Here is a 461373-nt window from a genome sequence, read left to right on the forward strand (position 1 = left end):
CAGCTCTGCAGTGCCTTCCAGCGCCAGGTCGAGCAGGCTGTTGAGTTCGTCGCGATCGAAGGGTGCCCCCTCGGCGGTGCCCTGCACCTCAACGAACTTGCCGCTGCCGGTAACGACCACGTTCATGTCGGTCTCTGCGCGTACGTCCTCGGTGTAGGGCAAATCCAGCATGGGGGTGCCGTCAATAATGCCCACCGAAATTGCGGATACCGAATCAATCAGCGGGTTCGCCTTAGCAGGCAGAATCTTCTGTTCCTTCGCCCAAGAAATAGCGTCAGCCAGTGCCACATATGCGCCGGTGATGGAGGCGGTGCGGGTGCCGCCATCAGCCTGCAGAACATCACAGTCGAGCACAATAGTGTTCTCGCCCAGCTCATCCATGTTGATGACGGCGCGCAGGGAGCGACCAATCAGGCGAGAAATTTCGTGGGTGCGGCCGCCCACGCGGCCCTTGAGCGACTCGCGAGAAGAACGGGTGTTGGTGGCGCGCGGCAACATCGCGTACTCGGCGGTCACCCAGCCCTTACCTTCACCTTTGAGCCAGCGAGGCACACCCTCGGTGAAGGATGCGGTGCACAGCACGCGGGTGTTGCCGAACTCGATGAGCGCGGAGCCCTCAGCGTTGCGGGACCAACCGCGGGTGATGGTGATGGGGCGCAGCTCGTTGAGGGCGCGGCCGTCTTCGCGGGTAGCAGTCATGGGTTCTCCTTGAATCTGTCTGCGGGATTTATGTCTGTCTGTTGATTCTATGTCAAAAAGTGGGCGGGACTGAGCACAGTTTGCACTAGTCCAGCTCGTTTTAGCCTAGCTCGGGTTTGGTCTAGTCCAGTTCGGGCTTCGCCTAATCTAGCTCTGGCTTAGGGAGAGCAATCGCGGTATTCAGCGGCGGATCAAGCACCTCGACCACATTCAGGGTGGATGTGACCGGGTGAGCCTCCGTCGGGCGCGGGTAGATGCGGTAGCTTGCCGCCATTTCGGCAATGCCGACCGGGCCGGAGAAGGCACTGCGCGCCTCCGCGTAGGCGATATCCGGGTCGTTCCACACGGGTAGGTGGGTCAGCAGCAGGTTACGCACACCCGCCTCCGTGGCAGCCTCACCGGCACGCTTACCAGTCAGGTGAATACCGCGCAGGGCATCATCGCGACCCTCCTGGTATGCCGCCTCACAGAGGAACAGGTCAGCGCCGCGCGCAGCCTTAACCAGGCCCTCGCACAGGTCGGTATCGCCCGAGTACGAGAACACGGTGTGGCCCTCGCGGTCGTTGCAGGTGATACGCAGGGCGTACGGGTCCTTCGAGGGGTGAACCACACGGAACGGCTCCACACGGAAGGGCCCTATCTGCACGGTCTCGCCCTCAGTCCAGGTGTGGTACTCGAATTCGGTGCTCATGCCCAGGTCCGGGTCCAGGCCGTGAGTCGCAGAAAGGTACTCGTTAATTGCGGCGGGACCGTACAGCGGAATACGGCCCTTAGGCCAGCCGCGCGGATCCCACTTGACCGCCACGTGCAGACCGGACAGGTCAATGCAGTGGTCCGGGTGCAGGTGCGAAATCAGAATCGCGTCGATATCGCTCAGATCGATATGGTGCTGGAGCATGCCGAGTGAGCCGTTGCCCATGTCCATGATGATGCGCCAGGTGCGACCCGCGAAGTCCGTGGCGGTGAGCATATAGCAACTAGCCGGTGAGACGGGGCCGGGGAAGGAGCCCGTGCAACCGATAACGGTTAGACGCATGAGGTGTCGTCCTTAGGGATGGTGCCAGAAAATTCGGTGCCCACGGAGATGCGTGCCGCCTCTGCAGGATCTGCCGATTCGTTGATGTTGATGTTGCGGTGTGCCGTAAGCATTTCGGGAGTGAGTGCAGCCAGCGAGCCGGTCGGGTAGCGTTCCGCAACCGAGCTGGTGTGGCGCACGTTGGTGACCTCAGGGCCGAGGAATCGGCGCGCCAGGTGCGAGAACGTCTCAGATTCGCCGGTGGCGAGGAATTCGTGGTGCGGGTTTTCCTCGGGGACCGGGCTTTCAATGGCGTGGTTGAGCAGCTCGCGGTACACGTCCTTCGCGGTCTCATCCGCGGAGGAAACCAGGCTGACGTCCTCACCCATAATGTAGGAAATCACACCGGTTAGCAACGGGTAGTGGGTACAGCCGAGCACGAGGGTGTCCACGCCGGCGTCCTTGAGCGGCTGCAGGTACTGGCGGGCGGTCTCCAGCAGCTCGGGGCCGGAGGTAATACCCTTCTCCACGAACTCTACGAAGCGCGGGCATGCTACCGAGTACACCTCAAGGTTCGGGGTAATCGCGAAAGTATCCTCGTAGGCGCGGGAGGTGACGGTCGCCTCCGTCGCAATCACACCGATCTTACGGTTGCGGGTTGCGGCGAGCGCACGGCGGGCGGCGGGCTGAATCACCTCAATGACGGGGATGCCGTACTGGCGGGTGTAGCGTTCGCGGGCGTCGCGGAGCACCGCTGCGGAGGCGGTATTGCAGGCGATGACGAGCATTTTCACGCCTGAGTCGACGAGTTCGTCCATGATGCGTAGCGCGTTGGCGCGTACTTCTGCGATTTTGAGGGGGCCGTAGGGTCCGTGAGCGGTGTCGCCGACGTAGATAATGCGTTCGTGAGGCAACTGGTCCATGATGGCGCGTGCCACGGTGAGTCCGCCGACACCAGAGTCGAAGACGCCGATGGGTGCCGCAGCCGTGGGGCCTACGGGCGCAGGGCTACCCCAGGGGGTGCGGGCACGGTAGGGATTGGTCGCGTCGATGCTGTCACTCATGTGTCACCTACACTTCGTTATCGGTCGGGTACCACGTTCTATGCTAACTCGCTAAGGTTACCCTTTTAGTCCGTTGAGCGGTTAGATGAGTCGAGAACCACCATTAAGTGGTTGTATATGACGATAGTTTGAGGGGTAACTCGAAAAATTCGCTCTATTCTTGCTCGGTTGTCTCGCCACATGCTCGACCGGGTGTTTCTTTGTCATCCAGCCCGTCGATCATGGCGAGCATGAGCGAGTCCTGAACCCAGGAGACGAAGTTATACACCACAGCCATGTACTCTTCCTGGGTCTCAATCTCGGAAGGGTCGGTAAACGCCGCAATGTCTTCTGCGGTGTCTTCGTCCACGATGTAGAGGCGGTCGGCGAGCACTAGACGAATATCGCCGAGCGCGGCAGCCCAGGCACGGGCATGTTCCTCGTTCAGGCTCAGGTCCCTGGATTCGATGTCGAATGCGAGCATGGCGAGGTTTGCGCGTTTGGTTTCGCGCAGGTCGCGTTCGGTGTAGCGGCGGTATTCGATGGCGGTCTCGTCGTCGTTGCTTGCGGCCGGTAGCAGGCGCGCTACTGCGCTGTCGGCGGGGAGGGTGGGCTTTTCGGTGATGCCGACCAGCGCCTCCAGCGGGTCGACGGTGCTACCGTCAGCGGTGGTGTCTGCCGGGCGCAGTAGTGCGCGCACGTCTTCGGCGAGTTCGCGGATCAGGTCGCGTTCAGCGGGTTCGAAGGAGGCGGTGTAGCCTCCGGGGGTGCGGCGGAAGGGTCGCGCCATTAGTTTTCTACTTTCTCGAAGGTTGCCAGCAGGCCCCAGGCGTGCATTGCCTGGGTGTGTTTTTCGGCGTCTTCGCGTGAGCCGGTGAAGACGATTGCCTTGCCGTTGTTGTGCACCTGCAGCATGAGCTCTTCGGCGCGGGCGCGGGAATAGCCAAAGTGACTGCGGAAGACGTAGGACACGTAGGTCATGAGATTGACGGGGTCGTTCCAGACGATGACTTTCCAGGGGATGTCTGTGGCGAGGATGTTTTCCAGGGCGGTGTCGAGGTCGGTCTCTTCAAGGGTTCCGGTGGAGAGGGTCACGGCGGTAGTGTTCATTGGTTTCCTTTGCGGCCGGTTCCCTTTGATTATACGGGCGGGTATGTGTTGCCCCTGTGTTCGTCCTGCGCTACTGCGGTGTTTAGACTGCGTTGTCCATACACAGAGTGCTGGTAATTTGTCATACTACAGTACTTAAAGTCAAGAATACTTTATGTAGTGATTGACACGCCGACTCAAGAGGAAAAATACCCTAATTCCCCTCTACAATAAACACATGGCTACTACCTCTCTTCTCACCGATCACTACGAACTGACCATGCTCCAGGCGGCACTCGCATCCGGCGCAGCCAACCGTAAGTGCACCTTCGAAGTCTTCACCCGCCGCCTACCCGCAGGCCGCCGCTACGGTATCCTCGCAGGCACCGGCCGATTCCTCGAAGGCCTCGCAGACTTCCACTTCAACGACGAAGAACTCTCCTTCCTCTCCTCCCGCAACATCGTCAACAAAGAAACCCTCTCCTACCTCGAATCTTTCACCTTCAGCGGCGAGATCCGCGGCTACGCAGAAGGCGAAGCGTTCTTCCCCCACTCCCCCGTCCTGCAGGTCGAAGGTACCTTCGCCGAAGCGTGCGTCCTCGAAACGTACCTGCTGTCCATCCTGAACTTTGACTCCGCCGTGGCGAGTGCAGCCTCCCGCATGAGCGCAGCCGCAGGCAACCGACCCTGCCTCGAAATGGGTTCGCGCCGCGCCCACGAACGCGCCGCCGTCTCCGCTGCACGTGCCGCCGTTATCGCCGGCTTCGTGGGCACCTCCAACCTGGAGGCTGGTCTGCGCTACGGCCTGCACACCATCGGCACCAGCGCCCACGCTTTCACTCTGCTGCACGACAGCGAACGTGAAGCATTCGAGGCACAGCTGCGTTCCCTCGGTGCCCGCACCACCCTGCTCGTCGACACCTACAACGTGGACGAGGCAGTCCGCCTCGGCGTGGAACTCGCTGGCGAAGAGCTCGGGGGTGTGCGTCTGGATTCCGGCGACCTGGTCGCTACCGCGGCACGCGTGCGTGAACTGCTCGACTCGCTCGGCAATACCCACACCAAGATCACCGTCACCAGCGACCTGGACGAGTACGCTATCGCATCCCTTGCGGCAGCACCCGTGGACTCCTACGGCGTGGGTACCAAGCTGGTCACCGGTTCCGGTGCGCCGACTTCCTCCATGGTGTACAAGGTCGTCGAGCGTGAGAATGCCGCTGGTGAAATGCAGCCGGTCGCTAAGGCCTCGGCTGGCAAGGCTTCTATCGGTGGTGCCAAGCGTGCGGCCCGCCGACTCAACGGCATGGGCATTGCGACCGCCGAGGTTCTGGGCACCCACGAGGACCCGAGCCTGCTCGAAGACACCCGCCCGCTCATGGTGGACTTCGTTCGCAACGGCGAACTGCTGCCCGGCTTCACCGGTGAGGAAGGCGTGCGCCGCGCAACCGCCCGCCACGCAGCCTCCCTGGCTGAGCTTCCGGAAGCTGCCCACCGCCTCTCGGAGGGTGAGCCGATCATTCCGACCGAGTTCATCTAAACCATCCTTCTGAGATACTGTTTTCACCTGGCGAATCAGAGTGAAGACCTTCCCTACTTGTAAAGGACAGACATGTCTAAGGCACTGATTATTGTTGACGTGCAGAACGATTTCTGCGCCGGCGGCACCCTCGCTACTGAGCGCGGCGCGGATATTGCCGCGCTGATTAGCGAGTATGTGGAGAACAATCACCACCGCTATGACGCGATTGTTGCCACCCAGGATTGGCATATTGATCCGGGTTCACACTTCTCCGACACCCCGGACTTTGTGGACTCCTGGCCGGTGCACTGCGTCGCGAAGAGCGAAGGCTCACAGATTCATGAGAATCTGGACACCGACTATATTGAGGCGTACTTCCGTAAGGGCCGCTTCGAGGCAGCTTACTCGGGGTTTGAGGGCCTTCTGGCACCCGAGGATGAGGTCGCAACCGGCGAGCACGAACCCGGTGTAGACGCGTCCGAGGGAGGCCCGCAGACTCCCCTGTCGGAGTGGCTGGATGAGCACGGTATCGAGTTCGTCGATATTGTTGGTATCGCGACCGATTATTGCGTGTCGGCAACCGCTCGCGATGCGGTCGATGCAGGATACGAGACTCGCGTATTGGTTGACCTGACCGCGCCCGTGCACGAGGACAAGCTCGACGACGTGGTTGCCGAGCTTGAAGATGAGGGCGTTGAGGTGGTTGAGGTTCTCTAACCTCCACTATCACTGTAGGTAACTCGTCATTTCAGGCGGCGTTGAATATATAGAGACGCAGAATATGCAGAGGCGGGGAGTCTTGGGATGTGCTATCCCAGGCTCCCCGCCTCTAGCGTGCCTATGACTTAGTGTGCCCACGACTCATCGAACGATACAACTCGAGTAGCCGCGGCTACTTAGTCAGCCAAGCTGCCGCGTACCCATTCCAGACCGCAGACCGGGTTAATGCATAGCTGGATCCGGGCAGCGGTGCGGTGAAGCTGAGTTCGCGTATGCCCACCGGGACGGTGAAGGTCTTGGGACCGTTTACCTGTCCTTTGATCATGGGCGGGGGGAGGTGTGGGTTTGTGCGCCATTGGCTGCGTATGCGGGTACTAGGGCGGAAGCCACAATGATGGGCAGTGCCCATGCTGCGCCAGTGAGGATGGTGCGCCGGGTGGGGTGTGCGTTGTGTGGCATGAGGTTTTTCTTTCATGGGATTTCAGATGGGTGAATAATTTACACCTTTGTATACTGTGTACAATATTCATTTTCTGGGGTATAGAACCCGAAAAACATTCTCAACTCATCACGCCATAACTTCGCTCAACCAGGCATTTCCGGGCATGAAAAAGCCCCGCGAGCACACACACTCGCGGGGCTTTCCGTACGTTCTATTCACATTCTAGCGTCGACCAACGAACCAGTCCGACAGCTTATCGATACGCGCCTGAATCTGCTCAGCAGAAGCCTGCGCCACCGCCGGGCCGCCACAAATCTTACGCAGCTCATTATGAATCACGCCGTGCGGCTGCCCCGAACGAATCGACCACGCCGCCACATTCTTCGCCAGCTTATTTCGCAGCGCCTTCAGTTGGCGGTGATCCACCACCGAAGGTGCGGCAGTGGCCGGGCGACGTGCCGCATGCTCACGCTGATGCGCTCGCAGCAGCGTACCGACCTGTTCGGCATCTAGCAGACCCGGAATACCCAGGAAGTCTTGCTCCTCCTCGCTACCGACCGCCAAATCACCAGATGCGAACTCGGCGCCGTCGAACAGCACACCGTGAAAGGATGCCTCGGAGCCGAGCGCCTCGAACTTGCCGCGTGCCAGCTGCTCGGAGGCACGCTCCTCGCGGTTTGCTTCTTCGAGCAGGTGGTCGTCCAGACCCTCAACCATGGGGTCGATTTCCTGGGGTGCTCCGCGGTCAAGGGCGTGGTCACGTTCCACTTCCATGTCGTTGGCGAGCATCATCAGCTGCGGCACGGACGGCAGGAACACGGAGGCGGTTTCGCCGCGCTTGCGGGCACGCACGAAACGACCAATCGCCTGTGCGAAGAATAGCGGGGTACTGGTGCTGGTGGCATACACACCCACGGCGAGGCGGGGCACGTCCACGCCTTCGGACACCATGCGCACCGCAACCATCCAGCGTTGCATGCCTTCACGGAATTCGTCAATTTTTGCGGAGGCTTCACGATCGTCAGAGAGGATCACGGCGGGGTATTCGCCGGTGATTTTCTGGATCTGTTCGGCGTAGGCTTTAGCGTCCGCGTGGTCGGTAGCGATGACGAGTGCACCGGCGTCGGGCACGGTGCGGCGCACCTCGGTCAGGCGCTTGTCGGCTGCCGCGAGCACGGTCGGGATCCATTCGCCGTTGGGGTCAAGGGCGGTTCGCCACGCTTGGGAGGTGATATCCTTGGTGAATCCTTCACCAAGGTTTGCCGCCATTTCCTCACCGGCGGAGGTGCGCCAACGCATCTGCCCCGAGTAGGCCATGAAGATGACCGGGCGTACCACGTGGTCCTTCAACGCGGGGCCGTAACCGTAGGAGTAATCTGCCTTGGAGCGGCGGATACCGTCATTGTCGACCTCGTAGGTGACGAACGGAATCGGGGAGGTATCCGAGCGGAACGGGGTACCCGTGAGCGCCACGCGGCGGGTCGCATCGTCGAACGCTTCACGCAGGCCGTCACCCCAGGACAGCGAATCACCTGCGTGGTGAATCTCATCAAAAATCACGAGGGTTTTCGTCGCCTCGGTGTTGCGAGCGTGCAGCTGCGGCTTATTTGCCACCTGCGCGTAGGTCAGCGCCACACCCTTGTAGTGGCGGCTGATGGTTACATCTGCGTTCTTGAAGTTCGGGTCAATGGGAATACCGACCTTCGCGGCAGCGTCTGCCCACTGCTTTTTCAGGTGGTCGGTCGGCGCCACAACAATAAGCTGGCGGACCGTACCGCGGTTGAATAGTTCCTTGGCGAGGGTCAACGCAAACGTGGTTTTACCCGCGCCGGGGGTTGCGACTGCCATGAAGTCGCGGGGGTTGGTGTCGAAGTACTTCTGCATGGCTTCTGCCTGCCAGGCGCGCAGGCTGACGGAGGTACCCCAGGGGGCGCGGTCGGGATATGCCGGGGAGAGCTTCGGCTTCGCCATACTGTCGAATAGTGTGGGTTCCTCTGCGGGTGCGCTCATTCTCTCCTTCTTCCTCGTCTGCATCTGCTGGTTCCATCCGCTGACTCTTCTCCCACGTGTGGAGGTGGTGGGCGTCTGGCGGTCCGGAAACAGCGAGGTTAAATTCTAGCACCACATCCACGGGCTGTTGCCGGGTTGTGGTGCAAGAATTTTGTGCTCGTCAGCAAAGTCTCATGGACGGTGTTGGGCCGTTGAGTCTCGCTGCTGCGTGTTATTCAATCGTATGTATTCAGGCGTATTGCCTGAGGTGTATTTATCTGGCGCGTATTATTCGCCGGAGCCGTTGCCTCCGTCGTTGCCTGGTGCGAGGCCTTCGTAGATTTCCTTGCACTGGGGGCAGACGGGGAACTTCTGCGGGTCACGGCCGGGTACCCACATTTTGCCGCAGAGGGCGCGCACGGGTTCACCGGTCAGCGCCGATTCGAGGATCTTTTCCTTGCGTACGTAGTGGGAGAAGCGCTCGTGGTCGCCGGGCTCAGAAAGCTGGGTTTCTTCGCGTTCGAGCAGGGCGGTGCCGCCTGCGGTTCCGGGGCCAAAGGGGTCTTCGATGCCTTCGATCGAGCTCATGTTTCTCCTTGATAATGAGGCGGGATACATAGGGTGAGGGGCGCCGCCGCTCGGTTGGACGATCGGCACCTTCTCTATTTTAGTAGCAGTTGGGAGGTGCTGAGCCCACGGGCGGTCAATATGGAGGCAGACCACAGCTCGGCCATAGGCTCTTAGTTATTACGGTGAGCTTCTTTCCGCTAGAATTTCGGGCGGTGCAGAAAAGGGGTTCCGTGCCAGGCTTAGTACCTAACACGGAACCATTCTCGTTTATTCCTGATGTGCTGGAGCTTCAACTCTTGTTAGTTCACTTAGAAGCGTGCCACGCGCTCCAGCATCTTGGAGCTGACCTTGTCGTAGCGGTGACCGCCCCACACCACGCCACCCACGAGCAGGGCGGCACCAATCAGCAGCTGAATTACGCCACCGTAGACGAGGGTCAGCATATCCTGCGTGCGGAAAATATACAGGACAACGGAGATACCGCCAGGTAGTGCGCTGAGCATCACCAGAAGTATAGAGAGCATCAGCAGCAACTGTTTAGCGAAGCCGTCAGTGTTCTTCGGGTTCTTGAACGGGTTAGCGCCGGGAGGCGCCACCGGCGGACTGATGAAGGTATCCATCACGCATCCCATGCCAGCCGCCGCGGCGAACACTCCCAGCTGGTGCATCAGCACGATGGGGAAGAGGTCCAGGTGTCCATTTGCTACACAGGCGACGAATATCACCACCACCACGACCGGAACCGTCAAGATGCTGTAGCCCCAGAGACGACCGATGCGGTCATCAATACCGCGCAGCGGGGAGAGTACGTGCAAGCTGAATGCAGTGTTGTCGTATGAGACGAGGTAGCACATGTAGTAGCCGGTGAAGATGGTGCAGAAGTACATCCAGAATCCGAAGAGCTGCATGACGCCGCTATTGATAATCTGGTAGGCTTCAGCCGCGTTGCCGGAGAATTCAACATGAGTCTTACCGGACCCCACAGAACTCAGGAACAGCGGCATACCCACAGTTAGTATCAGGTAAAGCATGGCGGTGCTGACGGCCAGCATCTGCAGACGGTTATCTTTCAGGAATGAGTGCAGGGTTCGTGCCGCTACGGCACCTCGCGGGGTTGCGGGGAAGCGAGCGAACAGACCCAAATCACCTGCGGCGACTTCGGCTGCACTCGCATGGTGGGCGCTACCGCTCACATTCGCCATGGAGCGTGCAAGGTTCTTACCCCACAACCACCAACCGCCGGCCAGGTAAACAAGGGTCAAGGCCAGGCAGCCAAGGGCGGCGCCCATATGGCCGGTCGTCATAAAGTAGGGCACCGCGAACGCGGACCCGAAAGGCGTCACACCCAGCCACGGTAAGTAGGGCAGCACTTCATCCCAATGCTCGGTCAGGTAAATCATTGTGCCGCCGAAGATAAAGCCGGCACTCATCATCAGTAGCACAGCAATGATCATCAGGGTATTGGCGATGCGCGGGTTATCGTTCAGCACCATCCCCAGACGGTTTGCGAGACGTGCCCACACCATGAGGTTCGCAAGGCCGAGCACGCAGCAGAGGAGGTACACGATGAGCGCAAGCGGCTGCGATAGAAACGCGATAGCGCCCAGCAGCACCGCAATAATGCTCGCAATACCGGGGATACCCACGAACCCGCCAAGGAACTGGCCCTTCTGCAGGGTGGAGGGTTTGATGGGGAAGAGCACGAATCGGCTCTCGTCCAGGGTGCCGTCCAGTCCGGTAAAGACGATAGGGACGATAGCCCAGGCGAGGGCAAGAACAGCACCTACAAGGAGGGCTCCGAGCTGACCGTATTCAGGGATCTTCGAATTAGCAAGCACGTATGCGGAGCCGAGGCTGAAGAGCATACCTCCCGTGTAGAGCACCGCAAAAATCAGGCCGATCAGTGCCCAGATGCTACGGCGGAAGGAAGCGAGCACATACTGCCACTTTAGTGAGACGAGGTGCCCAACCATGACAATCCTTCCGAGGAGGTGCGGCCGCCGACCAACTGCACGAATCGTTCTTCAAGGCTAATGCCTGCGCGTACTTCGTCGACGGTTCCGGCAGCGAGAATACGACCGGAGTCCATGACGGCTACGTGGTCGCACAGGCGCTGAACAAGGTCCATCACGTGCGAGGAGATAATGACAGTTCCGCCGGAGGCAACGAAGCCACGCAGAATGTCCTGAATATTGGCGGCAGAAACCGGGTCGACCGCTTCGAAGGGCTCATCGAGAATCAGCACGGAGGGCGCGTGAACGAGAGCGGCGGCGAGCGCAATCTTCTTGGTCATACCGGCGGAGTAGTCGGCGACGGCACGGCCCGCAGCGTCGGTCAGGTCCATTGCAGTGAGCAGATCCTTGACGCGGGAGGCGACGGTTTCCTTATCGATTCCGTGCAGGTAGCCGGAGTAGGTGATGAGCTGCTCACCGGTGAGCTTGTCGAAGAGGTGCACGCCATCGGGCAGCACGCCCAGGTGTGCTTTGGCTTTGAGCGGGTCGGCCCACATGTCAATACCACGCACGTATGCGGTGCCTTCATCGGGCATGAGCATACCGGTGACCATGGAGATGGTGGTGGTTTTACCGGCACCGTTGCGGCCGACCAGTCCGTAGAAGGATCCGGAGGGGATGTCGAGGTTGATACGGTCGACGGCGACCTTCTGGCCGAATGCCTTGGTGAGGCCGCGGATTTCAATGGCGGGGCAAGCACCAGCCGCAGGTATAGTCTGCGGGGTGACGGGTAGCTGCGGTGCTACCGATGCGGGAACAGCTGCTGCGGGGGTTGGGAGTGCCTCCGCAGGGGTGTCCGGTACGCGTACAGCTTCCGAGGCTATAGCCTGGGGTACTGCCGCGGCGGGGGCTGCCTCTACTGCGGTCTCTTGTACCGGGTTCTGCGGCGAACCTGGTTCATGCGAATCAGGGTTTCGAGAAAAATGACTAGTGTTCATGTTTTCACCCTATCACTCTTGTAAAAAAGGCCACAGGCTTTGGCTATAAAACCGCATATTACGTATCCGTCGTGCAGTATATGGACATTCCGGGGTGCTATCTGTAGCGTCCTGGCGCGCTATCTGTCAGGTTGGGGTTTCTGATCTCTCCTTCAATAAAACCACCAAAACCGCAAAAATCAGAGCGGGCTACCGCCTATCCCACAGCCCGAGTACAGGGGTAGACGATAGCCCGTCCGTATTCAAAGTTTCAGCCGGTTAGACCGGCTCATAATGTTTCCCCGGTGACAGCTGTTTTTTAGAACAGCGCCATGGTCAGTGCTGCACGCGCTTTGACGGTGCGCGGGTCAGATACACCCACCACGTCGAAGAGCTGCACGAGGCGTTCACGCACACGCGCCTTATCGTCGGGGCCCACTGCGCTAAACAGGCGCAGCAGACGGTTGTAGGAGTCTTCCACGTGGCCACCCACTAGATCCAGATCGGCTACATTGAATGCCGCGTCAATATTCATGGGGTCTGCAGCGGCCGCCGCACGTTCGGTTGCCATGTCCAGGTCCTTCACTCGTGAGAGCAGTTCAACCTGTTCCAGGCCGAGCTTCGCTTCCTTATCGCCGGGGTTCTCGGTGATTGCCTTGCGGTATGCGGCGCGGGCGCCCTCCAAGTCACCGCGGTCAAGGGCGGCAACGGCTTCTGCGTGCAGGGGCGGCAGGGGCATTTCATCTTCGGGAACGACCGGGTCGAAACCGCCGGGTAGCTGGTACTGTGCCGCAAGCTGCAGAACCTGGGAGAGCACATCGCCGAGGTCTTCTGTGCTGACCGGCCCGGTGTAAATCGGTGCCGGGCGACCCGCCAGAACAGCAACGCCCGCGGGCACGCCGCTCACGCCGAATGCCTGGGCTACTTCGGGGAGCTTGGTGACGTCCACGGCGGCGCAAATCATGCTACCTGCGGCGGAGTCAACGAGCTTCTGCACGCCTTCGAGCATCTGCAGGGAGGAGGGCGAGTGCGGTGCGTAGAGCGCAAAAATCACGGCACCCTGGCTGGAGAGCTGCACGAACTTCTGGAACTCTTCGGGGGTGTTGACCTCGTATCGCCAGGTGGGAGCAGAGCGGGTCTGCTCGCCACCTTGTTCGCCAGCAGACTGTACCGCATTGGGGTTCAGTTCCACCGCGTTGCGTACGGAGGCGGGAATCTTCTGCGCTGCACTGTTCTGTGCTGCACCGCCCTGGGCAAGGTTACCCTGCACCGTGTTCTGGGATGTACCGCGGTCTGCCGGATCAAAAATGATGCTCATCCTGGGCTCCTTTACGTTCTGTATCTATTGTTGCGTGCGGGATCTATTGTTGCGTGCCGGCTAGATCCTTCACGCGTTCCTTCCTCTATTATCCCCACAATGGGCCGTTGCGAGCGAGAGTTATCTGCCGCCTACGCTCTGAGCTCATGCCGGGACTAGCACTTATACTAATCCTTGAACAGCGCACAGATAACTCTCACACTTGCGCTCCCCTATCTTTGGGATTCACCGTTGACGTCGTAACCAAGTAAACCAGCCGGTAGAATGGCACAGTAGAGAAAAAATACCCGGAATGATTCGGAAAGGAAGACCATGAGCAAGAAGAAGGCCTCAGCAACTCCCGCAGAGGCTACATCGTCCCCCGAGATGCGTAAAAAGGATTCCCTCACTGATCAGCTAACGGAGACTTTCAGCGAGCTGACCGAAAGCATTAGCCAGGTGCGTTCTAACCGCCGCCGCGCTTCCATGCCCCCTACGGATACCATTCCGGTGGTCCCCGCCGCTTCTGAGGATGCACCTCCCGCACCCAAGGTGGTCGGCAACGGCAAGACCTCGATGATGCATAACCCGGTCGCTTTTGGTTTCCTCATGACCGTGGGCGTGGGTCTAGCGCTCTTCGCCTACTACATTTTCAACAATGTGGGTGCCCTGGTGGGTTGGGTGACCGGTGCTATTTTCATTGCTCTGGGTCTGGACCCGATTGTGCGCCGCCTGGAGTCTTGGGGCATTAAGCGCGGTATCGGCGTGATTGCTGTGCTTGCTGGTTTTGCTGGCGCTGTGACAGCTCTGGTCATGACCATTGGCCCGATTATTAGCGAGCAGGCATCTAAGTTTGTTCAGTACGCGCCGGGTATTTATCAGAACACGATTAATTCTGATTGGTACCACGAGCTTGATCAGCGTTTTAACATCAGCACCTGGGCGAATGAGAATGTCCCGAAGTTCTTGGAATCAACGTTCTCCTCTTCACAGGTCAATAGCTTCATGTCGAGCCTGGTTACTGCTGGATCCACCCTGGCGCAGAGCGTGACCGGCGTGATTATTGTGCTGTTCCTGTCTTTATACTTCCTCACCTCGATGGACACCATCAAGGCATGGGGTGTGCGTCTGGCGCCGTCGTCCAAGCGTGTGCGCGTCAAGTACATTACCGACAAGATTACCGAGTCGGTGGGTAACTACGTGATGGGTCAGGCTCTGGTTGCTGTGCTGAACGCGTTTGTGGCGTTCTTGATTATGACTTTTGTGGGCTTTAGCTTCCCGCAGTTGATGGCTTTGGTCGTCATGATTCTGGCGTTTATTCCGCTGGTTGGTGGCGTGATTGCGCTGATTTTGACCTCGATGATTCTGCTGACTCAGGGCTGGAGCCTGGCGCTGTGGTTTGCGGTGGCGTACTTCCTGTACTTGCAGGTGGAGGCGTATCTAATTTCTCCGCGTATTATGGCTCGCGCTGTATCGGTTCCTGCCGGCGTTGCGATTATTTCGGTGGCTGCCGGTGGCGCACTCTGGGGCGTGCTGGGTGCACTGATTGCTATTCCGGTGGCGGCTTCCATGCTGATTCTGGTCCGTGAGGTATTCATTCCTCGCCAGGACCAACTTTAGTCACCTCCCAGCGGTAGATTCCCTTTAGGTTCTCTACACGCTCGCGGCTCTTCTGCCGAGCAAGCATTTAAGACAAAAGGCGGTGGCTTTGGATATTCTATCCAAAGCCACCGCCTTGATATTTTTGTGCCGTATTTTTATGCCGATCCTTTAGAGCTCAGTGATTTCTTCTGCCACCGGGCCGTTGTATTCGGTGGGCAGCTCGGTGGGTACACCGGTCACGATGCTGACCACGGTGTTGAGGACCTGCTGTACGGACTTCTCGCCCACCCACAGGTGCTTGCACCCCTCAAAGGGAATCACCTGAGTGCGCGGTACAGCCGCGAAACGCTCACGCGCCGCCGGAGGCTGCAGGTAGTCATCATGCTCAGGAACCAGCGCGTACAGCGGGTTCGAGATATTGTTCCATTCGTCCAGCTCAGCCGGGTGCACGCGGTGCAGCGGCGGGGAGAGCAGAATAGCACCGGTGAACTCGTTCGCGTATTCGGGCGCGTACTTGAGCACCAACTCAGTGCCGAAGGACCAGCCAACCAGCCAGGGGTTCGGCAGGGCACGCTCACGTACAAACTTCAGGATTGCATCGAAGTCCTTCTTCTCGGCAAAGCCGCCGTCAAAGACGCCTTCACTAGTGCCGCGAATCGAAGAAGTACCACGAGTGTTGAAACGTAGCACCGCAATATTCGACAGCGCCGGCAGGCGGAAGGACGCCTTCTTGTACACGTGCGAGTCCATGTAGCCGCCGTGGGTGGGCAACGGATGGAAGGTCACCAGGGTTGCTTTGACTTCGCCTTCGGGCAGTGCGAGTTCACCGACGAGGCGCTTGCCATCCGCAGTGGTGACGGTGAAGTTCTCGCGGCGCGCAGGAAGCACAGTACGTGCCTTAATGGGGGTGTGTTCAGCAGCGGTGCTGAAGACGTAGCGGGCGGGATCGAATTCCTGCTCGCGAGTGGTATCGGCGTTGTTGCTCATTGCGTTCCTTCAAGAATTGGATTCGAGAATGTGGTCTTGGGCTGCACCTTATGTGCAGTGTTCAGCCTATTTGCGGCGGGTGCGCCAGCAATGCTGATGCCAGTGTCTGCGCTCATCAATGGCGCGGCTACGGCCCATCGTATGGCTTTCTTGCCACACCAACAGATGCGCTGTTCTGGGTGGAATCGGGCGGTAGCATTCGGGGCATGTGTAGGTTTTTTGGGCGTTGACGGCTGGAATGTATTGCACCAGCCAGTCACCGTATCGGTCACGTTCTAGTCGGGGCGTAGGGTCGAGAATCCTGCTAATATCACGCCCTGCGGGTGCTTGACGGTGCCACTTATCGCTGGTGGTGCCGGATGCTCGCCTGCCGGGATGATTTTTACGTGCCATGAGCCCTATTCTACCGCGCCACTCAACTATCTCTACCTACCAGCCCTGCCGCTGTTCGCTATGCGCTCTTCCTCATCCGGAGGCAGTACTCCTCCCCGCTTTGTGCCGCGACCTGCATCGAGCTCAGGTTCCCTAGCTCATACCCTCACCTGCTAGAGCCAAGCACTCGTACCTGCTAGAGTGGACGGATGCGTATTGTCATTGCTGAATGCTCCGTAGATTATGAGGGCCGCCTTCGCGCCCACCTGCCCCGCGCTACCCGCCTACTAATGGTCAAGAATGACGGCTCCGTCCTCATTCACTCCGACGGTGGTTCCTACAAGCCCCTGAACTGGATGAGCCCTCCCTGCTCCCTGCTGGTGGCTGAGCGCAAGGACGTTCCGCAGAGCATCCGTGAGGAACTGGAGTCTGATGTTCAGCAACTGTGGACCGTACAGGCGGCTAAGAGCGATGACCGCCTCATGATTCGTATCTACAAGATTGAGCACGAGCACGCCACCGACCTGGGTGTTGACCCCGGCCTCATCAAGGACGGTGTGGAGGCTGACCTGCAGCGTCTACTTGCCGAGCAAATCCACACTCTCGGTGATGGCTATTCGCTGGTGCGCCGCGAGTACCCAACCGCTATCGGTCCGGTAGACATCATGGCGAAGGATGCGCACGGCATCTCCGTGGCGGTTGAGCTTAAGCGTGTGGGCGATATTGACGGTGTTGAGCAGCTTACCCGTTATCTGGAGCTGCTCAACCGTGACCCGCTGCTGGCTCCGGTGCGCGGCGTGTTTGCGGCACAGACGATTAAGCCGCAGGCTCGTACCCTGGCTGAGGACCGCGGTATCCGCTGCGTGAGCCTGGACTACGATGCGATGCGCGGCGTGGACGATTCGGCTGACCGCCTGTTCTAAACGGCTCTAGCTAGGCGGCTACACATAGAGTGAGGGGGCCTCCCAACCGTGGGAGCCCCCCTTTCTGTGCGCATCATCTTTCTAGGCACGCTATTGTTTTGCGCGCTCTCTTTTTGCGCACATGACCTGTCCCGTATACACCAATCGCCGGTGCCCTTCCCCTGTCGAGGAGGAACACCGGCGAGGTGTACACACTGTCAATTCCCCGTGTGGGGAACCGGCTTTAGATATGTGTGTGCTTTGCAGCGATGGTCACGTGGTCGTTCGAGACGGTCAAGAAACCTGCGTTGAGGATGGTCTTAATGGGCTCACCCTCAATAGGTTCAATGAGCAGCTCGCCGTCCTGTGCCAGCAGCGTGCAGGTGGGGATCATACCCGGCAGGATACCAAGGTCACCGCTAACGGAGCGTGCACGAACGTACTTCGCTTCGCCAGTCCACACGACGCGTTCGCGGGAAACAACTTCAACTTTCAGAGCCATGATTACTTAGCTCCAGTCTGTGCCTTGATTTCCTCGTAGCGGCGCATAACGTCGTCCATACCACCAATGTTGTAGAACGCCTGCTCGGGGATGTGATCGACATCGCCGTTGCAGATCATCTGGAAGGACTCGATGGTGTCCTTCAGCGGAACGGTCGAACCCTCGACACCGGTGAACTGCTTTGCAGTGTAGGTGTTCTGGGAGAGGAACTGCTCGATACGACGTGCACGTGCCACGACAATCTTCTGTTCCTCGGAGAGCTCGTCCACACCCAGAATCGCGATGATGTCCTGCAGTTCCTTGTTTTCCTGCAGAATAGCCTTCACGCGAATTGCGGTGTCGTAGTGCTCCTGGCCGATGTACTGTGCGTCCAGAATTCGGGAGGTGGAGGACAGCGGGTCAATTGCCGGGTACAGACCGCGCGATGCGATTTCACGAGAGAGCTCGGTGGTCGCATCCAGGTGCGCGAAGGTGGTTGCCGGCGCCGGGTCGGTGTAGTCATCCGCAGGCACGTAAATTGCCTGCATGGAGGTGATGGAGTGACCGCGGGTGGAGGTAATGCGTTCCTGCAGCAGACCCATTTCGTCCGCCAGGTTCGGCTGGTAACCCACTGCGGAGGGCATGCGGCCCAGCAGGGTGGAAACCTCAGAACCTGCCTGCGTGAAACGGAAGATGTTGTCGATGAACAGCAGCACGTCCTGGTTCTGAACATCGCGGAAGTACTCCGCCATGGTCAGACCGGTCAGTGCCACGCGCAGACGGGTTCCCGGGGGCTCATCCATCTGGCCGAATACAAGAGCGGTGTCCTTCAGAACGCCTGCTTCTTCCATTTCGACCCACAGGTCGTTACCCTCACGGGTACGCTCGCCAACACCGGTGAACACGGAGGTACCACCGAAGTTACGAGCCACGCGGGTAATCATTTCCTGGATCAGCACGGTCTTACCCACGCCTGCACCACCGAATAGACCAATCTTACCGCCCTTAATGTAGGGGGTCAGAAGGTCGATGGACTTAATACCGGTCTCCAGCATTTCGGTGGAGCCTTCCAGCTCTGCGAAGCCGGGAGCGGCACGGTGAATCGGCCAGTAGGTGTCAGCCTTGATCTCGGAGTTCGGCACGTCGAGTGCGTCACCGAGAACATTGAAGATGTGGCCCTTCACGCCGTCACCAACGGGGACGGAGATCGGTGCGCCGGTATCGACTACAGCCTGACCACGGACCAGGCCGTCAGTCTGCTGCAGGGAGATAGCGCGAACGATTGAGTCGCCCAGGTGCTGTGCGGTCTCGAAGGTGATGGTGCGGGTGCGACCGTCGAGGGTCAGCTCGGTGGTCAGAGCGTTGTAAATCTCGGGGACCTGACCGGCGGGGAACTCGACGTCGACCACGGGGCCGATGACGCGGGCAATACGACCCGTTGCGCCCTGAGTCGGTGCGGAGACCGATTCGTTGTAGGTGGCAGTCATATTTCTCACTTACTTAGAAAGTTTGGACAGTTGATGGCTTCGTTGGCGTACCAATACTAGGAGCCGAGGGCGTCTGCGCCGCCCACGATTTCAGAGAGCTCCTGAGTAATTTCCGCCTGACGTGCGTTGTTCATCAAACGGGTGTACTTGGTAATCAGCGTCTCAGCGTTGTCACCTGCGGTCTTCATTGCGCGCTGGCGGGATGCCAGCTCACTTGCTGCTGCCTGCAGGAGGCAGGAGAAGATACGGGATGCAACGTAGCGCGGCAGCAGCTCGTTGAGTACTTCCTCAGCGGAGGGTTCGAACTCGAAGGATGCCGCCTGCTCGTACTCAGCCTTGGTCAGTTCCTGGTCGGGAACGATTTCCTCGCCCATAGCCTTTGCGTCAGCCACGTGGATGGGCAGCAGGCGCAGAATCTTAGGTTCCTGAACAACCATCGATTTGAACTCGGTGTACACGATGTGCAGTTCGTCTACGCCGCCCTCTTCGATGGGCAGGTCGTAGGCTTCGAGCAGCGCGTCACGAATTTCGACGGCGGTTTCAACACGAGGTGCATCGGTGTGGCCCTCCCACGCACGGGCGTAGGGGCGCTCACGGAACTCAAAGTAAGCCTTTGCCTTACGACCGACCAGGTACAGCTGTACCTCCTGGCCGTTAGAGCGCAACCTCTCAATCAGAGATTCAGTACGACGCAGGATAGCCGAGGAGTACGAACCAGCCAGGCCGCGGTCGCTGGTAATAACCAGGATTGCGGAGCGGCGGTGTTCGTAGGTTCCGAACTCGTGCGGCTTATGAATCAGCGGGTGTTCGATACCATGCTGAGTCGCAACCGCAGTCACCACACGGGTCAGAGCGTTTGCGTAGGGGCCGGCTGCCTGAGCAGCATTACGAGCCTTGTTAATGCGGGAGGTCGCGATCATCTCCATCGCCTTGAAGATTTTCTTCATAGACGACGTCGAAGCAATCTTCTGTCGGTAAACCCTAATCTGGGCTCCCATAGAGCTTCCTTTCTCCTTGCTTTCTGCCCCGCCCCAGCCTCATAGCTGAGGCGGGGAGAAGGCGAGGACTAATCGCTAACCGATGGTTTCCTGAGTGATTTCGCTATCGTGAGCTGCCTTGTGTTCCTCGTGACCTGCGTTGACGAGGTGGCTGCTACCCTCAGACTTGAAGCCCTGCTTGAATTCAGCAACTGCAGTCTTCAGCGCGGCAACGGTGTCATCCTCAAGTTTGCCGGAGGAAGCGATATCGGTCAGTACCGAGGTCTTGTGACGCAGGTACTCGATGAAGCCTTCTTCGAAGCGCAGCACGTCGGAAACCTCAATGTCATCGAGGTGACCGGAGGTACCAGCCCAAATGGAGACAACCTGCTCTTCAACTGCGTACGGGGTGTACTGCGGCTGACGTAGCAACTCGGTCAGGCGAGAACCGCGGGTCAGCTGTGCCTTGGTAGCGTCGTCCAGGTCGGATGCAAACATTGCGAACGCTTCCATCGAACGGTACTGTGCCAGCTCCAGCTTCAGGGTACCAGAGACCTTCTTCATAGCCTTGGTCTGTGCGGCACCACCAACACGGGAGACGGAGATACCTACGTCAACTGCCGGACGCTGGTTAGCGTTGAACAGGTCGGACTGCAGGAAGATCTGGCCGTCGGTAATGGAGATGACGTTGGTCGGAATGAAGGCGGAAACATCGTTTGCCTTGGTCTCAATGATCGGGAAGCCGGTCATCGAGCCAGCACCGAGGTCGTCAGAGAGCTTAGCGCAGCGCTCCAGCAGACGGGAGTGCAGGTAGAAGACGTCACCGGGGTATGCTTCACGTCCCGGCGGGCGGCGCAGCAACAGGGACACAGCACGGTATGCTTCTGCCTGCTTCGACAGGTCGTCGAAGATGATGAGGACGTGCTTGCCACCGTACATCCAGTGCTGGCCGATAGCCGAACCGGTGTAGGGTGCCAAGTACTTGAAGCCTGCTGCGTCGGATGCAGGAGATGCCACGATGGTGGTGTACTCCAGCGCGCCACGAGTCTCAAGGGTGTGGCGGACAGCTGCAATGGTGGATGCCTTCTGGCCAACAGCCACATAGATGCATCGAACCTGCTTGTCGGGGTCACCGGAAGCCCAGTTGTCCTTCTGGTTCAGAATGGTGTCGATCGCGATAGCGGTCTTACCGGTCTGGCGGTCACCAATGATCAGCTGACGCTGACCGCGACCGATCGGAATCATCGAGTCGATTGCCTTCAGACCGGTCTGCAGCGGCTCGTGAACCGACTTACGCTGGGTCACGCCGGGAGCCTGCAGCTCCAGTGCGCGGCGGCCTTCGGACTCAATGGGGCCAAGGTCATCGATCGGGTTACCAAGGGGGTCAACAACGCGACCGAGGTACGCGTCACCAACCGGCACCGAGAGGACCTCACCGGTGCGGTGTACGACCTGGCCCTCTTCAATACCGGTGAAGTCGCCCAGGACAATCACACCAATATTGCGGGTATCCAGGTTCTGTGCGAGGCCGAGGGTGCCGTCTTCGAAACGAAGCAGCTCATTCGCCATAACCGAGGGAAGACCCTCGACACGAGCGATACCGTCGGAGGCCGATACAACTCGACCCACCTCAACACGTTCTGCATTGCCGGGTTCATAAGACGCTGCAAACTCGTTCAGCGCATTACGGACATCGTCGGCATTGATGGTCAGTTCGGCCATCTTGTGTCCCTGCTCTCTCATTGTGGTTGCATTCCGATAACGGAACCAACCGAAACTTGCAATTCGGGTTGAACGGGTGGGCAATGCCACTGCTTCTGTGAAGGGGGCATATGCAACGCACCCGCTACCCGAGGTATCTTCTAAATCACCGTTGCGACGAACGGTCCAGCGTCGCTAGCTTGAGCCGCTAGCCGATGGCACGAGCCAGATCGGACATACGGGTCTCGACGGTACCGTCGATCACCTCGTCGCCCACCTGAACACGCAGACCACCCAGAACGGCGGGGTCCACCGAAACGTCGAGCTTCAGCTCACGGCCGTACACGGCGTTGAGCGCACGACCGAGACGTTCAAGCTGTACCTGCGACAGCGCAATCGCGCTAGTTACTCGCGCAATGTAACGGTTCTGTCGCGTGACGATGATTTCTGCGAACTCATCGGCTACCCGTGCAGCGTGACGGCCGCGGGGGTTGGAGCCAACTCGTTCGAGCAGAAGCACACCTTCGGCAGTGGTGGCGGGGCCACCGAGCGCCACGGCGAGCTTCTTCTTTGCTTCTTTGCTTGCCTGATGGTCGGACAGCGCTTCCTGCGCCTGAGTGTTGGATTCAACGGTACGCACAAAGGTGAGTAGTTCGTTGAGTACCTCGTCCAGGGCGTCCACGCCACCGCGAGACTGAGCCGATGCGGTCACGGCGAGTACTGCTGCATACTCCAGGGCATTCGCCAGATCAGCATCATCAGACCAGCGCTGAGCCACCGCATTGGTGAGAACAGCCATAGCCTGAGAAGAGATCTTGCCGCCGAAGACGGTGTTAGCGATACCCTGACGTGCTGCTGCATCACGCGAAGAATCGGTGACAGCACGGCGCAGGGTGCCGTTGTGGTCGAGAACATCAACCACAGCGAAAAGCTCGCTCGCCAGGTTCAGGGGTTGCAGGGAAGCGTGAGCTTCCAGTACCTCTTCCACCTTGCTCAGTGATTCAGTAGATACTCCTGCCATTACCGAGCCGCACCTGCGTTCTGCTTCTCGGTTTCAAGGTCAGCAAGAAAACGATCTACCACACGGGCCGATCGCTCATCATCGTTGAGGGCTTCGCCCACAATCTTGCCGGCAAGGGTCGTAGCAAGAGTGCCAACCTCGGAACGGAGGGACACTGCTGCTGCCGCACGCTCTGCCTCGATAGCCTTTGCCGCATTATCGCTAATACGCTGAGCCTCAGCGGTTGCACGCTCGCGAGCATCGGCAATAATTGCCTCGCCCTCTGCGCGTGCCTCTTCACGAATCTTCTGAGCCTCCAGTCGAGCGCTTTCGAGCTGCTGGGTGTACTCATCGCGAGCCGCTGCAGCCTCTGCCTGTGCCTTCTCGGCCTTGGCAAGGCCACCTTCGATTGCTTCCTTACGGTCCTGGTAGATCTTCTCGAACGCCGGGACAACGTACTTAGCAACGATGTAGTAGAGGATCAGGAATCCGATGAGGGTAATGACAATTTCCCCGACGTCGGGAATCAAGGGGTTCGAAGTTGCCTCCGCTCCCCCATCGCTTGCCAGATAAATCATGGAGGGAATCCTGTTCTATGGGATGGGTCGTTTAGGATGTGGCAGAGCCGGTTACTTGATGAAGACGAGAACCAGGCCCAGAATTGCCAGTGCCTCGACCAGTGCGAAGCCCAGGAACAGCATGGGCTGCAGGGTCTTCTGGGACTCGGGCTGACGAGCAACGCTGGTCATGTATGCCGCGAAGATCAGACCCACGCCGATGCCGCCGCCAATAGCTGCCAGACCGTAGCCAACCGCAGTGATGGAACCAACCATTATTTTTCCTTTCAACAGTGTTCGACCGGGAACATACCCGAACCGAACAGAGTTTGATTTGAGTTATAGCCCGCACAGTGAACGTGTGGGTTGCTTTATTCACGCCCAATGACGAACGTGAAAATCTAAAAAACTAGAGAGTTTAGTGCCCCTCGGAAACCGAGCCCTGCAGGTACACAGCCAGCAACAGAGCGAACACATAAGCCTGGATGCACTGAATCATGAATTCCAGGAAGTACAGGAACATGCCCAGAGCACCGGGTGCAATAGCAGCCAGGTAGCCGATGCCGCCCAGGGTCTCAACCATGTAGGTCACCATGCTGGATGCAACCATCAGCGCCAGGTGACCACCGAACATGGTCGCAAAGAGACGCAGTGCGTGAGTTGCGGGACGAATCAGCAGGTTCGAGAAGAACTCGATCGGGATCAGGATGGGGTAAATCCACACCGGCAGACCCGACGGCATGGTGATGTCCTTGAAGAAGCCGCCCAGGCCCTTGCGCTTGATACCAACACCAACCCAGGTCAGGTATGCGACGCCAGCCAGCGCGTAGGCGCTACCGGGGTGGGAGAAGGAGGGCAGCTGAACAAACGGAATCGAACCGAAGAGGTTGTTCACCAAAACAAAGAAGAAGGAGGCGAAGAGAATCGGCACGAAAGGCTTGTAGTGCTGTACGCCCAGGGTTTCCTTGCCGAGGGAGTTACGAGCAAACATGTAGCCAGACTCAGCGATGAACTGAGTCTTGCCAGGAACCGTGGCGCGCTTACGTGCTGCGGTGAGGAAGAATACCGCGATAATCACCACGGACAGCAGAATCAGTACGTTCTGCTTACCGAATGCGAAATCACCAATGGTGAAGAAGGGGGGCAGATGCATGTCTTCGGGGGTCGGCGGCACATAGGCTTCCGCGAGGATCAACCCGTTCTCGATCAAAGCAAGTCCTTTCTTGCTACTAGTGGCTATCAAGAGCCCATGTCTGCCTATAAAACGACTGACATGCTAACTACATGGATGAATGTGTGACCTAGCGGTCCGCGTTCGATGACCTAGCGGTCTTTATTCTGCCTGGTCATATGGGTAAAGACGAGGGTCAAACCTCCAACGGCGCCAATCAAGACACCAACCCACACCAGCCAGGTAGTGGAGAAGACCAGGTCACCAAGGTAACCGATGCCTCCCCACACTGCTACACCGATGATCAGATAGAGAATCGACATGACTGCGCCGGAGAGACCTCCGTCAGATACCAATTCTCCAGTAGAGCGGAGCTTTTTATCTCCGTCCCACCATTTCTTCTCTTCGGCCAAACGTATTTCCTTTCAAACACCGATCGCGTTACCGACCATGGTCTTCTAGATCGGTGTCGAAGTATAGAATTCTCAGTCGTGCGATGCTGACCGTTTCAATAACAATCCACAGAATCACACCGGTACATGCGCCTGCGAGAGTCCAACCGTGCCTCAGACTCTCGGGGAACGGCACAAAAATCAATACCAAACCAAGTAGGGCAATCTTCACAAGGTAGCTCACCACCAGCGATTTGGGTACACCCCAGTCTAAAATGGGAGCAACCAACATAACTAATACGCCCAGAGTGAAGCATATATAGATTATCAGAAAGCCCAAAGTTATTCCTAGCGCGCCCACAGGGCCCGCAAACAGGTATGCACTCATCATACCGCCCAACCAAGCCAGCAGAGAGTAAGCCGATACCCTATAGAACAAAAATTTCCAGGAAAGCTCCTGGCTCTCAAAAGAAGAGGCCGTCAAACCTGCTTGAGCACGCTCTCGGCGGCGTTTCTGCTGCCATCTACGTTCCGCCGGCGGATACCACAGAACGTCCACCAAGCGCCTCCATACAGGCTCACCAGGAACCTGAGATTTGGGCTGTCCAAAAACCATTAGTGTTTCTCCCCACGGTTCTGATTTGACTGAGTGGAAGAAGGGGGAGCAGAAGAGGACTGACCCGCACGATCTTTCACAGAATCGGGCATAATCGGCTCCGGATGCAACAAGGTCGGCTCCACATTCTCAGGAGTCGCCGGAACACCGGTTGCAGAAGTCAACGAACCAGTAGCAGGCTCCGAAACAGTCTTCTTCGTCTTAGGAGCCGATGCAAAATGCTTCGACAAATCAATCGCAGAAGTAGGAGCCACGCCGCCAAAGAGCTGCGGCATACGCAGATACACCGCCAACACGGCAAGAGCCACCATCACCACACCCACAGTTGCCACCACAGATCCTGCAGCATACAGGTCAGATGCGAACGCCAGCAGCACCCACACCAGAATCGTCGTACCCGTCACCACAGCAGTCGAACCAAGGTGACTGAAACCAACATCCGTCAGACGCTGATAAGTGTGAGTACGGTGCGGCTTGTACCACTGCTCCCCCGCCATAAAACGACGGAACAGAGTAATACCAGCATCCGCAAGGTAGGTCACCAGCGGAGCAAAAGACAGCAGGAACGGAACATCTGCAAACCACGCACCCACAGCCATCGCACCCAGCGCCGCACCCAAAACATAAGAACCCGCATCGCCCAAAAACACGTTCTTACCAGGGCGCACGTTCCACGGCAGGAACGCCGCAAAAGCACCAGCAACAGCCACACCAGCCAAAGCCAGCCACGGCAGGTTCACCATCCAGCCGGTCAGCGCATAAGCCAAACCAGCCACCAGACCGTGAGCACCAGAAATGCCGTTAATGCCGTCCATAAAGTTCGCCACGTTAATGTATCCGGCAATAAAAATCGCGCCCAGAATCAGCAGCAGAACGTTCGTGCCCTGCACCGTCGCAAAGCTTACGCTCACCAGCACACCAATCACCAGTTGCAGGCCCGCACGACGCATAATACTCACGCCGTGAATATCCTCCAGCCAGCCCAAAGCAAGAGCGCACAAAATCGCCACGGCAATCGTCACCGCCAGTTGCAAAGACTCAGAAGAACGGTATGTCCAGCCGAACATAGTAGCCATCACAAACGCCAGCAGAGTCGCCGCAGCAGTCGCCAGACCCATACCGCGGTAGGTCGGAGCAGTATGCGAAGAACGTTCATTAGGAACATCCACCATATTATTGCGGTGCAAAATCGGGCGCACCGCAAACGGCAAAAGGGCACCCAAAACAAAAGCAAGAGCAAAAATACTCAATAGCTCAGAAAAGGAGGTCATACCAGCTCCAAGGCATTGCGCCGTCGAAGCTGGAACCAAGCTCCAGAATCGCGGCTGAGGGACGATGTGTGTGCAGTATATGTTTACTTCGTATTCTATAAAACTATTCACCAACGCGGGGTTAGCCTTCACAGAATCCAGTGCCGCGCAAAGAGCAAACACCGGATACCACACCCGCCATGCAAGTACAGCATCCGGTGTCATTCCGTAAAGATTAGAACGTCTGTGCATCCGCCAGAGTACGCGGATCCGGGGCACGCTCCAGGCCATGACGCTCATAGCCGCTGTGCTCTCGATAGTTCTGAATCCACAGCTCATAATCGAGCTCATCAGGGTTAAGTGCCGGGGCACTCGACCGGGAAATATACCGGTTCTCCTCACTGGGTACCAGCTTCTCGGTACCGCCGAAGAGAGCCTCATCTAGCTTCTCACCCTTACGAAGACCTATCTCCTTGATCTCCACGTCATACCGCTCATACGCCTGGCGCATTGCCTTTGCAACATCCAGAATCTTGACCGGCTGACCCATATCCAGCACCATGACCTCGCCCGGGCAACCAATAGCACCGGCAAGCATCACCAGCAGGCAGGCATCGGTAATCAGCATGAAGTAACGGGTCGCGCGCTTATCCGTCAGGGTAATCGGACCACCTGAGAGGATCTGCTTCGTAAAAAGCGGCTTAATCGAACCGCGCGAACCAAACACGTTACCGAAACGAACCGACACGTAAGTGTTGCCGGTCTTCTCGCCAAAGTACGCGGTCAGACGCTCCGCCACACGCTTGGACTGGCCCAGCGCAGTCTTCGGGTCAGCAGCCTTATCGGTCGAAACGTTTACGAAGGTCTTCACGCCCACCGCCTCCGCGGCACGCAGCACGTTGAGAGTGCCCAGGGAGTTCGTCTTCCACGCCTCCTGCGGGTAGGCCTCCAGCGCCGACACATGCTTCAAAGCCGCAGCGTGGAAGACCACCTCGGGGCGACGGTCACGGAAAATCTCCAGCAGGTTATCACCCTCACGAATATCAGCCAGAATAATGCGGTCATCATCCAGGCTCGACTCGTGAGTAATCGAAACCTTCGTCTCCATCAGCAGAGTCTCATCATGATCAAGCATCATGAGAGTCTTAGGTTTAAACTCACTAATCTGACGGCACAACTCAGAACCAATCGAGCCGCCTGCGCCCGTGACCAGCACACGCTTACCGTGCAAGTACGAACGCAGAATATCGCGGTCAATATCGTAGTTAATCTCGCCACGAATCACGCGCATCAGGTCGTTATCGCTCGCAGTAATCAGACGCTCACCCATCAGGCGAGCATTCGCGCTACTAATACGCTGAACCTCAACCTTAAGCTTACGCATGCGGTTGCAGAAGGACTCGAAGTAATCCTCCGACATATCCGAAATCGTCACCAGAATCTTACGGGTACCCGACTCACGAATCACCTGCTCCAACTCGAGGTAAGTCGTAATCACCGAAATCCCATGGAACTTGGTACCAGCCTTCAGCTGGTCATCATCAAAGACAGCAATCGGGCGAAGCTTCGCCTCCTCATCATGCAGCATCGAATCCATGACCATGCCGCCAATAAAACCGGCACCGTACACAATCACGGGCTCACCAGTCAGCTCGCGCACAGCACCGCGCTCAGTGTACACACGCTTCGCCATACGGGCACCAGCCATCATAATCAGCGAAAACGCACCCGCAATCGCAGGCACACTATGCGGAATATGCGGCAGACCCAGCAGCTCATCCACAAAGGAGAAAGCAGTCAACGCAGCGCCCGCACTCAAAGCAGCCGCACCGGCACGCCACGACTCGTCAAACGAACCGTACGAATACACGCCGTTATAAATCTTTACGCCCGCCAAGCCAACAGCCAGGTGCAACACCATAGCCAACGTAGCGGTCATCGTCAATGACGCCGGGTGAATAATATCGAACACCGAGCCGTTACTGAGCAACACACTATAGCGGAGCATGTAGGCGAACAAAACCGACAAAACCCAGGCGCTCGAATCAAGCAGCGCCTGCGCAATCAGCCACCACGGCTTACGCTCATACAGGCGGTTCACCAGCATCGTGCCAGAGTCACCCTCCGTCACCATCGTGCCGCGCTGAGCAGCCTTCCGCATCAGCACATGAGCGTGAGGTTTCAACTGAGCCACTACATGCCTCCTTCAGATGCGGTACCAGAAGAACGAGAAGAAGCACGAGCCGTCAAAGACGACAACGCACGAAACGCCGAACGGCGTACCTGCTCAGGAAGAAAACGGTATACACTACGCACCGCCATGTTCTGAGCCCACTGAAGCTTAGAAATACCGTGGCCGGTGTACAGTCGACGCTGAATCGCCACATCCTGCAACCAGGCGTCCACTCCCCCGCGCTTCGTGTACGCGCCCGCACCCGCACGGTAACGCACCAGCGCATCGGAGATATTGCCCAGACGGTAGCCGGCATCGCGCAGACGCATCCACAGCCACCAGTCCTCAGCGCCGGGTACAAACTCGTAACCGCCCAGCTGCTGCACGGCGCTCTTCACGAACGCCACAGACGGGTGATAAATCGGGTTGCGCGAGTCCATCGCGCTGAGCAGACGCTCAGAATCAATAATCGCCTCGCGGGTCGACTCCACCGCAGTATTGCTCTCATTCACCTCAAGCATGGCAGAGCCCAGCACCGTGTAGCCGCCCTGCACCAGGGCAGGAATTAGACGCGCAAAACGAGTCGGCTCAGACAGGTCATCAGAATCAGCACGAGCCACCAGCTCACAGGAACACGCCTGCAGACCGGCGTTCAGCGCCTCCGCCAAACCAACATTCTGAGCCAGCTCCACCACCTGAATCGGCGGGCATTCCAGATTCTCAGCGCGCTGAGCCCAGCGGTCCACCACGGCATCCAGCTCGCGGGTCAGCGGGCCGTCCTTCACCAAAACCAGCTCAGAAGGACGCACTGTCTGGTTCAGCAGATTCGACTCTAACGCTTGATCCAAGTAAGCGGGGTTCTCTTTCGCATACAGGCTCATCAGCACCGAAAAATCAGGGACAGAGCTCACGCAACCACGCGCCTTCTCAGAGTCAATGGCGCTAACAGTAGCCGGCACGCCGTATCGGCCGGGGAAAGTCAGCGGATAAACGCTCTCAAGCACCTGAGCATTCGGGCGAGGCGCACGCAAACCATCACGCACACCATTGAGGAAATACCCCAGGTAGGTGCGGCGATCATCAGTACGCAGAACAGTAGAAATCCACAAACGCGCCGACGAGCCACCATAGAGCAGCTTCTCCAGCGGGTTTAGGGTACGCGAGCGGGTAAAGACCCACAGCTTATTACGCACATCGTTATAGAAACGCGGACCCGGGTCAGCGTTCGTCGTACCAAAAGTCTTCGTGTGGTGCTTAGCCACCGAGGAAGGCACTGCAATGCCGTCACGGTGATGAATCAGACGAGTCGAAAACTCGAAGTCATCATTCCAAATGAAGAACTCAGCAATCGGCAAACCACCGTTACGGCGAATAGCCTGCGCATCCATCAGAATCGACACGAACGAGGCGCTACGAATCGGGCGGGCCCCCACCGCCTGCGCACGAGCATGACGCTGCTCTCCCGCCGCAAACATGGTGCGCGGAGTATTCATCGGGTGGTCCTCAGCGTTCGTCCACACCACACGAGATGCCACCACCGCGGGGCGCTGCGAAGGCACCGGCGAATAGTTCAGCCAGGCGGCAACCGCCTCCGACAGGGTGTTCTCGGTCGGCTCGGTGTCATCGTCCATAACCCATACCAGGTCTGGGTTATGGTGTTCCAGGGCGCGGTCAATACCCACTGCGAAACCACCAGCGCCGCCCATATTGCTCTCCAAGCGGATGCAGTCCACCGGTAGCTCATAGTCCAGGGCCCGCAGATACTCTGCAGTACCGTCCGTGGAAGCGTTATCAACAATCACCACCGCCGCAGGCACGCGCTCACCAGAAGCGATACCAGCGAGAGTCTTCGGCAGCAGGTCCTCACGGTTATAGGTCACCACCACGGCAACCGTGCGGGGATATTCGTTCAAAGAATCATGAGAAGAAGACTGTTCGGAAGAAGGCTGGGCAAAAGCGGTCATGTTGCTGTACTTCTCTGCCATAAGTTCTCCCTCCGCGGCGCGATGCGCCTGAATCAGCCGGTACGCGATAAGCCATCCCATGCTGGGCGCTTCTGGTGTTTCTCGCGCCCACGGCATTCAATCGTGTGGATATATCACTCAAAGAAAACATTTTACCCGCGCTCTCCACTAGAGAGTGAACCGTCATCCCAAAAGATGCCCTATATAACAAATAAACAACCAAATTCAGTTGATTTATCCGCATAGCGGACGTACCCGCACACCCACTTTTGAGTATCCATCAAGCTATCAGTTTCACAGCCTGTGTTTGCGCTGTGCACCCCATGCGAAAAAACGACCAGAGACCGAATAAAACCCCACAGATTCCCCATAAACTGTTCAAATATGGGAAAATTGAAATAACCCCATTTTTCCCCGCAACGTTCGCGGGCTCGTGAGAGGTAAAAGAGATGTCCGAATCCAAGTGGAAAGTCATTGGTGCCAGCGGCTTCGTTGGTTCCTCCATCGTCGCGCGTCTGAACACAGAAGGTATCAGTGTTGACCCCATTGAGGCACCTCGACTCGCAACCCGAGCCCTTGACGTAGACAGCATCATCAACGAAGCAGACCAGCTTGAAGGCATCATCGACTCCCTCGCAGAAGCCTTCGCGGGCGCGCAGGTCGTCGTCAACGCAGCGGGCCTCGCAGCACCCAATATGCAAGATCTGCCCCCGCTCATCGGCGCAAACGCCCTGCTTCCCGCCGTGATTGCAATCGCCGCACAGCGCACCGGCGTACGCCGCGTCATCCACCTCTCCTCCGCAGCGGTACAGGGCCCGCGCCTCGTGCTGGATGATTCCGAAGAGACCAACCCATTTAGCGCCTACTCCTTCTCCAAGGCACTCGGTGAAGAAGCACTGCTCGATCTGCAGGACTACTTCCTCGAAGAGCACCCCGACAGCGCACCTGAACTGTGCATCCTGCGCGCAACTAGCGTGCAGGGCCGCGGCCGACGCACCACCGAGCTCTTCGCCAAGATGGCTTCCTCCCCCTTGGCATCCGTTGCGGGTGCAGGCACCGGCAAGTCTCCGGTCTCTAGCGTTCATGCCCTCGCAGAATTCGTGGTCATGCTCGGCACCTTCCCCGGTAAGCTGCCCACCATCGTGTTGCAGCCTTGGGAAGGCGCAACCGTCGCCTCCGCATCCGTGGATGCTGGTCGCCGCCACCCGCACCGCCTGCCCGAATGGCTCTGCCTCGCAGCCGTCAAGGCAGGCTACACCGTTTCCGAGCTGATGAACGACAAGTTCGCTGGTTCCGTGCGCAAGGTCGAGGTCATGTGGTTCGGCCAGGGCATCGACGATTCCTGGGCACGCGACAACAACCTTCTGCCCACCCCACGCGTACGTGAAGTACTGCGCAACGCCCACACCGCGCTGGGCAAGAAGAAGGACCGCCGCTTCGACAAGAACTAGGTAGCACGTGTGCTCTCCTAGAGGTACACAGCTGAGGCACACAGCCTAGAGGGCTCATAACGTATAGGGAACCCCGATATATCTGATTGATATATCGGGGGTTCCCTATATGTTTTATGCTCCGAATTCTTACACTCCGAGCTCTGCAACGTGCAGAAGTTTAGAGCTGATTCTCCGGCATGTCCTTCTGCTCGGTCTTTGCCTCAGACTCGGTCCTAGCAGCTTCAGTCTTGGTTTCTGCTGGCTTAGCCTCACCCTGTGTGGCAGTCTCAATCTTCGACTCACCAAAGACCAACGCGCGAGCAGTATCAGCAGGAACCGGGTGAGTCTGCGGCTCATCCGCACGAACCGGCTTCGGAGTGTTGTCACGGTATCCGCGCGAACGCTCCTGATCCACGCTGGTGCTGAATGCAGAAGACAGCGCCGAAGTAGCGCCCATCAGGGATGCAGCAACAGAGCCGGCAGCCGGTGCCGAAGCGCGACGAGCAGGCTCACCGCTCACAGTGTGAGTGCTGTCCCACTGCTCGTACGCCTCATCCAGGTCAGCCTGCTCATCCAGAGCACGCTCAGAAGAAGTCGACTCAGACGACGCAGACCCAGCTTCCTCAGCCTTACGAGCCGCCTGCTCGTCAGCCTCCGCACGAGTCAGGATGGTCGGAACAACTTCGCGCAATTCCTCCACCGGAATTGCACCCTCACGAACCACCACGTAGGGGAAGGAGGTGCAATCCAGAATCGTGGACGGTGCCGGCTCACGCTCAGTCACCACAACCACGCCGTCCTCATTCGGCTCAGATTCAAGCGGCTTAGGACGAGCGCCACCGTCAATCACCACGGCAACGTCCTCACCCAGGGACTCCAAGGCGGTCTGCGCGTCCAGTGCGGCTTCCTGACCGGTCTTGTTTGCGCTCGAAACCGCCAGCGGACCGTGTTCAGTCAGTAGCTTCAGGGCGAACTCATCATCGGGAACACGTACGGCAACGGTACCGCGGGTCTCACCCAAGTCCCAGCTCAGCGACGGGTACGAGTGAAGAATAATAGTCAGCGCACCAGGCCAGAATCGACCACCCAGGTCATAAATATCATCCGGAACGTCGTCGACCACGCCAGCGAGCGCAGCAAGATCAAAGATTAGCACAGGCGGCGGCATGGTGCGGTCGCGGCCCTTATCTGCCAGCAGCTTGGCAACGCCCTGATGCGAGAAAGCATCTGCGGCAATACCGTAGACGGTATCGGTGGGCATCACAATCGTGTCGTGTGCCTTCAGCGCCTCGCGGGCAGCCTCGATGGCCTCGCGGGTCTCAGTTTCAGTCGTTACGGGGTACAGCTTTGCAGTCACGGGTCTTATTCTCTCATGTTTTTCTTGGTGCGGCGAGACACCGGCACCCACAACGCGCCATGTGGAAGCAATCTTCCGGGGGTTCGCCATATTTCACTGGCTCTGAGCTGGTTACCGAGGGGGACGCGTTACCTTCATGCAGCCCTGTACGGGCTAGGTGGTGCATTTACTAGTCTAAAGGTTCTAGTGGGTGCGGTTTATAACCGACGCTAAGACGCGGACGATTATTCAGGTCACGCACCGAGTAGCACCCCTCAAAGCCGACGCGCGCCAACAGTTCGGCGACGGCTTTTTCCTGGGTGTCGTCGTGCTCCATGATGAACAGACCGCCGGGTGTAAGAAGCTCGAAGGCGCGGGCGGCAATCGCGGAGGGTATCTGCATACCGTCCTCTCCCCCACCGTACAGCGCCATGTCCGGGTCGTGCAGGGCGGCTTCCGGGTCGGCGGGTACGTTCGCCGGCGGAATGTACGGAGGGTTCGAAAGTACCGCTTTGAAGGTTCCGGCAAGTTCGGGCAGGGCGGTGAGAGCGTTCCCCTGTACCAGGTGCACACCGAGCGGCTCCAGGTTTTTACGGGTGTAGGGGATGGCATCTTCGGAGAGTTCCACCGCGAACACCTGGGCGTTCGGCAGTTCGCTCTTGATTGCCGCGGCGATAGCGCCGGATCCGGTACACAGGTCGACGATGCGCAGCGCACCGGTTGCCGAATCGGTGCGTGCGCTTAGCACTTTGAGGGCTTCTTCGACGAGTAGTTCGGTCTCGGGGCGGGGTACGAACACGCCCGGTCCGACCGACAGCTCTAGGCGATAGAAGGGAGCGGAGCCGGTGATGTGTTGCAGCGGTTCGCGGCAGGCGCGGCGGGCGACCAGCGCCTCGTACTCTGCGACCTGGTCGGGAGTGAGCCTTTCCCCCATCAGCGCAGCGTGCTGGAGGCGCGAGCGTGAGCCGTCATAGAGCAGGTATGCGGCGAGTAGCTCAGCATCCACTCGGGGGCTGGGCACCTGCGCCAGTACCGCGGTGGCGCGCGTGAGTACCTGAGCGAGTTCTTCCCCACGCGGGTCGTACACATTCACCTTCATGAGCTCTCCTTCTCGTCTCTCAACGGTTCAAAACCTGTCACAGCATATGGCTAAGGGGCTCCACCGCCGTAGCGGCGAGCCCCTCACCAACATCTCACATCGATTCAGCGAATCGGCAAGAGCCTATATACAGAATCTACTTCTGCACAGAACTACTTCTGTTCCTGGCCCACCTGAGCGAGGCGGTGCGCCTCATCCATCTCAATAGCGGACTGAACCACAGGCTCCAGGTCACCATTCAGCACAGCATCCAGGTTGTACGCCTTGTAGCCGGTGCGGTGATCCGCAATGCGGTTCTCCGGGAAGTTGTACGTACGGATACGCTCCGAACGGTCCATAGTACGCACCTGCGAAGCACGATGTGCCGCGTTCTCAGCATCAATCTGCTCCTGCTGGTGAGCCAACAGGCGCGCACGCAGAACGCGCATCGCGGCTTCACGGTTCTGCAGCTGAGACTTCTCATTCTGCATCGCCACTACAATACCGGTCGGAAGGTGAGTAATACGCACCGCCGAGTCAGTGGTGTTCACCGACTGACCACCGGGGCCCGACGAACGGTACACATCAATCTTCAGGTCGTTCTGGTTAATCTCGATTTCCTCGGGCTCATCCACCTCGGGGAACACCAGAACACCAGCCGCAGAAGTATGAATACGGCCCTGAGATTCGGTCGCCGGAACACGCTGTACACGGTGCACGCCACCCTCATACTTCAGGTGTGCCCACACACCCTCAGCAGGCTCATTCGAGGAGCCCTTAATAGCAATCTGAGCGTCCTTGTAGCCGCCAACATCGGTGCTAGTCGAAGAAATAATCTCAGTCTTCCAGCCCTTGTTCTCCGCATAACGCATGTACATGCGCAGCAGGTCACCAGCGAACAGAGCCGCTTCGTCACCACCGGCACCAGCCTTCACCTCAAGAATGACGTTACGGCCATCATCCGGGTCACGCGGAATCAGCAGGCGGCGCAGCTTCTCCTGAGCAACCTCCAGCTCCTCCTCCAGACCGGGAATCTCCGTCGCAAAATCCGGATCCTCATCAGCCATCTCCCGGGCAGCCTCAAGGTCGTCCTTCAGCGAAGTGTACTTGTTGTACGCAGTCACGATACCGGTTAGCTCCGCGTAACGGCGGCCCACACGGCGTGCCTTACCCTGGTTCGCCTGCACAGCGGGGTCGGCCAGCTGATTCTGCAGGTCAGCGTGCTCATCCAGCAGAACCTGAATAGATTCAAACATTCTGTTCTCTCTTCCATCTCCCGCACTTTACGCCGCACGGGCAGGCACTAGACATCTCGCACCCCTCACAACGGGGATGCACAAAACGAACGTCTCACGCGCCCCACCCACAACCTGGAGGCGGGGCGCGTGAGGTACGAGCCTTAGTCGACCAGACGCAGACCGTTCTTCTGAACCGTCAGAAGAAACTCCACGTTGCTTTCAGTCTTACGCAGCTGGTTGGTCAGAACACCCAGAGCCTGCTCGGGTTCCATGCCCGCCAGGGCACGGCGCAGACCCCACATAATCTTAATCTCATCCGGGGAGAGCAGATTCTCCTCGCGGCGAGTACCAGAAGCGTTAATATCAACCGCCGGGAAGATACGCTTATCCGCCAGCTGACGGGACAGGCGCAGCTCCATGTTACCGGTACCCTTGAACTCTTCGAAGATCACTTCATCCATCTTCGAGCCGGTCTCAACCAGGGCGGTAGCCAGGATGGTCAGCGAGCCACCCTCTTCAATGTTGCGGGCAGCACCGAAGAACTTCTTCGGCGGGTACAGCGCTGCAGAATCCACACCACCGGACAGGATACGACCGGATGCGGGAGCCGCCAGGTTGTATGCACGGCCCAGGCGCGTCATGGAGTCCAGTAGCACTACCACATCGTAGCCGAGCTCCACCATACGCTTCGCACGCTCAATAGCCAGCTCAGCCACAGTAGTGTGATCCTCAGCCGGGCGGTCGAAGGTCGAGGCAATAACCTCACCCTTAACGGTGCGCTGCATATCGGTCACTTCTTCAGGACGCTCGTCTACCAGGACCATCATCAGGTACACGTCCGGGTTGTTCACGGTAATTGCGTTCGCAATGGACTGCAGCATGAGGGTCTTACCGGCCTTCGGCGGGGACACAATCAGACCACGCTGGCCCTTACCAATCGGGGACACCAGGTCCACCACGCGGGTGCCCAGCTTCTTCGGGGTGGTCTCCAGGCGCAGACGCTCCTTGGGGTACAGCGGAGTCAGCTTCGAGAAGACGCGGCGGTTCGCTGCTTCCTCAACGCTCTGACCGTTAATCGCCTCAACCTGAACCAGCGCGTTAAAGCGCTGGCGGTTATTCGACTCACCCTCGCGCGGCACGCGAATCGCGCCGAGCACATGGTCACCCTTACGCAGGTTGTACTTCTTCACCTGAGCCAGGGAGACATACACGTCGTTGGTGCCGGGCAGGTAGCCGGTGGTACGCACGAAAGCGTAGTTATCGAGAATGTCCAGAACACCCGAAATCGGTGCCAGCACATCGTCTTCGCTCAGGCGAGGCTCGTTCTCCTCGCGGCGGCGAGCCTGCTTCTCAGCACGCTCAGCCTGACGGTCACGCTTGGAACGGCGCTCAGGACGCTCGGCGCGCTCTGCACGCTCAGCAGCCTTACGCTCGGCACGTTCACTACGCTCAGTATTGCGCTCTACACGCTCTACGCTACGCTCACGCTTAGTGCGACGCTCGATACGCTCACCATCCTGATCGCGACGACGCTCACGAGTGCGGGTACGCTTCGAGCTCTTCTCACCGTCGGGGGTACCAAAAGTCATGTCCAGGGCAGCGTTCAGACTGTCCAGGCTCGCGGTGCCGTCAGCGGTAGTAGCCTTCAGCTCAGCAGAGTTACCAGACAGGTCAATCTGCTCCGAGCGCTCACCAATACGCTCAGCGGCCAGCTCAGCGCGCACATCCAGCGGAGGAACCTCAGCGGGATTCTCATCCTTACGGGTGCGGGTGCGGCGGGTACGCTTCTCCGCCTTCTCGGATTTCTCAGCCGATGTATCCTCACCCTCAGCGGCACGGCGAACGCGCGCACGCTTCTGAGCGGGAGTCTCGTAACGGGAGGAACGGGTACGCTTCTCAGACTTTTCAGCCTTCTCAGCACCCTCAGCGGGGGCTTCAGCGCCCTCAGTGTTTTCGGTCTTCTCAGCCTTAGCCTCGGCGTCCTTCTGGGCGCGAGTGCGGCGAGTACGGCGAGTCTTAGATTCTTCAGCTTTCTCAGCAGCGGGAGCCTGTACAGATTCAGCAGCTTTAGCGGGCGCTTCAGACTTAGGTGCTTCGGACTTGGGCGCAACAGGAGCGGCTACGGCACCACCACGCTGATGCTCCTCAAGAGCCTGAACCAGTTCAGCCTTCTTCAACTTCAGATAGCCGCGGATGCCAAGCTGCTGGGCGAGGACACGCAGCTGCGCGACCTTCAAGTTTGCAAGTTCCGGTGCGGCAGCTGCCGTACCGTACTCATCGGTGACAACAATATTCTTTGCCAACTACAATTCCTTTGGTTATAAGCCCTGAAAATCTTCAGAATAAAGATCGGGCGGGCGCTATAGCGCGGTCAAAGGTTTAGACACTGCTGAAAGAAAACAGCAGTCTGCACCTTCGACTCCCTCGAACCGCGCTGGAGGCGGTTCGCGTCTCTTACCGTACCCGCTGATTCAGACACAGCGAGCACACACGGAAGATAAGGCGCTCTATCACAAATGTGGGTAAGCCCAAACCATCATCTATACAAACCATCTACACGAGATGAAGAGGATGGATTGGTCACTTTGAAAGGGCACCCGCCGCGAAACCGAACCCTCAGAAAAGTCTTCCCTATGCGTCAGGAATAAAGAAAGACGTGAATCCCACAGGCATTCCCCCGAACCTTGCCGGTTCCCGCCCAGATACAAAAAGCATCTGAGGCATCAGGGGAAACGGAAGTACGTTACGAAGGATAGTATCGACGGTCTACATTGAACGACGGGCGAACCTCAATATAGGACGAACTAATAACGTCCTACTGAGTAACTATAACACCTTCAGTATCAATTTCAAGGGGAAGAACCCGCCAGTTCAGGCGGCGATCCACAATAGCGCTACAAGGGTGAGTCGCCGCAAACTCAGCAATCGCTTCCTGAACCTGTCGCACCTGCTCGTCACCGTGCGCAAAGGTCAAAACCGTTGGGCCAGCACCAGAAATAACCGCCGCAAAACCCTGACCGCGCAGGTACGAAACCAGCGTAGCCGATGGCTCCATCGCAGTTACGCGGTACCCCTGATGCAGGTAATCCACGGTCGCATCCATCAGGTACTCGGGAGTATCGGAGAGGGTACGCACCAGCAGCGCCGCACGAGCCGAGTTCGCCACCGCCTCAACGTGGGGCATCTGCGCAGGAATCAGCGAACGGGCAAGCTTCGTCGACACCTCATAATCAGGCACAGCCACCACAGGATGAACATCAGGATGCACCGGAATAATCACGGACTTCCAGTTGCCCATCTCACCCCAGGACACCGACAGGTTGCCGTAAATCGCCGGAGCCACGTTATCCGGGTGGCCCTCCATATCGGAGGCAACCTGCAGCATCTGATCACGGCTCAGACGGTGCTCTTCCGGCAGCAGGCCGCTTGCCGCAGCTACACCCGCCACAATAGCCGATGCCGAAGAACCCATACCGCGAGAATGCGGAATCTTATTATCAGCAATCAGCTTCACCGGAGGCAGCTCATCCAAACCAGCCGCAGTAAAACCAGCCTTCATCGCCTGCAAAACCAGGTGGCTCTCATCGCGAGGAACATCCGCGCTACCCTCACCGCTGAGCTCAAACTCCAGGCCGGACTCAATACGCTCAACAACCAGCTCATCATAGAAGCCAAGACCCAAACCCATACTGTCATAGCCGGGCCCCAGGTTAGCGCTCGTAGCGGGAACGCGAACCTTAACGGACGCGCCCACCGGAATATCAGAAATATGCAGGGAAGACATGAGAAGAACCTCGCGATCGGTGACGTAATGAGTGAATAAGTGAAAGATACAAAAAAGGGGCTGTCATGCAGGTGCACCCCGCCCCGCAAACACGGGACGGAGTGCACATCGTAATATGAACAGACTAGTTCAAATCAAGAATATCTGCCACAGCAACCACGTCGAAGGGAGCCTTAGTCGGCTCAACCTTCACACCGTTAACAGCCTCAAGAGCCCACTGCGGGTCCTTCAGACCGTGACCAGTCACGGTAATCACAATGGTCTTACCCTCGGGAGCTTCACCTGCGCGGTGCTTCTTCAGCAGACCCGCAACACCGGCAGCCGAGGCCGGCTCCACGAAGACACCCTCGCGGGCAGACAGCCAGCGGTGAGCCTCCAGAATCTCCTCATCGGTGACAGCCTCAATCACACCGCCAGACTCGTCACGAGCAGCTTCAGCTTTCTCCCACGATGCGGGGTTACCGATACGAATCGCGGTCGCAATGGTCTCCGGTGCCTCAATTGGGTGACCAGCAACAATCGGTGCAGCACCAGCAGCCTGGAAACCCCACATAATCGGACGCTTGGTCGCAACCGGCTCCAAAACCTTACCGTCACGGTTGGTGTAAGATTCCGAGTACTCCTTGTAACCCTTCCAGTACGCGGTGATGTTACCCGCGTTGCCAACCGGCAGCAGGTGATAATCAGGAGCGTCACCCAGGGTGTCAACAACCTCAAACGAACCGGTCTTCTGACCCTCAATACGGTAAGGGTTGACCGAGTTCACCAGGAACACCGGGTAATTCTCGCTGAGCTTGCGAGCAATCTCCAAGCAGTTATCGAAGTTGCCGTCAATCTGAATGATGTCAGCACCGTGAGCAATAGCCTGAGACAGCTTACCCATCGAAATCTTGCCGTCCGGAACCAGCACTGCACAGCGCATACCAGCCTGCAGCGCGTACGCTGCAGCCGACGCCGAAGTGTTACCGGTCGAAGCACACACAACAGCCTTCGCACCGTCACGCTTAGCGGCGGTCATCGCGCTGGTCATACCTCGGTCTTTGAACGAACCGGTCGGGTTCATACCCTCAAACTTCAGGTAAACGGTGTTACCGGTCTCAGCAGACAGTGCCGGCGCGTGAATCAGCGGGGTACCACCCTCACCCAGGGTCACAGCCTTCACATCGTCTGCGAAAGGCAGACGGTCACGGTACTCATTGATAACGCCCTGCCACACGTGTGCCATTGGGTTCTCCTTCAATCTTGGCGCCCCGCCCGCCGGACCTTGCAAGGTCCGGCGCGGTAGCGGGTACGCGGGTTAGTTCGTCAGCGATGCTTCTACACGCAAGCATCGCACGTTTAGTGAGCAGCACTTGCCACACATCAGTTCACGCTGAGTAATTCTCGACGCTTAGTGCTTCTCGGACTCCACACGGATGACCGAGTTCACCTCACACACAGTATCCAGAGCGTCAATCACAGCAATCGCACGACGCAAATCGGAATCCTTGGCCGAGTGAGTCACCATACGAATCTGAGCCGCCCCCTCCTTCGGAGCGGACTGACGCAGAGAATCAATAGAAATACCATGCTCAGTCAGGATGCGGGTAATGTTCGCCAGAACACCCAAGCGGTCCTCTACCAGAACACCCACCGAGTAGCGAGACACCACGTTATCCAGGCTGGTTGCGTGCAGCTGAGCGTGAGAAGTCTCCGGAACACCGGGGCCACCCAGCACCAGACGACGAGCCAGGGACACGAAGTCACCCAGAACAGCCGAAGCAGTCGGAGCGCCACCCGCGCCGGGACCGTAGAACATCAGCTCGCCGGCGTTCTCCGCCTCAACGAACACAGCGTTGAACGCACCGTGCACGCCCGCCAGTGGGTGCTGACGAGGAATCAGGGTCGGGTTCACGCGAATGTTTGCACCGTCCGCGCCCTCACGTTCGCAAATAGCCAGCAGCTTGATGACGTAACCGTCAGCATCCGCGGCAGCAACATCATCAGCGGTGATGGAGGTGATACCCTCGGTGTGCACATCATCAATAGTGAAAGTCGAGTGGAACGCCAGCGAAGCAACAATCGCAGCCTTCGACGCAGCATCGTGGCCCTCAACATCAGCAGTAGGGTCAGCTTCCGCGTAGCCTAGCTTCTGAGCCTCAGCCAGTGCATCCGCGAAGGACGCGCCGGTGGTGTCCATCTGGTCAAGAATGTAGTTGGTGGTGCCGTTCATAATGCCCAGAACGCGGGTCACACGGTCACCAGCCAGGGAGTCGCGCAGGAGGCGCAGAATCGGGATAGCGCCCGCAACAGCAGCCTCGTAGGAAAGCTGAGCACCGGACTTATCAGCGGCCGCCTGCAGCTCCACGCCGTGCTTAGCCAGCAGTGCCTTGTTACCGGAGACCACCGACTTACCAGCCTCCAGAGCACGCAGAATACGAGTGCGAGCCGGCTCAATACCACCGGTCAGCTCAATCACTACATCAGCTGCATCAATCAGAGATTCAGCGTCAGTGGTGTACAGCGAGGGGTCCGCGTTCCAGTGGCGGGATGCATTAGTATCGCGCACAGCAATACCGATCAATTCCACAGGCGCGCCAATGCGCTTTTCAAGGACGGCGTTATCCTCGACCAGGATGCGAGCAGCCTGGGAACCGACATTACCGGCACCAAGCAGTGCTACTTTGATCTTTTCAGCCACGATAGTCTCTTTCTACGGTCTGTTCCGGGTTCACCCCGGTATCTCTTCGGGCTACGGCGTGGATGCGGCGCAGAGCACGCACTCAACAACCACTTTATCAAGAGCCGGGGACAGCTCAGCAGCCTCAAGGTGCGACTTTTACTCTCTGAGATGAGGTATCCCTCACAGTTATGAGGTAGCCTTATTTTCTGCAAAGTTTTGAACACACAAAACCGTGAAGACACCACCCGCAATCGCCACCTCACGGCGCGCACTGCAGAAACGGAATCTTCACGGTTTCTGAGGCTCTGGGGTTATGGGGTTCTGAGCTAAGGGCTCTAGATATCCGAACCCATATCCAGCGCCAACATATCCTCCTCATGCTGACGGCGAATCATCACGCGCGAAGGCTGACCCTGCGCGGTCGCAATCACCGGCGGACGAGTAAAGAAGTTATAGTTCGAACCCAGCACATAGCAGTACGCGCCGGTCGCCGGAACCGCCAGAATATCCCCAGCCTGCAGGTCAGCAGGCAGGTAGCAGTAACGAACCACCACATCGCCAGACTCGCAATGCTTACCCACCACGCGAGAGAGCACCTGCTCCCCCGCTGGGGCACGATTCGCCAAGGTCACAGAATAATCCGATTCGTACAGCACTGGTCGGGCGTTATCACTCATACCGCCGTCCACCGAAATGTAGCGGCGCACGCGAATCTCACCGTTCTCATCCTCAATGCTCACGTTCTTAATGGTGCCCACCGCATACAGGGTCGCACCCGAAGGACCAGAAATAGAACGACCCGGCTCGAAAGACATGTGCGGAATCACCATGCCCAAACGCTCGCAGGTTGCCGCAACGGAAGAGGCAATCGACTCGGTCACCTCGGTAATGGAGCGAGGGTGATCCGCCTCAGTGTAGCCGATGCCGTAGCCGCCGCCCAGGTCCAGCTCCGGCAGGGTCACACCCAGGTCACGGTTGAGGCGGTTCATAAACTCCAGGGCGGTAGTAGCCGCCTGCTCGAAGCCCTCCGCCTCAAAAATCTGCGAACCAATATGGCAGTGAATACCGCGGAAATCCAGGGAATCGGTCGCGTTCAAAATCGCGGCTGCCAGCGCTGCGTAAGAATCGGTCGCCTCAACACCCCAGTACTCCAATTCCTCTTCATCCAAACCGGCAAGCGCGGCGGTGCCAGGCTGCAGGGACATACCGAACTTCTGGTCCTCGTGCGCGGTCGCAATGGACTCATGAGTCGAGGCATGCACGCCGGGAGTAATGCGAATCAGCACCGGAACGGGGGCGTAAGGCTCCTCGCCCTCAGCCACACGCTCGGCGGCAAGCTCTGCGTACACACGCTCAATGAGCTTGAGCTCGTCCACCGAATCAGCCACCACGCGACCCAGGCCGGTACGGATTGCGCGGGCAATCTCAGCTTCCGACTTGTTATTGCCGTGCAGGGCGATATTTACCCCGGGCACCTGTGCACGCAGAGCCAGCGCCAGCTCACCACCGGAGGCGGTATCCAGGCACAGCCCCTCCTCAGTCGCCCAGCGTGCCACCGCCGTGGATAGGAAGGACTTACCGGCATAGTAGACGCTCACCTGCGCACCGTGTGCCGCGAAAGCCTGCTCAAAAGCGGTGCGGTAGGCGCGGGCGCGGGCGCGGAAAGTCGTTTCAGAGAAGACGTACTGCGGGGTTTCATGCTCAGCAACCAGATCGCTGACGGTCACGCCGTCAATGCAGAGTTCACCCTGCTCATTGCGGGTGAAAGAATCAGTCCAAATGGTACGAGACAGGGCCTCAGGGTGCTCGGGGTAGGTGAGCCATTCGGGGGCGTAGAGGGCGCGGGCTTCGCTCATCGTGTCTCTTTCTTAGCTATCTTTGCAGGCATACGCTCAACCCCCGCCCCGGTGGCACCGGATCGGGGGTTGAAACGAGAGTATTACATGCGCTCGGGTGCGCTCACACCCAGCAGGTTCAGGCCATTAGCCAGCACCTGCTGTGCTGCATTGTTCAGCAGCAGGCGGGTACGGTGCAAATCGGTGACCTCTTCATCAGCCTTGGGGGCGACGCGGGAGACACCGTACCAGCTGTGGTACGCCGAAGCGAGCTGCTCCAGGTAGCGATTCACGCGGTGCGGCTCGTAGAACTTCGCGGCATCACGCACAGCAGCGGGGAACTGACCGAGTACAGCCAGCAGCTCACCGTCAGCAGCCGAGTCGAACAGGGAGGTGTCCACGCCGTCCTCAACCTTCACGCCAGCCTCTGCAGCGTTACGTGCCACAGCGGCGGTACGTGCGTGAGCGTACTGCACGTAGTAGACCGGGTTCTCATTGCTCTTAGAAGTCAGCAAGCCCAGGTCAATGTCGATGGGGGTGTCCACCGAGTAGCGGGTCAGCTCGTAGCGGGCCGCGTCAACGCCAACGGCTTCGACCAGGTCCTCGAGGGTGACCACAGTGCCGGCACGCTTGGACATACGGACGGGCTTGCCGTCCTTGACCAGGTTCACCAGCTGACCGATCATGACCTCAATCTGGTCGGCACGGTAGCCAAGAATCTGTGCGATAGCCTTCAGACGGCCCACGTAGCCGTTGTGGTCAGCACCAAGCATGTAAATCGCCACATCGGCGGGGTTTTCTGCACGGGTCATCTTGTCCTGGTAGTAGGCGATATCGCCCGCCACGTAGGCGTGGTTGCCGTCAGACTTAATGACCACGCGGTCCTTGTCGTCACCGTAGTCGGTGGTGCGCATCCACCATGCGCCGTCAGCCTGGAAGAGCTGACCGTTCTCGCGCATGGTGTCGAGCAGGGCGTCCACCTTGCCGTCTTCAAATACGGAGTTCTCATGGAAGAACACGTCGAAGTGGGTGCCGAATGCCGCCAGGGACTCCTTGATCTGATCGAACATCAAGTGAGTACCGATTTCGCGGAAGATTTCTTCGGGGTTCTCAGTCTCAAGCGCGTCGGGGCGCTGAGCCAGAATCTGGTCCTTAATGTCAACAATGTAGGCGCCAGCGTATCCGTCCTCGGGGGTCTCCTCACCGCGGGCCGCGGCAATCAGGGAGCGCACGAAACGGTCGATCTGGGTGCCGTGGTCATTGAAGTAGTATTCGCGCACGACGTTAGCGCCCTCAGCCTCAAGGACGCGGGCGAGCGCATCACCGACGGCAGCCCAGCGGGTACCACCCAGGTGGATGGGGCCGGTGGGGTTCGCAGAGACAAACTCAAGGTTGATGGTCTTACCGGCGAACTTGTCGCTGCGGCCGTATGCTTCGCCAGCCTCAACGATCGTGGCGGCGAGCTCACCAGCAGCTGCGGCGTCCAGGGTGATGTTCAGGAAGCCGGGGCCAGCAATATCTACAGATGCAACACCGGCGATGGCGCCAATCTTCTCTGCCAGAAGAGCTGCTGCCTCACGCGGGTTCTTGCCCACCTTCTTAGCGAGCTGCAGAGCGACGTTGGTTGCCCAGTCACCATGTTCGCGGGACTTGGGGCGCTCCACTCGGACGGCGGGCAGTTCAGCGCCCTCCACAAGGGTCAGCTGGCCGGAGGAAATGGTTTCTTCAAGGGCAAGCGCAATAGCTTCGGAGAGTTCTTCAGGAGTCATAACAAACTATTCTAGCAAGCCTTGGCAGGTGCCTGACCGTTTTATCTAGTGCTTATCTGATACCATAGATGGGTTGCCTCTGTAGCTCAGCGGATTAGAGCACCAGTTTCCGGTACTGGGGGTCGAAGGTTCGAATCCTTTCAGGGGCACGATGTTCTTATTCGAGAGGGAACACGGGAGCCGGTATCCGAGGCATATCGTTCGGGTATCGGCTCCTTTTTATTTTTATTTAACGGCCATGCCGGGTAGCTCCCTCTTAAACCTCAGAGGATGGACACTACCCACCTGCCTGTTGTGGCAACGCTAACCACCTTGAGAGAATGGGGAAACGCGCACACCAGGCACATCAGCACGGCTTCAAGCCACGACAGCGGAGGTAACCCGATGACCACCATGCGCCAGATTCAGCTCACCGAATGGGGTGACGAAAGCGTTCTGCACGAAGCAAACGTGCCTATCCCCTCCCCGGTGCGCGGTCACGTGCTCATCAAGACGGTTGCCGCCGGTGTCAACCCGATTGATCTGACCACTCGCAAGGGCTTGGGTCCCGCCGCTCAGCTGGCAGACCCGTCGTACAAGCCCTTCGTGCCCGGCTGGGATGTTGCCGGCACCGTGGTTGCTACCGCCGGCGACTACACGGGTTTTAAGGTGGGCGACGGCGTATTTGGTCTTGTTTCTTTCCCCTCCCCCGCCGGTGCGTACGCCGAGTATGTTCTCGCCCCGGCGCATCAGTTGGTGAAGGTGCCCGCCGATGTTCCCTGCGCACAATTGGGTGGCGCTCCCCTGGCGGCGCTGACCGCATACCAGGCGATCTTCGAGGTGGCGCGGTTGAAGGAAGGTGAGCGCGTGCTCATTCACGCCGGCGCCGGAGGCGTCGGTCACCTCGCCGTTCAGTTGGCGGCGCAGGCGGGCGCTCAGGTTTTTGCGACCGCCTCCGCGGCGAACCACGAGTTTGTGCACTCGTTGGGTGCCCAGCCCATTGATTACCGCACCGAGGATTTCCGTGCCGTACTGGGTCAGACCATGGACGTGGTACTCAATTCCACCGGTCAGCAGACCTTCCTTGATTCGCTTGAGGTGCTGGTTCCTGGCGGCCGTATTGTCACCCTGACCAGCCCCGACCCTCTGGATGTTGCGCGTGAGCGCGGCTTCGAGGCGCAGTGGCTGACGGTTCACCCGGACCGCACGCAGATGCAGGAGATTGCCCGCCTCATGTCCTTGGGTCTATTGAAGGTGCACGTGGATCAGGTGCTTAATTTTTCGCAGGCAGCGCAGGCTCACGCCCTGGTGGCAACGGGTCGCACCCGCGGCAAGATTGTACTGGTTCCCTAACGCGGCGCTGATTTATGTTGAACTCTGAGAGCGCGCCGAAGATTGAGCGCGCACTGAACGCTGAGGGCGCACTGCCTGCTGAGGGTGTGCCGACCGTTGAGAGTACCGAGTACCGCTCCGGTTTTTACCGCGAGGCGGGCTTTTACGATGCCCACTCGCTACCCGACTACGGTGCGCAGTCCCCGGTAACTCGCGAGGCGTTCGCCTACGATTTTTTCCCCGCGGCTGCTGAAACTTCAACTGCCGTGACTTCTTCCCCCACGCCGCTGCTCGTGTGGATCCACGGTGGCGCCTGGCGCTTCGGCACCAACCAGGCCCTACGCGACACTATCCTGCGCACCCCCTCCGGGGAGCAGCCCAATGCCCAGGCGCTCATGCGCGCCGCTTTTCAGCAGGCAGGCTGGGCGGTTGCGTCCATCAACTACCGGTATTCGCATCAGGCGCTCTTCCCCGGCGCCCTGCACGATGTGAAGGAGGCGGTGCGTTTCTTCCGCGCCAACGCGCACGAGTTCGGTATCGACCCGCAGCGCATTGCGGTGGCAGGTGGAAGCGCCGGCGGGCACCTGAGCATGATGGTTGCGCATACGGGAGATTCCGCCGCCGGTGACTCTGTATTTGGGGGTTCTGCGAGCTCATCCGAGCAGGACGAATATTTTGAAGGCAGGGCGGCGAGCGCCTACCCGTCCCATAGTTCACAGGTGAGGGCGGCAGCTTCGTTTTACGGGGTCAGCGATTTGAGGACCATCTTCACCGATCGCCCTCTGGCTGGCTACGCCCTCGATCATCCCGAGGACGATGGCGCCGAGTGGCGACTGCTGGGAAGCACCTACCCGGTGCCCACAGATGCGTCTACTATCGACGTTTCCAGGGGTGAGCGGGCGGTTCCAGGGGTCTGCATCGAGCGTACCCAAAAGAACTGGGAACGCGCGCATCCTATTGATGCGGTACGCCCCCAGAAACAAGTGGAAAAGGTCGACGGTGCCTCCGCACAGGGAGTGAGCGGCGGTGCCACTGCCCTCATGCTCGTGCACGGTATCAGTGATTCGTGTGTGCCGTACCAGCAATCGGTGCGGATGTATCAGGCGCTGCGCACGCGGCAGGTACCTACCGAATTGGTGCTGGTTCCGGATGCCGAACACGGGGATTCGCGCTGTTTTAGCCTCGAGATTGTTCAGCAGATGCTGCTATTCCTCAACCGCGCTATTCAGCGCAACCATACTGTCTGAACTGTGCCGGCTGAACCGTGCTGTCTCATCAGAGTGATTGGTCAGACAGTGATTGACCAGATACGGGTTTAGCGAACGCGGCGGTTCACGTATTCGTGCTTAAGGCGGTAACGTTCGAGGTCATCAAAAGCAACGCGACGGTGCGTATTAATGCGCTCGAACGGAATATCTCCGCGCTCCAGCAGGCGAACAACGGTCGGGCGAGATACGCCCAGGTAGTCTGCCGCCTCCTGTGTGGTCATCAGGCGGTCCTGGCGTACCACGCAGACATCCTTACGGTCGGCGAATGCGCGCGCTACGGAGGTGAGGGGTCCGTACATTTCGGGAGAAATCTGTACGCGCTCGCCGTCGCCGGTCACCAGGTAGAGGGTTTCTTCGGCGCTGAGGCGATCGAAGTGGGTGCGCAGACTCGCGTGAACGAGGGCTTGGAAGAGTTCTTCGCAGCGGTGGTGAATTTCTTCATGCTGTCCGTCTTCGCAGCAATCCAACACTGCAGCACGTGTTGCCGGGTACGTCTTTGGTGATGGCATAGTCACTCCTTCGTTACTGTGTTATTCACCACTGTAGCAGTTGAACGAAACTATCGAAAAAAAGTTAAGAAGCGCAGTTAATTCGCATCTATAGTGCATAAAATTCAGATGAATAATTATAAGTTTCTTAGATAGCATTTGATGTCATTTATTATATCTTAATTAGTCTTTTTAGGGTCATGATTCCACCGCTCCCCACCCGGGGTTCCCGCGAACAAACCCAAATATGACAAACAAAGCACACCCCAAGCCCACCGCGGGCAAGGCGAGTACACTGGATAAGATATGTCTGAGCAGAAATCCACGAAGAAACACGCAGATACTTCTACTTCTAAGGCCCCCCGCATCGCCCCCACCATGGCGAGCATGGCAGCAGCAATCCACGCGGCAAAGATACGATCCTCCGAAAAAACCGCTGAAAAAGCCGCGGGCAAGACCGCAGATAAAACTACTGAGAACAACGCGGTCAAAAACGGCGCCCAGAAGAGTAACGCAGACCGCAAGAACTCCTCCCGCAGCGCCTCCGAACGCAACTCCAACACCTCCCGCTCCAACCGACGCGGAGGCGGCAACAACCGCACCCGCAAGCAGGGCGGTGCGCAGGGCGACAACAAGGGCAACCAGCAAAAGCACCCGGCACCGCGCCGCTACGAGCCGCTCATCCCCGAGGTCATCACCTACCCCGAAGAGCTGCCCGTCAGCGAACGCCGTGAAGACATCATGAACGCGATCCACGACAACCAGGTCGTCATCATCGCGGGTGAGACAGGCTCCGGTAAAACCACCCAGATTCCTAAAATGTGCCTCGACCTGGGCCTGGGCGCTAAAGGCCTCATCGGCCACACCCAGCCGCGCCGACTCGCCGCACGCTCCGTCGCCGAACGCATCGCCGAAGAACTAGGCCAGAAAATCGGCAAAACCGTCGGCTACCAGGTGCGATTCACCTCCGAAGTGGGCGAACACAGCGCTATCAAGCTCATGACCGACGGCATTTTGCTCGCCGAAATTCAGAACGACAAGCTGCTGCGCCGCTACTCCACCCTCATCATTGACGAGGCGCACGAACGTAGCCTGAACATTGACTTCATCCTCGGCTACATCAAGCGCATCCTGCCGCAGCGCCCGGATCTGAAGGTCATCATCACCTCCGCGACCATCGACCCGGAGCGTTTCGCGCGCCACTTCTCACCGAGTTACGTGCCGGGCAAGGGCATCGTCGACGAAAACCTCAGCGCCGAAGAACGCGAAATCGCCGAAGCAATCCTGCCCGACGACGCGCCGCCCATCATCGAGGTGTCTGGCCGAACCTACCCCGTGGAAATCCGCTACCGCCCGCTCGATGAGGAAGACTACCTCGGAGACGACGAAATCGAAGACGACCACGACCCCACCGACGGCGTCCTCGACGCCATCAAAGAGCTGTCCAAAGAAGCCCCCGGCGACATCCTCATCTTCTTCTCCGGTGAACGCGAAATCCGCGACGCCAAGGACGCCATCGAGACAATGGTCGCCAAGTCCCCGCGCCTGAACTACGAAGTGCTGCCCCTGTACGCGCGTCTCTCGCTCGCCGAACAGCACCGCGTGTTCTCCCCCGGATCGCGCCCGCGCATCGTGCTCGCCACGAACGTTGCCGAAACCTCGCTGACCGTGCCCGGCATCAAGTACGTCATCGACACCGGCACCGCACGCATCTCCCGATACTCTGCACGCACCAAGGTTCAGCGCCTGCCCATCGAACGTATCTCGCAGGCCAGCGCCAACCAGCGTTCCGGCCGATGCGGCCGAGTCAGCGACGGCATCGCAATCCGTCTCTACTCCGAGGAAGACTTCAACTCGCGCCCCGAGTTCACCGACCCCGAAATTCTGCGCACCAACCTCGCCGCCGTCATCCTGCAGATGATCGCAATCGGCGTGGTCCGCGAACCCGGCGACATCTCCCGCTTCCCGTTCGTGCAGCCGCCCGCATCCCGCTCCATCAACGACGGCGTGAACCTACTTCGCGAACTCGGCGCGCTCACCGAACGCCCCCGCGCCCCCCGCAAGGGCCGCGGCAAGAGCGCAACCCTCACCGCCATCGGCCGAGCCATGGCGGCGTTCCCCGTGGACCCACGCCTGGCCCGCATGATTATCGAAGGCAGTCGCCGCAACTGCGCCAAGGAAATGATGGTGCTCGCCGCCGCCCTGACCATCCAGGACCCGCGCGAACGCCCCGCCGACGTACGCGCCGAAGCAGACGCCATGCACGCCCGCTTCGTCGACGACACCTCCGACTTCTTATCCTTCCTGCTGCTCTGGGACTACATCAACGAGCAGCAGGCGGCGCTGTCCTCCTCGCAACTGCGCAAATTGTGCCACCGCGAATACATCAACTACCTGCGCATCCGCGAATGGCAGGACCTATTCGCCCAGCTACGCGAAATGGGACGCACCGCCAACATTCACGCCAGCAGCGGCAGGGACATCAACGCTTCTGCCCATGAAATCGACATCCATAAGAGCCTGCTCTCCGGCCTGCTCTCGCACGTGGGCGTGAAGGAAGAACGCGAAAAGGACTCCAAGGGACGCAACCGCGGCCCCCGCGAATATCTCGGCGCACGCGGCACCAAGTTCGCCATCTTCCCCGGCTCCGGCCTGTTCAAAAAGAGCCCCGACTGGGTGCTCTCCGCCGAACTCGTCGAAACCTCCCGCCTGTGGGCACGCACCAACGCCTCCATCGACCCGCAGTGGATCGAAGAAATCGGCAAGCACCTCATCAGCGTGCAATACTCCGAACCGCACTGGTCGCTTAGCTCCGGCGCGGCAGTTGCCTATGCCAAGGGCACCCTCTTCGGCCTGACCATCTACGCCGACCGCCCCGTGCAGTACGCTCGCGTAGACGCCGCCGCAGCCCGCGAACTGTTCATCCAGTCCGCCCTCGTCGAAGGCCAATGGCGCACCCAGCACAAGTTCTACCTGCGCAACCAGCGCGCCCTCGCCGAAGTCGAAGAACTTGAGGCGCGCCTGCGCCGCCGCGATCTGCGCGTGGATGACTCCGTACTCTTCGCCTTCTACGACGCACGCATCCCCGCCCACGTGACGGACGTTCGCGCCTTCGATAAGTGGTGGAAGCAGGCACGTCTCGAAGACGACAACTACCTGGACTTCAACCCCGAAAAGCTCATCAACGAGGAGGCCGCCGACTACGACGACTCCCAGTTCCCCCGTCAGTGGGTGCAGCGCACCGACAGCGGCGAGCTGACCCTCGACCTGCGCTACGAATACGCCCCCACCGCCGGCATCGGAGGTGCACGCACCGACGCCGCCAAGCGCGACGGCGTAGCAGTCCAGGTACCCATCCTGTTCCTCAACCAGCTGAGCCCCGAACCGTTCCGCTGGCAGATCCCCGGCCTGCGCCACGAACTCGTTACCGCGCTCATCAAATCGCTCCCCAAGGCGATTCGACGCAACTTCGTGCCCGCGCCCGACGTGGCACGCGCCGCCTGCGCCGCTCTGGAAGAGGACTACTCCCCCGCCACCGACGAGCTCATCCCCTCCCTGGCACTCGTACTACGCCGCCTGCGCGGCGTCGTTGTCGAGCCCGAAGCCTTCAACTGGGACGCCGTGCCCGAACACCTGAAAATGGGATTCCAGGTGCGCAACGCACGCAACAAAATCCTGGGCGAAGGCAAGGACCTACGCGCCCTGCAGCAACAGCTCCACAAGGAGATTCGCGGCGCCCTCGCCGACTCGCTCGGCGCATCCGACGACACTATGGCAAAAATGGTGGCGCTCGCCCAGGGCGGCTCGGGTGGCTCAGGTACTTCCGCGGCTTCTGCCAAGAAGGGCGCGAAGAATGCTCAGGGTAGCACCACCGCTCAGGCAGCTGACGCACACGGCTCGCAGGTACGCGAAATCAGCGGCCTCACCGAATTCCCCGCCGACCTCTTCCCCAACGGAGAGATTCCCCGCAAGGTACAGCGCATCATCGCCACCCAAGCGGTCAACGGCTACCCCGCCCTCGTCGACGAAGAAACCAGCGTAGGCCTGCGCATCTTCTCCACCGAAGCCGAACAGCTCCACGCCCAGCGCCGCGGCATCATCCGCCTGCTCCAACTGCAGGTGCCCTCACCCGTACGCTACGTGAGCGAACACCTCTCCCATAAGGAGAAAATCGTCTTCACACAGAACCCGCACGGCTCCATCGACGAACTCATTCGCGACTGCACCGTCGCGGCACTCGACCATCTCGTGCCGCACACCCCCATCTTCACGCACGCCGAATACAGCGAACTCTACGAGCATGTACGTGCCGAACTCATTGAGACGGTCTTCGACGTCACCAAGCTCGTCGCCGAAATCCTCTCCGAGGCCACCGCGCTGAAAAAGGCAATCAAGAAGGCAACCTCGCTGACGACCATGCACGCCGTCTCCGACGTGAAGGCACAGATGGAGAACCTGGTCTACACCGGATTCGTGGCGAAGACCGGCTACGACCAGCTGGTTCACATCCCCCGCTACCTCAAGGCCGCCCAGGTGCGCCTGACGAAGCTCGGCCCGAACCTGCACCGCGACAACCAGCTCATGCTCACTGTGCAGGATCTGGAAGACTCCTACGATAACGCAGTTAAGTCGCTACCGACAGGCACCATCGTGCCGGATGCGCTCCGCCGCGTGAACTGGATGATTGAGGAGCTGCGCGTCAGCTTCTTCGCCCAGGAGCTTGGCACCGCCTACACGGTGTCTGAGAAGCGCATTGCGAAGGCTCAGCGTGAGGCGCTGGACGCCATCAAGCACTAATTCCGGGAATACGGTTTAGTTGCGCGGATGGCGGTGTTCGTCCTCGCTCCTACAGGGGCGCCCGCCGCCCCGGACGCTCTCCGCTCTTCCTTACGTCGCGGTGGAGAGAGCCCGGGGCGGCACCCTGATGTCACGACGGAGGACACCGCCCCTCCGCCTCGTAAGTAAAACACTTAGCCTCGGTTCCGCATGTGCAGGGCTTGGGTACGCGAAGTGAAGCGAGGGCAGGTTCTCTGCGACCCCACGGAGGAAATATACGCAGCACCGCCTCCAGAACATACACAGGGCAACGGAGCAACACCGCCCCTCCTCAACCAAAAAATTAAACACAAAAGCCCTTAGCTCGAAAGCTAAGGGCTTTTATCTGTGCGCGATACTGGGATCGAACCAGTGACCTCTTCCGTGTCAGGGAAGCGCGCTACCGCTGCGCCAATCGCGCTCACAAAACAAATGTTTTGTTGCGAGGTGAGGACGGGATTCGAACCCGCGTACACGGCTTTGCAGGCCGCTGCCTAACCACTCGACCACCTCACCGCATACGCTCCACAAGGGAACGCGTTCGAACTCTTGGAGTCCTTACGAGCGGTTGACGAGACTTGAACTCGCGACATCCACCTTGGCAAGGTGGTGCTCTACCAACTGAGCTACAACCGCATATCAGCGTATTCAATTTGAATTATTCCGAGGAGTTTTTTCCTCCGTCGTGCTGACAGGTAAATACTATACGGGGTTTTTGAGTGTTTGCCAAATCCTTTGTAGATTACCCCGTATTCCGCATGTTTCCGGGGCAGAATGGGGTGTTTCGCTTCGTTTTTGAGGAGTGCAATCAAAATTTATTTTCATGGTGCCAGTCACATTTTAGAAGTTTTGGGGTGGTTACTAGTCCCGCGAGGTTAGCGGCGGGCACATGATGCCCGCTGAACGTCCACAAAATTTTTCAAAAGAGAACGAAGAAAAGGAGAGGCGGGGAACCATGTTCCCTACCCCTCCCCTATGAAATCCACACCGGAAATCCGCACCGGCGAAAACGCCAGGCTCATGTTTTCAAGAGACTCTAGAGCTCTTCGAAAAAGAGTCGTTCGTAGACCTTGCGGGCGTTACGGGTTTGGCGCAGGTAGTCCTCTTCAAGGGCGCGTGCACTGCCGGCGGGGTATCCGCACCAGCGAGCAATCGCCTCCAAATCATCACGACCTGAGGGCAAAGTATCCGACTGACGCACCCCACGTAGCACGTTGCCGCCGCGAATCTTCGTGGCCAGCAGCCAGGCACCGCTGAGGATTTCCGCATCCGCAGCCTCGACCAGTCCCGCCTCAACCGCCGCATTCAATGCTGACAGCGTGGAGGTGGTGCGCAACCCCGGCACGGCATGTGCGTGGCGCAGCTGCACGAGCTGGACCAGCCATTCCACGTCGGAGAGTCCGCCGCGGCCGAGCTTGAGCTGGCGGGTGCGGTCGGCACCGTGCGGCATGCGTTCATTCTCAACGCGCGCCTTCATACGGCGAATCTGCTGCACCTGTTCGGGCGCGAAAGCTGCCGGGTAGCGGTACGGGTCGATGAGCTCCACGAAGGCACGTCCGAGCTCCTCATTGCCGGCGATGGGGCGGGCGCGGGTGAGCGCCTGGAATTCCCAGGTTTCCGCCCAGCGTTCGTAGTAGGAACGGTAGGAGTCCAGCGAGCGCACAATAGCGCCCTGCTTGCCTTCGGGGCGCAGGTCGGCGTCCACTTCGAGGGGCCGTTCGGCGCGAATGGCGGGCTTCACCGGCTGCTTGAGGAGCGCCAGGGTACGGTTGACGATGCGTGCCGCCTGTTCCTGCGCGGCGTCTTCGTCGACCCCCTCGAGGGGTTCGTGGACGAACATGACGTCCGCATCGGAGCCGAAACCGTTCTCGGCGCCGCCGAGGCGGCCCATACCGATGACGGCGATGCGGGTGAGCAGCTTCTCCCCCGCTGTCTCCTCAGTTTCGGCAGGTCCGGCTCCTTCCGGGGTGACCTGAAGCTCACGCAGGGCAATCTGCAGCGCCGCACCGATCGTGCACTCATCAATGGCAGCAAGACCGGCGCAGGTGTCCTCAATGTCAACGATGCCAAGAGCCCAGCCCATGGCAGTGCGCAGAGTCTCACGCCGACGCATATAACGCACGGCGCGCATTGCCTCGACCGCATCAGCGTGACGAGCCAGCAAAGAAGACACCTCAGAAGCGAGCGCTTCCTCCCCCAGCGGCTTGAGGTCGGCGACCTTATCCAGCCAGGCAATAGAGGCGGAGGCGTCCTCCAGCAGGTCGGTCATAAGGCGCGAGCTGGAGAGCAGCTGACTGAGGCGTTCAGCAGCTGCGGGTGAGTCACGGAGCATACGCAGGTACCAGCTGGTGCTACCGAGCGATTCGGAGACGATGCGAAATCCGAGCAGGCCGGCGTCCGCGTCCACGCCGCGGGCGAACCAGCCCAGCAGCACGGGCATGAGGTGACGCTGGATATCTGCACTGCGGGAAAGTCCCGTGGTGAGTGCCTTGATGTGGCGCATAGCGCCGCGCGGGTCGCGGTAGCCGAGGGCTGCAAGACGGTCCTGTGCTGCCTGTTCGCTGAGCACCACTTCGTCGCGGCTGAGAGTGGAGACGGCGGCGAGTAGCGGGCGGAAAAAGATTCGCTCGTGCAGAGAACGGACATTCCGTTTAATTTTCTGCCAAGCTTTCAGCATCTGTTCAGCGGAGAGCGTGCCATTGCGTTCCGGGGACAGGATTGAACGAGCCAGGGCGCGCTGTTCGGCGTCCTTCTCGGGCATCAGGTGGGTGCGACGCAACTGCTGCAGCTGGATGCGATGCTCCAGCACGCGTAGCTTCTTGTAGTCGCGGCTGAACGTTTCGGCGTCAGTGCGGCTAATGTAGCTAACAGCGGTCAGCGCCGCCAGGGAATCCACGGTGGACTTGGTGCGCACGGCGGGGTCGGTTCGACCGTGCACGAGCTGTAGCAGCTGCACGGTGAACTCAATATCGCGCAGACCACCCGGGCCCAGCTTAATCTGACGGCCCACCTGGTGTACGGGAATGTTGTCGGTCACGCGGGCACGCATCGCCTGCACGGATTCTACGAAGGATTCACGGGCGGCGGACTCCCACACAAAGGGGTCGATTGCGCGGGCGTAGCGGGCTCCCAGCTGCGCCGAACCGGCGATGGGGCGTGCCTTGAGCAGCGCCTGAAACTCCCAGTTTTCGGCCCAGCGCTTGTAGTACTGAACGTAGGATTCGACGGTGCGAACGAGCGGGCCGTCTTTACCCTCGGGGCGCAGGTTCGCGTCGACTTCCCAGAGGGCGGGTTCGGGCGCGGGGCCCATGATGGCGCGGGTGAGGGCGTGCACGAGTTCCGTGCCGATGGTGGAACATTCGTTCTCTGTGAGCTTGAGAGGGGCGCTCTCCCCCTCCGCCTCGGTATTGGGCGTGGCGGCGGGTTCCACGGGCGCAACCACGTACACCACGTCAACGTCAGAGATGTAGTTCAGCTCGCGGGCACCGCACTTACCCATGCCGATAATCGCCAAGTCCAGGGCGTTTACGGCTTCGCCACGGCGAGGAGCCGCCAGGCCAGGGCCCAGCCCCTCCGCAACTTCCGTGCGTGCAATGGCGAGCGCGCCCTCCAGCGCGGCGGCAGCCAAATCGGCGAGATGACGACCGATGGTGGGCATCATTTCGACCGGGTCTTCACAGCACACGTCGAGCAGGGCGATGCGCGCCAGGGCGGCGCGGTAGGCAACGCGCAGGGTCACGTAGCCGTCTTTACCGGTCTGCTCGACGGTAGCGCGCGGACGCTCCGCGTGGGGGTCGGCGCCGAGGGCGGTAAGGATATCGCGGCGGTAGGGGGTGTCCAGCGGTGCGATGGGGGTCAGGAATTCCCCATCGGTTTCCGGCAGAATCGACGCCGGGTGCTGGGAGCGAATCAGCGCGCTCTCAGCCGGGTACACCTGCGTGTCGAAGAGCGAGTCAATGTGCTCGGGGCGGCGGTAGAGAAAATCGCCAATCGCCTGGGACGCACCGAGCAGGCGGTACATGCCGAATTCTTCTTCGCTGCAGTTGGCGCGCTCAGCAACCGCTGGATGCTTCTCAATGAGGCGCACAAGGGCGGGCAGGGCAATATCCGGTGAGGGGGCAAGGCGCAGCCCGGCAAAGAGCGCATCCTGCGAGACGTGCTGCAGTTCAGGCGCGTTGAGCCAGCGCTCTGCCTTGGAGGGGTCGTGGAAGCCGGTGGCAATCATGCGGGTGCGCAGGCGCAGCTGGGCTTTGCGTTTGGCTTCGGCTCGCTGCTCGTCGCCGAGTGCGTCGGCAGCGATGTCAGTCAGCGGTTTGGGTTCTTTGGCAGGGTCGATCATGCGGATGAGCCCGGTGGCCGGGTAGTGGGATCTGTCAGTCATAGCGTGAGAACCATGGGTAGAGAACTACGGGTAGGGAGTAGGTCCGTGGGGTGGGGAGTATAAATTTTGGCCGCTAAAAACAGCGGTGAACGGTAAAGCTGATAGGTGCAATGGATATATCTGTAGGCGGTACCCGCCGGTGCGTTACCGGTGGCGGGTACCGCCCTGAGGCTGTCAGCGCTCACTCACCGTACGAGGAGGTGAGAGGATCCAACCGCTAGAGGATTCCAAGGTTGTACTTGAGCTCGTAGGGGGTCACCTGAGCCTGGTACTGATCCCAGTCGGCACGCTTATTGCGTAGGAACTGTTCGAAGACCTGCTCACCCAGAACCTCCGCCATGAATTCGGATTCTTCAGTAATGTTGATGGCTTCACGTAGGGAAGCAGGCAGCGGGTTGTAACCCATAGCGCGGCGTTCGGCGTTGGTCATGGCGGCTAGGTCCTCGGTCACGGCGGGCATGAGCGGGTACTCATTCTCGATACCTTTCAAACCGGCGGCAAGAATCACCGCGTAGGCGAGGTACGGGTTCGATGCCGAGTCCAGACCGCGGTACTCGATGCGTGCGGACTGCATCTTGTTCGGCTTGTACAGGGGCACACGCACGAGGGCAGAGCGGTTGTTATGGCCCCAGGAGACGTAGGAGGGAGCCTCGCCGCCGCCCCAGAGTCGCTTGTAGGAGTTGATGAACTGGTTGGTGACCGCGGTGAATTCGGGGGCATGCTTGAGCACACCGGCGATGAAGTGGCGTGCGGTCTTGGACAGCTGGTATTCGGCACCGGCTTCGAAAAATGCGTTGGTGTCGCCTTCGAAGAGGGAGAAGTGGGTGTGCATGCCGCTACCGGCGTACTTCGTGAAGGGCTTGGGCATGAAGGTTGCGTACATGCCGCGTGAGTAAGCGACTTCCTTGATGACGGTACGGAAGGTCATGACGTTATCGGCGGTCTGCAGGGCATCGGCGTGGCGCAGATCGATTTCGTTCTGACCCGGGCCGGTTTCGTGGTGGCTGAATTCGACGGAGATGCCGACTTCTTCCAGCATGGTCACTGCCTTGCGGCGGAAGTCCTGCACGATGCCGCCGGGGGTGTGGTCGAAGTAGGATTCGTAGTCCACGGGCACGGGGAACCCGTCAGCGCCGAGCTTGGAGGATTCGAGCAAGTAGAACTCAATTTCGGGCGAGGTGTAGCAGGTAAAGCCCATCTCCGCTGCCTTATTGAGCACACGCTTGAGCACACCGCGGGTGTCGGAGGCGCTGACTTCGCCGTCGGGGGTAAGCACGTCACAGAACATGCGGGAGGTGTAGTCTTCCTCGCCGCGCCAGGGCAGAATCTGGAAGGTGGAGGGGTCCGGTTGCAGCAGCATGTCGGATTCGTAGATGCGGGAGAAACCCTCAATCGAGGAGCCGTCAAAGCCCAAGCCCTCATCGAAGGCGCTTTCTACTTCAGCCGGTGCGAGCGCAACGGATTTGAGGGTGCCGACCACGTCGGTAAACCAGAGGCGGATGAAGCGGATGTCGCGCTCTTCGATGGTGCGCAGTACGAATTCCTGTTGGCGGTCCATGAGTTGCCCTCTCGGTGCGGGCGTGCATCCGCGTGGTACCCGTCTGCGGGTGGCGGAGGCGCGCTAAATTTTACTGCCGTGGTGCGGAAAGCCCTGCATATCCCTTGGGATTCCAGGGGTTCCGCCGGGTTACGTGCCAGCGGTGCTGGCGCTTCCTTGCCCCGGCGTATGTCCTGTTGTTATCTAGCCTATCGGGTTCTGCTGTGTGGCGGGCGGGTGAGAGGTTTCGTTTGTGTAAATTCTTGTTCCTGCGCCACGGCAGCTCAGATTCTGGGCGATACTAGGAGGGGCACTCCCCCACTTTTTCTGCGGTGTGGGTTTTGTTCAGATACCCAGCACATGACGGGTTCGCGGGACGGGGAGCGGTGTCGCCTTGCGATAATGGGAGTATGCCACATTCCATTATTCTTCCCTCGACTGTGCAGTTTCCGTTGGCGCAGTTTCCATTAGCGCAGCTTCCGCTGGCGACCAGCATGGTTGCTGCCGACCCTACCGGTTTAGAGTGGCTACTACTTATTGCCGCTCCCATTGTTTTCTTGGTGTTGTACCTAGTCTGCCTTTTTGTGGTTGCGGTCTTTGGCCCGACAGTCATGAAGAACAACAAGTCTGGCGGCACGACCTACCTGCTGGACCGCCCCTCCCGTGTGGCGTTTAGGATTCGCACTTTGGCGTCGTGGGCGCTGATTGGTGCGTTTGTGGAGTTCATCTGGACCGGTTACACGGGCCGTTTGGGTTCGAGCGCGGCTATTCCGGTCATTATTTTTAGTTGGTCGTGGAAGTACACTTTCTTCTTCCTGCCGCTTCAGGTACTTCGTGCCTGGTATGTTCACGCAAGCCGCGGCAAGTATGATGCGCTGTCCGCTGAGGGTGCTCAGCGCCGTGAGAAGCTGAACCATAAGAGCGCCTACGAAGTGTCGAAGATGATGCAGCGTAACCCACAGCAGTTTGCGATGAGCAAGGAGCTGCATACGCTGGCGTGCGGTCAGAAGATTGCAGGCGTGCGTCCGTTCCAGAACCTTGACGAGGCGGGTAAGAAGCGCCGCACGAACTATACGGTGGAGCTGGCTGTGGCGCTCATGCAGGCGCGTGTCATGAACCCCGGTAAGCTTCCGTCGGAGGCGTTCGGTGAGAGCATCCTGGGTATGGGTGCTGGCATTACTTCTGATCGGGCGGTGGAGCAGACCTGGCTGACTCTGTGCACGGAGCGTGTCAATGCGCCGGATGCGCCGAACTACCCGGATTCGCTGGGGCCGGTGGCGGCTCGTTTTTCGCTGTTTACCACGATGTCGCTGTTGCAGCCGGTGATGGGTCGCCCCTATTCGCCGTTTACCGCTGAGGATGCGCGCCGTTTTGTTCCGCGTGATTTCTCGGCAGACACCGTGCTGTTGAAGACTGAGGAGCGGGGCAAGAAGGCTCTGACGCAGAGTGCGATTTTCCGTCAGCTTCATGAGCGTCTTCTGCCATTACATCAGCAGCAGCCCCAGCTGGTGGATGGTCGCGCCCTGGCGTATTGCGGTGCCCTGCTGTTGACTGTTGCGAAGGCTGAGGCGGAGAGCCAGCGGTTGACGAGCCAGATTCTGGTAGCGGCGGCTTCGCAGCGCGGCATCCTGTCCTACGGTTTGTTCTCGCAGATTGCTGAGGATTATCAGCGTGTTCAGCGTCTGCTGAATCTGATGGTGAAGGCGACCGCCGACATTGAGCGTTTCCTGAACTCGGTGGAGGCGCTGGTGCAGATGCATTCTGGTCCGGTTCAGCCGTCCGGTATTGCGTATGAGAAGGTGCAGATGGAGTACATCGCTGCTCTTCTGGACGTTATTGTCTTCTCTTCGCACGCCCCGCTTGCCGGTTCTGTTCAGGCGTCTTACGCCCTGCTGAAGGCAGACTATGAGGCATTTACTTTCAACACTACCGATGAGTTGAGCCGCAGCTACTGGTTGCAGTACGCGAAGAACGCGGTGAGCGCCTGCGATACGGGTCTGTCTGGCGGCTACGAGGGTTTCTTCGGCTCTAATGATGCGGCAAAGACGGCGTGGGAGTCCTACGCGGAGGACGTCGTGAAGGAAGTCTGCACCTATTCGATTACGCAGCTGTATTGGGATGCGCTGGTGCAGCAGGCGCTTATTCAGCGCGATTTGCCGCGTGAGTTTAGTGATGCTTCTTCCGCTATTCCGGAGCTGATGAATAAGAACGCTGCTGCATCATTCTCGACCTACTACATTAACCTCATCTGGAACTAGGTTCGGGGCGAGCGGTACACCAGGTTGGAGCCGTGCAGGGTTAGAATAGTCAGCATGACTACTGAGCGTTCTTCCGAGATCTCTTCGCCTTACGCGGCACAGCCTGCCGCTACCTCAGCGGCTGTTCCCGCTGCTGCTAGCACATCGAAGCCTTTTGACCTGGACACCATCAAGAAGGTGCGTACCGTTCACCTGGCGCAGGCTAAGGCTACCGGGCAGAAGTTCTCCATGCTGACCTGCTACGACGCCCTGACGGCAGAGATTTTTGACCGTGCCGGCATCGACATGCTGCTGGTTGGCGATTCTGCGGCGAATGTGGTGCTCGGATACGAATCGACCCTGACCATTACTCTGGACGAAATGATTCCGCTGGTGGCGGCGGTTTCTCGCGGTGCTTCCCGTGCCATGGTGGTTGCTGATCTGCCGTTTGGTTCTTATGAGCAGTCTCCGCAGCAGGCGGTGGCGAGCGCTGTTTGCCTGATGAAGGAGGGTGGCGCGCACGCGGTCAAGATTGAGGCGGATGCTTCGATGACTGAGTGGGTTCGTGCCCTGGTTCATACCGGTATTCCGGTGGTGGCTCATGTTGGTTTCACTCCGCAGTCGGAGCATGCCCTGGGTGGTTTCCGTGTGCAGGGCCGCGGCGATGCGTCTGAGCGTGTTCGTGAGGATGCGGTGGCGCTGGCTGAGGCTGGTGCATTCTGCGTGCTCATGGAGATGGTAACCGCCCAGACCGCGCAGCTGGTTGATGAAGCTGTGGGCGCTGTGCCGACTATTGGTATTGGTGCCTCGAATGTGACAACCGGTCAGGTGCTGGTGTGGCAGGATATGATGGGTGTTCGCTCCGGTCGCGTGCCGCGTTTTGTGAAGCAGTTTGCGCAGGTTGGCCAGGTCATGGAGGAAGCTGCGCGTGCTTATCGTGAGCAGGTTCGTTCGGGTGAGTTCCCGGCGGCTGAACACACCTTTGAATAGGCTTTAGCTTAAGAAAAAGCTTGAGAAGAAAGACCCCCGTATCCGGTGCTCCGGGTGCGGGGGTCTTCGCGTCTCACGTTTTATGTCTATTGGTCAGCGTGCCCCTTGAGCAAGTGAGTAAGGCTGAGGGTGCTCGTTCTTTAGAGCCAGCCGCCGTCCTTTTCCCAGGCGTCGTTGCGTTCGCGGGCGCGGTCCATGGCATGTGCCGCCTCCTCGTAGGTTTTGAAGGGGCCCCACAGGGAGGTGACGGCGCTCTGCTGGCCGCGTTCCACCTCGCCGGTGGACAGGTTGTACCAGTACTCTTCGGGGTGCGGGCTGGTGGCTTCGGTCGCGGAGTTTAGGGTCTTTTCGACCGCCGAAACGATTGCGTCGCTCAGGCGGTTTTTCGTCTCGCTCACGGGTTCTCCTTTGACGGTGAGGGGTTGGTGTTTCTAGCTTCTCACGCGCATCGGTTCGTGGCAATGAGGCAGGCGGAGCTTCTCACGGCGCTTCCCCCCTCTTCCACGGTCGTCCGCCCCATGCCTTCCGCTCCTGTCTTCCGTTCCGCACAGTTTTGCCGCTAGGCTGCATGAAATTTTATTCACAATCTGGGAAAAAGGTACGGCTTATGTATCCGCCGCTTTTTAGAGCCCCGGCAACGGACACAACCCGCCCACGCCCGGTAAGATGAAACTATGTCTTCAACCAAAACGAATACTTCGCATAATCTTCCCGCAGAGCCCGGTCGAGCACCCGTCGGTTGCCTGACTGCCGGACGCATCACCCCCGTGCGCCCGGTCCCCTCGCACATTGTTCGCCCCGAGTACGTGGGTAAGCCCACCGCCAACGAGGGTAACGACTCGAACATGTACACCCCCGAGGAAGTTGAGCGGGTTCGCGCCGCCGGCAAGATCGCGGCAGGCGCCATCGTTGAAGCTTCCAAGATTTGCGTACCCGGCACCACCACCGACGAAATTGACGTGCTGGTTCACGAGTACATTTGCGACCACGGCGCGTACCCCTCCACCGTGGATTACCGCGGCTACCCCAAGTCCGTGTGCACCTCCCTGAATGAGGTTATCTGCCACGGCATCCCGGACTCCACCGTGCTGGAGGACGGCGACATCCTCAATCTGGACGTCACCGCATACCTGGACGGCATGCACGGTGACACCAACAAGACCCTGCTCATCGGTAACGTGGACGAAGAGTCCCGCCTGCTGGTTGAGCGCACTGAAGAGTCCCTGAACCGTGCGATTAAGGCTGTGAAGCCGGGCCGCCAGATTAACGTGATTGGTCGCGTCATTGAGAAGTATGCGGCACGTTTCGGTTACGGCGTAGTTCGCGACTACACCGGTCACGGTGTGGGTCGCGAGTTCCACTCGGGCCTCATCATCCCCCACTACGATGCGGCACCCGCCTACGACACTGAGATTCGTGAGGGCATGATTTTCACCATCGAGCCCATGCTGACCCTCGGCACCATCGAATGGGACCTGTGGGATGACGACTGGACCGTGGTCACCCGCGACCGCAAGCGCACCGCACAATTCGAGCACACCCTCGTGGTGACCGCTGACGGCGCGGACATCCTCACCCTGCCCTAAGTTGTTGTCTTAGACATCTAAGTTTTAGGGATAACCTGGCGAACCATCTATTCATTATTACTCGATAGCGCAGATATGTTTCTCCGCTCAGGCGAAGGAAAGAAAGGAAATTATGGCTAACTACGCTGAGCCCAGCCTCATCAACGGCCTGCCCGCTCCTACCCCCAAGGACCTGCAGATTGGTGTGGACATTGGAGGCACCGGTATTAAAGGCGGCATCGTCGACCTGCGCACCGGTGACCTTGTTTCGGACCGTTTCCGCATCGACACCCCCAAGCCCGCAACCCCCGCCGCTGTGGCTGAGGTTGTACGCCGCGTAGTCGATGAGTTGCAGGGCCGTGACCTGGCTCCGGATCCCGAGTCCGCTGTCGGCATCGACTTCCCCGCAGTAGTGAAGAACGGCATGGTCTTCTCCGCAGCAAACGTAGATGACTCCTGGATTAACACCGACCTGGAGCAGGTTATGAGCGAGGCACTGGGCGGCCGCACCGTCTACGGTCTCAACGACGCTGACGCAGCCGGTCTGGCTGAGGCAACCTACGGTCAGGGCCGTAACCGTGACGGTCTAATCGCTGTCATCACCCTGGGCACCGGCATTGGCTCCGCCCTCATCAATGACGGTGTTTTGATCCCGAACACCGAACTGGGCCACCTGGAGCTGGATGGCCACAACGCCGAGTCTCAGGCTTCCGCTCGTGCCCGCGAGGTGCACGACCTGTCCTGGAAGAAGTACGGCAAGCGCCTGTACCGCTACTTCGACCATGTTCAGATGCTCTTCTCCCCCGACCTGTTCATCATTGGCGGCGGCATCTCTAAGAACCCGGAGAAGTTCATGCCCTACTTTGAGGACCACATCCGCACCCCCATGGTCATGGCTGCTCTGCGTAACAACGCGGGTATCGTCGGTGCGGCACTATGGGCTGGCGGTATGCTGCCTGAGCGTAAGCGTCGAGGCGAAGCTTAAGAGCTGCTTCCTGTTTTACCCGCGGCCGCGTCAGCGCCGCGGCGAAGCGTAAAGTGTAGCTACAGCTAAAGGGGCTGTTCCTGAGATAGTTATCTCGGGAACAGCCCCTTTCTGTGTGCCAACCGCGCGTATAGCAGCGGCTGGGCTCATTAGCTACTGGGCTAAAAAGTTACTGGGCTAAAAAGTTACTGGGCGATGCGGTCCTCACGCAGACGCGCAATCGCCTCCTCAAAGTCTTCAAGATTCTCAAACGCCTGGTACACACTCGCAAAACGCAGGTAGGCGACCGCATCCAACTTCGACAGCGGCTCCAGGATGGTCAGACCCACCTCGTGCGCGTTAATCTCCGCCAGGCCGCGGGCACGAATCAGCTCTTCAACTTCCTGGGCGAGCTTTGCCAAATCGTCCTCACCCACGGGGCGGCCCTGGCATGCCTTACGCACACCGGCGGCAATCTTCGAACGGTCGAAGGGCTCGGTCACGCCGGAACGCTTAATCACCGAAATGGTGGTGGTTTCAACGGTCGTGAAACGGCGAGCGCAGGAGGTGCACTGGCGGCGGCGGCGAATTGCGGCGCCATCATCGGTGGTGCGGGAATCCACTACGCGCGAGTCGGTGTGCTTGCAATAGGGGCAGTACATTCTTTTCTCCTTGGCTGGGCGATAGCACCCGAGTATACAGCGCTCAAGAATATTTATACCTATTCTACCGTGATATACAGCGGGTACACCGTATGTTTTGGGTGAATATACGCTCAGAGTGGACCCTGTCATATAGAATCCACTCTGAGTCTTACCCCTCGCGGGGACCTTCTACCGTTAGCGTCGAATACAACTCGGGCCGAAAATTGTCTTAATCTCACCGAAGAGGCTCGGGTTCGGTTCCACGCGCACACTCGGATCCAGCAGCACCAGCTGCTCCTTATCGCGGGTACGCACAAGCATGCGCACATCCGCGGTGCCCTTATGGTCGCGCAGGGTCTCCTTCAGCTCCTTCAAGTTCACCTCGGTCACCAGGTACTCGGGTACCATAATGGTGATGGGTGCGGCGCGGCCGTCATCGCTGATTTCCAGGATCTGCAGTTCCTGCGCGCTCATGTTCACGCTGCCGTCATCGCGGCGCTGAACGCGGCCACGAATCGAGCAGATGAGGTCGTCCGCCAGGGCGGCGCCCATCGTCTCGTAGGCGCGGGAGAAAAACATCACCGTAATGGTTGCGCCCGAGGGGTCTTCCAGCTCCACGGAGGCGTACTGGTTACCGCTGGACTTGGCGATACGGCGCGAAACGCCGGTGAGCATACCCGCAATGGTAACGGTTTCACCGTCGCGCACGTGCGAATCTTCACCGATGATATCGTGCACCGAATGGTTTGCGGCATCCGAGAGCGCACGCTCCAGGCCACGCAGCGGGTGGTCCGAAACGTACAGGCCCAGCATGTCACGCTCAAAGTTCAGCTTCTCGCGGCGCTCCCAATCCGGTACCTCCGGGATGGTCACGGTCAGCTCATCACCCAGAGCATCATCCATGCCGAGGGAACCGAAGAGGTCGAACTGACCCGCCGCTTCCTTACGCTTGACCACCACGGCCGCATCCACCGCCGCCTCGTGAATGAGGGACAGCGAACGGCGCGTATGGCCCAAATCGTCGAAAGCGCCCGCCTTAATAAGCGACTCAATGGTGCGCTTATTGCACACCTGCAGCGGCACCTTCTTCAGGAAGTCGTTGAAGGACTCGTATCGGCCCTTCTCTTCGCGGGCGGCAATCATACCTTCGACCACGTTCGCGCCCACGTTACGGATTGCGCCCATACCGAAGCGAATATCGTCACCGACAGGGGCGAAGGTCAGGGTGGACTCGTTCACGTCCGGTGCGAGCACGGTAATGTCCATGGCGCGGCACTCATTCAGGTACAGCGCGAGCTTGTCCTTGTTGTCGCCCACGCTGGTCAGCAGCGCAGCCATGTACTCCTGCGGGTAATGCGCCTTCAGGTACGCCGTCCAGTACGACACCAGACCGTACGCAGCCGTGTGTGCCTTGTTGAACGCGTAGTCGGAGAACGGCAGCAGAATATCCCAGAGCGCCTTAATAGCTCCCTCAGAGTAGCCGTTAGAAATCATGCCGTCGTGGAAGGTAGCGTACTGCTTATCCAGCTCCGCCTTCTTCTTCTTACCCATCGCACGGCGCAGCAAGTCCGCCTCACCCAGAGTGTAGTTCGCAACCTTCTGAGCAATCGCCATCACCTGTTCCTGATACACAATCAGGCCGTAGGTGGTGTCCAGAATATCCTTCAGCGGCTCTTCCAGCTCGGGGTGGATCGGCTCAATCTCCTGCTTACCGTTCTTACGCAGAGCATAATTGGTGTGCGAGTTCGCACCCATCGGGCCCGGACGGTACAGCGCCAAGACTGCCGAAATGTGCTCGAACTCCTCGGGCTCCATGAGCTTGAGCAGCGAGCGCATCGGGCCGCCATCGAGCTGAAACACGCCGAGAGTGTCGCCGCGCGCCAGCAGACGGTACGATTCCGGGTCATCCAGCGAGAGGGACTCAAGGTCCAGGTCAATGCCTCGGTTAGCCTTAATGTTCTCCACCGCATCAGAGATGATGGTGAGGTTACGCAGACCCAAGAAGTCCATCTTAATCAGGCCCAGACCCTCACAGGTGGGGTAATCGAACTGGGTAATGACCTGGCCGTCGGCCTCGCGGCGCATCACGGGGATCACGTCCACGAGGTCCTTGCTGGACATGATCACGCCCGCAGCGTGCACACCCCACTGGCGCTTCAGACCCTCCAAGCCCTTCGCAGTTTCGAATACCTGGCCGTAAATCTTATCGACCGGGTCCTCAATGAGGGCGCGTAAATCTGCCGCCTCGGCGTAGCGCTTATCCTCTTCGTTGTACACATTCGCTAGGGCGATGTTCTTGCCCATGACATCCGGCGGCATCGCCTTGGTGAGGCGCTCGCCAACCGAGTACGGCTGGTCCATCACGCGGGAGGCGTCCTTGAGCGCCTGCTTCGCCTTAATGGTGCCGAAGGTGACAATCTGTGCGACCTTCTCTTCACCGTACTTTTCGGTCACGTAGTCGATAACTTCGCCGCGGCGACGATCGTCAAAATCCACATCGAAGTCGGGCATGGAGACACGGTCGGGGTTGAGGAATCGCTCGAAAATCAGGTCGTGGTCGAGCGGGTTCAGGTCGGTAATACGCATCGCGTACGCGACCATGGAGCCTGCACCGGAACCACGGCCGGGACCCACGCGAATACCGTTGCGCTTCGCCCAGTTGATAAAGTCTGCGACCACGAGGAAGTAGCCCGGGAAGCCCATGGAGGTAATAACCCCCACCTCGTACTCTGCCTGCTTGCGCACAGCGTCGGGAACGCCCTGCGGAAAGCGGTAGTGCAGGCCCTTCTCGACCTCCTTCACGAACCAGGATTCCTCGTTTTCGCCCTCGGGCACGGGGAAGTTCGGCATGTAATTCGCCTTGGTATTGAACTCCACGTTGCAGCGTTCAGCGATTTCCAGGGTGTTCTCACACGCGCCGGGAATGTCACCGAACAGGGCGTACATCTCTTCTGCCGAGCGCAGGTAGAAGTTATCCGCGTCGAACTTGAAGCGCTTGGGGTCGGTAAGGGTCGAGCCGGACTGCACGCACAGCAGCGCCGCGTGAGCCGTGTTGTCTTCCTGGCGGGTATAGTGCAGGTCGTTGGTTGCGACGAAGGGCAGGTTCAGCTTCTTGGCGAGGCGGTGCAGATCTCCCTGGACGTTGCGTTCAATGTCCAGGCCGTGGTCCATGACCTCGCAGTAGAAGTTGTCCTTGCCGAAAATATCGCGGAATTCGCTCGCCGCCTGGACTGCCTCATCGAACTGACCCAGGCGCAGGCGCGTCTGAACCTCACCGGAGGGGCAACCGGTGGTTGCAATTAGACCCTTCGAGTAGGTCTGCAGCACCTCACGGTCCATACGCGGCTTGTACAGCTGACCTTCCAGCGAAGCAATCGAGGAGGCACGGAACAGGTTGTGCATACCCTCAGTGGTTTCAGCCCACATCGTCATATGGGTGTACGCGCCACCGCCGGAGACGTCGTCGCGGGAACCGTCGCCCCAGCGCACACGCGAACGGTCGGTGCGGTGCGTGCCGGGGGTCAGGTACGCCTCCACACCAATGATGGGCTTAATGTCGTGCGCTTTAGCCTGGCGCCAGAAGTCGAAGGCACCAAAGAGGAAGCCGTGGTCACTGGTCGCCATGGACTTCATGCCGAGTTCTTTAGCGTGGGTGAACAAGTCGCCCAGGCGCGCGGCACCGTCGAGCATCGAGTACTCGGTGTGCACGTGCAGGTGCGTAAATTCTTTGGTTGCCACGGGAATCTCCTGGAGGTATGGGCTGGAGGATGGGCGGTGAAGGTGAAGCTGTGTGCGGCGGCGTGCGGGCGGCTATAGCTAGCCGACTGTCTAGCCGAGCTGAACCTTACCCTCGCGCAGAGCGGTCAGCGCGTAGGACAGGTCGAGCGGGTACTCGCTGTTGAAGGTTACGCGCTCGCCGGTGCCGGGGTGATCGAAGCCCAGGCGGTGCGCGTGTAGCCACTGGCGGGTCAGGCCCAGTTCGGCGCTAAAGCGCGGGTCGGCGCCGTAGGTGAGGTCGCCGCAGCAGGGGTGGCGCAACGCAGAGAAGTGGACACGAATCTGGTGAGTGCGTCCGGTTTCCAGGTGTACCTCGACCAGCGATGCGGGGCCGAAGGCTTCGAGCACATCGTAGTGGGTAATGGAGTTGCGTCCGTCTTCGACCACGGCGAACTTCCATTCGTTGCCGGGGTGGCGGCCAATGGGTGCGTCAATGGTGCCGTGCAGCGGGTCGGGCAGGCCCTGCACGAGGGTGTGGTAGACCTTGTCCACGGTGCGTTCCTTGAAGGCTCGCTTGAGTGCGGTGTAGGCGCGTTCGCTGCGGGCTACGACCATCAGGCCGCTGGTGCCCACGTCCAGACGATGCACGATGCCCTGGCGTTCTGCCGCGCCGGAAGTAGCAACCGAAATGCCCTCGCCCATGAGCGCGGAGATGACGGTGGGGCCGTGCCAGCCCGGTGAGGGATGTGCCGCCACGCCTGCGGGTTTGTCCACCACGACGATGTCGTCGTCCAGGTGCACGATACGAAAGCCGTCCACCTTTTCGGGGCGGATGTCTGCCAGATCACGCGGTGCGGGTGCATCCACGACGACTTCGTCCCCTACAGACAGCTTGTAGGACTTGCCGATTTTCACGACCTTGCCGTTGTTGGTCACGGTCACGTGGCCATCACGAATCCACCCGGAGGTGCGGGTGCGCGGCGCGTCGAGGGCACCGGCGAGCGCGGCGTCCAGGCGCATACCGGAAAGCGCGCCTTCAACGGTGAATTCGGCGCGGATACCTGCCGATTCTTCGGTGGCGTTGGTAGTTTCGCTCATGCGGCTCTCCTTCGGGTGGTGCTTGCTTTAGTTGTCTGTGTGGGAGGGGCTGTGTGAAAACGTCTCTGTGTGAAAACGTCTGTAGGCGCATGTGGCTACGATGTAGCCGAGGCATGTAGCGGAGGAGGGAAAGCTACTTGGCGCTCTTCGCTGCCCTGTTCTTCTCAGCCGCGTTCTTGTCACCAGCCAGGGCCTCGTCAGCCGAGGTTTCTTCAGCGGGCGCCTGCACGCGGGTGCCGTTGAGGTTCAGACCTTTGAAGTTCAGCAGCACGATGAACGCCATGCACACGCAGATTGCGGAGTCTGCAATATTGAAAATCGCGAAGTTCGGTACGGAAATAAAATCGACCACGTGGCCGGAGCCGAAGCCGGGCTCACGGAAGAGACGGTCGAAAAGGTTGCCGCAGATTCCGCCGAGCAGGCCACCTAATGCGAGCGTCCAGGACAGGGCACGGGTGCGGCGTAGCAGGTACAGTACCACGGATGCGGCGGCGATCATGACGAGAGTGAAGGCCCAGGTGACGTTCTCGCCCATGCTGAATGCGGCGCCAGAGTTACGAATCGAGTACCACCACAGCAGCCCGTCAATGACGGTAACGCGTTCCCCCAACTGCATCTGAGTAACGACCAGGTATTTCGTGCCCTGATCGATAGCGAACACGACGGCGGCAAGCACGAGCGCGAGAATACCCGCGGAGCGTCCAGAAAGGATGCGCACGCGGTGACCAGTAGCTTCTTCGGCGGCGTTATCGGCTACCTGTGAGACTGAGGATTCAGCAGTCTTGGGGATGTTGGTCATAGCTCTCCTCTAGTCTGTGCCGGTTGCTGCGCCTACGGTGTGGCGGCCCTGCGGTGCGGAGGCGGGATGCGCTCGCGTTCGATAGTGCCCCTCTAGCTTAGCAAATCGGGGTAGTGCATCGAGTATTCTGTGGTGATTTTGCGGGTACTCTCCCGCGCTTCGCACGCTGGGTTCTTGAGTCGTGCCGGGCGGACATGAGAATACCGCCCGGTTCTCTCGATCCCCCCAGTGAATAGCGGTGGAAGAGAAAGAATCCGAGCGGCATACGCCTCAAAGCGTCGTTAGCTTATTCAGACACGCTGTTTTATGCGGAAGCCTCGATAGATTTGAGGTTCTTGAGCTCCTGAACCTGTGCGTCCAGGTGCTGCAGCAGCTTGGAGCGGTAGCGGCTCTCGAAGCCGCGCAGAGCCTCAACAGCGACCTCCAGCTCTTCCTTCTCGTCGGTGAGGCGAGAGAGAATCTCTTCGCGCTGCTGCTGAGCTTCGCTCACCATAGCGTCTGCCTTCTTCTCTGCTTCTTCGAGCAGTTCCGCCTTAGCCTTTTCGCCCTGTGCCACGTAGTCGTCGTGAACCTTCTGTGCCATGGCGAGCAGTGCCGCCGCATCCTGAGGTCCAGACGGTGCCGCGGAAGACTGTGCGGGTGCTACAGCCGCTGCGGGGGAATCGGGTGCGTTTGCAGAGAGCTGCTCAACCTGGCGTTCGAGGGTATCACGCTCGGAGTAGAGTGCACGCAGTTCGACAACGAGCTCGTCCAGGAAATCGTCGACCTCGTTGCGGTCGTAACCGGACTCTTCGGTCACGACCTTGAAGCTCTTAGTGATCAGGTCTTCGGGGGTGATTGCCATGGGCTTCTCCTCTAAGTATCTCTACGGGGTTGGTGATGAATTAAGTGCAGCGAATTCGCCACCCCAATAGTTCAGTGGTATGGCTATACCGCGATGCAGTCATTGGCACCAATTCTACTATTCTTTGGTTTCTGTGCCCGGTTATATATCGGCTGAATAACAAAATATGTACTCGGCACAAGGGTGGGATTCACCACGTGACGCGTCCTCCCATATCCCCCGCCATATCAGGCTCAGTATCTGCTGACAGGTGCATTTCTCATCATCTGATGTAGCTCGCAAACCCAGCTTGTAACCTGTCACGGAAAGCTACCTCAGCCACGGAGCGGGACACCGCAATCAATCCAGCAATCAGGCACAGAAAACCCCGCCAGCATTCCAACCCACAGGGTTTAGAGCGCAGGCGGGGCTCTACAACATTGTTCTCTAACCTCTCAACGGAGCGGTTTAGGAGAATACCGCGGTCATCCGCATCATAATGCTCAGCAGCAGAGACAACACAACAATCAAAATCAGGAAGCCGGTATCCAACGCAACGTTACCCACACGAACCGGCGGGATCAGGCGGCGCAGCTGGTTCATCGGCCAGTCCGTCACCGCGTACACGCCGCTGGCGAAGAGTAGCACAAAGCCCTTGGGTCGCCACTCCGGAGCGAACATGCGCACCCAGTCAAAGAGCATGCGCAACAGCATCGCAATGTAGAGAACGTAGACAACGATTGTAATGAGGGCGAAAATATAACCCATCTATCAGTCCTTAGCCCTGGTCGAAGGGGAATTCGCCGTCGGTCTCAAAGCCGGCGGGAACCTCGGAATTAGCCACGCCCAGAACCTCCAGGTTGGAGGGGGTCAGCAGGAACACCTTAGCGGTGACTCGCTCAATGCGGCCTTCCAGCGCGAATGCCAGACCGGATGCAAAGTCCACCAGGCGCTTTGCGTCTGCGTCAGGCATTTCTTCCACGTTCATAATCACGGGGATGTTCTCGCGGAATGCCTCACCAATGATCTTTGCGTCATTGTAGGAGCGGGGGTGGATAGTGGTGATACGGCGCAATTCGTCCTCTTCTTCCTCGTAACCGTAGGTGTATCCGTTGGTTTCTTCGGGCTCGTAGCCCTGGTCGTAGTAGCCGTCGTTGGAGTACGTCTCGGCGTACTGCTCGGTGTATTCGGTATTCGGCACCGGGGTGTCCTCCCAATTGTCTGCGCTGACGTCGTCCCAAGTCTGCTCGGTTTCCGCCAGATCAGCTGTGGTTTCAGGTGTATGAGCGGTGGCGTATGCCGCTGCATCTACGGTTGCTCGTCCGTCGGCAGTTTCTTCTGCGTCCAGATACTCGGTTTCTGTACCGTCATCGTAGCTATTAGCTTGCTGGTACACTTCTTGTTCAGTATAGGGGGGTTCGTCCTGCAGGTGGTAGGTTTCGCTCTGCGACTCGGCAACGCTGTACTGTGCTGAGCCGGGCAGTGCTGAGAGCCTGTTAGAGCTGTCGGTCTTCTGTGCTATAGCAGCCTGCCCTGCGGAGGCGTTTGCCTCCCGGCGGGATTCAGCCTGCACAGCCTGCGGGGATTCTTCCGGCGTCGTCTCAGCGTTCTGGTATCGTTCCAGGCCGAGGAAACCCGCCAGACGGCTTTGTTTCGCCATGATTCTCTCGCTGTTCTTTCACGTTGGTGGTGTACAGGTTCTGCCGTAGTGCGTCATCAGAAGGTGTGTGCGTAACGGTACGCCATGCACCGGCATGTATATATTACCAGCGCCCACCCCGCGCAGGCGGTCAAGGGCACCGATGATTATGCCGCAGTTTGTACCGAAAGCAGTCCAAAGTGCGATAGGCAACGCACGGCGCGTAGCTTGGGCGAGGCTAGAGCGCCGGGCGCTTACCCATGATGTCGCTACCCACGCGCACGCAGGTCGAGCCCCAACGCACCGCAGCCTCCAAATCCCCGCTCATACCGGCAGAAATCTCGGTCGCATGCGGCACCTGCTCACGCACCAGCAACGCCAGCCCGTAGAGCTTCTCAAATGCCTCATCCGGGTTCACTCCCAGCGGCGCCACCGCCATCACGCCACCACAGCGCAGATGCTCGTGGTTCTCGATGCGCTCCACCAACTCCAGCAGCTCAGAGGCGCTCGTACCACCGCGCGCGCCCTCAGCGGCGTGGCCAGCCGTCGCAACTTCTGCCAGGGACACCTGCACCAGGCAGGTCAGCGCACCCTGCTCCGCCGCCGCGGGTGCGGGTGCCTCCCCCGCCTCGAAGCGCGCGAGCTGGTTTGTGTACGCCTTCGCCAGCGCGTCCACCAGGGAGGGGCGGTCCACTGAATGCACGCTGGAGGCGTACTTGATCACAGACTTCGCCTTATTCGTCTGCAACTGGCCAATAAACGCCCAGTGCGGGGGCTGCACCTCACGCTGGGCACAGTAGGCGGCAAGCTCGCGAGCCTTCGTACTCGCCTCCTGGTCGCGGTTCTCACCGAAGAGAGCTACTCCCCCATCCAGCAGCGCCGCTGCGTCAGAGGCGGGGAAGAACTTCGTAACCGTCACCAGCTGCACTGAGGCGCTCGCCTCAGTACGCACCGCGCTACGGTCCTGCTCCGCGGCGCGGATACGCGCAAGCACGCGACGATAGTTCTGCAGTAGTTGCTCGGCACGTTCGGGAGTGTAGTGCAGGTTCTGTTCTTCTACATTCATCTCAGACATCTTCTCTCCTTCAGCGTCTCTACGCGGCGGGCTCTTCCAGCTTCTGAATCCACACCAGACCCGCGATGCGGCCCGGCTTCTCACCGCGGTTCGTGAACCCGCGATGTGAATACACCTCAGGCTCCTCAAACGTGCACCGCGCACAGTCCATGCTCACCTGCACGCCCGCCTCTTCCAGCACCGCACGGGCGCCGGCGGGCAGATCCAGTCCGGGGGTCTGCTGGCTGGTCACCGCATGCACCTGCGGAATCAGTTCAGTGGACTCGGCGCGCATATCTTCGGGTACCTCGTAGCAGCTACCGCAGATACTCGGGCCCAGCCACGCGATAATTTTCTCCGCGCCGAGCTGACGCATCCGCTGCACGGTCTGCTGGAGTACACCGTCAAGCAGGCCGCGGCGGCCAGCATGGGCTACCGCAAGAATCGGCTGCCAGTTCGCGACCCGCTCACCCACCAGCACCACCGGGATGCAGTCCGCCACCATAATCGCCAGGGGCACACCCTCACTGCTGATGGCGGCATCGGCGACCGGGGAGTTCTCCAGCACCGCTCGGGCACGCTTAGCGGTACGCTCCTGCGGGGCACCGGGCGCGTAGGATTCCACCGCGTAGTCTTCCGGGCGGGCAATCTGCACACCGTGCACCTGGTTCAGGTAAAAGAACGGGTCGGTACCCAGCGCTTCCTCCAGGGCGGCACGGTGGTTGAGGGTACGCACCAGGGATGCGTCCATACCGCCACCGAGCTCATCGTCCACGTGCAGGCCCAGGTTGCCCGCCGCGCGGGAGGTGAAACCTACCCGCACACGCCAGGGGCCCAAGGTGAGGGTATCGGCAGAGGCAAGTAACGAAGGTTTGGGATTATCGCTCATCTTCCATTCCTTATCAGAGGTCAGCGGGTATAACGGCGGGTATAGCAAAGGGGAGCCGAGAACAGCACAATGTGCGTGTTTCTCAGCTCCCCTATAGCTTCATAGGACTCTCAGCCGTGCAACGCTTAGGCGTTCACAGCCGGGCAGACTACTTCAGGAAGTCAGGGACGTCCAGGGTGTCGCGGCGAGCCGGAGCTTCCTCCACAACTGAGGGAAGGTCAACGTCGAAGCCAGCAGCGCCGGTGGAAGCCGGAGCAGCAGCGGGTGTGTTGTAGCCGTAGCCGTTAGCAGCCGGAGCGGTGGAACCGCCGAAGGATGCCTGGGTGCGCTGAGCCTGGGTAACTGCAGCAGTGGAAGCGTTGGAGTTGGTCTCCGGGTTCACTGCGTCGAAGCCAGCAGCAATCACGGTCACGCGAGCCTCATCGCCCAGTGCGTCGTCAATAACAGCACCGAAGATGATGTTTGCATCGGGGTGAGCAACTTCCTGAACCAGGCGTGCAGCCTCGTTGATCTCGAACAGACCCAGGTCTGAGCCACCCTGAATGGACAGCAGAACGCCATGTGCACCGTCGATGGATGCTTCCAGCAGCGGCGAAGCGATAGCCAGCTCAGCTGCCTTCACGGCACGGTCCTCACCGGATGCCGAGCCGATACCCATCAGAGCCGAGCCTGCACCCTGCATGACGGATTTAACGTCAGCGAAGTCAAGGTTAATCAGGCCGGGGGTGGTAATCAGGTCGGTAATGCCCTGCACACCGGAGAGCAGAACCTGGTCAGCCGACTTGAATGCGTCCAGCATGGAGACGTTACGATCCGAAATCGACAGCAGTCGGTCGTTCGGAATAACGATCAGGGTATCAACCTCATCGCGCAGAGCAGCGATACCGGTCTCAGCCTGGTTGGAGCGGCGACGGCCTTCGAAGGTGAAGGGACGGGTCACCACACCAATGGTCAGAGCGCCGAGGGAGCGGGCAATACGTGCCACGACGGGTGCGCCACCGGTACCGGTGCCACCGCCCTCACCTGCGGTCACAAAGACCATGTCTGCGCCCTTGAGGACTTCCTCAATTTCCTGCGCGTGATCCTCGGCTGCCTGACGGCCAACCTCGGGGTTTGCGCCCGCGCCAAGACCGCGGGTCAGCTCACGACCAACGTCCAGCTTAACGTCTGCATCGGACATCAGCAGAGCCTGAGCGTCAGTGTTGATAGCAATGAACTCAACGCCGCGCAGACCAACCTCAATCATGCGGTTGACTGCGTTGACGCCACCGCCGCCGATACCAACGACCTTGATGACTGCCAAGTAGTTCTGGGGAGTTCCAGCGTCCATGTATTCCTCGATTGTTCCGTGTTCCAGCTTCGGAAGACCCGCAGCTTAATCTAAGCCTAAAGGTTTCCTCTAAAGAATGACTTTATCTGCTAGGATACCAAACTGTTTTTGCTGGTTCCTAGTCACAAAGCGCAATTACCCCCTCTTTTTGTGGATTTAACACAAAAAGGGAGGATATAGCGCCTGAATGGTTCCCCTATCGGGTCACCGGTACGCGCGGGGCAGACACATCGTAGATGGTCACATTCTGTATCTGTGCTTCGGAAGATTTCTCTTCCTGAGCACGCTTGGCAATAGCCTGGCGCAGGGAGAGCAGGACCTTCGCCTTCAACTCGCTCTCTTCAGCGGTTCCCCACTGCACCGTAGTATTATCCCTCAAGGTTATAGTGATACTTGAGGTTGAGGTGGCACCAGCTTCCTTAACCTGAACTAGAAGTTCAGAGGGCATCGCCGAGAGCACCGTAGAAATGGTGCGGAATTCGTCCGAAGTCTTCGGATCATCACCGCTGAAACGAACCAGCGGCACCGAAGTATCGGGCTGAGTCGCCGACTCGAGCAGGCTCACACCATCGCTATCAACAGTATGGTACGTATCTCCCTGCTTCACAACCGCAACAGCGGTACGCTCCTTCAGGGTCACCACCAGCTCATGCGGCGGACGGCTCTCCACCTGCACGCTACGAAGCACGTTATCCTGCCCAATCAGCTCACGCACCTTCTTCTCGTCAATGCGAGTGAGCGGAACCCCGCGCAGAGGCCCCAGCTTCTGCTCCACCTGAGTGGTTTCCAGCAGGGATGTGCCGCGCACTGTAATCTTCTGAGTCGCCAACAGGGGCGAGAAGAAGACCAGCACCACGTACAGTACCGCAATAATAGCCAGCACCGAGGCGGTGTACAGCAGCTTACGGGCACGAGTCAGAGGCACACGCTCCTTACGGGAGCGCTCCTCTGCACGCAGACCGTCTAGGCCCGGATCCTGACGCAGACGCTCACGGTGAGCCTGACGGCTCGCACGCTCGCGTTCCTTCTCAATCTCCGCTGCACGCTGCTGCTCACGCTCGGCACGCCAACGACCAAAACGGCTCGCGGGGCGAGGGTCTTCGGCAGCCTTCTCCCCCGCCTTATCGGCGCTTTCTTCAGCCTTCTGAGCGACAGACTCTTCGTGAGATTCAACAGAACCGGCAGATGCTTTGCCAGCGGTGGACGCCGACTTCTTGTCAGCGTCCTTATCGCTACCCCTATCTACGCTCTTCACCAACTGCGAGGATGCAGTCTGAGCAGAGCCGCTCTTCGAAGAAGAATCCTCAAACGCCTCAACATCAAACAGCTCGGGAGCGTGCTCCACCTCAGACACGGTACGACCAGTCATCAGCGCCGAACGCACCGAATCCTTCAAAGACTGCGCCGAAGAATGAACCTCCGAAGCGCTCTTGGACGCCGAAGATTCAGAATTCTTCTGCATTGAAGCCTTATGCACAGGCTTACGCGGCATGTGTCGAACGGAACTCGAAGACTGAGTAGCGGCAGACTGCGCAACAGCAGGCTGTGCAGAAGCCTCGGAGGCTACAGACCCAGTAGGCTTCGTAATATCAGTCTGAGCAGCACCAGTCGGCTGAGGTTCAGCCTGAGGCACTTCAGCCTTTGTTACCGAAGCCTTCACCTGCTGAGGTGGCACGGACTTAGCCTGTACCGCCTCAACCGGTGCCACCTCAGTCTTCGCATTCTCAGCTACTTGCTGAGCACGCAGACGAGCACGCGAACGCGGAGCCTTTGGCGCGCGCGAGGAGGAATGCCCCTCCGCAGAGAGACCAGAACTCATCGGCACAGCCTAAGCCTCCGACTTCTTCGACTCGCCACCGTGACGGATCCCCAAGGACTCCAGCAGACGCGCACCCAAAGCGGTCACGTCACCAGCGCCCACAGTCATCACAATATCGCCGTCCTGAGCGCAGGTCACAATATCCTCAATAGCGCCCTCAGCGGTAGCGTAACGAACCTCAGAGAAACCAGCACCGGTAATCAATTCACTGGTTACCCCCTCAATCGGCAACTCGCGAGCAGGGTAAATATCCAGCACATGAGCGCGGTCAGCCACCGACAGGGCCTCCGCGAACTCCTTCGCGAACTCACGAGTACGAGAGAACAGGTGCGGCTGGAAAATCACGTACAGGCTATGACCATCAGCCACGGTACGACCGGTCTCCAGGGCACGGAAAACCTCAGTCGGGTGGTGCGCGTAATCATCAAAGACCTTCACACCAGCAACCTCACCGCGCAGGGTAAAGCGGCGGTCAGCACCCACAAACTCAGCCAGCGCACGAGCAATATCAACAGCCTCGTAACCAGAAATCAACGCCGAAGCAAAAGCAGCCGAAGCGTTCAGCTGGTTATGAATACCGGGCACCTTCAGCGCAAGATTCTGCTGGCCTTCATAACGCACACCGCGGCACTCAAAAGACCAGGAAAGGTGCGAAGAAGAGGAAGAACCCGCGCTGGTAATCTCGCTAATGCGCAAGTCAGCATCCTCAGACTCACCGTAGGTCACAACGGAAACACCCGCCGCACGAGAATGAACCGCCAAAGCCGTCGCACCCTCATCATCGGCGCAGGTCACCACAACACCGTTAGGTGCCAGCGAACCCACAAAACGGTTGAACGCCTCAAAGACACGCTCGTCCGTCTTATAGAAATCCAGATGGTCCGGCTCAACATTCGTCACCACAGCAATAGCCGGGCGGTAACGCACAAACGAGCCGTCCGATTCATCAGCCTCAGCCACAAAAATCGACTCGGGGCCCTGAGTACCTAGATGGGCGTTCGTGCCGCGACCAGTAATCACAGTACCCACCGCGAAGGACGGCTGTGCACCCAGCTGATCAAACATCACAGAAATCATGGAGCTGGTCGTGCTCTTACCGTGAGTACCGGCAACAGCAACCACCTGAGACTCACCCATCACAGCGGCGAGCGCCTCAGAACGATGCAGCACACGCAGACCTTGCGCACGAGCGGCAGCAAGTTCCGGGTTATCCTCACGAATCGCAGTAGAAATCACCACGGTATCAACATCCACAATGTTCTCCGCCTGCTGAGGAACAGCCACACGAGCACCCGCAGCACGCAAAGACTCAACAGTAGCCGACTCGGCGCGGTCAGATCCGCTCACCGTCACACCAGCCTGCAGCATCAAAACGGCAATAGCGCTCATACCCGCACCACCAATGCCGATGAAGTGCACACGACCCAACTCGCTCATCTTCGCACGCTCAGGGAACGGCGGGTTCAGCGGTGCCGGCAGCACCATCTCAAGATTCATCAATTCAGTCATTACTTCTCAGCTGCTTTCAATACTGCTTCAGCCATAACGCGTGCCGCGTCACGGATACCAAGTTCATACGCCGCAGCGCCCATGCGCTCCAACTCCTCCGGATTCGCCATAAGAGCCGGAATCTCACGGGCAAACCACTCACCGGTGACCTCTGCATCCTTCACCAGCAGAGCCGCAGACGCCTCCACCAGAGAACGAGCATTCAGAGCCTGCTCACCATTACCAATGGGAAGCGGCACAAAAATCGCGGGAACACCCACTGCAGCAACCTCACTGACAGTCGCCGCGCCCGAACGCACCAGCAGAAGATCAGCGGCAGCGTACACATCCTGCATGCCGTTGCTGAACTCAATCTGACGGTAATTCGGCTCACTCAACGGCTCACCATTCTCATCCAGAACAGTCTTACCCTTACCGGTAATATGCAGAATCTGGAAGTCCCACTCCGCAAAGTGGTCACGGCACGCCGCCACCGCATTGTTCAGGCTCTGCGCACCCAGCGAACCACCGGTGACAATCACGGTAGGCTTCTGCGGGTCCAGACCCAGGTTACGGCGAGCCTTCGAACGGTGCGCCTCACGGTTCAGGTAGGCAATCTCATCCTTCATCGGCATACCCACCAGGGTTGCGCGCGGGAAAGGAGTGTTAGGGAATGCAACACCGGTGAACTTAGCGAACGTGCCACCCAGTCGGTTCGCCAAACCGGGCTTCGCGTTCGCCTCGTGAATCACCACGGGAATCTTAGTGCTCAACGCCGACAAATACGCTGGCGGGCACACGTAGCCACCCACGCCAACGACCACATCCGCATCTACATCCTTGAGGATGCGGCGGGTCTTCGACAGGCCACCCAAGAACTTAGCGGGGAAAGCAAAAGCTGCACGGTTGATGCTACGGGGGAACGCCGCACGGGGAATAAACTCAATATCGAAACCAGCTGCCGGAACCAGCTCGGCTTCCATCTTGTCCGCAGTGCCCAGCATCAGAATCTTAGCGTTCGGCTCAAGATCACGAACCGCACGCGCAATCGCGAGCATCGGATTAATATGACCGGCGGTGCCACCACCGGCGAAGACTATAGAGCGCGTCTTCTTCGTCATAGATCTTTCTCCCAACACATCGATACAGGATTATTTTACGCTATCGCATCTGTTCAATAGAGCGCCCCCGCCGTCGAGCTATGACTCAACGGCGAGGGCTTTATCTCTTATTCAGTGCAAGTGGAGGCTCAAATAGTAGCCCGAACAGCATGCTCCGGCCGCGAGCCTTTCACCCTGCAGAGGCTAACTCTGCCTGCGGGTGCCGCGCTGAGCCGAGTTCCGAGCCGCGCCCTGAGCCGGACGCTGCACCTGCTGAGCGTCATCCTTCGGAACACCCTTTGCCTGGGCGCCCTGTCGCGGCGTTGCCTGACGCGGAGCACCCTGTCGAGGGTTGCCCTGTCGCTGGGCACGACGCTGACGATCCTCAGGATGCAACGGCTGCAGACCCGCAGGCAGCAAACCCGACGGACGGTGCTGCGCGCTACGGAGCTGAGCACCACGAGGCTGCTGCACTCGCTTCTGAGCAACAGGCTGCTGAGCGGTACGAGGCTGAGCGGAGCGCCGCTGTACAGCCTGCTTCGGTGCAGCTTGCTTCGGAGCCGAGGGCATCTGGTCTGCAGGCTTCGCAGCGGTCGCCTTCTGAGCAAGGCGAGCCTGAGCGGGACGACCCTGCGTGGGCAGCCCACTCGCAACACGAGCCTGCTGACCGGTACGAGGCTGAGCGGATGCCTTCTTCGGAGCTGGGTTCGTCGGTGCAGGCTTCTGAGAGACCTTCTGCTTCTGGGCCTCGGCCTTCTGCTCCGCCTTCACAGGGGTAGCTTCCTCACGAGCCTGCGCCGCCTCCTGACGACGACGAACCTCCTCCTCGTGTATACGAGCCTTCTCCTGCTCACGAGCCATACGTGCCAACTCACGCTGCTGATCCGGCGCAAAACCCAACCAGCGGCGCAACGTACTCTCCGGACCAAACATCAGCGCAAACGGGTTATGTTCCTTCAGTAGGTGGCCACCGGCAGCCGCACGAGCTGCCTCCTCCTGATTCAGCACAATCTGCAACGGCGTACGACGCTTCCAGTCAGCATTCGCACGACGAACCTCACGCGCACTCTGGGTTTCAATATTCGACGGTGCCGCTGCGCCACGCATCGGAGTCTGCCACGCAAACGCCAACAACAAACCCGCCGCAAACAACGAGGACAACAGCGACGAACCACCATAGGAGACAAACGGCAGAGGCACACCAATCACCGGTAAAATACGGGACACCATGGCCATATTGATAATCGCCTGAGAGCTCAACCAAATCATGATGCCGCCCGTAGCCAAACGCACCAGGGGGTCAGTAGTGCGCAGCATAATACGCACTGCGCAGTATACCAGACCTACATACAGCAGCAGAACTGCCAAAGTGCCCAGCAGACCCAGCTCCTCACCAATAATGGCAAAAATATAGTCATTATGCGCCTCAGCCAGGTAGTTATACTTCTGACGCGACTGGCCCAGACCAACACCGAGGAAACCACCGGTTGCCAGCGCCACCTCACCAGAATTCGCCTGATCGCAGTTAGCGTTCGTACACGAACCCCAGATACCGAAGATACGAGCCACACGGTTCGCGCTACTGAAAACACCCAACAGCGCCAGCATCGCAAACGCGCCGCCAATCTTCAGCAACGAGCTACGAGAAGCACCCGCCAGCCACATCATGCCCACAAAGATGAAGCCATACACCATGGCGGTACCCATATCGCCACCGAGCATAATCAGCAGCACCAGGGCGCCCACACCATAAATCGAGGGGAACAGCGTGCGCCAAATACTGCGAGAAATATCGCCGTGGCGGCTATACACCCATGCCAGCCACATAATAATCGCCAGCTTCGAAAACTCCGACGGCTGAATCTGCACCGGGCCGAGCTTCAACCAGTTACGGTTACCGTTCACCTCAACGCCAACGACCACCACAGCAAGCTGCATGACCAAGGCGGCAACCAGCATCGCGTACACCACAGACTTCTTGTGGTAATACCCAACAGGGATACGCGTAATACCCGCCATCGCAATCACGCCAAGAACCAAGAACATGACCTGAGACGAAACCTGCGAGAACGGCGACTGCCCCTGAGAAATCATGGTGACGCTCGACGCCGACAGCACCATAATGCAGCCAAAAATAGCCAGACCCAGGGTCGTGACCAGCAGCATCACCGGCACATCCCACAGGTCAGCCTTCAAACCACGACGGTACAGCCTATCGGCACGAGTACGGAACGGCGCAGAGAAATCCTCCAAACCGGCTCGCAAAGACGCCCAACGACCACTCGCGGTCGAACGCGCCGAAGAAGCCGAACGCTCCGAAGATGCGCTGGTACTCACATGCCCTCCTATAGGCCTCAACTGCCACGGATCCGTCGTGGCGAATACACGAAAAAGGTTCAGGGGTGGGACACCGTTACCATCCCACCCCCGAGAAGAACCCGCAGAAAGCACCCCGGTCACCCAAGACACCCTCTACAGGCAATGTCCTAAGAGTCTGCCAGCTGGGCGGCAACAGCGTTCGCAAACGCATCACCGCGCACCGCATAATTCTTGAACTGGTCCATCGAAGCAGACGCGGGAGCCATCAGCACGGTATCGCCCGGATGCGCCAGCTCAGCAGCCTTCGCAACGGCCGCGTTCATCACGGCAATACCGTCCGAAGAATCAGCCACAGCGGCGGTCATATTGTAGGTCGGAACCTGCGGAGCATGGTTAGCCAACGCCGACTTCAGCGCCGCAGTATCAGTACCGATAATCAGCACAGCCTTCAGACGCTTAGCGTGAGCAGCAATCAGCTCATCGTACTCAACGCCCTTCGACAGGCCGCCAGCAATCCACACCAGCGAGGGGTAGCCGCTCATCGACGCGTTCGCAGCGTGAGGATTCGTAGCCTTCGAATCGTTCACCCACATGATGTCGTTCGCGTAGCCCACCAGCTGGTTGCGGTGCGCACCGGTCTTGAAAGAACGCAGGCCCGCGCCCACAGCCTTCGGGTCAATATCAGCCGCACGGCACAGCGCCGCAGCCGCCAGAGCGTTCTCCACGGTGTGCTTCGCGGGCATCTTACCGGGTGCCGGAGCCAGATCCTGCAGGACCGCCAGCTCGTACGCCTCGTTGTAGCGGTTCTTCAGGAAGGCGCGGTCCACCAGAATATCCTCAGCCAGGCCGAGCATCGACACGGAGGGCATCTCAGTGGAGCTGAAGCCAATCGCGCGAGCGCCCTCAATAACGTCCGCGTTCTCAACCATGCGCAGGGTGTCTACGTGGTCGGTGTTGAAGATGCAGGCGACCTGAGTGTGTTCGTACACGCGAGCCTTATCAGCCTTGTAGCCGTCGAAGGAGCCGTGCCAGTCCACGTGATCCTCAGCGATGTTCAGAACCACCGAAGCGTACGGGGACATCGAGTAGGTCCAGTGCAGCTGGAAGCTGGACAGCTCCACCGCGAAGAATTCATAGGGCTCATCGTCTGCAATGGCGTACACGATGGGCATGCCCACGTTACCCACCTGAATAGACTTCTTACCGGCAGCCTTCAGGATGGAATCGACCATGCCCACGGTGGTGGTCTTACCGTTCGTACCGGTCAGGCACAGCCACTTGGGAGTCGGGCGGTCGTTGCGCTCATTCAGGCGCCACGCCAGCTCCACATCGCCCCAAATCTGGATGCGACGCTCATACGCGTCCAGCATGACCGGGTGGTCGGGACGCACGCCCGGGGAGGTCACCACAAGCTCGGGTTCCTGACCGTCCACCGGGGGCAGTGCGCGCATGTGCTCGGGACCGAACAGGCCCTCAACGTTGCCGTAGGCGTTAGCGTACAGGTCGATGCGTTCACGCTTCTCCGGGGTATCAGCCCCGTCGATGACAACGATCTTCGCACCCAGCTGGGCGAGCACATCGGTCACAGCGTCGCCGCTGGTACCCATGCCCACCACGACCACGCGCAGGTTAGCCCAGGGCGCACCCCAGTGAGTCAGCTCCGCGAGGCGCTCGTTCTCATACACCGGGTTCACCGCAATAGCGGCGGCGTTCGCTTCAATGCGAGCTGTATCCGGCTGTTCATTAGTTGACATTAGTGAATCACTCCAGAAGTCTGCGAGAACCAGTCACCGAAGAACAGCGCCAGGGCAACGAGCACGCAGAGGGCGTTAACAACCCAGAGGCGGAACACGGAGTTCACTTCGCCGCTGCTGACGGTACCGGGGGCAATGCCTCGCTTATCAATTGAGTATTTGCCGTTGACGCCGACCTTCTCCATGTGGTGGTGGAAGGGGGTCATACGGAAGTAACGGTGCGCGTGCAGGGGCTTCTCCCCCGCTGCTACCGAACGCTTACGGCTGGTCTTGAACACGAACTTCTGCACAATCACAGAGAACACTTCCAGCACGGGAATCAGAGCGATGACCAGCAGAAGCAGCTCGGTGCGGGTGAACAGCGCGAAAGCAACCATTGCGCCACCGAGCGCCAGGGAACCGGAGTCGCCCATGAAGATCTGTGCCTTCGACACGTTCCACCAGAGGAAGCCAGCCAGCGAACCCACCAGGGATGCGGCAATCAGCGCCAGTGAACCGGGGTCGCGCACATCGTAGCAGGCGGTGCCAGCGCCAGCGGAGCAGGCGTGTACGTACTGCCAGATGCTGATGGTCAGGTAGCCGGAGAAGATGGTCATCATGATGCCGCCAGCCAGGCCGTCCAGACCATCGGTGAAGTTCACCGCGTTCGTACCGGACAGGGAGATGAGGGTAATCCAACCAACCAGCAGGATGGAACCGAAGACCGCGCCCGCCGCGAACAGGTCAATGGGCAGGTCACGTACGAAAGAGATGGCGGTCGACGCCGGACGAGCACCCGACTCATTCGGGAACTGGAACGCCAGGTACGCAAAGGGCAGGGTCACGCCCAGAAGACCAATGGTCTTCTGCTTCTCGGTCAGGCCCTCGTTGCCCTTATTGCGGAACTTCATGATGTCGTCCGCCGCGCCCACACCGAGCATGCCCAGGGTGAAGGCGATGGTCAGCCACGCGGTAGCGGTCGGTACCGGCGCGGTACCAAAGAGCAGGGCGCTCACCGCCAGGGTCAAGAAGTAGGCGAGAATCGCCGCGGGGATGAAGATCAGACCCGCCATGGTGGGGGTGCCCGCCTTGTGCTGGTGGGCTGCCGGGCCTTCCTCACGGATGAGCTGGCCAAGGTTGAGGGCCGACATCTTCTTGATGAACACCGGCAGCGCGGTGAGGGAGATGAGGAATCCGAAGATTCCAGCAATCAGCACGGTAATCATAAAGCGCTACCCTTCGTTCGTGGTCTGTTCGGTCGAAGTACGGTCGCCGTTAGCGGTGCCGTCCAGGTGAGCGGCAAGGTGGTCGCTCAAATCGGTGGTTTCAACAAAGTCACCGGCAGAAAGCCAGGTCGGTGCCTGCTCTTCCTCAGCACCGAAGGTGTACTCGGCGAAAGCAACCTGGTCACCCAGAATGCCCAGCTTCGCGCCGTTCGAGGACTTGAAAAGCACAATGTCACCGGGGCGAACCTCGGCGCGCAGAATCTGCTCTGCCTCTTCCGGGGTCTTCACCCAGGTCGCCTCATTACCCCAGGAGCCTTCCAGGTGAGCCGCATTGTAGGTGGGCTTCGTCTCGTCGCCCACAGCAATCAGCTTGGAAATGTTCATGCGCACCACGAGGCGGCCGATGCGGTCGTGCTCCTCCAGGGAGGCGTCACCGAGCTCCAGCATGGCGCCCAGAACAGCCCAGGTGCGGTGCGGCTGACCGGTCGCTGGGTCAACGGTGCGGCCCAGCTGCGCCAGGGTGCGCAGTGCCGCCGCCATCGACTCAGGGTTCGCGTTGTACGCGTCGTTAATGACGGTCACGCCGTCGGCACGGTCGGTGCGAGCCATACGCCACTTCGAAGCTGCCGCCGCCTTGTTGAGCGCGCGAGCAATCTTCTCACCCGAAATACCGCTGTTGTAGGCGATCGTCGCCGCAGCCAGCAGGTTGTGCACGTGGTGCTCACCGATCAGCTGCGAGGAAATCTCGTACTCTCCACCGTCAGGCAGGCGCAGAGTGAACTCGGGGCAACCGGCATCGGTAGTACGCAGGTTTAGCGCCGCAACATAGCGTTCGTAGGGGTGACCGTTCGCGCCGGTCTTCTCGCCCACGCCGAAGTACGTAATGGGGGCAACCGAACGCGACGCCATGCGCAGCACGCGCTCATCGTCAGCGTTCAGAGCCAGGGAGCCGGTCGGCTGAACGCCCTCAGCCAGCTCACCCTTAGTACGCTCAATATTGTCCACGCCGCCGAACTCGCCAGCATGCGCGGTACCAACCTTCAGGATTGCGCCGTGATCAGGGTGCGCAATATTCGCCAGGTACTCGATGTTGCCCACGTGGTCGGCCCCCATCTCAATGACCAGGTAGCGGGTAGACTCATCCGCACGGAAAACGGTCAGGGGCACGCCCACCTCACTGTTGTAGGAGCCGACCGGTGCAACGGTCGGGCCCTCCGGGGTGAAAATGGCGGCAAGAAGGTCCTTGGTGGTGGTCTTACCGGCAGAACCGGTAATACCGATAACGGTCAGCTCACCCTGAGCGCGCATCTGCTCAATGGAATAGCGCGCCAAATCGCCCATCGCCAGCACCACATCCGGCACCTGGATGCTCGGGTAGGGCACGCCCTGCTCGTCGAGTACTTCATGCTCGACCAGCGCCAGGGTCGCACCCTTCTCAAACGCCATGGGGATGAACCTGTGGCCGTCAGTGACCGCGCCGGGCTTCGCCACGAACAGGGTACCGGTCTGCACCTCACGGGAGTCGGTGGTGGCGAAGTCTGCGTACACCTGCTCCTCACGGCCCTCCAGGCCGATAGCGGTGCCGCCGGTTGCCTCAATAATCTGGGCGGCGCTGAGCTTAATCATTCTTCACCATACCTTCAGCGGTTTCAGAGTCACTTTCTTCGAGCATGCGCTGGTAGTCAGGCAGAATCTCGAAACCGTGCGCACGCAGGGCACGGGCGGTTTCAACGCGGTCGTCCAGGGCGATATCCACGCCGTCAACATCCTGTTCGGTTTCGTGGCCGCGGCCAGCAATCAGGATGGCGTCGTGCTCGCCCGCCAGGGCAATTGCCGCATCAATAGCGGCGGCACGCGGAGCGATATTCAGAATCTGGGTGGCTCGGCGGTTCTCAGCCCTCTGCGCACCCTCCTCAATGGCGGCACGAATCGGCTCGGGCGCCTCACCATGCGGATCGTCATCAGTCACAACCACAATATCTGCGTACTGTGCCGCAATCGCACCCATGATCGGGCGCTTGAGCTGGTCACGCTCACCGGTCGCGCCGAAAACAATCATGACCTTGCCGTCGCCGGGGCGGTCCATCGCCTCCAGGGCACGGGTCAGGCCGTCAGGGTTGTGGGCAAAGTCCACAATCGCGTGCGGAGCCAAAGAAATCAGCTGCATACGACCCGGAACCACCGGAGTCAGAGCCGAACCGGACGCCAACTCAGGCAGCAGGCGCTCACGCTCAGCGGAGTCAGTGTCCAGGTACGCCATGAGCGCCGCCAGCGCAGCATTCGAAACGTTAAAATCAGCGGGCAGACCGATGTAGCATTCAATGCTCTCACCGGCGCCATTAGCCACGTGGAAGCGGTGACCCAAGCCCTCACGCTGGACCTTCACCACAGCCCAGTCGCGGGCACCGAACTCTGCGGGCACCTCAGCCAGGCCGGCACCGCGGGCAGTGACCAGACGGTGAACCTGCTCGGCACCCATCTGCTCACACGCAGCGGCGAACATCTTCTCGCCCCACTCGTCATCAGCAGTAATCACAGCCAGCTCGGCGCGCTCGGGAGTGAACAGCTGAGCCTTCGAGTCGAAGTAGTGCTCCATGGTGCCGTGCAGATCCAGGTGATCCTGAGTCAGGTTCGTAAAGCCAGCAACCGCGTACTTCACGCCGTCCACACGGTGGTAATCAATCGCGTGCGAAGACACCTCCATCGCCGCGCAACGCACCTGATGCTGACCCATAATCGTCAGCAGAGAATGCACGTGAGGAGACTCCGGAGTGGTCATCTTCGAAGGAACCGACACACCATCAATCAGAATCTGAATAGTGCCAATCAGACCGGTCTTCACACCCAGGCCGGTGCGGAACACCGACTCCAACATGTAGGTGGAGGTGGTCTTACCGTTCGTACCGGTCACCGCGTAACGGTGAGTAGCGGGGAACGACGCCGAACCATAAATCAGCGCAGCCAACGGACCGACATACTCGCGCAGGTTCTCAGCCACCAGGACAGGCACCGGCGCCTCACCCAGCAGCTGCGCACCGGCAGCATCCGTCAAAATAGCGGAAGCACCAAGCTTCAACGCAGCCTCAGCAAACTGCGCACCGTGCACCTTCGCACCGGGCAGAGCCACGTACAGGTCCTGCGGGCGAACGCCTCGGGAGTCCATGCTGATACCGGTGACCTCAACAGAATCACCGGATTCAGAACCCTGAACGCCGCTAGCCGGCTGGGAACTCACCTGAGCACCCAAGCCCTGCAGATGTTCGCGAAGGTGCGCCAAACTCACCGGGCGCACAGAATTCGGGCGCAGAGTCTGAGCGTCGCCGCCCAGCAGGTTCTGGCCGGGTGCGTGAGATGCGGTATCCATCGTCCTTCTTTCCTCTCCGCTGTCCGAAGCGGTGAGCTCTGTATGGTCAATGCGCTCAAGGCACACAGGGTCATTCAATATTCTACGGGCTTTAGGCTTCGACAGGTGTTCAGTACCGGCGCTTCTTCATCACGAATCGGCTACCGGGCGCCTCTCCCCCGCTCGCCTTTAGCTCGTCTTATTGGGGCTATCCTCAGCAAAAAGCGGAATCAACTCCGGTTCACCGGTAGAACGCGGCACATTATAGGTGTGCAGAGTCTTCTCCATAATCTTGGAGAACTCAGCCGTCGTACCGTTCGTACCCACGCTACCCTCAGGACGCTGCATGGTCACCGCCACCAAGAACTGCGGGTTCTCAATCGGCGCCACGCCAATAAAGGAGGTCGTGTTGCCGTCATAGCCGCCCTTCTCACTCGGAGCTTCCGCGGTACCAGTCTTACCGCCCACGCGGTAGCCGGTCACCTTCGCCGGACGGGCGTGGCCCTGCTCCACCACATTCTCCATGAGAGTCAGGCAGGAGGCGGCAGTCTGCTCGCTCACCATGCGTTCACCAGGCTCCACGGCACGCTTATGTTCGGTACCGTCCGCGTCAATGATCGCGTCCACAATGCGCGGCTTCAGACGAACGCCCTTATTGCCCAGCGCCTGGAAAATCATGGCGGTCTGCAGCGGAGTCTGCGCAACACCCTGACCGAACAGCACAGTGTACTGCTGACGGCCATCCCAATCACGCCAATCAGCAATCAGGCCCTGCTCCTCACCGGTCAGCTCAATGCCGGTAAACTCGCCGACGCCGTACTTCTTCAACCAGTTGTAGCGCTCTTCCTTGCTGAGCTTCTGACCGACCAGCACCGTACCGGTGTTCATCGAGTCATGAATAATGCCCGAGAAAGTACGCCGCTGCGCCCCGTGCTCAAACGCATCCTTGAAAGTCTGGCCGTCAATCGTGAGGGTCGCGGGCACATCATACACGCTAGTCGGAGTCGTCAGGCCCTGCTCAATCAGCGCCGAAGAAGTCAGCATCTTCTCGGTCGAACCGGGCTCCACGTTCTGCGAAATAGCGCGCGGAGTCATGTCCGCCGCATCCTCAATAGTTGCCGCCCCCGGGTCCATCGTGGAGGAATCAGCGAGAGCCAAAATGGAGCCGTCACGCACATCCATAACAATGGCGGTACACCATTCAGCTTTCAGCTCCTCAGCGCGGGCACGTACCACCTGCTGCGCAAAATACTGCACATCACGGTTAATGGTCAGGCGAATATTCTTACCGTCCACCGCCAGACGCTGCTCTTCCTTCGCCACGGGGATACGCACACCATCAGCACTAATCTCGTAGGTACGCTCACCGGGGGTACCGGCAAGCTCCTTCTCAAAGACACGCTCAATGCCCACCGAGAAGTTACGGGACACCGTTCCGCCCTTGCCGTTGCCGTCAGCCTCTTCAACAATGTTGTACTTGCCGACCACGGAGCCACCCACACTACCGTTGGGGTACAGGCGCTGGGAGAACGCCTCACCGTAGATGAAGGGCGCACCCAGAGCATCAATCTTATTGAAAATTTCCGGGGTGATATTTGCCTTAATCACCGAGTACTTGGAGGTGCCGTCCAGCTTGGACTTGATGAACTCGTCGGTAATGCCCGGGTCAACGGTCTTGAGAATATCGACCATCTCATACACCAGCTGGTTGGGGGTCACCTCAATCTTCTGGGTGCGATCCTCGTTGTAGCGTTTGAAGGTCGCCACGGCGCTCTGATCTGCGGTCAGGTTATAACGCTGCACGGTACGCGCCATAACATTACCGTTGATATCGAGAATCTGGCCACGCACAGCGGGCAGCACCTGCGAGCGCAGACGCTTCTGACGGGATGCATTCGCCACTGCACCGGGGTCAAAGCCCTGACGGATAAACAGGTTCGCACCGATAACGCCCAGAGCGCAGGTGGCTGCGGCGCCTGCGACGAAGCCACGGCGGGTCAGATCCGGCTGACCGGATGCCGATTCGTTCGCGTTCTTACGCGCGTCGGAGCTCATGCGGTGGTCCTTTCGCTGGTCTAGTCTATCGGTGATGCTACGCATCCTGTGGTCAATATTGTTTATCGTGCAGCTTGGCTTGCTGCGGGCTGCTGAGCGGCGCTCGGTGCGGTAGCAGAGCTAGCCGAGGCACTCGGTGCAGGCTGGGTCGGGTTAGCCTGCTGAGCTGAGTTAGTTTGCTGAGCAGGGCTCGCCGAGGCGCTTGCAGATGCCTTAGCCGCCGCGCTCGCCTGGCCGTGGCGCTGCTGAACGGACTTGTCCGCATCCACGATGCCCTTGGCGTAGCTTTCGTTCGAGCCAGCTGCCGGCGGGGCGATCAGGTTTTCCTGCTTGTTTCCCTCAGCACCGGTCGGGCTTGCCGCAGGGGCGGGGGTGCCCTCAATCGTGGAGGACTGCAGGTTCAGGGTCGCCTGCGAAGAGCTCACGAACATGCCCAGAGTGCTTGCTCGAATCGCCAAGTCCTGCGGGGCTTCCTTGAAGCCAATCTCCTGTTGCAGCGCCTGGTTTTCCTGCACAAGCTGCTGCTCCTGTGCACGCAAATCCACCATGTCGTACTGGCGGGTCACAATCAGCACATTGAGCAGCAGAATAAAGACCAGGGTCAGCGGAATTGCCGCAAAAACAGCGAGCATAGTCGGCGGGCTGAGCTTACGAGCTCGGCGGCGCACCGTCGAGAGCGGGTGACGCGACTTCGGCTTCTCCTCGCGGGTCTCCTCGGTACGGGCTGCCGCACGCACGCTCGAGGGCACGCGGCTCGCATTCGTCGAGGTGCGCTTACCGCCGTGCGAAGCCGCGGTGCTGGCGGGACGAACCACCGGCTGGGAGGCGGTGACCGGCTCCAGACGTGCGGTACGGGTACGGCCGGAGTGTGCTCGGGTGGAGGCGCGGCTCACCCCGGTAGAGCCGCCGGCAGAGGATGCGCGGGTAGAGCCAACGGCGCCGGGGGTTCCGGCGGCAGGGCGCGAGGAACCGGCGCGTCGACTCCGCGGGACGCCCTGGGTGCGGGTGGGGCGCGGGGATGCGTGCTGGGTGCTCACTCTTCTTAGCTTTCTGTCTTCTACTTGGAAAGGATGCGGATCTTCTCGGCGGCGCGCAGCTTGGCGCTGGCGGCGCGAGAGTTCTGTTTGATTTCCTCGTCGGTAGGCGGTTCGGCGCCGCGGGTCATGATTTTGACGGTGGGCTTGTGCTCTTCAAGCTCTACCGGGAAGCCCTTGGGCGCCTTGGAGGTTGCCTCTGCGGTCAGTGCCCTCTTGACGATTTTGTCTTCGAGGCTGTGGTAGCTCATGGCGACAAACCGGCCGCCGAGGTTGAGCGCCTCCAGGGCTGCCGGTACGGCTCGTTCGAGGGCTTCCAGTTCGTGGTTCACTTCGATACGCAACGCCTGGAAAGTACGCTTGGCGGGGTGGCCGCCGGTGCGCTGCGCGGCGACGGGCACCGCCTTCTGAATAATGCGCACAAGCTCACCGGTGGTTTCCAGCGGTGCGTTGGCGCGGGCGGTGCAAATGGCGCGGGCGATACGCGATGCGAACTTCTCTTCACCCCAGTTACGGATAATGCGACGCAACTGGTCTTCGCTATATTCATTGACGACGATGCGGGCGGTGAGCTCGTCTTCGGAGTTCATGCGCATGTCCAGGGGCGCGTCGTAGGAGTAGGCGAAGCCGCGGGTGCGTTCGTCCAGTTGCATGGAGGAGACCCCCAGGTCCATCAGGATGCCATCGATGCCCTGCACGCCAGCGGCTTCCATGGCGCAGTCAATCTTGTCGTAGACAGCGTGAACAGGTACGAAGCGGTCACCGAAGCGTGCCAGACGCTCACCGGCGATAGCGTGTGCCTGCAGGTCGCGGTCAATACCGATCAGCACAAGGTTTTCGAAGCGTTCAAGCAGTGCCTCGGAGTGACCACCCATGCCGAGCGTGCCGTCAATGACGTAGGCGGTGCCGCGTTCCTCAACAGCACGTTCGACACCGGGGGCAAGCAGGTTAATGCAGCGGTCCAGCATGACGGGTACGTGGCGTTCGCTGGCTTCGCGCTGGGAGAGGTTCTCAATGGATGCGCCGGTGACCTTGGCGGCAGTACCGGAGTCGGTCGTACCGGTTTCGGGGGCGTGTTCTACGCTCATGGGTGCTCCTGTGAGAATTTGTCCTGCGGGAAAGCTTACGGAAGAGTGGTGCGGTGCGATAGAGAGATGCCGGGCAATAGCCGTCACACCAGCAGAATGCTGGTTAGAGTAGCGGGCTGAATGGGTCCTCGTCGAGGGAGGCGAATTCAGCTTCGGTGCGGGCGAGGTATTCTTCCCAGACTGCGGCATCCCAGATTTCTGCGCGGGTACCGGATCCGATGACGACGAGGTTGTCGGTCAGTCCTGCGTACTGGCGCAGTATCGGAGGGATGGTGATGCGCCCCTGCTTGTCGGGCAGTTCGTCTGAGGCTCCGGAGAGGAAAACTCGCAGGAAGTCTCGGGCGGCTCGTCCTGGCAAGGGTGCGGTGCGCATCCGTTCGTGGATACGTTCAAATTCTGCGGCGGGGAAAACATACAGGCATCGTTCTTGACCGCGGGTCAGAACGAGGCCTGCTGAGAGTTCCTCACGGAATTTGGCGGGAAGGATGATGCGTCCTTTGGCGTCCATTCGTGGTGAGTAGGTACCTAGGAACATTCACTTCACCTCCCCGATGTGTGCCTTGTGCTGAAGTCTGCGGGAGCGGGGCTGTTCCACAATCCTGCAGGTGCCGGTGGTAGGGTGTGCCAAACCAGCGCCTCCACCGCGTGTTTGAGGGCACGGCGATAGGACTGACTTTCAGCTTCTTCCTCCACTTTACCCCACTTTGCACCACCTACCCCACCCGGCAGAGTATCTTTTAGCGTTTTTATGCTCTCTTCTGCATTTTTAACGCTGGTGCACAGCTTCTACACAGGTTCGGGCGTATGCACTCAGCGCTCCACCCTCATCATATTTGCCATACCCAGATTCAGTGACGGGGGCTGATTTCAGGATTTGGTGTGCTCCCTCTACCCAATTCCTCATACGTACATCTCTCACTAGTTCCGGCATAGAAAAAGCGGAGGTAAGAGCATTCTTACCTCCGCCTACGAAGTCTTGAGAGTGTAGTAGAGTACGGACACTTAGCCGCAAAAAAATTTATTGAGACAAATCAGTGTTAGAGCTGACCGTTGTTGCGTTCGTCCCAACGGTCCTCCAGTCGGTTCATGAAGGAGGACCGCTCCTTCTGTTCACGCTGACGTACACGCGCTGCGCCTTCTGCTTTACCGCCGAGGAAGGAATCAACCGGGGTCTTCTTACTGGTAGTTGCAAAGTACACGCCACCAGCCGCGAAGAGGAAGCCAAATACACCCAACCAAATCATGTTAGATGCGACCGCGCCAATAATGATACCCAGACCGATGAGAACGAAGAGAATGCCGAGAGCCAAATGGCGAGCACTAAAAACCGGCGCAGTATTGCCGGTTGAAGACATGGAGGAGGCAAAGTGCGGATCCTCATTGCTCATGAGTTCTTCAAGCTGGTCCAGAACCTTCTGTTCACGCTCAGACAGTGCCATCGTTTTCTCCTTTGAGGTGTCTCTGCTCAAGATGACGTCGGTATCAACCGGGTCATAACCGGGTTAGCCGATGTATCAGCTGGCGCGATAGCGCTTCTTCCCGTCGTATGCTTCCCATCGTACCGCGCCGGATGAGGTTGGCGCATTCTTTTTTAGGCAAAAGCAACTTAAGGTCTTCTACGGAGGGTGCCGCCCTTTCCGTGGTGGTTTCCCTCAGCCTCTTTTCCCTTCTTCAGACTCTTGCTCAGCTTTCCGTTGGGGTGAGGCAACTCCGGAGGCGGGTTTGAGGCTTTCCTGCGAGTACTTGCGGTGAACGGCGTCCATGACGTGCTCCACCTCGGACCATCTGCCGTTTTTCATGAGGCGAGCGCCAGACCCCAAGCGAATACCAGACCCTGTGCGAGTACCGTTCCGCTGACTATTACCGGCTCCCCCACCGCCCCATTGTATGGAGATGGTTTTTGCGGAGAGGATTCTTGCGGAGCCAGTTTGCATGGAGCGTGAGCTTGCCCTGTTCTCAATGGAGTCGAAGAGAGTCTGTTGCACCCCGTCTTCTGCACGGGTTAGTTTCTCAGCGCGCACTCCAATGAGTCGCAGGGGGCGGGGCGCCGCCTGCCCTACCAAGATTCCATCTGCATGCAGGGCTTCCAATGCCAGGGAGGCAATCTGCATGCCGGAGTCTACAGGCACGTTCAGGGCAATAGCGCGGGTGTGCGTTTCGAAGGTGCTGTAGCGGATTTTGAGGCTGAGCCCTCCGGCGAGTTTCCCGGCTGTGCGCAGGCGCTTGCCCAGTTTGAGGCTCAGCTCCCGAATAGCAGCGCTAATCTCCTGGGCATCGGTCGCATCCACCTCGAAGGTATGCTCGCCCCCCATGCTTTTTTCTTCACGTTCGATCGTCACGGGGCGTTCATCAATGCCGCGCGCCATAGCCCAGAGGTGCTCACCTTGGGCTGTGCCGAAGCGTTCTTTGAGCCAGTCCAGGCTCATGGCCCTCATCTGGGCGATGGTGTGAATACCGTATCGGGAGAGCTGCTCGGTACTTTTCGCACCCACTCCCCACAGGTCGGAGACTTTTCTCGGGTCAAGAAATTCTTGAACGCGCTCGGGCGGAATAACCCACAGCCCGTTCGGCTTGCTACCGGTGGACGCCATTTTGGCGAGTAGTTTATTGGGCGCAACCCCCGCGGAGGAGGGTAGGGAAAGTTCCTGGGCGATGCGGTCGCGAGCATGCTGCGCCAGGGCGACGGGGTCTTGGCCGTGCAGATAGGCGCCGGTTAGGTCCACAAAGGCTTCATCCACGCTAACCTGCTCAACGTAGGGGCTCAGATCGTTCAGGATTGCCATGACGGCACGGGAGTAGTGCCGGTAGTCGCCACGTAACGGCAGGACGGTGGCATTGGGGCTGAGGTTTCGAGCGCGACTGAGCGGCATACCGGAACGCACTCCGTGGGCGCGCGCCTCGTAGGAGGCGGAACAGACGACCGAGCGGGGGCCCAGGGGCGCCACGATGATGGGTTCACCGCGCAGAGCGGGGTTTTCGAGGAGTTCGACGTTGACGAAGAAGGCATCCATGTCCAGGTGCATCATGACGCGACCGTTCCTTGCGCCACTATTCTTACCGGTTCGCGTCTGCCCCATGTCGCCTCCTCTCATAGCTTCTACACCCACCTACCGAAAATATAGCATATTTCTACGAAAAATAGAGGCATCCTATCGTAAACGTGTTCGTAAATGCATTCTCTTGGACTTTTCTCCACTAAGCTAGAAGAAGTGCACACCGCACCGTATCAGGACCGTACACAGCAACCATCAGCGAGGATAGTATGACTCCCCCTTCTCCTTCCGGAGCACCCACTCCCCGGGCGACCGAGAGCCTCACCGTAGCGGCACCGAATATCCCGGCGGATTCTGTGCACCTCGCTGAGCGCATTGCTGAAGAGCAGCGAGCCTACCTGTACGCTTTTGACACTCTCATGGCTGAGTTTTTTGCAAGCCAGCGCAAGCTACTCGAGGGCATTTCTACCGAAACTCTACCCCTACTTGAGGCTATTGAGTCCCTCTCCACCGGCGGCAAGCGTCTACGTGCCTTGCTGAGCTACTGGGGCTGGCGCGGTGCGGGTGGCGCACCCGTAACCGAGAACCGCGCATCCTGGTCCATTGTGAAGGCTGGCATGGCGGTGGAGCTGTTCCAGACCTCCGCGCTGATTCACGACGACATTATCGACCGGTCCGATACCCGCCGCGGTGCCCCCTCCGTACACAAGCGTTTCGAAGCGGCGCACGAGCAGAATAGTTGGCGCGGTGATGCTTTCAACTACGGGCTGACCGGCGGCATTCTTGCTGGCGATCTGACCCTGGCTTGGTCTGCCGAGGTTTTTACTTCCCTGGGTGAGGGGGCAATCTATGGCGCCCCTGCACGTACTATTTTTGACCGGATGCGCACCGAGGTTCTGGCGGGTCAATACCTGGACGTCTACTCCGAGGTTCTCGAAACCGAGGACGCTCAAGCGGCTCTGCAACGTGCCCTGAACGTAATTCGTTTCAAGTCCGCCAAGTACTCGTGCGAGCATCCCTTCACGATTGGTGGTGCTTTGGCTCTGCAGGCTACCGCACTGGAGAACAGCACCAGTGCCGTGAGCGAGCAGCACCCGGTACTTACCGGTTACCGCGCGTTCGGTCTGCCCCTGGGCGAGGGCTTCCAGCTGCGTGATGACGAGCTGGGTGTCTTCGGTCAGCCCGAGGTGACTGGTAAGCCCGCCGGCGATGACCTGCGTGAGGGGAAACGTACCGTGCTGGTGGCACTCACCTCCGCCGCCCTCGACGAGAAGGATGTGGCACTTCTGCATAATAGCTTAGGCGAGTCCGAGCTGAGCGATGAGCAGGTGGAGCGCATCCGTGAGCTAATGGTTTCTTCGGGTGCTTTCGCCAAGCATGAGCAGCTAATTGAGCAGAAGTCTCAGGCTGTGTTTGAGGCTCTGGAGGCAATGAACTTGGACGAGCTGACGCATGCGGCGCTGACCGATATTGTGGGCCGTGCACTGCGTCGTAAGGCGTAGGGGTTCAATGCAGTTATAAACGTTAAACAAGTTGAGGCGGCATACTCCGGTATGCCGCCTCAACGTATTGAGCTATCGTTCCGGACAGGTGTCACCAAGCAGATGTTACCGGACCGGCGTTACCAAGCTAGTATTACCAAGCCAGTGCCTGCGCACGGCGACGGATTTCAGTCTTACGACCGTCAATCAGTGCGTCGATGGGACGGCCGGGCAGGGACTCGTCGTTAGTGTACAGCCAGGTAATGGCTTCTTCATCGCTAAAGCCGGAGTCCTTCAGGACAGCGAGGGTGCCCTTGAGGGATTCCAGAACTCGTGAACCGTTCATGAACAGTGCGGGTACCTTGCGCACGTTGGTTTCCGGGTCGCGCAGCGCGATAAGCGTACCGTCAGAAATCAGGTTGTGCACGCGGGTCACCTTCAGGTCGAGGGCCTGCGCAATTTCGGGGATAGTTACCCAATCGCCAACGAGGGCGAAGGTCTGAGCAATATTTTCGTTAGTCACCTTTTAAGAGTGCCAGAGCTGGCACGTATTTACCACTTTTGACCCGTATCTGGCACGGGAGCTCTCCTACGCACCTTTCGTTTTTGTTCGTTGTTTACGGTTTTTGAGTTGGGTGCGGAGCCCTCGGTGCTTCTTAAGAATTCGCTGAGTGTTCACCTGCTCGGTTCTCTTTGGCATCGCTTCTATCCAGGTGGGCGGGCTAAAATGAGGAAACGTATGAATACTCCCAGCACACGCCAAACTTCTCCCGTGAACCCCCAAGCTTTCTCTTCTTCAAAGACTTCTGTTCCTCCCGCCACTCGTCCCGCTGCCCCGGATACCGCTATCGGTTCTTCGCAGTGGCTCAGTGGCGCCATTATTGAGGGTCACTACCAGGTGGGTTCACTCATTGGCCGCGGCGGCATGAGCGAGGTCTATTATGCGCTGGACCTGTGGTCAAATAACCCGGTTGCGCTCAAGGTCCTCTCCCCCGCTCTGGCTGAAGACGCGGCAAACCGCCAGAAGTTCCACCGTGAAGAGCGTTCAATGCGTCAGGTAGGTGGTGGCGGACATACGGTGGGTGTGATCTCTTCGGGTACCGAATATTTTTTGGGTCAGATGGTCATGTATATCGTGCTCGAGTACGTGCACGGTTGTACACTGAGCCAGCTGCTGCGTGTGCGTGAGGCTCTGTCCCTGGGTGAGGCTCTGGATATCCTCATTCCAGTGGTGGAGGCACTCTCGGAGGTACATGCGAACCGCTACCTGCACGGCGATATTAAGCCGGGCAATATTCTTCTCGACGCTAACGGTCAGGTGAAGCTCACGGACTTTGGTCTTTCCCGTCGTGATGATCAGGTGGATGCGGGCGCACCCATGGGCACCCCCGTCTACGTTGCACCGGAGGTCCTTGATCCGGAGGTGAAGGTCGGCGCGCAGGCTGATATTTTTGCGCTCGGCGTGATGATGTACCGCATGCTTTCGGGTCGTCTACCCTTTGTGGGTCTGGAGAATGACCAGCAGGTGCTCTACCATAACGCCAACATTGAGATGCCCGCGCTGACCGATGTTGCGCCGGGTGCGGACCGCGATATTGCGGGGCTGGTTTCGTGGTGTACCCGCAAGCAGCCTCATGCCCGTCCCGAGGATGCAACTGACCTGTTCACTGCTCTGCTGGAGATTTCTGAGTCATTGGGTGAGTCCGAGCGCGCTTGGCGTGCCCCCTCGTACCCAGAGCCGGAGCTTCCCCTCTGGGAGGCTGTTGCCGATATTGCAGAGCGTAGCGGCGCTGCACAGATGGTGCGTAACACCCCGATTAGTGCTTTTAGCGATGCCCGCGATCTGCTGGTCTACGATGTCTACTCCCCCGACAGCCTCGTGTACGATACATCGGAGGCTGGTCAGGGTGTGCACCTTGCCGACGTTGACGCTGAGGACTCGGTGCTGAACTGCCAAGGTATTCCGCCTCTGGTCAGTTCCGCTCCCTATAACGAGGATTCTGAGAGCGAGCCGGAGAAGGGCCAAAAGTCCGCTAAGCTCGGTTTGGGTTCTTTCCTTGACCACCGTGCGGGCGCGAAGGTCCCGCAGACTCAGTCCGTTGGTATTGGTCCGCAGACGGAGCAGGAGTTTATCTCAGCTAACGGCGAGTACGCCCCGATTCAGGCGGAACGTTCGTTGAGCCCCTCGGGTTCGCGCCGTTCAAGGGTTAAGGGGGCGGGGAGCGCTTCTGAGGCTCAGGAGTCTACGGGTATTTCTAATGATTCCGCTCAGTCTTCGAAGAAGAATCCTCGTCTGCCTGCTAAGCAGTTTAGGACTCCGCCTTCCGGTATGGCGGTGGGCGGTTGGGCTCTGGCCTTGATTCTGATGGGTATGGGCGCGAGCTTTACCGGCTGGTGGCTTGCTACTTCGTTGGTGCAGTCGGCGTGGTGGCGTAATATTGAGGCGTTCCTAACCTTCTAGCGCCTGCTGTGCTTAACATCTGCGGTACCTAGCACCTGCCGCGTCACTCTTCTGCCGAGCGTAGGTTAAACACAATGCCCGGATCTTCATCTTTGTCAGGTGAAGACCCCGGCATTGTTGTGTCTGCCGCGCATCGCCAACTCTAGCGACGAAAAGCATGAGCGTTTTTATGCGCGGTTCTTGAGGTACTCGGAGACCAGGAACGCGATTTCCAGGGACTGCGAGTGGTTCAGACGAGGGTCGCACAGGGACTCGTAGCGGCTTGCCAGCGCTGCCTCGTCAATGGCGTCGGAGCCACCCAGGCATTCAGTCACGTCGTCCCCGGTCATCTCCACATGAATACCTCCGGGGAATGTGCCCAGCGCCTCGTGCACCTCGAAGAAGCCTCGAACCTCGTCGAGTACGTCGTCGAAGCGGCGGGTCTTGTAGCCGGAAGGCACAGAGATAGTGTTGCCGTGCATCGGATCGGTAACCCAGACAACCTTTGCGCCTTCAGCCTGCACGCCCTCAACGATTGCGGGTAGCTTCTCGCGGATGTTCTTTGCGCCCATGCGGGTGATGAAGGTCAGTCGGCCGGGTTCGCGGTTCGGGTCGAGCTTATCGATCAGTGCGAGTGCATCCTCCGCGGTGGTGGTCGGGCCCAGCTTCACGCCGATGGGGTTGCGGACCTTGGAGAGGAAGTCCACGTGTGCATCGTCGATGCCGCGGGTGCGCTCGCCAATCCACAGGAAGTGTGCGGAGGTGTCGTAGGGCAGCTGGGTACGCGAGTCGATGCGGGTGAGGGCACGCTCGTAGTCCATTACCAGGGCTTCGTGGCCGACGTACATATCGGTGGTCTTGAGTGCTTCGAAGTTAACGCCGCAGGCTTCCATGAACTTGAGGGCGCGACCGATTTCGCGGGCGGTCTTCTCGTAGCGCTCATGCGCGGGGTTGGAGGTGAAGCCGCGGTTCCACTGGTGTACGGCGCGCAGGTCTGCGAAGCCGCCCTTGGTGAAGGCACGAATCAGGTTCAGGGTGGAGGCGCTGGTGTGGTAGCCCTGTAACATGCGCTTGGGGTCGTGTACGCGGGCTTCGCGGGTGAATTCGAAGCCGTTGACAGTTTCACCGCGGAAGGAGGGCAGGGTAACGTCGCCGCGGGTTTCCATGTCTGCGGAACGCGGCTTGGAGAACTGACCCGCCATACGGCCCATCTTCACCACGGGCATGGAGGCGCCGTAAGTGAGCACTGCAGACATCTGCAGGATAGTCTTGACACGGCCGGAGATCTTGTCAGCGGTTGCGCCCGCGAAGGTTTCTGCGCAGTCCCCGCCCTGCAACAGGAATGCGCGGCCTTCAGCAACCTCACCGAGTGCCTGGCGCATGGCGTCGACCTCACCGGCGAAGACGAGCGGCGGTACCGAGTTCAGTTCGGCGATGGTGCTTTCAAAATCTTCGTGTTCGCTCCAGGTGGGCTGCTGGTCAATGTTCAGCTGACGCCAGGTGTCCAGGCCGTGGTCGGGGGTCTGCGAGGTGCCGAGGTTTTGATTGCTCATCTTCACTCCATCGGGATGGTCTTGTGCGTTTTCTGGTTCAGCCCCGTTTCGGGCGCCCGGCGCGCAGCGTACGGCGTGCTGGCTTGCGATTTTTCAAGCTGAATAGACCTAATTGTACTCTTGCTTGCTTCAACACCTAACCCTGCACTCAGGTATATCTCACATGTTTAGATAGCGCCCCAGGTGTCGGCGATAGGAGGGTTGATGAGCACCGTTGCAGAACGCCATACGAAAGGGCAGGATACGGCATGTACCGCATCCCGCCCTCTGTCGTAGGTGTGCACCCGGGGGTGCTGTCTTATTGTTTAGTGCTGCAGGTGTGCGACTGCCGCATCAGCACTCATGTTCTTATCAGTCATGATCTTCTTGACGCGGTCGGCGTACACGTCCACGTATTCCTGGCCGCTCAGAGCACGGATCTCGGAGCCGATACGGTCGGCGATTTCACGCTGAACTCGGTGGCTCATGTCTGAGCCGTCGGTGTGTTCTTCGAAGCTGAGGGGCTTGCCGATAATCGTGCGCACCTGAATGGGCTTGCCGTCGTGGCGCAGACGGACACGGTTTGAGCCGGAGGGCTGAATCAGGTCGGTACCGATCTGGCCGACGGGTACTACGGGTACGCCGGTTTCTAGGGCGAGGCGGGCTACGCCGACCTTGGGGCGGTAGCCGCGTCCGTCGGGGCTACGGGTGCCTTCGGGGTAGATGCCGATGATACCGCCATCCTTGAGGACCTGCCCGCCGGCGTTGAGGGATTCCTGGCTCTTTTGGCCGCCGGAGCGGTCCATGGGAAGCTGGCCAACACCGCGGAAGAATGCCGCCATGGCACGACCCTTCACGCCGGGGGTGGTGAAGTAGTCACTCTTGGCGAGGAAGTTCACGGTGCGAGGCATGGCGAGAGGAATAAAAATGGAGTCGCAGAATGCCAGGTGGTTGCTGGCGACAATGTAGGGTCCCTCGGGCAGGTTTTCCAGGCCATCCACGTCGTGGTGGTACAGTCCCTGTAGCAGGGGTGAGCCAAGAACCTTGAGCGTTGAATAGAGGGCGGTGTTTGGCATTGGGGTCTCCTCTCTGAATATTCCCGGGTCAATTCTATCTTGTCTGGAGCGTAGCGAGATAATAAAAGAAAGAGAACGATTTTTCTGCGCACCGGTGTATCGATGCACTTGAGGCGATAAGACCGTGAGTTGCTGCACCTCAGGTGTTCTGAGCGGGTGCGCTATAGAGCCTGCACCTGCGCTAATAGCACCGCAGGTAGGCGAAGGAGGACCATGAGCATTTTCGATAATTCGCTGGAACCGGTTAAGAGAATTCGGCATAAGGCTCGCGAGCGCAGGCTTCTTGCGACCCAAAATGTTAAGGAATCTTTGGCGCGTTGGCTCGGGGAAGAGCAGGATGCCTTCGACCATTCTCCTGTTTCTTTTACCCCTGATTTGGCGCAGCATTCTGTGGGTATTTTGCTGGTGCATGGCTTTACGGGTTCACCGCACAGTATGCGCCCGGTGGCGCAGCATTTTATGGAGCTCGGGTATGCGGTGGAGATGCCTGTACTGACTGGTCACGCGACCCGTTGGCAAGATTTGCGTGATAGTACGTACCAGCAGTGGCTGGCTTCTGCCGAGCAGGGGTACCGCCGCCTGACTGATCAGGGTCTGTAGGTGGTGGTCATTGGTATGTCGATGGGTGGCACGGTGGCAACTCATCTATCGGCGCGTCTGCCGGTGGTGGGCACGGTGCTGATTAACCCCTACATGGTAGATGTGAGCCCGATGATGCGCCATACGGGCAAAATGGCTAAGGTTCTGCCGATACTCAAGGCAATCGGTTCCGATATTGCGGTTCCAGGCGTGAGTGAGGGCGCGTATTCTATCGTTCCGACGGCGGCGGTGTATCAGTTGCATCTTTTGGGTGCAGAGACTCGTGCTCTGATTCCGCAATTGAAGTCACCGGTTCTATATTTGCGTTCACTGGGTGATCATACTGTGTCAGATAGCTCTCACAAATATTTTCTCGAACATTGTTCAGCTCCTGTAGAATTTAGGTGGCTGACCCGCAGCTACCATGTGGCAACGCTCGACTATGACGCCGAGTATCTTCTCTCCACTGTTCAAGCTTTTGTCGCATCCCTAAACCATTAAATTCTGAAGGTTCCACCCGTTGGCGAATGCATCACCCGCCGCGGTGGGCAGAACATTCAGAAAGCCATCACGGCACCTCGAGCCATCGAGGACAGCCCGCGGCACCGAATCCGCCACGGGCTCACGCCCTGATTTGAAAGGCGCATTATGAAAGTCTTCTCCACTCCCGCTGAGGTTATTGTCGACCCCTCACTGAATCTGACAAGCATTGTTGAGCGCCACCGTGCCGATAGCTCCAATCCGGTACTGTACCGCCGTCAGATGTCTCCAGGTAACTGGCAGCCGGTTCGAGCCCAACAGTTCCACCAGATGGTGACCGACCTGGCTAAGGGTATGATTGCCGCTGGTATCCGCCCGGGTGACCGTGTGGGTATTATGAGCCGTACCCGTTTTGAGTGGACTGTCATTGACTTTGCGATTTGGTATGCCGGCGCTGTCTCCGTGCCGGTGTATGAAACGAACGCTGCCGCCCAGGCGGCGTGGGCACTGTCCCATTCTGAGGCTGTTGCTATTTTTGTTGAGGATGAGAAGCTCCTGAATCGTGTGGCTGAGGCTGAAGATTACGCCGCTTCTACTCCTGAGCCATGCCAACTCAAGCACCGCTGGGTCATTGAGAACGGCGATCTTGACGTTTTGAGCGCTCGCGCGTCCGAGGTGAGCGAGGAGCAACTGGAGCAGGTACGTTCCGCTGCCGGTTGTGATGACCTCGCGACCATTGTGTATACCTCCGGCACGACCGGCCGTCCCAAGGGTTGCGCACTGACTCACGGCCACTTCCTAAACCTAAGTGTCAACACCAAAATGGTCGAACCCGAGATTGCGAATTCCCGCAACTCCTCTATTCTTTTCTTGCCGTTGGCGCACGTTCTGGCGCGTCTGATTCAGGTACTGGCGCTGGACGCTGGCCTGGTTATCGGCCACTCCCCCAATATTAAGAACCTGGCTGCTGACTTGGATAGCTTCAAGCCGACCATGCTGCTGGTGGTTCCTCGCGTCTTTGAGAAGGTATACGAGGGCGCCATGGCGAAGGCGGCTAAGGGCGGTAAGTTCAATAAGTCGCTCTTTGAGCGTTCCACTGACATTGCGGTGCGCTGGTCGCAGGCGAAGGTTGAAGGCCGCGTACCCGTCAAGCTGGCGGCACAGTACGCTCTATACGACAAGCTGGTCTACTCGAAGCTGCGTGCGGCTCTGGGCGGCGAGCTACGTTACGCGGTTTCGGGCGGTGGCCCCCTCGGCGAGCGCACGGCGCACTTCTTCCACGCGGTAGGTGTTCAGGTGGTTGAGGGTTACGGTCTGACCGAGACCTGCGCCCCGATTGCGGCTGGCCGTATCAACCCGTACCAGATTGGCATGATTGGCCCGCTCATCCCCGGTTCCGAAGGCTATATTGCTGAGGATGGCGAGCTTCTGGTTCGTGGTGTAGGCGTGATTAGCAGCTACTACAAGAACCCCGAAGAGGACGCTCAGGCGTTCACTAAGGATGGTTGGTTCCGTACCGGTGACCTGGCTCGTTTCGATGAGCGCGGCTACCTGAAGATTGTGGGCCGCAAGAAGGAAATCATTGTCACCGCCGGCGGTAAGAACGTGATTCCGGGTATTGCAGAGACTCATCTGCGTACCTCTCCCCTGGTTTCTCAGGCGATGCTGGTAGGCGATGAGAAGCCATTCATTGCGGCTCTGGTGACCCTGGATCCGGATACCCTGCCCGAGCAGTTGGAGCACCTGGGTCTGCCACGTTCGCTCTCCATCCCGGAGGCTGCTGTTCACCCGGCGGTTCGTGCTGCGGTTCAGAAGCTCGTGGACGAGGCGAATCAGTTAGTTTCCCGTGCTGAGGGTATTCGCGAGTTCCGCATTATGAACCGCGACCTGACCGAGGCGGACGGCTATCTGACTCCTTCGCAGAAGCTGCGCCGCGCGAAGATTCTGCAGGACTTCTCCTCCTACGTGGATGAGATGTACGGCAAGGTTTCCGATAGTACGTCGGATTCTTTGGCTCGTCTACAGGAGTACGCGGCGGAGCAGTCTGAGAAGTTCGCTGAGCTGCGTGAGCAGGCTGCCGAGCGTCTGCAAGAATACGCGGATCATCAGGCGGAGCGTCTTGCCGAGCTGCGTGAGCAGGCGGCTGAGAAGTTTGAGGAGCTGCGTGAGCAGACCGCCGAAATGATGCAGAAGCCTCATGACGAGAAGGCTGGGGATTCCTCCGCTGAGGTTTCTTCCGCCGAGACTCCCATTGAGAAGCCCGCGCAGGCTGAGAAGAAGACTGCAGAGCAGAGCCCTCAGAAGTCTGACAGCGACAAGGTATAACCGGCTCTGGCCACTATTAACGAGAGGAGGGGGTCGTACCACTTAGGTACGACCCCCTCCTCTCTGTTTGTTCGCCAGAGACCTCGGTTTCCGGACGTTATCTAGCCGTCGTTAGATGGCAGATTCTTAGTTTGTGGGCTCGTCGAATTCCAGACCGAGCAGCGCATTCTCAACGATTTCGGTCAGCGCCGGGTGAATCCAGTACTGGCCGCGTGCGAGAGTACGCGCATCCATGCCGAAGCTCATTGCCTGCAGTAGCGGCTGAATGAGCACGGAGGACTCTTCACCGACCAGGTGTGCACCGAGCAGCTCGCCGTTGTCCTTGCGAGCAATGAGCTTGCACAGGCCGGTCTTGTCTTCCATTGCCCAGCCGTAAGCGGTGTCGCCAAAGTTCTGTACCTTGACGGTAATCTCAAAGCCTTCACGCTCAGCCGCCTGGCGCGCCTGCTCTTCGGTCATGCCGACTACGGCAATCTGCGGGTTGCTGAAGACCGCGCCGGGCACGTAGCGGTGGTCGCTAGCACGCAGGTCCTCGGGGTGGCTGAGGTTATGCTGCACAACGCGTGCCTCGTGGTTTGCCACGTGCTTGAGCTGGTAGCGGCTGGACACGTCCCCGAGGGCGAAGACGCCGGGTACGGGTGCGCCGTTGTAGAGCACGCGCTGGTACTTATCGACGCTAAGCTGACCGCCGTCCTGCACGTCGAAGTAGTTCTTTGCGTTGAGGGTGTCGGTGTTGGGGCGGCGACCGGTTGCTACGAGCACAGCGTCTGCCGGGATTTCGAGCAGTTCTTCACCGTTCTCGGTGGTGCGCTTCGCTACGACGGTTACGCTGCCGTCGGCGTTTTCACGGATTTCGGAGAGGGACGCATCCTTGACGATGTTCCACTGCTTGCTTGCGGCTTCTTCAAAACGTGCCACGGCCTCTTCGTCCATGCCGCGCAGCAGGCGGGAGGAGCGGTTCAGCTGGGTTACTTCGGTGCCGAATGCGGAGAAAACGTGGGAGAATTCTGCCGCAATCACGCCGCCGCCGATGACGACCATGCGGGCGGGCAGTTCGTCCAGGCGCATGACGTTGTCGTTGGTGTAGACCTTGGAGGAGTCGATACCGGGCACGGGAGGCAGCACGGCGCGCGAACCTGCCGCAACGACGATCTGGCGGCCCTGCAGGCGGGTGCCGTCGGTCAGCTCAACGGTGTGGGAGCCTACGAAGCGTGCGTACTGGTCGTAGAAGTCGACGTTGGGCAGGCCGGCACGCCAGTCACGGCCGCCCGCAGAAATCTGGTCGATGCGGGAGGCAAAGATGCGGTCACGAATCTGTGCCCAGTGCACGGCGTCTACGTGTGCGTCGACACCCAGGTGCTTGACCTCGCGGGTCTTCTGCGCGATAGTCGCCGGGTAGACGTACATCTTGGTTGGGATGCACCCAACATTCAGGCAGGTGCCACCGAAGATACCGCCGTCGATGAGGGCAACTTTCTTATCGTCCCATTCGGGGCCGATGAGGCTATTGCCGGATCCGGAGCCGATGACGATGAGGTCGTATTGTGCTACGCCATCAATGCGTTCTACGTTCTCGATGCTCATGTGGTCCTCTCGTTGTTAGTGTTGAGGCTGGTCTCGTTCCCAGCGTGCCCCTCGATCGCGGGGATATTTCTGTTACTGCCACTATAACGTGTACGGGCGGCACGCTATTCCCGCTATCTGGCATCAATGTTGACAGATAAGCGAAAGTGCGCGGTCCCAAAGAACCACAGCACTGAGAACACAGCGGTTCTTTGAGAAGACGCACTTAAGCGTTGAAACTATGTGAACCCGCGGATTAGTGACGCGTAGATGTCTGCGCTTAGAGGTCAGCGATTAGAAGTCTGCCATAAGTCCAGCCAGCAGGCGGGTGAAGTCAATGGCGGGATCAACCGATTCTTCGTCGGGCCAAAAATGAATCGGGTACGCGGCACCCTGGGCGCGCTGCAGCACGGGGCTTTCAGCGAGCACGGGTTCTGCCACGAGCTCGCCGAAGAGGGAACGCATTTCGTCGCGTCGGTAGCGGTGTTCGCTGTCGTTGGGGCGCATCTTGTTGATAACTACTCCCGCACCGTCAATACTGATGCCGCTTTCCTGCTGAAAGCGCACGATGGCACGCAGGGTTCGTTCGGTGCCCGCCACGGAGAAGAGGGAGGGCTCTGCGACCGAGAGGATGCGCTCGCTAACCGCCCAGCCCATGGAAGACAGGGTTCCGAGGAACGGCGGGCAGTCGATTAGGATGACGTCGTAGACGTCTGCTGCTGACTCCACCATGCGCTTGAAGCGGCGGATGAACGGTGCGGCTTCCTGGCGGTCCACGAGGGTGGAACGAGCCGAACCGCGTGCTACCTTCACGCTACCTGTGGTCACGGGGTTATTGGTCAGCAGGGTGGGTTTGCCGACGAGAGCATTCCAGGAGGAGCTACCAGCTTCTTCCGTGAAGGCACGTTCATTGGAGCTAGCGATTAGAGAGGCGACGTCGGGGATGGTTTCATCCACTGCCAGGCCGGTGCTGGCGTCACCGTGGGGGTCGAGGTCAATAACGAGTGTGGAGAGTCCGCTGTGTAATGCCGCGGAGGCTAGCCCCAAAGTGATGGACGTTTTGCCAACGCCACCTTTGAGACTGCTGATACTGACGATACGGGGCATGCAGATCCCTTTTTGAGTGAGGTGTAATGCCCCTTTATTTTAGCGAATCTTCGCTTTTCTTCCGGGTCTTACAGGGGTGTATCTTGAGTTTTTTCTCAAGTAAGCAATGAATATTCCTTCAGATTTAAAAGTCCTGCCCGCGCTCGCCACCTGGTAGGTAGTGAACGCGGGCAGATTCAAGATGTGTGTTTTACACCTATGCTTTATGCCTGTGCACGGCGGGCACGGCGGGCGGCGAGTTCGTCGCCTTCGAAACTTTCGTGCATTTCTTCGCCGGGCTGACCGTTGAGGTTCATTTCGATTTCGCGCCAGACGCGGCCAATCGCGATACCAAAGACGCCCTGGCCAGCCTGAACCAGGTCGATAACCTCGCTCGGGGAGGTACATTCGTAGACGGTGGTACCATCACTCATCAGGGTGATGTTCGCGAGGTCGTCAATGCCGCGGGTACGCAGATGCTCGATGGAGGTGCGAATCTGCTGCAGGGACACGCCGGTGTCGAGCAGTCGCTTCACAATCTTGAGTACGAGCACATCGCGGAAGCTGTAGAGGCGCTGGGTACCGGATCCGGAGGCGCCACGCACGGTGGGTACAACCAGGTCGGTGCGTGCCCAGTAGTCGAGCTGACGGTAGGTGATGCCGACTGCTTTGCAGGCGACGGCGCCACGGTAACCGAGGTTTTCCTCGACGACAGAGACCGGGTCGGTGAAGAGTACACCTTGTTCACCGCGCGGAGGCGGCGCTACGGGGAAGAGGGTGTCGAAGCCGTCCAGGGGCTGGTCGAAGCCCTGGGATGCCTCATGGGTGCCTGCGGCCTCGCCTGCATTTTCGGCTACCTGCTGCTCTAGCACGGTCCCTCCTTTTCGTTAACCCGTTTAATGCGATTCACCGCGCCCTATCCAATGTGGTCGACTTCGTTCCGGTGCAGCCCCAATTTTCGGGGTGAGATTCTAAGGCTAGACCTTAGAATCTGTATCTATGATTCGCGCGGCTTCCCTCTGCGAGGTTGGCTACGCGGTTTTCAATACTACACATTGGCCCGGCTATTCGGTTCGTAGAACATGATTCGATAGTGCGACCGATGCGCGATAGGCGCGGTTGTTCAATCTATTTTATCTGATAGAGGGCTCTACTTAAAATTGAACCCACCGAAGCGAATGATCTTTTCAAATTCATTTGTACCTCTTTAACGTCCTGTAGATGCGTTCCTCCCCCGCTATTCTCCTCGCTTTTCCTGGGTATCGACCCCATGGGGAGTTTAAAAAGTAAATGCGTACGGATAGGTAGTCCATACGCATTTACAGCTGAGTTGACTGAGCAGCCTTGGCAGGGCGGGAGCCCCCTGGCTAGAAAGCTCTTCGTGTTGGACGACAGGGCAGAAAATCCGAGCGTGCCAGCGTCGGCTTCGTCCAAGTTTAGAGACTGCTACAGACCGCTACCCGTTGGTAAGGGGCAGAGACTATAGAGGGATCACCATGGTCAGTGGTGGTTTCCTGAGGGAAATCCCCGTTTGCGGTGCGATAGAACCGCTGGGAGTTTACGAGGGGCAGACTATCGGTAGCCTGTATCTTCGTGCGCCTACTCGTAGGTAGGCATCGCCGATTCGACGAGAGTTGCGTGCAGCTGCAGGCACAGCTTGCGAATCTTGTCGGCTCGTTCCTGCGCCTGAGCCTGGGAGGCTGCGTCGCGGCGTGATGCCAGCGGAGCCACCGCAATTTCCACGAGGGAAATTTCGCGGTCTGCCGCAGACTTGAATGCGCGCAGGTGACGGGGCTGAATGCCGTGCTTGGTCAGTTCTGCACTAACGCGGGCAATCAGCACATCGTAATCGGTGTACTTCACGCCTGAGCCATCTTCGAGCAGCCCAAAGTCAATCAGCTCGCGAATCTGTTCGGGGGTGGTGTTAGCATATCCTGCCAGCTCGCGGAGAGTGTAGGTGCGACCTTCCTGCTCGTTCGGGCCGAGGACGGTGTCTAGCACGTCTTCGCCTACGGTGGCAGGCATGGAGTTCAGTACGCGACCGGTTTCCAGGTCCTCCAGGTGCTGACGGATTACCTTCAGCGGCATGTAGTGGTCGCGCTGCATGGTGAGGACGTAGCGCAGGCGCTCAATATCCGTCTGGGAGTACTTGCGATAACCGGTTTCGGTACGACTGGGGTGCACGAGACCGCGTTCCTCCAGGAAGCGGATTTTGGATGCGCTAATTCCGGGGAACTCCAAATCAAGCTGGCTAAGAACCTGACCAATGGTCCGGCTTTTAACGTCACGCGGGTTACGGTCAGAGTCACCGTTCTCCACGTCCTCTAGTTGGACCTCAGCGTTAGTGAGGTTCTTATCGATGCGTGAGGTCATCTACGTCTTTCGGGTACTTGTTCAGACAATGTCGATACGAGCCGAAATTTGAATGAGTGGCTCGTTCCCCCTGGTGAGGGGGGGTTATCGCAGCGTACCGAACATCTTTGCTTAGTGTTGAGAGTGTGATAGATAAATTTAGTTGTTTATCACAAAATGATAAAGCGCAAACCTTCGAGACAATCTTATAGTTTCACAAGGTATTTTGCTATTCAAATAGCCCTTTTCGGGGGCGTTTTGAACCCAAAAATAATCACGGATTCAGGCACTTTCCAGTAGTGACAGTACCAATTTTAACAAAATTCCACTGTTGTGAACATGCTTTTCCCACATTGGACCGCTTTACAAGGAAAATTTTATCTTCTCTCGGTAGTAGAAGTTTTCATCACATTTAACTTGAAAGAAATTCCCACTTAGGGTTTAGCTATCTTTCAAGCCTCTTCAGCAGGTTTAGACACCCTCAAGAAGAACCTTAAATGCACCCCGCTACTTGCGTTTGTGTGCATTTTAAAAGAAAAACGGCGAGACCAATAGGTCTCGCCGTTTCACCACTACATACCTCTTATCTGAGGCCTATAGAAGGTCTTAGAATCTATCCGACTTAGAGCTTACCTAGCTCAGCCTTGTATGCCTCTGCATCCAGCAGGTTTGCCAGATCATCAGCGTTCTCGGGGCGAATCTCAACAATCCAGCCCTCTCCGTAGGGGTCCGAGTTAACCAGTGCGGGATCATCTTCCAGACCCTCGTTCACTGCAACAATCTCGCCGGCAATAGGAGCGAAAAGATCAGAGACGGACTTGGTGGACTCAATCTCTCCGAAGCTATCCTCAGCAACTACAGAGTCGCCGACAGAGGGAAGATCGACGTAGACGACATCACCCAGTGCATCCTGAGCGTGGTCGGTAATACCAACACGGACAGTGCCCTCAGCGGTGAGAGCGGAAACCCACTCATGCTCAGAAGTGTACGAGAGTTCTGCGGGAACGTTGCTCATAGCAGCGGTGTCCTTTCAGTGTGATTTTGCGTAGCGCGGACTATCCCGCGCACGGTGTCGTTCCGCGTGTGGGATAGCGAAACGTCCTACACCAATTATCACATAAGAAGTAATGCGGGGCATGCCTAAACACTCCCGTACTACTTCTAAGACACTATTTTTCATCTACTATACTGTGCCCACCCCCTCCAACCATTCTCAAGAGCCGAATAGTCCCACTATTTATCAATCACCCCGCCGCGCATACTCTACAAGCCACTCCCCCGATTACCGGGCACCTCCCGTAGGTTATGGAACCTACGGAATGGATACAGCGTATACAAAGGGGTACAGCACAGTGCGTAAAAGGTGCAGGGTACGCAAAAAGGCTCAGGACCCCACACCATAAAGGTGTAGGGCCCTGAGCCTAAGACTAGAGAGCTAAACTCTCACAGCGCCTTAGCGGGAAGAAATGACGCGCTCGGAGAAGCGGTTCGGGTTACCGAAACGGTGTGCGGTAATCGAAACAGCCTGCTCGCGGAGGAAGGGCAGCATCTCGATACGGCCAGCCTCGGTGACGGGTGCGAAATACACTGCAACGTCCGGGCGACCACCCAGTGCCGAGTAGATGGACTTCTCATCGTTACCGATGTAGCGGATACGGGTGCCTTCCAGCGGGGTACCAGCCAGTGCGCGAACCGGGGTCTTAGCGTTCGAAGCCAGGTACTCACGGAACTGAGCGTCCGACTTGACTTCGTACTTGATACCCTTGTTCTCGAGGACACCACGGACGTCGACCGGCAGGTCCTTACCGACGGACAGAGCGACCGGTGCGTTAGCTGCCAGACCGGCGAGCACAACACGCAGGGTCTCTGCTGCGGATGCGGACTCGTCAGCACGAACCAGAACCTGGGTGGGTACGTAGCGCAGAATGTTGCGCTCCACGCCCAGCTTCGAGGGATCGTGACCGAAGCCGAACTCGGTATCCCAAGCGTGTGCGTCAGAGGAGACACCGCGCTTGATGAAGCCGAAGTCCTCACGCTTACCCAGCTCGGAGTTCTCGATGGTGGCCAGGGTCTCGCGGACGGTCACGGACTGGGTGACAGCGGTTGCGGTTGCCTGTGCGGGCTCCCAATCGGACAGAGCAATCAGGTAGCTGGGGCCACCAGCCTTGGTACCGGAACCCACGGTGGACTTCTTCCAACCACCGAAGGGCTGACGCTGAACGATTGCACCGGTAATTGCACGGTTGACGTACAGGTTACCTGCCTGGACCTTGGAGAGCCACAGCTCGAGCTCGTCAGCATCCAGCGAGTGCAGACCTGCGGTCAGGCCGTAATCGGGTGCGTTCTGCAGCTCGATTGCTTCTTCCAGGGTGTCAGCGGTCATGATGCCCAGGATGGGGCCGAAGTACTCAGTCATGTGGTACTCGGAACCGGGCTTGACACCTTCACGAACACCGGGGCTCCACAGGCGGCCCGTCTCGTCCAGTTCCTTCGGCTGGATAAGCCAACGCTCGCCCGGGCCGAGGGTGGTCAGACCGCGCAACAGCTTCTCTTCCGGCTTCTGAACAACGGGGCCCATCTCGGACTCAATGTCCTGCGGGTGTGCTACGTGCAGCGAGCTGACGGAGTCAATCAGCTGACGGCGGAAACGCTCGGACTGTGCCACGGAGCCAACCAGGATAACGGTCGAACCAGCGGAGCACTTCTGACCTGCGTGACCGAATGCCGAGTAAACAACATCCTTGACGGCAAGGTCGATGTCAGCGTTCGGGGTGACAATAATCGAGTTCTTACCCGAGGTCTCACCGAACAGGGGCAGGTCATCACGCCATGAGCGGAAGAGCTCAGCGGTCTCGTAACCACCGGTCAGAATCAGGCGGTCAACCTCGGGGTGCGAGATGAGCAGCTTGCCTGCAGCGCGGTCAACAACCTTGACGAGCTTCAGAACTTCCTTGGGGACGCCTGCATCCCACATGATCTCTGCGATCAGGGCACCGGTACGTGCGGTAATGGTTGCGGGCTTGAAGATGACAGCAGAACCTGCTGCCAGACCAGCCAGAACACCACCGGCGGGGATAGCGGTCGGGAAGTTCCACGGGGGAACAACCAGGGTCAGGTCAACAGACTTGGGCTTTGCGCCGTCGATCTTCTCGAGGTCCTCAGCCAGCATTGCGTAGTAGTATGCGAAGTCAATTGCCTCGGAGACCTCGGTGTCGCCCTGCTCCAGGGTCTTGCCAGCCTCAGCTGCCATAACCTCCAGCAGGTCACCGCGGCGCAGTGCAATAGCCTTACCGACCTTGCGCAGAATCTCTGCACGCTCGTGACCGGAGAGCTTGCCCCAAGCCTTGCCAGCTTCCTCGGTTTCCTTGATCAGCTTCTCAGCCTCAGCCTCGCTGGTCAGCTCGTTAGCCTTGAGGGTGTCGATACCCAGCTTGGTGGTCTTGGAGCGCTCAAGGATTGCGCGGCCCCACTCACGGTTACCAGCCAGTGCGGGGTCGGTGTCGGGGGTGTTCTCGAAACGGCCAGCCGGTACGAAGACGTCGTCCTCATTCTCGGTCAGACGGTTCTGGGTGCGCTTGGATGCGGGAACCTCGTCGGTGACGGAGTTCAGTGCACGCATGAAGCGGTCCTCTTCACGCTTGAAGATGGACTCGTCGGTTGCCAGGTCGAAGATACCGGACATGAAGTTCTCGGAGGATGCGTTCTCCTCGAGACGACGAATCAGGTATGCGATTGCAACGTCGAATTCCTTGGGGTTCACGACGGGCACGTACAGGAGCAGGTGACCAACACGGCGGCGGATAATCTCAGCCTGCTGCTCAGCCATACCGATCAGCATCTCGAACTCGACGCGGTCCTTAACACCGCGGTCCTCGGACAGCAGCAGAGCGAAAGCAACGTCGAAGAGGTTGTGGCCTGCAATACCGAGGCGGACGTTCTTCACGTGCTCGGGGCGCAGTGCATAGTCCAGAACGCGCTTGTAGTTGGTGTCAGCAGCCTGCTTGGTGTCCCAGGTGGTCAGCGGCCAACCGTGCATAACAGCTTCCACGATTTCCATGGAGAGGTTTGCACCCTTCACCAGGCGGACCTTGATGCCTGCGCCGCCAGCAGCAACGCGCTTTGCGGACCATTCCTGCAGGTGCTGCATTGCAGCCAGAGTATCGGGCAGGTATGCCTGGAGCACGATGCCTGCTTCCAGGTCCTTCAGGTGGGGCTGGTCCAGGATCTTGGTGAATACCTCAATGGTGAGGTCCAGATCCTTGTACTCCTCCATGTCCAGGTTGATGAACTTCTTGGGGGAGGTGGATGCAGCCAGCTCATACAGGGGGGTCAGGCGGCGAACAGCGGTCTCAACGACCTCGTCGAATGCCCAGTGCTGGTGGGGTCCGGAAACAGCGGACACCTTGATGGAGACGTAGTCAACGTCGTCACGTGCCAGCAGGCGCTTGGTCTCAGCCAGGCGGTGCTCTGCCTCCTTGTCACCCAGAACTGCTTCACCGAGCAGGTTAACGTTCAGGCGGTTACCGGTCTTGGTCAGCTCTGCGATAGCGTCGCCCAGCTTCTCTTCAGAAGCGTCAACGATCAGGTGACCGACCATCTCGCGCAGCACGCGGCGTGCAACGGGAACGGTGGGCCACGCAACCTTGCCAGCTAGCTTGCCACCGAAGCCAACAGCGGACTTCATGTACCAGGGCAGGAAGGAAGGTGCCAGACCGGAGATGCGGGAGAGGTTGCGGCCGGAGACGTTGTCGTCTTCGGGGCGAATAACGCCATCAACAAAGCCGACGGTGAAGGGAAGACCATTGGGGTCCTTCAGAACACCGGCGAGCTGCTCAGCTGCGAAGGTGGGCTTGATCGACTGGGACTCGTTTACCCACTGACGAACAAGCTGACGAGCTTCCAGAGCCATCTTCTGGTAGTGCTCAGATGCGAAAGGATGGGTCATCCTTGACTCCTAACTATCTTACTGTGTGCGGCGCACACCACGTTTGGCGATGTCTCTATTTCACCACAAAAGGGTAATAAATACCTCATTAGAAAAACTGAATGTTTTTTCCAAAATTCATTTAGATTTTCTTAATGGTTGTGTGGTGAGGTTTTCACCCTGCGCCCCCTCCGAACCTACTGTTCGAAGAGACAAAGGTAAGGTTTGTAGCGACATCGCTATCCATCTCTCTCAGGCTAGCACTTTCAGCGCGCAAATATCGAACTAATTTCGTAACAAACGAACACCTCAAAACCATTCCCAGAGGAGTCTTCACACCCAAGAATCGTCCCATCAACAAGAAAATAATCGCTACACAAGCCAACATGCCATCACCCCACTTCATGCGCCTCAAAAAGAACCGGCCAGAAGCCCGCACGGTACCATAGATAAGGGTCCACGATAAGAGACACACCACGGAAGAGTTCGGAAGCGCAGCCTACCCGAATAACCGAGCGCACCAGGGAGGAAAAACGTGTCAATCTACGACATCCGACGCATGCAAATGCTCCTCGAAATCCAAGAACGCGGCACCGTCATCGCCGCCGCTGAAGCACTCAGTCTCACCCCCTCCGCCGTCTCCCAGCAGATTGCCACCCTCGAAAAAGAAACCGGCACCCCCTTGCTGCAGCGCATCGGCAGGCGCGTACAGCTCACCAGCGCCGGACTCATCATCGTCGACAGCGCCCGAAGCATCCTGCGTGAACTCGACCGCATGCAAACCTCCGTCGCCAACCTCACCGGCGAACCGGCAGGCATGGTCCGCCTCGCCATCTTCCAGTCCGCGGCCTTCGCGCTGCTACCGGAAACTCTCACCTACCTTGCCGAGCATGCCCCCTCGCTCACCCTGCAGGTACTCCAAATCGACCCCGAAACCGGCACCTCCCTGACCCGAAGCCGCGAATACGACATGGTGCTCTCCGAAGCCTACCCGCACCACCACATCCCCGAATACCCCGAACTGCATTCCGAGCTACTCACCGAAGACCCGCTCAGCCTCATCGTGCCCAGTACCTCCACCATCACCTCAATCGAGGAGGCACACGCACTGCCCTGGGTCCTCGAAATGGAGCAGAACACCTCCCGCAGCTGGGCACTCAACCAGTGCCGCACCGCAGGATTCGAGCCGGTCATCCGCTACAGCGCCAACGACATGATCACGAACTCCAACCTCGTCAAGGCAGGATTCGCCGTCACCATCGTGCCCGGTTTCATCCTTTCCTCTCTTTCCACCACCGAGGGACTACGCATCGTAGAGCTCCCCGGTAAACCCTCCCGCAAAATCTTTACCGCGGTACGCCGAGAGTCCGCCGCCAACCCCGCCATTGCCATGGTGCGTCAAGCGCTACACCACGCCGTGCAGGTGGCATTCAGTGAACACAACAAGACCGAAACCGCATAGGAAAAATTGGTTGCCGCCCATCTCGATAAGCCGACCAACGCAAAGGTCGGGGCCGTTCCCACAAACGGCCTCGACCTTTCAATATGTCTTTTTCAACAGGCGCCTATATGTAGAGCTATAAAAGCACGCAACAGTGGAGCCACTCCACCCCCCCCCGTGCACATCCGTCACGGGGCCAGCTCAACTGCTAGTTCAGCGAAGCAACCACAGTCCGGCTCTGCACCTCGTAGCACGAAGAGGACAAACCAGCCGCCGTCATATCCAGCACAGCGCTCAGATGAACCTGCTTCAACGCAGAACCGGTAACACCCGAAGCCACCTGATAATTCAGCTGAATATCCAGACGATGACCGCGAGGAATAGGGGTACTCAACTCCAGAACATTCTCGTCGCCAGTACCAGCCTGACCGGTCTGCGCGCAACAGCGCAGCGCATCAAGATTCAGAGCATCCACAGGAGCCACCAAAGCCGAAGCGCGGCAACGCTCACAGGTGTACATCAGGCCATCAGCGGAGCAATAGCGAATAACAGCCGAAGAGTACACATCATTACGGTCCCAAATCTTACGTAGGCCGCGGTCAGTCATATCCCAACGCTCCATACCGGGAGCAAAAAGCGTGTTCTCAGGAACCGACGGACCGGCACGGCACCCTCCGGGTACCTCGGGTAGGGGTAGCCGTAGGTGCTCACACCAACCATCGTGTTACCCCCACCCATATGGAATTCTCAGTGCCAGAGGTACCGGTAGTAAACAGGCCGGCGCTACCGACCTTCACGCCATTATCGGTGCAGTTTTTGACGATACTAAACGGCGCCTTGAAACATTGTTCAGGCGGCAATTGAGAGGTTCACATAGAAAGCTCTCAGCGCTACCCTTTCAGATTCAAGGTACCTTTTTAGCCCATAACCACGGACCCTCATTCCCGCGGCGATTATTTTTAGCTACTTCTCCATGAGCGCCTTTGCCAACGCATCATCAAGAACCAAATCAGTAATCGCGCCGGTACGCAAGGCACCACGCAAAGCACGCACACGGTGAGTACCGGACGCAACGCAAATACGACGCGGAATACGAGCCAGCTCCTTCGGAGTCGGACCGGATGCACGCTTATTCAGCTCCAAATCAGCCCAAGAGCCGTCCTCACGCAAAAGAATCGTGCACATATCCCCCACAACACCCAGCTCCCGCAAGTGACGCTGCTCCTGCGCCTCAAAATAACCACCCGAATACACGTGAGACGGAATAGGGCCGCCAAAAGCACCCACACCAAAAATGGCGAGGTCAACATTGTGCTGGGCATGCAGGTTCTTCTGCACGCTACGCTCACGCCACATGGCGGTCTTGGTGTCCGCATAGTCAAAGAACGCAGGAACCGGGAAGTGAATCGTGTGCGCATCGTAAGCGTTCACCAGATGCCCCAGCAGAGAACCCAGGTACGGAATACCGGAATGGTGGGCGTTACCCGCGCCGTTCAGCTGAACCACAGTCACACCGGTAAGCGGGCGGCGAGGTAGGTGGCGAGAAATCTCAGTCATGGTTGAACCCCACGCCACACCCAGACTCGTTCCGTTGTCAACCAGGGAATCAAGTAGCGCCGCCGCAGTGCGAGATACCTGGCTCATGCGGGCAATGGGGGTTGCATCGGGTCGCACATTCACGAGGGTGACACGCACCTTATAGCGCTCACCAATACGTCGCTCCAGCTCACTACGGGTACGGAAGGACTCGTCCAGACGAATCTGCACCATTCCGCTCTCGCGAGCGCTTTTAAGCAGGCGTGAGACAGTGGCGCGCGAAACCCCTAGACGGGCCGCGATAGCGTCCATTGTCATGTTGTGGATGTAGTAAAGCTGCGCCGCTTCATAGGTGTGATTAGTGCGTTCGTTCATTGACTACAGACCCCTAGTGAAAATCCGTTCATGCTACTTGGTTATTATTTCACCATTGGGTTTTACTAAATGCAAGATGAAACCCCATGCCGCACACGCGGCACGAGCAGAAAGAGCACTACATGAGCTCCCAACACTTTGCACAGCAGTCTCAGCTGACTGCCGAATCCCGCACCCAGGCACTCAAGAGCATGGTCAATGAAGAACTTGACATCCTGGTTGTAGGTGGCGGCATTACCGGCGCAGGCATTGCTCTCGACGCAGCGACCCGCGGTCTGCGCACCGGCATCGTCGAAGCAGGTGACTGGGCTGCAGGCACCAGCGCATGGTCCTCCAAGCTCGTCCACGGTGGTCTACGTTACCTCTACAACCTCGACTTCAAGCTCGTGACTGAAGCACTGACCGAGCGTGGCCTGCTGCTGAACAAGATTGCACCCCACCTGGTGCACGCACAGCCCTTCCTATGGCCGCTGAAGATGCCTGTCATTGAGCGTGCATACTCGGCAATCGGCATCGGCATGTACGACACCCTCGCATTCCTCGGCTCCCGCGGCAACAAGGGCGTCCCCTCCCAGCGTCACTTCTCCAAGACCGGCACCAAGACCGTCTTCCCCGACATCAAGGACTCCGCGTTCAGCGGCGCAATCCAGTTCTACGATGCACGTGTTGACGACGCACGCCTCGTCATCGACGTCATCCGCACCGCTGCAGGCTACGGTGCACTGGCTGCATCCCGCACCCAGGTTGTCGGCTTCACCAAGGACGCATCCGGCCGCGTCATCGGCGCAGAGCTGGCCGATCTGGAGACCGGCGAGCGCCTGAACGTCCGTGCAAAGCACGTCATCAACGCAACCGGCGTGTGGACCGAAGAGTCCGAGTCCCTGGCTAACCCCAATGCTGGCCTGGAGGTTCTGGCTTCCAAGGGTATCCACATCGTTGTTCCCCGTGACCGTATCAACGCAACCAGCGGTATCTTCACCAAGACCGAGAAATCCGTTCTCTTCATCATTCCCTGGCAGCGTTACTGGATTATCGGCACCACCGACACCCCCTACGCCGAGGACCGCGAGCGCCCCGTCGCAACCAGTAAGGACATCGACTACGTCCTGATGCAGGCTAACAAGCTGATCGCTAACCCGCTGACTCGCGAGGATATCATCGGCACCTACACCGGTCTGCGCCCGCTACTGCAGCCCAAGGTCAAGGACGGCGCAGCATCCACCAAGGTTTCCCGCGAGCACACCGTGACCGAGGTTGCACCCGGCATGAGCGCAATCGCAGGCGGCAAGCTCACCACCTACCGTGTCATGGCTGCAGACGCTGTCGACTTCGCACTGGGTGAGCAGGCTAAGCAGAACCCCTCCGTGACCGCAACTATCGGTCTGGTCGGTGCAGACGGCTACCACGCAATCGCTGCTAACCGTGCACGCTACGCAGAGCGTTACGGCTGGGATGAGGACCGCATCACCCACCTGCTGGAGCGTTACGGCGCACAGATTGAGGACCTCGGCGCTCTCATCGACGCTGACCCCTCCCTCGGCACTCCCCTGGCTAAGGCACCCCAGTTCCTGCGTGCAGACGTCGTCTTCGCTATCCGCTACGAAGGTGCCCTACACCTGGAGGACGTTCTGGTCCGCCGTGTACGCCTCGACCTCGAGCAGCGTGACCGCGGCCTGGCGGCAGCAGACGAGATCCTCGACATCATGCGTGCCGAGCTCGGCTGGGATGACAAGAAGGTCAAGGAAGAACTCAACCTCTACGCAGCACGCGTTGCAGCAATGCGCGAGGCAGAGTCCACCTCCACTGACGCTGAAGCGTCAGCAAAGATTGAGGCTGTTACCCCCGTGGCACCTCGCGTGAAGCTCTAATCCTTAGAGATTCCATCTACCTTTCGCAACCGATTATTTGGTACGGACCTTAGGTTCGCTCCTCACCGGTTATGGGCTATCTCATACTTGCCGGTGAGGGGTGGACGGACGGTTAAATAACCATTTACGATAATCCCCTGCACAAGAAGCAGAGTGCTAAATACGGGCTTAGCCCACAGGGCAATCTGCTTCTCACCCAGACATTCAACCAACATTTTTCGTGGCAACCGCTACACATTTCAGCACAGCGTTGTGCCCAAAAACCGCATTGCGGGGAGGAAGGCACAGGAACAAACAAGCATCGGCTCGCTTGCCTTCCAGACGCTTCGTCTTCAAGGAGCATCAATGTCTCTTCTTGCATCCGTAGGAACTGTACTTGTAGCCGGTTCACCCGCACTCGTGGATGCATCCGGTGCCCCCACCCCCCTTGGAATCTTCGCTTCCGAATTCTTCGGCACCTTCATCCTGATTCTGCTCGGTGCCGGCGTATGTGCCGCAGTGACCCTCAAGAAGTCCTACGCTAAGGACGCAGGCTGGGTCGTTATCACCTTCGGCTGGGGTCTGGCAGTGTTCACCGCCGTGTACCTCTCCTTCCTCTCCGGTGCACACCTGAACCCCGCAGTGACCGCAGGCCTGGCAACCGCTGGCCGCGATCTGGCAGCCGGAGTTCCCGCAACCGCAGGCAACATCGCTCTGTACATCGTCGCTCAGATGCTCGGTGCAATGGCCGGCGCAACCGGTGCGTACCTCACCTACAAGAAGCACTTCGATGAGGACCCGGGCGACCGCCTCGGCATCTTCTCCACTGGCCCCGCCATCAAGTCCTACGGCTGGAACGTGATCACCGAGGTCTTCGGTACCTTCGTCTTGATTGGCTGGATCATCGCATCCGGTAAGACCCCTAGCGAGCTCGGCCCCCTGGCTGTTGCCCTGGTAGTTGTTTCTATCGGTATGAGCCTCGGTGGCGCAACCGGTTACGCTATCAACCCTGCTCGTGACCTCGGCCCCCGTATCGCCTACACTCTGCTTCCCATTCCCGGTAAGACCGGTTCCAACTGGTCTTACGCATGGGTTCCGGTTGTTGGCCCGATCATCGGCGCTATCCTCGCTGGCCTGATCATTCCAGCAGTTCTGCCCCTCTAAACCTCTCAAAAACCCCGTCGTTTTAGTTCTAAGGAAAAATCAATGACGACTTCTCTGCACTCCGCGACCCTCGACACCAAGCGCAAGTACATCCTCTCCATCGACCAGGGCACCACCAGCTCCCGCGCGATCCTGTTCAACAAGGCAGGCGAGAACGTAGCGCACGGTCAGCTCGAGCACGAGCAGATCTTCCCCAAGGCAGGCTGGGTCGAGCACGACGCAACCGAGATTTGGCATAACGTCCGTAAGGTTGTAGCAACCGCAATGGCAAACGGCGAAGTCAACCACCACGAAATCGCTGCAGTCGGCATCACCAACCAGCGTGAAACCACCGTCGTGTGGGACAAAAACACCGGTGAGCCCGTCTACAACGCAATCGTCTGGCAGGACACCCGCACCCAGGAAATCGTTGAAGAGCTCGCAGGCGAAGAGGGCGTTGGCAAGTACCACGACATCGTCGGCCTGAACCTCTCTACCTACTTCTCCGGCCCCAAGATCAAGTGGATCCTGGACAATGTTGAAGGCGCACGCGAGCGCGCAGAGCGCGGCGACCTGCTCTTCGGCAACACCGACACCTGGCTGGTCTGGAACCTGACCGGTGGTGTTGAGGGCGGCGTTCACGTCACCGACGTAACCAACGCATCCCGTACCCTGCTAATGAACATCCGCACCCTCGAATGGGATCCGCAGATCGCTGCAGACATGGGCATCCCCATGAGCATGCTGCCCGAAATCAAGTCCTCCTCCGAGGTGTACGGCTTCGGCCGCGCAACCGGCCTGCTCGCAGGCACCCCCATTGCGGGTATCCTGGGCGACCAGCAGGCTGCAACCTTCGGCCAGGCTTGCTTCGAGAAGGGCATGGCGAAGAACACCTACGGTACCGGTAACTTCATGCTCATGAACACCGGCAACGAGCCTGTCTTCTCCAACAACGGTCTGCTGACCACCGTCGCCTACAAGATTGGCGACGCAGCTCCCGTCTACGCTCTGGAAGGCTCGGTTGCAATGAGCGGCTCCCTGATCCAGTGGCTGCGCGACAACCTGCGCATGATTGAGCACGCTGCAGAGTCTGAGGAACTGGCTACCTCCGTCAAGGATTCCGGTGGCTGCTACGTTGTTCCCGCATTCTCCGGCCTGTTCGCACCTCACTGGCGTTCCGACGCTCGTGGCGTCATCGTTGGCCTGACCCGCTACGTGAACCGTGCACACATCGTGCGTGCGGCACTGGAAGCAACCGCATTCCAGACCCGCGAGGTTCTGGACGCAATGAACGCTGACTCCGGTGTTAAGCTCTCCGAGCTGCGCGTGGACGGCGGCATGACCGCTAACGAGTTCCTCATGCAATTCCAGGCTGACATCCTCGGTGTCCCTGTGATCCGCCCGAAGGTTGTTGAGACCACCGCTCTGGGCGCAGCATACGCTGCAGGTATCGCTGTTGGTTTCTGGGCCGGGGAGCAGGACGTTGTGGACAACTGGGTTGAGGACAAGCGCTGGCTGCCCTCCATGGAACCCGCAGAGGTTGACCGCCAGTACCGCCTCTGGAAGAAGGCTGTCTCGCGCACCCTCGAGTGGGTCGACGAGGACGTTCCGACCGCCTAATCGCAGCACCGTTGCCTGACGGCACGGCCCGCGTACTAACGAAGCCCCGGCTGTTTCTCCCCCGCTATGGGGTTGAAGCAGCCGTGGCTTTTTGCGGCAGTTCTTACTGTAAAAAGCACTCATTTCATGCTTCTTGTTGAGATAACAATTCATCTGTTATGTGGGATTGCTCTTATGGCGTATATACGCCTTTTATCTCTATTTCACGCGCCATATCATAGATATATAGGCTTATTGATTCTATTCTGGCCGCCGCAGATGGTGGTTGGTTACGCCTCTAGCACCTACTGGTGTGCATGAGACCAGAGCATACGCTCCCGGAAAGAGGAAGCGGGTTATCCCGCACCGATTATGGTTGATGTCCGTCTCCGCAGGCATGCAATTATTGCTATGAACATTTCAATTCTTGCTGCTGCTCTTTCCTGGTTGTTGGTGCTCTTCTCTATCCTGTATTCAGCCGCCGCTGTGCCGTGGGCTCTGGGTATTGCTATCGTACTGACCGTAATTGGTGCCTACGCGCTGTACCGCGACTACTCCAAGTACTCGCATGTGCTCCCGAACGAGGACCCGGATGCGCACGATGTACTCGGCCACGACCTGCACTCAACCCGGCTGCCGCATCTGCACCACACGGGGGCAACACTGACGGAGTAGTTGCTAAGTAGCGGGCTTCTTTTCCCCTAGACAATATAAAATGTGCCGCCTCACCGGTGTCAGTGAGGCGGCACATTTATATTAAATCGTGGTTCAGAGCCCGGTTCTGCAACCATTTCTCAACAGGTTGAACCAGTACTTTGACGTGCTTCGGCTCTGGCTAGTTCTGCCTTTGTGTTCTCATGGACTACAAAAGCGTTATATTTCCAGCTGGGGGTCGTTCAACAAGCCATCCTACCCAGAAGGAGCACCACTGTAATGAGAACAATAGGAATCAGGTAGATAAGGGCTCTCGGGTCGCGAGTGTGGTCTGAGGTGCTCAGCGCTGTGAGCTCCCACAGCAGAAGGATTGGTACCACTATGGAAGGCATCACTATAAAGTGGAGAAGCCGGAGTATTGAATTGCGATGTATCGGTGTGTACTTCACAGAATGCCAGCTCTTCGGGCTCAATCAAAATTGCCGGGCATCCTGAAATATTTCAACGACGGTGCGTATACATCTCATACATAGTGGTCAGTTATAGAAAAAACCAGCTGCGGGTACGGTACGGAGGTGCCCCTCCCCTATGATGGTTGAAAGGAATATTTGCACCTAATACCATCTGCAGTACACGCCCACGAGCCAATGAGGAAGAGCATGACCAAAGCGACCGATTCGCCGCAGCCACCGGAAGCACTTACGCGCTGGTACACTCGCTACCCGAGCCCCGTCGGCTTGCTCTATATTGCTGCCCGAGCGAACGCGATTGTTGGCATCTGGTACGAGGATCAGGCGCATTTTCCGCTCCCCCATGAGCTTGGTGGACTGGTTGAGAATCCCGGGGCTTACCTGCGGGACCACGGCACGCCGGAAGATGATGAGCCTGCCGGCGAGTATGCGGCGGCGCAGCTTCTTGAGTTGGCTACGGTGCAGCTGTCTGAGTACTTTGCGCGCAAGCGCACTTCTTTTACACTGCCGTTAGATCCTGAGGGTACCGATTTTCAGCTGATTGTGTGGGAGCATTTGAAGACTGTTCCTGCCGGGTACACCACCACTTACGGCGATATTTCGCGTGCGGTTGGTCCCGGCGCTCCGGCACAGGCTGTGGGTCAGGCGGTCGGCCGTAATAAGGTTTCTATTATGATTCCGTGCCACCGTGTTATTGGTGCTGACGGTAGCTTGACCGGCTACGCTGGCGGGGTTGAGCGTAAGCAGTTCCTCCTTGACTTGGAGGAGCCGGAAGAGGTGCGGGAGGCGCGGCTCTTCTAGCGCCTACAGACGAGGCTGTTCGGGTCTTTTCAGCTAAGCCTTTGAGCCTCTGGCGCGAAGGTGTGCCCGGGCAGAGAAAAGCCGCGTGGTACTTCGTAGAAGTAACACGCGGCTTCTATACGTTGAGAGGTTCCAATCTGAATTAAATCGTCGCAAAGAGGAAAATTAGCGCCAGCAGCGGCGGGGTCAGCTGAATCAGCGCCGGCTTGCGCTTATCCGGGGAGGTGAGGAACAGGTAGGCACCGGCAACCGCCATGGAGCCCAGGCCTGCGAATAGGAGCGCCACGCCCACCTGCGGGGAGCCGAACCAGAATGCGAGCAGACCGGTTGCGGCAATCCAGGCGAGCATCAGGTTGTACAGGCCCTGGTTTGCAGCCATTTCCTTGGTGGACTCGGCAAACTCTTCGGTCATTCCGAAGGTTTCGCGGCCTCTAGGCTTAGTCCAGAGGAACGACTCGATAATCCAGATGTACACATGAATAGCGATTGCTACAAAGGCAAAAACGGTGGTGACCGTTGCGAGCGTCTGCATTGTTTCTCCTTGAGTAGTAGGTCATCTGTTAGCTGTGTGGCTCACCAACAGGTCAGCCGGCAACACACGAGTAGCAGCCGGATAGCCTCTCCTATCTACGTATCCGGCGTGTGGGAACAAACACTAATTCTACTCCAGCCCCGTGGATTATCCGCATCGTATGACGTTGGATACCGCAGATAGGTTGAACGCTCGTCACAACAAGACATCGCAACGAGCGTTCAACACATCTGTTTGGTTCTTCCCCCAATAAGGAAAGCAACTAGGCGAAAACAGCTAGTGCACGATAAGCGTGAGCATATACGTCCAAATGCACAGCAACACCAGCAAGAAGAGGCTGTACTTGATTGCCATAGAGGTAACCTTCGATTCCTGACCCGCCTCATTAACAGCGGCAACCGCCACCGCAATCGACTGCGGGGAGACGATCTTACCCATCACGCCACCGGAAGTATTGGCAGCCACTAGCATCGCTGGATCCACACCAATCTGGTGCGCAGTGCTTGCCTGCAGCCCCGCAAAGAGCACATTGTTGTTGGTCACCGAACCGGTCACAAACACACCAATCCAGCCAATGATGGGCGAGAAGAGCGGGAAGAGCGCACCAGCCGTAGCCACTGCCAAAGCAATAGACGAGGTCATACCTGCATAGTTCATGAGGTTTGCAACAGACATCACCAGGCAAATCATATAAATGGGCTTCTTCAGCTGTTGCCACGCACCGTTGAGCTCCTCAAGAGCCGCACGCGCAGTAATCTTCGAGGTCACGGCCGAGAGCAGAGCAGCAACCAGAATAGCTGTACCGGCAGCACCCAGAATATTCCAATTGAAGACCGCGTGAATAGCCAAACCTTCACCGTCACCAATCTGGTGGTGTATACCGGGCACATGGAAACTCAAATTCATAAAGCCCAGCGGTCCGTCAACATCAAAGACAGGGTGCAGTACAGTAGACCAGAGCAAAATGGTGATGGAGAGGAATATAAAGGGGCTCCAGGCATCCGCGATTTCACGCAGGCTGTACGTCGGTTCTTCTTGCTCTGACAGCTCCTCCAGCGTGGGGGCAGTGGGTTCACGGTAGATAGTCTTCGGCTGCCAGAAACGCATAACAACGGCCAGGAATACTAAGCCAACCAGCGGAGGCAAAATACCAATCAGCTCAGGGGTTTGCAAAACCCACAGCATGATGCTCTGCAGACCAGAAATCACGATACCGGTAGCTAGAGCCACCAGACCAACTTCGCGGATACCGCGCAGGCCATCCTGAATAGCGACCACGAGAACAGGTACTAGCGCTGCAAAAATCTGTAGAACCCACACCATCTGATTGGATAGATGGCCCAAATCTACGTTACCAATAGCAGCACCAGTGGTGACGGGGATACCGACCGCACCGTATGCGCCCACGGTGGCGTTAGCAACCAGTGAAAGCATCGCAGCTTTGAGCGGGTTGAAGCCTAGGGCAGCAAGTAACGCCACGGAAATAGCAATCGGAATGCCGAAGCCCGCCGCACCCTCAATGAAGCCGGCAAAGCAGAGAGCGATGAGTAGCACCTGGATACGCTGATCGGCAGAGATAGATGAGACAGAGGCCCTCACGATGGCAAATTTTCCACTACGTACCGCGATGCGGTAGAGCCACACTGCCATGAGCACAATCCATGCAATAGGCCAGAGCGCTGAGAGGAATCCGTAGAGAATGGACCCGGCTGCTGCCGTCCACGGCAAGTGGAAGACTCCCATTGCAATAGCCAGGGTAAGGACCAGGGTAATCAGCGCTGATTTAATACCGCTGAGCTTGAAAACCGTGAGACAGAGCAGAAAAAGAATTATAGGGGATACCGCGACAAGTGCAGAAAGTACTGAGGCGTTAAGGGGATCGTAGGTTTGCGACCACATGAGAGTAGTTTGTCCTTCCCCGCAGCAGGGTGTACCTACAGCGGTTTGGATGCCGCTGTAGGGTGCGTCCGCCTGCCCTATGGGGTAGCACGAGGCGTAGCCTCACGACGCCTCTATCGCTAAGAATCTCTGAACGTGAAAGGCGTAGCAACATCATGAATATATGTTGGAGCCTTGGCTGAAGGCAGGAGCGCGGGAAGGATGTTTCCACGGTGCGGGGCGTTGGTTCTCTCGTTGGAGGCCTAGAAGCTAAAAATCCTTAAGCTCGTGCTCTCACCTACGGCGCCAATGCCCGCTGGAAATTTTATCACTACACTTTATGAATCTTTTATCCTGCATTGAGTGTTTTTACAGTGTGAAACGACAGTTAAGAGTCATTATGATGCACTCCCTATCGGCACCAGCAGCTGTCCTGATATTCCCACTTCTAGCACTATTTCAAGCCGATAAGTTACATATTGGTGCATAATGCGAAAGCCCCCTCCTACCGAAGTAGAAGGGGGCTTTTGGTAAACCGCCTCGCGGGTACCTCACCTTTCAGAGAAGGTAGGTGACGCGCATCGGAGCTTTACGCTGTTTAGGAAACAACCAAGGACAGGACGTAAACCCAAACACAGGTGATAGCCAGCAGAGCGGCACTGTACTTGATCGCCATGGAGGTAATCTTGGATTCCTCGCCGGTGCTGTTCACAGCAGCGGCTGCAATTGCGATGGACTGCGGGGAAACAATCTTCGCCATCACACCACCGGCGGTGTTAGATGCAACCAGCAGGGTCTGACTGACGCCAATCTGCTGTGCGGTGGTAGCCTGCAGGCCAGCGAAGAGGATGTTGTTGTTCACCACCGAACCGGTCACGAACACGCCAATCCAACCGATAATCGGGGACAGCAGCGGGAAGATTGCGCCCACAGCGGCAACAGCCAGTGCGATGGAGGTAATCATACCCGCGTAGTTCATGACGTTAGCAACGGACATGACCAGGCAGATCATGAGGATCGGGGTCTGCAGCTGCTTCCAGGTGCCGCCGAGTTCCTCGATAGCCTCACCCCAGCTGATGGAGGAGGTCAGGATGGTGATGATTGCAGCGACCAGAATTGCGGTACCGGAAGCACCAATGATGTTCCAGGTGAAGACCGCGTCAAATGCCTTGGGGGTAGGAACAATCGGTGCCGTCTGCTGGATGCTCTGGTGCACCCACGGAATGTTGAAGCTCAAGTTACTGAAGGCGAGCAGACCACCCTTAGCGAAGAGCGGCTTCATCACGGTGGACCAGAGCAGAATCACGACGGACAGGTAGATGAAGGGGCTCCATGCCTTGAGGATTTCGCTACCGGTGTGCTTGACGCTCTGCTGAGCCTCAACTTCCTCCAGGGAGGGAGCGGTGGGCTCGCGGAAGATGTGCTTGGGCTGCCACTTCTGCATGATGAGTGCCAGAGCAACGAGGGCCAGCAGCGGCGGGATGATGTCGACAAGCTCGGGGTTACCGAGGCCTGCGAGCAGAACGGACTGTCCGCCGGAGTAAATCACGCCGACCATGAGAGCTACCAGACCGACCTCGCGGATACCGCGCAGACCGTCCTGAATAGCGACGAGCAGTACGGGGATGAGAGCCGCCATGATCTGGAGTACCAGGATCATTTCGATGGACAGTGCGTGCAGGTCCACGCCACCGCGGGTTGCTGCGGTGGTCACGGGGATACCGATAGCGCCGTATGCACCGGAGCTCACGTTAGCGATCAGTGCGAACATTGCGGCCTTGAGCGGGTTGAAGCCCAGGGACACAAGCAGTGCAGCACAGATAGCGATCGGAATACCGAAGCCTGCAGCGCCTTCAAGGAAGCCACCGAAGCAGAATGCGATCAGCAGCATCTGGATGCGCTGGTCGGTAGAGATGGAGGAGATGGAGGAGCGAACAATTTCGAAGCCGCCCGAACGCACGGAAATGCGGTAGAGCCACACTGCCATGAGAACAATCCAGCCGATGGGCCACATGCCCGAGAGGAAACCGTGGAGGATGGAGCCTGCACCTGCGGTGACGGGCATTCCGAAGATAGCGCAACCGATGAGGAGAGCTAGGACGAGGGAGATAACGGCAGATTTAATACCGCTGAGCTTCAGGACGGTGAGGCCCAGAAGGAAGAAAATAATCGGGACTGCTGCCACGAGTGCCGAGAGCGCGCTCGAGTTCAGCGGGTCGTAGACTTGCTGCCACATGATGTTTTGTGTTCCTTTCCGCGCCCATGAAGGACGGGATTGTGTTGTGCCGTAAAGCCTGCCCAATGGTGCGCGTAGCCATGTGTATGCCGCATGCTTCAGGTATATTTTCTCGTTGCTTTATGCGTTGGGGAGGCTACCCCACGGGAATATTTACCTTTACTTGGGTTCGTGTTGATTTTACGACTATGAAATTTGGTGTGCTTGAAGCTGTGTTTTAGTCATAGAAACCTAATTATTCCTTGATTTATCAAGGAAAAAATCAGTACCAAAGTCGACGCTTCTGATTCCTAAAACACAGTTCCTCGATTACAAATGTACCACTCGTCCCCCACAAATTCGGTCATATTCCAACATTTAAATCGAAGCTCATAATTGCACGCTAACCTAAACTCTACTACCCCGCGCCATCTCTACATCCATCCTTCACATCCACTGAAGATTCAAGAAACCATTGAATTGATATATAGACACCAAAACAACAGACAACACAAAAAGCTCCGGAAGGAAAAACCTTCCGGAGCTTTATCTGTCGGGTTGACAGGATTTGAACCTGCGACCCCTTGACCCCCAGTCAAGTGCGCTACCAAGCTGCGCCACAACCCGATTCGTTATTCACGATATTATTTTCAAGGTTTCCCTCGAACACTCGAATAACTATACCGGGCTTTCAACCCCCACGCAAGCCAGAATCCCCGTTTTTAGAAAAAATCTTAAAAATCTTTTTCGCGCAGATTTTCTGCACAGAATCCAGCGCGTGGGGGCCGAGCCCCGCAACACAGCATCAAGCAGATATGTCCCGCTACTAGCGGCGGCTGCCCTTGCCCTTCTTAGCCTTCGCGCTCTGACGCTCACCCAGAGAGCGGCGCTCACGCACACGCATCGAAATCTCAATCGGAGTACCCGTGAAATCAAAAGTCTCACGCAGACGACGCATAATGAAGCGGCGGTAGCCCGGATCCAAGAAACCGGTAGTAAACAGCACGAACTTCGGCGGACGCGAAGATACCTGAGTACCAAAAAGAATACGCGGCTGCTTACCGCCACGCAGCGGGTGCGGATGCGCGGCCACAATCTCGCCCAGGAACGCGTTCAGACGACCGGTCGGAATGCGCGAATCCCACGACTCCAGCGAGTACTCCAGAGCGGGAACCAATTTGTCCTTGTGCCAGCCGGTCTTCGCCGAAATGTTCACGCGAGGTGCCCACTGCACGTGCGCCAGGTCGCGCTCAATCTCTCGCTCGAGCATGTCGCGGCGATCCTCATCGAGGGTATCCCACTTATTGAATGCCAGAACCATCGCACGGCCCGAATCAATCACAGTCTGTACGATACGCACATCCTGCTCAGAGATCGGCTCGGAAACATCCAGCAGCACCACGGCAACCTCAGAACGTTCCAGAGCAGTCTGAGTACGCAGCGAAGAGTAGAACTCCGCGCCCTTAGCCATGTGCTGACGACGGCGAATGCCCGCGGTATCCACAAAACGCCAGGGGTAGCCGCCCAGCTCAATAATCTCATCAATCGGGTCACGAGTCGTACCAGCCAGGTCGTTCACCACGGCACGCTCAGAACCAGCCAACTTGTTCAGCAGCGACGACTTACCCACGTTCGGGCGACCCACCAGAGCCACACGACGCGGGCCGCCCAGCGCCTCCGGCTGAGCAAACTGCGAGTGCTCCGGCATGACCTCAAGAATCTCGTCCAGAGCATCCGCCAGGCCACGGCCGTGCAGACCCGACACCGGGAACGGCTGACCCATACCCAGCGACCAGAGGTTATAAATCTCCGGCTCCAAGTGAGCGTCATCAATCTTGTTAGCAATCAGAATGATCGGCTTCTTCACACGGCGCAGCATACGCACAATCTGCTCGTCCGAAGCAGTCACACCCACGCGGGCATCCACCACAAGGACCACAACATCGGCCTGCTCCACAGCAATCTCAGCCTGCTCAGCCACCTGAGCATCAATACCGCGGGCGTCAGACTCCCAACCACCGGTATCAACCAGGGTGAAGCTCTTACCCAGCCACTCGGCTTTATAGGACACGCGGTCACGAGTCACACCCGGCTTATCCTCAACCACCGCTTCACGGCGGCCCAGAATACGGTTAATAATGGTCGACTTACCCACATTCGGGCGGCCAACAATCGCCACTACCGGATCAGCGAGCTGCTCTTCTTCTTCCTCAATGTCGAAGCCCCAGGCACCCAGCAGGGCGCGGTCCTCTTCATCCAGGTCATAGTCCTCAAGACCTTCAAGCAGAGCCTGAGCACGCTGTTCAGCGGTCTCATCATCAATCTCAGCGAGGCGCTCGGTAACGTCGTCCTCGCCACCGCCCAGGTACTTATCTTCGTAATCGTCGCGGATAGCGTCCTCAGCCATGCGCATTCCTTTCTCTACCCGCCCCCGCGCCCAACCCAATGGTCAGCGCGCGAGCGCGGCTCAACGTCTTCTCAGGAGCGGATACGCCACTCCCCCAGCGTTTCGGCGGGCCTAACCCGCGCGCTTCGCCTTCAACTGGTCATTCACAGCGTTAATCACTGCAGAGACCGTCGCATTAAAATCAAGATCCGAGCTGTCCACCCGGGTCACGCCTTCGGCAGCTTCCATAAAGTTATTGACCTTCGAATCCTTCGCATCACGCTCAGCGATCTGCTTGCTCAAGTCACCCGAAGCGCCGGACTTCTCCGCGTTTTCCAGGCCGCGGCGCGCCATGCGCACCTCTTCAGAAGCAGTCAGCAGGATGCGCGCATCAGCGTCGGGCGCGACCACGGTGGTGATGTCACGGCCCTCAGCGACCATGCCGTTAATAGCGTGGTCAATCATCCAACGCTGCAGGCCAATCAGGTGCTCACGAACCGCCGGAACCGAAGCCACAGCAGAAACGGCCGAAGAAATGCGCTCGCTACGAATCTCCTCACGGATATCGGTCAAGCCCATCAGAATCTCTTCTTCCTTAATGTTCGTACCGAACACCAGGGGCATCTCTTCGACAGCCTTCGCTATCGCCTCAGTGTCGTTCAGGTCAATGCCAAGTTCCAGCACACGGTAGGTTGCGGCACGGTACATTGCACCGGTGTCCAGGTACGCCAGACCAAAGTGGCGTGCAACTTCCTTAGACACAGACGACTTACCGGAACCGGAGGGACCGTCAATAGCAATCGTCAGTTTAGGGTTCTCGTGCATCAGCACTCCTTCAAATTCGTCTCAAACTTTATGCCGGAAAATATAGCTTTAACTCTACTTCACAACACGCCAACCGCGAGCCGACAAATCGCGGACCAACGCCTCATGAATAGACGGATTGACCGAGATTTCAGCCATACCCACCGGGGCGCCCGTCGAGTGCTCCAGACGCAAATCCTCAAGGTTCGCGCCCAGCTCACCAATCTCGGCAAGCAAACGAGCCAGCGTGCCGGGGGTGTCATCTACCAGCACCGTCATCTTTGCGAACGCGGCGGGGGCCGTACCGTGCTTACCCGGAATACGGTTAACGCCCGCGTTGCCTTCGCTCATCAGCTGCGCCAAATCCAGGCGAGCACCGGAGGCCGTCGGGTTCTCCAGCGTTGCGATGAGGCGATTCAGGTCATCACGCACCCCGTAGAGGGTCTTCACAATCGGGTCAGCGTTTGCTGCAAAAATCTGTACCCACAGCGTCGGGTCCGAAGCCGCAATACGCACCGTATCGCGCAAACCCTGACCCGCCAGGGACAGCGCATACAGCGGAGTGTCCTGCAGACGCGAAGCCAGAAGCGAACTCATCGCCTGCGGTACATGAGAGATCAGAGCAACCGTCTGATCATGCTCCTCAATGCTCAGAGAAGTCACAATCGCGCCCAGCTCAACCGCCACAGAACGCACCAGACGCACACACTCGGGACGAACCGAATCGTGCTCGCAGATAATCCACGGACGCGCTTGGAACAGCTCACCGCGTGCAGCCACCGGGCCGGACTTCTCACGCCCAGCCATCGGATGCGAACCCACATAACGGGACGCATCCGCACCCGAGGCAAGCACATCAGCTAGCGGTTGCACCTTCACGGAGGCAACATCCGTCACCACGGCGCCTGGGTATCCTACCTCCGGCCGAGGTGCATAGGTGTTCAGCGCGCGAGCGCACACGGCACCGGCACTATCCGGAGGCGCAGCCACCACCACCAGCTGCGGGGCGAGGGAGGCACGCTCCTGCTCCGACAGGGTGGAGAAGCTTGTACCAGCACCGATATCCTGCGCCACAGCCTCGGCGGTGGGTGAAATATCTTGGACGTACACGTCCTCGCATCCTTCCGCGCGCAATCCCAAACCAATGGAGGCGCCCAGCAGACCCGAGCCGATAATGAGTACCGGCCCGGTCAGCGTTGAGTCCATGTGCAGCTCAGATGCGGAAAGCTCAGCGGGCGAGCTCATGACAACTCCTTAGCGTTATTACATATCCACCGAAGCGAGCAGATGACCAATCTCGACCTTGGAGAGGTTACGGACAGTGCCCTGCTTCTGCGAACCAATACGGATCGGCCCCATCTCAACGCGAACCAGGCGCTCAACCGGGTATCCGACAGCGTCGAAGAGGCGGCGCACAATACGGTTCTTACCGGAGTGGATGGTCACCTCAACGAGCACATGGCCGGGGGTAGAATCCACCAGCTTAAACTCGTCCACACGAGTCACGCCGTCTTCCAGGCGAATGCCCTTCTTCATGGCTGCGCCGACACCGGGCTCCATCGGGCCGGGAACCTGCACCAGGTAGGTCTTGGGCACCTCGTAGGAGGGGTGGGTGAGTCGGTTCGCCAGTTCACCGTCGTTGGTCAGCAGCAGCAGACCCTCAGTTTCAACATCCAGGCGGCCCACGTGGAACACACGCTCGCTCATGGAGGAACGCAGGAAGTCAGAGATGCAGGGGCGGCCCTCGGGGTCTTCCATGGTGGAGACCACGCCGGCGGGCTTGTTGAATGCCATGTAGACGAGCTTGTCGTTGGTTTGAACGGTCATGCCGTCCACCTGCACAGTCACCTTGGAGGGGTCCACGCGTACACCCAGCTCGGTCACGACCTCACCGTTGACGGTGACGCGACCTTCAGTAATCATTTCTTCGCAGACGCGACGGGATGCCACACCGGCCTGAGCCAGCAGCTTCTGCAGGCGCACACCGTCGTGGTCGTAGAACTCGTAGTGGTCTACCGGGGCGTTACGTGGGCGGCGGGGACGGTGAGGGCCAGCGTAGTTGCTGACGCGGTATTCACCGCGCTCGTTCGCGAAGGCTTCGCCGGAGCGGTAGGGGCGGCCCGGTGCGCGGCGTTCGCGCTTGGGCAGTTCGGTGCCGCGGCCTCGGCCGGAACCTGCGCGGCCTGCGCCGAACTTCTTCTCGCCGAAGCCCTTTGCGCCGCCCTTACCAGCGCCGCTCTTCGGTGCGCCGGGACGACCGCCGCGTGCGGATGCACCCTTAGCGCCGGGCTTACCACCCTGACCGGGACGACCGGCGCTGGGACGGCCACCGCGGGAGCTCTGGGGGCGACCGGATGCAGAGCGGCCGCCGCGGGAGGAGTTTCCATATGCCATGGTATTCTTCTCTTTTCTATCGTTGTAGTATTTGTTAGTCTTTGTGCCCCAGCACCGAATGTGTGGTGTTTATATCAGCGCCAGGGGCGCTTATCCGGGGTAGTTCTGCAGCAGGTTTTCAGCAGAACCGTTGAAAGTTTCGTTATTGCCGTAACGGCTGTAGCGGGCGGGTTAGTCGTTACCTTCGGCGAGGACCGCCGCCTCCGTATCATCGGGGAGGAAGGGCGCAAGCGCCGGCAGCTCGTTCAGGGATTTCAACCCGAGCTTTGTCAGTAGCAACTCCGTGGTTTCGTAGAGGGTCGCGCCGCTTCCGGCTTCGCGACCAGCCTCACGAATCAGCTGCCGTTGGAGTAGCTGACGAATTGCTGCGTCCGCATTCACGCCTCGAATGGAGGCCACCCTCGCCCTGGTCACCGGCTGCTGGTAGGCAATCACGGCAAGTGTCTCGTAGGCGGGCTTGCTCAGCGTCTCGCTCTTGGAACGGGTCACGAAGCGTGCCACCCAGGGGGCGAAGTCGTCGCGGGCGTAGAGCTTCCAGCCTCCTGCGATGTTCCGCAACTGGAATCCGCGCGGTTCCGGTGCCACCCCCTCTTCTCCGTAGCCGCTTTCTTCGCCGTTGTACTCGCTGTACAGCTGGTCGAGCGCGTGCTCAACAGCTCGTTCGCTAACGATGAGAGCGGCGGAGAGTTCTTTGACGCTCACGGGTGCTTCGGCAACGGTGAGGATTGCTTCGATGGCGCTTTTGACGCCGCCAGGGATTACCTCGACCTTGGAGAATTCGGCTTCGGCATCAACCGCTACACTGGGTGCGGTGGAGGGGCCTCCCTCCGGAATCTTTACCGGTTTCGCTTCCGGTTTCTTCGACTCGCGGGGCGCAGTTTCCTGCGATTCCTCAGAGCTGTCGGAGATGCCGGAACTGTCGGAGTCCTCTACCGTTTCAGCGGCCTCAGCTTCTTCGGCAATCTCAGTACTCAGAGGCGTTGCAGCTACCTCATGTTCAGCCGGCTCAGCGTCCGCCTCAGCAGGCTTTGAGCTCTCAGCCTCTACCGGCGCCGAGTCAGCCTGTTCCGAATCCTCATCCGCGTTCGGATCCCAGTAGCCCATGTTCACGATGGCAAGGTCGTCAGGGGTAAATTCACGGTCAAAGCGTGAGCCGTGATTACTCATAATCCTCCTCTACCGGTTCCGTGTTAGCTTCAGATTCGTTCACTTCGGGTGATTCAGGCGCTTCACTGGTTTCGTGCGCATCCTGAGTGTCTGTTTCTTCACGAATTACGAACTGTGCCGCGCTCGCGCTCGCACGTACCCGAATGGCTCCGAGTAGTGCGTCCTGTTCTACATGCAGGGCGCCTTCTTTGTAGAGCTCAAGCAGGGCGAGAAAACGAACCACCGCGATTTCTAGTTCGCCGGATCCTTGAACCAGTTCGGCAAAGCTCAGTTCCCGAGCCGCGGTATCGAGCAGGCTGTGCAGAATATAGTGTTCTTCAGCCGCGATGGTGGTGAGCGGAACGTGCAGGTGCTCGTTGAGTTGTTCAACGATTTCTTCGGGTTCCGGTTCGGGTTCTTTGGGGGTTCGGCTCAGCGCTGCTGCGGCGATGCGGGCGAACTCTTCGGCGCCTCCGGTAAAGACCAGCTCGGGTAGCGCCTGGGCGAATCGTTCTTCGAGGGCTACCGCACGGGGAAAACGCTGTGCTTCTTGCGCCCAGCGTTCAGCAAAAATATCGGCGACTTCGCGGTAGGCGCGGTATTGCAATAGACGGGCAAAGAGCAGGTCGCGTGCCTCCAACAGCGCAACATCCTCTTCGAGGGGTTCACGATGCTGCGGGAGCAGGCGTGCGGTCTTGAGTTCCAGCAGGGTTGCGGCGGTGACCAGAAATTCGCTGGCTTCGTCGAGTGCACGTTCGGTGCCTTCAGCGTAGAGGGCGTGCAAGTATGCGAGGAACTCGTCGGTAACCTCTGCGAGCGCCACCTCGGTAATATCGAGTTTGCGGCGCGAAATCAGGGTCAGTAGAAGATCAAAGGGACCCTCAAAATTACTGAGGGTGAGGGTGAAACCGCGTTCCGGGTTCTGCAGGCCGCGGCCCTCAGTCCGGGCGTTCGTGGCGGTGTCTGCGTTCGGTGTCGGTACCCTCACGGCAGCGACGTTCGTGGTCATAAACGACCTATTCTCCTTAGGTTTATTCTCCCCGGCTTTATTGGTGCCGTCTCAGATGCGGCTTCTATTTCGCCTATTTTTCGGCGTAAGCAGTGTGCGGGGTCTTTAGAATCCACACAATTATACGCCCTCTGCCGGTGTGACTCAAGGATGAGAGTCACCTCAGCGGAGGGCGTATAGGTGCGCAGAGGGCTTTAGCGTGCGCCGCCCTTATAGATCAGTTCGCGTGCCACCTGGCGGTATGCTTCCGCACCGGGGTGGCTGGAGGCGTAGCTGAGAATCGGCTCAGCGGACACCGATGCGTCCGGGAACTTCACGGTGCGCTTGATGACGGTGTCGAAGACCTTGTCGCCAAATGCGTCCACGATGCGCGCCAGAACTTCCTTAGAGTGGATAGTGCGGGCATCGAACATAGTGGCAAGTACACCGGAGATTTCGAGGTCGGGGTTCAGACGGTCCTGAACCTTCTCGATGGAGTCGACCAGCAGTGCAACGGCTCGCAGTGCGAAGAACTCACAAATTAGCGGAATGATGACGCCTTCGGAGGCGGTCAGTGCGTTGACGGTCAGCAGGCCCAGGGAGGGTTGGCAGTCGATGAGGATGACGTCGTATTCGTCGCGGACCTTGCGCAATGCCGAGGCGAGAACCTGCTCGCGAGCCACTTCGTTGACCAGCTGAACTTCAGCTGCGGAGAGGTCAATGTTGGCGGGCAGCAAGTCGATGTTCTCCACGCCGGTGGGCAGGATGACATCCCTGATGTCGACCTTACGGTCCATCATGACGTTGTAGACGGTCAGGTCCAGTTCGTGCGGGTTCGCGCCGAAACCGGCGGAAAGTGCTCCCTGCGGGTCGAAGTCGACCAGGAGCACCTTACGGCCGCATTCTGCCAGTGCCGCGCCCAGGTTAATGGTGGAGGTGGTCTTACCCACGCCGCCCTTCTGATTCACCATAGAGATAATTCGGGCGGGACCGTGGCTGCTCAGCGGAGCCGGGTCGGGGTATACGCGCAGGGGTCGACCGGTGGGGCCGAGTTCTTGAGCCTGAGCTTCAGTCAATGGTTCACCTTCATCAATGAATTCGAAGTTTTAAAGTTTAAGCGTTGTCTATAAGGTTACCTCAAGAGCGGCTGTTCCGCGGTTTGACGGGGTTTTATCCCCGTTCGTGGGCACGCGGATGCGCCATGCGGTACACCTCCATGAGCCCCTCGGGTGTGACCTTGGTGTACACCTGTGTGGTGGCGATGGAGGCGTGCCCGAGTAGTTCTTGCACCACGCGAATATCGGCGCCACCCTGCAGTAGGTGCGTTGCGAAGCTGTGGCGCATGGAGTGCGGTGAGAAGTCTGAGCTGAGCCCGGCAGCTTCGGCGGCTTCTTTGAGGATGAGCCAAGCGCCTTGGCGTCCAAGTCTGCCGCCTCGTCCATTAACAAAGAGTGCGGCGGTGCCTTTACCGTGCGCTACGAAGGTGGGGCGGGCACGCACCAGGTAGTCTTGGATTGCTTTTTGGGCGTAACTTCCGATAGGTACGAGCCGTTCTTTGTTTCCTTTGCCGAAGAGTCGAACATAGCCGGGCAGGATAATCTGGTTGCTGTCTTCGTCTGTGAGGGTTCCCTCGAAGTGTACGTCGTCAATATCGGCGTTGAGCATTTCGCTCACGCGTGCGCCGGTGGCGTAGAGGAATTCGAGTATGGCTCGGTTGCGTAGCCCGGTGGCGGTTTCGCGGTCGGGTACGGCGAGTAGCCGCTGAATGTCTTCTACACTGACTGCTTTGGGTAGGCGCTTAACGTTCTTGGGCGGAGTGACCGGTGCCGCCGGATCGGTGGGCACGATGAGCGCGGAGACCCAGAAGGCATGTACTCCGCGGACTGCCGCCATGGTGCGGGCGATGGAGTTCGGTCCCAGCGGCAGGGGCAGGCTCGGCGCCCCTTCAGCGGTTGGCATTTCTTTTTCAGGGGCCCCAGCTTTCTCCGGCTGCCCGGCACGTGCGTTTCCAGCGCCCCCGTTTCCTGTACCTCGCCCCGATTCGGAGGCAATCATCAGCGCCAGCGATTCTGCGGCTTCTTCCTGTGCTTCCTGAGATTCCTGCGCGTTTTGGGTGTTCTTCTCCCCCGCCTCGAATCCGGCAAGAGGCACGGTGGGGGCGGCGAGTTCCCGCATGAAGGAACGCACCTGCGCGGTGGTGATGCGTTCGGGGTCGATGACTCCGAGGGTCGCCATGTAGGCGCTGTATCGTCGCAGGTCACGCCCGTAGGAGGCGATGGTGTGTTCGCTGCTTCCTCTCTCCACGCGCAGGTGGATGAGGTACTGGTCAATGGCTTTCTGTAGCGGGGTCTGCCCCTCCTGATGGGAAGAACCCAAGGTAGAAGAACCCAGCACGGAGGAACCGGCAAAAGAGGACACGCCGAGCAGACTCGCGCCGCAGAATGTCTTGCTCGCCGTACTTTTTGCCTGCTTCACGCTATCTCCTCTATCGGTTCTCTTGATATGTGGGTTTGCCGTAGGCGGAGCTACTCCCCCGCCCAATGCTCCGTTCTTAGTGGTTGCGGAAGTTCTCCGGCTTTTCGCGGCGCTGCCCCATATAGGGGTGGAACTCCCAGCCACCCTCGGCAGGGCGCAGGCCTTCAAAATTGTTCTGCGCCGCCGCATAGGTGGCGAGTACCGCTTGGATAGCGAGCGCGTTGTGAATCTTTCCGCCTAATACCAGCTGCACCGCGTCGGCGAGGGGTACCCAGCGATAGGTCATTTCGGATTCTTCATAGGTGCGTTCGCTACGTTCTTCGGCGGGCAGTTCCGAGAGGTTGCGCGCCAGGTAGACGCGGCCTGCTTCGCTAGTTGCGCCGGGGCTGCTGAAGTAGTCGGTCAGAGCGTTCCAGGTGGATGCTTTCAGGTCTGCCTCTTCGGCAAGTTCGCGCTGCGCGGCGCCCAGGGGATCTTCACCGTCGATGTCGAGCAGTCCGGCGGGCACTTCCCAGAGGTTCATACGCACCGGATGGCGGTATTGGTTGAGCATCAGCAGTTCGTTGTTGTCGTTGAGAACCGCCACGGCGACGGCGCCGGGCATTTCCACGACATCGCGGGTCAGCGCAGTGTTTTCATTGAGTTCGTACTCTTCGACGGTCGTTTCGATGACGTAGCCGCTGTACTTCACGGTGCGGGTGCGGATGGTACATTCGGAGGGTGCATCAATAATCTGCTGGTTGTTGCTCATTCTTTCATTGTAGGCGGCTTTTTAGCCCCGCTACATTTGGCGCGTCAGGTACGGCCACGGTTTAAAGCACGTTCAGGTTTACACAAGAGCATCCCGCTCTCCCCTGCGCGGGGTGAGCGGGATGCTGAACGTTTATGCCTAGATATTAGGCGCCGCGGCGTTCCAGAGCAGCCTTAATCAGGCCGGCGAAGAGCGGGTGCGGGCGGGTCGGACGCGAGCGGTACTCGGGGTGTGCCTGAGTTGCCACGTAGTAGGGGTGTGCCTCTGCGGGCAGTTCCACATACTCGACCAGCGAGGAGTCCGGGGAGGTACCGGAGATGTGCAGACCTGCTTCTTCAAGCTGCTCGCGGTACTCGTTGTTCACCTCGTAGCGGTGGCGGTGACGCTCTGCAACCTCGGTTGCACCGTATGCCTTAGCAACCTGAGAGCCGGGAACGAGGTTTGCCTTGTACAGGCCCAGGCGCATGGTGCCGCCCAGGTCGCCTGCACCTTCGACGAACTGCTTCTGCTCTTCGATAGTTGCGATGACCGGTACGGAGGTTTCGGGCTCGAATTCGGTGGATGATGCTTCGCGCAGGCCCAGTACGTTGCGTGCGTACTCAATGACCATGGACTGCAGACCGAGGCAGATACCCAGGGTCGGGATCTTGTGCTCGCGTGCGTACTTGAGTGCACCAATCTTGCCGTCTAGGCCGCGGATGCCGAAGCCACCGGGCACGAGGATTGCGTCCATGTCGCGCAGCTGGTGGTCTGCATCTTCATCGGTTGCGCACAGGTCGGCTGCAACCCACTTGATGTTGACCTTAACGTTGTTTGCGAAGCCGCCGGCGCGCAGAGCCTCAGAGACGGACAGGTATGCGTCGGGCAGATCGATGTACTTACCGACCAGGCCAACGTTAACCTCTGCCGCGGGGCGGTGCACTGCGTCGAGCAGGCGGTTCCACTGGGTGAAGTCCGGTGCGGAAGCCTCAATGCCGAAGTAGTCGAGGATGTAGTCGTCGAGCTTCTGGCTGTGCAGGGTCTTGGGGATGTCGTAGATGCTGGGTGCGTCGGCGCAGGAGATAACTGCGTCGCTGTCTACGTCGCATGCGTTACCAATCTTGGTACGGTGCGATACGGGAACCTCACGCTCACAGCGCAGGATCAGACCGTCAGGCTGAATGCCCAGGCCGCGCAGTGCTGCGACGGAGTGCTGGGTCGGCTTGGTCTTGAGCTCGCCAGAGGGGCCGATGAACGGCACCAGGGAGACGTGCAGGAAGAAGACGTTCTTGCGGCCAACATCGCGGCGTACCTGGCGTGCTGCTTCCATAAAGGGCAGGGACTCGATATCGCCGACGGTACCACCGATTTCGGTGATAATAATGTCGGGCGCGTCGTCAATTTCCGCTGCGTGACGCATGCGGGCCTTGATTTCGTCGGTAATGTGAGGGATGACCTGGACGGTGTCACCAAGGTATTCACCGCGGCGCTCCTTCGCGATGACGGAGGAGTAGACCTGGCCGGTGGTCACGTTAGCGGACTGGTCGAGGTTTTCGTCCAGGAAGCGCTCGTAGTGTCCGATGTCGAGGTCAGTTTCAGCACCGTCGTCGGTGACAAAGACTTCACCGTGCTGGAAGGGGTTCATCGTACCGGGGTCGACGTTCAGGTAAGGGTCGAACTTCTGCATGGTCACAGAGAGGCCACGTGCGCGAAGAAGCTGACCGAGGGAAGAGGCCGAAAGGCCCTTACCGAGAGAAGATGCAACGCCGCCGGTCACGAAAATCTGGCGGGTTACCTTGTCGTTAGAGGACGCATTCAGAGCGTTATTTTTTTCATTCACCACGGAATTTAAGCCTACCATTTTCTTGTCTGCTATCCAAGCAGAGGGTTTTGCCACAAGAGGATTCTCTCAGGTGGTTTTCCCTCCCCTATTTGTCCTTATCACCACTGTAAACGGAGCCGGGGATTTATTATCCCCGCCGCGCCGTGTAGAAGCAGGTGTAGGAGCATTCACAGAGTATCTCACATCCTCTGAGCTCCATGCACCGCTGTTGGTCACCGGCTTGGACTGTACTGACAACTTTCCGAAGCATGCTCGCGCTCTTCAGTCCCTTTGATGGTCTTTAGCGCCGAAAGATGGCATCTTTCGGCGCTTTTACCAGCACCTTTCCAATCCTTTTCCCGGTAGGTTTGCATGTTACTTTCAGCGTCCCTACGGCACGTCTCGACCGGCTGCCAGCAGCTCGCGGGCGTGCTCTCGTGCCGATTCTGATTGATCGTGTCCGGAGAGCATTCGCGCCAGTTCCACCACGCGTTCCTCTTCGGAAAGTACCTTGACCTTCGAGAGGGACGCGTCATCATTTTTCAGCACGAGAATGTGCTGGTCCGCAAAGGCGGCAACCTGCGGCAGGTGGGTAACCACCAGAACCTGCACGTGTCGGGCGAGCATGGCAAGGCGGCGACCGATTTCGATAGCTGCCTTACCACCCACGCCGGAGTCCACCTCATCGAAGATGAAGGTGGGCACGGGGTCCACCTCGGCAAGCACCACCTCCAAGGCGAGCATCACGCGGGAGAGCTCACCACCGGAGGCACCCTTACCGAGCGGGCGCGGCACGGCGGTTCGGTGCGGGGCCAACATGAAGGTGACGGTGTCTCGACCGTGCACAGAAAACTTTTCAGCTTCGGCAACCTCCACGACCAGGGATGCGTTCGGCATGGCAAGAGCAGTGAGCTCCTCGCTGACGGCATCCGCCAGTTTCTGTGCGGCAGCACGGCGCAGGGCAGTTAGCTCTTCTGCCTGGGCACCGAGCACCTTGCGTAGCTGTACCAGTTCGGTTTCCAGGGTTTCCTGTCGCTGGGGGTCGTCCACCAGGGTCTCAAGGCGTGCACGGGATTCTTCGGCCCATTCGAGCACCTCGGCAATATCGGAACCGTATTTGCGGGTGAGGGTTGCCAGTTGGGCGCGGCGAGTCTGTACCTGTGCCAGACGTTCGGGACCTTCAACGTCCAGGGAGGCCATGTAGGAGGACAGATCCGAGGATATATCGGTGGCAAGAATCAGCAGTTCGTTGACGCGCGCGGCGAGGGAGGCAAGCTCTTCGTCAGCGTCTGCCTGCGCATGTAGCGCGGAGCGGCTTGCATCGAGCAGGTTCATGACGCTCTGCTCGTCGCCGGTGGAGTATTCGCTACCGCTGAGCGCTGTGGAGGCGGTTGCCGACGCGATACGTAGCGCTTCAACGTTCATGAGCTTCACCATTTCGGCTTTGAGCTCTTCTTCTTCCCCAACCTGCGGGTTGACGGCGCTAATTTCTTCGAGGGCGCCCTGCAGGGTCTGCGCTTCGAGGGCGCGTGCGCGAGAGTTTTCTCGTACCTCCTTGAGCTCTGCGGCGGCGGCACGGTATCGCTCGTAGTTTTCGCGGTACTTCTCAAGCAGGTTGGCGAGCTCTTCGCCGGCGTACAGGTCGAGGGAGTGGCGCTGCTCTGCAGCTGATTTGAGGCGCAACTGATCGGACTGGCCGTGGACTGCAACAAGAGTCTGACCAATCTTAGACAGGGTTCCGATGGGTGCGGAGCAACCGCCGACGTGGGCGCGGGAGCGCCCCGAGGCGTTGACGGTGCGTGCCAGAAGCAGTTCGGAGGTCTGTTCGTCGATGTCTTCGGCGGTGCCGCCGGCTTCTTCGGCAAGCTCGAGGGCTCGGTGCCCGTGGGGCAGGCGAATCACTGCTTCGGCGAGGGCGCTCTTGGCACCGTTACGCACGCTGGATGCGTCGGATCGGGCACCCAGGAGCATGCCGAGGGCGGTGACGACCATGGTTTTACCTGCGCCGGTTTCGCCAGTCAGCACCGAGAATCCGGGTTCGAGGGGGAGCCTTGCATCGGTAATAATGCCGAGGTCTCGAATATGGATTTCCTCAATCACGAACGTTCATTCCTTTTCTTTAGCGCTTCTCGCCGTCCTGTGGACCTCGCCAACCACGAATCGGAAGCTCAAATTTACGCACCAGTCGTTCCGAGAAGGGAGCCGGGTGGATACGGGCAAGCAGCACCGATTTTTCGGAGCGTCGCACCTCAATACGGGATCCGGGGTCCAACTCTACGGTTCGGCGGCCATCACACCAGAGCACGCCGGAGGCACCGTTTCCTGGCATCATTTCTACCGCCAAGGTGGAGGTCGGCGCTGCTACCAGCGGGCGCGCAAAGAGCGCATGAGCCGAGAGTGGCACCATGAGAATTGCTTCAACTTCGGGCCAGACGACCGGACCGCCACCGGAGAAAGCGTAGGCAGTCGAGCCGGTGGGGGTTCCCATGACCACGCCGTCGCAGCCGAAGCTACTGAGCGGGCGGCAATCCACCTCGATAATAACTTCAATCATTTTTTCGCGGTTGCCCTTTTCGACACTAGCTTCATTCAGTGCCCAATCGCTATGCACTCGCTTGCCGTCGTTCCAGACTTCCACGTCGATTGCCATGCGTTCTTCAACTGTGTATTCGTTGTTGACGATGCAGCGAACGGTTTCAGTCAGGTCACTCTCTTCGGATTCAGCAAGGAAGCCAACGTGTCCCAGGTTCACGCCAATGAGCGGAACGCTAGTTCTGCGCACCATTTCGGCGGCGCGAAGAATCGAGCCGTCACCGCCGAGCACCACGCCGAGTTCAATATCAATGAGCGCCACGGATTCGTGGACGACCTGCACGGGGATGGGCTCGTCCCAGTTTTCACTCAGGGTCTCCAGATCGGAGCGAGTCATGACGGGTGCAAGTCCCGCTTCGTAGAGCTGAGTGCACGCCTGTCGGGCGGCATCTCGTGCTTCTTTGCGCCCCACGTGGGCGAAGACGAGAATCTTACGGTGACGTTGTTCCACCGAGTCTTCGGAACCACGACGTTCGGAACCATCGCGCGCATCTACAGCAGCCACCTGTGTGGTTGCTTCCTGCGGGGCGTGGCTTTCGTGTTCTGCCATAAGGATTCTCTCCCATTGGGTGTTGAGATGGTGTATCTACACCTATCATACCGAATATGTTCTCGAAGATTTTCTAAAACACCATATTTTTAGAAAATTATTTCGAATAGCGTGCAGCTGGGGTATCTCTAAAATACCCGTAAAAAATACCTGCGAATAGCGCGACAGCCTGAGAAAGCCCTACCCTCAACGCGTCCTGCGTTATCGAGCGGTTTTTCTCAGACTGCCTTAGCACTATTTATTTTCGGCACTATATTTATTTTCGACACCATAGGAAGTACTCTACGTTGCCGTCCTGTCCGGGGAGCGGGCTGGGTTCCATACCCATCACGCGCAATCCATGGCTTACCGCAGATGCCTGGACTTTTTCCACTGCTTCACGGCGGGCGGATTCTTCGTGCACCACTCCCCCGCGTCCGATGCGGTGTTTGCCAACCTCGAACTGCGGCTTGGCCATGAGCACCAGGTCGCCACCGGTTTCGGTGGCGTTCGCTAGCGACTCCATGACCAGGGTCAGCGAGATGAACGAGAGGTCAGAAACCGTCAGCTCAACCTGCCCGCCAATATCTTCGGGCTTCATGTAACGAACATTGAGTCCTTCGTACACGCCAACTCGCGGTTCTTTGCGTAGTGTTTCCACAAGCTGCCCGTGTCCTACATCAACGGCGGCTACGTGGGCAGCTCCTCGACGAAGTAGCACGTCGGTAAAGCCTCCGGTGGAGGCTCCCGCGTCCAGGCAGCGCTTACCTTCCACCTCAATATCGGGGAATGCGTCGAGGGCACCGGCGAGCTTGTGGCCTGCGCGACTGACGTATTCGGTCAGTTCGCTCTGGCGCACGTAGAGGGTATCCTCCGGGCCCACGAGCATGGACGCTTTGCGTGCAACCTTGCCGTTGACTTGCACGTCTCCCGCCGCAATAAGTTTTGCGGCGAGGGTTCGGGAGATCACGAATCCGGCTTCGACCAGGTATTTATCGAGGCGCACAGTGTCCTTGTCTTCTTTCTCTCGTCTGGTGACGGGTTATCTAGTGCCGGTGAACTAGGAGAGGTTTTCGAGGTCTTTCTCCAGCTGCTCGCTCATCGTTTCGAGGCGCTTGACGCGCTCTACGGGATCCAAGGCGAGGGTCGCCGCCAGCTGGCGCTCGAATTCTGCGTCAAGCTCAGAGCTTTCCTCAGCCGTGCTGTTAGTGTCCGGTTCTTTAGGCACCGGGGATCCCCTGGATGTTGGGGCGTGCGCCCTGTTCGGGGTTTGCTGCCCACCATGCCGCGCAGGCTACGCGCCATGCTTCGGCTTCGCTCTCGCTGCCCGCGAATGCTTCGGTATCTTCAATCTCGGGGCCGGTCAGGCTCAGGTTTTCACCGCGAACTCGTGCCTGCCAGGTGGGGCCGGTTGCGATGACTTCGTAACCTTCGTAGAGCACTTCAATTTCGGGGTAGGGTGCGAAGAAGTCCTCGAGGGCGCGCAGAATATAGGTCGGACGCTGGTTCGGCACGGCCTCGATGACGTCTTGGTAGGTCTGTACGCCGGTAAGGACGAGGGCGCCGTCCATCTTTGCGTTGTTGGCTCCGAGAATGTCGGTGTCCAGGCGGTCGCCCACGATGACGGGGCGGCTGGAGTTCACTGCCTGCGCTGCGGTGTGGAAGATTGGTGCTTCGGGTTTACCCGCGACGAGCGGGGTACGGCGCGAGGCAGTTGCTACGGCTGCGACGAGGGTGCCGTTACCGGGTGCCTGGCCTCGTTCCTTGGGGATGCTCTGGTCAGTGTTAGTTGCAATCCAGAGGATGTCGGGGTTTGCGAGGGTGTAGGCGGCTTCCGCGAGGTCTTCCCAGCCAATCTTGGGGTCGAATCCCTGGATGACGGCTACAGGGCCTTCTTCTTCCTTGCGTACCGTTTCGAGGCCTACTGCACGAACACAGTCGGCAAGTGCTTCGGTGCCGGTGACGAGTACTTTGGAGCCTGCGGGTACATGCTGTGCAAGCAGTGCTGCGCCTGCCTGTGCGGAGCTGACGACGCGTCCTGCTCGGGTGTGCACGCCCAGTTCACGCAGGTGCTCTGCTACGGATTCTACGGAACGCGATGCGTTGTTGGTGACGAAGATGACCGGTACGTTGATTTCTTCTTCAGCGCGGTTGAGCGCTTCGGGTGCACCTTCGATGGCGAAGGGGCCTGCGTAGACTACGCCGTCCAGGTCGGAGAGGAGGGCATCGTAGCGGGATAGGAGTGCGTTCGTGGTCATAGAGTGTTCCTCTCGGGGTCTCTGGCGGTTGTCGCTATTAATCGTACCTGTTAGACACTCTAGCGTTGGCACCTTCGAGCGATTATATAGAAAACCGCTGGACGCTCTTCCCTGCTTGGGTGTGGCGTCCAACGGTTTCACGCTGACACTTAGGTCGCGTATTTAGAATTCTTAGATTCTCCGCAGTCTTATTCTGCGGAGGTTTCTTCTGCTTCTTCAGTCTTGGGCAGTTCGGTCTTCTCGTCCTCAACTGCCTCTTCCTGAGCTTCGCTTGCTTCATTTTCTGCGGATGCTTCAGCGATCTCCTCGGACTTTTCGCCTGCGGACTCGGTGAGTTCTACGGGCTTCTCTTCCTTTTCGAAGAGGCCTGCTTCACCGAACATGTCGAAGATTTCGGGTTCTGCGAAGTTACCCTGACCCAATGCTGCTTCTGCCATGAATGAGAGGCGTGCCCAGCGTTCTGCTTCCTGGTTACGGTCTGCGTTAGCAAGCGCGTCGGAGTACGCGCTGAACAGGCGGGGGCTGTATTCGAAGGCACGCTTAGGGTTCAGCTGAGGAATCTGCAGTGCTACGACAGCCTCGGACTTCTTGCCCTGATCGCTGAGGATGCCGGATTCAACGATGGCGAGCTCTACGCGCACGTTGGCGGGCAGTTCTTCCTTCTCGGATTCTGCAATCATTTCCATTGCCTTGGGTAGGCGGCCGAGCGCACGTTCGCAGTCTACCAGCAGTGCCAGGTGGTCTACGGAGCCGCTAATACGGCGGTGGGTGCGCAGTTCGCGCAGTGCCAGTTCGAAGTCTTCTGCTACGTATGCGGCAACACCAACAGCTTCGCGTACTGCGGCAATACGGCCTGCGCTACGGGATGCGGCAACGGCGTGTTCTAGTGCGAATTCGGGGTCGATGTCGAGGTAGCGACCTGCCATGGCGAGGTGCTTTGCAACGGTTTCTGCGTTGCGCGGCTCAAGGGCGCGCAGCTGACGGAAGGTTGCGCCGTCCAGCTCGCGACCGGTGATGTCATCGTCAATTTCCGGTGCCTTGGGCTTTGCGGGGCGGTAGCCTGCACGGCCACCAATGCTGCGTACTTCTTCGCGAGGTGCTTCAGCCTCGGGACCGTTGGAGCGAGGTGCCTTGGATCGGGAATCGGAGCGACGACCGTCAAACTTTTTGCCTCCGCGGTCATTACGCTTGAAACCGCCCTTACCGCCAAAGTTCTTGCCGCCCTTCTTGGAGCGGATGTCCTTTCCTCCGCTGTTCTTGCGGTGATGGCGGGGGCCGGAGCCGTTAGACTCGTGACGGGGGGTCTCAGACATGAATCTCCTTGGGAGGTATCCGCCAGTGTCGGCGGGTAGGGTATGCAGTCGGTTCGGGCGAACCGCTGCCTGAGGCATCAACTCTATGAGGGGTGCTTTAGATACACCCGCTAATGCCTAAACATAAGCCATACCATTCTAGTATAGAGAGCACCTTCCGTGCACCCGTACCGATAGGATGTTAAAGACAAATGGGGAGGCCGTTAGACCTCCCCAAACGAAAATAGCCCCGGCAAAGCCGGGGCTATTGAACAATAAAGCGGCAATAACCTACTCTCCCACACCCTCAAAAGTGCAGTACCATCGGCGCAAAGAGCCTTAGCTTCTGGGTTCGGAATGGAACCAGGCGTTTCCCTCTCGCTATAATCACCGCAAACCTACGGGATTGTTATCCAAAAACCATACAGTGAACGCAAACAACAAACAACTTCCTGAAAAGTAAGCCTTCAGCCTATTAGTACCAGTCAACTCCACGAGTCTTCAGTCCTCGCTTCCATACCCGGCCTATCAACCTCATCATCTATAAGGAGCCTCACACACCAAAAAGTGCCAGGAAATCTCATCTCGAAACAGGCTTCCCGCTTAGATGCTTTCAGCGGTTATCCCTCCCGAACGTAGCCAATCAGCCATGCACCTGGCGGTACAACTGACATACCAGAGGTTCGTCCGTCCCGGTCCTCTCGTACTAAGGACAGCCTTTCTCAAATTTCCAACGCGCGCAGCGGATAGGGACCGAACTGTCTCACGACGTTCTGAACCCAGCTCGCGTACCGCTTTAATGGGCGAACAGCCCAACCCTTGGGACCGACTCCAGCCCCAGGATGCGACGAGCCGACATCGAGGTGCCAAACCATGCCGTCGATATGGACTCTTGGGCAAGATCAGCCTGTTATCCCCGAGGTACCTTTTATCCGTTGAGCGACGGCCGTTCCACAACGTACCGCCGGATCACTAGTCCCGACTTTCGTCCCTGCTCGACCTGCCAGTCTCACAGTCAAGCTCCCTTGTGCACTTACACTCAACACCTGATTGCCAACCAGGCTGAGGGAACCTTTGGGCGCCTCCGTTACACTTTAGGAGGCAACCGCCCCAGTTAAACTACCCATCAGGCACTGTCCCTGAACCAGATCATGGCCCGAAGTTAGACATCCAGATTGACCAGAGTGGTATTTCAACAACGACTCCACACAAACTAGCGTCCATGCTTCACAGTCTCCCACCTATCCTACACAAGCCAAACCAAACACCAATACCAAACTATAGTAAAGGTCACGGGGTCTTTCCGTCCTGCTGCGCGAAACGAGCATCTTTACTCGTACTGCAATTTCGCCGAGTTCATGGTTGAGACAGTAGGGAAGTCGTTACTCCATTCGTGCAGGTCGGAACTTACCCGACAAGGAATTTCGCTACCTTAGGATGGTTATAGTTACCACCGCCGTTTACTGGGGCTTAAATTCTCAGCTTCGCCACAAAGGCTAACCAATCCTCTTAACCTTCCAGCACCGGGCAGGAGTCAGTCCGTATACATCGTCTTACGACTTCGCACGGACCTGTGTTTTTGATAAACAGTCGCTTCCCCCTGGTCTCTGCGACCCATACACGCTCCGGGCAGCAAGTACCCATCACGCTCAAGGTCCCCCTTCTCCCGAAGTTACGGGGGCATTTTGCCGAGTTCCTTAACCATGATTCTCTCGATCGCCTTAGTATTCTCTACCTGATCACCTGTGTCGGTTTAGGGTACGGGCGGCTAAAACCTCACGCCGATGCTTTTCTCGGCAGCATAGGATCACCAAATCCCCCAAAAACAGGGTCCCATCACGTCTCAGGCACACAGCCGGCGCATTTAACAACCGACAACCCTACACGCTTAGACCACGACAACCATCGCGTGGCTTGGCTACCTTCCTGCGTCACACCTGTTAACACGTTTACCTCCAAAGATCGGGCCCCACAACCCACACAACACACAAACAAAAGCCTGCACATCATGCTTCGCATGGTTAGCATCACAATATCAGTATGGGCGGTTTTTCACCGGTACGGGAATATCAACCCGTTATCCATCGACTACGCCTGTCGGCCTCGCCTTAGGCCCCGACTAACCCAGGGCAGATTAACTTGACCCTGGAACCCTTGATCATCCGGCGGATGAGTTTCTCACTCATCTTTCGCTACTCATGCCTGCATTCTCACTCGCATAGCCTCCACCACTGGTTTACACCGCAGCTTCACCGGCCACACGACGCTCCCCTACCCAACAATCCAAAAAGATCATTGCCACAACTTCGGCGGTGTACTTGAGCCCCGCTACATTATCGGCGCAGAATCACTTGACCAGTGAGCTGTTACGCACTCTTTCAAGGATGGCTGCTTCTAAGCCAACCTCCTGGTTGTCTAAGCAACTCCACATCCTTTCCCACTTAGCACACGCTTAGGGGCCTTAGTTGGTGGTCTGGGCTGTTTCCCTCTCGACAATGAAGCTTATCCCCCACTGTCTCACTGCTACGCTCTCACTTACCGGCATTCGGAGTTTAGCTGACGTCAGTAACCCGTGAAGGCCCATCGGCCATCCAGTAGCTCTACCTCCGGCAAGAAACACGCAACGCTGCACCTAAATGCATTTCGGGGAGAACCAGCTATCACAGAGTTTGATTGGCCTTTCACCCCTATCCACAGCTCATCCCCTCCATTTTCAACTGAAGTGGGTTCGGTCCTCCACGACGTCTTACCGTCGCTTCAACCTGGCCATGGATAGATCACTCCGCTTCGGGTCTAGGTCATGCCACTCAAACGCCCTATTCAGACTCGCTTTCGCTACGGATACCCCACACGGGTTAACCTCGCGACATAACACTAACTCGCAGGCTCATTCTTCAAAAGGCACGCTGTCACCCCAAAAGGCTCCAACGGCTTGTAAGCACACGGTTTCAGGTACTATTTCACTCCCCTCCCGGGGTACTTTTCACCATTCCCTCACGGTACTGATTCACTATCGGTCACTAAGAAGTATTTAGACTTACCAGGTGGTCCTGGCAGATTCACACGAGATTCCACGAGCCCCGTGCTACTCGGGTGGCCACACCACGGACAGAACAATTTCGATTACGGGACTCTCACCCTCTACGGCCGACCATTCCAAGTCGTTCACCTACCATCCTGAACATCATGCCGGCAGCCAGTTAGAACTGCCACTGTGACTCCCACAACCCCCATGATGCAACGCCTAACCGCTATCACACACCACAGGTTTAGTCTCTTCCGCTTTCGCTCGCCACTACTCACAGAATCATTACATTATTTTCTCTTCCTGCGGGTACTGAGATGTTTCACTTCCCCGCGTTCCCCCCAACCAGCCTATACATTCAGCTGGTGGTAACTCACCATGAAGATGAGCCAGGTTTCCCCATTCGGAAATCCTCGGATCACAGCCCAGTTATCGGCTCCCCGAGGCTTATCGCAGATTCACACGTCCTTCATCGGCTCTTAATGCCAAGGCATCCACCGTGTGCCCTTAATAACTTACACACAATCAAGAAAAATAAGAATCTAAAATCAACAATCAAACCAACACAAAAGCATTGATTCAACGCAAATTCCAGAAGATGCTCGCGTCCACTATATAGTTCTCAAACAACAACCCACAACACAACAACAACACAAGAAAACAAATTCTCACATCATCACCATGCCAGGCAAACAAAGGAACAACACACATGTGTTACCCCAAAACCCAACAATGCGCCTCATCCAACCCAAAACCAATATTCCACCCATGAGCAAAACCACCCACCCGACACTCGCGGATAGTATGGCCAACTAAATGTGCTCCTTAGAAAGGAGGTGATCCAGCCGCACCTTCCGGTACGGCTACCTTGTTACGACTTAGTCCCAATCGCCAATCCCACCTTAGACGGCTCCCTCCCAAAAGGGTTAGGCCACCGGCTTTGGGTGTTACCAACTTTCGTGACTTGACGGGCGGTGTGTACAAGGCCCGGGAACGTATTCACCGCAGCGTTGCTGATCTGCGATTACTAGCGACTCCGACTTCATGGGGTCGAGTTGCAGACCCCAATCCGAACTGAGACCGGCTTTTAGGGATTAGCTCCACCTCACAGTATCGCAACCCTCTGTACCGGCCATTGTAGCATGCGTGAAGCCCAAGACATAAGGGGCATGATGATTTGACGTCATCCCCACCTTCCTCCGAGTTGACCCCGGCAGTCTCCTATGAGTCCCCACCATAACGTGCTGGCAACATAGAACGAGGGTTGCGCTCGTTGCGGGACTTAACCCAACATCTCACGACACGAGCTGACGACAACCATGCACCACCTGTATACCAGCCCCGAAGGGAAACACCATCTCTGATGCGGTCCAGTATATGTCAAGCCTTGGTAAGGTTCTTCGCGTTGCATCGAATTAATCCGCATGCTCCGCCGCTTGTGCGGGCCCCCGTCAATTTCTTTGAGTTTTAGCCTTGCGGCCGTACTCCCCAGGCGGGGCACTTAATGCGTTAGCTACGGCGCGGAAAACGTGGAATGTTCCCCACACCTAGTGCCCAACGTTTACGGCATGGACTACCAGGGTATCTAATCCTGTTCGCTCCCCATGCTTTCGCTTCTCAGCGTCAGTTACAGCCCAGAGACCTGCCTTCGCCATCGGTGTTCCTCCTGATATCTGCGCATTCCACCGCTACACCAGGAATTCCAGTCTCCCCTACTGCACTCTAGTCTGCCCGTACCCACTGCAATACACGGAGTTAAGCTCCGGCCTTTCACAGCAGACGCGACAAACCGCCTACAAGCTCTTTACGCCCAATAATTCCGGACAACGCTCGCGCCCTACGTATTACCGCGGCTGCTGGCACGTAGTTAGCCGGCGCTTTCTCTGCAGGTACCGTCAATCTCTCTTCTTCCCTGCTAACAGAGGTTTACAACCCGAAGGCCGTCATCCCTCACGCGGCGTCGCTGCATCAGGCTTGCGCCCATTGTGCAATATTCCCCACTGCTGCCTCCCGTAGGAGTCTGGGCCGTGTCTCAGTCCCAGTGTGGCCGGTCACCCTCTCAGGCCGGCTACCCGTCGTCGCCTTGGTGAGCCGTTACCTCACCAACAAGCTGATAGGCCGTGAGCCCATCTATAACCACTACATAACGCTTTCCACCAACACCCCATGCGGAGATTGGTCGTATCCGGTATTAGACCCAGTTTCCCAGGCTTATCCCAGAGTTAAAGGTAGGTTACTCACGTATTACTCACCCGTTCGCCACTAATCCACCTAGCAAGCTAGGCTTCATCGTTCGACTTGCATGTGTTAAGCACGCCGCCAGCGTTCGTCCTGAGCCAGAATCAAACTCTCCGTTGAAAAAATAGAAAAGCTTGATAATCTGATCTCAAACAGCGAATCACACACGGGGGTGCGTGACTCAAGCTGACTAAATTTGAAACCATTTGATGATTATCAAATATAAATAAATATTTGGTATTAGTTTCAGTTTCAACCACCATAATGGTGATTTTATTGAACAAAGCACACTATTGAGTTCTCAAGCAACACACCGATTCAACACCTCAACTTACTATTTCAAGCAAGCCTTACCGTTGAACGGTCATTCATGTTATTTCATGATCACCGCGTTCCCGCGGCAACCCAATCAACTATACCAGCGTTTTGTTTGTCATGCAAATCCGTTTTCCGTGATTCACACCACAAAGTTTCTTTCCTAAACTCTTCCACCATCACCAACAAAGCAACCCGGATTTCCTTCAAGCAAGAAACCAAAACACTATACAATTGAAAGTCATTCAACCGCTTCCGACTAGGAGAAACACCGAAGAAGTTCTTCGTTTTTTCCTCCTCGCCGCGGCGACTCATACAACTATACAGACGCCTAAACACCCATGCAACCTAAAAAAGGGTGAAGTAGACCACAAACACGGGGGTTTAGGTCCATCCTGACCTAAACATGACACTAGAACCCCTAGTCAGGAAAGGATAAGCTCCTCAAAAGTTCTTCGAAAAAAGTTTAAAAACCTTCAAAAGAACCCAAAAAACCTGCAGAATGCCCTCTCGGAGCATCCAAACAGAACAGACAGCGCCCATCAAACAACCAGGCAGCGCCGACCAACTCGAGAAGCGTACAACGGAGGAACACCTGGACAGCAAAGATACAGAACGACATATATGTAGAGCCTCTCCTGACGAAGGGGCTCTACATATATAGGGGACAGAAAAGGAGGAGCACTCCCCCACCGAACTGTCAGTACCAAACACTCAGTACTAAACACTCAGCAGAGAAGACTCCTCCCCTTCTATATATCGAGAAGACTAAATCAACTCTGTATTAGATAAGCTCTACAGCCCCCTGGTTCTTCTTGCCACGGCGAACCATCGCAAAACGACCGTGCAGCAGATCATCCTTAGAAATAGCTGCGTCCTCGCCCTGAACCTTCACACCGTTCACCGAAGCACCGCCTTCCTTCAGAATGCGACGAGCCTCAGAGTTAGACTTCGCAAAGCCCAGCTCAGTCAGAACAGAAATCATGTCCAGACGATCCTCGGACAGCTTAGCTGAAGGAAGCTCAGCAACCACAGACTCCAAGGTAGCCTCATCCAGAGCAGCGAAATCGCCCTTACCGAACAAAGCCTCCGAAGCAGCCACAGCCTGATCAGTAGCCTCAGTACCGTGAACCAGTGAAGTCACCAGGTATGCCAGAGTCTTCTGCGCCTCGCGCTTAAACGGCTCCTTCTCAACCTTCTCCGCAAACTCAGCAATCTCAGCACGAGTCAAGAAAGTAAAGACCTTCAAACGATCCACTACATCCGCATCCGCAGTGTTCAGCCAGAACTGGTAGAAAGCGTACGGCGAGCACATCTGCGGGTTTAGCCAAATAGCGTTACCCTCGCTCTTACCGAACTTAGTACCATCAGAGTTAGTAATCAGCGGAGTACCAATAGCGTGAACGCTCTTACCCTCCACCTTACGAATCAGCTCAGTACCGCTCGTCAGGTTACCCCACTGATCAGAACCACCGGTCTGCAGAGTACAACCGAAACGACGGTTCAGCTCCAAGAAGTCCAAGCCCTGCAGAATCTGGTACGAGAACTCAGTGTACGAAATGCCCTCATCAGAGTTCAGACGCTTCGCAACAATCTCCTTCTTCACCATGGTGCCCACGCGGAAATGCTTACCAACATCGCGCAGCAGCTGCAGAGCAGACATCTGACCGCTCCAATCCAGGTTATTCACCATACGAGCAGCGTTCTCACCCTCGAAAGATAGGAAACGCTCAATCTGAGCGCGCAGAGACTTAACCCACTCAGCAACAACCTCAGGAGAGTTCAGCACACGCTCAGAAGTCTGACGCGGATCACCAATCAAACCGGTGAAACCACCTACCAGACCCAGCGGCTTGTGACCAGCAAGCTGCAGACGACGCATCACCAGCAGCTGCACCAGGTGGCCCAGATGCAAAGAAGCCGCAGTCGGATCATAACCCGTATAGAAAGTCAGGCTCTCCTCGCTCAGCGCCTTCTCCAGAGCAGCCTCATCAGTGCTCACGTGCACCAGGCCGCGCCACTTCAGCTCCTGCCAAATATTCTCGAAGGTATCGTCATTATGCTGCGCGTTGAGGATCTCGGCAGACATGCTTCTCCCATTCACAAGGTAACAACGCCCGAAGGCGCTCGAACAAAATATGTAACAAGCCTAGCACCGCACCAGCCCAATCGCTCAGAAAAAACCAAGCGAGCGCCCAAACCGGTGCGGAACCGGCTCAAAGAAATAGAAATAACCGATAGAGGCTACACGAGCCACAAAGCTACAGACCCGCAGGCATCCGCGAACCCACCATGTGCAGGCGCTGAGTCGGACGAGTCATCGACACATACAAATCACCCACAGCACCATCAGCATCATCAATCAGCTGCTGCGGCTCAACAATCACCACAACATCAAACTCCAGCCCCTTCGCCTCCCACGGAGTCAAAACCAGCACCTGACTCTCCAGCGCTGTCTGCGCAGTACCCGTACGATCAGAATGAGCACGAGCCACAGCCTGAACCGTCTGAACATACAGGCTCGGCGGGCACACCACACCAATCAGAGCACCACCCGAATGAGCGACCTCCTCACTGACCACAGACACGGTCTGCTCCACAACCGACTCGGAAGCAACCTCATGAACCAGCGGAGCCCAACGGCCCTCACGCACCGCACGAGGCGCAGACACCTCATAGCCAGCAGCCTGAGCAACCGACACCGCCGCCTCAGCAATCTGAGCCGGAGTACGGTAATTAATCGTCAGCTCCTCCAGAGTGAAACGCTCACCCACAAACGGCTCCAACGCCTGCGACCACGACGAAGCAGCCGCAGCAGAAGAAGCCTGAGCAATATCGCCCACAATCGTGAACGACTTCATCGGACAACGACGCATCAACAGACGCCACTGCATAGGCGAGAGCTCCTGAGCCTCATCCACCACAATATGACCATACGCCCACGTACGATCAGCCGACGCCGCAGCCGCAGCAGTCATACGCTCGCCACGAACCTCATTCATCATCGCAATCTGCTCTGGAGTAATCACGCCATCGGCGCCAATATCCTCCAGCGACTGGTGAACATTCTCCAGAGCCTTCGCCGCATTCTCAAGGTTCGCACGATGCTCCGCCGCAGCACGAGCCGCAGCAGCCGCACCGGTCACCTTCGAAAAATCACCCAAAAGTTCAGCAGCCTCATCCAACAGAGGAACATCAGCTTCCGTGAAAGGGGCATCCGCCGGGCGAACCAGCAGCTCACGCTCAGCCTTCGACAACTCACGAGTCGCAGACTCCAGATAGTGCGGCTTCGAGAACAGCGAACGCAACAGAGTCTCCGGCGACAGCGGCATCCACGCCAAGTTCAAGGCACGGCGCACATCCATCGAGGCACGCACATCATCCTGCAGATACGGACGCTCCACCACACGACCCGCCGCACGGTTCAGCTGATCATCCAGCTTCGCGGTCAGTTCCTTCAACAGAATCTTCACGAACGTCTCACGAGCCTCATTATGCGGCTTGCCAGTCGAACGAGCGCGAGAACGAGCCGAACGAACCATCTCCGGAGTCAGCTCAACATCAGTACCCTCAACATTCAGACGCTGAACCTGAGCCAGCACCTTCTGACGATCCGCCACCGCACGCTTAATAACCTTCACCATGCGCAAATCGCCCTTCAACGCAGCAACCGCGCGATCCTTCTCAGGCACAGCACGCAAACCCGGGTACAGGGTCGCCAACGAAGACATCACCACGCCGGTCTCACCCAGCGAAGGAAGCACACGTTCGATATACCACATGAACGAATTCGACGGACCAACCACCAGCACGCCAGCCTTCGACAGGCGCTCACGGTTCGTGTACAGCAGGTACGCCGCACGATGTAGCGCCACAGCAGTCTTACCGGTACCCGGACCGCCCTGCACAACACGCACACCCGGTAGCTCCGAGCGGATAATAGCATCCTGCTCAGCCTGAATCGTCGCCACAATATCGCCCATGCGGCCCGTACGCTTCTTATTCAACGCCGCCAACAGAGCACCCTCACCGTGGAGAGTGTCCTCATCCTGCAGCATCTCCGAATCGAAGACCTCATCCTCAATATTTACGACAGTGCGGCCCTCAAGCATCAGGTGACGGCGGCGGCGCACGCCCATCGGCTGAAAGGCAGTCGCCTGATAGAACGTACCCGCCTCCGGGGCACGCCAGTCCATCAGCAGACGCTGCTGATTGCTATCCGTAATACCAATACGACCGATATATCGCACCGCATCAGCGCCCTCACGGTCCATATCCAAACGACCAAACGTCAGACGAGAATCCACAGCATTCAGCTGCGCCAAACGATCCTCATAGTGAGTAGCAAAAGAGTCACGCTCCGAACGGTTCTGATGACCGCCCACCGCCTGATTCTTACGAACAGCAGCCAGCATCTCAGCCGTCTCCTCACGGAGCTTATCCAGACGAGCATACACGCGAGCAACATACTCACGCTCCGCAGCCATCTGCTCGGCAAACAGCTTCTCAGCCGCCGAAGAATCAGCAGACTTCTGGGGTAGAGATTCAGATGACACGTAAGCTCCTTAAACCTATAGTGTCTCAAAGACAGGGTGCGACAGACACCCAAAAATACGGGTCACTATTTTACAGGACAGGCTCCGAAGGGCAGAAATATTGCCCCCATAGAAAAGTACCCCACCGGTTCAACCGGCGGGGCACCCCTCATCAATATCAGCTACACACACCCAAACGGCGGTAGCCTCAAACTCTATAAAACTACTTCGACGGCAGCGGGTACTCAGACACCAAGCTCAGCATCTCAAGACGGTAACCGTCCAACGCCTCACGACCGCCCAGGCCCTCCAGCTCCAGTAGAGCGCCAACGCCGGCAACCTTCAGGTTCGCGCGCTCCACCAGCTTCGCGGCAGCCACCAGGGTACCGCCAGTCGCCAGCAGATCATCCAGCAAAAGAACACGGGTGCCCGGCGCGAAATCATTACAGTGAATCTCAATCGCAGCGCTACCGTACTCCAGTGCATACTCCTCACGGTACGTCTCACGCGGAAGCTTACCCGCCTTACGAACCGTCATAATGCCAGTGCCCGTAGCGTATGCGAGCGCAGAAGCCAACAAGAAACCGCGAGCCTCAACACCAGCCGCCACATCAAACTGACCCTCAAAACGAGCAGCCAGCTCATCAATGCACGCCTTGAACACCTCAGCATTAGCGAAGAGAGTGGTCACATCGTAAAAGAGGATACCCTCGTGCGGGTAATTCGGAATTGTAGCGCAAGCAGCCGGAATCAACTGCTCAATAGGGGTTCGCGAAGCCTCAGAAGCGGGAACGCTCATGCTCTCTCTTTCGTGAAGGGGATAGCCCCGGAAAAACCGTCCGGGAACAATAGCGCGGTAGAAGCCGCCTACAAGATTCTACCCTCTTCATCTACAGTTGTCCTCAGATGAGCACCAAGAACTCCCTATCGGAATTAGCCCCGCTGAATCAAAACCCGCAAGTCACGCTTAAGAATCTTACCGGTCGGGCCCAAAGGCATGCTCTCCACCATCACGTAGCGGCGAGGGTACTTATACGCCGCCAAACGAGTACGAGCCAACGCATTCAACTCCGCCTGCAGCACACCCTCATCAACACCCGGACGCGGCATCACCACGGCGACAACCTCCTCGCCCACTCGCTCATCCGGCACGCCCAACACCGCTACAGACTGCACCTGCTCATGGGTATAGAGAACATCCTCAATCTCACGCGGATACACCGAATAGCCGTTACGCAGAACCATGTCTTTAATACGATCCACAATAAAAATATTGCCCTGCTCATCGACACGAGCAACATCGCCGGTCGCAAACCACTCGCCGTCAAAAACCTCAGCAGTAGCCGCCGGGTTATTCCAGTAGCCAGCCATCACGTTCTCACCGCGCACCCACAGCTGACCGCTCACACCCGGAGCGCACTCGGAGCCTTGCGGGCAACGGACCTGCACCTGCACACCCGGCAGCACACGACCCACCGAACCGAGCACCATGCCAAACTCCGCCTGATTAAACGAAACCACCGGCGACGTCTCGCTCAAACCGTAGCCCTCATATACCGGGCACTCAATCAGCATTTTCAACGCAGAATGCACCGGCGCAGGCAGCGGCGAACCGCCCGAAATACCGAAACGGATGCAACCACGCAGCGAGCGTGCACGCTCAGGCTCAGCCTCCAGCGCCGCCGCTAACGACACATACATGCTTGGGACCGCAGCCAACACCGACACCCCTGCACCCTCAATCAGATTCAGCGCACCATCAGGGGTAAAACGTGGCAGCAAAGCCACAGTAGCCGACGCCGCAAACGCCGCGTTCATCGACACCGTCTGCCCAAACGCGTGGAATAGCGGAAGTCCACCAAAAATGACATCCTCAGCGGTAAAACCAAAAACGCTGACACAGCTACGAGCATTCGAGAGGATATTCGCGTGGGTCAGCGTCGCACCCTTCGGTTTGCCCGTCGTACCCGAAGTGTACAGAATAATCGCCGGCTCGCTCACCGCCACCGGGACAGGCTCCAGAACAGTAGCCAACAGCGCACTATCGGCAGGCGTATCAAAAGGAGCCACCGGCGAGCCCTCTCCCCCGGTGAAAATCTCGCAATGAACCGAACCGTTCTTCACCGGAACCGTCGAGGATGCCACCGACGCCAGACGAGTACCCGCAAAAGCAAAAAGTACCTTCGCCCCGCTATCGCGCAGATGATACTCCAACTCAGCACCCGACAACAGCGGATTCAACGGAACACAAATCGCACCCGCAGCCACAATGCCGTAATACAGCGCCGGCATCAACGCCACATTCGGCATAGACAACGCCACGCGGTCACCACGCCCAACACCGAGCGCCGCCAAATGACGCTGAACCTGCGCGGCCGCAGACGCCAACTGCGCGTAGCTCACTACCCGCACATCAGCAGAGTCAGAAGCCGGAATCGCCAAAGCTGTCTTAGCTCCCGAACCAGAAGCAGCCTCCGCCAAAAGGTAGGCAATATTGTTCGCTGAATCGTGCATTTCAGACATAATAGAAAACTCTCACCACAGAAAAATCGGTATATCTAGAAAAGAGGTCGAGCTAGAAGCCCGGCAAAAAGCCCGAAGACAGCAGAAGGGCGTACCTTAAACCGCTCTCCCGAAACATCAGAAGAACAGGCAAGATACGCCCCAGCTACTACTGAGCAGCAGACCAATCCAAGAAGCTCTCGGCAAGCGCAGCCCCACCATTGGGGTCACGAGTAACCACTATTACCGTATCGTCACCGGCAATAGTACCCATAATCGCTTCGAGACCGCCCTGATCAATAGACGACGCCAAGAACTGCGCAGCACCCGGAGGAGTACGCAGAACCGTAATATTTGCCGAACCCTCAGCGGTAATCAGCAGTTCCTTAAACAGGGAAATCATACGGGCGTCAGGTGCAGTACCGCTGCCACGACGAGCAGGGTAATTCGGCACAGCATAAATCAGGCCAGCGCCTTCATCACGGATGCGCTCAGCGCCAATTTCAACAAGATCACGGGAAAGGGTGGCCTGAGTAACCTTCATACCATCATCGGTCAGGTACTGCGCCAGTTCAGCCTGGGAGCGGACACGTCGGGTCTGCAGCAATTCAACGATGCGTGCCTGACGCGCGATCTTGGTCGAGGGGAAAGGCATAATATCTCTTCTTCCTACGGTGCCAATCACGAATTCAGAACGGAGCTGCCCAACGGTGGCGCAGCGCAACATTCTTTACTACCCAAGATAATACATATGCACATAAATATGCGCACCAAATATGGATTATTCCAAGATATGGGGGAAATTTCAGGGTTTATCTCACCAACTGTCACGCAAAACGCCGTGAATGTAGCGTGTATCTACACATTCAGGCGCATAACCTCGCAATGAATGCATAGCATGCAAGAACATTGTGGACTGGTCCGCTGCGCCCATCAAGAGGCCTCCGGCAGGTGAGCACAAAAAAGGAGCCCGCCTCCAGCACACCACGTGCACCAGAAACAGGCTCCCTCAACAAAACATCAACCGGTCAATCCTCAAGATTCAGAACGCCTAGCGCTCATCCTCCACCAGACCATCCAGGTCCTCATACTCGACATCGCGCGAACGGCGGTTCAGCCACACAGCAAAACCCATACCCAGCAGAAGCACCAGCACCGAACCAACAATACTTGCGATACCGGCAAAGCGCTCAGCATTCACGCTGTCCTCAGTCACAGGCTTCAACGTGCCCTTCTCAGCGGTATACACAACTTCAAGGCTACCGTTCTTCTCCACCAGCAGGCCGTCCACCTCACGCGGGAACTCGGAGGGAACATCTCCAGTCTGCGAACCTCGGAACTCAATCGGAGCCCCCGAAGTCACCTGATACTTATCCTTCAGGTTCGACACATACGTCTTACCATTCAGCGCATCATCAGCCGGCAGGTTGCCCTTATAGCGAGCCACATTACCCTTCGTAATCAGGTCAGGAGTCAAATCCTGATAAGTGCCCTGAATAACCCAGCTCTTGCCAGCATACTCGGCGTTATTATTCACCGACGCAAAAGCACGAACACCCACAACAGCCAAAACAATGGAAAGAATAACTGCAACAACAGCAGAAAGAACCGACAGCCAATTCACGCCCGGACGGTGATCCAGCTCTTCCTCACTCATCGCGAAAAGAGAGGAGTTCTCTTCCTCATCGTCGTCGTAATCCTCGGGCTCGTCGTACTCCTCATACTCAGAATCTTCAAAGTAGGTTTCTTCGACCTCAGGCTGCGACAGCTCATCCTGTTCGCGCGAGTTCTCTAGATTAGCCATTACTCTCTCCCTCACTTCATCTATCCTCTAGGGTACCCATAACCACATGAGTTCACCAATGAAAGCGCTTATCAACGCTTCATAAACCAACCCAACAGATAAACCCACCACGCAACGCCAAAAGCTACGGGGCGGGAGCCAACAACTCCCACCCCGTCAGCACTAAGCGTTACGTCATAGGGTCAGCCCCGGTTAGACACGCGGTTCCGCACCCAGCTGCTCAACAGTCGCAGCCACAGCAGCCTCACGAGCAGCCGACGCCTCATCAGCAGTTAGCGTACGATCCGGCGCACGGAAACGCAGAGCAAACGCCAAAGACTTCTTTGACTCATCAATACCGACACCTCGGTAATCATCAAAGACGCGGATATCCTCCAGCAGCTCACCAGCGCCCTCACGCAGAACACGCTCCACTTCAGAAGCAGGCAGATCGCGGCCCACCAGAAGCGCCACATCCTGAGTAGCAGCCGGGAACGTCAGCACCGGAGTAGCCTGACGCGCCTCAACACGATCAGCAAACAGCGCCGAGAAATCCAGCTCAAACGCGCAGGTACGCTCCGGCAGGTTCAGCTCCTGCAGTAGCTTCGGATGCAGCTCACCAGCGAAACCAACACGCTCACCAGCAGCACTCAGAACCTCAGCCACACGGCCCGGGTGGAACGCGGTATGCACACCGTTACGCACCTGAATCTCAGCCGAAACAGCGGCAGCAACCAGACGCACAGCGTCCAGAGCGTCACGCCAATCGTAAGCGCGCGGAGCAATGCCGGGCATTACCTCATGTTCAGTACCAGCAAACAGGCCACCAATGAACGTGGGCTGCTGCGGAATACCGGCATTCAAATCAACCAGAACCTCATCCGAAGGACGAGCACCCAGCGGCGGAATAGACTCCGAACCCAGCTGCTCACCCGGAATGAAAACGTGACCCGTCTCAAAAATAGCCAGGTTCTTGAAACCGCGAGACAGGTTACGCTTCAAAACCTCAACCAGGCCAGGCAGCAGCGAGCGGCGCATCCAGCCCTCAGCCGAAGAAATCGGGTTCTCCAGGCGAACCGAAGGAACCTCAGTTACCGGATTCTCAGGGGTGCTCACCCACGGAGCCGACCATAGGTTATTCGCATCAGCCGACACGAAGGGGTACGCGAAAACCTCAGTCAGGCCCGAAGCTGCCAGCGCATTCAGCGCACGACGCTTACCCGCCTGCTCCGGAGTGTAACCGCGACCCGCAGGAGCCACCGGCAGAGTCGAGGGGATGTTCTCGTAACCGTCAATACGTGCGATTTCCTCAGTCAGGTCCTCCTTCGCACGCAGGTCAGTACGCCATGACGGGACAGTCACCGCGTAACCAGACTCGGTACGCTCCACCGAGCAACCAATCTCACGTAGGCAAGACTCAATCTGCTCCGGCGAGTAATCCACGCCAATACGACCGGCAGTGTAATCAGCAGGCAGGTCAATCACGACCGGCTCATAGCCAAGTGACACATCAGTAACGCCCGGCTCAGCCTGGGCGTCAGCCAGCTTAACCAGCAGCTCAACCGCACGCTGAGCAGCCGCAGTCTGAATCTGCGGATCCACGCCACGCTCAAAACGCTTCGAGGACTCAGAAATCAGCTTGTGACGGCGAGCAGTACGAGCAACCGACACCTCATCAAAACGAGCAGACTCCACCAGAATGCGGGCGGTCGAATCGGTCACCTCAGTCGAGGCGCCACCCATCACACCGGCAAGACCAATCACCCCGGAACCATCAGCAATGACAATATCCTCGGGATGCAGAATACGCTCGACACCGTCCAGGGTCACCAGCTTCTCACCAGCAGCGGCGCGGCGCACCACAATCTCACCCTGGACCTTGTCAGCATCGTAGAAGTGCAGAGGCTGACCGGTCTCCAGCATCACGTAGTTCGAAATATCTACCGGCAGCGACAGTGAACGCACACCCGCCAGACGCAGACGCGAAGACATCCAAGTCGGAACTGGCGCATCCGCCTTCACGCCCGACACCTCACGCATCACAAAACGAGTGCATGCGGGGTTACCGTGAATCGGGGCCTCATCACGCAGAGAAACCGCGTGACCGGACTTGTTCGCCTCCGGGGCACGCTCGCCGTACGCCAGCACAAAATCCTCAAAAGAAGAACCGGTAGCGTGGCACCACTCGCGAGCGATACCGCGCAGAGAGAACGCGTAACCGCGGTCCGGAGTCACGTTCACCTCAGCAGCCTGATCGTACAAGCCCAGCAGCTCCATCGCATCGGTGCCGACCTCCGGGTCCAAGCCCAGGGTCGAAAGCACCAGAATGCCACCGTGATCATCGCCAATACCCAGCTCACGGGTAGAGGCAATCATGCCAGCCGACTTATGACCATAGGTCTTACGGGCGGTAATCGCGAAACCGCCGGGCAGAACAGCACCGGGCAGGGTCACAACAACCTTGTCACCGGGCTTGAAATTGTGGGCACCACAAATAATGCCCTGCACTCCGGAAGGCTCAATGCCCTTACCGGTCAGAGTCTGCTCCTGGCCCTCCGGAACAACACGCACCTGGCACCAATTCACGGTCTTGCCATTAGAGTGGGTCTCCGGCTCCATAGAGAGCACCTGACCAACCACAATCGGGCCGGACAGCTCATCAGAGGGGCGGTGAACGTCTTCTTCTTCCAGGCCAACCTTCACCAGGGTTGCCATCAAATCTTCAGCGGAAGCATCCTCAGCTACAGGCACGAACTCGCGCAGCCATGACAGGGGTACACGCATAATTTAGATCTCCATCCCGAACTGTTCAGAGAAACGGATGTCGCCTTCAACCATGTCATGCATGTCAGCGACGTTGTTACGGAACATGAGGGTACGTTCAATACCCATACCGAAAGCGAAGCCCGAGTACTCCTCAGGATCAATACCCGCAGCACGCAGAACATTCGGGTTCACCATGCCGCAGCCACCCCACTCAATCCACTGCGGGCCACCCTTAGCGTTCGGGTGCCACAAATCCAGCTCCGCAGAAGGCTCAGTGAACGGGAAGAAGTTCGGGCGCAGGCGAATCTTAGCGTCCTCACCGAACATGGCGCGTGCCATATACTCCAGGGTGCCCTTCAGATCAGCCATGGTCAGGCCCTTATCCACGGCAAGACCCTCAATCTGGTGAAAGACCGGGGTGTGGGTCGCGTCCAGCTCATCGGTGCGGTACACCTGACCCGGGCACACAATGTACAGCGGCAGATCACGCGAAAGCAGCGAGCGCATCTGCACCGGCGAAGTGTGAGTGCGCAACAGCAGGTGAGCGTTCTTCGGCTCAACGTAGAAAGTGTCCTGCATTTCGCGTGCCGGGTGGTCCGGCTTAATGTTCAAAGCGTCAAAGTTGTACCACTCAGACTCAAGCTCCGGGCCGTCAGCGACTTCCCAGCCCATACCGACGAAAATGTCGGTCAGGCGCTCCTGCATCAGAGCAATCGGGTGGCGACCGCCCAGGGAACGGCGAGCCGAAGCAGCAGAAACGTCCACAGCTTCCTCAGCCAGGATGCGAGCCTCACGCTCAGCCTCCAGCTCAGCGGTGCGAGCCTCAATAGCCTCAGTCAGGGCGGCACGAGCCTGACCCATCAGCTTACCCACCGGGCCCTTGTGCTGGTTCTGAAGATCACGCATCTGACGGTTAGCGATGCTCATGATGCCCTTCTCACCGAAGAAGCTCAGGCGCACCTCCTTGAGGCTGTCAAAGTCCTTAGCCTTCTCGCGAATCTCCTGCTTGGCACGCTCACGCTCAGCCTCAAAGGCCTCACGGATAGCGTCCAAACCGTTCTCGGGGTTCTCCTCCAGAACCTGCGCAATGCGGGCGAGAACCTGAGCCGGGCCGTTAAGACCCTCGTGTTCCTGCACGGAATCGGTCATTGTCACTCTTCTCTGCATACCACCGGCCGAATGCCGGCTGGCTCGTTATACAACTTGGGCAGCACCGTCTGCTCTCTCCCGACTGCCCGCACAGGGTGCGGAACAAAGGTAGGCGACGGGCGCATATCCTATCCATTTTAGACCAGAGAAGGAAGCGCAAACAGCAGAACGCCCGGATAATCCATCCGGGCGTTCTAGAGTATATCTTTTCAACAATAGGGTTGAAGGGGTGCTTCTACTTCAGAGCCTGCTTTACAGCCGGGTCGAAAGAAGCACGAATCCACAGCACGTTCGCAATGAACCATGCCGCGTACAGGGGCACAAAGCCGTAGCGCTGAGCGTCAATAACATTACCAATCAGAGACATAATCGCCACGAACGCACCCAGAATTGCAAAAACCAGACCGACGGTTAGGCCCTGACGCTTGCCCTTCTGAATCGTGAAGTACACCCAGATGTACACAACCGCAGAAACGACCAGCAGAGCGATACCGCCGACAATACCAAACTGCGGCAGCCCATGTAGCGGGGACAAGTTACCCGGCGCCAACGAGGAAATAACACCGTGGATAAAGCAGAGCAGTGCGGAGATAATCATAATCTCCTGCAGACGCAGAATCTTCGGGTGCTTGGTCGGCGAGTGGAACAGAATTCCGCGCGGCTCAGCGCCGCCTTCCTGAATATAAATAGCTTGAGTGTCCGAGGGAACCGCGTCGGAGCGGTAGGCACCCGGATCAAACGGGGGTTGAGCAGTCATCATTGTCTCCCAATACGTATGTGATTTCTCCCTCAATACTACCCGCCTACCGGTTGGTTTCCAAAGTATGCCCCCGTGTTGAAACCATATATGACAAAATCCCCTCCCTCACAAAAACCCACAAAGAGTCAATCCAGGCACCCCCAACACCCGCAAGATAGTGGCTGTGCACGCATTAACAAGAGAAATCAGGAGGTGACAGCACCTCCTGCTTTCAACAGCATAAACACGCCGCTTAGCAAGCCTAAGCAGGCGCTAGTCCCACACATCCACTAGCTGAAAAGACCCGAGCAGATGTAGTCGTTCTCATCCTTCACACCCGGCGGCACCGCAAACAGCGCACTACCGGTATGACGCAGATACTCGCTCAACGCATCCGAAGAAGTCATCGTGCTCAGCATCGGAATAAAATGCGTGCGCGGATCGCACACGTGCGCAATGAAGAACAAACCAGCATCCAGGCGGCCCAATTCATCAGTACCATCCGTGTAGTTGAATCCGCGGCGCAACATCTGCACACCCTGATTCTGGTCAGGATGCATCAGACGCATATGCGAATCTGCTGGAATCAGAGGACCCGAGCGGCCCTTCTCCGAAAAGTTAGGAGCCGTGAACTCGTCACCACCAGACAGCGGCGCGCCACTGACCTTAGTGCGGCCCACAATCTCCTCCTGCTCACGCAGACGAGTGCGGTCCCACGTCTCAATATTCATACGGATACGACGAGCAGCCAGATAGCTACCACCCTCCATCCATGCCGGGCTATTCGCCGAATTCTCAGAAGAAGTCCACACATGCTTCTTCAGCAGATTCGGGCTCTCCACCTTCAGGTTATTTGTACCGTCATTGAAACCGAACAGGTTACGAGCCGTCACCTGGCTCGTCGAGGTCGAAGAAGTACGACCAAAGCCCTGCTGATTCCATGCCATCACAGCGCGACCGCCAGCAATGCGAATCAGATTACGAATCGCATGGAACGCCACCTGCGGGTCATCCGCACAAGCCTGAATGCAAATATCACCGTTGCTACGCTTATCTTCCAGCGCATCACCGGTCATATGAGGGATGCGGACCAGCGCCTCCGGGAGCTTGCTCGCAAAGCCAAAGCGATCCTTACCCTCATCATCAACGAAGAAGCTACGACCCAGCCCAAAGGTGAGGGTCAGGTTCGCGGCAGACAGGTCCATCGCCTCGCCGGTGTCCTTAGGAGGCGCCTCATAGGAGCGGTCCTCCCCCACCAGCTCACCCGCCTGCAGCTTCGCAGCAGCGGCACTCCATTCCTTGAACAGGGACTGGATTTCATCACGGTCGGTAGTCTTCAGGTTCAGCGCCGCAAAGTACATGCGGTCCTGAACCTCAGTAGAGATGCCGCTCTGATGCTCCCCGTAAAACGAGTGGGAATCTTTCACAGCGGTCGAGGAAGCACTCGCAGAAGTCTGCGCGCTGGAATTGGAGGAGCAGCCGGCGAGCGCGCCAAGGGCACCCAAGGCACCGGCACCAGCCAGTGCGGCACCGAGAGCACCGCGGCGGGAGGTGCCCGCAGGCTTAGCTTCGGGGGCTATTTCCGGGGTGTGGTGGTTAGATTCGGTAGGCATGGGAAGGCCTTTCGTATGATGTGTGAATAATGAATAATGCGCCCGTGCCGGGCAGAGACACGAATCAACCGTAGTCCCCACCCGGCATCACCCGCATTCAAGCGCAGTGAGGTATCAACCCGCAGGGTACTACTTAGTACCCGCGCCGGTCACAACCTCAGTCATCTTCGAAACCGGCTCGGAGAGCGCCTCGACAGCATCGGACAGCTCACGCACCTGTTCCTTGGTCAGCTCATCGTAGGAAGCAAAACCGTTGCCCTTCTTGTGGTGGTTCAGCAGCTTCTGCACGGCGTCGAATTTCTTCTCGATGTCCTCCGCCAGCTTCGGGTCCTTCTGCTTCAGAATCGGCAGAACATCCTCGTAGGCCACGCGGGCACCATCAATATTGCCCTGGAAGTCGGAGAGGTCGGTGTGCGACCAGGTTTCTTCCTCACCGCTAATCTTGGTGTTTACCACTTCGTCCAGCAGTTCCTTGGCACCGTTAGAAATCTGGAAAGCCTCAAGCTTGAACTCGGAGGAGTGAACCTCGTCGTAGAGCTTTTGAGTGTCAGCAACAAGCTTCTTCGCCAGCTCAGCGCGCTCCTGCTCAGTCAGCGGAGTGTATTCCTTACCACCATTCTTCTCAGCGGTGGGCTGCCACAGGTCCTTCTCAATCTTGTGCCAGCCGGTCCACTCCTTGCCCTCCTCCACGTCTGTTTCACGTGCATCCAGGGCGGGGTCCAGGTCACCGAAGGACTCAGCCACCGGCTCAATGCGTTCGTAGTGCAGGCGTGCGGAAGAGTACAGAGCCTTCGCTTCTTCCGCCTTACCGGCGGTGTACAGCTCAGCGAACTGCTCAGTCTTAGTCTTCAACGACTCCACCTGGTCCTTGACGTAGGCGGTGTACTGGGCAACCGCGGTATCGCGCAGGGCCTGCTCATCAGCGGAGATAGTTGCCGCGTTCTCATTCTTGGTCACGGTGAAATTACCCTGGATACCGTCACCCACTATGCCGGGCTTGCACGCAGTCTTGTAGCTGCCCTCACTCAGTTCCACGGTCAGGTCGCGGCTGAGGTTCGGACCGATATTCTCCACCTCGGAGATAATGCGCAGACCGTCAGAGCCAAGCACATAGAACTCGTTGACCTTAGTGCCCTCATTTTTGACTTTAAAAGTCACCTTGCCAGCCTTCGCAGTGGTCACCGAGAGCTTGCATGCAGTGTCGCTAGCGCTGACGTTAATGACACCATCGGACGCCGCAGATCCCGAAGCGGAGGATGCCACGTTCTGATTGTTCGGGGTGCAACCGGTCAGGGCGAGGGCACCAACCGACAGCAGTGCGCCAGCGGAGGCGAGAGTCTTACGCATTGATTCTCCTTATGTATGGTCCCGTGAAGGGTAAATATATGAATGAATAGTGAGGGTTCGCGGCCAGTCATTGCCGCAAAAATCTAAGGGTGCTTCCCTGACAATGTGGAGGCTAGTTTCGGTTGAGGACGCCGTCTATTAGGCTGCAGCCTTTTCGTCTTCCGGCTTCTTAGCCGATGCCTTCAGCCCCGGACGCTGCGCACGGATAAACAACGGCATCACAATGCCCACCTACAGGATCCAGGCGCCCGCCTCAAGCCAGGTGGTGGTCGAAGACAGGTTGAATACAGCCTTTAGCAGTGTGCCAACAAAACCGCTCGGGTCGATATAACGGTAGGACTCAAACGCGATGTTGTTCAGACCCGGCAGGATAGCTGCCTCCTGCAGATCGTGAATACCGTACGAGAGTACGCCCGCCGCCACAATGACCAGGAACGCGCCGGTAATCGTGAAGAATCGGGAGAGGTTAATACGCATCATGCCGCGCATCATGCCCCACGCCATGACAACAGCGATTGCGATACCGACCAGCGCACCGAGCATGGGGATTGCGTTAGCCTCCTGACCGGCGGTGCGGGTAGCCGACCAGATAAAGAGGGTGGTTTCCAGGCCTTCACGGCCCACGGAGAGCGCTGCCAGCAGAACCACAGCCCAGACGCTGGTCTGCACAGCGTCCAGTTTGCCCTTGAGCTCGGCGGAGAGCATGCGGGCGTTTTCAGCCATCCAGAAAATCATCCAGGTGACGAAGCCAACCGAAATGATGGACAGGGAACCACCGATGGCTTCCTGCGCTTCGAAGGTGAGGGTTTGGGGGCCGAAAGTCAGCAGGGCGCCGAAGCTGAGGGACAGCAGCACCGCCACACTGACGCCAGCCCACATCGGGGCCAGCAGGTGGGTGCGCTGCGTTTTGCGGATGTAGGCGAGCAGGATACCTACGACCAGAGCCGCTTCGAGGCCCTCACGTAGGCCAATCAAAAAGTTTCCGAGGAAGGCCCCCAAAAGTTCATCTCAGTATCACCAATTAGTTAGTTTTCTCTTACCTAATAAACATACGGTGATTGGTGCTAGATTGCATCCCGGCTGATGGGGCTACACATGCCTAAAATCGCCTATATCTTTACGGTGCCGGTTCTTAGACACGACCTGTCGCCATAACTTTACGCACTTTGAATAAACACCCTAATAAACACGCAAGTCAGGATCACATGGCGCATAAATCACCCTTAAAACATGAATAAAGGCGGGATTCCCCACAGGGAATCCCACCTTCAAACAGTGTCAAAAAAAGATAGAGAAAATTTATCCTGTTACCGCCGCGAACTTGTTACACAACGGGAATTAGCCTTGCACCAAACTAACACAGAGTCTTAGCACTACGGCATTAGGATTATGCCTCGCCAACACCTGCATCCTGCAATTGCTGAAGAAGAGCCACAACAATCGGCAAATCCGCCGGAATCCACGGCAAACCCAGCAAATCATCATACGCCTGCGCGTCATCCCTAGAGTTCGGTAGCGGCATCCACCGCAGAGCACTGTGATCTTCCAAAGTATCCGGAGTACCAGAAAAAATCTCAGCAAAGAACACACGCATCGCCAGGCGCTCGTTTAGTGGCCAACCTTGAACGTGCGGTCCGGGCACCTCAGCACCCACAAGAATCCGTACGCCCAGTTCCTCACTCAGCTCGCGCGCCAGAGCCTGCTCGCAGCTCTCTGCCGCCTCGACCTTCCCACCGGGAAATTCCCAGAGGCCCGCCAGGATGGGTGGCGCCGAGCGTTGGGCAATCAGCAGGCGGGTGGGATTCTTGAAAGAATCCAAAACTGCTGCACCTACCACCTGCACTTCAAAGTGTTCGGGCACCTGGTTAGAGGTAGACACTACTGCTCCTTCTTCTCCTTAGGGGCCACCTGAGCGTCAGTAGCCTTATCCATGTCCTCAGAATTGCCGTCCTGCTGTTTATCAGTTTTCTCGATGCCTGCCTTCCACTCTTCTTCCTCGTCATTCATATTCGAGGTTTCTACCACCTCACGGCGAATATTAGTGCCGTCGTTCAGCAGAATCAGCAAGCGGTTGCCGTTCTTAAACTCCATAAGGAAGATATCCTCAAGCTCAACCTTAGCTGCACGTAGCTGCAAACGCACCCAATCCTCAGTCTTGTGAGCATCCGCAATATCGCGAGTCACCAGGGTTCCCTTCACCACCAGGGTAAAGTTTGGAACACCGTCACCCTTACGAATCACGCTCAGCGCGCCATTCAGCTCAATCTGAGCGAACTCAATTTCTTCCAGGTCGTAAATACCTTGCGCACGCAGATCTGCTACCAGACGCATCGGGTCAAGTACCACGTCGGACTGTTGGAAGCTCTTAATATCGATATCGCCATCAGTAATGACCGGCACGCGCTGCTCACGCACCGCCATATGCAAAAAATGAATCTTCGAAGTCGCCACATTCAGCAGCTGAATCATACACAACGTAAAGACCAGGTAAACGATGAAGTAGAACAGACTAATCTGCTCGCTATACAGTACACCACCAATCAGACCACCAATCACAAAGTTACCGATGGTATCAATCGGGGTCTGGTGCCCCGCCTGAGAACGGTGGGTCAGGCGTAGATACACCAGGATGATGACCAGACCGAAGAAAATCTTCAGCAAGCCGTCAGTCACCATTTCGACAGTCATGAATCGTCTCTCCTATACGTTTGTGTGTTTAAGTGGATATGCCTCACCTGCTGTGTCTGCGCGGTATGATACGCCCACAAGAGGCGCCAGCACAGGTGCCGCCCCAAGGAACCAGTATCTAGGCGTCGGCCCGCAAAATATCCGGCTCCAGGTAGATTATGCGGGCAGCAGGGACAGCCTCGCGAATACGAACCTCAGCCGCATCAATCTCATCAGCCACAGCGCGGCCAGTATCAGCATCATGAATACGGATCTTAGCCGCCACCAGAATCTCCTCAGGACCCAGGTGCACGGTCTTAATATGGATAATGCGCTCGCTATCGCCATCCTCAATCGCTGCACGGATCTTCGCCAAATCCTCAGCAGAAGCAGCCTCACCCAAAATCAGCGACTTCATCTCCACGGCAAGGAACACAGCGATAAAGACTAGCAGCACACCGATAGCCAGCGTACCGAACGCATCCCACAGACCGTTACCGGTCAGCAAGGTCATACCCACACCGAAGAGCGCAAACATCAGACCCAGCAACGCACCAGCATCCTCCAGCAGAAGAACCGGAAGCTCCGGGTTCTTCGAAGTACGCAAGAAACGCATCCAGCTCTGCTTGCCCTTCAGCTCACGCGACTCCTTCACCGCCACGCGGAACGAATTACCCTCCAGCAGAATCGAACCCACCAGAACAGCCACCGGAACCCACTGCCACTCAGTAATACCGTGCGGGTCATGTAGCTTCTCATACCCCTCATACAGAGCAAATAAGCCACCCAGGGCAAAGATAATAATCGACACAATAAACGCGTAAATATAGCGATTACGGCCATAACCAAACGGGTGCTCCTCATCAGCTTGCTTCTGCGAAGCACGACCGCCCACCAGAAGCAACACCTGATTACCGGAATCAGCCACCGAATGGATACCCTCCGCCAGCATCGACGAGGAACGAGTCAGCGCAAAAGCCAAAAACTTCAGCACCGCAATACCCAGGTTCGCACCCAACGCAGCAACAATCGCGCCCGAACCCGAATGACCAGAAGGAGCAGACATAATTTCCCTTTCTACAGCCCTAATCCTGCATTCTCAAACCTATACGGTCGAGGCGGCCCGCCACTGTTTCACAACTACGAACCGCCCCGAAACCTCGTAAAAATATAGCGAGATAAACCCTAGCGAGAAACACCACGCTGAGCCATCGCCGAAGCATACAGACACACAGCAGCAGCCGTACCCACATTCAAAGACTCAGCCGAACCATAGACAGGCACCGCCACGCGCATCGTGGCGGCAGCCTTCTCCTCAGCATTCAGGCCCTGAGCCTCATTACCGAAAAGCCACATGGTCGGCTTAGAAAGATCAAAATTGCCCTTCACACCGGACGGGGCACTCACCTCCACACCGGCACGACGAGCCGCCGTGTACTCACTCAGCTCCTGCAGATTCACAGCACCATAGCCGTCAGCAGCCAGCACAGCAGTACCCTGAGACTTCACATCCTCCGCGAAATCCTCCAGCTGCACGCCCTGAATAATCGGCACATGGAACAGCGAACCCGCGGTAGAACGCACCGTCTTCGGGTTATACAAATCCACCGAACCCTTAGTCGTAATCACCAGGTCAGCACCGGCCGCATCAGCCACGCGAAGAATAGTGCCCGCATTACCCGGATCCTGCACACGAGACAGCACAGCAATCAGCTTCGGGTTCAACGCGCCCTCACCCCACAGCAGCGAGAACGACGCATCCACCATAAAAGAAACCGCAATAATACCCTGCGGGCTCACCGAATCAGCCATCGCCTCCAGCACCTCGTCGGTCACCACACGCATAAAGACGCGGCGACCCTCCTCCGGGGTGGGGGTGCCGTACACCTGCTCCAGCAGCTCAGCAATATCCTCATGACGGTCAAAAGCCGCCTCCGTAACATAGACAGCATCCAGAATCGGCTTCTTCAGATGCGCCTTCAGCGCCTCACGTACAGCCTGCGGGCCTTCCACCAGGAACTGGCCCTTCTTCGTGCGGGCAGCGCGGGTACGCAGCTTGGCAATATCACGCACACGATCTGCCTGCGGATTGGACATCACAACGGGGGTACTAATACGTTCAAAAAAGTTCACTCTTAAAGGGTACACAGCCAAAGGCACACCCAAAAAACGCAGAACAGTCACTCAAGCAACCCCCAGATACGCAGAAAGCGGCCGCCCACACTCAAAAGTGCAGACGGCCGCTCACGACGCTTACGCATCTTACCCCGAACCTAGATCTTCGAGGTAAGAACACAACCTAGGCTCATTAAGCCTTGGGAGCCGAGGTGTCCTCGGGCAGGTTGTTCTTAGCAATCTCAACCAGTGCGTTGAAGGCAGCGGGCTCGTTAACAGCCAGCTCAGCCAGCATACGGCGGTCAACCTCAACACCAGCAGCCTTCAGGCCCTGGATGAAGCGGTTGTAGGTCAGGCCCTGTGCGCGGGAAGCAGCGTTGATACGCTGAATCCACAGGCGACGGAAGTCACCCTTCTTCTTACGACGGTGGTCGTAGCTGTAAACCAGCGAGTGAGTGACCTGCTCCTTAGCCTTACGGTACAGGCGAGAACGCTGACCGCGGTAGCCGGATGCACGATCGAGAATAGTACGGCGCTTCTTGTGCGCGTTAACCGCGCGCTTCACACGTGCCACGTGTGTCTCCTTCGTCTTATGTCCTGAACAGCTCACATATCACGCTGAACAGGAGCGAGTCTTTAATCAGTGCGCACCGCTATCGGTACGCCAGGTGCAGAGAGTAAGCGGTGCTTACTTACCCAGCATCTTCTTGACAACCTTTGCCTGGCCGCCGGTAACGATCTGGTCAGAAGCCAGACGACGGGTCAGACGAGAGGACTTGTGCTCCAGGTAGTGGCGACGGTTCGCCTGCTGGCGCTTAACCTTGCCGCTACCGGTGAGCTTGAAGCGCTTCTTAGCACCAGAGTGGGTCTTCTGCTTCGGCATAGCTGCCGTTCTCCTTACATTCATCCCCCACCACAATGGCGGGGTAGCTTAGTGGGGTTGAGCGATAGACGCATCAGCCCCAAGGACCAAAGATGAGGCACCCCTGAGGAGGCGCCTCGGAACCGGCACCGGGTGAACCCGCAACACCCACCCAACGGTGGAGGCGCGTGCCCATCCTAAAGTGACGACCCGGTTCCCTACTCGGCGGAAGCCTGTGCCTTCAACTCGGCAGGCATAGCGTCTGCCAGAGAATTAGTTACGGGCTTCGCCTTGGTCGTGTCAATACGCTCGCGACCCTTGCGACCGCCGGCGCCCTGCTCACGGCGAGCCTCTGCCTTACCGCGAAGCGGAGCCAGAACCATCACCATGTTACGGCCATCCTGACGGGGGCGAGACTCAACAGTACTCACCTCAGCCAGCTCAGCCGCCAGACGCTCCAGCAGACGCACACCCATCTCGGGGCGCTGCTGCTCACGACCACGGAACTGAATCATTGCCTTGACCTTGTCACCACCGGAAAGGAAACGACGAGCGTGTCCAACCTTGGTTTCGTAGTCGTGGGTATCAATCTTCAGGCGGAAACGGATCTCCTTCAGAACGGCATTAACCTGCTTCTTGCGGGATTCACGAGCCTTGATTGCGGCTTCGTACTTGTACTTACCGTAATCCATGAGCTTGCACACGGGCGGCTTCGCGTTCGGGGCAACCTCGACCAGGTCGAGTTCAGCGTCCTCAGCCAGACGCAGAGCGTCCTTCAGAGGGACAACGCCTACCTGCTCGCCACCGGGACCGACAAGACGGACCTCGGGAACGCGGATACGATCGTTAATGCGTGGTTCGCTAATGACTAGCTCCTGTGCTCTGTGGGTTTCCCCGTGAATACTATCCGTTGCGGGCACTAAAAAAGCCCCCGCAGTTACACAAGCGGAGGCACAAACCAGCGTACGCCGAAAGCGGCGGACAAACCCGTTCACCTCAAAACTCGCAAGCTAACGCCTGCAGCGGTCAACCGGGTGGGAGGCATGCTCCACTTGCAAACTGCCTACAACCATACCGTAGAATCCCCGACAGACGCAAGGATTTAGACGTAAAACACCATAAAAATTGCGGGAAATCGCGCAGGTGGCTCGCCCGACGGTCACGCTTAAGGACGCATTTACCGAAACAAACGAAATATGAGATTCTAGGACTATGAGCACTGAAAACACGAGTTTCCGCTTCACAGCGGAAGAAGAAACCCCCGTACACGGACACACCGAACTCACCGAAGAGCAGGTCGAAGCCGTCAACGAACAGCTTCGCGACATTGCAGACGTACCCGCCATCGAAGTCATCAGCTCCGCAGCCATCCACATGATGAGCGCCGCAGCCGTCAAGTGCGGCCTGGCAGCCGAGGAAAACGCTGACGACCTCAAGGACCTCGACGAAGCACGCAAGCTTATCACCGCACTGGCAGGCCTCGTCACCGCCGCCGCACCCGAAATCGGCTCCCAGCACGCAGCACCCTTGCGCGACGGCCTGCGCACCCTACAGCTCGCCTTCCGCGAAGCGTCCCCCTTCCCGGACGAGCCCGGCAAGGGCCCCGGCGAAAAGCTCACCGGCCCGGTGTACTAAACCAAACTGGTGCACTAAGCCAGGACGTGCGCTAAACCAGTTGGTCTACTAAGCCGTATCTGGTGTATGTCATCACGAAGCCCTGCCTCCCTTGTGCTGAGGAAGGTGGGGCTTCGTCATACATAAAACCTATGCGGATAAGAAATCTACTCGGATTTGAGCGGAGCGGTAACTTTAGCGGGAGCCAGCGGCCTCAAGAGCCTGCTCAAAACTAAAGTTACCCACATACAGCGCCTTACCAAGCACCACGCCCTCCAAACCAGAAGGCACAACAGAACGCAGCTTCACAAGATCAGCCAGCGACGCCACACCACCAGACGCCACCACCCGACAGGCAGTCTGAGCCAGTACCTCATCCAGCAGCTCCGCACCGGGGCCCGCCAGAGAACCGTCCTTACTGACATCCGTGACGATATAGCGGCGCACGCCCACGCTCTCCAGCCACGCCAGCGCCTCCGCCAAATCAGGACCCGACCAGTCGGTACCGCGAGCCACCGTCACCCAGCCCCGCTCGGGGTTGTAACGGGCATCGAGGCCAAGAGCCAGAAGATCAGAATTGGCATAACGAGCCAGAACACCTTCAAGCCAGGAAGAATCCGCCAGAGCCGCACTAGTCACGTTTACACGGTCCGGGCTCAAGCTCAGGGCGCGCTCCAGACTCTCAGCATTACGCACACCGCCGCTGACCTGAACACGAACCGGAGCGGAGCCGGTCATCCGGGCATTCTCAGCGCGGACAGCGGCAACCACCTCAGCCAGAACCTCAGTATTCGTGCCACGACCAAACGCTAAATCAAGATCAACCAGGTGAATCCAGCGAGCACCAGCCTTCACCCAGGTCAGAGCCGCCTCAACAGGGTCAAGGCGCTGCTCACCACCGGAGAGGGTGCCGCCCACCGGGCGCACCGCGTAGCCTTCAGAAATATCAACAGCGGGCAGAAGTTCAAGAATGGGTGCAGACATTAGTTACCTCCCGCAGCAGTAGCGGAGCCCTCAGAAGACAGGCGACCAGTCACCGCCAGGGATGCAACCCAGCGGCGCATAAACTCCGCACCCAGCTCGCCAGATTCCACCGGGCAGAATTGCACCGCCGTCAGCGGACCGTTCTCAACTGCCGCGATATAGGCAGGTTCGGTGACAGTCCAAGTCACCGCGGGAGGGGCAATATATTCAATGCTCTGATCAAAAGCCCACTCAAAAACGGCGTGCTCAGATTTGAAGTGAGCCTCACCCTCAAGGTCCTTGAGCAGCGCGCTATCCGAGGCAGAACGCAGGGCAGACACACCGGGCACCAGGTCGCGGGTAGAAAGCTCCACACTCTCACCGGGCCATTCCCCCATGCACTGCACCTGAATCTGCCCCGTCTGCGGATGCTTCACCGTAACGGAGTCGAAGAGGCAAGTCAACGCTGCACCGGCAACCAACACCGGACGACCGCCAGCCACACGGCGACCAATCACGCGCTCAGCATCCTTAGCTTTCAGATCTTCGTACGCCTCGAGAGAGCTCGCACCGCCGGTAACCACCATTCCGTCAGCCTCACGCAACTGATTGGGCACAGCGGTCACGATAACCTGAGCCCCCGCATTCTGAAGAAGCTTCACCAGGGCGCCACGAGTTCCGGGTTCCCCCAAAACAGCAACCACAGGACGAGTGGTCTGAGCACTCTGTACAGATTCAGTTTCGACGGGTGTGGGTTCAACGGGAACAGGCATCGGTGCGCTCCTATTTCATAGGCTCAAGAATTTGGCTCAAGCGCTCTAGCTTGAGAGATGAAGAGTTCGGAGTCAAGACACCAACCTCATGCAGAAGCCAACCACACACGGGTCCATGCTTAGCGCTGAGTCTGAGGAATTTCCAGATGCTGACCGGTATCAACAGAGGTGCTAGTCAACGAGTTCAACTCCATAATACGAACCACAGTATCACGGGTGTCACCTTGCGGATCCACTGCCTGAGCAATATCCCACAGGGTCTCGCCGTGCTTGACCACAACGATGGTTCGAGTCGCCGAAGCGTTCTCCACGGAAGCAGAAGCCGCCGGGCCAAAGAAGCTAATAGCACCGAGCACAATCAGCACCGCCAAAGTCAGCAGAGGCAGCCCTTTCAGGAAACCGTGCACAGTACCAAGACGACGGATAGAAGAGGGAATCGCGCGCAGAAGCTCGCCGCCCTTAGCCTGAAGAACGCTCTTCAGTCGAGGCGCCTGTGGATCAGAGACAGCCTGCACACCAGAAGCTACAGAGCGAACCGGCGCCTGAGTGGAAGCAACGGTGGCAGAAACGGCAGGAGCATGGGTAGGCAGAGCCACCGGCACAGGGCGGGGTGCATGAACCGCACGAGAAGAGCGAACAGACTGCGAAGATGCAGGCACACGAGAACGCCCCTGCACGGTGCGGGCGGACACAGTGCGGGCGGGGTGAAGTACCACCAAACCTGCCGGAAGGTGTGCAGAAGTGCCACGAGAAGCAATAGGTGCTGCAAGAGTCATTGTGGTTCCTTTCTCTCAGCTCGCCCCGGGGTTACCCCGCGGGTCTAGCAATGCCGAGCGATACCCGCTCGGAGGTCCTAGTTGAGTGATAACTATGGAGTGGTGATTGTTAAGCAATAACTATTGGATAGCTATTCTCTAGTTAGGTCAGAGCACCGGATACACCGGGTTGCGTTGGGTCGCCCCAGCACCCCCATCCCCTGCGCTCTCTCTTCGCCAGATGACCCCTAGAGCATCCGGGGTAGATAGTGCGAAGAGAGACAGAGGATTCGAATACATTCGAACACTCATTCACTCGCCCCTCCTGGAAGACTCCGGACCGAATCTTCGAATATTTTTCGAACATTCACCCGCAAATCCTGAGTTTCAGGAGAGATTCAAGAGTATATACGAAATTTTATTCTAAAGTATAGCAGATATGTACTAAAAATTTCTTCGAGCTTCGAAGAAAAAATCTAGAATATTTGTTTGAGTTTTTCGGTGTAGTGTTCTACACTGGTGTCAAGAGACGTTCCACACGCTCCTGATGAGTCCTACTCACAGCAGGTTTCTGTACCCGTTACAGCTTGGTTCTGTATCAAAATGCAGGTGCTACTGAGTGAGTTTTATAGGGCGGAGGCGCATACTCGTTGCCCGCGTATCACTCCGGCACGGATAGAATTCCTCCACCCCCTGACGAGATAAGACCCATTTCGGCAGAACCAAAAAATCTTTAGGACACCATCGGAAAACGTGTGAAGCACCCATCCGTGCCCCGACCGGACTGTGTCTCAAACAGACTACAGAGACCGGAATACAGAATTCGGGGCACAGACCGAAGGAAAAGAAATGGCAACAGCACCCCGTCCGGCGCTGACCGCGCGCCAGCAGAAGATTCTTGACGCGATCCGCACCGAGATTGAACAAAAGGGTTACCCGCCGTCCATGCGCCAGATTGGTGACATGGTGGGTCTTGCATCCCTATCCTCGGTCACTCACCAGCTCGGTCGTCTCGAGACCATGGGCTACATTCGCCGCGACCCGAAGCTCCCCCGCGCCATTGAGGTGCTGGATGAGAACGGCGTCGGCATCCACGGTAGTTCCTCCTCGTCCCTGCCCGAGCTGCCGAATTTCGAAGTCGGCGATGAAGACCTCGTACCCGTTCCCCTGGTTGGACGAATTGCAGCGGGCGGTCCCATCACCGCCGAGCAGTCCGTGGAGGATGTGCTTGCCCTGCCCCGCCAGCTGGTAGGTAACGGCAAGCTCTTCATGCTCAAGGTCAAGGGCGATTCCATGATTGACGCCGCAATCTGCGACGGCGACTGGGTGGTTGTCCGCGAGCAGCACACCGCAGACAACGGCGATATCGTTGCCGCTCTGCTCGACGATGAAGCAACCGTGAAGGTGTTCCGTCAGGTTGACGGCCATACCTGGCTCATGCCGCGCAACTCTAACTACGAGCCGATTATGGGTGACCGCGCAACCGTCATGGGTAAGGTCGTCTCCGTGCTGCGCAGTCTCTAGAAGACGCGGGCTCTCACCAGCGCAGCCTCTAAAAGCAGCTGGGTCTAAATAGCACGACTTCTAACAGACATAACCGTTAGGCCTTTTAGCTCTCTATAGAAATCATCCCGGTGATACGTGAACGTTCACGTATCACCGGGATGATTCCTATATGTCCAAATTTATAGCCCAAAGCGGAGCGGCGGTGCGGCATGGAATGATCTCGCCCGAGCTAACGCTCAATACTTGCTGAAAGACGAGCCAGCGCACCCATCACGGCTGCCTTATTCTGCGTCGACCACATCGGCGGCATCGCCTTCATCAAGAAACCGCCGTAACGTTTAGTCGCAACACGAGAATCCAGCACAGCCACCACGCCGCGGTCAGACACCGAACGAATCAGGCGGCCCGCCCCCTGCGCCATACGAATCGCCGCATGGTGAGCAGAAACCGCCATAAAGCCGTTACCGCGGTGACGGTTCACCGCCTGCGTACGCGCCTGCGCAATCGGGTCATCCGGGCGCGGGAACGGAATGCGGTCCATCACCACCAGGCGGCAAGAGTCACCCGGAACATCCACGCCCTGCCATAGGCTCATCGTGCCGAATAGGCACGAGTCAACGTCCTCGCTGAACTCCTCCACCAGAGCCTTGAGCGAAGACTCACCCTGCAGAAGAACGTTCAGGTCGCTATGCTCACGCATGTACTCGGCGGCACGCTCGGCGGCACGCTTCGAGGAGAACAGGCCCAGGGCACCGCCCTCCGACGCCTCGCACAGCTCACGCAGACGCTCCAGCTGACCCTCATGCACACCAAATCCCGGAGGTTTCAAATCCCCGGCAACATACATAATGCCCTGCTTGCGGTAGTCGAAAGGCGAACCCACGTCGATGCTCGTCCAGCGCGGCGCGCCCTCGCCCTGCAGTCCCAGGGCGGCGGCTGCAACATCAAAAGAGTCACCCACCGTTAGGGTCGCACTCGTCAAAATCACGGTGCGGTCAGCGAACAGTCCGTCACGCAACTGCAGACCGACGCTCAACGGGGCGATGTTCAGGGTCGCCGGGTCGGTATCGGAAGCAGCAACGTAGCGGCCGTTCTCCCAGCCACCCTGACGAGAAATCCACAGCACGTCCTGCTCAGCAGATGCCTCCAGAATGCGGCTACTCATATCGTGCACCTCAGAGACACGCGAGCGCGCCATCTGCAGGCCAGCGTCAACGTCCTGACCGTCCGGTTTGGTATCGGACAGGGCGGTGCGGGCGGCATCATTTACCGCAGAAATAGCGGTCAAAAGGCGACCGTCCAGGCCCTTCAACAGGCCCTCAGCAAGACCCTCGAAAGCAGTCTCCAGGGTGCCGGCAGCCATTTCCAGTGCGCCGGAATCAGCCTTCGAATGCTTCTTCACGCTACGTGCCGCACGGCGAACCATCGCAACCGTCAAAGAACCAGACACGGCACCGGTCACACGGTCCACCAGCTCATGAGCCTCATCAATAATGACCGTCTCATGTTCGGGTAGAACCTTCATGCCTTCAAAAGCGTTAATCGCCAGCAGGGCGTGGTTCGTGATGACGATGTCAGCCTCAGCGGCACGGCTACGCGCCATCTCGCTAAAGCACTCTTCCACCAGCGGGCAGCGGCGGCCCAGACACTCGGCGGCGCTGACCGATACCTGAGCCCAGGCACGGTCAGAGACACCGGGCTTCAACTCGTCACGGTCGCCGGTCTCCGTGCGGTCGGCCCACTCGCGCAGGCGCACCACTTCCTCACCCACGCGGGAAGTTGAAGAAGGCATGTCAAAGAGAGCATCCGGCTCGTCTTCCGGGTAGCCGCCCTCCAGCTTGTGCAGGCAGAGGTAGTTATTGCGGCCTTTGAGCAGAGCAACCTGCGCCTGCGACTCCGGGCGCGGCTCCAGCGCTTGTAGAAGACGCGGAATATCGCGGTTCACGATCTGCGCCTGCAGGGCAAGGGTCGCCGTCGCAACCACAATCGGCTGGTCTGACTCCTCCACCCGCGCCAGGGCAGGCACCAGGTAGCCCAGGGATTTACCGGTGCCGGTACCCGCCTGGACCAGCAGGTGACGCTGCAGTTCAAGAGCCTGCGCCACATGCGCCACCATGGTGCGCTGACCGGCACGATTCTGACCGCCAGTGGCGGCAACCGCCTCGTCCAGCAGGGTCAGGGCATCCTTCGCACCGGGCAGGGTCTCAAGCTCCTGCCCGGTGAATCGGGTGCCGTCGGTCGCCGATCCGGGCACGGTTCCCGGGGCGTTTTTGGGCGCGTTGATGCTCTCGGTCACGCTCATACGCTCCTAGAGAGCCTCGGCGGTAGAGGACTGCTCGGAAACAGATGCGGTCGCTTCAGCCAGGGTGTGTGCCTCCGCAAGTTCTTCCTCCAGAACCTCCAGCAGGTCGCCTTCCAGCACATACTCGGACAGTTCGGAGGCGACATCCTCACGAACCAAAGCCACCACGAAAGTGCCGTCCGATACGAAATCGGTGCTCCTAATTTCGGCATCCCACTCGTGCAGGCGCGAAATAATCTCACCGTGCGAGTACGGAATCAGCAGCTTCACTTCAATAGAGGGGCGCGGAATAGTGTCCGCAATCTTCTGCTTCAGCTCATCAATGCCCTCACCGGTACGCGCCGAAACGATTACGTGCTCCGGTTCGCGCTGACGCATACGCTCCAGCACGAACGGGTCGGCGGCATCAGCCTTATTCAGCACAATAATCTCGGGGATATGGCGGGCGTCAACCTCGGCAATGACCTCGCGGACAGCACGAATCTGCCCCTCCGGGTCCGGGTGCGAAGCATCCACCACGTGCAGGATGACGTCAGCGTCAGCGACCTCTTCCAAGGTGGAGCGGAAAGCCTCCACCAGCTGGGTCGGCAGCGAACGCACGAAACCCACCGTGTCAGAGAGGGTGTAGCCGATACCGTCCGGGGTCTGAGCCTTACGGACGGTCGGGTCCAGGGTCGCAAACAGGGCGTTCTCCACGAGCACGCCGGCATCGGTCAGACGGTTCAGCAGGGAGGACTTACCCGCATTCGTGTACCCGGCAATAGCAACCGAAGGCACACGGTTACGGCGACGGTTCAGACGCTTCGTTTCACGCGCCGGCGCCATCGCAGCAATCTCACGCTTAAGCTTCGCCATGCGAGCGCGCAGGCGGCGGCGGTCCATCTCGATCTTGGTTTCACCGGGACCACGCGAACCGATACCCTCACCGGCTGCGGCACGGCCACCCGCCTGACGGGACAGGGAGGCACCCCAACCACGCAGACGCGGCAACATGTACTCCAGCTGTGCCAGCTCAACCTGCGCCTTACCCTCTCGGGACTTGGCGTGCTGAGCGAAAATATCGAGAATCAGGGCGGTACGGTCAATGACCTTGACCTTCACAATGTCTTCGAGGGCACGACGCTGAGAGGGAGCCAATTCGGAGTCGACAATGACGGTGTCGGCGCCGGTCGCCTCCACAATGTCCTTGAGTTCCAGCGCCTTACCGGAGCCGAGGAAGGTGCCGGGGTCCGGCTTGAGTCGGCGCTGAACCAAACCGTCCAAAACCTCGGAACCTGCGGTTTCAGCCAGTGCCGCGAGCTCACGTAGGGAGTTCTCCGCGTCCTCTACGGTGCCTTCAGTCCACAGACCAGCCAGCACCACGCGCTCCAGGCGCAGCTGGCGGTACTCGACCTCGGTGACATCTTCAAGCTCGGTGGAGAGGTTTGCGATACGGCGCAGTGCGCGGCGCTCAGCGAGGTCTTCCTGGTCACCGTCATATTCGGAATGTTCGCGCTGAACGTCAGAAATTTCACGTGCGCGAGTATCCAGCACACGGCGGCTATTGTGGCTGCCGTGGGTGCTGGAAGAGTTATCGCTGTGATGCGCGGTACCGGCTGCGTCATACGTCGTGACGGAGGCAGTGGCCTGGGAGCGGCCCAGAACGCGGTCTACGGTGCGGCGCAACTGCTCATCACTGGGCAGCTTTTCGGTATCAGATACGGGGTTGTTCTTAGAATTCATACGACTCTAATTCTACCGCCGTTGCCCGCATCAGGTAGGGGATTCGGTCGCCTGTGCGCTGAGGGCGTGCAAGCTGCCGACCCGCCCCGTGCATTCTCTGCCCGTGTGCGGCGGGTTCTTGCCCGACCGGTACACTGGATAGCATGAGCGAGCAGCATTATTTCTCTGAGACCCCCGAGACCGAATTCAAGCCCCGCCCCGTGCAGGTGGAGCTTGCCGGCCGCAAGGTCACCGTCACTACAGCTACCGGCATTTTTAGCCCCTCCGGTATTGATAAGGGCACCGCTATTTTGCTGCAGGAAGCACCCGACCCGCAGGGCGAACGCATGCTCGACATCGGCTGCGGTTGGGGCCCCATCACCCTGACTTTGGCGATGCTCGCACCGCAGGCGCAGGTGCACGCGGTGGATGTGAACTCCCGCTCCATTAGCCTGACCGAACGCAACGCCGCCGCTCTCGGCCTGTCCAACGTCACCGTGGGAACCCCCGAATCGGTTGACCCCGAACTGCGTTTTGACACCATCTGGTCGAACCCGCCGATTCGCGTGGGCAAGGAGGTTCTGCACGAGATCCTGCTGACCTGGCTGCCGCGCCTGGCACCCGGTGGTGACGCCTACCTGGTGGTTCAGAAGAACCTGGGCTCCGATTCTTTGCAGAAGTGGATGGACGCGCAGCTTGAGGAGCTGCACCCCGGCGAGTTTGAGGTGTCGCGCTATGCGACCTCGAAGGGCTTCCGTATTCTGCAGGTGCACCGCTACGAGGACTAGAACCTCTCGCGCTCATTGCTAAAAACGTAAAAGCGGCGGGTGTTTTCTGAATTTATTGTCAGAAAACACCCGCCGCTTTTCTCTATAAAATCTCTGGTCTAGGGCTGCTCGCTATCGTTGCAGGCTATCGCAGCACAACGGTCGCAACCATCTGCGCCGGGCCAGCCAGAACAACATGCTCCAGGTCGTCCGGGCCCAGCACGAAAGTCACCGCGAGGGTACCGCCGGGCACATGCACCAGCCACTCATCCGGTGCTTCCTCACCACCCCAGAAACGGGTCGCAGCAGCAGCCGCACACGCGCCGGTACCGCAGGACAGAGTCTCGCCCACGCCGCGTTCGTGCACACGCATACGGATAGCACCCACATGCGCGCCGCTCTCAACATCCAGGTCGACCGGCACCACAAACTCAACGTTCGTGCCATTGACCGGGGCGGGGCTCACTTGAGGCAGGCTGTGCAGGTCCAGACCGTCCAGCTTACCATCGGAGCCGAGCATCACCACGGTGTGCGGGTTACCCATCGAAATGGACAGGCCAGCACGCGGAGTCTTCAGGCCACGAGCAGACACCAGGCAGTCCTCGCCACCCTCGCGGGCAGCCTCACCGTGAATGAAGCTCCACGGACCCATATCAATCGCGTAGCCCTCTTCGGTACGCGCCACAGTCTTCACGCCGGCACGGGTACCAATCTTGACGGTCTCGCCCACCTCAAGCTCAATCAGGCCCTCAGTGCGCAGGTACTCCACGAACGCACGCACACCGTTGCCGCACATTTCAGCGACAGAACCGTCACCGTTGCGGTAGTCCATGAACCAGACAGCGTCCGGGTGCTCCTCGAGCAGCTTCTGACTCGCGCGGGAGGCGGTGCTGCGGGCAGCACGAATGAAGCCGTCCGCGCCAATGCCGAAGTGTCGGTCGCAGGCGCGGGCTACCAGCTCGGGGGTGAGGGCAATTTCTGCGTTCTCGTCCGTCAGAAAGATGAAATCGTTACCGGTGCCGTGACCCTTAGTGAGGGTCAGGCCTGCCAGCTCGCCCCAGATGGAAGGGTTCTCGCTCATATGCTGTCCTTAAGGTTGGTGACCTATCCGTTTATGATTTTACCGCGCGGACCGGTTCAAAGGGGTATCCGCTCGGCTCCAGCTCGTTATTGTGGCTTATCGGGTGCTTTCGCAGATGATGGCTTCCGCCTCATCTACAAGGGTGGGTGAGAGCGCATCCAGCCAGTGCACGCGCGGGTCCGCACGGAACCAGGTCAGCTGGCGGCGCGCAAACTGGCGAGTCGCAATGGTCGTATCCTCAATCGCCTGCTCCACGCTGTAGTCCGCATCCTCAAGGGCGCGAGCGAACTGCGCGTAACCAATCGCGCGGGAAGCAGTCTTACCCTCCTGCAGTCCCTGCTCGTTCAGGGTACGAATCTCATCGAGCAGACCCTGCTCGTGCATCAGCTCCACACGGCGGTGCAGACGCTCATGCAGCAGGGCACGATCCATATCCAAACCAATCTGAATACTCTCCGTCACGTACTCGCGCACCGGCATGAACGCCGAGAACGGGCGACCCGTCACCTCAAACACCTCCAGGGCACGAATAATGCGGCGCTCATCCTTCACGCGCGCAGCCGACTCCGGGTCAACCTCCGCCAGGCGGGAGTGCAGAACACCAATACCCTCGGTACGCGCCTGCTCCTCCAGGCGCTCACGCACCCGCGCATCCGTGCCTGGGAACTCCAACTTATCCAGGGCAGCACGCACATACAGGCCGGAACCACCCACCAAAATCGGGTAGCGGCCACGAGCACGAATCTGCTCAATCAGCTCACGGCTACGCTCCTGAAAATCCGCCACAGATGCCTCATCCCGCACGTCCATAATGTCCAGCAGGTGGTGCGGAACGCTGCGCATCTCCTCCGCAGTGACCTTCGCGGTACCAATATCCATACCCCGGTAGAACTGCATAGAGTCAGCGTTAATGCACTCACCGTTCAGGCGCAGAGCCAGCTCAATAGCGAGAGCACTCTTACCGGTGCCGGTCGGGCCCACAATAGCGATAACGGGCAGAGTTTCGGAGATAGTCATGCGCCCCATTCTACCGGTTCCCTCACCCCCACTTGCGGTGGCGGCAAGAGCCCGAAGAACAGGGCGCATGATTCGTTATAGGTTTTAGGGGCGCAGACCGATGGTCGGCATGCCCAGGCCCACCGGTGTACCGGGCACCTGGGTGGTGCCGGTACCGCAAGAGTCAGCCTGGGAGCGGTCCCACGCGTCACCGGCGCGGGTGCGGCGCAGCTGGTACTGCTCGGCGGTCGGGTCAGAAATCAGGTGGAAGGAACCAGCCTCGGTAATGGGCACGGTGACCATGTCACCGGGGCGGGGAATCTCACAACCCTCGGGCACCGAGAAATGCACGAGGCGCTGGTCCGGGCCACGACCGGAGAGACGGTGAGTCTGGTCAGCCTTACGACCAGCCTCCGCAACGACCATCAGCTCAACGGTCTTACCGAGCTGCTTGCGGTTCTCTTCACCGGCGATACGGTCCTGCAGGGCAATCAGACGCTCGTAGCGTTCCTGCACGACCTCCTTCGGAATCTGGTTCTCCATGGTCGCCGCCGGGGTGCCAGGGCGGATCGAGTACTGGAAGGTGAATGCGGAGGAGAAACGAGCCTGCTCCACAACCTTCAGAGTGTCCTGGAAGTCCTCTTCCGTCTCGCCGGGGAAGCCCACAATGATATCGGTGGTAATCACGGCGTTCGGGATGCGCTCACGCACCTTGTCCAGAATATTCAGGAACTTCTTGGAACGGTAGGAGCGGCGCATATCCTTGAGCACCTTGTCGGAGCCGGACTGCAGCGGCATGTGCAGCACGGGCATGACGTTCGGGGTCTCCGCCATCGCGTCAATCACGTCGTCGGTGAACATTGCCGGGTGGGGGGAGGTGAAGCGTACACGCTCCAGGCCCTCAATCTCACCGCAGGCACGCAGCAGCTTGGAGAATGCCTGGCGGTCTCCGAACTCCACGCCGTAGGAGTTTACATTCTGGCCGAGCAGGGTCACCTCAATAGCGCCGTCATCGACCAACGCCTTAACTTCTGCGAGAATGTCGCCGGGGCGGCGGTCCTTTTCCTTACCGCGCAGGGACGGCACGATACAGAAGGTGCAGGTGTTATTACAGCCAACGGAGATGGACACCCAGCCGGAGTACACGTGATCGCGCTTAGTGGGCAGGGTGGAGGGGAAAACTTCGAGGGATTCGAGCAGTTCTGCCTGCGCCTCGTGGTTGTGGCGGGCGCGCTCCAGCAACGCCGGCAGGGAGCCAATGTTGTGAGTACCGAACACGACGTCAACCCAGGGTGCCTTCTCAATGATGGCGTCCTGGTCCTTCTGCGCCAGACAGCCGCCCACAGCAATCTGCATGCCCTTGTGAGCGCGCTTGACCGGCGCCAGCTGACCGAGGTTGCCGTACAGGCGGTTGGAAGCGTTTTCGCGAACCGCACAGGTATTGAAAACCACCAGGTCGGGCTGGGTGCCTTCCTCAGCGCGAACGTAGCCGTTAGCCTCCAGCAGGCCGGACATTCGTTCGGAGTCGTGCACGTTCATCTGGCAGCCGAAAGTGCGCACTTCGTAGGTGCGGGGGCTGGTTTCGGAGGTCTGGGCGGAATCGCTGAGGGTCGAAGTCATGCCCTATAGGGTATCCGATGGGGGATAATGACTCTATGCAGGTTTCCCTTAGTAGTAACTTTCCGGCTCTGTCTCCGAACGGTTCTTCCGCCCCCGCCCCTGACGGGGAGCTTCTGAACACCCTCATTGAGGAGGCGATTGCCGCCTACTCCCCCGTGCCGCCTCATGCGAGCGCTGATTCTGCTTCGATGCGTCAGACCCTGATGCAGTTGCTCAGCTGGGCGTATTCTTTGGAGCAGGTGGCTGCCCGCACGGTTGAGCGCGTGCAGATTCTGGGCACCGGCATGCGTTCCGTTGTGGTGCGTGTGGCGTATGAGCCTGCCGCCGAGTCTGCGGAGTCTTTCGAGTCTACACAATCTTTGCCGACCTCGATTATTGTGAAGCGTTACCGCCGTAAGGATTCGACGGTGAACGCGGGCGGTTTCGGGTACCTGCGTGAGCGCTACGGTTTGGAGGCGCTGAACCGGCAGGTTCCGGGTCTGTTCCCCCAGCTCTACGGCGCAGATCCTGAGCTGCGCGTGCTGGCGCTGGAGGATGTGAGCGCCGGAACCGTTGAGGGCGAGCAGTATTCGGTCGCCCACGCCCTGCTGGAGGGCACCGAACAGCAGGCGCTGGATGCGTTGAACTACTACATTGAGGCGTACCGTCCGCTTGCCGCCAGCGGCATTATGGGTGAGGCGGTGGAGGAATATCGCCTGAACCTAGCACGTGCCGATCGCAAGGTACACTTCCCGGGAGCTATTGCCTCGCCGGGTTTAGCTGAGCGCGGGTTGAAGAAGCTGTACGGTGTGGCTGATGAGGCGCGCTCCCCCGAGCACGGTGCTGACTCTAGCCCCGATTCTAGCCCCGCCGCGCATGAGGACGCGCCCGTTCTTCCCACCGCCGTTGAGGAGCTGTCCTTCCGTTTCCGCCGCGTTCTGCAGCCTTTCTTTACTAAGCGCCCGCCGGTACCCGAGCAGTTCAAGCTCAACCGCGGCAGAGTGTATATGCTCTCTTCGGGCGATTTTTCGCCGCAGAACGTGCTGATCGGTTCGGCGGACGGCGCGCAGGTGCGCATGGTCGATGCGGAGGGCACCTGCCTGCACCACCGCGGCTTCCCCTTCGTTGAGGCGATGCTGGGCTTCCCCTCCTCGCCGGAGTACCCGCGCTACCGGGTGGATCGCAAGAAGGCGCTGCCGGCGCTGTACTCTGCCCTCTTTGAGGATGCCCCGCTGGATGAGCACCTGGCGGAGGATTTGGCGGTGTGCACGGCGGTGACGGTGTGCGCCCTGTTGGAGCTGTACTCTTCTTCGGCACGCTCCGGCTTGTTACCTCGTATTCGCCGTGAGGGTGCGCAACTGATGCGCCTGCTGCTGGAAATCGCTGGTTCTCAGGATGCAACCCTCGCCGAGTTCGCGGACCATCTGGGAGCGGTCAAATAAACAGCGAATATAGCCTTCGACAAGGCATTTTATAAAGCTCAAAAACGTAAGGGTGAGCCCGCTACAGAGTATGTCTGTAGCGGACTCACCCTTTTAACTCATTGATGGAAGCCTTAGACGGAGCGACCTACTCATCCTAGACCAGAGCCGCCAACTACCAGAGCTCGTCATCCGCACCGTAGTCGGCAAGTTCCTCACGAATCACCGACATCGACACCGAGGAGGAGTACCCGCGGCGAGCCAGCATCCCCAGTAGTCGGCGGGTCACCTTATCCTTTTCGGCACGGTCGCTCAGGTCCATACCGGGGCGCAGCTTCTTATGCACCAGCTCGGCAGCGTCCTCACGTTCCTGCTCGTCGGTGCGCTGAGCCAGTGCGTTCTCTGCTTCTTCACCGCGCACCCCGCGTTCAGCGAGCTCACGACGCAGCGCGGCGCGGGAGAGCTTCTTGGTGCGGCTCTTCTGTGCCACAAACATTTGGGCGTATTCGGCGTCGTCAATGAGTTTTGCCGCCTCAAACTTATCGAGCAGCGGCTCAATGAGCTCCGCCTCGAAGCCTTCTGCCTGCAACTTCTTACGCAGCTGACCTCGGGTTTTTGCCGAGTACGCCAGCTGATTGTACACGATGGTTTTAGCGCGAGTGTAGGGGTCTGTTTCTTCCGCGACGCGGGCGGTACGCACCTTCTGCTTCCAGGAAGGCACGTTGCTTTCCGACGGTGAGGAAGCATGTCCTATCTGAGAGCCGCCCGGTTGGAAGCCCCGAGCTCGAGAACCGCTCTTTGGGGAACCCGCCGAAGCGGCACGGCTCTTTCCGGTACCAACGCCCTGCGCCTCTTCCTCAGCAATGCCGCGAATGAGTGCTTCTTCAGCCGGGGTGAGTTCTTCGTTCAAGCTGCTTCCTTCCCTGAATAGGTTGCTCCCCGAGCCGCGGCCGGTTGGACTCTTGCGGGTTTCCTCATCGTCACTGCGAGCTCCGAAGGCGGGCGCGTAGGGCGAACGGCTCCGCATTTTCTCTTCCTGCGCCGCGCTCATACGACGGAACCCACGCTTGTAGTCTGTGTTCTTGGAGGCACGCGAAGACTTGCGTTTCTTCTGCTTATCCCGCTGAGCTGCTTGCCGCTCAATCTCTTCCTTTTCTTCGGCGGTGAGCCCTGACCCGATGGATGCGGCACCGGCTCGACTCATACGGCCAGCCGCCATGGGGCGCGGCTCGGCACCGCCGGGGGTGAAGGCACGAACGGGCGCTTCGTCAATGGAGACGGCGGGCAGGTTCGGGTCAACGAGCAGGCTACGACGCGGGGGCTCGCTACTTTCTTCGGAACTGCCATCTTTAAAGTTGGCGGGCGCAGCTTTCAGGAGCATCTCGGGTACGCGGAACTCCCCCGCGTAGTCGCCGCCGTTATCGCGGGCGATGCTTTCTTCAACAAAGCCGTGCGCGGCGGGGTGCCAGTCCGGGAACTCCTCAGCAGCTACCGAATCCGCGGCCCTGTTCCGCGCCCACTTTTTGGGTCCGTTTTCTCTAGCCGATGGCTTCTTCTTAGGCGTAGGCTTTTCAGTCTGCCGCGCTTTCGGCTTGGTTTTTTGGGGTGAGGGTTCTTGACCCCCAAGCGTCTCCGCTATCGCTTCTGCAGGTGCTACTTCTTCCGAGGGTACCCAATATTCCCCTACGTACTTAGGCTCTGCCGGATACTGAGGTTCAACCTCATAAGGAGGCTCGTCAGGGTACGGGGGTTCATCCTGATACGGGGGCTCTCCGACAGCAGGAAGCGTAACAGCAGGAGGCGCCTCCCAGCTGAGGGTGGGCTCCGCCAGGGCGGTAGGCGCCTCAAAATTGAGCGCTTCGAAGCCGCCTACCTCAACAGGCGGGGCTGCCGGTTCAAAGGAAATAGCGGTCTCAAAGGAAACAGACGCAGAGAATGCAGAGTCTTGGAAGGCTGAACCTTCCAGAGCCGAGGAACCGAAGTGCGGTTCGGTCCCATCCAGCGCCGCAAAACCGGCATCGTCGTCACGCGCGCTGTTTTGCTCGTGCTCTTCATGACCGTGCTGTTCCGTCATGCTCAGTTCCTCCTCTGCCCTGTATTGGATCGTTTATTGACGGGTCACTGTTGACCCGTGCACCAGACTATACGGCGCTCCCCCATTGTAACGAGGCGCTGTCTCGGCACCCCCGATACTCTCTTTAAAGCACTCTCCGTTAACGACAGATTGCCGTGCACCGTGCGGAATGCACAGCACACGGCAATCAGTCGTGGCGTTAGCAAGAAGCTACGCGGGCCGGTTTAGAAGTCCTCAGCCAGCTCGTCCAGCGGGTCGTTACCCTCGGATTCAGAAGCAACTGCCTGCTCTTCAGCTTCTTCCTCAATGATGCCCAGCTTCACCAGAACCTTGTACTGCAGTTCCTCGGTGAGCTCGGGGTTGTCCTTGAGCAGCTTACGAACGTTCTCACGGCCCTGACCCAGCTGCTCACCATCGTAGGTGAACCATGCGCCGGACTTCTTGACGATGTCGTTCTCCACTGCCAGGTCCAGGATGCCGCCCTCAACGGAGATGCCCTCACCGTAGAGGATGTCGAACTCAGCCTGCTTGAAGGGCGGAGCCATCTTATTCTTCACAATCTTGGCGCGGGTGCGGTTACCGATCGGGTTAGCGCCGTCCTTGAGGGTCTCAATGCGGCGGATGTCGATACGGACCGAAGCGTAGAACTTCAGTGCCTTACCACCGGTGGTAGTTTCGGGAGAGCCGAAGAAGACACCAATCTTCTCACGCAGCTGGTTGATGAAGATTGCGGTGGTGCCGGTTGCGGAGAGGCGGCCGGTAATCTTACGCAGAGCCTGGCTCATGAGGCGAGCCTGCAGGCCCACGTGGGAGTCACCCATGTCACCTTCAATTTCGGCGCGGGGTACCAGTGCTGCAACGGAGTCGACGACCACGATATCAACGGCGCCGGAACCAACCAGCATGTCCATGATTTCCAGTGCCTGCTCGCCGGTGTCGGGCTGAGAGACCAGCAGCTGGTCGATGTCCACACCCAGCTTAGCCGCGTAGATCGGATCCAGTGCGTGCTCGGCGTCGATGAACGCCGCCACGCCGCCTGCCTTCTGAACGTTCGCTACAGCGTGCAGTGCAACGGTGGTCTTACCAGAGGACTCGGGACCGTAAATCTCGATGACGCGGCCACGGGGCAGGCCGCCAATACCCAGAGCTGCATCCAGAGCGATAGCGCCGGTGGAGATCACCTCAGTCTTGGTGATTTCCTTATCACCCAAGCGCATGACCGCGCCCTTGCCGTAATTCTTATCGATCTGTGCCATCACGGCTTCAAGTGCCTTGGCGCGACCCTCTTCGGGAACGCGAGCTACGCTCTGAGACTTGGTATTCTTAGCCACGGTAGTACCTCGTTCTTTGTGTTGTCAGTGGTTGACGGGAGTAATGTTTCTTCGGAATCGGTGGGACTCGTAATCGAGACCTTGAAGGTTTTGGCCTACCGGTTCCTTCTGAGACTACTCTAGGGTCACAGCCTGACAGGATAAGGCCATTTTTTAAAATCTGTGGAAAACTTTGAAGACTTTTCCAAAAAATTCCTGATGTGGAAAAGTCTAGCATGAGTCGAACAAAATTACGACCCGGTTTCGAATAAATCGGATAGGGTTTCGGCATATATTTTCGAAAAACCCGGATTCTCGGCTAATTATTCGAAAATACTTCCCGCACAGGCGCCAGCACTCGAACAATTGCCAGGGAACAGCTGGTAGGCACCGCACAGGCGCTAGAACACGCCAGGCTCACTACCTAGCGCAACGGCTCCTTATCGGGACCCAGGCGGCGTTCCTGCGGAATCTCCTGCTCCTCACAAATCGCAAGCCACACATCCTTCGGGCTAACGCCCTGATCCAGCGCCTCCGCAGCGGTCACATGCCCCAACGACCCCAGCACCAAGTCACGCGCCAGCACCGGAGCATACCCGGCACCGAACTCATACTCCATGCACACCCAAAATTCGCTCAGCTTCACAAGCGCTCCTTCCTCTTCACCGCTAGTTTGCTTCATAATTCGTCACATCGCCCGAGAATAAACTGAGAATAAGCGATGCCGCACACCACCTTACGGGGATGCACGGCATCGCTTCACATTTAGCGCGGCATGTGCCGCCTTGCGTTACTTCGAGAGAATGTAGTAATCGCTCTTGTACTGCTCAGACATCTCAGCCGGAACAGTATCCGGAATCTGAACACCCTCGAGAACTGCCATACGGTCGGCAACCTCACGCAACATCTGGGACATCGGAATGTCCAGAGCCTGGCAAATCCATGCCAGCAGTTCGGAGGAAGCTTCCTTCTGACCGCGCTCAACTTCGCTCAGGTAACCGAGGGAAACACGGGCACGCTGGGAAACCTCGCGCAGGGTGCGACCCTGACGCTGGCGAACATCGCGAAGAACCTCACCGATTGCCTGTCGCAGGGGAACAACCTTAGCTTCCTCAACGACCGGGGCGACCTGTCGGGGGGTCTCCTCGATTTCCTTCCACTTAGTAATGCCATTAATCGATACACGCTGCTTAGCCATGAGCTTCTATATCACTTTCCTGAGTAGGTATTCCCGACGCGCGGGACTGTACAGAATAAGCCTAACTGATTTTTGGAGCGTGAGCTAGGTGCCCCGCCACTTTCGTCTTCTTCTTACGGCTTGTATCTATTCAAACAGACGAACCTATGCCTTTATTCCTGCAGAGCTGAAAGAACCCTGTGAATATATTTGAACCGTAAAATTTTTTCTCAGGTAGGCGCTGCACAGATGATTACACAGCCATTCCAGGCGCCACACAGCACAGCACAGCACAGTCTAGCCGAGTCGCTACGCCAGCTCATTCTCCAGAACCCCCACCAGCACCACCGCGCACCGCACGCGCCAGCAGAGCAATCGCATCCGCGCTCGCCGCCTCACGAATCTGCGCCCGATCCCCCGAATAGTGCCGCTCAAACACCTCAGAACCACCCGGGGAACGCACCCCAATATAGACCGTACCCACCGGCTGACCATCCGCAGGATCAGGACCGGCAACACCCGTGGTCGACACCGCATAATCAGCACCGCACACACGCGCCGCACCGACCGCCATCTGCACCGCCACCGCAGGATGCACCGCCCCCTCACGCGCCAGCAGCTGAGCATCCACACCCAACACCTGAGCCTTCACCTCGTAGGCATAGGAAATCACTCCGCCACGGTAATACGCGGATGCGCCCGGCACCGTACAAATCGCGCCGCCCACATCCCCGCCGGTCAGCGACTCAGCCGTTGCCACCAGCACCGGCCCCTCCTGGGAGGCACGCAACCGCACCGCATCACGGAGCAGCAGAGCCGCCGCCTCCGGGGTACCGGAGAAAACCTCAGCAGGCTCAAGGGACGGAGCATCTTCAAGTATGAGGGGAACCATTATTCTCTCCTTTCAGCGGCGAACCGCCGACCAAAACCTCACGCGGCACACAACGCACCGCAGGTACAACGAAGGGGAGCAGCACACGCCACTCCCCCCTCGCCTCTAATGACCGCCGCCCTGGGAGGCCTGAGCCTGCAACCAGTTACGACGCAAAATATACGCATCACGCACATACACCAGGCCGGTCCACACGGTAATCGCAGTGACCGCGCCCATCAGAATCCAACCAGGAATCAGCCACCCAAGACCCAGCTGACCCAGCGGCAGAAGCATCAGCACCAGCGCCACCGTCTGTAGCACGGTCTTAATCTTGCCGCCCTTGCTAGCGGCCATCACACCGTACTTAATGATGAACAGACGCATGATTGTAATGCCCCACTCGCGCAGCAGAATCACAATCGTGACCCACCACCACAGCTCACCCAGCGTCGACAGCACAATAAACGCCGCGCCGGTGAGGAACTTATCGGCAATCGGGTCAGCAATCTTGCCGAAGCTCGTAATCAGATTACGCGAGCGCGCCAGATAGCCGTCCGCCCAGTCCGTGAGCATGGCAAGAATGAAAATAATCCACGCCAACCAGCGGTGCATCGAATCTGCGGCACCAAAAGTACCACCCGTAACCAGGGCAACAATGAAGAAAGGAACCGCAATAATACGCAGAACCGTCAACACATTCGGCACATTCCAGTTCGAAGGCTTCGCTGCGCTGACCGCACCTGCGGGTGCGGAATTGCGAGCTTCACTCATAACAGCTCCTTACGGGTAGATCGCTTTCGACGGTGAGAGACCGCGTACGCGCCGACACCTAAACGTATCGGGGATACGCAAACACCCCGTACCATCCATTATACGTGTGCCGTAGCAGACATCACGGGGACAATGCGGGGTGCATGTCGCGCGTTCACTCAGCTGAGTGGGCAGGGCGCTGGAGGACTAGCGGCCAGTCAGCTGCCAGGCGTCCTCTGAACCCTCATCATCGGGCTCATCGAAATAGTCGGTGACCGCTTCACCCGGGTCCACCGCATTCGCGTACGGGTCGGCAGCCGGAGGCTCCTCACCGCGAATACGTGCCAGGGTCACCTGCAGGTCATCCGGGCGGATCAGCACCTCACGTGCCTTCGAGCCCTCCGAGGGGCCCACCACGCCCTGCGATTCCAGCAGGTCCATGATACGGCCAGCCTTCGCGAAGCCCATGCGCAGCTTACGCTGCAGCATCGAGGTCGAACCGAATTGGGTCGTAATCACAATCTCCGCCGCCTGTAACAGATCGTCGAGGTCATCGCCAATTTCCTCATCAATCTGCTTCTTCGCGGCAGAGACCATCACGTCCTCACGGTAGATGGTCGGCGCCTGCTTCTTCACGTGCTCAACCACTGCGTGAATCTCAGACTCAGACACCCACGCACCCTGAACACGCATCGGCTTCGAGGCACCCATCGGCAGGAAGAGTGCGTCACCCTGACCGATCAGTTTCTCGGCGCCGGGCTGATCCAGCACCACGCGAGAGTCCGTCACCGAGGAGGTCGCAAACGCCATACGAGACGGAACGTTCGCCTTAATCAGACCGGTCACCACATCCACCGACGGACGCTGGGTTGCCAGCACCAGGTGAATACCCGCCGCACGCGCCAGCTGCGTAATACGAACAATCGCTTCTTCCACGTCACGTGGAGCGACCATCATCAAGTCGGCGAGCTCGTCAACAATCACCAGCAGGTACGGGTACTCGTGCACCGTGCGCTTACTACCGGGATCGGGCTGAACCTTACCCTCACGCACCGCCTTATTGAAATCGTCCACGTGCTTATAGCCGTAATGGGCGAGGTCATCGTAGCGGGCGTCCATCTCACGAACCACCCACTGAAGAGCCTCAGCTGCCTTCTTCGGGTTCGTAATGATGGGCGTAATCAGGTGCGGAATGCCCTCGTAGGCGGTGAGCTCCACACGCTTCGGGTCGACCATCACCAGGCGCACCTGGTCCGGGGTTGAACGCATCAGAATCGAGGTAATCATCGAGTTCACAAACGAAGACTTACCGGCACCGGTCGCACCGGCGACCAGCATATGCGGCATCTTTGCGAGGTTGGCCAGCACGAAGCCGCCCTCAACGTCCTTACCCACACCCATGACCATCGGGTGGTGGTTCGCATGAGCCTGTGAGGAACGCAGCACGTCACCCAGCGCAACGGTCTCACGGTCCGTATTCGGAATCTCAATACCAATAGCAGACTTACCCGGAATCGGAGACAGAATACGAACATCCGGGCTCGCCACAGCGTACGCAATATTCTTGCTCAGCGCGGTCACACGCTCCACCTTCGTGGCGGGACCCAGCTCAATCTCATAGCGGGTCACGGTCGGGCCGCGCGAGAAGCCGGTGACCTGCGCATCCACCTTGAACTGCTCCAGCACATTCGTCAGAGCCTCAACCACATGCTCGTTGACCTCGGAAGATTCCTTGGCGGGAGGACCAGCAACCAGTAACTCCTCCGAGGGCAGCACATAGGTGCCGCGGGAGGACTGCACAACCTGCTCGCCGCGCGCCTGCTCGGTGGTTGCCACCTGAGTATTGTTCTGCAGCGGGCGGGATGCGCCAGCCTCAGGCGCTCGCGAAGCCGCGGGAGCCACGTTCTTCGGGTGCGCACCTGGCGAGTGCATGCGGGTCGGAATCGGAGGCTGAGCCGCGGGGGCAACAGGAGCCTGGGGTGCAGAAACCGGGGCCGCCGACCGTGCTGCAGGCTGTGCAGAGTTAACTACCTGGTGGTGCTTCGTCTGCGGTGCAGCTTCCTCAGAAGCGCCGAAGCCATCGTATGCTTCAACGTCAAAGAGGGGCTCCTCGCCAGGAATACGGTTCACGCGGCCATTCGCCACTGCGGCACGCTGCACCTGGTCCAGGCGGGCTGCGGGTGCATCCGATGCCTCAACATCGAAGAGGTCCGGGCTGCTCGAATACGCACTGTTCTGCGCAGAAGTACCCTGCGCAGCCGGTGCCTGGTTGAGGCGGCCCGGCAGACGGGACAGGCGGTTCGGCTTAGCCGCCGGGCGCGCCTGCTGAGCGGATCCCTGTGCAGAGTCCACGGGCTGTACCGGCATCTGCGTGGTCTCCGGGTGAGTCTCATCCACCACGGCGCTCACGAATGCTTCATCACCGGCGTACTCGTCCAGGGAAGAATCCGTCGACGCAGCGGGAGCAATGCCCAACCAACCGCGCAGACGAGCGAACAGGCCGCCAGACTTCGGAGCCGTACGTGCCGGCTTCTCATCCTCGTACAGGTAGCTACGGTCGTGCTCCTCAGCGTTCAGATTCACGGTCTGAGTTGCATCCGAAGGGCTGTCCTTCACGGAGGTTCGAGTCGTGCCGTTGGGCTTCTCACCCAGAGCCAGACCGACCATGTGCAGGGTACGCGGCACCACCTGACGAATCGGAGTATTCGTCAGAACCATCAGACCGGCAATACCCAGCAGCAGATGAATCAGAATCTCAACGAACGCAATACCGCCGCTCACACGCACAATGGGGGTGCCCAGCAGAACGCCAGCCACGCCTCCACCAGCCCAGACGGCGTCAAAACCATCCGCGAAGGTCGGGTGACCCGCATGGCGGGCAAAGAACAGGGAGGTCGCCACCAGTATGATGAAGGAGCCCACCGCCACGCGGTTATTACGTTTAATGAGGTCAGGTCCACGGAAAATGCACCACGCCATGATAAGGCAGAACACCGGAATCAGCAGGGCACCCTGACCGAAAATACCGCCCAGCATGGTGTGCCAGGCATCCAGCGGCGCTCGCAACAAACCGAGGGAGGTATGGGAACGCCAGTTGTACCACTCCACCCCTGCGCTAATCATGCCAAACAGCAGGATGGTGAGCGCGCCACCGTCACGGCGGTCTTCGGGCGCAAGGTCGGTGCGCACCGCACCAATGGAGCGGAAGAGCCCACCGATAGCGTGAGCTATACTCAGCCAGACGGAGGAGATAGCGCCCGCTACAGGGTTCGCTGTGTTGGCACCGCGCTGGGCGCCGCCTCGGGAGGTGGTGCGCTTGCGGGTGGTCTTTTTAGTGTTTGCTTTAGTAGAGGTCGTGTTACGACCCTTCGTGGTCCGTGGAGCCATACCTTTTAGGGTATCAACCTTCCCGTTAATGTACCGATTCTTTCGTTATCAGTGAGCTAAAAAGTGCACCTCGCCCGGCGCCTATGTGGGCATTGATAGGGCGCTGATAAGGCGCTTCTCCCCCCACTGCGTTCGCTTTCGCGTAGCTTTCGCGCATACGTTCTGCAGATACACAGCAGGCGGAGCCGACACAACGTATCGACCCCGCCTTTTCGCTATGACAGGCAGCTAGCCTCGCGCAGAGTATTAGTTCTTCGCGGCCTTCGAGGTGTTCTCAACAACCACGGGAACAATCATGGGCTTGCGGCGCAGACGGCGAGAAATCCAGGCGCCGATGGTGCGGCGCACAATCTGCTGCAGCTGCTGCACGGTGTGCACCTTCTCCGGTGCGCGGTGCAGAGCATCCTCCAGAGCGGCAGTAATCTTCGGAACAATCTCGTCAAACACCGAGTCGTCCTCAGCGATACCGCGAGCATGAATATCCGGGCCGGTCACCACGCGCTTAGTTGCGCGGTCAATGACGGTCACAATGGACACGAAGCCCTCTTCGCCCAGGATGCGGCGGTCCTTCAGATCGCTCTCGGTGACCTCACCGACAGAGCGGCCGTCAACGTACAGGTACTCGCAGGGAACCTCGCCCACCACAGAGGCCACGCCATCGCGCAAATCCACGACGGTGCCGGACTCGCAGAGCAGCACGCTCTTCTTCGGAACACCGGTCTCCATCGCCAGGTCGCCGCTGGCAATCAGGTGGCGAACCTCACCGTGAACCGGCATAACGTTCTTCGGCTTGAGAATGTTGTAGCAGTACAGCAGCTCACCCGCAGCAGCGTGACCGGAAACGTGAACCTTCGCATTGCCCTTGTGCACCACGTTAGCTCCCAGCTTCATGAGGGCGTTAATGATGCGGAAGACGCTGGTCTCGTTACCGGGAATCAACGAGGATGCGAGTACCACGGTATCGCCAGGCTCGATTTGAATCTTGTGGTCACCGTTCGCCATGCGCGACAGTGCCGCCATCGGCTCACCCTGCGAACCGGTGCACATCATCACGATCTGGTCGGGGCGATAGTCATCGACCTTCTTCAAGTCCACCAGCACGTTCGCGGGAACCTTCAGGTAGCCCAGCTTCTCAGCAATGGTCATGTTACGCACCATGGAGCGGCCCACGAGCACGACCTTACGGCCACGCTCAGCGGCTGCATCCAGCACCTGCTGCACTCGGTGAACGTGCGAGGAAAAGGACGCCACAATAATGCGACCGCTTGCGTCACGGAAAACGTTCGATAGCACCGGACCGATATGCTTCTCTGTCGGGGTAAAGCCGGGAACCTCAGCGTTGGTGGAGTCCGGCAGGAACAGGTCCACACCCTCCTCGCCCAGGCGGGCGAAGTGGCGCAGGTCGGTGATACGGCCATCCAGCGGCAGCTGGTCCATCTTGAAGTCACCGGTGTGCAGGACCTTACCCGCCTGGGTGCGGATGTAGACAGCCAGCGCATCCGGAATCGAGTGGTTCACGGCAACGAACTCACACTCAAACGGGCCGAAACGCTCCACCTGGTGCTCCTTCACCGCGAGGGTGTAGGGCTTGATGCGGTGCTCGGCGAGCTTCGCCTCAACCAGCGCCAGGGTCAGTTCGGAACCAACCAGGGGGATATCGGGGCGGCGGCGTAGCAGGTAGGGAACCGCGCCAATATGGTCCTCGTGGCCGTGGGTCAGAACCATGGCAACGACGTCGTCCAGACGGTCAACAATGTAGCTGAAGTCGGGCAGGATTAGGTCCACGCCGGGCTGGGACTCTTCGGGGAAGAGCACGCCACAGTCAACAATCAGCAGCTTGCCGTTAATTTCGTACACGGTCATATTACGACCGACTTCGCCCAAGCCGCCCAGGGGCACCACGCGCAGGGTGTCCTTCTTCAGGCGGGGCGGGAGGGGAAGATTCGCTTCAAAGACGCTCATCGTGTGTCTCCTCTTTCTTCTATGTTTTCTTGTGATGTCTGTGATTCGTAGGCGACGCTTCGTACCGCAAGCACTCCAGCGGGTTCGGCTCTCACGTGCCGAGGCTGCGGAAGTGCTGCCGGTGCGTCCAAATCACCGAAAGTATTAAAAGTATTGGGGGCGTACTGCACGGGTGCCTCTGCCTAAGTTAAGTCCCTGCCTGAGTGGGGACCGAATCATTGGGCAGTAAACCGCGGCAATACGTCAGAGCGGACCCCTCACCCATTGCTAGGTGTGGAGTCCGCGTCCGTTGGCTATATCATGCCCCCCGAAGGCGGGGTATGACGGTAGCCAAAATCCTCTATATATGCGCTCCCCGCACTATTGCGTGATTGGGCAGGCATCAAAGTTTAGGAGTTCTTCAGGGTGTGAGCGATACTCGAGGAGAGCAGGTCAGCTCGCATCGCCTGGGCAACATCCGGTTCGGAGAGTACGTGCGGCAGGCGAACGACAGGCTGGTCCAGTACACCCTGCCAGGAAAGAATTTCCTTGGCGGCAACGCAACCGGGGGCACGTCCCATGGTCGCTCGGACAATCGGAGTCAGTTCCAGGTGAAGACGCTGCGCCTCCACCAGATCCTGTGCAACGACAGCATCAATCAGGGCACGGAAGAGTGCGGGTACCACATGTGCGGTCACCGAAACAAGGCCGACGGCACCCGTTGCCATCCAGGGAAGGGTCAGTCCGTCGTCGCCGCTGTAGTAGTGCAGGTCGGTGGTTGCCATGACTTCGGTTGCGGCACCGAAGTCTGCCTTGGCGTCTTTCACCGCTACAATACTATCAATTTCTGCCAGGCGATGGTAGGTTTCGGGTGCGATGGGGATGCCCGCACGCCCCGGAATATCGTAAAGCATGACGGGGGTCTCAGTTGCCTTCGCAACGGTCGCAAAATGAGCGTAGACACCCGGCTGAGTCGGCTTGTTGTAGTACGGAGTCACGACCAGCAGGCCGTCCACACCAACCTTTTCGGCGCGGTGCGCCAGCTCAATAGTATGCGCGGTATCGTTCGAACCAACACCGGCAATAATCTTTGCTCGAGAACCAACAGTGTCCTTCACGATCTGGAAGACGCGCTCGTTTTCGTCATCGGTCATGGTGGAGTATTCGCCGGTGGTGCCGCAGACCACCAGGCCATCGTGGCCATTCTCCACAAGGTAGCTCGCCAGGTCTGCGACCTGCTTTTCGTCAACGGAGCCGTCCTTCGCGAAGGGGGTTACCATTGCGGTCAGAAGGCGACCGAAGACTGGTTCAACAAAAGTGCCGGGATTCGAAAGGTTCTCAGACATATGTCCAGAGTACGCCCGAACTGCAGATTCTTGCCACAGAGCGCATAAGTTTTCATATCTGTTCTACTATTCGGACTCTTTCAAAACCCACGGTACTTTCGCGAAGGTTCACCCGCAGGGGCTATGAAACCGGGCGCGAATCCTCAGCGTTATCAACCACACATCAAAAAATATGCGGCATTGAGAATGAATCACCGCGGCTACGCCTAGTGAATAGCCTTCGCCTGACCGCCCGAACGCAATGCCCACGCGTTACGCATTGCCGCACGGGCACGCTTGCGCTCACCACCCGCATCGTACATGCACGACAAGTTGAACCACGCCTTCCAGTTATTCGGCTCCTGCTCCACCGCCTCCGCGAAGCTCTCAAACTCCGCAGCCGCAGCCTCACGGTCCACACGGCCGGAGGGGGTGCGCGGCAGGTTATCCTCCACCAGCTCGTTCGAAGCCGCCAATTCCCGAGCCATACGCTGAATACGGGCGCCGAAAAGCACCTCACGCACCAGCGCCCACGCGCCCAGAATCGGCAGCAAAATCATACCCGCACCAAGCACAATGCCAGCCACCGAACCGGAAGCCAGCATCACAAAGCCCTGTTGCGCAATATGCGCCAAATACAGGGTCAGTAGGGCGCAAGTCATTGCCGCGAAGGTCTTACCCCAACCGCCGGCATCCACCGCAACGAAGACGGCGCTAAAAATCAGTACGCCCAAAATCAAAGCACGCACCGTCAGCGGCAGCGGCAGAATCAGCACAGTCAGCACCATCAGCGCACAGGCGCAGACAGCCCACAAACGCAGGGAAGTCCACCAGGGGCCACGGCTACGCGCCTCAGACGGAGCCGACGAAACCTCGTGTGAAGTCTGTTCAGACAATACTCTCTCCTAGGACAAATCCATGTAGGCGTCCAAGCCCACGCTCAAACCGGGATACGCCGCCACCTCACGCACACCCAACAGCACGCCGGGCATAAAGGAGGCACGGTCAAAGGAATCATGACGAATCACGAGCTGCTGACCGGGGTCTCCCAGCAGAATCTCCTGGTGCGCCACCATGCCGCGCAGACGCACCGCGTGTACGTGAATATCGTCGACCACTGCGCCACGCGAGCCCAAAGGATCGGAAGTGGTGGCATCGGGGCTTACACCCACGCCAGCCTCCGTACGGGCAGCAGCCACCTTGCGGGCAGTATGCACAGCGGTACCGGAGGGGGCGTCCACCTTATTCGGGTGGTGAATCTCAATAATTTCTACAGATTCGAAGTAGCGTGCCGCTTTCGCCGCAAACTCGGTGGCGAGGATCGAACCAATCGCGAAGTTCGGGGCGATGAGCACACCCACCTCGGTGTGCTCAGCCAGTAGCGCTCTCAGGGACTCCAGGCGTTCGGGGGTCCAACCGGTCGTACCAACCACAGCGTGCATACCATGCTCCACCGCGAAGCGCACATTTGCTTCGCTGGATTCAGGAACGGTCAGGTCAATAACAATCTCTGCCCCGGCATCGACCAGCTCCTGCAGGTCGTCGCCGCGGCCCAGCGCCGCCACCAGGTCTATGTCTGCGGAGGTGTTGACGGCACGCACCGCCTCGGAACCCATGCGGCCCGCAGCACCGAGTACCGCTACCTTCCAGATTTTTTCATCAACCTCGTGGGTCATGATTCTCTCCTCCGTAACTTGTTGGCGCCCCGACGATGGGGGTTGTGACGTACAGCCTCTATTATCCCCTCTGTGGGCACGGTGCATGCCATCGCACACACAGGGTGAGATACCCTGCGGAACCTCATCAGTATAAAAACGAAGTATTATGTGCGTCATATACGGGTATTTATATGTCATCTAAAGGGAACAAACATATAATTAGCAAGTATTTCTATAATTTCCGTCCTACGGAGTACACAAACAGTATGAAGTCCCTCTTTACCTCCTCCGTGCGTCCAGATGAGGCTAACCGGCGTTATATTCTGCCGGGTTTGGACGGCCTGCGAGCAATCGCTGTGCTCCTCGTGATGGTGTACCACTTCTGGCCCACCGTACTACCCGGCGGCATGATCGGCGTAGATATTTTCTTCGTCATCTCCGGTTTCCTGATTACTTCCCTGCTTCTACGTGAAGGTACACTCACCGGCAAAATTGCCCTGGGTAGCTTCTGGATTCGCCGTGCCCGCCGACTGCTTCCCGCCATTGCCCTGCTGATTCTGGTCATGGGACCGGTCAGCCTGCTCGTTGGCGGCGATATTCAGGTGAACCTGGGTCGACAACTTGCCGGTGCGGCGACCTTCTCGTCCAACTGGATTTCCATTTTTTCCGGTAACGACTACTTCGCGCAGACTTCCCCGGAGCTTTTCACGAACTTCTGGTCCCTGGCAGTGGAAGAACAGTTCTACGTGGTCTGGCCCCTGCTGATTGTTAGCGCTGGCATACTGTTGCGCCGTTCATGGCGTCGTTTCAGCGTGGTCATGGTGCTTGGTATTATTGCGTCGCTGAGCACTGCCACCGCACTGCTGATGTCCGGCTCCCCCATTAGCCGCATCTACTACGGCACTGACACTCACCTCTACGGTCTGCTACTCGGCGCCCTGCTGGCGTTCGCTCGCCCCTGGTCCCTGTATCCCCCGCTACAGCAGTCCGTACTGTACCGCGTAGCTCAGCCCTTCGGTCTGGTCGCTTTCGCCCGCGTCATGATTAGCTGGTTATCCCTATTCGCCCTGATTCCCTACGCAATTCTGGTTCCTGAGTCTGCACCCGGAGCGATTCCCTGGGGTCTGTTCGGTGCCTCCCTGTTGGCGCTGGGCGTAATTCAGGGTATGTTACCCGATATGCTTGCTGGCGCCTCCGAAATGTTGCGCCGCCTACTGAACTTCGCTCCCCTACGCTGGGTGGGCGAGCGCTCCTACGGCCTGTATCTGTGGCATTGGCCGCTTGCTGTAGTGATGCATTATGTGCTGGGCGCGGATCGCTCCCCGCTGGTGAACGCGGGCGTTTTTGTTGCGACCTTCGTTATTGCAGAGATGTCGTACCGCTGGGTTGAGACCCCGATTCGCCGCTACGGTTTCCGAGGTAGTGCTAACCGTGTGGTGGCGGCCTTCCAGTCCTCGCGCACTAAGTTCCTGCCGGTTTCGGTCGCCCTTGCGGCTGTCGTGGCGGCTGCTTCAACCGGTCTGGCGGTATACACCGCTCCGGCAATGACTACCGCCCAGCAGTCCGTTGAGGATGGCAAGCGTGCCGCCGTTGAGCGTCTGAAGGCACGTCAGGAGGCGCAGGCTGCGAGCGCATCAGCAAGCGCAAGCGCTACGGGTAAGGATACAAAGGCTTCCGCAAGCCCCTCAGCTTCGAAGGAAGCGACCGGTTCCGTGAACTCTTCACAGGTGACTATTGTGGGTGACTCCATTGTGGTGGCAGTATCCCCCGAGCTGTACGACAAGATGCCCGAAGCATCCATCGATGCGGCGGAGGGACGCACCATCGCCAAGGCTCTGCCGATTATTAAGTCCATGGGAGCCAGCGGCCAAATCCGTAAGACCTTCGTGCTGTCGGTGACCGCGAACTCGACCATTCTGGACGGTCAGCTCGACGAGGTTCTGGCGGCTATGCCCGCCGATTCTAAACTGGTGCTGGTCACCGGTTACGGCCCGCGCAACCTAACCTGGATTGACTACTCGAACGGTAAGATTCACGAGTTTGCGGCTCAGCATTCTAATCGTGTGATTATTGCGGATTGGAACTCTGCGATTCGCCAGGCTCTGCAAACTCAGAATGGTCTTCTCACCTCCGATGGTGTTCATCCGGAGGCAGCCGGCCAGGAACTCTACGCTCAAGTGCTGATGGAGGCTATCGCCAAGGCACAGAAGTAGCGTGCAGAAGTAGCCCTCAGAGGTAGTGTTCTGGGGTAGCTTTTCGATTCTGCCGCTCATGCTGAGCGTCAAGAGCATGGACGGCAGAGTGCCCCAGAAGCACTTCTCGGAAACGCCTCTGCAATAGGACCGATACAAACCAAATGCCCGTTCCCTCCCCGCTTTAGTGGGGTGTGGAAACGGGCATTCTATGCCGTAAGCATTGAGCGTTAGCGCACGATGGTGGTAATCATCTGCTGCTGCCCCAGGTACGCCGCCAGGTCGCGCACCTCCTCCAGAGAGACCGCACGGATCTTCTCCAGCAGTTCATCGGTGCTGGTGAACAGACCCGAGTCCAGCTCGGCGCGGCCCAGGCGGGACATGCGCGAACCCGAATCCTCGCTACCGAGCACGGTGGAACCAGCCAGCTGGCCGCGGACCTTCGTCAGCTCCTCTTCGGTAATACCGGCGGTGGCGAGCTTATCGAACTCGTAGCCCATGACCTCGCGCACCTGCTCGGTCTTAGCGGGTAGGCAGCCTGCGTACATGCCGAAGTAGCCGGCGTCCGAGTACGCACCGGAGAACGCAAACGTGCTGTATGCCAGACCGCGCTTCTCACGAATCTCCTGGAACAGACGCGAGGACATACCCGCACCGAACGCGCTGGTCAGTACGCTCATCGCGTAGCGGCGGTCATCCCCGGCAATAATGCTCGGGCAGCCCATCACAATGTTGGTCTGTTCGAAGCCTTTCTCCACCTCACGCAGCTCGCTCAGCGGAACAATGCCGCTGTCGGTACGTACGCGACGCGGTGCCGGTGCCACACCCTCCTGTAGGTTCCAGCCGTAGCGGGTCAGTGCCTCCAGCACGAGGCGGACCATAGTGCTGTGTTCCAGCGAACCGGCGGCAGAAATAACCAGGCGGTCCGGGGTGTAGTAGCGCTTGTAGTGCTCCCACACGGCGTCACGCGGCACCTCGGTAATCTCCAGCGGGGTACCGCCAATGGGTCGGCCCAGCGGGTTCTCACCCATGAGCTGCTCCACAAAGTTTTCGAAAGCAACGTCGGTCGGGTCGTCCTGGTCCATGGCGATCTCTTCGAGGATCACACCGCGTTCCTGCTCAAGATGAGCCGGATCCAGCAGGGCGTTGGTGACCATATCGGTGATGACGTCCACCGCCATGGGCGCGTCATCGTCGAGCACACGCGCGTAGTAGCAGGTGTGTTCCTTAGCGGTCAGCGCATTGGATTCACCGCCTACCGCATCGAAGGATGATGCGATGTCCAGGGCGGTGCGGGTGCCGGTGCCTTTGAACAGCAGGTGCTCCAGGAAGTGGGTGGAACCAAGCATGCCGGGGGCTTCGTCTCGGGAGCCGACTCCGACCCAGAATCCGATAGATACGCCGCGGGTACCGGGCATTTTTTCGGTAATCACGCGTACGCCACCGGGCAGGATGGAGCGGCGCACCTCGTTACCGCCTACACCCTCGTAGATGAGGCGGCCATGCTCGTAGTTGAGCTCTTCGGCAATGGCCTCAAGCTCGACGGGTAGGGAAATAGACATAGAGAGAAGAACCTTTCAACAGGTACATCTGAAGGTAAGCATTTCTGTCCCACTACCTGTAGGCAGTCCCACAGTTGGTGGGGCGGGTGAGAGTCAAAAGATGCAGGACAAGCACAGCGAAGGGGCGCCCGGTACATCCGGTGGGGAATGAACCGCACCGGGTGCGCCGAACGCCCCTCATCGTTTAGCAGAGGTTACGACTACTCGTCGTCGCCACCCTCAACAACCGGTGCCAGCGAGAGCTTGCCGCGGTCATCAATCTTGGTGATCTCCACCTGGACCTTCTGGCCCACGGAGACAACGTCCTCAGCATCAACAACGCGCTTGCCGCCGTTAAGCTTACGCATCTCGGAGATGTGCAGCAGGCCGTCCTTACCGGGGGTCAGGGAGATAAACGCACCGAAGTCGGTCACCTTCACCACGGTACCCAGGTAGCGTTCGCCGACCTCGGGAACCTGCGGGTTTGCGATAGCGTTTACTGCCGCACGGGCAGCCTCGGCGGAGGGGCCGTCAGCTGCGCCGATATACACGGTGCCGTCGTCCTCAATGGAGATGTCTGCGCCGGTGTCTTCCTGAATCTGGTTGATCATCTTACCCTTGGGGCCGATGACCTCACCAATCTTGGCAACCGGGATCTTCACGGAAATAATGCGCGGTGCGAACTCGCTCATCTCATCCGGTGCGTCAATCGCGCTGACGAGCACCTCGAGGATGTGCAGGCGAGCCTCACGTGCCTGAGTCAGTGCGCCAGCGAGCACGGATGCGGGGATACCGTCGAGCTTGGTGTCCAGCTGGATAGCGGTCACGAACTCGGAGGTACCTGCAACCTTGAAGTCCATATCGCCCAGTGCGTCTTCCGCACCGAGAATGTCGGTCAGGGCTGCGTAGCGGGTCTCGCCGTCAACCTCGTCAGAGACCAGACCCATTGCAATACCTGCAACGGGTGCGCGCAGCGGCACACCGGCGTTCAGCAGGGACAGGGTCGATGCGCAAACCGAACCCATGGAGGTCGAGCCGTTGGAGCCCAGAGCCTCAGAGACCTGACGGATTGCGTAGGGGAACTCTTCGCGGGAGGGCAGCACCGGGGTGATTGCGCGCTCTGCTAGTGCACCGTGGCCGATTTCACGGCGCTTGGGTGAACCCACGCGGCCGGTCTCACCGGTGGAGTACGGCGGGAAGTTGTAGTGGTGGATGTAGCGCTTGGACTTCACCGGGTGGAGGGAGTCCAGCTGCTGCTCCATCTTGAGCATGTTCAGGGTGGTGATACCCATAATCTGGGTTTCGCCGCGCTCGAAGAGAGCGGAACCGTGAACGCGGGGCAGGATTTCAACCTCAGCGGTGAGCTGGCGGATGTCGGTCAGGCCGCGGCCGTCAATACGGACCTGCTCGGTGAGGATGCGCTGGCGAACCACGTGCTTGGTCAGGGCAGCAAATGCTACGGAGACCTCGTTGGAGCGCTCTTCGAATTCCTTACCTTCACCAGTGAGAGCTGCCATGAGCTCTTCCTGCAGCTCAGCAGCTGCTGCTTCGCGCTCCTGCTTGCCAGCGATGGAGTACACCTCTGCCAGGCGGTCTGCTGCGAATGCCTCAACTGCTGCGTCAACATCCTCGCCGTGGCCGCCGAAGAAGGGCAGTTCAAGGGCGGGCTTACCTGCGCGAGCCACCAGGTCAGCCTGTGCCTTGCACAGTGCTGCGATGAAGGGCTTAGCTGCTTCCAGACCCTCTGCCACGATCTCTTCGGTGGGGGCGGTCTGGCCGTCTTCCTTGATGAGCTTCCAGGAGTTGTCGGTTGCTTCCGCCTCAACCATCATGATTGCGACGTCTTCGGTACCGTCAGCCTTGGTGACGATACGGCCTGCAACAGCCATGTCGAAGACAGCGTTTTCCAGCTGGGAGTACTTGGGGAAGCAGACCCACTGACCGTCAATCAGTGCCATGCGCACACCACCGATGGGGCCGTTGAACGGCGCGCCGGACAGGGAGGTCGATGCGGAGGCAGCGTTGATTGCGAAGGTGTTGTAGATTTCATCCGGCTCATAGGTCAGGACAGTAACAACAACCTGCACTTCGTTGCGGATGCCCTTGGTGAAGGCGGGGCGCAGCGGGCGGTCAATCAGGCGTGCAGCCAGGATTGCTTCGGTACTGGGGCGGCCTTCGCGGCGGAAGTACGATGCGGGGATCTTGCCGCCTGCATACATGCGCTCTTCCACATCCACGGTCAGCGGGAAGAAGTCGAAGCCCTCACGGGGAGACTTGCCGATTGCAGTTGCGGAGAGCAGGGTGGTCTCGTCATCGATAGTGACGAGGACGGAGCCAGCTGCCTGCTTTGCGAGGCGGCCAGTTTCAAAGCGCACGTGGCGCTTACCGTGAATGCCGTTGTCGATTTCGACTTCGGCAAACTTGATTTCGGGACCTTCCACGGTTCCTTCTTTCTTCTTGGCAGGCCGTACGGTGCACGAGTCGGCCTTCGATAGGAAACCACGGCACCTCTCCCCTACCTTTTCGTGTGCGCGACGCGTGTCAGCAAGGTTGTGGGGTGGTGTTGTTCCGTAATTCGCTACCGAGGACCGCGGCGTGTGTGCCGGCACGGCCTTCTGTTCTTTCTTTCAGGTGGGACGGCATCTTCTCACGATTACTCGCTGTGGATTCTAGCATTGGAATCTAACACTGAAATCTAGCGAGTAGAAGATGCGCCCCTCAACGCGGCAGTACGGACGCGCTGGCGCTACCCGCCTCCGTGATGGAGGGTTGGTAGTGCTGACAGCACGTCCGCACACACCGCCTCAAGGCGATTAATCACCACAAAAGCGTCAAGACGCTCCTGTTTTATCGGCGCAGACCCAGGCGCTCGATCAGCGAACGGTAACGCTCGATGTCGACGCTCTTCAGGTAGCCGAGCATGTTGCGGCGACGACCAACGAGGATCATCAGGCCACGACGGGAGTGGTGATCGTGCTTGTGGAACTTCAGGTGCTCGGTCAGGTCGGCGATACGACGAGACAGAACTGCAATCTGAACCTCGGGCGAACCGGTGTCGCCCTCGTGGGTTGCGTATTCCTTGATGATTGCCTGCTTGACAGCGGGATCCAGTGCCACTTTTAACTCCTAGAGTTAGTACCGCATACGTCCCGTACGGACGGTTGCCGCCGGGTGGTGGGCTTACGCCCTGTACTACACGTCGTCTACTGCGGACTGCAGACGCGTTCTTCCCATTCTACGCTACCGGGGCACTTTCGTGGAAGGGTGAACAGAATCCCGGCGGCAGGTAGCTCATCACACTACCAGTCGCCGGGCTTCACAGCCTGGTTCTCACGCAGGGTTCGTGTACCGGGCTTGACGTTGAGAATTCAGTGTTTATGCTTCTGCTCTTTGTGCTTCTCTTCTCTACGCTTCAGCGCGAGCGCGGACCACCACGAGGCGATAGTAGCCCAGCAGGAACAGGCACCAGATTGCGCCCATCACCAGCGCCAGCTGGGTATCGGCGAAGCAGCCGAAGAGCACCACTATAAAGATCATGAACGCCAACGCCAGGTAGCTCAGCCACAGAGGCTGGCGTACCGGCTGCACCTTGATATCAGCACCACTGCGCTTGAACGCGATGTGCGCCAGCAAAATCATAACCCACACGAATACGGTCGCGAAGGTTGCCAGGGAGGCGACCACCTCGAACGCATTCTCGAAGAGCACGTTCACGATCACACCGACCGCCATGACCAGCACCATGATGATGGTGGTCATCCAGGGCGCACCATTTTTGGTGACCTTCGCGAAGGAGGCCGGTGCCAGGTTCTGCTTCGCCAAACCGTACATCATGCGGCCGGCACCGTACACGTCCGCGTTCAGCGCAGAGATTGCGGCGGTAATGATGACCACGTTCAGAATCGAAGCAGCAGCCGGAATACCCAGTCCCTCAAAGATCTGCACGAACGGCGAGTTTGCCTTCGTCACTGAGTACCAGGGGTACAGGGACATGATGACCGACAGGGTCAGAATGTAGAAGATGAGGATGCGGAACGGCACCGTGCGAATCGCCTTGGGAATTGAGGTGCGCGGGTCCTTCGCCTCACCGGCGGCAATACCGATGTTCTCAATACCGCCGAAAGCAAACATCACCACGGTAAAGCAGGCAAGGAAGCCGGTAAATCCGTTCGCGAAGAAGCCACCCTCAAGTGACCAGAGGTTCGTGACCGATGGTGCCACCGAATCATGCGCCTGCACGCCGACGAAAAGTAGGGCGATACCGCCAACAATCATGGCGATAATGGCGGTGACTTTCACGAGGGTGAACCAGAATTCGGTCTCGCCGAATGCCTTGACCTTCGCCAGGTTAATGGCGAGCAGAATCAGCAGGACAGAGACAATCCAAATCCAGGAGGGGCTGTTCGGGAACCAGAACTTCATGTACACGGCAAAGGCGGTGACGTCCGCAATGGCGACCAGCGCCATTTCCAGGGCGTAGGTCCAGCCGGTCACGAAACCAGCCCAGCGCCCGAGGTATCGGGTGGCGTATTCGGAGAATGCTCCGGAGACCGGGTGCGCCAGGGCAAGTTCGCCCATTGCGCGCATCACCATGAACACTGCCGCGCCGCCAATAACGTAGGCAAGCAGTACGGAGGGGCCCGCCAGCTGAATGGCGGATGCCGAGCCGTAGAACAGGCCGGTGCCGATGGCGGAGCCGAGGGCGATGAACATGATATGGCGCAGGGAGAGTCCACGCGCTAACTGCGGGCTCTCGGGGGCTACTGCTCCCTGCTGTACCGGGGATGAGTCCGGAGTGGTATTCATCTTCTTCTTTTCCTTTACCTCGTGGGGTGTACCCGCTTATGGCGGGGAAACGTATCGGGCGGTGCTGAGCTTGCCTGTGCTATAGCAGTTCGCAGGTGGTCTAGCGCGGCACCGACTGGTTCACTCCTCATCGAGTGATGGGGCGTTGCGAGAAGGTGTTGTCTTCGCGCGTCGCCCCGACGCATCCGCTCCCAGCCTGCACGGCGGGAGGGAACGCAAAAGACGGCGGGAAGGCAACGTTGCCTTTCCGCCGTCTTTTTTGTCAAAGACTACTTCTGTCGCTTACGTCCAATGACGATAGAACACAGAGCGGTTACAGCAGTCACAGTGTAGACTGCAGGCCACGCGCCAAGCTTTTTGGCGAGCGGATGAGCGGCGCCGAACGCTCCGAGGTAGAGAGCGGTGAGGAAGGTGGCACGGCCTGCGCCAGCCTTACGCTTCCAATTCTTGTAAGCCACGGCACCACACAGTGCCAGGACAGCGCCACCGAGCGGGCGGACGCCAGTGCTAGATGCAACCTTGTAGCCACCGAGCAGACCGGTGACGGAGGCGAGAGTCGGGCAGAACTTCACGACGGACTCCTCTGTGAGATCGGATAGTTTCCACATTCATAGTACTCCACGACACACAGAATGTATATTCACCACGATTAATATTTCTGCATTTATCACGGATCGGGTGCATCAAAGAGCCGGGCAACAGAAAGACTGAGGTAAAAAAGACCGGGGCGCAAACCCATTAGGCTCACGCCCCGGCGCTTCTCAATGCGAGCTCACATCCCGACGCATGCTCTAAAAGATTTAGAGTTTTAGTTTCAGAGATTTAGCTTTAGAGAGCCAGATCCAGCGCCTCCAGCTGCGCTTCGGTCCACAGCTCAGCAGCCAGCTGCAGAGCGTAACGAGCCGAACGAGGAGCCACGACATCCACGGAGAGGTGGAAGTCCTGGTCAGCCTCCGGGCCGCACAGATCAGACACGCAACGCACACCGATAAACGGAATCTCGTAGTTGTGGCAGACCTGCGCAATAGCGGTGGTCTCCATGTCGGTGCTGATGGCACCCTCGAATGCTTCGCGGGTGTCTTTCACGTTGTGGGCGGTCACGAAGGAGTTACCCGCCAGCATCTGGCCGCGGCGCACCTCCCACGCGCTCTCAGACTGCTCACGCACCGGCTCCAATGCGGCGAGCGCATGCTCCAGAGCATCCTGCCACTCGTCCGCCTGACCGTCGTAGCTTTCGGGCATGCCGGGAACCTGGCCGCGTGCGTAACCGAACGCAGTCGCGTCGGCATCAGTATAAGTGTAGTTCTCACCAATCAGCACATCGCCCACGTTAATGCCGCGAGCCAAACCGCCTGCGGTACCTGCGCTAATGACGCCCAGGCAATTCGAGGAGTAGCTGATTGCCTCGGTGACGGCACTCGCCGCGTTCACCAGACCAATCTTGGAGCGAACCAGCAGCAGCGGAACCTGGTCCTCGCCCACCTGCAGGTAGCGCGGGTGGAATACCGCCGCGCCCTCGGTGAAGGAGGGCTGCAGCTCCTCGGTCATCTTCAGGAAAGGCGCGAGCTCCTCATCCATAGCCACCTGAATAATAATGGCGTTGGACATGCCGTCCATCAGCTCAAACATGCTGTTGAACGCCTCAGCCGGGTCGAAAGCATTCGGATCAAAGTCCACCGGGTTGAAGGCGGATGCGAAAGCGTCGGGAATCTGTGCACTCATTACGCCATCACCTGCGCCCACTCATCGCGTGCCGCGAGAAACTCTCGAGCCGCAACTTGCGCACCTTCGAGGGTGTGGTTGGCGCCCCAACCGCACTGCACCTCGTTCGCTGCCGGAACCTCGGTCGCATTGAGGATATCGTTGAGGGTTGCTTCCAGGATGGGGAAGAACTCCTCGGGCTCCAGGCCCAGGGTCAGCGCGTAGAAACCGGTCTGGCAACCCATCGGGGAGAAGTCAATCAGACGGTCGGTGTGGTTGCGCATATGTTCGGCACTCAGGTGCTCGATGGAGTGTACGGTGGGCATTTCCAGGTGCGCGGTGTTCGGCTGGGTGAAGCGGATATCGTACTTGATGAGGGTGTCGCCACCGGGCAGGACCTTGCGGTCTGCGATACGCACGTAGGGTGCTGCTACCGCGCGGTGGTCGAGGTTGAAGGATTCGACGTTCATTTTTTCCATGACTCTATCTTCTCTTAAAACCGGGGCGACTAAAACAGGGATACCTCGCGGGCGACATAGGACGTAAAGACTGACAACGCAGGATGTTTCACGGGCGGCGCAGCAGGTCAGGCGCGGAAAGATACCCAGTCCGGTGCACAAAAGCCCCGGCGGCAGATCCAAAAATCTGCCGCCGGGGCTACAAGCTGTTATCACAGGGGCATGAGCGCAGGACGCCGCTCATAGATGAGCAGTGGGGCTACTTTACTTCCGCCTGCACCGGGCACTCCGGCGGGCAGTAACTTTTAGCGTCCTCAGCCAGCACCTCGCGGGTCTGCACCACGTCATCATTAATCTGCTCAATCAGCGCTTCAACACCGGTGTACGCCACCATGGGGCGCAGACGCTTCACGAACTCAATCAGCACATGCTGACCGTACAGGTTGAAATCCTCCACGCGTTCCTCGGGGCGGTCAATCACGTGCGCCTCAACCTGGCGGTGCTCAATACCGTCAAAGGTCGGGTTTGTACCCACCGAAATAGCGGAGGGGTGACGGTTACCCGCCTCATCCACCAGCCAGCCGGCGTACACGCCATCGGCGGGAATCAATCCGCGCGCCTCAAACTCAAGGTTCGCAGTCGGGAAACCCAACTCGCGGCCGCGCGCCAGACCGTGCACGACCTCGCCAGCCATCATATGGTGCCGGCCCAACAGCTCGGTGGCAGCAGGCATATCGCCCTCCAGCAGTAGCTGACGAATGCGGGTCGAAGAGCAGCGGGTGTTCTCATCCACCATCAGATCCTCAACGACAACCACCTCAAAGCCGTACTTCTCGCCCAACTCACGCATGGTGTTCAGGTCGCCCGAGTTGTTGTTACCAAAGCGCACGTCGTCACCGATGACCACGAAACGCGCATTCAGCGCATCCACGAAGGTGGACTTCACGAACTCTTCGGGGGTCTGCGAAGCGAACTCCAAATTGTAGTTCAACAGCAGGTAGTCGTTCAGACCCAGCAGGCACATAAAGTAGCGGCGCGAGCCCTGGCCCATAATGTCGTGGTGGGTTACCTCGGGACGGTGCACCTGCATCGGGTGCGGGTCAAAAGAGACCGCGATAGAGCTCAAACCCTGCTCTTCAGCAAGGGAGACCACGCGCGAAATCACGCGGGCATGTCCACGGTGCACGCCGTCAAAATTGCCGATGGTCACGACCGAGGGGCCGTAGCCGGCGGGGACCTCGCTCAAAGCGGTGTAGAGGGTCACGGGCTCTCCTGAAAAAGATAAATGTACCTAACCATCCTAGACCACAGGCGGCAGGATGCAGAATTTAAAACGGGAATCAACAGGGAATGGAACGGCACCCCTCTCCCCTAGCGTGCCGGGTGCAGCGGCGTATCTGACAGGCAGCAGCAGAACCACACCTACAAGCCAAGCCCCGCCCGCAGAAAACCCAGCCCATAAGAAAAGCCCGGGCAGGCACCCCACCGTGCGGCAGGAACCTTCCCGGGCGTTACGACTACTTACGAGCCTGGCTACGAGAAGCCTTCAGCATCTCCTCGCGAATCTTATTGGACTTGTTGATCCAGCTATACCACACCAGCAGGCACGGAGGAATCACAAGCTCAGTCACCATCAGCACGATCAGCGACCAGTGCGGGGTACCAAAGAACACCCACGCCAGGATACGACCCACGCCGCCCAGGAAAACCACCAGGCAGGAGAACGCGAGCATGTTCACCCACTTGAATTTCAGGGCAATGAACACGAATGACAGGCCCACACCAACATAGGTTGCCGCGAAGAACACGTAGTTCGACTGTACCGAGGGGTTCGTAAAATCTGCAGGCGCATCCGGAATGACGCGGATACCACCCAGAACCTGCCATACACCGTACGCAATCATGAACAGACCGTACAGCGCCACCGCCGCACGAAACGCCGCACGATTCTGCGGTTTAGCCGCTTCCTCAATGCTCATGGGGCGGACAAACGCCTCGCGGGTTGCCTTCTTCTCCGCCTTCTGCGACGCCTTATCGCCGGACGCCGGTGCGGCCACGCGAACACCCTCGGGTGCCTTCACCGCAGAAATAGGCTCAGCAGTCTTAGCACCGGCAACCTTCGCGGCACCGCTCTGAGCAGCAGCCCTGGATGCGGTAGCTTCAGCCTGTGCAAACTCTACGCGGGGTACCGGCGCAGTACGAGGCTCACTCGCCTTATTAGCGGAGCTCTGGTTCTCGCTCATTTTTTCTCCTTCAGCAGGGCCGGGCGGCACCCGCACGAGTAGTCATGTGTGTTCGGGGGTTGTATTACGTTAGCGTGTTGAATGAAAAAGGGCTCACGTTCAACAAGCGCTGAATCAATCAGGCTTGAGGAATCAGCTTTGGGTAGGTGCAAACACCGAACCCTCTTCGCCCATCATAATGCCTCAACGCCTAGTTGAAGGAACGATTCGCCTCAAAAACCAGTACCGGGGCAGCCTGAACCTTTCCGCGCTGTTTCTTATTCTCCAGGAGGGCAACCAGAGTGCCGTCCGGGGCAAAGCCCGCCACAATACCCTCAACGCTGGCATGCTGCACCGCACCAGACTCATCCGCACTCGCGTGCACGGAACGTTTCACCACGAAACCATCACCGCTGGGGCTAATACGGCGTCCGTAGGAAATATCGCTTGCCTCCGCAGCAGAGAGCTCACGCGCACCAAAGATGCGGCGTGCCGCCTCCTCCAGGGGAAGCAACGGCAAATCTTCCAGCGGTGCCTCCGACTCTTCACGGCGCTGCTTCAAGTGCGCCAAGTCGGCGGCGTCCTCAAGCACCACGGCACCCACACGGGTACGGCGAAGAGCCGTCAGGTGGCCACCGGTGCCCAGAATCTTGCCCAAATCACGCGCCAGGGCACGAATGTAGGTGCCCGAAGAGCACGAAACCGTCACATCGCAGTCAATCACGGGAACCGAGGTTGCCGTGTGCTCACCCTCATTCTCGGGGTCCTCAATCACGTACTCGGCAAAGCCGACAGTCACAGAATGCACCGTGAACTCACTAATCGTCACCGGACGCGCCGCCAATTCAACCTGTTCACCGCTACGCACACGCGCATACGAGCGAACACCGTTGATCTTGATAGCAGACACCGCAGAAGGAACCTGCAGAATGTCGCCACTCAGCCGCGCCACAGCCTCCAGGATGTGCGCACGCATCTGCTCAGTGTCCATACCGGTCAGCGCCTCAACAGCATCCAGATGTGCGGCAGTGTGCTCCCCCTCGGCGTCCTCAGTCAGCGTCTCAATGCCCAGGCGAATCGTCGCATCATAGGTTTTATCCTGACCAACCAGGTAGGTCAGCAACTTGGTCGCCTTATTAATGCCCAGAATCAGTACGCCGGTCGCGGCAGGATCCAGCGTACCGGCATGACCAACCCGCCGGGTGCCAGCAATACGACGCATCTGAGAGACTGCGTCGTGACTGCTCATCCCAGCGGGCTTGTCAATGACCATCAGGCCGGACGGGCCCTGAGGTTGATTCTTCGCCACTTAGGCGTCCTCACCCTCGGCAGGCTCATCCTTCTTGTAAGGGTCGGCCTCGCCAGCGTACTGCGCGCCCTCGGCTGCAGCAGCCAGGGCGGCGTCGCGCTCGCGAGTCTCACGCAGAAGCGCCTCGATGTGGAAGGCATTCTCGGGAACCTCGTCGGCGACGAAAGTCAGGGTGGGGGTCAGGCGGGCAGTAATGTTCTTGCCCACCTCGGAGCGCAGAATACCCTTAGCGGATTCCAACGCCTTCTTGGTGTTTTCGGCGTCCTCTTCGGAGCCGAACACGGTGTAGTAGAGGGTTGCGTGCTGCAGGTCGTTGGTCACGCGGGCATCGGTAATGGTCACAAAACCGAGGCGAGGATCCTTAACACGACGCTCCAGCGCCTTCGCCACAATTACCTTGATGCGGTCGGCAAGTCGTGCCGCGCGGGCTGCATCAGCCATGTGTTTCTCCTTGAAATGTCGTGGTGAAATGTTGTGGCGCTTCCGTGGGCACTCGAGGTGCTTTGGAAGCGTTCCAGGTAATACGGAAGCGCCCGCCCCGCCGGCGCCCGCCCCGCAAGCTCCAGTTTTAGAAGCCTGTGGGTACGGGAACACTAGCGGGCGACGGGCGCATCAGCATGTGAGTCTTAGACACGCGGCTTTTCGCGCATCTCCCAAGTCTCGATAATGTCGCCTTCCTTGATGTCGTTGAAGGAACCAAGGCCAATACCACACTCGAAACCTTCGCGAACCTCGGTAGCGTCGTCCTTGAAACGACGCAGCGACTCGATGGTGAGGTTGTCTGCCACCACGGAACCGTCGCGCACCAGACGTGCCTTGGCGTTGCGCTTGATGATGCCGTTCTTGACGATCGAACCTGCGATGTTGCCCCACTTGGAAGAGCGGAAGACCTCGCGGATCTCTGCGGAGCCGAGCTCCACTTCCTCGTACTCGGGCTTGAGCATACCCTTGACGGCCTGCTCAATTTCCTCAATCGCACGGTAGATGACCGAGTAGAACTTCATCTCGACGCCTTCGCGGTCGGCAAGTTCTGCAACGCGCTCTGCCGGGCGGACGTTGAAGCCGATGATGACCGCGTTGTCCACGGTAGCCAGGTTCACGTCGTTCTGGGTAATAGCACCCACACCGCGGTGGATGACGCGCAACTGAACCTCGTCGCCACCGGCGTCGATCTTCATCAGGGACTCCTCCAGTGCTTCCACAGCACCGGAGACGTCACCCTTAATAATCAGGTTCAGGGTGTCCATCTTGCCCTCAGCCACAGCGGCGTCGAAGGACTCGAGGGTCACACGCTTACGACGCTTAGCCAGCTGAGCGTTACGATCAGCAGCCTCACGCTTCTCAGCGATCTGACGTGCGGTACGCTCTTCCTCGGTGGAGAGGAAGGTGTCACCTGCACGAGGAACGGTGGACAGACCCAGCACCTGAACGGGGCGGGACGGACCAGCTTCCTTCACAGCCTGACCGTTCTCATCGAACATTGCACGAACACGACCGTGAGCAACACCGGCAACGATAGCGTCACCGACGTGCAGGGTACCGGACTGAACCAAGACGGTGGAAACCGCACCGCGGCCCTTGTCCAGGTTTGCCTCAATAGCAACGCCGCGTGCTTCCTTGTTCGGGTTAGCGGTCAGTTCGAGCACGTCAGCGGTCAGGGTGACGGCCTCAAGCAGCTCGTCGATGTTGGTACCGTTGCGAGCAGAGACGTCCACGAACATGGTGTCGCCACCGTACTCTTCGGGGATCAGACCGTACTCGGTGAGCTGGCCACGAATCTTGTCCGGGGACGCGCCTTCCTTATCGATCTTGTTCACTGCCACCACGATCGGTACGTTAGCTGCCTGGGCGTGGTTCAGTGCCTCAACGGTCTGAGGCATAACGCCGTCATCCGCTGCGACCACGAGGATTGCCACGTCGGTGACCTTCGCACCACGGGCACGCATAGCGGTGAACGCCTCGTGACCGGGGGTATCGATGAAGGTAATCGCGCGGTCTTCACCTTCGACGGTGGTGTGGACCTGGTATGCACCGATGTGCTGGGTAATGCCGCCGGCCTCACCCTCAATGACATTGGTGTTACGGATAGCGTCCAGCAGGCGGGTTTTACCGTGGTCAACGTGACCCATGACGGTAACGACCGGGGGACGAGCCTCCAGAACATCCTCGCCCTCAGCTTCTGCTTCGGCTTCAAGGTTGATGTCGAAGGACTCGAGCAGCTCACGCTCCTCATCCTCCGGGGAAACGATCTTAATCGAGTAGCCCAGTTCGGCACCCAGCAGCTCGAAGGTCTCCTCATCCAGGGACTGAGTCTGGGTAGCCATCTCACCCAGGTGGAAGAGAACCGTAATCAGCGATGCCGGGTTTGCGCCAATCTTCTCAGCGAAGTCCATGATGGACGCGCCGCGGCGTAGACGAATCTCGGTCGAGCCGTCGCCGCGAGGAACAACCACGCCACCGGGTGCCGGTACGTTCAGCTGCTCTTGCTCATGACGGCGAGCTGCCTTGGACTTGCGACCCTTACGCTTGGAGCCACCGCGACCGAATGCACCCTGTGCATTACCGCGACCGCCGGGGCCGGGACGACCCGGACCGCGGTTGAAGCCGCCGGAACCGCCACCGCGACGTGCGCCGCCGTTACCGCCGCCGTTGTTGGAACCAGACGCGCCGCCACCAACGTTGGAAACCTTGGGCATCATCGAGGGGTTCGGGCGCGCGCCACCGCCGGACGGACGGGGTGCACCGGGACGTGCGCCAGCTGCCGGACGGGGGCCACCGTTACCGCCGGGACGTGCGCCACCTGCGGGGCGGGGACCTCCGTTACCGCCGGGACGTGCGCCACCTGCGGGGCGGGGACCTCCGTTACCGCCGGGACGTGCGCCACCGTTGCCGCCGGGACGACCGTTACGTGCCGGACGGGGACCGCCGGAACGCTGGGAGTCACCGCCGCCACGCTTCATACCCTGCTGGGATGCGAAGGGGTTGTTACCGGGGCGAGGACCGGGCTTGGGGCCGGGCTTCGGTGCAGCAGGCTTGGGCGCTGCCGGCTTCGGTGCAGCCTCGGGGCGTGCCATGCCCTGCTGGGATGCAAAGGGGTTGTTACCCGGGCGGGGACCGCCGGGCTTGGGTGCTGCTGCTGCCGGCTTTGCGGCGGGCTTAGCTGCAGGCCTGGGTGCCGGCTTAACAGCAGGCTTTGCCGCTGCGGGCTTAGGTGCCGGCTTAGCTGCCGACTCCGCGGGTGCTGCCTTTGCGGCAGGCTTAGCGGCTGCGGCAGGGAATTCCGCGCGCAGCTTCTTCAGAACCATGGGGTTCAGGGTGGAAGAGGAGCTCTTAACGAACTCGCCCATATCCTTGAGCTTGGCGATAACTTCCTTAGAAGGAACGCCTACCTCTTTAGCAAACTCGTGTACTCGAGGCTGAGCCAAATTTTCTCCATTCCCGGTCCGCACCGGGAATGGTGCGGACACTAATGTTTACGGGGTGCACGCCCGAAGGCGCGCCAATTCGTGAAATTGCCGGTGGGTGAGCACGAAAGGGCACTCATTTCGCGGCACTCATTAGATATCCATCAGTTTTCTGACTCGCTTTCAGATAAGAAGTCGTCAAACTCGTTGACTTATAGAGGGCATATACCCGAAAAGCATCTATGAGGGGGTCGAGCCCGCAATCACGGCTCGAATCTGCTCACAGCACGCCTGCAGCTGTGCTGCAGGGACAGCTTTTTTGAAGGCGCGCGCCAGACCGTTCTTTTTCTGTAGAGCGGCTACGCACTTTGCGCTCGGATGGATCCAAGCGCCTCGTCCGGGCATAGTTCCCGCCACATCGGGCTGATAGGGCGGGGGGTCCGCCTGCTCTGTAGCAGACGTGACGGGTGTGCGGGCGATGCGTAGCAGCTTGCGCTGTTCATCGCGGGCACGGCATCCGATGCAGGTGCGGGTCGGTCCTTCAAACGCTTCGGAGGTTGCGGTGAGGTCGTGATCGCCCATAGTCCTCTCCCCTCTCTAGCGTGTGTAGAACCGCGTTCGCGGTACATTCGTGATGGTCTATCCGGTGTGTGAGGGCACGTTAAAGCGCCCGGTTACACACCGGCACATCTTAATAGTGTATCCCGTTTTTAAGAATCATGGGCAAAACTGTGACGCAGGCGCAAAAACACCGGGCACCTTACTGCCCAATATCCTACGCCTGCATCAAAGGGATACACCCCTCACCGGGGCTAATACTTATTCAGCGTCCTGTGCGTACTCTGCTGCTTCTTCAGCCAGGCTACGAGCCACGCGTGCTGCCACCTCTTCCTCAGCACGAACCTGAGCGTACTTGGACTCGGAGAGAATATCGATACGCCAGCCAGTCAGCTTTGCTGCAAGACGTGCATTCTGACCCTCACGGCCGATAGCCAGGGACAGCTGATCATCCGGAACCACCGCACGAGCGGAGTACTCACGCGGGTTCTCGATAATGACCTCGGTGACCTTCGCCGGGGACAGTGCCGCAGCGATGAAGGTGGCCGGATCGGTCGAGTAGTCGACAATGTCAATCTTCTCATCGTTCAGCTCGGCAGCAACCGCACGCACGCGGGCACCCATATCGCCGATGCACGCACCCTTAGCGTTAATGGTCGGGTTCTTCGCGGACACAGCAATCTTAGAGCGGTGGCCAGCTTCACGTGCGATGGAGTTAATAGACACCAAGCCCTCAGAGATTTCGGGAACCTCGTGCTCGAACAGACGCAGAACCAGGTTCGGGTGCGAACGAGAAACCACAATCGAGGGACCCTTGGGGCCGCGGCGAGCCTCAACCAGGTAGGCGCGCAGGCGGGCGCCGTGCGGGTATTTCTCGCCCGGAACCTGCTCATTGCTAGGCAGAACAGCTTCAACGGTGCCCAGGTCAACCTGAACCATACGCGGGTTATTGCCCTGCTGAATCACGCCAGACACCAGGGTGCCCTCACGGTCCTTGAACTCGCCCAGAACAGATGCGTCCTCAGCGTCACGCAGACGCTGCGAAAGCACCTGACGGACGGTTGCGGCAGCGATACGGCCAAAGTTGTTCGGGGTATCGTCAAACTCGTCAATCTTCTGGTTGTCCTCATCAAGCTCAGGAGCCAGAATGACGAACTCACCGGTGGTGTGGTCGATGACGGCACGAGAGCCCTTAATAGCGCCAGGCTGCTTCATGTACGCAAGCAGCAGGGCGTTCTCAACCAGGGTGAAGAGCTCCTCCATGACGAGAGAGCGCTGCTTCGCCAATGCGCGCAGTGCGCCCAGGTCAATAGTTTTAATATCCTCCACGCTTTTCAGCCTTTCCCAGTTAGCACGGCGCCGGGACGCTGAATGCGCCCCGGCTCCCGAACGGTATCTACCTGGCACGGAGAACCCCGTGCCTGAAGCTTTAATAACTCTATTCTACCGGCTCAGCAGACGAATTGAAGTCAATCTCGACGTGAGCAGAAGCAATATTTTCCCACGGAAGCAAGCTCGGCTCGTGGTAGGACTCCTTTTGACCCTTCTTCGTGTTCTTCTTACGAGCCAGCACCGGACCCTCGTCTTGCACCTCGTGCAGACGCGCCAGGTACTCGGTGCCGTCGGGTGCGGTGACCGCAATCAGGCGGGTACGGGCACGTTCCCAGTGGCGACGCTCGGTCAGGGAGCGGGTAGCACCGGGCGAGGACACCTCCAGCTCGTAGGGGAAGAACTCATCGTTTTCATCCGCACGGTCCAGGGCGCTCGAAATCGCACCGGAAATCTCCGCCAGAGAATCCAGCGACAGCGAATCGGTACGCTCAGTGGTGTAGTCCACCGTAATCTTCACGGTACGGTTCGCCGCCGGGCCCGAAATCTTCAGGTCCTCCAGCACCAGCGAGAACTCGGAGATAACCGGAGCAATCGCCTCGGCAACCTCTTCCTCACGGATCGCACGGGTACCCACGCGAACCGGTGCCTCCACCACGGGCTCGCTCTCAGCGCGAGTACGGGAAGTGTTCACACCATTCGCTACGCGGGATGCGGCACGGCGAGCGCGCGCATTCGGGGCGCTCTTCTTAGAGCCAGAACGCTTCGGCTTATACGCCACGGCTACTCCCCCTTGACCTCAGCGATGACCTCAGCCACCGCATTCTCGACGGACACCTCGCGAGCCTCACCGCTGCGGCGGTCCTTGAGCTCCAGCACGCCGTCCTTGAAGCCGCGACCAATCACCAGGATGGTGGGCACACCCAGCAGCTCGGCGTCGCCGAACTTCACTCCGGGGCTGGTCTTCGGACGGTCATCGAGCATGACCTGCAGGCCGGCGGATTCCAGGGATGCGCTGAGCTCTTCAGCGTACTCGTGGGATGCTGCATCCTTGCCGGTGATGACAATATGCACGTCTGCCGGTGCCAGGTTACGCGGCCAGATCAGGCCCTTCTCGTCGTGGTTGCCCTCGGCGATGGCGGCCAGTGCGCGGGTCACGCCGACACCGTAGGAGCCCATGGTCACGGTCTGCAGCTTGCCGTTCTGGTCCAGGACCTTCAGGCCCAGTGCCTCAGCGTACTTGCGTCCCAGAGCGAAGATGTGGCCCATTTCGATGCCGCGGGCTGCCACCAGGTCGCCGGAGCCGTCCGGTGCCGGGTCGCCTTCGCGTACCTCGCACGCCTCGATCACGCCGTCGGCGCTGAAGTCGCGGCCGAAGACCAGGTTAGCCACGTGCTTGCCCTCTTCGTTCGCGCCGGTCACCCAGCGGGTACCGCGCACCACGCGGGGGTCAACGAAGAAGGGAATGCCGGTTGCGGAAGCCACCGCATCCTCGTCCTCGGTATGCGCGCCGAGCAGAGGCGCATCCAGGCTCAGGCCGGGGCCAATGTAGCCCTTAACCAGCTGCGGGAATGCCTTCAGGTCCTCTTCGTTGGCTGCCTCAACCTCAACCTCGCCGCCGATGCCCAGCAGGGTGCCGATGTTGACCTCAACGCGGCCCAGGTCCACGGCACGATCGCCGGGAACGCCCACGGCGAAGACCTTACGCTCGCCAGAGGGGGTGATGACGGCGCCCAGGAAGCACTTGAGGGTCTGCGAAGCATCCAGAGTGCCGCCGGTAACCTCGGAGTACAGTTCGTTCATGCGCTCCACCAGGGTCTCAATGGTGACGGAGTCGGGGGTGTCCAGAACGATTGCGGCCGGGGTGCCCTCGGTAATCTCGATTTCCTCGGGAACCACGGTGGTCACGGCCTCAACATTAGCCGCGTAGCCGCCCGCGGAACGCACGAAAGTATCCTCACCAATGGGGGTCGGGTGCAGGAACTCTTCACTGCGGGAGCCACCCATCGCACCGGACTGTGCGGTCACAATGACAATCTCCAGACCCAGGCGCTCGAAAATGCGCTGGTAGGCGGCACGGTGCGCCATGTACGCCTCGTTCAGGCCCTCATCATCAATGTTGAAGGAGTAGGAGTCCTTCATGACGAACTCACGGCCGCGCAGCAGACCCGCGCGGGGGCGCGCTTCATCGCGGTACTTGGTCTGAATCTGGTACAGGGACAGCGGCAGGTCCTTATAGGAGGAGTACAGGTCCTTCACCAGCAGGGTGAACATTTCCTCGTGGGTGGGTGCCAGCAACATGTCTGCGCCCTTACGGTCCTTGAGGCGGAAGAGGTTATCGCCGTACTCATCCCAGCGGTTGGTTGCCTCGTAGGGTTCGCGGGGCAGCAGTGCGGGGAAGTGGACTTCCTGCGCGCCGATGGCGTCCATCTCTTCGCGGATGATGTTCTCGACCTTGCGCAGTACCTTCAGGCCCAGAGGCAGCCAGGTGTACACGCCGGGGGCTGCGCGGCGGATGTAACCGGCGCGGACCAGCAGCTTGTGGCTGGCGACCTCAGCGTCTACGGGATCCTCGCGCAGAGTGCGCACGAAGAGGTTGGAAAGGCGAAGTACCACGATTCTCCTTGAAAGGTCGATAGGTTTAGGTAGGGTGCCCATTGCTCACCAGGTAAGCCGAGAAAAGGCACAATCGTCTTTAATTTTATAGCGTTTTAGGGTTCGGCGTGTTTAGCGCTCAAAAATGATGGTCGAGAACTGCCCAATCTGTTCCCAACCGGTCCCCCGGTATATGGCAAGAGCGCGGGCATTGTAGTCGTTCACGTACAGGCTCAAGTGCGGGTATCGGTGCTGCAGAAGCTGCACGGCGGCAGCAAAGAACGGCTTAGCCAGGCCGTAGCCGCGGTAGTCCGGGTGCAGCCATACACCCTGCACCTGCGCGACATCCAGATTCACGATGCCCGCATCCGCTTTGAAGATGATGCGCCCGTTCACATCGGTGACAATGGCGCTGCGCTGACCGGCAATGAGCATACGCAGGCGCGCCGCGTAACGGTCTCCGTAGCGGGCAATCGGGTCGAAGCCGACCTCCTCGGTGAACATGGCGGCTGCAGCAGGTAGAAGCTCCCCCAGATCCGCGGAGGTGGCGAGGCGCGCATACCCGGCAGCCTCACCGCTGAGCTGGAAAGCACCGGCGAGGCTCTCCCCCGGTTTGAGGGGCGCGGGCAGGTGCGCCGGCAGCTCAGGAAGCTCCACAGTGTAGAAGCGGGCCAGGTCCTTCTCCGGTGGCAGATACAGCAGCGGCTGATTGGGGCGCTCCGACAGAACCCACGCACGGTGATCGCAACCGTCACGCAGGCTCAGCTGCCGCATCGGCAGTAGCGGACTCTTACCGCCCCGAGTCTGCTCGCACAGCTCCTGCATACGCGTCCACAAGGGCATCACGAAGGCGCTCTCACCGAACATGGATTCCAGGCGAGAACCCACCTGTAGCAGTAGCTGAGCCAGCGCGTCACGATGCGCAAGCGCCGTCGCGTCCAGGGTGGGAGTGTCCAAGGAGGGGGCATCCGGCACTTCAGCGCCATGAGAATCCGCATCATGTCCAATGTGTTCAACTGCGGCACCGCACAATCGCACCGGCACCACATTCGAACCCAACAGCAGCACACAGCACAACTGCCCATCGCGCTCACAACCCACAAAACCCTGATAGTAGTGCAGCGGAATACGCGGGACCCTCACTGGAAGAGGGCACGCCAAATAATGCTCAATAGAGTACAGATTCGGGACCGAGTCACTGAACAGGGCCTCCTCCAACTCATCGCACCACCGAGCATCCAGAGCAAAAACGTGTTCCTTAACGCGATCAGGCATAGGGGAAGAATCCATCGACGAAACAGTAGCACGCCGGGCCCGATCAGCTTTACGGCGGCGAGAAAAAAGAGTGAACATGACGTGTTGAGTGGTTGAGTGATAGAGAACGAGTGATAAAAATTGAGTGAAAATACGGGGACATGTGATCCCTAAAAGGTAGCCGGATCATGCGGCCACAACCAGCAGCGGCAATCACCGAGCCTGCCACCACCATAACCGGAAAAGCGCGGAGGCGCCCTCACCAGGGCGCCTCCGCGCACAAAAGCTAACTAGCTCACCGAAACAGCCGGAGAACCCTCAGGAACATACTCGCCCGAAGCCTCCATCTCAGCAGCAATACGGGTAGCCTCTTCAATCAGAGTCTCAACAATCTGATCCTCAGGCACGGTCTTAATGACCTCACCCTTCACGAAAATCTGGCCCTTACCGTTACCGGACGCCACACCCAGGTCAGCCTCACGAGCCTCACCCGGACCGTTCACCACACAACCCATCACGGCAACACGCAGCGGAACCTTCATATGCTCCAGGCCCTTCGTCACATTCTCAGCAAGCTCCCATACGTTCACCTGCGCACGACCACACGACGGACAAGAAACGATATCCAGCTTGCGGGGGCGAAGGTTCAGTGACTCCAGAATCTTGGTGCCCACCTTCACCTCCTCAACCGGAGGAGCAGACAGCGACACGCGAATAGTGTCACCAATACCCTGAGACAGCAAAGTACCGAAGGCCACCGAGCTCTTAATGGTGCCCTGGAACGCCGGACCAGCCTCAGTCACACCCAGGTGCAGGGGCCAGTCACCGCGTTCAGCCAGCTGACGGTACGCCTCCACCATCACCACAGGGTCATTGTGCTTCACAGAAATCTTGAAATCACGGAAACCGTGCTCCTCAAAGAGCGACGCCTCCCACACAGCAGACTCAACCAAAGCCTCCGGAGTAGCCTTACCGTACTTCTCCAGCAGACGCTTATCCAGCGAACCAGCATTCACACCAATACGCAGAGAAACGCCGTGGTCCGAAGCCATCTGCGCAATTTCCTTCACCTGGTCGTCAAACTTACGGATATTACCCGGGTTCACACGCACAGCACCGCAACCAGCCTGAATAGCCGCATACACGTACTTCGGCTGGAAGTGAATATCAGCAATCACCGGAATACGGGACTGTTTGGCAATAATGGGCAGAGCCTCCGCATCCTTATCAGTCGGGCATGCCACACGCACAATATCGCAACCGGCAGCGGTCAACTCAGCAATCTGCTGCAGAGTCGCACCAATGTCATGGGTCTTAGTCGTCGTCATCGACTGTACCGAAATCGGAGATTCAGAACCAACACCGACAGAACCCACCTTGAACTGGCGGGTCTTACGACGCGGGGACAGAACCGCGGGAGCGGGCTTCGGCATACCAAGGCTGACCGACAAGGTTTTCCTCCATACATGGGTTGTGAAGGACGTACGACGCATCCTTCGTTCAACTTTTTATTGTGCCACTGACGCGAAAGAAAGCACTAATACGGGTACCCTTACCGCGTGCAACAACACACTAAAACAGGGTGATGGGCTTAACAATATCCGCCACAATCAGAATGATAGACATCACAATGAACGCGCCCGCCACCACATACGTCAACGGCAACAACTTCACCGGATCAAACGGACCCGGATCCTTACGCCCAGTCAAACGTGCAAAGAAGCGACGCACGCCCTCCCAAACAGCGCCCAACACATGGCCACCGTCCAGAGGCAGAAGCGGAATCAAATTGAATGCAAAAAGCATCAAATTCATATTCGCCACCAGCGAGACCAACATCGCAGCCTTCGCCTTCACATCAATACGGTCAGTAGCCGTCACCTCACCGGCAATACGGCTCACACCAACCACAGACACCGGCGACTCGGCACTACGCTCACCACCAGTCACCAAAGTCACCGTCAACTCCCACACACGCTGCGGCAACGAAAGCATCGACGAACCCACACGAGAGAGCGTATCGCCCACCATCGTAGGCACCTCAGTAATAGAACCAGGCACCAACTCACTCGACGGCGAAACACCCACAAAACCGCCACGAGTCGTCGCAATCGAACCATCCGCAGCACGCGCATACTGGCCCTTACCATCAGAAACCGGGCGAATCATCTCAACCGGAGTTACCGACAAATCCAGACGCTGACCATTACGCTCCACCGTCAAGGTGCTCGGGTGAGAACCCGCCGCACGAATCGCCGAAGACACAGCCTCCCACGAACCCGTCGATGCACCATTCACAGCAACCACACGGTCACCCACCTGCACACCAGCAGCCTTCGCAGGCGACGGAGTGGACTTATCCGTACACTCACCATAGCTAATCGAATCATGAGTGACATTCACGCTCGGCACGCACTCAGACACCGCCGAAACCTTATTCGTCACCTGCGCCGTACCAAAACCACAAATCAGCACAGCAGTACACACCACACCAATCAGCAGGTTCATGGTCGGGCCACCCAGCATAATCACCATGCGCTTGAGCACAGGCAACTTATAGAACAGGCGGTCCTCATCACCGGGCATCATACGCTCAGCATCCGCCGCACGCGCCTCCTCAGCCAAAGACGCAAACGGGCTAGTACTACCCGAATGGCCCTCCTCATGGTGCTCCTTCACCTCAGCAGGGCTCGGCGGGTACATACCAATCATCGAAATGTAACCACCCAACGGGATCGCCTTGAAACCGTACTCAGTCTCGCCGCGACGGAAAGAGAACACGGTCTTACCGAAGCCAATCATGTACTGCGGAACACGCACATTGAACAGCTTTGCGGGCACCAGATGCCCCACCTCGTGCAGGGCGATCGAGACGGCAATAGCGATTGCCATGAGGATAATGCCCACAGCGTACAGCAGGATTTCCACGCTTTTTCTCGTTTCGGTTCGGGGATACGAAGCTTCTAGGATACTCGCTTAGCCTGTGAAAGCGCCCTCCCCCGCTTTCTGGAGGGGCTGGATGGGGGACGATAAGAGGGGCAGTGTTCGTCCTCGTTCCTACAGGGGCACCCGCCCTCGCTTCGCTTCGGGCACCCTGATGTCACTTCGGACGATACCGCCCCTCAACACCTAGCCAACGCGACTAGCCTGCCGCCAAGGTCTGCGCCGGATCAATACGCGAAGCCTTCGCCGCCGGATACAGACCAGCCAACACGCCAACCAGCGCACCAGCGCCCAAACCCAGCAGGATAGTGTCAACACTAATAATTGGCGTCCAGCGGTTCATCAAAGACACAATCGAGATGCCGTTAACCGCCAGCACGATACCAGCCACAGCGCCCAGGATGCCGGTCAGCAGCGCCTCCGCCGAGAACTGCAGCAGAATACCCGAAGGGCGCATACCAATAGCCAGACGCAAACCAACCTCACGGCGACGCTCCATCACCGCAACCAGGAACGTATTCATAATGCCCATCGCGCCAATCACGAGGGTAATAACACTCATGGATATAAGCATGGTGCGTTGCTGCTGGTCGACAGCCTCACGAAGAGTTTTCGGCTCCGGCGGGACACTCACGCTATACAGGGCGGGACGTTCCGGCGAGAGCGCGTACGGTGCTTCCTCCGCAATCTGGTTTGCGGCACCGGCAACAGTACTCACCACAATCTGAGTGGAACGCTTACCGGTCTGCGCCGCAGCCGCGCCACCACCGGCAGCGGGCTGCGCTTCTTCCGCATCGGCACCAGGCTTCGCGCCCAGAGGCAGGTAGACCGAACCGTACGACAGAGTCAGCGAAGGGTTCTCCCGCACCACACCAATAACGGTGTACGGCTCATCGTGAATATAGACCGTAACTCCGAGGCTATAGGGCAGCGCAAGCTGGCGCATCACGCTTTCGCTGAGCACCACAACCTTATCGTTCCGCTCCACGTGCCCCTCGTCGAAGGTACGACCCCACATCAGCTCGTGACCCTGCACGCTAAAGATGCTGGGGGTTGCCGCAAGGACGGCAGCCGTCACGTTAGCGCCGCGCTCGCCAAAGTTGTCTGGGCCGCGCTGAATATCGGCGGATTCATCCAGCTGATCCACTAGCGCGGTACCGGTCACTCCGTTCAGTTGGCTAACACGCCGGTAGTTCTCACTAGCCGCCAGGCTCAATAGTTCAGCCCGGCTCAGGGGTTCGGTTCGAGTGGAGCTTATCGTCAGGTACTTAGCCCTAAAAATGTCGAAACTGTCAGCCAACTGCCCAGAAATGGTGGCGGTCAGACCAACGGTCAGCACAAGCGAAGCAATACCCAGCACCACACCAAGCATGGTGAAGATATTGCGCCTCACCCGGTGTACGGTAGCGTCCCAGGCTTCTTTGAGGGAGGCGAGCGCCCAAGGTGCACGACCGCTCCCCTGCGGCTTAGATGTTTGCTCCTCAGCAAAGCTAGGCAGGCTCAGAGACGCGCGGGCGGTCGTTTCTTCCTGCCGCGGTGCATCCTGCTCGATGAGTTGCCCCTCGTGCATACGTAGCACCCGGTCGCAGTGCTCCGCCACGAGCGGGTCGTGAGTAATCACAATCGTGCTTTGCTGGTCACCCGTACATTCGCGGAGCAGGTCAATGACTTCACGGGTGAGCTCTTCATCCAGCGAGCCGGTCGGCTCATCACAGAGCAGCAACGCTGGTTCCCCAATGAGCGCACGAGCAATAGCCACACGCTGCTTTTCACCGCCGGAGAGAGTGGTGACGGGTGCATCCGTTCGGTGGCTCAGCCCCAGCAGGGCGAGAGTGTCCGTAACCCGTTGTGCTCGTTCAGCTTTGGGCACGCCACGGTAGATGAGCGGCAGCTCAACGTTGCGGTACACGTTCTTATGTTCGATGAGGTGGAACGCCTGGAAGACGAAACCGATGCTGTCCAGGCGCGCTTCAGCTCGCTGTGCCGCGTTGAAGGTTGCGGTGTCTGTACCGTCCAGCAGGTAGCTGCCGGAGGCGGGCGTGCTGAGCAAGCCGAGGATGTTCAGCAGGGTTGATTTGCCGCTGCCGGACGGTCCCAGGATTGCGACGACTTCTCCGTAGCGGACTTTCAGGTCAATATTTTTGAGCACGTCAATTTGAGTGTCACCCTGCATAAAGTGCTGGGACACTCCCTGAATATCGACGCTATAGGCTGGTGGGTGCGCGTGAGCGGCGCGGGAGTCAGTCATGGCTACTCCCTACTTTTTCTCGCGCATGATTTTGACGCTGTCGCCTTCGTGCAGGTCACCGGTGACGGCGTTCTTGCCGTTGGCGTTGCTGATGACGGTAACGGTTACCTCGCGTTCTTCGCGGGCCTTCGATCCGTTGGAACTTTCGGGGCCGAGCACGATGACTCGGGTCTGTCCGTCACGGGTGTAGAGCGCCGATGAGGGTACGACCAGGTGTGCTTCGGGGGTTTCTTCGAGGGTGAGTTCCGCGTTGACGGTGCCTCGGAGGCTGTCCGCCTTATCCCCTACGTCGAGGGTGAGGATGCGTTCCCCTTCGGTGTTTCCTGCCGCACCGGCTACACCGTTGAGGTTGGAGCCAGCCGCACCTTCTGCGCCATTGACCTGGCGACCGGCCTGGCTGTTGCCTGCGGCACCGGCGGCTTCGGAGGTGTTCTTGTATCCGAGGGTTGCAACGTACTCAGTATCACCGAGGGAGGGCACGGTTACCTTCTGACCGCTACGAGCTTCGGGGGTGAGCCTACCGGTGGTTCCGGTGCAGCTGAGGGTCTTGTTACCTTCTGCGATGGTGGCTACGGGACCGTCTGCGATGGTGCCGGTTGCGCGGGGGTTGCCGGTGACGAGTCCGGCACGGTTGATGATGAGGAAGTAACGGGAGGGAATAGGCTGGTCAGTCTTTACGTGTGCGTAGCCGAGGCTGTCAAGGAGGTTGTTGAGAGCCTCGTAGGTGTCTTCGGTGATGCGCGCAGGCTGAGGCCCCTGGCGTCCCATGGCGGTCAGAGCCTCGTTGAGAAGCGCGGCGTCGGGGCCACTGTCGTCGAGTTTGAGGTCGCGGTAGAGCGCGAAGCCGCCGGTGAGGGTGATGAGAGGTTCACCGTTGACTTCTGCGATGAGGGTTCCGTTGCCGACGGTGTCACCGTGTTTGATGGTGATTGCGGTGTATTGTCCTTCGCCGCTGTAGCGTAGCGGGGTTGAGGCGGCGTAGTTCGCGGTGCAGGTCAGGGGCACAGTGGTGCGCAGTTTTTCGCGGGTGACCGTGGCGGTGATGGTGGAGGGGTCCGGGGGTGCCGCTTCCGCGTCTTTTTGGGCGGTGGTTTTGATGTTTTGGGCGCTGATGAGCGTACCCACGGTGATGATGAGGAGCAGGGCGATAATGCCGTAGAGCCAGAGGGTTTTCTTCTGACGGTTGGGGGTGGCGCTCATGGGGTCCCTTCTTTGGGTGCGCGTACGGGAACGCTATTGTCTGTGCCGTTTGGGCTTAGGCGGCGGTGCCGTGTGGGGTTAGTTTGTGCCCGGCACGGGGATACGTGCCGGGCACAATACGCTGTGACGAGGTGTAGCTGTTGCAGCTACTCTGTACGCCTGTTCTGGATAGTCCGCAGGATTAGCTCAGAATCTTTCGGGCATTCTCTTCAGCAGTTTTCTTGGCGGTGGTCACCTGCTCGATGAGACCCTGCTCCTTTTCGAGGAAGGAACTCAGGTAAGCGATAGCCATCTTTCGCTGTTCTGCATCCAGCCCGGTTGCTTCGCGGCAGGTCGCATCGTTGATCGCCAGTTCATGGGTGTCCTGGTTGTTCTGGCGGTACTGTAGGCGAGCCATATCCGGAGACGTGTAGTCGCCTCCGAAGCGTTCCTTCATGCACTGTGCCCACTTCTCGGTGGCGGGCCCAAGGTCTTTGAAGATTGCGTCGTTGTTGAGGTAGTGAACCGCAGTGACGTAGACCTTTTTTATGGTCGCACGGGATTCTTCTGAACCGAAGACTGCGCGGGTGGCTTCTTGTTGGCAACCGCCCTTTCCTTCGGTGCCGTTTAGAGCCTGCATTTCGGCTTCGCTCATAGTAGGGCTCTGCTCTTCCAGTGCTGTAGTAGCCAAAGAGTAGCGCTCTTCGTATCCGCGAGCGCGGGCATCCGCAACGGTGAGAGGTTCAAGATCAGCCTGCAGAAGCAGCGGGATTTCAGTTTCTCCTGCAGGAACCTTGTAGTTCGGGAATCCTCGTTCAGCCATGCACTGGCTCAGGGAACGCTGGTAGGCGCGAACAACGTTGTCAGAAAGTGAGGCGAGGTTCTCCACTTTTTCGATAGCTTGACTATCGGGGCTCGTGGAGGCGCTATACGCTTTCTCAGCGTTAGCGGACGCCGAGGAGTCGGCACTGGGCTGCCCGGATGCGCAAGAGCTAAGCAGCAGGGTTAGTGGGAGTAGAGCCCCGGCGAGGGTTCGTAGGGTGTTCTGTCGACGCATAGGTGGGCACTTCCTCGTGAAATATAGCTGCATCTTTGTCCGCTCGTTCACAGGGCTCTTCGTTGTTTGCCCTTGAGAGAACATATTTTGAACACTAGCCTACTATGCGCCAGGGGGGGGGGAGGCAAGAGGGGGCGGTGTTCGTCCTCTCGCCTCATGCAGTGTCTGGGACGGCACGCCGCATGTTTCTCCATCTGGATGTGACTGGAGGGACGGTATTCGTCCTCGTTCCTACAGGGGCACCCGCCCTCGCTTCGCTTCGAGCACCCTGATGTCACTTCGGACGATACCGCCCCTCCACGCGCACCAACCACTGCCAGATCAAGCCGGTGTACCTTCCGGAAGCGACATCAGGGTACCCTCTCGGGTGCTCTCCGCCGCGAAGCAAGGAAGAGCGGAGCGCCCGAGAGGGTGGGTTCCCCTGTAGGAGCGTAGGAAGGTCTGCACCGGCCGCATCCGTAGAGATGCAAGTACCGCCCCAAGAACCGGTTAGTTGCCTGTCATACCCAGCAGCTCATTCGCGCGAACGCGAGCCCAACGCTCCGCGTTCAGCACCGCCTCCAGCGTCAAATCAGCGTCAGAGACAGCCTCAGCGCTGCCGGTGTGCTCTTCCAGTACACGTGCGACCGAATCGACAATGTCGGTAAAGCGAATCGCGCCTGCATGGAATGCTGCGACGGCTTCCTCGTTGGCGGCGTTGAACACTGCCGGGTGGGTGCCGCCGACCTTGCCAGCCTCCTTGATCATGCGCACGGCGGGGAATGCTTCCTCGTCCAGCGGCTCAAAAGTCCAGGATGTCGCCTTCGACCAGTCACATGCGGGCACAGCACCGGGGATGCGGTGCGGCCAGGTCAGACCCAGTGCGATGGGCAGAACCATGCTCGGCGGGGACGCCTGCGCAATGGTCGAGCCGTCCACGAACTGCACCATGGAATGCACGATGGACTGCGGGTGAACCGCCACGTCAATACGGTCCAGGTCCACGCCGAACAGGTGGTGTGCCTCAAGCACTTCGAGTGCCTTGTTGACCATGGTTGCCGAGTTGGTGGTGACGACCAGGCCCATGTCCCAGGTGGGGTGTGCGAGCGCCTGCGCGGGGGTCACGTCGTGCAGCTGTTCACGCTTGCAGCCGCGGAACGGGCCGCCCGATGCGGTGAGGATGAATCGGTCGATTTCTGCATCGGTTCCGGAGGCGAGTGCCTGGGCGAGGGCGGAGTGTTCGGAGTCGACGGGCACCATGGGGGTGTGCAGGGGCGATGCATCGACGGCGGCGCATACGAGTGGGCCACCTGCGATGAGGGATTCCTTGTTAGCCAGTGCCACGCGGTAACCACTGTTGAGCGCGGTAAGGGTCGGTTCCAGACCGATGGAGCCGGTGATGCCGTTCAGCACGGTGTCTGCCGGGTATGCTGCCGCCTGTACGGATGCTTCAGCGCCGTGGGCGATCTGCGGGGTGTAGCCGGTGATGCCGGCTTCGGAGGCTGCCACTTCGATAAGTTCACGGAGGCGCTGCGCGTCTTCTGCGGTGCCGCTGGTGGCGACCAGTTCAGCGCGCACATGCACTGCCTGGCCTGCGAGCAGTTCGAGGGAGCGGGAGCCTGCAGAGAGGGCGACAACCTTCAGCGGTGCGTCGGCAGCGGAGGCGCTAGTACCCTTGAGCGCGGCGAGGTGGTCGATGACTTCCATGGCTTGGGTGCCGATGGAGCCGGTTGAGCCGAGGAGGGTAACGCGCTGCGGTGCGCGGGTGAGTTCTGTGAGGGCGTCGGTGAGGCGGTCGCGGTTGCCGCCGACGCGTGCTGAGGATCCAAACTTCATGGTTCTAGTGTCTCATGAGCTCGCGGCTTTGCAGGAGCACGCTGATTCGCCGCTACGTAGATGGACTCAGTATAGAAGACATCAGGGCAGAACGCTCCAGCACAGAAAAATCCCCCACCCTGGTACGGGGCGGGGGATTCAACGCATACGTTTTAGAGCAGATCCTGCAGCAGCTCAATGCAGCGGTCCAGGAAAGCATCCACCTGTGATTCCTCGTAGCTGACGGTTCCCGAGGCGGGGCTGAACTTTGCGTGGCGCACCACGGAGGGGTCCAGCGGCTCTTCGCTGTTGAGCTGGGCGTACACACGGTCGCAGATGGCGTCCACATCGCCGACGAAGTAGCCCATGTGTCGGCGCTTGCTGGGGCGGCGGAAACGCTCACCGGCGGGGCGTTCCAGGCGGCCTGCAAGCAACTCGCCGGTTTCTACGAGGGAGCGTTCCCAGTTCTCCAGGCCGTACGCCTCAATGTAGCGGCTGCGTTCGAGCTTGGCGAAGCGTTCCTCAATCTTTTCAAGGGCGCGGTCGACCACATCCAGCTGGTAGCCGCCGGGTTCTTCACGGAAGACGACCTGGCGGATTCGTCGGGAGGTGTAGAGGTCTTCGGGCAGTTCGGGGGCTCCGCTGAGCTTCTCGTAGTCCTCGGCAAGGCGGGTGAACAGGCGGTCGACTTCACTGCGCTTGTAGCCGGGTTCGGTTTCTGCTGCACGGGCAAATCCGCCTCCGCGGGTGGTGCTTGCCAAGGTGGCTCCTCTCGACGATTGAACTTTAAGAATACCAATGCGCAGGCTACCTGACGCAAGGTTGGCGGGCGGTGTCGTAAATATAGTCCCTTACTCCCCCGATGCACCGGGTACAGTAAATGGGTCCAGCAAAGGCGGGGCGTCCCTCCCCATTCATGGGAAGAAACGCCCCGCCTTTCATGAGCAACCAAAGCTTCAGGCTTTAGAGCGGCATAATAAACCGGAAAATCAGGCAACCAGCCGCCGCAGCGAAAAGAATCGAGTCCAGACGATCCATCATACCGCCGTGACCGGGCAGAATATTCGACATATCCTTCACACCCATACGGCGCTTGAACACGGACTCCACCAGGTCACCGGCAGTCGAAGCGATCACCATGACCGCCGCCAGCGGAATAGCCCAGTACCAAGGCGAATCCATGACCGCCAAGGCGATAGCACCAACAACCGCCGAGCCGATGAAGGAACCGGCCAGGCCCTCCCAGCTTTTCTTCGGGGAAATCTTCGGCACCATCGGGTGCTTACCCCAATTCACGCCGGCAATAAAGCCGAATGTGTCATTGCAGATGGCCATCAGCAGAATCATGAGGATGCCGCGCTCGCCGTGTTCCGTCTGGAAGTAGACCATGGCGATACCCAGCATCAGCGGCACCCACAGCAGAGCCAGGGCGCTACCGCTCAAAGACTTACCCAGTGAGACCTGACGGTCAGCACGCACAAGAGCAGAAGAGAGCAGCAACACCAGCAGGCTCACCGCCAGGGCGATGCCCAGCCCGGTAAAACCGAACAGGAAGGCCACCACCACAATTGCGCCCGACAGGCCACCCAGCAGGTACTCCGGGATGCCGTAGCCGCGGCGGGTATTGAGCACATGTCCAATCTCCCAGGCGCCCAAAGCCGCCGAGACGGTAGCGACCGCAACAAAAATCGGCTGGTAAATCAAGCCCAGCACCAACAGCACACCGAAACCAACGCCCACACCAATGGCAGCGGGCAGGTTACGGCCAGCTTTGGCGCTACGCGACTTCACCAGTGTTGCAGCAGTCTGCGGGCTCGGCTGTGGAGCAGGCGGCGCGCTTCTCTCTTCTTTCGCATCTTTGCGTGCACTCATTAGGGTTTAGACCTCAAGCAGTTCAGCTTCCTTGTGCTTGTACAGTGCGTCGACCTGGTCGATGTGCTTCTTGGTCTGTGCGTCCAGTTCCTTCTCAGCACGTGCGCCTTCGTCTTCACCGATTTCACTGTCCTTGACCAGCTTGTCAATAGCGGTCTTAGCATGGCGGCGAACATTACGGATGGAGATACGAGCCTCTTCAGCCTTGTGGTTAACGAGCTTGGTATATTCCTTACGGCGCTCAGCGGTCATTTCGGGCATAACAACGCGGATAGCTGCACCGTCATTGCTGGGGTTAACACCCAGGTCGGAGTCACGCAGAGCCTTCTCGATAGCTGCCAGTGCGGTCACGTCGAAGGGAACGATCTTGACGGTACGTGCGTCCTCAACGTTGAAGGACACCAGCTGCTGCAGCGGGGTCGGTGCACCGTAGTAGTCGGCGGTCAGGCCGCTGAAGATTGCGGGGTTCACACGACCGGTGCGGACCTTAGCGAACTCAGTCTTAGTTGCTTCGATGGTCTTTTCCATCTTCTCGCCGGCTTCGGCAAGGATTTCTTCGATCACGAAAGGATCTCCTTTGTCGGAATTCTGGGGGGACCAGAATTGTCGGTGGGTGCGCGTTCAGCCCTCATGATTTCTCACCGGTTCGCGGCGCATCCGAGGCGAAAACCTTAGAAATAACGCGAAGTCGACGGGAAAGAGGCAGAACATCTTGTTTGATATAAGTCTAGACGGTGCCGGCGGGCATAAGCGAGTTTTAGCGCTTACCCGCGCGGTACCGTCCAGAATAAGTCCGCGCTATCGAGCACGGTCACAGTGTGAGGGGGCGTTCCATACGCCCCACCCTAAAAATTTAGGTGTTAGCGAGTAACGAGGGTACCCATCTTCTCGCCCAGAATTGCGCGGGTCACATTACCTTCACCCTGCATGCCGAACACGCGCATGGTCACGTTGTTGTCACGGCACAGGGAGAACGCGGTCTGGTCCAGCACGCGGATGTTACGCTGCATTGCCTCATCGTAGGTGAGGTTGTACAGGCGCTCAGCGTTGGGGTCCTTGTTCGGGTCAGCAGTGTAGATGCCATCCACGCCGTTCTTAGCGACCAGAACCTCATCTGCGTGGATTTCCAGGGCGCGCTGAGCAGCCACAGTGTCGGTGGAGAAGTAGGGCAGACCCGCACCAGCACCGAAGATCACGACGCGGTCCTTCTGCATGTGACGGATCGCGCGGCGAGGAATGTAAGTCTCAGCAACCTGCGGCATGGTGATTGCGGACTGAACGCGGGTGTCAATGCCCTCCTGCTCCAGGAAGTCCTGCAGAGCCAGGGAGTTCATCACGGTGCCGAGCATACCCATGTAGTCTGCACGGGAACGGTCCATACCTGCCTGGGAGAGTTCAGCGCCGCGGAAGAAGTTGCCGCCACCAATCACGATGGAGGTCTCAACTTCACCAACGGTTGCGGCGATCTGCTTAGCGATGCTGCGCACGACCTCGGTCGAAATACCAACTTCACCGCCACCAAAAACCTCACCGGAAAGCTTGAGCAGAACGCGGCGACGGCCGGTCTCGTCATGGTGAATCGGGTGCGAAATAGCTTCGGTCATGGTTCCTCCAGTGGCTTACCTAGGGGTTGTTATAGGTGATCGGGGCGGGCTCCTGCCGCCTAGTCCTTATCAAGGATACAGCAAAGCCGGGTAGCCACCAGTGGTGACTACCCGGCTTCAGGTTATACCCCCAACGTCATACTATTTCCCTTACCGGGAACCTGCAATACGGGAGGGCAGAACTGCTGCGAGTCCTTATGCACCCACGCGGAAACGTGCGAATGCGGTTGCGGTTGCGCCAGCCTCGGACAGAACCTGTGCAACAGACTTCTTTGCGTCCTTTGCGAAGTCCTGGTCGAGCAGGGTGTTCTCCTTGAAGAAGCCCTTCAGTCGACCCTCAACGATCTTGTCCAGAATCTTCTCGGGCTTGCCCTCAGCGATTGCGGTCTCGCGAGCAACGCGCTTCTCGGTCTCAACCTGGTCTGCGGGGATGGACTCGGAATCCAGGTACTTGGGGCTCATTGCAGCAATGTGGACTGCAACGTCGTGTGCGATCTCCTCGGTGTTCTCACCGGAGACAGCCAGCAGAACGCCAACCTGTGCGGGCAGGTCCTTGGAGGTCTTGTGCAGGTACACTGCAACGTGCTCACCCTCAACGCGTGCAATACGGCGGACAACGATCTTCTCGCCCAGCAGTGCACCAGCGTCGGTGGTCAGCTCCTCAACGGTCTTGCCCTCGTAGGATGCAGCCTGCAGCTCTTCCAGGGTGGAAGCGTCAGCAGCAATAGCAGCCTCGAGCACGTTCTGGCCGAAAGCGATGAAGGGGTCGGACTTTGCCACGAAGTCGGTCTCGGAGTTGACCTCAACCATGTAGCCAACGCCGTTCTCAACGCGTGCAGCCACCAGACCCTCAGCGGTTGCGCGACCCTCGCGCTTGGTGATGCCCTTCAGACCCTTAACGCGGATGATCTCGGCAGCCTTCTGCTGGTCGCCGTTAGCCTCGTCCAGAGCCTTCTTGACGTCGAGCATACCTGCGCCGGTCTTCTCGCGCAGTGCCTTGATGTCTGCTGCGGTGTAGTTCGCCATTGTGAACTCCTTGTGTTGCTGTAATAAATCGGGATGACATCCCGGTGGTACAAATGGCGGACGGCGCCGCGCCCAGGTCAGGGCGGGCGCCGTCCGAACGTGGTCCCCGCGGGCGGGGGCCACAAAGCATAAAGCTTAGTGGGCTAAGGAAGCTTACTTAGCTGCCTCTTCAGCCTGTGCAGCCTCGTGCTGCTCCAGGAGCTCGCGCTCCCAAGCTGCCATGGGCTCTTCAGCTGCTTCAGCCTTGCCGTTCTTCTTAGCGTTGCGCTCGATCAGGCCGGCTGCCACTGCGTCAGCAATCACGCGGGTGAGCAGGTTGACGGAGCGGATAGCGTCGTCGTTACCGGGGATCGGGAAAGCAACCTCGTCGGGGTCGCAGTTGGTGTCGAGGATAGCAACAACGGGGATGCCCAGCTTCTGAGCCTCGTTAACTGCCAGGTGCTCCTTCTTGGTGTCAACAACCCACAGGAGGGAGGGAACCTTGGACAGGTTGCGGATACCACCGAGGGTCTTCTCGAGCTTCTCGAACTCGCGACGCATAAGGAGCAGCTCCTTCTTGGTGTAGCGAGAACCTGCTACATCGTCGAAGTCAATCTGCTCGAGTTCCTTCATGCGCTCAATGCTCTTGGAGATGGTGCTGAAGTTGGTCAGCATACCACCGAGCCAGCGGTGGTTCACGTAGGGCATGTTCACGCGGGTTGCCTGCTCAGCGATAACTTCCTGAGCCTGCTTCTTGGTACCCACGAACAGGATGTTGCCACCGTGTGCGACGGTCGACTTAACAGCCTCGTATGCCTTGTCGATGAAGGCGAGGGACTGCTGCAGGTCGATGATGTAGATGCCGTTGCGCTCGGTCAGGATGAAACGCTTCATCTTGGGGTTCCAACGGCGGGTCTGGTGACCGAAGTGAACGCCGGAGTCCAGCATTTCACGCATAGTTACGACGGGCATGTCGTCTCCTTTGTGGTGCCGCGCGGACCTCCCATTCGGGCTAGCCCAACGCGCGCATAGTAGTTATCAGTTTTTCCTGGCGGCGATTAGCGTTCACGGTTACCCGTTTTGCTCAGGCCCTAACCACCCTGTGTGGGTGGACCGAAGGTCCCTTATCGACTCCCCGTCTGAGGATGCCGCTCACGCCGCGCGTCGTCAGTGATGCTGTGCAAATCCCCTCGAAGAGGGAGAATACCGGCGCAGGCACACTGCAATACGACATTATACCGTATATTCCGCGATTAATCCGCCGGATTAGGGTTAAAGCCTGTGAAGGCAGGCCGGGTGTGTGCAGGGGCACTGTGGATAAAGGATTTTAAGGCGGCAACGGCGGGGTTATCCACAATTTTTCGTGAGGCACTGCGGGGCGGGGCAATTCGTGATGTGCTCAGAAGATGAAGCAGAACATGAAGACATTAGAGGGAACGCTACGGCACACGATCTTGGTGGTGTGCTGTCTGCTGGGTGCACTTCTGAGTGCGGGTGAGCAGGGCTACGCGGGTAGTCAGGGTTATTTGAGCTGGATTAGTTCTACAGACGGGGATGGTTTCACAGAGAGTGGCACCTCAAGTGTGCACGTTCCCAGTAGTGCGCGAGCTCCCAGCGCCGTTGAACTCACCGCGAGCCGACTACGCTACCGCTCCCCCACCTCCGAATCCAGACCGCGGGTAATCCGCCCCTTTGAGAAGCCCGCCCAACGCTGGAGCGCCGGGCACCGCGGCATAGACCTTGCCGTACCTGAGAACGACCGGCGCATCTACGCACCGGCGGCGGGGAAAGTGGTTTTCAGCGGCACAGTCGTCAACCGAAAAGTACTGGTCCTTGCACATCCGGACGGGCGACGCAGCACCTTCGAACCTATGGACGAAACATTACCGGTCGGCACCATGGTTACAGCCGGTGAGGTAATCGGCACCGTCGCTGTCACGGCGGACGGCACCAGCGAGCGCCCCTACCGGCGATGCTCCACCCCGTGCCTGTACTGGGGCGTACGTGAGGGAGGCGCCCGCAGGGACGGCAGCGGCAAGACCGCCGAGTACATCAACCCCATGAGCCTGCTGGGGTCGAAGGAGCCGAGCATTTTACTTCCCGTACCGGGCGGATATTAGGCACGGGTACTTGTGCCGAGCATGAGCTGAAGCAAATACAGCTGTGGTCCGTCACCTCCGGGAAAGGAGGTAACGGGCCACAGGAGCCAGTCTAAGTTGTGCTTACTAGTCTAGGCGCTAGAGGTAGCTACTTACTGGAGGATGTCACCGTCATCAGCACCGAACTGGTTCAGCTGTACCGACTGGTTGGGATGTGCAGGCTGCTGAGCAGTCTGACCGGGCTGAACCGGCTGCGCTGCATGTGCTGCGTGCGCATCGTACGCGGGCATTGCCTTGGTCGGTTCAGTCTCACCGTAGTTTATGCCCTGCTGCGGAGTGAACACCTGAGTCGGCGAGTCATCACCCACAGTATAGGCAGTGTTCTGCGCAGGGTAACCGGGCTGACCAGCGTAGCCACCCTGTGCCGGATAGCCGTTCTGTACATCAGCCTGGGTTGCACCGTAACCGGTCGCAACACCCGCCGCAGCACCAAGGGCTGCCGCCGAAGCGGCACGACGCTCACGGCCCTTCGCACGAGCCGCCGCAATCTTCTTGCGGAAGACGAAGAGCAGAACCAAGATGAGCAGCAGCAGACCCACAATGATTGCATCCACAATCACGTCAATCATGCTCAGACCGGACGCCGGAACAGTCAGACCGGAGGTGCTACTGACACCGCGGTCAGTCTTGACGCTCAGCTCGCCACCATTCACGGTGAGCTGCACATGCTGAGAGTTCTTCGCGATGCTGTTCGCGGCATCTACCTTCTGCTGGTCCAACGAGGAGAAAGTCGGTGCCTTGAAGGTGAACTCGAAGGGAGCCGAGTAGTAGCTACCCAGCTTCGAAGAGAGCTTAATCTCAGGGGTCACAATGTAGTCGGAGCCGAAGGGGTGGTAGCCACCGGGGCGGGTGACGGTCACCTTCGAATCGGGCAGGTACCCGTTCAAACGCTGGTTGAACTCGTTCTGGTCCTTACCGCGAACCTTCACGCTCACGATGGTGGCGCCACCGTCCTGACGGACCTCGGTCTCGTCATTGCTACCGCCTGCGAAAACGTCCTTGAGCTTCTGCTCAGCGCCCGAAACATCCTCGGTCGGGAATGCGTAGAGGAAACGCGCTTCCATGGAACCGTCCAGGCCCAGGGAAGTAACCACCTTCATACTCTTCATCTCAATCTGGCGCGAAGAAACAAGGTTAACCGCGAGAATCCTATTGTTCGAGCTGGAAGAGTTACTATCGCGTCGGCTGTAGTTAGGCTCGTAGCGGCGGTCCTCGCTCTCCTTCATCGTAAGGGTCATACCCTGACCCTCCGGGGAGCACAGCAGGGAGCAATCCAGAGTACCCGAGATGGTCTTCTCAACCTTGAAAGATCCGTCCTTCTCGGTTACTTCACGGCTAAAGGACAAATCAGAGCTGCTTGCACCAAAAATCTTCTTGAGCTTATCGCTCAGGTCCTGCGAAGAGGAAGCCTGGAAGATCAGGGTGCGACCAATTTCTTCCTTAGCAGCGTTGGTTGATGCGGAAGGAGCGTAACCCCTCGCTTCAGAAGAATCCAGCCCCTTCTTCAGCTCAGCGCCTTCAGGCTTGACCTGATTCAGGTAGGCATCCACTGCAGAGGAAGTTTCGCTATTCATAATTTCCTTGGCCGAGAAGGAAACCATAACAGAGTAACCGCCATCCTTCTCGTTGATATCCATGAATACAGCCTTGAAGCCGCGGTCCTGGACGTCCTTCGCAGAAATGGTGGAGCCGCCGGAGTTCTTCACTTTCTTCTCGCCAAACTTCACAGTGGTTTCGCTGCCGCTGCTGTTGAACACACTGTTCTTCTGGGAGGAATCAATCACACCATCAACAACAAGAGCTTCCGGGAGCCAGTCCAGCAAGTCTTTCGAGCTGAAGTTTTCCTTCACCTGAATACCCTGTACCAGACCCTGGTCAGAGTTGACGATGCTAATCTGCGGGGTAGCACTGGAACCAGCAGCCTTCAGGATAGAAGCGACCTTGGTACGGTACTCGTCCACAGAGGAGAAGGGAATGGTGAAGGTCGCACGTGCCTTGCCACCCTCAGACTGAATACCACCGTACTCCAGGCCCTCAGGCAGGTGTTTACGCACGGACGCATCCAGCGCCTGGGCGCCACCTTTAATCTTGTCCTTGTTGTCCTTCATATCGAAAGAAACCAGCATGGTGCGTGTACCCTTCTCAGCATTCTCAAGACCAAGCTGGGTCTCAATCTTAGCACCGCAGGCGCTCAGGATCAGGGCGGCAATGGTCAGCAGAACCGCCAAGAATATCCAACGCTGGTGACTGTCAGGTTTCACAGAGTAATTCAAAGTCTGCACGTATATCTCCCTAACTCACCAGTCGGTAGCTGATGAAGTACACAAGCATGACGGCAAGTACCCATGCTGTGCTCAGCGTCGCGTGCATGATAATCGGGGACTTCACGAAACGACCCAGACGATTCAAACCAAGGTAGACGAGGGCCTCACCAGAGAAAACAGCGAAAGCTAGCAACAGCCCCAGCAGTACGAAGATAAAACCGAACCCTTCGTTGCTACTGATTCCACGCATGAAGAGAGCTACAAGGCTCAATACAATATACGTAGGGGCTACAGTCAGAGTCGACACCGCTACTACTTGCATCGAGGAAGCAAATGTAACCGGAACCTTGCCTGTGCGAGCAGTCAGCATAATCTGTACTCCACGCAGAATCAACACTACAGCTGAGATTACGAGGAGTCCCAGAAAAACGAGGAAGAGCTGACCGAAGGTAATCTTAGCGGTCATAAAGCTGTAAGCATCGCGGAACATAAATTTGAGGAATCCCAGCAGAAGCTGGGTAAGGAAGAAGGCAGCAACGATGGCTTGCAGAAAGACAGGAATTACCCAGCCCCATAGACCGGAAGCCTCCAAACGGGCGTGAGCCGGGCCAGGCTTACCAGCAAAGACATCCTGAAAAGCGTCCCATGTAGCACTCAAAGCTTTCATAAAAGGATCCGGCCCGGTAGCAGCATATACCGGTTGTGCAGGCTGACCAGGCTGTGCGGGAGCTGTCTGAGCCTCAGCACTCGGCTGTGCATTAGCATTTACCTGAGCGGGGTGAGGTACCTGCTGCGGATGGACGGGCTGCTGAGGTGCTAGCGGCACGGCAGGCTGAGTAGCATTACCCTGCTGGCTCACCTGAGCTGCCTTACCCGGCTGAGCAGGCAGCGAAGCGTCCTGCGCGGGACGCACGCCGGGATCATAGCCGTAACCACCGACTGCAGATGCACCCTGCGACTGGTTGTTGGGAGTGTTCTCCGACATTGAGATCCTCTCGTATGGTGTGTGGAAGCAATATCGCCGGCAGAATTAGCTTCTACCTGCGGTATCTCCCTGTCTTTCGTGACAAGACTTTTCAACCCTACCGTATTGAACGCTATGATGCGTCTTCGTTCGTCATTTACCCATTTTCATCACCATTGATGCACTCCATGCATGAAAATAGGCGCCCTGAGAGCACGACAAAAGCACGAAAAGAGGGTGCGAAAAAGCCCCGCCCGCCGACAAGTGGGTGAAGTCGACGGGCGGGGCAGTAGGGAGTGCGGGGCTCGAACCCGCGACCAAGGGATTATGAGTCCCCTGCTCTAACCGGCTGAGCTAACTCCCCATCCGGTGCAGTGATGGCGCACAATGGGCGCCAGCACCATCCTCTAGAATACCTGAACAGCGACTGAGAACGAAAAATACTCAATCCGCCGCTCAAGGGCTAGAGAAGCTTAGCGTCGCGAGTCCAGGTAACGCTGGTACGGAGCGTCCCTCACGTACAGCTCCTCGAAGGTGCGCCAGGTGTTCTCAGCGCTGTGGAAGCCCACGATGCGGTGGGACTCACGACCCATCTGCTCACGCTCAGCGGCGGGCAGGGAGAGCACAGCCTCCAGCTTCTTGGCCAAATCCTGAGCGTTATTGGGTTCGAAGAGGTAGCCGTTCACACCATCCTCCACCAGGTGCGGCAGAGCCAGCGCATTCGCGAGAACCACGGGGGTGGAGGCGCTCATCGCCTCCAGGGAAACCAGGGACTGCAGTTCGGCGGTACCGGGCTGGCAAAACACATCAGCCATCTGGTACACCTCGGGCAGACGCTCATCCGGAACGAAGCCGCGGAAAATCACGCGGTCGAACACGCCGCAATCGTGCGCCTTCTGTTCGAGAGCCTCACGCAGCTCGCCGCCACCGGCGATATCCAGCACGACGTGCTCGAGAGTATCCGGCAGCAGGGAGAGCGCCTCGATCAGCACGTCCACATTCTTCTCTTCAGCCAGGCGACCCACGAAGGCGATACGCAGCTCACCCGGAACCTTGCCAGCGTCAGCGCCCTCAGCCAGCTCGTAGTCGCTAATCTCAATACCGTTAGAAACGGGCATAACGGGGCGATTAAAATGGCCCAGGTCGCGCATCGCATCCGCACCAATCTGGGTGGGGGTGGTAACGACGGCGGTCTGGGAAAAGCAGAAACGCATGTCCCTCCAGGTGATCTTCTCAATCACACGCTTCACTGCGGAGGGGAAGGGCAGGAACGGGTCAAGGTTCGCCGGCATGAAGTGGTTCGTGGAGATGACGCGGATACCGCGACGCTTCGCCTGAAAGATAAGGGCGCGACCAATAATGTAGTGGCACTGCACGTGCACCACATCCGGGCGGACCTCATCGAGGATTGCGCCGACCTCGGACCAAATCTCCCAGGGCAGGCAGATGCGGTTCGTCTCGTGGGTCGGGGGCAGATGCGAGCGCAGGCGGTGCTCAACGATACCGCCCTCTACTTCGGTGCGGTAGCTGGGGCCGGGGATAGGGCTGGCTGCGACTACGTGTACGGAGTGGCCGCGCTTGAGCATGGAGGTGGCGAGGCGGTGACCGAATTGTGCTGCACCGTTAATGTCCGGCGGGTAGGTTTCTGCGCCAATCAGAATCGTCTTTGCCTGTTCCATGACGGGGCTCCTCATCGGGGTGTAGCGTGTCGGTGACTTTGGGGTTTCGGGTGCGACGGTGCGCCGCTTCTACCTCTGCCTGTCGCGTGAACCGGGTGGGTCCAGTACGTATAGCACTTGTCTATTCTACCTGTGAGCTGCGTCCTTCTCCGATTCATGGAGGGAGGGTTTGGCTGGGAGTTGCCTCTAAACCTCCCGTCCGGCCAGGTGCCCTCAATTTACCCAAGACGCGCAAACGCCCCGATGTACTCATCGGGGCGTTTGGACGCTTGGCATTAAACCTATGCCGGTTTGAGCGGCAAACGGTCTTTATTAGCGGCGAACCAGGCGGTTCAGGAAGTGCAGGACGGTTGCAATGGATGCACCCAGTACTGCGAAAGACTTCCAGCGTGCCTGCAAAACCTCGGGCTTGCGCACGTTCTCTGCCAGGCCACGACCGGTAGCTGCTGCACCTGCAGCAACCTCGGAGGGGACTGCCTTGAGAGCATCCAGAGCCTGCTCGGTGTTGTTCTGAACGTCGCCGGTGTAGGACTGCAGGTCGTCGCGCAAGGCTGCCAGGTGCTGGCGACGCTCTGCGGTGCGCTGCTTGAGCTCTTCGAAGGTCGGCGGCTTGGGCTCTTCCTCACCGCGTGCCTTACGCTCTTCAGCTTCCTGACGTGCGCGTTCTGCTGCTTCTTCAGCTTCCTTAGCCTTCTGCTCTGCACGCTCTGCCTGTTCCTTCTTCAGGCGCTCAGCGGACATGGCGGTACCTTCCTTGAGTACGCCGAGGTCGAAGAGCAGACCGAAGATTGCGGATTCGGGCTTGAACGGCAGCTGCGCCTTGACCTTCTTCAGACCGACCAGGGCACAGATTGCCAGGACGATGAGGAAGATAAGGGCGAAGACCAGCGCGGATGCCCAGTAGGGCATGACGGTGCCGAGACCGAGGATTGCTGCAGCAACCAGGGCAATGATCAGGAACAGACCGAAGACTGCTGCTACACCGAAGAAGGCCGCACCCTTACCAACGGCGATACCCTTGGTCTTCAGCTCGTGTTTTGCAATCTGGATTTCGTCCTTAACCTGGCTGGGTCCAAGGGTCTTGAAGGTTTTGCCAGCGTCGATGATGTTCGCGACGCCGGACTTAATCCCGCTGATGCCAGCAAAGAAACCCTTAGGTGCCTTAGGATTAGTAGTAGTGGTCATGACCACCTCTCCGTGACGTGTTTTTGGAGGCTTCTTTTTCGCACTCCACCTTCTATAGTTTAGCCCCTTATTCCATCTCTGGATGACCGTTTGAGTGCGGTTTTATACTATCTCTTCAGGTATTTTCGACTTTCTGGAGATTGTGTTGAGCTACAGGCGTAGCTTTCTGGGTTTGGTTGCGTTGCGGATTTGCTCTGGAGCAGGCGCAAGAGGATGCTGACCGACCACTCCCCCGCTACACGCTGGGTGGATGCGTGGCGTGTAAGTGGGGAACTTTTCTGTGCGTTAGACTTCACATTTTTGCAGGGTGAAGCATCGTTGCCTCGCCGAGTGGTTACTGCGCTGGAGTCCCGTCGGGAAAATGGAAAAGCCTCAGAACAAAGTTCTGAGGCTTTCACTATTTGCTCCCCCGACTGGACTCGAACCAGTAACCCTTCGATTAACAGTCGAATGCTCTGCCAATTGAGCTACGGGGGATTATTTTGCTTTTCGTTGCCGGTTTCCCTTGCAACGAGTAATAACTATACCGGGGCTGTTTGGGCTCCGCAACTTTAAATACAGTGAAGTGCGTCACTCTTTGGGCTGTCTGATGAGATTGGGCGGTACGGCTCCTGCTGATTGGCGGTGCTCCCCCAGCTACCTGTGGAACGTAGAGGTTCTACAGCTAGCCGGGGTATTCACAAGGAACCGTGCTTAGCCGCGCTGTGTGCTGAGCTGGCGGCGGCGCATTTCCAGTTCGAGGAGCTGACGCTGTACCGCTTCAAACTCTTCGTCGTCGGGGTTGGCGCTGAGCTGTTCCAGGCGCATCATCAGGTCAGATTTTTGGCGGGCGATCTGCTGTTCGAATAGGGCGTTGAGTGCGCCGGTAACGAAATTGGGCAGGTACTCGTCGCTGCTGACCGGTAGCGGTGAGACAGCAAGCTCCGCGATAGCGGGGTGTACGCCTTCCACGGCGCCGGAGCGCACACAGTTAATCCATTCGATTCCAGGGGTAGGTGCCATGACGGTTGCCGCATGAATAATGCCGGCCGCTACCTCGCGGTGGGTGCGGTAGCGGAACTGCACGATGGCGAGATTACGCCACTGTTCCACGCTGATGAGCTCGGGGTGCTGCAGGGCAATCTCGAGCGCCGCCTTTTCGAGGCGGGCAACCGGGTCGCGCGGGTCGGGGGTGAGGAATTCCTCGACGGCGGGGGCGGTCGCCTCCGGCTGGGGTACAGCGGGTTGAATACTGCTCGGTGGGTGCGCGGCAGCGTTCTGCCCGGCGTAGGCGCTGGGTGCGACGTGGTCTTCCGGGGGCGGTGCATCGTAGGCGGGGTCGTAGGGCGCGTCCGCATGAACTGCCCCCTGAATACCTGCATACCCCGGCGCGCCGGGCACACCCTGCGGACCTTCATTCAGACGCTCGTACCGCGGCGCGGCGGTAGCCTCCGCTTGCTGGATGCGCGAAAGCTTCGGGTGGTTCTGCGCGTACGCCACGGCACGCTGAATCTCGTCGAGTTCCAGACCGAGCTGACCAGACACCTTACGCATGTAGGCGGGGCGCAGATCGCGGTCCTTGATGCCGGCAATAATCGGGGCGATAGCGCGCATCGCCAGCACGCGACCTTCAAGGGTCGCCAAATCGTACTTGACGAGGGTCGAATCAATCGCAAACTCGAAGAGCGGTCGGCGCGAAGCAATCAGAGAGCGCACGGCGGCGTCGCCCTTATGCAGGCGCAGGTCGCAGGGGTCCATACCATTCTCGGCTACCGCCACAAAGGTCTGTGCGACGAAGCGCTGATCCTCCTGGAAGGCGGCCATGGCGGCTTTCTGTCCTGCGGCATCACCATCGAAGGTGAAGATGATTTCGCCACCGGAGCCGTCGTCGGTAATCATACGGCGCACCATCTTGATGTGCCCGGGACCGAACGCGGTGCCGCAGGTCGCAACGGCGGTGGTGATTCCGGCGAGGTGTGCCGCCATGACGTCCGTATAGCCTTCCACAATGACAACCTGCTTAGTCTTGGTCATATCGCGTTTTGCCAGGTCAATGCCGTAGAGCACCTGGGATTTCTTGTACAGTTGCGTTTCGGGAGTGTTCAGGTATTTGGGACCCTGGTCATCGTCAAAAAGGCGGCGAGCACCGAAGCCGATGGTTTCACCGGCGATGGTACGAATCGGCCAGATGATGCGGCCACGGAAGCGGTCATACAGGCCACGGTTACCCTCCGAGAACATGCCGGTAGCCTTCAGTTCCTCATCGGTGAAGCCCCGGGAGCGAAGGTGCTTGAGCAGGTGGTCCCAGCCGCGCGGGGCGTAGCCGACACCGAACTTGCGGGTTGCGGCGGGGTCGAAACCACGGGCGCCGAGGAAGCGTTGTGCCTCCTGCGCATCCGGTGAGTAGAGGTTGCGTTCAAAGAACTCAGTGGCAATCTTGTGCGCATCGAGCAAGCGGCGGCGCATGCCCGCCTCGTAGCGGTCGCCCGGCTTACCGCCCTCATAATGCAGAGTGTAGCCGATGCGCGCGGCAAGGCGCTCCACCGTCTCCACGAAGCTGGTGTGTTCCATCGCCATGACGAAGGAGTACACATCACCGGATTCACCGCAGCCAAAGCAGTGGTACGAGCCAACCTGCGGGCGCACATTGAAGGAGGGCGTGCGCTCGTCGTGGAACGGGCACAGCCCCTTGAAGGTGCCTATACCGGCACTTTTGAGGCTCACATAGCCTTCAATGATTTCGCGGATATCGGTACGAGCGCGGACTTCGTCAATATCTTCTTTGCGGATTAAACCAGCCATAAACTCAATTCTACGGTGAGGGTCAACAGGTAGCGCCTACAGGCGTTGCAGGAGCGGGAGATAGCGCGCAAACAGGCTCGCAAAAAAGGATGTGCCGCGACGCGCAAACAGCACGCCGCGGCACACAAGTACAGGTGTTTAGCCGCCGGAAATATCCAGCTCAGCCTCGACCAGGCCCAGACGCTCAGCATCCCCCAGGATGCGCGAATCCAGCCAGCCATCGGGCAGGTGCGGCTGCTTGGGGCTGCCGGCACGACCGCGCGAACCCTCCACGGCGGCACCCGGGTAACCAATCGAGTGGTCCAGCTGAGCAATCAGTTCACGGAACGTCACCAGATCGGGCACCTGAGCCATCTTCGCACGTAGCTCGCCACCGACCGGGTAACCCTTGAAGTACCACGCCACGTGCTTGCGGATCTCACGCAGGCCTCGGGTCTCATCGCCGAAAGTCTCCACCAGCAGTTCTGCATGGCGGTAAATCATGTCCGACACCTCAGTCAGGGTCGGGCGGATACGCTCCGACGAACCATCAAACGCATTCTGCAGGTCACCAAACAGCCACGGGCGACCCTGGCAGCCGCGACCAATCACCACGCCGTCCACGCCGGTCTGCTCAACCATACGCACCGCATCCTCAGCGGAGAAAATATCGCCATTACCCAGAATCGGCACATCCGGAATCAGCTCACGCAGCTGCGCAATCGAATCCCAGTCAGCCTTACCCGAATAATGCTGAGCCGCAGTACGACCGTGCAGGGCAATCGCCGCAACACCGGTATCACGAGCAATCTTGGCGGACTCCAAGAACGTAATGTGGTCATCGTCGATACCCTTACGCATCTTAATGGTCAGCGGAATATCGTTGCGGGACGCCTCCTTCACCGCGGTCTGCACGATCGCAGTGAACAGGTCAGTCTTCCAGGGCAGGGCGGCACCGCCACCGCGGCGAGTCACCTTAGGAGCCGGGCAACCAAAGTTCAAGTCAATGTGGTCGGCTCGGTCCTCTTCAACGACCATGCGCACAGCCTTACCGACATTGACCGCGTCCACACCGTAAATCTGGATGGAGCGGATCTTCTCGTCCGGGTCATGTTCAATAATGCGCATGGACTCGGGCTTACGCTCCACCAGGGCACGCGCAGTCACCATTTCGGTAACGTACAGGCCGCCGCCATATTCACTGCAGAGGCGGCGGAAAGCCTTATTGGTCACGCCAGCCATCGGGGCGAGAACCACGGGAGTATCAACGGTCAGTTTGCCCAGTTTCAGGGGCGGAAGGGTAAGACGGGGTGCTTCAGAATTCACCCCTATATTGTGGCATACGGGGGCAAATTGAGAACCGGACTCAGCTGAGGGGGTACAGCGGCGCGACACAACAGCACAACACAGCACAGCGGCATGGCGCAGGCACAGCAACCGCCAGGAGGCGCAGGTACGCACAAGGGGCGGGGAAGCACTCCACTCCCCCGCCCCTCTCAGCAAGAATCAGCCAGCAGGCCCGGTACCGAAAACCTACTCGGTCACGTAAATATAGGTCGGGTCACCCTCCACTGAAGCAGTACCGGCACGCAGCAACACATCGGTTACCTGAACCAGCGCCTCCATAGAGTCATCAACCTCAACCAGCACAGGATACTTAGCGCTCAGCAGGGACAGTACCTGCATAATCGCCTCCACGGCGCCCTCATTATCAAAGTCGTAGCCCAGCAGCAGTTCGGTGGCGGTGTTCTCATCCACCAGGGCCGCCTCCGGGTCAGTCTCGAACGGGTGGTAGCTCACCGCAAATGCAACAATCGGGCCCTTCTTACCCTCGGCAGCAGCCTCACGAATATGGTCGCGAAGCACCACGGCACCAAAAGCACGCACCTCGTCCGAGAGGAAGTAGCGGTTCACCGTACCCAGACCCACCTCGGCGGGAACATCCCACTCATGGGCGCGGCGGTAGAAATTCCAGAGCGCGGCGGTCAGCTCCACCGAACCGGTCGCCAAATCCTCAATAGCCTGAGTCTCGTTACCGTCAGCATCCTCACGCAACGACACCGGAGGAATCGCACCCGGCTCCACACGCACCATACGGGAACGCTGAATCAGCTTCATACCAGCCGCCTGTGCGAACTCCTCACCGTCACTAAACGGCGCCAACTTCACGCGCAGAGCAGTGGTCTGACCGTGCTCCGCCGCAATCTCACGCAACGCATCCAGCAGCGCCGAACCGATACCCTGACGGCGGTGATCAGTAGCCACCTCCACATACGACCACAGGCGCGTCGGATGCAGCAGCGAAGCAACCACAGTACCCGCAGCAACCGGAACACCAGAAACAGTCACCACCAGGGTGCGGCTAAACGGCACGTCCGTATCCGGGCCGAAAAGGCCACGCTGGCGCTCCTCATTCTCATTGCGGGCAGAGTTCCAAATCTCAAGCAGGGCAAGGTCATCACCCTCCTGCCAAGGGCGAATCTCAAATTTTTCGCTGAGGCGTTTAGCCATGTTCGTGCACCTTTCCTTCGCTCGCATCAATCGTGCCAATCAGTCTAACCAGGGTAGCCCAAATACACGACGGCGGGTAGCCTCTTTCACTCCAAGAAGCTACCCGCCGATCATGTTATGAATTATTTTTAGCCTGCCAGGCGTGCAGCCAGGTAAGACTTCACCTGATCCAGAGCCACACGCTCCTGGTTCATGGTGTCGCGCTCGCGGATAGTCACAGCCTGATCCTCGAGAGTGTCAAAGTCCACGGTGATGCAGAACGGGGTACCGATCTCATCCTGGCGGCGGTAACGGCGGCCAATAGCGCCCGCTTCGTCGTAGTCCACGTTCCACAGGCCACGCAGCTCATTCGCCAGCTTGGTTGCCGGCTCAGACAGTTCAGCCTTCTTCGACAGCGGCAGGACAGCAGCCTTGACCGGCGCCAGGCGCGGGTCGAGCTTCAGCACGACGCGCTTATCCACGCCGCCCTTAGTGTTGGGTGCCTCATCCTCGACGTATGCGTCAACAAGGAACGCCATCATGGAGCGGGTCAGACCGAAGGACGGCTCAATCACGTACGGCACGTAACGCTCACCGGTAGCCTGGTCGAAGTATTCAAGCTTCGCATTGGAGTGCTCGTTGTGCACACCCAGGTCGTAGTCGGTGCGGTTCGCAACACCCATCAGCTCGCCCCACTCGGAACCCTGGAAGCCGAAGCGGTACTCAACGTCAATAGTGCCAGCCGAGTAGTGTGCACGTTCATCCTGAGGAACGTCGAAGCGGCGCATGTTCTCCGGGTTAATACCCAGGTCAATGAACCAGTTCCAGCAATCCTCAACCCACTCGTTAAAGTACTTATCAGCGTCATCCGGGTGTACGAAGTACTCAATTTCCATCTGCTCAAACTCACGAGTACGGAAAATGAAGTTACCGGGAGTGATCTCGTTACGGAACGACTTACCAATCTGGCCAATACCGAACGGCGGGCGCTTACGAGAAGCAGTGACCACATTGTTGAAGTTCACGAAAATACCCTGAGCGGTCTCCGGGCGCAGGAAGTGCAGACCCTCCTCATTATCAACCGGGCCCAGGTAAGTCTTCATCAGACCGGAGAAGTTCTGCGGCTCAGTCCACTCACCACGAGTACCACAGTTCGGGCAAGCAATCTCTTCCATGCCCTCAGCCGCACGGCCCTTCTTCGCCTCAAAGTTCTCCAACAGGTGATCCTGACGCAGACGCTTGTGGCACGACAGGCACTCAACCAGCGGGTCGGTGAAGGTCGCCACGTGACCGGACGCCTCCCACACCGCACGAGGCAGAATAACGGAGGAATCCAGGCCAACCATATCCGCACGAGAGCGGACGAAACGCTGCCACCACTGCTGACGGATGTTTTCCTTCAGCTCTGCACCGAGGGGGCCATAGTCCCATGCGGAGCGGGAACCGCCGTAAATTTCACCGGCCTGAAAAACAAAGCCGCGGCGCTTCGCGAGCGCAATAACGTTATCGAGGGTGGACTTTTCAGCCATAGTTACTCCTTCTGCCCCGCCACCGGCTGTGACGTGCGTGAGTTCGGGTTCATAAGGGACACCGCCCAGAACGGGGCGCCCGTATTCGCGCTCATCGGCGCAATATGCACACTTTTTGATGCAAGACACTAGGGTACCATCACCGCCCCACCCCTGGGTATGCCTGCCCCGGCCCACCACTCCCCCTTTTTTTTGCCGGACGCCAGGATGCACCCGACGGGATAAACTAGAGAGCATGGAAGAAATTTTTATTCGCGACGACATGATTCGTCTGGGCCAGTTTTTGAAGCTAGCTAACCTTGTCGAGGACGGCGCGCAGGCACGCGAGGTCATTCAGCACGGCCTGGTAAAGGTCAACGGCGACATTGAGGAAGCACGCGGCAAGCAGCTGCACCCCGGCGATACGGTGACCTTCAACAGCGTGACCGTGAAGGTTGCGCACGAGGGCTAGCCTCTCTCTGCTTGGTTAGGGCTACATGCGAGGGACGGTGTTCGCCCTCGTTCCGACAGGGAACCCGCCCTCGCTTCGCTTCGGGCACCCTGATGTCACTACGGACGACACCGCCCCTCCGCGCGCACCTCACCAGAGCCGAGGGTAGCTATACCCTCCGGAAGCGACATCAGGGTGCCCACCCGGGCGCTCTCCGCCGCGGAGCAAGGAAGAGCGGAGCGTCCGGGTGCGGCGGGTGCCCCTGCAGGAGCGGAGGAAGGGTATAGCGTCCACCCACCCAGCCCCTGTAGGAACGAGGACGATAACCGCCTTTCCAAACGGAACTACACGTAAGCCCCCGAGTCATGATGACCCGAGGGCTATACGTTTAGTCGATTTAGGATTCAGAGCCTTCCACGGTGCCGGTCGCCTCCGCAACCTTCTGCGCACGAATACGCGGCTCCTGCCCCTGCACCTTCACCTCCAGGAACTCGCCCACATGGCGAATCTCCATGGCGCTCACGCCGTGATTCATTCCACCCATCTCGTCCATGGTCCCCATATGACCCTGAAGGGTGCGCTTCATGGTGGAGCCTTTCAGGGTCATATGGGGCAGTGGAGAGAAGTGGTGAATCAGTGGACGGCGGTGGATGCCGGAGTAGGCGTGGTGTGTTCTTCCTTCGGACTGGTGGGAGCCAGGTGGGCCGGGTCCAGATCAATCCGGCGCAGCAACTGAGCGTTAAGCGCCACCACAATCGTCGACAGCGACATCAACACCGCAGCAGCAGTCGGGGGAAGCAGAATGCCGCTAGAGGCGAGCACGCCGGCGGCCAGGGGCACGGACAAGATGTTGTAACCGGACGCCCAGATGAGGTTCTGGATCATCTTACGGTAGCTGGCCTGCGAGAGCTCAATCATCGACAATATTGCCCGGGGATCGTCACTGGCCAGGACCACTCCGGCGGATTCCATTGCCACATCCGTGCCGGCTCCGATGGCGATGCCGACCTCGGCGCGGGCCAGGGCCGGGGCGTCGTTGACACCGTCGCCGACCATGGCCACGCTCAGGCCACGCTCCTGTAACTGGGTGACCTTGGTGTCCTTGTCCTGGGGCAGAACCTCGGCGAAGACCTCATCAATCCCCAGGTCCTGGCCAACCGCATGGGCCACCTGCTGCGCGTCACCGGTAATCATCGCGACCTTCACCCCGCGGTCCTGCAGGGCTTTCACAGCGGCGCGGGATTCGGGGCGGATCTTGTCCTCGACGGCCACCGCACCGATAATCTGACCGTCGCGGACAATATGGAGTACACCGGCCCCACGCCCGGTCCAGGCGCTGGTGGTGTCGGTGAGCTCGGCCGGGGTGGTGAGGTTGAACTCGCGCAGCATGTTCGGCCCGCCCACGAGGATCTCAGCGCCATCGACAGTGGCCCGGACCCCCCTGCCGGAGGCGGCGCTGAAACCAGTTGCACGGATTTGCCGACGAGAGGCCTCGGGATGGGCGGCCGCGGCCGCCACGATGGCGCGGGCCACGGGATGCTCGCTGTCGGCCTCTGCGGCGGCGGCCAGGGCCAGCAGCTCGCCCTCAGTGACGCCGACAGTTGCCGCGACACCGGTGACCGCGTGCGCGCCCTCGGTCAGGGTACCGGTTTTATCGAAGAGCACCACGTCGATGGTGCGCATCCGCTCGAGCGCCATCCGGTCCTTGATGAGCACCCCGGATTTCGCGGCCCGCTCGGTGGAGATCGCAATGACCAGCGGAATCGCCAGGCCCAAGGCGTGCGGGCAGGCGATGACCAGCACCGTGACCGTGCGCACCACGGCATCGTCCGGGCTGCCGATGGTGGTCCACACCACCGCGGTGATCAGAGCAGAGATCAGCGCGAACCAGAACAACAACGCCGCCGCCCGATCCGCCAGGGCTTGGGCCCGGGAGGAGGACTCCTGTGCGTCGGCAACCATGCGTTGGATTCCGGCCAAGGCGGTGTCCCCGCCGGTAGCCTCCACCCGGACGCGGACGGTGTTGTCGGTGGCCACGGTACCGGCGACCACCTTGTCACCGGTGTCGCGGAAGACGGGACGGGATTCGCCGGTGATCATCCCCTCATCGAATTCGGCGGCTCCGTCGATGATGGTTCCGTCGGCCGGCACCCGGGCACCGGCCCTCACCAGTACGACGTCGCCGACGACCAGCTCGGAGATGTCCACGGTGCGGGTGGTCCCATCGATGACTTTCTCGGCCTCATCCGGCAATAGGGCAGCCAGCGCGTCAAGCGCGGAGGACGCACCCCCGAGAGCGCGCATCTCCAGCCAGTGTCCCAGCAGCATGATGGTCACCAGCAGGGCCAACTCCCACCAGAAGTCCAGGTCAAAACCGCCCAGCCCCAGAGTGGTGACCCAGGAGGCGACAAACGCCACGGTGATGGCCATGGCAATCAGGAGCATCATCCCGGGTTGGCGGGATTTCAGTTCCTTCCATCCGCCCTTGAGGAAAGGCGTTCCGCCGTAGACGAAGATGATCGTGTCCAGTATCGGGGGAATCCAGGTGGATCCGGGGAATTCCGGGAGGGGGTAGCCGAGCAGGTGGGCGACCATGGGGCTGAAAATAACGACGAGAATGGACAGAATCAGTGACCACCAGAAGCGTTCCCGAAACATTGCGGTGCTGTGCCCGGCGTGTTCGCCGTGACCATGAACCTGGTGGTCTTCGTCCAGGACAGAGTGCGGGTGACCGTGGGGCATCGCCTGGCCGTGGGTGTCGGCATCTGCGTGGTTTTCGTGGCTGGCATGATCCGGGTGGTGGGTGTGGTCTGTTTCTGGAGCGGGGTGATCACCATGGCGATCGCCGGAATGATGGGGAGTGTTCATGACGTTCCTTTCGCTCAACCCGGTCGGGGTCGAGATGATGGGTAAATCGATCAGGATAAGACGGTGTAGCCGGTCGCCTCGATAGCCCGGCGAACCGTCTCCGGAGGTACGACACCGGTGACCGTGACGGTGGAAACACCACCAGCAGCGAGATCAACCTGGACGTCGTCGACTTGGGGGAGGGTCTGAAGGGCCTGGTTCACGCTTTTCGCGCAGTGCCCGCAGGTAAGGCCGGTGACCTGATAGCTAGAGGAGGACCCTCCTGCTGACGAGTCGCTGGCGGCAGGGTTGGAGACGGTGTCGGCACGTGAGGCAGGTCCGCAACAGCTGCAGCCGTGGGAGGCCATCGGCAAGAGGCGGGGCGGGGCGGTGATCATGGGAAAGCTCCTACGGGTCGGTGGGATGCGGTGATGCCACCTCTCCAGCATATACCCCCTTGGGGTATATATTGAGGGCGGCGATGCTATTCTCCAGTATATACCCCCCAGGGGTATATTTTCAAGAGGTGGAGGACACACCCCGGCCGGCAGGCAGGTCCGGATTAGCGTCCACCGACAGGGGGTGTCCACCGCGCTCATCCACGTCGCCGATGACGGCGAGGGCATCCCACCTGGCCAGCCCGGACACATCTTCGAACGCTTCTACCCGGGGGGGGGCGCCCGCAGTCGGGACAATGGCGGGGCCGGTATCGGTCTGACCATCTCCAAGGCATAGATTGAGGCCCACGGCGGCACTCTCACCGCCACCTCCCCCGGGCCCGGTCGCAGAGCAGTGTTTACCCTCCGCCTCCCACTGTCCCCTCCCAATAGTGAGGAGGCTACTCGGCGACCACGCCCTGCCCCGCGCGAGAGCCATACCCTACCCCCTTGAAAATATACCCCAGGGGGGTATATGCTGGAGAGGTGGCATCACCGCATCCCACCGACTCGTAGGAGCTTTCCCATGATCACCTCCCCGCCCCGCCTCTGGCCGATGGCCTCCCACGACTGCTTCTACCACAGCCTCACGACCTGCCTGGGGGAACTCGACAATGAGGATATCCAGGTCACAATCACCGATGATGCCATCGGCCTGATTGAGGTCAGCTACCAGGGGCGTACCGGCACCACGGAGTTTTCCACCACCGACGACGGTGCCATCTGTGTCACAGACCTGCGCCTGACGTGATGGCTCAGCAGAGTCCTCACCTGCGCCTGTCTCCCATATCACTGAAATCTTGTACCAAGAAAGGTTAAATCATGACGAACGCGTTTCCCCGACGACAGTTTCTGCTCGGCGGGCTCGCCCTCGCCGGCACCGGGGCCTTGGCCGCCTGCACCAGCAACCCTGGACCCGCTGCCTCGACACCAGGTCCCTCCCTTCGCCCCACTCCCACCCCCACTGCGCTCGGTGAGCCGACGGTGCGCCGGACGCTGACCGCCCGGCCCCTCTCCCTGGATATCGGCGGCATCGAAGCCAAGACGTGGGGATACGTCTCTAACACCGGGGATGCGGCCATTGAGGCCACTGTCGGCGACGTCCTCCAGGTCGATATCACCAATGAACTGCCTGAGAGCACCTCCATCCACTGGCATGGCATCGCACTCCACAACGCAGCCGACGGTGTGCCCGGCATGACCCAGGACCCCATTGAACCTGGCAAGTCTTTCTCCTATGTTTTTAAAGTCCCCCAGGGTGGCACCTACTTCTACCATTCCCACGCCGGCCTGCAGCTTGATCGCGGCCTCCACGCCCCACTGATCATCCGTGATCCGCAAGACGCTGAGGACCATGACGTTGAGTGGACCATCGTGCTCGACGACTGGGTCGATGGCATTCAGGGCACTCCCGACGATGAGCTCGACAAGCTCACCGGAATGGGTTCGGGCGACCATCACGGGAAGATGGGAATGGGAAATCATCACGGCACCCCGGACCGGGTACTGGGCGGGGATGCCGGCGATGTGATGTATCCGTACTACCTCATCAACGGACGTATCCCCCGTGCTCACCGGACCTTCGAGGCTCGCCCGGGCAACAAGGCCCGCCTGCGGTTTATCAACTCCGGAGGTGACACCATCTTCAAGTTGGCCCTCGGGGGTCATCGCATGACCGTTACCCACACCGACGGCTTCCCTGTCCAGCCCTTGGAGACCGAATCGATCTACCTGTCGATGGGCGAGCGTGTCGACGTCGAGGTCATCCTCGGCGACGGCGTCTTCCCGCTCACGGCTTTGGCGGTGGGTAAGAACGACCGCGCCTTCGCCGTCATCCGCACCGCCGGCGGCCAGGCCCCCAGCCCCGATGTCGACTTCCCCGAGTTGTCGTCCACCGGGCTGCTTCTGTCCTCCCTGAAGCCAGCAGACCGTGCACTCCTGCCCGAGGGCACACCAGACCGAGAAGTCAGCATCGACCTGGACGGGCAGATGATGCCGTATAAATGGAGCATTCTCACCGACGGCCAATCCTCCTCCGCGACCGTGCAGGAGGGCCAGCGCCTGCGGATGGTCATGCACAACAGGACCATGATGCCCCACCCCATGCACATCCACGGCCACACGTGGTCGCTGCCCGGCAGCGGCGGGCTACGCAAGGACACCGTCCTTCTCCGCGGCGGTGAAACCATAATCGCCGACCTGATTGCTGAGAACCCCGGTGAGTGGGCATTTCACTGCCATAACGCCTATCACATGGAAACCGGGATGTTCAGCTCGCTTCGCTACACGTAACCCCCACAGCAGGGTTGAGTGCCGAGGTGGGCAGAGTCGCTACAGACCACCCACCGGGCAGCACGATGATCTTCCTCGGTGTTGTGGTCTTCCGGGACAGCCAGAACACCGTCTTCTTTCCCACCGCCCCGGAATAAGAAGATCTAATCCGTGCCGAGCACACCCCGCAGAGCCGCCATCGTGGTTGCCGCGGTGCTCCCCTTCGTTCCTCCCCTCACTAAGCAGGGGCGGGGCGCCGCATATTTCCTCCGCGCCTACGCAGGGGCACCCGATACCACGTCTACACTGTGCGCCATAACGTCATTTCCTCCGCGCCTACGCAGGGGCACCCGTCACCCGGACGCTCCGCCCTCTCCTCACTCCGCATCGGAGAGCGTCCGGGCTGACACCCTGAGGGCGCATCCGGAAAACGCGGCCGCACCCGCACAGCACCCCAGCGCGGAAAGGCGGTATCGTCCGAAAGTGACATCAGGGTGCCCGAAGCGAAGCGAGGGCGGGTGCTCTGTAGGAACGAGGACGATAACCGCCTTTCCAAACGGAACCACACGTAAGCCCCCGAGTCATGATGACCCGAGGGCTATACGTTTAGTCGATTTAGGATTCAGAGCCTTCCACGGCGCCGGTCGCCTCCGCAACCTTCTGCTCACGAATACGCGGCTCCTGACCCTGCACCTTCACCTCCAGGAACTCGCCCACATGGCGAATCTCCATGGGGCCAACGCCGTGGCCGACACCGGCGTACAGCACCTTGATGCCGTCGGTGTACTTGCGGATCCAGTCATAGGTGTAGTTCACCATCTCCTGCGGGATGACGGGGTCTTCCTGATCGCGACCAAAGAACACCGGCAGTTCGGTCTTCTTCAGCTCATCATCCTTGAAGTACGGCGAATCCGAGTCCACCGCGTAGCCGGACAGACCCACCACCGCAGCGAACTCGCCGGGGGCATGACGCACCATCGAAGTTGCGACACCCATGCCCTGCGAGAAGCCCAGCAGGGTCACCGAAGCGTACGGTGCACGGTTCTCGCGCACCCATTCCAGCACGTAGTCGCTCGCCTGTTCGATGGCGCGCTGGTTAGATTCGAGCTGCTGGTTCAGCGGGTACCACTGGTAGCCGATAGCATCTGCGGCAATGTAAGCGCCGGTCGAGTCCGCGGAGAACTGGGTACCGACCGGCTGCGGCGCACGCATGGAGGCGTAGGTAAACCCCTCCTGTGGTAGGTGCGCCGCCAGGGACAGCAGATCGTGCTCCTGGGAGCCGTAGCCGTGCAGCATGAGCACTAGGTGGGTGCCTGCTCGTTCGTTCTCGGGGCGGGTGTATTCGACGACGTATTTGTTTTCGCTCATGCACCCATCTTAGCGAGGACTGCCGCGCAAACCTGCACCGTAGGTTCCGCCGCCAGCTTGACCCTCACCTAACGTCAGGTTTTAGAGTGACACCATGGACGCGAACATAACACCACCTGACTGGCATCATGAATACACCGTAGGAGAAGCAGCATCATTGCACGGGCTCACAGTCCGCACGCTACACCACTGGGAGCAGCGGGGCTTACTCAACCCGGCACATGATGAGTTCAACGGGCACCGGTACTACACCGATACAGACCTTGAACGAATCACCGTCATCCTGGGGTACCGCTCCATCGGCATGGGCCTTGACGCTATTCGCAACATACTGCAGGACCAGGAGAACAGCACCGAGCATCTGCTCGCTCAGCGGGATATGCTTCAACGCAAAATCGCCGCCCACCGGCGCATGCTTGAAACCATCGAACGCCTTTTGGAGGACACTATGGCACCTAAAAATGAGCAGCTCAGCGCTGCCGAAAAAGCAGAGATTATGGGTGAAGGGTTCAGCCTCGCCCACCAGCAGGAAGCGCAGGAGCGTTACGAGAAAACTGACGACTGGGCTGAATACCAGCGCCGTACTGCCTCAATGGACCGTGCCGACTGGCAGAACGGCAAACAGCAGATTGACGAGGTAGAACGAGCCCTCGTCGAGGCGTTCAACCACGGCGTGCAGCCGGGCAGCGAGGAGGCGAATGCGCTCGCCGAACGGCACCGCGCCTCCCTGTTCTTCTTTGAGGTCACCCCCGCTAAGCACGCTATTCTAGCCCGCGGTTACGTTGAGGATGCCCGCTTCAAGGCGTATTACGAGAAGCTCGTGACCGGGCTTGCAGAGTGGTTGCGGGAAGTCATCTATGAGAATGCTCGTGCACACGGTGTTGACCCGCTGGAAGCTACCTGGAGCTAAAGCTAGAAGCTGAAAATACCCAGCAGCTTAGCATGAGTAACCAAGCATACTCAGCTGAATATGAAAAGATGCCCGGTATTCCCTACATCGGGTCTACCAGGTGTTACATGCTGTTTGTGCATTAAAACTAGATGGTTATCGAGCGGGTGCTGTCGAGGTGATGGCGGTGCTCCTGAATACGGCGATCCAGGTGTTTAAGGTTCTGTTGCAGCCCGACAATCTCGTTTTCAATCTTTCGGCGGGCGCGCTCCATCACGTCGATGGAGAGTGCGTGGTTATCCAGATTATCCAAAATTGTGCGATTGTCGGCAAGACTCATTCCGGTCTGACGGCAGGTAGCAATAAACCGTACCGAGGAGATGAATTCCTCGTCAAAAGCGCGAGTTCCAAGAAACGCCGGGCACTCACGCTATACGAGCACCCGGCGTCCCATAACCCAACCGTTAAGGTGAACGTTAATTCTCAACGGGCGGAAAGACAGTTGAGAATACCCAGCCATTCCCTCACAATCCCACACCCACTGTTTGGAGAAAACAACATTCAGCGGGATGCGCGTAACGCGCCCGGGTGCCGGTTGCCTTAGCGAGTAACAGCGCCGTACAGTCGAGTCATCGACTCCAGAGCTTCACGTTCACGCTGCGCCTCACTCTGGGTGGCAGATTCATCTTCAACGCCGAGGGCACGCGCCAAAATCTTCTCCACCTGCTTCGCCTCAATCAAGAAGCCGTCATGGCCGTGGTTCGACTCGATAATGTCCACGGGCACCGGAGTGGGAAGCGCCTCCGCCAGGCGGTGCGACTCATGCGGGAAGAACAGACGGTCCGTGTTCACCGCCGCAATCGTCCACTCACAATCGGTGTGCGCCAGCGCCTGCGCCAGGGTGCCGCGGCCACGCGCCACGTCGTGCGAAATCAGTGCCTCATTAACCGCCAGGTAGCTGTTCGCGTCAAAACGCTCAACCAGCTTGGCACCGTGATGGTCCAGGTAGCTTTCGATAGCGTAGCGGCCACGCGGCTCACCCAGCGAGCCACCCACGATGCTTTCGCCACGGTTCTCTTCACGGCCGAAGCGGTGCTCCAGCTCGGCGGGGCTGCGGTAGGTGGTGTGCGCGATACGGCGAGCTAAGGCAAGTCCTGCGGTCGGCGCGGGACCGGCATAGTAGTCACCGCCGGCAAAGTTCGCATCCGAACGAATCGCAATATTCTGGGTGTGAGCCCATGAAATCTGCTCCGCCGTTGCTGAAGGGCCGGAGGCAATCACCGCGCATCCACGTACCAGCTCAGGGTTAGTTGCCGCCCATTCCAGGGCACGAGCGCCGCCGAGAGAACCACCAATCACGTAGCGGAAGCTGGTCACCCCCAGGGCCCGGGCCAGGTACGCCTCAGCACGCACAGAATCACGGATGGTTACCTGCGGGAAGCGGGAACCCCAGTATTCACCGGCACCCGGGTAACCTTCGGGAATGATGCTTGCCGGTCCAGTCGACCCATAGCAACCACCCAGAATATTGGGGGCAATCACAAAATAACGGTTAGTGTCTACGACCGAGCCGGGCCCCACGATGCCTTCCCACCAGCCATCCGATTCAATAGCCCGAATCAGCGGGGCGGGCATGTCGGGGGTGGGTACGCCCCGAGAGACATGCGTATCGCCAGTGAGTGCATGCAAAATCAGGATGGCATTGTCGCCAGCCTCATTGAGCGTACCCCAGGTTTCGTAGCCGATAGTGACCTGCGGAAGAATCACGCCGGATACGAGCTCCAAATCGCCGATGTTCAGCTGACGCAGATAGCCTTGTGCTTCGGGGTGTTCGCGCTGGGTACCTGCCACGGGGATGGGCGCGGTAACAGGCTGGGTGGTACCGGACTGGTTAGTGCTCTGGGTAGTCATGGGGGTCCCTTCACTGGGTTTGGCCGGCAAGGTAGTGCCGGGTGTGAGCGGGGTACTCGTCTGTGGGTAGAAGGAGCAACGGGTGGGGCGGCATCAGCGCCGCGCAGTGACAAAACGCTCCGTAACGGGGAATCCGCAGGTGGACCGAAAAGCCGTAGCTTACCGGTCCACCTGCGGATTACATCACCGTTTAGGAGAGGGTGTCAAAGCCCAGCTGCAGGTCGGCGAGAATATCATCAATGTTCTCAATGCCTACTGCCAGGCGCACAAAGTTCGGGTACACGCCGATCTTCTCCAGCTCCTCAGCGGAAAGCTGGGAGTGGGTGGTGGAGGCGGGGTGAATTACGAGCGAGCGCACGTCACCGATGTTCGCCACATTGGAGTGCAGCTTCAGGGCGTCTACGAAGTCGCGAGTCTGCTCCAGGGTTGCGTCTTTGAGGGTGAAGCCGAGAACCGCGCCGGGGCCCTTGGGCAGGTACTTCTGTGCACGCTCGTACCAGGGGGAGGATTCCACGCCAGCCCAGATGACCTTCTCGACCTGCGGGTTCGCTTCGAGCCAGTGGGCAACCTTGGTAGCGTTTTCAATGTGGCGTTCGATGCGCAGAGAGAGAGTTTCCAGACCGATACCGATGTTGAAGGCGTTGGTCGGGGAAATGGCGGCACCGGTGTCGCGCAGCAGGGAGACGCGCGCCTTCAGGATGTAGGAGAGGTTCGCGCCGAATGCGGAGTCCTTGCCCAGGTCGCGTGCGTAGACCAGGCCGTGGTAGCCGGGGGCGGGCTGGTTGAACTTGGGGAACTTCTCGGGGTCTGCACCGTAGTCGAAGTTACCGGAATCAACGATTACGCCGCCGATGGAGGTTCCGTGGCCACCCAGGTACTTGGTTGCGGAGTGGACGACCACGTCCGCGCCATGTTCGATGGGGCGCAGCAGGTAGGGGGTGGGTACGGTGTTGTCCACAATCAGGGGTACACCGTTTTCGTGCGCAATTGCAGCAATAGGCTCAATGTCGAGCACGTCGTTACGGGGGTTAGGCACGGACTCGCCGTAGAAGAGCTTGGTGTTGGGGCGGACTGCGGCGCGCCATGCGTCCAGGTCGTCCGGGTCCTCCACAAAGGTGGTTTCGATACCGAGGTCGGCGAGGGTGTACTTGAGCAGATTGTAGGTGCCGCCGTATACGGAGGGCGATGCAACTACGTGATCGCCTGCACCGGCAATGTTCAGGATTGCGTAGGTGATAGCTGCCTGACCGGATGCCAGCAGTAGCGCGCCAACGCCGCCTTCCAGGGAAGCGATACGGTTTTCAATTGCTTCCTGGGTGGGGTTGTTGAGGCGAGTGTAAATGGGGCCCAGCTCGGCGAGGGCGAAACGGTTCGCTGCCTGCTCGGCGCTTTCAAAGACGAAAGAGGTGGTCTGGTAGATGGGTAGTGCCCGAGCTCCCGTTGCGGCATCCGGCGCCTGACCTGCGTGAATCTGGCGGGTTTCGAACTTCCAACCGGCGGGGTTGGCGGGAGTCGGGACGGTAGTGTTGTTGCTCATGCGTGGCTCCTAATGGGGATTCTTAGGGGGCCGCATGCCGACGGTACAGGAATCGTCGTCGAATAATCCTGTCACGATTGATGTACCGTTTTCGGTCACATCGGTCCCGCGCTTGCGTCACGCTCTTGCGTGCCGCCCGGTCTTCACCCAGGGCACCCCACCGCGGAGGAGGGTTGCCGGCCAGCTAGCTGGGGCTTATCGCTGGCGCTCTTGACCTGTTATTTAGAGTGTCATAGGGCACGGGGTGGGGTCAAGGGTTTTGTGGGTGTGCGGTACTTTAAGACATTTCATTGCAAAGATGACGTTTTTTAACGTCTGTCACCAAAAATCGCCTGCAACAAAACGTGAGTGACGATGCCGGGACAGTCAGAGGGCGAGGTAATTAGAATGCGGAGGTGAACACCCACTATTTGCGTAGTAACCTCCATCACTTTTATCTGTGCTTTTCGGTACACTGAAATGACACATACACTCACGCAGGGTACAACTCGCTACGGCTCGCTAAGCCGCTTATCCTGCTCAACATCCCTCCGGTATAGGAGCCAGAGGGTCATACCCGAAGGTTACCTACCATGTCTCTTGTTCTTGACGCCACGCAACTCAGCCGAGTCTTTGGCAAAGGTAAAAATACCTTTACCGCCGTCGACCGGGTGTCACTTCGCGTCAGTTCCGGGGAAATTCACGCCCTCCTCGGCCCCAACGGTGCGGGCAAAACGACGACCGTGCAGATGTGCTCGACTCTGCTCACCCCCACCGGCGGTAGCCTCACCGTGAACGGTATTGACGCTATCGCCCACCCGCAGCGGGCGCGCCGTCACGTGGGCCTCGCGCTGGGCGGGGAGAACGGCTTCTACCCGCGCGCCAGTGCCCGCGATAATCTGCTGTTCTTTGCCGATGTTACGGGGGTTTCCGGGCGGGCCCGAGGGCACGAGGTTGAGCATGCCCTAGCCCGTGTGGAACTCACCGATGCGGCAACGCGGCCTGTCCAGGAGTTTTCCCGCGGCATGAAGCAGCGCCTACATATTGCCCGTGCACTGCTCGGCTCCCCCGCTCTGCTCCTGCTGGATGAGCCGACCAACGGGCTCGACCCCGATATCGCCCTAACCGTACGAACCCTTATCCGTTCTCTCGCGGAAGACGGCGCCGCCATTCTGCTCACAAGCCACCTGCTGGGCGAAATCGAGGACCTGGCGCACACCATCACCGTCTTGGGCGCTGGCTCCGTTGCTGTGAGCGGCAGTCTCGAGGACGTTGCCGCGCACGCAGGTATTGCCGCCACGACCGTGGTTCAGGTCGAGCCCACCGCCACCGAGGGCATTGATACGCTCCGCGGGTTCCTCGGCGATAAGGCGGCGGTACTTTTTGCCCCACGCGGTTCCGGCTGGGAACTGACCCTCTACTGGCACGGCGAGCGCGCCACGTTCGAGGCGGGCGAGACGCACCGCATCCTGGCGGAGGGACTTGCCGCCGCACGCATTGGGGCGCGAACCGAACCGTACACGCGCCCGGCAACCTTGGAAGAGGCATACCTGGCGATGGCGGAGGGGCTCAAGCGATGAACGCTCAGACGCAACGCTCAGAAGAGTTCCAGCGGCAGGGTCGACGGTACGACCTGTGGCAGGAGTGCGCCCGGCAGCTACGGCTCATGGGCTTTAGCCTGCGCCAGTTCCTGACGGTCCCCTACTTCATTCAGCTGCTCATTAGCACGGTACTCGGCTCAGTCATCCTTCAGGCGCTCGCCGTGCATGCGGCGGCGCAGAGCTCCGCGGGTCACTCCGTTGACCCGACTCTCGCGTGGACCCGCGCGGGCATTGTGGGCATGTGGTCGGTCTGCATCGTGTCTGCGGGCATCATCAATTTTGAGCGTTTCCGTGGGACCCTCGTGTACCTGTGTTCGGGGTCGATTTCTCCGGTGCGGGTGCTGGCGGCTATCGTTTCAAGCGCATCCGTTGTGGGTTTGGCGGCTTTGCCCCTGTCGTGGCTCATCTGGGCTCTTGTGACGCTCAACCCGCAGGTCACAGACTTTTCAGCACTCTGGCCGCGCTACGTTCTGGGCGTTCCCCTGCTGTGGCTTGCGTGCCTGTCGGTCACGTTCATGATTGCGGTATTCTTCGTGGCCACGCCGAACGCTATCGCCTACGAGGAGCTGTTGCTCGTGCCGGTTTTTATTCTTTCCGGGGTTCTCTTCACGACCGTTGAAGCGCCCGCCTGGCTGGATGCCGCGGGTGTGCTCATTCCCCTACAGGCGCCGGTTCACCTGCTACTTGGGCGTACCGCCATCACTACCCCGGCGGATGCGCTCCTGCCCGTAATTCAGACCCTGGTCGTGAGCTTCATCTGGGCGTTGTGCGCCTTCCTCTTTGCTCGGAAGGCTCTCGCCTCAGCCCGCCGTCGCGGCACCCTGGGGGCGATGTAGCGTGCGTGCTCTCTCCTCTGTTGCCCTGCCTGGCGCTGTATCACTGTCTGGCACGGCGCGTCGGGCTCTGTCGACCGCTTCTATTGGCTGGTCGTCGTCTATTACCTTCGCAACCCTCGGAACGGCCATCACGACCCTGGTTCTCGTACCCGGTCTTAACGTGCTTTTCACGGTGCTTCTGGGTGCTGATCTTGCCGCAAACGATACGGTCCGCATCGGCTGCGCGACCGCCCTGATTGCGACCCTCAGCTCCGTGGCAGCCGGTATTGTCGCGCGCGTTGCCACAGACCGGTGGATTGGCGTCTTCGAGTACGTGTGCACGGCGCGCCCGGTGGATGCTGGATACTGGCTCGGTGCGGCGGCGGTACCCGCGTTGCTGGCATCCGTAACGGGTCTGAGCAATGTGGGCATCGTGTGGTTACTGTCCCTCACGGCACCCTCTACCGGGGCGGCTTCGGGGCTTCTGATTGGAGCCATTGCGCTGATGCCGGTTGCGGTTCTGGGCGGGGTCTGCCTGGGCATTTTTGCCGCCGGGCTCGGTCTGTACCTGTCGGATCCGTACACGGGGTCGAATTTTCTGTCGATTATTCTGCCAGTGAGCGCGGGCGTGATTGTGCCGGTGAGTACCTACCCGGGTTGGCTTGCATGGCTGTGTTCCTGGGTTCCAGGGTCCCGGCTGGTGCAGGTTTTAGATGCCTCTAGCGGTATCGCGAACGGCACCGCGCCGGAGCTTTTCGCGCTCCTGGCGGCAGACACAGCCCTGGCAGTACTCTACGCCGCAATCGGGTTGGGGCTGATGGTCCTTGCCGCCCGCCGTATCCGTGCCGGCGCCCGCGCCTCGCTGTTGTAAACGGTGAAACCTGAAAAAGAACGAACCTTGTAATCACCCGCTATCCGGGCGCCGCAACCAAGAAAGACTATTCCTGTGACCATTGCTCCCGCTTCATACACCTTAGAGACCCTAGGGTTCGACCCTTCCTGGCAGGGTTCAGCAATCCGCGCCGCGTTCACCCTCGGCGGTACCCTCGAAAACTTTACCCTCGCCCGTGTCAGCGCCGTGCACCGCACCCGCTGCGAGCTACTGACCTGCGAGCGGGGTGAGCTCATTAAGCTTTCCGCTCCGCTGCGTCCGGTTGAGAACGACTACGGCGAAGAAGAGTACCCCGTCGTCGGCGACTGGGTACTCACCCAGCCCATCCCTGGAACCGGTAGCGATAGCCAGCCCGCGGAGCACAAACCTCTCGCGATACTGCCCCGGCGAAGCTACCTCACCCGACCCAGCGCCACCCGAGAATCCGCGGATCAGCCTGTCGCCGCCAACGTGGATATACTCTGCATCGTTGAGCCCTGCTTCCCCGAGCCGTCCATTGGGCGAATTGAACGCTACACCGCCCTGGCGCACGCTTCCGGGGTGCAGGTCGCGCTGATTCTCACCAAGGGTGACCTGGTAACGGCCGAACAGCTCACCAACTACAGGGGCTCCCTCGCAGGTGGTGTGGATGCGGTGCTCGCCGTCTGCACGGACAACGGCTACGACCCTGCCCCGGTGGCGGAGCTTGTCGCCGGACGCACCGCCGCATTCCTGGGTCGCAGCGGCGCAGGAAAATCCACCCTGGTCAACGCCCTGTTCAACCCCGGAGTTGACCCCCGCGAGGATAGCCAAGAACATCAGGTGCAGGTCACCTCCACAGTCCGAGATGCTGACGGCAAGGGGCGCCACACCACCACCAGCCGCCAGATGCTTGTTTTACCCGGTGCGGAAGGCTCAAGCGAAGGAGACTCGACCAACGCAAAATCATCATCTGGCACGGTGCTGATCGACACTCCGGGCGTACGAGCCCTAGCCGCAACGAGCGATAGCGCCGCGATTGACGAAACCTTCGACGACGTCTCCGGTTACGCTTCTGCCTGCCGGTACAGCGACTGCTCCCACGGTTCCGAACCCGGATGCGCGGTGCAGCAGGCGCTCGCCGACGGCTCTCTCGACCCCGAGCGCTTCGAACGCTACCGCAGGATGATAGCCGAATCCGCGCGTCTACGCCTGCGCTCTCAAGAACGTGAGTACAGGCAAAGTAACCGTGCCTTCACGAAGGCGAATAAGGCGGGCCGCCGCACCCTCATGTCCATTAAGGGGCGCGCTAACTAGCCACCAAATGCGCACGTTCCAGAAGAGTGCAGGGGGCTAATCTGGGTGATACTGCCCAGGCCGCAATATAGTAGCCTGCCTCACTCTTCGATACACTAGAACTAGGCGTGCCCACAGTCCCCCGCACACCCTCACCGCCACCCGGCGGCACAGGAACGCAGGCACAGACGGCACACACCATTCACAAAACCATAACTCAAGGAAAGAGGTGGCAGCATGACTGAACAGAACCTCACCCCGCCCGTACCGAAGAAGGTCGAGCACCGTCGCGAACACCACGGCGACATCTTCAACGACCCCTACGAATGGCTCCGCGACAAGGAAAGCGAAGAGGTCCTCAACTACCTCAAGGCAGAAGCCGAATACACCGAAGCTGTCACCGCAGACCAGCAGCCCCTCCGCGAATCCATCTTCAACGAAATCAAGGACCGCACCCTGCTGTCGGATCTGACCGTCCCGAACCGTATCGGTGACTGGTGGTACTACAGCCGCATGGTGCCCGGCGGCCAGTACCCCGTCTTCTACCGCTACCCCGCCCTGAACGAAGGCGACGAGGTAGTGCGCTACACCCCGCCGACCGTCACCCCCGGCGAAGTACTCGAGGGTGAAGTCGTCATCCTCGACTGCAACGAATACGCCAAGGACATGGAGTTCTTCTCCCTCGGCAGCTTCCAGCCCGCACGTAACGGCAAGCTACTGAGCATCTCCGTGGACGAAAAGGGCGACGAACGCTACGAGCAGCGCTTCCTCAACATGGAAACCGGCTCCTTCCTCGAAGACACCATCCCCAACATCGCCGCGGGATCCTTCTTCATCAACCACGCCGAACAGCTCATCTACCTCGTCCCCGACGATTCGTGGCGCCCCTGGCGTGTCTACGTGCACGACGTCGGACAGGGCACCGAAGACCACCTAATCTACGAGGAACCGGACAACACCATGTGGCTCGGCGCCGCCATGAGCTCCGACCGTTCCTCCGTGGTCATTACCAGCTCGAATTCCGAGTACACGGAGGTGCGCCTCATCCCCACCCACGAACCCAAGAGCGAGCCGACCCTGCTCATTCCCAAGAGCGCAGGCATCGAATACTACGCCGAGCCGCTCAACATTGCCGGCGAGCAGCACCTGCTAATCCAGCACGACTACAATGCACTGAACTCCGAGCTGGTCCTCGCAGACATGCCGCGCGAAGGGGAGAACATCGAAGAGTACGCCCAGCGTTGGGTGCCGGTCATCCGCCACAGCGAAAACGTGCGCCTGGAGGGCTTCACCTTCACCGCAACGCACCTGGTCGTCACCGCCCGCGCGGACACCACCACCCGCATCTTCCTCGCACCGCGTGAGCAGTTGCCCATCCAGTGGCGCCGCCGCCGCCCCGCCGGCGTGACCTTCATGGAACCTGCCGGCTTCGATGAGGAACTGTACACCGCCTCCGTACTACGTGCGGAGAACTACTCCCCCGTGCTGCGCATCGCCTACACCTCGTACCTGACGCCGCGCCGCGTCTACGACTACTTCCCCATGTCGCAGACCCTGCTGTTGCGCCGTGAAACCCCGGTACTCGGCGGCTACAACCGTGAGGACTACCGCGCCTACCGCGACTGGGCACCGGCGGCGGACGGCACGCTCATCCCGATCTCGGTGATTCACCGCGCCGATCTGGACATGAGCAAGCCGCACCCGGTCATCCAGTACGGTTACGGCTCGTACGAGTCGTCCATGGACCCGATGTTCTCCATCCCGATGCTGTCGATTCTGGACCGCGGCGTCATCTACGTCATCGCGCATATTCGCGGCGGCGGCGAGATGGGCCGCTCTTGGTACCAGAACGGCAAGAAGCTCGCGAAGAAGAACACCTTCACCGACTTCGTGGACGTCACCAGCTACATTGCGGCTAAGCCGTGGGCTGATGAGGCGCGTATCGGCTGCTACGGCGGTAGCGCCGGCGGTCTGCTCATGGGCGCCGTGCTGAACCTCGCCCCCGAAAAGTACGCCGCCTGCCTGGCAGCCGTACCGTTCGTGGATGCGCTGACCACCATCCTCGATCCGGAGCTGCCACTGTCGGCAATGGAGTGGGAAGAGTGGGGCAACCCGATTGAGGACCCGGAAGTGTACGCCTACATGAAGTCGTACACCCCGTACGAGAACATCCGCCCGGTCCGCTACCCGGCGATTGCTGCGGTGACGAGCCTGCACGACACGCGCGTGCTCTACGTGGAGCCCGCGAAGTGGGTTGCGGCGCTGCGTGAGCAAATTGACCCCTCGTCGCCGGTGCCGCTGCTGAAGATTGACATGTCGGGCGGTCACGGTGGTGGTTCCGGCAGGTATACGCGTTGGCGCGAGATTGCGTGGGATTACGCGTTCCTCATGAGCAACCTCGGCGTTACTGAGTAGCTGGTCTCTTAAATCAGAACGCTCCGTCTGTATCTAAATGATACGGACGGAGCGTTCTTCGTTTATGTACGTTGCTCTGCTCGAGGGGTGAGGCACCGCATATTTCCTCCGCGCCTACGCAGGGGCACCCGTCACCCGGAGGGCGCATCCGGAAAACACGGCCGCACTCGCGCAGACCCTGGAATGGAGCAAAAGAGGCGCCGCCTCCCACCTCGGGAGACAGCGCCTCTTTCGTTAGAGCCGGGTCAGCGGAAAAGCTTAGCCTTCCACGCCGCACTCAGCCAGAATCAGCTCACGCACGCGGGCGGCATCAGCCTGACCGCGGGTAGCCTTCATAACCTGACCGACGATAGCACCAGCAGCCTGAACCTTACCGGCACGAATCTTGTCGGCAACGTCGGGCATTGCCGCCAGTGCTTCCTGGACAGCTGCGGTGAGCGCGCCGTCATCGGAAACCACGGCGAGGCCGCGTGCCTCAACGATTTCGGCGGGGGTGCCTTCACCGGCGAGGACGAACTCGAGCACCTGGCGGGCGATCTTGTCGTTAATCTTCCCCTCAGAGATGAGTGCTTCGAGGGCAACCACGGTTGCGGGCTCCACGCCGAGTGCGGTGAGCTCAACTTCAGCCTGCTTTGCGCGGCGGGCGATTTCGCCCATCCACCACTTGCGGGCTGCTGCGGCGGTTGCGCCTGCGGCGACGGTCTCTTCGATGACGTCGAGTGCGCCGGCATTAACTACGTCACGGAACTCTTCGTCAGAGTAGCCCCATTCGCCCTTGAGTCGGCGGCGGCGTTCTGCCGGGGGTTCGGGCAGTTCAGCGCGCAGACGCTCAATCCATTCGCTGTTGGTGACGACCGGTACGAGGTCCGGTTCGGGGAAGTAGCGGTAGTCGTCAGCATCGGACTTGGGGCGACCCGAGGAGGTTTCGCGGGTATCTTCGTGCCAGTGGCGGGTCTCCTGGGTGACCTTTTCGCCGCGTTCGAGGATTGCTGCGTGGCGGCGGATCTCGTAGCGGACGGCGCGCTCAACCGAACGAAGGGAGTTCACGTTTTTGGTTTCGGAGCGGGTGCCGAACTTCTCTGCGCCCTTGGGCATGAGGGAGACGTTGGCATCGCAGCGGACGTTACCACGTTCCATGCGGGCGTCAGAGATGCCGAGGGAGCGGACGATGTCGCGGATTGCGGCAACGTAGGCGCGTGCCAGTTCGGGTGCACGCTCGCCGGCACCGACTATGGGTCGGGTGACGATCTCGATCAGAGGAACGCCTGCGCGGTTGTAGTCGACCAGTGAGGAGGTTGCACCCTGGATTCGTCCATCTGCACCACCGACGTGGGTGAGCTTGCCTGCGTCTTCTTCCATGTGGGCGCGCTCAATTTCAACGGTGAAGATAGTGCCGTCTTCGAGCTCAACGTCCAGGGAGCCGTTTTCCGCGATGGGGCCGCCAGCCTGGGAGGTCTGGAAGTTCTTCGGGGAGTCCGGGTAGAAGTAGTTCTTGCGGGCGAAGTAGGACTTGTCTGCAATCTCGCAGCCCAGTGCCAGGCCGAGCTTGATGGCAGACTCAACAGCGGTCTTGTTCACCATGGGCAGCGCACCGGGCAGGCCGAGCGATACGGGGGTGACGTTGGTGTTGGGGTCGTCGCCGAACTCGTTGGGTGCGGAGTCAAACATCTTGGTTTTGGTGTTCAGTTCGACGTGCACCTCGAAGCCGAGGACCGGGTCGTACTTTTCGATGGCTTCTTCGAAGCTGAGGACTTCTTCACTCATTATTTGGTTCCCCCAAAGTCAAAGTCGCGGATCAGAGTTTCAGTGTCGGGCAGGCTCCTGTAGAGCGGTGCGCCCCATTTTGCGGTGAGCAGTTCTTCCAGTGCTGCGCCGACGCGGTAGAGGCGTGCGTCTTCGCGTGCGGGTGCGGTGAACTGGATACCGACGGGCAGGTTGTTCTCTTCGGAGAGGCCGCCGGGCAGGGAGAGCGCCGGGACACCTGCCAGGTTGACGGGCACGGTTGCGACGTCACCCAGGTACATTGCCATGGGGTCGCCTTCGGTCTTCTCGCCGAGCTTGAACGCGGTGGAGGGTGCAGTCGGGGAGATGAGCACGTCGCACTTTTCGAATGCTGCTGCGTAATCGCGCTGGATGAGGGTGCGTACGCGCAGTGCGGCGCCATAGTAGGCATCGAAGTTACCTGCAGACAGTGCGTAGGTGCCGAGAATAATGCGGCGCTTGACCTCGTGACCGAAGCCTGCGGAGCGGGTTGCGGACATGACGCGCTCGATGGTGACGGGGCCGTCTTCGGGTACGACGCGCAGGCCGTAGCGGACGCCGTCGTAGCGTGCCAGGTTGGAGGACACCTCGGAGGACATGATCATGTAGTAGGCGCTGATGGCTTCGGTGACGGAGGGCAGGGAGACCTCAACGATTTCTGCACCTGCGGCACGCAGCTCTTCGACGGATTCACGGAAGCGTGCGAGGACACCTGCTTCGAAGCCTGCGCCGTCGCCGCCTCCGAGTTCCTTAATGACGCCGATGCGCAGGCCAGACAGGTCGCGCTTGCGTGCGGCTTCTGCGCCTGCCTTGGCTTCTTCAACAAAGTTGCCGGGCTCATCAGGCAGGGAGGTTGCATCGAGCGGGTCGTGGCCTGCGATTGCTTCGTGGAGCAGTGCGGTATCCAGGACAGTGCGGGCGCAGGGGCCTACCTGGTCGAGGGAAGATGCCATGGCGATGACACCGTAGCGGGAGACGGAGCCGTAGGTGGGCTTGACGCCAACGCTACCGGTCAGTGCTGCAGGCTGGCGGATAGAGCCGCCGGTGTCGGTGCCGAGCGCCAGGGGTGCCTGGAAGGCGGTGACGGCTGCTGCGGAGCCGCCGCCGGAGCCGCCGGGTGCACGGTCGAGTGCCCAGGGGTTGCGGACTACGCCGAATGCAGAGTGCTCGTTGGAGGAGCCCATTGCGAATTCGTCGAGGTTGGTCTTGCCGAGGATGGGCATGCGTGCTTCGCGGACCTTGCGGGTGACGGTGCCATCGTAGGGGCTCATCCAGCCTTCGAGCATGCGCGATGCTGCGGTGGTAGGCTGGCCCTTGGTGACGATGAGGTCCTTGACGGCGATGGGTACGCCTGCGAGCAGCGGCAATTCCTTGCCTGCTGCACGGTCTGCGTCCACTGCGGCTGCGGTGGCGAGTGCTTCTTCAGCGTTGACGTGCAGGAAGGCGTTGAGGCCGTTCTTGCCGTCTGCTCGGTTGTCGCTCAGGGATGCGCCGTCGGTGGCTGCGATACGGTCCAGGTGTGCCTGGGTAAGCTCAACGGAGGTGATTTCGCCGGATGCGAGCTTTTCTACTGCTTCTGCGGCGGTGAGCTGGATCAATTCGTTCACTTGGTTGTTCTCCTCTTAGTCTTCGTCGAGGATTGCCGGCACGCGGAACTTGCCGTCCTGTGCGTCGGGGGCGCCTGAGAGCGCCTCTTCCTGGGTAAGGGTGGTGACGGGTACGTCTTCACGGAAGACGTTCTCGAGGGGGATGGGGTGGCTGGTCGCGGGGATGTCAGCAGTTGCTTTCTGCGACATGGTCTCAACGGATGCGACGATGACGTCCAGCTCAGACGCCATCGCGGTGAGTTCTTCATCGGTCATCTCAATGAGTGCCAGCGATGCCAGGTGCTTGACCTGTTCAAAGGTGATGGCAGACATGGTTCTCCCGTAGTTTTGTTTTCTTGTCTCTTCTCTAGTGTAGTGGAGGTTGCGTTTTCCGTCTCATTGAGGGTTGGAGGGTTTACCTGCTGGCTTGTGTGTTCAGGCGGTATTTTTCTCCTTTCGGTTAAATGCTCAACGCCCCGCTCCTCGTGTGAGGTGCGGGGCGTTGGACTACAACGTGCCCAAGTTACGCTTGAGAGTTAAAACCTTAGGCAGGGATGGTCAGAACCTGGCCGGGGAAGATCAGGTCAACGTTGTAGATGATGTCGGTGTTCGCAGCTGCGATTGCCTGGTAGCCGCCTGCAACGCCGAGCTTTGCAGCGATCAGCGAGAGGGAGTCACCGGGAACCACGGTGTAGGTACCTGCTGCAGCCTTGGGAGCTACTGCGACGGGTGCTGCGGGAGCCTCAACTGCCGGTGCTGCAGCGGGTGCTGCGGGTGCCTCAGCTGCTGCGGGTGCAGTCTGAACTGCAGGAGCTGCGGGTGCAGCCTGTGCCGCGGGAGCGGTGTAGGTCTGCTGGGTCTGCGACTGGGCAGCCACGGTGGTGGGCTCAGTGTAGGTGGGAGCTGCGCCGGTCTTGCCGTAGAGGCCAAGCTTAGCGGAGCAAGCGGGCCATGCGCCCCAGCCCTGGATAGCGAGCAGACGCTCGCCAGCCTCAATCTGCTGTGCACGGGAAGCGGTCACGGGGGAGCCGGACATGCCGACGCCGTTCCAGGACTGCTGGGTGAACTGCAGACCACCGTAGAAGCCGTTACCGGTGTTGATGGACCAGTTACCACCGGACTCGCACTGTGCCAGTGCGTCCCAGGTAGCACCGTCTACCGCGTTTGCAGCGGGCATCGACATGGTAGCTGCTACAGCGCCACCGATGGCGAGAGCTGCTGCGGTACGACGAATGGAAGTGTTCTTCATAATGCTCCTTGGGGCCGTCCCCGCTCGTTCCGTCCCCGGAACTCTAACGCGCTGCCGCTCACCCTTTGATAACGAAGTAGGTTACTCATGTTCTGGCTCTACCATGTGAGCGGCTCTCCACCGATTTCATGTCACCGTGAGTGATTCTGCACTTGTGTGCGGAATCCGGGTGGCACTTCCTCGGTAGGGACGTGCGGTAGAACCGGGCATCGTTTCAAGCATTCCAAGCTTGAAACCACACAGGCGATTCCCTTGCGAGAATCTATCTGGTCTCAAAGATAACCGAGGTTTTTTATGATTCCAACCCAGTTTCAGGTTCACGGCGAACGCGCAGGGTTCCCAGGGTTCTTTCAGGTTAAAAGTGCAAGAAACTTTATTGGCGCTCTTGCAGGCCGCATATTTTCAAGGTTTAACCGCGGAATTTCGGGGTTTTCTAGGGCGTGCAGTCGGAGGTTTCCCCTCCTGGAGTGCTCCGATTCAGTATTGAATGGGTGCCGATTTCAAAGGTTTTGAACAGCGTGTAAATATTTTTTAAATATTTACACGCTTTGGGAGTGTTTTAAGGCGCTTCCACCTTAAATGCTGTGGTAATTACAAATGCCCAAAATTGGCATTCAGGCTCTGAAGCCCGTACTCCAGAGCCTGAATGCTCTATATATCTCTATATATATTGCAGGGTTCAGATTCAGATAACCCCGCTACCGGGTCTACTCCTCCGAAGCGGCTTCAACTGCCTCGGGGCCACCTTCAAGCAGAGCAGTAAAGCCTTCCTCGTCCAGCACCTTCAGACCCAGCTGCTGAGCCTTATCCAGCTTCGAGCCGGCATTCGCGCCTGCGACCACAAAGTGGGTCTTCTTCGAAACCGACGCCGAAGCCTTACCGCCGCGAGAAATAATGGCTTCCTTCGCACCGTCACGGGTGTAACCGTTCAGCGTGCCGGTTACGACCACGGTCAGGCCCTCCAGAGTGCGCTCCACGGACTCGTCACGAGTATCTTCCATGCGCACACCGGCGGCAGCCCAGGAGTCCACAACCTCGGCGTGCCAATCCTCAGCAAACCATTCAATAATCGAATCGGCAATCGTGGTGCCCACACCATCCACAGCAGCAAGACGCTCACGATCAGCCTCGCGGATTGCCTGCATCGAACCGAGCTCGGCGGCAAGCGCGCGGGCAGCGGTCGGTCCCACGTGACGAATCGAGAGAGCCACCAGCACGCGCCACAGCGGCTGGTGCTTAGCCTTCTCCAGCTCAGCGAAGAGGTTCAGCGTATTCTTCGTAGGCTTCGGCTCGGGGCGTGCCTTGGTCGGCTTGGTGTAGAAGTAGGGCACGCGCTCCATCTTTCCGGTGCCCACGCCCTTGACCTTCTTCTCACGCTCGATAGTGACCTCGCGCAGGTCCTCAATGTTGAGGGTGAACAGGTGTGCCTCGGTTGTTAGTGGAGGGGTGTCCGGGGTTGCGGGGCTGGTGAGCGCCTTAGCTGCTTCGAAGCCGAGTGCCTCAATGTCGAAGGCACCGCGGCTTGCCGCATAGTACACACGCTCGGTCAGCTGCGCCGGGCAGGAGCGAGGGTTCGTGCAACGCAGATCCACATCGCCTTCCTTGCCGGGGGCAAGGGGCGAACCGCAGGATGGGCATTCGCTGGGCATGACGAACTCACGTTCAGTGCCGTCACGTAGGGCAACCACGGGGGCGACAATCTCGGGGATTACGTCACCTGCCTTGCGTAGCACCACAGTGTCACCGATGAGCACGCCCTTAGCCTTGACCACGTCCTGGTTGTGCAGGGTGGCGCGCTCCACGGTCGAGCCGGAGACGAACACAGGCTCCATGACGCCGTAGGGGGTCACGCGGCCGGTGCGTCCTACGTCCACACGGATGTCCAGCAGCTTGGTGTGCACCTCTTCGGGCGGGTACTTATACGCCACCGCCCAGCGCGGCACGCGGGAGGTGTAGCCCAGCTGAGCCTGGGTCGCGAAGTCGTTGACCTTAATGACGATGCCGTCAATTTCGTGCACCAGGGAGTGGCGCTGCTCACCGTACTTGTTAATGAAGTCGAACACCGCCTCGGTGTTATCGGCAATTTCGCTGTAGGGGCTCACGGGCAGACCCCAGGAGGCGAGCAGGTCGTAAGTCTCGTACTGAGTGGCAATATCCAGACCGGTGCGTGAACCGATGCCGTGCACGTACATGCTCAGCGGGCGCGAGGCGGTAATCGCCGCGTCCTTCTGGCGTAGCGAGCCTGCCGCGGCGTTACGCGGGTTCGCGAAGGGGTTCTTACCGGCGGCAATCATGGACTCATTGAGCTTCTCAAAATCTGCGGAGGAGATGAACACTTCGCCGCGGATTTCAATTTCCTCAGGGTGGTTCTCGCCGGTCAGCTGCTGCGGGATGCTCGCAATGGTGCGCACGTTGTGGGTGACGTCTTCACCGGTGGTGCCGTCACCGCGGGTTGCCGCGCGCACGAGGGTGCCGTTGCGGTAGAGCAGATTCACCGCCAGGCCGTCAATCTTCAGCTCGGTCAGCCACTGCGGTGCGCCACCGGTAAGGTTCCGGGCGTTCTCTTCAGTCTTGGTCAGCCAGCTGCGCAGCTCCTCGAAGGAGAAGACGTCCTCGAGGGAGTACATGCGCTGCAAGTGGGTGACGGGCGCGAAGGCTTCGATGGCTTCACCACCGACTTCCTGGGTGGGCGAGTCGTTGGCGATAATGAGCGGATGTTCCGCCTCAATGATTTCAAGGCGGCGGTAGAGCGCATCGTACTCGGCGTCAGAGAGGAAGGGCGCATCCTCGTTGTAGTAGGCGCGGCGTGCGGCACGAATCTTATCGGTCAGTTCCGCATACTCGGCACGCAGGGCCTCGGTAATCTCCACGGAGTTTTCTGCGGGGCTCTCTGCTCGAATCTCGGCGGGGGCAGTCTGCTGGGTGGTGTTGTTCTCAGTCACCCGTCCAGTCTAGCGTTTTTGATCCGCCTCTCCCCTATCGCTGGTCATATTGGCAGGTTCCGCGAACGCAAACGATGACGTAAACGATAATGCAAGAGTGCCGTAGCCGCTTACCCGATTATGCCTCCTTAGTTTCTGTGCGCGGATACAGTTCACCCCCGCCTTCTATAGGCACTCGAGCGAGTGCCTATAGAAGGCGGGGGTGAATCAAACAGTATGAAGTTTAGGCTTCGACTGCGTCGGCAACAATCACGGTAATGTTATCGCGGCCGCCGGAACGCAGCGCCTCGTGCTGGAGCACGTCAGCGGCGTCCTGCGGGTGGCGAATCGAGGTGAGTACGCGCGCCATGTATTCGTGCGAAAGCTCACCGGAAAGACCATCGGAGCAGAGCATCAGGCGGTCACCGGCACGGGCGGGCAGAACCCAGAAGTCCGGTTCCCAGTAGTTACCGGTACCCAGCGCGCGGGTAATTACGTTGCGGCGCGGGTGGGTCAGCGCCTCCAGGGCGGTAATCTGACCTTCATCGACCAGGTACTGCACCTCGGAGTGGTCAGCGGTGACCTGCTCCAGCGAGGCGGAGCCCTCAGAACCGGGCAGCTTCTCCATGGCGGAGTGGTGAATACCCTCATCCTCACGCAACAGACGGTAGGTTCGCGAGTCGCCCACGTTGAAAATAACCCACAGGTTACGGTCCCCGATGTTGGTTAGCCAGGCGCCAGTGACGGTCGTGCCGCCAGCGTGGGAGAGCGCCTGTTTAATTTCTTCGTTGGTTTCGCCGAGGATATCGTGCAAACGGTTCAGGGCGCCCACAATTTCGTTGTTAAGCAGGGTATTTGCGCGGCGACGGCGCTTAACGGGGTCTTCCTCATCAATAGCTGCGAGGCGCTTAACGTAGGTCTGCTGTTCTCCTTCGCTGCGTCCGCCAGGCATGGTGAAGAAGGGCGAGTAGGCGAGCTGACGCACGCACAGGCGCGAAGCGACCTCGCCCGATTCATGGCCTCCCATACCGTCCGCGACCACGCAGAGGGAACCGGCGACGACCATCGAATCTTCGTTATTTTCTCGATGTGCGCCGCGGTGCGTTGCACCACCGGTACGTAGTTTCAGTTCAGTCATGAGAGGTCTATCTCCATTGTGTAGTTCACGCGACGGGTCACCGCCACGGGGTCTACGTTACCAAAGCTTCTAACATTTCGCGTTCCCTGCGAGGTGAGAGTATAGCGATTTCCCACCTGTCGGAGCGTGTTTGCTGTCTCATTATCGGTCAGTACGGTACCCGGTTCAGCGAGGGAGACCAGGCGTGCGGCCAGGTTCACGCTGGAGCCGTACACGTCGCCGCGGTTAGCCAGAACTTCGCCCCAGATGAAGGCGACGCGGGCATCCGGTAGTTGCGGGTCGGCACCGATCTTTTCGGAGAGCCGCAGGCTAATTTCTGCGATAGCGTCCGGGGCTTCGGTAAGGAAGAAAACTTCATCACCGAGGGTCTTAATAATACGACCGCCCAGGGGTGCGATAACGTCCAGGCAGCTCTGCTCAAAGTGGTTGATGAGCTGAGAGAGAGCTGCGGCATCTAGGTTACGTACCAGGGAGGTGTAGGAAACCAGGTCAACGAACCCTACGCCTCGCACCAGGGGCAGGCGAGAAAGTCCGGAGGTGGTCACGTTGTTTTCGCGCAATCCCAGGCGCAGGATTCCGGCGTACATCTGGCGACGGTATGCGTAGAGCGCCAGGCGCTCAAGAACGTCAAGGTAGCGTGGGAAGTCTTTGAGGAGCTTACGGCGGGCATCATTATCGCTGAGGTTTTCGGTGACCATGATATTGTGCACGAGCGCCTCAATCTGCCATGCGACGGTACGGTCGGTCAGTTGACCTTCGGAGCGCACAAGAGATGCCACGTATTCCATGCGAATGTCGCCTTCTGCGTCCAACTTCTGCAGGTCTGCAAGCATCTGCACGTCTGTTTCAGTGAAGTAGGGCGAGTGGTCGGCGATCGTTGGGAAACCCATGTTGTGCCAGATACGCTGGGCGGTTTCGAGAGGAAGTCCGGCGCACTCTGCGGCTTCTACGGGGGTGTAGCGGCGGCCCTGTCCCAGGAGCGACTTTTCGAGGGCTCGGATTCCTGCTTTGGATTCCTCGTCTCGATAGATATTGTTCTGCGCGAGGTTCTGCAGAATTTTGAGGTTCAGCATTTGGGTTTCGGGGCCCATGGTGGCGCCAGTACCCTGCAGAGAGTGTGCAGGTTTCTGGGGGTCTGCCGTGCTCATTACCGTTGCTGCTCCTTTCATATCTGCCGAATCATCTGTTCTCTCGTGCGGGTGCGCTAGCTGGTGCTGTGCGTCGATTGTGCACTACTTCACTGTATAGCGCCTTGTTAATATACCCTCCACTGCGGTGTTTTGGGCACCAAAGCATCCACCCCCAAAGATATTTTAGTGGAGTAATTCACATTTAAGAATACTCTAATCCACATTTTTCAGCTGATTTAGGTGCCAGGTTAGGCTCTGAGTCAACCGGTCTACCCTCTTTATAGTTGGCAGACACACCCCCGAAAAGCTAGATGTAGCGGGAACTCAAGGCGTAATAGTCACGTCTAGCGGATTTAATTTCTTTTTCAAAACGCCTGGGTTCAGGCACATAGGTCAGACAGTGGTGCGCTCCGTGGCAGACCACATACACGGAGCCATAGCCTAACCAGGCGCCCGGGCCGCGTTGTTTTACCCAGCGTTCCCCCATGGAATCCAAGTAGAGAGAGTCGTCTCCTGTTCGGATCATCACGCCACGGCGAACCACAAGCCGGTGCGTGGTGAGCAGGTAGGAGGTGGTAGCCCAACGCCATCCGGTACGCACCGCTCCGAGAACAGTACCAACCGCACACATCATGCCGAGAGTCCACAGAATCGGTGAGGACCGTGCCGTGGAGGCAAAGGTTGAGGCGGCGATAGCAACCAGTATGTAGGCGAGCGCGGGTAGCAGGGCGCCGTAGTGCTGTCGAGTGGTAATGATGACATGCTCACCGGGGTTGAGTTTTCCGCGCAGACGCATGGTGTTCCTTAGCTGTGCTGGTTGTTATGGGCCGGCTGGAGGCGCCAGTTGAGGCGGTGTGGATTGATGCAGTTGCCGTGCCGGACTGTAATTTTAGGGGTTGGTTCTAGTGTGCCTGCTGAAAGTCTCCGTAGCTACCGTTGACGGGGCGAAGATGCTCAATATCGCCCACCGCGTAGGGCTCTAGGGTTCCATCTTCGCGGCGAATGAGGATGCGCCCCTGCGCGTCGAGGTCTTCGGCGATGCCTTCTACAGTGCTTCCATCCGGCAGGCTCATGCGCACGCTAGCTCCGAGAGTTGCAGTGGCGGCGCGTGCCTGATCGAGCAGACTGATGCTCTGCGGGTTGAGGGGGTCGGGGCGCTCGGGGTCACCGCCGGCGCGCACGAAGGCGCGGTAGCGGCGGGCGAAGATCTTAAGGAGTCGGGTGAGCACCTCGGAGGAGTCGATGACCTGCCCGGTGCACAGGCTCAGGCTGGTGGCGGTGGGTACGGGCAGCTGTTCGGCGGACATGTTCGTATTCTGGCCGATGCCCACAATAATGCTGCGTTGTTGCTCGGTGGAGCCGCTTTCGGGAACGAGCTGGGCGAGGATTCCGCAGCCTTTGGCACCCTGTGCAATCACATCGTTGGGCCATTTGAGGGCGGCGTCTACCCCGTAGTCACGCCAAATATCGACCACGCTGAGCCCGGCGATGAGGGTCAGCCAGTGGTAGCTGTCTTCGGTGAGTTCTCGAGCGAGAGGGTCGGCGGAGGCATGCGGGCGCACCACGATACTTGTGGCGAGGCAGGCACCGGCAGGGGCGATCCAGACTCGGGCCAGACGGCCGCGTCCGGCGCTTTGGTAGAGGCTAGTGTAGACAGAGAGCTCGCCGAGCTGTTCGCGTTCGGAGTCCGTGCCGCCCATAAGTACCTCGCGGGCACGGGTGGTAGTGGAGTCGACTTTATTGTAGAGATTTACGCTGGAGTATCCAGTTTCCATTGCAATGGTGCGGATGCGCGGCGCATCCAAAACCGAACGATCACTCTCGGTATGCATATTCTCCTCCATAGTTTGCGCCTTTCTGTCCTGTCCGAAGCTACTCTGCAGTACTCCGACCCGCCGCCAAAACCTGCCGGTTTCTCTCCAATCGCACTGGTTTCTCACCATATCAATTTCTTGCCGCCGGTGATACCCACCCGGCACCCGAGACGGTACATTAGACAGTGAGGGTGCATGAAGCACCGACCGGCTGCGGAGGTTCCTCCGCTCTGCTCGAAAGAAGACCGATATGGCTTATTACGCAATTACTTACGTTTACGCTGCTCCTGAGGAGCAGGCGAAGTACCGTCCTGCTCACCGTGAGTACCTTGGTTCGCAGATTGAGGCGGGCAACCTGATTGTTTCCGGCCCCCTGCTGGATGGCGAGACCCCCGCCGGCGCTCTGCTGATTGCCAAGGTTGATTCCGCTGAGGCTGCTGAGAAGATTGTGGCTAACGACCCGATGAACATTGGTGGCGCAGTTCTGTCTCACACCGTGACTGAATGGAACCCGGTCCTGGGCACCATCTAAATTTCGCAAAGCTCAAGTAGCTCCCCCCTTCGCCGACAAGGATTGCCGGTGCAAGAGGGGGTTTTTCCGCATCGTATCTTTGCGTCCTAGATGCCTCTTTCGCGCTCTTCGCGCATCATTGCGGGCAGTGTGTGCATGAAAGTGTATCTAGTGTTGATATTCTGGCTCCTCATCTGGCATATGTGTGCTAGTTCGCACTATAGTTGAGAGATATGTACGTTGTTCAAGAGTGCTCTTCGGGGCACCTGAGCACCCTATCACCGCAACCACTGGCTCCCGACGATCGGGTGGAGCAGGAACGAGGAATAATGTCCGAGAACCTCCAGCAGGATTTTGACTTGAGCACCACCGCCGGTAAGCTCGCTGATTTTTATGCACGTCGAGAACATAGCTTTGCTCCCAGCGGTGAGGCAGCTATTGAGAAGCAGCACGCACGCGGTAAGAACACCGCCCGCGAGCGCATCGACATGCTTCTAGACGAGGGTTCTTTCGTAGAATTTGATGCCCTCGCCCGCCACCGCACCACCGCGTTCGGCATGGAGGCGAAGAAGCCTCTGGGGGACGGCCTAGTCTCCGGTTACGGCACCGTGGATGGTCGCCTTGTTGCCGTGTATTCGCAGGATTTCACCGTCTACGGTGGTTCTCTCTCACAGGTGAACGGCGAGAAGATTGTGAAGGTGCAGAAGTTCGCTCTGAAGAACGGCTGCCCGGTTATCGGCATTAACGATGGTGGTGGTGCCCGTATCCAAGAGGGTGTGGCTTCTCTGGCGATGTTTGCCGATATTTTCCGCATGAACGTGCGCGCCTCCGGTGTGGTTCCGCAGATTTCTGTCATTATGGGCCCCTGCGCTGGTGGTGCCGCGTACTCCCCCGCTCTGACTGACTACATCATCATGGTGGATAAAACTTCACACATGTTCATTACCGGCCCGGACGTCATCAAGACTGTGACCGGTGAGGACGTGGACATGGAAACCCTCGGTGGTGCGCGTCAGCATAACGCCGTGACCGGCACCAGCACATACCTGGCTGAAGATGAGGAAGACGCTTTCGACTTTGTGCGTGAGCTTCTGGAGTTCCTGCCCTCAAACAACCTTGCTGAGCCTCTGCCCCTGGAGCATGACCAGGAACCGGTGGTAACTGTAGACGATTTGGATTTGGATACTCTCATCCCGGATTCGGCAAACCAGCCTTATGACATGCGCGCGGTCATTGAGTCCGTCGTGGATGACGGCCACTTCTTGGAGATGCAGGCACTTTACGCCCCGAACGTGATGATTGGTTACGCCCGCGTTGAGGGCCGCACGGTTGGTATTGTGGCGAACCAGCCGATGCAGTTCGCAGGTTGCCTGGATATCTCCGCTTCGGAGAAGGCTGCCCGTTTTGTGCGCCATTGCGATGCGTTCAACATTCCGATTCTGACTTTTGTAGATGTTCCCGGCTTCCTACCCGGTACCGATCAGGAGTTCAACGGTATTATTCGCCGCGGCGCTAAGCTGCTCTACGCTTACGCGGAGGCGACCGTTCCGTTGGTCACCGTTATTACCCGTAAGGCGTACGGCGGTGCGTACATTGTGATGGGTTCGAAGAAGCTGGGTGCCGATATTAACCTGGCGTGGCCCACCGCTCAGATTGGCGTGATGGGTGCCCAGGGTGCGGTGAATATTCTGTACCGTCGTGAGCTGGCTGCTCTGGCGGCTGAGGGTGGCGATGTTGAGGCTCGCCGCGCTGAGCTGATTACCAAGTATGAGGAAGAGCTGCTGAACCCATACCAGGCTGCTGAGCTGGGTTACATTGATGAGGTTATTGCCCCGAGTGAGACTCGCATGCGTATTATTTCCTCGTTGCGTGCCCTGCACGATAAGCGTGCGGCAACCCCGGCGAAGAAGCACGGCAATATCCCGCTGTAGGCTTCCGATGTGCCCGCACCATTTGTGGCGCGGGCATTCACAGGATTTTAGGTTTTCTAAGGAGGTGTGCCTTTGGCAGGCTACAACCCGCTGAATTATTTCTCATTCGGTAAAAAGAAGGATAGTTCGGAGGCTACTGAGAGCGCCGAGCAGCTTGAGCGTAGCTCCGCACATTCTTCTGCGCATGCAGATACCGCATCCAGCGCCGCGAAGGATTCTGCTCAGCCTTCGGTAGATACTGACACTAAGCAGGAGCCTCTACTGAAGGTGGTTATGGGATCCCCCACCCCGGAGGAGATTGCTGCCCTCACCGCGGTGGTTGCAATGATGCAGGCAAATGGCGAGCAGCAGGAGCAGAACTTGCTGGTGGGTGCCGCTTCACGGATCCTGAACCGCGGTCAGCGCCTGGGCGCTTCCTTGCGCCCGGGCCCCGGTTCGTGGAGGCGCGCTCGCCCCATGTAATGCGGGTAGCTCACATCTGACGGATAGATTCCCGTTACACCTGCTGGTATGACGGGAATCTATTGTATTGTCCCAAATTCAAGACTTATATTGCGTTATTCAATATCTAATACACTGATTCATATGGTTTCGTCATATTAGAGCCAATAAAGTCATGATGATATATGCTGATGCTACGATGTATATACCGTCACAATAGTGTTAGTAAATTGGCAGGGACCGTGGCAAAGATGATGAATAAAAACCATAGGCCCCCACCGGATGTCTATATCACGCTTCTGTTGCCGGCACTACGGCGCTTGTCGAAGACTGTGCCTCGCACCGCCGCCTATGTTAGCGAGCAGTTGCGGCAGCAGACTAAGGCGTTGGGGTCGAAGAAGAACCTACCAGCTCTTGAATCCACCGATTTTGCGGTGGCTGTGCGTACCACCTTGAAAATCTTGGTGGCACTTCGTTATGCCCAGCTTATGCCTCGTTTGACTCCGTGGGAGAAGAGGAAGTACCTGCTTACTCCCCTGGGTGCCGAACTGACCTGCACCCCGCATCTGCACGGTTCGGTGCCGCCGCATGTTGTGAAGCAGGTGCAGGCTTTGTGCTCTCAGAGTTTGACGGCGAAGAGTGTGAAGAAGCTGCAGAAGCAGGCGAACGCGCTACTGGAGAATGCTGAGGAAGAGCATCGCCTCATTTTTGGCGCTTCTGATACCGGTGCCCTTCATACTCTGTCACCTTTCTCAGGTGCTGATTATACTCAGCTGAACCCCGCTGCTTATGATGCAACCGATGCCGACTACCCTATCCCCGCCCTAAATTCTGCTGGACCTGCAAATTCTTGGCCTGCCGGTCAGTCTCCGCTGGATATTATTTTGCGTGCCAGCGATTCGCCGGTGATTCACGCTCAGGCTGAGTTTGCGGAGCATTTTACGCAGGATTTGATTCAGCATATTCACGCGGTGACGCCAGAATATTTTGAGCAGATTGTTGCCGATATTTTTACGGCTCTTGGTTTTAGTACCGAGGTAACCGGCGGTGCTGATGATAAGGGTGTTGATGTTATTGCCCACTATTCTGAGGGCCTGGATTTCGCGCCGATTTATATTCAGGTGAAGCATTATTGCGGAACTATGAAGGTCACCCCCAACCAGATTCAGAAGCTTGCCGGTGCGGTACTTCTGCACGGCGGTTTACAGGGCGTTTTGGTGACCTGCGGTGCTTTTGCGCATCCGGTGCCTGAGTATTTGCAGGGTTTGCCGGGTGCACGCAATATTGCTCTGGTTGATCAGCACCACTTGGTGGAGCTGATGATTCGCCATCGTGTGGGCGTGCTTGATGGTGAGGGCGAGTGCGGCTATCGCATTGATGAGGAGTATTTTGCTTGCGGTTTGGAGTAGCCGGGGGTGTTTTGAGGTGAGTTTTTCTCTCTGAATGTCTCTGGTCTTCGCGCATTTCCTGCGTTATTTCACTTAATGTATTTTCACTTTTCCTTGAGGATATTTTTCATATATCGGCTGGTTTTAGAAATCTAGGTTATTTTTTGAACCAGCCGATACAATGGGATTGTAATGCGTTATATATACTCGCATTATTTCACGAAGTGCATATACCCGTGACGGTGTCAGTACTTCACCATAATTTATAGCGTTCTTTCCGGGTGCACGTCATAGAAGACGGTACGTAAGCGAAACGGGCTGAGAAATCTGTCTTTCCTGCTTCTCTTCACGACGGGTTACCAAAGTGACGACCCAAAAATAAAGATGGTGTCGCCCAGTATTGTGTGATTATTTTCCCGCTCGAATGACTGCACTTTATGAAGAATGCCCGCACGATAAATACCACCAGATAAGGAGCCCAGCGTGGCTTTTGTGAATAAAACAATGCTCCATATCGACCATTCGGAATTGCACTCTCTGCAGCAGGAAACCTCGTGGGAGGCTCTACCAGAGGAAGCACGCACTCTCAGCGTTGCGGCGGCTTTCTCTCTGCTCCGCCATTTTGAGCGCGCTCAGGACCATGGCGAGAAGGTTTTCTTCCCCGATATGTACACCCCCGTAGGTGTGGACCTGGGTTTCAATATGACTCAGCGTTTCATTGCGGTCGATGACAATGTTCTCTTCCGTGAGGCACTCAATAAGCTGATCGCGGCGCTGGTCAATGCTAACTATCTTGAGGTATCCCTCAGCCAGTTGCATCCGGGCAACCTGCACTACAGCCTCAGCAAGGCTGGCCGTGAGCTACTCGGTACTCCGAAGGAACAGCAGGCACAGGCTCTTCTGCCGGTTCTGCCTCTCCTTAGCGGCGTGCACCTCTTCTACCTGAAGCAGTTCTACCCGGTTCTGCTCTCTCACATTACGGTACGTGAGCTTCTGCCCATCGTTCTGAGCGTGACCCCGTCCTACCCTGCGGCGGCTCCCGTGAAGATTCGCGAGCTGGTGCTACGCGAGTGCGGTTTCGTACAGGGCTGGTACGGTCTGTCATACCTGGAGCAGCGCATTATTGAGCCGGTGATTGCTAAGGCGCTGAGCCTGTTGACCCGCGAGGGCTACCTCCGCACCAAGACTATTCACGAGCACACGGATTCTCCGCTGACTCTGTACTCGCTGTCGCCTTCGGCGAAGGAGCTGGTGGCACGCTATGAGGAGACCGGCGTGCCGGCGAGCGAGCTAAGCTCCGTGCTGGCACTGGTGAAAGATGAGGGCGCCTCCATTACGGCTGAGGATATTGCCGCAACTGATGCTCTGCTGACCCATATGGGTGTTCTTCTGCTCGACACCCTCAACGACCATGGCGCCGATGTGGAGCTGAGCCTTCCGAGCCTGGAGCAGGTCTTTGACCGCGACGAGCGCATTCAGCAGGAGTCCTCAAACCCTTACTTTGTGCAGATTGACGCACAGGATTACCTCTACGATGTGCTGATTGCCCACCACTACCTCTCCGAGGGTGAGACTGTCTATTCACTGGGTTCGGCTTTCGCGCCGGCTCTGGCGCAGATGGTTGAGCCGAGCGTTCAGAAGCTGGTGGCTTCGGCCCTACTGGATCCCGCTGCTGTAGATGCTCTGCCATACCCACATCAGTTGCTGCACCCGATTCTGAAGCTTGTGGAGGAGAACCCGCGTATTTCCTACTACAACATCTACGATGAGTTGAAGCTCGCCTTGGATATCCCGTACCTACAGGGTGAGGTTGCTCCGCACCGTTATAAGCTGACCCCACGTCTGCGTAACCGCTATTCGGTGGCGATGCATGTGCTTAAGGGCGAACGCTACCTGAATGCTCTGCGTGAGGGTACGGGTCGTACTTCTCGCAAGAATCCGGAGCGTTATGAGCTGAGCGATGCGGGTAAGGAGCTGCTCAAGCGATTCCCGGAGGGTGCTCCGGAGGCGGTGACCGCCCGCATGGCACCGTTGCCGCCGCAGTCACTCAAGCACAAGCTGCCTCAGGATATTGCGGCTGAATTGCAGGCTCGTGAGGAGGCTCTTCAGGCTGCTAAGGAGGCGCGCGCGGCGGAGCGTCAGGCTCGTCTGGCGGCTCGTGAGGGTGCATCTCGTGAGCAGTTGGCTCCGGTTCCGGGTGCTTCTCCGGCGTTGTTGGCGCGTCCAGCTGGTTCGCCGGTAGCGGCTACTGCCCAGGGGCCCGCTGAGGTTCCGGCGGGACCGGTCGCTGAGGCTACCGCCCAGTCTGCTGTATCCACTCCTGCTGTTTCGGCTACTGAGCCCTCGACCGCGTTGCAGGTGGCTGCCGCTCAGGTGCGTGAGGCGCTGAAGCGTTACCGTCAGGTGTTCCGCCGCGAGGCGTTGGCTCCGGCGTTGGCTCAGGTGTCTGAGGAGCGTTTCCGTAGCATTGGTTTCGATTTGTTCCTAATGCGCGGCTACACTGTAGAGGCTTTGGAAGCTCAGGGCGTGGACGGCGTGGCAATCCCCGCCACCGGCGAAAAAGAACGCGCATTCTACGTACGTACTCTGCGCCCGGTAGCTAGCAGTGTTCTGTCCGCAAGCGTTCAGCCGCAGGATATTACCGCGTTCTTCCTGGCGATTCACGCCCGCGGTGGTCAGCTCGGCACCTTCATCACGAACGCACCGTTCAGTGATGAGGCATACGATGAATTCATCCGCTGCTCAACCAAATACCCGAACATTCTGGTTGACTTGGTATCCGGCGATGAGCTGCAGGACCGCCTCATTGCCCACCGCCTCGGCGTGGTTGAAGGCACGAACGGTCTGCTGGAACTCAACGGCGAATACTTCGCCATCTAGCAGCTTTTAGCCTATCTTGGTGGCGTCCCGGTCTTCTCTTTCCTGCACGTTCAGGTGGGAGAAAGCCGGGGCGTTTTCGCGCCTGCGCCCCGGTGAGTTGTCCCCAGGTGAGCCATTTTCCTCGCATTCGGTGCTGCTCAGCCCGTAATATTGCCGGTTTAGGCGACCTAAATCACCGAAAATCGTGGTTGAAGGCACACCCCTGAGTTAGGATATGAACATGAGCACTTACCAGGAACTTCCCAGCATCTACCGATTGAAGCGCTCGCTGACCGACGTCGATCAGATCGCTAACGAATATTTTGAAAAGGTCCTCGACCTGAACCCCGTCCAGGCAACCGAGCTTGGTCGTAAAGGTGTAGAGACGCTGTATCCCGACTACTCACCCGCCGGGGAGAAGGCTTTTGCGCGCCTTGCTAAGAAGACTTTGAAGAAGGTCGATAACGTCCTGCCTGTTGATGACGTTGACCTGGTCACCCTGGATGCTCTGCAGGAGCGTCTGAGCCTGTATCGCAAGCAGTACAAGGCTGGCTTTGGTGGCTGGCAGATGAACAATATTGCCTCCGTCCCGCAGGAGGTGCGCTCAGTCTTTGACCTGATGAAGCGCAATACCCAGCAGGATTGGGAGCACATTATTGGTCGTATGCACCGCGTGACCGAGGCGCTGGAGGGCCACATCCAGACTCTTGAGGCGGCTCGTGAAGAGGGTAAGGTTGCCCCGCGCCGCCAGGTGGATATTGTCATTGAGCAGACCGCCGCATACTATGCTCCCGGTGGTTTCTTTGACGAGCTTGCGACCGAAGTTGCCGCAGCTGTGCCCTCCCTAAAGGATGAGGCTGCCGCCGGTGCCGAGGCTGCAAAGGAAGGCTACCGCTGCCTCAACAGCTACCTGGTGGAGAAGCTGCAGCCGGTCGCGCCCTCCCGCGACGCTGTGGGCCGTAAGGCGTACAGCCTGCACTCCCGTTCATTCCTGGGTACCACCATTGACCTGGACGAAACCTATGCCTGGGGCGTGAAGGAGCTGGAGAGCATTATTGCTCGTCAGCGTGAGGTTGCCGAAGAGATTGAGCCGGGCGCAAGCATTGAGCGTGCGAAGCAGCTACTCGATGAGGATCCGGCACGTCAGCTGCACGGCACCGATGAGCTGAAGGCGTGGATGCAGAAGCTCGCCGACACCGCGGTAGAGAACCTGGCGGATACTCATTTTGAAATTGGCGGCCCCATGCGCCGCATTGAATGTTGCATTGCGCCCACGAATGAGGGCGGTATTTACTACACCGGCCCCTCCCCCGATTTCTCGCGCCCCGGACGCATGTGGTGGTCGGTTCCCGAGGGTGAGGACACGTTCACTACCTGGCGTGAAACCTCCACTGTGTACCACGAGGGTGTTCCGGGCCACCACCTGCAGATCGCTATCGCTACGGCTCTGAAGGGCACCATGAACTCCTGGCGCACAAACATGCTGTGGGTTTCCGGTCACGGTGAGGGCTGGGCACTGTATGCCGAGCGACTCATGGAGGAACTGGGCTATCTGAAGGATCCGGGTGACCGCATGGGCATGCTGAACGCTCAGCGTATGCGTGCCGCCCGCGTGGTCTTCGATATTGGTGTTCACTGCGAGATGCCGATTCCCGATGAGTGGGCTGAGCAGTTAGGCGTTGAGCCGGGCACCATCTGGACTTCTGACCTGGGTTACGAGTTCTTGAAGCTGAACCTGGACGAGTCCGAGGGTCAGCAGCGTTTCGAGTTCCTGCGTTACCTGGGTTGGCCGGGTCAGGCACCAAGCTACAAGATTGGCGAGCGCCTCTGGCTGGAGCTACGCGATCAGGCTCTGCACCGCGGCGATGACATGCGTGCGTTCCACACACGTGCGCTTCTGCTTGGTTCGGTGGGTCTGGACACTCTGCGCCGCGCCCTGACCGACGAGATGATGCTTCCTCTGGATACTGAGGATGACGATGATGAGGACGACGAGTAGCCCCTCGTCTGCTCGTTCCTCGGCGAGTGGATCTCTGGAGCCTCTGATCTGGAATCTCTGAGCTAGAGTCTTCGATGAGGAACTCTATAGATGAAGTCCCCGCTCCAGCTTTGCGGCTGATGCGGGGACTTCGCTGTATTTTCGTGTCTTCTGAGGATTATATCTTCTGGGGGCTATCCGAAGTTTGCGGTGCGGGGGTCGGTGGTGTCGAATCCCATGCCGGTAGAGTCGTTCAGATCCACCAGGTGCGGGGCAAAGCGGCACCAGTAGTCGGTGAGCGCGCCGTTTGATTCACGGATGCCCACACCTACGGTGCGTCCGTCGACCACCCACACGCCGAGGATGGGGTGGCTGACCGGATTGATAATCCCTTCGTAGTGCGGTGCCGGAATGTACTCCTGGTAGATGAATTCGCTTTCGGGAGCGCTGGCGAAGAAATCGTCGTCTTCAGGCTTGATGAAGACGTCGTAGTCGGGGGCGTAGATTTCTACGCCGTCACCTTCACGCCCGAAGATGGGCTTGCGAACCCAGTTACGCATGCCGCCGCGGTGGCCCGCGTAGGTGGGTACGAGGTTCGGGTGGCCCGGGTACTTGTCCCAGAGCGCAGCGAGCAGCAGCTTATTGGAGAGGAACATCTTCCACGCTGGCTCAATCCAGCGCTGCACAGCGCCATGGTAGGCGAAGAGGAGCTTGTCGTAGCCTGCATCGCTGTCGGTGACCAGGTCTTCCCAGGGGTAAAGCTTGAAGAGGTTGGTGATGGTGCATCCGTAGGCATCTTCCCAGCTCTTGGTTTCATCGTTGAAGATGATTTCGTCGATGGGAATCATGTGGGTTTTGATGCCCGCCTGCTGTGCCGCGTAGGCGATGAGCCAGAGGTTGTTGTAGTCCTCGTTATTCTCATCAATCTCAGCGGTCACATGCGCCAGGTGCAATACAGGCTGCACGCCGGCGGCAATTTCGGCTGCGAAGATATGGCGCCAACGGTTGGTGAAGGCTTCGCCGATTTCGCCCCAGTGGGCGTAGCCGCGGGTGTCGAGGCGCTGATCTTTCGCCCAGGTTTTCTGGCTGACTGCCGCCTCCACGATGCCGGTGGGGGTGTCTGCGTTGTATTCGAGCAGTTTCATAGGGTCTCCGGGCACACCGGAGTAGCTGAAGTCGAAGCGGCCGTAGAAGTCGGCGTCGCGGCGGTTCCAGGATTCTACGGCGAGGTTGAATGCCGCCTGCGGCAGACCGAGGGTACCGAACGCGCCGGAGGCAATGTATTCGACGGTTTCCAGGCATATGCGGTGCATTTCTTCCGCCTGGGCACGCAGGAAGTCCATTTCTTGCGGACTGAAAATGTAGGCGGCGTATTCGTTCCAATAGTGGTCGGTGTCGTGGGGGCCGTCCACGCTGTATGTGAGGCCTTCCTCAATGATGACGTTCTCCCAGTCGGGTCGACCGACAGGAAATTCTTCACGGCGCATGAGGGGCTAGGCTCCTTCGAAATAGTGATTGGAAAATAGTGAGGAAAATGCGGGCGGAACCGTTCAGTCCCTGCCCGCATTCAGTGTGATGGTTTATGGCTTAGCCACCAGAGGTACCGCCACCCGACTTGGAGCCGCCGCCAAAACCGCCCTTACTGCCGGACTTCGAGGACGAACCCGACTTGGAGGTGTTCGACTTGCTGTAGGAGCCGGTGCTACCGCTATTGCTGGTGCCCTGCTTACCGCTGGAGACCGAGCCGGTGGTCTTATTACGCACCGAGGAGGTCTTACCGGAGTTGTTGGTGCCGGTCACCTTGCCCGAGGAGATGGTGGAGGACTTCTTCGCGCTGCGGTAGGAGTCTTCAAAGCTACCGCCCTTAGAGGAAACGCCACTGTAGACGGTGCCGTTGCTGGGTCGGGTAGTACTACCTCCGGAGAGCCTGGTGCCCACACCGGGAACCATGGGGGTACCGGTGGAGTTCGCAGCACTCTGGCGACCCAGGTAGTACCAGAGGAACGCATTCGAATTACTGTGGGTGGTGGTCGAACCTGAGGAACTAGAAGAACCGAAAGAACCGGAAGAGCTTGAGGACTCCGTAGAAGAGCCTGAAGGCGATTCGGTCGGCTCCTGAACGCCTGCCTTCTCACATTCGCTATCTTCCACGCGCAGGGCGGTCTTCGCGTCCTGGCAGACGCGGGCGTACTCTTCACCCTGCGACAGGAATGCGTTCTCTTCCTGGTGCATGGAGTTGTAGGCGAAGATGCCACCGCCAATCAGTAGCACGCCAGCGCCAGCTACGGCAATCATTTTGGCGATGCCGGGGCGGGTTGCACCCAGGTTCAGGGCCTGCTGGGCAGAGGTCTGTGCGGCACGGGTAGCAAAGTTGGCAACTGCTTCCATGCGGTTGCCGGGCTTCTTCGGAACGTTAGGGGTGGTGGTTCCGCCGGGGTATTGGGGAGCAGAACTCATGCATCTCTCCTTGAACGGTGGTGCGTGGCGTATTACTCAGCGCGTATATAAAACTGAGTGAATACAGCATCATCCGGCGACTTTCGCCGGACTACCGGTGTGGCTCCAGCATATCAAGCTCTAGCTTTCGGATTATTAGCTGACGGCAAAATCTCAGCAAGCTTCCCAGCATGTTGCGCAGTTGTTTCCTTTCTTTTTGCTTTTGCGGTGACTGCCGGTTAACTATCAGCCGATCTAACTGCCTACTGGCGCAGCAGGCAGCACTGGTGGACACACTGGTAGATGTGCTGTTGGATGCACTGCCGAAAGGTGCCGCCGGAAGGTCACGATTCGTCACACATCCCCTATACTGCACCGGATTGCAATACTTCTTCACACAAACTCGCGCCGGAGTACGCAAAAGGTTTAGAGTATGCCACATGTCTACACCGCATGCAGCATCTCGTTCACGTCTACCCAAGTGGGCTACTTCTTTCGGCAACCAAATCATTGCCTCCCTCCTTCTGGGTATTGTTCTTGGCGCGCTCGCTCTCGCATTGGGCGGGGACGCGAAGAGCAACCCTAACTGGCTCATGGTGACCTTAGATACCATTGGTTCCTCCTACATCACCCTGCTGAAGGCGGCTGTTGTTCCGCTGATTTTCACCGCCGTGGTCGCCTCCATCTCTAACCTGTCACAGGTGACTAACGCGGCGCGTCTGGCGGTTAACACGCTCATCTGGTTTGCGATTACCGCGTTCTTCGCAGTGCTCATTGGTATTGCGATGGGCCTGCTTGTTCAGCCGGGCGTGGGCGCGCAGGTGCAGGGCAAGGCGTACACCGGCTCGACCGGGTCATGGACCGCGTTCCTAACCGGTCTGATTCCGGTGAACTTCTTGGGTCTGGGCGTCAGCGCTAAGTCCGGTGATTCCGGCATCACCGCCTCGGCATCCTTCAACGTGCTGCAGATTCTGGTCATTTCCGGCGTGGTCGGCATTGCCGCGCTGAAGGTCGGTGAGGCAGCCAAGCCGTTCATTGACGTGGTCAAGAGCGCTCTGGAGATTATTCAGAAGATTCTATGGTGGATTATTCGCCTGGCACCGCTGGGTACCGTGGGTCTCATTGCTAAGGCAGTGTTCGCGTACGGTTGGGCGTCAATGGGTTCGCTGGTCGCGTTCGTCATCGCTCTCTACATTGGCCTGCTACTGGTCTTTCTCGTGGTCTACCCGATTATTGTTCGCGCGAACGGCCTATCGGTCCGCCAGTACTTCTCTGGCGTGTGGCCGGCGCTCCAGCTGGGCTTCGTGTCCCGCTCTTCGATGGGTTCGATGCCGATGACTCAGACCGTTGCCGAACGCAACCTGGGTGTTCCCCGCGCCTACGCATCCTTCGCCGTTCCGCTGGGTGCGACCACCAAGATGGACGGTTGCGCCTCGGTTTACCCCGCTCTTGCCGCGGTCTTCGTGGCTCAGTTCTACGGTATTCAACTGGACTTCACTCAGTATCTGCTGATTGTAATGGTGTCCGTTCTCGGTTCGGCTGCGACTGCCGGTACGACCGGCGCTATCGTGATGCTGACCCTGACCCTTTCCACTCTGGGTCTGCCGCTGGACGGTGTGGGTCTGCTCCTGGCGATTGACCCGATTGTTGATATGGGCCGTACCGCTCTGAACGTTGCCGGTCAGGCTCTGGTTCCCGCAATTGTGGCTCGCCGCGAGGGCATCCTGGATGAGGATCTCTACAACGCTCCCCGTTCGGAGGGTGGCTTTGTGACTCAGGAATTCTACAATGAGCGCATCGCCGGCGAGGCGCAGCGACTTCACGAGGTGGAGGAGACGGCACGCCGCTAATCTGGCTGAGGCTCACACACGGCGCTAGGCGGTACTGCTTAGCGCCGTGCTGCTTCTCCACCGTCTATGCCCCCAGCATGGGCAAAATACATTCGTCAAACGTCATAAAACATCACGATCGATCCTTCTTTTCGTTAATTCTTGAGAAGAGTTATGATTTTGAACGGCGTGCTCCATCTCCTACGTGGTTGAGGGGGATGGGACACGCTCTTTTTTATACCCTCCGAGCTCGACGCTCCGGCCCTCCCCTCCCGCAGATCACGCCCTCAGATTACTCCTAGGGCCCGTATTCAGCGCTGATACACCGGCGGAGGGTTCCACCTAGTGACCCTCAATCTGCACCCGAGAGTAAAACTCGCCGGCAACACTCTAAAATAGAACCCATGACTACCAGTGCTTCATCAACCCAACTGATTCTTGCCTCCGCCTCCCCGGCGCGCCGCAAGCTCCTGGAAGACTCGCGCATCGTGTTCACGGTGCGCGTCTCCTCCGTAGATGAGGACGCCGCGCTCACCGCCGCCAACAACCAGGCACGAGCGCAGGGACGGGCAGGACTCACCCCGGCTGAAACAGCCTCCCTGCTGGCGCAACTGAAGGCGCAGGCAGTTGCCGCCGAACTTGCCGCCGAGGGTGTACGCAATGCATTGGTTCTGGGATGCGATTCGGTCTTCGAGTTTGAGGGGGTTGCCTACGGTAAGCCTCACACTGCTCAGGCGGCACGTGAGCGCATCAGCGCAATGAGCGGCAACTACGGTGTGCTGCATACCGGTCACGCACTCGTGGATTTGCGTGGCATTGAGCTGGGTGCCGAATTACCCGCTACTTCTGACCTACCCACTGTTTCTGAGTTGCGCAGTGCTACCGTCCACTTCGATACGCTCAGCCCCGAAGAAATTGAGGCGTACATTGCTACCAGTGAGCCGCTCTGGGTAGCCGGTTCCTTTACCCTGGACGGCTACGGTTCGGCATTTATTCGCGGTATTGAGGGTGAGTTCCACACGGTGGTGGGCTTATCCATCCACGCGCTACGCGATATGCTGCGCCGCCGCGAAGTTGCGGTAACCGAGTTGTGGATAGCAGCCCAAGACGAGGAGTTAGATCCAGCGTAATCATATAAATCTGTCTCAAAGCGCGCCCTGAAATACACATTATTGAACACCAATCGATAAGATAGAACAGTATGATGCGCGTTATATTCGCCAATCCTGCCAATGTATCCTTGGAGCAGGAGATTAAAGGAGAGCTTTAAGTGACTCAGCACCAGGCAGAAACCCCCAAGAAATTTACTGCAGTCCCCGGCCGCCATACTGGCCCGGTCAGCAAGATTCTGATTGCTAACCGCGGCGAAATTGCTGTCCGCGTGATTCGTGCGGCCCGTGATGAGGGCCTGCAGACCGTCGCCGTCTACGCTGACCCCGACCGCGACGCCCAGCATGTAAAGCTTGCCGATGAAGCCTACGCTCTCGGCGGCGCCACCGCGGCACAGTCCTACCTGGTGATGGACAAGCTCATTGAAATCGCTCGCCGCTCCGGTGCTGACGCTGTACACCCCGGCTACGGTTTCCTTTCTGAGAACGCACAGTTCGCGCAGAAGTGCATTGACGCTGGTCTGACCTGGATTGGCCCCTCCCCCGAGTCCATTACCCAGCTGGGTGATAAGGTGGCTGCCCGCCACATCGCGCAGAAGGTGGGCGCTCCCCTGGTGCCCGGTACTAAGGACCCTGTCAAGTCCGCCGATGAGGTTGTTGCTTTCGCAGATGAGCACGGTCTGCCCATCGCGGTGAAGGCCGCATTCGGTGGCGGTGGCCGCGGCATTAAGGTTGCCCGTGACCGTGAAAGCATCGTCGAGATGTACGAATCCGCTGTTCGTGAAGCCACCGCAGCATTCGGCCGTGGCGAATGCTTCATCGAGCGCTTCCTGGACTCGCCCCGCCACGTTGAGACCCAGTGCCTGGCGGATGCGCACGGCAACGTTGTGGTGGTATCCACCCGTGACTGCTCCCTGCAGCGCCGTAACCAGAAGCTTGTCGAGGAGGCACCCGCCCCCTACCTGAGTGATGAGCAGAACAAGCGCCTCTACGAGGCATCCCGCGCAATTCTGCGTGAGGCTGGCTACCAGGGTGCTGGCACCTGTGAGTTCCTGGTCGGTACCGACGGCACCATCTCCTTCCTGGAGGTGAACACTCGACTGCAGGTGGAGCACCCCGTCTCTGAAGAGATTTCCGGCCTGGATTTGGTTCGTGAGCAGTTCCGCATTGCCCGCGGCGAGAAGATTGAGGATAAGGACCCGGTTCTGCGCGGTCACTCCTTCGAGTTCCGTATTAACGGTGAGGATGCGGGCCGTTCCTTCATGCCTGCCCCCGGTACCATCGAGAAGATGACCGTACCCACCGGACCCGGTGTTCGCTGGGATTCCGGCTTCGTGGCTGGCGACGTTATCGGCGGTAACTTCGACTCCATGCTGGCTAAGCTCATTGTCACCGGAGCGGATCGCGAGCAGGCTCTGCAGCGTGCCCGCCGTGCCTTGGCTGAGCTGACTATTGAGGGTATGCCCACCGTCATTCCGTTCCACCGCGTTGTGTTGAATGATCCCGCTTTCGCGCCGGCTGAGGGCGGCGATTTCAAGGTGCACACCCGCTGGATTGAGACCGAGTTCAACAACACCATCCCCATGTACTCTGGTGCACCCGGTAGCGTGCGCTCCGATGAGGATGAACGCACCACCGTGGTCGTTGAGGTGAACGGCAAGCGCATGGAGGTATCTCTGCCCGATTTGAGCGGTAACGCGAAGCCTGCCGCTAAGTCCGCGTCCAAAACCCGCAAGTCCCGTTCGGCGCGCGGCGCCGCGAAGGGTGGCGGTGACGAGCTGACCAGCCCCATGCAGGGCACCATTGTGAAGGTTGCCGCTTCTGACGGTGACACCGTCGCTGAAGGCGACCTGATTCTGGTGTTGGAGGCCATGAAGATGGAGCAGCCCATTATCGCGCACAAGGCGGGTAAGGTTTCGGGTCTGTCGGCTAAGGCTGGCGATACCGTCACCTCCGGTACGGTGCTGGCGACCATCAAGTAAGACCTTTCAGCACCCTCGCGAGCGCTCCAGGCTATACAAATCCCCCGGAAGGGTTGAGGTATTACCTCGTACCCTTTCGGGGGATTCTCCATATGTGCTCTCTTCTGTTTCTATGGGATTTACGCGACTAACCCCTGTGATTACGTCCAGATAGTGACTGCATTTGTTGGGCTTTTTCTGAACAGAGTTATAATGTTGCACTTTAGAGGAGCCTTTCAGAATCCAGCGCCCACCGCACCCCACCCGGTGCAGTTACGGCCCCCGGTACGCGTCTACAGCACACCCGCATCCCGCGCTGAACGGTCATGGAACACCTACCTCAGGCTCCTTGTGTACACACAAATTCACCATCTGGGAGTTTTCCTCATGAGCGCCTCTGCACCTGACACGAAAGCGTCTGCTGCATCGGTGAAGAATACGACTCCTCGTAGTCGAGTTATTCTTGCCTCGCTCGTTGGTACCACCATCGAGTTCTACGATTTCTACATTTACGCCACCGCAGCCGTGGCTGTGTTCCCTGTGCTGTTCTTCCCCTCGAAGGACGCAACCACTGAACTTCTGGCGTCCTTCGCTACTTTCGGCGTTGCCTTCATCGCGCGCCCTCTCGGTTCAATAATCTTCGGCCACTTCGGCGACAAGATTGGCCGTAAGGCAACCCTCGTCGGTGCGCTGCTCACTATGGGTCTGGCAACCTTCATCATCGGTCTGCTGCCCACCTACCACCAGATTGGTCTGTGGGCACCGACTATGCTAACCATTATGCGTTTCTGCCAGGGCCTGGGCCTGGGTGGTGAATGGTCCGGTGCAGCACTACTCGCCAGCGAATATGCTGAGGAAGGCAAGCGTGCCCGCGCCGCTATGTGGCCTCAGCTGGGCGCACCCATCGGCTTTGTGCTTGCAAACGGCTTCATGCTGCTGCTGACCAGCTGGATTTCCTTCAACTCCGCGACCGACGGTAAGACCCTTGATCATCCCTTCCTCGTCTGGGGTTGGCGTATTCCGTTCCTGATGTCCATCGTGATGGTCGCTGTCGGCCTGTACGTGCGTTTTAAGCTGGAGGAGACCCCCGTCTTCGCCAAGGCTGCCGCTAACAACGAGAAGGTTAAGACCCCCCTCGTTGAGGCGTTCAAGGTCGCTTGGTGGCCCATGATTCAGGGTACCTTCATCATGGTTGCATGCTACGTGCTGTTCTACCTGATGACAGCGTGGGTTCTTTCCTACGGTATCGGCAAGGTTGAAAAGGGCGGTCTGGCTATCCCCTACCGAGAGTTCCTTGTGATTCAGCTGATTTCCATCATCGGCTTCGCAATCTTCATCCCGATCTCGGGTTGGCTGGCCGATAAGTACGGCCGCCGCACCCAGCAGCTGTGGACCACCATCGCGATGGCAGTCTTCGGTCTGTGCTTCGGCCTGTTCATCTCCCCCTCCGTTGTCGGCACCGGCCAGAATGCGAACGTCGCAGTGGTCACCTTCTTCATCTTCATCGGTATGTGCCTGATGGGTCTGTCCTTCGGTTCCATGTCCGCATACCTGCCGGAGTTGTACCCCACCAAGGTGCGATACACCGCCAGCGGTATCGCCTACAACGTGGCGTCCATCCTCGGTGCGGCGCTGACCCCGTTCGTGGCAGTGTGGCTGAACACCTCCTACGGTGTGGCTGCCGTAGGCGGTTACCTGGCGTTCGCTTCGATCCTGAGCGTTGTCTTCATCCTGCTCACTCACGAAACCCGTGATGTGGACATGAACGCTGTCAGCACCACGAAGTAAAACTTCGCGGAGCTAACGCGTCTCTACAGCAAAGCGGTGGGGGCCGACTCCTGAATCTTAGAACTTCAGGAGGCGGCCCCCACCGCTTTTATACGCGCAGAGATACTGGACCTTCAGAGATGCTACGTCCGGCTCAGTGCCTCATCTGCACAGATTACAGACCGCGAGTGTGCAGCTTGCGTGCCGCCTCAGCAATAGAGCCGGAGAGCGAGGGGTAGACTGTGAAGGTATCCGCCAAATCATCCACCGCGAGTTTCTTCTCCACAGCCAAGGCAATGGGGTAAATCAGCTCGGAGGCGCGCTGACCAACCACCACGCCACCGATGACGGTGCCGGAGTGGCGGCGAGCAAAAATTTTCACGAATCCATCGCGCATCGCCATCATCTTCGCACGCGGGTTGGTGCTCAGCTGCAGGGTCACTGCATCGCCACGGTACGCCCCCTCGGCAAGGTCCTTCTCGCTCACACCTACGGTCGCAATCTCCGGAGAGGTGAAGATGTTTGCGGCAACCTTATCAGTGCGCAGCGGGCGCACCGCGTCACCGAGGATGTGTGCCATAGCGATACGTCCCTGCATTGCAGCCACGGAAGCCAGCGGGTACACGCCCGTGCAGTCGCCAGCGGCGTAAATGCTGTTCACGCTCGTGCGGGACACGCCGTCCACCTTAATATGGCCACTCGGAGTCTGTTCAACACCGGCAGCTTCCAGGCCCAAATCTTCAGTGTTCGGAATCGAACCAATAGCCACCAGGCAGTGAGTGCCAGAGACCTTACGGCCATCGGACAAGGTCACGATGACACCGGAGCCGTCCTCAGTACGCTCAACAGCAGACGCGCGAGAACGCGGCATCACTTGCACGCCGCGACGTTCAAAGACGTCCTCCAGCACGCGGGCTGCGTCCTCGTCCTCACCGGGAAGCACGCGGTCACGCGAAGACACCAGGGTCACCTTAGAACCCAGACCGTTATATGCAGAGGCGAACTCCGCACCGGTCACACCCGAACCAATCACGATGAGCTCCTCAGGAACCTCGCACAAGTTGTACAGCTGAGTCCAGGTCAGGATGCGCTCTCCATCAGGCATACCGGTCGCCATTTCACGCGGATGCGTACCCACCGACAGCAACACAAAGTCCGCCTGCAGGGGGTAGACCAGACCCGCCTCATCGGTCACCTGAACGGTGTGGCGGTCCAGGAGCTTACCGGTACCGTGAATAATCTTCACGCCCGCAGAAGCCAGAGCACGTTTGATATCGGCAGACTGCTGCTGAGCCAGGTCGCGGACTCGGCGGTTCACACGGTCCATATCAACACGAAGCTGCGGAGCCTTACCCTTGGTATTTTCAATGCCCAAGCTACCCGCCTCGGAGAAGCGGGTCATCATATCCGCCGTAGCAATCAGGGTTTTAGAGGGTACAACGTCAGTCAGAACGGCGGAGCCACCAATGGCATTACGCTCGATGAGAGTCACGTCCGCATTGGATGCGGCAGCCACCATCGCTGCCTCGTAGCCACCGGGGCCACCACCAATAATTACAATTCGCTGAGATGCATAGTTCACCGTTGAAGTCATACCTTAATTGTGAGCTATGCCGCCCCTACGGGGCAAACGCACTCGCCGTGCAGATATGCCATATTATGGCAACCTGCACGGCGAGCATTTACTTGGGGCATGCCGGTTAGACGGGGCGCTCCCCTGTTCTTCTAACCTCTACCCTATTCTTCCAGCTTCTACTCCTCGAGAGCCTGCGGCTTCTCCGAATAAATCGAGTTGATGAACTTCTCAGCCCACTGCAGCATCGCACCGTCCACCAGGTCCTTACCGCCAACCGGCATGGTCTTCGGGCGCGGCACCAGAGTCAGCCAGGTGTCCATGCCCTTCGGCTGGGCATGGGTAGAGCCCGGGTACACGCGCTTCAGACGCATCTGGCGTGACTCCGGCAGCGGCGTAGCGGTCACCACGCGCACCTTCGGGCCCAAAACCACCAACTCGTGAATACCTGCGGCACGGGCATGCATACGCACCGTCGCGACGGCCAGCAGGTTTTCTACCGCCTCCGGCAGCTCACCGTAACGATCGGTGAGCTCTTCACGAGCCTCAGCAATTTTTTCTTCAGTGTCCGCGGCTGCAATCTGACGGTACGCCTGCAAGCGCAGACGCTCAGAATCAATGTAGTTGTGAGGAATATGCGCGTTGACGGGCAGGTCAATCTTCGTTTCGACCTCTCGCTCTTCCTTCTCGCCGCGATAGTTCGCCACCGCCTCGCCGACCAGACGCAGGTACAGGTCAAAACCGACACCGGCAATATGGCCGGACTGTTCGCCGCCGAGCAGATTGCCGGCACCGCGAATCTCCAGGTCTTTCATGGCGAGCTGCAGACCTGCACCCAGCTCGTTATGGGTCGCCACAGCCTTCAGACGCTCATGCGCAATCTCGCCGAGGGTCTTATCCACCGGGTACAGGAAGTACGCGTAGGCGCGCTCGCGGCCACGGCCCACGCGTCCACGCAGCTGGTGTAGTTGGCTCAGACCGTAGTTCTGGGCATGATCGACAATGAGAGTGTTCGCGTTCGAAATATCCAGGCCGGTCTCCACGATGGTAGTGCAGACCAGCACGTCAAAGCGGCGTTCCCAGAAGTCCACAATAATCTGCTCCAGCCGCGACTCACTCATACGACCGTGGGCGGTGGCGATGCGCGCCTCCGGCACGAGCTTGCCGATTTCCGCGGCGACATCATCGATGTCAGCCACACGGTTGTGCACGAAGAACACCTGTCCTTCACGCATGAGCTCGCGACGGATTGCGGCGGTAATCTGGCTGTCGGTTCGCGGACCGACGAATGTCAATACGGGGTGGCGTTCCTCCGGCGCGGTGGCAAGGGTAGAGGTCTCTCGAATACCGGTTAGCGACATTTCCAGGGTACGCGGAATCGGGGTAGCACTCATGGCGAGCACGTCCACATTCGTGCGCATCTGCTTGAGCTTTTCCTTGTGCTCCACACCGAAGCGCTGTTCCTCGTCAATAATGACCAGGCCCAGGTCCTTGAACACCACACTGTCCGAGAGAATCCGGTGGGTGCCAATCACCACGTCCACCGCGCCGGATGCAATTTCTTCGGTAATCTGGCGGGTTTCTTTCGCCTTCTGGAAGCGGGAGAGCACGCGAATCTTCACGGGGAAGCCAGAGAAGCGTTCGCTAAACGTCTCGTAGTGTTGCTGTGCGAGCAGGGTCGTGGGTACGAGCACGGCGACCTGTTTGCCGTCCTGTACCGCCTTGAATGCGGCACGTACGGCGACCTCGGTTTTGCCGAATCCCACGTCACCGGAGATGAGGCGATCCATGGGGATTTCTCTCTCCATGTCTTCCTTCACCTCGTGGATGGCGGTGAGCTGGTCGGGAGTCTCGTTGTAGGGGAAGGATTCTTCCAGCTCTCGCTGCCAGGGAGTGTCTGCCGCAAAGGCGTGACCGCGCGATGCCTGGCGAGCCGAATAGAGTTTCACCAGGTCTGCGGCGATTTCCTTGACAGCCTTGCGAGCGCGGGACTTGGTCTTAGCCCAGTCGCTACCGCCCATCTTCGACAGGCTCGGGTTCTCGCCACCCACGTAGTTAGAAATGAGGTCCAGCTGGTCAGAAGGAACAAAGAGGCGGTCAGGTGCGCCGCCGCGCTTGGCGGGGGCGTACTCGATGACCAGGTATTCCTTCATGGGTTGTACGCCATTGACCGGGGATACGCCAGCCACCGGGCGGGAGGTCATCTCGACGAACCTGCCGATACCGTGGCGTTCGTGCACCACGTAGTCGCCGGGGTTCAGAGCGAGCGGGTCGACAGCGTTGCGGCGGCGGCGTGTCTTGAATTTTTGTCCGGCAGCGCCTCGGGGCGAGTAGGTGCCGCGGCGGCCGAGCAGTTCAGCTTCGGTGAAGACGGCTAGCTTCACCTCCTCGATGAGGAAGCCTGCGGAGGCGGGCGCCTCGCACACCTCGACAATGCCGTGGTCGAGCTTGCCAGCGGGGTCAGTTTCTAGACTGGTTCGGCGGGCTGCGGGTACGGCAGGTGCCCCTTGGCCGGAGTGGAAGAGGTCGATGATGCGGTCGGTGGATCCACGGCCATTGGTGAGGGCGAGGACGGTCCACTGTTGGCGGATGAGGTCGCCAACCTGGCTGAGCATGCGTTCGACGGAACCGTTGAAGGCGGTTGCGGGGGTGGCGTTGACGGAGTAGGTGTCGATTCCGTCTTCGATGGCGTCGGCAATACTCTGGTGCTGGAGTGCCCCGGCGGCGTCTTCGAGTAGGTCTGCGTCAGTGACGAGTTCGGTGATTTCCCACCAACTGAGCTTGGCTTCGAGCGCCTGTGCGGCGGTTTGGTCGATGGTGCGGAATCCGCTGTCGCTCATGCGTAGCTGGCCGAGGTCGATGGGTGCTACTGCGTCGGCTTCTGCGGAGGTATCCCATGCGGCGGCGAGGAATTCTTCGTTGGTGGCGACGAGGTCTTCGGCGCGGGCACGCACGCGCTCGGGTTCGACGTTAATGATCATGGACCCTGCCGGCAGCAGCTCGGTGAGGGTATTCATGGATTCGATGAGCAGCGGGATGAGCGACTCCATGCCTTCGACGTAGATTCCACCGGCAATCTTTTCGAGCATGGCTGCAGCTGCCGGATAGTCGGCTTTCAGGCGGGCGGCGCGGCTCATAACCTCGGGGGTGATGAGCAATTCACGGCAGGGCAGCAGGGTGAGTTCAGCGAGCTCTTCTCCCTCGCTGAGGGTGCGCTGGTCAGCAGCGGAGAAGTGGCGTATTTCATCGAGTTCGTCACCGAAGAATTCGAGGCGGACGGGGGTGGTTGCTGTGGGCGGGAAGACGTCGATAATGCCGCCTCGTACGGCGTATTCGCCGCGCTTGGCGACAAGGTCTACGCGGGAGTATGCGGCGGTGTTGAGGCCTCGTACTACGTCTTTGAAGGGGTATTCTTCGCCGCGAACCAGGTGTACAGGTTCAAGTTTTTCGATGCCGGTGACGATGGGCTGGATGACGGCGCGTACGGGTGCAATAACGATTTGGGGGCGTTTGGCTGCTTCCCCGGTCATGGCGCGCAGTACCTGTAGCCGGCGGCCTACGGTGTCGGAACGCGGTGAGAGACGTTCGTGGGGCAGGGTTTCCCAGGCGGGGAAGAGCGCAATGTCGGCGGCGGGCAGGTAGGAGCGCAGGGCTGCAGCGAGGTCTTCTGCTTGGCGGTCGGTGGGGGTGATAATGAGGCTGAGGGCTTCGGGGGTGGTTGCGCGTACGGCGGCGGAGATCTCGGCAATGAGTGCGGCGTGTGTTCCTCCGACGGCGCCGATGAGGGTGTGTGCGCTACGTTCTGTGGGGTGCACGGAGGCGGCGGTGCGGATTGCGGCCCAGCTGCTGAGTTGGTTGAGGGTTTTCAGGAGGGGGTGCAGGGGCACTTCGAGGGGCTGTGCGGTAGCTTTTCGGGTGGTGCTCACGGGTTCTCCTGAATCTGCTGTCCTCGGTTCCGGCGGTTTGGCTGGTTGAGGGTGTCGATGGGTGGCTGGTGTGAGGTGGTGTCGGGTGGGGTGCCCGAGTGTTTTATTTTGAGGAATTTTATGTGCACTTTTGGTGATGTGTGCGGCTTTTCTATTGTAGGTCTACTCTGCTTTTTATGGCATTTTTCTTTCGTGGGCTTCTTTGGCTGTAGATATAGCTTTTTGCACCCGATTGTCACTTTCAATGGCGATATATGAGTATGGTTTTCTTCTGCGTCATTTCTTGCACGACAACACCGATTTTATAGGATACAAATCACACCCCCATCCATATCTTTGCACTTTGTGCACTATTATTTTCATAGCTTAATCATGTAACCCATTCAATAACACTTATAGAAAAACCGCACCGCGTCTTCCTCCCGGAACGTCGCATCAGAAAGACGCATATGACAACCATATACACGAACAATCCCGCTGAAAAAGCCCATAACCCTTTCATGGTCCGCTAAGAAGTATGCCGCTTTCGCACTCGCTTTTGTTACCGCTCTCAGCGCGGCACCTCTTACTCCTACTACCCCAGCTTCGGCTGTTACCGGCACCCATGATGGTTCCAGCAGCGACCAGGCGGCTGCTTCCTGCTACAAGGTCAAGCAAGTCAACCCTTCAGCCTCCTCTGGCACTTATTGGCCGTACACCCCGCAGATGAGCGACCCCGCGCAGTTCTACTGCGATCAGGAGCCTGATGGCGGCGGCTGGGTCATGATTGGCGGCGGTCATGAGGGCTAGATCCAGTCCTACAATGGCCCCGGCGACCCGAATCAGCTGCACCAGAACCTCACCGACCCTTCCGCTTTTATACTCCGATCCACCTTCCGGCAAACACTGTCTATGTGCTACTGAACGGCATTAAGCCTCAGAACCTTTCCGACGGCATGCGCCTGCACCGTGCTCACAATGCGAGGGGCCCCAGTGTCAGAATGTTTATGTTCAGCGTCCTCAAATTGAGCAGTGGACCTGGGCGTTGAGCTACGGTCAGCGTTGGGGCAACGTGAAGTTCACCGATGCCGACATTAACCGCACCCCCATATGGTCGGTTCCATCTCGGAGATGGCTCCCGGTATTACCACCAACTCAGTGCGTTTATTCACTCACCCAAACCAGGGCTACCAGATCGTTTTACATACAGTTCGCTGGTGAACTTCGGTAATGATCGTGCCGATTCTTAACATTTAACGAGGCGCAGTTCTGCCGGTTATTTTATTCCGTTCGCTCAGGTGTTCCTGCGTCCGAAGCTAACTCAACGTGACTTGAATTTCTCGCAGATTGGTTCTGACTCTGCCGCTAGCAACCGTTGCGATCTGCCCAATAGCTATACAATACCCGTTCGTTCGCGTACCAGTTAGCAGACTGGCACCGAGCAAAAGAACGAGATGAACACCTACGGTCAGGCTATTACTCAGGTGGGCGATATTGTCTTCGCCGGTGGCGACTTCAAGTATATGGAGTCCGCTGGCGGCGAGCGCCTTGATCAGTCATACATGGCTGACTACAACGTGGATTCGGGTGAGCCGGCTCGTTCCTTTTCGGCATCCGGGAGTCCTTCGTGGATTCTCGTAGCAACCTGTGGGTTGGTGGCGACAACAACCGTTCGCTGGACTCTAATGGTAAGCAGCATACGGTTGGTTTCACTCCCTTTGCTCCTCGCACTGTGACTGCCCCGTCGGCTCCGCCTAAGCTGTCGGTTCAGCGTTATGGTTCGACCGATAAGCTATCCTGGCCTGGCGTTCGCGAGAGCAGCGCTCGCTACCAGGTTCTGCGTGATGATCGTCCTATTGCGACGGTTAAGGGTACGAGCTATTCGGTGGATTACCACGATGGCGCCCACTATTATGTGCGTGCGGTAGATACTACGGACAACTATTCAGCAAGTACCAAGGCTGTTCAGGCGGTATAACCCCCTCATAAGGGCGATACCCACTTTTATAACAAAGATTTTTAGTGATATTCACCCTATTATCCCGGGCTGGTTTTATAATCGCCAGGGATATTTTTGCACAAAGTGAATCTATTTTATTCATTTCCTTGAAATTTCTTTCATTCGGCGATATACATTTACCTTCAAGTTAGGTACTAATAGGCATTTTTTTAGGTTCTATTCTCATAAGTTATAAAAACATTATTTTTTACAAGTCTAAGTATTCTCCCAGCTTTACGTGTTAGCCTTAGGTGTTTTGTCACCGCGGGGTAATATTTTCCTGAATATAGTCATTCTCAGTCCAACCACTAAAGAGGCTTCCTATGTCAGCATTTTTCAAGCAGTCCTCCCACTCCCTCCTTTTGGGTACCCTGGGCACCGTTGGTGTATCTGCTCTAATTCTGAGCGGTTGCGCCACCGAGAACCCGAAATCCGATAGCTCTTCTTCTGCTTCTGCATCTGCGAGCGCTTCTGCTCACGCTTCTTCTGCACAGTCTTCTAGCTCTTCTCCCCGTGTTTCCGATCAGGGCACTGCTAAGGCTTCCTCCAACGCTTCCACCGAGGCTTCAGCTGAAGCAAAGAATGAGGCGACTTCCTCTGATGCTCAGAAGCTTGAAGAGGTTTACATCGGTTCTGAAGAGATGAAGAATGCTTCTTCTGCGGCCGTTGACAGCGAAGAGGTTAAGAAGATTACCGAGCTGGTCAACTCCTATGAAAATATTCTGACTAAGGTCAAGGCAGCTCCTTCTGCTGCTCCTTCCCCTGAGAACGCTGCTGAACCGACCAGCAATGAGGAAGTTGAGCGACAGAACGTTAAGCAGGCTCGCGCTGTTCTCGACGATGAGACCATTCGTTCTATCGAGGCAGTAGCCGTAGATTCCGCTGCGGCTGAGTTTGCCGTGCAGGCTTCCGAGTACGCTCTGGCTGGCTGGCATTATGATGGTTCTTCCACTGTGGTGGGTACTCCCCGTATGGCTGAAACCCAGTACAAGGGCCAGCCCGCACACATGCTGGAAGTATGCATGGACTCTTCTTCGGTGAAGATCTATGACGAGAATAATCAGCCTGTTAAGGATGACAATTCTCCGAAGCGTTCGCTCAATATTTATACCCTTGTTCAGGTTGACGGTCAGTGGAAGATTGCAACCCATGATTTCCCGAACAACGCCGACTGCTAGGGTTTAATAAAAATGCCGGTTTCCAGCTATGATTCGCTGGGAACCGTGCATTATCCTCCATAGCGCATTAATGTTGATGCGCACTCGATAACATTTCTTGGCATTCATTTGGAGATATTATGAAAGCCCACCTTGGCATGACGGGCTCCGGCTTTTCACTTTCTGCTATAACTCGCTCAGCTCTTTGCTTGAGCATTGCTACGGCTTTGGCTTTGCCTGTAGCTATCCCCACTATTACGCCGAGTACCGCTGTCGAACAGACTGCGGAAAAAAGGAACTCTGCTTTCTACAATGGCACGACCTCTGAGCGTGCTGCCGCCAGCTGCTGGGAAGCCAAGCAGGCTGACCCCGAGGCAAAGAGCGGCGCCTATTGGCTGTACACTCCTTCGATGAGCCAGCCGACTCAGTTCTACTGCGATCAGGAAACCGATGGTGGCGGTTGGGTCAAGATTGGTGAGGGCCGCGACGGCTGGACCGAAAACTACGAAGGGCAGGGTGACACTTCGCAGCTCTACAGCGATGCCGCGCCCGCATCTTCCGGTATGACTCTTGAACAGGGCAAGGCGCTGAGCTCCTTGCCCGCTGCGAAGACCCCGATTCAGCTTTCGGGCACCACTATTTCTCAGCTGCTCAACGGCACTCGCCCCGATCAGCTGCCCGACGGTTACCGTTTCCGCCGCGCCCTGAACACTTCGGGCACCAAGTGGCAGGAAACTACGGTTGACCGCCGTCAGACCTCCGAGTGGACCTGGGCTCTGCGTGCGAGCGCTGTCTGGTCGAATGCGACCATCACCAACCCTGACGAGTTCTCTTCCTATAACGAAGAGGGCCGCAAGTACTGGGCTGACGGCACGTGGCAGGACCACATTCTGCGTGGCCAGAACAACGGCTTCAAGGCCTTGATTTTTGATGAGTTAGCTTCACAGGATTACCGCATGGGTTTCCGCTACGGTGCAAACTCCCCCATTTCGCAGGATGGTTCTGAGCCGGCGTTGACCGACGCGCGGAACTCCTATATTTACGGCAAGGAAGGCAACGGTGAAACCTCTTTCGGTTACACCCAGATGTTCCTGCGCCCCAAGCTGACTCAGAATAATTTGAACCTGGATACTATCCCGGATTCCGGTACTCCGGCGAGCGCTCGTCGTGCCCTGCCCAGTAGCCGTTCGGCTACTTGGCGTTGGCGTACCAGCAATAGCACGGCCTCAGGTAAAACCACCGAAATGAACACCTTCGTTGAGGCTATTACCGAGGTTGATCACGGTAACGGCACCTCCAGCGTGTTCCTTGCCGGCGACTTCAAGCATGTTGAGTCCTCCTCCGGAGAGGTGGTTAAGCAGGCTAATATTGCTGCCTTTGACCCTGAAACTGGCGAATTGCGCCGCGGTTTCAAGCTGACTGTTAATGGTCAGGTGAAGGCTGTTGAAGCTCTGCCAAATAACCGCCTGGCTGTTGGTGGCTTCTTTACCATGGTGAACGGTGAGAAGCATGAGAGCTTCGTTGTCGTTGACGCTACGACCGGTAAAATTGCCCCCGAATGGGCCCAGGTTAGAATCGAAGATCGTATTTCTACTGAGGTCATGAAGGTGAAGACCATCCACCGTCAGGGTGACTATGTGTATATTGGTGGCACCTTTACCCACATTTACGAAAGTAAAAAAGCGGGTGTTGCGTATTCACGCAATATTGCCCGTTTTAAGTTGGGTGAGCCTTCTAACAGCGTACCCGGTACTGTGAGCGTGGACCGTAATTGGCGCCAGGTGTTCAACGGTACCGTCAACGGTATTAGTGCCTCCGCTGATAACTCTCACGTTTACGTCGCCGGTTACTTCACCTGGCTCAACGGCGGTCTTGCCTACCGCGTGGCCGATATTACTCAGCACATGCAGAAGGGTAGCCCGTGGGTGTACCAGCAGTCTGAGATTCCTGCCCGTGCTCATGTCTCTGACCTGCGTAATGAAACTAAGATTTGGGGTTTCCAGTTCGACGTCCAGGATGCCGGTACCGGCATATGGGTGGGCGGTACTGAACACCTCATTTCTCGTTACGACAAGGCGTCTTTGACCCCCACCTACACCGCGATTACTCGCGAAGGTGGCGACTTCCAGGATCTGCACCTGAATGGTAACAATATTTACGGTGCCTGCCACTGTGGTGACTTCCTCTACCAGGGTTCTCGTAATAAACAGCGCCCTGTGGGCGGTTCGAGTGTGGTCCACTCGGTCAAGCTTGTTGCTGCATTCGATAAGGACAGCGGTAAGATGCTGCCGGAGTTCTCCCCTTCGATTAAGGGTAATAACGGCTTCGGTATCTGGGAGTCCTTCGTGGATTCGAAGGGTACCCTGTGGGTTGGCGGCGATATCCACCGTTCGCTGGGTGTTCACGGCACTCAGGAGACCATTGGTTTTGCACGCTTTGAGGCTCGTGATGTGACTCCTCCGCCTACCCCGCAGAACCTGCAGGTAGAGTTGAAGGACGATAAGGACGTTCTGACCTGGGACGCTGTGCAGGATACCGGTAGTGTTCGTTACCAGATTCTGCGTGATGACCGAGTCATCGCTAGCACTTCGGGTACGAAGTTCGAGATTGATCACACCGATAACACACATTACTTTGTGCGTGCTGTGGACAGCTCGGATAACTACTCTGCCTCTACTCCGGTTCAGGTAGCACCGGTTCACCCGACTCCTACGGATACAACAACCGAAACGCCTACAGCAGACCCAACTGCAACTGCAGACCTGACCGCAAGCATTACCCCGAGTGCAGAAGCAACTACTGAGGCGCCGAAGGAAGAAACTCCTAAGGACGAGCAGAAGGACGAGGCCACTAAGGACCAGATTGTTCTACCCTATGCATCCGAGTGGAAGTACATGGTTGCTTCCAATGCTCCCAACCGTAAGTACGGCTGGAAGTACGGCTTCCACTTCTCCCTGGAGGATATCGCCCAGGAGGCATGGAAGACCGGCAAGACTCCGATTGGCTTGGGCAGCAACAAACTCAACACCATTGCTGAGACCCCGCCGATGCAGACCCGCAATAACATCTACGCCTACGCCACCGTCCATCTCACCCGTGAGCAGGCCAGCCGTGATCTCGTGCTAACTACTTACGCAGACGATGCTATTGCGGTCGGTGTCAACGGTGAAGAAGTTGGTCGTACCAACTTCGACACCCATGGAAAGCTGTGGGCTAGCTCGCTGGCATCAAGCTCGATTGATACTGCTGATGCTCAGAAGACTCCGGTGACCTTCACCGTTCCTTCTTCCAAGCTGAAGGTTGGCGAGAACCTCATCGCGATTGAGGTTCATGCGGGCATTACTCGACGTAACGTTCGCCCGAATATAAGCTTCGACATGCAGGCAACTGCTAAGGCACCGGTTGCTGAGCAGCCCGCCAAGACAAGGGAGCGAAGGCACCCGTAGCCAACGAGGCTGAGCAGCCGTGGTTGAGAAGGCGAATAACGCTACCGCTGAGCAGGGTGAGCAACGCGCTCTCAACAACGGAATTGGAACTCGTGTTCCGATTCAGTCCCGAAGGAACTAATACCTTCTAGACAATCTCGATAAATGGGGTTTGATTTTCTGATATTTCAGGAAATCAAACCCCATTTGCGTGTTCCACTCGCTTTTCTGTGTTTTTTGCATTATTTATTCCGGTTATTGTGTTCCTGTTATGTGCATCTCTGTACAATGTCCAGAAATGTTTTCTACAGCCGCAGTGTGCGGGAGGAAAGCACTGACATGCCGAGCGAGAAGCAGTCGCAGACCCTTCACATAGACCCGTACATTTGCACTAAAGCGCATTTTCACCAGCTTTTTACAATACAATTATTGGCCCTGACCATACGCCCCCTGTTGCACTTTATCTCGTTGTAAAATATCTATATAGTGGTGTATGTGAAAAAAGGGATTAACCGCCTCTTTTTCGTGTGTGAGACTTCCGGACTTTCTCGCAACCATCTCGAAAGGGAGTAATTCACTCTCCTTCACTTCTCTCACCGGTTAAAAAGGAATATACATGTCCACCTCTGAGGCACCTCACACCCCAAACTCCACGCCCACATCGGGATTTTCTGCGAAGTTTTCTCACACCCTGCGCTCTCTTGAAGCAGCTCAGAAGCCTAGCATTGGCGTTCCCGCCTACACCCGCTGGGTCAACCGCCGAGTAGCACGCTACTTCGCCGCGACTGCTGTCGCGCTGGGCATCACCCCCAACCGCGTCACCGCAATTTCCGCCGCATGTTCCGCAGCAGGGCTCATCATTCTGATTACCTACCCACCTAGCGTTGGTATGGGTGTCTGCGTTGCACTACTCTTCGCCCTCGGTTACGGCCTGGACTCCGCTGATGGCCAGGTTGCTCGCGTGACCGGCGCATCCTCCCCCGCCGGTGAGTGGCTCGACCATGTAGTCGACTCCATCCGTGTGCCCTCCGTGCACATGGCGACTTTGCTCTCCTTCCTGCTGTACCCGGCGCACTACTCCTTCACCGGATCCAGCACATTCAACAGCTGGATCATTGCGATGCCCATGATTTTCACCGCGCTGACCGCCGGTCACTTCATGAGCCAGACTCTGGCTGAGCAGCTACGCAACAACCGCAAGACCGCTGCTCCCCCGAGCGGTGGTCCCCTGCGCTCCTTCATCAACCTGCACATGGACGCCGGCGCCCTCTGCTGGATTTACATTTTTGTTGGCTTCGGCCCCGTATTCGTCATCATCTACGCACTGCTTCTACTGGCTAATGCAGCAACCGCCCTTCTGTCCATGCGTCGCAAGTACGTTAGCCTCGCGACCCCCGCTGAGTCAGGAGAACCCCAATGATGCGCTTCACCTCTCGCAACCCTGCTGTTTCCGCTGTTATCACAACCAACGGCAAGCGTCCCGAACTGCTACGCGTGGCTGTACGTTCCATCCTTGAGCAGAGCTACCGCGGTTACGTTGAAGTTGTTGTCGTCTTTGACCGAGTCGACCCCGACCGCCTTGAGGACATTGAGGTCGGTGAAAACCGTGCCCTGAAGATTGTCTCCAACACCCGCTCCGGTGGTCTGGCTGGCGGCCGCAACAGCGGCATCATCGCCTCCATCGGTGAGATGATTGGCTTCTGCGATGATGACGACTACTGGATGCCTTCCAAGCTCACCCAGCAGGTCGCTCTCTGGCGCGAAAACCCCGAAGCAGCCGCTATCTCTTCGGGTATTACCGTCCGTTCCGGCGGTCAGGACATCGTGCGCCGGGCACCCGAGCACGCAACCTTCGCTGACTTCCTGCGTTCGCGCATTACCGAAATTCACCCCTCCGCCATGCTGTACTCCCGCGAGGATCTACTCGGCGTTGACGGTAAGCCCGCCCGCATCGGTCTGGTCGATGAGGAGCTGCCCGCCGCCTATGGTGAAGACTACGACCTGTTGCTACGCGCAACCCGCCACGGCGATGTACTGAGCGTACCCGAGCCGCTGATTCTGGTGCTCTGGGACCGCCCTTCCTTCTTCTCCGGCAAGTGGCAATCCATGGTTGACGGCCTCAGCTACATTCTGCGTAAGTTCCCCGAATTCGAGCAGGATCCCAAAGGCTTGGCACGTATCGCCGGTCAGATTGCATACGCTCAGGCGTCCCTGGGTAACAACAAGCAGGCGCGTGCCTACGCTCGCGCTGCTCTGCGCCGCGACCCCAAGCAGCTTCGTGCTTGGGCGGCATATATTGTGTCCACCGGCATTATTAAGCCCGCTACTCTTCTTGATCTCGTCCAGAAGACCGGTCGAGGTCTCTAACCAGGTATCGCACAGATATGGTTTCTTCTTCCGTTCTTTCCCCTCCGGGTACTTCGCCTGTGACCCTCAAGGATTCCACCGGGTCGGTTTCCACCGGGTCGGTGGCCACACCGCCCAGCGGTATTCTGCGTGTCCGCGCGCGCAACCACCCGGTATCTACGGCGCAGAAGAAGCTCCCCGCCTGGCCTCTGTTGGGATTGCTGTACAGCTTCCCGGCGCTGTGGGCTTTGGGTGTGCTTCAGGTTGCACCGCTGGTACTGGCAGCGATCATGCTTTTTTACCTCATTATTCGAGGTAATGTGCATGTGCCCGGTTCCCTGTGGGTGTGGGGCGTATTCTGCGTGTGGGTTATTGTTGCAGCCCTTGCACTGACCCGCTCCACCGACATTATTGGTTGGGGTCTGCGCTTTATAAATATTCTCAGTGCCGGCATTTACGCCCTGTACTACTACAACGCACGATCCTCTATTAGCATCAATAGGCTGCTGAGTGGTCTAGCGACTCTGTGGGTGACCCTGATTGTTCTGGGTTACGGTGGTGTTTTCTTCCCCGAGTTCCGTCTGCATACTCCAATGAGCTTCATCATGCCTGCTGGTTTTATGCAGAACCCGCTGGTTCGCGATTACATGCTTCCTCCCCTGGCTGAGGTTCAGCATCCTTGGGGTGCACCCAAGGCGTATATTCGACCCTCCGCACCGTTCCCTTATACAAATAGTTGGGGTCTGGCGTACACCCTGCTCACCCCGGTGATGCTGGCGTGTTTACTTCGTCTGCGTTCCATCTGGCTGCGTATTGCGTTGCTGATCGGTATGGCACTTTCTACCGTGCCAGCAATTGCGACCAGTAACCGCGGTATGTTCATTGGTCTTGGCATCAGCGCAGCATACGTACTGTTGCGTCAGTTCCTGGCGGCTCATTGGCGTGCGGTGGGTATGGGTGTTGCGGCAATCGTAGCTATGGTTGTGACACTCTTTGCGTCGGGCACTGTGGACAATATTCTGGGTCGTCAGGACTACTCGGACTCCACCGGTGGTCGTGCGGCGCTCTACCGCGCCACCTGGAAGGCAACCTTGGAGTCCCCGATTATTGGTTACGGCGCTCCGCGTATGGAACCAAGCATTGGTGTGTCAATGGGTACCCAGGGGTACCTGTGGACTCTGATGTTCTGCTTCGGCTTCGTGGGTCTGGCGCTATTCGTGCTCTTCATGGCGTGCACTGTGGCAAGCGGCGCGCGAGTGAAGACCACCTCCGGGTACTGGCTACATAGCGTGCCGGTCACGTGCTGTGTTGTTTTCATCTTCTACAGTTTCGATATTGCTCAGCTAACCATTCTGATGCTGGCGTCGATGGTCTGCATCCGTTCCATCCGGGATGGTGAGCGGTTATGACGAAGAACCAGTCCCCCCGTGGTTTAGAGACCACCGCGGTTTCACCTTTCGATGATGCCTACTCGACGGGTGGCCATCCTAGCCGCTGTGCACACCTGCATGAGAGCGGCGAGTATGTGGAGCAGGCTGACTCGCTGGCAGAGTCTTCTGCCGATGAGTTCGCTCTGACGGTGGATGATATCCGTTCCGGTCGTTTTCCTGCGACTATGGCACTGTCAATTGTGCCTCCGGCTCGAGGCTTTGCTTCCGAAGGATCGTTGCCCGATTCTTTGGAGGCGGGTTCTTCGGAGTCAGGTACTTCGGCTGTAGGTTCCTCAGCAGCGAAAGCTACCGCTGTAGCGGGTGCTCATCTGTCCGGTTCCCGGCGGGTTGTCCCGGCTACTGCTGGGGCTGTAGAAAAGGCGCAGGAAGAAAAGACTCTGAATGAGAAGGTTAAGCCTTCCGTATCAGGTACTCAGGCTGATACCGCGTCCGTGAAGAGCGCGCCGGTTAAGAAAACTCCCGGAAGGGATAAGCAGCCCAGCCTCACAAAGAGCGGCTCTCTTGCTTCTCTATGTGTGATGTACGGTGCGGGTATCGCCTTTGTGACCACGATGGTGGTGTCGAACGGTATCGGTGCTGAGGGCTCGGGCGAGTTTTTCCGTCTGATGGCGTTATTCGCGATTTCGATTTCGCTGGTGACCTTCGGCGCGGATACTGGCTTGGTTCGTACGATGAGTGCTCAGCGTGCGCTGGGTCGTTACGGTGTGCTTCCGCAGCTGATCCGTTACGGTCTGATTCCTTCACTGGTGACTTCGGTACTTCTGGTGGCGGGTGTGTACATGTACACCAAGCTTGTGCCGATGGCTCCTGCGTATCAGGCGGCAATGCGCGTCAGCTCAGCTTTTGTGCTGCTAGCGGCGTTGATGACGGTGTTCTTCGGCGCGCTACGCGGTCTGCAGCGTGTGGTGACTTTTACGCTCCTACAGAATGTTCTGCTTCCTACTCTGCGTCTTGCGGCAGTGGGTTTGGTGGTTCTTTTCTCGGGTCAGCTCATGGATTTGGTGTACGCCTGGACTATTCCGGTTGCGATTACTGCGGTGGTTGCCCTGTGGCTTTTGGAGCGTGCGTTCCCTTCTGAGGAGCATGTGGAGGTTCTTCCTTCTGAAGATTCTCCGACCGAGACATTCCGTTCGTTCTGGGGTTTCAGCTCTGCACGGGGTGTCGCTACCGTTATGGAGACTATCTTGGAATGGATTGACGTGCTGGTGGTGACGGCATTCTCAGGTGCCGTTGCCGGTGGTGTCTATGGTGCTGTGAACCGTTGTGTTCGTGTGGGCGCCATGATTGAGCACACCGGCCGCGTGGTGACCGGCCCATCGATTAGTGCGGCGTTGGCTACTCGTCAGCTGGATCGTGCTCGAGAGATTTTCATTTCGACCACTCGCGTGTTGACTGCGTTGTCTTGGCCGTTCTACCTCTCTCTGGCGTTCTTTGGTCCGGTTCTTCTGGGCTTCTTCGGTAAGGGCTTTGAGGCTGGCGCCGGTATTCTCTGGGTGATTTGCCCGGCGGCGATGCTGTCGATAAGTGCCGGTGGGGTGCAGTCTGTTCTGCTGATGAGCGGTAAGAGTCGCTGGCAGCTGTTGAACAAGCTCTCCTCGCTGGTGGTGGCTGTGACCTTGAACTTCACCTTGGTGCCGGTCTGGGGCCTCTACGGTGCGGTGACGGCTTGGGCTTCTGCTCTGCTGGTTGACACCTTCCTGGCGAGCTACCAGGTGTTCCGCCTCGTAGGTATTCGTGCTTCGCTCCGTGAGATGGCTCCTTCACTCTTCGTGGGTGCGGCTGTCCCGACAGCGTATGCTCTGGTGTCTTTGGCCTTCTTGGGTCAGAGCGTTCAGGGCATCATCGTGTACCTGGTGCTGCTCGTTCCGGTATACGGTGCGGTGCTATACCGTTTCCGCAAGGCTCTCGGTATTGAGCGCTTCTTCTCCGCCCGCCGCGCGAAGTCTTAAGCCTTCGACTTCTTCTACATTTCTCTTCCTCTAGGATGTCCTTATGGATAACACCTCTCATACCTCCTCAGTTACCCTTGGCAGCCAGGTACGTCGCATTTTTCGACACCGTCTGCTAATTCTGCTGTCGGTCGTGGTTTTCGCTGTAGCGGGTGCCGCTTACGGCTACATGACCAATAGCAAGTACACTTCTAAGGCTTCGTTGGTTGTTTACCCGCTGGTGGTTGATCCCGCCGGTACCGGTAGTGCTAACTCTACGAAGGTGGATATTGCTACTGAGTCTCGCGTTGCTTCCTCTCGTGAGGTTGCGCAGAACGCCGCGAAGTCTCTGATTGCTAACGGCGATACCCTCTCTGAGGCTCAGCTGACCAGCCGCCTGATGAGCTCCGTCAAGGTGACCGGTACCTCCCAGACTGCCGTGCTGGATATTGAGGTAACCCGCCCCAACGGCACGGATGCTGCACGTTACGCTAACGCTATGGCTAACGCGTACCTGCAGGTTCGTTCCGAGTCTCTAAAGAGCAGCGTTGATTCTGCTGTGCACCAGATTGATGAGCAGATTTCTGCTCTCGAGGGTGATAACGGCCGTGTAGGTCTGCTTTCTCAGCTACAGGAGCGTCGCGTCCAGATCCAGCTGACTTCCACCACCGGTGGCCGCGTGATGAGCGAGGCTCAGATTCCGGTTTCTTCCTCGGCTCTTGGCCCGGTAAAGATGGCTATTGTTGGTGCTGTTGCCGGTCTGCTGATTGGTGCTGTACTGGCTTACGATCGTGACCGCACCATGCGTCACGTTGGTTACGCTGACCGTCTGGAAGATGCTGGTATCCCGGTTCACGAGCTGGGCTCCTCTTCTGAATCGAATGACCCATTCATGCTGCTGCGCACTATTGGCGCTCCTGATGGCGATCTGAAGAGTGCTGGCGCATCCGGCATTGTCATTCTACCCGGTACTGACCGCGGCGTTGAGCACCTGTACCAGATGCTGCAGCGCGTTATGCCCACCGAGTACGCCCGTTTCACCGATTACGCTTCGGTTCGTAACATTTTGACCCGTCACACTCCCGAGTCGCTGGTTGAGAAGAGCGAGACTCCTCTGGTGATTAGCCTGAGCACCGTTACTCCCCTGTCGACCCAGCTGCGTTTCGTTCAGGCTGCCGGCGTGGCTCTGGTTCCAGTGACTGTTGCTACTTCTCTGCAGCAGGTTCGTGAGCTTTTCACTCAGCTGGATCAGCTTGAGGGCGTGAACGCTCTGGCTGTTTTCCTGGACCGCGAATAACTAGGCCGGGAATAACTGGACCGCGCGTAATCGGGGTCTGTTGATGGATGCCTCGCCTCTGTGCGGGTTCATCCTTCGTCCTTAAGCGTGGGGTCGGTAACGCCTGTTAAGGCGAATCTGTTGTAGCAGGTCTGTTGATCCAGGCGTTGCCAAACCCGTCAGCTCACCTTTATCTTCTCTTCTTATTTTTCTCTTGTATTCGGGCTTTAGGAGAACACTATGACTGAGGCAGCTTCCTCTCAGGCACCGAAGAAGAAGCTTCTGCTGGTTTCTAGCAGTGGCGGACACTTGAAGCATCTGACGGCTACTTCTGCTGCGTGGCAGGATTATGACCGCGTGTGGGTTAGCTTTAAGCAGCCCGATGTTGAATCTTCTCTGGCTGATGAGAAGACCTATTGGGCTTATTACCCAACCACTCGAAATATTAAGAACGCTATTCGTAATCTGTTCTTGGCATTTCATATTTTTCCGAAGGAACATCCGGATGCGGTTGTTTCTGCCGGCGCCGGTGTTGCCGTTCCTTTCTTTGTGGCGGCTAGACTCTTTGGCGTAAAGACTCTTTATATTGAGTGTTTTGACCGCCCGACTCTACCGACGATGACTGGCAAGATATTATACACCTTTGCTGATCGAATGATTGTTCAGAGCGAGGAACAGCAGGAGAATTTCCCTGATTCTCGTGTAATTCATCCCATTTTCTAAGAGTGATGAATTTATCCTGAAAATAGCATCCTCGCGTGTACTGAGGGCCTTATTTTCAGGGTATGGTATTTAATTAATACATACAGATACGCATAAGTCGTACACTCCGCTATGGACTCACCATCCAAGCGAACTAACCACTCGCCAGAGAAGCGTATGCGGAGATTACTCACCATTTTCTCCGGCACGACACCGCCGCATATACCAATGATGCCCTCCGGATTTTTGCGTCAAGTATACGGGGTTACTACCGATAAATACGTAGAGAGGAATAGGCTATGTCTATTCAGAACTTCCCCCACGTCAGCGTTGATACTTCCAAGTTCGACCTGCCCGTATTTACCCCTGCCGTCGCGCCCGTTCATATTCCTACTAAGACATACGATTTGGTGGTGTCCCTCGGCACCGACGTTCACACTTTTGATCGTCTCCTGTGTTGGGTTGAGGCTTATCTTGAGGCTCACCCCGAGGTCACCTGCCTCGTGCAGCATGGCCACACTGCTCCCGTTAAGCACGCAGACAACCTTAAGCTTCTTCCCGCCTCCGAACTGCTGGACTACTACGCAACAGCACGCGTAGTACTGGTTCAGGGCGGACCCGGCTCCATCCATGATGCACGCCGTACCGGCGCTCTGCCCCTGGCTGTTCCGCGCCGCGCAGAGTTCGACGAAGTCGTTGACAACCACCAGGTCCCCTTCACCACTCTGATGGAGAAGCGCGGTCACGCTGTTGTTGTTAAAAGCCGCGAAGACCTCTTCGGCAAGCTGGATCTTGCTCTGGCAAACCCTTCCCTGTTCCGCACCGCTGAGCCCTACATCTCCACCCCGGAGATTTCTGCAGCGCAACTGGGCAAGGAACTGCAGAATCTGCTCGCTGGCAAGACCCACCGTAAGGATTCCTTCTGGGCTCGCTTGAAGCAGGCTGTTCACGCACACCGTGCGGGTAAGGCTGAGATGGCTCGCATTGACGCGATGGCTCCCAGCACCTAACCAGCGTCTAAAAGCTTTAGCTTTCTAAACCCAGCATCCTTAGTGATACGAGGTGGGAGCTACTCGGAGGTGTTTCCCACATTTTTAGGCCGGCATGAAAATCCTCCAACCACTCTGGGAGAGGCTGCGGACATTTTCCCTTGTTCACGGCATATTCTCAGGTGGATTCGCGTCTTTACATTGGTTGCGAAACCCCGCGCACCGTATCCTTAGAAGGAATAATGCGCGGGCTTTTCGCGCACTACGAAAGGAATAATTATGGCAGTTCAGGAATCAACCATTATCAACGCAAGCGTTGAGCAGGTTATCGAGGCATTCTCTAACGAGGATTTCGCACGCTTCGTATGCTCCGAGGTTGGCGTGGAATTTGGTAGCTTCTCCGTTTCCGGTGACACCTCCGCTGAGTTCACCGCAACCACCGAGCGTACCGTGCCCGCCGAGCGCGTGCCGGACATCGCTCGTAAGTTCGTCGGCAACGGCGTTGCTATGACCCAGGTGGACACCGTAAGCGCACCGGCTGCTGACGGCTCCCGCACTGTTTCTACCGAGGTCAAGGTCAACGGCATGCCCGTGTCCGCTCAGGCTACTCAGAAGCTGACCCCCGAGGGTGAGCAGACCCGCCTGGACGTCAACGGTGAAGTCTCCTGCTCCATCCCGCTGGTGGGCAAGAAGATTGCAGTCGCTGCTGAGCCGCAGGTTGGCCGTGTGCTGAAGGTTCTGGGCTCCTCCGCTGAGAAGTGGCTGGCACAGCGCTAAAGCTTATAAGACGCTCACCTTTGAGGTGTAGCTGATATACCGCGAATATGCAGAGGATCTCCGCTGTAAGTACTTACGGCGGGGATCTTCTTTGTGTCTCTTCATGAATCTTATGAGCTCTAACGCACCTATGAAGGGGTAGGGGTGTTAGGGGGCGATAATCGCTTCGGAGTATTCACGCTCGCCAAGCAGCTCAGCGAAGCGGCGCATCTCTACGCGCAGATCGTGCTCTGCTTCGAGCAAATCAACGACCTTGCACAGCTTGGTGCTGGAGGTGTGCTCGGTGTAGGGGAAATAGTGTACTTCCACACCGACCTCTGCGAAGCGTGCTTCCAGGGCGTTGCCCTTTTCGGTACCCTTCCAGTCGTCGCCCTTGAAGAAGATATTGAAGGGCTTCTGCTTCCAGGTTTTGAGCTTGTCGGGGGTGGTTTCAATGTGCACTTCGTCCACGTAGTCGATGTGGCTGACGATGGCGGCACGCTCTTCGATGGGGATGACGGGGCGACGGCCCTTGGTCATTTCCAGAACGTCATCGTGCACGACGCCTGCAATGAGGTAGTCGCAGTTTTCCTTAGCCTTGCGGAGAATCTCGAGGTGGCCGTAGTGGAAAAGGTCGTAGGCGCCAGCGGCGTAGCCAATAATCATGGGGCTTCCTTGTGGTTGGTAGCGGCGATAGTTATTCCGGTGTGGTTGAAGTATCGGAGGGGTGAGAAATATAACCGATATCTGTAGTGAAAACACGAGAATTAGCGAAGAATGTTTACCACTGAGAAAATACTCTCTCTAAGCTGTTTTTCTTCTCGCTATCACATGAGAATATGCGGGTCCGAAAAGAGTTTCTCGAGGGTGCTGGTTGGGTGCCCTTCGTCCTTTTATTTTACCAGTCACCTTTTTGAAGGAAAAAGGAAAAGATATAAATATGAGGCGGATACAGAGTAGTATCCACCTCATATTTTCATCATATTGATTTATAAAGAAATCTTATATCAAGAAAGAGTAGGGTGTAGATTCTCGACCCGAGTCTTGTTCGGCGCTCACCGCTAAAAGTTCATCGAAAAGCATTACATATCCATGCAATATATTGTCGATGGCTCCATTCGATATTTTCGATTGGTGTTCAAATATTGGTCACTTACCGAACAATCCAGCCTACCCTCTCGGCAAAGAATTAGCTCTTTGCGGCTGCTTCCTTAGTAGCTTCCTCAACCGCAACCCACGAAAGCATCGCGCACTTCACACGTGCCATGAACTTCGAAACGCCGGAGAAAGCCGCCATATCGCCGTACTCCTCTTCGTCCAGGGTCACCTTACCGCGCGAGCGCAGCATCTCGCGGAACGCATCCACGTGACTCTGCAGCTCAGAGGTGGTCATACCGGGAGCCATTTCAGAAAGCACAGAGGCGGCAGCCATGGAGATGGAGCAACCATCACCTTCCCAGGAGATCGACTCAATGGTCTTCTCGCCGTCCTTCAGCTCGTCAGAGAGCACCACGCGCAGGTTGATTTCGTCGCCGCAAGTGGGGTTGTACTGGTGGTTATCGGCGCTTGCATGGCCGACGGGTACCTCTACGAGGTGCTCGCCGCTGCGCTGCTTAGAATGCTCCAAAATAATTTCCTGGTACAGGGATTCAAGAGACACGGTGATCTTCTTCCGTCAGTTGGTCTGTCTGAAAAATTGGGACGTTAGCTTCTAACGCATCTGCTTCAAAAGCCGAAGTAGGGGCGCACCTTGGCAAGTGCTTTCAGAAAAGCATCCACATCTTCAGTGGTGTTGTAGATGTAGGTGGAGGCGCGGGTCGAGGCGGTCACGCCTGCGCAGCGGTGCAGCGGCTGGGCGCAGTGGTGACCCACGCGCACGGCGATGCCCTGGGTGTCGAGCAGCTGACCCACATCATGCGGGTGCACACCCTCAATAGCGAGGGATACCAGGCCGGCACGTTTGGTGGGGTCGGTGGGCCCGAGCAGGCGCACACCCTCAATCTTCTGAACTCCCTCAACCAGGCGGGCACCCAGTTCGTGTTCCCACGCCTCAACATTCTCCATGCCCAGGTGCTGCAGGTAGCACACAGCAGCAGCAAAAGCGACTGCCTGCGAGACACGCTGGGTACCTGCCTCAAACTTGATGGGGGCGGGCATGTACTCGGCATCCTGCAGACCCACGCGGGTAATCATGGAGCCACCGGTCAGGAAGGGCGGCAGAGCTTCGAGCAGTTCAGCACGGCCGTAGAGGGCACCGATACCGGTGGGTGCCAGCATCTTGTGGCCGGAGAACGCCGCGAAGTCAACATCCAGGGCGTGGAAGTCTACGGGCATATGCGGTACGGATTGGCAGGCGTCCAGTACGACGAGCGCGCCATACTTGCGTGCCATGGCGACCATGCGGGGCACATCGGTAATCGCGCCGGTCACGTTCGAGACGTGGGTGAAGGCCACGATGCGGGTCTTCTCGTTGATGATGCTCTCGGCTGCCTCGTAGTCGAGCTGGCCGTCCTCGGTGGAGGGGATGTGGCGCAGAGTCGCGCCGGTACGCTGTGCAAGAATCTGCCAGGGGATGAGGTTCGCGTGGTGCTCAATCTCCGTGGTGACGATTTCATCGCCGGGCTTCAGCACGAAGCGCTCAGCGGCGGAACCGCCGATGCCCTGGGAGGCATTGCCGATGGAGTAGGCAACCAGGTTTAGCGCCTCGGTTGCGTTGGAGGTCCACACGATTTCTTCCTCAGTGGCACCGACGAAGTTCGCGACGGTGATGCGCGCATCCTCAAACAGGTCGGTTGCTTCGACCGCGAGAGTGTGGGCGCCGCGGTGTACGGCAGAGTTGGCGTGCAGGTAGAAGTCGCGTTCTGCGTCGAGAACCTGAAGGGGTTTCTGACTGGTCGCCCCCGAATCCAGATAAATCAAAGGGTGCCCGTTAACCTCAGTGTTGAGGATCGGGAAGTCCTGGCGAAGCTGGCGTACGATGTCGTCGCTCAGGGGGGTATTGGCGGGGGTGGAGTATTCAGCCACGGGTACCTTCTTCTCTCGCTCATACGCTCCACGGGTCGGGTATTTTCCCGTCGTGGAGCGTATAACGTCATTCTTTTCTAGCTTATTCCCTCATCTGGCTCTTGCATAGTTAGGTAGAGCCTAGTTCACGCATCAGCTCGCATCATGCGTTACCTCAGTTCAGCATTTACTCGGTACGGGTCAGACGGCTAGGAGCCTGCTCCGTGGTAGCGCTGCTGGGTTGCCAGCAAGCCTTCCTTCACGAGCATCATGGTTGCATCCGCTGCGTTTGAGATGAGGAAGGGCAGGTCCTTCGCTTCGGTGCTGCTGAAAGGCTTGAGCACGAAGTCTGCGGTGTCCATGCGTCCGGGAGGACGACCGATGCCGGTGCGAACACGGTAGTAGTCCTTGGTACCCAGCGCCTTGGTGATATCGCGCAGACCGTTATGACCGCCCTCTCCCCCACCAATCTTGAGCTTAATGGTGTCGAAGGGGATATCCAGTTCATCGTGCACCGCGATGATACGGTCGGGGTTAATATCGTAGAACTGGGCTAGAGCCGATACCGGGCCGCCCGAGGTGTTCATATAGGTCAGGGGCTTGGCCAGCACTACCTTGAGCCCGCCTATACCCAAACGTCCTTCCAGCACCTGGGCGCGCGCGCGTCCGTGCTTCTTGAAGCCACCGCCTACTTCACGCGCCAGTTCATCAACCACCATCTGGCCGATGTTATGGCGGGTTTTCTCGTACTCCGGGCCCGGGTTCCCCAGACCAACAATGAGCCACGCATCAGACATATCTTCGCCCTTTCCACGGCGCTGTAAAAGGTTTTTAGAAAATTCATGGACTTACACCATTCTATGAGTATGGCCCGCTACCACCTCAGAAGAGAGGTAGTGGCGGGCCATCCACAAATCACTGTTGCGCTAGGTGCAGGGCGCGGTCTAGTGCTTTGAGTTATCTGAGTCGTGAGCTTCGCCAGCCTGATCTGATTCCTCGGAAGCTTCAACGATGTCACCCTCGGGTGCGTTTTCGCCTTCTTCACCGGGCTCGGGAACGTCGAGTTCCTCGGGCTCAGAAACGTTAACAATCAGCAGTTCAGCGTCTGCAACCAGGGTTACGCCTGAGGGCAGTTCAACGTCTGATGCCAGAACGTGAGCGCCAGCTTCGCGGCCTTCGATGCTCACGATCAAAGCTTCGGGTGCCTTCAGTGCGTCAGCTTCAACCAGAAGAACGGTTTCTTCCTGGTTAGCAACGGCGCCAACAGCGGGCTCGCCTTCAACGTGTACAGGAACCTCAATCTCAACGCGCTCGCCGCGCTTAACGGTCAGCAGGTCGATGTGCTGCAGTTCAGGGCGGATTGCATGACGCTGGATGTCCTTGATCATTGCGAGGTGTGATTCACCTTCGATGTCGAGGTCGAGGATAGCGTTGGGGACGCGGGCAGCCAGGGTGGTTGCGTGGCCGGGGAGTACTACGTGCTTGGGCTCTTCGCCGTGGCCGTAGATGACGGCGGGGATGTCGCCTGCCATGCGGATGCGGCGCGCGTAGCCCTTGCCGAAGTCGCTACGTACGGTAGCTGAAATTTTGATGGTATCTGACATGAGTTGTCCACCCTTTCTTGGTTAGAAGTGATGCGCCAAGTGGAATAGGGACTGGCGCCAGAAATCTCTTTCCAACCAGCCACCGTCAGTTACGGACCTACACGTTTCGTGTATTCCACCGCCTTGGCCAAGACAGTATTGTACAGGTGCCCGGCTCTATCTTCAAGGGCCGGGAACCTGTGATATGGCGCTTTTCACGCCTTTTATGCTGTTATCAGCAGATATAGGACCAAATCCTCGAGGATTAGGAACCCATTTCCGCAAGGTAAGCGGCGAGCGCCTCGCGGTGATCGCGCGGGGTGAAGCCTGCAGCAATCAGCTTGGACAGGTCCATTGCCGAGTTCGCCGGACGGTGAGCGAAGAGCTCAGCGTTGGCAAAGTATTCCTCGGTGGTGGTGTCGCTGACTCGTGCCGGGTCGTGGCCGGTGCCTTCGTACACTGCACGAGCGAACTGTGCCCAGTTGATGACTTCACCGGTGTTCGACACGTTGTAGGTGCCGTATTCAGCGCCGGAGAAGAGCAGGTACAGGGCAGCTGCTGCCAGATCCTGTGTGAAGGTCGGACGACCCCACTGGTCGGCAACCACGGACGGGTCGATACCGCGCTCAGCCAGGGACGCCATGGTGCCAACGAAGTTCTTGCCGGCACCAACAACCCAGCTGGTGCGCAGGATGTAGTGTTTACGCCATGCGGCAGCGGCAACCTCACCAGCAGCCTTGGACGCGCCGTAGACGCTCAGCGGCGCCAGGGGATAATTCTCCGGGTATTCCTCACCCAGGGGCAGGGAGCCGTCAAAGACGTAGTCGGTGGATACGTGAACCAGCGGCAGGTTAGCTTCTTCACAGATGGAGGCAAGAGCGCTCACGCCCAGGGCGTTAGCTGCCCAGGCGTCGCGGCGACCCTCGGGGGTTTCAGCCTGATCCACTGCGGTGTACGCTGCAGCATTGATGACCGCACGGAAGGAGCGCCAACGGAATGCATCGCGCCACTGCTCGGGCTTGCCCAGGTCGAGGCGGTCGCGATCCACAGTCAGGAAGGGTACGTTCTGCTCGGTGAGCTGGCGAACCAGCTCGGTACCGAGCTGACCGCCCGCGCCAATGATCAGGATCGGATCGGCCTCCAGGGGCTCGATCTCGTTCAGACGTGGGTGGTTACGGTCCTTCTCGGAGAGCTCTGCCTTCGTCAGGTCGATGGGCCAGTCGATTGCAACGGTCTCATCGGCAAGGTTCAGAAAGCTATAGCCGGATACTGCGTCCGCCGACCAGTGGTCGTTCACCAGGTAGGTGTAGGCAGTGTTCTCTTCCAGGGTCTGGAAGGAGTTACCCACGCCGCGGGGCACGAAGATTGCGGTGTCCGGGCCCAGCTCCACGGTGACGAGCTTGCCGAAGGACTCGCCGGCACGCAGGTCAACCCACGCGCCAAAGATACGGCCGGTCGCAACAGAAACGTACTTATCCCACGGCTCGGCGTGGATACCGCGAGTGGTACCTACCGAAGCGTTGAACGAGATGTTGTTCTGGACGGGGTTGAAGTCGGGCAGACCAGCTGCGAGCATCTTCTCGCGCTGCCAGTTTTCCTTGAACCAGCCGCGGTTATCGCCGTGAACCGGCAGGTCAATAATGAGCAGACCCGGAATCTCGGTTTCAGTAACCTTCAGTTCCTTGGTCATTACTGACCTGCCTTTGCGTACTTAGCCTCGACTTCAGCCTTCAGGGGCTCCCACCAGCCACGGTTCTCGGTGTACCACTTAATGGTGTCGGCAAGACCGGACTCGAAGTCGGTGAACTTCGGCTCCCAACCGAGCTCTGCACGCAGGCGGCTACCGTCGATTGCGTAGCGCAGGTCGTGACCGGGGCGGTCAACCACGTGCTCGAAATCGTTCTCATCCTTGCCCATCAGGCGCAGGATGGTGCGCAGAACGGTGATGTTATTCTCTTCACCGTCTGCACCGATGAGGTAGGTTTCGCCAATCTTTCCCTGCTCCAGGATGCGCAGCACAGCAGAAGAGTGATCGGATGCGTGAATCCAGTCACGAACGTTCAGGCCCTCGCCGTACAGCTTCGGGGTCAGACCCGAGAGGATGTTAGTGATCTGGCGGGGGATAAACTTCTCGATGTGCTGGTAGGGGCCGTAGTTATTGGAGCAGTTAGAGATGGTTGCTTCAATACCGAAGGAGCGGACCCATGCACGCACGAGCAGGTCGGAGCCTGCCTTAGTGGAGGAGTATGGGGAAGAGGGGTTGTAGGGAGTGGTTTCGGTGAACTTTGCCGGATCGTCCAACTCAAGGTCACCGAAGACCTCGTCGGTGGAGATGTGGTGGTAGCGAGTGCCGTGCTTACGGACTGCTTCCAGCAGGGTGAAAGTACCGATGAGGTTAGTGTGGATGAACGGTTCGGGGTTAGACAGAGAATTGTCGTTGTGTGATTCCGCAGCGTAGTGGACAACAGCGTCTGCCTTACCGACCAGTTCGTCAGCCAGCCCGCGGTCGGCAATATCGCCTACAACGAGCTTGAAGCGGGATTCAGGAAGACCTTCCAAAGACGCGGCGTTTGCGGCGTAGGTCATCTTATCTAGCACAGTAATAGTGTGATCAGTGTTATCGATGAGGTGGTGAACAAAGTTCGAACCGATAAAACCGGCACCGCCGGTAACAAGAATGTGAGTCATACGGTAGATTTTACCTGGCTAAACAGTGATTTTTATGCCTCAACAAAGAGATAAACATGACACAATAAGAAGTTATGAAGGGAATTATTCTTGCCGGCGGTACCGGAAGCCGTTTGCACCCTATCACTCAGGGTATTAGCAAGCAGCTCACTCCGGTCTATGACAAGCCGATGATTTACTACCCGCTGTCCACTCTCATGTTGGCGGGTATCCGCGATATTTTGATTATTACCACTCCTGCCGACCAGGAGCAGTTCCAGCGACTGCTCGGTGACGGTTCCCGTTTCGGTATTAATCTCGAATATAAGGTGCAGCCTTCTCCGGATGGCCTGGCACAGGCATTCATTCTGGGTGCCGACTTTATTGGCAATGACCCTGTAGCGCTCGTGCTCGGTGACAATATCTTCTACGGTCCCGGTCTGGGCACTCAGCTTGCCACCTACGAGCAGAAGGACGGCGCGACTGTCTTCGCTTACCAGGTTGCTGACCCTCGCGCCTACGGTGTGGTGGAGTTCGATGAGGACTTCAACGCGCTATCCATTGAGGAGAAACCTGAAAACCCCAAGAGCGACTACGCTATTCCGGGTCTGTACTTCTACGACTCAAAGGTTGTAGAGTATGCACGTCAGATCAAGCCTTCCCCGCGCGGTGAGTTGGAAATCACTGACCTCAACCGCATCTACCTGGAACAGGGTAAACTGAAGGTAGAGGTTCTACCTCGCGGTACCGCGTGGCTGGACACCGGAACCTTTGATTCACTAGCTGACGCCAGTAACTTCATCCGCACTGTTCAGAGCCGTCAGGGCCTGTCAGTTGGTTGCCCGGAGGAAATTGCGTGGCGCCACGGTTGGCTTTCCGATGAGCAGTTGCGCGACATTGCTACCCCCCTCGTCAAGAGCGGTTACGGTAGCTACCTGCTCGGATTGTTCCGCTAATAAACACCAGGGGATTTTCCTATCCCTTCACCGTCTGCAACAACACTCCACGTCGCAGGTACACTAACTCAAACTTTCTGGAGTATTCTCACTACCATGACCATTTTGGAATTTTTCCGCACCACGAGGGCTAACCTCTGGTTGCTGATCATTGGCATCGTTGTCGGTGCCGCAGCGGGCTTCGGCTATGCTTCTCTCCAGCCGAAGGTCTACGCCGCATCGGCCTCGGGCTACGTGACCGTGGGTGAATCCGGTACGGTGGATGTTCTCTCAGGCTCTTCGGCCGCTAAGGATCGCGCTCGCGCCTACGCAGCTATCGTCTCCTCTGAGGCTGTGGCACAGAAGATTAAGCAGAACACCCCTGAGCTGTCCCTGACTACCGGCCAGATTCGCGCAAGCCTCACTGCAGCTGCAGGTGAAAATACTGCACTGATTACCGTGAACGCGCAAGCTTCTTCGCCAAAAAACGCACAGTTGCTCGCTAACAGTGCTTTGCAGGCTACTGCGGACTATATCAAGCAAATTGAGCAGAACCCCGGTAACGCTGAGGCTCTGGTAAATGGCGACGATACTGCTGCTTCACCTGCTGGAGGCAACACCATTCGCGTGATTCCGTTGAATAACGCAAGCGTAAACCCTCCGCTGATAGCTCCGAACTACCAGCAGAACGTGCTCATGGGTGCTGGTGCCGGTTTGGTTCTGGTCTACGCGGCAATCTTCCTGCGCCGTGCACTGGATCAGCGCATCCGTACCCGTGACGACGCTACCAAGGCAACCGGTGCAAGCGTCCTGGGCGTTCTGCCTGTTAGTGACGACCTGAACGAAGAAAACATCGTTAACGGCAACACTGACGACCACATTGCACAGGAATCCATCCGTCAGCTGCGCACCAACCTACGCTTCGTGAATGTTGATACCCCCCCGCGTTCGTTCATCGTCACCTCCGCAGTGCCCGGTGAAGGTAAGTCGACCGTGTCGCTGTCTCTGGCTCGCGCAATGGCTGATGCGGGTTCGCCCGTCATCCTCATTGACGCCGACCTCCGCCGCCCCACCGTAGCTAAGAAGCTGAAGCTGGACGCTAAGGTTGGCCTGACCCAGGTTCTGGCTGGCCAGGTTGAGATCGCTAACGCTGTGCACCAACTCGGTGAATCAAACCTCTTCGTCCTTCCTGCAGGTCGTATCCCCCCGAACCCCTCCGAACTTCTGGGCTCCGATAAGATGCGCCAGCTGATCAATGAGCTTTCCGAAGAGTTCATCGTAGTCGTTGACGTTCCGCCGCTGCTACCCGTGACCGACGCTTCATTGCTCTCCCACTCCGTGGATGGCGTGATTCTCGTTGCTTCTATCGGCCGAAGCCACCGTGAGCAGATGGCTGAAGCTTCCAACATTCTAAAGAAGGTCAACGCAAACCTCATCGGTATGGTTCTGAACCGTGCACCTCGTAAGGGCCTCGGTAACTCCTACTACGGCTTCGGTTACTCAAGCGCTTACGTTGGTTATGCAACCTACTACGGTTACAGCAAGGAAGACGATAAGAAGTCATCTAAGAAGTCCTTGACCAAGAAGTAATAACGTAATAAGCACCCTAAATCTTAGGGAGCGACTTAGGGCGGGATGGGCAGTTTTTCTGCCCGTCCCGCCTTATACTTATCTGGTATACATGTGCACCGAAAGGCTATTGTGACCACTCACTCACCCAATACCCCGGAGCCGCAGACTACTCCTCTGGCGGCACGGATTCGGCTTGCGCACGCCTACTTCCAACGAATGGCTGACATGCACTCAATCGATATTCTGCATGTCAAAGGCTACGCTTTCTCTCAGGAAATTTACCGCAAGGGTAGGTACAGCTCCGACGCCGACCTGCTGATCCGTCCCTCTCATGTGGACCGTTTTGTAGAGATTCTTCTGGCAGATGGATGGCGTATTCAAGCGCACTTCGAGACAGGCTCAGTGTTCGAGCACGCAATGACGCTCTACCACGCTTCATGGGGCCTAACCGATATTCATCGTTTCTTCCCCGGTCTTGGACGCCACGGCGATTATGAGAAGGCGTTTGACCGTGTCTGGGCGGCACGTAAGACCCGTATGATTGCTCACCATCCCTGCGCTGTTCCCAGCGATCTGGACGCACGTCTTCTCGTGGTGCTTCACCGCGCCCGTGCGGCATCACGCTACAGCGCGGATATTAACTATCTGGTTTCTCTACTCTCCTATAGCGATTGGCAGCGCCTGCGAGCCCGTGCCGAGGAGCTTGACTCATCCCTCGCATATAGCGCGGCTATGGGTGGTCTGGAGCAGTACCGTGACGACCGCGACTATCTGCTGTGGCTCTCAGTCTCCCAGGATGTGCCCCACTATATTCAGTGGATTGGGCGCCTGCAGTCAGCGACCACCCTGCACGATAAGCTACGCACCCTCAAGAACATTTTCCTCGTAAATAAGGACCACCTGGCGATGCAGCTGGGACGCACCCCCACTAAGGCAGAAATACGTGCAAAGTTCTTTGAACGTTTCGGAATCAAGGTGAATAAATGAGCAATCCAGTAGATTTCCGTCAGACCGTATACGGTATCCCCGAGAACATCGCGTACGTTCATTCTGAAGAGTTCGCTAAGTACTCCCCCACGGCAACTTATCTCGCGAATCTTGCCAACGGTGAGCTGTCTGTTCTACAGGATTCAGCCTCCATTATTTGGAGTATTTTTGAAGATCCGATGTCTCTGCAGGATGCTATCGATGCGCTCTGTGAAATGTATGAACAGCCCGTAGAGATTATGGGACCGCAGATTGAGGGTTTTATTCCGGAGTTGCTCTCCAAGGGGCTCCTAGAAGCCCGCTAGGGCTCTCAGAATGCATAAAGAAGGCGGGGTGGTAGAACTTTTTATAGTTCTACCACCCCGCCTTCTTTATGAGCCGTCTAGCTCTTTTAGTCTTCGGGCAGAGCCTGCACGTACATCTTCAGACGGGTGATGAAACGAGCCTCCGAGAAACCGTCAACGTGCTCACGGATGTAGTCAGCATCCCAGTCATCCGGGTTGAAAGCCTTGAGAGCTTCCACCAGCTGCTCCACGGTCGGCTGGTTAATGAACATACCGGTCTTGCCTTCCTGAATGGTATCCAGGAAGCCGCCCGCACGGTAGGCAATCACAGCCTTACCGCTAGCACCTGCCTCCAGCGGGGTAATGCCGAAGTCCTCATAAGAGATAGCCAGCAGTGACAGGCAGTGACGGTACGCGTAACGTAGCTGCGCGTCCGAAACGCCCGAAACGATACGAACGGTCGGGCCCGCAAGCGCTTCCAAGTGCTCCTTCTCCGGACCGCGACCAATCACCAGCAGCTTCTTGCCCAACTCATTGCAGGCTTCAATAGCCTTATCAACATTCTTGTAGGGTAGCAGGCGAGAAACGATCAGGAAATAATCGTCCGATTCGGTGAACTCTTCCAGACCCGGAATAGGCTCAACCGGTGCGGTGGTTTCTACCGAGTGCGGCGGGAAGAAAATCGGAACGTCCTTCTTGCCGTACACGTTCTCGATGCGCTTCTTAATCACGCTCGCGTTCGCCACGTACACCGCCGAGCGGTGAGCCGCCCAGTGATCCCAGAGCATCAGCGCAGGACGCAGGGTCTTCAATAGCAGCGGCACGGGGCCGGTGCTTTTCTCGCCCAGGTACTGATCGCTCAGGTATAGCCAACGCGCCGGTGAATGGCAGTAAATGAACTTACGGCCGGCGAAGTTGAAGCCGTGCGCCCAACCGGTCGTCGATACCACAGCACGCTCAGCCGGCACCTTCAAGAAAGAAGAAGCAAACGGCAAAATCGGCAGAGCCATGCGGTGGTTACGACGCAGATAACCAATCTTGTTCAAAGGACTCGTGATAATCTTCGCGTCCTTGAACTCGGGGAAGGTACCCTCCGGGTCGTACAGAGTAGTGTAAATCGGTGCATCCGGGAACGCACGGTGCATCGCCAGAACAACACGCTCCGCGCCGCCGCGCTGAGTCAGATAGTCGTGGGCAATTGCAATCTCTTCAGTAGCCTCAGGCTTGACCAGCGGCACGTAACGGCGCGCCAGGCGACCAAGCTTCTTGAGGCTCTTCGGTATATCCGCAAGCACCGCGTCGGGGTTCTTCGGTCCGGTAACCGGAGCGGAGGTCAAGAGCTGAGTGAGTGACATTTTCTTTTCCTCCTAGAAAACTTTCTGAGCTCGCTCAGGATAGTGAATACCGGCGTAGGATGCAGCCTCAACCTGCAACGCCACAAGCTTCTCAGCTGCCTTAGTGGGTAGCTTCAGCAGAATCTTATCGCTCGCATCGCCGAGAGCCTTAATGGTCTTCTCGGTGGTGAAATAAGCGAGGATCTTGACCAGCAAACCCCAAGGACCCATCGGGTTCGGGGCGGGGTGTGCTTCCTCGCCGTGCTTACGCACGAAGATGGTACGGGCAGAGCCCGAGTGCAGGGCACGCAGAGCACGCACAGCAGTGGTGGTAGCCTCTGCATAGTGCTTGACCTCAACTTCATCAGAGATGATGATGCGGCCACCAGCGTCATGGACCATTTTGCCCATGTCTACGTCTTCCCACCCGTAGAGACGGTACGCAGGGTCGTATCCGCCGGTACGGTCAAAGTACTCCGCAGAGATAGAAGAGTTACCGTTCCAGTACAGCCAACGGCCTTCTTCAGCTACGCTGAGGGCGCCTTCTTTGAATCGTGCATCGCGGAAGTTACCGTACACACGAGAATAGGGCGTGTCCGGGTACACGTTCTTCAAGGTGCCAATCACGCCGTCATAATCACGGTGCAGGTGAATCTGCGCCTCGACATAGTCAGCAGCAGGCTCAAGATCGTCATCGCAACGGATGAGGATATCCGCATCAGCCGCACGGTGGCCAGCATTCAGCGCTGCCACACGACCGCGGTTCTCCTCAAAAACGATCTTGGTCAGGTTCAGCTTGCCTTCTGCAATGTAGCGGTCAAGCACAGCTTCACTGTTATCAATATCGCCGTCGAGGACCACGATAACCTGGAAGTCCTTCTCGGTCTGGGCGGCAAGCGCATCCAGCGGGTAATGCAGAATGTCTGCACCACCGCGAGAGGGAATAATAACCGCAGCCTTGTAGCGGGGGGTAGTCTTCATAATTTTCCTTCCGTTTTGAGTGAGAGGATATCCGTTGGGAATGATCTATAGATTTAGAAGCACCTTAGCGGATAAAACGTTCCAGAATCTCACCAACACGGACCTTACCTGCTTCAGGCGAGTAGTTCTCCTGCCACCGCCAGAACAGCTCGGAGGTTCGCTCCGCCAGTGCTTCTGTGTCTTCTCGAAGCTCAGTACCCAGGCTCTTAATAGCCTGTGCAAGAGCTACCGGCTGGTCAGCAGGCACAACATACGGGTACGATGCGCCACCCAGCACCTCCGATAGCGCACCAGCATCACTGACAATCACAGGGACGCGTGCACTCATCGCTTCAGCGACCACCAAGCCAAAGGACTCGGGGGCAATCGAAGGTACAACGAGCATGTCGATATCACCGAAAAGACGATCCGGGGTAGTCCAGCCCAACCGAGTGCTGAACGTGGCAACACGGGCTAGCGCGTCCTCGACCTCAGCGCGTTCTTCGTCAGATGCGAAGACAGGCTCGCCGCCAATCACCAGGTCGTATTCGATACCGTTAGAGTTCAAGGAACTCATCGCCTGGCACAGGGTTGCGATGCCCTTAGACGGAGTCAAACGCCCCAGGTAACCGACACGGAGCCGGTACTCCCCCACACGGTGGTCCAGCTCGGTGGATACACCTCTGACCCAGTTCGCAAACAGCTGGCTGCCGGGACAGGCACGAGCCACATAGCGGCTCGGAACCAGGGTGACAGACGCCTTATGGCGGGCAAAGGGTACGAGCTTCGCGTTCACACCGGCAGGAAGCTGGTGCAGGTGCACGATGCGGTTCTTACGACCGCCCGTTGCTGTTGCGGGAACCAGACCGTTACACCACAATAGAACGTCCTTATGGCGAGCATGCCAGCTACGCAGAGCCACCATATACTGTGCGCGGTTCTTAGCCGGCAAGACAATGCGGGGGAACCCCTCATCCGCAGCAGCTTCTACAAGCTGCTTCGGCTCGGAAGGACCCACAATAGTGACCTTGTAGCCAAGGCTACGGGCTGCTCGAGCAATATTCAGGAGCATGACCTCACCGCCACCAATATCACCATTATTGGTGGCGATGTAGAGTTCTTTCTCCATCCTTCTACTCCTTCACCAGCTTGCGGGCGGGTGCATAATTCTTACCGGAGTATTTGATACTTCCGCGGATACGTCCCAGGGATGCAACCCAGTTGGCAACATCTCGACGAGCAACTTTACGGTGGGTCATAGCCTGACGCAGGATATTCAACAGCTGCTGAACACTGCCGGTCACAGTAGACTTCAACAAATACGTTGCAGAATCATACTTGGGAAAACGACGGGCCATCAGCACACGTCCTACACCCAGCTCATACTTCTTACGGATAGAGCTCTTCCCCTCCGAGAGAGTAAAACGAATCTCTGCTTCAGGGATAAAGCGCATCACGCCGTCGGCTTCCTGATGACGCCACGAAATATCCACATCCTCATAGCCGTAGCGAGGAAGAGACTCATCGTAACCGCCAATTTCAAAAAAGCGTGCACGGGTCATAGCGCAATTGCAGTTGCCCACGTGCGGCAGATAAGGAGTCGCAATCAGACCTTTGCCAAAGGCATCGGGGCGCGGGTTGCCATTAGCATCAAAAGCGCGAATCCAGCCACCGGCCAGTTCCATATCCTGCACCTCTGAAAACGCCTGAACCCACTGAGGAGATACTTCATCATCTGCATCACAGAATGCTAAGACTCTACCCGATGCGGCACGTGCACCGGCGTTACGGGCCGCGGGAATACCCGGAGTTGCGCAGGCGTCCACGACCTTGACCATGAATTTATCCTCTCGGGGTTCCTGAGCCCACGCTTCCATAACGGCGCGGGTGTTGTCCTCTGAACCGTTGTCTACCAAAATTACTTCGTACGGAAGCATAGTTTCCTGGTTCTCCAGGGCCTTAAGCTGGCGAGGAAGAGTCAATGCAGCGTTCAGCGCACAAATAATGACGCTAACTTCAGGAGTTCGATTAGTCTTAGACATTTTCTTCCTTCCACATCGGCGCAGCGTGCTGCGACTTCTCTTCCGCCTCACGAATTTCAATTCGCTCGTCAAAGCCTTCGATACTTGCCTCATCGTGGCCGGTACCCAAACGCTGTTCACGTTCAAGCAGCAACACACGTAGAGCAAAACCGCATGCAATAGCCCACGGCCAGGTGTAGAACACCTCGCCCAGACGAGAAGCACAAATCATGATGGCAACGCCTGCACCCTGCACGACATAGAATTTAGTCGGCAGAGTCTTTTTGCCGCTAAACACATTCACGATAAAGAGCAAGGTAATGGCAACGACCAGAATCATCCATGGCCAACCGCCCTCAACAAGCGCAGACCAGTATGAATTGTGGAAGAACCAGGTCTTCGAACCAGTATGTGCCAGATAGACATATGCTTCGCCCAAGCCCTGCCCGAAGAAGCCAGAAGCCTGAACCTTAATCTCAGAAGCCTGGTCGATCAGTGAACGAAGCGCATCCGTACCGGTACGGTCCGCAAAGACGCCGGACTGCGAGTAGTCGCTAGTCAAGATATCAATTAACCAGTACAGCGCTACACCCAACGTAATACGACCAAAGGTCTTCATACGGTTCGCAATAACAATCCAAATCAGACCCGCCACATAGGCAGCAATCGAGGTACGAGAACCAGTAGCCCACAACAAAGCAGAAAAAACCACAATGACAAGAATGACTTCAATCTTGTTACGGGCGAAGCTCAGAATCAGCAAACCAAAGAGGCAATACACCAGACCCGAGAAGTTCTTATCGCCCAGCCAACCGGTCAGGTAGCCGTAGTAACCGGTCACCGGCGCAAAGCCAACGAAGTAGGCAACCGCGTTGAAGATAATTGCGGTGGAATATCCCAACACGATGGAGCGAATATGCAGGCGTCCGGCTGCAATAGCCCAAATCAACACGGTTGCAGCCATAAGACGGAGCAAACGTCGAGTCCAATCCGATGCGTCCTCGGAATGTACACCGTAGAACGAGACAATTGCGAGGTAACCCATTGCAATAAACATAATTGCGCGCAGACCCGAAAAATGACTCACGTCAAAAGTTGGCTTACGGGTCAGACCGTACGCTGCCAAAACAAGAATGACCACCTGGTTAAAGGGCAAACCGAGGCCAGGCACAGCATCACCAAAAAGCAGAAGGAACGCCATAATGAACTCGGGCATACGAATCTGGCTAGTCTGATGGCGGACATAATCGCTACTGCGAGACACCGCTTCAGAGAAACGTGAAGCTTCCGGCTTCTCAGCGGGCTCGTTCAAGTGCGCGTAAACCTGCGAAGTCTGGCTCATGAGCTGCCTCCTCGAAGTACACGTGCGTATACATCAACCGTCTGAGCGGCCATCTGCTCATTCGAAATCCAGGTGAAAGGCTCAGCCTCACCCTTCTGCAGCTGCTGGCGCATAGCCTGCAGAACATCCTGAGTTAGGGTTGTGCTCTGGCGGTCCACCAGCTCGTCGGCACCCAAAATCTCCGGGTTACCACCCACAGCGGTAGCGACCGTCTTCAGGCCAGCAGCCTTAGCATCCAGCAGAGTATAGGAGCAGTTCTCCCACACCGACAGCTGAACAATCATGTCGCTACGGCCCATCGCCTCAATCGGGTTAACAAAGCCGCTGAAAGTCACCGAATCACCCAGGTTCAGACGCTGCGCCTGAGTCTGCAACTCGGACGCCAAATCGCCAGAGCCCGCAATCTCAAGATGAGCCTGCGGGTAATCAGCACGAAGCTGCGCAAAAGCGTCCAGCAACACATCAATACCCTTCTCAGGGGACAGACGAGACAGCGAAAGAATACGCGGACCCCCCTCATCGGGTGCACGCTGCTGCTCAACAGCCGCGTGCACTTCGGGGATGTCCACGCCGTTGTACACCAGTTCCACGCCACGAGCGCCCCACTTGGCACGCATCTGATCAGCGGTGGAACGAGAAACAGCAATCGCTTGGTCGGTACCCCACAGGCGCACACGGTGTACGGTCTCCATGAGCTTAGAACGCCAGGAGCTACCGTGGTATACCGAGTCATTACCGGCGATACCGTGTTCAGTGGTCAGAAGCTTCGGCACGCAGGTGCCACGCTTGATAACGCTACGGATACGCAGAGCATTCACCACGGCGGTCGCTACAACGTCCGCATACGCCAGGTGGCTGTGCACAATATCCGGGCGGAGCTGCTCAATAGCCTTCTGCAGAGAGGTAAAGGAAGTCTTAAAACCGTAGTCGGGGCCAAATTCAGCCTTGATGACGGTGACGCCCAGTTCCTCAAGGCGGCTTGTGAGCTTACCTTCGGGTGCGAGAACCACCAGGTTAAAGCCGGGGAGCCCGGCACGTGCCATATCGACAACGTGCCGAGCTACTCCACCAAACTCGGGAACCGGAACGACCCACAGGGCAGTGGGAAATCCGTTTGAATTCATGAGTGAGTGTCTACTTTCTACAGCCACTTCTCGAGGCGGTCCAGTGCAGTGAAGAAGCCCTCACCGTTGTTGATGTGGCCCTGCCAGATTTCGGGAATGAAGGATGCCTTCGGTGCCAGCTCACGCAGCTGCTTGCCCAGGGAAGCCCAGTCGACATCGCCTTCGCCGACCTGAACGCCCTCACCGTCAACGCCGGTGCCGTCCACCAGGTGCAGGTGGATGGACAGCGGTGCCAGCTGCTCAACAGCCTCCGACAGCGGAATGTTCAGGAAGTTGCAAGCAAGCATGGTGTGGGAGATGTCCAGGCAGAGCGCGGTTTCGAACGCACGCGAGAACTCTGCAGTGTCCTTCGGATCCAGGAACAGGTTGTGGTACTGCTGACCACCCATCAGCCAGGGGTACGGAGGCAGAGTCTGAGCAGCCAGGCGAACGCCAGATGCGTCCAGACGCTTCAGCGCCTCACCGATGCGCTCATACTTCTCAGCACGTGCCGATGCGGGGATGTGCTTGTCCTTAGTGAAGCCACCCATGGTCACGACCATGACCGGGTCCTCCTCTACGGTGAAGTAGCGGGTCAGGTCACGGGTGATGTCAATAGTGCGCTGAACCTCAGCGATGGAGCGCTCCCACACCTCGGGGTCCTTGGACGCGAGGTCCACCAGGAAGTCGCCTGCGAACAGGTCGGGCAGGTGGGTGGTGAAGCCCATGTCCAGCTTAGAGTCAAAGACGTCGTCGATGTTGATCTCGAGGTCCTTATAGGAGAAGTGGAACTCCAGGAAGTCCGGCTTAGCCTCTTCAATCAGCGGCTTGTAGTCGTGGTAACGAACCGGCAGACCCCAGGGGCGGTCGAACTTGAAGTCGCGGCGGGTCACCAGATCGTCCTTCAGGTCACCCTCGAAGAAGAACGAGCCTTCTTCAACGTCGCGCTGCATGGTGCGGCCCAGCAACTGCGGCAGGTAGTTCGGCTGCAGACCGCGGCCGGGGGACTTCACAGCAACATCAGCCTCGGTCACAACCTCGCCCTTAGCAATGTGGCGGGTCGCCACCAGGGACTTAGCCAGGTTCACGCGGTTCATCAGCTCACCGGTGGACACCTCGCGAGGAGCAGCAGAACCAATAGCGGTCTCAACCTCACGGATCTGCTGAACCATTGCCTTGAATTCCTCAGGCAGCAGGGAGACGGTGTGGTCGTTACCCTCGAGGGTCTTGTCGGTGGTGAAGTGCTTCTCAATGATCTTCGCACCGCGAGCAACAGCAGCGATCGGCACGTGGTAGCCACGTTCGTGGCCGGAGTAACCAACCAGGCACTGACCAATCTCAGCCAGGCGGTCCATGTATGCCAGGTTGACGTCCTTGAAGGGTGCCGGGTATGCGGACTGGCACTGCAGCAGAGCGTAGGATGCGCCAGCGTTACGCAGCAGAGCCACGGACTCGAGGATTTCCTCTTCGCGGCTCATACCGGTAGAAATCAGCATGGGCAGGCCACGGGAAGCAACGTCACGCAGCAGCTCGTGGTTGGTCAGGTCAGCCGAAGCAATCTTCATGCCCTGGATACCGTAGTCAACCAGCGCCTGAACGGAGGGTGCGTCCCAGGGGGTGCACATGATGTCCATGTCGTGCTGCTTGACGTGGTCGAAGACCTCGTACATCTGGTCAACGGTCAGGGAGAATCGGGACAGCAGGTCCAGGGTGTACTGAACGCCCAGGTCCTCACCTGCGGTTGCTGCGCCGCGCTGGCGGTACAGAGCGTCCATGTCGCGCAGCTGGAACTTCACAGCGTCCGCGCCGGACTCAACAGCGAGGTCCACCAGTTCCTTAGCGAAGTCAACGCTACCCTGGTGGTTGTTACCGATCTCAGCAATGATGAAGGAGGGGGAATCCTCGCTGATGGTGTGCTTACCGATGCGCAGGACGTCCTGTTCATCCATTGCCAGCGCCACGAGATGACCGCGCTCGTCAGTCAGCGGCACGTGGTTAATACCCTTCGCGAAGTATGCGCGCAGGGTCTCGGGTTCAGCGTTAGCCGGTGCGGTCTGCGGGTTGGTGTTTGCTGCCTCCAGCGCGCTGGTCTCCAGGGATGCGGTAGGGTTAGCAATCAGCCAACGACGGAAGTCGCCGTCAGAGAGCGAACCGCGCAGGATACCAGACTCGTTCACCAGGAAGATAATGCGCTGGCCGTTAGCAGAAATCTTCTGCAGAGCGTTGAGAATCGGGTCTTCAGCGAAGACCACATAGGGGGCAATATTGCGTTCAATAATCACGATTTTGACCTTTTCGTTTGAGCGTTTAGTTGAATGCCTGAGTGCCGGTCAAGCCGGGAGCGGCAGACGAGGTACTGCCGCGGGTGAAGGTTACTTGCCTTCGGCCAGGATCTGAGTGAGCTGGTGCTCTGCCACGGAGAAGTCAATCGGCGCGTCGATGTCGACGCCCTCGACCTCGTCCAGCATGAACAAGTCAATGGTACCGCCGGGGTAGCCCGCCAGGCGGTTGTGGTGGTCCATGTACACGTGAGTCTTGGTGATGTACATCGACCCGTTCTCGCGGTAGCGGAAGGTTTCCTTGGTCAGTTCCTGGCGGCGCGGGCGAGCCATAATCTCGAACGCCGCGGTGGGCTCACCGTCAGCGTGCCAGGTCCAGATGAACGGACCAATCGGAATCACACCGACCATGGAGTCCTTACCGTTCTCCGCGAACTGGCGAACCGCACGAGCCAGAGTGCCGGGCAGCCGCACGGGGCTGGTTGCCTGCAGCAGCATGACTGCCTCAGGTTCCCAACCGTTTTCAGTGTAAAACTCGATAGCGTGCTCGATAACCGGCTCGGTTGCGGTGGTGTCTTCAGCCAGGTGTGCCGGGCGCATGAACGGCACCTCTGCCCCGTACTCGCGGGCGATATCAGCCAGCTCAGCATCATCGGTGGAGACGACAACACGTAGCTCGTGCTCGCCGGCCACTTCTTCCTTAGCAGCCAGTGCCTGCTCGATGGTCCATGCGACCAGCGGCTTACCCGCAATGGGGCGCAAGTTCTTACGCGGAATGCCCTTTGAGCCACCGCGCACGGGGATGACGCAGAGAATACGCATTATGCCTCCAAAGTTTCAATTATTAGTTCAGCGATACGCTGTGCCGGTTCCTTCTTCGGCTGAACCGGTGCCGGGGTCGGTTCCTGACCCCACTGGTTCATACCGTAACGGTCCCAGAATTCCACCAGCCATGCTGGCGGTGCCGGATGGTAAACCCACGCCGGGATTCCGCGTATTGCAGCCTCCAGAACACCTGTGGAGAAGATGGATACCACCGGGTTCGGCACCTCGTTCAGCGGGGTGCCGGAACGGTCAATGCGGATGCCTTCCTTCTCCCACAATTTATGGGTCAGTCCTGAAAGCTTGTCCTTCTCGCTCGGGTGCGGGCGGTAAACGCCACCGTACTTTTTCAAGAAGGAGTGCGAAGCATACGCGAAGGATGCGCGCGGCAGTTCCGCACCGTGCATCTGCCCCAGGAAGATCGGCTCCAGGTGGTCCTGCTGCTGCGCCTCAGCACCGGCAGCCTTCTGCGCTGCCAGGTAGAGCAGCTGTGAACCCACCGTGTGGGTGGTCACGTCGCGTCGGCCCGATGCCCAGAACTCGGCGTCTGCCTCGCTGAAAGCCAGCAGGGTGCATCCTACCGGTAGCGGCGGTGCCTGAGGCACCAGCAGACCGTGCTGAACCACCCAGTACTCAGCACCAATCGCGCGAGAGAACTCATAAGCTACTGCACCGCGGGCCAGGTAGTGGCCTAGGGATAGAACCACGCGCACACCGGGCAGTAGCTCCTGCAACTGGTTACCCGTCACTTCCTGTTCGGTCCAGGCATCACGGCTGTAGCGCTCGGTGGCGTACTGACCGTTAAGGTACTCCGAGGCGTCCTCAGGGACCCACAGGGCCACACCCACATTCTCAAGATGCTTGAGCGGCTCCAGCAGGGAGTTGCGACTTGTCGGGGAGAAAGAATCGAGCACGATGAGCACACGGGGTACAGCACCGCGGGTGTATAGCACGCCTCCGACGGGGCCTTCCTGCTCAACGCTACCTCCTCCACGCAGACGGCCGATAAGGCTACGAGCCTCGGTCTTAGCCCAACGCAGGGTGTTCTGGCGCTTCTGCCAGGCAGCCCATGCATCAATATCAATGGGATAGGTTAGGCCCATAGCTGCTCCAAAATCTTTACACGCTGATCGAAGGTGTGCTCGGCCAAAGTGCGCTTCTGACCGGCTTCACGAATCTGACGAGCCCACTTCGGCTCACGGAAAATACGGGTACAGATCTCGATGAGCTCATCAATACTCTGGTAGACCAGGACCTCTTCACCGGGATTGTAGTAGCGATCCACATCAGCACGGTCGATCACCTGCAGAGCGCCCACGCCTGGAGCCTCAAAGGTACGCATAGTGAAACCATCCTGATTATTGTGGATGTTCAGCGTTGCCGGGGAGGACGCCATAATACCGTACGCCTCAGAGCGGTCAATATCGCGACCTGCGGGCACACCGGAATCCTTGAACTGCTTAGTGCGCAGAATGTCGTAGGGGTGACGCGACCAAGCACGACCATAAGCACGCACCGGCAGACCGGCTGCGACCAGCGCCTGCAGGGTCTCCTCACGGTTAGGGTACTTAGCGCCCACGAAGTTGATGGAGTCCTCGCGCATGGGGACAACAGGGCAATGGGTGTCGTAGGCGTTGGGCATGTCGAACACCTCGAAGCCCTGCTCACGCAGGTGCTGCGCGTCCAGTGGACTGTAACTTGCCAGCGCGCCCAGGTGGTGCAGGTCCTCTTCGGTGTAGCTCATGCGGCGCATTTCATCGTAGAGCCAGGTACCGTAGCGAACACCGGAAGTCTCCAGCAGATCCCACCATTCGCGGGAGAGCATATCGCCCTTAATGACCAGCACAATATCGGGGCGGAATTCGTTGAAAGCATCAATCGCCTTACGAGTAGCCTGAGCAGCGAAGCTTTCAGGGCGGTACTTCTCGGGCAGCTCATGGGCAAGCTTGTTAAGGATACGCTCGGGCAGAGTACCCGGCGCATCGTAAATGTGGGTGCGCACTTCGTATCCGTGCACTTCCAGGGATGCCTGAATTGCCTTCCAGTACCCGTGGAATGCAGGTGAGAGCAGTAGAAGTTTAGGCTGAGTCATATGAGGATTGAATCCTGTCGGCATTTGCTATAAGAACCCGCAGGGTAGAACCGTGCGGTGCTATGTGTTGGAGCGAAGAGGAACGGAAAGTTTCACCTGCAACTTGAGGCAAAACATACCTATTGAAATTTTACAATGAAAGCAGGAGACGACACACTCGAGTGCACTGTGTCGCCTCCTACGTTCTATATGCACCTTCTGACGAAGAGGACTAGAAATCTTGCGGAACTACCGCTGTAGATTCCGCACGTTTCGCCCCTAGTTCTCGCGGCGCTCTGCCTTGGCGATACGCTCCAGCTCGGTGGCGAGGAATCCACGAGCGTCCACATCCTTATTACGCAGGCCGCGCACCGAGTTCACCAGGAAGTTCGCGTAGCTGGTCACACGCAGTAGGTTGGTCAGTTTCTTCTCCCAGCCCCATTTGTCCGCATAAATGAAACGAGCAGTGGTCAGCCACTGCACACGGCGCTCGGAGGGCGAAGATCCGCCACCCTCGTGGGTTACAGTCACCGAAGGAATCAGGTAACGGTCCACGCCAGCGTTCCGGAGGCGGTACTGGAAGTCCACCTCTTCACTGTTCATGTAGAAACGCTCATCCATGCCACCAATGCGGTTGAAGGTCGCACGAGGAACGACCATGCACGCACCCATAACCCAGTCGACCTTCGCATCGGAGGTGCCGGTGCATGCCTCAACATCGTGGCCAACACCGCGGTGCCACCAGTTGGTCGGCTTGAAACGAGCCAACGGAGTGAACCACTCCCACGCCACATGCGCTGCGGTGGGGAACTTACGTGCCACCCACTGCTGCTTGCCGTCGTGGCCAATGATCTGCGGGCTAGCCAGGATCTCGCCGTGGCGTTCCACGGCTGCGAGCATGCGCGAGACGAAGCTGTTATCCAGCTCCAGGTCGCTGTTGAGGATGAAAACCCACTCACCGGTAGCGGCAGCAACACCAGAGTTCACAGCCTTACCGAAACCACCATTCACAGGGCGGCGAACCACGGTCACGCCCTCAACGTCGGGGAAGGGAGTGGGCGAAACGTCATCCGAGACAACGATTTCAATATCGGCGGGGTCAATACCCTGCTGAGCACGCAGAGTGTCAATAATGGCAAGAACCGGCTCCGGCTCGCCGTAGAAAGGAATAACCGCAGAAACACGGAGGGTATGAATCACAATAATGTCCTTTGAGTGAGGTGCCTAAAAATCACAATCGATAGAAGGCTAAATTATGGGGGGCGACCGTACTTACTTCTGCATACGATCACCCCCCATAGTTTCAATTAGTCGGGCAGCTGGCCCAGGCGAACGAGGTTCGCAAATTCTTCGTTGGCAGCCTGAACTTCCTTGAAAGTTCCCTTATTTGCGATGCGGCCCTGGGAGAGGTACACCAGCTGGTTAACGTTACGCACCGTGGAAAGACGGTGAGCCACGATAATCACGGTAATCTCCTGGGAGATGCGGTTAATGGTCTGAGTAATCTTGTGCTCAGTCTCATTGTCCAGTGCGCTGGTTGCCTCATCCATAACCAGCAGGCTCGGGTTACGGTACATCGCACGCGCAATACCCACACGCTGACGCTGACCACCGGAAAGACGGTTACCGTTTTCGCCAATCGGAGTGTTAATGCCTTCTTCCAGAGTCCCGACAACGGGCATCAGCTCCGCCAACTCAAGGCAGTAGAGCACACGGTCATCGTCAATGTGCTTGTCGGGGATACCGAAGGCAACTGCCTCACGCAGGGTGCCATTACCCAGGTAGGGATCCTGAGGGACATAACCAATCTTCTGGTACCAGGAAGGCAAATCAGTATGGATATCCTTACCCTGGCTAGAAATCGTACCGCTCGCCGGGATCAGCAGACCAAGAATCAAGTCAACCAGAGTAGTCTTACCCGAGCCGGAACCACCCACGAAAGCAACCGAGGTACCAGCCGGAACATCCAGCTGAATGTCCTTGAGAACATCCTTATCACCATCCGGGTAACGGTAGACCAAGTTATCGATCTGAACATCCACGAGTTCAATACCCGAGTTGATAATGGTTGCCGGGTCAACTTCACTCTTGGCTTTAACCATCTGCAGACGCTGCTCTTCGGGGCTCATTGATCGGATAACCTTAGCAACCTCTTCACTAGCGAACTCGTTCGCACGGATGCTGCCAAGAGAAGCAACCATACGGGTGGCATTCGGCAGAATACGGATGCATGCGGTTGCGAAAAGCATCAGAGCTGGCAGACTATCGGCTCCCTGGGTCGATGTCATCAGACTCAAAAGACCTGCAATACCGACAATGAAGATAATTTCTAGAGCGTACTTGGGGAAATCAGCGAAGAAGGAAATATTCACCTCGCTATTCACGCTACGCAGCGCATACTGGCGGTACTCTTCAACGGTCAATTCACGCGAATTAGAAATACGAATCTCGCGAAAACCCTTGATGTTGTCGAAAAGCGAGCGGAGAGCGTCACGACCGGCACGAGCAGAAATCTCACCGTACTTAGCGTTTCCTTGACGCAGGAAGAACTGCATCACAGAGATAGTGATACCGAAATAAGCAAAGGCAATCAAAGCCGGAATCGGCATAACGTAGAGAATCATCACCAGCAACACAAGAATCGACAGTAGGTCACCGATGAAGTTAATAATTGAGCCGACGTAACCGCGGTAGGCAAAAACCACATAAGTACCAATCAGATACACAGTATCTTCAGGTTGGGACTTCCTATGATTGAAGTAGCTATCCTTCATGTAGTGGTTAAGGATAGTCGAAGAAGTTGCCAACTGCTGGTAACCGGTGAATTTCAGGCTCCAGCGCTTAAAGATGAGCGATGCAATGCCTTTAATGACAAAGGCGAGCACCAGAACAATGCCCAGATAGAGCGCCAGCTCAGATCGCTGAGGATTACCAAAAGCATCCGAGAGAACAGCCAGATAGCCGGTAATTTCCGCGCCCATCGCAATATTCACGATGGGAAGAACAGCAGCAACACCGACCATCTCCATCAAAGACAGAACGAACAGGCCGATCAGGTTAAAGACAAGTAGCGTAAAGCTCCGTCCGGGAAAAAACAGGCGAAGCTTAGTATAAATGCTCTTCATTGGTCCTCGTTGGTGAGTGTACTCGCTGGCCCCTGAGCGAGAAGAAGACCAGCATTTCACGCCAATTCTAGCACGCACCCTCTAAACATTTTCAGCATCAAGCTTGTACTTTTGGTCATCTTTAGCGGAAAGAAGCACCTCTAATTCGTAGCTAAAACACAAGACATTTATGGGTATTCGCCACACACAGGAAAAGGAACCGTTGAAGGTGCAAGTAACTCGGTATGATAGATACTATTCATTCAACCAACCCGACACTTCCGGCTTCCCTGTTCACTGTTGGGTACGTCAATTAGAAAAGGCTTTTTGATGGGCATCTTCAACATTAAGTCCCTCAAGGACAAGTACGCATGGGGCTCCTCCGAGGATAAAACCAACTCCGCAGAAACCACCGAGGAACATTCGGCGACCGTTGTTTCTTCCTCCGCAAATATTGCTGATGGAGGCCGTTCCCTCATTAAGAGTAGCCCCGAGCTGGCAGGCAAGAACCGCCACGGGATAGCCAGTCGCACCATCTCCCCTGACGATTCCCTCCTTGAAGCAGTAGACGACTACGAGGCATACACCGCTACGCGGACCCCTCAGCAGGAAGTCACCCCGAAAGAAGAACTGAGCGCCGACGGCACCGCAACCATCTCGCAGCCTCTCACCCATACCGATATCGAGGCAGCCCCCGCTGACATCCTCGATGTAGACGCTAAGCCCACAGGCCCCAGCATTATCCGTGTAGGCCAGCACAACCCACCCACCGTTGATGCCAAAGAGCTCGCCAACCCCGAAGAAGCTAACAGCCAGAACGCACAGGCTTCCCGCCCGGCTACTACGCCTCGCGGCAAACGCCCCTCCCTCTTCAAGCTCTCCCCCAAGACTCTCAACCCTACCGACAGCGTCCGCAAAGACGGCCCCTTCGAAGCGCTCTTCGTATGCACCGGTAACATTGCCCGCAGCGCATCCGGTGAGGTGATCTCCAAGCACCTCGCCGCAGAATACGGTTTGGAAGACAAGTGGATTTTCTCCAGCGCGGGTACCGGCGCACTCGTTGGCCACGGCGTCTACGAGCACGTAGCCAAAGAACTTATTGAGCGCGGCTACAACCCCGAAGGTTTCGCCTCCCGCCAGCTTAACGGCCAGATCGTCGAGAACGCCACCATTATCCTGGTCGCTGAGAAGGTACACGCCGACTGGATCGTGCGCGAATGGCCCCAGCACCACGCCAAGATCAAGCTGCTCAAGCAGGTTGCACGTATCCGTGAGGATGCACGCCGCGCCGAGCCGCTCTCTTACCTCTACTCACACGGTGCTCGTCCGCTCGATAGCGACAAGTTAGAAGACCCCTACCGCCGCGGCCCCGCAGCAGCGAAAGTTGCCGTGGACGAGGTGGAGCAGTCCCTCCGCATGATTCTGCCTTGGCTTGCACAGGTACACCGCTAATTACGCTGCACCGTATAGAGCATTAACCCGGCAGGGACAAGTATCTGTCCCTGCCGGGGTAAGCTTTAGCTTCATACAACAAAAAGTCCCCCACCGGCCGACGGTCGGCGGGGGACTCTCTTTAGGCTTTAGAAGCTTAGTGCTCGAAAATCTCGGTCACAGAGCCCTCGTCGAAGACCTCGCGGATAGCGCGAGCGATCAACGGAGCGATGGAGAGAATAGTCAGGTTATCGAACTGCTTCTCTTCCGGCACGGGCAGGGTGTTGGTCACGACGACCTCCACAGCACCGCACTGAGACAGACGCTCAGCAGCAGGATCAGACAGAACCGGGTGGGTAGCTGCGATGATAACTTCCTTCGCGCCCTTGTCCATGAGGACCTTCACAGCGCCAGCAATGGTACCGCCGGTGTCAATCATGTCGTCAATCAGCACACAGGTACGACCCTCAATATCACCCACAACAGTCTTAGAAACAGCCTGGTTGGGGACGTTAATGTCGCGAGTCTTGTGCACGAACGCCAGGGGGGCGCCGTCCAGCAGATCAGCCCAGTGCTCAGCTACACGGACACGACCAGTGTCCGGGGAAACAACGGTCACGTTCGAAAGATCCTCAACGCGCTCGCGGATATGCTTCGCCAGAACAGGAATCGCGAAGAGGTGATCCAACGGGCCGTCAAAGAAGCCCTGAATCTGCGAGGTGTGCAGATCCACGCACATCAGGCGGTCAGCACCAGCAGTCTTGTATAGGTCCGAAATCAGACGTGCCGAGATGGGCTCGCGACCCTTGTGCTTCTTGTCCTGACGAGCGTAGGGGTAGAAGGGAGACACCACGGTAATGGAACGAGCGGAGGCACGCTTGAGCGCATCGATCATAATGATCTGCTCCATGAGCCATTCGTTGATGGGTGCCGGGTGCGACTGAATCACGAAAGCGTCCGCACCGCGCACTGACTCCTCAAAGCGGACGTAGGTCTCGCCATTGGCGAAGGTGTATGAGGAGGTGGGCAGCAGGTCGTGATCAAGTGCCTGCGCAATCTCCTCGGCAAGCTTGGGGTGCGCTCGACCGGAGACCACTACAAGCTTGCGCTCACCAGGGTTGGTAATCTCGCTACTCATGGTGTTGTTCTTTCCTCGAATTAGGATTCTGCCGGTTCCTGCGCACCAGCAGCTTTAGCTGCCTCGGCGGGTTCAGTACCGGCACGGTTCTTCAGGACCCAGCCGTCGATAGTGCGCTGGGAAGTCTCAGAGTAGGCGAGGGCGCCCGCAGGAACATCCTTACGGATTAGCGCGCCCGCGCCGGAGTAGGCACCGTCACCGACAGTAACAGGTGCAACATAAATGCCTGCAGCACCCATACGGGCGTGTGCGCCAATCACGGAGCGGCTCTTCACCAGGCCGTTGTAGTTCGCGAAGATAGAGCCAGCGCCAATGTTCGCGCCCTCACCGATGGTGGCGTCGCCAACGTAGGACAGGTGCGGAATCTTTGCGCTATCACCAATCTGCGAGTTCTTAGCCTCGCAGAAAGTGCCAAGCTTAGCGTCCTTACCCAGGGTGGTACCGGGGCGCAGGTATGCGAACGGGCCAACAGTTGCACCTTTGCCAATGACAGCGCCGTGACCGTGCGCGCGGATGACGGTAGCACCAGCCTCAACGGTCATGTCAGTCAGGGTGGTGTCTGGGCCAATGGTAGCGCCGGTAGCGACGGTGGTAGAACCGTGCAACTGTACACCAGGCAGCAGGGTTACGTCGTTCTCAATGGTGACGGTAACATCAACCCAAGTGTTCTCAGTATCAACGACGGTCACGCCGTTACGCATGTGAGTCTCAAGGATGCGGTTGTTGAGCATACGACCCAGCTGAGCCAGCTGCACGCGGTCGTTAGCGCCCTCGACCTCCCAACGGTCCTCAATAGCCAGAGCGGAGGTGCGGTAGCCCTTAGAACGAGCGATGGACAGAACGTCGGTAATATACTTCTCGCCCTGTGCGTTGTTGGTGGTCACCTCGAGCAGTGCCTCTCGCAGAACAGCGGCGTCAAAAGCGTAAATACCGGAGTTAATTTCGGTAATTTCGAGTTCTTCGGGGGAAGCGTCCTTCGCCTCAACAATGGCGGTCACTTCGCCAGCCTGGTTACGGACAATACGACCGTAGGCGCCGGGCTCACCAATGTGGGTGGTCAGGACAGTTACGGAGTTCTTGTCTTCTTCGTGGAAGGCAATCAGTTCGCGCAGGGTTTCGGGGCGCAGCAGAGGAACATCGCCGTAGGTCACCAGGACGGTGCCGGAGACGGGTGCCTGCGCATCCAGGGCATTCAGACCGACCTCAACCGCGCGACCAGTACCCGGAGTCTCGTCCTGATCAACGATGGTTACCTCAGGGTCAAATGTAAGCACATGCTCAGCGACCTTATCGCGCTGGTGGCGTACCACAACAGCGAGGCGCTCGGGGTTCAAATCTCGTGCAGCAGCGACAGCATGCTCAACCATGGATCGACCACCAATGCCGTGCATGACCTTGGGGGTAGCGGACTTCATGCGCGTACCAGCGCCTGCAGCGAGAACGATCACTGCAGAGGGTGCCAGTTCAGTGTTCACTGGGAAGACTCCTTAGACGAGGTTGCAAGAGTGAGGAGTGAGCGCGGACCGATAACTCTCTATCAACGGTGCCGTTGAGTGCTTACGCTCCGCCACTAGGACTCGAACCTAGACAAACGGCTCCAAAGGCCGCTGTGCTGCCATTACACCATGGCGGATTATCCTTGCATTTATCCTTACATTCACGACAAGCCCCCCGCTAACGGGTCCTCATCGTCATGGCCGCAATTTTGGGCACAGAACAACGCAATGCAGGAAATGCTTTCCTCAGTTTATCAAATATCTGTGCTCAACTTAGCCGCACACCCCGCAATCCCCACAGCTTATCTCACCGCCATCAAGTACCCCCTCATCAAAATTTGGAGCACTACTTGAAGTGAAGACTCACCCTGTACCCTAGAAGGCGTGGCACATCTACTTGGCGGCGAATCGCTGCACCTCGAATTCCCTACCCGAACCATCTTTGAAGGCATCACAGTCGGCCTGAACGAAGGCGACCGCATCGGCATTGTCGGTCGCAACGGCGACGGCAAGTCCACCCTCATGAAGATTCTTGCCGGCCGGCTCGAACCGGACTCCGGCCGGGTTACCGTGCGCGGCGACACGCGCATCGGTTACCTCGACCAGTCAGACATCCTCGACGACAACCACACCGTCGGCTACGCAATTGTGGGTGAAACCCCCGAATACGAATGGGCCTCGCAGGCACGCATCCGCGATGTCATCTCCGGTCTGGTCTCTGACCTTCCCTGGGATGCACCCATCTCTTCACTCTCCGGCGGTCAGCGCCGACGTGTAGCAATCGCCTCACTGCTCGCGCAGGAGTGGGACGTGCTCATGCTCGACGAGCCCACCAACCACCTGGATGTTGAAGCCATCACCTGGCTCGCCAACCATCTGAAGTCCCGCTGGGCAAAGAATGCGGGCGGCCTCATGGTCGTTACCCATGACCGCTGGTTCCTTGACGAAATCTGTACCGATACCTGGGAGGTGCACGACCGCATCGTCGAACCCTTCGAGGGCGGCTACGCGGCGTATATTCTGCAGCGTGTAGAACGTGACCGTCAGGCAGCCGCAGCGGAGGCGAAGCGTCAGAACCTGATGCGCAAGGAGCTCGCTTGGCTGCGCCGCGGTGCGCCCGCGCGTACCTCCAAGCCGAAGTTCCGCATTGATGCCGCCAACGCCCTCATTGCGGACGTTCCGCCGGTGCGTGACACCCTGGAGCTGAAGAAGATGGCAGTCTCCCGCCTCGGCAAGGACGTGGTCGACCTCGAGAATGTTTCCGTCGTCTATGACGACCCCTCGATGCCCGGCGGCAAGCGTCCCGTGCTGAAGAAGGTCACCTGGCGTATTGCCCCCGGCGAGCGCACCGGAATCCTGGGCGTGAACGGCGCGGGTAAGTCCACGATGCTCTCCCTGGTAACCGGTGATCTGAAGCCGACCGAGGGTCGTGTCAAGCACGGTAAGACTGTGAAGATTGCGACCCTGACCCAGCAGCTCGATGAGCTCAACGAGGTCGCTAACGACCGTGTCTCGGATGTGATTGGGCGCAAGAAGCGTAGCTACATTGCCGATGGTAAGGAGCTATCCACCTCACAGATGCTGGAGCGTTTGGGCTTTACGAGTGCGCAGCTGTCCACTCCGGTCAAGGACCTTTCGGGTGGTCAGAAGCGTCGCCTGCAGCTCATGCTGATTCTGCTGGATGAACCGAATGTGCTGATTCTCGACGAGCCGTCCAACGACCTGGACACCGATATGCTCGCCGCGATGGAGGACCTGCTGGACACTTGGCCGGGCACCCTGCTGGTGGTCAGCCACGACCGTTACCTCATAGAACGCGTGACCGATCAGCAGTACGCCGTGATTGACGGTTCGTTCCGTCACCTGCCCGGCGGTGTGGACGAGTATTTGGCGCTCTCGGCAGCCGGTGCTGGCGGTTCTGCCGCCGGTAGCGCGCAGGCACGTGCCGCATCCTCGGCGCAGGCTTCTGCTGAGCCGGATACCCCGAAGGTCTCCGGTGCCGAGCTACGTGCGGCGCAGAAGGAATCCGGTGCAATTGAGCGCCGCCTCGCCAAGCTCACTGCTGAGCAGGAGAAGCTCTCTGAGCAGATGAGCGCGCACGATGCCTCGGACTACGCCGGTTTGGCGGCGCTCGGCGAGCAGCAGCAGGCACTTCAGGATGAGATTGACGAGCTAGAAATGCGCTGGCTCGAACTCTCCGAACTGCTGGGCTAACGCCAACTTCATATGCCATATGTAACAGCGGATTTCTCATCTGCTTCTGCAGGATACCGCCTCGTTTCGGGGCGATATCCCGTTACTATAGGTATTAGCTTTTAACACTTTTAGGGAGTAATTTTCCCGCTCGCCCTTATGAAGGTATCTATGCTCAACACTCTCAAACAGCTCAAATACCAGTCTGCTCTGGTCTGGGTTGTGGAACTAGGCAGGTAAGTATGTCTGAAACCTCTCGTTACGACGCCACCGTCATTATTCCCGTCTACAATGGCGCCGCTTTCATTGAAAAGCAGCTGCAGGCGCTTGCCGCGCAGCAGACCAATCGCTCTTTTGAGGTGGTCGTCAGCGATAACGGTAGCACCGACAACACCGTCGAGTTGGTAGAAGCCTTCAACGCACCCTACCCCCTGCGTTGTGTGGACTCCAGCAACATTAAGGGCCCCGCAAACGCCCGTAACGTCGGCGCACGTGAGGCACGCGGTAAGATTCTCGTCTTCTGCGACTCCGACGACTATGTAGAAACCGGATGGCTGGACGGTCATTTGGCGGTCCAGGATGAGCACGGTCCGGCACTTGTTTCGGGCGCCAACCTGCACAACGACAACCCCGTTGAGGTGCTCAAGGCCTACGGTGTTCCGCTCGACTCGGACGAGAAGGTCCTGGCGAATCCCTCCCTGGTAGAGACCGAAGCGGAGATCGCTCCCTTCGCGGGTTTCCTGCCCTCAATTACCGGCTGCAACTTCTCCGTTCCCCGCGATGTATACCTACGTATCGGCGGCATGGACTGCAGCTACATCGCGGGTTCCGAAGAGACCGACTTCTCCTGGCGAGTCAGCCAAACTGGTATCCCCTTCTACAAGACCTACGCCTCGCTGGTGCGCTACCGTCTCCGCTCCACCCCGAAGAAAATCTTCCGTCAGCAGCGCAACTACCAGCACTACCGCATACTCCTGTGGATGCGTTTCAAAGATCAGGGTATGAACGGCCCCAGCATCAAGTACTCGGTCATAGCCCTGGCGAAGTCCCTGCCACTTCTACTCTCCCCCGCCACTCGCCTGGTGGGTGCGCGAGAAGCCGGTGCGAACCTGGGTGCTCTTGAAGGAATGTTCCAGTACCGTTTCCGTGCGGTTCCCGAGCGTCAGCTCATGAACAACCACTAAGCGCGCATAGAAGAATGCCGGTTCTAGATATCTAGAACCGGCATTCTTCTATGTTCAGGTTTATATTCGCGTCGTAGACTAACGCTGAATCGATGCGAAGACTTCTTCCCAGCGTCGGACAATATATTCAGGTGCGTATTCCTTCGCTTTCTGGAAGCAACGCTCCGATTTCTCCGCACGCTGCGCATCATCGCTCATCGCCACGCGCAGCTGCTCGGTCAGCGCCTCCACGCTGCGCTCCTGCGCCAGGTAGCCCACCTGCGGAAGCACATCTCGCAGAACCCAGCACGAGGGGTACGAGACCATGGGGGTACCCACACGCATCGCCTCCTGCAGGGACATCGGCGCACCCTCAAAATCAGAGGCGCCAATAGTCAACGACGCCTCAGCGTACGCTTCAAGCACCTGCTCGGAGTTCTGAGGACCGCCCACCACGATGCGCTCAGCCAGCGCAGAATCCAGGGAAGCAATACGGTCCTTCATCTGACGCTCAATCGCCTCATCACCACTACCGTTGAGCTTCAAAACCCATTCCGGGAACTCCGGCGCGCACGTAATAAAGCTCTCCAGAATACGCATCAGGCCCTTCTCTTCAGAGTAACGACCGATAAACTGCACCACCGGCTTCTTCTGCTGCGCCAGAGCCAGGACCTTCTGCTCAACGGCAGGATCCAGTGAAGCATTCGGATTCGACACCGCCTCCACCGGTCGGTTCAGCCATTCAGCAAAGAGCTGCGCATCACCCTCAGAAAGAGCGATAAAAGAATCAAAAACAGCGGCGAACTGACGAAGCTCCTTTTCGGAGTCCACACGGTAGGCGCTGTCGTAGCCGCTGTGGAACTCGTACAGATAGCTGATACCCCGCTTCTGAGCGGCGCGCGCATAATCTACCAGGTACGCCCCGATGCCGTTCATCGCAGTCAAAATGACGGTCTCCTCGTCCAGAGACTTTAGGTAACGGCGGGTACGTGCCTCGTTATAGCGATCCCACAGGGCCGTAAACCCCTTCTTAGCCGTCAGAACAAGACCCAGCGGGCCGGGGTTGTTGTAAACCAGCTTATTATGCGTTGTCTTCGAAACAAGCGAGCCAGTATGCACCACAAAATCAGGGTTTACCGCGTCAGGGTTATCACCCATATTGTCGAAAAGCGCCATATAGCTAACGTTGTAGCCAGCCTCTTTAAAAGCGCGTCCCAGCAGCTTATTCACGGTACTAATACCGCCCAGAATACTAAAACGGTCCTGGGCAATAACAATATTTTTAACCTTCATCGTATTCTCCCTTTCAGCCAGAGAACGGTAGAAGTCAGTGAGTGATAGAACTGTTATCTATAGTGCCAGATATAGGCGTGGTATTCAGGCACTCAGCGCGCTCACGGCGTGGTGGCCCTCAGCGCGGAGAGAGGCAGCCAGAGCCTCCGCCCGAGCCTGCGAAGAAACCAGCAGAAGCACCGTCGGACCGGAACCGGACACCAGTGATGCATACACGCCCTCGCTATCACACAGGTTCAGGGTCTGTTCAAGCTGCGGGGCGCACGAAAGTGCGGGTGCCTGCAAATCATTACGCAACAGCGACGTCAAGGAGGCGAGCGCCGCCTCCGAACCGTCGTAAGAGTTCAGTGCTTCGAGAAGCTCTGCGGGTTCTAGCAGCTCACCGGAGGCGGGGTACAGCGCCGAGGCGCGGCCGGCGTCCAACTGTTTGAAGACACTGGGGGTTGAGAGGCCAAACTGCGCGGCAACAATCACCAGATGCAGGGGTTTCCGAGGAGCCGCAACGTTCTGCAGCTCGGTACCGGTCCCCTGCCCCAGGGCGAGGGTCTGTCCGAGCGCAGCGCGCACGCTAAAGGGAATATCGGCGCCCAGCTGCGCGGCGAGACGTTCATAATCTGTCTGGGTCAGGAGCTCACCGGTGCGGCCGGTTGCGTGCAGGTAGCGGTCCGTAGCAATGAGTGCAGCAGCCGCGTCCGCTGATCCGCCAGCCATGCCGCCTGCCACGGGCACAGCCTTCGCAATATGCAAGTGCAGTGCCGGGGTAGAATCAATACCGTGCTCCGTAAGAATCAGCTCGGCGGCACGGTACACAAGATTCCGCTCATCCATCGGCACAGCGGCAGGGTCGAACTGCCCCGCCTGCATCTGCTGATCCACCAGGGAGCCGGGCACAATATCCATGTTCAAGCTCAGCCCCGGCATCTGCCCCTCAGAGACCGTGATGGTCTCCATCAAAGAGACCGCCGCAAAAAGCGTAGTCAACAGGTGGTAGCCGTCCGCGCGGACATCCCCCACGGCGAGGTACAGATTGACCTTACCGGGAGCATCAACGGAAATAGCGGCCTGGGTACTCATCAGCGCATACACCTTTCGCGCGGGAACTCGCGAGAGAACGTTAGTGAAAAATTCAGAGCGGGAAGAAGCTACTCCGCTACAGGCTCAGCCGGAATAGTCAGCGAAGCCTCCGCAATGCGGATAAAACCGTGAATATCCAGCTTCTCACCGCGTTCCGTCGGAGCGATACCGGCAGCCACCAGAATCTGCTCCGCACGCGCACCCGACCCCGCCCAGGAGCTCAACGCAGCGCGCAGAGTCTTACGGCGCTGAGCGAAAGCGGCGTCCACAATCGTGAACACCAGGTCACGGTCAACGGTAGAGAGAGGCTCCTCGCGCATGCGGAAACCCACCAGGCCCGAGTTAATCTTCGGCGCAGGCCAGAACACATTCTTGCCAATCACGCCCGCCTTATACACCTCGGCATACCAATTAGCCTTCACCGAGGGCACACCGTAAATCTTTGAACCCGGGGTCGCCGAAAGACGGTCGGCGACCTCGTCCTGAACCATCACCAGGGCGTGACGAATGCTCGGGAACTGCGCAAACAGATGCAGAAGCACCGGAACCGCCACGTTATAGGGTAGGTTCGCCACCAGGGCGTCCGGGGTGCGGGGCAGCTCGGTGACCTTCAGAGCATCCATGAGCACCACATCAATATCGCCCGCCTTCTCGGGGCAGAACTTCTCAATCGTGTGCGGAAGCTGCTGAGCCAGCGGCGGGTCAATCTCAACCGCAACCATATCCTTCGCAGCATCCAGGATGCCGAGGGTCAACGAACCCAGGCCCGGGCCAACCTCCAGCACCGTCTCCTCCGGTGAAATCTCTGCCGCGCTGACAATACGACGAATCGTATTCGGATCAATCACAAAGTTCTGCCCAAGAGTCTTCGTCGGGCGAATACCCAGCATCTCGGCAAGCTCACGAATCTCAGCGGGGCCGAGCAGGGGCAGATCGTTCACGGTGTTCCTTCGGTAGGTGTAGGTTTCTACACTCCAGGTTACCGTGCCAGGCGACGCTTCACATCTTCAACGGTAGACAGCAAGGCGTTCTTAGCGTTGGCCAAACGTGCCTTCGGCGCTAGCAAAACACGCAAGCGACCAATAATGTTATTAGCTTGCAGACCCCTATACAGCGTTTCAACGTGGCGAATGCCAAGGTCTTCGATGAGGCTAGAGCCTTCCCAATCGCATAGGCCGGGCTGTACGTAGCGCACGTCCATGCCCCATTCCTCGTACAGGGGGTAATCATCAGCCACAGTACCCGGCATTCCCTTATCAAAATTCTTCAGAAGAAGTTCAGCACCGGAACGCGAAATTAGGTATAGACCAGTACCGGTCAAGCGGGTCAGGCTGTATTTCCCTCCCATACGGTATTTACCGTATACGAACGGGGAGAGCAAAGAGATACGAGGATATTTCACCCGCGGGTTCATCTTACCCGCTTCGAGCGCGAGTGCATCACAGAGGACAACCATCTGGACATGCGGATACTTAGCAATAATATTCTGCACTACGGGCTCAGCATCTGCGGAGATAATAATGTCGTCCTCAGCAATGAGGGCCCAGTCAGCATCGCTTGCCAGAAAATCACGCCACATATTCAGGTGGCTGAGCATACATCCTCGTTCGGCGTTCTTCGGGTCACGATGCCAACGGGATCGAAAAAATTCGACATCAAATTCTTCATCAGTGACGTGGCCGTCAAGGTTATCTACGGCAGAGTAGCGCACAAAATCTTGGGCAGGCGCACCCGCCGAATAGAAAGATTCAAAGCGATTCTTATTGTCCATGCCAAGGACGTATTTTAGGACTTTTGCCATGATGTTCCCTTTTCTGTGGCACGCCCATACAGCCTTAGCGTGAAACGACATGAGCCCTGCATGAGTTACCAAAGTATTGACTCGACAACAACATATACGGGGCACGCCGAAAGCGCACGCGTATTATGGCATAATGCCTAGTCAATGAGTGAATGATATGTATAGCCTATCACCCAGCCTAAGATAGTCCCAGCAACTGGTACACAGTTTCCTGTTATGTCTCACACTTTGTGCACAATCTCACACGCAAAATCTGAAAATACCCGTCAAAAATCTCTCTCCACCACACATGTGACGAAGAGGGACTTCATATAGAGCTTGCTTACTTCGGTTTACCCAGGCGCTGCTTCACCTCATCAAGAGTAGCATCCAGGGCGTTCTTTGCATTCACCAAACGCATCTTCGGAGCCAACGCAATACGCACTCGATCCAGGGCGCTCGAACCCTTCTGATTCTCAGCCAGCATCTCCAGGTGGCTCTTACCGGAATCCAGAATGACGCTGCTACCCTCCCAATCGCACAGACCGGGCTGCACGAAACGCACATCCACACCCCACTGCTGGTACAGTTTGTAATCATCAGCCACGGTACCCGGGGCCTTATTCTCAAACTGCTTGAGCAGCAGCTCAGCGCCCGAACGGGAAATCAAGTACAGACCGGTGCAACCCAGGCGAGTCGAACCGTACAGCTTGCCCATACGGTATTTACCATGCACAAAAGGAGACAGCAGAGACAAGCGAATATACTCCACACGCGGGTTCATGGTGCCCGCCTTGAACGAGCACGCATCGCACAGGTTCACCAGCTGAACCTGCGGATACTTGGTGATGATTGCATTCACCACCACCTCAGCATCCGGAGAAATAAGGACGTCGTCCTCAGCAATCAGAGCCCAGTCCGCATCTGATGCGACGAAGTCCTCCCACATCTTCACGTGGCTAAGCATGCAGCCACGCTCAGCCGGGGTGGGGTCACGATGCCAGCGGCTGCGAAAAAGTTCAACATCAAATTCTTCATCGGTCACATGATTATCACGGTTATCCACCGCAGAATAAGGCACGAAATCCTTCGCGGGTACGCCAACCGAATAGAACGATTCAAAACGATTCGCGCCATCCAGGCCCAGAACATACTTCAGAATCTTTGCCATAGTATCCTCCTAAAACACCAGCCATGGGGTGCTACGCATAAACTCTTGTCGGGATGTTCGCAGCACCAATTATTGAGGCACTATACGCACCTAAATACTGCAAACCAAATCATGGTATAGCTATCTGAGTGGGTTGTTTGTAGTCGCTACAGTCTAGCACGCAGGCACGCACCGCGAGGCTACCCAGAATATCTATCCGCTACAGGCTGTACGCGCCTACCACTGACCGTAAACCCGCTCCGAATTCTCACGAATACGGCGGCAGATCGCCTCCAAATCCTCACCGCGATGAGCCGCCATAAAACGCACCGTATAGTTCGTCATGTAGGACGCATTCGGGCGGCCACGGAACGGATGCGGGGTCAAGAACGGCGCATCCGTCTCAGCCAGCATCAGCTCCGGACGAGCCATCGCCAACGACTCCTGAATACCCTTCGAATTCTTGAAAGTCACCGTGCCGGCAAAGCTCATATACCAGCCGCGCTCATTGCAGATCGCCGCAAGCTCCGGGCCACCCGAATAGCAGTGGAACACGGTACGTTCCGGCGCACCCTCTTCATCCAGGATCCGCACAACGTCCTCATGCGCATCACGGTCGTGAATCTGCAGCGCCAGGTTGTGCTTCTTCGCAATGCGAATATGCTCACGGAAGCTGTAGTGCTGCGCATCCATGCCTTCCTCACCTGTGCGGAAATAGTCCAGGCCGGTCTCACCAATAGCGCGCACACGGTCGGCGGTAGCGAGCTCGTCGAGGGTGGCGAGCGCCGCATCCAGCTGACCGGCTGCAGCCAGCTCGGGGGCGGTGTTGGGGTGAATCGCAATAGCGGCGAGGACACGCTCATCAGACTGCGCGGCGGCGACCGCGTATAGGGAGGAGGGGATATCGCATCCAACCTGCACGATGGCGGCGATGCCGAGCTTCTCACCGGCATCGAGTGCGTCGCGGGCGCTGATTTCCACTTCGCCGTCGAGCAGGTCCATGTGGGTGTGGTTATCCACGATGGGGTACGGCAGAGGCTCAGGGGCAGGCGGGAAGACCAGGTTGCGGCTGCGGCCGTTCTCGCCGGTGGTAGAGCGGCGGCGGGTTCCCTCTCCGCCTTCGGCATCGCTGATGCCGGTGTAGAGTTCCGCCTTATAGGGTGCGGGTACTTCACCGGGCACCGGCTCCCAGCCTTTAGGGAGGGCGGTTGTTTGGAGTGCCGTGGGGGTGGGCAGGGTGTAGTTCGCCAGTGCGGCGAGGGAGGTCAAGTACTCCTGGGTGATTTCAGGACCGGGATGGCTCTGACACATTAATAAATCCTCGGGATAAAACTGCGGGGTAAAGCTGCGGGGTGTTTTTGGGCTATTCGGAGCGGGCAGCCAGTGCCGCCTCGTACAGGTCACGCTTGGAGGTGCCGGTCTCAGCGGCGACCGCGGCGCAGGCGCTCTTGAGACGCTCGCCGCCAGCCACACGGTCGAGGACCAACTGCACTACGTCCTGCGCTTCGGGGGTTTGGGGGGCTTGTGCGCCCTCAACGATAATGACGATTTCGCCTCGGACGCGTTCAGACTCAGCCCATTCGGCAAGCTCAGTCAGGGTACCGCGTCGAACCTCTTCGTGAAGCTTAGTTAGCTCACGACTGACCGTTCCGCGGCGGTTGGCGCCGAAGGTCTGCACGAAGTCTGCCAGGGTCGCGGCGGTGCGGTGCGGGGATTCGTAGAAAATCATGGTGCGCTCCTCCCCCACCAACGATGCAAGACGGCGGGTGCGCTCGGAGCCCTTGCGGGCGAGGAAACCTTCGAAGGTGAATCGTCCCGTCGGCAGGCCGGAGAGCGCGAGCGCGGTCAACGCCGCGGAGGGGCCGGGCACCACGGTGACGGGCAGGTTAGCTTCTGCGACGGCTGCGACGGCAATATAGCCGGGGTCGGAGATGGTGGGCATGCCCGCATCCGAGAGCAGCAGCACACGCTGGCCATCCTGTACCGCCTGCACAATGGTTTCACTGCGTTCGGCTTCGTTGTGGTCGTGGTTGACGATGATGCGGCCGCGCGTGCGCACGCCAAGCCCGGAGGCGAGGGTTCGTAGCTTACGGGTGTCTTCAACGGCGATGAGGTCTGCGGTGGCGAGGGCTGAGCGCAGTCGGTCGGAGGCATCGGCAAGGTTGCCGATGGGGGTACCGCCGAGGATGAGCACGCCGCCTTCTTCGGAAGTGACGGCGGTGTCAGCGGTATCAGCGATGTCAGTCTGGGGTCCCTGGACCGTTTCTAAGGGGTCGGTGGTTGCTTCAGTGTATTCTGCGGATGCAGTCATGGCAGGCCTCGTGTCTGTGTCTGGTCTTCGTGTACCCACTAAGTGTAACGCCCGCGCTCTGTCGGATGCCGGGTGGGCTTACTAGGCGAGGTAGAGGATAGAAGTAGCTAGTGCGAGTGGGGGGTCCGAGTGCGTCATATATGCCGTTCACGTGCTGAAATGGTGCATCGTACCTTCTGACCCTTTAGGATTGATGGGGTGAAGATACCTAAGCTACTTTCTCCCGCATCTGCCGCTCCGGCTGATTCGACCCGTTCTTCGTCTGAACATGGTCGTTACAGCCTCGATTCTCTGCTGGATGCGCTCGCTGTTGCCTATATTCGTGCCCCGCGTTGGGGTTGGTTGGCGCCTGCATTGATTGTGCTGGTTGCCGGCATTCTGCGTTTTTATAATTTGGCGCATCCGAATGCCATTGTTTTTGATGAGACCTACTACGCCAAGGATGCCTATTCGTATGTGCATTACGGCTATGAGCTGAGCTGGTCAAAGGAGGCTAACGCTTCCTTCGCAGCCGGTCACCCGTCGGGTCTGTTGACGGATTCGCCGGAGTATGTGGTGCATCCGCCGTTGGGTAAGTGGATGATTGCTGCGGGCATGGCGATTTTTGGTGATAATAATCCCTTTGGTTGGCGTGTTTCTGCTGCGGTGGTTGGCACCCTGTCGGTGGCGTTGATTGCCTATTCTGGCTGGTTGCTGTTCCGTTCGATGACTGTGGCGACTATTGCGGCGCTACTGGCTGCTGTTGATGGTCTGATGCTGGTGGAGTCTCGTCTGGCTCTGCTGGATATTTTCCAGATGTTCTGGATTTTGGCGACTTTTGTGTGTCTGGTGCTTGACCGTATTCAGGCACGGCGTGTGTTGGCGCACCATATTGCGGAAGCAGCACGCCAAAATAGCGGTGTGCTTCCACCGACGCCATGGGGCCCGAGTATGGGCCTGCGTCTGTGGCGTTTCGCTGCCGGTGTATGTGCCGGCGCTGCGGTGGGCGTGAAGTGGAATTCGTTGTTCTTTATTGCGGCGATGGGTCTGCTGACGGTGTTCTGGGATATTAATGCTCGCCGTATTGTGGGTCTGAACAAGTGGGGTTTGACGGCGCTGGTGCGTGATGGCATCCCCGCGTTCTTCCAGATGATTGGTATGGGTCTGCTGGTGTATCTGAGTACCTGGGCGGGCTGGTTCCAGTCGTCGAATGCGTATTTCCGTCGCTGGGCGGTTGAGAACCCGGGTAAGGGTGTCATGTGGCTTCCTGAGGATTTGCGTTCCCTGTGGGAGTACCATGTCTCGGCGTTTAAGTTCCATTCTGGTTTGAGCAGCCCGCATACATATTCTTCGCAGGCGTGGCAGTGGCTGGTTTTGGGTCGCCCAACCTCGTACTACTATGAGTCGCCGCAGTTGGGTTCTTCGGGTTGTACCGTGAAGTCGTGTTCCGAGGCTATTTTGAATATCGGTAACCCGGCGATTTGGTGGGCTTTTATTCCGGCGATTATTGTGGCGCTTCTGATTCTGCTGCTGAAGCGGGATTGGCGTTTTGGTGCGCTACTGGTTGTATTCGGTGCGGGCTATTTCCCGTGGTTTATGTACCCGACTCGCACGATGTTCTATTTCTATGCGCTGTCCTTTGAGCCGTTCCTGATTCTACTGTTGGCGGGTGTTTTGGGTCTGGCTCTGTCGGGTTCTCGCGGTTCGGTGTTGCGTGCTCGTTTGGGCGTGACGCTGGTGGCGATCTACCTGGTGGGTGTGCTGGTGTTGAGCGCGTACTTTATGCCGTTGTGGACTGCTCAGGTGATTCCGTATGAGCAGTGGTATTCGCATATGTGGTTTAAGTCCTGGATTTAGGATAGCTCGGCTTTTGGGCTTGGGTTTTAGGCTGGGGATCTAGGCTGAGGTTTTAGTCCTGGTTTTAGACCTGGGTCGCAGCGCGAGCGATACGAGCTTAGGTATAACGAAGGAGGCTGGGTTCTACCGTGTGGTAGAGCCCAGCCCCCCTGTCATGCCCTTTCCGCGCTGGCTTGCACGGTGAAGTGGCTGATGATTTCTAGTTGTCACCGACTCGTGCGGAAGCAAGCTTGACGCGCAGCTCCTGGCGTTCCTGGCGGCGGCGTTCTGCCTTGAGCTTGCGGTATTTGGTGGGCCAGGTGGCCACGAGCAGGAGGGTAATCTGCGCTGCCATGAGGACCGCTACAGCGATTGCTGCATCGATCCAGAATTGCGGCGGGTAGAGGCGGATGAGCGAGCTTCGTACGGAAAACTCCCAGTTGCCCTGCGGGAAGAACACCTGATGGAAGGTGGTGAACAGCCATTCCCAATTGAAGAAGCCCATAACGCCGAGCACCGCGATGAGTCCCAGGGTAATCCAAGCACCAGAGAAGAGGCTACGGCGGATGGTTCCGGGGGAGCGCTCGCGCAGGGAGATGCTACTAAAGAGCGTCAGTAGGAAGAGCGCGGCAACAGCTATGATGGCGACAAGCAGTACCCACTTCACGTCGTGCATGTGGTTCACTTCTGCTTCGGTGAAGGCGAGGGTATTGTCGGCACCGGTGGTGACGCGGGCGAGGTATTCTCGCGGCGCGAAGTTGTTGATGTAGTCCACGCCGTAGGAGCCCAGGCGCATCCTCTCGATGAGGTAGTAGCCGTAGCTGTCTTCGGGGAATCCGGGGCGGTGGTATTCAAACCAGAGGAAGGGGGCGGAGGCTACGGTGCGGATCGCAATCATGAGTACGGTCAGCGGTACTGTGAGCGCGATGAGGGTTGCGCGGAGCTTGAGGAAGCGCGGGGTGTCTTCCACGGCATCTTCGCGGGCTGCGGCACGTTCTGCTGCTTCGGGTGAGGCCGCCAGGGAGGACAGCGGCGCGTTGGGGTCTGCGACCGTGTGAGTGTGACCTGTACGGGTGGTTTCGGTGCGGTACTTGCGTCCGGCGGTGGAGGCGCTTGCCGCCTCCGCGGTATCGATGGTTTGTGCTTCGACCGCATTTTTGGCTTCTGCTTCAGCGGCCTTCTGCATGGTTTCGCGATTGAGGTCGCTGAGCGTCGGGTTTTTGGGGGTGGTCTTCGAGTCTCGTACGAGGGGCACGAAGCCGGTGGAGACGTTCGTGCGGGTGCGCACGCGGGTGCCGACGCCCTGTTCGCGTAGTTTGCTGCGTGCAGGGACGACGGGTACGCTCCCGGTGGGCAGGTCGGGTTCTTCGGCGACGGTGGGTACGTCTGCTGCAATGCGTCCGAAGGCGCCGGTGTACGGAGTCGGTTCACTGGCTTTAATTTCAGCGCGTCGAGCGTGGAGTAGTTCTTCGGCACTGGTGCGACGGATGGCCGGGCGCAGTGCGCCCCACATCCCTCGGTGTGTTTCTTTGGTCATGGATCTCGCGTTCTTTTCGAGTGGTCGGTGTTTGGGTGAGTTGCGGGTGTCTATGCTATCTGCCAGTTTCTCATATGCAAAGAACCTTCCGCATGAATTCGCGGAAGGTTCTTTACATTCGGGTGTTTAATTCTTGGTTTTGAATTCTAGGATTCGGTGGTGTCTTGAACGGGTACCTTGTAGACCACTCGCCAACCCTGGGGTGCAGTCAGCCGTGCAGCGTGATGGTCGCAGAGGTCATAGGCGTGGGGTTCGCGGAATTCAGAGAGTGCATCGATAAGTGCCGTGGAGTCTGCATAGGAGTAGTGGAGAGTAACAGTCGCCTCTCGTTGGCAGGTCTGGCGGGAGCATAGTCGTGCAGTCTGCATGTAGGTGGTACCTTCCTGGCTTAGCTCGTCTGCTTGCGCAGTCGGCGGCGTTCACGTTCTGACAGCCCGCCCCAGATTCCGAAGCGCTCGTCATTGTCCATTGCATATTGTAGACATTCTTCGCGCACGGGGCATACGCCGCATACCCTTTTGGCGTCTCGGGTGGAGCCTCCTTTCTCAGGGAAGAAGGCCTCGGGGTCAGTTTGGGCGCAGAGCGCTTCAGCTTGCCAGGCGAGTTCTCCGTCTTCGCCTTCGGTTCCGTAGAGCCCTGCCGCGGCGGTCCACACGTCGGCGCAGGGAGGGGGGTTGAGCTGCTTGGCTCGTTCTGCTTCTGAGAGAAAGACATCGGCGATTTTTTCGAGGGGTGGAGTGGGATTCATGCTACGGTGCTGAGCGCCTGATGCGCGCGCGGCCGCGACGGAGCGGTCGGATGCAATGTAGGAGCCCATGGGTTTTCCTTCCGTGTTCTCATTGTGAGCATAATGAGTCTGCGGATCCGTCGTAGACGGAATCTTCATGTGTATGGTGTGGCATGGTTTGCTCTGGCCTCTACGGTCCCTTCCGGAGCAAAACACGCTTATATATCTATTAGACGTGCGACACGCCGCTTCGTCAAACTAGACTTAATCAATGTTTAGATGTACTTGTTACAATCTTCATATTTAATGTGAATTTGACCTTTATATATTTTTCACCCCTTCACTTGCCCCCAGTCACATCTTGAGTCAGCCTCAAGTTTCCCCTTTTAGGACCAGTTACCACTGCATGCAAATTCAGTATCTTGACTCCAAATATAAGGAAAGTTACCCCTGCAGGAATCCCCCAAACCCCACTCCCAGAAATTTTCAGGACATTCAAAAAGAAAAGTTTATCTTTTCGATACCCATGCTCTGCATATTTTTTTCCAGGCTTATTGCGAAACATTTATATTTCCAATTTATCTGCATGCCATATTTCAAAATAGGACCTTAGGTGGTGCAAAGGTTTTTCATCATTAGGTTTTTCAAGCACCCCTTAGAAGTTTTTACTTTACTTCTGTACTTTTCTAGCCCGGTAACGGGTACTCCCCTCCCCGCAGAACCACCCCTCTACCTCCGCTCCCTCTGAACCGTGAGGTAGAGTGAAACCCATGGTTATTCTCTCCCCCACCAGCGCTTCCGCACCCACGACTCTGAACCGTTTCTTCGAGAAACTCAGTGCTCAGCAGACCCCCGCCCTGATCTGGTATTCGGCGGCAGGCGAGCGCATTGAGCTCTCCGGCAGGGTCCTCATGAACTGGGTAGACAAGAGCGCAAACCTGCTGGTTGAAGAATGTGAACTGGCGCCCGATGAAGGTTTTGACCTGCAGGCTCCCCTGCACTGGCGCACTATTGTTCTGGGTCTGGCGGCGCTACGCGTGGGCGCGATCCTTGATCAGGATGAGCCTCTGGTTGCCGCGGTCTGCACCGAGCAGGAGGCGGGCTACACGAATGACCCCGCGTACCTTCTGGCGGTCGACCGTGCACCGCTGGCTCTTTCCTACACCGACAATCTGCAGGCACTGGCTCCGCACGCCGAGGAGGTGCTCGATTACTGCGCCCTGGTGCGCAGCTTTGGCGACCAGTACTCGGGTCTGCTTCCCAATGATTCGGCAGAAATCATTGAGGGTTTCAGCTACGCGGAAGCCTACGAGCAGGTTCTTACGCAGGCACAGACCTATCGCACGGCGGGATACATGCTACCTTCGGGGCAGCGGGCGCTCGCACTGGAGTTGAGCCCCGACTACGGTTTTGATGCTTCGGAGGCGGCTCTGAGCGCTCTGCTGGAGATGCTAGCTATTTTGGTTTCGGGGCATGCGGTGTTTGTGGCTGATCCGAGCGTCAACTGGCAGGATGGGCAGCTGGCGTCTCTGATGGTTGCCGAGCGTGCGGTCGAGCTTCCCCGCGCGTAGTACTCCTCCACTGTTACCCGAAAAATCGCACGGATGGCTAACGACCGCCCGGATCACCAACATGCACATAGGACTTTAAATGATCCATCCCCCGATACCGTTCGTATCGGGGGATGGATTGTTATGTAACGTTCTAACTATGCTGTTTCTACATTCCGAGGAGCTTAGTAGTTCTGCAAGCCGGGCTTCGGCTGCGCCTCGGATGCAGACGTCTCAAGGCGTGCCTTCTGCTTGGTGGGTTCTTCGCCTTCGAGAATGGCAGCAGCCTCATCAAACATGCGGCCGAGCTCTTCGTGATCGGTGCCTTCGCCCTTTTCAACCTGCTTGCGGTGCGATCCGTACACCCAGAATCGGTAGAGGAAGTAGCGAAGAATGGTACCCAGTATGGTACCGATAATCGTACCGGAGATGAAGGACGCCTCGGGGGTACGAAGGTTCAGCACGTAGGTACTGAATGCCACACAGCCGGCTTCGACGAGAATACCGAGCAGGTTCACCAGACCAAATTCGAGTGCTTCGCGCTTCCAGTTTTCGGAGCGGGAGTCGCGGAAGGTCCACAGGCGGTTCATGAGCCAGGAGAAGATGGTTGCGACAACACTCGCTACAATTTTCGCCTTGGTGTGGGACTCCGACATGATGGTCATCATCAGCACCCACACCGTCACAGAGTTGACGATGAAGGCGGCACCGCCCACGGTACCGAATTTGAGTACCTCAATACCGTAGCTGTCCCAGAGGGATTTCAAGCGTTCGGTAATGGTCAGTTTCGTCTGTGCACTCATGCGTGGCCTATCTAGCGGGATTTTATCAAAGAAAAAGGTGCCGATGCTGCAACGGTGAGCGTTGGTTACGTTGTCACTGCATGGTGCTTCGGTCTCTTTTACAAGCTCTTCCATGTTAATACAGTTCCGGTGCGTTGTTTGTCCCTCGGGGAGTTTTTCCATAGATCTCTCAGCCACCGAATGACTCTTTTCATCATGCGCTGATAGTTTCGTCTCTGCCTGACCGTGCAGAAGGCAGGTTTTTACGATTTCTTCCGGTATTCACGCCCAAATATTGGGCTCTGAAGCCCCGTTGACCCCAATCTGCGACTTAATGTGGTCTTACTCCCATAAGCACTCCGAACCAGGTACACTTAGGTGATGTGACTTACCCTGTGACTGGACCCGTAATTGGTGTCATCGGCGGTGGCCAGCTGGCCCGCATGATGGCTCCCGCAGCAACTAACCTTGGCCTTAACCTGCAGATTCTCGCGGAGGCGCCCACCGTCGGCGCTGTGGCAGCGGTACGTACCGCCCCCGTCGGGGACTACAAGGATTTGGACACCCTCCGCGAATTTGCTCGCGGCAAGGATGTCATCACTTTCGACCATGAGCATGTGCCCACCGAATTTCTGCGCACCCTCATGGCAGAAGGCGTAAATGTACAACCCCACCCGGAGGCTCTGCAGTACGCACAGGATAAACTCCTCATGCGCCAGGCTGTCGAGCGTCTGGGTTTGCCGAACCCTCGCTGGGCTCAAGTGAGCACTTTGGATGAGCTGCTTGCTTTCGGTGATGAGATTGGCTGGCCCGTTGTGCTGAAGACCCCGCGCGGCGGCTACGACGGCAAGGGCGTACTCGTTCTGGATTCCCCAGAGGAGGCTCGCGAGCGCAGTGCTGCATGGTTTGAGCAGTTACCTTCCCGCACCGATTTCTCCGCTCTGCTTGCCGAGGAGAAGGTACCCTTCACCCGTGAACTCTCCGCATTGGTGGCTCGCCGTGAAAGCGGCGAGGTGCGCCCCTGGCCGGTTGTTGAGACGATTCAGGTGAACTCCATCTGTGACGAGGTTATTGCACCCGCACAGGACCTGGACCCCGATATCGCTGAGGCTGCCGCAGCCGCTGCGGTGACCATTGCCTCCGAGCTGGGCGTGACCGGTGTAATGGCAGCTGAGCTTTTCGAGGTTCCCGGCTCCCCCGCCGGCTTCTACATCAACGAGCTGGCGATGCGCCCGCACAACACCGGCCACTGGACTCAGGACGGCTCGGTGACCAGCCAGTTCGAGCAGCACCTGCGTGCGGTACTCGACCTTCCGCTGGGTGATACCTCCGTGCTGGAGGGTGTTGCCGTGATGAAGAACTACCTGGGCGGCGAGAACGAAGATATCTTTGGCGTCTACCCGCTGGCGCTTTCGGCTGAACCGCGCGCAAAGATCCACTTCTACGGCAAGGAGACTCGTCCGGGCCGCAAGATTGGTCACGTAAACATTACCGGTACGGTGGCTGAGCTTGAGGCGCTGCGCCATAGCGCCGCGAATGCCGCCTCCATTTTGCGTGACGGCCGCCCCCTGTAGCCCCTGTTTTAGCCGGTGCGTGGGGTGAGAGCATCCTGCGTATCCGACGCACCCTATTGATGGTGGTTCGCCACCGCATCCTGAAAGGATATGAGGATTATGTCTCAGTCTCCCTATGATTCTTCCCAGCCGATTGTTGGCATTGTGATGGGTTCGGATTCGGATTGGTCGGTCATGGAGGCCGCAGCCGAGGTTCTGGACGAGTTCGGCATCCCTTACGAGGCTGATGTTGTTTCTGCACACCGCATGCCCGAAGACATGATTGAGTACGGCAAGAAGGCTCACAGCCGCGGTATTCGCGTGATTATTGCCGGTGCAGGCGGTGCCGCTCACCTGCCCGGTATGCTCGCTTCCGTCACCGCACTACCCGTGATTGGTGTTCCGGTGCCCCTGAAGAACCTCGAGGGCATGGACTCGCTGCTGTCGATCGTTCAGATGCCCGCCGGTGTTCCGGTAGCTACCGTCTCCATTAACGGTGCTCGCAATGCGGGTCTGCTGGCTCTGCGTATTCTGGGTTCGGGTACTGATGCATTCGCTCAGCAGGTTCATACTGATTTGCGTCAGTTCTCTCAGAATCTGCGCCAGACCGCTATGGACAAGGGAGCCGCTCTGCGCGCCCGCCTTGCTGAGGCTAAGGCTAAGGCAGTAGCTGAGCGCGAGGCGGAGGAGAGCTCCTCTGCACCCCGGCCCACTCCCGATTCCGAAGCGTCGTCGGAGCCCCAGGCTTACGTCCCCTAAGCTCAGATACACTAGAAGGATGAGCAATATTCTTCAGTCCGATATTTGGGCGCGTTTTCAGGAATCTAATGGTCACACCGTAATCCGCAAGAGCGGTAACGGCTGGTCGTACCTTGCAACCGTTGAGGGGAGCGCTACCGGCCGCTACCTGTATAGCCCGTACGGACCGGTCGCCTCCAGCGCTGTGGCTTTTGATGAGGCTCTCACATCGTTGAAGGAAGAGGCCGCGAAGCTTCGTTGCCTGTTTGTGCGCATTGAGCCCACTGAATCGGCTATTTGGGGCGATCAGGATGCGGCTGCTTTCTTGGCTCGTCGCGGCGCAGTTTTGGCTCCTCGCCAGGTGCAGCCTTCGCATACGCAGATTATTGATCTTTCGGGCTCTGAGGACGAAATCCTCAAGGGAATGAGCTCCAGTTACCGTAATCGTCATCGTAATCTCCACAAAAAGGGCGTGACCATTGAGGTGTCGACCAATCCCTCGGATATGACGATTCTCTTCGGCTTCCTCGAGGAAACCGCGGACCGTAACGGTTTTAACCGTCAGCAGGATGAGTACCTGATGCAGGTTGCTCGCGTGCTGATGCCCGCCGGTGCGGCGTCCCTGTACATTGCGAAGCTGACCGATGAGAACGGTGAGAGCACCCCGATTGCGGCGGCGTTTGTGTACGATTCGGATGACACCCGCACCTACGCGCACGCTGCGGCTTCCTTCGAGCACCGCAACCTTAGTGCAGGTGTTGTGGTGGTGACGAACTTTATCCTGGACGCTAAGCGCAAGGGTCTGCAGTACGTTGACCTCTTCGGTATTGCGCCGGAGGATCAGCCGGATCACGAGTGGGCTGGCTTCACGAAGTTCAAGAAGTCCTTCGGTGGCGAGTCGGTGGAGTACCCGGGTACCTGGGATGTTCCGGTAACTTCGTTGGGTTACCGCGCCTACACGCTGGCGTACAAGGCTCGTCCGGCTGTTCGTGATGCTGTGTCGAAGGCGAAGGCGAAGGTTCAGTCTTTCCGCTCTCGCTAACGGGTTCAGGCTCGTCCTTACTGGGGCGTATCCTGAGAACTAAAAGCTAAATATACGGAGGGAGCCGCCTTCACCGAGTTCTTCGGTGGGGGCAGCTCCCTGTGTATGTATGTCCAATATTCGAGGAGTCTTAGTGCGGCTCCTCAGCCCTTGCGGGGCAAGGTTACTGATCTTCGCAGATTACTGTTCTTCGGGGCTCTTAGTGTGTGAGAGAATCTCGCGCAGGCGGGAGAGACGGTGCTCCGCCTCGACGGTACGCACGGTGCCCGAGGAGGAACGCATAACCAGCGACTGGGTGGTCACAAGGTTCTTGCTGTAGCGCACGCCGCGCAGCAGCTTGCCGTCAGTGATACCGGTTGCGGCGAAGAAGCAGTTGTCGCTGGTGACCAGGTCGTTGGTGGTCAGCACGCGGTCGAGGTCGTGGCCAGCTTCCAGTGCCTTTTCGCGTTCTGCCTCGTCGGTCGGTGCCAGGCGGCCCTGGATGACGCCACCGGTTGCCTTGATAGCGCATGCTGCGACAACGCCTTCGGGGGTGCCGCCGGTGCCGAGCATGAGGTCCACGCCGGTGTTTTCGCGGCAGGCTGCGATAGCGCCAGCGACGTCACCGTCGAGGATGATGCGGGTACGGGCACCTGCCTCGCGAATCTCCTGGATCAGCTTGGCGTGGCGGGGGCGGTCCAGCACGCATACGGTCAGCTCGCTAACCTTCTTGCCCTTAGCCTTAGCGACCAGGTGCAGGTTCTGCTTGACGGGCAGGCGCAGGTCGACAAATTCTGCGGCGTCGGGGCCGGTGACCAGCTTCTCCATGTAGAACACTGCGGAGGGGTCGAACATAGTGCCGCCGTCTGCCACAGCAATCACGGAGAGGGCATTGTCCATGCCGAGTGCGGTCAGGCGGGTACCGTCGATGGGGTCAACCGCCACGTCGAGGGAGGGACCGGAGCCGTCGCCGACTTTCTCGCCGTTGTACAGCATGGGAGCCTTGTCCTTCTCGCCTTCACCGATGACAACGGTGCCGTTGAAGTTGACGGTGGAGAGGCGGTAACGCATTGCGTCTACGGCTGCGCCATCTGCGAGATTCTTTTCGCCTGCGCCGACCCAGGGGCCTGCAGCAATTGCTGCTGCTTCAGTCGCGCGGACCAGTTCCATTGCGAGGTTGCGATCGCCGTGGTTGTTGTTCGTAGTCATAGACTCACCTTCGAGATTTCTGAATACACCGTCGGCTGGCTAGTTCTTTCCAGCACGAAGTCGCCGACGCAGTAGTGCTCCTTTCAGGATAGCGCGCGGGCGCTTCGTTTTTCTTGTTCTGAACGAGTTTGCGTGCGTGTTGACTTTTAAGGTGAGCAGATGCGGCAAATCTGTGAGGGCTTCATCTCTCTTTATGCATCTTTTTGTACTCTTGGGCACGGGAAGGTGTGCCGAACTAGCTATTTTTTGCATTTTTAAGGCATATTTGAGATAGGTTATTTCACGGGACCCCGGAACCAACCTGAGCTTCAGTATGAGCGATTGAAGCTTCCCCACTACCGCTCGCAGAAACGAGCGGGTGAGCATATACGAGTTCCTATCCCTGTCCGCTAAGGAGCATCACATGGCTGGCATTCAACCGACTCCCGCTGAGGCGTGGAGGCGTCTTCGAGACGGCAACCGTCGTTTTATTGAGGGCAGTAACGAGCACCCCAACCAGGACACGATTCGCCGTACCGATTTGGCGTCGGGGCAGTTCCCATTTGCCTCAATTTTTGGTTGCGGTGACTCTCGTCTGGCCGCGGAGATTATTTTTGATCTGGGTCTGGGCGATGCATTCGTGGTGCGTACCGCCGGCCATGTGCTGGAGAATGCTGCTCTTGGTTCGCTCGAGTATGCGGTCGATGAGTTTGAGACCCCTGTCGTGATGGTTCTTGGCCACGACTCCTGTGGTGCGGTCACTGCTGCTAGCAATGCCCTAGACTCCGGTAGGATGCCACACGGCTTCATCCGTAACCTGGTGCAGCACATCCTGCCTTCGGCAATGTCTCCGAAGCTGCCGGAGAACCCGACCGTCAACGACATGGTGCGTGAACATACCCGCCAGACCGCTATCCGCATTATTGAGCAGTCCCACATCATTTCGGATGCAGTGGTTGAGGGCAAGGTCGCCGTGATTGGTGTCTTCTACCATCTGAAGGAGGGTAAGGCGGAGCTGGTGTTCACTTCACAGGACCTAACCTTGCCTGAGGAGAAGAACGGCGCGCAGAACCCGCTGACTCAGGCGCTTCCGGTGGTCGTGAAGACCCCCCCGCGCGTTGTGGTTGCTGAGAATCTGGACTAGATTTCTTCTTCACTCGTTACGAGCCGTAGAGCGAGAACCCACATACTCACACTGAAGAACAGATTTTTCTATGGGATACCCCCGCCACGGTAGAGTGTTCACACATCTGCCGGGGCGGGGGGTTTTACACGCCTTCTCACGCCGCAAAATTTATAAGCGTTTTTCCTCATTTGACACCTTTTCGAGGCGACGTAAGCCACTTTGAACGCCTATCCTAGAGGTATGGCTGAAAACATTGAATACCGCATTGAACATGACACCATGGGCGAAGTTCGCGTTCCGGCTGATGCACTTTACCGTGCACAGACCCAGCGCGCAGTCGAGAACTTCCCGATTTCGGGTCAGACCCTCGAATCCGCCCATATTCGTGCGCTTGCCCTCGTGAAGAAGGCAGCCGCGACCGCCAATGAGGAACTCAAGGTGCTCGACGCTGAGCGCGCCCAGGCTATCCGCGACGCAGCGGATCTGGTAGCAACCGGTGACTACGACGCCCACTTCCCCATTGACGTCTTCCAGACTGGTTCCGGTACCTCCTCGAATATGAACGCGAACGAGGTCCTGGCAACCCTGGCAACCCGTTCCCTGGAGTCCAAGGGCATTGAGGTTCACCCCAACGACCACGTGAACGCATCCCAGTCCTCTAACGACGTCTTCCCCACCTCCGTGCACGTTGCTGTGACCGAGGCTCTGGTGAAGGACCTGATTCCTGCTCTCGAGGTGCTCGCTGAGTCCCTGGAGCGCAAGTCTGCAGAGTTCAAGGACGTTGTGAAGTCCGGTCGTACCCACCTGATGGACGCAACCCCCATCACTCTGGGCCAGGAGTTCTCCGGTTACGCCGCAACCGTACGTTACGGCATTGAGCGTGTGAACGCTTCCCTGCCCCGCGTAGCTGAGGTTCCCCTCGGCGGTACCGCTGTGGGTACCGGCATTAATACCCCGGACGGCTTCTCCGCTCGCGTGATTGAGCTACTCGCTGAGGAGACCGGCCTGCCCCTGACCGAGGCTCGTAACCACTTCGAGGCTCAGGCTAACCGTGACGGTCTGATTGAGGTTTCCGGTCAGCTGCGCACTCTGGCGTACGGCCTGATGAAGATCAGCAACGACATCCGCTGGATGGGTTCGGGCCCGAACACCGGTCTGGGCGAGCTGCACATCCCCGACCTGCAGCCCGGTTCCTCGATTATGCCCGGTAAGGTCAATCCCGTGATTTGTGAGGCTACCATCATGGTTGCCGCTCAGGTTATCGGTAACGACGCAACCATTGCTCTGTCTTCCACTAACGGCGCGTTTGAGCTGAACGTGGGTATCCCGGTGATGGCTGCTAACCTGCTGCAGTCGATCCGCCTGCTCGCTAATGTTTCTCGCGTTTCGGCTGAGAAGATGATTGACGGTCTGACCGCTAACGTTGAGCGTTGCCGCTTCCTGGCTGAGGCTTCGCCGTCGACCGTGACCCCGCTGAACAAGCTGATTGGTTACGAGGCTGCTGCGAAGATTGCTAAGTACTCGGTGGCTCACAAGGTGACTGTCCGTGAGGCAGTTGTGGCTCTGGGTTATGTGGAGCGCGGCGAAGTGACTGAGGAGCAGCTGGATGCGGCTCTGGACGTCACCAAGATGCTGGGCAACTTCTAATCTCACCCGCCTGAACCTCCTCTGAGGTTCGCGGCTTAACCATAGAGGGAGGGGCGACTCGCCATGACGGCGGGTCGCCCCTCCTTCTGTGTATGTTCTCCGCCCCGTCATTAAGTGGGTAGCGGGTTCTCACTATTGTTCAACGATGTTGAACACTTTGAACTGTTTATAGTGGACCAGCGTGTAGATGAGGCAGAGTACAGCCGGGATACTGACGACGAGTGCAGCGTTGAAGGAGCCTAGATGGTCAAGCATCAGTGCTACCGCACCCATGGAGTACAGCGTTCCTAGCCCAAACACGGCACCGTCAAGAGAGCTGGCACGCCCCAGTAGCTCATTCGGTGTAATGCAGTCACGCAGATTGTTGGAGAAGATGAAAGCTGATGCCCATCCTACGTCCAGGATGAAGAGCAAGGCTCCGAGCACTACGGGGTTATTGCTGATGGTGACGAGCGGTATTCCGAGCAGGGATACGACGTTGGCGACCAGCAGCATTCCTCGTGTGTTCTCGAAAGAGAGGAAACGATCGATGATGAGCGCCGCGACGATACCACCGATACCGCTGCAGGCCATAATCATGCCTACCACTGAGGCTTCAAAGGTGAGTTCCTCGTACAGGCGGTAAATAATGATGAGTGAATACGATGCCGTAGCTGCCGCCAAGAAGAACGTGTAGACAAGGATAAGTCTCTGCGGGGCACCGGAGAACATGTATTGGATACCGTCAAACATCCGGTGGATAAACCCATGTTGTGCGGTTTCGCGTTGCTCAGTTTTAGTTTCCATCTCTACAGATGGCAACGTTGCGTATGAAATAGTTGCCGCTCCGAAAAGGAGCACCGGGACGATAAGACCGACCGTTGCACCCGCGACAAGAACAATAAATCCTGCTGTAGGGGGCGCAATGATTGCGGATATTCCCTCGCAAATTTCACGACGTGCGTTGTACGAAAGAAGGTTTTCTCGTCCGAGAAGCTGCGGAATATATCCCGCTTCTGAGGCAGCAGCCAGTTCGGAGAAGACACCGCTCACAAATCCTAGTGCGGCGATGGTGAACCATGACAGCATATGCTGCTCAATCATCAACGCCAAGGTAAGGATGCTGAGGATGTTTACTGCCCCGGCAATCACGATCATAGGTTTTCGAGGCAGACTATCAGATAGGGTTGCTAGTGGATATGCCAAGGCGATATTGGGGATTTGCATGGCTACTGCCATCACGCCAGCTAACCCAATTTCGCCTGTACTAGCGAGAATCGCGATGGGTAGGGCGAAGGAATATATTCCTGTACCTACCAGAGAGCCGATAAGGGCTACGTAGATTCTCCACGGTATTTTATGTGTTGTCATGCTTTATTCCTTCCAGCACGCATCAAAATAGCTGCTAACAATTGTGATGAACACGATGATCCTAGTTCACAAAAAATGGCATGCCTTAAAGATTTATAGGCAGAATAATGAAATGTTGTCCTAGGAATCTGAACTTTGCTAGAGACAATATTGACAGTATCCTCCACCTCCTTACATACAGGCCAATTCCTATGAGATAGGATTTCGCCTCTTAAAATATGCTCCCCCAAACACATTGTATCCCTGCAGGAGTTTAATGAATCTTGAAGAGAAGCATACAAAACTTCATTTCCCAAAGACATCATAACAATTTCACATTGAGAAATACCTGGATAGTCATCAGGCAAACTCTTAACTAAATCAAAATATTTCATTTTAGTTTTTCGCTCTTCCTTGTAATAGAATCCAAAATTCTAATCACGCCAACTCTATGCCCATCAATATTCTTAGCCGCAGGACCCAAGGCGGCCTCAGCCCCTGCCCCCAATACATACAATCCATCATGAATAGCACACCAATAATCCACATCCCAGATATCTATACTCTCATCAATAAGGCAACGAAAACTCTTCGGCACCAAACCAAAACAGAGAATAATTTTTTTATAACCCATTCCTTCACCATCAACCCTAATTCCATCCACATAGATAGAACGGTCTTTCAGGTGAGCCATTGGATAAATATTTAGGAATCCCTTAGCCCTATAAGCATTAAATATATCTAAATACTCATGCATAACTGAAGATTTTTTAAATCCTAAAGATGAACTTTTTCTGTATTTTTCTCGCCCTTCAGGCCTGAAAAACTCAGCAGGAACATCTGCGCAACGAAAAGTAATAGACTCGCCTCTATGATATAAATCAACGTTAGCACCTAATTTCAAGAGCGCATAAGTCAAAGTAGCAGCTGTTTGCCCACCTCCAAATACCGCAAACTTATCTCCTGGCTTTGCCTCCTGGAGAGTATTCAAGTCCCAGGGGGTACTATACCCATCTGGTACTTCAATAGATTCTTGACCAGTGCAAAAAACAACATTGCGAGATTTAAGCATAATTCCAGATTTAAGCGAAACAGTATAATATCCACCTATCTTGGAAATATTTTTCACTTCATCCTCAATGTGCCTTTTTTCGAGTTCATGCAATTCAATCACATGACGCACGAACCCTTCAAAAACATCCATAGGAACTATGGATCGATGCCCCATGATTGACATTTTAACTTGTTCCCTTTCCGTCACAGTAAGGAAACTGTATTTAATTCGAGCAAAATCCACTAATTCACAATCGTGAACAAATTGGCAACCTGGATGATGTTCATATGGAGACCTCATTACATTTTGACCAATTGAATTACACATGGACAAAAATTTGTCGCCCAACCTTTTATGTGGATCAACAATTACATACTTTAATCCATCAACATGAAAGATAGATGAGGCAAGATTGATTCCAGACAAACCTCCCCCGACTATAACCACATCCAAATAACCTTCAGAATCGATATAGTCATGAAATGAGGGCATCTCCTGCAAATCAACTACATTTTTTAAAATTTCCTGCCTCCCCCTGGGACTATCCAACAAATATCCAGGTGGCACAAAAAAGTAATTTTTATAGTTACCCATACTTACCTCCTAAAATGCCTACCTATTACAAATAGGTAGGCATTTTACTAATAGCGAATTTCAACTGGAACAAAAATTTCGTAAGAAGAATCCAGAGTGTACCCCTCTAGAATTTCAGAGAAAATCTCATCAACAGGAGTTCCCTGAGGGCGATGCCTGCGTCCGTGGCTCATGTAAAACCGACGCGACGGAGCTCGAACGGTAAACTGCTTCAGGACTGCCTCTCCCGGTCGAACCTCTCCATCAAAGAATCCTAGCCTCCGATGATCAGCGCTATAGACGACCTGTGAGAACTGTTGCGAGATAGCTGGGCGAGCAGCATCCTCCACAAATTCACCATCATCGTCCACGCTCATAATCCAGCTGCTCCATGATTGATTAGACAGGTTTGTCTCCACCTTAATGAAGGTCCACTCACCTTCTGAAGGCAAATCATAGGTAACCATGACCGCCCGGTCACTGGTTTCCAGAGTTCCAGAGACAAGAATTGTTCGAGTCTCAAGGAAAGCAACTGCAGTCATCTGAACATCACGTGAACGAATTTTCTCGGGTGACTGATATGGGGTCACCACTCCCGATGTAACCTGTGTCATATATAAAGCATCTCATGTGTACCACTCATAACTCGACACACAGGCACAACTTAAAGTAAAAAAGACAAAAACAAAATAAAGCCACGGCAAATTTTAGGCCTCCAGCCCCTCACTCCCACAGAAAAGCAGGAAGAACCACCCAATAACATGTAACAAACTGTTGTAAAAATGCTGGGAGGGGCGACTCGCCATGACGGCGGGTCGCCCCTCCTTCTGTATCTACACGCCTCACTCGGTAGCTTTTACGGAGTCTAGTAGCCGGTCTAAAGTTCTTCCGGCGGCACCGATTCCAGCCCAAAACGGCAGTGGCCGTCATAGTTCAGCGCCGCATCAATACGGTCCAGCATCCGCTCCGAAAGCAACGCACGCTCCTCCGGGTCAGACACATCCACCCAACGCACCTGCGAAGATTCCTCGTCGTTCACCTTCGCCTCACCAGAAACCCAGCGGCACAAGAACGTATGGTCCAAGAACTGGCAGCGGTCACCATTACCGAACTGCATCGGCGGGTCAGCCTTCACCTGAGCCAGCTCCAGCACCTCAATCTGCACGTTCGCTTCCTCCTGCGCCTCACGCAGGCAGGTCAGTGCGGGACTCTCCCCCGGGTCTACAATGCCCGTGATCGGGGTCCACGCCCCGTTATCGCTACGGCGCACCAGCAGCACCTTAGAATCCTGCTCACGGTACACCACAGCCGTCGCACCGGAGAGCCACAGGTAATCCGAACCAATCCGCTCACGCAGCTTACGAATATAGGGAGGAGTAGGCATAACATCAACCTTTCAAAAGTCCCGGCAGTTCTGTCGAGAAATAGGTGCTAGAGAGCAGAGCAAACAGCTACGAGCCGCACGAATAATGAGCCCGTCACTTAGCCGGACGGTCACCCCACTTCGGAATCTACCACAGAAAATATGCCGGAGCCGCCAACGCCACCAGCGCGCCCAGAAGCATAAACGGACCGAAGGCAATGCGGGTGCTACCGCGCGCCTTCGGGAACAGCACCAGAGCCAAAGACACCAGACCACCGGCAAGGAACGTCACCAGCGACGCCCACCCCAGATTTGCCCAGGACAGGTACCCGAGCGCGCCGCCCAGAATGCCGGCAAGCTTCACATCCCCGCGGCCCAGCGCGCCAAAAGACAGAATACGCAGAAGCCCGTAGCAGAACCACAGCGCCAGACCGGCACCCATCACGCGCCAAATATCGGCGGGGCGACCGGCAAAAAGCAAAGACACAGGCAACGCCGTATAGGTGGCAATAGCCAGAGGGATCAGGATGCGGTGGGGCAGACGGTGCTCCCGCACGTCAATACGCCACAGCCGCAGGGCGCACCACAAAAAATACAGCAGGTAGCTGCCGAGCACCAGAGCGGCAATAACGTAGGCGCCGCCTGCGTTGTAGAGGCGGGAAAGCTCAGCGAGCATAGAACGTCCATTCTGTATTGCTGGAGGCGGTACTACCGAAACCTGCTAGCCAAGAAATACGAGCCAGCGGTGCTAGAGCGCATAGGCGCTAGAGCATCTAAGTTCTAGGAACCGAAGCGGCGGGAACGGTTCGCGTAATCCCGCAAGGCACGCAGAAAATCAACGCGAGTAAAATCCGGCCATAAAGCGGGGCAGAAATAAAACTCAGAATACGCGCTCTGCCAGGTCATGAAACCAGACAGGCGTTGCTCGCCCGAAGTGCGAATCAGCAGGTCCGGGTCGGGCATATCGGCGGTGTACAGATGCGAAGAAATATCCTCTACGCTCAGCTGTTCAGCAAGCAATTCCAAGGATGCACCCTCGGCGGCGGCCTCACGCAGAACCGAACGGACCGCGTCCACAATCTCATGGCGACCGCCGTAGCCGACCGCAATGTTCACACGAACACCGGGCAGGTGCGCCGTCTGCTCAATCGCCCAATCTAAGCGCTCGTGCAGTTGGCGAGGAATCAGGTCAATATTGCCGATGGCGCGCACCGGACCGCAGGCGGAGTCCACTAGACGCACCAGGAAGGTATCAATCACCGCGACCAGACCGGTCAGCTCCTTCTCAGGGCGCTTCAGGTTCTCGGTGGAGAGCATGTACAGGCTCACCTGCGGAATCGACAGCTCAGTACACCACGCCAGAAAATCAATAATTCGCTCCGCACCGGCGGCGTGGCCCTCACGGGTGCTCAAACCGCGCTGAGCCGCCCAGCGGCGGTTACCGTCCACCAGCACTCCAATATGTGCAGGCAGGGATTCGGGGCTCAGCGAGCGCGCCAGAGCCTGCTCATAGACGGTAGGCTCAGTGACAGTGCCGGGGTTGCTGGCGTGGCCGTGCACAGTAATCACAGGCAGGGCATTGGCGCTCATAGCTCATACCTCATTCGGCTGTCGTGGCGATAATTCAGCAGGCTCATAACGAAAGAGCCCAAGCTCCTATTCTACTCCGCCGCGCCGTACCTTCGCGGCAATCGGCATCACGGTTGGGCTGAGAATCGGCTCAAAATTTGTGGTGGCTAGTGGTGGCATGCGGGGGTGTGTGAAGGGGTTGCGCACATCGCGTACCTAAGAATGGTTGATGCCCTTCACCCACGACTCGTATCGTGAGTGAAAGGCATCATTGGCTAACGTGGGGCGATGCATCCCACGCTAGATAACGTAGTAGTCGCTCAGGCCCTCATCCAGGCTAGATTCGGGTAGCTGAACTTCAGCATGTGAGGCAGCCAGCGTGTAGTCCTCCCAAGGCCAGATATCCTTCAGTTGTTCGCTAGGAACGGCGAAGAACACGCCGTTCGGATCCACCTGCGAGGCGTGCGCCAGCAGCGCCTGATCGCGCTGCTCAAAGTGCTCGTGAACCAGAATGCGGGTCGTAGTCTCATGGCGAGGCGCCCCCGACGTTGCATGGTACGCGATGTTCTCAATCCAGCCGCTCAGCAGGCTCTCACCGTGCGTATCGAGCAGATGCTCGTGCAGGATGAGGGTGCGTTCGGGGTTGAACGCGCGGTCATAGTAGAGCTTCATCGGGGTCCAGGGCTCGCCCTCACCCACATACGCCTCGGGGTCGCCCGCCTTCTCGAATGCTTCCACGGCAACCTTGTGGGTCATGATGTGGTCGGGGTGCGGGTAGCCGCCAATCTCGTCATAGGTGATGATGATGTGCGGGCGGTACTCACGCACTAAACGCACAAGCGGCGCAGCGGCACGGTCCAGGGGCATGGTACCAAAGCTACCGAAGGGCAGAGGCGGCATGGGGTCACCCTCGGGCAGACCAGAGTCGAAGAAGCCAATCCAACGGTGTTCAATACCCATAATCTCGCGGGCAACCGCCATCTCAGCGCGGCGCAGACCCGGCAGGTCACGGTGCGCACGCGGGCTCTTAGCAATCTCCTCATTCAGGATGTCACCACGCTCGCCGCCGGTCATCGTCGCCACCATGAAGCGGGCACCACGGGCAATATACGCCGAAGCAGTACCTGCGCCCTTGGAGGACTCGTCATCCGGGTGCGCGTGCACCGCGAGGATGCGCAGACCAGTGTAGTTCTCATCCAGGGGTTTGAGGGAGTCCACGGGAGGGTGAGTCGGCAGGTTTGCCTTCAGCTGTTCAATGGCTTCGCTCACGGTGGTCTCCTTTATGTGATGCGCCAGAATGCGGATAATATGTCTGTGACTCGCAAATGCGAGCGCTACGCGGCAGAAATTTTACGGCTGTAGCTTCTCGTATGATACCCAAGGATAGCGCCAGTGCACTAGCGCAGATGACACCGTGTGACATCCTGAAATACCCCACCTTATCAGCAGATTCACGGGCAAGAAACAGGCTGATGCTGGCAGAACGTTCAGCTACCGGCATGCGTACCGATGAAGATGCGCTCAGAGGGGAAGATACGACCGGCGTAACAGCCGAAAATCCTCCAGTGCTCTAGAATAGGTCTGTTGATTCATTCCGTTACCGCCTCCCCGCCTTTTTCTATGGCGCACGGTAGCGGGTTTATTCGTTTCGCACCGGCAGAGCCGGCGCATAAGCAAAGGACACACATGGCTGAAAACACCGGTGCATGGCTCACTCAGGACGCCTTCGACCGCCTCACCGAGGAGCTGGAGCACCTCTCCGGCCCGTACCGCCAGGAAATTGTTGACCGCATCGCGCAGGCACGCGATGAGGGTGACCTCCGCGAGAACGGCGGCTACCACGCTGCACGTGACGAGCAGGCTAAGAACGAGGCACGCATCAAGCAGCTCAAGCATCTGCTGGAAACTGCACACATCGGCGATACTCCCGCTGACGACGGCGTGGTAGAACACGGCATGGTTATCGAAGCTGAGGTTGCCGGCCGCACCCTGAAGTTCCTACTCGGCTCCCGCGAAATTGAGGACACTCTGCCTGCAGGTAGCGACCTGAAGGTCTTCTCTGAGAAGTCCCCCCTCGGCGCAGCAATTATGGGCGCTAAGCAGGGTGACGAAGTCACCTACACCGCTCCGAACGGTAAGGAACTGAGCGCCAAGATTATCTCCGCAACCCCCTACCTGGGCTGAGAAGTTAGAGCTAAGAGACAACGCTAGACTTAAAACAAACAGTGTGGGGTGCTGACCGTTTAAGTTCAGGACCCCACACTGTTTTTTCTGCTTGCTTGCGTCTATCTGGTTGCTTCCAATCATCTGATTTGAGGCAACGCTATAGCTCGTCGGCTAATAAATATATCTGCTTAGTAGACGATGATGGGCTTGAAACCCTCATCCTCCAGGGCAGAAATCACCTGGCGGCAATGCTCCACACCCTTGGTTTCCATGTCGATGGTAATCGACACATCGCCCATGGACAGCGAACCACCCACACGGGTATGATCCACACCGGTCACGTTCGCGTCGTTCTCAGAAATAATGCGGGAAATGGTCGCCAGCTCACCCGGACGATCAGACAGCATCATCTTCACAGTCATATAGCGGCCAGCCGCAGACAGACCACGCTGAATCACCTTCAGCATCAGCATCGGATCAATATTGCCGCCGGAGAGCACACACACGACCGTACCCAGGTCGCCGTACTCTTCCTTCAACTTGCCGTTCATCAGCGCCGCCACGGGTACCGAACCGGCAGGCTCCACCACAAGCTTGTTACGTTCCATCAGGAAGATCAAAGCCCGAGCGATATCATCTTCGCTCACAGTCGCCACATCGTTCACCAGCTCCTTGATGATGGAGAAGGGCATCTGGCCGGGGCGACCCACCGCAATACCATCCGCAATGGTGGAAACCTTCTTCAGCGGCACCAGAGCATCCGCGGCGAGCGACAGCGGGTACGCCGCCGCGTGCTCTGCCTGAACACCAATAATATTGATCTTCTTACCGAGCTTCTGCTCCTTCGCGCGGATAGCAGCGGACAGACCAGCGAGCAGACCGCCGCCGCCAACACCCACAATCACGGTGTCAACGTCCGGAACCTGCTCCAGGATTTCCAGACCGATAGTGCCCTGACCGGCAATAATGTCTTCATTGTCGAAGGGGTGCACAAACACCGCGCCGGTCTCTTCGGCGTAGCGCTTCGCCTCCGCCAGAGCCTCGTCCACAGTCACACCGTGCAGCTCAACCTCAGCGCCGTGATCACGGGTCGCGGTAATCTTCGGCAGTGCCGCACCCAGCGGCATGTAAATACGAGCCTTAATGCCCAAACGATCAGCCGCCAGAGCCACACCCTGAGCGTGGTTACCCGCGCTCGCCGCCACGACGCCGCGTTTCTTCTCCTCCTCGGAAAGCTTCGCCATACGCACGTACGCACCGCGCACCTTGAAGGAACCGGCACGCTGCAGGTTCTCGCACTTGAAGAAAACCTCGGAACCGAGCCGCTGGCTCAGCGCACGCGAATGAGCGACAGGGGTGCGTTCAATAACGCCTTCGAGTAGCTCTGCGGCACGTTCAATGTCGGTGATGGTCACGGGCAGGGAGTCGAGATCTACGCTCACGAGGTTTCCATTCTGGGGGTACGTATTCTGGGCGGCACCTAGCCCCATACGTTTAAAGGTGCGCGGTGGCACAGTGCACATTCCATTCTAGAGGATGAACCGGCATAAATCAGGGGCCGTCCCCGCACTCTCAGCAGATAGTGCAAGAACGACCCCCGTTCTAGGTTATGTGCGAGCATCTAGCCCGCGGTTAGTCACAATGAACTGAGTTCTAAGCCTTCTCAGATTCCTTAGATTCTTCAGAGCTTTCAGACTCTTTAGCTTCTATCTCCTTTTCAGACTCTTCAGCCTTTTTACGGCGCTCTAGCTCATGCGGGAAGAGGAACTCCTCCTCACGAGGTGCCTCCTTCTCCCAGTCACGATTCGCCAGGTAACGCACCACCGTGTTGACCACAGACAGAGTCGGCACAGCGAACAGAGCACCCACCGCACCAAAAATAATGGAGCCACCAGCCACCGAGAAAATAACCGCCAGCGGGTGCAAGGAGACAGCCTTACCCATAATGAGCGGCTGCAGAATGTGGGATTCGAGCTGCTGAACCAGCAGAACAATACCGAGCATAATCAGCGCCTGCACCGGGCCCAGAGCAACCAGCGCCAGCAGCACAGCCACAGCACCGGAAATGAGAGCACCAATCACCGGAACGAAGGAGCCGAGGAAGACCAGTACACCCAGCGGGATAGCCAGCGGAACACCCAGGATTGCGGCACCAACACCGATGCCGATAGCGTCGATAGCCGCCACCAGAATCTGAACGCGCACGTAGGCACCCAGGGACTTCCAACCCGCACGACCCGCACCGTTGACAGCGGCACGCGCATCCTTCGGGAAGAGGCGGGTCACGAACAGCCAGATACGCTCGCCCTCCATCAGGAAGAAGACCAGGGTAAACAGGGTCAGCAGGGTACCGGTCGCAACCTCAGCGGCGGTCGAGCCCACCTGGGATACACCGTGCAACACAGAACTGGGATTATTGCTGACGGCATTTTCTGCCTGATTCAACAGCTGGTTCAGCTGGTCTGCACCGAACTCGTAGCCGAGGTTCTTCAGCCAACCAATCAGCCGCTGGTAGCCCTGCATTGCATTATCCGCCATGGACACAAAACCGCGTAGAATCTGCTGACCGGTCAGCGAAATAATACCGGCGAGCACCAGAATCATACCGATTTCGGCAATAGCCGCCGCGCCACCGGCACGAACACCCTTCTTACGCAGAAGCATCACGGCGGGGCTCAGCAGAGCCGCCAACAGCAGAGCCACCAGAAGAGAAATAACCAGCAGGGAGACGTGTCCTAGGCTTTTCCAAAGGACCCAACCGGCACCGGCAATCATAATGATGCGCCACGCCCAAGCACCGGCAACTTCCATAGCAAAAGGCACCCGGTAGCCGCGCTCCTCCTCGGCTACTTGTTCTTCTGCAATAGGTGTAATTTTCACGGTGTCTCCAAATCGTTATCGGTATCGCGCCCGCGCGGGGCAGCTTCGGCTACCCCAGTGGAGGTAGTATGTGGTGATGTTGTTGCCCCTCCCCTGCGCCTCGATACATCGGGGAAGTAAAGCGGCAAAGGCGGCGGCACCATCACGGTACCGCCGCCTCATAACGAGCTTTAGTCGTTGCTAAAGATGCTTGCCAGGTACATGAGAACACGCAGAATCTCGACGTACAACCAGACGAGAGAAGCGGTCAGGCCGAATGCAAGACGCCAGGACTCACGCTCGGGCAGGCCAGCCTCCACAGCCTCAGAGGTGGTGGTGAAGTCCAGCAGCAGAGAGTAGGTTGCCAACGCAACAGCAAACAGGCCAACAATCAGACCCAGGGGAATACCGAAGAGGCTCACACTACCCAGTGCGGAACCGAAGATACCCGCACCCAGGATCGAGATGAGGCCGTACACAAGGTAACCAATAGCGCCGATCATGAAGATCTTGTTGAGCTTAGGAGTTGCGCGCAACTTCCCGTTCGCAAACAGCGCCAGGGTGGTACCTGCGACCACGAGGGTTGCCAGAACAGCCTGGACAGCCACGCCGGGGTAGCGCATATCCACAACAGCGGACAGGCCGCCGAGCAACAGACCTTCCATGAACGCGTAGGTCATGACCAGAATCGGGGAAACCTTCTTCTTGAAGGAGTTCACCAGACCCAGGACTAGACCGCCAATCATGCCCAGGAGCAGCAACACCGGCATGAACCATGCAACAGCGGCACCGACAGCGACCAGGCCCAGGTTGATGCCGGTCTTCACCATGACATCGTTCATAGTCAGACGCTCACCAGCAGGGATGGGCTCCGAGTAGGTAGGGGCTGCTACGCCGTATTCAACCTCACCGTACGGCTGGCCGTACTGTGCCTGCTGGCCGTACTGGGGCTGCTGGCCGTACTGGGGCTGGCCATACTGCTGCTTATAGGGCTGCTGACCGTACTGCGCCTGCTGGCTGGCCTGCTGAGGCTGTGCACCAAAGCGACCGAAACGAGAGTCACCCTGAGTGACATTCTTCGTCATTGAATTCAGAAGCGGGTTTCCTGCCATCATACTCTCCTTAAACGGGTACAAAACTAATTCTGTTAATTCTATCGGATAGATTCTGCGCTCACGGGTGCTGTTCGTTACCAGCAAGGGTTTCTAGCAACCTTGCCAGAATATTTCAGGGCGGTGTTTACCTGAGGTTCACCCAGGTCCGCACCGCCCCGCAGACAAACACTTCTGCGCGTCTCTTTGTGAAGCGTCTATTGCGAAGCTTCCAAACAATCAAGGAGCTGCTCCAGGTACTCCAGAACGGCCTGTTCCTCGTTCGAACCAATCACCTCGTCAGCAACATCTCGCACAATCTCCGGGGCGTTAGACATAGCAACACCCCAGCCTGCGTAGCTGAGCATCTCCATGTCGTTCTCACCGTCACCGAAGGCAAGAATACCCGCCGGATCAGCATCCAGACGCTCGCATAGGTCCTTCAGACCGGTCGCCTTATTGACACCGGTACGCACTAGGTCAATGGCGCCGAAGCCACTCACCATCGGGGTGACGGTCTGCGGAAGAGCCTCACGCAGGTAGATGCTCAGCTGCTGCGTCTGCTTCGGCGGGGTCAGCAGCGGGAACTTAATGGGTGCACCCTCAAAATCTTCAATAGAGTCAACCATGACCAAGCCAGGGAAGAAGAACGCCGCAAAGTCCTCCAGGGTGAGGGTTTCGGGAAGATCCTGACCGGTATCTTCAAAATAGCCGCGAATCATGTGCACAATCTGGTCACAACGGTCCTTGGGAAGGTAGATACCTTCGGTGGTGCAGACCAGCAGACCGATGTGGTTCAGCCCCTGGACTACTTCAATGATGCGCGGTACATCCTCTTCCTCAAAGGGATGCACGGCAAGCTGACCGCTCTCATCGGCCAGGTACGCACCATTCTCTGCAATGTAGATGAGGCCCTGGTTCTCAAAGCCGCGCATATAGTCCTGTAGCTTGGCGTAGGTGTTTCCGCTCGCCACGACAAAATGGATTCCCAGCGCCTGCAGGCGGGGCAGGATGCGTGAGAAACGTTCGGTGTCAAAAGTTTTGGAGTCGGTGAGGAATGTGCCGTCCATATCGACAGCAATAATAGAGGGTCTAGTCTGCATGCGATGCCTTTCTGCCCCTGCTACCCCATTCAGGCGGGGGTGCATCTGTGGCTGTGTCTCTTCTAGGGTCTCATGTTTTTCAGCTCCGAAAGATGGTATGCGGGCGTTCTTGAGAGTTGAGCGCCGTCACAAAACGTCATCTAAACCCCCATTTTTAGGGCGCAAGTCACTTTTTAGCCCCATTTTGACTGTTTTTTGCACCCTATTTCCCTCTGCGAGCTAAATTCACTTGAATTGTAAAACTTTACCTGTCAAGCTTAAAGGTATGAACAACAACACCACGAAATCCACTGGTCTGCTCATCCTCCGACTCGTCTTCGGCTTTGTCATGATCATGCACGGAACCCAGAAAGCATTCGAATGGACTCCCGCGGGTACCATCGCCTCCTTCGAGCAGATGAGTATCCCCATGGCAGCCGCAGCAGCATACTTCGCTATGGTAACCGAACTAGTCGGCGGCATCATGATTATCCTAGGTGCAGGCACCCGCATCGCGGCAGCCGCATCCGTCATATCCATGAGCGGCGCACTCTTCTTCGTCCACCTCCCAGCAGGTTTCTCCGCATCTAAGGGCGGTTACGAATACGTCCTTACCCTCGCCGCAGTGGCAGCAGCCCTCACTCTCACCGGCGCAGGCAAGTTCTCCATCGATGCACTGATTACCGCGCACCGCAAGTAAGCTTTGAACCGTTTCTTGCCTCCACACACAATTCCCGAAGGCAGATAATTGCCGATAGGTTCACTCAGGCTTCACCACCGGCCGCCCTGATTCCGGCAGAGGACGACTGCATCTACCCGCAGTGAAGAGAGAGCGCGGAATGCGACAGCCCGCACCGCCACTCCACGATGCCCCGATAGCATTGGTCCGGGGGCATCGCCTTTTTGAACCCCACAAAACCCCAGACACGCAAGCGGCGGCTCCTCCCCTACGGGAAGAGCCGCCGCTTATCTCTATACCGCGCATCTACGCGTCTCTATGCAGTGCCCCCACTGGGACTCGAACCCAGAACACAAGGATTTTAAGTCCTCTGTCTCTGCCAATTGGACTATGAGGGCGCACCCCGCATAGTTAGGGGTACGAATACCTATTATTCCACGAAAACGCACCCACACCTAAGCGGAAGCATATTTCAATGAGTTCCCCACGCTCTAACTACAAGAAATCGCAACAGCACATACCGGTGAGCGACTGCACACAGCAGATACTCCCCCCCCCCGGGCACAAAAATGGGCGGTGCAGAAGACCAAAGTCTTCCACACCACCCATTGCTTTTTATCTCAAGTGCGCTATCCCAGGGGAATACCCCTAAGTCAGGCTATTTTAGAGCTTTGCCTTCTGGCGTGCCGGTGCAGTACCGGTTGCCTCCTGGAATGCCAGACGCGGGGAACGCTGGTGGCGAATCGAGGAGGTGTCGCGACCGAAAATCTGGTTCAGAGCCCAGGTGGTCATCACGCGAACGGTACGCTCGGTGGTGGGGATTGCAGAGCCGTGGTAGCCGCGGTGCATAATCCACGCCAGCGGACCGCCAATGGTCTTACCCTTGAAGTTTGCAACACCCTTCCACAGGCCCAGACCTGCCACAACACCAATAGTCTCGTGGTAGTAGTCGGTCAGGGGCTCGCCGCGGCGAGCAGCCAGCAGGTTCTTAGCCAGAACAACAGCCTGGCGGGAAGCGTGCTGAGCGTTGGGAACGCAGAAGCCGCCCACGCCGCCACCGGAAAGATCCGGAACAGCCGCGTTGTCGCCTGCAGCCCAAGCACCCTCGAGCACGCCATCATCACCGGTAACACGCAGGTCTGCGCTCACGCGAACGCGGCCACGCTCGTCGATCGGGAAGTCGGTGTTCTTCAGCATCGGGGATGCTGCCACGCCTGCGGTCCAGATCAGGGTGTCGGTCTTGACCTCACCTGCGGGGGACTTGTCAGCCATGTTGATCAACTGCAGGTTACCGTCGGTTGCGTCGGAGAGGGAGGTGTTCAGCAGGATCTCGATGCCGCGTGCACGCAGCTCTGCAACAACCTTCTCTGCACGGTCTGCGGGAACCTCGGGCATGATGCGCGGTGCAGCCTCAACCATGACGAAGTGCAGGTCAGAAACAGAGAGACGCTCATTGCGCTCAACAGCAACACGTGCCATGTCCTCGAGCTCGGAGATAGTCTCAACGCCAGCGAAGCCACCACCAACAATGACGAAGGTCAGGGCACGACGACGTGCCTCAGCATCACTGAGCATGGATGCAACCTCGATGCGATCCAGAACCCAGTTACGAACAGAAATTGCCTCTTCAATAGTCTTCAGACCGATAGCAACCTCTGCCAGACCCGGAATCGGGAATGCACGGGTCACAGCACCTGCACCCAGAACAATCTCATCGTACTTCAGCTCGAAGGGCTCACCGTTGTCGGTGGGCTCCACGATAGCGGTGCGGTTTGCATGGTTGACGGAGGTAATACGGCCCGGAATCAGCTCGGTGTCGCGCAGGTGCTGGCGCAGCGGCACAGTTGCGTTACGGCCTTCCATTGAACCTGCTGCAACCTCGGGGAGGAAGGGCTGGTAAGTCATGTAGGGGTTCGGCTCAACGATGGTGACAACGCCACCGGTCTCCTTGATAGCCTTCTGGATCTTCTTAGCAACGGTGAAGCCGACGTAGCCGCCACCGACAATCAGGACGCGAGGACGGTCCTGTACCACCTTAGTGAATGCCATTTTGTTACTTCCTAGTCTTTAGGTACCGAGGTTCGGTAGCCCCGGTAGGGTGGTATGTGCAACTTTCGGCTCGTTCCGAAAGCTCCCCTGACGAACAAAGCGGCCCGCTCTGGAAGTCCTTACGCAACGCGAAGTGGCTAGCAGCACGAGCCTGTCTATCACATACCTGTTGTCTTCTATTTTACGCCTTTGTTTAGGTAATTTCGCACCTATGGCCCCTTTTGGGCTGACCCTAAGTTAAAAGTTTTGCGCATCTGAACTGGGTTCACCCCTTGATGCTGGTTACGGTCAAAAATACCCTTTCTAATTTTTGTGCGGTGTGTTCGATATTTTCGTTTACTACTGCCTGTCCCGCCAGAAATCCCATCCCAAACAATAAAACCTGGGGCCAACTCAAAAGTCAGCCCCAGGCGAACAGAAAAGCCCCTGTACAACAGAAAAACGTCATCAAACAGTGCTAACGAGGGGTCCGGCGAGCACTCTTCCGTGCAGTTTCTTAAGACTTCTTCGACACACGGCGAGTACCCCGGTGAGACCCCTGATGATGCGCCGCCGCACGAGCCATCTGCGCAACCTGCCCCGCGCTCACATGCATCCTGTGCAAACGATGCACCGAACCAGCCGTAATAATCGTCAGCCACAACACCAGCGCCGCCAAAATCACCGGCGGCAACCAGCCACGATCCTCCGGAGGGCGACGCGCATCCGGCGCAGCCGCCTTCACAATGCTCTCACCCTCCTCATGGACTGGCGCAGCATCGTTAGGAGTCGGAACGCTCACCTGCTGCTTGCGGTGCACAGCAATCCACTCAGAAATCGAACCCAAGGGATTAGCCGTCACCGCAGGTGACGCTAGAGCCATCGCATCCTGCGGATTGAAAATACCGTAACCATACAAAGGGTCACGACCCGTCGCACCAGCATCATCAGCCGAAGCAATTAACCGCTGAGCCAACTGAGCCGCCGACTCTTTCGGATACTTCTGCTTCAACAACGCTGCAACACCCGTCACCAGCGGGGCAGCAGCCGAAGAACCAGACCAAATCATGTACCCGTTACCCGGGGCAGCCGCAATCATATCGGTACTCGGAGCAACCACGGCAATCGAAATACCCTGAGTAGACGACCCCTCAGAAACCTGCTTATTCCGGTCAATACCACCCACGGTCAGCACGCCAGGAATCGTCGCCGGAGCACCAACCTGCGTCAAGCCGCTACCGCGGTTACCTGCAGCCGCGACAATCAGCACGCCTTTCTGCTCAGCGTAGGCAAACGCCTCATCCCAGCTCTGCGGCCAACTCGTCTTATTCGAGCCGATGGACATGTTAATAATCTGAGCCCCATTATCGACCGCATAACGCACCGCCGCCGGGATCTGCTCATCAATGCTCTTACCGCCGGTCGTACCCATATTCAGCGAAATCGGCAGAATTTTCGCATCGGGAGCTACACCAATCACACCGGTCGGCTTCCCCGGCTGACCCGCAATCGCAGAATAACCCTGCGTATCGTGACCGTGACCGGCAATCAGAGAAGCGACCTCCGTGCCGTGCATCGGCTCAGCGCCCAGGCCCTTCCAGCCGTCCTCGCTACCGACGCCCGAAGCGTCATAACCGCGCAGAACATTACCCTCAAGATCCGGGTGAGTACCGTCCACGCCCGTATCAATCACAGCAACCGTTACACCCTTACCCGTAGCCTGCGACCACAAGGACGTAATACCGTACTCATTCAGCCAATACTCACGCTGACGAACATCATCACCATTCTTAGTCGACGTGCCCTGACTCGGAGTCGCAGAAGTCTTCAGCACCGCAGTACCCGACGGCGAAGGAGTCGCCGTCACCTCCCTCTTCGGGCTCGGCGACGCAGAAGCGGAAGGAGTCGGGTCTGTAGCCCAGGCGGCAGGCGCCAGCGGGATCCACAACGGCAGAAGAGTCAACGCGGCACTGGCACCCAAAGCTGCATCCTTACGGATGCGGCGAGTAGCGCCTCGGTCAGAACCAACCGAGACGCACACACCAAATACACGAGACACACAGGCGAAAAACAGCACAAGAGACCAGCCGGTCAGGGGCATACCTCGCCGACGCTCAGAATGAAACATTAAAACTCCTCAAGCTGAGCTGCGCCGTGAACCACCATCGGTTCACGGCGCGAGCGCTCACGCCTACAGCTGGGACAGAGCAATACCGTCCAGAATGTCGTGCTCACTGACGGTCACCGAATCCACGGCGCCATCAGTCATCTCGTTCAGACGGGTCAGGATGCGGGCGTAAATCGTCGCGCCGGCACCAATCACATCCACCCGACCGGGGTGCATGTAACCGAGCTCCTCACGCTCGGTACGGTTCAGCGAAGCCAACCAGCGGGCAGTCTTCTGAACGGTCTCTACTGAGAAGCTCTGAGCGTTAATAGCCTCAGAATCGTAGCGGTCCAGACCCAGCGCAGCGGCAGCCACAGTGGTCGCGGTGCCAGCCACTGCCACCACGCGGCGCGCATTCTGTAGGGGAACCGTCTTACGCGCAACATCGAGAGCCTCGTCAGTATCAGCCTCAACGCGAGCAATCTGAGACTCGGTCGCCGGGGCGCTGAGCATGTGACGCTCAGTCAAGCGCACACAACCAATATTGACACTACGGGAAGCCTTCACGCCCAACTCGTCGTCACCGAGCACGAACTCAGTCGAACCACCGCCCAGATCGAACACCAGAGTGTCGCCATCACCGTAACCGACAGCACGCACCGCACCCGCAAAGGACAGTGCAGCTTCCTCATCACCGCTAATGACCTCAGGCTCAGTACCCAAAATCTCGCGGATACCGTCCACGAACACCTGGCGGTTACCCGCATCGCGAGTCGCGCTGGTCGCCACGAAACGCACCGAATCAGCGTCGTGCTCCTTCAGCAACTGCGCGTACTCACGAGCCGCACCGAAAGTACGGTCCAGCGCTTCCTGCGCCAGCCAGCCGGTCGCGTCCACACCCTGACCCAGACGCACAATGCGCATCTCACGCACAACATCCTTCAGGACGGTCTTCTCAACCCCGTCCACTACCTCAGTAATGGAATCAGCAATCAGCAGGCGAATAGAGTTCGTACCGCAGTCAATGGCACCAACGCGCACGGTGTGTTCCTTTCAGGTCTTCAATAAACATTCAGCGCCAAAGGCACAGCGAGCGCCGCAGGCGAAAAATTTTCGCTTTTCGGCGCTCTTTCTTCTATCTATTATGCGCCCGCACCGTCCTCAAGACGATGCGGGCGCACCAGAATCAGTATTTAGGCTTCTTCACGCCATGCGGGGTCACAGGAGCAGACCTCAGGGGTCCACCACGCGGCGATAGCGTCCAAGCCGCGGTCACCCATCGGGTTCACGCCGCGACCCACCGACAGGGTGTGGCCGATAACGGCGTGCAGGCACTTCACACGGGTCGGCATACCGCCGGCAGAGATACCGTCAATCTCCGGGACCTCTTCGGTACCGCTGATCAGGCGGATGCGCTCACGCTCAGCCAGGTAGTTTTCGTGCGCGGCAGCGTACTGTGCCGCTAGGTCTGCGTCCTCAGCCAGCGAGTCGGTCATCTCGTACATCAGGCCGCCCGCTTCCAGACGGGAAGCCGCAGCGGTAATCACCGGATGCGCGAGGTAGAACACGGTCGGGAAGGGGGTGCCGTTACTCAGTCGCGGCGCGGTCGCAGCCACGAGCGGGTTACCGCACACGCAACGTGCCGGGATCTCAACCACGTCGCGGACCCTGCGGCCCAGTTGTGCTGAGAGAACACGGATGTCCTGCCCGGTGGGGGTCAGGGTTTCAACAGTTACGCCGAAGCCGCGGGGGGTGCGTGCCTTCAGTTCTTCAATAGTGTTTTCGGTGCTCATATTCCTAAGTTTCTGGAACGAGGGGTCGCCTCGTCCGCTTATACTGGGTGTTTTCCAGGGGCAGGGTTCCTGCCGGTGACTGGGGCTAGTTCTTCTCGAGAGAATTCCAAACCTTCGTGGTCCAGGCTTCCTCAGGGGCGTCCTTCGCGTTCGCAGAAGTACCGTCCGCCTTCGAAGAATCCTCGGTAATGCCGGTGACAACGTACGGGGTATCGCCAGGGTTCACATAGTAGAGACGACTGCGTGCCTGCTGGCGAACATAGTTCTCGTCATTCCACCAGGTCTGTTCTGCCTTCAGCTGAGCGTTCTCCTGCTGTAGCTGAGAAATGTGCGCGTTGATCTGCTTGATTTCCCGGTCCTGCTCAATGTATGTAACCACCGGGTATGCGGTACCGAGCGCAATCACACCCACCACAACAGTAGTGAGGAAGCTACGTCCAGAGAACATGTGAGCTGCCACGGGGGCGTCGTATCCGTCTTCTTCACGGCCCTGCTGCTCAGCGGCGCGGCGGCGGGCACGCTCCTCACGACGAGCTTGAGCCTGACGTTCACGCTCAGGGTGACGCCTGTTCAAACCCACACCGAAGAAAAGAGCGCTTACCTTCTTCACCAGGGAGGGGCGGGCTTGCTTCGCGGCACCACGGGGCGCATTGGAGGAGACAGTGCCCTGAGCGGGTCCGGTGGAACTCTTTGAGTGCGACCGGGGCTGCTGGTTTGCTCGCTGGCTCATTGCTCTATCCTTCGTTCCGTTCTGTACCGCTAAACGCTTCCTTCATATTCTACCCGGGTTTGTACACTCACCTGAGCGTTCCCTCTGGAGCTACTTCCGGGGCCGTTTTGAAAGACCTTCGGGCTTTTTCGCTATGTGTTCGGGTGGGGTGCTGACATCCACCCAGGTAGAGCAAAAGGCGACGCTACCCCCAACGGAGATAGCGTCGCCCCTCGTTAAAAGCACCCCTGAATTGAAGGGGAGAACCCATCATTATCCGCGCTGGATGGCATCCAGAGCATCAATGAGCTGGGCAGATGCCTGGGGCTCAACCTTACGCGTAAACCACTTTCCTGATTCTAGGATGACAGGGAGATCTTTCTCGGTGAGCACCTCAGGGTGAGCTCCCATCCCGCTCCAGTCGATGTAATGGTGATTTGCGTGGTTCTCCGAATGCTTTGTGCCCGGTGCCAGCTGACCATCGGTTGCCCATGCCTCAACACTCTCACGAGCGGGCGTATTGAGGAGTACACTCTGCATCCACATCTCGTCAGGCATAGGGGCAGAACGGAAAATCTTGGTAACCTCTCGGCCCTTCGGAGTTTTCAAAAAGTCCATCACCTGAAGTGCAGCCGAACGAGAAATCGTCCAATAGGCCGAGCCCTGATAAAACTGGACGGGCAAATTCTTGCGGGGGAACATCTTCGAAATCTTGTAATACACTTTGCGTACGCCCCTGCGGATAATCCCTTCAGGCAGCAGGCCTTCAAAGTCTTTGTATTCGCGGTACTGAACCAGCTTGTAGTTTCGCATACCGGGAGCCAGAGCGTAGAAGCTTACCCAGGAGCGCTCCAGATTTTCGGGCCGGGCAAGAAAATCAGCGTATTCGCGAAGAGGACGCACAGGATAGCACTGCCCCGTAATAGATGCGTAATGAGTTGCCTCCGGATACTCCTTTAAAGCCTGGGCAAGCATTTTTTGAGTTGCCTTCACCGCAGAGTAACCGGCCCAACGCACGTTCTCACGCTCACGAACGTAAGACACACCCTCGACGTAGAAGTCGTCAAGATTGGCCTTCTTATCAATGTGGGCAACGCATACCCCACCAGAATTCAGAATATGTCGAGCAATTTTCTTAAACTGCTCCGGGTACTTATGGGCGAGGATGAGATAGCAGACAGTCATGATTTTCCTATGTGATGCGTGAGTGAACGTATATGGCTGATTATATGGCGCTGACAAGGAAAAACCGGGCCGACCCACAATACATGACGTGATGAATTACATCACGATGTATCGGGTTCGACCCGGCCTGTTCAGGGACGTTCAGCAGAACATCCCGCAACCTTCAAGCGTTATTATGCCTTGAAGCGGGGGAATGCGGACTTGCCAGCGTAAACAGCTGCCTCGCCCAGCTCTTCCTCAATGCGCAGCAGCTGGTTGTACTTAGCAACGCGCTCGGAACGTGCGGGAGCACCGGTCTTGATCTGGCCAGCGTTGGTTGCAACAGCCAGGTCAGCGATGGTGACGTCCTCGGTCTCACCGGAACGGTGAGAAACCATGCAACGGTACTCGTGGCGCTGTGCCAGCTCCATTGCGTCGAGGGTCTCGGTCAGCGAACCAATCTGGTTCACCTTCACGAGCAGAGCGTTAGCTGCGCCCTCTTCGATACCGCGAGCCAGACGCTCGGGGTTGGTCACGAACAGATCGTCACCGACAATCTGGACCTTATCACCAATCTGCTCGGTCAGGGTCTTGTAGCCCTCCCAGTCGTTCTCGTCCAGGGGATCCTCGATGGAAACCAGGGGGTACTTTGCAACGAGGTCAGCGTAGTATGCGCTCATCTCAGCTGCGGACTTCTTCTGGCCCTCGAACTCGTATGCGCCGTCGTTGTAGAACTCGGAGGAAGCAACGTCCAGTGCCAGTGCAACCTGCTCGCCCGGCTTGTAGCCAGCCTTCTCGATTGCCTCAACAATCAGGTCCAGTGCAGCTGCGTTGGACTCCAGGTTGGGTGCGAAACCACCCTCGTCGCCCAGGCCGGTTGCCAGGCCGCGGTCGTGCAGCACGGACTTCAGGGAGTGGTAAACCTCAACACCTGCGCGCAGAGCGTCAGAGTAGTTGTCGAAGCCGATGGGAGCAATCATGAACTCCTGGATGTCAACGTTGGAGTCTGCGTGAGAACCACCGTTGAGGATGTTCATCATGGGGACGGGCAGAACGTGAGCGTTCGGGCCGCCGAGGTACTTGTACAGGGGCAGGTCAGCGGACTCAGCAGCGGCCTTAGCAACAGCCAGAGAGACACCCAGGATTGCGTTTGCGCCCAGCTTGCCCTTGTTGTTGGTTGCATCCAGAGCAATCATGACTGCGTCAACAGCGCGCTGGTCAGAAGCCTCAATGCCGATGACCTCTTCAGCGATTTCTTCGATAACAGACTTCACTGCGCCCAGAACACCCTTGCCCAGGTATACGGACTTGTCGCCATCGCGGCGCTCAACAGCTTCCCACTCACCGGTGGATGCGCCCGAGGGCACAGCTGCGCGTGCGAAAGCACCGTCTTCGAGCAGAACCTCAACCTCAACGGTCGGGTTGCCACGGGAATCCAGGATCTGGCGTGCGTGAACTGCGGTAATAACAGCCATGAATTGTTCTCCTTTTGGGATGTCAAGGATGTGAACGGCTCACCCGGTAGTGGACAAGTCGCGTCCCCTAAATTTTAGCAAAAGTCCCACACAAACACACTAGTTGCCACCGCTTTTTTGCTGCCTTAATGAAGGTCTCAATAACCATTAGTCGTGCGCTACAAAGCGGAACAAGACCTACGCTTCCCCACAGAAAGAGAGTGTGGGTACCCGCTCAAAGCACAACATGAGCCCAAACAAATAGAAGGTGCTTTGAAACCTCTTATTCCCTCAGAGGACAGGTTTCAAAGCACCTCGAGAAGAACTCGACCAGCGTGTCTAGTAGCTCGGCTCATCATGAGTATGCTGAGCAATATAGCGGCGAGTGTACGAACGCAGGGCGCGCTCAGCATCCAGGCCGTTACGCTGAGCACGGCTCACCAACGCAAACAGCAACTCACCGAACTCCTCCTCAGTGTGCATATAGCGCAGGTCATCATCCATGCTCGTCGGCTCCGGCGGCAAAATAATACCTGCCTTACGTGCCTTCGACGCAGTCTTCTCCGCCATAGCAAGCGCCGGCAGATGCGGCGGCACACCATCCAACGCGCCGCGCTCGCTCTTTTCCTTCTTCTTCAACGCGTCCCAGGCCGCCTGCTGTTCAGCCGCGGTACGGGGCGCCTCCGAAGAACCCTCAAACCCAGCCTCGAACACATCCGGGTGGCGCGAACGAAGCTTCTGCACCAGACCTTCAACGACCTGCACAATATCGAAGCCCTGCGGGTTCGCCGCAGCAATATCGGAGTGGAACACCACCTGCAGCAGCACGTCACCCAGCTCTTCGCACAGCAACGGCATATTAGGCTCACCACCGGTTTCTACGGCCTCAACAACCTCGTAGGTTTCCTCCACCAGGTAGCGGATGAGGGAGACGTGAGTCTGCTCAGCGTCCCACGGGCAACCACCCGGGGCGCGCAGCAGCGCCATAGTTTCCACCAGGGCACCGAAGACCTCAGCGGCACGGGCAGCAGTGTCATGAATATTCTGCGCCGCAGAAGTCTCAGGATTAGGAGTACCAGGAATCTCAGCCATAACAACCTTCCTCATCGAAAAAAGACAAACATAGCACGCCGCGCCGACCCCCACACGGAGAGCCGGCGCGCCGCACTTTACACGGGGTTAGAGGTTCCAGTGCGAAAGCGCACTCGTCATATGAGCCGGGATCTTCGAACCCAGACGCGGGAACATACGCAGCTCCTCGACATAACGCTCAGCATCCAGCGGACGCGGGTAGGTAACAAACGCCTGCTCATTCGCATAATCGAATGCCGCCTGAACTGGCACACCCGGGGTGAAGGTCAGGCTCATAGCTAGCGGCGAGCCCTCACCCTCGCTGTACGAGTCAGTCTTTAGTGCCGGGATATCCATCAGCGTCTCAGGAATCAGCTCGAAAGTACGGACTTGCTCCCAGAAGCCGTTGCGGCGCACGTGGGTTAGGGCATCGTAATAGGAGCCGAGAGCACGCACACGAATCAGCACGGTGGTGGCATCCTTTGCGGTGCCGTTCTCACCGAAGAGATGCTCGACGACCGGTGCCAGACGCTGAGCGACCTGAGTCTGAGTCAGCACCAGATTGCCGGATGCCAGCTGAGTCTCCGAGGGAGCCAGCGGGCTCTGTACCGCCACGGAGGGGGTGTCCGGCTCAGCCACGATGGTGGGCAACTGGTTGTGCTCGCTTAGCGCGGATGCCGAGATGCTGGAGGAGATACCTGCCGGGGTGCTCTCCTGCAGGGCAACCGGGATGGTCCCCACAGCGGGTGCCGCATCTGCAACCGGTGCTGCAGGGTTAGCCTGAGCGGTGGCCTCGGAGGCGGATGCAACCGTTGCGGGAGCCTCAGCAATCTTGGCTGCGGGGGTCACCTCAACGGTCTTGAGCTCAGCAACCTTCTCAGCGGGCTCTTCCTGAACGCCAGCAGCCTTTGCCTCGGTAGCCTTCGCAGCAGCACCGGCGGTACCCACTGCGGCAGCTGCAGCAAGAGCACCAGCCAAGCCGGGAGCCACAGATGCACTCTCATCGGCAGACTCAACATTTTCGAGGGCAGGTTCCTCAGCGTACGCTTCAGCAGATGCAACGGAGGCCTCGGGCTCAGGCAGCAGTTCAGAATCGTCCAGGAACGCGGGCAGGGCGGGCTCTTCGGTCTGCTCTACGGCCGGTTCTTCTGCAGCTTCTTCAACGGGCTGGGTACGGTCCACGATGAAGGACTCTGCGGCCAGGGGGGCGACAGCCGAAACGTCCTCAGCCGAAACATCCTCAGCGGGTGTTTCCTCAGCAACTGCGGGGGCTGCTGCATCCTCAGTGTTCAGCTTCTTCTGAGCGTTGGCAACGATGGCGGCCAGAGCAGCTTCCATATCTTCACCAGACTCATCAGACTCGTGGACAGAGGCCTCAGAAATCTCAGATGGTTCGGCGGTGAGCTCTTCAGCCTGCTCAGTTTCGGATTCTACGGTAGCCGCGCCAAAGACAGGGTCATTCTCGTAGTCATACTCAAAGTCAGCTTCAACCGGCGCAAACTCAGTCTGGGCAGGCTCGTCAGAAGCTTCAACAGCTTCCTCTGCGTCTTCCTTCTCCTGCACAGAAGCAGCGACGGCAGAACCAGCCGCAGCAGCAAGACCAGCGGCGGTCAGCAGACCCGAAGAGATATCCTCTTCAGCAGCCTCAATTACAGGCTCTTCAGCGACTTCAACAGTAGCCTCAGCCTCGTTCGCAGCCTGCTTCTCGGCGCGCTCCGCCTCAAGCTTACGCTCAATAGCTTCACGTTCAGCCTCAACCGAGTCAACGCTCTGAACAGCAGCTTCCTGAGGCTCATCCTGCGAGGTAACCTCAGCGGTCGCAACGGATTTAGCCTCGACAGCGGAGCCTTCCAGCAGGAAGCTTTCACTGATAGTCTGACCGTCCGCAGCGCCCAGGTAGGATGCGTGAACCTCCAGGCCGTCGCCCAGACGAGGCTTCAGAGAAACAGCCGCGCGGTTCCAGGTTGCGCCTGCCTGCTGAGCCTCGGTGTACAGCGCGGCAACGGGTGCGAACCAGTCAACGCCGGGCACGACAATGCCGGTTTCAACTTCACGGCCGCGGTGCAGCAGACGGTAGTGCATATCCTCATCAACATGGCGCAGTTCCAGGCTCATGGTGCCCGAACCGCGGGTGTGCATGAGCTCCGTCAGGCTGTAGAGAGCGCGTTCCTTGGGTGGAACGGGCAGGGTTACAGCACTCTCAACGGGCTCCTCAACGCTGTTTTCTTCCTCAGTAAGTTCAGATGCCAGCAACTCGGGCGCCTCAACGACGGCCTCAATCTGCTCTTCCTCAGCGGCGGTAACAGGCTCTGTATCTTCTGCTAAAGCAGCGGTGAGGTCAACGGTTTCTTCAGTTTCAGCAACCTCAAAAATTTCGGGTGTATCAGCAGTAGCTTCTTCAGCGATTACCTCATCGGAAGCGACCTCGCCGAAAGTCTCCTCATCGCTGTCGAGGGTAATGCCCAGTCGAGCAGCGTAGGCGGCAGCCAAATCATCCAAACCGGCGTTCTGCGCCTCGGTGACAGCTGCGCGGGTGCGGGCAGTCTTCAGGTCTTCTACGGTCAAGGAGTCCTCAGCTACAGATTCAGATGCAGAATAATCGCTCTTGGACTTGTTGTCGGCAGCCTCTCCAACAGCCTCAACAACCTCAAGCTCTTCGCCTCCCTCTGCCTCACTTGCAGTCGCTTCAGCGACCTCAGCAGCAGTAACTTCGGTGTTCTGTGCACGCAGAGCACGCAGATGCTCCTCAAACTGGGAACGGGCGTTCTCTGCTGCGTCCTTCGGTTCCTCGACATCGGCCGATGATGATTCCTTAGCCTCGACAGATGCGCCCTCAGCTTCGGTTTCTTCGTCATCGCGCAGGAACGCGGGGGTAGCGGGCTGAGCAGCCTCAGCAACCGGGGCGGCGTCTTCTTCAACATCCTGGCCCTCAGCTACCTGCTCAGCTTCAACAGGCTCCTCAGATTCCTGGGGGAAAGTACCAAGCGCAGCCAGCATGCTACGACGTTCCTGTTCCTCAGTCAGCTCATCAGCAGCGGAAGATTCTTCAACCTTCTCATCGCCGTGCAAGAGGGCACGCTTGAGGTCCTCAACAGCGCGGTGCTCTTCGTTCTGCTCTTCGTCGTGGTTCTGGTGGCGTGCGCTTTCAGACTTCACGAAGCGGCGCAGGGAGTCCTCCCACTGCTGCTGTTCCATAATCTTCTGGCTCAGTCGCGCGTTCTTGGGAGCATCTTCGCTTGCCTGTTCCTTCTGGACCTTAGCAGTTTCGGCGCTCTGTTCTTCGCGCGACTGTTCATCCAACTTCTTCTTGCCGATTCCAAAGAAGCTCATTGGGTGTCCTCCTCCGGCGTGCGCCGTGTGATGATGCGCCATTTCCTTCAACCTCCGCAGGTGTGTGGGCACGGGGGCGAGAACATGACGCAGATGTCCTCATAATCCTTTTAATTCTATCGCGTACATAGAGTTTCACCCCGCTACTCGGTGAGAGGTAACGGGGTGAAACTTGTACAGTTTTCAAGGCATAACGCGGTTATAGAGCTGCGCTTTCAAGACTGCAGCATAAGCTTTCAAAAGCTCTTTAGCGTGCCTCATCGCGGATGGGGTTTGCCGCCTTCGCCGCCTTCGCCAACTCAAAACGGACAGCGCGCAGTGCGGTTGCCGCCATAACACGCACACCGATACCGATTGCCTGCTCACTCGGGGCGTAATCGCCCTGATGCAGATCATAGGTGGGGTCACCGGGGGCACGGGTACCCAGACGGAACATGGAGCCGGGAACTTCCTGCAGCATCCAGGCGAAGTCTTCGCCGCCCATGGACTGTTCAACCAGCACAATGGAGTCTTCGCCCAGCTCGGCGCGAGCCGCGTTCTCCAGCATAGTGGTTTCCAGGTCGGTATTGACGACCGGGGGCACACCGCGGATGTGCTCCACTCGCGCCTTCACGCCGAAGGGGACAGCAACCTGTTCGATGACTTCATCCAGCATGTTGCCTGCCTGACGCCAAACCTCAACATCTAGGCAACGCATGGTGCCTGCGAGGTAGCCCTCGGCGGGGATAGCGTTGGGAGCAACACCAGCACTGACCTGACCCCAGGCGACCAGCACGCCCGAACGCACGTCGGTACGGCGGGTCAAGACTGCGGGAACCTGCACAGCAATCTGGCTCATGGCGTAGATGAGGTCCTCTGTCAGGTGCGGGCGGGAAGTATGGCCACCGTGACCGCTCAGATGAATCTTGATGGTGTCAGATGCGCTAGTAATCGCGCCGATGCGGGTACCAATCTGCCCCAGGTCCACCTTCGGATCGCAGTGCAGAGCAAAAGCACGCGGAATGTCCTTGAGCAGACCCTGAGCAATCATCTGTACGGCACCACCGGGAAGCTGCTCCTCAGCGGGCTGGAAGAGAATGCGGACGCTACGGCCCAGCGGGGTCTTCTCGTTCAGCTCGTGCAGTGCCAGCGCCACACCGAGCATAACGGTCTGGTGAATATCGTGACCGCAGGCGTGCATCACGCCGGGGACGGTGGAAGCGTAGGGCAGACCGGTCTGCTCAACAATGGGCAGAGCATCAATATCGGCGCGCAGAGCCACAGCGAAGGGGCCGCTTCCAATATCGACGTAGCAGCCGTTGCCTTCGCAGGCGACGGGGTTCATGCCGCCTTCTCGCAGTCGGTTCATGAGGCGCTCAGTGGTTGCAATTTCGCGGAAGGAAAGTTCCGGGTTGGCGTGCACTTCGCGGCGGAACTGCACGAGGGTACCCATCATGCGCCCCACCCAGTCGTCGAAGACGGGGGTGGACAAATCGTAGCGAGAATTAGCGAAAACCATACACAGTAGAATAACGCCGCCCGCCAAGGTTTACCTACCCGCTGCCTCTTTCTGACAGCTCTCGAGAATATCTATGACTTTATGACAGATTGTGAAGAGTGCTCCTGCCCGCCGAAGCACCGTTCAATGCTCTGCCCCACGATTTGAAGCAGGTCCTTTTCTGTTAAAAATATTCAAGCCGCCACCCGGTGTGGGTGACGGCTTGAATCGTCAATGCTGTATCAGCTGATACCGCGTACTCAGATTAGAGCGAGCGGCTCAGGATTGCCTGCTTGACCTCGGCAATAGCCTTGGTGATCTGGATGCCACGGGGGCAAGCCTCGGTGCAGTTGAAGGTGGTACGGCAACGCCATACGCCTTCCTTGTCGTTGAGGATCTCCAGACGCAGATCGCCTGCATCATCGCGCGAGTCGAAGATGAAGCGGTGTGCGTTCACGATAGCGGAGGGGCCGAAGTACTGACCGTCAGTCCAGAAGACCGGGCAGGACGAGGTACATGCTGCACAGAGGATGCACTTGGTGGTGTCATCGAAACGTGCACGGTCCTCAATGGTCTGCAGGCGCTCACGCTCAGGCTCATTCGAGTCGTTGATGAAGAACGGCATGATTTCGCGGTATGCCTGGAAGAAGGGCTCCATGTCAACGATGAGGTCCTTTTCGCAGGGCAGACCCTTGATAGGCTCAACGGTAATCGGCTTGGACAGGTCAAGGTCCTTCAGCAGAGTCTTGCAAGCCAGGCGGTTACGGCCGTTGATTCGCATCGCGTCCGAGCCACAGATACCGTGTGCACAGGAGCGGCGGAAGGAGACGGAGCCGTCTACCTCCCACTTGATCTTGTGCAGAGCATCCAGCACGCGGTCGGTGCGGTACATGGTCAGCGGGAATTCATCCCAGTACGCCTCGGAGGAAACTTCCGGATTGTAGCGACGAATCTTGATGACCACATCGTACGTGGGGATGGAATCGGAGTCGCCGCCGGCCATACCCTCAAACAGCTTGACGGATTCCGGTTCGGGGAGTTCGTTTTCAGCCATTTTAGTACTTACGCTCCTTCGGCTCGTAGCGGGTGTAGACAACGGGCTTGGTTTCGAATCGCAGGCCCTTGACACCCTCAAACTCGGATTCGGGGTCGAGGTAGACCATCGAGTGCTTCATGAAGTTGACGTCGTCACGCTTAGGGAAGTCCTCGCGGTAGTGACCACCACGGGATTCCTTACGGTGCAGTGCGCCAACGGACATGACCTTTGCCAGCTCAATCAGGAAGCCGAGCTCAACAGCCTCGAGCAGGTCGAGGTTAAAGCGCTTACCCTTGTCCTGGATGGAGATGTTCTGGTAACGCTCTTCCAGTTCAGCGATGGTTGCCAGTGCTGCGCGGATGGTCTCATCGGTACGGAACACCTGCATGTCAGCTTCCATAGCCTTCTGCAGGTCTGCACGGATAGCGCCGACCTTCTCGGTGCCCTTGCCCTCGAGGATGCCGTTGAGCATATTGAGAACGCGATCTGCTGCATCGTCCGGAACGGGTACAAACTCAGCGGATGCTGCGTACTCTGCTGCCTTGCGACCTGCACGCTTACCGAACACGTTGATGTCCAGCAAGGAGTTGGTACCCAGACGGTTTGCACCGTGGACGGACACACAAGCAACCTCACCAGCTGCGTAGAGACCGGGGATGGTCTCTTCGCTGTTGCGGTAGACCTCGGTCTCGTTGTTGGTGGGGATACCGCCCATTGCGTAGTGCGCGGTGGGGAACACCGGGATGGGCTGGTGGTGCGGTTCCACTGCCAGGTAGGTACGAGCGAACTCGGTGATGTCCGGTAACTTCTCATCGATGTGCGAAGGCTCCAGGTGGGTCAGATCCAGCAGCACGTAGTCCTTGTGAGGACCGCAGCCGCGGCCTTCACGCACCTCGTTTGCCATTGCACGTGCCACGATATCGCGGGGTGCGAGGTCCTTAATGGTGGGTGCGTAGCGCTCCATGAAGCGCTCACCGTCAGCGTTACGGAGAATACCGCCTTCACCACGAGCACCCTCGGTGACGAGAATGCCCAGGCCAGCCAGGCCGGTCGGGTGGAACTGAACGAATTCCATGTCCTCCAGGGGCAGGCCTGCACGCAGTGCGATAGCCATGCCGTCACCGGTGAGGGTGTGTGCGTTGGAGGTGGTCTTGAAAATCTTGCCACAGCCGCCGGATGCGAAGATTACGGACTTAGCCTGGAAGACGTGAACCTCGCCGGTTGCCAGGTCGTAGGAGACGACGCCAGCAGGGCGGGGCTTACCCTCTTCGTCCTTGACCAGGATTAGGTCGAGAACGTAGAACTCGTTGTAGAACTCCACATTGTGGCGAACGCAGTTCTGGTAGAGGGTCTGCAGAATCATGTGGCCGGTACGGTCAGCTGCGTAGCACGCGCGGCGCACAGCAGCCTTACCGTGATCACGGGTGTGACCGCCGAAGCGGCGCTGGTCAATGCGGCCTTCGGGGGTTCGGTTGAAGGGAAGACCCATCTTTTCCAGGTCGAGCACAGCGTCAATAGCTTCCTTAGCCATGATTTCTGCTGCGTCCTGGTCAACCAGGTAGTCGCCGCCCTTAACGGTGTCAAAGGTGTGCCACTCCCAGTTGTCCTCCTCAACGTTAGCCAGAGCTGCGCACATGCCACCCTGTGCTGCGCCGGTGTGGGAGCGGGTGGGGTATAGCTTAGTCAGTACCGCGGTGCGAACTCGCTGGCCGGCCTCAATGGCGGCACGCATACCTGCGCCACCGGCACCGACGATCACTACATCGTACTTATGTACCTGCATGATGTTCTTTCTGTGTTTTAGATGTTTTCGTTTGTCTCGAATACGTCGCCGTTAGCGTGCCGAGCAGAAGCTGGGGAGCAGTTCAGCCGCTGCGCCGGAGGGGCAGGGATCGAACGCGAAGATGGTGAGGGTACCAACCAGCAGGACGAATGCGCATGCTGCGAAAAGGATAACCTTCAGCCAAACGCGCAGGCGGTCCTTCTCAGCGTAGTCATCAATGATGACTCGGATGCCGTTTGCACCGTGCAGCATAGCCAGCCAGAGCAGCAACAGATCCCAGACCTGCCAGAAGGGGTTAGCCCACTTACCGCCCACGAAGCCGAAGTCGATGGCGTGGATGCCGTCGCCGACCATGAGGTTGGAGAAGAGGTGGCCGAAAATTAGCACGACGAGTACGATGCCGGACAGGCGCATACCGAGCCAAGCGAACATCTCAAAGTTATTGCGCTTGGAGGAGGAGCGGTTGTATTTTACGCCGTCGATGCGGTTATCACGCAGACGGGGTACATAGGTGCGGGGCTTGAGCGGAGTAGCCATTGTTTAGTGACCTCCCATGTGCGAGAAAACGATCGGCAGGTGGCGTGCGGCGAAGCCAGCAACGGTAATTGCCCAGAGGAAAAGCACAACCCAAAGAATCTTGATGTGCGTGTAGGTTGCCTTCTGGCTGATTTCGACGTTGCCGTCCTTGTTCTTCGCCTGAATGTGCTCCACGTGCGAGTTGGTTGCCTTACTCCAGAAGTCAATGAGGATAATACGAATACCGTTGAACGCGTGGTAGACGATGGCGGCGACAAGGGCGGTCTCACCCAGACCCATGATGGGGTTCTTGTACAGGCTCAGTACGCCATTGTAGGCCTCCGGAGAGATACGCACGACGGCAGTATCCAGGATATGTACAAGAAGGAAGAAGAAAATCGCGATACCGGTAATGCGATGAGCAACCCAGGACCACATGCCCCAGCGGCCGCGGTAAAGGGTTCCTTTAGAACCATTCAACACTGAATAACCTCCTGCTGCGACGGTGAGCGTCTGGGTTCTGGTGCCGCAATTTTAGACCCCAGCTTCCAGGCACAGCTGTGTGCTCACCGACTGCTTTTGTTCGTCTGTTACTTCCAAGATATCAGGTAAATTCACAGCTTATTGACACCCTGTTCGGGGTTTTTTTACAGCTTCTAAAAGTGAATTAGGGCATATTTTTCTTGCGATACCGTCTACTCCCCTCTGTTTGTGCGGAACTTACCTTATCCTAACCTCAAACATCACAACACTGAGAGTCCCCTGACACTTTCTGCCAAAACGTAAAAGAATTCGATATATGACAAATTCACAAGCTATTCTTGAATCGATGAATACTGCACTCACTCGATTCCGCCCGCTCATTCCCGCTGGCGGTGTTGGCTCCCGTTTGTGGCCTCTATCCCGCGCACATGCCCCGAAATTCCTGCTCGACCTCACTTCGTCGGGCAATTCCCTGCTGCGTGACACCTACGACCGTCTCACCAATCTCAGCAACGGCTCCGTCATGGTAGTTACCGGCACTTCGCACACCAATGCGGTCACACAGCAGATTCCTGAACTGCGTGCCGCTGACCTGGTACTGGAGCCCTCCCCCAAGGATTCGGCCGCCGCTATCGGCCTGGCTTGCGCTATCATCCACCGCCGCGAACCGGACGCCATCATCGGCTCCTTCGCCGCTGACCATGTAATCAGCCCCGTGGATGAATTCCACCGTGTGGTGACCGAAGCTGTCATCACCGCAGCAACCGGCAAGATTGTTACCATCGGTATTACTCCCACCGAGCCCTCCAGCGCGTTTGGCTACATCCACGCCAGTGAGTCCCTGGGTATTAAGGACGCTCCCAATGCTCAGGCTGTGGACACCTTCGTGGAGAAGCCCGATGCCGCTACCGCACAGAAGTACCTGGATTCCGGTGAGTATACCTGGAACGCAGGCATGTTCGTAGCACCGGCGGCCCTGATGCTCAAGCACCTCGAGGCGAACGAGCCCGAGCTGTACGCGGGCATCATGGAAATTGCTAACGCTTGGGACACCCCCGAGCGTGAGGCTATTATGGACCGCGTCTGGGAGACCCTGCCCAAGACCGCTATCGACTACGCCGTGGCTGAGCCCGCAGCAGCAGCAGGCGACGTTGCAATGGTTCCCGGCTCCTTCAGCTGGGATGATGTGGGAGACTTCGATGCTGTGGCACGCCTGAACACCGAGAAGAGCGGCGAAGAGCTGACCATTCTCGGCGAGAAGGATAACGTTATCAACCACGGTTGCTCCGGAATTATTGTCGCGAACACCGACCGCAAGATCTCTATCATTGGCCTCGACGATATCGTTGTGGTGGATACCCCCGACGCGCTGTTGGTCGCTCCCCGCTCCAAGGCACAGGCTGTCAAGGATGCAGTGGGTGAGGTCAAGGCGCGAGGCCTGAACAATCTCCTCTAAATTTTTGCCCCCGCGCAGATACTTAAACCCTGCTCGAGCAAAAGATACCTCTAAGAAACCGGCTCTCTTCTTTTCGGAGGGGAGCCGGTTTTCTTATGCCTCGATGACTATGCCCCGTTGGGTCATTTCGCAGGTGGGTTCAAGGCATTTACCTAGTGGGGCACGAAAGAACGCTCTCTGTAACCGGGTGGGAGCAACAGAATGCCTTACGCATCCCGCATAGACTACACTTCCAGACTCTGACACACCAAGAACCACCCCATATAGAGAATCATTCTCATGTTACTCTTGGTAGATGCACATGACCCGTAAGTTTTTCCTCACCCGCGCCGGCACATTCGGCGCAGTAGCTGCACTCACCCTGACCGCATGCGGTGCCCAAACCACCCAGAACGCACAGACCAGCCCCAGCGCCTCCACCTCCACGAGTACTACCCCCGCACCCATCACCGAAGGCAAGGGGGCGGCAAGCCGCGTCGCTATCACCTACGACGGCGGCGTGTTCGTCTACGACGCCAAGGACATGAAGCTGCTCGCAGACATCCCTAAGGAAGGCTTTCTGCGCCTCTCCGATGCTGGCAATAATCGCCACCTCGTCGTTGCAGACGGTAACAGCTACACCTTCCTGGACACCGGCGTATGGTCCGTAGCGCACGGCGACCATTCACACTACTACACCACGTCCCCATCCCTGTCTTCACTGTCTCTTGTGGCTGACCATACCAGTCACGTCATCAAGGACAACGGCAAGGTCACGGCATTCGCTGACGGCACCGGTTCCTTCGCGGTATACGACCCGGCAAAGCTGACCCATGATAAGCGCACAGTTTCCTCGCTGGAGACCACCACCGTCACCCTGCCGCAGCCGCACCACGGCTTCGCAATCCCGCTACCCAACGACCAGTACCTGGTAGCGGTTGGCGACTCGAAGACCCGCACTGGTGCCGCTGTTGTGGACGCTCAGGGCAAGACCGTCACCGAGAGCCCCGCTTGCCCCGGCGTTCACGGTGAAGCCATCGCCAAGGACGGCGCATTCTCCATCGGCTGCTCCGACGGCGCGCTCATTTATAAGGATGGCAAGTTCACCAAGATCACTAACCCCGAAGACCCGTACTCGCGTTCCGGCAACCAGTCTGGCAAGGCTGACTCCCAGTACGTTCTGGCGGACTACAAGACCGACAAGGACGCTAAGCTGGAGCGCCCCGAGAAGTTCTCCATTATTGACACTGTTGCGGCAACCCGTACCGTCTATGCCCTGCCTTCTGGTGTGAGCTACACCTTCCGTTCGCTGGCTCGCGGCCCTCAGGGTGAGGCTCTGTTGCTGACCACTGACGGCAAGCTGCGTATCTTCGATCCGGCAACCGGCGCTGAACTGGGCTCTGTACAGCTCATGGAGGCGTGGACCGAGTCTGAGACATGGCAGGACGAGCGTCCGGCTCTGTGGGTGGACGGTAAGACCGCCTACGTGACCGACCCGGCGGCCAAGAAGCTCATTGCGGTATCCCTGTCGAACCCAGTAGCGCCAAAGGAGCTGATGAGCGTGGAGCTTCCGAAGACCCCGAACGAGATTCTGGGTGTCTCTTCCTCGCACGCTGCACCGGTTGAGTCTGAGGCGCACGGCGCTGCTTCCTCCTCGGCTTCAGCTGACACGCACGAGTCCGGCGAGGCTCACGAGGGCCACTCCCACTAGGGCTCTCACGCTGAGATAAACCTAGCGAAAATATTAAGAGAGATGCGACCGATAACTTATCGGTCGCATCTCTCTTAATGTATATCAGGTTTATACGCCAGCTACTAACGCAGCGGCAGGACCCTCATCTCTTCCCAGTCCTGCCCGTCGTAGGAGTAGCAGTGCAGGTGATCCACAGTGAAAGTACGCTGCTCAGCGGGCAGAGCGTCAAACACCTCAAGGGCGTTCGCCACCTGCTCCTGCGTGAGCCCGTGGCCTAAGGTCACGTGCGGCACATAGGGGAATGACGCCGCACCGGTACCGAATAGCTCAACCAGCTTCTGGTGAATCTGCTCGAACTCGGCCTTACCCGCCTCCAGGTTCAGGTACTCCACCTCGGTTACCGGCCGGAAGGAGTGTACCGAACCCCAGCGTGCCTCAAAACGCGGCATGTCCAGCGCCTCGCGGAACTGCGGGGACTGCACCGCAACCAGTAGAGACTCGTTCAGCTCCGTCAGGTACACGGTCACGTGGGTGCTGATAGGCGCCACCGCACCACCGGCTACCGCGCGCTTCCACTCTTCCAGGCGCTGAACATTCTCACCGCTCACGTGCGCAATAACGCTCAGGTAGCGGCGGCCAGGTTTCAGGGTCGGGGATACAGGAGCCGTCGTGGGGCTCGAAGAGTTCTCTTGTGCTGTCATCTCAATCGTGCAGGTCATGCAGCGCCTCAGCCAAACTGGCTGAACAGCGCGCTAGATTGCGGCGGCAGGCAAGAAGCCAACCTTCTTGTACACGTTCTCAATGGTGACCGTAGCGATCTCACGGGCAGCGGATGCGCCCACAGCCAGCAGGCGATCCAGCTCGGCGGGGTCGTCCATCAGCTCGAGGGTACGCTCACGCACCGGGGTGAGGCGCTCCACCACGATATCGGCAAGGTCAACCTTCAGGTGGCCGTACATCTTGCCTTCGTAGCGTGCCACGATTTCGTCGATTCTCTCGCCGGTCATTGCCGAGTAGATGGAGAGCAGGTTGGAGACGCCGGGCTTAGCCTCGCGGTCGTAGGCGATGACGGAGCCGTCATCGGTCACGGCGGACTTAATCTTCTTCTGGGTTGCCTTGGGAGTGTCCAGAAGCTTGATTAGGCCCTTGTCCGTGGCTGCAGACTTGGACATCTTCGAGGTCGGGTCCTGCAGGTCATAAATCTTAGCGGTTTCCTTCAGAATCACCGGCTCGGGCACCACGAAGGTCTCACCGAAACGGGAGTTAAAGCGCTGAGCCAGGTTACGGGTCAGCTCCAGGTGCTGACGCTGGTCCTCGCCCACGGGCACGCCGTCCACCTGGTAGAGCAGAATGTCGGCAGCCATCAGAATCGGGTAGGTGAACAGACCCACGGAGGCATTCTCAGCACCCTGCTTCTGGGACTTGTCCTTGAACTGGGTCATTCGGGACGCCTCACCAAAGCCGGTGAAGCAGTTCAGAACCCATGCCAACTGGGCGTGCTCGGGCACGTGCGACTGTACGAACAGCGGGGTGCGGGTCGGGTCAATGCCAGAGGCGATATACTGCGCCGCGGTCAGGCGGGTACGCTCACGTAGCTCCTCGGGGTTCTGAGGAACGGTGATGGCGTGCATATCCGGGATGAAGAACAGACATTCGTTATTCGGGTCGTCCTGCAACGCCACCCAGTTGTTCACAGCACCAATGTAGTTACCCAGGTGCATCGAATCAGCCGACGGCTGCGCACCCGAGTAGATACGCGCCTTCTGCTGAGAGGCATTAGGGATGAGGGATTTATCCGGCTTCTTTTCGTCTGCCATAGTTATTTCCTGTGCAGTTCTTCCTGTGCGGTGCTACGGACGGTGCAGCACATCTTCAAAAACTTATCTGTACGTGGGTACACGTCTTACTCACCGATACGGTAGTCAACCACCAGCGGCGCGTGGTCGCTGAAACGCTCATCGTAGCTTGCCGCGCGATCCACGACCGCTTCCACGGCGCTTTCGGCAAGCGCCGGGGTCGCCATATGGTAGTCAATACGCCAGCCTGCGTCATTATCGAACGCCTTACCGCGGTAAGACCACCAGGTGTAGGGACCGGGCACCTGACCCGCCAGCTCACGAGCCACATCGCGGTAGCCGATATCACCGAAGAAACGGTCAAAGTAAGCGCGTTCCTCCGGCAGGAAGCCGGCACGCTTCTGGTTAGCCTTCCAGTTCTTAATGTCCAGCTCAGTGTGGCCCACATTCAAATCGCCCACGATGAGCACGTGGTCCGAGTGCTTTGCCAGCTCAGGCATGCGCACCAGCATGCGCTCCAGGAAGCGGTACTTATCGTCCTGCTTCTGGGTGCCGACCTCACCGGAGTGAACGTAGGCGCTGACCACCGTCAGGGTCTTACCGTTGGGTAGAACATAGTCTGCCTCAACCCAGCGGCCCGAATCATCAAAGTACTCTTCGCCAATATTCGAGCGGGTTGCTACCGGCTGGTTCTCTAGGACTTCACCGGCTGAGTTCGGGGTGCGGCGGGTCGCCACCAGCACGCCGGCACGGCCCTTCGCAGCAGCCTCCGCGTGCAGAATATGCCACTGGGATTCGTCCAGCAGCTCACGCACGATAGCGTCGGGGGCGCGCACCTCCTGCAGACAGAGGATATCGATGTCACGGCTCGCCAACCACGCCGCCATGTCCTTCTTATAGGCGGCTCGGATACCGTTCACATTCACGCTTGCCACGCGAAGCAGACCGCTCGGGCGTGGTGCAGGGGTGTTAGAAAAATGCATAGTCTTAATTATGCCAGTTTGAGGGAAGAGAATTTTTCACTTGTACGCGTTTTTTATCTGGCTGAACAGTAAACTATTGGGTGATGAATTCACACTCTTCACAGACCACCGACCACGGTGCCCCCTCACATTCTGCGGGCACCACCGCATCCGAAAGTACTGCTCACAACGCTGAGAGCCGCTACGAGCTACCCCCGATTCCCGGCCCTAAGTACGAGCAGGTTATCCACTACATTGAGCAGCGCTATATTATTCCCGGCAAGCCCGGCGATAAGCTGCCCACCGAGCGCATGATTCAGCAGAACTTTGGGGTGAGCCGCCAGACGGTTCGTAGCGCTCTAAAGGTTCTGATTGAACGCGGCCTGCTCTACAACCTGCAGGGCTCCGGCACCTATGTTGCCGAGCGCACCGACGCCACCTACATTCCGCGCGTGGGCACCTTCGTTGATGATATGCGCCGCCGCGGTTTTGGGGGCTCCACCCGCATGATTGCGACCCGCTGGATGGACGCCACCGAAGAAATCTCCACCCATCTGTCCGTGCCGGTGGGCGAGCAGGTGCTGTTCGTGTGCCGTCTGCGTCTTGCCGACCGCGAAGTTATTGGCTTTGAGCGTTCCTACTTTGTGAAGGCTGCTGCAAGCAGCACCCTGGACACTATGATGGCGGAAATGTCCGGCGCTTCAAGCTCCTTCGACCAGCTTGCTGGCATCCCCAACGCCATTAAGCACGCCCGCGTACGCATCAGTGCAGCACTCTTCACCGACGCCGACGCCGAGGCGTTCAACCACCAGGTTCCCGTGGGCGAGGCGGCGTTCAAGGTCTGCACGACCGGCTACGCCGAAGAAGGTAGCCCAGTCGAGTACTCAGAGACCCTGTATCTTGCCGATGCCTACTTCTACGAGATGATTCTCTAGCATCTGCCTTTTTTCTCTTGTGATGATAGTGTGAAGGGCGGTGCCCCAGTAGATTGTTCTACCGGGGCACCGCCCTTTTGAGATATCAGCTCTGAAATACTGCGAGCCTTATGCCGCCTGACGCTCCGCAGTCTCAACCACGTTCACCAGCAGCTCCGCGCGGGTCATCGGACCCACACCGCCGGGGTTCGGAGAAACCCAGGATGCCTTCTGCGCAGCCTCCGGGGAGACGTCGCCGAAGAGCTTCTTTTTGCCGGTCTCCGGGTCCTCAGCGCGGGAAACACCAACGTCCAGCAGGATTGCGCCGTCCTTGACCTGGTGAGCCTTCAGCACGTGCGGAACACCCACAGCAGCGACAATGACGTCAGCCTCGCGCAGTACCTCGTCCAGGTTCTCGGTACCGGTATGCGCCAGGGTTGCGGTCGCATTCACCTCGCGGCGGGTCAGTAGCAGACCCAGCGGGCGGCCCACGGTAATGCCGCGGCCGAGCACCACAACGTTCTTACCGTTCCAGTCGATACCGTGGCGCTTGACCAGCTCAATGACACCGTTAGGGGTGCAGGGTAGCGGGGAATCGAGCGGCTCAGAAACGTTCAGCACAAGCTTGCCGAGGTTGGTCGGGTGCAGGCCGTCAGCGTCCTTCTCAGGGGCGATACGCTCCAGCACGCGGTTCGTGTCCAGGTGCTTGGGCAAGGGCAGCTGCACAATGTAGCTGGTGCACGCCGGGTCATTATTGAGCTTATCGATCTCTGCGTCGAGCTCCTCCTGGGTGATGTCACCGGGCAGGTCCAGGCGGATGGAGTTAATACCGATCTCTGCACAGTCGCGGTGCTTAGCGCCCACGTACGAGCGAGATGCCGGGTCGTCACCGACCAGGACGGTACCCAGGCCGGGAGTAATACCCTTAGCCTTGAGCGCCTCGACGCGCTCCTTCAGCTCCGCCTTAATGGCTGCGGCGGTTGTGTTACCGTCTAGAATCTGAGGCATTGTTTTCCTTCCATAGGTTGTGGCGGGTTCGCCGAAACGGACGATCTATGTGTTGGGTTCTAGGGTGTGTACCTAGCAGGTACCGCTCCCCTGCTACATCCTTCAATGGATGTAGCAGGTAGAGCGGCAAAAGTAAGAGGGCGAAATAACCCCGTCCGCTCAGCATCCATTGGGAATATTAAGCGAACGGGGTCATTCATGGGTCTACCAGTTCTCGCTGCCCTGGTAGAGGGGGTACTTAGCGCAGAGTGCATCAACACGGGCACGCAGAGCGGCAATATCCGGGTTCGGCAACAGCACCGAAGCGATAATGTCAGCTACCTCGGTGAAGCCCTCAGCATCAAAGCCGCGGGTTGCCAGCGCGGGGGTACCGATACGCAGACCGGAGGTCACCATCGGCGGGCGCGGGTCGTTCGGCACAGCGTTACGGTTAACGGTAATACCGGCATCATGCAGCAGATCTTCTGCTTCCTTGCCATTGAGGGCATGGTCGCGCAGGTCAACGAGCACCAGGTGAACGTCGGTACCGCCGGAGGCGATCGCAACGCCTGCGTCCTTCATGTCCTGCTGTAGCAGGCGGTTCGCCAGGATCTGTGCGCCCTCAACGGTACGCTTCTGACGGTCCTTGAACGCGTCAGATGCGGCAACCTTGAACGCGGTAGCCTTCGCAGCGATCACGTGCATGAGCGGGCCGCCCTGCTGACCGGGGAACACTGCGGAGTCAATCTTCTTCTTCAGCTCCTCGGTGCAGAGGATGAAGCCGGAGCGGGGACCGCCCAGGGTCTTGTGCACGGTGGAGGAGACCACGTGTGCGTGAGGGACGGGGTTCGGGTGCAGCCCCGCAGCCACCAGGCCGGCAAAGTGAGCCATGTCCACCCACAGGTACGCGCCGATTTCGTCAGCAATCGCGCGGAACGCAGCGAAGTCCAGCTGACGGGGGTATGCGGACCAGCCGGCAATAATGACCTTGGGGCGCTCAGCCAGAGCCAGTTCACGCACCTGCTCCATGTCAACGCGGCCGGACTCATCCACACCGTACGCCACAACGTTGTACAGCTTGCCGGAGACGTTCAGCTTCATTCCGTGGGTCAGGTGGCCACCGTGTGCCAGGGACAGACCCATGATGGTGTCGCCGGGAGTCAGCAGTGCGTGCATGACGGCGTTGTTCGCCTGCGCACCGGAATGGGGCTGAACGTTGGCGTGCTCGGCGCCGAAGAGTTCCTTCACGCGGGAAATAGCGAGAGACTCAACAATATCGACGTATTCACAACCACCGTAGTAGCGGCGGCCTGGGTAACCCTCAGCGTACTTGTTGGTCAGTACCGAGCCCTGGCTTTCGAGGACGGCACGGGGGACGAAGTTCTCGGATGCAATCATCTCGAGGGTGTTCTGCTGGCGCTTGCGCTCCAGCTCAATGGCTTCTGCAACCTCGTGGTCGAGGTCGGCGAGGGGCATCTCGAGGATCTTCTGCTCGGACATTACGCTCCTGGGAGTGTTTTTGCGTTATCTTTGGTCGCTCATCATTGAGGCTGCCGCGGCGTACGCCGGGCGGTCTTCAGGAGGCGTCGGGCGCCTCCAGTTGAAAACCCTGAATGAAAAAATATGAGCTACACCTCATAATACCGTAAAGCCCGCTTTCCTTCGAGAAGGAAAACGGGCTTTACAAAGCATCACGATGAAGTTTTTACGCCGCCACAGCAGGGCATATAAACCGCCCTTTAGGCTTATCGGCGACAGCTAAGAGGGCCTACACGCCCTATGCCTGACGCAGGATAGCAGAAGCATACTCCAGGTACGCCTCACGAGCGCTCTCCTTCTTACCGCCAGCCACCAGCTGGGTCTGCACCACGTAACCGGTCAGCACGGACAGCACCGCGGCACCGATAACGGTCAGCCACTCTTCAAGTTCCTCTTCGGCGAAGTCCAGCTCAGCGGCACCCCAGGCGCGGTAGCGTTCCAGGGACTGATCGCGCAGGTAGCTCAGCTGTTCAGACACCACGGTCGCCAGCTGCGGCATTGCCACAGCCTCGCCCCAGGTGACGAGCAGGTGACGGCGAATCTTGGGGGTGTCCAGCACCTTCAGGCACCCGAACACGTAGTCCCAGGGTTGTTCGGCGCGGATGCGGTCGAAAGGCGCCATGTCCATGCGGGCTGCCGCCAGGATAATCTCATCCTTGGAGGAGAAGTGGTTATAAATCGCTCCAGCAGACAGGCCGGTGGCCGCAATAATGTCGCTCATCGAAGCCTTCTGATAACCGTGCTTGATGAAGCATTCGCGGGCGGTCTCTACAATCTGAGAACGCCTGTTCTTTTTGTATTCTTCGCTGACTTTAGGCACACCCTAATCCTAGCGAACTTTTGGCCAATCCATACGTATCATGGTCACCATTGACGCACTCTTATGCGCAAATCCCGTGCAAAATAGAGCAAAAATTCTATAAATACGGTTGCACATAATACGGATGCACCATCGCGGATGCCCCAACACGAATATCCCAGGTGGAGAGCATGAAAAAGCGGGGCATCCCAGGCTCCCCGAAGGTTCACCCCAGAATACCCCGCTCACAGCGGGTAGCTCAGCGCATGCTGAGCCCGCTACACATTTTTAGTGGAAGAAGTGGCGGGTACCGGTCAGGTACATGGTCACGCCAGCATCCTTAGCCGCTTCGATAACTTCCTCGTCGCGGATCGAACCGCCCGGGTGCACAACGGCACGCACGCCAGCGTCCAGCAGCACCTGCAGGCCGTCAGCGAAGGGGAAGAACGCATCGGATGCGGCAACCGCACCGCGGGCACGCTCGTTACCTTCACCGCCAAGAGTGTTCGCACGCTCCACCGAGAGCTTGCAGGAATCCACGCGGTTCACCTGACCCATGCCGATGCCCACAGCGGCACCATTATCGGCAAGCAGAATAGCGTTGGACTTGGGCGAACGCAGTGCACGCCACGCGAACTCGAGGTCGCGCAGGGTTGCCTCATCAGCTGCCTCACCGGCAACCAGGGTCCAGTTCTTCGGGTCGTCGCCCTCAGCCTGCAGGCGGTCAGCTTCCTGGAAGAGTGCGCCACCGGAAATGGGGCGGTACTCGATGGCCTCGCGGGCAAAGTCCTCGGGCAGAACCAGCAGGCGCAGGTTCTTCTTCTTGCGCAGAATCTCCAGCGCCTCGGGCTCAAAGTCGGGAGCCACAATCACCTCGGTGAAGATGCCCTTGACGGTCTGAGCCATAGCGGCAGTCACCGGGCGGTTAGCAGCAATCACGCCGCCGTATGCGGACAGCGGGTCGCAAGCATGCGCCTTCGCGTGAGCGTCCGCAATCGGGTCAGCCGCACCGGGGGTTGCCACGGCAATACCGCAGGGGTTATTGTGCTTGATAACGGCAACAGCAGGCTCGTCGAAGTCGTAAGCGGCACGCAGAGCAGCGTCAGCATCAACGTAGTTGTTGTAGCTCATCGCCTTACCGTGCAGCTGCTCTGCCTGAGCAATGCCGGGGGCAGCAGCGGGGTCAGAGTACAGGGCAGCACGCTGGTGCGGGTTCTCGCCGTAACGCAGGGTCTCGCTGCGCTCGAAGCCCAGGCCGGCGTACGGGGGCCAGAAGTTAGCGTCCTCATCCTGCAGGAACTGGGATGCAGTCCAGGTAGCCACAGCGGTATCGTATGCGGCGGTGTGGGCGAATGCGCCAGCAGCAAGGCGGCGGCGCTCATCCAGGCAGAAGCCACCGTTCTTAGCAGCCTCAACGGTGCGCGCGTAGTCGGCGGGGTCCACCACAATGGCCACAGCGTCGTGGTTCTTCGCCGCAGCGCGAACCATCGAAGGGCCACCAATATCGATCTTCTCAATGATGGCGTCCTGACCGGCACCTGAAGCAACTGTCTCAACGAAGGGGTACAGGTTCACGACCACCAGGTCGAATGCCTCAACATCCAGCTCGTTGAGGGTGTCAATGTGCTCCTGCTTGCGGCGGTCAGCCAGAATACCGGCGTGGATGCGCGGGTGCAGGGTCTTCACGCGGCCTTCGAGGCACTCGGGGAAACCGGTGACTTCGGTGACCTCGGTGACGGGTACGCCTGCTGCCGCGATAGTGGATGCGGTGGAGCCGGTGGAGACCAGCGCGACGCCAGCCTCGTGCAGACCGCGGGCGAACTCCTCCAGACCGGTCTTGTCGTAGACGGAAATGAGGGCGCGGCGCAGGGGCACGCGATTGAGCTCAATGAGAGACACAAATACTCCGATGCTTTAGACGTGCACGCCGGATCTCGGCGGCACAGCTGGTGGATGGACGTAGCCTGCCAGGATAGACAGGATATGTGTGGGGGTATTCCCCGCCGTTGTGTACCTTCCCCTCATGGGTACTCGGGTGCCACAACGGAACGTATGTGGGCAGCGGGGTTTGAGCTCGGCTCATTCCGCCGCGGATTATTGAGTAGGCGGATTTAGCTGTCGGATGCAGCGCTATGGGATTCAGCCAGGGATGCGATGGTCTGCACAAGCAGGCGGCGCTCCTGCACCTTAATGCGTTCGTGCAGGGTCTCTTCGGTGTCGTCATCCAGAACGGGCACTGCCGCCTGGGCGAGGATGGGGCCGGTGTCAACGCCCGCATCCACAAAGTGGACGGTCAGGCCGGTAATCTTCACACCGTGCGCCAAGGCATCACGCACGCCGTGCGCACCCGGGAAGGAGGGTAGCAGAGCGGGGTGGGTGTTAATAATGCGGTTGCTAAAACGCTCGACCAGCTGCGCGTCAACAATGCGCATGAAGCCAGCGAACACAATGTAATCGGGGGTGTAGGAAGCGATCTTTTCTTCCAGCGCGCGGTTCCAGGAGGGGCGGTCGGCGTAGTTGCCGGGTTGCACCAGGAAGGTGGGTACACCCGCCGCCTGGGCACGTTCAATGCCCAGACAGGGCTTGTCGGCACCCACTGCCGCAATGTCGAGGGGAAGCTCGCCCGCTGCTACAGCGTCGAGGATGGACTGAAGATTCGTTCCGGATCCGGATACCATAACCACAATTCGCACCCCTCTAGTATAACCCGTCTCACACTCTTATCCAAAGGGAGTAAGAGGTTCACAACACACCCAAAGCCCAAAGGCGAGCATAAAGAAACCCCGGCGGGACAAATCCTCACAGGGGTTCACCGGGCGCAAACTCAACAGGTCGCTAACTCAATAGGTCACGGGCAGACAGGGCGGTACCCTTATAGGTATGTCTACTCCCCCGCAGAACACTCCGAACGACACCCCGCAGCAGCCCACCCCGAACAACGGTGCACCCCAGAACCAACATGTTCCGCCGCGAGCGCCTCAGCAGGCACCGCAGAACATGATGCCGCAGCCTCGGGGACCTCAGGGCAAGAAGCCGCGCAAGCCCATCGACCCGGGTGAACAGCAGAGAGCAAATATTCGCACCGCGTTCATGCTCATTGTTGCCGCGCTGGTGATTTTTGCGGCGTCTTCCTTCGTGCTCTCCACGATGCCGCTTTTCTTGGCGCTCTTCCTCTTCGCGCTCGCCGGCATCACCTTGAGCATTATTGCGATCGTGCGCACCGCAGTCTACCGCGGCCCCTGGTTCTTCTACATTGCCGCGGGCGTCAGTATCATCTACGGCGCCATGACTCTGCTCGGCGGCATGGGCCTCACCTTCATACCCGGCGCGCAGGAATACCGTGAGTGCCGAGCCTCCGCACTAACCCAAACCGACAGGTACACCTGCGATGAGAAGTTCCAGGGCACGATGGACAAGCTCACCGGCGCGTCCAGTCCTTATTCCGCGCGCTAAGAATGCAGTGCGCTAGTTCTTCTCGCGCGCGTTAGAACCATGGCCGCTAGAGCCCTGGGACTTCGAGGAGCTGACATCCAGCGGGGACAGCTCCACGGTAGACGCCTCATCGGTCACCAGCGGAAGCACGCCGGTCTGGCTACGGACCCCAAAGATGCGCTTCATCGCCTGATCAGCAGAGAGAACATCCAGCTCGCGATCCACAAAGTCGCGCTCTGAATCATTCTTCTGCTTCTTGCGTGCCGCCTTAGCTGCCTTCTTCGCCTCGCGCTTCTGCTCACGCTCATACGCACGGTGGTCGCTGGCACGATCCCGAGCAGAATCCTGCGCTGCGGCGGGCTGCTCAAGACCAAAGCCGAAGTACGCCATGATGCGGCTCGCGCGGCCCTTCGAACGCGGCGCCTGCTCTGCGGGCTCTTCGACAGCGCCCTCACGCTCAACTACTACAGGTTCAGTAGCCTCGTAGACGGGCTCCTGAATCAGCTCGCGGGTCTCCTCATCGGAGGGGTCATGAGCGTACAGAGCGGAATCATAGGCAGTGTGTTCATAAGTAGCGTGCTCGCTGGAGGCAGGCTCAACAGATGCTTCGATACTCTCGTAATCCTCAGCATGCGCAGAGTCCAGGTCACCGACCTGCTGAACGGCCTCAATAGGCTCGTACTCCTCAGCGGAGCTCTCTTCAGTAGTAGCTTCTTCGGAGACAGAATCCTGTGCAGCGTTCGCAGTGGATTCTGCTTCTACAGGCTCTTCAGCCGCCTCTTCGCGCTCTGCAATAATCTCAGCGAAAGCGTCCGCCGCCGCACGCTGCGCTAGCTGCTCAGTTGCCTCCACCGGGACGGCAACCACAGGCTCCTGCGGATGCACCGGAACATGACCGGTCGCCACCTCAGATACAACAGACTGCTCAGATACCATAGACAGCTCGGCCTCAACAACGTTCTCAGAAGTCTGCACGCGTGCCACCTCCTCAGCTTCACGCTCTGCAGCTTCACGTTCGGCGGCTTCCTCAGCCTCACGCTGCGCACGCTCCGCGCGCTCCTGGGCACGCTGCTCACGACGCTGCGCAAAACGCTCACGACCCCGTGCAAAATGCTCACGGGTCGAGGCAGTAAAACTCATCAGACGCTCACCCAGGTTCGGGCTCTCATCCGCAAAACGAGGCAGCTCACGACTGCTATCCGGCACCAGGGCGCGGCTCAGCAACATACCGAAAGTCACGCCTGCACCCACAGTCAACGCGGTATGCACCGCAAAGGTCAGCGGCTCAGCACCAACCTCCGTAAAACGGCCAATACCCAGAGAACCGTACGAAATCCAGCCCAACCATAGGGCACCAAACGAGGTCAGAATACCGGTCATCACGCCCAGCACCACGGCAGAAATCAGCGCAGACAGCGGGCGGAACGGAACCTTCAGAGCAACCCACTCATCCAGGTGATCCTCACCCTCACGCAAGAACCACCAGCCAGCAATCGCACCGGCACCCAGCGGCACCAGCAGACCCACCAGACCGAATGCACCCATCGACTCGGGCACAGCACCCAAAATCGGAAGGATCGGCAAAGTACCAGCATCACTACTGGTCAAACCAACCGAGGTGCCCGCACCAAAAGAGAAACCGGCACCGGTCGACCATGCCATCGCATAAATCACCAGGTTTGGCAAGAAACCCAGCTGCAGCAGAGTCACCGCAGTATCACCCACAGCACCCGCGTGCAGCTCCTGGTAGGTGGCAATAATCTGCGACCAACCCGCCAAAATACCGATGCCCAAAAGCACCGCACCCAGACCAATCAGCGCAACAAAAGCAACCACCGCAGCACGCACCACAGCCCAGGCGTACGAACCCGCCCAACGCGAATACTGACTCATCTGCGAAATCTGTTCCGCGGTATCAACCCCCACCATGCGCGAGAGCGAACGCGCCTCACGGTAGCCGCCCCACATCAGACCAGCCACCACAATACCCAAAGGCACCAGGGCAGCATTCAACGCATGAAGAGGCTGCGGATGCGGGCTCGCCCAACCGTACATCGCCGAACTAATCAGCGCATAGGTGACCGAACCAGACAGCACCGGAATCAAAAACTCGCCCTCATACGAGGCGCGCGCCAGGCGACGACCCGAACGATAACAGAGCATCAGAGGCAGAATACTCAAACCCAGAGGCACCAGCGTCATCGTGCCGGTAGAAGCACCAAAAGCTGCCGTAAGGTCTAAAGGAACACCGTGAATCAGAAGCCACAGGTGCGCCGACATGGCGGCCACGGAGGAGAACTCCATGTCGCCAAAACCCTTGGTCGCCCACACGGCAGACATCGCCGCAAACACTGCAACAGCAGAGCACAGGGCAGTAACAATTAGCTCAACAACACCCTGAAGCCACAGAGGCATGGGCATGGAATAACGCGAGATAGGTGAGGTGCTTTTCATCGTCCTTCAATCATGCCACGAATTAACAACGAAACCCGCCTTCGAAATAACACTCAAAAGCGGGTTCTCACAACTATTCGCACAGGGATGCACGCAAGGACGCGTATCCGGCAAAGTTTTACTCCTCAGTCCACGGGTTGGAAGCCTGAACACCCCAGGCGCGGTACACCTGAGCTTTAGAAGAAATCAGCTCCAAATCATAAGCACTCGCGCTCGCCGCCATCAGACCCTCCAGGGCGGCGGTAGGCAACGGACCGGCATCATCACGACCCACGGCATGCACGCCGAGCGGCGCCTGACGACCAGCCCACTCGAGGCTCACACGCGCATCCACATTAATAACGTGGTCGCCAAATCGCTCAAGAAGTTCGGTAATCCAACGATCAGTTTCCGGGTAGGGGTACAGACCCTTCAGCTCGCCAATACTCAGCACAGAAATGTACATATGTCGGAACGAGCGGCGGCGTAGAAAAGCGACCACGGCGGGGTCAGGATCCGCCTTACGGATCTCTGCCAAAACGTCGGAGTCCAGGAGCATACCGGAGAAATTCATACTCCTAATGCTACGCTACACGCAGACCGGCGTACTCAATAGCGGGGATACCCTCGGGGTTCGGCAGAAGAAGGAAGTTCAGGAACTCGTCGCGCTTAGAAGAAATGCGGGAGTAATCGTCAATGCTGACTGCGGTGTATCCGCCTCGCGCGGGGACAGCTGCGGCACGCAGGCTTTCCTGGTAGGAGCGGGAGGGGTTCAGAGAGATTGCTGCTTCGGTTGCAGAGCCGTTGTACATATGACAACCTGCGCCGTGAGTGGCGCGATCCTTTCGCGTTGCTCTTGTCTGTACCAATTACCTCCGGTTATTCCGGTGGTGAATACAAACCGCTTCGTCATCCGAGCCACCCGTGAACATGGGGTTGGCGTTCGACCATAGTCGGAGCTTATCAGTCGAAACTCTTGAAGCTGGGTTTAGCTTACAGCATCTTCTCAAGTTAAGTAAAGCGTTTTTTGAAAGAGATTTAGAGTATTAGCATTTTGGCTTGTGAGAACGTTTTAAATGGAGGAAATTTTGATACTATGCGGAATGTCTTATGTGAATACCGGTGTTTTTATGCATTAAAAACTCCCCACCAAAAATACGAAATACGCCCCATACCACCGCTCAATAGTCGCCCCAGCCACCAGCTGCTATCAAATGACCGGCGACAAGGCACAAACCCACACGATACGCGATAATGAGCTGGTGAGCGCCAACAACCCCTTCCCCGAAATTCCCGTCACCGTACCGCAGATCATTCGCCAGGCTGGGCACCGCACCTACCAGCGCGGTGTCACCTACCAGCGCAACCGCGAAGTCATCCGCTACAGCTACGACGAAGATGAGCACACCCTCACCGGGCTCGTCAACGGAAGTACCATCATCCCCTACGAAGTGACCGTTCGCTTCTTCCCCGCCGTCAGCGGGTCCGCAACCTTCACCGCCCGTTGCACCTGCCCCGTGCTCACCGATTGCAAGCACGCCGTAGCACTCATGCTCACCGCGCTCGACCGCGCCTCCGTAGCGAAAAAGGCACTCAGCGAACACCCCGGACCGGTCGGCGTGCCCGCGACCAACGCTAAGGACGTGGTAGAGGTGAAGAAGTCCGCCGATCCGCTCGCGGCACTGCGCGCCTCCGGTGCACTCACCACCGCGGCGAAGCTACCCGCACCTGAGGTGGAAACTACCGAGCCCGAAAACCCTCAGGGAAGCTTTGCGCTCAACGACCTGGGATCTTCCCCTACCGTGCTCGATAGTTCCATCTCCAAGATTTCTGCCTGGCGCCGTAACCTTTCCTCCGTTCTTTCCGCACGTCAGGACCTTGCGGGCATTGACTCCATACGCGTGAGCGGCGCCCTGGATTTCTCGCTGAGCGTCTCCGGATCCTACGCGCGCGGCCGCAATATGCCCGGCGCAACCCCCAGCATTAACCTGCTCGCCCGCCCGCTCATGGCGTCCAAGACCGGGCGCTGGATCAAGGGCGGACTCAGCTGGGAAACCTTCGCCTCCAGCGTGGGCGGACCCGTCGGACGGCACGAAATCTACCCCGAACACGAACGATTCTTCGCCGAGCTCTACTCGATTGCCCGCCCCTGGCAGAACATGTATTCCTCACACCGCGACTGGATCTCGATGAGCGCATCTGCATCCACTCTGCTCTGGGACGTACTCGCCCGCGCGGAGGATATTGGTCTACCCCTGCTGATCAAAGGTCGCGAAGTGAACTACGCCGTACTGAGCCCGGCGCAGGTGCGCCTGCACGCCAGCGCTGAGAAGCACGCAGAAGGCGCCGGCCTGCAACTTCAAGCGGCGCTCAGCTGGGAAGGACGCGAAGGCGAATTGCTGCGCCAGCTCTGGCTGCCCGCCGCACACTGCCACCCCATCGGCACCCCACGTACCGGTTTCTTTGCCCTGGGCGGGCTCGCTCAGCAGGAGTACGAGCAGGCGGCAAAGGCGGTGCACTGGAAAACCACCCGCCCCGGCGCGCTGGATGAAGTGGGCCGCGAATCTTTCGTGCAAAAGGACGCGCGGGAGGTATCTGCTGAGCTCTCTGCCCCGACCATCAACCCGGCGCAGAATCACCACGCACAGATTAACCCGGCACAGGGTGAACGGGTGCGTTCCTCCCCCGCCGTACCGGAACTGCCCGAGGGTATGGAGCTGGCGCTTATCCCCTTGGTCGAGCCACTCGATGCCGCCTCCGAATCGCTCATTAGCGCCGGAACCGTGCATATTCCCGCCGCGGAACGCGCCACGTTCCAGAAGGAATACCTGCCCGCGCTCAGCCGTTCTATTCCCTCGCTAACCCCCGATCCAGCGCTGGGGCTGCCGCGCGTGAAGCCGCCGCATCTGGTGCTTGACATCAGCTTTGACAAGCAGGTACGCCACGACGCACAGCTGAGCTGGCATTGGGAATACCCGTTGAACCCCTTCGTTGAGGACAGCACCGAGGAGGCAAGCGCGCAGAATCCTGCGGCCGGTTCCGATGTGCAGTCCCTGCCCGTTTTCGGTTACCCCGGTGAAGAGGGTGGCGAGGTTCGCGATGAGCGTTTTGAGGCGCGCGTACTGCGTTCGGTGCGCGCCATTCTTGCCGCCCACCCAGCACTTTCCGGGCTGGAGGAGCACCGCATCGAAGGGTGGGAAACCCGCGAGTTACTCAGCGCAATTCTGCCGAAGCTTCGCCGTGTTTCCGCTGTTCAGGTACGTTTTAACGGCACCCCGCCACAGTTCGTGGAGGCAACTGACGCGCTCATTGAAATCATCGTGAGCGAGGGCAATTCTCGCGACTGGTTCGGCCTGGGCATTGCGGTAAAGGTCAATCATTGGACCGTGCCATTCGCACAGATTTTTGAGGCGCTAGATCGCGGGGCGGACCGTATCCTGCTCGGCAACGGCACATACTTCTCGCTGCGTCGACCCGAGTTTAAGACCCTGCGCACCCTCATTGCGGAGGCTCACGAACTCGACGACGCGGGCGGTGAGCTACGCATTAACCGCCACCAGGCAGGGTTGTTCTCTGAACTGGAGTCACTGGCGGCGAGCGTACATACGACCGCGCGGTGGGATGCCCAGGTACGTTCGCTACTGGAGCTGGTTGAGGGCCTGGAGGATGCCAAAGAGAGCACTGAAAAACCCTCTGACAAGGGAACTCAGGATTCCCCCACATCCCAGAAGGCTCCCGGCTGGGTTATTGCTCACCGCCCGGTACCCACCGGTCTACAGGCGACCCTACACCCCTACCAGGTGGAGGGTTTCCAGTGGCTGTCGTTCCTGTACGAGCAGCGTCTGGGCGGTATTCTCGCCGACGATATGGGTCTGGGTAAGACCGTGCAGGCTCTCGCCCTGCTCGCCCACGCAATTGAGGAGCATCGTGCAGTCTCCGAACGTGCCGCAAAGCGCGGCGAGAGCATCGAGCCGTTTATGCCTTTCCTCGTGGTTGCGCCGACCTCCGTCATCACCAATTGGGCGGCGGAGGCGACACGCTTCCTGCCCGAGGCGAAGGTCGTGACTATTACCGAAACCACCGCCGGTAAGACCCCGCTGGCTGAGCGCATCGCAGGGGCGCACCTGGTGCTGACCAGTTACACGCTGCTACGCATGGACGAGGACTCATACACCGGTTACGCCCGCACGCTGGGCGGCGCCGTTGACGAATTCACGGGCGAGCAGTCCGCACCCGAGGGCTGGGGTGCGCTCCTGCTGGACGAGGCGCAATTCGTCAAAAACACCGGCACCCGCGCCTGGTCCATCGCCCGCGCGATGCCCGCCCGCACCAAGATTGCGATGACCGGCACGCCCATTGAGAACAACCTCATGGAGCTGTGGGCGCTGCTGGCAATTGTGGCGGACGGCCTGTTCCCCTCCGCCCGTGCGTTCCGTGACCTGTACGCTCGCCCGGCGGAGTCCGGTGAGGACCCGGCGCACGCCGCGGCGACGGCTGCTCGTCTGCGCCGGCGCATCCGCCCGCTCATGCTACGCCGCACCAAGGAGCTGGTGGCAGCAGAGCTGCCGGCGAAGAACGATACGCGCGTGAACCTGCCGCTGGCTCCCGGTCACCGCCGCATCTATGACACGCATCTGCAGCGTGAACGTCAGAAGGTGCTGGGTCTGCTGGAGGATATGGACAAGAACCGGTTCACGATCTTCCAGTCGCTGACCCTGCTTCGCCGCCTGGCGCTTGATGCCGCGCTGATTGACCCAGAAGCCTACGCCGGGGTGTCGTCGGTCAAGCGCGACTACCTGGTGCAGCAGCTACCCAACCTGCTCGAGAAGGGCCACCGTGTGCTGGTGTTCAGCCAGTTCACCGGCTATCTGAAGAGCATTTCGGCACGCCTGGCGGAGGAGGGCATCGGTCACCTGTACCTGGACGGTTCGACCCGCAACCGCGCCGAGGTCATCGAGGCGTTCACGAGCGGTCAGGAGCCAGTGTTCCTCATTTCGCTTAAGGCTGGCGGTTTCGGCCTGAACCTGACCGAGGCGGACCACGTGTTCATCATGGATCCGTGGTGGAACCCCACCGCCGAGCAGCAGGCGGTGGACCGTATTCACCGCATCGGCCAGGACAAGGAGGTGCATGTCTACCGTCTGGTCGCCGAGGGCACGATTGAGGAGAAGGTCATGCAGCTCAAGGACTCGAAGGCTGCGCTCTTCGATGCGGTGGTCGGTGAGGGCGAGTTCGCCTCCGCGGCGGTGACGGCTGAGGATGTGCGTGAGCTCTTTGCGCCGGGTGTCGAACGGTAGCCGCCCCCAGCCTGAGCGGTAGCCCTCGATCCTGCTGATATCTCTGGCACCCGTCATTTTTCGTCACTTGGTTACGCCTCGGGCTAGATTCACACCCGATTCTGCTGCGGCCCTTCTCAACCGGAGGCTCTGAAGCGTAGCCTTGTAGGACTACTTACGGAGGCACCGCCTCCCCCATAGATTCCAAAGGAGCACCATGAGCTACAACGTACCCAACGTAAAGTTCAACGACGGCCGAACCATTCCGCAGCTGGGCTACGGCGTGTGGCAGGTTGAGGACGAGGTCGCCGAGAAGGTTGTAGGCACCGCCCTGGAAACCGGCTACCGCCATATCGACACCGCCGCTATCTACGGCAACGAGGCGGGGGTGGGCCGCGCTATCGCTAACTCCGACGTGGCTCGCGAAGATATCTTCCTCACCACCAAGCTGTGGAACTCTGACCAGGGTTACGAGAGCGCTTTCGAGGCCTTCGAGGCTTCCTTGGAGAAGCTGGGCACCGACTACGTTGACCTATACCTGATTCACTGGGCTAAGCCGCAGCAGGGCCTGTACCTGGATTCCTGGCGTGCGCTGATTGAGCTACAGAAGCAGGGTAAGGTCCGTTCCATTGGTGTTTCGAACTTCCCCGAGGAGCAGCTGCGCGAGATTATCGAGGAGACCGGCGTGGTTCCGGTCATCCACCAGGTTGAGCTGCACCCCTACTTCTCGCAGGAGGCGCTGCGCGCCGTTCACGCTGAATACGGCATCGCAACTCAGGCGTGGAGCCCGCTGGGCAATGGTAGCGACCTGCTGCAGAACCCCGTGCTGGCTGAGATTGCGGAGCGTCACGGCGCAACCCCCGCGCAGGTCGTGCTGGCGTGGCACCTGGCTAAGGGCACCGTGGCTATCCCGAAGTCCGTGACCCCCTCCCGTATTGAGGAGAACCTGGCGTCGGTGAACGTGAAGCTGACTGCCGAGGACATCGCGGCTGTGGATGCGCTTTCCAGCCCCGAGGGTCGTATTGGCGCTGACCCGGCGAACATTGATTTCTAAGATATAGCCCCGGCCTAGAGTTTAAAATTCACGTCATTAAAGCCCCGACAGGCACAGATAGTGCTTGTCGGGGCTTTATTGCGTTCTCAGGATTAAGTTTTAGCGAACGCTCGTTCTCGGATTGGAGTTCTCGGCTTGGATAGCTTTTCTACAGCTATCCTTAGCGAGCGCCCGGCAGCTTATCTTTCGCCGCTAGTCCTCGTCCTCCACCAGCAGGGAGAGGGAGATACGGCGGCGCGCCGGGTCAACCTCCACCACGCGCACCTGCACGATGTCGCCGCTGCGCACAATATCGTGCGGGTTCGCCACGTAGCCGCGGCTCATCTGCGAGATGTGCACGAGGCCGTCCTGGTGCACACCAATATCCACGAACGCGCCGAATGCCGCCACATTCGAGACGGTACCTTCGAGCACCATGCCGGGGCGCACGTCCTCGAAACGCGAGACAGACTCGGAGAATCGAGCGGTGCGGAAGCTACCGCGCGGGTCCAGGCCGGGGCGGCGTAGCTCGGTGAAGATGTCCTCGACCGTGTACACGCCGGCGGTGGCTTCCGCGCTCTCCGGCACGTGGCTGTCCTGTTCGTGACCGTCCTGCACGTAGTCGGCGGGATTCAGCCCGGCAAGCGGGCCGCTACCACCCGAAGTACCCAGGGCGCCAGCAACCCAGTGGGCGCCATTGCATGCCTGCGCATCGGCAATAATGCGGCGAGCGAGCGGGTAAGCTTCCGGGTGCACCGCGGAGGCGTCCAGCGGCTCCTCACCACCGCGAATGCGGATGAATCCTGCCGCCTGACGGAAGGTTTTCGCGCCCAGTCGCGGCACATTCAGCAGCTGCTGACGATTCGCGAAGGGACCGTGTTCGGTGCGGTAGGCGACAATGCGTTCGGCGGTTGCGGTACCCACGCCCGCCACGTGCGCAAGCAGCTGCACGGAGGCACTGTTGAGGTTCACACCCACGGCGTTCACACAGTCTTCGACGGTGTCGTTGAGGGCGCGGCGCAGGGCGGCGGGCGGCACGTCGTGCTGGTACTGGCCCACGCCGATGGACTGCGGGTCGATTTTGACGAGCTCGGCGAGCGGGTCCTGTAGGCGGCGAGCAATGGAGACGGCACCGCGTACGGTCACGTCGTAATCGGGCAGCTCGGCGGCTGCGAGGGCGGAGGTGGAGTAGACGGAGGCGCCCGCCTCAGAGACGGTCACCTTCTGGGGTGCTTCTGCGCCTTCCTCACGCAGGGTGCGGATTAGTTCACTGGCGAGCTTGTCGGTTTCGCGGCTTGCGGTGCCGTTGCCGATGGCGATGAGTTCCACGCCGTGCTCGCGGCAGGCGGCGGCAAGCTCGCGCAGGGCTTCTGCCCACTGGTTGCGCGGGGCGTGCGGGTAGACGGTGCCCACGCACAGCGGCTCACCGGTGCCGTCGACCACAGCGTATTTCACGCCGTGGCGCAGGCCCGGGTCCAGGCCAAGGGTGGTTTTGTGGCCGGCGGGTGCGGCGAGCAGGATATCGCGCAGGTTGGAGGCGAACACCTCGGTGGCGTTCTGCGCGGCGGTATCGAGTAACTGGTGGCGGATGCGTTCGGCAAGGCGCGAGCGCAGGTGGTTGCGCCATGCGGTGCGGACGGTGGCGGCGAGCCAGCCGAGTACGCGGTCTTCGTCATCGACGGTGTTGAGCACCTGCACGGGGATGCGTAGCGCGGCGGCAACTTCACGCTCGTATGCAGAACGGACGTTCTCGTAATTTTCGGCGGCGGCCTCAGCTTCGGCGCGGGCGGCACCACGCAGGCGGCTGAGCGCCACGGGGGCTGGTGCCACATCCACCTTGAGACGTACCACGCCGGCGTCTTTGGCGCGGTGCAGCGCCAGCACGCGGTGGGGCGGAATGGAACGAATACGGTCCGAGAAGGCAAAATAGTCGGAGAACTTCGCACCAATGTTTTCCTGACCGGCAATTACGCGGGACTCGATCACACCGCCTTCACGCAAACGCTTGAGGAGCTTTTCGCTCAGCACCGGGTCGGTGATAGCGCGGTCAATCAGGATCGCGCGGGCACCGTCGAGGGCCTCTTCGGCGCTGTGAATCTGCAGGGCTTCGTCTGCCTCTGCAGCCTCAATACCCTCGTCCTCGTCCTCAGACTCGGTGCCGTCGGTAATGTAGGCGGCGGCAATGGCATGCGCCTCGGCGAGGGGCACCTCCAGCAGGTCTTCGACGAGGGAATCAAGCCCGGCGGCACGCGCCATCTGGGCGCGGGTCACGCGCTCACTACGGTAGGGGGCGTAGATGGCGTTTACGTCTGCGATGGTGGCGGCGTTCATGAGCGAGGAACGCAGCTGTAGCAGGGTGAGCGGGTCGATGAGGCCTTCGTCGGCCCGTTCGGTGAGCGCTTCGAGCACGCGGTTACGGCGCTCTTCGAGGGCGCGGAGCTGGCCCAGGCGCGACTGGATGGTGCGCAGCTGGGTGTCGGTGAGTGCGCCCGTTGCTTCTTTGCGGTAGCGGGCGATAAAAGGTACGGAGTTGTCGGCGTCGAGTAGCGCCACGGCTGCGCGGATGCGGTGCGGCGCAATACCGGTTTCTACAGCGAGCACGTTCATAAGGTGCTCGGCAGGCTGCTCAGCTGTGCCGCCGGTTTCGTGTTTTTTGCGGTGCGCGGTTCGGCCTACGGCGTGGTCGGTATCTTGGCCAGCGCGTGGGCGGATGCTACTCGGGAGGGGGTGTTCGCTCATCCCTCCAGTTTCGCATATTTCGCCGCGGGTCATGGGTTGACCGGTGATGCTGAGGGTAGAGTCAGCGCGGGGCGTATTTTGCATGTCTTTGCGGGTGCGGGTAAACGTATTTTTCCACCGCATCTTCTAGTGCAGATTACGAGTCTTTACCACATTTTGCCCTGTGGGTGCGCTCAACTTTGTCATCTTTCCGCAAGAAACCGTTTTAAGGGTGCATATATTTGAATAGTGCTAAGTTTCAGCGATAAATTTAGATAAAAGAGCATATTTTTTAAAAAAATATCTCGCATTCGTGCAGATAAGTGGCGGCCTCACATCACGCAAACACCCTTATCTGCGTGCATACGTTCAGGGGTTCGGCGGCACGGTACGACAAGGTGCTGCCACATCCTGCAGATGAAAGAGGGACCCATGCGCGAACGAGCCGCGCTATCAAACGCTCCGGAGGGCTACTTAGATTTTCACGACGAGTACGCGGAACTCATCGCTGAACTCGCCGCACTGGGGTTAACCCCTACCCAGGTTCTCCGCCGCCTCAATTTTCTGTACCCGCGCATCAACAAGAAGCACCTGAATTATGCGCTGAACTCCGGCATCTGGCAGTTTGGCCCGGTCACGGCAGAGGCCCCAAGCTACACGGTGCTCGCCTGCGGCCTCTGGTATGTTTTCGCGGAAGCCTACGATCTGCCCCCGGAGCCCGAGTACGCGGCGTTAATTCTTGATTGCGATATTATCCATGACCTGCCACCCGCGCTGGAGGCGCGCCACTTCAATAGCGAAGACATCGCCACCATCCTGGCGAAGATTGGCGCAACGCTCAAGTACCTTGCCGCGCACCCCTACTCCCAGCTGGAGGAAGAGGCGTACGCGCAGACCCTCGAGGACATCCGGCAGCGCGGCGTGAAAGAAATCGGCACCGAGGGCGGTAGCCTATACACCCTGCTTGCCTCCAGCATGGAGGGCGAATCGGCGTGGCCTGCCCCCGCGCAGACGGTAAACGACTACCTCGGCGACGGCGACTGGTCCCTGGGTATGCTCCGTACCGGCATCTATCCTGCGGAGGCGCTCGAAAACGAGTGGTACATTGACGCCACCTCGGTACCCGAGGATTTTGCGCCGAAGATCCTGAGCCTCTTTTTGAGCTATTGTGCCCGCTACGACCGCGAACCGACGGCACTAAACTACGGCTACTGGTCTACCATTCCCACACTCATTGAGCAGGTGCCGCCCCTGGGAGCGGTACGCGCCAAGTTCGGCTCCTGGCAGGCGACCCTGCATCGCGGACGCGTACAGATTGCCCGCGAGCTGCGCCTGTGGAGGAGGAACGAAGCAAACGAAGCTGCCGCTGAGGCGAGCGCCGCTGAGTCAAGTGCCCCGGAGGAGCGTGAGCTCCTCAATGCTGAGCTGGGTAACGCTGAGCTGACCGAAGCAGAACTAGCAGAGCTGGATATCCCGGAGAAGTCCCCCGCGGACGCTCCCGCAGAGCCCGCGCGTCTGAGCGCCCGCGAACTCACCGAGCAGGGCATCGGCGTGGTGCAAACCGCCCACACCGACCTGGCGGCGTACCACCGCACCCAGTGGGAGCAGACGGTGAAAGTCTTCGGCGAACGCCTCGCTCAGCTTGCCTGGAACCGCCGCCTGAGCACCTACTACTTCTTTGACGGCGCCTGCCTGGAAGACGCCGACCCAACCCCCGTGGTGACGGTTTTCCGCTCCCCCACCGGCTTCCTCTGCGAGCTCGAACCTACCGCCGAGGCGCTACCCGCCTTTGACCCCGAGTTCCTGCAGGAGCACGGCTGGAGGCACCCGGTGCCGGTGCATGCGCTGTGGAACCTGCACGCGCTCGACCCACTGGAGGCTGCTGCCGCCGTCATCGAGGCGATGCGTTCTGGTTGCGGTTGTGAACGCTGGGATTTCTACCGCACCGATGATGAGGACCCGCTGGCTGAAGAGGTGGAGACGGATTCCGTCTAAGCACACACTCCCGTGCGCCTCTCAGGTTCATCGATAGAGATAGCAAAAGCCCGCACACCTACCCTGAAAGAGTAGCGGCGCGGGCTTTACGCATGCGCTGGTAGCCGGGCCGATAGTCGGCGCGGCTTAGCATGGTTGCTTAGCGTGCCGAGAAAATTTCGGACGCCTCCACAATCGCAATCTGTGCGGTGCGGGTTGAGATTGCCTCTTCGCGGCGTGCATCAGCGCGGCGCTTGAAGAACCAGCCGATGCCCAGAATCGCGAACCAGATGGGCATCGCAAGCAGACCCATGAGGGTTTCCTCATCCATGGTGAGAACACCGATAGTGAAGGCAAAGAACGCCAGCGCCAGCCACGCGGAGAAACGGCCACCGGGCAGGCGGAAGTGCGACTTCTCGTGGCGCGAGGGGAACTTCTTGCGGTACATCAGGTAGCTGACCATAATCATAGTCCAGGCAAAAATCACCAGCACCGCAGCCACGGTAGTAACCAGGTTAAACGCACGAGAAATCGAGTCACCCGCGTAGAGCAGCACGATGGAGGACAGCAGCATCACGGCGGAGAGGAACAGCGCGTTACGCGGCACACCGTTCTTAGAGATCTTGCCCAGAAACTTGGGGGCGCTGCGCTCGCGTGCCAGACCGAATGCCATACGCGAGGTCGAGAAGATACCGGAGTTCGCTGAGGAGGTTGCGCTGGTAATCACCACAAAGTTAATAATGTGTGCGGCGATACCCAAGCCCGCCAGAGTGAACATGGCCACGAAGGGGCTCTTATCGGGGCTGATGAGGCGCCAGGGGGTAACCATCAGGATAGTGACGAGTGCACCCACGTAGAAGACCATAATACGTACCGGTACGGCGTTGATTGCCTTGGGCAGGGTCTTTTCGGGGTCCTGGGTTTCTGCGGCAGTGGTACCAACCAGCTCGGAGCCCATGAACGCAAAGACGGCAATCTGGAATGCGCCAAGGAAGCCGATGAAGTGGTTCGGGAACATGCCGCCGTCATTCCAGAGGTTTGCAAAAGAGGCCTGAGCGCCACTGGGTGAGGTGAAGCCGACAGCGACCATGCCGCCGCCAACGATAATCAGGGCAACGATAGCGACAATCTTGATCATGGAGAACCAGAATTCGATTTCGCCAAAGTTCTTCACGGATACCAGATTCAAGGTCAGCAGAACACCGATGACGGCGAGCGCCGGGATCCAGGCTTGTAGGTCGGGCCACCACATACGCAGGTAGCCAACAATTGCGATAATATCCGCGACGGCGGTGACCACCCACATGAACCAGTAGGACCAGCCGAGGAAGAACCCGGCCATGGGGCCGACCAGGTCGGTGGTGAAGTCGGAGAAGGACTTGTACTTCAGGTTGGAGAGCAGGATTTCACCCATAGCTCGCAGCACCAGGAAGATGAAGGCGCCGATGAGCATGTAAACGAAAATCACGGAGGGGCCTGCGAGGGAGATGGCACGGCCGGAGCCCATGAATAGGCCTGTGCCGATGGCGCCACCGATGGCAATCAGCTGGATGTGGCGGTTACTGAGGCCACGGTGCAGTCGTTCTCCCTGTTCGGAAGCTTTTGGTTTGAGGGTTGCGTTGTTCTGCTCGGTCACAGCATCCTCTTTTCTGCGGTTGGTACCCCGTACCGCATGTGCCGTTGCTAGATGACAACTGTCATATCACAGCAGATAGGATCTCTGTATGAATATGCGGCTAGTTGCTTTGCGGGGCGGCCCCGGATTTCGGGGCGTGGCTGGGGCTCTACCAGTTACCGCACTGTGTTCGGAAGTGTCACACTATCGACCAACGCGGAGTTTATCTGGGTGCTCTCACAGCTATTTGAATAGTTATTCTACAGGATATTGGGGGTTCAGGAGTGGATTTTCAGCAAAAATTGTGACTTATGTCTATTATTTAGGTCATACTACCCGGTGTGAACTATCCCCTCATCACACACAGAAACATACGCAAGCCCCGCCTCCACATCCAAAAAGAATGTGAAAACGGGGCTTAAACGCTATACCAATACGTACCAACGCAAGAACAGAATTACTTTTGAGAAGCCTCGTCATCGCTGTTTTCAGAAGCCAACGCGCGGGCACGCTTCGCCGCATGGCGGCGAGTCAGAATCTCGTAGCCGATAGCCAGAGCAATGAACCAGACGGGGGTCAGAGCCAAAGCGACAGCGGTATCCGGGTACAGGCTCAGGGCGTATACCATCACGGCAAAGAAGACCAGACCAAACCAACTCATACCGATACCCCAGGGCATCTTATACTCTGACGCCTCGTGGCGTTCAGGGAACTTCTTGCGGTACACCAGATACGCAATCAGAATCATGCTCCAGGTGAAGACACCCATCATCGATGCCACAGAGGTCACCACAGTGAACGCCTCCATAATGCCACTACCGGCATAGAGCATAACCAGGCTGAACAGCAGCATCACAGTGGTCAGGTACAGGGCATTGGCGGGCACACCATTCTTGGTGAGCTTGCCCAACGCGGAGGGTGCGGCACCGTCGTGCGCCAGACCGTAGACCATGCGGGAGGTTGAGAAAATACCAGAGTTCGCCGAGGACGCCGCGGAGGTCAGCACCACAAAATTCACCAGGGAGGCGGCAACACCAATGCCAGCCAGGGAAAACATACCCACGAAGGGGCTCATGGACTTATCCAGCTTGTCCCAAGGGGTTACGGCGAGGATGGTCAGCAGCGGCAGGGCGTAGAAGAGACCAATGCGGAAGGGCACCGCGTTAATTGCCTTGGGCAGGGTGCGTTCGGGGTGTTCGGTTTCCGCCACGGCGGCGCCGACCAGCTCAGCGCCCACAAAGGCGAAGAGTGCAATCTGGAAGGCACCCAGGAAGCCCATCAGGCCCTGGGTGAAGATACCGCTACCGGAGGGGCCGGGGTGATCCCAGAGATTCGCTACGGAGGCGACGGTACCGTCGGGGCTGGTGAAGCTGAAGGCGACCATGAGCGCACCCACAACAATGAGCAGCACAATGGCGACGATTTTAATGACGGCGAACCAGAATTCGATTTCGCCGAAGTTCTTCACTGAGGGCAGATTCAGCAGAAGCAGAGCCACGATCACGGTCAGTGCCGGGGCAAAGGCGGGGATGTCCGGCCACCAGTATTTGACGTAGCCGGTAATGGCAATGACGTCCGCAATGCCGGTGACCACCCAGAAGAACCAGTAAGACCAGCCGACAAAGAACCCGGCACGAAGGCCAAGGATGTCGGTAATGAAGTCGGTGAAGGATTTGTAGTTGGGGTTGGAGAGTAGAATCTCGCCCATGGCGCGCAGCACAAAGTAGATGACGCTACCGATAATTGCGTAGACGAAGACGATGGAGGGGCCGGTTAGCGCAATAGTCTTTGCCGAGCCGAGGAAGAGGCCGGTGCCGATAGCACCACCAATAGCAATGAGCTGGATATGCCGGAAGCTAAGTCCGCGTTGGAGCTTGGAGTGCTCTGCTTCGGAGTCTAGGCCGGTGACGGAGTTATGCGGCGTTGGCTGCTGTGTCACGTATTTCTCTTTCCTGCGTCGGTTCGCCTTAGTTTGGTTTGGGCGGTTCCGGGTGGTTGGTATTCATGCATATTTCTTGGTGGCAAGAAGGAGGGGAGCCTCGCGTTTCCTCAGGTTGTGCCGTGCGCTTGAGCTTGTGGACTCCGATTTCACGGGGTTGCCGTTTTCTTACATCACGGATAAAGAATTATGCAGAGAATGAATAATTTCAAATTTTACCTCTTAAGACCCACATGAGCACAAGGAATCCAACAGAAGATAGGGGGTGCAAGTGCCCAAAAATTTCTATGAGCGAATTTTGTGCTATTCCCGGTTGGAATTTGTGGTGCCAAAAATATTTAGAAGATTTACATGTAAAACTTTACAAAGCACGGAACTGGGTCTAGAGTAGAAACTGTTCAACAAAAACCTAACCAACCAACTACCAAGCAGAAGGACACAATAATGGGCAAGTTCTCCAACGCAGCACTTCGACTCACCGCCGGCGCGCTCATCCTCGACGCAGGCGTCAAGAAGTTCAAGGCAGACGAAGGCACCTACGCCTTCCTGCAGCAGATGGCGGCAACCGGTGTTCCCGCAGTCTCCAAGCTGGACGCAGCAACCTTCGGTAAACTCATCTCCGGCGCAGAAACCGCACTCGGCGCAACCCTGCTGACCCCCTTCATCCCCGCACGCCTGGCGGGCGCAGGTCTGACCGCATTCGCGACAAGCCTGATGACCATGTACTTCCGCAATCCGGACATGCACGACGAGCTCTTCCGCCCCACCCAGGACGGCCAGCAGCTCGCAAACAACATTGTGCTGCTCGGCGCGGGCCTGGCACTGCTGGGCTCCAAGAAGTAGGCCCCACACGCTAACTCACTCAAACGACCTCACAAAAGTGCGGCGGGAACAGTATTCGTTCCCGCCGCACTTTTGTATGTTCGCTAAATTTCTACGCCCGTAGGATGTACATCGCGCCCACCCCACGCCCGGTTAGCTCAGCGTCACGCCAGCCCCACACACCACGAAACCGCACGGTGTAGCGGCGCTACGCTATTCTTTTAGGTATGTCTACTGAGAACACACAGCCTAGCCAGGCACCCGAATCTACCGAAGAAAAGGCCAAGAAGCCGGTTCCCGAGGAATTCTTCCGCCAGCCCTACTCCTTCGTCCGCCGCGGCGATCGCCTCACCGCGCGCCGTCAGAAGGCGTGGGACACCTACTCCCCCACCCATGTGCTGGACATCCCGCGCCTGCGCACCGATACTTCCGTAGCCCCCGAGGCGACTTTCGACCCGGTCAAGATTTACGGCCGTAAGGCGTACCAGGTCGTCGAGATTGGTTCCGGTCTGGGAGAGGCAATCGTGCACCGCGCAGTTGAGGTGCCCGAGGCAAACTTCCTTGCCGTTGAGGTGTACACCCCCGGCATCGCGGACCTGCTGCTGAAGATGGGTAACGCCGGCGTGGAGAACGTGCGTGTGGCTCAGGCGAACGCACCCGAGCTGCTCGACAACATGCTTGAGGAGAACTCCGTGGATGAGCTGTGGGTGTTCTTCCCGGATCCCTGGCACAAGTCCCGCCACCACAAGCGCCGCCTGGTGTCCCCGGCGTTTGCTGATAAGGTTGCGCGTGTGCTCAAGCCCGGCGGCATTTGGCGTCTGGCGACTGACTGGGAGGAGTACGCCCTGGTCATGCGTGAGGTTCTGGAGGCGCACCCCGACTTTGAGAACGTGAACCCAGGCGCCGGTGCGACCGAGGAGGATCCGCTGGGTGGCTGGGCTCCGCGTTGGGAGGGTCGTACTCTCACCAGCTTTGAGCGTAAGGCTCAGGAGGCGGGCCGCCGCGCGCACGATCTGACCTACCGCCGCAAGTAAGCGGAGCAGCGCTAGCAAGAGTTACCGCCATGTGATTTCCCGCCGCCGCGCAAAGTGCATACGTTAAGAAGGTGAGGCTCCCCGATCATTCGGGGAGCCTCACCTTCTTGTGTGTGGGTCTGAGTGCATGCGGGCGGGGGTCTACCCTACCTCGCTCGCACAACGCTAAGACGCACAAGCCTATATGGGTGGCTGACTAGCGCAGATGGGCCAGAACAGCCGAGCCGTTTATCCTAGCCTAACAGGTTAACGCGGCTTACGGTAGAGAACCACCGCCGAAGAACGCCGACGAGGCGCCGGGCGGGTACCGCGGGCAATATGCACCACATCGCCACTGGTACCGGCGGCGAACACGCGCTCCGCCATGCCCAGCTTCACCTTCGCGTCCTCAGCCTGACGCTGCAACGCCGCGATCTGCTCCTGTTGCTGCTCCACGAGGGATTCCAGCTCAATAATGCGGCGAATACCTTCCAGGGAGACACCCTCCTGCGAGAGCTGCTGAATCTGCTGCAGACGGTTCACATCACGCTGCGAATAGCGGCGCGCCTTACCCGGCGCACGCGAAGGCTGGACCAGGCCAATACGGTCGTACTGGCGCAGAGTCTGTGGGTGCATGCCGGCCAGTTCAGCCGCCACAGAAATCACGAAAACCGGGCGGTCCACACTGTGCAATGGTTTGCCGCTATGGGACTTAGATGATGATTCTCGAGATGCCATGGTTTACTTCGCCTTCTTCAACAGATCCTTACGCGGGTCCTCCTGCGGTACCAGTTTTACGAATTTATCGAATGCTTCCTGCGCCTCTGCGCTCAGCTCGGTGGGGAGTACGATTTCGGGGATGACCAGCAGGTCGCCGTCGCCGCCCTTAGCCTTGAAGCCGCGGCCCTTAGCACGCAGTCGGCGGCCGACCTGGCCGGGTGCCAAGCGCAGTTTCACGGTGGATGCGTCGGGCAGGGGCACCTCAATCACGGCGCCGTCGACGGCCTCGGCGAGGGTGACGGGTGCGCGCAGAATCAGGTTGTTGCCCTCGCGGGAGTACACGGAATCTTCGGAGACGCGCACGGTGACCTTCAGGTCACCGCCGCGCAGACCCTTGCCGCGCAGTCGAACCTTCTGACCGTCCTTGATACCTGCGGGGATGCGTGCCTCGGTGTGGGAGCCGTCCGGCAGGAACACAGTCACGGTCGCGCCGGTGTATGCCTGGGCGAGGCTGATGCGGGTGCTGGTAGTACTTTCTTCGGGTGCTGCGTGCTGTGCGCCGCCGAAGCCGCCACCACCCATGCCGCCGAAGTCTGCGCTGGTGAAGCCTGCGGAGCGTCGGGAGCCGCCGGCACTGCCACCGAAGAGGCCGCCGAGCAGGTCGTCAATGTTGATCCCTGCGCCGCCGTTGCTGAAGCCACCGAATGCGTCCGCGCCGGGGTAACCGGTGTAACCGCCACCGCCGAAACCCCCCATGCCTGCGGCACCGTAGCGGCGGATCTGGTCATACTCTTCACGCTGCTTCTTATCGGAGAGCACATCGTATGCTTCCGAGATTTCCTTGAACTTCTTCTCTGCTGCGGCGTCGCCGGGGTTAAGGTCCGGGTGGTACTTGCGTGAGAGCTTGCGATACGCCTTCTTAATGTCGCTTTCGCTGGCATCTTCGCTAACACCTAGGGTCTTGTAGAAGTCGTCAGTTATCCAGTTTTCGCTTGCCATGTTGTGTTTCTCCTTCGTGCGGTGATGCGCCGCCCTCCTCGGTTACGGGACGGCTTGCAGGGGCACCGCGTGCTTGTCTTAATACTCTATATAAAAGTTTAGTCTACTTGACTCAATTTTGAAAGGGCTAAGCCCAAAAAAATAGCACCCCTACAAGCCTGTTAACCGCCGCCACAGCCCACCGAAACCCGCGCCAACACCGGGCATAGCATCCCGGGCAAAACAGGCGCACCGGGCAGAACAGACGCGCCAGGCGGCCCGGGCAAATAGCTCAGGCAGAACAGCTCAGGCAAACAACAGGGCGGGCACTCCCCCATCAGGGAGAGCACCCGCCCGTCGTTAGTTATTCAGCCAATGCTTAGCCGACCGCCTTACGGTGCGACAGCCACAGCCACCTGAGCGGTACGAACCACGCGGTCGTTCACGCGGTAGCCGTAACGCAGAACCATGGAGACATGATCCTCGGCCACCTCGTCGGTGGGCTGCTGCAGTACAGCTTCGTGGATGTTCGGGTCGAAGGCGTCTCCTACTTCACCGAAACGCTCCACACCCTGCTTGCTGAGCAGCTCTTCGAGCTTCGCAGCGATGGAGGCAAAGGGGCCGTCCTGCAGGTCGCCGTGCTTACGTGCGGCGTCGATGTCGTCGAACACCGGCAGTAGGGAACCGACCAGGTCACTGATGACGAAGAGTCGCAGCTGCTCCTTTTCGCGGGCAGTGCGGTTCTTGTAGTTGGTGAACTCGGCCTGCAGGCGAAGCAGGGAGTCCAGGCGCTCTGCTGCGAGTGCTGCATCCGCAGATTCTGCTTCTACGGCATCCTGGAGCTCAGCCTCGACGGCTTCCGCAGCTTCCTCGGGGCTTTCGACCGATTCAGCTTCGGGGTGGCCTTCCGCTGCGGGGGCGTTGAATGCCTCCTCCAGCGGGTCGGGGGTGGTGTTTTCCTGCTCAGCCATGATTACTTCTTCTCGTCTTCGTCGATAACCTCGGCGTCGACAACGTCCTCATCAGCGGCGGGCTTGGACTCGGATGCCTCAGCCTGTGCTGCTGCGTAGAGTGCCTCGCCCAGCTTGGACTGGGAAGCCTGCAGCTTCTCGAGTGCGGACTTCACTGCTGCATCGTCGTCACCCTCGAGTGCCTTCTTCAGCTCGTCAACATCGCCCTGAACCTCGGTCTTGACGTCCTCGGGCAGCTTGTCGCCGTTCTCCTTCAGGAGCTTCTCGACGGAGTATGCGACGGACTCGGCTGCGTTGCGGGTGTCAGCAGCCTCGCGGCGTGCCTTGTCCTGCTCTGCGTGTGCTTCTGCGTCCTTGACCATGCGGTCGATGTCGTCCTTGGAGAGGGAGGAACCGCCGGTGATGGTCATGGACTGCTCAGCGCCGGTGCCCTTGTCCTTTGCGGAGACGTGCACGATACCGTTTGCGTCGATGTCGAAGGTGACCTCAATCTGGGGCACGCCGCGGGGTGCGGGGGCGATGCCGGTCAGCTCGAAGGTACCCAGGTTCTTGTTGTCGCGAGTGAACTCACGCTCACCCTGGAAGACCTGAATGGTCACGGAGGGCTGGTTGTCCTCTGCGGTGGTGAAGGTCTCGGAACGCTTGGTCGGGATTGCGGTGTTGCGCTCGATCAGCTTGGTCATCACGCCGCCCTTGGTCTCGATACCGAGGGAGAGGGGGGTGACGTCGATCAGCAGAACGTCCTTACGGTCGCCCTTCAGAACGCCTGCCTGCAGCGCTGCACCCATTGCCACGACCTCGTCGGGGTTCACGCCCTTGTTGGGCTCGCGGCCGGTTACTTCCTTGACGAGCTCAGCAACGGCGGGCATACGGGTGGAGCCGCCGACCAGAACGACCTCGGAGATCTCGGAGACGGACACGCCGGCTTCCTTGATGACGTCCTGAACGGGCTTCTTGGTGCGCTCGAGCAGGTCGCGGGTCAGTTCCTCGAACTTTGCGCGGGTCAGCTTCTCATCCAGGTGGATGGGGCCTTCGGGGGTGACGGACAGGTACTGCAGGGAGATGTTGGTGCTGGTTGCGCTGGACAGTTCCTTCTTAGCCTGCTCAGCTGCTTCCTGCAGACGCTGCAGAGCAATCTTGTCCTTGGACAGGTCTGCACCGGTGTTTGCCTTCACCTGTGCGAGCAGCCACTCGACTACGCGCTGGTCCCAGTCGTCACCACCGAGGCGGTTGTCACCGCTGGTTGCGCGAACCTGAATGGTGGAGAAGCCGTCTTCGTCCTTGCCGACTTCCAGCAGGGAGACGTCAAAGGTACCGCCACCGAGGTCGAAGACCAGGATGAGCTCGTCTTCCTTACCCTTGTCCAGGCCGTATGCGAGTGCTGCGGCGGTGGGCTCGTTGACGATACGCAGGACGTTCAGGCCTGCAATCTCGCCGGCTTCCTTGGTTGCCTGACGCTCAGCGTCGTTGAAGTATGCCGGGACGGTGATGACAGCGTCGGTGACGGTGTCGTTCAGGAATGCCTCTGCGTCACCCTTCAGCTTCATGAGGGTTCGGGCGGAGATTTCCTGCGGGGTGTACTTCTTGCCGTCGATCTCGGTGGTCCAGTCGGTGCCCATGTGGCGCTTGACGGAGGAGATGGTGCGGTCGACGTTGGTCACTGCCTGACGCTTTGCGACGCTACCGACCAGAACCTCGCCGTCCTTGGAGAATGCGACGACGGAGGGGGTGGTGCGGGTGCCCTCTGCGTTGGCGATAACTACGGGGTCGCCGCCTTCGAGAACCGAAACAACAGAGTTGGTGGTACCGAGGTCAATACCTACTGCACGTGCCATATGTATTCACTCCTTGTGATCAGTGCCCCGCTTCTTCTAATGCGAGGCGGGATAGTTTGAAAGTTTTGGAGGCGGTCGGTGCTGCGCATGCCGCCCCGTGTGGGACGGTCTGCGCGGCTCCCTTGAGCCTCATGTACTCAAGTATGCACTCCCCTAGCTGGGGTGTCAATAGAGTTGAGCGAACTTTACTCAACTTTTTTGTGTGGAGGGGCGTGAAGGGTGGGTTTTTCGGGGTTCTGGATGGCCGTTTTACGGGGGATTTTAGGGTGGCGGCGAGGCGTAAATGGGCAGTTTTACCCCGAAATTCCGGGGGTTTTGCGTTGGGTGAGGGTGCAGCGAGGCGATTCAGCTCACGGCGGATATGGGTGGGGTGGTTGGGCGAAAAAATTTTTAAAAATCTTTAAAAAGGGGTGAAAACCCGAAAATTGGGGTGTGGGAGGAGTTCCGGAAGGTGGCGCAGGGACACCTTATATAGGGTGTGCGAGGTGATTTTTAGGTCTGGATTTAGTCCTCTAACAGCGTTGCTAGGGGTGCAGTGAGACATCAGAGGTTCACTCCTCTTATATATGGAGGGCCTGTTTATGAGCCCCATCGCTCACTTTATGGAGGCATCCTTGCTGGTCCAACCCGCAATTCTCCAACCTTCACCTGTGGCTTGAGGCTACCCGTCTACCGTATCCTGGTTACGACCATATCCTCTCAAAGTAGACAGGAGAAAACATGCCAAATATCAACCCCAGATTCACACGGCGTGAAGCCATCCAGAAAAAATGCACCGAAATCAAGAATAGCCTATTACTTACCATCTACATATTCCCCAAGCTACAGAGACAGCGAAGGGAGAGTATAAATCCACTAATCCAAACCGCGCTAGCACTTATTGCTACCCCAATTTTATTTATAGCAATATGGGCATTCTTCTGCTTCAATGACGCAATTACAGCAAATAAATCTTTATCTCAACTCCTAATGCTTGCGGTAATCTTAGTAATCTCCCCCCTTGCCATGAAATGGATAATTCTAAATAAAAAAAAATATTGAAACATATAAGGAAAATTCTGAAGAGAATCAAGATAGTTCAAAAACCCAAGAATCGACCATAACAAAATACACCCCTTTAGATCATATTAAATATCTAATCTCTCTGTCACCAATTGTTATATCCTTACCATTTATCTTAGTATTAATGCATTACAAAGATACACTAGGAAACAACACAGAAATAGCATTACAAATTACCTCACTCAAACTGCCTCAAAATCAACAGGTATGGATTGCAGAATCCCTTCTACTTCTGGCAATTATCTACTTAACCACATTGCCAAGTATCGCTCTTCTCCCATCCTCAAAATTTGGGACTCATCTAATATTTAATAATACAACTATTCACCGACATAAGAATTGGGATATTCTATATTTTTACACATGCCTACAGCTATCTATTTTAATTTTTCCAACAACATGGATACTTAATTTCATATTCAACGCCTTTGATAGTGAATCGAAAGTTTTATACCTTACAGGAAGTATAACCTTTTCATTTTTACTCGGTCAATTATCCATCGGGTATAGTATGCTAAAAACAATTAGAGAAGAAAAGACTATTCCCTTGCACGAAATATCCAACAATTACAAAGGATTTTTACGGGCTACCCTTGTAATAATTGCATTAATAGCTGCATCAACGGGCAATATGTACATCAACACCGTCTATCAGGGAGTAGGGCGACTGATAGCAGACCCTGGAAACAGCAACACTGAATTAGCCAATCCATATTCATGCGTCTTTTCAGGAGATAGACAACACCCCGAACCAAAAGCAGTTGGCATCCTTATTTCCGCCAACGCATCTTCGATTCATATATTTACCCCATCCTTTAACTCAAAGGACAAAAAATACGAGAACATTGAAAACAACTCTATCCAGGGGTTAACAGAATCCCATCTAGAAATCAAAAAAGACTACTATATCGAGAGATACAATAAAGAAAAGCATAAATATAACGAGGAAACCGGAGTGTGCAATTATATAGAAAATAACTAGCATTAGGATAGAATGTTACTTTAATTATTAATAAATAATTAAACAAAGTTTCCGTGAATTATTGCTAAATTCATATACCACATAATACGTAAGTGGGTCTCTGAGACACCCATCCATCATTTTGGAGGCTCCTCACCATGGATGCTTCCCGATATACTGGAAGATAACTACTCCCCGTAGCAAAGATAGGAGAAATTTCAAATCATGACCGAGAAGCGTAGCAGGTCTACACAACCCCAAAAGGAAAATTTTTACCAAACTGCAGGCTGGTTCTATCCCACTCTCTTTGGTACTGCTTTCATTGGGGCAATTCTGGCATTTTCAGCCCCCTTACTATTCTCCCTCCCCCAAGATGACAATCGTAGTGTTGATACGATCCGCCAACTTATCTTTTTTATGACTGGGGCCATTCTTGCCGTGTTTACGTTAATAGATACTCATCTTAAAAATAGAAGCCCACGAAATAAACATTCCTCCCCCCGGACTCGCCAAGTACATACGGAACGTCGTGTCCGCTACATCACAGCTATTGAGCAAATTGCCGACGCGAACCGTCCTATTCGAATGGGAGGTATTTACACGCTTATAGGCCTTGTAGATGAGTGGCTGGACGACGACAATATCGACGAAGAAACTCGATTCAAAGAAGGGCAGGTTATTATCAACAACCTCTGCTCCTACATTCGTTCACCTTTCCCCCTAGCAGAGGAAATTGAAGAATATGAAGCCCGCAAAGAACTAGAAAAGCTCCAGAAATCAGAATTCGAGAAGCTCAGCGAAGGAGAGTCTTCACGGCTTCAGGGCTTGCTTAAGCGTTTCGAAGATTCTGACGAATACGAAAATCCTAAAGATATCACCGCGGACTATGCAAAGTTCCACGAAGAACAGGACATACGCCGTACCATTTTTGTTGAAATGAGCAAGCGCAGCAGCACTTTCACCAAAAACGAAAAGGGGGATATGATTCCTAGCCGGGGTGCATGGAGCGAATTTGAATTCGATTTCAGCCAAGCGCCCATTTTCTATTCCCTAAATAACCTCACGATTGAGAAAGGTAATTTCTCTTCTTCGAAGTTCCATGCTAAGGCTGAGTTCTCTCGTGTAACTTTCACCTGCAATGCAGACTTCAGCGGGACGATTTTCACCAATGACGCTAACTTTATCGATGCGACATTCATTGATAATGTAGATTTCGGTAGGGCAGTTTTCACTGGGGAAGCAAAATTTATCGGAGCTACACCCTTCATCAATGCTAAGGATTTCAGCCGCGTAACCTTCAGCGGCAATGCAGATTTCAATAATGCAGAATTCCATAGTAAAGCAAACTTTATGGGTGCGTATTTCGCTCATGAGGCTAACTTCAACGAGGCGACGTTCACAGGTGATGTTAGCTTCTACGGCGTAATCTTCGCCGGTGAGGCCAAATTTGGAGGGGCAACTTTCACAAGCAACACAAATTTTGTCGAGGCTACTTTCAAAGGCGGTGTTGGGTTCTACAAAGCGACCTTCACGAACTTTGAACCAACTTTCATTGCTATGTGTTGGCATGCCCGATTCTCCGTAGCCGTGGACCGGAGGAATTACAATTTCTCCGTTACAGAAGAAAGCAAACCTATTCGTTGCAGAACGGCTAAGCTCATAGATAAACCGTTCGATATACCTCTCAACACGATACTTTTTGATCCTGATTCAAACCGCATAAGTGAGCCTGCGAAGTAAATAGAAGGTTCTGGAAAAGAAAGAAGCCCCTCTAAATAAGGCCCACCTACAGATGCCCCGCCTGCACCTCTCGTGCAGGCGGGGCTTCTTACTTTTAACCACCGCGAGCGCGCCAGGGCGGGGCTCTCCCCTATGCTGGTTATAAGCCAGCACCGGAGCAGGAAGGGCACACCACCATGAACCTCAACAAACTCTTCACCACGCTGCGGCAACGCAAAAACACCCCGGCACGCAACCAGCAGGCCGGGCGGCGCGAACGCTACACGCACGCTCTCGAACAATTCCTTGACGGGCAGCCCGCCGTACGCCTCAGCGGGGTGTACACGCTCGCAAGCCTCGCAGACGAATGGCTCACCGATACCTCTCTCCCCGAGCAGGTACGCCGCGAAGAAGCCCAGACCATCATCGACGCACTGACCGAGTGCATCCGCACGCCCTACCCCCTCGCGCAGAAACGACAAACCCTAGAATCAGACGAGACCCCCGAAGGGTACGAAGGCGACTTTACGCGCGATCAGGAGGCACTACGCGAGGAGCAGCTAGTGCGCCGCACAGTCTTCATGGAGTTCAGTCGCCGCCTCGCCACCGTCGCCGCGAGCAGCGAGAAAGACAACAGGAAAAGCCGGCACACGACGCCGCCAATATCACCCATGTGGGCTGATCTGCGCTTCGACTTCGGCGGCGCGACCATCTTCTACCCGCTACGGCAGCTGCACTTTCAGAACGCCGATTTCGCCTCCGCAACCTTCTACGGTCCGGCGGATTTCTTCGGCGCAACCTTCCACGGTGACACCAGCTTCTCGGCGGCGCAGTTCACCGCTGACGCCTCCTTCCACGGCGCGAACTTCACCGACTGGGTGGGATTCAGCGCCGCACACTTCGCAGGCGTGGCAGAGTTCAGCGGGGCACGCTTTGCGGACGCGGCAAGCTTCGCGACCGTAAACTTCACCGGCGAGGCTGATTTCTCAGACGCGGTCTTTTCGGCTGCGGCTGACTTCGCGGTATCCGCCTTCAAGTCCGATGCCAACTTCTCACACCTGAACGTCGCGGGCATAGCCAGCTTCGCGGCGGTCACCTTCGACGGAAAGGCAGTGTTCACCGCCTCCACGTTCCACGATGAAGCACACTTCGCCGCGTCGGTCTTCAACCGTTCGGCGGTGTTCTCCAAGTCGCTATTCGGCGGGGTCGCGCGCTTTGCCGGTATAGCCACCAAGCAGTCCGCAATGTTCAGCAACGTACGCTTTGCGAGCGCGGCGGACTTTAGCGGGGCGTCCTTCACGCAGTACGAGGATTTTGGTGGGGCGCGGTTCGACGGCGACGCCACGTTCAGCCGGGCGTCTTTTATCGCGCTTCCGAGGACGCGCTATGAGATGGACTTCCCGCAGTACGCGAACTTCGATAACACGGTCTTCGCGCAGGATGCCGACTTTAGTGAGGCGACGTTCACGGCGCATGTCGGCTTTGGCGGGGTGACGTTCGCGTGGGAGGTGAGCTTCAACGGGGTGAGCTTTGAGGGCGCCTACTTCGCGGATGCGACGTTCGGTCAGCGGGCAGATTTCAGGCAGACTAGCTTCATGTATGTTAAGCCGTCCTTTGAGGCTTTGGATAGGCGGCTGCAGAGGGCACGGTTCTCTGCGCAGGCGGATCCGCAGGATTACCTGTTCGAGGCGCGCCCGGAGAGTCCGCACGGTTTCAGTTGCGGTACGGCGAACCTTCTTAATAGAACGTTCATTCTCCCTGTCGGCGCTGTGCTTTACGACCCGGATTCCTGGGACGAAGAGAAGCAGGAGTACACGCGCGTTAGTGAGCCCGCACAGTAAAACCTAACTCTCCCCCGCCGTCGGGGAAGCTCCCACACACAGACCCCGCCCGTGCATCCAGCGCTGGCGGGGTCTTCGCATTTGACCCACAACCACCCAAGCCCAGCAGCTTTACCTTATGCTGAGTATGACCCGCCCCTTTCAAC

Annotated in this window: 350 protein-coding genes, 9 tRNA genes, 3 rRNA genes, 2 pseudogenes and 2 riboswitches (1 of these 366 cut by a window edge); of the genes and pseudogenes, 90 read left to right on the forward strand and 274 right to left on the reverse strand. The window is 58.3% G+C overall.

Going from position 1 to position 461373, the window contains the following annotated elements; all coding sequences use genetic code 11:
• From rph to clpS, 5 genes are all read right to left on the reverse strand, one after another.
• Positions 1 to 699, reverse strand: the 5' portion of a protein-coding gene (rph, locus tag QFX07_RS05520; RefSeq protein ID WP_005506419.1) for a ribonuclease PH. The gene continues 33 nt to the left of window position 1, outside the view; the window shows 699 of its 732 coding nt (coding positions 1–699); it begins with the start codon at positions 697 to 699; the stop codon falls past the left edge of the window.
• A gap of 142 nt (positions 700 to 841) precedes the next feature.
• Positions 842 to 1735 carry an MBL fold metallo-hydrolase gene (locus QFX07_RS05525; protein ID WP_279754620.1) on the reverse strand — a complete coding sequence of 298 codons (894 nt, stop codon included), beginning with the start codon at positions 1733 to 1735 and terminating at the stop codon, positions 842 to 844.
• The gene (murI, locus tag QFX07_RS05530) at positions 1726 to 2778 is read right to left on the reverse strand and encodes a glutamate racemase (protein WP_279740557.1); all 1053 of its coding nucleotides are present in this window, start codon (positions 2776 to 2778) and stop codon (positions 1726 to 1728) included. The genes QFX07_RS05525 and murI overlap by 10 nt, the downstream gene beginning before the upstream one ends.
• A 154-nt stretch (positions 2779 to 2932) precedes the next feature.
• A complete protein-coding gene (locus QFX07_RS05535) occupies positions 2933 to 3547 on the reverse strand; it encodes a DUF2017 domain-containing protein (RefSeq protein WP_279740555.1) in 615 nt (204 codons plus the stop codon).
• Positions 3547 to 3867, reverse strand: coding sequence for an ATP-dependent Clp protease adapter ClpS (gene clpS / locus QFX07_RS05540; RefSeq protein ID WP_279754621.1), 321 nt, complete (start codon positions 3865 to 3867; stop codon positions 3547 to 3549). The genes QFX07_RS05535 and clpS overlap by 1 nt, the downstream gene beginning before the upstream one ends.
• 217 nt (positions 3868 to 4084) lie before the next feature.
• Here clpS and QFX07_RS05545 point away from each other — a divergent pair, with 217 nt between their 5' ends.
• Both QFX07_RS05545 and QFX07_RS05550 read left to right on the forward strand, forming a co-directional pair.
• Positions 4085 to 5383: a nicotinate phosphoribosyltransferase gene (locus QFX07_RS05545; protein WP_279740551.1), complete on the forward strand. Its 1299-nt coding sequence runs from the start codon at positions 4085 to 4087 to the stop codon at positions 5381 to 5383.
• A gap of 72 nt (positions 5384 to 5455) precedes the next feature.
• On the forward strand, positions 5456 to 6082 hold the full coding sequence (locus QFX07_RS05550) for an isochorismatase family protein (protein ID WP_279740549.1): 627 nt from the start codon (positions 5456 to 5458) through the stop codon (positions 6080 to 6082).
• A gap of 324 nt (positions 6083 to 6406) precedes the next feature.
• Here the strand turns inward: QFX07_RS05550 and QFX07_RS05555 are convergent, their stop codons facing one another.
• From QFX07_RS05555 to QFX07_RS05580, 6 genes are all read right to left on the reverse strand, one after another.
• Positions 6407 to 6544, reverse strand: coding sequence for a hypothetical protein (locus tag QFX07_RS05555; RefSeq protein ID WP_279740547.1), 138 nt, complete (start codon positions 6542 to 6544; stop codon positions 6407 to 6409).
• A gap of 205 nt (positions 6545 to 6749) precedes the next feature.
• The gene (locus QFX07_RS05560; RefSeq protein ID WP_279754622.1) at positions 6750 to 8537 is read right to left on the reverse strand and encodes a DEAD/DEAH box helicase; all 1788 of its coding nucleotides are present in this window, start codon (positions 8535 to 8537) and stop codon (positions 6750 to 6752) included.
• A 267-nt stretch (positions 8538 to 8804) separates the two neighbouring features.
• Positions 8805 to 9104, reverse strand: coding sequence for a DUF3039 domain-containing protein (locus QFX07_RS05565; RefSeq protein ID WP_279740544.1), 300 nt, complete (start codon positions 9102 to 9104; stop codon positions 8805 to 8807).
• Between the two features lie 290 nt (positions 9105 to 9394).
• Positions 9395 to 11059, reverse strand: a complete 1665-nt coding sequence (locus tag QFX07_RS05570) for a transporter (protein ID WP_279754623.1) — start codon at positions 11057 to 11059, stop codon at positions 9395 to 9397.
• Positions 11035 to 12036, reverse strand: coding sequence for an ABC transporter ATP-binding protein (locus QFX07_RS05575; protein WP_279754624.1), 1002 nt, complete (start codon positions 12034 to 12036; stop codon positions 11035 to 11037). The genes QFX07_RS05570 and QFX07_RS05575 overlap by 25 nt, the downstream gene beginning before the upstream one ends.
• A gap of 298 nt (positions 12037 to 12334) precedes the next feature.
• Positions 12335 to 13333, reverse strand: a complete 999-nt coding sequence (locus QFX07_RS05580; protein ID WP_279754625.1) for a co-chaperone YbbN — start codon at positions 13331 to 13333, stop codon at positions 12335 to 12337.
• 312 nt (positions 13334 to 13645) lie between these two features.
• Between QFX07_RS05580 and QFX07_RS05585 the strand changes: the two genes are divergently transcribed.
• A complete protein-coding gene (locus QFX07_RS05585) occupies positions 13646 to 14932 on the forward strand; it encodes an AI-2E family transporter (protein WP_279754626.1) in 1287 nt (428 codons plus the stop codon).
• A 150-nt stretch (positions 14933 to 15082) separates the two neighbouring features.
• On the opposite strand, the gene QFX07_RS05590 is transcribed toward QFX07_RS05585, so the two are convergent.
• Positions 15083 to 15901, reverse strand: a complete 819-nt coding sequence (locus QFX07_RS05590) for an alpha/beta hydrolase (RefSeq protein ID WP_279740534.1) — start codon at positions 15899 to 15901, stop codon at positions 15083 to 15085.
• A 581-nt stretch (positions 15902 to 16482) separates the two neighbouring features.
• Between QFX07_RS05590 and nucS the strand changes: the two genes are divergently transcribed.
• Complete coding sequence (nucS, locus tag QFX07_RS05595) at positions 16483 to 17196, forward strand: endonuclease NucS (protein WP_279740532.1); 714 nt, start codon at positions 16483 to 16485, stop codon at positions 17194 to 17196.
• A gap of 223 nt (positions 17197 to 17419) precedes the next feature.
• Here nucS and QFX07_RS05600 read toward each other — a convergent pair whose 3' ends face one another.
• The 13 genes from QFX07_RS05600 to QFX07_RS05660 all read right to left on the reverse strand — a co-directional run bounded on the left by QFX07_RS05600 (position 17420) and on the right by QFX07_RS05660 (position 30965).
• The gene (locus QFX07_RS05600) at positions 17420 to 17677 is read right to left on the reverse strand and encodes a F0F1 ATP synthase subunit epsilon (protein WP_279740530.1); all 258 of its coding nucleotides are present in this window, start codon (positions 17675 to 17677) and stop codon (positions 17420 to 17422) included.
• A gap of 2 nt (positions 17678 to 17679) precedes the next feature.
• Positions 17680 to 19143 carry a F0F1 ATP synthase subunit beta gene (gene atpD, locus QFX07_RS05605; RefSeq protein WP_005507810.1) on the reverse strand — a complete coding sequence of 488 codons (1464 nt, stop codon included), beginning with the start codon at positions 19141 to 19143 and terminating at the stop codon, positions 17680 to 17682.
• A gap of 56 nt (positions 19144 to 19199) precedes the next feature.
• Entirely contained in the window at positions 19200 to 20141 is a 942-nt protein-coding gene (locus QFX07_RS05610) for a F0F1 ATP synthase subunit gamma (RefSeq protein WP_279740528.1), read from the reverse strand.
• A gap of 75 nt (positions 20142 to 20216) precedes the next feature.
• On the reverse strand, positions 20217 to 21842 hold the full coding sequence (gene atpA, locus QFX07_RS05615) for a F0F1 ATP synthase subunit alpha (protein WP_279740527.1): 1626 nt from the start codon (positions 21840 to 21842) through the stop codon (positions 20217 to 20219).
• 187 nt (positions 21843 to 22029) lie between these two features.
• Entirely contained in the window at positions 22030 to 22842 is an 813-nt protein-coding gene (locus QFX07_RS05620) for a F0F1 ATP synthase subunit delta (RefSeq protein WP_279740525.1), read from the reverse strand.
• Positions 22842 to 23399: a F0F1 ATP synthase subunit B gene (locus tag QFX07_RS05625; protein ID WP_005506460.1), complete on the reverse strand. Its 558-nt coding sequence runs from the start codon at positions 23397 to 23399 to the stop codon at positions 22842 to 22844. The genes QFX07_RS05620 and QFX07_RS05625 overlap by 1 nt, the downstream gene beginning before the upstream one ends.
• Before the next feature lie 51 nt (positions 23400 to 23450).
• Entirely contained in the window at positions 23451 to 23654 is a 204-nt protein-coding gene (gene atpE / locus QFX07_RS05630) for an ATP synthase F0 subunit C (RefSeq protein ID WP_005506461.1), read from the reverse strand.
• A 142-nt stretch (positions 23655 to 23796) separates the two neighbouring features.
• Positions 23797 to 24588 (reverse strand): F0F1 ATP synthase subunit A, encoded by a 792-nt coding sequence (gene atpB / locus QFX07_RS05635; protein ID WP_279754627.1) that lies wholly within the window; start codon positions 24586 to 24588, stop codon positions 23797 to 23799.
• A 113-nt stretch (positions 24589 to 24701) separates the two neighbouring features.
• The gene (locus tag QFX07_RS05640) at positions 24702 to 24962 is read right to left on the reverse strand and encodes a hypothetical protein (protein ID WP_279754629.1); all 261 of its coding nucleotides are present in this window, start codon (positions 24960 to 24962) and stop codon (positions 24702 to 24704) included.
• 28 nt (positions 24963 to 24990) lie between these two features.
• Positions 24991 to 25500: a hypothetical protein gene (locus tag QFX07_RS05645; protein ID WP_279740519.1), complete on the reverse strand. Its 510-nt coding sequence runs from the start codon at positions 25498 to 25500 to the stop codon at positions 24991 to 24993.
• A gap of 56 nt (positions 25501 to 25556) precedes the next feature.
• Positions 25557 to 26828 carry an MraY family glycosyltransferase gene (locus tag QFX07_RS05650; protein ID WP_279754632.1) on the reverse strand — a complete coding sequence of 424 codons (1272 nt, stop codon included), beginning with the start codon at positions 26826 to 26828 and terminating at the stop codon, positions 25557 to 25559.
• Positions 26829 to 27042: 214 nt separating this feature from the next.
• Positions 27043 to 29001, reverse strand: coding sequence for a polysaccharide biosynthesis protein (locus QFX07_RS05655; RefSeq protein ID WP_279754633.1), 1959 nt, complete (start codon positions 28999 to 29001; stop codon positions 27043 to 27045).
• Positions 29001 to 30965: a glycosyltransferase family 2 protein gene (locus tag QFX07_RS05660; protein WP_279754635.1), complete on the reverse strand. Its 1965-nt coding sequence runs from the start codon at positions 30963 to 30965 to the stop codon at positions 29001 to 29003. The genes QFX07_RS05655 and QFX07_RS05660 overlap by 1 nt, the downstream gene beginning before the upstream one ends.
• Before the next feature lie 428 nt (positions 30966 to 31393).
• On the opposite strand from QFX07_RS05660, the gene QFX07_RS05665 reads away from it, so the two are divergent.
• Positions 31394 to 32395, forward strand: coding sequence for an NAD-dependent epimerase/dehydratase family protein (locus QFX07_RS05665; RefSeq protein WP_279754636.1), 1002 nt, complete (start codon positions 31394 to 31396; stop codon positions 32393 to 32395).
• 160 nt (positions 32396 to 32555) lie between these two features.
• On the opposite strand, the gene QFX07_RS05670 is transcribed toward QFX07_RS05665, so the two are convergent.
• From QFX07_RS05670 to argS, 9 genes are all read right to left on the reverse strand, one after another.
• Positions 32556 to 33734: an L-threonylcarbamoyladenylate synthase gene (locus QFX07_RS05670; protein WP_279754637.1), complete on the reverse strand. Its 1179-nt coding sequence runs from the start codon at positions 33732 to 33734 to the stop codon at positions 32556 to 32558.
• 169 nt (positions 33735 to 33903) lie between these two features.
• A complete protein-coding gene (prmC, locus tag QFX07_RS05675) occupies positions 33904 to 34812 on the reverse strand; it encodes a peptide chain release factor N(5)-glutamine methyltransferase (RefSeq protein ID WP_279754639.1) in 909 nt (302 codons plus the stop codon).
• Positions 34813 to 34964: 152 nt separating this feature from the next.
• A complete protein-coding gene (prfA, locus tag QFX07_RS05680; RefSeq protein WP_279754640.1) occupies positions 34965 to 36047 on the reverse strand; it encodes a peptide chain release factor 1 in 1083 nt (360 codons plus the stop codon).
• Positions 36048 to 36190: 143 nt separating this feature from the next.
• Positions 36191 to 38332: a transcription termination factor Rho gene (rho, locus tag QFX07_RS05685; protein WP_279754641.1), complete on the reverse strand. Its 2142-nt coding sequence runs from the start codon at positions 38330 to 38332 to the stop codon at positions 36191 to 36193.
• Between the two features lie 512 nt (positions 38333 to 38844).
• On the reverse strand, positions 38845 to 39813 hold the full coding sequence (thrB, locus tag QFX07_RS05690; protein WP_279754642.1) for a homoserine kinase: 969 nt from the start codon (positions 39811 to 39813) through the stop codon (positions 38845 to 38847).
• A gap of 124 nt (positions 39814 to 39937) precedes the next feature.
• Positions 39938 to 41038 carry a threonine synthase gene (thrC, locus tag QFX07_RS05695; protein ID WP_279740502.1) on the reverse strand — a complete coding sequence of 367 codons (1101 nt, stop codon included), beginning with the start codon at positions 41036 to 41038 and terminating at the stop codon, positions 39938 to 39940.
• 165 nt (positions 41039 to 41203) lie between these two features.
• Positions 41204 to 42493, reverse strand: a complete 1290-nt coding sequence (locus tag QFX07_RS05700; RefSeq protein WP_279754645.1) for a homoserine dehydrogenase — start codon at positions 42491 to 42493, stop codon at positions 41204 to 41206.
• A gap of 317 nt (positions 42494 to 42810) precedes the next feature.
• Positions 42811 to 44331, reverse strand: coding sequence for a diaminopimelate decarboxylase family protein (locus tag QFX07_RS05705; protein WP_279754646.1), 1521 nt, complete (start codon positions 44329 to 44331; stop codon positions 42811 to 42813).
• 83 nt (positions 44332 to 44414) lie between these two features.
• Positions 44415 to 46079: an arginine--tRNA ligase gene (argS, locus tag QFX07_RS05710; protein WP_279754647.1), complete on the reverse strand. Its 1665-nt coding sequence runs from the start codon at positions 46077 to 46079 to the stop codon at positions 44415 to 44417.
• A gap of 75 nt (positions 46080 to 46154) precedes the next feature.
• Between argS and QFX07_RS05715 the strand changes: the two genes are divergently transcribed.
• From QFX07_RS05715 to QFX07_RS05725, 3 genes are all read left to right on the forward strand, one after another.
• Positions 46155 to 46228: transfer RNA gene (locus tag QFX07_RS05715), tRNA-Arg, on the forward strand.
• A 235-nt stretch (positions 46229 to 46463) separates the two neighbouring features.
• Positions 46464 to 47411 carry an NADP-dependent oxidoreductase gene (locus tag QFX07_RS05720; RefSeq protein ID WP_279754648.1) on the forward strand — a complete coding sequence of 316 codons (948 nt, stop codon included), beginning with the start codon at positions 46464 to 46466 and terminating at the stop codon, positions 47409 to 47411.
• 14 nt (positions 47412 to 47425) lie between these two features.
• Positions 47426 to 48637 carry an alpha/beta hydrolase gene (locus QFX07_RS05725; protein ID WP_279754649.1) on the forward strand — a complete coding sequence of 404 codons (1212 nt, stop codon included), beginning with the start codon at positions 47426 to 47428 and terminating at the stop codon, positions 48635 to 48637.
• A gap of 68 nt (positions 48638 to 48705) precedes the next feature.
• Here the strand turns inward: QFX07_RS05725 and QFX07_RS05730 are convergent, their stop codons facing one another.
• The gene (locus tag QFX07_RS05730; RefSeq protein ID WP_279740493.1) at positions 48706 to 49167 is read right to left on the reverse strand and encodes a helix-turn-helix domain-containing protein; all 462 of its coding nucleotides are present in this window, start codon (positions 49165 to 49167) and stop codon (positions 48706 to 48708) included.
• A gap of 285 nt (positions 49168 to 49452) precedes the next feature.
• Between QFX07_RS05730 and hrpA the strand changes: the two genes are divergently transcribed.
• Positions 49453 to 53943, forward strand: coding sequence for an ATP-dependent RNA helicase HrpA (gene hrpA / locus QFX07_RS05735; RefSeq protein WP_279754651.1), 4491 nt, complete (start codon positions 49453 to 49455; stop codon positions 53941 to 53943).
• A gap of 367 nt (positions 53944 to 54310) precedes the next feature.
• Here the strand turns inward: hrpA and QFX07_RS05740 are convergent.
• The 5 genes from QFX07_RS05740 to glnA all read right to left on the reverse strand — a co-directional run bounded on the left by QFX07_RS05740 (position 54311) and on the right by glnA (position 59900).
• Positions 54311 to 54382 (reverse strand) — tRNA-Val (locus QFX07_RS05740).
• Positions 54383 to 54406: 24 nt separating this feature from the next.
• Positions 54407 to 54477 (reverse strand) — tRNA-Cys (locus tag QFX07_RS05745).
• 47 nt (positions 54478 to 54524) lie between these two features.
• Positions 54525 to 54597 (reverse strand) — tRNA-Gly (locus QFX07_RS05750).
• A gap of 400 nt (positions 54598 to 54997) precedes the next feature.
• Positions 54998 to 58342, reverse strand: coding sequence for a bifunctional [glutamine synthetase] adenylyltransferase/[glutamine synthetase]-adenylyl-L-tyrosine phosphorylase (locus QFX07_RS05755; protein WP_279754652.1), 3345 nt, complete (start codon positions 58340 to 58342; stop codon positions 54998 to 55000).
• 217 nt (positions 58343 to 58559) lie between these two features.
• On the reverse strand, positions 58560 to 59900 hold the full coding sequence (glnA, locus tag QFX07_RS05760; protein WP_279740488.1) for a type I glutamate--ammonia ligase: 1341 nt from the start codon (positions 59898 to 59900) through the stop codon (positions 58560 to 58562).
• A 389-nt stretch (positions 59901 to 60289) separates the two neighbouring features.
• On the opposite strand from glnA, the gene QFX07_RS05765 reads away from it, so the two are divergent.
• Both QFX07_RS05765 and panB read left to right on the forward strand, forming a co-directional pair.
• On the forward strand, positions 60290 to 62137 hold the full coding sequence (locus QFX07_RS05765) for a geranylgeranyl pyrophosphate synthase (RefSeq protein WP_279754653.1): 1848 nt from the start codon (positions 60290 to 60292) through the stop codon (positions 62135 to 62137).
• Between the two features lie 54 nt (positions 62138 to 62191).
• Positions 62192 to 63106, forward strand: a complete 915-nt coding sequence (gene panB / locus QFX07_RS05770; RefSeq protein ID WP_279754655.1) for a 3-methyl-2-oxobutanoate hydroxymethyltransferase — start codon at positions 62192 to 62194, stop codon at positions 63104 to 63106.
• A gap of 140 nt (positions 63107 to 63246) precedes the next feature.
• On the opposite strand, the gene QFX07_RS05775 is transcribed toward panB, so the two are convergent.
• Positions 63247 to 63504 carry a hypothetical protein gene (locus QFX07_RS05775; RefSeq protein WP_348539272.1) on the reverse strand — a complete coding sequence of 86 codons (258 nt, stop codon included), beginning with the start codon at positions 63502 to 63504 and terminating at the stop codon, positions 63247 to 63249.
• 276 nt (positions 63505 to 63780) lie between these two features.
• On the opposite strand from QFX07_RS05775, the gene map reads away from it, so the two are divergent.
• Both map and ppgK read left to right on the forward strand, forming a co-directional pair.
• Entirely contained in the window at positions 63781 to 64692 is a 912-nt protein-coding gene (gene map, locus QFX07_RS05780; protein WP_279740483.1) for a type I methionyl aminopeptidase, read from the forward strand.
• A gap of 112 nt (positions 64693 to 64804) precedes the next feature.
• Positions 64805 to 65656 carry a polyphosphate--glucose phosphotransferase gene (gene ppgK / locus QFX07_RS05785; RefSeq protein ID WP_279740482.1) on the forward strand — a complete coding sequence of 284 codons (852 nt, stop codon included), beginning with the start codon at positions 64805 to 64807 and terminating at the stop codon, positions 65654 to 65656.
• A 185-nt stretch (positions 65657 to 65841) separates the two neighbouring features.
• Here the strand turns inward: ppgK and nrdR are convergent, their stop codons facing one another.
• The 24 genes and pseudogenes from nrdR to dinB form a co-directional block, all read right to left on the reverse strand.
• Positions 65842 to 66297 (reverse strand): transcriptional regulator NrdR, encoded by a 456-nt coding sequence (gene nrdR / locus QFX07_RS05790; RefSeq protein ID WP_005506525.1) that lies wholly within the window; start codon positions 66295 to 66297, stop codon positions 65842 to 65844.
• Positions 66298 to 66474: 177 nt separating this feature from the next.
• Positions 66475 to 70017 carry a DNA polymerase III subunit alpha gene (dnaE, locus tag QFX07_RS05795; RefSeq protein ID WP_279754656.1) on the reverse strand — a complete coding sequence of 1181 codons (3543 nt, stop codon included), beginning with the start codon at positions 70015 to 70017 and terminating at the stop codon, positions 66475 to 66477.
• A 90-nt stretch (positions 70018 to 70107) separates the two neighbouring features.
• Positions 70108 to 71094 carry an RluA family pseudouridine synthase gene (locus QFX07_RS05800; protein ID WP_279754657.1) on the reverse strand — a complete coding sequence of 329 codons (987 nt, stop codon included), beginning with the start codon at positions 71092 to 71094 and terminating at the stop codon, positions 70108 to 70110.
• A 133-nt stretch (positions 71095 to 71227) separates the two neighbouring features.
• The gene (gene lspA / locus QFX07_RS05805; protein WP_279754659.1) at positions 71228 to 71893 is read right to left on the reverse strand and encodes a signal peptidase II; all 666 of its coding nucleotides are present in this window, start codon (positions 71891 to 71893) and stop codon (positions 71228 to 71230) included.
• A gap of 304 nt (positions 71894 to 72197) precedes the next feature.
• Entirely contained in the window at positions 72198 to 72737 is a 540-nt protein-coding gene (locus QFX07_RS05810; RefSeq protein WP_254756137.1) for a DivIVA domain-containing protein, read from the reverse strand.
• 447 nt (positions 72738 to 73184) lie between these two features.
• Positions 73185 to 73484 (reverse strand): YggT family protein, encoded by a 300-nt coding sequence (locus QFX07_RS05815; protein WP_279740473.1) that lies wholly within the window; start codon positions 73482 to 73484, stop codon positions 73185 to 73187.
• A 10-nt stretch (positions 73485 to 73494) separates the two neighbouring features.
• Positions 73495 to 73806: pseudogene (locus tag QFX07_RS05820) on the reverse strand (cell division protein SepF); the annotation flags it as partial.
• A gap of 787 nt (positions 73807 to 74593) precedes the next feature.
• Positions 74594 to 75430 (reverse strand): YggS family pyridoxal phosphate-dependent enzyme, encoded by an 837-nt coding sequence (locus QFX07_RS05825; protein WP_279754661.1) that lies wholly within the window; start codon positions 75428 to 75430, stop codon positions 74594 to 74596.
• Positions 75431 to 75449: 19 nt separating this feature from the next.
• The gene (locus tag QFX07_RS05830; protein WP_279754662.1) at positions 75450 to 76298 is read right to left on the reverse strand and encodes a purine nucleoside phosphorylase YfiH/LACC1 family protein; all 849 of its coding nucleotides are present in this window, start codon (positions 76296 to 76298) and stop codon (positions 75450 to 75452) included.
• A 148-nt stretch (positions 76299 to 76446) separates the two neighbouring features.
• Positions 76447 to 77628, reverse strand: coding sequence for a cell division protein FtsZ (ftsZ, locus tag QFX07_RS05835; RefSeq protein WP_279740468.1), 1182 nt, complete (start codon positions 77626 to 77628; stop codon positions 76447 to 76449).
• 196 nt (positions 77629 to 77824) lie between these two features.
• Positions 77825 to 79447 (reverse strand): cell division protein FtsQ/DivIB, encoded by a 1623-nt coding sequence (locus QFX07_RS05840; protein WP_279754663.1) that lies wholly within the window; start codon positions 79445 to 79447, stop codon positions 77825 to 77827.
• A gap of 9 nt (positions 79448 to 79456) precedes the next feature.
• The gene (murC, locus tag QFX07_RS05845) at positions 79457 to 80956 is read right to left on the reverse strand and encodes a UDP-N-acetylmuramate--L-alanine ligase (protein WP_279740464.1); all 1500 of its coding nucleotides are present in this window, start codon (positions 80954 to 80956) and stop codon (positions 79457 to 79459) included.
• On the reverse strand, positions 80956 to 82056 hold the full coding sequence (murG, locus tag QFX07_RS05850; RefSeq protein WP_279740463.1) for an undecaprenyldiphospho-muramoylpentapeptide beta-N-acetylglucosaminyltransferase: 1101 nt from the start codon (positions 82054 to 82056) through the stop codon (positions 80956 to 80958). Before murG ends, murC begins: the two co-directional genes overlap by 1 nt.
• 183 nt (positions 82057 to 82239) lie before the next feature.
• Positions 82240 to 84372 carry an FtsW/RodA/SpoVE family cell cycle protein gene (locus QFX07_RS05855; protein ID WP_279754665.1) on the reverse strand — a complete coding sequence of 711 codons (2133 nt, stop codon included), beginning with the start codon at positions 84370 to 84372 and terminating at the stop codon, positions 82240 to 82242.
• 149 nt (positions 84373 to 84521) lie between these two features.
• Positions 84522 to 86108: a UDP-N-acetylmuramoyl-L-alanine--D-glutamate ligase gene (gene murD / locus QFX07_RS05860; RefSeq protein WP_049353000.1), complete on the reverse strand. Its 1587-nt coding sequence runs from the start codon at positions 86106 to 86108 to the stop codon at positions 84522 to 84524.
• Complete coding sequence (gene mraY / locus QFX07_RS05865; protein WP_049353001.1) at positions 86108 to 87313, reverse strand: phospho-N-acetylmuramoyl-pentapeptide-transferase; 1206 nt, start codon at positions 87311 to 87313, stop codon at positions 86108 to 86110. The genes murD and mraY overlap by 1 nt, the downstream gene beginning before the upstream one ends.
• Before the next feature lie 6 nt (positions 87314 to 87319).
• Positions 87320 to 88939 carry a UDP-N-acetylmuramoyl-tripeptide--D-alanyl-D-alanine ligase gene (locus QFX07_RS05870; protein ID WP_279754669.1) on the reverse strand — a complete coding sequence of 540 codons (1620 nt, stop codon included), beginning with the start codon at positions 88937 to 88939 and terminating at the stop codon, positions 87320 to 87322.
• Positions 88932 to 90677 (reverse strand): Mur ligase family protein, encoded by a 1746-nt coding sequence (locus QFX07_RS05875; protein WP_279754670.1) that lies wholly within the window; start codon positions 90675 to 90677, stop codon positions 88932 to 88934. The genes QFX07_RS05870 and QFX07_RS05875 overlap by 8 nt, the downstream gene beginning before the upstream one ends.
• A gap of 168 nt (positions 90678 to 90845) precedes the next feature.
• Positions 90846 to 92711 (reverse strand): peptidoglycan D,D-transpeptidase FtsI family protein, encoded by a 1866-nt coding sequence (locus QFX07_RS05880; protein ID WP_279754671.1) that lies wholly within the window; start codon positions 92709 to 92711, stop codon positions 90846 to 90848.
• 62 nt (positions 92712 to 92773) lie between these two features.
• A complete protein-coding gene (locus tag QFX07_RS05885; RefSeq protein WP_279754672.1) occupies positions 92774 to 93748 on the reverse strand; it encodes a cell division protein FtsL in 975 nt (324 codons plus the stop codon).
• Between the two features lie 20 nt (positions 93749 to 93768).
• Complete coding sequence (gene rsmH, locus QFX07_RS05890) at positions 93769 to 94833, reverse strand: 16S rRNA (cytosine(1402)-N(4))-methyltransferase RsmH (protein WP_279754673.1); 1065 nt, start codon at positions 94831 to 94833, stop codon at positions 93769 to 93771.
• 103 nt (positions 94834 to 94936) lie between these two features.
• Complete coding sequence (mraZ, locus tag QFX07_RS05895; RefSeq protein WP_279740445.1) at positions 94937 to 95368, reverse strand: division/cell wall cluster transcriptional repressor MraZ; 432 nt, start codon at positions 95366 to 95368, stop codon at positions 94937 to 94939.
• A gap of 502 nt (positions 95369 to 95870) precedes the next feature.
• On the reverse strand, positions 95871 to 96272 hold the full coding sequence (locus tag QFX07_RS05900; protein WP_049337555.1) for a DUF3040 domain-containing protein: 402 nt from the start codon (positions 96270 to 96272) through the stop codon (positions 95871 to 95873).
• Between the two features lie 213 nt (positions 96273 to 96485).
• Positions 96486 to 97910 carry a DNA polymerase IV gene (dinB, locus tag QFX07_RS05905; protein ID WP_279754676.1) on the reverse strand — a complete coding sequence of 475 codons (1425 nt, stop codon included), beginning with the start codon at positions 97908 to 97910 and terminating at the stop codon, positions 96486 to 96488.
• A gap of 185 nt (positions 97911 to 98095) precedes the next feature.
• Between dinB and QFX07_RS05910 the strand changes: the two genes are divergently transcribed.
• Positions 98096 to 99328 carry a polyprenyl synthetase family protein gene (locus QFX07_RS05910; protein WP_279754677.1) on the forward strand — a complete coding sequence of 411 codons (1233 nt, stop codon included), beginning with the start codon at positions 98096 to 98098 and terminating at the stop codon, positions 99326 to 99328.
• A gap of 133 nt (positions 99329 to 99461) precedes the next feature.
• On the opposite strand, the gene QFX07_RS05915 is transcribed toward QFX07_RS05910, so the two are convergent.
• The gene (locus tag QFX07_RS05915) at positions 99462 to 99830 is read right to left on the reverse strand and encodes an Rv2175c family DNA-binding protein (protein ID WP_279754678.1); all 369 of its coding nucleotides are present in this window, start codon (positions 99828 to 99830) and stop codon (positions 99462 to 99464) included.
• A 249-nt stretch (positions 99831 to 100079) separates the two neighbouring features.
• On the opposite strand from QFX07_RS05915, the gene QFX07_RS05920 reads away from it, so the two are divergent.
• Positions 100080 to 101768, forward strand: coding sequence for a serine/threonine protein kinase (locus QFX07_RS05920; RefSeq protein ID WP_279754679.1), 1689 nt, complete (start codon positions 100080 to 100082; stop codon positions 101766 to 101768).
• A gap of 167 nt (positions 101769 to 101935) precedes the next feature.
• On the opposite strand, the gene QFX07_RS05925 is transcribed toward QFX07_RS05920, so the two are convergent.
• Together QFX07_RS05925 and QFX07_RS05930 are read right to left on the reverse strand one after the other, a co-directional pair.
• Positions 101936 to 103300 (reverse strand): class II 3-deoxy-7-phosphoheptulonate synthase, encoded by a 1365-nt coding sequence (locus QFX07_RS05925; protein WP_279754680.1) that lies wholly within the window; start codon positions 103298 to 103300, stop codon positions 101936 to 101938.
• 305 nt (positions 103301 to 103605) lie between these two features.
• Positions 103606 to 104355: a lysophospholipid acyltransferase family protein gene (locus QFX07_RS05930; protein WP_279754681.1), complete on the reverse strand. Its 750-nt coding sequence runs from the start codon at positions 104353 to 104355 to the stop codon at positions 103606 to 103608.
• A 213-nt stretch (positions 104356 to 104568) separates the two neighbouring features.
• Between QFX07_RS05930 and QFX07_RS05935 the strand changes: the two genes are divergently transcribed.
• The 3 genes from QFX07_RS05935 to QFX07_RS05945 all read left to right on the forward strand — a co-directional run bounded on the left by QFX07_RS05935 (position 104569) and on the right by QFX07_RS05945 (position 107739).
• Positions 104569 to 104955 (forward strand): alpha/beta hydrolase, encoded by a 387-nt coding sequence (locus QFX07_RS05935; protein WP_279754683.1) that lies wholly within the window; start codon positions 104569 to 104571, stop codon positions 104953 to 104955.
• A complete protein-coding gene (locus tag QFX07_RS05940) occupies positions 104956 to 105435 on the forward strand; it encodes an alpha/beta hydrolase (RefSeq protein ID WP_279754685.1) in 480 nt (159 codons plus the stop codon). It abuts the gene before it with no gap.
• Between the two features lie 147 nt (positions 105436 to 105582).
• Entirely contained in the window at positions 105583 to 107739 is a 2157-nt protein-coding gene (locus QFX07_RS05945; protein ID WP_279754686.1) for an AMP-binding protein, read from the forward strand.
• A gap of 126 nt (positions 107740 to 107865) precedes the next feature.
• Here the strand turns inward: QFX07_RS05945 and QFX07_RS05950 are convergent, their stop codons facing one another.
• The 6 genes from QFX07_RS05950 to QFX07_RS05975 form a co-directional block, all read right to left on the reverse strand.
• The gene (locus QFX07_RS05950; protein ID WP_279754687.1) at positions 107866 to 109323 is read right to left on the reverse strand and encodes a mycothione reductase; all 1458 of its coding nucleotides are present in this window, start codon (positions 109321 to 109323) and stop codon (positions 107866 to 107868) included.
• Positions 109324 to 109596: 273 nt separating this feature from the next.
• Positions 109597 to 110409: a ParA family protein gene (locus tag QFX07_RS05955; protein ID WP_279740424.1), complete on the reverse strand. Its 813-nt coding sequence runs from the start codon at positions 110407 to 110409 to the stop codon at positions 109597 to 109599.
• Between the two features lie 203 nt (positions 110410 to 110612).
• Positions 110613 to 111260 carry a MerR family transcriptional regulator gene (locus QFX07_RS05960; RefSeq protein WP_279740422.1) on the reverse strand — a complete coding sequence of 216 codons (648 nt, stop codon included), beginning with the start codon at positions 111258 to 111260 and terminating at the stop codon, positions 110613 to 110615.
• 727 nt (positions 111261 to 111987) lie between these two features.
• Complete coding sequence (ftsR, locus tag QFX07_RS05965) at positions 111988 to 112761, reverse strand: transcriptional regulator FtsR (RefSeq protein WP_279754688.1); 774 nt, start codon at positions 112759 to 112761, stop codon at positions 111988 to 111990.
• Positions 112762 to 113362: 601 nt separating this feature from the next.
• The gene (gene gcvH / locus QFX07_RS05970; RefSeq protein WP_279754690.1) at positions 113363 to 113755 is read right to left on the reverse strand and encodes a glycine cleavage system protein GcvH; all 393 of its coding nucleotides are present in this window, start codon (positions 113753 to 113755) and stop codon (positions 113363 to 113365) included.
• Between the two features lie 438 nt (positions 113756 to 114193).
• On the reverse strand, positions 114194 to 117685 hold the full coding sequence (locus tag QFX07_RS05975; RefSeq protein WP_279740416.1) for a bifunctional proline dehydrogenase/L-glutamate gamma-semialdehyde dehydrogenase: 3492 nt from the start codon (positions 117683 to 117685) through the stop codon (positions 114194 to 114196).
• A 514-nt stretch (positions 117686 to 118199) separates the two neighbouring features.
• Here QFX07_RS05975 and QFX07_RS05980 point away from each other — a divergent pair.
• Entirely contained in the window at positions 118200 to 119126 is a 927-nt protein-coding gene (locus QFX07_RS05980) for a LysR family transcriptional regulator (RefSeq protein ID WP_279740414.1), read from the forward strand.
• Between the two features lie 187 nt (positions 119127 to 119313).
• Here the strand turns inward: QFX07_RS05980 and QFX07_RS05985 are convergent, their stop codons facing one another.
• Both QFX07_RS05985 and QFX07_RS05990 read right to left on the reverse strand, forming a co-directional pair.
• Positions 119314 to 119712, reverse strand: coding sequence for a hypothetical protein (locus QFX07_RS05985; RefSeq protein ID WP_279740413.1), 399 nt, complete (start codon positions 119710 to 119712; stop codon positions 119314 to 119316).
• Between the two features lie 356 nt (positions 119713 to 120068).
• A complete protein-coding gene (locus QFX07_RS05990) occupies positions 120069 to 121016 on the reverse strand; it encodes a sugar-binding transcriptional regulator (RefSeq protein WP_279754692.1) in 948 nt (315 codons plus the stop codon).
• A 122-nt stretch (positions 121017 to 121138) separates the two neighbouring features.
• On the opposite strand from QFX07_RS05990, the gene QFX07_RS05995 reads away from it, so the two are divergent.
• The 5 genes from QFX07_RS05995 (at position 121139) to QFX07_RS06015 (ending at position 127530) form a co-directional block, all read left to right on the forward strand.
• Positions 121139 to 122884: a glycerol-3-phosphate dehydrogenase/oxidase gene (locus QFX07_RS05995; RefSeq protein WP_279740409.1), complete on the forward strand. Its 1746-nt coding sequence runs from the start codon at positions 121139 to 121141 to the stop codon at positions 122882 to 122884.
• Positions 122885 to 123229: 345 nt separating this feature from the next.
• Complete coding sequence (locus QFX07_RS06000) at positions 123230 to 124027, forward strand: MIP/aquaporin family protein (RefSeq protein ID WP_279754694.1); 798 nt, start codon at positions 123230 to 123232, stop codon at positions 124025 to 124027.
• A 42-nt stretch (positions 124028 to 124069) separates the two neighbouring features.
• Positions 124070 to 125626, forward strand: coding sequence for a glycerol kinase GlpK (gene glpK, locus QFX07_RS06005; protein ID WP_279754695.1), 1557 nt, complete (start codon positions 124070 to 124072; stop codon positions 125624 to 125626).
• 390 nt (positions 125627 to 126016) lie between these two features.
• Entirely contained in the window at positions 126017 to 126280 is a 264-nt protein-coding gene (locus QFX07_RS06010; protein WP_279754697.1) for an N-acyl-D-glutamate deacylase, read from the forward strand.
• 638 nt (positions 126281 to 126918) lie between these two features.
• Positions 126919 to 127530, forward strand: coding sequence for a methylated-DNA--[protein]-cysteine S-methyltransferase (locus QFX07_RS06015; protein WP_279754698.1), 612 nt, complete (start codon positions 126919 to 126921; stop codon positions 127528 to 127530).
• Between the two features lie 142 nt (positions 127531 to 127672).
• On the opposite strand, the gene QFX07_RS06020 is transcribed toward QFX07_RS06015, so the two are convergent.
• From QFX07_RS06020 to infC, 42 genes are all read right to left on the reverse strand, one after another.
• Positions 127673 to 128062 (reverse strand): DUF1304 domain-containing protein, encoded by a 390-nt coding sequence (locus QFX07_RS06020; RefSeq protein WP_279754699.1) that lies wholly within the window; start codon positions 128060 to 128062, stop codon positions 127673 to 127675.
• 276 nt (positions 128063 to 128338) lie between these two features.
• Positions 128339 to 129961 carry an L-lactate permease gene (locus QFX07_RS06025; protein WP_279740398.1) on the reverse strand — a complete coding sequence of 541 codons (1623 nt, stop codon included), beginning with the start codon at positions 129959 to 129961 and terminating at the stop codon, positions 128339 to 128341.
• A gap of 577 nt (positions 129962 to 130538) precedes the next feature.
• Entirely contained in the window at positions 130539 to 132176 is a 1638-nt protein-coding gene (locus QFX07_RS06030; RefSeq protein WP_279754701.1) for an L-lactate permease, read from the reverse strand.
• 532 nt (positions 132177 to 132708) lie between these two features.
• A tRNA-Pro gene (locus QFX07_RS06035) sits at positions 132709 to 132782 on the reverse strand.
• A 199-nt stretch (positions 132783 to 132981) separates the two neighbouring features.
• On the reverse strand, positions 132982 to 134562 hold the full coding sequence (gene der, locus QFX07_RS06040; RefSeq protein WP_279754703.1) for a ribosome biogenesis GTPase Der: 1581 nt from the start codon (positions 134560 to 134562) through the stop codon (positions 132982 to 132984).
• Between the two features lie 111 nt (positions 134563 to 134673).
• On the reverse strand, positions 134674 to 135366 hold the full coding sequence (gene cmk, locus QFX07_RS06045) for a (d)CMP kinase (RefSeq protein ID WP_279740393.1): 693 nt from the start codon (positions 135364 to 135366) through the stop codon (positions 134674 to 134676).
• A gap of 54 nt (positions 135367 to 135420) precedes the next feature.
• Positions 135421 to 136590: a prephenate dehydrogenase gene (locus QFX07_RS06050; RefSeq protein ID WP_279740391.1), complete on the reverse strand. Its 1170-nt coding sequence runs from the start codon at positions 136588 to 136590 to the stop codon at positions 135421 to 135423.
• A gap of 18 nt (positions 136591 to 136608) precedes the next feature.
• Entirely contained in the window at positions 136609 to 137739 is a 1131-nt protein-coding gene (locus QFX07_RS06055; protein WP_279740390.1) for a pseudouridine synthase, read from the reverse strand.
• Between the two features lie 171 nt (positions 137740 to 137910).
• Entirely contained in the window at positions 137911 to 138906 is a 996-nt protein-coding gene (gene scpB, locus QFX07_RS06060; protein ID WP_279754705.1) for an SMC-Scp complex subunit ScpB, read from the reverse strand.
• A complete protein-coding gene (locus QFX07_RS06065; protein ID WP_279754706.1) occupies positions 138899 to 139894 on the reverse strand; it encodes a segregation and condensation protein A in 996 nt (331 codons plus the stop codon). Before QFX07_RS06065 ends, scpB begins: the two co-directional genes overlap by 8 nt.
• Before the next feature lie 194 nt (positions 139895 to 140088).
• On the reverse strand, positions 140089 to 140949 hold the full coding sequence (locus QFX07_RS06070; protein WP_279740386.1) for a ParA family protein: 861 nt from the start codon (positions 140947 to 140949) through the stop codon (positions 140089 to 140091).
• A gap of 94 nt (positions 140950 to 141043) precedes the next feature.
• Entirely contained in the window at positions 141044 to 142348 is a 1305-nt protein-coding gene (locus QFX07_RS06075; protein WP_279754707.1) for a tyrosine recombinase, read from the reverse strand.
• Between the two features lie 76 nt (positions 142349 to 142424).
• Positions 142425 to 143099: an NUDIX hydrolase gene (locus tag QFX07_RS06080; protein ID WP_279754708.1), complete on the reverse strand. Its 675-nt coding sequence runs from the start codon at positions 143097 to 143099 to the stop codon at positions 142425 to 142427.
• Positions 143100 to 143244: 145 nt separating this feature from the next.
• Positions 143245 to 144939, reverse strand: coding sequence for a CTP synthase (locus QFX07_RS06085; RefSeq protein ID WP_279754709.1), 1695 nt, complete (start codon positions 144937 to 144939; stop codon positions 143245 to 143247).
• Between the two features lie 351 nt (positions 144940 to 145290).
• Positions 145291 to 147000 carry a DNA repair protein RecN gene (gene recN / locus QFX07_RS06090; RefSeq protein WP_279754710.1) on the reverse strand — a complete coding sequence of 570 codons (1710 nt, stop codon included), beginning with the start codon at positions 146998 to 147000 and terminating at the stop codon, positions 145291 to 145293.
• Between the two features lie 19 nt (positions 147001 to 147019).
• The gene (locus QFX07_RS06095; RefSeq protein ID WP_279754712.1) at positions 147020 to 148042 is read right to left on the reverse strand and encodes an NAD kinase; all 1023 of its coding nucleotides are present in this window, start codon (positions 148040 to 148042) and stop codon (positions 147020 to 147022) included.
• Between the two features lie 256 nt (positions 148043 to 148298).
• Complete coding sequence (locus QFX07_RS06100; protein ID WP_279754713.1) at positions 148299 to 149027, reverse strand: TlyA family RNA methyltransferase; 729 nt, start codon at positions 149025 to 149027, stop codon at positions 148299 to 148301.
• Between the two features lie 54 nt (positions 149028 to 149081).
• Positions 149082 to 149249 carry a GTPase gene (locus tag QFX07_RS06105; RefSeq protein WP_279754714.1) on the reverse strand — a complete coding sequence of 56 codons (168 nt, stop codon included), beginning with the start codon at positions 149247 to 149249 and terminating at the stop codon, positions 149082 to 149084.
• Positions 149242 to 150279, reverse strand: coding sequence for an HAD-IIA family hydrolase (locus QFX07_RS06110; protein WP_279754716.1), 1038 nt, complete (start codon positions 150277 to 150279; stop codon positions 149242 to 149244). Before QFX07_RS06110 ends, QFX07_RS06105 begins: the two co-directional genes overlap by 8 nt.
• Before the next feature lie 188 nt (positions 150280 to 150467).
• Positions 150468 to 151592, reverse strand: coding sequence for a hypothetical protein (locus QFX07_RS06115; protein ID WP_279754718.1), 1125 nt, complete (start codon positions 151590 to 151592; stop codon positions 150468 to 150470).
• Positions 151593 to 151849: 257 nt separating this feature from the next.
• A 5S ribosomal RNA gene (gene rrf / locus QFX07_RS06120) occupies positions 151850 to 151966 on the reverse strand.
• A 60-nt stretch (positions 151967 to 152026) separates the two neighbouring features.
• Positions 152027 to 155117 (reverse strand): 23S ribosomal RNA (locus QFX07_RS06125).
• A gap of 308 nt (positions 155118 to 155425) precedes the next feature.
• Positions 155426 to 156954 (reverse strand): 16S ribosomal RNA (locus tag QFX07_RS06130).
• Together the 16S, 23S and 5S rRNA genes form the textbook arrangement of a ribosomal RNA operon.
• A gap of 979 nt (positions 156955 to 157933) precedes the next feature.
• Positions 157934 to 159238 carry a tyrosine--tRNA ligase gene (gene tyrS, locus QFX07_RS06135; RefSeq protein WP_279742178.1) on the reverse strand — a complete coding sequence of 435 codons (1305 nt, stop codon included), beginning with the start codon at positions 159236 to 159238 and terminating at the stop codon, positions 157934 to 157936.
• 172 nt (positions 159239 to 159410) lie between these two features.
• Positions 159411 to 161705 carry a HelD family protein gene (locus QFX07_RS06140; protein WP_279755199.1) on the reverse strand — a complete coding sequence of 765 codons (2295 nt, stop codon included), beginning with the start codon at positions 161703 to 161705 and terminating at the stop codon, positions 159411 to 159413.
• 202 nt (positions 161706 to 161907) lie between these two features.
• Positions 161908 to 162483, reverse strand: a complete 576-nt coding sequence (locus QFX07_RS06145; RefSeq protein ID WP_279755198.1) for an adenine phosphoribosyltransferase — start codon at positions 162481 to 162483, stop codon at positions 161908 to 161910.
• Positions 162484 to 162617: 134 nt separating this feature from the next.
• Positions 162618 to 164207 (reverse strand): AMP-binding protein, encoded by a 1590-nt coding sequence (locus QFX07_RS06150; protein WP_279755197.1) that lies wholly within the window; start codon positions 164205 to 164207, stop codon positions 162618 to 162620.
• A 148-nt stretch (positions 164208 to 164355) separates the two neighbouring features.
• Entirely contained in the window at positions 164356 to 164841 is a 486-nt protein-coding gene (locus QFX07_RS06155) for an arginine repressor (RefSeq protein WP_279742174.1), read from the reverse strand.
• Between the two features lie 396 nt (positions 164842 to 165237).
• The gene (locus QFX07_RS06160) at positions 165238 to 165990 is read right to left on the reverse strand and encodes a hypothetical protein (RefSeq protein WP_279742173.1); all 753 of its coding nucleotides are present in this window, start codon (positions 165988 to 165990) and stop codon (positions 165238 to 165240) included.
• Between the two features lie 192 nt (positions 165991 to 166182).
• Positions 166183 to 168753, reverse strand: coding sequence for a phenylalanine--tRNA ligase subunit beta (gene pheT, locus QFX07_RS06165; protein WP_279755196.1), 2571 nt, complete (start codon positions 168751 to 168753; stop codon positions 166183 to 166185).
• Positions 168754 to 168756: 3 nt separating this feature from the next.
• Complete coding sequence (gene pheS / locus QFX07_RS06170; RefSeq protein WP_279755195.1) at positions 168757 to 169884, reverse strand: phenylalanine--tRNA ligase subunit alpha; 1128 nt, start codon at positions 169882 to 169884, stop codon at positions 168757 to 168759.
• 235 nt (positions 169885 to 170119) lie between these two features.
• Complete coding sequence (locus QFX07_RS06175) at positions 170120 to 170641, reverse strand: ABC transporter ATPase (RefSeq protein WP_279742170.1); 522 nt, start codon at positions 170639 to 170641, stop codon at positions 170120 to 170122.
• 272 nt (positions 170642 to 170913) lie between these two features.
• Positions 170914 to 172236: an iron uptake transporter deferrochelatase/peroxidase subunit gene (efeB, locus tag QFX07_RS06180; protein WP_279755194.1), complete on the reverse strand. Its 1323-nt coding sequence runs from the start codon at positions 172234 to 172236 to the stop codon at positions 170914 to 170916.
• 129 nt (positions 172237 to 172365) lie between these two features.
• Positions 172366 to 173583, reverse strand: coding sequence for an iron uptake system protein EfeO (efeO, locus tag QFX07_RS06185; RefSeq protein WP_279755193.1), 1218 nt, complete (start codon positions 173581 to 173583; stop codon positions 172366 to 172368).
• Positions 173584 to 173814: 231 nt separating this feature from the next.
• Entirely contained in the window at positions 173815 to 174558 is a 744-nt protein-coding gene (gene efeU / locus QFX07_RS06190) for an iron uptake transporter permease EfeU (RefSeq protein WP_279755192.1), read from the reverse strand.
• Positions 174559 to 174970: 412 nt separating this feature from the next.
• Entirely contained in the window at positions 174971 to 175462 is a 492-nt protein-coding gene (locus tag QFX07_RS06195) for a (deoxy)nucleoside triphosphate pyrophosphohydrolase (protein WP_279755191.1), read from the reverse strand.
• Positions 175462 to 176271 carry a DUF421 domain-containing protein gene (locus QFX07_RS06200; protein WP_279742165.1) on the reverse strand — a complete coding sequence of 270 codons (810 nt, stop codon included), beginning with the start codon at positions 176269 to 176271 and terminating at the stop codon, positions 175462 to 175464. The genes QFX07_RS06195 and QFX07_RS06200 overlap by 1 nt, the downstream gene beginning before the upstream one ends.
• 118 nt (positions 176272 to 176389) lie before the next feature.
• On the reverse strand, positions 176390 to 177316 hold the full coding sequence (locus tag QFX07_RS06205; protein WP_279742164.1) for a cation diffusion facilitator family transporter: 927 nt from the start codon (positions 177314 to 177316) through the stop codon (positions 176390 to 176392).
• Positions 177317 to 177435: 119 nt separating this feature from the next.
• Positions 177436 to 178347 carry a TrmH family RNA methyltransferase gene (locus tag QFX07_RS06210; protein WP_279742180.1) on the reverse strand — a complete coding sequence of 304 codons (912 nt, stop codon included), beginning with the start codon at positions 178345 to 178347 and terminating at the stop codon, positions 177436 to 177438.
• A 211-nt stretch (positions 178348 to 178558) separates the two neighbouring features.
• Positions 178559 to 178939: a 50S ribosomal protein L20 gene (gene rplT, locus QFX07_RS06215; RefSeq protein WP_005507127.1), complete on the reverse strand. Its 381-nt coding sequence runs from the start codon at positions 178937 to 178939 to the stop codon at positions 178559 to 178561.
• Positions 178940 to 179053: 114 nt separating this feature from the next.
• Entirely contained in the window at positions 179054 to 179248 is a 195-nt protein-coding gene (gene rpmI / locus QFX07_RS06220; protein ID WP_004006287.1) for a 50S ribosomal protein L35, read from the reverse strand.
• A gap of 197 nt (positions 179249 to 179445) precedes the next feature.
• Positions 179446 to 180147 (reverse strand): translation initiation factor IF-3, encoded by a 702-nt coding sequence (gene infC / locus QFX07_RS06225; protein WP_083294482.1) that lies wholly within the window; start codon positions 180145 to 180147, stop codon positions 179446 to 179448.
• Positions 180148 to 180439: 292 nt separating this feature from the next.
• Here infC and QFX07_RS06230 point away from each other — a divergent pair, with 292 nt between their 5' ends.
• The gene (locus tag QFX07_RS06230; protein ID WP_049345337.1) at positions 180440 to 180862 is read left to right on the forward strand and encodes a DUF1844 domain-containing protein; all 423 of its coding nucleotides are present in this window, start codon (positions 180440 to 180442) and stop codon (positions 180860 to 180862) included.
• Positions 180863 to 181036: 174 nt separating this feature from the next.
• On the opposite strand, the gene QFX07_RS06235 is transcribed toward QFX07_RS06230, so the two are convergent.
• The 3 genes from QFX07_RS06235 to QFX07_RS06245 all read right to left on the reverse strand — a co-directional run bounded on the left by QFX07_RS06235 (position 181037) and on the right by QFX07_RS06245 (position 183353).
• On the reverse strand, positions 181037 to 181825 hold the full coding sequence (locus tag QFX07_RS06235; protein WP_279742163.1) for a HisA/HisF-related TIM barrel protein: 789 nt from the start codon (positions 181823 to 181825) through the stop codon (positions 181037 to 181039).
• Positions 181825 to 182577 carry an imidazole glycerol phosphate synthase gene (locus QFX07_RS06240; RefSeq protein ID WP_279742162.1) on the reverse strand — a complete coding sequence of 251 codons (753 nt, stop codon included), beginning with the start codon at positions 182575 to 182577 and terminating at the stop codon, positions 181825 to 181827. The genes QFX07_RS06235 and QFX07_RS06240 overlap by 1 nt, the downstream gene beginning before the upstream one ends.
• Before the next feature lie 119 nt (positions 182578 to 182696).
• Positions 182697 to 183353 (reverse strand): LysM peptidoglycan-binding domain-containing protein, encoded by a 657-nt coding sequence (locus QFX07_RS06245; RefSeq protein ID WP_279742161.1) that lies wholly within the window; start codon positions 183351 to 183353, stop codon positions 182697 to 182699.
• Positions 183354 to 184181: 828 nt separating this feature from the next.
• Here QFX07_RS06245 and lexA point away from each other — a divergent pair.
• Complete coding sequence (gene lexA, locus QFX07_RS06250; RefSeq protein ID WP_070614766.1) at positions 184182 to 184856, forward strand: transcriptional repressor LexA; 675 nt, start codon at positions 184182 to 184184, stop codon at positions 184854 to 184856.
• Between the two features lie 211 nt (positions 184857 to 185067).
• Here the strand turns inward: lexA and QFX07_RS06255 are convergent, their stop codons facing one another.
• Both QFX07_RS06255 and hflX read right to left on the reverse strand, forming a co-directional pair.
• Positions 185068 to 187140 carry an ATP-dependent DNA helicase gene (locus tag QFX07_RS06255; RefSeq protein WP_279755190.1) on the reverse strand — a complete coding sequence of 691 codons (2073 nt, stop codon included), beginning with the start codon at positions 187138 to 187140 and terminating at the stop codon, positions 185068 to 185070.
• A gap of 6 nt (positions 187141 to 187146) precedes the next feature.
• Positions 187147 to 188862 carry a GTPase HflX gene (gene hflX / locus QFX07_RS06260; RefSeq protein ID WP_279755189.1) on the reverse strand — a complete coding sequence of 572 codons (1716 nt, stop codon included), beginning with the start codon at positions 188860 to 188862 and terminating at the stop codon, positions 187147 to 187149.
• A 143-nt stretch (positions 188863 to 189005) separates the two neighbouring features.
• Between hflX and QFX07_RS06265 the strand changes: the two genes are divergently transcribed.
• Entirely contained in the window at positions 189006 to 189629 is a 624-nt protein-coding gene (locus QFX07_RS06265; protein WP_279755188.1) for a class I SAM-dependent methyltransferase, read from the forward strand.
• 124 nt (positions 189630 to 189753) lie between these two features.
• Here QFX07_RS06265 and dapF read toward each other — a convergent pair whose 3' ends face one another.
• From dapF to miaB, 3 genes are all read right to left on the reverse strand, one after another.
• Positions 189754 to 190689 (reverse strand): diaminopimelate epimerase, encoded by a 936-nt coding sequence (gene dapF, locus QFX07_RS06270; protein ID WP_279754393.1) that lies wholly within the window; start codon positions 190687 to 190689, stop codon positions 189754 to 189756.
• 96 nt (positions 190690 to 190785) lie between these two features.
• Complete coding sequence (miaA, locus tag QFX07_RS06275; protein WP_459741155.1) at positions 190786 to 191706, reverse strand: tRNA (adenosine(37)-N6)-dimethylallyltransferase MiaA; 921 nt, start codon at positions 191704 to 191706, stop codon at positions 190786 to 190788.
• 84 nt (positions 191707 to 191790) lie between these two features.
• Positions 191791 to 193305: a tRNA (N6-isopentenyl adenosine(37)-C2)-methylthiotransferase MiaB gene (miaB, locus tag QFX07_RS06280; protein ID WP_279754390.1), complete on the reverse strand. Its 1515-nt coding sequence runs from the start codon at positions 193303 to 193305 to the stop codon at positions 191791 to 191793.
• Between the two features lie 35 nt (positions 193306 to 193340).
• On the opposite strand from miaB, the gene QFX07_RS06285 reads away from it, so the two are divergent.
• Positions 193341 to 194726, forward strand: a complete 1386-nt coding sequence (locus QFX07_RS06285) for a hemin ABC transporter substrate-binding protein (protein ID WP_279754389.1) — start codon at positions 193341 to 193343, stop codon at positions 194724 to 194726.
• 154 nt (positions 194727 to 194880) lie between these two features.
• Here the strand turns inward: QFX07_RS06285 and QFX07_RS06290 are convergent, their stop codons facing one another.
• From QFX07_RS06290 to dapB, 11 genes are all read right to left on the reverse strand, one after another.
• Positions 194881 to 196779 (reverse strand): RecX family transcriptional regulator, encoded by a 1899-nt coding sequence (locus tag QFX07_RS06290; RefSeq protein WP_279754388.1) that lies wholly within the window; start codon positions 196777 to 196779, stop codon positions 194881 to 194883.
• A 224-nt stretch (positions 196780 to 197003) separates the two neighbouring features.
• The gene (gene recA / locus QFX07_RS06295; protein ID WP_279742153.1) at positions 197004 to 198110 is read right to left on the reverse strand and encodes a recombinase RecA; all 1107 of its coding nucleotides are present in this window, start codon (positions 198108 to 198110) and stop codon (positions 197004 to 197006) included.
• Positions 198111 to 198513: 403 nt separating this feature from the next.
• Positions 198514 to 198735, reverse strand: a complete 222-nt coding sequence (locus QFX07_RS06300; RefSeq protein ID WP_459741156.1) for a DUF3046 domain-containing protein — start codon at positions 198733 to 198735, stop codon at positions 198514 to 198516.
• A gap of 144 nt (positions 198736 to 198879) precedes the next feature.
• On the reverse strand, positions 198880 to 199287 hold the full coding sequence (locus QFX07_RS06305) for a helix-turn-helix domain-containing protein (RefSeq protein ID WP_005507109.1): 408 nt from the start codon (positions 199285 to 199287) through the stop codon (positions 198880 to 198882).
• A gap of 298 nt (positions 199288 to 199585) precedes the next feature.
• Positions 199586 to 200158, reverse strand: coding sequence for a CinA family protein (locus QFX07_RS06310; protein ID WP_279754386.1), 573 nt, complete (start codon positions 200156 to 200158; stop codon positions 199586 to 199588).
• A 105-nt stretch (positions 200159 to 200263) separates the two neighbouring features.
• A complete protein-coding gene (pgsA, locus tag QFX07_RS06315) occupies positions 200264 to 200911 on the reverse strand; it encodes a CDP-diacylglycerol--glycerol-3-phosphate 3-phosphatidyltransferase (protein ID WP_279754385.1) in 648 nt (215 codons plus the stop codon).
• Between the two features lie 186 nt (positions 200912 to 201097).
• Positions 201098 to 204277: a DNA translocase FtsK gene (locus tag QFX07_RS06320; RefSeq protein ID WP_279754383.1), complete on the reverse strand. Its 3180-nt coding sequence runs from the start codon at positions 204275 to 204277 to the stop codon at positions 201098 to 201100.
• 246 nt (positions 204278 to 204523) lie between these two features.
• Complete coding sequence (locus tag QFX07_RS06325; RefSeq protein ID WP_279754382.1) at positions 204524 to 206239, reverse strand: ribonuclease J; 1716 nt, start codon at positions 206237 to 206239, stop codon at positions 204524 to 204526.
• Between the two features lie 389 nt (positions 206240 to 206628).
• Positions 206629 to 207564, reverse strand: a complete 936-nt coding sequence (gene dapA, locus QFX07_RS06330) for a 4-hydroxy-tetrahydrodipicolinate synthase (RefSeq protein ID WP_279742063.1) — start codon at positions 207562 to 207564, stop codon at positions 206629 to 206631.
• 206 nt (positions 207565 to 207770) lie between these two features.
• Positions 207771 to 208439, reverse strand: a complete 669-nt coding sequence (locus tag QFX07_RS06335; RefSeq protein ID WP_279742062.1) for a hypothetical protein — start codon at positions 208437 to 208439, stop codon at positions 207771 to 207773.
• A gap of 9 nt (positions 208440 to 208448) precedes the next feature.
• Positions 208449 to 209219: a 4-hydroxy-tetrahydrodipicolinate reductase gene (dapB, locus tag QFX07_RS06340; protein WP_279754381.1), complete on the reverse strand. Its 771-nt coding sequence runs from the start codon at positions 209217 to 209219 to the stop codon at positions 208449 to 208451.
• Between the two features lie 248 nt (positions 209220 to 209467).
• On the opposite strand from dapB, the gene QFX07_RS06345 reads away from it, so the two are divergent.
• Entirely contained in the window at positions 209468 to 211414 is a 1947-nt protein-coding gene (locus QFX07_RS06345) for an acyltransferase family protein (RefSeq protein ID WP_279754380.1), read from the forward strand.
• Between the two features lie 209 nt (positions 211415 to 211623).
• Here the strand turns inward: QFX07_RS06345 and QFX07_RS06350 are convergent, their stop codons facing one another.
• The 29 genes from QFX07_RS06350 to rpsB all read right to left on the reverse strand — a co-directional run bounded on the left by QFX07_RS06350 (position 211624) and on the right by rpsB (position 247244).
• Positions 211624 to 212955 carry a M16 family metallopeptidase gene (locus QFX07_RS06350; protein ID WP_105360564.1) on the reverse strand — a complete coding sequence of 444 codons (1332 nt, stop codon included), beginning with the start codon at positions 212953 to 212955 and terminating at the stop codon, positions 211624 to 211626.
• Between the two features lie 200 nt (positions 212956 to 213155).
• Entirely contained in the window at positions 213156 to 215375 is a 2220-nt protein-coding gene (locus tag QFX07_RS06355) for a polyribonucleotide nucleotidyltransferase (protein WP_279754379.1), read from the reverse strand.
• A gap of 406 nt (positions 215376 to 215781) precedes the next feature.
• Complete coding sequence (gene rpsO, locus QFX07_RS06360) at positions 215782 to 216051, reverse strand: 30S ribosomal protein S15 (protein ID WP_005507098.1); 270 nt, start codon at positions 216049 to 216051, stop codon at positions 215782 to 215784.
• A gap of 288 nt (positions 216052 to 216339) precedes the next feature.
• Positions 216340 to 217740 (reverse strand): amino acid permease, encoded by a 1401-nt coding sequence (locus QFX07_RS06365; protein WP_279742054.1) that lies wholly within the window; start codon positions 217738 to 217740, stop codon positions 216340 to 216342.
• Positions 217741 to 218009: 269 nt separating this feature from the next.
• Complete coding sequence (locus QFX07_RS06370) at positions 218010 to 218348, reverse strand: hypothetical protein (protein WP_279742053.1); 339 nt, start codon at positions 218346 to 218348, stop codon at positions 218010 to 218012.
• Positions 218349 to 218568: 220 nt separating this feature from the next.
• On the reverse strand, positions 218569 to 219462 hold the full coding sequence (gene mtnN, locus QFX07_RS06375) for a 5'-methylthioadenosine/S-adenosylhomocysteine nucleosidase (protein ID WP_279742052.1): 894 nt from the start codon (positions 219460 to 219462) through the stop codon (positions 218569 to 218571).
• Complete coding sequence (locus QFX07_RS06380) at positions 219462 to 219920, reverse strand: S-ribosylhomocysteine lyase (RefSeq protein WP_279754378.1); 459 nt, start codon at positions 219918 to 219920, stop codon at positions 219462 to 219464. The genes mtnN and QFX07_RS06380 overlap by 1 nt, the downstream gene beginning before the upstream one ends.
• Positions 219921 to 220158: 238 nt before the next feature.
• Positions 220159 to 221163: a bifunctional riboflavin kinase/FAD synthetase gene (locus QFX07_RS06385; RefSeq protein ID WP_279754377.1), complete on the reverse strand. Its 1005-nt coding sequence runs from the start codon at positions 221161 to 221163 to the stop codon at positions 220159 to 220161.
• 253 nt (positions 221164 to 221416) lie between these two features.
• A complete protein-coding gene (locus tag QFX07_RS06390; RefSeq protein ID WP_279754376.1) occupies positions 221417 to 222142 on the reverse strand; it encodes a DUF4345 domain-containing protein in 726 nt (241 codons plus the stop codon).
• Between the two features lie 190 nt (positions 222143 to 222332).
• Complete coding sequence (gene truB / locus QFX07_RS06395) at positions 222333 to 223430, reverse strand: tRNA pseudouridine(55) synthase TruB (RefSeq protein ID WP_279742046.1); 1098 nt, start codon at positions 223428 to 223430, stop codon at positions 222333 to 222335.
• Complete coding sequence (gene rbfA, locus QFX07_RS06400; protein WP_279754375.1) at positions 223431 to 223871, reverse strand: 30S ribosome-binding factor RbfA; 441 nt, start codon at positions 223869 to 223871, stop codon at positions 223431 to 223433.
• Between the two features lie 185 nt (positions 223872 to 224056).
• Entirely contained in the window at positions 224057 to 226855 is a 2799-nt protein-coding gene (gene infB / locus QFX07_RS06405; protein ID WP_459741157.1) for a translation initiation factor IF-2, read from the reverse strand.
• A 219-nt stretch (positions 226856 to 227074) separates the two neighbouring features.
• The gene (locus QFX07_RS06410; RefSeq protein WP_279754373.1) at positions 227075 to 227416 is read right to left on the reverse strand and encodes a YlxR family protein; all 342 of its coding nucleotides are present in this window, start codon (positions 227414 to 227416) and stop codon (positions 227075 to 227077) included.
• A 237-nt stretch (positions 227417 to 227653) separates the two neighbouring features.
• Positions 227654 to 228721 carry a transcription termination factor NusA gene (nusA, locus tag QFX07_RS06415; RefSeq protein WP_279742042.1) on the reverse strand — a complete coding sequence of 356 codons (1068 nt, stop codon included), beginning with the start codon at positions 228719 to 228721 and terminating at the stop codon, positions 227654 to 227656.
• A 109-nt stretch (positions 228722 to 228830) separates the two neighbouring features.
• Positions 228831 to 229502 carry a ribosome maturation factor RimP gene (locus QFX07_RS06420; protein WP_279754372.1) on the reverse strand — a complete coding sequence of 224 codons (672 nt, stop codon included), beginning with the start codon at positions 229500 to 229502 and terminating at the stop codon, positions 228831 to 228833.
• A gap of 2 nt (positions 229503 to 229504) precedes the next feature.
• Positions 229505 to 231337: a proline--tRNA ligase gene (locus QFX07_RS06425; protein ID WP_279742040.1), complete on the reverse strand. Its 1833-nt coding sequence runs from the start codon at positions 231335 to 231337 to the stop codon at positions 229505 to 229507.
• 111 nt (positions 231338 to 231448) lie between these two features.
• A complete protein-coding gene (locus tag QFX07_RS06430; RefSeq protein WP_371568234.1) occupies positions 231449 to 232591 on the reverse strand; it encodes a GNAT family N-acetyltransferase in 1143 nt (380 codons plus the stop codon).
• A gap of 269 nt (positions 232592 to 232860) precedes the next feature.
• Positions 232861 to 234003, reverse strand: coding sequence for a flavodoxin-dependent (E)-4-hydroxy-3-methylbut-2-enyl-diphosphate synthase (gene ispG, locus QFX07_RS06435; RefSeq protein WP_044142245.1), 1143 nt, complete (start codon positions 234001 to 234003; stop codon positions 232861 to 232863).
• Positions 234004 to 234142: 139 nt separating this feature from the next.
• Positions 234143 to 235498 (reverse strand): M50 family metallopeptidase, encoded by a 1356-nt coding sequence (locus QFX07_RS06440; protein ID WP_279742037.1) that lies wholly within the window; start codon positions 235496 to 235498, stop codon positions 234143 to 234145.
• Between the two features lie 214 nt (positions 235499 to 235712).
• Positions 235713 to 237761 (reverse strand): ABC transporter ATP-binding protein/permease, encoded by a 2049-nt coding sequence (locus QFX07_RS06445; RefSeq protein WP_279754370.1) that lies wholly within the window; start codon positions 237759 to 237761, stop codon positions 235713 to 235715.
• Between the two features lie 9 nt (positions 237762 to 237770).
• Complete coding sequence (locus tag QFX07_RS06450; protein WP_279754369.1) at positions 237771 to 238961, reverse strand: efflux RND transporter periplasmic adaptor subunit; 1191 nt, start codon at positions 238959 to 238961, stop codon at positions 237771 to 237773.
• A gap of 181 nt (positions 238962 to 239142) precedes the next feature.
• Entirely contained in the window at positions 239143 to 239997 is an 855-nt protein-coding gene (locus tag QFX07_RS06455) for a chromosome partitioning protein ParA (protein ID WP_279754368.1), read from the reverse strand.
• A 489-nt stretch (positions 239998 to 240486) separates the two neighbouring features.
• Complete coding sequence (gene dxr / locus QFX07_RS06460; RefSeq protein WP_279754367.1) at positions 240487 to 241812, reverse strand: 1-deoxy-D-xylulose-5-phosphate reductoisomerase; 1326 nt, start codon at positions 241810 to 241812, stop codon at positions 240487 to 240489.
• Between the two features lie 152 nt (positions 241813 to 241964).
• Positions 241965 to 242552, reverse strand: a complete 588-nt coding sequence (locus tag QFX07_RS06465) for a cell division protein DivIVA (RefSeq protein WP_279742031.1) — start codon at positions 242550 to 242552, stop codon at positions 241965 to 241967.
• A gap of 202 nt (positions 242553 to 242754) precedes the next feature.
• The gene (locus tag QFX07_RS06470) at positions 242755 to 243663 is read right to left on the reverse strand and encodes a phosphatidate cytidylyltransferase (protein WP_279754366.1); all 909 of its coding nucleotides are present in this window, start codon (positions 243661 to 243663) and stop codon (positions 242755 to 242757) included.
• 6 nt (positions 243664 to 243669) lie between these two features.
• Positions 243670 to 244227, reverse strand: a complete 558-nt coding sequence (gene frr / locus QFX07_RS06475; protein ID WP_049350195.1) for a ribosome recycling factor — start codon at positions 244225 to 244227, stop codon at positions 243670 to 243672.
• A gap of 296 nt (positions 244228 to 244523) precedes the next feature.
• On the reverse strand, positions 244524 to 245267 hold the full coding sequence (gene pyrH, locus QFX07_RS06480; RefSeq protein ID WP_279754365.1) for a UMP kinase: 744 nt from the start codon (positions 245265 to 245267) through the stop codon (positions 244524 to 244526).
• Between the two features lie 195 nt (positions 245268 to 245462).
• Entirely contained in the window at positions 245463 to 246293 is an 831-nt protein-coding gene (tsf, locus tag QFX07_RS06485; RefSeq protein WP_279742027.1) for a translation elongation factor Ts, read from the reverse strand.
• 153 nt (positions 246294 to 246446) lie between these two features.
• Entirely contained in the window at positions 246447 to 247244 is a 798-nt protein-coding gene (rpsB, locus tag QFX07_RS06490) for a 30S ribosomal protein S2 (RefSeq protein ID WP_005508818.1), read from the reverse strand.
• 611 nt (positions 247245 to 247855) lie between these two features.
• Between rpsB and QFX07_RS06495 the strand changes: the two genes are divergently transcribed.
• A complete protein-coding gene (locus tag QFX07_RS06495) occupies positions 247856 to 248392 on the forward strand; it encodes a M23 family metallopeptidase (protein WP_459741158.1) in 537 nt (178 codons plus the stop codon).
• A gap of 131 nt (positions 248393 to 248523) precedes the next feature.
• Here QFX07_RS06495 and QFX07_RS06500 read toward each other — a convergent pair whose 3' ends face one another.
• From QFX07_RS06500 to QFX07_RS06545, 10 genes are all read right to left on the reverse strand, one after another.
• Positions 248524 to 250713 carry a flagellar motor protein gene (locus tag QFX07_RS06500; RefSeq protein ID WP_279754363.1) on the reverse strand — a complete coding sequence of 730 codons (2190 nt, stop codon included), beginning with the start codon at positions 250711 to 250713 and terminating at the stop codon, positions 248524 to 248526.
• 10 nt (positions 250714 to 250723) lie between these two features.
• Positions 250724 to 251680 (reverse strand): hypothetical protein, encoded by a 957-nt coding sequence (locus tag QFX07_RS06505; RefSeq protein ID WP_279742023.1) that lies wholly within the window; start codon positions 251678 to 251680, stop codon positions 250724 to 250726.
• A gap of 269 nt (positions 251681 to 251949) precedes the next feature.
• A tRNA-Ile gene (locus QFX07_RS06510) sits at positions 251950 to 252023 on the reverse strand.
• A 109-nt stretch (positions 252024 to 252132) separates the two neighbouring features.
• Positions 252133 to 253338: a glycosyltransferase gene (locus QFX07_RS06515; protein WP_279742022.1), complete on the reverse strand. Its 1206-nt coding sequence runs from the start codon at positions 253336 to 253338 to the stop codon at positions 252133 to 252135.
• Positions 253339 to 253650: 312 nt separating this feature from the next.
• Positions 253651 to 254523: a phage holin family protein gene (locus QFX07_RS06520; RefSeq protein WP_279742021.1), complete on the reverse strand. Its 873-nt coding sequence runs from the start codon at positions 254521 to 254523 to the stop codon at positions 253651 to 253653.
• Positions 254524 to 254927: 404 nt separating this feature from the next.
• Positions 254928 to 255000, reverse strand: a tRNA-Asn gene (locus tag QFX07_RS06525).
• A 216-nt stretch (positions 255001 to 255216) separates the two neighbouring features.
• A complete protein-coding gene (gene dnaG, locus QFX07_RS06530; protein WP_279754362.1) occupies positions 255217 to 257304 on the reverse strand; it encodes a DNA primase in 2088 nt (695 codons plus the stop codon).
• A 138-nt stretch (positions 257305 to 257442) separates the two neighbouring features.
• Positions 257443 to 258609 (reverse strand): tRNA dihydrouridine synthase DusB, encoded by a 1167-nt coding sequence (dusB, locus tag QFX07_RS06535; RefSeq protein ID WP_279754361.1) that lies wholly within the window; start codon positions 258607 to 258609, stop codon positions 257443 to 257445.
• 207 nt (positions 258610 to 258816) lie between these two features.
• Positions 258817 to 259794 (reverse strand): GNAT family N-acetyltransferase, encoded by a 978-nt coding sequence (locus tag QFX07_RS06540; protein ID WP_279754360.1) that lies wholly within the window; start codon positions 259792 to 259794, stop codon positions 258817 to 258819.
• A gap of 128 nt (positions 259795 to 259922) precedes the next feature.
• Complete coding sequence (locus QFX07_RS06545; RefSeq protein ID WP_279754359.1) at positions 259923 to 261302, reverse strand: glycine--tRNA ligase; 1380 nt, start codon at positions 261300 to 261302, stop codon at positions 259923 to 259925.
• A gap of 235 nt (positions 261303 to 261537) precedes the next feature.
• Between QFX07_RS06545 and QFX07_RS06550 the strand changes: the two genes are divergently transcribed.
• Positions 261538 to 261753 (forward strand): RNA-binding S4 domain-containing protein, encoded by a 216-nt coding sequence (locus tag QFX07_RS06550; protein ID WP_279754358.1) that lies wholly within the window; start codon positions 261538 to 261540, stop codon positions 261751 to 261753.
• Between the two features lie 376 nt (positions 261754 to 262129).
• Here QFX07_RS06550 and QFX07_RS06555 read toward each other — a convergent pair whose 3' ends face one another.
• The 3 genes from QFX07_RS06555 to QFX07_RS06565 all read right to left on the reverse strand — a co-directional run bounded on the left by QFX07_RS06555 (position 262130) and on the right by QFX07_RS06565 (position 264977).
• Positions 262130 to 262318 carry a hypothetical protein gene (locus tag QFX07_RS06555; RefSeq protein WP_279754357.1) on the reverse strand — a complete coding sequence of 63 codons (189 nt, stop codon included), beginning with the start codon at positions 262316 to 262318 and terminating at the stop codon, positions 262130 to 262132.
• Positions 262319 to 262365: 47 nt separating this feature from the next.
• Positions 262366 to 264390 (reverse strand): copper-translocating P-type ATPase, encoded by a 2025-nt coding sequence (locus QFX07_RS06560; protein WP_279754397.1) that lies wholly within the window; start codon positions 264388 to 264390, stop codon positions 262366 to 262368.
• A gap of 260 nt (positions 264391 to 264650) precedes the next feature.
• Positions 264651 to 264977, reverse strand: coding sequence for a heavy-metal-associated domain-containing protein (locus QFX07_RS06565; protein WP_279754356.1), 327 nt, complete (start codon positions 264975 to 264977; stop codon positions 264651 to 264653).
• A gap of 136 nt (positions 264978 to 265113) precedes the next feature.
• Between QFX07_RS06565 and QFX07_RS06570 the strand changes: the two are divergent.
• The 3 genes and pseudogenes from QFX07_RS06570 to QFX07_RS06580 form a co-directional block, all read left to right on the forward strand.
• Positions 265114 to 265470: pseudogene (locus QFX07_RS06570) on the forward strand (sensor histidine kinase); the annotation flags it as partial.
• A gap of 72 nt (positions 265471 to 265542) precedes the next feature.
• Positions 265543 to 265767, forward strand: a complete 225-nt coding sequence (locus tag QFX07_RS06575; RefSeq protein WP_279754355.1) for a hypothetical protein — start codon at positions 265543 to 265545, stop codon at positions 265765 to 265767.
• A 71-nt stretch (positions 265768 to 265838) separates the two neighbouring features.
• On the forward strand, positions 265839 to 267308 hold the full coding sequence (locus QFX07_RS06580; RefSeq protein WP_279754354.1) for a multicopper oxidase family protein: 1470 nt from the start codon (positions 265839 to 265841) through the stop codon (positions 267306 to 267308).
• A gap of 594 nt (positions 267309 to 267902) precedes the next feature.
• On the opposite strand, the gene QFX07_RS06585 is transcribed toward QFX07_RS06580, so the two are convergent.
• Positions 267903 to 268655 (reverse strand): alpha/beta hydrolase, encoded by a 753-nt coding sequence (locus QFX07_RS06585; RefSeq protein ID WP_279754353.1) that lies wholly within the window; start codon positions 268653 to 268655, stop codon positions 267903 to 267905.
• A gap of 94 nt (positions 268656 to 268749) precedes the next feature.
• On the opposite strand from QFX07_RS06585, the gene QFX07_RS06590 reads away from it, so the two are divergent.
• The gene (locus QFX07_RS06590; protein WP_279754352.1) at positions 268750 to 269565 is read left to right on the forward strand and encodes a MerR family transcriptional regulator; all 816 of its coding nucleotides are present in this window, start codon (positions 268750 to 268752) and stop codon (positions 269563 to 269565) included.
• 127 nt (positions 269566 to 269692) lie between these two features.
• On the opposite strand, the gene QFX07_RS06595 is transcribed toward QFX07_RS06590, so the two are convergent.
• The 3 genes from QFX07_RS06595 to QFX07_RS06605 form a co-directional block, all read right to left on the reverse strand.
• Positions 269693 to 269926 carry a MerR family DNA-binding protein gene (locus QFX07_RS06595; protein ID WP_348539262.1) on the reverse strand — a complete coding sequence of 78 codons (234 nt, stop codon included), beginning with the start codon at positions 269924 to 269926 and terminating at the stop codon, positions 269693 to 269695.
• A gap of 218 nt (positions 269927 to 270144) precedes the next feature.
• Positions 270145 to 271455 carry a homoserine O-acetyltransferase MetX gene (gene metX / locus QFX07_RS06600; RefSeq protein ID WP_279754351.1) on the reverse strand — a complete coding sequence of 437 codons (1311 nt, stop codon included), beginning with the start codon at positions 271453 to 271455 and terminating at the stop codon, positions 270145 to 270147.
• Positions 271456 to 271645: 190 nt separating this feature from the next.
• Positions 271646 to 272992 (reverse strand): bifunctional o-acetylhomoserine/o-acetylserine sulfhydrylase, encoded by a 1347-nt coding sequence (locus QFX07_RS06605; protein WP_279742007.1) that lies wholly within the window; start codon positions 272990 to 272992, stop codon positions 271646 to 271648.
• A 103-nt stretch (positions 272993 to 273095) separates the two neighbouring features.
• A riboswitch (SAM riboswitch) is annotated at positions 273096 to 273208 on the reverse strand.
• 356 nt (positions 273209 to 273564) lie between these two features.
• Between QFX07_RS06605 and QFX07_RS06610 the strand changes: the two genes are divergently transcribed.
• The 5 genes from QFX07_RS06610 (at position 273565) to QFX07_RS06630 (ending at position 279948) form a co-directional block, all read left to right on the forward strand.
• Complete coding sequence (locus QFX07_RS06610) at positions 273565 to 274551, forward strand: ABC transporter ATP-binding protein (RefSeq protein ID WP_279754350.1); 987 nt, start codon at positions 273565 to 273567, stop codon at positions 274549 to 274551.
• A complete protein-coding gene (locus QFX07_RS06615; RefSeq protein WP_279754349.1) occupies positions 274548 to 275408 on the forward strand; it encodes an ABC transporter permease in 861 nt (286 codons plus the stop codon). Before QFX07_RS06610 ends, QFX07_RS06615 begins: the two co-directional genes overlap by 4 nt.
• A gap of 1 nt (position 275409) precedes the next feature.
• Complete coding sequence (locus tag QFX07_RS06620) at positions 275410 to 276258, forward strand: ABC transporter (RefSeq protein ID WP_279754348.1); 849 nt, start codon at positions 275410 to 275412, stop codon at positions 276256 to 276258.
• 75 nt (positions 276259 to 276333) lie between these two features.
• Complete coding sequence (gene rsgA / locus QFX07_RS06625) at positions 276334 to 277554, forward strand: ribosome small subunit-dependent GTPase A (protein WP_279754347.1); 1221 nt, start codon at positions 276334 to 276336, stop codon at positions 277552 to 277554.
• A 216-nt stretch (positions 277555 to 277770) separates the two neighbouring features.
• Entirely contained in the window at positions 277771 to 279948 is a 2178-nt protein-coding gene (locus QFX07_RS06630; RefSeq protein WP_279754346.1) for a S9 family peptidase, read from the forward strand.
• Positions 279949 to 280206: 258 nt separating this feature from the next.
• Here QFX07_RS06630 and gatB read toward each other — a convergent pair whose 3' ends face one another.
• The 9 genes from gatB to QFX07_RS06675 form a co-directional block, all read right to left on the reverse strand.
• Positions 280207 to 281712 carry an Asp-tRNA(Asn)/Glu-tRNA(Gln) amidotransferase subunit GatB gene (gene gatB / locus QFX07_RS06635; RefSeq protein WP_279742001.1) on the reverse strand — a complete coding sequence of 502 codons (1506 nt, stop codon included), beginning with the start codon at positions 281710 to 281712 and terminating at the stop codon, positions 280207 to 280209.
• The gene (gene gatA, locus QFX07_RS06640; RefSeq protein ID WP_279754345.1) at positions 281712 to 283316 is read right to left on the reverse strand and encodes an Asp-tRNA(Asn)/Glu-tRNA(Gln) amidotransferase subunit GatA; all 1605 of its coding nucleotides are present in this window, start codon (positions 283314 to 283316) and stop codon (positions 281712 to 281714) included. Before gatA ends, gatB begins: the two co-directional genes overlap by 1 nt.
• A gap of 15 nt (positions 283317 to 283331) precedes the next feature.
• On the reverse strand, positions 283332 to 283628 hold the full coding sequence (gene gatC, locus QFX07_RS06645) for an Asp-tRNA(Asn)/Glu-tRNA(Gln) amidotransferase subunit GatC (RefSeq protein WP_005507016.1): 297 nt from the start codon (positions 283626 to 283628) through the stop codon (positions 283332 to 283334).
• Between the two features lie 211 nt (positions 283629 to 283839).
• A complete protein-coding gene (locus tag QFX07_RS06650; RefSeq protein WP_279754344.1) occupies positions 283840 to 284544 on the reverse strand; it encodes a transglycosylase family protein in 705 nt (234 codons plus the stop codon).
• Positions 284545 to 285251: 707 nt separating this feature from the next.
• A complete protein-coding gene (ligA, locus tag QFX07_RS06655; protein ID WP_459741159.1) occupies positions 285252 to 287486 on the reverse strand; it encodes an NAD-dependent DNA ligase LigA in 2235 nt (744 codons plus the stop codon).
• A gap of 223 nt (positions 287487 to 287709) precedes the next feature.
• Positions 287710 to 288603, reverse strand: a complete 894-nt coding sequence (locus QFX07_RS06660; RefSeq protein WP_279741998.1) for a PP2C family protein-serine/threonine phosphatase — start codon at positions 288601 to 288603, stop codon at positions 287710 to 287712.
• Positions 288600 to 289751, reverse strand: a complete 1152-nt coding sequence (locus QFX07_RS06665; RefSeq protein ID WP_279741997.1) for an adenylate/guanylate cyclase domain-containing protein — start codon at positions 289749 to 289751, stop codon at positions 288600 to 288602. Before QFX07_RS06665 ends, QFX07_RS06660 begins: the two co-directional genes overlap by 4 nt.
• A 289-nt stretch (positions 289752 to 290040) precedes the next feature.
• Positions 290041 to 290529, reverse strand: a complete 489-nt coding sequence (locus tag QFX07_RS06670; RefSeq protein WP_279754343.1) for a glucose ABC transporter permease — start codon at positions 290527 to 290529, stop codon at positions 290041 to 290043.
• Between the two features lie 106 nt (positions 290530 to 290635).
• Positions 290636 to 291565, reverse strand: a complete 930-nt coding sequence (locus QFX07_RS06675) for a biotin--[acetyl-CoA-carboxylase] ligase (protein WP_279754342.1) — start codon at positions 291563 to 291565, stop codon at positions 290636 to 290638.
• Between the two features lie 232 nt (positions 291566 to 291797).
• Between QFX07_RS06675 and QFX07_RS06680 the strand changes: the two genes are divergently transcribed.
• The 6 genes from QFX07_RS06680 to QFX07_RS06705 all read left to right on the forward strand — a co-directional run bounded on the left by QFX07_RS06680 (position 291798) and on the right by QFX07_RS06705 (position 300676).
• Entirely contained in the window at positions 291798 to 292079 is a 282-nt protein-coding gene (locus QFX07_RS06680) for a YciI family protein (RefSeq protein ID WP_005508857.1), read from the forward strand.
• A gap of 308 nt (positions 292080 to 292387) precedes the next feature.
• Positions 292388 to 293989, forward strand: coding sequence for an acyl-CoA carboxylase subunit beta (locus QFX07_RS06685; RefSeq protein WP_279754340.1), 1602 nt, complete (start codon positions 292388 to 292390; stop codon positions 293987 to 293989).
• A gap of 66 nt (positions 293990 to 294055) precedes the next feature.
• Positions 294056 to 294451 carry an acyl-CoA carboxylase subunit epsilon gene (locus QFX07_RS06690; RefSeq protein ID WP_279754339.1) on the forward strand — a complete coding sequence of 132 codons (396 nt, stop codon included), beginning with the start codon at positions 294056 to 294058 and terminating at the stop codon, positions 294449 to 294451.
• Positions 294452 to 294750: 299 nt separating this feature from the next.
• Complete coding sequence (locus tag QFX07_RS06695; protein ID WP_279754337.1) at positions 294751 to 295839, forward strand: restriction endonuclease; 1089 nt, start codon at positions 294751 to 294753, stop codon at positions 295837 to 295839.
• Positions 295840 to 296301: 462 nt separating this feature from the next.
• Complete coding sequence (locus tag QFX07_RS06700; protein WP_279754336.1) at positions 296302 to 298698, forward strand: restriction endonuclease; 2397 nt, start codon at positions 296302 to 296304, stop codon at positions 298696 to 298698.
• 220 nt (positions 298699 to 298918) lie between these two features.
• Positions 298919 to 300676, forward strand: coding sequence for a DUF885 domain-containing protein (locus tag QFX07_RS06705; protein WP_279741988.1), 1758 nt, complete (start codon positions 298919 to 298921; stop codon positions 300674 to 300676).
• Positions 300677 to 300849: 173 nt separating this feature from the next.
• On the opposite strand, the gene QFX07_RS06710 is transcribed toward QFX07_RS06705, so the two are convergent.
• Positions 300850 to 302142, reverse strand: a complete 1293-nt coding sequence (locus tag QFX07_RS06710) for a glutathionylspermidine synthase family protein (RefSeq protein ID WP_279754334.1) — start codon at positions 302140 to 302142, stop codon at positions 300850 to 300852.
• 100 nt (positions 302143 to 302242) lie between these two features.
• Positions 302243 to 303112: a hypothetical protein gene (locus QFX07_RS06715; RefSeq protein ID WP_279741986.1), complete on the reverse strand. Its 870-nt coding sequence runs from the start codon at positions 303110 to 303112 to the stop codon at positions 302243 to 302245.
• A gap of 419 nt (positions 303113 to 303531) precedes the next feature.
• Between QFX07_RS06715 and QFX07_RS06720 the strand changes: the two genes are divergently transcribed.
• From QFX07_RS06720 to QFX07_RS06735, 4 genes are all read left to right on the forward strand, one after another.
• Positions 303532 to 304941: a dicarboxylate/amino acid:cation symporter gene (locus tag QFX07_RS06720; protein WP_279754333.1), complete on the forward strand. Its 1410-nt coding sequence runs from the start codon at positions 303532 to 303534 to the stop codon at positions 304939 to 304941.
• 383 nt (positions 304942 to 305324) lie between these two features.
• Positions 305325 to 306050, forward strand: coding sequence for a Maf family protein (locus tag QFX07_RS06725; RefSeq protein WP_279741984.1), 726 nt, complete (start codon positions 305325 to 305327; stop codon positions 306048 to 306050).
• 140 nt (positions 306051 to 306190) lie between these two features.
• Complete coding sequence (locus tag QFX07_RS06730) at positions 306191 to 308011, forward strand: acetyl/propionyl/methylcrotonyl-CoA carboxylase subunit alpha (RefSeq protein ID WP_279754332.1); 1821 nt, start codon at positions 306191 to 306193, stop codon at positions 308009 to 308011.
• Between the two features lie 366 nt (positions 308012 to 308377).
• The gene (locus tag QFX07_RS06735) at positions 308378 to 309778 is read left to right on the forward strand and encodes an MFS transporter (protein WP_279754331.1); all 1401 of its coding nucleotides are present in this window, start codon (positions 308378 to 308380) and stop codon (positions 309776 to 309778) included.
• A gap of 154 nt (positions 309779 to 309932) precedes the next feature.
• Here the strand turns inward: QFX07_RS06735 and QFX07_RS06740 are convergent, their stop codons facing one another.
• Both QFX07_RS06740 and mfd read right to left on the reverse strand, forming a co-directional pair.
• Positions 309933 to 311351 carry an NAD(P)H-quinone dehydrogenase gene (locus tag QFX07_RS06740; protein WP_279754330.1) on the reverse strand — a complete coding sequence of 473 codons (1419 nt, stop codon included), beginning with the start codon at positions 311349 to 311351 and terminating at the stop codon, positions 309933 to 309935.
• A 158-nt stretch (positions 311352 to 311509) separates the two neighbouring features.
• Positions 311510 to 315256, reverse strand: coding sequence for a transcription-repair coupling factor (gene mfd / locus QFX07_RS06745; RefSeq protein ID WP_279754329.1), 3747 nt, complete (start codon positions 315254 to 315256; stop codon positions 311510 to 311512).
• Between the two features lie 489 nt (positions 315257 to 315745).
• On the opposite strand from mfd, the gene QFX07_RS06750 reads away from it, so the two are divergent.
• The 12 genes from QFX07_RS06750 to QFX07_RS06805 all read left to right on the forward strand — a co-directional run bounded on the left by QFX07_RS06750 (position 315746) and on the right by QFX07_RS06805 (position 331285).
• Positions 315746 to 316045, forward strand: a complete 300-nt coding sequence (locus QFX07_RS06750; protein ID WP_279754394.1) for a fibrinogen-like YCDxxxxGGGW domain-containing protein — start codon at positions 315746 to 315748, stop codon at positions 316043 to 316045.
• An 817-nt stretch (positions 316046 to 316862) separates the two neighbouring features.
• Entirely contained in the window at positions 316863 to 317213 is a 351-nt protein-coding gene (locus QFX07_RS06755; protein WP_279754327.1) for a hypothetical protein, read from the forward strand.
• Positions 317214 to 317557: 344 nt separating this feature from the next.
• Positions 317558 to 318412 (forward strand): hypothetical protein, encoded by an 855-nt coding sequence (locus tag QFX07_RS06760; RefSeq protein ID WP_279754326.1) that lies wholly within the window; start codon positions 317558 to 317560, stop codon positions 318410 to 318412.
• A gap of 188 nt (positions 318413 to 318600) precedes the next feature.
• The gene (locus tag QFX07_RS06765; protein ID WP_279754325.1) at positions 318601 to 321837 is read left to right on the forward strand and encodes a fibrinogen-like YCDxxxxGGGW domain-containing protein; all 3237 of its coding nucleotides are present in this window, start codon (positions 318601 to 318603) and stop codon (positions 321835 to 321837) included.
• A gap of 595 nt (positions 321838 to 322432) precedes the next feature.
• The gene (locus QFX07_RS06770; RefSeq protein WP_279754324.1) at positions 322433 to 323236 is read left to right on the forward strand and encodes a CDP-alcohol phosphatidyltransferase family protein; all 804 of its coding nucleotides are present in this window, start codon (positions 322433 to 322435) and stop codon (positions 323234 to 323236) included.
• Complete coding sequence (locus QFX07_RS06775; protein ID WP_279741857.1) at positions 323233 to 324183, forward strand: glycosyltransferase family 2 protein; 951 nt, start codon at positions 323233 to 323235, stop codon at positions 324181 to 324183. The genes QFX07_RS06770 and QFX07_RS06775 overlap by 4 nt, the downstream gene beginning before the upstream one ends.
• 17 nt (positions 324184 to 324200) lie before the next feature.
• Entirely contained in the window at positions 324201 to 325571 is a 1371-nt protein-coding gene (locus QFX07_RS06780) for an O-antigen ligase family protein (RefSeq protein WP_279741855.1), read from the forward strand.
• Positions 325568 to 327562, forward strand: coding sequence for a lipopolysaccharide biosynthesis protein (locus QFX07_RS06785; RefSeq protein ID WP_279754323.1), 1995 nt, complete (start codon positions 325568 to 325570; stop codon positions 327560 to 327562). Before QFX07_RS06780 ends, QFX07_RS06785 begins: the two co-directional genes overlap by 4 nt.
• Before the next feature lie 43 nt (positions 327563 to 327605).
• Positions 327606 to 328838, forward strand: coding sequence for a Wzz/FepE/Etk N-terminal domain-containing protein (locus QFX07_RS06790; RefSeq protein ID WP_279754322.1), 1233 nt, complete (start codon positions 327606 to 327608; stop codon positions 328836 to 328838).
• Between the two features lie 219 nt (positions 328839 to 329057).
• Entirely contained in the window at positions 329058 to 329540 is a 483-nt protein-coding gene (pssD, locus tag QFX07_RS06795) for a PssD/Cps14F family polysaccharide biosynthesis glycosyltransferase (protein ID WP_279754321.1), read from the forward strand.
• A 278-nt stretch (positions 329541 to 329818) separates the two neighbouring features.
• The gene (locus QFX07_RS06800) at positions 329819 to 330529 is read left to right on the forward strand and encodes a glycosyltransferase (protein WP_279754320.1); all 711 of its coding nucleotides are present in this window, start codon (positions 329819 to 329821) and stop codon (positions 330527 to 330529) included.
• Between the two features lie 258 nt (positions 330530 to 330787).
• Positions 330788 to 331285, forward strand: coding sequence for a DUF2505 domain-containing protein (locus QFX07_RS06805; RefSeq protein WP_279741848.1), 498 nt, complete (start codon positions 330788 to 330790; stop codon positions 331283 to 331285).
• Between the two features lie 147 nt (positions 331286 to 331432).
• Here the strand turns inward: QFX07_RS06805 and QFX07_RS06810 are convergent, their stop codons facing one another.
• The 7 genes from QFX07_RS06810 to rfbB all read right to left on the reverse strand — a co-directional run bounded on the left by QFX07_RS06810 (position 331433) and on the right by rfbB (position 338538).
• A complete protein-coding gene (locus QFX07_RS06810; protein WP_279754319.1) occupies positions 331433 to 331930 on the reverse strand; it encodes an adenylyltransferase/cytidyltransferase family protein in 498 nt (165 codons plus the stop codon).
• 523 nt (positions 331931 to 332453) lie between these two features.
• Positions 332454 to 332924, reverse strand: a complete 471-nt coding sequence (sufU, locus tag QFX07_RS06815; protein WP_279754318.1) for a Fe-S cluster assembly sulfur transfer protein SufU — start codon at positions 332922 to 332924, stop codon at positions 332454 to 332456.
• Between the two features lie 65 nt (positions 332925 to 332989).
• Entirely contained in the window at positions 332990 to 334288 is a 1299-nt protein-coding gene (locus QFX07_RS06820; RefSeq protein WP_279741844.1) for a cysteine desulfurase, read from the reverse strand.
• Positions 334289 to 334476: 188 nt separating this feature from the next.
• Positions 334477 to 335064 (reverse strand): aminoacyl-tRNA hydrolase, encoded by a 588-nt coding sequence (gene pth, locus QFX07_RS06825; RefSeq protein ID WP_279741842.1) that lies wholly within the window; start codon positions 335062 to 335064, stop codon positions 334477 to 334479.
• Between the two features lie 147 nt (positions 335065 to 335211).
• Positions 335212 to 335871 (reverse strand): 50S ribosomal protein L25/general stress protein Ctc, encoded by a 660-nt coding sequence (locus QFX07_RS06830; RefSeq protein WP_279741840.1) that lies wholly within the window; start codon positions 335869 to 335871, stop codon positions 335212 to 335214.
• A 244-nt stretch (positions 335872 to 336115) separates the two neighbouring features.
• On the reverse strand, positions 336116 to 337540 hold the full coding sequence (rfbD, locus tag QFX07_RS06835) for a dTDP-4-dehydrorhamnose reductase (protein WP_279741839.1): 1425 nt from the start codon (positions 337538 to 337540) through the stop codon (positions 336116 to 336118).
• On the reverse strand, positions 337540 to 338538 hold the full coding sequence (rfbB, locus tag QFX07_RS06840) for a dTDP-glucose 4,6-dehydratase (protein WP_279741838.1): 999 nt from the start codon (positions 338536 to 338538) through the stop codon (positions 337540 to 337542). The genes rfbD and rfbB overlap by 1 nt, the downstream gene beginning before the upstream one ends.
• Positions 338539 to 338612: 74 nt before the next feature.
• On the opposite strand from rfbB, the gene rfbA reads away from it, so the two are divergent.
• The 4 genes from rfbA (at position 338613) to QFX07_RS06860 (ending at position 342316) form a co-directional block, all read left to right on the forward strand.
• On the forward strand, positions 338613 to 339473 hold the full coding sequence (gene rfbA / locus QFX07_RS06845) for a glucose-1-phosphate thymidylyltransferase RfbA (protein WP_279754317.1): 861 nt from the start codon (positions 338613 to 338615) through the stop codon (positions 339471 to 339473).
• Between the two features lie 96 nt (positions 339474 to 339569).
• On the forward strand, positions 339570 to 341042 hold the full coding sequence (locus QFX07_RS06850; RefSeq protein WP_279754316.1) for a tyrosine-protein kinase domain-containing protein: 1473 nt from the start codon (positions 339570 to 339572) through the stop codon (positions 341040 to 341042).
• 207 nt (positions 341043 to 341249) lie between these two features.
• Entirely contained in the window at positions 341250 to 342011 is a 762-nt protein-coding gene (locus tag QFX07_RS06855) for a nucleotidyltransferase family protein (protein WP_280928140.1), read from the forward strand.
• Positions 342008 to 342316 (forward strand): PqqD family protein, encoded by a 309-nt coding sequence (locus tag QFX07_RS06860; protein WP_279741830.1) that lies wholly within the window; start codon positions 342008 to 342010, stop codon positions 342314 to 342316. The genes QFX07_RS06855 and QFX07_RS06860 overlap by 4 nt, the downstream gene beginning before the upstream one ends.
• Before the next feature lie 86 nt (positions 342317 to 342402).
• On the opposite strand, the gene QFX07_RS06865 is transcribed toward QFX07_RS06860, so the two are convergent.
• The 12 genes from QFX07_RS06865 to QFX07_RS06920 all read right to left on the reverse strand — a co-directional run bounded on the left by QFX07_RS06865 (position 342403) and on the right by QFX07_RS06920 (position 357352).
• The gene (locus tag QFX07_RS06865; RefSeq protein WP_279741828.1) at positions 342403 to 343650 is read right to left on the reverse strand and encodes a glycosyltransferase; all 1248 of its coding nucleotides are present in this window, start codon (positions 343648 to 343650) and stop codon (positions 342403 to 342405) included.
• 12 nt (positions 343651 to 343662) lie between these two features.
• Complete coding sequence (locus QFX07_RS06870) at positions 343663 to 344610, reverse strand: glycosyltransferase family 2 protein (RefSeq protein ID WP_279754314.1); 948 nt, start codon at positions 344608 to 344610, stop codon at positions 343663 to 343665.
• Positions 344611 to 344674: 64 nt separating this feature from the next.
• Entirely contained in the window at positions 344675 to 345718 is a 1044-nt protein-coding gene (locus QFX07_RS06875) for a glycosyltransferase family 4 protein (RefSeq protein WP_279741826.1), read from the reverse strand.
• Positions 345719 to 345722: 4 nt separating this feature from the next.
• Positions 345723 to 346631, reverse strand: a complete 909-nt coding sequence (locus QFX07_RS06880) for a glycosyltransferase family 2 protein (protein WP_279754313.1) — start codon at positions 346629 to 346631, stop codon at positions 345723 to 345725.
• Positions 346624 to 347952, reverse strand: coding sequence for a hypothetical protein (locus QFX07_RS06885; RefSeq protein ID WP_279754312.1), 1329 nt, complete (start codon positions 347950 to 347952; stop codon positions 346624 to 346626). The genes QFX07_RS06880 and QFX07_RS06885 overlap by 8 nt, the downstream gene beginning before the upstream one ends.
• A complete protein-coding gene (locus QFX07_RS06890) occupies positions 347949 to 349076 on the reverse strand; it encodes a glycosyltransferase family 4 protein (RefSeq protein WP_279754311.1) in 1128 nt (375 codons plus the stop codon). Before QFX07_RS06890 ends, QFX07_RS06885 begins: the two co-directional genes overlap by 4 nt.
• A 17-nt stretch (positions 349077 to 349093) precedes the next feature.
• A complete protein-coding gene (locus QFX07_RS06895; RefSeq protein WP_279754310.1) occupies positions 349094 to 351337 on the reverse strand; it encodes an N-acetylneuraminate synthase family protein in 2244 nt (747 codons plus the stop codon).
• Positions 351338 to 351427: 90 nt separating this feature from the next.
• A complete protein-coding gene (locus QFX07_RS06900) occupies positions 351428 to 352156 on the reverse strand; it encodes an acylneuraminate cytidylyltransferase family protein (protein ID WP_005506932.1) in 729 nt (242 codons plus the stop codon).
• A complete protein-coding gene (locus tag QFX07_RS06905; protein WP_279754309.1) occupies positions 352156 to 353259 on the reverse strand; it encodes an RNA-binding protein in 1104 nt (367 codons plus the stop codon). The genes QFX07_RS06900 and QFX07_RS06905 overlap by 1 nt, the downstream gene beginning before the upstream one ends.
• Positions 353250 to 354248 (reverse strand): CgeB family protein, encoded by a 999-nt coding sequence (locus QFX07_RS06910; RefSeq protein ID WP_279754308.1) that lies wholly within the window; start codon positions 354246 to 354248, stop codon positions 353250 to 353252. Before QFX07_RS06910 ends, QFX07_RS06905 begins: the two co-directional genes overlap by 10 nt.
• Before the next feature lie 258 nt (positions 354249 to 354506).
• Positions 354507 to 355427 carry a glycosyltransferase family 2 protein gene (locus QFX07_RS06915; protein ID WP_279754307.1) on the reverse strand — a complete coding sequence of 307 codons (921 nt, stop codon included), beginning with the start codon at positions 355425 to 355427 and terminating at the stop codon, positions 354507 to 354509.
• A 107-nt stretch (positions 355428 to 355534) separates the two neighbouring features.
• Positions 355535 to 357352 carry an ABC transporter ATP-binding protein gene (locus QFX07_RS06920; protein WP_279754306.1) on the reverse strand — a complete coding sequence of 606 codons (1818 nt, stop codon included), beginning with the start codon at positions 357350 to 357352 and terminating at the stop codon, positions 355535 to 355537.
• Between the two features lie 309 nt (positions 357353 to 357661).
• On the opposite strand from QFX07_RS06920, the gene QFX07_RS06925 reads away from it, so the two are divergent.
• On the forward strand, positions 357662 to 358783 hold the full coding sequence (locus tag QFX07_RS06925; RefSeq protein WP_279754305.1) for an arsenate reductase/protein-tyrosine-phosphatase family protein: 1122 nt from the start codon (positions 357662 to 357664) through the stop codon (positions 358781 to 358783).
• 136 nt (positions 358784 to 358919) lie between these two features.
• Here QFX07_RS06925 and QFX07_RS06930 read toward each other — a convergent pair whose 3' ends face one another.
• The 3 genes from QFX07_RS06930 to QFX07_RS06940 form a co-directional block, all read right to left on the reverse strand.
• Entirely contained in the window at positions 358920 to 359900 is a 981-nt protein-coding gene (locus QFX07_RS06930; RefSeq protein WP_279754304.1) for a ribose-phosphate diphosphokinase, read from the reverse strand.
• Between the two features lie 20 nt (positions 359901 to 359920).
• Positions 359921 to 361375: a bifunctional UDP-N-acetylglucosamine diphosphorylase/glucosamine-1-phosphate N-acetyltransferase GlmU gene (gene glmU, locus QFX07_RS06935; RefSeq protein WP_279754303.1), complete on the reverse strand. Its 1455-nt coding sequence runs from the start codon at positions 361373 to 361375 to the stop codon at positions 359921 to 359923.
• 87 nt (positions 361376 to 361462) lie between these two features.
• Positions 361463 to 361533: transfer RNA gene (locus tag QFX07_RS06940), tRNA-Gln, on the reverse strand.
• A gap of 247 nt (positions 361534 to 361780) precedes the next feature.
• Between QFX07_RS06940 and QFX07_RS06945 the strand changes: the two genes are divergently transcribed.
• Both QFX07_RS06945 and QFX07_RS06950 read left to right on the forward strand, forming a co-directional pair.
• On the forward strand, positions 361781 to 363610 hold the full coding sequence (locus QFX07_RS06945; protein WP_279754302.1) for an ABC-F family ATP-binding cassette domain-containing protein: 1830 nt from the start codon (positions 361781 to 361783) through the stop codon (positions 363608 to 363610).
• Between the two features lie 221 nt (positions 363611 to 363831).
• Positions 363832 to 364773, forward strand: a complete 942-nt coding sequence (locus tag QFX07_RS06950) for a glycosyltransferase family 2 protein (protein WP_279754301.1) — start codon at positions 363832 to 363834, stop codon at positions 364771 to 364773.
• Positions 364774 to 364851: 78 nt separating this feature from the next.
• Here QFX07_RS06950 and QFX07_RS06955 read toward each other — a convergent pair whose 3' ends face one another.
• The 7 genes from QFX07_RS06955 to rsmI all read right to left on the reverse strand — a co-directional run bounded on the left by QFX07_RS06955 (position 364852) and on the right by rsmI (position 372360).
• Positions 364852 to 366045, reverse strand: coding sequence for a glycosyltransferase (locus tag QFX07_RS06955; RefSeq protein ID WP_279754300.1), 1194 nt, complete (start codon positions 366043 to 366045; stop codon positions 364852 to 364854).
• Positions 366046 to 366129: 84 nt separating this feature from the next.
• Positions 366130 to 367119 carry a 4-(cytidine 5'-diphospho)-2-C-methyl-D-erythritol kinase gene (locus QFX07_RS06960; RefSeq protein ID WP_279754299.1) on the reverse strand — a complete coding sequence of 330 codons (990 nt, stop codon included), beginning with the start codon at positions 367117 to 367119 and terminating at the stop codon, positions 366130 to 366132.
• Between the two features lie 68 nt (positions 367120 to 367187).
• Positions 367188 to 368060: a 16S rRNA (adenine(1518)-N(6)/adenine(1519)-N(6))-dimethyltransferase RsmA gene (rsmA, locus tag QFX07_RS06965; protein WP_279754298.1), complete on the reverse strand. Its 873-nt coding sequence runs from the start codon at positions 368058 to 368060 to the stop codon at positions 367188 to 367190.
• Between the two features lie 38 nt (positions 368061 to 368098).
• Positions 368099 to 368890, reverse strand: a complete 792-nt coding sequence (locus QFX07_RS06970) for a glycosyltransferase family 25 protein (protein ID WP_279741802.1) — start codon at positions 368888 to 368890, stop codon at positions 368099 to 368101.
• Between the two features lie 352 nt (positions 368891 to 369242).
• A complete protein-coding gene (locus tag QFX07_RS06975; RefSeq protein ID WP_279754297.1) occupies positions 369243 to 370070 on the reverse strand; it encodes a glycosyltransferase family 25 protein in 828 nt (275 codons plus the stop codon).
• Between the two features lie 216 nt (positions 370071 to 370286).
• A complete protein-coding gene (locus tag QFX07_RS06980) occupies positions 370287 to 371360 on the reverse strand; it encodes a TatD family hydrolase (RefSeq protein WP_279754296.1) in 1074 nt (357 codons plus the stop codon).
• 52 nt (positions 371361 to 371412) lie between these two features.
• Entirely contained in the window at positions 371413 to 372360 is a 948-nt protein-coding gene (gene rsmI / locus QFX07_RS06985) for a 16S rRNA (cytidine(1402)-2'-O)-methyltransferase (protein WP_279754295.1), read from the reverse strand.
• A gap of 198 nt (positions 372361 to 372558) precedes the next feature.
• Between rsmI and QFX07_RS06990 the strand changes: the two genes are divergently transcribed.
• Positions 372559 to 374196 carry a dolichyl-phosphate-mannose--protein mannosyltransferase gene (locus QFX07_RS06990; RefSeq protein ID WP_279741795.1) on the forward strand — a complete coding sequence of 546 codons (1638 nt, stop codon included), beginning with the start codon at positions 372559 to 372561 and terminating at the stop codon, positions 374194 to 374196.
• 199 nt (positions 374197 to 374395) lie between these two features.
• Here QFX07_RS06990 and QFX07_RS06995 read toward each other — a convergent pair whose 3' ends face one another.
• The 3 genes from QFX07_RS06995 to QFX07_RS07005 form a co-directional block, all read right to left on the reverse strand.
• Entirely contained in the window at positions 374396 to 375712 is a 1317-nt protein-coding gene (locus QFX07_RS06995; RefSeq protein ID WP_279754294.1) for a TIGR01906 family membrane protein, read from the reverse strand.
• Positions 375713 to 375858: 146 nt separating this feature from the next.
• On the reverse strand, positions 375859 to 376080 hold the full coding sequence (locus QFX07_RS07000; RefSeq protein ID WP_049362309.1) for a DUF3499 family protein: 222 nt from the start codon (positions 376078 to 376080) through the stop codon (positions 375859 to 375861).
• Between the two features lie 20 nt (positions 376081 to 376100).
• Positions 376101 to 376529, reverse strand: coding sequence for a WhiB family transcriptional regulator (locus tag QFX07_RS07005; protein ID WP_279741790.1), 429 nt, complete (start codon positions 376527 to 376529; stop codon positions 376101 to 376103).
• 680 nt (positions 376530 to 377209) lie between these two features.
• On the opposite strand from QFX07_RS07005, the gene QFX07_RS07010 reads away from it, so the two are divergent.
• A complete protein-coding gene (locus QFX07_RS07010) occupies positions 377210 to 378010 on the forward strand; it encodes a TIGR03089 family protein (protein WP_279741788.1) in 801 nt (266 codons plus the stop codon).
• A gap of 164 nt (positions 378011 to 378174) precedes the next feature.
• On the opposite strand, the gene QFX07_RS07015 is transcribed toward QFX07_RS07010, so the two are convergent.
• Entirely contained in the window at positions 378175 to 378792 is a 618-nt protein-coding gene (locus QFX07_RS07015; protein WP_279741787.1) for a GtrA family protein, read from the reverse strand.
• Between the two features lie 362 nt (positions 378793 to 379154).
• On the opposite strand from QFX07_RS07015, the gene QFX07_RS07020 reads away from it, so the two are divergent.
• The 3 genes from QFX07_RS07020 (at position 379155) to QFX07_RS07030 (ending at position 382104) form a co-directional block, all read left to right on the forward strand.
• Positions 379155 to 380345: a 5-(carboxyamino)imidazole ribonucleotide synthase gene (locus tag QFX07_RS07020; RefSeq protein ID WP_279754293.1), complete on the forward strand. Its 1191-nt coding sequence runs from the start codon at positions 379155 to 379157 to the stop codon at positions 380343 to 380345.
• 99 nt (positions 380346 to 380444) lie between these two features.
• The gene (gene purE, locus QFX07_RS07025; protein WP_279754292.1) at positions 380445 to 381083 is read left to right on the forward strand and encodes a 5-(carboxyamino)imidazole ribonucleotide mutase; all 639 of its coding nucleotides are present in this window, start codon (positions 380445 to 380447) and stop codon (positions 381081 to 381083) included.
• 19 nt (positions 381084 to 381102) lie between these two features.
• On the forward strand, positions 381103 to 382104 hold the full coding sequence (locus QFX07_RS07030) for a lipid II:glycine glycyltransferase FemX (protein ID WP_279754291.1): 1002 nt from the start codon (positions 381103 to 381105) through the stop codon (positions 382102 to 382104).
• A 180-nt stretch (positions 382105 to 382284) separates the two neighbouring features.
• Here the strand turns inward: QFX07_RS07030 and glpX are convergent, their stop codons facing one another.
• On the reverse strand, positions 382285 to 383292 hold the full coding sequence (gene glpX, locus QFX07_RS07035) for a class II fructose-bisphosphatase (RefSeq protein ID WP_279741782.1): 1008 nt from the start codon (positions 383290 to 383292) through the stop codon (positions 382285 to 382287).
• A 403-nt stretch (positions 383293 to 383695) separates the two neighbouring features.
• Between glpX and QFX07_RS07040 the strand changes: the two genes are divergently transcribed.
• Positions 383696 to 384415, forward strand: coding sequence for a carbonic anhydrase (locus QFX07_RS07040; RefSeq protein ID WP_279741781.1), 720 nt, complete (start codon positions 383696 to 383698; stop codon positions 384413 to 384415).
• Positions 384416 to 384637: 222 nt separating this feature from the next.
• Positions 384638 to 386044, forward strand: a complete 1407-nt coding sequence (locus tag QFX07_RS07045; RefSeq protein ID WP_279754290.1) for a class II fumarate hydratase — start codon at positions 384638 to 384640, stop codon at positions 386042 to 386044.
• 132 nt (positions 386045 to 386176) lie between these two features.
• Here the strand turns inward: QFX07_RS07045 and QFX07_RS07050 are convergent, their stop codons facing one another.
• From QFX07_RS07050 to mca, 7 genes are all read right to left on the reverse strand, one after another.
• Positions 386177 to 387394: an MFS transporter gene (locus QFX07_RS07050; protein ID WP_070482926.1), complete on the reverse strand. Its 1218-nt coding sequence runs from the start codon at positions 387392 to 387394 to the stop codon at positions 386177 to 386179.
• A 370-nt stretch (positions 387395 to 387764) separates the two neighbouring features.
• A complete protein-coding gene (locus QFX07_RS07055; RefSeq protein WP_279741776.1) occupies positions 387765 to 389021 on the reverse strand; it encodes an FAD-dependent oxidoreductase in 1257 nt (418 codons plus the stop codon).
• Between the two features lie 47 nt (positions 389022 to 389068).
• Positions 389069 to 389542, reverse strand: a complete 474-nt coding sequence (locus QFX07_RS07060) for a DUF6423 family protein (RefSeq protein ID WP_279741774.1) — start codon at positions 389540 to 389542, stop codon at positions 389069 to 389071.
• Between the two features lie 335 nt (positions 389543 to 389877).
• The gene (locus QFX07_RS07065; protein WP_279754289.1) at positions 389878 to 390384 is read right to left on the reverse strand and encodes an NUDIX hydrolase; all 507 of its coding nucleotides are present in this window, start codon (positions 390382 to 390384) and stop codon (positions 389878 to 389880) included.
• A 127-nt stretch (positions 390385 to 390511) separates the two neighbouring features.
• Complete coding sequence (locus QFX07_RS07070) at positions 390512 to 391039, reverse strand: prepilin peptidase (RefSeq protein WP_279754288.1); 528 nt, start codon at positions 391037 to 391039, stop codon at positions 390512 to 390514.
• Positions 391040 to 391143: 104 nt separating this feature from the next.
• Positions 391144 to 391953 carry a polyprenyl diphosphate synthase gene (gene uppS, locus QFX07_RS07075; protein ID WP_279754287.1) on the reverse strand — a complete coding sequence of 270 codons (810 nt, stop codon included), beginning with the start codon at positions 391951 to 391953 and terminating at the stop codon, positions 391144 to 391146.
• Between the two features lie 279 nt (positions 391954 to 392232).
• Entirely contained in the window at positions 392233 to 393201 is a 969-nt protein-coding gene (mca, locus tag QFX07_RS07080) for a mycothiol conjugate amidase Mca (protein WP_279741767.1), read from the reverse strand.
• A 417-nt stretch (positions 393202 to 393618) separates the two neighbouring features.
• On the opposite strand from mca, the gene greA reads away from it, so the two are divergent.
• Entirely contained in the window at positions 393619 to 394116 is a 498-nt protein-coding gene (gene greA, locus QFX07_RS07085; RefSeq protein ID WP_279741765.1) for a transcription elongation factor GreA, read from the forward strand.
• A 170-nt stretch (positions 394117 to 394286) separates the two neighbouring features.
• Here the strand turns inward: greA and ilvA are convergent, their stop codons facing one another.
• The 4 genes from ilvA to QFX07_RS07105 form a co-directional block, all read right to left on the reverse strand.
• Positions 394287 to 395540, reverse strand: coding sequence for a threonine ammonia-lyase (gene ilvA / locus QFX07_RS07090; protein ID WP_279790648.1), 1254 nt, complete (start codon positions 395538 to 395540; stop codon positions 394287 to 394289).
• Positions 395541 to 395751: 211 nt separating this feature from the next.
• A complete protein-coding gene (locus QFX07_RS07095; RefSeq protein WP_279741763.1) occupies positions 395752 to 396978 on the reverse strand; it encodes an AI-2E family transporter in 1227 nt (408 codons plus the stop codon).
• A 170-nt stretch (positions 396979 to 397148) separates the two neighbouring features.
• Positions 397149 to 398069: a Bax inhibitor-1/YccA family protein gene (locus QFX07_RS07100; protein WP_279754286.1), complete on the reverse strand. Its 921-nt coding sequence runs from the start codon at positions 398067 to 398069 to the stop codon at positions 397149 to 397151.
• Between the two features lie 197 nt (positions 398070 to 398266).
• Positions 398267 to 399151 carry an HAD family hydrolase gene (locus QFX07_RS07105; protein WP_279754285.1) on the reverse strand — a complete coding sequence of 295 codons (885 nt, stop codon included), beginning with the start codon at positions 399149 to 399151 and terminating at the stop codon, positions 398267 to 398269.
• 265 nt (positions 399152 to 399416) lie between these two features.
• Here QFX07_RS07105 and QFX07_RS07110 point away from each other — a divergent pair, with 265 nt between their 5' ends.
• A complete protein-coding gene (locus QFX07_RS07110) occupies positions 399417 to 399830 on the forward strand; it encodes a DoxX family protein (RefSeq protein ID WP_279754284.1) in 414 nt (137 codons plus the stop codon).
• A gap of 303 nt (positions 399831 to 400133) precedes the next feature.
• On the opposite strand, the gene QFX07_RS07115 is transcribed toward QFX07_RS07110, so the two are convergent.
• From QFX07_RS07115 to sdhC, 15 genes are all read right to left on the reverse strand, one after another.
• Positions 400134 to 400207, reverse strand: a tRNA-Leu gene (locus tag QFX07_RS07115).
• 265 nt (positions 400208 to 400472) lie between these two features.
• Positions 400473 to 401858, reverse strand: a complete 1386-nt coding sequence (locus QFX07_RS07120) for an NAD(P)/FAD-dependent oxidoreductase (RefSeq protein WP_279754283.1) — start codon at positions 401856 to 401858, stop codon at positions 400473 to 400475.
• A gap of 496 nt (positions 401859 to 402354) precedes the next feature.
• Positions 402355 to 403965: a S8 family peptidase gene (locus tag QFX07_RS07125; RefSeq protein ID WP_279754281.1), complete on the reverse strand. Its 1611-nt coding sequence runs from the start codon at positions 403963 to 403965 to the stop codon at positions 402355 to 402357.
• A 63-nt stretch (positions 403966 to 404028) separates the two neighbouring features.
• Positions 404029 to 404985 carry a Ppx/GppA phosphatase family protein gene (locus tag QFX07_RS07130; RefSeq protein WP_279754280.1) on the reverse strand — a complete coding sequence of 319 codons (957 nt, stop codon included), beginning with the start codon at positions 404983 to 404985 and terminating at the stop codon, positions 404029 to 404031.
• A 152-nt stretch (positions 404986 to 405137) separates the two neighbouring features.
• Positions 405138 to 405737, reverse strand: a complete 600-nt coding sequence (locus tag QFX07_RS07135; RefSeq protein WP_279754279.1) for a DUF501 domain-containing protein — start codon at positions 405735 to 405737, stop codon at positions 405138 to 405140.
• 85 nt (positions 405738 to 405822) lie between these two features.
• A complete protein-coding gene (locus QFX07_RS07140; protein ID WP_279741749.1) occupies positions 405823 to 406467 on the reverse strand; it encodes a septum formation initiator family protein in 645 nt (214 codons plus the stop codon).
• 252 nt (positions 406468 to 406719) lie between these two features.
• Entirely contained in the window at positions 406720 to 407631 is a 912-nt protein-coding gene (locus QFX07_RS07145; RefSeq protein WP_070686228.1) for a beta-1,6-N-acetylglucosaminyltransferase, read from the reverse strand.
• Between the two features lie 173 nt (positions 407632 to 407804).
• Positions 407805 to 409085 carry a phosphopyruvate hydratase gene (gene eno / locus QFX07_RS07150; protein WP_070686226.1) on the reverse strand — a complete coding sequence of 427 codons (1281 nt, stop codon included), beginning with the start codon at positions 409083 to 409085 and terminating at the stop codon, positions 407805 to 407807.
• A 318-nt stretch (positions 409086 to 409403) separates the two neighbouring features.
• Positions 409404 to 410147: a MazG family protein gene (locus QFX07_RS07155; protein WP_314079893.1), complete on the reverse strand. Its 744-nt coding sequence runs from the start codon at positions 410145 to 410147 to the stop codon at positions 409404 to 409406.
• A 96-nt stretch (positions 410148 to 410243) separates the two neighbouring features.
• Positions 410244 to 413465: an ornithinee aminotransferase gene (locus QFX07_RS07160; RefSeq protein WP_279754278.1), complete on the reverse strand. Its 3222-nt coding sequence runs from the start codon at positions 413463 to 413465 to the stop codon at positions 410244 to 410246.
• Between the two features lie 247 nt (positions 413466 to 413712).
• Positions 413713 to 414963, reverse strand: coding sequence for an amidohydrolase (locus QFX07_RS07165; protein WP_279754277.1), 1251 nt, complete (start codon positions 414961 to 414963; stop codon positions 413713 to 413715).
• 244 nt (positions 414964 to 415207) lie between these two features.
• Positions 415208 to 415996 carry a succinate dehydrogenase iron-sulfur subunit gene (locus tag QFX07_RS07170; protein WP_279741741.1) on the reverse strand — a complete coding sequence of 263 codons (789 nt, stop codon included), beginning with the start codon at positions 415994 to 415996 and terminating at the stop codon, positions 415208 to 415210.
• A gap of 1 nt (position 415997) precedes the next feature.
• Positions 415998 to 417761 carry a succinate dehydrogenase flavoprotein subunit gene (gene sdhA, locus QFX07_RS07175; protein WP_279741739.1) on the reverse strand — a complete coding sequence of 588 codons (1764 nt, stop codon included), beginning with the start codon at positions 417759 to 417761 and terminating at the stop codon, positions 415998 to 416000.
• Between the two features lie 51 nt (positions 417762 to 417812).
• Positions 417813 to 418298 carry a succinate dehydrogenase hydrophobic membrane anchor subunit gene (locus QFX07_RS07180; RefSeq protein ID WP_279741738.1) on the reverse strand — a complete coding sequence of 162 codons (486 nt, stop codon included), beginning with the start codon at positions 418296 to 418298 and terminating at the stop codon, positions 417813 to 417815.
• A 3-nt stretch (positions 418299 to 418301) separates the two neighbouring features.
• Positions 418302 to 418760 (reverse strand): succinate dehydrogenase, cytochrome b556 subunit, encoded by a 459-nt coding sequence (gene sdhC, locus QFX07_RS07185; protein WP_279741737.1) that lies wholly within the window; start codon positions 418758 to 418760, stop codon positions 418302 to 418304.
• Positions 418761 to 419106: 346 nt separating this feature from the next.
• Between sdhC and QFX07_RS07190 the strand changes: the two genes are divergently transcribed.
• Both QFX07_RS07190 and QFX07_RS07195 read left to right on the forward strand, forming a co-directional pair.
• Positions 419107 to 420216, forward strand: coding sequence for a mannose-1-phosphate guanylyltransferase (locus QFX07_RS07190; protein WP_279754276.1), 1110 nt, complete (start codon positions 419107 to 419109; stop codon positions 420214 to 420216).
• 301 nt (positions 420217 to 420517) lie between these two features.
• Positions 420518 to 421906 (forward strand): hypothetical protein, encoded by a 1389-nt coding sequence (locus QFX07_RS07195; protein WP_279754275.1) that lies wholly within the window; start codon positions 420518 to 420520, stop codon positions 421904 to 421906.
• Between the two features lie 104 nt (positions 421907 to 422010).
• On the opposite strand, the gene QFX07_RS07200 is transcribed toward QFX07_RS07195, so the two are convergent.
• The 3 genes from QFX07_RS07200 to QFX07_RS07210 all read right to left on the reverse strand — a co-directional run bounded on the left by QFX07_RS07200 (position 422011) and on the right by QFX07_RS07210 (position 424667).
• The gene (locus tag QFX07_RS07200; RefSeq protein ID WP_279741734.1) at positions 422011 to 422607 is read right to left on the reverse strand and encodes a 2'-5' RNA ligase family protein; all 597 of its coding nucleotides are present in this window, start codon (positions 422605 to 422607) and stop codon (positions 422011 to 422013) included.
• 33 nt (positions 422608 to 422640) lie between these two features.
• On the reverse strand, positions 422641 to 423705 hold the full coding sequence (gene trpS, locus QFX07_RS07205; protein WP_279741732.1) for a tryptophan--tRNA ligase: 1065 nt from the start codon (positions 423703 to 423705) through the stop codon (positions 422641 to 422643).
• Positions 423706 to 423791: 86 nt separating this feature from the next.
• A complete protein-coding gene (locus tag QFX07_RS07210) occupies positions 423792 to 424667 on the reverse strand; it encodes an exodeoxyribonuclease III (protein WP_005506814.1) in 876 nt (291 codons plus the stop codon).
• An 80-nt stretch (positions 424668 to 424747) separates the two neighbouring features.
• On the opposite strand from QFX07_RS07210, the gene QFX07_RS07215 reads away from it, so the two are divergent.
• Positions 424748 to 425581: a GntR family transcriptional regulator gene (locus tag QFX07_RS07215; RefSeq protein ID WP_399537065.1), complete on the forward strand. Its 834-nt coding sequence runs from the start codon at positions 424748 to 424750 to the stop codon at positions 425579 to 425581.
• A 108-nt stretch (positions 425582 to 425689) separates the two neighbouring features.
• On the opposite strand, the gene QFX07_RS07220 is transcribed toward QFX07_RS07215, so the two are convergent.
• The 5 genes from QFX07_RS07220 to purN all read right to left on the reverse strand — a co-directional run bounded on the left by QFX07_RS07220 (position 425690) and on the right by purN (position 431563).
• Positions 425690 to 426568 (reverse strand): bifunctional methylenetetrahydrofolate dehydrogenase/methenyltetrahydrofolate cyclohydrolase, encoded by an 879-nt coding sequence (locus QFX07_RS07220; protein ID WP_279741726.1) that lies wholly within the window; start codon positions 426566 to 426568, stop codon positions 425690 to 425692.
• Between the two features lie 204 nt (positions 426569 to 426772).
• Entirely contained in the window at positions 426773 to 428047 is a 1275-nt protein-coding gene (glyA, locus tag QFX07_RS07225) for a serine hydroxymethyltransferase (protein ID WP_279741724.1), read from the reverse strand.
• Between the two features lie 277 nt (positions 428048 to 428324).
• On the reverse strand, positions 428325 to 428906 hold the full coding sequence (locus QFX07_RS07230) for a TetR/AcrR family transcriptional regulator (protein WP_279741722.1): 582 nt from the start codon (positions 428904 to 428906) through the stop codon (positions 428325 to 428327).
• 267 nt (positions 428907 to 429173) lie between these two features.
• Positions 429174 to 430784, reverse strand: coding sequence for a bifunctional phosphoribosylaminoimidazolecarboxamide formyltransferase/IMP cyclohydrolase (gene purH, locus QFX07_RS07235; RefSeq protein WP_279754273.1), 1611 nt, complete (start codon positions 430782 to 430784; stop codon positions 429174 to 429176).
• Positions 430785 to 430996: 212 nt separating this feature from the next.
• Positions 430997 to 431563, reverse strand: a complete 567-nt coding sequence (purN, locus tag QFX07_RS07240) for a phosphoribosylglycinamide formyltransferase (RefSeq protein ID WP_279741718.1) — start codon at positions 431561 to 431563, stop codon at positions 430997 to 430999.
• A gap of 202 nt (positions 431564 to 431765) precedes the next feature.
• On the opposite strand from purN, the gene QFX07_RS07245 reads away from it, so the two are divergent.
• Positions 431766 to 432338: a 4-hydroxyphenylpyruvate dioxygenase gene (locus QFX07_RS07245; RefSeq protein ID WP_279754272.1), complete on the forward strand. Its 573-nt coding sequence runs from the start codon at positions 431766 to 431768 to the stop codon at positions 432336 to 432338.
• 12 nt (positions 432339 to 432350) lie between these two features.
• Here the strand turns inward: QFX07_RS07245 and QFX07_RS07250 are convergent, their stop codons facing one another.
• The 3 genes from QFX07_RS07250 to QFX07_RS07260 form a co-directional block, all read right to left on the reverse strand.
• Positions 432351 to 434771, reverse strand: coding sequence for a cell division protein PerM (locus tag QFX07_RS07250; protein ID WP_459741160.1), 2421 nt, complete (start codon positions 434769 to 434771; stop codon positions 432351 to 432353).
• A gap of 118 nt (positions 434772 to 434889) precedes the next feature.
• Entirely contained in the window at positions 434890 to 435324 is a 435-nt protein-coding gene (locus QFX07_RS07255; RefSeq protein ID WP_070686192.1) for a PIN domain-containing protein, read from the reverse strand.
• 10 nt (positions 435325 to 435334) lie between these two features.
• A complete protein-coding gene (locus QFX07_RS07260) occupies positions 435335 to 435562 on the reverse strand; it encodes a hypothetical protein (protein WP_005506796.1) in 228 nt (75 codons plus the stop codon).
• Between the two features lie 35 nt (positions 435563 to 435597).
• Positions 435598 to 435732, reverse strand: a riboswitch (SAM riboswitch).
• 232 nt (positions 435733 to 435964) lie between these two features.
• Between QFX07_RS07260 and QFX07_RS07265 the strand changes: the two genes are divergently transcribed.
• Together QFX07_RS07265 and QFX07_RS07270 are read left to right on the forward strand one after the other, a co-directional pair.
• A complete protein-coding gene (locus tag QFX07_RS07265; protein WP_279754270.1) occupies positions 435965 to 440047 on the forward strand; it encodes a DEAD/DEAH box helicase in 4083 nt (1360 codons plus the stop codon).
• 196 nt (positions 440048 to 440243) lie between these two features.
• The gene (locus tag QFX07_RS07270; RefSeq protein WP_279741709.1) at positions 440244 to 441080 is read left to right on the forward strand and encodes an aldo/keto reductase; all 837 of its coding nucleotides are present in this window, start codon (positions 440244 to 440246) and stop codon (positions 441078 to 441080) included.
• A 192-nt stretch (positions 441081 to 441272) separates the two neighbouring features.
• Here QFX07_RS07270 and QFX07_RS07275 read toward each other — a convergent pair whose 3' ends face one another.
• Positions 441273 to 443798 carry a Tex family protein gene (locus QFX07_RS07275; protein ID WP_279754269.1) on the reverse strand — a complete coding sequence of 842 codons (2526 nt, stop codon included), beginning with the start codon at positions 443796 to 443798 and terminating at the stop codon, positions 441273 to 441275.
• 411 nt (positions 443799 to 444209) lie between these two features.
• On the opposite strand from QFX07_RS07275, the gene QFX07_RS07280 reads away from it, so the two are divergent.
• Entirely contained in the window at positions 444210 to 445772 is a 1563-nt protein-coding gene (locus QFX07_RS07280; RefSeq protein ID WP_279754268.1) for a dehydrogenase, read from the forward strand.
• A gap of 139 nt (positions 445773 to 445911) precedes the next feature.
• Here the strand turns inward: QFX07_RS07280 and QFX07_RS07285 are convergent, their stop codons facing one another.
• Both QFX07_RS07285 and QFX07_RS07290 read right to left on the reverse strand, forming a co-directional pair.
• The gene (locus tag QFX07_RS07285; RefSeq protein WP_279754267.1) at positions 445912 to 447387 is read right to left on the reverse strand and encodes an amino acid permease; all 1476 of its coding nucleotides are present in this window, start codon (positions 447385 to 447387) and stop codon (positions 445912 to 445914) included.
• Positions 447388 to 447823: 436 nt separating this feature from the next.
• Positions 447824 to 449305 (reverse strand): amino acid permease, encoded by a 1482-nt coding sequence (locus QFX07_RS07290; RefSeq protein WP_279741703.1) that lies wholly within the window; start codon positions 449303 to 449305, stop codon positions 447824 to 447826.
• Positions 449306 to 449749: 444 nt separating this feature from the next.
• Here QFX07_RS07290 and QFX07_RS07295 point away from each other — a divergent pair, with 444 nt between their 5' ends.
• Together QFX07_RS07295 and trmB are read left to right on the forward strand one after the other, a co-directional pair.
• Complete coding sequence (locus tag QFX07_RS07295; RefSeq protein ID WP_279754266.1) at positions 449750 to 450148, forward strand: hypothetical protein; 399 nt, start codon at positions 449750 to 449752, stop codon at positions 450146 to 450148.
• A gap of 206 nt (positions 450149 to 450354) precedes the next feature.
• Positions 450355 to 451161 carry a tRNA (guanosine(46)-N7)-methyltransferase TrmB gene (gene trmB / locus QFX07_RS07300; protein ID WP_279754265.1) on the forward strand — a complete coding sequence of 269 codons (807 nt, stop codon included), beginning with the start codon at positions 450355 to 450357 and terminating at the stop codon, positions 451159 to 451161.
• A gap of 246 nt (positions 451162 to 451407) precedes the next feature.
• Here trmB and QFX07_RS07305 read toward each other — a convergent pair whose 3' ends face one another.
• From QFX07_RS07305 to dnaK, 4 genes are all read right to left on the reverse strand, one after another.
• Positions 451408 to 451878, reverse strand: a complete 471-nt coding sequence (locus tag QFX07_RS07305; RefSeq protein ID WP_279754264.1) for a heat shock protein transcriptional repressor HspR — start codon at positions 451876 to 451878, stop codon at positions 451408 to 451410.
• Between the two features lie 3 nt (positions 451879 to 451881).
• Entirely contained in the window at positions 451882 to 452859 is a 978-nt protein-coding gene (locus QFX07_RS07310) for a DnaJ domain-containing protein (protein ID WP_279741695.1), read from the reverse strand.
• 371 nt (positions 452860 to 453230) lie between these two features.
• Complete coding sequence (locus QFX07_RS07315) at positions 453231 to 453809, reverse strand: nucleotide exchange factor GrpE (protein WP_279754263.1); 579 nt, start codon at positions 453807 to 453809, stop codon at positions 453231 to 453233.
• Positions 453810 to 453811: 2 nt separating this feature from the next.
• Positions 453812 to 455644: a molecular chaperone DnaK gene (gene dnaK / locus QFX07_RS07320; RefSeq protein ID WP_279754262.1), complete on the reverse strand. Its 1833-nt coding sequence runs from the start codon at positions 455642 to 455644 to the stop codon at positions 453812 to 453814.
• 1186 nt (positions 455645 to 456830) lie between these two features.
• Between dnaK and QFX07_RS07325 the strand changes: the two genes are divergently transcribed.
• The 3 genes from QFX07_RS07325 (at position 456831) to QFX07_RS07335 (ending at position 461227) form a co-directional block, all read left to right on the forward strand.
• A complete protein-coding gene (locus tag QFX07_RS07325; protein ID WP_279754261.1) occupies positions 456831 to 457688 on the forward strand; it encodes a hypothetical protein in 858 nt (285 codons plus the stop codon).
• Positions 457689 to 457892: 204 nt separating this feature from the next.
• Complete coding sequence (locus tag QFX07_RS07330) at positions 457893 to 459407, forward strand: pentapeptide repeat-containing protein (RefSeq protein WP_279754260.1); 1515 nt, start codon at positions 457893 to 457895, stop codon at positions 459405 to 459407.
• A 317-nt stretch (positions 459408 to 459724) separates the two neighbouring features.
• Positions 459725 to 461227: a pentapeptide repeat-containing protein gene (locus QFX07_RS07335; protein ID WP_459741161.1), complete on the forward strand. Its 1503-nt coding sequence runs from the start codon at positions 459725 to 459727 to the stop codon at positions 461225 to 461227.
• The last annotated feature ends 146 nt before the right edge of the window (positions 461228 to 461373 follow it).

The organism is Rothia similimucilaginosa (genome assembly GCF_029850985.2).
Taxonomy (GTDB): domain Bacteria; phylum Actinomycetota; class Actinomycetes; order Actinomycetales; family Micrococcaceae; genus Rothia.

What these genes read in the sequence shown, in the direction of transcription:
- QFX07_RS05525 (WP_279754620.1), bottom strand. Translation starts at nt 1,735, where the DNA reads ATGCGTCTAACCGTTATCGGTTGCACGGGCTCCTTCCCCGGCCCCGTC.
- murI (WP_279740557.1), bottom strand. Translation starts at nt 2,778, where the DNA reads ATGAGTGACAGCATCGACGCGACCAATCCCTACCGTGCCCGCACCCCC.
- QFX07_RS05535 (WP_279740555.1), bottom strand. Translation starts at nt 3,547, where the DNA reads ATGGCGCGACCCTTCCGCCGCACCCCCGGAGGCTACACCGCCTCCTTC.
- clpS (WP_279754621.1), bottom strand. Translation starts at nt 3,867, where the DNA reads ATGAACACTACCGCCGTGACCCTCTCCACCGGAACCCTTGAAGAGACC.
- QFX07_RS05545 (WP_279740551.1), top strand. Translation starts at nt 4,085, where the DNA reads ATGGCTACTACCTCTCTTCTCACCGATCACTACGAACTGACCATGCTC.
- QFX07_RS05550 (WP_279740549.1), top strand. Translation starts at nt 5,456, where the DNA reads ATGTCTAAGGCACTGATTATTGTTGACGTGCAGAACGATTTCTGCGCC.
- QFX07_RS05555 (WP_279740547.1), bottom strand. Translation starts at nt 6,544, where the DNA reads ATGCCACACAACGCACACCCCACCCGGCGCACCATCCTCACTGGCGCA.
- QFX07_RS05560 (WP_279754622.1), bottom strand. Translation starts at nt 8,537, where the DNA reads ATGAGCGCACCCGCAGAGGAACCCACACTATTCGACAGTATGGCGAAG.
- QFX07_RS05565 (WP_279740544.1), bottom strand. Translation starts at nt 9,104, where the DNA reads ATGAGCTCGATCGAAGGCATCGAAGACCCCTTTGGCCCCGGAACCGCA.
- QFX07_RS05570 (WP_279754623.1), bottom strand. Translation starts at nt 11,059, where the DNA reads ATGGTTGGGCACCTCGTCTCACTAAAGTGGCAGTATGTGCTCGCTTCC.
- QFX07_RS05575 (WP_279754624.1), bottom strand. Translation starts at nt 12,036, where the DNA reads ATGAACACTAGTCATTTTTCTCGAAACCCTGATTCGCATGAACCAGGT.
- QFX07_RS05580 (WP_279754625.1), bottom strand. Translation starts at nt 13,333, where the DNA reads ATGAGCATCATTTTTGATCCGGCAGACCGCGGTACATCCCAGAACACG.
- QFX07_RS05585 (WP_279754626.1), top strand. Translation starts at nt 13,646, where the DNA reads ATGAGCAAGAAGAAGGCCTCAGCAACTCCCGCAGAGGCTACATCGTCC.
- QFX07_RS05590 (WP_279740534.1), bottom strand. Translation starts at nt 15,901, where the DNA reads ATGAGCAACAACGCCGATACCACTCGCGAGCAGGAATTCGATCCCGCC.
- nucS (WP_279740532.1), top strand. Translation starts at nt 16,483, where the DNA reads ATGCGTATTGTCATTGCTGAATGCTCCGTAGATTATGAGGGCCGCCTT.
- QFX07_RS05600 (WP_279740530.1), bottom strand. Translation starts at nt 17,677, where the DNA reads ATGGCTCTGAAAGTTGAAGTTGTTTCCCGCGAACGCGTCGTGTGGACT.
- atpD (WP_005507810.1), bottom strand. Translation starts at nt 19,143, where the DNA reads ATGACTGCCACCTACAACGAATCGGTCTCCGCACCGACTCAGGGCGCA.
- QFX07_RS05610 (WP_279740528.1), bottom strand. Translation starts at nt 20,141, where the DNA reads ATGGGAGCCCAGATTAGGGTTTACCGACAGAAGATTGCTTCGACGTCG.
- atpA (WP_279740527.1), bottom strand. Translation starts at nt 21,842, where the DNA reads ATGGCCGAACTGACCATCAATGCCGACGATGTCCGTAATGCGCTGAAC.
- QFX07_RS05620 (WP_279740525.1), bottom strand. Translation starts at nt 22,842, where the DNA reads ATGGCAGGAGTATCTACTGAATCACTGAGCAAGGTGGAAGAGGTACTG.
- QFX07_RS05625 (WP_005506460.1), bottom strand. Translation starts at nt 23,399, where the DNA reads ATGATTTATCTGGCAAGCGATGGGGGAGCGGAGGCAACTTCGAACCCC.
- atpE (WP_005506461.1), bottom strand. Translation starts at nt 23,654, where the DNA reads ATGGTTGGTTCCATCACTGCGGTTGGCTACGGTCTGGCAGCTATTGGC.
- QFX07_RS05650 (WP_279754632.1), bottom strand. Translation starts at nt 26,828, where the DNA reads ATGACCTCCTTTTCTGAGCTATTGAGTATTTTTGCTCTTGCTTTTGTT.
- QFX07_RS05660 (WP_279754635.1), bottom strand. Translation starts at nt 30,965, where the DNA reads ATGGCAGAGAAGTACAGCAACATGACCGCTTTTGCCCAGCCTTCTTCC.
- QFX07_RS05665 (WP_279754636.1), top strand. Translation starts at nt 31,394, where the DNA reads ATGTCCGAATCCAAGTGGAAAGTCATTGGTGCCAGCGGCTTCGTTGGT.
- prmC (WP_279754639.1), bottom strand. Translation starts at nt 34,812, where the DNA reads ATGAAGGTGAATGTGTACGACCCGCGTGGGGAAGAACTCGCTCAGGTA.
- prfA (WP_279754640.1), bottom strand. Translation starts at nt 36,047, where the DNA reads ATGTTTGAATCTATTCAGGTTCTGCTGGATGAGCACGCTGACCTGCAG.
- thrB (WP_279754642.1), bottom strand. Translation starts at nt 39,813, where the DNA reads ATGTCTTCCCTGCATATTTCTGATATTCCGGTGGGCGCGTCCGTTAAG.
- thrC (WP_279740502.1), bottom strand. Translation starts at nt 41,038, where the DNA reads ATGGCACACGTGTGGCAGGGCGTTATCAATGAGTACCGTGACCGTCTG.
- QFX07_RS05705 (WP_279754646.1), bottom strand. Translation starts at nt 44,331, where the DNA reads ATGAGCGAAGCCCGCGCCCTCTACGCCCCCGAATGGCTCACCTACCCC.
- argS (WP_279754647.1), bottom strand. Translation starts at nt 46,079, where the DNA reads ATGACTCCTGAAGAACTCTCCGAAGCTATTGCGCTTGCCCTTGAAGAA.
- QFX07_RS05720 (WP_279754648.1), top strand. Translation starts at nt 46,464, where the DNA reads ATGACCACCATGCGCCAGATTCAGCTCACCGAATGGGGTGACGAAAGC.
- QFX07_RS05725 (WP_279754649.1), top strand. Translation starts at nt 47,426, where the DNA reads ATGTTGAACTCTGAGAGCGCGCCGAAGATTGAGCGCGCACTGAACGCT.
- QFX07_RS05730 (WP_279740493.1), bottom strand. Translation starts at nt 49,167, where the DNA reads ATGCCATCACCAAAGACGTACCCGGCAACACGTGCTGCAGTGTTGGAT.
- hrpA (WP_279754651.1), top strand. Translation starts at nt 49,453, where the DNA reads ATGTCTGAGCAGAAATCCACGAAGAAACACGCAGATACTTCTACTTCT.
- QFX07_RS05755 (WP_279754652.1), bottom strand. Translation starts at nt 58,342, where the DNA reads ATGACTGACAGATCCCACTACCCGGCCACCGGGCTCATCCGCATGATC.
- glnA (WP_279740488.1), bottom strand. Translation starts at nt 59,900, where the DNA reads ATGGACCGCCAACAGGAATTCGTACTGCGCACCATCGAAGAGCGCGAC.
- QFX07_RS05765 (WP_279754653.1), top strand. Translation starts at nt 60,290, where the DNA reads ATGCCACATTCCATTATTCTTCCCTCGACTGTGCAGTTTCCGTTGGCG.
- panB (WP_279754655.1), top strand. Translation starts at nt 62,192, where the DNA reads ATGACTACTGAGCGTTCTTCCGAGATCTCTTCGCCTTACGCGGCACAG.
- map (WP_279740483.1), top strand. Translation starts at nt 63,781, where the DNA reads ATGTCTTCAACCAAAACGAATACTTCGCATAATCTTCCCGCAGAGCCC.
- ppgK (WP_279740482.1), top strand. Translation starts at nt 64,805, where the DNA reads ATGGCTAACTACGCTGAGCCCAGCCTCATCAACGGCCTGCCCGCTCCT.
- nrdR (WP_005506525.1), bottom strand. Translation starts at nt 66,297, where the DNA reads ATGTACTGCCCCTATTGCAAGCACACCGACTCGCGCGTAGTGGATTCC.
- QFX07_RS05800 (WP_279754657.1), bottom strand. Translation starts at nt 71,094, where the DNA reads ATGAGCGAAACTACCAACGCCACCGAAGAATCGGCAGGTATCCGCGCC.
- lspA (WP_279754659.1), bottom strand. Translation starts at nt 71,893, where the DNA reads ATGACCAACATCCCCAAGACTGCTGAATCCTCAGTCTCACAGGTAGCC.
- QFX07_RS05810 (WP_254756137.1), bottom strand. Translation starts at nt 72,737, where the DNA reads ATGGCAATCACCCCCGAAGACCTGATCACTAAGAGCTTCAAGGTCGTG.
- QFX07_RS05815 (WP_279740473.1), bottom strand. Translation starts at nt 73,484, where the DNA reads ATGGGTTATATTTTCGCCCTCATTACAATCGTTGTCTACGTTCTCTAC.
- QFX07_RS05825 (WP_279754661.1), bottom strand. Translation starts at nt 75,430, where the DNA reads ATGTCTGAGATGAATGTAGAAGAACAGAACCTGCACTACACTCCCGAA.
- QFX07_RS05830 (WP_279754662.1), bottom strand. Translation starts at nt 76,298, where the DNA reads ATGAGCGATAATCCCAAACCTTCGTTACTTGCCTCTGCCGATACCCTC.
- ftsZ (WP_279740468.1), bottom strand. Translation starts at nt 77,628, where the DNA reads ATGGACGCTGGAACTCCCCAGAACTACTTGGCAGTCATCAAGGTCGTT.
- QFX07_RS05840 (WP_279754663.1), bottom strand. Translation starts at nt 79,447, where the DNA reads ATGAGTTCTGGTCTCTCTGCGGAGGGGCATTCCTCCTCGCGCGCGCCA.
- murC (WP_279740464.1), bottom strand. Translation starts at nt 80,956, where the DNA reads ATGACTGAATTGATGAATCTTGAGATGGTGCTGCCGGCACCGCTGAAC.
- murG (WP_279740463.1), bottom strand. Translation starts at nt 82,056, where the DNA reads ATGACGAAGAAGACGCGCTCTATAGTCTTCGCCGGTGGTGGCACCGCC.
- murD (WP_049353000.1), bottom strand. Translation starts at nt 86,108, where the DNA reads ATGTCAACTAATGAACAGCCGGATACAGCTCGCATTGAAGCGAACGCC.
- mraY (WP_049353001.1), bottom strand. Translation starts at nt 87,313, where the DNA reads ATGATTACCGTGCTGATTGCTGGAATCTTCGGATTCCTCATCTCCCTC.
- QFX07_RS05870 (WP_279754669.1), bottom strand. Translation starts at nt 88,939, where the DNA reads ATGATTAAGCTCAGCGCCGCCCAGATTATTGAGGCAACCGGCGGCACC.
- QFX07_RS05875 (WP_279754670.1), bottom strand. Translation starts at nt 90,677, where the DNA reads ATGGATACCGCATCTCACGCACCCGGCCAGAACCTGCTGGGCGGCGAC.
- QFX07_RS05880 (WP_279754671.1), bottom strand. Translation starts at nt 92,711, where the DNA reads ATGAGCTCCGACGCGCGTAAGAACGCGAACGAATCGGCATCCGGTCAG.
- rsmH (WP_279754673.1), bottom strand. Translation starts at nt 94,833, where the DNA reads ATGAGCGTAGAACACGCCCCCGAAACCGGTACGACCGACTCCGGTACT.
- mraZ (WP_279740445.1), bottom strand. Translation starts at nt 95,368, where the DNA reads ATGTTCCTAGGTACCTACTCACCACGAATGGACGCCAAAGGACGCATC.
- QFX07_RS05900 (WP_049337555.1), bottom strand. Translation starts at nt 96,272, where the DNA reads ATGGCACTGTCTGAGCGTGAACAGAAGGTTCTGGACCAGCTTGAAGAA.
- dinB (WP_279754676.1), bottom strand. Translation starts at nt 97,910, where the DNA reads ATGGGGCAGACGCGAACCGGTAAGAATAGTGGCGCAAGGAACGGTCGC.
- QFX07_RS05910 (WP_279754677.1), top strand. Translation starts at nt 98,096, where the DNA reads ATGACTCCCCCTTCTCCTTCCGGAGCACCCACTCCCCGGGCGACCGAG.
- QFX07_RS05925 (WP_279754680.1), bottom strand. Translation starts at nt 103,300, where the DNA reads ATGAGCAATCAAAACCTCGGCACCTCGCAGACCCCCGACCACGGCCTG.
- QFX07_RS05930 (WP_279754681.1), bottom strand. Translation starts at nt 104,355, where the DNA reads ATGCCAAACACCGCCCTCTATTCAACGCTCAAGGTTCTTGGCTCACCC.
- QFX07_RS05935 (WP_279754683.1), top strand. Translation starts at nt 104,569, where the DNA reads ATGAGCATTTTCGATAATTCGCTGGAACCGGTTAAGAGAATTCGGCAT.
- QFX07_RS05945 (WP_279754686.1), top strand. Translation starts at nt 105,583, where the DNA reads ATGAAAGTCTTCTCCACTCCCGCTGAGGTTATTGTCGACCCCTCACTG.
- QFX07_RS05950 (WP_279754687.1), bottom strand. Translation starts at nt 109,323, where the DNA reads ATGAGCATCGAGAACGTAGAACGCATTGATGGCGTAGCACAATACGAC.
- QFX07_RS05955 (WP_279740424.1), bottom strand. Translation starts at nt 110,409, where the DNA reads ATGCCCCGTATCGTCAGTATCAGCAGTCTCAAAGGTGGCGTTGGCAAA.
- ftsR (WP_279754688.1), bottom strand. Translation starts at nt 112,761, where the DNA reads ATGACCTCACGCATCGATAAGAACCTCACTAACGCTGAGGTCCAACTA.
- gcvH (WP_279754690.1), bottom strand. Translation starts at nt 113,755, where the DNA reads ATGAGCAACGTTCCCGCAGAACTCTCGTACACTTCTGAGCATGAGTGG.
- QFX07_RS05975 (WP_279740416.1), bottom strand. Translation starts at nt 117,685, where the DNA reads ATGACCCATCCTTTCGCATCTGAGCACTACCAGAAGATGGCTCTGGAA.
- QFX07_RS05985 (WP_279740413.1), bottom strand. Translation starts at nt 119,712, where the DNA reads ATGACTGACCGCGGCCTACGTAAGATTTGGGACCGTAATGATGTGTAC.
- QFX07_RS05990 (WP_279754692.1), bottom strand. Translation starts at nt 121,016, where the DNA reads ATGAACGAACGCACTAATCACACCTATGAAGCGGCGCAGCTTTACTAC.
- QFX07_RS05995 (WP_279740409.1), top strand. Translation starts at nt 121,139, where the DNA reads ATGAGCTCCCAACACTTTGCACAGCAGTCTCAGCTGACTGCCGAATCC.
- QFX07_RS06000 (WP_279754694.1), top strand. Translation starts at nt 123,230, where the DNA reads ATGTCTCTTCTTGCATCCGTAGGAACTGTACTTGTAGCCGGTTCACCC.
- glpK (WP_279754695.1), top strand. Translation starts at nt 124,070, where the DNA reads ATGACGACTTCTCTGCACTCCGCGACCCTCGACACCAAGCGCAAGTAC.
- QFX07_RS06010 (WP_279754697.1), top strand. Translation starts at nt 126,017, where the DNA reads ATGAACATTTCAATTCTTGCTGCTGCTCTTTCCTGGTTGTTGGTGCTC.
- QFX07_RS06015 (WP_279754698.1), top strand. Translation starts at nt 126,919, where the DNA reads ATGACCAAAGCGACCGATTCGCCGCAGCCACCGGAAGCACTTACGCGC.
- QFX07_RS06020 (WP_279754699.1), bottom strand. Translation starts at nt 128,062, where the DNA reads ATGCAGACGCTCGCAACGGTCACCACCGTTTTTGCCTTTGTAGCAATC.
- QFX07_RS06025 (WP_279740398.1), bottom strand. Translation starts at nt 129,961, where the DNA reads ATGTGGTCGCAAACCTACGATCCCCTTAACGCCTCAGTACTTTCTGCA.
- QFX07_RS06030 (WP_279754701.1), bottom strand. Translation starts at nt 132,176, where the DNA reads ATGTGGCAGCAAGTCTACGACCCGCTGAACTCGAGCGCGCTCTCGGCA.
- der (WP_279754703.1), bottom strand. Translation starts at nt 134,562, where the DNA reads ATGGCTGAGGACGCTATCCGCGACGATTACGAAGATAAGTACCTGGGC.
- cmk (WP_279740393.1), bottom strand. Translation starts at nt 135,366, where the DNA reads ATGCACGAGAACCCTAAACTGACGATTGCTATTGACGGTCCCTCCGGT.
- QFX07_RS06050 (WP_279740391.1), bottom strand. Translation starts at nt 136,590, where the DNA reads ATGAGCTCGCCCGCTGAGCTTTCCGCATCTGAGCTGCACATGGACTCA.
- QFX07_RS06055 (WP_279740390.1), bottom strand. Translation starts at nt 137,739, where the DNA reads ATGGCATATGGAAACTCCTCCCGCGGCGGCCGCTCTGCATCCGGTCGC.
- scpB (WP_279754705.1), bottom strand. Translation starts at nt 138,906, where the DNA reads ATGAGTAATCACGGCTCACGCTTTGACCGTGAATTTACCCCTGACGAC.
- QFX07_RS06065 (WP_279754706.1), bottom strand. Translation starts at nt 139,894, where the DNA reads ATGACCACGAACGTCGCTGCCGTGAGGGTACCGACACCGAACGCAGAC.
- QFX07_RS06080 (WP_279754708.1), bottom strand. Translation starts at nt 143,099, where the DNA reads ATGAGCAACAACCAGCAGATTATTGATGCACCCTCCGAATGTACCATC.
- QFX07_RS06085 (WP_279754709.1), bottom strand. Translation starts at nt 144,939, where the DNA reads ATGGTAGGCTTAAATTCCGTGGTGAATGAAAAAAATAACGCTCTGAAT.
- QFX07_RS06095 (WP_279754712.1), bottom strand. Translation starts at nt 148,042, where the DNA reads ATGGCAGAACACGAAAGCCACGCCCCGCAGGAAGCAACCACACAGGTG.
- QFX07_RS06110 (WP_279754716.1), bottom strand. Translation starts at nt 150,279, where the DNA reads ATGACCACGAACGCACTCCTATCCCGCTACGATGCCCTCCTCTCCGAC.
- QFX07_RS06115 (WP_279754718.1), bottom strand. Translation starts at nt 151,592, where the DNA reads ATGTCTGAGACCCCCCGTCACGAGTCTAACGGCTCCGGCCCCCGCCAT.
- tyrS (WP_279742178.1), bottom strand. Translation starts at nt 159,238, where the DNA reads ATGTCTGCCGAGATCCTCAACGCGCAGCATAATGACGATACCTTCGAG.
- QFX07_RS06145 (WP_279755198.1), bottom strand. Translation starts at nt 162,483, where the DNA reads ATGAGCGTTCCCGCTTCTGAGGCTTCGCGAACCCCTATTGAGCAGTTG.
- QFX07_RS06150 (WP_279755197.1), bottom strand. Translation starts at nt 164,207, where the DNA reads ATGTCTGAAATGCACGATTCAGCGAACAATATTGCCTACCTTTTGGCG.
- QFX07_RS06155 (WP_279742174.1), bottom strand. Translation starts at nt 164,841, where the DNA reads ATGCCTTTCCCCTCGACCAAGATCGCGCGTCAGGCACGCATCGTTGAA.
- QFX07_RS06160 (WP_279742173.1), bottom strand. Translation starts at nt 165,990, where the DNA reads ATGGCTAATCTAGAGAACTCGCGCGAACAGGATGAGCTGTCGCAGCCT.
- pheT (WP_279755196.1), bottom strand. Translation starts at nt 168,753, where the DNA reads ATGCGTGTACCCCTGTCATGGCTGCGCGAGTTCGTGCCTGTAGCTGAG.
- pheS (WP_279755195.1), bottom strand. Translation starts at nt 169,884, where the DNA reads ATGACCGATTCCGTGCAGGAACACGAGGGTCTTAACGGCCCGGCTCAG.
- QFX07_RS06175 (WP_279742170.1), bottom strand. Translation starts at nt 170,641, where the DNA reads ATGACTGCTCAACCCCCGTTTGATCCGGGTGCCTACCGCTCCGACGCG.
- efeB (WP_279755194.1), bottom strand. Translation starts at nt 172,236, where the DNA reads ATGCCTACCGAATCTAACCACCACACCCCGGAAATAGCCCCCGAAGCT.
- efeO (WP_279755193.1), bottom strand. Translation starts at nt 173,583, where the DNA reads ATGCGTAAGACTCTCGCCTCCGCTGGCGCACTGCTGTCGGTTGGTGCC.
- QFX07_RS06200 (WP_279742165.1), bottom strand. Translation starts at nt 176,271, where the DNA reads ATGACTGTCGAAATGGTGACTGACGGCTTGCTGAAGATTTTCTTCGGT.
- QFX07_RS06205 (WP_279742164.1), bottom strand. Translation starts at nt 177,316, where the DNA reads ATGTCTGCTCCTTCTGGTCATTCGGGTTCGGGCGCGATTGTTGCTGCG.
- QFX07_RS06210 (WP_279742180.1), bottom strand. Translation starts at nt 178,347, where the DNA reads ATGTCCAATCCGCAGGCAGATCGTGTGCGTGATATTGCCAAGCTGCGT.
- rpmI (WP_004006287.1), bottom strand. Translation starts at nt 179,248, where the DNA reads ATGCCGAAGCAGAAGACCCACTCTGGTGCTAAGAAGCGCTTCAAGCTC.
- QFX07_RS06230 (WP_049345337.1), top strand. Translation starts at nt 180,440, where the DNA reads ATGAGCACTGAAAACACGAGTTTCCGCTTCACAGCGGAAGAAGAAACC.
- QFX07_RS06235 (WP_279742163.1), bottom strand. Translation starts at nt 181,825, where the DNA reads ATGTCTGCACCCATTCTTGAACTTCTGCCCGCTGTTGATATTTCTGAA.
- QFX07_RS06240 (WP_279742162.1), bottom strand. Translation starts at nt 182,577, where the DNA reads ATGCCTGTTCCCGTTGAACCCACACCCGTCGAAACTGAATCTGTACAG.
- QFX07_RS06245 (WP_279742161.1), bottom strand. Translation starts at nt 183,353, where the DNA reads ATGACTCTTGCAGCACCTATTGCTTCTCGTGGCACTTCTGCACACCTT.
- lexA (WP_070614766.1), top strand. Translation starts at nt 184,182, where the DNA reads ATGGCAACAGCACCCCGTCCGGCGCTGACCGCGCGCCAGCAGAAGATT.
- QFX07_RS06255 (WP_279755190.1), bottom strand. Translation starts at nt 187,140, where the DNA reads ATGAGCGTGACCGAGAGCATCAACGCGCCCAAAAACGCCCCGGGAACC.
- hflX (WP_279755189.1), bottom strand. Translation starts at nt 188,862, where the DNA reads ATGAATTCTAAGAACAACCCCGTATCTGATACCGAAAAGCTGCCCAGT.
- QFX07_RS06265 (WP_279755188.1), top strand. Translation starts at nt 189,006, where the DNA reads ATGAGCGAGCAGCATTATTTCTCTGAGACCCCCGAGACCGAATTCAAG.
- dapF (WP_279754393.1), bottom strand. Translation starts at nt 190,689, where the DNA reads ATGAGCGAGAACCCTTCCATCTGGGGCGAGCTGGCAGGCCTGACCCTC.
- miaA (WP_459741155.1), bottom strand. Translation starts at nt 191,706, where the DNA reads ATGACTATCTCCGAAACTCTGCCCGTTATCGCTATTGTGGGCCCGACC.
- miaB (WP_279754390.1), bottom strand. Translation starts at nt 193,305, where the DNA reads ATGACTTCGACCCTCAGCGATTCCGCCCAGACCTCCGAAACCAGCCCC.
- QFX07_RS06285 (WP_279754389.1), top strand. Translation starts at nt 193,341, where the DNA reads ATGCAGGTTTCCCTTAGTAGTAACTTTCCGGCTCTGTCTCCGAACGGT.
- QFX07_RS06290 (WP_279754388.1), bottom strand. Translation starts at nt 196,779, where the DNA reads ATGACGGAACAGCACGGTCATGAAGAGCACGAGCAAAACAGCGCGCGT.
- QFX07_RS06305 (WP_005507109.1), bottom strand. Translation starts at nt 199,287, where the DNA reads ATGGCTAAGCAGCGTGTATCGATTAATGGCATTACTAAGTGGAAGGAA.
- QFX07_RS06310 (WP_279754386.1), bottom strand. Translation starts at nt 200,158, where the DNA reads ATGGTTCCCCTCATACTTGAAGATGCTCCGTCCCTTGAGCCTGCTGAG.
- pgsA (WP_279754385.1), bottom strand. Translation starts at nt 200,911, where the DNA reads ATGAGTGAAGCTCGCAATTCCGCACCCGCAGGTGCGGTCAGCGCAGCG.
- QFX07_RS06320 (WP_279754383.1), bottom strand. Translation starts at nt 204,277, where the DNA reads ATGGCTCCACGGACCACGAAGGGTCGTAACACGACCTCTACTAAAGCA.
- QFX07_RS06325 (WP_279754382.1), bottom strand. Translation starts at nt 206,239, where the DNA reads ATGAGCGTCTTTGAAGCGAATCTTCCCCTCCCGCCCCGCCTGAAGAAG.
- dapA (WP_279742063.1), bottom strand. Translation starts at nt 207,564, where the DNA reads ATGTCTGAGAACCTTTCGAATCCCGGCACTTTTGTTGAACCAGTCTTC.
- dapB (WP_279754381.1), bottom strand. Translation starts at nt 209,219, where the DNA reads ATGACCCACGAGGTTGATGAAAAAATCTGGAAGGTAGCGGTACTCGGT.
- QFX07_RS06345 (WP_279754380.1), top strand. Translation starts at nt 209,468, where the DNA reads ATGAAGTCCCTCTTTACCTCCTCCGTGCGTCCAGATGAGGCTAACCGG.
- QFX07_RS06350 (WP_105360564.1), bottom strand. Translation starts at nt 212,955, where the DNA reads ATGTCTATTTCCCTACCCGTCGAGCTTGAGGCCATTGCCGAAGAGCTC.
- QFX07_RS06365 (WP_279742054.1), bottom strand. Translation starts at nt 217,740, where the DNA reads ATGAATACCACTCCGGACTCATCCCCGGTACAGCAGGGAGCAGTAGCC.
- QFX07_RS06370 (WP_279742053.1), bottom strand. Translation starts at nt 218,348, where the DNA reads ATGTGGAAACTATCCGATCTCACAGAGGAGTCCGTCGTGAAGTTCTGC.
- mtnN (WP_279742052.1), bottom strand. Translation starts at nt 219,462, where the DNA reads ATGAGTGCACAGATTCCCGACGCTTTCGCATCCGCCTTCAACCCGGTG.
- QFX07_RS06380 (WP_279754378.1), bottom strand. Translation starts at nt 219,920, where the DNA reads ATGGAAAAAATGAACGTCGAATCCTTCAACCTCGACCACCGCGCGGTA.
- QFX07_RS06390 (WP_279754376.1), bottom strand. Translation starts at nt 222,142, where the DNA reads ATGAGCGAGAACCAGAGCTCCGCTAATAAGGCGAGTGAGCCTCGTACT.
- rbfA (WP_279754375.1), bottom strand. Translation starts at nt 223,871, where the DNA reads ATGGCTGATGCAGCCCGCGCGGCACGACTTGCCGACCGCATCAAGGTA.
- QFX07_RS06410 (WP_279754373.1), bottom strand. Translation starts at nt 227,416, where the DNA reads ATGGGCGATCACGACCTCACCGCAACCTCCGAAGCGTTTGAAGGACCG.
- QFX07_RS06430 (WP_371568234.1), bottom strand. Translation starts at nt 232,591, where the DNA reads ATGCCTGATCGCGTTAAGGAACACGTTTTTGCTCTGGATGCTCGGTGG.
- ispG (WP_044142245.1), bottom strand. Translation starts at nt 234,003, where the DNA reads ATGCCGAAGCCCGCTCCCGCGGTTCTGTCCCCGCGTCGTAAGACCCGC.
- QFX07_RS06445 (WP_279754370.1), bottom strand. Translation starts at nt 237,761, where the DNA reads ATGACTGACTCCCGCGCCGCTCACGCGCACCCACCAGCCTATAGCGTC.
- QFX07_RS06450 (WP_279754369.1), bottom strand. Translation starts at nt 238,961, where the DNA reads ATGAGCGCCACCCCCAACCGTCAGAAGAAAACCCTCTGGCTCTACGGC.
- QFX07_RS06455 (WP_279754368.1), bottom strand. Translation starts at nt 239,997, where the DNA reads ATGCGTCGACAGAACACCCTACGAACCCTCGCCGGGGCTCTACTCCCA.
- dxr (WP_279754367.1), bottom strand. Translation starts at nt 241,812, where the DNA reads ATGAAGTTTGGATCCTCAGCACGCGTCGGCGGCAACCGCGACCGCCTC.
- QFX07_RS06470 (WP_279754366.1), bottom strand. Translation starts at nt 243,663, where the DNA reads ATGAGTGCACGCAAAGATGCGAAAGAAGAGAGAAGCGCGCCGCCTGCT.
- pyrH (WP_279754365.1), bottom strand. Translation starts at nt 245,267, where the DNA reads ATGACCGAAGCTATTTCGCACCCGATTCACCATGACGAGACCGGCCGT.
- tsf (WP_279742027.1), bottom strand. Translation starts at nt 246,293, where the DNA reads ATGGCGAACTACACCGCAGCAGACATCAAGGCACTGCGCGAGAAGACC.
- rpsB (WP_005508818.1), bottom strand. Translation starts at nt 247,244, where the DNA reads ATGCCCGTCGTAACTATGCGTGAAATGCTGGACTCCGGCGTTCACTTC.
- QFX07_RS06505 (WP_279742023.1), bottom strand. Translation starts at nt 251,680, where the DNA reads ATGTCGGAGAACACTCCCAACAACCAGTCGCAGGGTGCATCTGCAGTC.
- QFX07_RS06515 (WP_279742022.1), bottom strand. Translation starts at nt 253,338, where the DNA reads ATGGAACAGGCAAAGACGATTCTGATTGGCGCAGAAACCTACCCGCCG.
- QFX07_RS06520 (WP_279742021.1), bottom strand. Translation starts at nt 254,523, where the DNA reads ATGACCACTACTACTAATCCTAAGGCACCTAAGGGTTTCTTTGCTGGC.
- dnaG (WP_279754362.1), bottom strand. Translation starts at nt 257,304, where the DNA reads ATGGCTGGTTTAATCCGCAAAGAAGATATTGACGAAGTCCGCGCTCGT.
- QFX07_RS06540 (WP_279754360.1), bottom strand. Translation starts at nt 259,794, where the DNA reads ATGGCTAAACGCCTCAGCGAAAAATTTGAGATTCGCCCTTGGCAGGAG.
- QFX07_RS06545 (WP_279754359.1), bottom strand. Translation starts at nt 261,302, where the DNA reads ATGGCTGAAAAGTCCACCCTCGATAACGTTATTGCGCTCGCGAAGCGC.
- QFX07_RS06550 (WP_279754358.1), top strand. Translation starts at nt 261,538, where the DNA reads ATGGAAGAAATTTTTATTCGCGACGACATGATTCGTCTGGGCCAGTTT.
- QFX07_RS06555 (WP_279754357.1), bottom strand. Translation starts at nt 262,318, where the DNA reads ATGAAGCGCACCCTTCAGGGTCATATGGGGACCATGGACGAGATGGGT.
- QFX07_RS06560 (WP_279754397.1), bottom strand. Translation starts at nt 264,390, where the DNA reads ATGTTTCGGGAACGCTTCTGGTGGTCACTGATTCTGTCCATTCTCGTC.
- QFX07_RS06565 (WP_279754356.1), bottom strand. Translation starts at nt 264,977, where the DNA reads ATGATCACCGCCCCGCCCCGCCTCTTGCCGATGGCCTCCCACGGCTGC.
- QFX07_RS06575 (WP_279754355.1), top strand. Translation starts at nt 265,543, where the DNA reads ATGATCACCTCCCCGCCCCGCCTCTGGCCGATGGCCTCCCACGACTGC.
- QFX07_RS06580 (WP_279754354.1), top strand. Translation starts at nt 265,839, where the DNA reads ATGACGAACGCGTTTCCCCGACGACAGTTTCTGCTCGGCGGGCTCGCC.
- QFX07_RS06585 (WP_279754353.1), bottom strand. Translation starts at nt 268,655, where the DNA reads ATGAGCGAAAACAAATACGTCGTCGAATACACCCGCCCCGAGAACGAA.
- QFX07_RS06590 (WP_279754352.1), top strand. Translation starts at nt 268,750, where the DNA reads ATGGACGCGAACATAACACCACCTGACTGGCATCATGAATACACCGTA.
- metX (WP_279754351.1), bottom strand. Translation starts at nt 271,455, where the DNA reads ATGACTACCCAGAGCACTAACCAGTCCGGTACCACCCAGCCTGTTACC.
- QFX07_RS06605 (WP_279742007.1), bottom strand. Translation starts at nt 272,992, where the DNA reads ATGAGCAACAACACTACCGTCCCGACTCCCGCCAACCCCGCCGGTTGG.
- QFX07_RS06610 (WP_279754350.1), top strand. Translation starts at nt 273,565, where the DNA reads ATGTCTCTTGTTCTTGACGCCACGCAACTCAGCCGAGTCTTTGGCAAA.
- QFX07_RS06615 (WP_279754349.1), top strand. Translation starts at nt 274,548, where the DNA reads ATGAACGCTCAGACGCAACGCTCAGAAGAGTTCCAGCGGCAGGGTCGA.
- QFX07_RS06630 (WP_279754346.1), top strand. Translation starts at nt 277,771, where the DNA reads ATGACTGAACAGAACCTCACCCCGCCCGTACCGAAGAAGGTCGAGCAC.
- gatB (WP_279742001.1), bottom strand. Translation starts at nt 281,712, where the DNA reads ATGAGTGAAGAAGTCCTCAGCTTCGAAGAAGCCATCGAAAAGTACGAC.
- gatC (WP_005507016.1), bottom strand. Translation starts at nt 283,628, where the DNA reads ATGTCTGCCATCACCTTTGAACAGGTCAAGCACCTGGCATCGCTGGCA.
- QFX07_RS06650 (WP_279754344.1), bottom strand. Translation starts at nt 284,544, where the DNA reads ATGAAGAACACTTCCATTCGTCGTACCGCAGCAGCTCTCGCCATCGGT.
- QFX07_RS06660 (WP_279741998.1), bottom strand. Translation starts at nt 288,603, where the DNA reads ATGACTGAACTGAAACTACGTACCGGTGGTGCAACGCACCGCGGCGCA.
- QFX07_RS06665 (WP_279741997.1), bottom strand. Translation starts at nt 289,751, where the DNA reads ATGAGCACGGCAGACCCCCAGAAACCTGCACACTCTCTGCAGGGTACT.
- QFX07_RS06670 (WP_279754343.1), bottom strand. Translation starts at nt 290,529, where the DNA reads ATGCGTCTGCGCGGAAAACTCAACCCCGGTGAGCATGTCATCATTACC.
- QFX07_RS06675 (WP_279754342.1), bottom strand. Translation starts at nt 291,565, where the DNA reads ATGCATACCGAGAGTGATCGTTCGGTTTTGGATGCGCCGCGCATCCGC.
- QFX07_RS06680 (WP_005508857.1), top strand. Translation starts at nt 291,798, where the DNA reads ATGGCTTATTACGCAATTACTTACGTTTACGCTGCTCCTGAGGAGCAG.
- QFX07_RS06685 (WP_279754340.1), top strand. Translation starts at nt 292,388, where the DNA reads ATGTCCGAGAACCTCCAGCAGGATTTTGACTTGAGCACCACCGCCGGT.
- QFX07_RS06705 (WP_279741988.1), top strand. Translation starts at nt 298,919, where the DNA reads ATGAGCACTTACCAGGAACTTCCCAGCATCTACCGATTGAAGCGCTCG.
- QFX07_RS06710 (WP_279754334.1), bottom strand. Translation starts at nt 302,142, where the DNA reads ATGCGCCGTGAAGAATTTCCTGTCGGTCGACCCGACTGGGAGAACGTC.
- QFX07_RS06715 (WP_279741986.1), bottom strand. Translation starts at nt 303,112, where the DNA reads ATGAGTTCTGCTCCCCAATACCCCGGCGGAACCACCACCCCTAACGTT.
- QFX07_RS06720 (WP_279754333.1), top strand. Translation starts at nt 303,532, where the DNA reads ATGTCTACACCGCATGCAGCATCTCGTTCACGTCTACCCAAGTGGGCT.
- QFX07_RS06725 (WP_279741984.1), top strand. Translation starts at nt 305,325, where the DNA reads ATGACTACCAGTGCTTCATCAACCCAACTGATTCTTGCCTCCGCCTCC.
- QFX07_RS06735 (WP_279754331.1), top strand. Translation starts at nt 308,378, where the DNA reads ATGAGCGCCTCTGCACCTGACACGAAAGCGTCTGCTGCATCGGTGAAG.
- QFX07_RS06740 (WP_279754330.1), bottom strand. Translation starts at nt 311,351, where the DNA reads ATGACTTCAACGGTGAACTATGCATCTCAGCGAATTGTAATTATTGGT.
- QFX07_RS06760 (WP_279754326.1), top strand. Translation starts at nt 317,558, where the DNA reads ATGTCAGCATTTTTCAAGCAGTCCTCCCACTCCCTCCTTTTGGGTACC.
- QFX07_RS06770 (WP_279754324.1), top strand. Translation starts at nt 322,433, where the DNA reads ATGTCCACCTCTGAGGCACCTCACACCCCAAACTCCACGCCCACATCG.
- QFX07_RS06775 (WP_279741857.1), top strand. Translation starts at nt 323,233, where the DNA reads ATGATGCGCTTCACCTCTCGCAACCCTGCTGTTTCCGCTGTTATCACA.
- QFX07_RS06780 (WP_279741855.1), top strand. Translation starts at nt 324,201, where the DNA reads ATGGTTTCTTCTTCCGTTCTTTCCCCTCCGGGTACTTCGCCTGTGACC.
- QFX07_RS06785 (WP_279754323.1), top strand. Translation starts at nt 325,568, where the DNA reads ATGACGAAGAACCAGTCCCCCCGTGGTTTAGAGACCACCGCGGTTTCA.
- QFX07_RS06790 (WP_279754322.1), top strand. Translation starts at nt 327,606, where the DNA reads ATGGATAACACCTCTCATACCTCCTCAGTTACCCTTGGCAGCCAGGTA.
- pssD (WP_279754321.1), top strand. Translation starts at nt 329,058, where the DNA reads ATGACTGAGGCAGCTTCCTCTCAGGCACCGAAGAAGAAGCTTCTGCTG.
- QFX07_RS06800 (WP_279754320.1), top strand. Translation starts at nt 329,819, where the DNA reads ATGTCTATTCAGAACTTCCCCCACGTCAGCGTTGATACTTCCAAGTTC.
- QFX07_RS06805 (WP_279741848.1), top strand. Translation starts at nt 330,788, where the DNA reads ATGGCAGTTCAGGAATCAACCATTATCAACGCAAGCGTTGAGCAGGTT.
- QFX07_RS06810 (WP_279754319.1), bottom strand. Translation starts at nt 331,930, where the DNA reads ATGATTATTGGCTACGCCGCTGGCGCCTACGACCTTTTCCACTACGGC.
- pth (WP_279741842.1), bottom strand. Translation starts at nt 335,064, where the DNA reads ATGTCTGATGCGTGGCTCATTGTTGGTCTGGGGAACCCGGGCCCGGAG.
- QFX07_RS06830 (WP_279741840.1), bottom strand. Translation starts at nt 335,871, where the DNA reads ATGTCAGATACCATCAAAATTTCAGCTACCGTACGTAGCGACTTCGGC.
- rfbD (WP_279741839.1), bottom strand. Translation starts at nt 337,540, where the DNA reads ATGACCAAGGAACTGAAGGTTACTGAAACCGAGATTCCGGGTCTGCTC.
- rfbB (WP_279741838.1), bottom strand. Translation starts at nt 338,538, where the DNA reads ATGACTCACATTCTTGTTACCGGCGGTGCCGGTTTTATCGGTTCGAAC.
- rfbA (WP_279754317.1), top strand. Translation starts at nt 338,613, where the DNA reads ATGAAGGGAATTATTCTTGCCGGCGGTACCGGAAGCCGTTTGCACCCT.
- QFX07_RS06850 (WP_279754316.1), top strand. Translation starts at nt 339,570, where the DNA reads ATGACCATTTTGGAATTTTTCCGCACCACGAGGGCTAACCTCTGGTTG.
- QFX07_RS06855 (WP_280928140.1), top strand. Translation starts at nt 341,250, where the DNA reads ATGCACTCAATCGATATTCTGCATGTCAAAGGCTACGCTTTCTCTCAG.
- QFX07_RS06860 (WP_279741830.1), top strand. Translation starts at nt 342,008, where the DNA reads ATGAGCAATCCAGTAGATTTCCGTCAGACCGTATACGGTATCCCCGAG.
- QFX07_RS06865 (WP_279741828.1), bottom strand. Translation starts at nt 343,650, where the DNA reads ATGTCACTCACTCAGCTCTTGACCTCCGCTCCGGTTACCGGACCGAAG.
- QFX07_RS06870 (WP_279754314.1), bottom strand. Translation starts at nt 344,610, where the DNA reads ATGAAGACTACCCCCCGCTACAAGGCTGCGGTTATTATTCCCTCTCGC.
- QFX07_RS06875 (WP_279741826.1), bottom strand. Translation starts at nt 345,718, where the DNA reads ATGGAGAAAGAACTCTACATCGCCACCAATAATGGTGATATTGGTGGC.
- QFX07_RS06880 (WP_279754313.1), bottom strand. Translation starts at nt 346,631, where the DNA reads ATGTCTAAGACTAATCGAACTCCTGAAGTTAGCGTCATTATTTGTGCG.
- QFX07_RS06885 (WP_279754312.1), bottom strand. Translation starts at nt 347,952, where the DNA reads ATGAGCCAGACTTCGCAGGTTTACGCGCACTTGAACGAGCCCGCTGAG.
- QFX07_RS06890 (WP_279754311.1), bottom strand. Translation starts at nt 349,076, where the DNA reads ATGAATTCAAACGGATTTCCCACTGCCCTGTGGGTCGTTCCGGTTCCC.
- QFX07_RS06900 (WP_005506932.1), bottom strand. Translation starts at nt 352,156, where the DNA reads ATGCGTATTCTCTGCGTCATCCCCGTGCGCGGTGGCTCAAAGGGCATT.
- QFX07_RS06905 (WP_279754309.1), bottom strand. Translation starts at nt 353,259, where the DNA reads ATGGGCCTAACCTATCCCATTGATATTGATGCATGGGCTGCCTGGCAG.
- QFX07_RS06910 (WP_279754308.1), bottom strand. Translation starts at nt 354,248, where the DNA reads ATGACTCAGCCTAAACTTCTACTGCTCTCACCTGCATTCCACGGGTAC.
- QFX07_RS06920 (WP_279754306.1), bottom strand. Translation starts at nt 357,352, where the DNA reads ATGAAGAGCATTTATACTAAGCTTCGCCTGTTTTTTCCCGGACGGAGC.
- QFX07_RS06925 (WP_279754305.1), top strand. Translation starts at nt 357,662, where the DNA reads ATGGGCATCTTCAACATTAAGTCCCTCAAGGACAAGTACGCATGGGGC.
- QFX07_RS06930 (WP_279754304.1), bottom strand. Translation starts at nt 359,900, where the DNA reads ATGAGTAGCGAGATTACCAACCCTGGTGAGCGCAAGCTTGTAGTGGTC.
- QFX07_RS06950 (WP_279754301.1), top strand. Translation starts at nt 363,832, where the DNA reads ATGTCTGAAACCTCTCGTTACGACGCCACCGTCATTATTCCCGTCTAC.
- QFX07_RS06955 (WP_279754300.1), bottom strand. Translation starts at nt 366,045, where the DNA reads ATGAAGGTTAAAAATATTGTTATTGCCCAGGACCGTTTTAGTATTCTG.
- QFX07_RS06960 (WP_279754299.1), bottom strand. Translation starts at nt 367,119, where the DNA reads ATGAGTACCCAGGCCGCTATTTCCGTTGATGCTCCCGGTAAGGTCAAT.
- QFX07_RS06970 (WP_279741802.1), bottom strand. Translation starts at nt 368,890, where the DNA reads ATGGACAATAAGAATCGCTTTGAATCTTTCTATTCGGCGGGTGCGCCT.
- QFX07_RS06975 (WP_279754297.1), bottom strand. Translation starts at nt 370,070, where the DNA reads ATGGCAAAGATTCTGAAGTATGTTCTGGGCCTGGATGGCGCGAATCGT.
- QFX07_RS06980 (WP_279754296.1), bottom strand. Translation starts at nt 371,360, where the DNA reads ATGTGTCAGAGCCATCCCGGTCCTGAAATCACCCAGGAGTACTTGACC.
- rsmI (WP_279754295.1), bottom strand. Translation starts at nt 372,360, where the DNA reads ATGACTGCATCCGCAGAATACACTGAAGCAACCACCGACCCCTTAGAA.
- QFX07_RS06995 (WP_279754294.1), bottom strand. Translation starts at nt 375,712, where the DNA reads ATGACCAAAGAAACACACCGAGGGATGTGGGGCGCACTGCGCCCGGCC.
- QFX07_RS07000 (WP_049362309.1), bottom strand. Translation starts at nt 376,080, where the DNA reads ATGCAGACTGCACGACTATGCTCCCGCCAGACCTGCCAACGAGAGGCG.
- QFX07_RS07005 (WP_279741790.1), bottom strand. Translation starts at nt 376,529, where the DNA reads ATGGGCTCCTACATTGCATCCGACCGCTCCGTCGCGGCCGCGCGCGCA.
- QFX07_RS07010 (WP_279741788.1), top strand. Translation starts at nt 377,210, where the DNA reads ATGGTTATTCTCTCCCCCACCAGCGCTTCCGCACCCACGACTCTGAAC.
- QFX07_RS07015 (WP_279741787.1), bottom strand. Translation starts at nt 378,792, where the DNA reads ATGAGTGCACAGACGAAACTGACCATTACCGAACGCTTGAAATCCCTC.
- purE (WP_279754292.1), top strand. Translation starts at nt 380,445, where the DNA reads ATGTCTCAGTCTCCCTATGATTCTTCCCAGCCGATTGTTGGCATTGTG.
- QFX07_RS07030 (WP_279754291.1), top strand. Translation starts at nt 381,103, where the DNA reads ATGAGCAATATTCTTCAGTCCGATATTTGGGCGCGTTTTCAGGAATCT.
- glpX (WP_279741782.1), bottom strand. Translation starts at nt 383,292, where the DNA reads ATGACTACGAACAACAACCACGGCGATCGCAACCTCGCAATGGAACTG.
- QFX07_RS07040 (WP_279741781.1), top strand. Translation starts at nt 383,696, where the DNA reads ATGGCTGGCATTCAACCGACTCCCGCTGAGGCGTGGAGGCGTCTTCGA.
- QFX07_RS07045 (WP_279754290.1), top strand. Translation starts at nt 384,638, where the DNA reads ATGGCTGAAAACATTGAATACCGCATTGAACATGACACCATGGGCGAA.
- QFX07_RS07050 (WP_070482926.1), bottom strand. Translation starts at nt 387,394, where the DNA reads ATGACAACACATAAAATACCGTGGAGAATCTACGTAGCCCTTATCGGC.
- QFX07_RS07055 (WP_279741776.1), bottom strand. Translation starts at nt 389,021, where the DNA reads ATGGGTAACTATAAAAATTACTTTTTTGTGCCACCTGGATATTTGTTG.
- QFX07_RS07060 (WP_279741774.1), bottom strand. Translation starts at nt 389,542, where the DNA reads ATGACTGCAGTTGCTTTCCTTGAGACTCGAACAATTCTTGTCTCTGGA.
- QFX07_RS07065 (WP_279754289.1), bottom strand. Translation starts at nt 390,384, where the DNA reads ATGCCTACTCCTCCCTATATTCGTAAGCTGCGTGAGCGGATTGGTTCG.
- QFX07_RS07070 (WP_279754288.1), bottom strand. Translation starts at nt 391,039, where the DNA reads ATGCTCGCTGAGCTTTCCCGCCTCTACAACGCAGGCGGCGCCTACGTT.
- uppS (WP_279754287.1), bottom strand. Translation starts at nt 391,953, where the DNA reads ATGAGCGCCAATGCCCTGCCTGTGATTACTGTGCACGGCCACGCCAGC.
- greA (WP_279741765.1), top strand. Translation starts at nt 393,619, where the DNA reads ATGGCTGAAAACACCGGTGCATGGCTCACTCAGGACGCCTTCGACCGC.
- QFX07_RS07100 (WP_279754286.1), bottom strand. Translation starts at nt 398,069, where the DNA reads ATGGCAGGAAACCCGCTTCTGAATTCAATGACGAAGAATGTCACTCAG.
- QFX07_RS07105 (WP_279754285.1), bottom strand. Translation starts at nt 399,151, where the DNA reads ATGCAGACTAGACCCTCTATTATTGCTGTCGATATGGACGGCACATTC.
- QFX07_RS07110 (WP_279754284.1), top strand. Translation starts at nt 399,417, where the DNA reads ATGAACAACAACACCACGAAATCCACTGGTCTGCTCATCCTCCGACTC.
- QFX07_RS07120 (WP_279754283.1), bottom strand. Translation starts at nt 401,858, where the DNA reads ATGGCATTCACTAAGGTGGTACAGGACCGTCCTCGCGTCCTGATTGTC.
- QFX07_RS07125 (WP_279754281.1), bottom strand. Translation starts at nt 403,965, where the DNA reads ATGTTTCATTCTGAGCGTCGGCGAGGTATGCCCCTGACCGGCTGGTCT.
- QFX07_RS07135 (WP_279754279.1), bottom strand. Translation starts at nt 405,737, where the DNA reads ATGAGCACCGAAAACACTATTGAAGAACTGAAGGCACGCACCCCCCGC.
- QFX07_RS07140 (WP_279741749.1), bottom strand. Translation starts at nt 406,467, where the DNA reads ATGAGCCAGCGAGCAAACCAGCAGCCCCGGTCGCACTCAAAGAGTTCC.
- QFX07_RS07145 (WP_070686228.1), bottom strand. Translation starts at nt 407,631, where the DNA reads ATGACTGTCTGCTATCTCATCCTCGCCCATAAGTACCCGGAGCAGTTT.
- eno (WP_070686226.1), bottom strand. Translation starts at nt 409,085, where the DNA reads ATGGCTGTTATTACCGCAGTTCACGCACGCCAGATCCTGGATTCCCGT.
- QFX07_RS07160 (WP_279754278.1), bottom strand. Translation starts at nt 413,465, where the DNA reads ATGAGCTTCTTTGGAATCGGCAAGAAGAAGTTGGATGAACAGTCGCGC.
- QFX07_RS07165 (WP_279754277.1), bottom strand. Translation starts at nt 414,963, where the DNA reads ATGGTTTTCGCTAATTCTCGCTACGATTTGTCCACCCCCGTCTTCGAC.
- QFX07_RS07170 (WP_279741741.1), bottom strand. Translation starts at nt 415,996, where the DNA reads ATGGCTGAAAACGAACTCCCCGAACCGGAATCCGTCAAGCTGTTTGAG.
- sdhA (WP_279741739.1), bottom strand. Translation starts at nt 417,761, where the DNA reads ATGCAGGTACATAAGTACGATGTAGTGATCGTCGGTGCCGGTGGCGCA.
- QFX07_RS07180 (WP_279741738.1), bottom strand. Translation starts at nt 418,298, where the DNA reads ATGGCTACTCCGCTCAAGCCCCGCACCTATGTACCCCGTCTGCGTGAT.
- QFX07_RS07190 (WP_279754276.1), top strand. Translation starts at nt 419,107, where the DNA reads ATGAATACTGCACTCACTCGATTCCGCCCGCTCATTCCCGCTGGCGGT.
- QFX07_RS07195 (WP_279754275.1), top strand. Translation starts at nt 420,518, where the DNA reads ATGACCCGTAAGTTTTTCCTCACCCGCGCCGGCACATTCGGCGCAGTA.
- QFX07_RS07200 (WP_279741734.1), bottom strand. Translation starts at nt 422,607, where the DNA reads ATGACCTGCACGATTGAGATGACAGCACAAGAGAACTCTTCGAGCCCC.
- trpS (WP_279741732.1), bottom strand. Translation starts at nt 423,705, where the DNA reads ATGGCAGACGAAAAGAAGCCGGATAAATCCCTCATCCCTAATGCCTCT.
- QFX07_RS07210 (WP_005506814.1), bottom strand. Translation starts at nt 424,667, where the DNA reads ATGCATTTTTCTAACACCCCTGCACCACGCCCGAGCGGTCTGCTTCGC.
- QFX07_RS07220 (WP_279741726.1), bottom strand. Translation starts at nt 426,568, where the DNA reads ATGCCTCAGATTCTAGACGGTAACACAACCGCCGCAGCCATTAAGGCG.
- glyA (WP_279741724.1), bottom strand. Translation starts at nt 428,047, where the DNA reads ATGTCCGAGCAGAAGATCCTCGAGATGCCCCTCGCCGACCTCGACCAC.
- purN (WP_279741718.1), bottom strand. Translation starts at nt 431,563, where the DNA reads ATGGTATCCGGATCCGGAACGAATCTTCAGTCCATCCTCGACGCTGTA.
- QFX07_RS07245 (WP_279754272.1), top strand. Translation starts at nt 431,766, where the DNA reads ATGTCTACTCCCCCGCAGAACACTCCGAACGACACCCCGCAGCAGCCC.
- QFX07_RS07250 (WP_459741160.1), bottom strand. Translation starts at nt 434,771, where the DNA reads ATGAAAAGCACCTCACCTATCTCGCGTTATTCCATGCCCATGCCTCTG.
- QFX07_RS07255 (WP_070686192.1), bottom strand. Translation starts at nt 435,324, where the DNA reads ATGAATTTCTCCGGTATGCTCCTGGACTCCGACGTTTTGGCAGAGATC.
- QFX07_RS07260 (WP_005506796.1), bottom strand. Translation starts at nt 435,562, where the DNA reads ATGTACAACGGCTCTGCAACCGAAGCAGCAATCTCTCTGAACCCCTCC.
- QFX07_RS07265 (WP_279754270.1), top strand. Translation starts at nt 435,965, where the DNA reads ATGACCGGCGACAAGGCACAAACCCACACGATACGCGATAATGAGCTG.
- QFX07_RS07270 (WP_279741709.1), top strand. Translation starts at nt 440,244, where the DNA reads ATGAGCTACAACGTACCCAACGTAAAGTTCAACGACGGCCGAACCATT.
- QFX07_RS07275 (WP_279754269.1), bottom strand. Translation starts at nt 443,798, where the DNA reads ATGAGCGAACACCCCCTCCCGAGTAGCATCCGCCCACGCGCTGGCCAA.
- QFX07_RS07280 (WP_279754268.1), top strand. Translation starts at nt 444,210, where the DNA reads ATGCGCGAACGAGCCGCGCTATCAAACGCTCCGGAGGGCTACTTAGAT.
- QFX07_RS07295 (WP_279754266.1), top strand. Translation starts at nt 449,750, where the DNA reads ATGGGCAAGTTCTCCAACGCAGCACTTCGACTCACCGCCGGCGCGCTC.
- trmB (WP_279754265.1), top strand. Translation starts at nt 450,355, where the DNA reads ATGTCTACTGAGAACACACAGCCTAGCCAGGCACCCGAATCTACCGAA.
- QFX07_RS07305 (WP_279754264.1), bottom strand. Translation starts at nt 451,878, where the DNA reads ATGGCATCTCGAGAATCATCATCTAAGTCCCATAGCGGCAAACCATTG.
- QFX07_RS07310 (WP_279741695.1), bottom strand. Translation starts at nt 452,859, where the DNA reads ATGGCAAGCGAAAACTGGATAACTGACGACTTCTACAAGACCCTAGGT.
- QFX07_RS07315 (WP_279754263.1), bottom strand. Translation starts at nt 453,809, where the DNA reads ATGGCTGAGCAGGAAAACACCACCCCCGACCCGCTGGAGGAGGCATTC.
- dnaK (WP_279754262.1), bottom strand. Translation starts at nt 455,644, where the DNA reads ATGGCACGTGCAGTAGGTATTGACCTCGGTACCACCAACTCTGTTGTT.
- QFX07_RS07325 (WP_279754261.1), top strand. Translation starts at nt 456,831, where the DNA reads ATGCATTACAAAGATACACTAGGAAACAACACAGAAATAGCATTACAA.
- QFX07_RS07330 (WP_279754260.1), top strand. Translation starts at nt 457,893, where the DNA reads ATGACCGAGAAGCGTAGCAGGTCTACACAACCCCAAAAGGAAAATTTT.